A 361,184-nucleotide genomic window follows, 5' to 3' on the forward strand; every position below is an offset into this window, starting at 1 on the left:
GGAACTGGTCAAGTTCAAAGTGCTAAAATGTTAGCTCGCTATCCCGATACAGCTTATTCTGCTCACGGAAATTACGGGATTCAATACAACTTAACTTTTCCGCTTTACAACAAATCTCGTGAGCCCCAATCTGTTAGCATTAAAATGCAAACACCGCTCAAAGCAAATACAGAAGCGGGGGGATTGATGTTTTACGATCCTCCTGAAAATCGGATATTTTTCCGAGGTACGGTGCGAGTGATGTTTAAGGATGATACGGGCAAGACTTTGACGCGCTACATTCACATCGTGCAGCGGCGGGGACAGCAGGGAGAACCTTTGGTGAATGTGAATATGAAGCCGGGGGAACGCCGTTTGGTTCAGGTGGATTTCTTGTATCCGCCGGATGCGACGCCGCCGCAAGTTTTGACTGTGCGATCGAGTAATTAGTTGGTGGTTAATGGTTGACTGTTAACGGTTGACTGTTGACTGTTAACCTTTGGGTTTTTGTTTTAATGAGTTAAGATAGGCATTAAGTTTTGGTGAAAGTTTATTTAATAACGGATGCAGTCGATCGCTCTGTTCTTGAGTCAAAAGATTGCGAGTTCCGTCAAGTCTCAACCAATGTCTTGTTTCGTTTAATGAACCTCGGGCAATTTTCACAAAACGCTGATTATCTTGATAGCTATAGCGTCCATGTCCTTCTGCAAGATTAAAATCAACACTATCAGCCGATCGCACTATTTGTTTGCCCATCGTATCCTTGGCAACGTCGTCCCACTTTTTAACAATAAACCATATTTCGTTTGATATTTTTTCAGCTAAGCGATCAACTCTTAGCTGTTGGAAGCTTTCCCGATGAGATTCTTTGAATAGTTGAGTGCCAAACATTGACCGTCAACTGTCAACAGTCAACTGTCAACAGTCAACTGTCAACAGTTAACTAATTAAAGCGTCAAAGACTGAGGATTTGTCTCAATCAATTTCGCTAAATCTTGCAAGAAAGACGCCGCATCAGCACCGTAAATAATCCGGTGATCGCAAGTAATATTTACCTGCATTTGGCGCTTCACTCCCATCAAACCATCTTCATTAGCCACTACTTGCGGCCGCGAAGAACCGATCGCCAAAATCGAGCCTTGATTCGGCGGCAAAATAGCGTCAAACTTGTCTACTCCAAACATTCCCAAATTGGAAAGAGTAAAAGTTCCCGTGCTGTATTCATCAGGCTTCAACTGCTTGGTGCGGGCGCGATCGACTAAATCCTTCCAGGTGCGCGAGAGCGAATAAATATCGAGGCGATCGGCATTTTGCAGCACCGGCGTAATCAAACCGCCGCCGTCCATCGCCACCGCTACCGCCACATTAATATCAGCGCGGTGTTGAATTCCCGATTCCACATAACAAGCATTCAGCAGAGGATGTTTTTGTAAAGTTACTGCTACAGCCTTCGCCAGCATAGCCGTCATCGTGACGCCCTTGGACTTAATTTGTTTGTAGAGTTTGTCCAGATTATCAGTAGTAATTGTGTAACCGACGCGGAAAGACGGCACGCTCAAACTTGCTTCCATATTCCGCACCACCGCATTTTGCAGCGCATTCATCGGTACTTTTTGGCCCGAAAGTGCGATCGCCGGGACTGCTGCGGGGGCGGGTTTGGCTGCTGCGGGCGCGGGCGCTGCGGGTGCAGGTGCGGGTGCAGCGGGGACTGTTACCGCTTGCTGAACCGGAGCGGGTTGGGCTTTGCCGGCTGCTGCTTCCACATCCTCTGCGACAATGCGACCGTTGGGCCCGCTGCCTTTGATAGAATTCAAATCTACTTTAAACTCTTTGGCTAACTTGCGAGCGCGGGGAGAAACGACGCTGCGGCCGTTTTGGCGGCTGACATTTTGCTGCAAACCTGCTGACGATGTAGCTGCGCTCACAGGAGCGGGGCTGGGAGCAGGGGCGGCGGCTGCCGTTGGAGCGGCGGCTCCTTGCTGCTGAGCGACGGCGATTTCGGCTTCTGTTTCTGCTACTAGGGCGATTGCCGCCCCCACCGGAGCAACTTCGCCCGCAGGTACGATAATTATTGCTAAATAGCCTTCGTAGAAAGACTCCACGTCCATGTCGGCTTTGTCGGATTCAACCACCACCACCGTTTCGCCTTTTTCTACTTTGTCTCCGGCGGATTTGACCCAGGAAACAATTTTGCCCTCTGTCATTGTCGAACTCAGGGCTGGCATGAAAACTTCGCGAATCATCTGTAAAAAGTCCTTTTGTGTTGGTAATAGGTAATCGGTATTTGGCAATTGATCATTGGCGACCGGCCACCGGCAATACTTATTATTATGCCAGTCTCTCGCATTCTTGATGTGTGACTGTTGACTCAAAATCAATTGCCAATTACCGATCGCCAATTACCACTTACCAATTTCTAAATATCACCTCGAATTTCTTCGACTATGCCGTCGCGGAGGAGAATTTCTACTTGCATTTTTTGAATCAAGTTTTCTCCGAGCCCGACAGTGAACGTGCCGTCAATTTGACCTTGACTCACTTCTTGTTCCAGGTCTAGCACCTGCACTTGCTGAAGCTGTTGCAGGTTTTGGTTTTTCTGTTCTAGCAGTTCGCTTTTTCTTTGATTCACCTGCACTTGAATGTTTTCTATTTGCTGCATTACTTGCGGGCCTGGGGGCTGCAGATTTTGCTTTTGGATTTCCGAAATCATCCGCTGCCCTTGCATTTCTAACTGTTGTAGCTGAGAGTCTATTTGGTTGATTTGGGCTTGGAGTTGCTGTTGAGCTTCTTCTTTCCAGCGGGGAGTAACGACGACTTTAACGTTAATCGATCGTTTCAAGAGTAATTGTGGTTCCATAAAGTTGTTGCTTGTCAATTAGGAATTAGGCATTAGTCATTAGTCATTAGTTGGTAAACATGAACTAATGGCCCAGGACTGAGGACTCGGACTCGGACTCGGGTGTTGGGATAATTTTTTCTTTTCCATTCCCCAAGTCCTGCGAATATTTCAAAACATCCCGTCAATCATATCGCGGTAGTGTTGCGTCACAACCGGGCGCTTAATTTTCAGGGTCTGGGTCAACATTCCATTTTCGATCGAAAATGGCTCCTGAATCAACCGGAACGGGCCGATGCGATCGTCCGCGCGGTATCCGGGGCGATTTTGCACCTCTCGGTTCAATTCTTTGCGGAATAAGTCTTGAATTGTCTTGCTATTCCAGTCAATTTCGTGTAAAGGGGGATTCTGAGTTTCTGCCCATTTCTGCACAGCTTCTGCATTGGGGACAATTAAGGCGCCGACGGATCTCTGGTCTTGACCTACTAGCATAATTTGGTCGATGTAGGGGCTGCGGAGGCAGGCGTCTTCTATGGGTTGGGGCTCGATGTTTTCGCCGTTGCTGAGGACGATCGTATCTTTAGCGCGCCCCGTCAAGATTAAGTCGTTTCCCGGTGTCAGCCAGCCCAAATCGCCAGTGTCGAACCAGCCTTCGGGGTCGATCGCCTTGGCAGTCGCTTGAGGATTAAGATAATAGCCCTGCATAATTTGCGGCCCCCGCGCCAATACCAAGCCGCGCTGGCCTGTGGGCAGTTGCTGTCTGGTTTCTGGGTCTACTATTTTAATTTCCGTATGGGCGATCGGCTGTCCTGCGGAACCTTTAAGATTGTGCCAAGGGCGGCGCACAGTTAAAACCGGCGAAGTTTCGGTTAAACCGTATCCCACCAACAAGCCGATATTCGCTATTTCAAAGAAATTGTCTATATGCGCGGCCAAAGAACCGCCACCGCTAATCGCCCATTTTAAGCGTCCCCCTGTAGCTTCCCTGACTTTTTGGTAAACCAGTTTTTCGGCGAGGGCGTGCACGGGCGACAACAGAATGCTTTTGGTGCGGGCGATTAGTTTTTCGGAAGCAGAAGCCGGTTTCAAAATGAGAGTTAATCCTTGGAAAATGCGGCGGTTCTCGATGTATTGCTGGCTGGCAGATAACAGGAAATTCACCAATTTTTGTTTGTTAGGTGGCTGTTCCCGAAATTGCTTTTGTACGGCCTCATAAATCGATTCCCAGATGCGCGGAACGCTGACCATGTACTGGGGTTTGTAAGTTTTAAAGTCTTGTTTGAAATAGCGAATATTGGTGTAAATTTGCGTGCATCCTTGGGACAGCAGGAAGTATTCGACGCTGCGTTCGTAGGCGTGCCAACTGGGCAGAATGCTGAGGACGCCGTCGCCGCCTTCGGGCTGGAGAATTGTGCCCAAGGTGTTGAGTTGGTGCAGCAGGTTGCCGTGAGTCAGCATGACGCCTTTGGGTTTGCCGGTGGTGCCGCTGGTGTAGAGGAGGGTGGCGAGGGTTTGAGGCTTGTGGTTGGTGGGTTTGAGGGGACGGTTGGCCCCTGTGGTCATCACTTGGGAAAATTTGACTGTGCTTAGGGTTTGGCTGGTTTCCGGTTCTTCGTCGGAGAGGAGGACGATGAGTTGAATGGGCAAATCAGGGAGGCGGTGTTGCAGTTTTGTCAGTAATGCCAGGTCTTCGACTACCAAGGCGGTGCTGCCGCTGTCTTGGATGATGTATAGGAGTTCTTGAGGGTCGGCGGTGGCGCCTCGAACAACGTTGGCGGCCCCAGCCATCATGATACCTTGGTCGGCTATCAGCCAGCGGGGGCTGTTATCTGCGAAGAGGGCGACGCGGGGAGGGACTGCTTCTTCGGGATTTGGTTCGATGCCGAGGGCTTGGAGGCCGGCGGCGAATTGCTGGATTTGTTGGTAGAGTTCGGTGTAGGTGAGTTTGATTTCTGGCTGGCTGTGGGGGTCGTGGAGGGCGACGGTTTGACCGAATTTTTGTTTGACGATCGCCCAAATTTCGGGTACTGATTGGATGGAACTGTAATCGATCAGGCGACTGAGGTTAGCGCGATCGCGATCGGTCATTTGAGATGATGTGTAAGATGCTGGGCCGTTCATAGGGTATTTTCCTCAGTTTATGGAGATAAAATTATTGGCTATAAGTTTAAGATCGCAGTTATTTTACAACTTTATGGCAGTATCGTGACAGTTTGCCAACCTGCCATTGTCTATTTAGAAAATTAGGGATACAAAATGATGAAAATTATAGTTGCACAGAAACAGATGAATTTACCAAGGTAGATAGTAGTTGCTTTGAGTGCGATCGTAGCATTATCTGAAAATGCGCTTTACCTCGAAGTTGCGAGGGCGCAACCGGGAAACAATAGGCGAACATTTGCGGATTAGTGCCGCCAAAAAGCTGATTTGAGTCCAGAAACCAAACATACTGTTGACGTGTTGTTGAAGGAAGCAGGGACTAATGATTGCGATGTGGCCGATCGGAAACTTTCTAGTATCACGGAACTCATCATCAACGACAATCAGATCGGGGACATCAAACCGCTAGCATCCTTGACTAACCTGACTCGGCTCGGCCTCAGCGGAAATCCGATCGGGGACATCAAACCGCTAGCATCCTTGACTAACCTGACTCGGCTCGGCCTCAGCGGAAATCCGATCGGGGACATCAAACCGCTAGCATCCTTGACTAACCTGACTCGGCTCGGCCTCAGCGGAAATCCGCTCCCTCCCAAAACTTGCCCTCTTTCGCCAGAGTCTATCTGTAAGTGGGAACCCCCAGCCGAACCATAAAACTTGAAAATGATGCCCGATCGCACTTAAATGTTTCAGTCGCGGAGGGCGTGCTGCTGATAAAGTACGATCGCCAATTCTATCCGCACATCGGCTTCAGTCAGGGGGAGGTTGTCGGGAAGATCGATCGTAATTTGCATGATTTATGGTAGTTTTAGGTTTTTATTGGCTTTTAAGTGCGATCGTTTAATTTTGCAATTCGGGTTTAATTTTGTTAACAGGACTTACCCACAGATAGTATCTTTAGGGCGAAGCACACCGCACCTTATCCCCACAAATAGTGTAAAAATTGCTCCCTTGCATAAGTCCTATTTAAGCGACCTTGCGCGGTGCATCAACCATCGGCGCTGTACCAAACAAATGTCTGAGATAACTGCGACTGAGCTCGCGGTTCCAGCGCCGCAGCCGCACCATCACTCGCGTGAATGTAAAAGTCAATTCCAACACCAAAGAAATCTGTTTGAGACTGAGTGAAGTATTAAACACATCATTGCCGTGCGTGCGTTCAATCTGATGGTGTTTCAGCAAAGCAATCAGGTTTTTGGTAGAGCCTTTCAGTTGATTGAAGTAACTCTGGGAGAATGCCCAGCGGCTGAAACCCCAAAACTTAGCCAAATGATTGATTTCATCCTGTAAAGGCTGCGAAATTGCCTGTTGCAACGCCCCAGTTGAGTGTACCATCAACCATAAATAAACAGAAGTAGCTCCCCACTCGGTACTCAGGCGACTAATCACGTGTTTGTAGGTATCTTGCCAAGCGTCACCTGTGGATTGACAGCCATTCACAGAGTTCGGTTTAACTTGCAGTTTTTCGGCTGTAAGTTGCTGGTAAATTTTCCTAAAGGTCGGGCAATGTTGGCGTTCTTCTTTTTCCCAGACACCTATCTCTATAATGTTGCCGTTGTCATCAAAAATTCCTCCCATAAACCGCGCCATTTGCGGGTAAATATGCTGTAAGTAGCACCAACTTTCTCTACCGTAGCTGCGGATGGGAGCTTCAATTTCTGCCGCACTTGCCAAAATTTGTAAAAATATTTCTGGCTTGACACCAATAATTTGGCCGCGATTGATTCCTTGCCAATCTATGGGCTCCCAAGGGCGGGGATGCGGGTCGGAAAATTGCTGGGGCACATCGGAAAGTCGATCGCTCAAAATTTCCAATGACATATAATGGTCGATGAGGGAGTTAATCCTCGCCCGACTTTGCAAGTAGCGAGGGCTTTGATACTGATTTCCAGCCAAATCAATTGTATACACCTTACCAGTAGCTTTCATTGTTTCTGCCTGTTCGTAACTTTTACAGCTATTGTGCAAAAGGCATTGGGGAAGTCGCAATGAGTAACGTGCAGGCTGCTCAATTACTACGAGTTGGTTGGAGTTAGCCGAACTCAGGTGCAGTGGCATGAAGTAGGGTGAACTAAACAACAGATGATACGGCTAAGATGTGCCGCAGAGTAGCCTTTCTCCCATCAATCGTCTATACTTGAGTCTTGACCAATTCCATAAGTAGAAAGTTGGTGGTGTTGGCATTGCAAAAATTTTTGATTTTTAGAAGCGCGCAGCACCTCTAAGCTGTTGCACATTTAAACTGTGATACAAGGATTACCCTTGTTTTTGATTGGGCCATCCCATTTAATTATTAATTGTCCTTCATTTAAAAGGAGCTGCCATAAATAGTCTAGGTATTCAATTGATATAAAAAATCGAGTGGTCATATATTATTTTGTCTAATGCCTTACTAATTCCATTAAGTTATAGTCGGGCTGTATTCGGGGAAAAATTATCCATGAAAATTAGGCATTTCGGTTTCAATTATTTTTAGGTACTCTTCTTTAGACATCTCCCCAATAGTAACATGAGGTGTAAAAGAACATAAAAAACATTTTTTTACACATAAACCTGAGCGACATCCTGAATCATATTGAAGAAAATCATAAAAAAACACAGCGATTAATTGGTCTGGCGTATGAACAGTTACAAGCATTGCTCCACAATGCCGAACGATTTTAACTGTAGCATACATTGAGGGCCAGTTAGAATGCGTTTACCCTGAATGAAGAACCCCGATTCTATTTCTTAGGATTCAACATCCGACAATTGCCTGTTGAGCAAAACCACTCAAGCAAAGTTAATGGCAATATCCTCTGATTTCCAACTATTATTACCCCAGGAAGGAAGTCACAAAAGACACTGCATAAAAGTTGCACAAGTAATAAATAAGTCGCGTGGGTTGGGAGCATCTCATATTTGTAAAAACACTTTTTCTGGCTCCTGCCTTCTTCCTCTTTCCTCCTGGCTTCTGACTCCCAACTCCAATTTCTAGCTTGGCTGCAAAAGTGAGATGCTCCCAGTTCAAGAATGGGAGTACACCCCGAAATACCCATAAAACTGGCTAAACTACTCAAGCGACAAAAAGGGAAATTTTCTCACTGCGATAACTACTTCAAAGATGGAGATTCGATAGAGGTTGACCAAATCATCCCCAAATCGAAAGGTGGAAGGGAATCGTATGATAATTGACAATTACTCCATCGACATTGCCACAATCCAAAAACTGCCAATGATGGCAGTCTCGCTAACAAATCTAGCGGCAAAAGTGCTAAACCTAAGCCACCAGTGGAACCAAGGCTTTGGGCGTGGGAAAACGATATGTTGGTAACGACGTACTGATGACAACAGCCGTTTTATTGAGGAGCGGAATGATGGGAAACTATCACGTTCCGTTTTGGAGAGCCGTGGAGGAGGCGACTCCTTCACTGACTTTAATTATCCAGAAAAAGGGAATGAATATGCTAGGGATGGAGCGGCAAAACGGTACCTCTGGGCAAGAGGAATCTGCCTCGAAAGAGGGAAAGTGTGGGGAGAAGACCCCCTCTACTATTGACGATGCACCCTGAGATAGCAAGTGGACTTCGATGAACCATAAATTAGAATCTCCGTCCGCGACGGTCGGGGAGTCTATCAAAAATGTCGAAACAGCCTCATCAAACAAACGACAAAAGGTACTTATGGCGATCGCGCCCCAAAAAAATTCTCCCCCCTCCTCCCTTTTCCCCAACTCATTCACTGCCCGCGCCTTGCGACTCACCAAGCTATCTCACGCACTCTTCTCCTTCCCCTATCTCCTTTCGGGTTCATGGAAGTTTCCGTAATTTATCTTAACTATAAAACTCAAAACTATTCACCAGCCCCTATCTCCCTTCAGACAGAGGGAAGTCTTCGTGATTTCCCTTATGATAGATATAAGGTTAACTTCTAAGTACCCTTGTTAAAAATAATTTTTGCAAACAATAGGGGAAAAACTAATGAATACTGAAGAAAACGCGACCCACATTGGTAGCGAAAATCAAGTCACCCTACCAAAATCGCGGGAAATATTGCTCGGTGAGGAAACAGAAAAAGCCCTCGGTCAGCAAAAACAAGAAGATGCTCAAACTAGGCGCGCTGTCGAACAGTTGAAAGAAGAACTTCAGCAAAAAATAGATAAAGAGTGTCCTCACAAGGTAGATTAAAACTAATAGTTTTTTTTCGGGTGGGGGTAAGATCTGGTCTTGCCTACACCCGTCTTTTTAAGGCAAAGTTAAATAAAATTTTAAAATTATAAATTCTTTAGGGTTGAAAAAAATAGTCTTGCACGCACGCGCGACGATTCAACGGTTTTTTACAAAAATACTTGATTGTAGCCAGCAGAAACGGTAAAAAAAAACAATAATTAAGTCTGAAAGTCGCAGTTAGTTCAAGACTGCAAATAACTGTTCCCTATGCCATATTCCCTATTCCATTTGTTATTTATTCTTTATTCCTAGAGGTAGAGTGCAACGCAGCTCCTAGTTACATATGATGAGTTCATTAAGTAAAAAACGTCAAATTAGATACAGATAGGGAGAAACCAATGAGTAATGAAGATAGAGCAAAGGCAACTGGCAACAACATCGCAGGCAAAGCTCAAGAAGCCCTAGGCAATGTTACTGGCGACCCGAAGGATAAAGCAGAAGGCAAAGCCAAGCAGGCAAAAGCTGAAGCTGGTCACGCGATCGAAGATGTAAAAGATGAGCTCAAAAAGAAACTAGACTAAGCCTAATAGTAATTGAGAGGGTCGAGCAACCTGACCCTTTCAAGTATTCAAGTTGTTTTCAGAAGGGAGGAAAAAAGGTGAGTTTATTGCAGCAGAGTCGCAAAACAATTGCGGGCTTACTCTTGGTTTTAATGCTGGCTATTACGACTGCCTGCGCGCCCAGCGTTTCAACCCAAAAACCGACTGATGTACCTGTAGCAATTGGCGGCAGTCAGGGTTATTACGCGCAGCTAGAACGTGGCAATACCGCCGCAGGTCAAGATTTTGGTCAATGGGTAACAAAAACGGCTAAGGGCCTGGTTCAGGATGCTTACGTTCGCGACAATAACAAATTGGGAGTTGTTATTACCCCGCAAGTCCGCCCGACTGAAGTGAAAGATTTGGCCAAATCTTTAGCACAAGGTTTTCACCGCAATTTCCCAAATCAGGATGTAAGTGTTTTGGTTTACGCTCCTGACAAAAAACTGATTTTGACTGCTAAGTACGATCAGCAATCAAATCAGATTGAATACAAGTCTTGACCGGGTTAGCAAGCTTAAATGATAGCCGCGTGGCGGTTTAATATTTTCCGCAGTTTTTTGAAGGCGAAACAATCTCAATTTAAGACTGAAATGTTGTGTAGATTGGAAAAAAGTTACAATGAGTAGCAGCGATAATTACAAGCGTCAAATCATGAACGATTTGGCCCAGGGAAATCGAGAAATGATGCCGGAGACAACCGGTGAAGAGTACGAAAACTTTGACGATTTTGCTCAGAGAACTTCGCCGGATCAGCGCAAACAATTATTCGGGCGTTCTCTGAATCACGACTCCCTCCCGCCGGCTCAGTTGGAACCGGAATTGCAAAAAGCGATCGCCCAAATTAAGCCAAACGAACGCGACGACGTGGCGCGGGAATTCTTCAAGCATTTGGAGAAGAGAGGATTGGACGATCGCAAATTGGAAAAGCAGCTAGGACTTTCTACCCACCACGCCAGCCGCATGAATGCTGACGATGTTACCAAGCTGGCTTCGTTTACCTATCACAATCACCCGGATATTTTCCGAGAAGTGCTGGCAGAACAGCCGAGTTTGATGAAGTTTTTGGGCAATCCAGTTGTTGCTGGTATTTTGGGAATAGTTGCTGCTAAATGGCTCAACAACCGCAAATAGTCTCGGATTCAGACAAGTTTAAAAGCTGATAATACGTGCAGTAGATAAAAGGACGATCACTCTGGCGATCGTCCTTTTATCTTTTATATCTAGTCTTGTAGTAAAATAACTGCGATCGCGTTTTTAGGGAGGATTTTAGTCATCATAAAACTTACTCAAACTTTAGTCCTCACTACCAGCATCTTTGATGGCGGTCGTTCGACGAAACATAATATTATAATACTAAATCTCGATTGTTTCAATCTTAATTATTGGGATCGTAGCTGTTCGGGTAAGTAAAAAACCTTGCCAATTACCGATTACGAATTACTAATTATTGCTCAAAGCTAAAAATAGCTGCACAACAGTAAACTGCGATATACCTGACACTCCGCAAAATAAAATGTAGGATTAAGTGTTGCCGTGAATCAGAAAAAACAGATGAACGTATCCACTATTTGGCGAAAACTCCGCAGCCAGCAAGCTTTCTGCTTGGCTGTACTCCTGGCAGGTTGCCTGGTATTTATCGGTTGTTCCCCCGCGCAGTCAGCGGCTGGCAATTCAGTCGATCCCAAGTTTAAAGAGCAAGTATTGCAGGTTATCCGCGAAAACCCGCAAGCAATTTTAGAGTCGGTACAAGCGTACCAGCAACAGCAGCAGCAGTCTCTAAAAGCAGCGCAGGAATCATTTTTGCAGGAGATGAAAACTAATCCCAAATCTGCGATCGGGGATTCTCCCAGCACGGGTTCAGCTTCGCAGCAGATTGTACTTTTAGAATTCTCTGACTTTCAATGTCCGTTTTGCGCGCGCGCTCACGATACTGTCAAGCAGTTTATGGCAAAACACCAGGACAAAGTTACTTTAGCTTACAAGCATTTTCCCCTGACTTCAATTCACCCTCAAGCGCTGCCAGCAGCTAAAGCAGCTTGGGCTGCCCAACAGCAGGGCAAATTTTGGGAATACTACAGCGCTTTGTTTCAAGGGCAGAAAGAGTTAGGCGAACCACTGTACACCTCGATCGCCCAAAAGCTCAATCTAAAATTAGATAAATTCAACACCGATCGCAACAGCCCTGCTGCCGAAGCCGCCATTGGGAAAGACGTGCAACTTGCTCAACAGCTTGGCATTGAAGGCACTCCATTTTTTATTATGAACGGCAAAACTTTCTCCGGGGCGATTGAGCTTGCTGAAATGGAAAGCATTCTCGCTAGTATCTCCAAATAAGTAAGCCCACCTGAAACAACAGAACGCCCAGAGCCCCGATTTTTTAAAGAAGTCGGGGCTCGAATGCGCGATCGGGTCGAGCGCTATATTTACTGACTAATTTTTACGATTGGGAACAAATTTGCTCTAGGTGTTGTCTTAGTAAGACTCTAAGCTGCTTATCACTTAAGCATTATATCTTGCCTTTTACAAGCTTTCCCAAACCTAGCTAGTTGATTCAAATGATTATTTGTCAATACTAATTTGAATTTTTTTGGCAAGACGATCGCCGCTTTTAAGCTCCATTTCCTTTGCATCTACGAGGAAAATCGATCATGGAAAAAATTACGCAAATAGTTGTCATTGACCCAACAGTTGAAGATTATCAAAGCCTTGCACCAAGCGCCGAACCAAGGAAAGAGATATTTATCCTCGATCGGGCGGGGGATGGAGTCGAGCAAATTACAGAGTTATTAGCTAGCCACACCGATATTTCCGCTGTTCATATTGTTTCTCACGGCGGGCCTGGAAATTTGCAACTGGGGTCAATTCAGCTAAATTCTGACAACCTAGACGAATATGGCGATCGACTTCAGCAGTGGAAAAAAGCCTTAGCCCCTAACGCCGATATCCTCCTGTACGGTTGCAAGGTGGCGGCAGAAATTGCCCCACCGATAGCCGGGCGATCGTTCTTGCAACGCCTCAATCAACTCACAGGTGCAGACATCGCCGCTTCCAAAAACCTGACAGGAAGTGCTGCATTAGGCGGTGACTGGGATTTAGAAGTAACAATTGGTTCGATTGAGACACCTTTAGCATTCACCCAAGAGGCGATCGCAAGTTACGATCGCGTTTTAGCTTCTTTTGGAGTCACCAGCACCAACGACTCCGGCTTAGGATCGCTGCGAGATGCGATTACCCAAGCCAATGCTACTCCAGGCGCAGATATTATTGACCTGACTGGCATTACGGGCACAATTACCCTCGCTACGACACTGCCAACTATTAATGAAAGCGTCAGTCTGAACGGCCCTGTTGCAGCTAACTTGACAGTTAGCGGTAACAGCTTAGTGCAGATACTTAACACTAATACCGGCCCTGTTAGCATTTCTAACCTCACCTTTGCTAACGCGTTGACAGGTGGCGGCGGCGGTGCGATTAATAACGGCTTCGGCGTTACCCTGAACCTCACCAACGTTAACTTTTTGAGCAACACCGCTGGAGGAGGCGCTGCCCTCTTCAACACCAGCGGTCCAGTGACAATAACCGGTTCCAGCTTTACTGCCAATACAGTCAACAATTTCGGTGGTGGCGCGATCAGGCACGGTGGCGGTATTCTCACCATTGTTGACAGCTCTTTCATCGAAAACACAGCGAATGCGAACAGTCAAGGTGGCGGTGCCATCTTGATCGATGGCGGTGGGGTAAACATTACTGGCAGCACCTTTACTGGTAATAGTGCACAAAACACCGCTGACGGTGGCGGCGCTATCTACCACAGAGGCGGGGGCGAACTGTTAAGCATTGCTGACAGCACTTTCACTAACAACATTTCGGCGGCTGATGGCGGTGCGATCAGAAACGATACAACTCAGCCATTAAGTGTCACCAGCAGCACGTTCAATGGCAATCAGGCCGCACAAAACGGCGGCGGCATTGTCAACAGCGGCGTGGCAACCATTACCAACAGCACGTTTTCTGCGAACACGGCAACTAACTTTGGCGCGATCAGAAATGGCGGTACGCTGGATCTCAGAAGTAGCACTCTTACTCTCAATAGTGCCACAAACCAAGGCGGGGGCATCTTCAATACCTTGACGGCAAATGTCCGCAACACCATCATTGCTGGGAATACGGCTCCGTTAAACCCCGATGTAGACGGCACATTTACGAGTCAGGGCAATAACTTAATTGGCAACGGTACTGGTGCTGGCTTTACAAACGGTGTTAATGGCGATCTAGTAGGGACTGCTGGCACTCCCATTAACCCGAATTTGGCAGCGCTGGCAAATAACGGTGGCCCTACGCAAACCCACGCGCTGAATGTAGGTAGTCCCGCGATCGATGCGGGTAACAGCGCGATCGCACCTGCTACGGATCAGCGTGGCTTAACTCGGCCTTCTGGCAGCAGTGTTGACATCGGCGCTTTTGAAGTACAGCAGATTGTTAGCATCACCGCGCCGGATAATTCAGCCGCTGAAACTCCTATCGATCCAGGCACTTTCCGTGTCAGCCGCAGTGATAGCACAGTCGGTAATTTGACGGTGAATCTCGCCATTGATGGCAGTAGCACCGCTGTTGCTGCTGACTACAATCTGGGCAGTACCTTTCCGGTCACTATTCCCAACGGGCAAAGCTTTGTGGATGTGATTCTGACTCCAGTTGATGACGCTATACCGGAGTTGGCAGAAACGCTGCGATTGAATTTGGGAAATGGGAATTATGCGATCGCACCGGCCAGCAGCAATGCTACGGTGACTATTGCAGCCAATGACTCGATTGCTTATGCGATCGCACTCACAAATCCAGCCACAGGTTCCTTAATTGAAGGCAACTCCGGCACTCAACCCGTCACTTTCACCGTCACTCGCAGCGGCGGCACGGGGGTAGCGAGTACAGTAGATTATGCGATCGCTGGTAGCGCGAGCAACGGCGCAGACTACAATAATATCAATGCTGCCGGGGCTACTACCGCCACAGGGACGATCGCCTTTGCCGCCAACGAAACAACTAAAACTATTGCTGTGGATATCTTGGGCGAAACCGCAGTTGAACCTGACGAGACAATTACCGTCACCCTCAGCAACCCAAATTTGACCGCAGCGCCGGAAAGTTCGACTGTCACCACCAGCACCGCCACTGCTACGATCGCCAATGATGACAGCCCTAGTATCTCGATCGATGATGTAGTTGTTACCGAGGGAAATACGGGTACTGCTAGCGCCACCTTTACCGCCACTCTCTCAGCAGCTTATAGCTTGCCCGTCACCGTCAATTACGCCACCTCAGACGGTAATGCTAACACTGCTGATAGCGATTACGCGGCGGCCACAGGCAGCGTCACCTTCAATGCCGGGGAAACGACAAAAACCATTACTGTTGCTGTCAACGGCGATTCTAAGTTTGAAACTGACGAAACATTTAACGTCAACCTCAGCACCGCTGTCAATGCGACTATTACTAAAGCGACGGGCCTAGGTACGATCGCAAATGACGACTTGGAGTCACCAACTCCGACACCGACGCCGACGCCGACGCCAACTCCGACTCCAACGGAAACTCCGACGCCGACACCGACGCCGACGCCGACGCCAACTCCGACTCCAACGGAAACTCCGACACCGACACCGACTCCAACTCCAACGGAAACTCCGACTCCAACTCCGACTCCAACTCCGACTCCAACTCCAACGGAAACTCCAACGGAAACTCCGACTCCGACTCCGACGCCAACTCCGACTCCAACTCCAACGGAAACTCCGACTCCGACTCCGACTCCAACTCCGACTCCGACTCCGACTCCGACGCCAACTCCAACGGAAACTCCAACTCCGACTCCGACTCCGACTCCAACGGAAACTCCGACTCCGACTCCGACTCCAACTCCAACGGAAACTCCGACTCCGACTCCGACTCCGACTCCAACGGAAACTCCGACTCCGACTCCGACTCCAACTCCAACGGAAACTCCAACTCCAACGGAAACTCCGACTCCGACTCCGACTCCGACTCCGACTCCGACTCCGACTCCGACTCCAACGGAAACTCCGACGCCAACGCCAGAAACGCAAGACGAAGATTGCATTTGCAAGCAGATAACCTTTCCCAGCCAGACTGCTATTCGCGGCCTCAATCAAACAAATAGCACCACCAACGGTACAGAAAGCGACGACATTCTGGAGGGTTCGATTACCAATGACAAAATCAACGGCTTAAATGGTAACGACTTGGAGTTTGGCTTCACTGGCAATGACAATATTTATGGCGGATCTTACCTCAGCATAGATCTAGAAAATATAGCCATTCTTCCCTCTGCCAAAGATAGCGACGTGCTGTTTGGCAATGAGGGCGATGATTACCTCAACGGGGGTGCTAAAGATGATTTAATTTTTGGGGGCGAGAACGAAGATGTTGCTTACGGTGGCAAAGAGGACGACATAATTTTTGGAGACAAACAGAGCGATACTTTAATTGGCGATGAGGGTAACGACACCTTATACGGTGGTACTCTTAACCCTTTAGACATCGATTCTACAGGTCGCGATTTGCTATTTGGCCTCAGTGGCGATGATTACCTGAACGGGCAAGCAGCCGAAGATTCCCTTTCTGGCGGTAATGGAAACGATACAGTGCGTGGTGGCAAGGGCGATGATTTGGCCGTAGGAGACTTGGGCAACGACGTGCTGTTTGGGGATGAGGGCAGCGATACTCTCTGTGGTGGCGACGGAGAAGATACTATGTACGGGGATATTGGCAGGCCTTTGGCGATCGGCTCCGCTGGCAATCAAGACCAGATGTGTGGTGGTTTGGGCAACGATTTGTTGTTTGGCAATGAAGGTCAGGGTACCGTCAACGGTGATGCTGGAAACGATACTATTTATGGCGGCAAGGATGAAGACAGTTTACTGGGTAGTGCTGGGGACGATTGGTTATTTGGAGATGAGGGGAATGATACTTTGATTGGAGGTACTGGGGACGATCGCTTTATCTTAGGTATCGACTTCGGCCGCGAGACTATTTTAGACTTTCAAGATGGTCGCGATGCGATCGGCTTGACAGGCGGTTTAAGTTTCTCGCAACTGAGCATTACTTTAGAAAATAATTCTACTTCGATCCGAGTTACCAGTTCCGGTCAACTGTTAGCAACTCTCAGGAATGTGTCAACAGGGCTGATTAATGTTGCAGATTTTGCAATCCTGTAAGTAGTTCAACCAAATGATATCAAGTCCGATTGCATCTTGCATCGGACTTGATATGAGTCAAAATATACGATCGCCTTTTTCAAAATTTAATTTTCTCTGAACTAGATGAGCTTACTTATTAAGTCCGGTGATCTAACCATCATAAGTTTGTAGTGAAGTTCAGTCCTTTCTTAAATCTTTGAGCCAATAAGGACTAAAGTCATCACTACAAACCACTTTGATTATCGGTAATTCGCCGGACACGATCGAATTTTTGATTAAACGGCAGCCAACTCAGGAGTCGGACGCTTGCTGTGGCGGATACCCTCGATCGCCGCTGCGTAATCATTGGCCTTAAACACAGCAGAACCAGCGACGATCGCATTTGCGCCCGCTTCCAGAACCTGCCAAGTATTGTTTCCCTTCAAACCGCCATCTACCTCAATCCAAGGATCGAGGCCCTTGTCGTCGCACATTTTACGCAACTGGCGAATTTTCGGCAAAACAGCCGGGATAAAACTTTGACCACCAAAGCCCGGATTGACGCTCATAATCAGCACCAAATCGCAAAGTTCCAGCACGTACTCGATCAACTCCAGCGGCGTCGAAGGATTAAGAACTACACCAGCTTGCTTGCCCAATTCCCGAATTTGGCCGAGGGTGCGGTGCAAGTGAGGCGAAGCATTATGTTCGGCGTGAACCGAAATAATGTCAGCACCAGCCTTAGCGAAGTCCTCGACGTACTTCTCCGGCTCCACAATCATCAAGTGGACATCGATTACCTTCGTAGTAACAGGGCGAATTGCTTCAACAATCAGCGGCCCGATAGTAATATTAGGAACAAAGCGACCGTCCATCACATCTACGTGAATCCAGTCAGCCCCAGCTCGATCGACAGCCTGAATCTCTTCTCCAAGACGGCTAAAATCGGCTGATAATATGGATGGAGCAATAACGATGGGTTTTTGGGATTTGGTCATGGCTAAGTCTGTTCTCCTGACTGCTGTGCTGTATCCAGTTTATCAAAATACGGGTCTCCGGGTCGAAAAGTTGCCAACTATCGGTCGCGAGATTGGGAGGGCAGAAAAATTTTGCCTCTGACAGACAAGTTTGGCGATCGCACCAGCCCTGCTATCCGAATTTTGGTTTAGGATATAAATTTTCCCTCTAACAAATAACTTGTGTGCCAAATCTGACCTTCTGCAAATTTTGAGTACCGAATTATGAAAAAAACAGATCCCTTAGAAAATCCTGAACTCGATCGTGCCAGTCTGTTTGTATTAATGATCCCAGTCATAGGCTTTTTCCCCGCCCTGTGGACTCTTTACCGCCGTCAGGGTAGTCCCGAACGCAAAGCCATCAGCCGCTTGGCAATTGCCCTTGCTTTTAGTTGGCTCTTAGGACATATTCTTTTAGAAGCTGGAGCGATTTCTGCGGAATCTCCGACACTTCCCATGTTATTAATGAGTAGCCTGCTAACAACCAGCTATTTCATCGTTGCTCTGGGACTCATGGTTCGCCTCTGGAAGCGTCAACCGCTATGGTTGCCCGGAATTAGTCGCGTAGCCGAGCAAGTAGTAGGCAAACATTTATCATAATTTAGGGTTATTTTCAGCCCCTACCCTATTGATTGATTGCGTCTTCAGCTTGATACTACATATTGCCATTATCTTTTTTATTTTTGTTGTGTGTGAGGAAGCCAGTGCCAGCTCAAAAAATTCCTAATCAAGACCCTATCCAACAATCAACAGCTCAACCTGCCACCAAAAAAGCTTCCCAGCCCCATCGAGGCCGCTGGCTGGGTTTTGGTTTTGGTTTAGCTGGAGTAGCCATGCTCTCAGCCACAGCCGGAGCGTTGCTAGCCGTCTCCCTTTCCACAACGCCGCTTCAGCAACAAAAGTTGAGCCCTGAAGAAGCAGCAGTATTTTCTCAAGGCGACATGGCAAAGCTCAACATGAAGATGCCGGAGCTGACTCGGCCAGTTAATATTTTAGTTTTAGGACTTAAAGTTCTGACCTCTGACATCGAAGGAAGTGTCAACAAAAATGTCGGATACGAAGTTTGGGAAAACTCCTTTAAGGGCTTAACCGATACCATGCTGTTGGTTAGGTTTGACCCTCAAAATAAAAAGTTAAGTGTGCTTTCCATTCCGCGAGACACCCGCACCTATGTTGAAGGCAGGGGCGAGGTGAAAATCAACGAAGCTAATTACTACGGGGGCCCAGCTTCGTCAGCGAAGGCAGTCAGCGGACTCTTGGGCGGCGTGGGAATTGACCGCTATGTCACAGTCAATATTCAAGGCATAAAAAGTTTGGTCGATGCACTTGGTGGCATTACTATTAATGTCCCTAAAGACATGAAGTATACCGATGAAAGCCAGCATTTATATATAGATTTAAAGGCGGGCAAGCAGAAACTAAACGGCGAACAAATCGTCCAATATTTGCTTTACCGGCACGACGATTTGGGCGACATCGGGCGGGTACAGCGCCAACAATTGTTGATGCGGGCTTTTGTGGAACAGGAAGTAAATGTAGGTTTGCTGTCTCGACTACCGAAGATTTTATCGGTGATTCAATCTCACCTTGACACGAATTTGAGTATAGAAGAATTGGTAGCTTTAGCTGGTTTTGCTACTCACACCGATCGCGCTGGCGTGCAGATGTTGATGGTTCCCGGTAAATTTAGCGATTCTAAGGACTACAAGTCAAGTTTTTGGTTGCCAGACCAATATGCCATCGAAACTCTGGTGGCAGAACATTTTGACTTCGGCCAAAATACTTGGCAAATTGAGAATGCTGATTCAACTTTTCTGAAGGTGGCGATTCAAGATGCTACCGGAGATCCATCGGCTGTTGAAGCTTTTGTCAATAATTTGACTCAAGCCGGTTATCGGAATGTTCAGGTTTATAAAGCTTGGCCCGAACCGCTGGAGGTAACTACTCTAATAGCTCAACAGGGCGATATTAAAGGTGCTCAAGCGATTCGCCAGTTTTTGGGTTTTGGAGATGTGCTGGTTGAGAGTACCGGTTCTTTGCAGTCCGACGTGACAATTAGATTGGGTAAGGATTGGTTGGAGAAAAAGGCTCAGTCCGGCGGTGCGGCTAAGTCTTTTTAAACTGGATTATAACTGGGCTATTTGTAGGGACACAGCAATGCTGTGTCCTCTTATTTTCTGTTGGTAGAGATGGAGGCGATCGCTTTTTTGTCGATTTACTGATACTATCTTTTTTGGTGATGATGGATCGCAATCGCAATACCGATACTTCCCTCCACAATCTGAACTGAAACAATAATCAACGAGGGAAAGCTTAAGATATTTTATAAAGGTAGGGTTGATGAACAAGGGTGCTAAAATAGACCGACAGCGGGAACATCAGGCTAATGAACGCACGTTTCTTGCCTGGCTACGAACTTCACTCGCTTTAATTGGTTTTGGGTTTGCGATCAGTCGGTTCAGTTTATTTCTCCGCCAATTTCAAGCTACAGTGACTCAGCAAGAAGTTTCCTCCCCTCCCTTCTTCAACTCAGAAACTTTAGGGCTGAGTCTGGTAGTTTTGGGGATTGCGGTGATTGCCTTAGCAGCATGGCGTTATAATCGAGTATTCTGGCAAATTGAGCGAGGTGATTATCGCCCAAATCGTGTGCTAGTTGGGATTCTGACTGTAGTTGTAATGATTTTAGGAACGTTAAGCATTCCGTTGTTGCTATGGCGAGATCGCGGAAATATAGCTCCCACTTCAACTCCTAAAAACTCTCAATTCTAAGTTAACCCGATCGCTTAGAATTGAGTGAAAATAATCGCAACCATATCATTAAGCTTTTGTGCATCTAGATGGTCTATGGTGTTAGACGAGCTGATGGGGAGAGGATTTGACGATTTTGGCTCTGGTCATCGAAATATACAATTTAAATGCAGTACAACTTACAAGCGGAAACAAGTGGAATGAAGCCATCGCACCCACAACCAACCTAAAAAACTCCCCACAAAATAAGAGATAAAATCTGACCAACTAAAGTGATTTCCCAAAATCAGCCTTCCGGGTAAAGTAGCTCGCATTGCTTGTAAAAACGCAGGTGTCCAGAGTTGCAGAAACTCTACTCCGCAGGTAGCTAGACACACAGCTACAGCCGCCCTAATTTGCGAAAATCGCGGCAATATCAGAACAACCACCAAAATCCAAAATACCTCATAAGCTATGCTCCCAAAAGAGTCGTTGAACCATTCCGGTGCAGGGCCGCGAGAAAATCTCACTACGTAACCTAAAGGGATAATCACGATTATACTGATGACCAGGGCAATTCGATATTTTAAAAAACGGCGATCGGGAGAAATTGGGGAAGTCATTGATTCTGGGTACAATCACGCATTTGTTGTCACAGGTTGAAGTGGATAAACCTCAGAATTAAGTGCGATCTTCAATACTGCATTGGCTTGCAACGGCTCATTGAACCAATATTCTCTGTACCACCTATCCTCTTCTATCCATTCTGAAACCATCATCATAGGACAGCCGGAAAATCGACCGCCCGGCTCTAAATTGACGCTCCAGGGCTGGCGCCCCTGTCCTTCCAAAACCAGTATGCAATCTGGGTTGCTGGGTTGATCGTTGAGGAAATCATCACTAAGCTGAACCCAACTTGGGCGATTAACGCTGAGTCTTATAGCCATCTCAAGCCGCTCCAAGTCACGATGCTCTATGGATTTTTCTAGGAAGCTTGTAACTTCAATCTCGATATTTTCCGTGATGTGATCGAGCAGTACCCGGAAATCAGTGACCAAACAAGCCAGTTCATCATTGGCTGTGAACCCCCAATAACTGGCATAGCTACCATCCCCGTATCCACTTCCAAATGCGATCGCATTGCCCCCAGTATCAGGGTCTAGGGTAAGATTGAAAGTGGCCCGATTATCGGGGTCTAGGGTGAGATTGAAGCCACTCCGATCCACAATTTGCTGAGATCGGTAGGTCAATTGAGTTACCAGATCCTGATCTGCTAGCCAGTTATGCAATTGCCAGCTTTGTTCAATGGCACGATCGACTAGATCCTGCAATTCTTCATCAGAACGCCGCTCAACTACCTGAGCATCGACAAAACACCCCATTCCCGCATCAACACCATACCCAAAAAACTGATTCCCTCTTAACTCGGCCAAATCCTCACCTGGACGCAGAGCCATCTCCCAACGGACAGGGGATTCAGAGCAAAACTTAACCATCGCACAGGTAGTGCGCCAACTGTCAACCACACTTAGCAACACAGGATAGCGCCCTGGTGGAACGGTTCTGGTAAACGGGTCAACGTCTTTGCACCACAGCCAACCGGGGTCGCAAGCAATAATACGCCCTGAAGGTAAAACTAAGTCACCCGCCTGAACAACATCACTGGTTATGCGACCCTCTGTGAGCGATTCGTAGACTTGATTGGGCTCGAATGCTGCGAGGAAGTTGGTATGAGCCTTTAGGGACATGAGGCGATCGCAGTTGGATAGAACATTTTTACTACTCTAATATATGATTTTTGGTTCAATATCAAAGATTGCTTGGGTAAGCCATATCTATTTAACCGGACTTGATATGACTGGCATAAAATCTTAACCTGTATCGGATTGAGTGTCTGGTACAACTTGCAAAAGAATTACATTGCTGTGGCGATCGCCACTGAGCAAAAACTTAACTTCCCCAGTCGCACCGTTAACTTTAAAGTTAGAATTAGCCAAAGTTTTAGCAAACAGAACTCGTCCTGCTTCACTGCTATAAGGTTAATCGCGATCGCCCACAGGTAAGCTCAGTATAAACCCTGTTTGACCAAGTATTGCAGCATCTAGTTTGATATCGCCGCCGTGGGCCCGTGCAATTTCCCTTGCTAAACTTAGCCCCAATCCCGAGCCTTCTATTTTTTGGATCTGAGTGGAGTCACCCCGATGGAAGCGCTCGAAAATGCGATCGCGCTCGCTCAAAGAAATATCCTGAGAACTATTGACAATTTTGACAATTACTCTTTTTCCCTGACAGTGAGCCTGTAACCTGAGCCAACCCTTCGGTAAATTATATTTAATCGCATTACCAACCAGATTTTGCAAAACCTGCACCAGCAAATCGCGATCGCCCTTGATATATAAATTGGGAGCAATTGCCATTTGTACATCTAAGTGCGGTGCTAGTAGTTCCATATCTTCGGCAATTTCCGATAGCAAATCCGACATATTCACCTTAACCAAATGTAAACCCATACGTCCGGCATCGGCGTGAGAAAGTAAGAGAAGTTTACGGGTTATTTCACTCAAACGGCGCACTTCATCCAATAAATTACTCAGCGTCTGCTGCACCTCAGAACCAGATTCAACTTGATGCAAAGCCCGTTCTAGTTGACCTTGCAAAATTGCCAGCGGAGTCTTTAATTCGTGGGCAGCATCTCCACTAAAACGAGAAGCTTGTTTAAAACTTCGTTCCAGACGTTCTAACATCTGATTGAACACAAAAATTAATTCTACAAACTCTATATCGGTTGCTCCGTCAGGGACGCGCCGATCTAGCCCCTGCACGGTAACATTGCGAATTGCCATCGTGAGTCGCTCAATAGGATAGAGAATACTCCGCGATATAACCCAGGCTCCACCCGCTACGAGTAAAAGCACTACGGGAATAGAAATTAGAAAGATATTGCGAATCGATGCCATTTCCCGATCGATCGCTTGTAAGTTAACAGCGATGGCTGCTTGATTATAAGGAGAATTAATCGCGCCAACACGCCAAATTGCAGTCCTAGTATGCTGGGTTGCTAGCTTAGCTTTGGGCACTTGAGGAGGATGAAGTGAATCGAATGGCGGCCTATCAAATGGGGGTCTATCCTGTCGAGGTCGATCGTGTGGGGGCCGATCGTGTGGAGGTCGATCGTGTGGAGGTCCATCGTGTGGAGGTCGATTGAATGGGGGTCTGCTTTCGGGCGGTGGAAATAAATTGAGGCGATCCGGAGGTGGTGGATCTAGTGGATTTTGTCGGGGGGGAGGTTCTGATTCAAAATCTATTATGTCAGGATTACCAGGGTGTAGTGGCAACGATTGCCAGATAGAATTCGCATCAAGTCCATCTTGCCACTGGCTCGATTTGTAGATTAAATTACCATCTCTTTGAGCCACTAGCAAAGCCACAGTTGTTTCTCCATTCATGCCCAAAAGTAATGGCAAAGAATCAGTATAAGCATCCCATTCGGGCGATCGCGGGCGGGTAGCGTGGATTAATTGAGTTTCTATTCCAGCATCAAGACGCTTGACTTTAGCATCGTAAATCAACCACCAGGAAACAACTCCAAAGCCAATCAGAGCAATACTTGCAAGAACAGAAGATGATAGAGCAATGCGAAAGCGGAAAGATTGGAGTTTCATGATGGTGAATCTGGTTTGCGAAACCGATAGCCAACGCCGCGCACACTCTCAACCCATCCTGTACCGCCAATCGGTTCAATTTTCTTGCGAATGCGTTGAATACATACATCTACTACATTCGTATTCGGATTAAAATCATAACCCCAGATATGTTCGAGGATTTGTGTGCGGGTGAGTACCCTACCGGGCGATCGCATTAGATATTCCAACAGATTAAACTCGCGGCTTGTAAGTTCTACCGCATGGCGATCGCAAGTAACTTCTCGGAGAATGCGATCGAGCTTAACAGGGCCAACGCTCAGAATATTTTGCCCACCGCCTGAAGCCCGTCGCACTACAGCATAAATCCGAGCCACTAACTCCTCCACAAAAAACGGTTTAGCTAAATAGTCATCAGCACCAAGATGTAACCCTTCAATGCGATCGTCCAGTTCATTGCGAGCAGTTAATAAAATCACGGGTACGTTGCGTCCCGCCTTTCGCAGATGTTTGAGAATAGATAATCCATCTTTTCCCGGCAATACAATATCAAGCACGATCGCATCGTACTCATTATCCATCGCCCGCCCATAGCCATCATTGCCATTATCGCAATAATCCACAACAAAGCCTTGTTCTTTCAAGCCCATACAAACAAAATTGGCGATTTTTTCTTCATCTTCAACGTAGAGAACATTCATAGATTTACCTATCCGGTTGCGATTATACGGCCATCAGGGAATTACTTAAATTACAAAACTGTAATCCATCCGCACTGTTGCAGGTAATGTTTGGGGAATTTGATGTAGTTATCAACATTTTTAGGTCGGCGATCGTAACTATCATGAAAATTACTTCACTACTTGCGTTACCTGCTACAGCCTTGCTGCTGGGATTTAGCAGCTTGACTTTTCCCGATCGAACTACAGCTAATTCTAATACTGTACTAGCCCAGAGCCAACCAGAACCCAGTCAAGAGCGCAGACGCCCGCCCCGTATAGATTTTGCCGCGGCAGCCAAACAATTAGGAGTCACCGAAGCGGAGTTAATCGAAGCTTTGGGCCTACCCGCCAAACCCCCGGAACCACCAAGCGAAAATAATCGCCCGTCCAGCCCACCGCCCCGTCCTCGTTTAGATATTCCCGGTGCAGCGAAAAAGTTGGGAGTCACCGAAGCAGAGTTGATTAAAATTCTGGGCATTCCGCCGCGTCCACCCGGCGATCGTAATGTACCTCAAAATTCGGAACAACGCTAATTTCTTCACATTACAAAACTGTAATCCTAGGACAGGAATAAATGTCATATTCCACCAGCTTAATGATTGTAGAGACTAACTCAAAGGCAGATCGATAATTCATTTCTTTAGCCTGACAACTGCTTCAAACTTAGAAAATTAATCCAGGTAATTACATCATGCCAGCACTATTTCCTAATTCAATTAATGCACCGGGCAATCCTCCCCAAAATCAAGGCGCAGCGGGCAACCAACCTCCTCAAAATCAAGGCGCACCGGGCAACCAACCTCCTCAAAATCAAGGCGCAGCGGGCAACCAACCTCCCCAAAATCAAGGCGCAGCGGGCAATCCTCCCGAAAACCAAGGCGCACCGGGCAATCCTCCAGGGCAAAATCAGGGCGCAGCGGGCAACCAACCTCCCCAAAATCAAGGCGCAGCGGGCAACCAACCTCCCCAAAACCAAGGCGCAGCGGGCAACCAACCTCCCCAAAACCAAGGCGCAGCGGGCAACCAACCTCCCCAAAATGAAGGCGCAGCGGGCAACCAACCTCCCCAAAACCAAGGCGCACTGGGCAATCCACCTCCTCAAAACCAAGGCGCAGCGGGCAATCAACCTCCGCAAAACCAAGGCGCACCTGCCAATCCTCCCGAAAACCAAGGCGCATTGGGCAATCCCCCTCAAAATCAAGGCGCAGCGGGCAACCAACCTCCTCAAAACCAAGGCGCACCTGGCAATATTCCTCCTCAAAACCAGGGCGAAATCGGCAATATTCCTCCTCAAAACCAGGGCGAAATCGGCAATATTCCTCCTCAAAACCAAGGCGCACCTGGCAATCCTCCTCCCCAAAATCAAGGCGCACCGGGTGGCAATCCTCCTTCTCAAAATCAGGAAGCACAACTTACGAATTCTGCTTTACCTCCCCAAAACCAAACTCCACCCCCTCCCCCAGCTAACAGTATTAGCACCACAGGAGGAAACGACAATATTACCGGAGATAGTTTAGATAACTTTATCCTAGGCAGTAGCGGCACAGATACCATAACTGGAGGAGCAGGCACGGATACAATTAGCTATCATTCCCTCGGCAGCGGCATTACCATTGAGGCTAAAGGTATTGTAGATAAAGGCGCAGCCGGTACAGATACCATGCAAAATATAGAACAAATAATTGCTCCTTTAGGGCAGATTAATACCATCGATGCTTCTACAGGTAGCGGCACAGCTTCTATTAATGTGGATTTGTCGCAGAATCGTTTGGCGGTTAACAATTTACCCGGTATCGGCACTCTGAATTTTACTGTAGAGAATTTCGTTAATGTCACAGGAACTCCGAATGTAGATGTCCTTACCGGAAACATCCTAAACAATTCTTTAGTAGGAGGAGATGGTAACGATACACTCTCTGGTTTGCGCGGCAATGATACCCTGATTGGAGTAAATCCATTGAGTGCTACACCGGGAAGCAATGATACGGATGTGCTGATTGGGGGTCGGGGTAGAGATATTTTTGTTCTCGGTGATGCGGCAATTAGCTACTATCAGGGAACAGGAGTTGCACTGATTCAGGATTTCCAACAGGGAATCGATCGCATTCAGTTACGCGGGAGTCTCTCTGACTACAATATTGTTGGTAACTCCATCAATTTGGCTGGTACATCTGACCAAATTGCTGTAATTCAAGGGGGCTTTACTCCTGATAGTTTCCTGTTTGTGTAATATCGATTCCGGCTGCAATCCTTATGATACCGAGGACACGGCACTGCCGTGTCCTAATTTCTTCTTCCTACTTCTTCCTTTGTGATAAGAGCGCTTACGCGCCGCTTCGCTAACGCACGTCGAAGCGTTTCAATCAAACCAATTATTCCTGTCGGAAATAAGTAAAAGCCCTAATTTTCTGCAATTACCGATCGCTCTTTAATCCAATCGAGTAAAATAGGATTGACCAATTCCGGCGCTTCATCTTGCGGGCAGTGCCCCACTCCCTCCAAAGGAATAAACTTTTCAACAGCCGGAAACTTTGCCAATTCTCGGCCCAATGCGATCGGCTCCCAAGGGTCATCTGTCCCCCACAAAATCAAAGCCGGACAGCTCAAACGCGGCAACAAATCCTCCGGTAGCGGACCTTGAGAATAACTGATAAATGCTACAAATACTTCGACTGCGCCGCTGTCTTTGGCAGGTTTCAGCAGCATATTTACCAGTTCGTCGCTGACAGCTTCGGGACGGCGATATGCTTGCAAAAGCACTTTTTTTACTGTTTTTGGCGTTGCTAATTGTTTAAAAAATAGTTGACTTATCCACTTGATATTTAAAACTTTTTGTGCGATTGGCGCTCCAAAACTGCGATACCAAGGCAATTCGGCGCGTTTGCGATCGTGCAGCAACCGCAAGGAACAATTGAGTAAAATTACGCCAGAAGCAATGTTGGGAAAATCAACAGCCGCTTGCATAATTGCCACGCAGCCGATCGAATTTCCCACCAAAAAAGCCGGTCCGCCCGCAACTTCCCGACAAAAATCAGCAATTAGCTGTCCCCAAGTTTCAAAAGTATAGTCAATCTCAAGTTTGGGCGCGGGTTTAGCAGAACCGCCAAAACCGATGAGGTCGATCGCATAACAGCGGCAATCAGCAGCCAGCGCCGGCAAATTCTTGCGCCAGTGGCCCCAAGACGCACCAAAACCGTGGACAAACACCACAGCAGGCCCCTGGGAACCCGCAGCCTGGTAGCAAATCGGAAAGCCTTTCCACAGCCAAGTTTGAGGGACAACAGCAGTTGACGAAGTGGGAGTAGAAGATGTCATGCGATTTTAGATTTTAGATTTTAGATTTTAGATGAATGCAAGGCTGCAAAGAACTCAAGTCAATACTACAAACCGTATCGCAATTCGAGGCAACCGCTAGGACATAAATCCCAAACCCTCTTCCCTCCTCCCTCTGCGCCCTCTGCGCCCTCTGCGGTTAATTCCTCTTCCTTCTTCCTTTGCAGTTAGAGCCGATATTATGTCACGATTAAACCTGCTGACTTCTTTGCTGTATTAAAATTTCCCTTATGCCAACAATCATTTCCACTGCTGTCGTACCGTTTCTGGGGTCGGAAATTGTACCCGACTACGACACCGCCAAAGTAGTTATCTTACCAATTCCCTACGAAGCTACCACCACTTACCGCCGGGGGTGCGAAAACGGGCCGGCGAAACTTCTAGAAGCTTCTCATCAACTCGAGTGCTACGACGAAGAATTGGATTCCGAAGTTTGCTACGATGTCGGAATTTATACACAAGAGCCGATCGCCGATACCCGCAACAGGCAACCGGTTTCATCCTCAGAAATGCTCCAAGTCACCCAAGCCGCAGTCCACCAGCTAGTTACCGAAAATAAATTTGTCATTTCCCTCGGAGGCGAACACAGCATCACTGCCGGCGTTGTCGAAGGTTATCGCCAAGCATACCCAAACGAACCTTTCACAGTCGTGCAAATCGATGCCCACGGCGACTTGCGGCACGAATACGAAGGCTCGATTCACAACCACGCCTGCGTGATGCGACGTATTGTAGATATGGGCTTACCGACACTGCAAATCGGGATTCGCGCTATCTGCAAGGAAGAAGCCGACTTGATTAAAGCAAAACAGCTAAACGTGATTCGAGCTCGCGAAATCGCTACTCAACCGGATTGGGCCGATCGGGCAATTGCCAGCATCACAACTAAGCGAGTCTTTTTGACGATCGACTTAGACGGCATCGATCCGACTTTAATTCCAGGGGTGGGAACACCCGAACCGGGCGGGTTAAATTGGTATTCCCTCACCGCATTTTTGCGCCGCATCTTCGAGTCCTACGAAGTAATCGGGTGTGACATTATGGAATTAGCACCTATTGTAGATTCTGTAGTCTCAGAATTTACCGCCGCCAAATTAGCATACAAACTTATTGGATACCAAGCTCTGGCTCAAGGTTGGCTAAAGCCAGACGAGGAATAAATCGCGAAGTACGAACCACAATAGGCTGTTGGCAAGGCTAGAATTAAGCTAAAGCCAAACAACAGCCAATTTTATTCGTGCTGACAGTTTCATCTTTCATGCTAGCAAATCCTGCTCTTCACCTCCTGAAAACATGAGTTTACTAATGGATACAACGGGTACTCCCATTAACGGCTACGCTCCCGATTTTGAACTGCCGGGAGTGGACGAAGAAGTTCACCATTTAGCTCGATACTTAGAAAAATTTCGGGCGATCGCGGTGATATTTATGTGCAATCACTGCCCTTACGTGCAGTTGTATCTCAATCGCATGAAAGAACTTCAAGCAGATTTTCAAGATCGAGATGTTACTTTAATCGGGATTAATGCTAATGATGCAAACCAGCATCCCGACGACAGTTTTGAAAACATGAAAATTTTTGCTGCCAACAATCAACTCAACTTCCCGTACATCCGAGATGTTGCTCAAGATGTGGCTGAAAGTTTTGGGGCTTCTAAAACGCCGGAAGTTTTTTTGTTAGACCAAGACGGCAGATTGCGCTATAAAGGTTTAATTGACGACAACGCCGACGATCCGGCGGCGGTGCAGGTTTCTTATCTGCGGAGTGCGATCGACCAATTGCTCAACAGTCAACCCGTTGAGCCTTCAACTACAGAGGCGATAGGCTGTTCCGTCAAATGGCGAGCATAGGCAGATTTAAAATTAACGTTCCGGCAGTAATTATTAACTGGTTCCCTGGCTGTGCCTGGGAACCTATTTCCAGAGGCTCTGCCTCGTCAAAGAGTGGACGCAAATTGGAGGTACAGCCTCCGAATCTGCTTTACCAGGCAGAGCCTGGTAAGGAGTAAAAAGATTCAAAACAATTTTCTGTGAACTTAAAAAGTAGACCTATTCCCAACTTAATTCTCGCAGTCGCCTTCATGCTAGCACTGCTGATTAGTTGGAACTTATTTAAGAACTTTTCCTCAGTCGATACGCCGCAGCGCACCTCCTTAAACGTATCCGCTGCTATCAGTCTATCGAAACCTTTAGAGGAAATCAAAGCTGTTTATCAAAGCAGTAATCCGAATTTTACTATTACTTATAATTTTGGTGGTTCCGGTGCTCTAGAACAGCAAATTCAGCAAGGCGCCCCGGTAGATGTATTTTTCAGCGCCGCCACCAACCCAATGGATGCTTTGCAGCAATCCAACCTGCTAATTAACGACACGCGCCGCAATTTGCTGACAAATCGCCTAGTTTTGATTGCTCCCAAAAACGGTGTTGCTTTGAGCGATTTCAAACAGTTGACAGATGCCAGAATCAAGAAAATTGCGATCGGCGAACCGAAAAGCGTACCTGTGGGCCAATACGCTCAGGAAATGTTAACTAAGCTTGGATTGTGGCAGCAAGTCCAGCCAAAATTAGTGCTAGGAAATAACGTCCGCCAAGTGCTGACATTTGTCGAAAGCGGTAACGTTGATGCTGGCATAGTTTATGCGACTGACGCCAAAGCCTCCGACAAAGTAACTGTGCTGCTAAGGGCTGCCGAAAATTTGCACTCGCCCATTGTTTATCCGCTGGCAGTTATTAAAAACAGCCGCAATCCGGCTGGGGCAAAAGCGTTTGTTGACTTTTTGGCGGGCGATCGCGCTAAAATAGTATTTCAGAAATACGGATTTGGCATAGTTCGATAACTAACTAATTATGGATTTTTTACCGCTGATGAAAGCAGATAAGCGCTGATTAACGCGGATGTATTTATAAATGGAATTTGATATTTCTCCGCTCTGGATATCTCTAAAATCCTCCGCTATTGCGACATTTATCACCTTTTTCCTGGGAATAGGTGCCGCCCGGTGGATGCTTTCAAGTCGCATCAGAGGTAAAGCTTTGATTGAAGGCATTTTAATTTCTCCCTTAGTTTTACCGCCCACAGTCGTCGGATTTTTGCTGCTGCTGCTGTTTGGGAGAAATGGGGCGATCGGGCAATTTTTGCTACAATTCGACTTAACTATAATTTTCACTTGGCAAGCCGCCGCCATTACTGCCACAGTTGTATCATTTCCCCTCATGTACAAAACTGCTTTGGGAGCTTTTGAGCAAATTGATGCCAATCTTCTCAATGCAGCCCGCACTTTGGGGGCCTCGGAGTGGCAAGTCTTTTGGCGCATTATGTTGCCGCTAGCATGGCCGGGAATTTTAGCAGGAACTATTCTCGCATTTGCTCGCGCTTTGGGTGAATTCGGGGCGACGCTGATGTTAGCGGGGAACATTCCCGGACAAACTCAAACTATCCCGATGGCAATTTATTTTGCTGTGGAAGCTGGCGATATGAGGCAAGCTGCTATTTGGGTTTTGATTATTCTTAGTCTTTCTTTGAGCGTGCTAACTGCTGTTAATTTTTGGACTGATTTACAAAGGATATCGCGCCAATCAAATTCGAGCCAAAAACTGGAATCTAATTTTTCCAAAACTGCCTATTATTTTACCACAAAGTCCACAACTAAACAACCGGAAAGCGGACTTTGTTTAAAGATTTTTAAACCTCTCTCGGGCTTTGCCTTGGATGTTGGCTTCGATATCAGCCCGGAGGTCCTGGGAATTTTGGGCGCATCGGGTTCCGGCAAAAGCATGACTCTGCGCTGCATCGCTGGTTTGGAAACTCCCAGCAGCGGTAAAATTGCAGTCAACGGCCGGGTTTTATTTGACTCAGCACAGGGCATTAATGTACCTTCTAAAGACCGCCGCATCGGTTTTTTGTTTCAAAATTACGCTTTATTTCCTCACTTGACTGTGGCTGAAAATATTGCGTTTGGCTTGCAGCATTTATCTGAAAGCGAGCAAAAAATTCGGGTAAAAGAACAACTAATTTCGGTGCAAATGTCGGGACTGGAAAACCGTTACCCGCACGAACTTTCGGGGGGCCAACAGCAGCGGGTGGCTTTGGCTAGGGCGATCGCCCCTTCTCCCGATTTGCTGCTGTTAGACGAACCGTTTTCTGCTTTGGATACTCACTTACGCAGTCAACTTGAACGGGAGTTAATGCAGACTCTGGCTAATTATCGGGGAATTACTTTGTTTGTCAGCCACAATTTAGAGGAAGTTTACCGGGTGTGCAAAAATCTGTTGGTATTGGCCGAGGGAAGGCCGATCGCCTTTGATACCAAAGAAAACATTTTTGATCGCCCTGGCAACTTGACTGTCGCCCAGTTGACGGGCTGCAAGAATTTCTCAGCAGCTAAACCGATCGCAGAAACTCTCGTGGAGGCGATCGACTGGGGCTGTACTCTGACTGTAGTCGAACCCATTCCCAAATCTCTAGTTTCTGTGGGAATTCGGGCTCATCAACTGAGTTTTGTTAGCGGGTGCGATCGTGAAAATACTTTTGCTTGTTGGATCGCCTCGACAGTGGAAACTCCCCACCGGGTGACATTATATCTCAAATTGCACTCGCCTCCCAATGATTCCCAAGATTATCACTTACAAGCCGAAGTTTTCAAGGAAAAATGGAGGGCTATTAAGGACAATCCTTTTCCCTGGTATGTTCATTTCGAGCCAATTAGGTTAATATTAATGGAAGCCTGAGTTAACTAGCAATATACCGTTAATCGTCAACACTCAACAGTTAACCGTCAACACTCATCAGCTAAATACATCTTAACCCAACCTCTAATCATGACTGAAAAACTTAAAAAAACCGACGCTGAATGGCAACAACAACTCACGCCAGAACAGTTTAAAGTCACCCGCAAAAAAGGAACCGAAAGAGCTTTTAGCGGCGAATATCACGACAACAAAAAAACCGGAATTTATAAGTGTATTTGTTGCGGCACAGAGCTATTTAAATCAGAAACAAAGTACGATTCCGGTACCGGTTGGCCGAGTTTCTACGCTCCCGTTAGCGAAGAAAATGTCAAGTGCGAGTCGGATAACACCTTGTTCATGCGCCGCACCGAGGTACTGTGCGCTGTTTGCGACGCTCATCTCGGTCACGTATTTAACGACGGGCCAAAACCTACCGGTCAGCGTTACTGCATGAATTCTGCTGCTCTTAATTTCGTCCCCAAGGATTAAATTTAGTCAACCGTTCTCAGTCAACTGTTCTGGAACAGACTTTTGGGTCTGTTCTGGGTAATTGATGTTCAAAATGCACCCGTACTGCTATCTTATGGTGGAGGCAAAAAGAGTAAAAAAATAGTGGCGGCATGGGGATGGTATATCAGCGAGTTTTGCTGAAGCTCAGCGGTGAAGCGCTTATGGGTAGCTTGGGCTACGGCATCGATCCGGTAGTCGTTCAGTCGATCGCCCAGGAAGTTGCCAAAGTCGTGTCGCAAGGCATTCAAATCGCGATTGTTGTCGGTGGCGGCAACATTTTTCGCGGGGTGAAAGCTGCTTCGGCAGGGATGGATCGGGCAACGGCTGATTATGTGGGCATGATTGCGACGGTGATGAATGCTATCACTTTGCAGGATGCCCTGGAACAAGCAGGAGTGCCAACGAGGGTGCAATCGGCGATCGCCATGCAAGAAGTAGCTGAACCCTACATCCGGCGGCGGGCAATTCGCCACCTCGAAAAAAAACGAGTAGTGATTTTTGGTGCCGGTTCTGGCAACCCTTTTTTTACTACTGATACTACAGCCGCTCTGCGGGCGGCTGAAATTGATGCAGAGGTGATTTTTAAAGCTACTAAGGTAGATGGGGTGTACGATTCCGACCCCCACCTCAACCCCAACGCGCGCAGGTATCAAACCCTCACCTATGCCCACGTCTTGAATCAAGATTTGCGGGTGATGGACAGTACGGCGATCGCCCTTTGCAAAGAAAATAATATTCCTATTATGGTATTTGACCTCTCGGTGTCGGGCAACATCTACCGAGCTGTAATGGGAGAATCTATTGGAACTCTTGTCGGAGGTTTTTGTGAAGTTAGCTGACGCAGAAGATCATATGCAAAAGGCAGTTGAGGCTACTCAACGGTCTTTTAATACTATTCGGACGGGACGGGCCAACGCCTCTCTCCTCGATCGAGTCATGGTAGACTACTACGGCTCTCCAACTCCGATCAAATCCCTTGCCAACATCGGCACCCCGGATGCGACTACGATCACCATTCAACCGTTCGATCGCACAGCGCTCAACTCGATCGAAAAAGCAATTTCCCTGTCCGATGTAGGACTCGTTCCCAACAACGACGGTTCAGTTATTCGCTTGAACATTCCGCCGCTGACGAGCGACAGACGCCAAGAATTTGTCAAAATGGCCGGGAAGTTTGCTGAAGAAGGTAAAGTTGCAATTCGCAATATCCGCCGCGATGCCGTTGACTCGATTCGCAAGCAGGAAAAAAGCAGCGATATCTCTAAAGATGAATCCCGCGACTTGCAAGATAAAATTCAAAAGCTGACGGACAAGTACATTGGCAAAATAGAAGAAGTTCTGGCAGCGAAAGAGAAAGATATCACGACTGTTTAGGGAATCGGAAATTTGGCAGGGGGAATAGGAATAGTTTTGAGATTGCCGAGATCCGGCCGCGAACAACGAGCAGACGCTTAATGATTTGTGAGTTGTGAGTTAAAAACTCAAGATTTAACACTCATTAACTTACCAATTCCTCCTGTCCCATTACCAATCACCCATTACCAGTTGTCCGGTGAAGGAATTCGTCCTGCCATTGTTAGCGGATTTAAGGCTGCTGAGGCGATCGATCGAGCTCTTGGAGGTGCCGACGACGCTAAGGAGCCGTACACTCAATCGATCGCCCAAGAATGCAACACTGATATGGTTTGGGCTAGTCGCTTGGCCCGAGCCTTCTATCAGTTTACAGGAGCTGTTTATCAAGCGGGCCTCCAATTTCCGAGGACTACTCAGTTGATCAGCAAAATTTTGTGTAGCAAACTGCGTTATGCCGATATCGCTAACCGCGCTTTTCATTCTTCTGAGGCCGTTTTATAATGAAGGAAGAGGGAATAATAAATACTCTTAAATCCCCATTGCTTATTCTTGATTTCAAATTCTTAATCCTTAATTTAAAAATAGGAATTACGCACTAAGCTAATCCGCCTTTAAATTGCATGGCTCAATAAAATTTCACTTTTGTGGAGTGGGCCGGAAAGCCCGCCCTCAACACAAAACTTAAATGCACAACAGCTTATTCCTCAGAAAGCCTGTGGATTCCTAGATTTTTACTTGCCCAACCCGCTTTTTTCCAATAAACTGGGTTTAAAAGCGTACCTGCTATTTTAAATAAAGTCTAGGCGAGGATTTTTTAATACAAGCCCCGCGCTACTTATACAATCAATCTCAAATACTCCTGGAGGCAACAAGTGGTTTGACACGTTACTAAGAGCGCGGTAAGGCGCTTCAGGGGCAGCTTAAATAATTACATTCTACCTACATCGTGTAAAATATAAAATCTCAAATCTAATGATAATTTACTTTTATAAAGTAGAGGAGCCTTACGGCTGCTTTTCTAATTTTTCACTACACGACATTTCTCTGCACGGTCAATATTGGTTGACTGTGGAACATTACTATCAAGCCCAAAAATTTGTCAGCACGGATAAAAGATTAGTGGCGGCGATTCAAGCCGTAGCAACTCCTCAAGAAGCCGCTAAACTAGGTCGAGATCCCAACCACCGGATTCGCGATGATTGGGAAGCTGTGAAAATTCCTATTATGCGCGAAGCAGTTTTAACTAAGTTTCTGACTCATACAGACATTCAAGCGATTCTCCTCTCCACAGGGGATCGAGTGATTGTCGAGGATTCGCCAACGGATTACTACTGGGGGTGTGGCTGGGACCGAACCGGTGAAAATCATTTGGGTAAAATTCTGATGAGCGTGCGCCAAGAAATTGGTCAACGCTTTGCGCGCTGATAGAAACTCAAATTCTTTCGTTAATTATCATTATATGAAGTTATACAACAAATGTCAAGTTATCCTAACAATGAAGAATTCTCATAGTGAGAGTTGAAGATTGCGAGAAATTTATAAGAGCATTAAAATAATAATTATTATTTGCTTATGTTGCTCTGCCTGTTGAAGGCAAGGATTAAACCGGCGCGATCGCAGATTTTACTTGCCCCAGCCCACCCGAGGCGATACACCGTCGTCTCTCACCAATGCGCCACCGATTAATTGTACAGATCGGTTGAGTCAAAAACTCAGGGTGAGTTATTTGAGTTTGAACGCTCCAACAGCACATCAAAACTTCTTATTATCATTGTATAAGTACAAAAGGAGATTTATGCAACTCACAGAAAATACGGAAGAATTACATTATAAACTAGACAGAGAAGTTTTGATACGGCGGATAACTGAACGCATTCGCCAATCTCTAGAATTAGAAGATATTTTAACCAGTACAGTAGCAGAAGTGCGGGCTTTTTTGAAAACAGATCGCATTATGATTTACAGGTTTAGTGCCGACGGGAGTGGAGAAGTTGTTGCGGAATCAATTAATAACAACCATCTCCCTTCCTTGAAAGGACTGCACTTTCCCGCAGACGACATTCCCGCGAGCGCCAGGGAGATGTATGTCACTATGCGCCAGCGGACAATAATAGATGTTAACTCAGGGACGATCGTCCTGAGCCCCCTCGATGCTGCAGGCACCGGTCAACCTTTAGTAAAGGAAGAGATGCACTACAGATCGCTCGATCCTTGCCACACCGCTTACCTGATAGCAATGGGAGTGCAATCTTCCTTAGTCGTGCCGATTTTGCACCGCAGGATCGCGTCGCCAAACAGCAAAACAGATATCTGTGAGGCGGCCACGTGTCTGACTAGATACGAGCCAGGAAATAATCAAAAAATTCACATCGAACTGTGGGGACTTTTAGTGTCTCACCACTCCGCGCCCCTCAATATTTCACCAGCAGATTTAGAAGTAGTTCAGCTCGTATCAGATCAATTGTCTAGCGCCATCGCCCACGCGCTCCTCCTCCAGCAAACCCGCTCTCAAGCCGCCCGCGAAGCTACCGTGAGCCGCATAGCAGCCCTGTTGTACGGTCACGTCAACATTCAACTGCAACAGGGTTTAGAAGCTACCGTCACCGCTTTGGGTGGCAGCGGTGGCCGACTCTATCTCAACCCGCCGAAAATCAACGGTGAAAAGTTATCTGCTCCCAAGATTGAGGGAGGATTTCCCATTGCCCCAGCCCACAGTGATGCTACCTTTGAAGTGTTCACCACAGGAGAACAACCGACACTTCCCAACTGGGAAAAAGTTAAGGCGCTCGAAGCTCATCCCCTCTGGCAGGAATGGCTAACCAAAGGATTCAAAAATACGGACCAACTTCCCAAAATTGCCAGTTTTACTAATTCTCAATTCCCTGTTTTGATAATTACCGACTTATACAAAGAAGCTCTATTTAGAGTATTAGTTCCCGCTTTCCAATCTACTCAAATTCGGGGTTTGCTGGTAATTCCCCTCCACTACCAACAACAAGTAGTCGGCTGTTTGACCATTTTTCGCAATGCAATTGATACCGAAAAAATGTGGGCGGGGCGCTTTGACACCAGCGCTGAACAAACCCTTCCTAGACAATCCTTTGAACTCTGGCGAGAAATAAAAAAAGGTCAGTCGCCCGAGTGGAATTACGAGGAAATTGAGCAAGCTTTAGCTATAGGCCGCCAATTTTGTTCGGCAATTGGGCAGTACATTCTTTATAAAGAAGTGCAAACCCTGAATGCCAACTTGGAGCGCCAAGTTCAAGAACGCACCGCCCAATTGCAACAATCCTTGGACTTTGCCAAAGTATTGACGCGAGTTAGAGACCAGATTCGCAGCACCTTAGATTTAAAAATCATACTGCAAACTATTGTGCGAGAAGTCAGAGTTTTGTTGGATACCGATCGCACGGTAATCTACCAATTTGCAGCAGACAGACAGGGCGAGGTAGTTGTCGAAGCTGTTTGCGGCGAGTGGCGGTCTATTTTAGGTATCACATCTCCACAACAATGCTTTCCCGAATTCTCAGACTGCTTTTATCGAGCCGGAGGGGTGCGAGCAATTAATGATATTTATACTGAGGATTTAACACCCTGTCACCGCGAATTTTTGGAAGAGTTGCAGGTAAGAGGAAGTTTAATTGTGCCAATGAGAGGCAAAGATTCCCAATTGTGGGGGTTACTGATTGCCCATGAGTGTTCGGGGCCGAGAGTTTGGCAAACAGCAGAACAGGAATTGGTGCAACATTTAGCGGCTCAAGCTGCGATCGCCATTCACCAAGCAGAACTTTATCAAGAAAGTCTCAATGCAGCAACTGCCGATCGATTAAAAGCCGAACAGCTAGCTAAAACCCTCACAGAATTGCACAATACCCAAGCCCAACTGATTCAAACCGAAAAAATGTCCAGTCTCGGACAACTCCTGGCCGGAGTCGCCCACGAAATAAATAACCCCGTTAACTTTATCTACGGCAATCTGTCCCACGCCAGCGAATACACCAAAGATTTACTCTGCTTGGTGGAACTCTACCGCCAGCACTACCCCAATCCCAACCCAGAAATTAGCGAGTGCTCCGAAGCAATCGACATCGAATTTCTTGCCGAAGATTTGCCAAAAATTTTGGGTTCCATGACAGTCGGAGTTGAGCGCATCCGCCAGTTAGTTGTATCTTTGCGTAATTTTTCCCGGACGGATCAAGCCGAGAAAAAAGCCGTTGACATTCACGAGGGCATAGACAGTACCCTGTTGATTTTGCAGCACCGGATCAAAGCAAATTCCGATCACAACACCGTAGAAATTATTAAAGAATACGGCAAGTTGCCCTTAGTAGAATGCTATGCCAGCTCGCTCAATCAGGTATTTATGAATCTGATCGGTAATGCCCTTGACGCCCTAGAAATGGGAAAAAAAGAGCGAGTTATGAATCTTCCCTTTAAAGTGGCAAGTGCAGCGGCGACGCATTTAAGCTCCCAAATACTGCCTATCGAGTCAGGAGATATAAATGCCACCACCGAGTGTTTGATTCCTGATTTCCCATCCCCTTGCATTCGGATTCGCACTGAATTAATCGATGAAAAAACGGTAGGAATTTGTATTGCCGACAATGGTCACGGCATCCCCAAAGAGTTAATCTCTCATATATTTAATCCGTTTTTTACTACTAAACCCGTAGGTCGGGGCACGGGTTTAGGATTGTCTATCAGTTACCAAATTGTAGTTGAGAAACACCAAGGCGTACTTAAGTGTGTTTCTGTACCCGGTCATGGTACAGAATTCTGGATCGAGATTCCCATGAATTAGGCAACCGTCAAGGCAAGATCAACTTCACCAGCACAGAACCGATCGAGCCCAGAAGACTCATAAAGTTGCCACCGCCGCCCGTGCGGGGTTCCGTAGGCTTTTGACGTGCAACAATGGCTTCGCCTAACTGCTTTGACAAATCCTGACCTTGGGGATTTCCTTGAGCTGCAAAGAGTTTGTTTGCTTGCTCGGCGTCTTGAGTCGCGCCGGCGAAGTCTCCCAAGTCAGCGCGAGACATACTGCGCGCAAAATAAACGGCTGCTAAATCCGATTTCAGATTCAGGGCTTGATTGTAATAATCAATCGCGTTTCTGTAGTTTCCTGCTTGAGCTTCCAGCACTCCCAACCGGTAGAAGTCTTCAGCGGTGCCGATATTGGTTGGCATTCCTCTAACTCCGAGCAGTTGCGCGTTATTTAAATTAGCGCCTTGCAAATTGGCGTCGCTGAGATAGGCACTTCTCAAGTCAGCACCGCTGAGGTTAGCTCCGCTGAGGTTTGCCCCTGTCAGGTTGACGCCAAACAGGCTAGTGCCGCTGAGGTTAGCACCGCTGAGGTCAGCCCCCGTGAGGTTGGCTCGACTGAGGTTAGCCAACCTCAAGTCAGCACCTTTGAGATTGGCTCCTGTTAAGTTGGCTAAAACCAAGCCCGCACTGCTGAGGTCGCAGTTGGGGCATTGTCGGGTGGCTAGTAATTGTTGCGTGTGTTGGATGTTCTCGGCGGGTGCAGGAGCGATCGGGGCGATCGCGCTCAGCACAGTTGCCGCAGCGAGGATTCTGAGTTTCATTTTGACCGTCCAAAATCCAAAATATTAAATCTAAAATAGCTTTTATCCAAGCAATTGAAAATCACCATAACACAAGTTCACCCAACAAATCTTTTGACTCGCCGTATGTAGGAGTTCTGGGCGCCATCAGTACCCTACATTGAAATTCTCGGCCTTACCTTAGTGTCAAATAAAGATTTCGCTGCCAATAAATTAGGGTAATGAATTACTCATTACCCTTTAGCCGCTGTTCTCGGCAACCATAAAAATTAACAAATAAATTAGTCGTGAATCGTGCCGTCGGGCATCGTTGTACCCTTAAGATATACTCCGCTCAGGTTAACTTTTGTAAGGTTTGCTCCCAACAGGTTTGCTCCGCTTAAGTCTGACGCACTTAAAATCGCTTCAGTCAAGTCTGCCCTAATTAGACTCGCCCCCATTAAGTCGGCTCCGCTAAGGTCTACTTTGCTCAAGTTTGCGCCAATTAAATCGCATTCTGTGAGTACCGCCCTACGCAAGTTTACTCCGTAAAGATTTACTCCGTGCAAGTCTGCATGGCTGAGTGTTGCCCTAGATATGTTGGCTCCAATTAAAGTTGCTTGGATCAGGGAAGCTCCGCTCAAGTCTGCTTTACTGAGATTCGCTCCCATCAACTCAGCTCGATGCAGGTTAGCTTCAACTAAAAGTGCTTCTGTGAGGTCGGCTCCACCTAAGTCTGCTTTGCTCAAATTAATCTTGCATAAATTGGCTTTGCCAAAGTTGACTCTGTTAAGTTTGGCTTTGCTAAGATTGGCTCCAATCAGGTCGGCTTCATACAGATTGGCTCCAATCAATTCTGCTTCGTAGAGGTAGACCTCGTGCAGGTAGACCCCGCTAAAATTTCTTTCTCCTATTGCATATAGCTTGAGCAGTTCGTCAACGTTCATTGTGGCTTCTCTACACCTTTTAAATGAAGAATACTGTCAGCAAGCTGGTTACACCGGATGTTCTGCAATTTTAGATTCTGAAAGATTCACACCCAGGGTGAGACTTCCCTCAATCTGCAAGATTTGAGGTGGAAAGTGCTCAACTACCCATAACTTTTTGTGGGTAGTTGAGCTTACTGAGGAGGGGTGTGACTAAGATCACAAAAAAATGCTAGTAGGATCACATAGAAACTCGGCTTTCGATCACAGCAGGCAGGCAAAAATAGCCGATACTTATACTGTAATGCTGAGAAATTGACAATGCCACCCTCGTCGTGTTTTACTCAATTGGCGATAAAGCCAGTAGTTTCACGGATACTTGCCCGCTTGCTGTGAAAGTAGGTTGCAATGTCACTCGGCGCTACCCACTCCGGGTGATGAGAGTGTTGATGTATCAAGATTTCTCGCACAGCGAAAGCCAGAAATGCACTTCTGGGAGTAGGGGAATGTCTCTATAAAAATGCGATCGCTGGTGTAGAGACATTCGCCTGTTTGCTAGCACCTAATGACTAAAAATCGCCCATACGTTCGCAAAAATTACCAATAGATACCAGGAAAACCATGATAGATGTTTAACAATAAAAGAATAAATGGTATTCCTTAAGAGTCACCTATTGCCGCTAATCTTAGAGTCGATCGGTTAACGGCTATCAGTATTAGCAATGACGCTTGTCCATCAAATACAAAACTGACCCAGAAACCGGGTTTTTTACCAAAAAAAATCGTTGCCACCTTGCTCCAGGTTAAAATAATGCGGTTTCTGAGCGTCTGAGTGCCTCCCGGAAGGAAAAAGTTTAATGAGAACGATCGCTTTTGTATGGCTTCAGGGCAAACAAAAGGTCAGCATTTAGGATAGGAGCAGCTTTGGCTCCATTGTCCAACAAAGGTATTGTAGAACGCGAATCTTGAGGTAATTGATATGGCTGGAGTATGTAAGCTTAGCATCACAGAGACAATTGAAGAACTAAAAAACCTGTTAAGTGAACAAAAAACGGCAAGCGGCTTTCAAAAAATTCAAGCACTTTACCTGTTCAAAATTTGTCATGTTAAGACAGTTAAAGAATTGGCTATGACGATCGGGGTAAATCGAATTACAGTCCAGCGGTGGCTGAGAAAGTACCGCTCTGACGGACTCGAAGGACTCCTCGAAACAAAGCACAGCGGCGGCCGCAAGCCTGCCATTCCTCCTTTGGCACGCGCTAGTTTGGCAATGCGCCTCAGCGACCCCCAGGAAGGCTTTAAAAGCTATGGAGAGATTCAAGAGTGGTTGCAGCAGGAATACAGCATTGAGGCTTCCTATAAAGCAGTTTATGCAACAGTCAGATACCACCTAAAAGCCAAGCTGACGAAAGTCTAGACAGTTAATAGCACGTCGGATTAAGCACCGATTATCTAATTGTTTGCCCTCAGCTTTTGAAGATTGTGGGGAGTTGCGTCATCACGACAAACTTGACTAATTCTTTTTTAACAAAACTCGCTCTCATAAACTGCGGAGCATATAAATTATGTGTTGTGGCAATGGGGGTGAGGGGGAGAAGATGTGATGCTTTTCCCGCGTTTTAGAAAGATGCTCAAAAAAAGCGCCAGAAATCATAACTTGCAAGTTTTGTTTAATTTGCAGGTTTTGTTATATGGAGGTAAAAATTGGCAACTGCTAAGGCAAAAACCGATCCAAAGCCGCTTTCAACTCTTCGATTTCCGTATCAATATTGCCTTCTTTAGCGGCTCTGGCAATGCACTCTGTTAAATGTTCATCAAGAATGATTCTCGCCACGCGATCGAGCGCTCCTCGAACCGCAGCAACTTGCACGAGAACTTCGGGACAGGGACGGTTTTCTTGCACCATTGTTTTAATGCCTCGGACGTGTCCCTCAATCCGAGACAAGCGATTTACCAGCCGCCGCATCGATTCTTCATCGTGATGGTGAGGGTGGGCTGATTTATCGTCGTGATGGTGGTGGGAATTGGAGGGCAAGGATTTGTCAGTAGAAGTATCAGATAGAATCATTGGGGTTACGAAGGAAATTTAAAAGTTAGAATTCAGAATATGTTGAGTTGGTGCGGGCTGGTGACTCATGTATTGTAACTGTCAAAATATATTTAGGATCTTCATAGTGGCAGATTATTGAGCCCGCACGATCGCACACGTTTACCAGACTAACCCAGACTAACAAAAATTGACGCTATGCGACTATTTAAGTTTTTTCGCCCCGCACATCGAATCGGTGCTCGTTGGTTCGCCCTAATTTTAGGAATGACGATCGCCCTGAGTGCGTTAGCAATCAATGCTGCACCCGCTGTCGCCGCTGATGGCACAAATCCGCCCAACTTACAGTTCCAGAATTCCCCAGCCACTCCCCCGAATCCGCAACTGTTAGCGCTGCGGGGCGGGGAACTCCCGGCGGATACAGCCAGTTTTGTGACGGCGGCTGTCGATCGAGTTGGGCCGGCAGTTGTCCGCATTGATACCGAGCGCACTGTCAGCCGCAACCTTGACCCCTTAATGGAAGACCCCTTCTTCCGCAGATTTTTGGGAGAAGATTTACGCAGCATGACCCCCAGACAAGAACGCTTACGCGGCCAAGGTTCCGGCTTCATTATTGACAAAAGCGGGATTGTTTTAACCAATGCTCACGTAGTTGACAAAGCCGATCGAGTGACTGTCACCTTAAACGACGGCAGGACATTTCCAGGAGAAGTGCAAGGTACTGACGAAGTAACAGATTTGGCTGTTGTCAAAATTAATACCAAGGAAGTTAACTTGCCCGTGGCAACCCTAGGAGATTCCAACGCGGTGAAAGTGGGAGATTGGGCGATCGCCGTGGGCAACCCCCTGGGATTTGACAACACCGTCACCTTGGGCATTATCAGCACCCTCAAACGCTCCAGTGCAGCCGTCGGCATTCCCGACAAGCGGCTCGATTTCATTCAAACCGACGCCGCCATCAATCCCGGCAATTCCGGCGGCCCGCTGTTAAACAGCAGAGGAGAAGTGATTGGTATCAACACGGCGATTCGAGCTGATGCAATGGGTATTGGGTTTGCGATTCCGATCGACAAAGCCAAGGCCATTTACGCGCAGTTAGCCAAGGGAGAACAAGTCAGCCATCCGTTTTTGGGGATTCAGATGATTGCTTTGACTCCTGAAATGGCCAGAGAGAATAATTCTGACCCCAATGCTCCTTTGATTGTCCCCGAAGTTAAGGGAGTGTTAGTGATGAGAGTTGTGCCCAACACCCCTGCTGAGAAAGCAGGCCTTCGCAAAGGGGATGTGATAGTTCAAATTGACGGTGAGGGAGTGACTGAGGCCGAACAGTTGCAAAGTTTGGTGGACAACAGCACAATCGGTCAAATTCTGAAACTGAAAGTGCGCCGCGGTTCCCAGATTAAAGAAGTAGCCGTTCAAACAGCTCAATTGCAAGATTTTTAGAAGTGAAGAGGAAGGGGGGAAACTGTTAAACACCACATAAAGTTTTTAGTGAGGATTTTAGTCAAATCTTAATATTTTTAGGTAAGCTGTTGTGAATTTAAATTGTATGTTGAGGACTGGTTCTCCTGCCCACCTCACCAGAGTGAAAAAATATTTTGCCGTGCAATTTAAATACACAGCTTAATAGCGACTAAAATCCTCACTACAAACGAGTTTTATTATTAGTGATTGATATGACACGAGTTCAACTTGCCTATCCCAAAATTCCCGATAGTAAAAATTGCCCTAATGAACAATGTATAGCTTTTGAGAAGTACGATGGCACTAATTTGCATTGGGTTTGGGAAGTTGAACTTGGTTGGTATGCTTTTGGTACGCGCCGCAGTAGATTTGATTTGGATGAGATGGGAATTGCAGAATTTAATGCTGCACATCCAGGTTTAGAAAGAGCACCTGAAATATTTAAAAGAGACTTTGCTAATCCGTTAGAGTCTATATTTCGAGAGAACGAACAGTATCAATGCGCTGAAATTACTGTGTTTACAGAGTTTTTTGGTGCTAACTCGTTTGCGGGAATGCACCAAAAGGACGATCGCAAACAACTGGTTCTTTTTGATGTGGAAACTGAGGGCGGTATGGTTGTTCCCGATCGGTTTATTCAGGATTTTGGTAAATTAAATATTGCGCGAGTGATTTATCGCGGCCAACTGACGGGCAAGTTTATGGACGATCTTCGCAAGGGGAAATACGGTGTAGATGAAGGTGTTGTGTGCAAGGGAGGCCGCAATGCTAATAATCTGTGGATGGTGAAGATTAAGACTGATGCGTATATGCAGAGATTGCAGGAAGCTTTTCAGGATGATTGGGAAAAATACTGGGAGTAATATCAAATCTGAAGGCTAACTTTTATCGGCTAGTTTTGTAATAGGGTGCGTTGCAGCCAGTTAAGTATAGATTGGATCGGGTGGGGGCCTTTAGGTGAGAAAGTGGGAAGGATGGGATGGGATGAGTCGGTGATCAGGCAGATTGTAGCGTCAAAGCGTGTGAGGGCATCCAGAAAAGTTTGGCTAAAACCTTGGGTAGGGGCGATCGCGTTTTCGTAGAAAATGAGGATGGGGTATTTTTCCCACTCTAGGAGTTGCGAGTAGATTTGGAGTTCCGTGAGGGTGCGGGGCCATGCCTTCTGTGGATTTGGGGCAGTGGTGTTTTTTGACCAGTTGCAGGTAGATATTGACAGTTGGGAAGTCGTTCTGCTAGATTAACTGTAATAATATCTGGGTGTTAGGCTTTCTTTCCTCAACCTAACCTACAAGAGCGGTAATCACACTAAATTTTATTAGTAGAGGTTTCAATGTCAAGCTTTGGACTTCGTTCTATAAAAAATTCTTTAAGTCAAGCATTGGAATACTTGCCGGAGTGGGCAAATTTAAACCCATTTGACAAAGGAAAAGTAATTGATAAATCTTTCAAGGCAATTTTGAAAGATTTGATGAAACAGTTCAACATGCAGCCTGGTGTTGATTATGTAGATAATTTAAACGATAACGAACCGATTACAGATTTTGTTGCGTTATCAAAAAAGGCAGATGATTTAATTCAAGGATTATTAACTGGTAAGATTGTGGCTATTTCAGAACATAGTCGAGTTAGTAAGCTAGGAAAAGATTTCTCTGTAAAAGCTCATTTTCGTAAAAAATCAGCCTGAAATTTTCTGTTTTTCTGAAACTTTTATCATAAACACTTAGGAAGTGTAATAATTTTTTAAAGGAAATTTATGGAATCAAGATATTTTGAAGAGGGGAATTTTATTTACGAGTGTAAATCTTCCCCAGCTCAAGCAGATGGGCCTGTCAATCAAGGAAGTCTTCAAAACTGGATAAGTGATGTAAAAAAGTTATTGAGAAAAAAGCGCCCAACAGGATTTCGTTATATTTTTCCTATTAATCGTCTGGACAGCAATAATAAAAACCTGTTAGAAAAGCTGAAGGAAGACTTGAAAAAAGAACTTCCTCCTATTAATGTAGACATACAATATTATGATTGTGATTCAGTTGATAAACTCACTAGGGCCTTGGAAAAAGTCAAGAGTTTACCGGAGTTAGTGGAATACATTAAACAAGCTAGGAACTAAAAATATGTCTTTATCTATTCATTTTGCCCGACTTAAGTATTTTTCTGAAGAATTCACGAAAGAGCGTCAGTATAAAGAGATTTTGCAAGAATTAAAGAAGATTTTGAAAGAAGAAGAAAAGATTGATGAAACCCTAGAAAAAAAATTTCTTGAAAATATAGAAACTCAATATCTGACATTAAGTGCTGAAACTCCTGAGATAGAAAAATTTTTGAGGACTGGTTCAGAAATTCAATTACATCCACAATCAAGGTATTACTTTGTCACTGAGAAACTGTGGCAGGTTTTGGACGAAAAAATTTATCAACAGTCTCAAGGTATAAAAAAAGAAGAGTTTTTAGCTCTAAAAAAAGATATCGGGGAGATTGATGGCTATTATAGCAAAAAAATGCTAGTGTTTGAAGCTTCTTAACTCTGATTGTACATCTTTGGAGGGTGAAATCGCCTTTGTCAGAATGTACTGAATTTGTAACGCTCTTTTAAAAAATGTATGGAGTACAAGACTGAATTTGGTAGCCGTTTCGATAAGTTACAAGCCTCATCAGAAATGGAAATTTATCGGAACTTGCAAGCTTTAAGTGCAAGCTAGCGGGTCTTCAAGGGAAATTACGATGGATGCAAATAAAGGGCTTGCAATGTTGATCGACCGATCGCCCTTAACCCGATCGCTTCCACAGCATTCCAAACAAAGTGAGTATTCCATCTCTGTTGACGAGGATTAAAAATATAGACAACCTCATCTTCAAGAGCGATCGCCAACTCCACCAGCCCAGTATTCTCCTCTTCAAACAGAACCCGATTAAAAATCACATCAACCTTTAGTTTCATCGATCGAGCAGATAGCAAGCTGATGAAGTAGAGCAGCAGCAGCAGCAGCGCCCATTCCGTCTGATTCCGATCGCCCCAGAATCCTACACAAAATTAGCCGGATCTTGATCTCGCCGATGCTTCAGCAGAATCGGAGTACCTTGGCCATCACCCACCAAAGCCGCCGTTTCCTCCAAAGCTTCCCTCAGCCGCTTGGCCGCGTAGATCGACATATCACGGGGCACATTCACCCGATCGCGCAAATACCGCAAAGCCGCATCAGAACCGGGCGGCGGCGTACAAACTTCGCCAGTCATCATCAAAGTTAAAGCACAACGCAAAGCCTCATCAAACAAGTTGTCATCAGCAGGATTGACTCGAACGATATTGCGGTGGTGCTTGATAACGCGGTGAAGTGCTTCAGCGCGGGAGGTTTCCGGTTCTGGATACATCACATCCGGCAGTCCAGCCCAAGGCCCATTATCCACGCGGGCTTTATTGACAAGCATCTGAGGTTCGCCGTTTTCATAACACTCGCCCATCTGAGGCGGTAAATCGTGGACGTGGGTGTGAAAATCGCTCTGAGTGCCACGATAGGTAGGACGGGTTTCCATCGCCGCAAACCAGTCAGCAAAGCGCGGGTTTTCTTCCCGCATCGAGTAACCTTTGTAGTAGTAAAGACTGGCATTCATGCGTTCGACGTAGGGCGTAAAGATCACATCCGCAGTGCCAAATTCATCGAGGAAATAAGGCCCCGGAGTGCTGGCGAGAGCCTTTTCTACCTGGGCGACGACGCTGATAAATTGGTTGCGGTTGTGCTGTTCTACTTTTGCTGAACTTGCTGGGTAGCACAGCCAAGAGCACCAGGCTCTAAATAGCAGTCGCTCTAGCCGCCGCAGGGGAATCACTGCGGGGTTTTCCATTCCCAAACCCAAGGGGCCATAGACTCGTTCCAGCGCGATTAAGATATCATCGCTTTCGGTGATGATGCGGCCGTCTAGTTCGATCGCCGGTAGCATTCCCGATGGCACTTTGCGCTTGTACCAGCTTTCTTTTTCCCCATAGCAGAACATAGTAACTTTCTCAATGCGGTAGGGGATTTCTTTTTCTTCTAACCACAGCCAGATTTTTTGGCAGTAAGGACACCAAGCATGGTTATCGCGGTACAGGGTGACTCGCACCTCGGATTCGGTTTTACCGAAGAGGCGCAAGCGGGATTGAGCGTTGGTTGGCCCGTTGACGCGATCGACTTCAAAGTCTGTGAAGGCTTCTAATTCTGTCCAGCTTAGGGGGGTCATGCGATTTTAGATATTAGATATTAGATTTTAGATTGGAGAATTGAAGACAGGGACTGCTTCGTGGCAATAATAGAACTTACGCACCAACTCTATCTGTAGGGTGCGCTGTGCGCGCACCTTATCCCTACCCATAGCGTATTCAACTATTTTTTGGTCTTAGTGCTGAATAAGATAGTTGGTTCTCAGTTAAAAAAGGCTTTGAGGACTCAAGTCCTCACTAGAAACTTAACTACAATTAAGGCGACAGTTGGGGAGGGGGTGGGGCGTCTTGAATTTTAGCCAGTGCTGCTTTCATTTCAGGAGTGGCTAGCAACTTTTGGGTATCTGCGATTAAACGATCGCCCCAGAGGTTTTCTTTGAGATATTCTACGGTAGCATAGCGTTTGTCGAGCGTTAGAGCTGCTTCTCCCATCGCTAAGCCTTTTTCTTTGTCACCTTTGCCGTAGAGTGCTACTGCTAGAGCTAGCATTGATTCTGCTGCTTTGTCGTCGATCACGATCGCCTGTTCCCAGCGTTTGATGGCGCTATCCACATCTCCCATTTCGTATTTGACTAATCCGATATTGTTAATAGCTGGCCACAGGTTTTTTTCTAAAGCAAAGGCTTTTTCATATTGGGCGATCGCCTGATCGAACCGCTTCAGCTTATAAAAAGCATTGCCTAAATCAAATAATGCACCTGGAGTGTCTGGTTTTAACTTTAACCCTGCTTGCAAATATTCGACTGCTTTCTCGTAGTTCGCTTTCCGAAAGTGAGCTTCTCCCAAGACAAATTTAATTGATGGATTTTCTGGCGACAGAGATTGAGCTTGCCCCAAAGCTTCAATGCCTTTGTCAAACTGCTCGACTTGAAGGTACAAGCTACCTAACAAAGTCCAAGTTTGAGCATTCTTGGGGGCTAACTGTGTGGCGAGTTCGGCTCTAGGTACGGCAAGTTGGTACTGCTGCAGTCTGGCTAGCTGGACGGCTTCTTCTGCAAGGCTCAAGGCTGTTTGTTCCAGTTGGGCAGAGTCGATTTGCAGGGTGTAAGGCAGGAGTGCCTGTGCGACAGCAGGCTCGGGCATTGTCGACAAACCGAGTGCGAGTAGCAGAGATATTAAAGGAATGCGATTAGGCACTGTACAGCCCCAGAAAAAAATATAAGGGTTTCTCGATCGCCTATAATAACTCATATTTTTGAGTTTTGATATTGCTTCTTGACTCGCAACACCTCGGGGTTTTCATTTAAATACTTCTCAAATTATGTTTACATTCAGGATAGCCGTTTTTCTTCACTGTTTTAGAGACGACTTATCACCTCACTACACATAGGCAAACTTAGGAGTTATTAGAAACTTAAATGAGTTAATAAATAACGCTTCGCGCTTGTCAGTTAAAAAGTTACAATATTTTGTTTTTGCTCATAAATAATAGTTTATTTTTACTGGTTTACAGAGGATTTAATTCCTCACTACAAACCTGGTAAATTTTTTATTTTCAGGAACTAGAGTGAGTCAATAAAGCCTGTTGAATTTTGTCTAACAATTGTGCTGCTGATAAGGAAGAAGGCAAAATTTTAGCAGATACTTCTTGCAGTAGAAAGTCGATCGCATCGGATTCCGAATTTACAGCAGACCGATAATCCCAGACTAAAATTGGCAGTTTTACTGCCATTTGCCGCAAGTTGGACAGGGCCTGCAGCATAGCGGGGGATTCTGAGGGGGCATCTCGCAAACACAGCAAAACTAAGTCAACGCTTTGATATTGCAACTGCTGCAAAACTTCTGTCCAGCTCTGAGCGATCGACCCTCGAAATCCTGCGGTGTGGATGTACTGGATCAAAGCTTGAAAGTTGGGAGTAGAAAACTGGGAATTGGGGAGGGGAATCTCGGCATTTGTCGATCGATCGCCATATTCCAATTCTTCCGTCGGGTTCCCCCCAGAAGAGGAGTGCAAATCGGGTAAAGTCGAAATGTCGGCAAATAAAATGCTGGGCTTCCAACTCATGCCCGCAGCAACTTGAATCACTTGCCACAAAGCACTTGGCATTAACCCGGTAGGTGAAGTTTCACTGTCGTCGGGACTGCTAGTGGCTAAACAGGGAAATACCGACAATCCTTTGACTTGATTTGCCAGTTGCGTAGTTGGGGGGTCTAAAGTCACCAAGGGGAGAGAACCCAAATTTCGAGACCGACTTAACTGTTCGATAAAAGCTAAGGGGTTTTGCAGTTGACTTGTACCGTCCAAGACGATCGCATCGGGCCGCCAAATTCTGGCCACGAGTTCTGCTTGGCCGAGGTCGTCTGCTTCTAAAACCCGGCAGTAGTTGGGGTTGAGCAGTAAAGCGGAACCTTGAGACGAACTGTTTTGCGGGCTGAGCCACAACACGGTTAAAGAACTCCTTACTTTGGCGCTACTAGCATTACTGTGACCGATCAAGTCTGCCAGCAGCCGCCGCAAAGCGGGTTCTTCCACCGGCAAGATCAAAAAACCTTCGGCTCGGTTGACACTGGCCCGTTCTTTTTCGCCTCTGGTGGCCGTGACGATCGCCGGAATCGATCTGGTATCCGGGTCACTCTTGAGCAGCGTCAGCACGTCCCAACCCGAGAGCAGTGGCAGCAGAGGGTTGAGGAAAATCGCTTCGGGACTGAACCTGCGGGCTTTTTCCAGCGCTTCGGTGCCGGAACGGGCGACTATTACTTGGTAGCCCAAACCTGAGATGACGTTGGTTAAATCTTCGATATATTTGGGAACTGCTTCGACTATTAATACTAAACGAGAGCGAGAATTGGCGATCAGAGTCGGATATTGTGGTTTTAATAATTCTTCCTCAGCCGCTCCCGGTGCCGGGACTTCTTCACTGCTGTTTCCCGGAGGAGTTGGTGGCAGCAGCAGCGTAAATTGAGAGCCTTGGTTTTCTGAGGAAATAAACGAAACGTCTCCGCCGTGGAGCCGAGCTAGGCGTTGAGTTAGTACCAGTCCCAGTCCGGTTCCTTGAAAGCGCCTGGTGAGCGGGCTTTCTAGCTGTTGGAATTTCTGAAAGATTAGGTGCTGTTTGTCGGCGGGGATGCCGATGCCAGTGTCCCAAACTGTGAATGCGATCCAGCCTTCCCAAACATTCACTTTCAATCCGATTTTGCCGCCGATCTCGGTGAATTTTAGGGCATTGGAAAGGAGGTTAACTAGCATTTGCCGCAGCCGCAGTTCGTCGGCAACTAAGTGGCTCAGTTCCGGTTCTATTTCGAGTGTAAATTCTATTTGGGCGGAGGGTTCTGCGTTTGCTGTACCGTCCGTTTGGCTGGCGCTGGGAGGGTTTTTTTCTTCTTGCTGTTGCAGTTGTTTTGCTTGTTCAAAGGCTCTTTGGCAGGTTGATGCTATTTCGACTGCTTCGGGAATTAGTTCTAGCTGCCCGGTTTCCATCCGGGTCAAGTCTAATATATCGTTAACTATTGTCATCAAATGCCGCCCGCTTTTATGGATTAATTTGGCGTAGCGTGTTTGGCGGTCGTTGAGTTCTCCGATCAATTTATCTTTGAGGAGGCTGGACAAACCGAGGACGGCCGTGAGCGGGGTTTTTAGTTCGTGGCTGATGCAGGATAAAAATTCGTCTTTTAGTCGGTTGAGGTGGATTAAATCTGCGTTTTTTGCTGCTAATTCTTTGGCGACTAAATGTTCTTCGGTGACATCTTGTCCCATTACTAGAATTAGCTTGTCTGAGAGCGGCTGTTTGACAAATTGCCAGATCCGTTCTTGATCTTTTTGTACGGGGCATTCGCAAATGTAGGTGTCTGGTTTGCCGGCGGTGGGGCACCAAGCTGGAGCGGTTAAGGTTGAGGGGGAGGCGGCTGCGTACAAGGGCAGCGGGCAACTGGTGGCTGCGGTTGAATCACGCGCGGCGAAGCTATCCCGCAGGGAATCGCCCGATCTACTTGCTCCTACTAGGCTCCTGCATTCTTTGGTGATGGCCTCTAACTGCACGCTCTTGTATTCGCTTGTTAAATGGCTTGGTTTGCGGGGCGAGTGTTTACCCAAATTTGCTGCTGGTTCTGGAACTGGTTCTGGGCCTGCTCCCAGCAAAATCCGCCACGCTGCGTTTTGACTGACTATTTGTGCGGTTGGGGTTTGCAATCTCAGGGGCAAGGGCAGTTTTTCCAACAGTTCGACTAGGGAGTTCAGGTTTTCCGAAGGTTTCAATCCTGCTTCTAGAAAGCGCAGTTGAGCGTCTAGGGCGGTGGCGATGGCTTCGGAAACCGGTTTTAATTCGATTTCTTTGACGACTGTTTCCTCTTCTGTGAGGCTGCAGAGCGAGCTGCTGTTGAGTGCGGCGAATTGCAGCAGGCTCAGGCTGTCTAGCATTCCTAAAAATTGACCACTGGCATCTGTGACGGCGATCGGAGTGTTGGAGGGGGTGCCGGCGGTTTGGCGGTTTTGCCGGGCTGGGGTGTTCTGTTCCTCTGTTTGCAGGTACTCCCAGAATTCGCTGACGCTCATAGCGGCGGGTAATGCCCTGACTGGTTCGATCGCGATCGAGCTTTCTGACAAAGGTTGCTGCCCGTCGTTTGTGCGATCGGCCGCGCGGGCCCAAAGGCTGCGGAGGTACACTAATCCAAGCGGCTGTAGCTGTTCGTTGACTACTGCGACTCGATCGCAGTTACAGGATCTGAAAATTGACTGCAGCGATTCTACCGCACCCGTTTGGAGGCACAGCGGCACTGGCTCGATAAAATTTTTGAGACTGGGGGTGGTGAGTGGCATAACAAACCTGAGAGTCTGCTCGCGAGAGCAGTAATATTTTTGATGCTCAATGTAGCTGCGAATTTCTGTATCTTATTTGTTTTATATCAGTTCGCTATCAGGCTCCGTATCTGCACCGACACCGGGGAGTTCGATGCCTACGCCTGATTTGAGGCGACTAGCAATTATTTTAAGGCTTAAGCTTAATTGCAGAAATCACGCTCAGGGTGCTTGACACAAAAACCACGGAGTACACTTTGATTCTTCTTCTGGTAGAAGCGCATCACTTATTTTGCGGTTAAGATTGGTTAAAATAAATATTGAGATGATTGTTAAAATGTTAAGTTTTTTGTAAAGGAGATATCAACTCTGAGCGATCCAGCACTTTCAGGCAACTTAGGTGGTGTACCTACAGCTTTGCTTCCTCAACTTTCTATCGGTATTTTTGTCCGCTCTGAGGAAATTGCAGCCTCTGCGATCGAGCTTTTGAGAGGCGAACGCTATACTTTAACGCACATTAAGTCTGCAGTGGAGCTTTTGGGGTTCCTTAAGCACAATTATCACCTTGATTGTTTGGTTTTGGAGGTGGATGGGGCTCTGCGATCGCTTCTGGGCAAGCTGCAAGAACGATCGCTCTTTTTGCCTGCTGTGATTTTTTCGCCTCACGCACACGTCGATGGCAGGCCCGAAGCACCATATTCAGATGGTTTTGAGGCCGCAGCCAGTACCGCCAACAAGAGTCTAGACGAAAGCTGTGCTTTTTTTTATCACCCTGCTGAGGTGCAACTGGCAATCGCTCGTTCGAGCGAAATAGCTGCGGGTATCGATCAGGCGATCGCACAATTTCTGAAACTTTCAACTCCGGTTCCTGTCAATTACCAATCCGTAACGGTCGATGCGACAGCCCAATTGACTGCTCAAAGTTTGCTCAGCCGACAGCAGCGGCGACTGGCGGAAAAACTACGGGAGCGATTAGGATACTTAGGTGTGTATTATAAAAGAAATTCCCAGATTTTTTTGAGAAATCTGTCGGTACCAGAGAAGCAAAAGTTTTTGGAGCAACTCAAGTCAAGTTATCGCGACATCGTTTTGAATTATTTTTCTCAAGATGTTGCGGTCAACAATCAAATAGATGAATTTGTGAATTTGGCTTTTTTTGCGGACGTTCCCGTGACTCAAATTGTAGAGATTCACATGGAATTAATGGACGAGTTTGCTAAACAGCTAAAAATAGAAGGGCGCAGCGAGGAAATATTGCTGGATTACCGTTTGACCCTGATTGACGCGATCGCTCATATGTGCGAGATGTATCGGCGATCGATTCCGAAAGAGACCTCTCAAGGTAGAATGTAGAAGGGATTAGGCATAATTTTAAAAAAAAAGGTAGAAGGTAGAATCTAACAAAAAAGAAAGGAGCCGACTAACTGCCGCGCGAGCGCGAGGCGGAAATTATTATAAAATAACAAAGAACAGCGGATTTAAGACAAATAACAACTACAACTAACATCTGACAACTAATACTCAACATTTAAAAAAGTTCATGAGTCCTCTGAAGAAAACCTACGTTCTGAAGCTGTACGTTGCGGGGAATACTCCCAACTCAGTGCGAGCTTTGAAAACCCTAAAGGACATCCTAGAACAAGAATTTCAAGGTGTCTACGCGCTGAAAGTCATAGATGTTCTCAAAAACCCTCAGCTAGCAGAAGAGGACAAAATATTGGCAACCCCGACGCTGGCCAAAATCCTGCCGCCGCCGGTGCGAAAAATTATTGGCGATTTGTCCGATCGTGAGAAAGTTCTGATAGGATTAGATTTGCTCTATGAAGAACTTCGCGAAGAAGACCTGAATTCATAAGATAATCAGGTGAGAGTCAGTCGATTTTAGATTTGAGACTTCGGTTTGGCGTGAAACGTTCGGCGAGCGCTCAGTCGAAGCGTCGAGTCGCGCGAGCGTCGAACGATGTTAGATTTTAGATTTACTCCACAGATGAATCTGGGAGGTTGAACAAAAGTCTAAAATTTTTATTTCTCCACGACAGGAGTGCGTGGCACGGTATCGGTTTTTGGGCGGGGTCATTAGTCAGCAGTCAGCAGTCATTAGTTATTGAGCAAGAGCCAAAACTAAAAGCTGGGTACAAAGACTCATGATCGGCGGTTAATGAGTGACAACTAAAGAATACTGAGAGTTGACAAAAATCGACATGAATGAAATTAGTCAAACGGTTCAACGAAAAGGATTGGTAACGCCAGGAGTTGAAAAAATTCGCACGATGATTGAGGGTTTCGATGACATCAGTCACGGCGGAATGCCACTCGGCAGAACCACCCTAGTCAGCGGCACATCAGGAACGGGAAAAACTTTATTTGCTGTACAATTTCTCTATAATGGAATTACCCATTTTGACGAAGCTGGAGTGTTCGTAACTTTTGAAGAATCTCCGACAGATATTATTAAAAATGCTTGCAGTTTCGGTTGGGATTTGGCACAGTTAATCGAGGAAGGCAAGCTATTTATTTTGGACGCTTCCCCCGACCCGGAAGGTCAAGATATCGTAGGAAATTTTGATTTATCAGCCTTAATTGAGCGAATTCAGTACGCCATTCGCAAGTACAAAGCCAAGCGGGTTTCAATAGATTCTGTTACCGCCGTATTTCAGCAGTACGATGCAGCATCGGTGGTGCGCCGAGAAATTTTTCGCTTAGTTGCGCGCCTCAAACAAGTAGGAGCAACTACAGTTATGACGACGGAACGGGTGGAAGAATACGGCCCGGTAGCGCGGTTTGGAGTGGAAGAGTTTGTGTCGGATAATGTAGTGATTGTTCGCAACGTTTTGGAAGGGGAACGCCGCCGCCGCACAATGGAAATTTTGAAGTTGCGCGGTACAACTCACATGAAGGGCGAATATCCTTTCACTATGACTAATGACGGAATTAATATTTTCCCATTGGGGGCGATGCGATTAACTCAAAAATCTTCAAACGTGCGGGTTTCTTCGGGCGATAAAACTCTCGACGAGATGTGCGGTGGCGGTTTTTTCAAAGACTCGATTATTTTGGCTACGGGTGCAACGGGAACAGGCAAAACGCTATTGGTGAGCAAGTTCTTGCAGAATGCTTGTATGAACGGCAATCGGGCGCTGCTGTTTGCCTATGAAGAGTCGCGTGCTCAGTTGTTCCGCAATGCTTATTCTTGGGGCATTGATTTTGAGGAAATGGAAGAGAAAGGACTGCTAAAGCTGCTGTGTACTTACCCGGAATCGGCAGGTTTGGAAGACCACTTGCAGACTATTAAATCAGAAATTGCTGAGTTCAAACCTTCTCGAATTGCTATAGACTCGCTGTCGGCCTTAGCTAGGGGTGTCAGCAATAATGCTTTCAGGCAATTTGTGATTGGAGTGACAGGTTTTGCGAAGCAGGAAGAAATAACCGGCTTTTTCACGAATACAAGCGACCAGTTTATGGGTTCTCATTCGATTACGGACTCTCATATTTCTACGATTACTGACACGATTATCATGTTGCAGTATGTAGAGATTCGAGGAGAAATGTCGCGGGCAATTAATGTGTTTAAGATGCGGGGGTCGTGGCACGACAAAGGAATTAGAGAATACACAATTACTGAAAGAGGGCCACAAATTAAAGATTCGTTCAGTGGTTACGAACGGATTATCAGCGGTTCTCCTAGTCGGATTACAATTAATGAGAAGAGTGAGCTATCGCGGATTCTCCAGGGTGTGCAAGGTCAAGACGATGAGGATATTTGAGAGTTAGCAGTAATTCGTCGTTATTAAAAATAGGTTGGGTTGAGCTAGGAAACCCAACTTTTTTAATTTGAGGAGTTTGTGAACACTATAGAAACCGCGACAATGTTTTGCAAGTTCTTAATTGCTGAAATAGGAGCTTTTATTGCCTATCGAACCCAATACCTATAGTTTTTACACAGCAACAACAATACCTTGGGCAAAATCCAATACCCTGGCGATCGCAAATCTCTTGAATTGCCCTTGGAAGGCGAATGCTGGCTGTATGATCAACCTCAGCTCGATTGGCAAACATGTAGCCTTGCTGGTGTTAAAGTTATAGTAGGAGGGCATTCTCCTGAACGAGCTTGGGTTCATGGCCATCGATATATTCCCATCGCCGAAAAAACTGGATTGATTTTGCCCGAAGAGCAAATTGATTTTAGAGCAAGCTTGCGGGCAATATCAGCAGTGCCTAGCAGCAGGACTAATTCTTCCTAATATCGCGGTGAATTTGTCGGCACGTCAACTCAGCCAACCGACTTTAGTCGCTAAGAGCGATCGCATTGTTGAGCGCACCGATATGAAGCCAAAATATCTATAGCTAGAGATTACGGGAACGGCAATGATGCTTAATGTTGACATTAGCTACAATCTTTTGAGCCAATGATCGGAGCATGGTATTGGGATTTATGTCGATGATTTTGGGACGGGGTATGCTGCTTTTAACAACCTGAAAAATTTTCCGGTGAAGTCGCTTAAAATTGCTCGCTCATTTGTCCGCGATTTAGCCAGCGATCTGAGCGATCGCGGAATTGCCAAAGCCATAGTTGCAATCCCAGATGGCTTAAATCTGAGCATAATTGCCGCAGGAATGGAAACCCCAGCGAAATGGGAATAGTTACAAGCGAGCGCCTAGGAAATCGGGCAGCGTTATATGTTGAGGAAGCCTGCCATTGCTGAGTCTGCTATTCATTTAATCCGACATCCTTAATTGTTGTCTACCACTATGTGGGATCATCAATCCTCCCTCATGAAAGCGCGCAAAAGTCTTATAATTAATTTAATGCTCGTGTAGCTCAAATGACTAAAAATATTTTCTTACGGAATAATATAAAAGTGTTTGGACAAGGCACCCAGACGATGATGTTTGCTCATGGATTTGGGTGCGATCAAAATATGTGGCGTTTCGTAACACGGGCCTTCGAGAAGGATTACAAAATTATCCTATTTGATTATGTAGGTTCGGGACAGTCTGATATTAGTGCCTACAGTTATGAACGGTACAGCGACCTCAATGGCTATGTTCAGGATGTCCTCGATATCTGTGAAGAATTGGCCTTGACTGATGTGATTTTTGTCGGTCATTCTGTCAGCAGTATGATCGGCCTTCTGTCCTCCATTCAAACTCCTAATTACTTTAATCGCCTGATTTTCGTAGGGCCTTCACCTTGCTACATCAATGATTTACCAAATTATTACGGAGGGTTTGAGCGCAAAGATATTGAGGATCTCCTCGATATCATGGAGAAAAATTACATTGGTTGGGCAAGCTTTCTGGCGCCAATGGTGATGCAGAATCAGGAGCGTCCTGAGTTAAGTGAGGAACTTGAGACAAGTTTTTGCTCTACCGATCCGGTGGTTGCAAGTCGCTTTGCCGAGGTAACTTTTTACTCTGACAATCGCAGTGATTTACCCAAGGTATCAGTACCTTCACTGATATTACAATGCGCTGATGACGTGATTGCTCCCACCGAGGTAGGGGATTACCTCCACCGCCACCTACCTAAAAGTACGCTACGGCTGATGAAAGCTACGGGACATTGCCCGCACCTGAGTCATCCACAAGAGACGATCGAGATGATTAAGGAGTATTTGAGTGTACCTCATACTACCTGATTTGTATGGCAAACATGACCTACCAGATAGACGAGCTACTCAACACGTCACCCTGTGGATTCCTCTCGTTTGCTGACGATGGTACGATCGTAATGGTCAACGCCACATTACTGCAATTACTCGGATACGAAACCGATGAACTGCGGCAACGGAAAATGGATTCCATTCTGCCAATGGCCAGCCGGATTTTTTTTCAAACCCATTTTTTTCCGCTGTTGAAGCTCGACGGTAAAGTAGAGGAAATTTACTTCTCATTAAGGTCAAAGCAGGGCAGTGATATACCCATGCTGATCAACGCTGTGCGTCGGAATCAGGGAGGAAACTTTGTCAACGATTGCATCTTGATCTGTATCCGCCAGCGTATCCTATACGAAGGTGAAATTATTAAAGCCAAAAAAGCAGCAGAGGCAGCTATTCTGGCCCAAAAACAAGCAGAAATCGCTCTGCGGAAACAGTACGACAAGGCGATATTACTTCAAGAAATTACTCAACACATCCGTCAATCTCTTGATTTGTCTACAATTTTTGAGATTGCTTCCCAGGACATTCGCCTGTTCCTTGATGCCGAGCGCGTCGGCATATTTAAGTTCGATCCTGACAGTAATTTTGGATATGGTGAGTTTGTCTCAGAATCCGTAGGCGAAGGATGTAAATTGGTAAGCAAAAATCAATTTAACGACCAGTGTGGTGGTGAACAATATCCTGATTCATATCAAGAATGGAGAATGCAGGTAGTTGAAAATATCAATAATATTGACCTTCAACACTGTTACCGCGCTCTTTGGAAACAATTTCCGGTTCGGGCTAATTTAGTTGCGCCGTTGCTCAATGGACAAGATTTGTGGGGGTTGTTATGTATTCATCAATGTTCTGCTCCTCGGCAATGGGAAGAATTTGAAGTTGACCTTGTTAAACAGATTGCTAATCAGTTAGCGATCGCCATTAAACAAGCGGATATTTTTCATAAGTTGCAGAAGGAATTGGCAGAAAGGCAGCAGGCCCAAGCGCGGATGAGAGAAATTAATCAACAACTGGCACTCTCTAACGAAGAACTAGCCCGCGCTACTCACCTCTTAGAACAAGTGGTAAATATTGATGGGTTGACTCAAATTGCTAATCGCCGCTGTTTTAATGACCGCTTAGAGCATGAATGGCAGCGGCTATACCGGGAACAAAAACCTATTTCTCTTTTGTTGTTTGATGTGGATTATTTCAAACGTTATAATGATTGCTACGGTCATCAAATGGGGGATAGTTGTCTGTTCAAACTTGCTCAGACGGTGCAAGAGGTGGTGTACCGTCCGGCGGATTTAGTGGCGCGTTACGGCGGAGAAGAATTTGGCATCATTTTGCCTAATACAGATATTGAAGGAGCGAGTTCGGTGGCCCAACGGATTCACGCTGCTATTCAAGCTTTACATATTCCTCACAAAACCTCTGATGTGAGCGATGTAGTTACTATTAGTATGGGTATCGCCAACTTGATTCCGATTTCGGAACTATCATCGGCTGACTTGATTGCGCTCGCCGATCGTTCACTCTACCGTGCCAAGCAGCAGGGGCGCAATCAGTCCGCGACCTGCGACTACAGTGGAGATTCGATTTTTGACACTGACGCTTAAATCACAATAATTGAGACCGAGGACAAAAATTTGTCCCCCGTCTCTCAAAATCAGTCATTTGATAAATTTAAATGAGCACGGAGGGATTTGAACCCCCGACCCTCAGGACCGGAACCTGATGCTCTATCCACTGAGCTACGTGCCCTCGACTGTTTACAGTATAACACGTCTTGCGGAAAATGGCGAGTGCCGATCGCAAATTTCCTGGCCTGCCTCCAAACCGCTTGACCCATGCGGGTTAAACTCGCCCGCGCGATGATCAAATATCAGGCTGTTCTCAAAGCCAGAGACTGCAACTTTTACCTAAATGGTAACAATAATACGACAAGGGGTAAAATAATAGACTTTAATCGAGCAAACATTAGGTTCACATTCGATCGGGGTCGAGCATATACCACAGCTAAAATAACCCGCATCAATTCCCCCTAGCTAATCGGCAGTAAATGGTGCTGCCGTTAAGACAGGTTGTGCAAATACGGTTCTAGACTAAGTTCACCAAACCTCTCAATCTTATGGTTTCTAAAATTTTAGACAAATTACCGCTGCGAACTGTTCTCATAGTTCCATTTGTACTGCAAATCGTGGGAGCCGTGGGACTCGTAGGATATCTGTCTTTTAGAAACGGACAAAAAGCAGTTAATAACCTTGCCAGTCAGTTAATGAGCGAGGTCACTTTGCGTGTCGAGCAAAACCTGCAAGTTTACCTGACAACTCCCCATCAAATCAATCAAACCAAGCTGGATGCTGTCAAACTCGGGTTGTTAAATATGGAAAACTTATCAGCTTGGGAGAAATATCTTTGGCGGCAAGTACAATTATATCCCTATATCAATTTTACCTCGGTTGGCAACAATAGGGGAGATTATAGATCCGGTGAACAACTGTCTAACGGCTCCCGAACGATGAATGTGATAGAAAAATCTACTGGGTTAAATTTTAATTCTTACAATACGAACGCTCTCGGCGATCGCACTACAGTTACCACCCTTGTCAAAAACTATGATAATCGGCAACATCCTGCGTACCAAAAAGCCGTAAAAGTCCGCAAAGCTACTTGGAGTTCGGTTTTTGTTTCGTTACTAGAACCGACATTACTGATCAGCGCTATCCAACCCGTATACAGCGACAAAAATCAGCTAGAAGGAGTCTTATTTACTGCCTTGCGTCTCGACCATCTTGGGAGATTTCTCAACAATCTCAAAGTTGGCAAATCCGGTCAAACATTTATTATAGATCGCCAAGGTACTTTGTTAGCAACTTCCACAACAGAAAAACCGTTTCGCACTAAAGGTAATGACAGACAATTGTTTAAAGTAGAAGAAAGCAGCAACCCTTTTACTCAAGCGACCGCTAAACATTTGAATGCAAAATTTAAAAAATTAGACCAAATTAAAAAATCCGAGTTATTGAGCTTTGAAATAGATGACAAGCGACAATTTTTAAAAGTCTTGCCATTCCAAGACGGCAAAGGTTTAGACTGGGTAATTGTGGTAGTTGTTCCCGAAGCAGATTTCACCAAAGAAATCGATGCCAATACCCGCACAGCGGTTTTGCTTTGTTTCGCAGCTTTAGGAGTAGCTGTGGTGATTGGCATTCTGACTTCTCAGTGGGTGACAAATCCTATTTTGAGCTTAAATACAGCAGCAAAAAATATTGCTAAAGGTGAATGGGATAAAACAGTAGAAAGCGAACGCTCAGACGAATTGGGGGAATTAGCCAAGTCATTTAATAGCATGGCTCAACAACTGCAACAATCTTTTGAAACTTTAGAACAGCGAGTGCAAGAGCGGACAGCCGAATTGGCTGTAGCTAAAGACAAAGCGGAAGTAGCGAACCAAGCTAAAAGTACCTTTCTTGCTAATATGAGCCACGAATTGCGATCGCCTCTCAATGCAATTCTCGGCTTTTCCCAACTGATGACTCGCAGTCAAACTCTATCCCCAGAACATCAAGAAAACATTAGCATAATTAGCAGCAGCGGAGAACACTTGCTCACCCTGATTAATAACGTGCTGGATTTATCTAAAATTGAATCGGGGCGCACCACCCTCAATCCCCATAAAATAGACCTCTATCGCCTGCTCAATGACTTGGAAGATATGTTTCAACTCAAAGCAGATGACAAGCACTTGCAGTTGGTTTTTGACCGCAGTCCCGACGTGCCACAATACATAGAAGCTGACGAGTTAAAGTTGCGGCAAATCTTAATTAATCTGCTCAATAACTCTCTTAAGTTTACCCATGAGGGCGGTGTAGCGGTCAGAGTTAGCAAGCAGTTATTAGTAGGCATAAATCAGCAGGACACAGGGGGAAAAGTTGATAATTCTGAAACATCAAAAAATACAGAAATTACCCCAAGTAAGGGTCTTAAGATATCTCAAGTTAGTCAGTCGGAAAATCCGATTTTTGTTGCCCAAAATGACGAGGCAGCTTCTACCTCTTCCTTCTTCCTTCATTTTGAAGTCGAGGATACTGGTTCGGGTATTGCTACCAATGAATTAGACGATCTTTTTGAACCTTTCGTGCAAACCAAGACTGGCAAAGATTCGCAAGAAGGTACAGGCTTGGGATTGCCAATCAGTTGCAAATTTGTGGAATTAATGGGCGGCCAAATGAGCGTCTGTTCTGCTGTGGGCAAGGGAACTAATTTTAAGTTTGACATTCAAGTTATGGCGGTCGCTGCGGCTGATATTGAAAGCCCAAAACCGACCCGCAATGTTATTGCCCTGGAACCCAACCAACACACCTATCGAATTTTGATAGTAGACGATAAACCGCTCAACCGCCAACTGTTAATTAAAATCCTCTCTCCTCTGGGTTTTGAACTGAAAGAAGCTACTAACGGTCAAGAAGCTATTGAGATTTGGGACAGTTGGGAACCGGATTTAATTTGGATGGACATGAGAATGCCCGTGATGGACGGCTACGAAGCGACGCAATATATTAAAAGCACTATTAAAGGTCAAGCTACTGCGATTATTGCGCTGACTGCGAGCGTTTTGGAGGAAGAACGGGCAGTTATCTTGTCGGCGGGTTGCGATGCTTTTATGAGGAAGCCTTTCCGGGAAGCAGATATTTTTGATGCTATGCACAAACTTATCGGAGTGCGCTATATTTATGAAGATCCGGGTGAAGCTAATTTATTGGCAATCAAAGAGGGCGATCGCGCTATGAGTGCGGCTGATTTCGTAAAATTGCCTGATTCACTGCTAGCTGATTTAAAGCTAGCGATACTGAATGCAGATATGGATTTAATTGATAGCTCGATCGAGGAAATTCGATTAAAGGATGCAGTAACGGCTGGTGCGATCGCAAATTGTATAGAAAATTTTGAGTACGACAAACTTTTAAATTTAATCTCTGAAGCAATATCACATGAATAATGGCATTCCTAGCACCGCTCGCGGTAATATTTTAGTAGTTGACGACACCCCAGCTAATTTGCGGCTGCTAGCCGGAATTTTGAATGGCAAGGGCTATAAAGTCCGCCCCGTACCTAGCGGCGAGTTAGCGCTTTCGGCGGCAAAAGGTATGCCGCCCGATTTGATTTTGCTGGATATTATGATGCCGGAAATGAATGGGTATGAAGTTTGCGAACAAATCAAAGCTGATGAACGAACGTGCGACATCCCGGTGATTTTTATTAGCGCAATTAATGACGTACTTGATAAGGTCAAAGCCTTTGCTGTGGGCGGGGTAGATTATATTACAAAGCCCTTTCAGGTGGAAGAGGTTCTAGTGAGGGTAGAAACCCATTTAGCAATGTGCCAGTTGCGAAAAAAACTCCAACAGAAAAACAATGAACTTACAGTTACTTTAGACCAACTGCAAGCTACTCAGAATCAATTAGTGCAATCAGAAAAACTGGCGGCATTAGGGCAACTGATTGCGGGCATTGCTCACGAAATTAATACGCCCTTGGGGGCGATTAGATCGTCTATTGGAAATATTACCAGCTTTTTGGATAACAATCTCGAAAGTTTGCCAGCTTTTTTTAAAGAACTATCAACCGAACGCCAGCAGGATTTCGTGAGTTTGATGTACAGTTCCAGCAAACAAACTTACTCTTTATCTACGCGAGAAAAACGGGGATTGAAAAAAGGCGTGAAGCAGCAACTAGAGTCGGAAGGGATTGACAATGCTGACAGCCTTGCTAGCATTTTAGTCAATATCGGATTGCAGGAAAATGTGCAAGAATTTTTGCCGTTGCTCAAAGACCCTGACAGCGAAAATATTATAAAAACGGCCTACGACTTTGCTAGCATTCACAGAAGCGCCCGAACCATCGCTACCGCTACTGAACGGGCCGCAAAAGTCGTGTTTGCCCTGAAAAATTATGCGCGTTATGACGTAAAGGGGGAAAAAATACAGGTTAATATTACCGATGGGATTGAAACTGTATTAACTCTTTATCAGAACCAGGTCAAGCAGGGTGTGGAAGTCGTCAGAAACTATCAAGCTCAATTGCCGGCGGTACTGTGTTATCCCGACGAGCTCAATCAAGTTTGGACAAATTTAATTCACAATGCCTTACAAGCGATGGACAATCAAGGAACTTTAACAATTGACGCGGTACAGCAAGATACCACCGTCCAGGTAAAAATTACTGACAGCGGTAAGGGGATTCAACCGGAGATTATTCCGAAAATTTTTGAGCCGTTTTTTACTACCAAACCTGCGGGAGAAGGCAGCGGGTTGGGATTGGATATTGTCAAAAAAATAATTGAAAAACATCAGGGTAAAATTGATGTGGAGTCGGTGCCCGGTAAAACTGCATTTACAGTGTCTTTGCCGATTAATTTAACAGAGTAGGTAAAGCGCCCCAGAGTGAAGTCGGGGGGTAAAAATTTGCAGTCTACCCGCGCGGAATGTAGAAGTTGGAAAACGGTGTGCTTACCCATCGGGGTTCACCCTCCCAAACTAAAGAAGGAAACTAGCGATGTTTAAACCAGCAATTTTGTGTGTTGACGATGAAGTAGCGGTGTTGGAAAGTCTGGAAATTGAACTGCAACAGGCATTTAACGGTAAATATCTTTGCGAATTTGCTGAAAGTGCTGCAGAAGCCCTGGAGATTATTGAAGAGCTATATGAAGCAGAGGTTAAGATTCTAGTGATTGTCTCTGATTGGTTGATGCCTGGAATAAAAGGAGATGAGTTGCTAATTAAAATCCATCAAAAATATCCGAAAATTGTGAAAGTGATGCTGACGGGACAAGCAGACAAAGAAGCAATCGAACGAGCCAAAAATCAAGCCAATCTTCATGCTTTTATACAAAAACCTTGGCAAAGTCAAGAATTAATTCAAGCGATTAAGTCGGGTCTAGCAAATTTATGAAAAAACCAGTCATTATTTGTGTCGATGATGAGCAGACTATACTCGATAGTCTGGAAATAGACCTGCTAAAAGCCTTTGAAGATAAATATTTAATTGAAACGGCCCAAAGCGGCGAAGAAGCTTTAGAGCTGCTGTCAGAACTTTTAGCAGAACACTATGAAGTTCCTGTGGTTATTTCGGATCATATCATGCCTAATATGAAAGGAGATAAACTCTTAAGAAAAGTTCATGGCCTCTCGCCGAACACTCTCAAGATTATGCTGACGGGGCAGGCTGATTTGGAGGCGGTAGCAAATGCTATTAACTATGCTAAATTGTACCGATACATACCTAAGCCTTGGCAAAGTGATGACTTAAAATTAACTGTGACTGAGGCAATATACAGATATTTTCAAGATAAACAATTAGCTGACAAACAAAGAGAACTTCAGGAGATGAATCAGGAGCTGGCAAAATTAAATCGCCAGCAAGCGATCCTGATTGCCCAACTCCACGAAAACGAAAGTCGGTTGACGCAATACCTGGAAGCTATGCCGTTAGGGGTGTGCGTGCTTGATGCTAACGGTCAATCTTTTTACGCAAATCAGAAGGCACGGGAGGTATTTGGCAAAGGCAGTGTGCCGCCTATTAATTCGGAGCAGAAAGCAGCAATTTATCAATTCTATAAAGCCGGAACTAATCAAAGATGCCCCGTGGAAGAATTGCCAATTATGCGGGCGCTTCGGGGCGAAAATGTGCGGACTGAGGGTGTAGAAATTCGGACTGGCGACACGATTATTCCTGTAGAGAGTTGGGCAACTCCAATTTATGATTCTACAGGCGACATTGCCTCTGCGATTATTGCTTTTAGTGACATAACTGAACGCAAGGAAGCTGAAGCGGCGCTAATTCAAGCTGAAGAGAAGTATCGCGGGATATTTGAAAATGCTCTAGAAGGTATTTTTCAGACGACGCCGGACGGACATTTTATCAGTGCGAATCCTGCTCTGGCGGAAATTTACGGCTACGATTCCGCGTCAGAATTGATAGAAAGTATTAATGATATTCAGCAGCAATTGTACGTGGAACCGAACCGCCGTCAAGAGTTTCTGGCGCTGCTGAAACAGCACGGTACTCTGTGTGACTTTGAGTCTCAGGTTTACTGTCGAGATGGCACGATTATCTGGATTTCTGAGTATGCGCGCACAGTTTATGATGCTAACGGTGAAGTGCTTTACTATCAGGGTTTTGCTAAGGATATTAGTTTGCAAAGACAGGTGGAAGTGGAACGAATCCGGTTTACTAATGATTTAGAAAAAGCTTTGGCAGCCGAAGAAAAGTTAAATGAGGCACTGTCAGAAAACGAAAGCCGATTGACTCAATTCCTGGAAGCGATGCCGGTGGGAATATTTGTTGTGGATGGTAATGGTAAACCTTTTTACATGAATTCTTGGGGCGAAAGGATACTAGCCCAAGGTTTAATTTTTGATGGGGATACTGACCCATTTCCTGAAGCTTATCATTTTTACGACGCTGGAACTAATCAATTGTACCCGAGGGATAGCCAACCGATTGTTCGAGCGTTGCGGGGAGAATTTGTGCGTATGGACGATCTAGAAATTCGTGGGTCGGATCGGATTGTGCCGATCGAGGTTTGGGCGACTCCAATCTACGACGAACGAAAAAACATAGTTTACGCGCTCGCAGCTTTTCAAGACATCACAGAGCGTCAAGAGGTAGAAACCGAGCGCCGCCAATTCACAGACGAGTTGGAAAAAGCTTTAGCAGCGGAAGAAAAATTAACAGATGCTTACGGGCGGTTTGTACCGCACGAATTTCTCCACTTTCTGGGATATGAAAGTATTCTGGAAGTCAAATTAGGCGATCAGATACAGAAAGAAATGTCGGTGCTGTTTTCAGATATCCGCGATTTCACTTCTCTTTCTGAAACAATGAATCCCAAAGAGAATTTTCAATTTATTAATGGTTATTTGTCGCGGATGGAACCGGCAATTACTGGGAATTTTGGTTTTATTGATAAATATATTGGCGATGCGATTATGGCGCTGTTTGATGGCAGTGCGGACGATGCTGTGAAAGCTGGAATTGCCATGCTAGAACAGCTTAACGAGTATAATATTAGTCGTAATCAGGTCGATTGCCCGCCGCTGCAAATTGGCATTGGAATTAATACGGGTTCTTTGATGTTAGGCACGGTGGGTGGCCAAAGCCGGATGGACAGCACGGTGATTAGCGATGCGGTAAACTTAGCCTCCCGCGTGGAAAGTTTGACGAAAGAGTATGGAGTTTCGATGTTAATTACTCACAATACTTTTATACAGTTGAACGATATTTATGATTTGAGGTTTATCGATCGCGTAACAGTTAAAGGCAAATCGCGAATGGTAACACTTTATGAAGTATTTGCGGCCGATCCGCCAGAGTTACGACAGAAAAAGTTAGAGACAAAGACAATCTTTGAGCAAGCTTTGGTACTCTACTATAGTGACAAGTGTGGCGAAGCTAAAAGATTGTTTTCGGCGTGCTTGGAAATCAACCCTAATGATAAGGTAGCTCAAATTTATATGCAGCGGTGTCTGAAAGGGGCGATCGCTCGGGTGCATCTCACTTTGGCAAATCTATAAAAAAATAGCTAAAATGAAGAAGCTAGTAAAACAGTAAAAAAGGATAAGGTAAATAAAATGACACCCGAAGATCGACAGCGCCTAAAAGCACACTTAAAAGAGGTAGCAGAAATTCTTTACAGAAATACAGATCCAACCGAGCTGTCAAATTTTGAAAGTATCGAAAAATCTTTACGTCAAAAAATATTAGCAGAAGTGGGCCCAGAACTAGGTAGCTTTTTTTTTCAACAGTATCAGGAATTAAAACAGGAAGAAGCCGAAAAATAAAATCCGTAGTCGGGTTGCTGAATATTACAGATAATCAGGCAGAATATTTTGGATTAAAATCCTCTACTCAACTCAGCCCCATAATGGAGAAGTGCGCTCTTTTAATGAGTGCCAATGAATCTTATGAAAGAGGAGAAAAAGATTTAGAAATTTTCACAGGAATCCCAGTTTCTCATAGTACATTACACAGATTAGTAAGCCGACAAGAATTTGAATTGCCTACATCTAAACAAGGTGTCCAAGAAATTACATTAGATGGAGGCAAAATCAGGCTACGTAACGAACAAAAAGACGAGCCGTGTTATTAGAAAGATTATAAAGCCCTCTGCTTAGATAATCTTTATTGTGGAGCATTTTTTCAAAACAATCAAGATTTAATTGATTGGAGTAATAGCCAAAAACTTCTGCATCCTATATATTGTATAGGAGATGGTCATCCCGGAATTTGGAACCTCTTTCAAGAAATTGGAGGGACTGAACAAAGACAAGAAATTTTAGATTGTTATCATCTGAAAGAAAATCTCGCTGACGCAGGAGGTTCAATAAAACGCTCAAAGCAAGCAGAAAGTCTGTTATGGTCAGGGAAGGTTAATGAAGTTATCAATTTATTTAAAAATCTGAAAAAAAATTATTTAAAACATTTTGTAATTATTTAGAAACTCATCGCAGCCGAATAGTTAACTATCAATATTATAAAGAAGAATCCCTAAGCTCAATCGGTTCGGGAATCATTGAATCAACGATTAAACGAATTGGACTAAGAGTGAAACTATCGGGGGCACAGTGGAATGTCGAGAATGTTTCCTCTATCCTTTCTCTTCGCTGTGCTTATCTTAATGGTCAACTTTCCACTTGATGTATTTGCAAAAGTGAGATGCACCCGATCGCTCCTCCATAATACAATTTTAAATTTTAGATTTTAGAATTGGGAATGACTTATTCCATAATGGTTGGGATTTTGCCTACAGTTGTATTCTTTTTGGAAACTGGTATAATCATTGTTTAGACAGGCAGAGAAACGCAAACTATTGTTTCTTGCTGCGGTAAACTTTCTATTTTAAATTCTCCTCCGTGCAATTCTACAAGGCGTTGAACAATAGCCAGGCCTAATCCCAAACCTGCTTGTTGGTAAAGTTTGCGATCGAACTGCCTGTAAGCTTCTAGCTGTGCAATCTGATCGGTAGTCATGCCGCGGCCTTTGTCTTTGACACACAGAATAAAAGTCTGATTTTCCACGGAAGTGCTTAATAAAACCGGCGTTCCTTCTAATGAAAATTTGAAGGCATTGTCCAATAATTCTTCAACAATTTTTGCGAGTCTGACAGAATCCATAGCTACCGACGAATCTTGCAAGTTTAATTGTAAATCGTCGGTTCTATTCGCGTGTTTTGCTTGCTGCCGCGCTTTTTGACTCAGCAAAGATTTTACACAGCTAAATTCGCTGTTTCGCATCTCCTTTAGCAGTTCGGGATTTGTGGCTGCTATCTCCAGTTCTGCATACAGCAAAAAGTTCTGAATCAGTCGATACAAGCGATGACCAGAAGTTTGGATTTGACCGATCATCTCTAAGATATCTGATTCCTCTAAGACCTGATATTCTGACAGAATCAGCTCAGAAAAGCCCAAAATTGCATTCAAAGGAGTCCGCAATTCGTGGGGCAGCGACATACTAATATTAGTGCGTAATTCGTCTAGCGTCTTTTGAGATTGTCGGCTAATTGTTTTTTGTTTCTCAAGTCTAATAGCAATGGCATTTAGCAGTTCTTGCGGCGTACACGGCTTAGTAATGTAATCGTCAGCTCCCAGTTCCATGCCCGTGCGAACGTCAACTTTATCGGCTTTGGCTGTGAGGAAAATAAACGGAATTGTGGCAGTCAAGGGTTCGGAGCGCAAAGCTTTGATAACGCCGTGACCGTCCACTTCCGGCATCATCATGTCGCACAAAATTAAATCCGGGATTTGTTCGATCGCCAATTTGATGCCGATTTTGCCGTTAATTGCTCCTATTCCTTCAAAATTCTCGGCTTCTAGCAACTCTAAAATATTCTCTCTAATCGCTTCTTCGTCTTCTATTACCAAAATCTTAGCCACGGTGATAGCTCCTTTTAGTCAGTAGTTTGTTGGAAAATTATGGGTTCCTAAACTTAATAAGTTTGTTTGTTTGGCGCTTAATTAATCGTTAAATAGCGGATATGTATAGGTGATAATTCAGTTGTTATTGACTGGGAGGGCAAATTAGAGGCAAGGTAATAGTGAAAGTTGTGCCTTTTCCTTCTTGACTATCGATCGCAAGTTGGCCGCCGTGAAGTTCCACAGCCCTCTTCACAATTGCTAAACCGAGACCAGTTCCCGAAATAGTGCCGACATTTGGAGCTCGGTAAAAAGTTTCTAATATCCGCTCTCGATCGGCTTGGGGAATGCCGATGCCCTGGTCTTGAACTTGGAAAACAGCTTCTTTGTTTTGACAGTTGAGGTGCAAGGAAACTGTACTGCCGACGGGGGAATATTTGATGGCATTTGAGAGGACATTTCCCAAGATTTGCTGCAGCAGTTTTTCATCCATTTGAGCCTCGCAGTTGTCACCTTCATATTGAAAGGCGATCGGGTGTTGGTTGCTGTCGTTGAGCTGCTGCTCTTCTACCAGTTGACGGCAAAATTTTTCAAGGTTTAAGGAAACCGGTTGAAACTGCAAGGTATTGGCTTCGATTTTGCCAATTACGAGGATATCTTCTAATAACTCTGTCATGCGTTTAATTGCTAATTGAATCCGCACAAAATGAGTAGATTTTTTATCTTGGGGCCACTGAGAACTGTAATCTTGCAGCAATCCAGCGGAAAATTGGATGGTTGTCAAAGGTGTGCGAAACTCGTGGGAAACCATTGTGACAAATTTAGCTCGCAGTTGTGAAAGTTCCTTTTCTCGTGCGAGGGCTTTGAGAATTTCCGCTTCGGCTCGTTTGCGATCGCTAATGTCACGGGCTTCCGCAATCAGCAGCAAAACTTGTCCTGTTTCATTTTTAACAGGTTTCAGTGAGAAATCAACTGTCATAATCTGGCCACTTTTGCCTAACAAGTCGATTTCGCTGCGGAAAAACTCGCCACGACTTGCTTTGCCGATCGCGCATTGCAATTGTTCGGAAACCTGTGGCGACTGAGCCCAAATCGCCATTTCCCAAATCGGGCGGCCCACAATACCCTCCGATCGCAATCCGGCAAAATCGAGGGCTGTCTCGTTCACTTCCAGCACAATTCCTTCGGGAGTCAGCAGCTTGGTTAGCTGAAAAGATGAGTCAAAAATCGCCCGAAAGCGGCGCTCGCTTTCCCGCAGCATTTGAAAGGTTTGAGAGCGTTCGATCGCATAGCGGATCGTCCGCACTAATAATTGAGTAGTAATTTGACCTTTAACAATATAGTCTTGAGCTCCCAAGCGAACTGATTCTAGGGCGATCGCCTCATCATCCAAGCCCGTCATTACCACCATTGGCACATCAGGAGCAACTTCTCGCAGGCGAGTTAGCGTTTCCAAACCGCGGCTGTCGGGCAAAGAAAGGTCGAGCAAAACTACATCAAAGGGTTGTTTGCACAGTTGTGCGATCGCCTCATGGAGGAACTCAACAGACACCAGTTCCCACTCGACGCCCACAGATACTTCTAACAGTTCTGCAAGTAAATCAGCATCAGCAGGATTGTCTTCTACTAACAGAATCTTAATCCACATAGCTTAGACGTTTTTGACTGTAAACTTTTTACTCTACCAATCTTAGGTTAAACTTTTTTGCTTTCCCTTGCCATTTTCAACTTGAAAATTATTATTTGGGAACTGTCACCACCACCAGCCACCAATCCTCAATCCATCTCACCAGCTTAGCGACTTGACTAAAATCAATAGGTTGAGTGATGTAGCACCGGGCTTACAGGTAATAAAACTTGAGCATCTCTTCATCTGCTGCTGAGGTTGTCATAATTACCACCAGAATCATTTTTAACTTGACTGCTGAATTAATTTATATCAATATTTACCAACCATTTTTTTGAGACAAAATCAAGTCACACAGAATTAAATCGGGACAGGCACACGAACTGAAAAGCCTTATTTTTTCACTAAATTTATTGCGGATACCATATTTTCTACTCTTAGGCAAATTGTTAAAAATTTGCGGGTTGCCAGCTTTTCTCAACCCCATTCAGCCTCGCGGAGCAAATCATCCACCAGCCGAATTTCCATAGGTTAAAAAATTTTAGAGGACTCATAAGCAAAGCATCTGTTCGTTTAATTTAGAGGAAGTTTGACGACGGCCAGCCAGAATTCCTCAATTAACCTGACTACTTTCGTAAATTCAACGAAGTCTACCGGTTTTGTTATGTAACAGTTGGCGTGGAGGGAGTATGACTTAAAAATATCTTCGGGCGCTGCTGAAGTGCTGAGAATTACTACAGGAATTAATTTTAACTTTGGATCAGTTTTAATTTCTTCTAGCACTTCAATACCGCTTTTTTTCGGCAGATGCAAATCGAGCAAAATCAAATCGGGACGAGGTACCCTGAGATAGGGTTCTTTTTGGCGCAAAAACTTGATTGCTTCGACTCCATCCTCCACAAAATGCAAGTTATTCAATATTTTACCCTGACTGAGGACTTCTATTGCCAAATCGGCATCGCTGGGAGAATCCTCAATCAGCAGAATCTCTATAGGTCTAACAGTGCTTCGATCGCTCATAACCGGCGTATCCTTTAAAGTATAAAAACAAAATTGAACTTTGAGGCTTCAGGTACTAATTATAGGAATAGTGAAGTAAAAATTCGCTCCTTTTCCCTCCTGAGATTCCACCCATATCCGACCGCCGTGGCGTTCAACAATGCGCTTGCACATCGCCAAACCTATACCAGTACCGGAATATTGGCGGCGGGAGTGCAGGCGCGCAAAAATGATAAAAATGCGATCGGCATACTGCGGATCGATGCCAATTCCGTTATCGCGGACACTGAACACCCATTCACTCTCTTGCCTGCAGGCAGCGATATGAATCAACGGGATATCTTGGCGACAAAATTTGATGCTGTTGGCGAGCAAATTTTGGAATAATTGCACCAGTTGAAATTCATCTGCCATCACGGTTGGCATCGCGTTGCAGGTGATTACAGCTTTTGTTTCGGCGATCGCAATTTGCAAATTGCACATAGTTTGCTTAACCACAGCGTTGCAGTCCGCCTGCTCAAACTCCTGACCCCTCGTTCCCAGGCGCGAATACGCCAACAAATCGTTAATTAACTGCTGCATTCTGGTGGCGCCATCGACAATATAATGAATATACTTATCTGCGCGATCGTCCAAATTTCCTTGATAGCGCTGGGCCAGCAATTGAGTGTAACTGGTAACGGCTCGCAGCGGTTCTTGCAAATCGTGGGAAGCCACATAAGCAAATTGTTCTAATTCCTCGTTGGAACGCTTCAAATCTTCTGTAAGTTGCAGCATTTGCTGCTCTGCTTCTTTGCGGCCTGTAATGTTGTAAACCAAGGCGCAACAAGACAGCAGATTACCCTGAGAGTCCATGACGGGACTGGTAGACATATGAGTCCAAATATCTTTACCGTCCTTACTTTTGAATTTAAATTCGTGTTGTTCAGCAATACCTTGCTTGCGCCGATCGACATTATCAAGAGCTTGTGGTTTTTCCGGTTCGTCCATGAAATCAAAAAGCGACCGCCCGAACATTTCTAATTCACTATAGCCGAGCATCCGCGCCATTGCGTGGTTCACGTAAGTAGTGAGGCCATTTCTATCAATTACCCAAATACCTTCTTCTGCTAATTCAACTATTTGCCTGTACTTGAATTCGCTTTCTTGCAAAGCAGTTTCAGTTAGTTTTCGCTCAGTGATATCTTTCATAAAACAGTGGTGACCGTTAAATATCCCTTGTGCGTCGCAAGCTTTTACCATCGTTAATTGCTTGTAAAAAAACGAGCCATTTTTCCGAACGCCTCTAGCTTCAACTTCTACTTTGCCAGAAATTAGCATTTCCTGATAAGCTGATAGCATCATCTCAACATCGTCCGGATGTACGGTGAGCTGCCATTCCAGGCCAAGCATTTGTTCCGGTTCGTAACCGCATTTATAAGCGTAAGCTCGGTTAACCTTCACGTAGCGCCCCTCAATATCCAGCCGTGAAATGCCTTCCACCGCATTTTGCATGGCACTGGTTAGGTCGCGCAGCTCTTTTTCAGCTTGTTTGCGATCGCTAATATCCTGACCAATACCCAAAAAACCGTTAATATTTCCGTTACTATCAAATAAGGCAGTCACCGAAAGCAGTACCGGAAACCGCGAACCATCTTTGCGAATGTAAGTCCATTCATTTTCGTCAGCGATTTCCCGGCACGGCAAGGCAAATAATACTTGAATTCCCGGCTGTATTTTCACTCCCAATTCTTGAGAAAGAACTTCAGCTCTTTGAGCGAGCTCCAGAGGCTCGTGAATTATTGCTAGCGTGACTTTTCCGACCACTTCTTCTAGCGAATAACCTAAAAGTTGCTCGGCCGCCCGATTAAATGTTTTAATTGTACCGTCGGAATCTGTAGAAATAATTGTGTAGTTAGCGCTATTAAGAATTCCATTTTGCAGTTGCGTCAATTCCAACAAAGTGAGCGCAATTTTTTCGCGGTAGGCTATTTCTTTTTGCAATGTCTGGTTAGAAATTTCAATTTGAGCAGTGCGCTCAGCAACTCGATGCTCCAGAGTTTCATTGAGCCGTCGATTTTCCTCTTCTACCTGCTTGCGTTCTGTAATATCAGTAATAGTACACACATAACTTTTCACCTCCCCATTTTCTCCGATTTGACCGACAGCTTGACCGAATACCCAAATGATTTGAGTGTGATTAATGCCTTGGAAGCGGTACTCAGATTTAAACGGCAATTTCTCCTGCGTGGGGCTATACCATTCAGTAAAAACCCGATCGCGGTCGTCTGGATGAATGCCTTGCAACCACCCTTTGCCCAAAGCTTCATCGCAGGTAATTCCCGAAATTTGACACCAGCGCTCGTTGACATACAAGCAGTCTCCTTCAGCATCTGCATAAAATATTCCCACCGGCGAAGCTTCAGTTAAAGTTTGATAGCGAGCTTCCGTTTCTCGGCGCTCCATGATTTCTTTTTGCAGTATTAAATCGATCATCCCTAATTGAGTTGGACTGAGGAGAGTTAATGCTTGGGGAACTAAAGGAATTAATGCAAAAGCGGTGTAAGCAGAAATCGCGGCGGTAATAATTTTCAGACTGCCAGAAACCCAATAAACAGGATGCCAAAGCGTCCAAACTTCCATTATATGAGTAGTGCCGCAAGAGATAATAAAGGCTGCAAGCAGCCAAAAGATGTTACGGAAGGGCAAGTCTTTTCGCTGACCGATAAAATAAATTAGGGATAGCGGTATTGAATAGTAGGCCAGGGCAATTATAGAGTCTGACACTATGTGGAGCGCGACTAGCTCTCGCTGCCAAAGGTAACAGTAGCCTTGAGGAATGTAATTCCCGGTGAATAATAGGTGATTTAAAAATTTCCAAATCATCATAAATGGAATGGGTAATCGAGAATTGGTAATGGGTAATGGGTAATTGGTAAGCGGGAATTGGTAATTGGTAATTTAACCCAATGACTTATAACCTATCTCAAATTTTTGAAAGATACAGTCTTGAACGCACCGGGGGCTAAAAACCCGGTTTCTGGTTGGATGCCTCGTTGCCAAACCGAATATTGTCGTAGAAACTGGTTTTTCTTCCGTAACTCTTAATATAGCAATTCTCAATGATTCGCGAGCTGTAGCGAGCTCTAGGTTGGGTAGAACGAAGTGAAACCCAATATTCTGATTTTAGATTTTAGATTTTAGCTTTTCCTTCCTTCTTCCTTATCTTCTAGATAACTAAAGCCTTCTCTCCTAGATAACTAAAGCCTTCTTCCATCCATCTGTTACATCCGTTACATCCGTTACAGAATCCGTTGCCGAACTTCTTCCTTCTTCTATAAAAAATGGGGCGAGCTCAAAGCCCGCCCCACCAGAAATTATGCTGCTGCTATTAACCCAACAGCGCCTGAGCCTTAGCTACCACATTATCAACGGTGTAGCCAAACTTTTCTAAAGCAACGGGGCCCGGTGCAGAAGCGCCGAATGTGTCGATGCTGATGCTGTCGCCTTCGGAACCTAAATAACGTCCCCAGCCGAAGCTACAAGCTGCTTCAACTGCCAACCGTTTAGTAACAGCTTTCGGCAGTACAGATTCGCGGTAAGCGGCATCTTGTAAGTCGAACAATTCCCAGCAAGGCATCGAAACTACGCGCACTTTATTGCCTGCGGCGCGCAATTTTTCAGCGGCATCAACGCAGAGGTATGTTTCGCCGCCGGTGCCGATTAAAATGATGTCGGGAGTGCCACCGTCGTCAGACAAAACGTAAGCGCCTTTGGCAGTTCCTTCGATCGAGCTTCCAGCCAAGTTAGGCAAGTTTTGGCGCGACAAAGCCATTAAAGTTGGGCGAGTGCGGCTTTCAACTGCCACTTTGTAAGCGCCGGATGTTTCATTACCATCCGCAGGGCGCATTACCAACAAATCGGGAATTACTCGCAGAGAAGCGATGGTTTCCACGGGTTGGTGAGTGGGGCCGTCTTCGCCCAAGGCTACGGAGTCGTGAGTCATTACATAAATAACTCCAGCTTCCGAGAGTGCAGAGAGGCGAATTGCTCCCCGCATATAGTCAGCAAATACCAAGAAAGTGGCGCAGTAAGGAATTAAACCACCGTGCAAAAGCATACCGTTGGCGATCGCACCCATGCCGTGTTCCCGCACACCAAAGCGCAGGTTACGTCCTTCGTACTGACCTTTTTGGAAGTCTTTTTCACCCTTGAGCAAAGTCATGTTAGAAGATGCCAAGTCAGCGGAACCGCCGATCAATTCAGGTAGCACACCTGCCAAAGCATTCAAACATTTTCCAGAATGATTCCGAGTCGAATCTGCCTTATCTTCCGGCTTGTATGTCGGCAAAACTTTATCCCAACCTTCAGGAAGTTTGCCGGCAACGCTGCGCTCATATTCTGCAGCTTCTGCAGGATATGCTGCTTTATAAGCATCAAAAGCTTTCTGCCATTCTTGCTCAGCTTGAGCACCGCGATCGACTGCTTTGCGGAAGTGTGACAAAGCATCCTCAGGAATCTCAAACGGTGCGTGTTCCCACTTCAAGAAATCGCGAGTTGCTTGCACTTCATCGCTACCCAAAGCAGCACCGTGAGCGCTGTAAGAATTGCGTTTGTTTGGAGAACCGTAACCAATGACGGTACGGACTTTAATCATGGACGGTTTGTCGGTGACTTTTTTGGCTTCTTCAATAGCTTTGTGAACTGCTTCTAGGTTAGTATCTTCGTCTAGAGCGGTATTGTCTACTGTAATAACGTGCCAATTGTAAGCTTCAAAACGCTTGCCCACATCTTCAGTAAAGGCCAAGCTTGTGTCGCCTTCAATAGAAATGTGATTGTCATCGTACAAGGCAATTAATTTGCCGAGTCCGAGGTGTCCGGCCAAAGAACAAGCTTCGCCAGAAACACCTTCCATTTGGCAGCCGTCACCCAAAATTACATAGGTGTAGTGGTCAACAATTGTGTGGTCGGGCTTGTTAAACTTAGCAGCGAGGTGAGCTTCTGCCATTGCCAAACCGACGGCATTAGCAATTCCTTGTCCCAGGGGGCCGGTGGTAACTTCTACGCCTTCGGTCATGAAGTTTTCGGGGTGTCCGGGGGTTCTGGATTCCCACTGGCGAAATTGCTTGATGTCGTCGATGGTGACGCTATCGTAGCCGGTCAAATACAGGAGGGCGTACTGTAGCATACAGCCGTGGCCGGCGGAGAGGACGAAGCGATCGCGATTAAACCACTTGGGGTTTTTGGGGTTGAACCGCATGAACCGATCCCACAGCACGAAGGCCATAGGGGCAGCGCCCATCGGCAGTCCCGGGTGTCCTGATTTTGCTTTTTCTACCGCATCGATGGCCAAAAAGCGGATAGAGTTGATGCAGAGTTCTTCGAGTGATTGGGTTGCAACAGCCATAATTCTGGTTTTTATATGTTAAGAGAGAGTGTGTGTGGTCGATTCTGACAGAGGTGCGATGAGCCGAGTTCGATCGCTCGCGTTTCTGCTGTTCAGTTTCTTTGGAACTGCCGTGAGGCTGCACTACATATCATCTCACCAGTTGCGATCGACAGACAACTTAATTTTTTAATGTTTCGGTCGCTTTGTGCACTCGATCGCAAATTGTTATCGGAGATATTTCTGGGGCGAGTGCGGCTCTGTGCGATCCGGCTACGATAGGGTGTAACTTAATTATTTGGCAAATTGGCTCTCAAAGCTGCCCAGTTATGATAGAGTTTGGTGTTTCTGACATCTTGCAGCTTTGTCACGAACAGGCAAGATGCCTGTTCCACAAAGAGTGAATTTTCTTGTGGGGCGTTGCTTTGAGCAACGCCCGATCGCACGATCGCCAGAATAGTGCAAGATGTCAGATATTTGTAATTTTAATCAGGCAATAACTAATGACTCTCAGTGAAGCCGAAGTCCGCAGTCAAAAAGTAGACGAACTGCGATCGCAAGGCATAGAACCGTATCCCAGTGAATCCTACGCGCGATCGCACACAGCCAAGCAAGTTCGCGAAATATTTAGTCAGCCGGGAAAAGAACTCCAAAACGGAGAAACTGACCCCGAAGAAATTTCCCTGCGATTAGCTGGCCGCATCACTTCCAAGCGAGACAGCGGCAAAATTGGTTTCATCGATTTAAAAGACGCCACAGACAAAATTCAACTCAAAATCGAGAAAGCAATCGTCACCGGCGAAGTCGGTTTGAGCTTTGAACAAATTAAAAAATTGCTCGATGTCGGCGATTTTGTCGGCGTCGAAGGTATCGGCTGCCGCACCCCCAGGGGAGAACTTTCTATTTTAGTGAGGGAATTAAAGCTTTTATCAAAAGCTACCATTCAATTTCCCGATGCTTATTACGGAATTAACGACCCGGAAGTTTGCCGCCGCCACCGCGAAATGGATTTGGCAAGCAACCAAGATGCGCTCAACCGTTTTATGCTTCGCAGCCGCATCGTTCAAAGCATCCGTTCCTATCTCTGGCAAGCCAATTTTTACGAAATAGAAACGCCAACACTGCAAGCTATTTACGGCGGTGCTGCTGCTAAGCCCTTCATCACTCACCACAATGCTTTGGATGTGGATTTGTATTTGCGAGTGGCTCCCGAATTATTCTTAAAAAGAGCAATATGCGGCGGTTTCGAGCGAGTATTTGAACTAGGGAAAGCATTTAGAAATGAGGGCATTGACAGCACCCACAATCCTGAGTTTACCTCTTTAGAAGTTTACCAAGCTTATGCTGATGTTTTCGACATTTTAGGAGTTGTCGAAGACGTGATATGTTTCGCAGCGGCGGCGGTATTTGGGGATGTCAAAGAAATTGAAAATCAGGGGGAAACGATTAGTTTAGAACGCAAGTTCGACTACAGCGAAAAATATCCCGGTTTCAGTGGCCAACACTGGCAAGTGAAAACGATGGTAGAAGCTGTCAGAGACGAGTTTGGGCTGGATTTTGACAGTTTGGATCTAGAAAGTGCGATCGCCTCTGCAACCAAACTAGAATTGCACCTGTCTAAGCTAGAACAACAGAGTTTAGGCTACGTGCTGTATGCGGTTTTTGACAAATTAGTTGTTCCCAAATTAATTCAACCTACATTCATCATCGACTATCCTGTCGAAGTCAGCCCCTTAGCAAAAGGACATCGCAGCAAGCCCGGATTTGTAGAACGTTTCGAGCTATTTATCAACGGTACAGAATACTCGAACGGCTTCTCAGAATTGAACGATCCCAAAGAGCAAAGAAAGCGGTTTGAGGAACAGTTGGCGCAGAAAAATGCCGGCGATGACGAAGCGCATCCAATGGATGAAGACTTTATTCAAGCGCTATCTTTGGGAATGCCTAATTGTGCGGGAATGGGTATCGGCGTAGACAGATTGGTGATGCTTTTAACTAATACTCAAAGCATCCGAGATGCCGTCATGTTCCCGACAATGCGGCCGGTCAAAGATTGATTGGAGTAGCTTTTTTGCAGATGTCTAATAAGTACATGGGCATTTTTTAACCGCAGATATCAGCGGATTAACACAGATAAACGCAGATGGAATTTCATCTGCGTTTATCTGCGTTTATCTGCCTTTATCGGCGGTTAAAAAAACATTTTTAAGATCACCGCATAAACGAACCGACAACACCGTTCATATCCTCAGCCAAAGGATTTCCCAAAGCCTTAAATTTCCACTCGCTGCCTTCTCGATAGACTTCTCCCATCAACATATTTAATTTTCCTTCATAAGATGGGTCATTTGACAAGCGATAGCGAGCTATTTCTTTCCCGGCGGCATCTACAGCTCTCACAAAAGCATTTTCTACCAAGCCAAAATGCTGTTTTCTCTCTTTGCCATCGTAAATATTTACGCCCAAAATAATTTTGTGATATTCTGCAGGCAAAGAACTCAGCTTCACCACTATTTGTTCGTCGTCTCCGTCTCCAGCCCCCGTGAGATTGTCGCCTGAGTGAACAACTGTTTTGTCCTTTGACTCCAAATGAGAGTAATAAATTACATCCTCTTTGTAGTTCTTTATTTTGCCATTTTCTCCCAGCAGCATAGCGTAGGAATCTAAGTCAAAATTTGCACCGCTGCTTCGCCCGAAAAGACCTTTTTTAGCTTGTGCAACATCCCAGCCCAAACCCATTGTCAGTCTGGACAAGTCGTATTCGCTTTTGCTGAGAACTATTGATTGCCCTTTTGTCAAGTTGATAGCCATAGTTTTGTGATTTTGTAAGGTTTATGGTGAAGTTGAATGATTTCCCTAAGCTAGCATTTTGTTTGCCTGCAAAAGCTGTTTCTAGGGTAAGAGATTTTTGATTCGTGCTGATTTTACCCAATGCGGATATTCTGCTGTCAACAAATCGTATAATTCCTCATCCGCAATATGTTCCGGGTCTTCTAAACTGAAGAAATCGGCGTTGTCTAGGTAGCGATCGCCCATTTGGTCAAGCTGCTCTAAAAAGCTAAAATCGCTCGCTACGGCTCTTGCTAACCAGCCTCGAACTCCCTTACTTTTGACATCTTTCTGCGACTTGCCGATTGCCATAAACTGCCAAAATATCGGCTCATAGGACGACCATTGTAGCTGCTGCTTGCTTTCCGATTCGTCCGCTGTTTCTCCATCAGTTACAAACATCACGTAGACAGGTCGATCGGCTTTAATAGCTGCGTAGCGCCTGCTACCGCGACCATCAGGAAAATAGAACTTTCTAATTTCCTTCATCACTTTACCGTAGTAAGTACCTCCTTCTAGAGGATACTGTTGCAGTATATGGTGAATGAAGTTTGAGAAATTGTCGATCGACATTTCACCGGGATTGTGGGGGTTGACTCCAAACAGAAATATGTCGATCGCTGCGTTGTCATCAAACCGACATCCTAAAGCCAAAATCTTCTCTGCCAAACGCTGAATCTTTCCTGAACTGTACAGCGAAGACATGGAAGCAGAAATATCGAGGCAAAGCGCTACTTGAGCATCGTGATTTGTGAGATTTGCTTTTTGGAGCGAGAGATCGGCTTTCTTAGCGAGATTAAAAATGTGCGGCGCTTTCTCCTCAAGCTTTTTGTCTAATGCTATAGCTTTCTGACTTTTGTGGCTATCTTCAATAACTGGTAATTTAGGCAGTTCTACTGTACGTTGGGCTGGCTTTTCTTGCTGTTGAATCTCAGAATGATACTTGTCAACAAAACTCTGTAACCCTGCTTTATATCCTTGTCCTACGGCCTGAAATCTCCAAGCTGCATCCTTTTTATACAACCGTCCAAACTCGACTGCTGTTTCTTCAGAAAAACCTTCTGTTAAATCATACCGGGCTAGTTCGCTGTCGGTTTCGCGATCGTACAATCGGATAAAAGCATTTCTGATTTGGCTGAAATTTTGATGTTTAGCTTGTGCGTCGTGAATCGTGACCACAAAAACCATTTCCTCAACAGGAGCCGTTACTTTTTCTAAGTCTACATAAATTGTCTCGTCATCCCCTTGAGTTTGACCAGTTTGATTATCTCCCGAATGGGCGATCGATCCGTCCGGCGACTGCGAGTTATTGTAAAATACAAAGTATCTTTCATCGGGAATTTTGCCGTCCAAACCTAATGCAAAAACCGAGGCATCGATATCGCAGCTTTGCTGATTTGAGTCCGATAAACTTCGTTCAGTTGCTATTTCCCATCCCAGGGCGATCGCCACTTTTGTTAAACTTGGAGATGTTTTAGAAAGATTAAATCTTTCACCTTTCTTTAATTGAATGCCCATCTGGTTTATCACCTCATGAGTCTGATTGCTTAAAATCGAGGGAAACATTCCTGCTTCCGAATTTCCCCTCGATTTAATTAGCTAGGATCGCCCTCCGATCAGGCATACTGGTCTACAAACTTCTGCAAGCCGGAATTGTAGCCTTGTCCTACAGCTTGGAACCTCCACTCACCGTCTTTCTTGGAAAGTCTGCCAAACTCTACCGCTGTCTCCCTAGAAAAATCCTCGTCCAAATCGTACTTCGTTACCTCTGTATTAGTAGTAGTGTCGTAAATCCTGATAAAAGCATTCCGCACTTGACCGAAGTTTTGCCTTCTCGATTCTGCTTCGTGGATAGTTACCACAAACACAATTTCTTGCACCGCCGGATCGACTTTGGTTAAATCGACTGTAACGGTTTCATCATCGCCAAATCCTTCTCCGGTTCTGCTATCTCCCAGATGTATTACAGAACTGTCCGGCGACTCCTTGTTGTTGTAGAAAACAAAGTATTGTTCGCCGGGAATTTTGCCAGTAGCCCCCAACATAAACACGGAAGCATCTAAGTCAAACGCTGCGCCGGTGTCTGTAGCATTGGTATCCCATCCCAAACCAATCCCGGCATTTTTTAGCCCCGGTGCTTCTTTAGAGAGATTGATTCTCCCGCCTTTTTCCAAATTGATAGACATTCGCCCTCCTATTCACAACATCAATGGCGTTATTGCTCGCAATTATATCAATTATTAGAGGAGCTTGACAAATTGCTGCTGGTACTTATCTTCTGTCAATCGATTTTAGATTTTAGAATTGACCCCACGGATAAATCCGGGCGCTTTGTACCCTGAATGTTTGCGGCTATAGCAGGTTGACAATTTGCTTTTGGTACTCATCTTCTGTCATCAGTTCGTGGGTATTTTCCACTCTGTCTAAAAACACGATTCCATCTAAATGGTCGTGTTCGTGTTGAAAAATTCGGGCCACAAAGTCTGTCAATTCTTGTCGGTGGAGTTTGCCGTCTCTACTGGTGTATTCTATCTCGATCGCCCTACTTCTCGGCACCAATCCCCGAATCCCCGGAATGCTCAAACAGCCTTCCCAGTCTTTGACTGTCTCTGTTGATGCAGCCACAATCCGGGGATTAATCATCGGTGTGGGTTCCATGTGGGGTGCTTGGGGATACCGCAGGTTGGGGCGGGATGCGACGATGAACAGGCGATCGGACTGAGCGGCTTGAGGGGCGGCAATCCCCACTCCGTTCGCGTGTTGTACGGTAGAGATTAAGCTGTCAATCAACTCTTGAATGCGATCGTCCTTAATATTCTCGACAACTTGCGACTGGCGGCGCAGCACAGGATTTCCTAATTGTGAGATTTGTAAGAGTTCTGCCATATTAATTAGTCATTGGTAATTGCTAATTGGTATATGGTAACAACCGTCAACTGTCAACTGTCAACTGTCAACCGTCAACCGTCAACTGTCAACCGTCAACCGTCAACCGTCAACCGTCAACAGATTATCGAACTTTTTGAACCGGCAAACTCCCCGGTTTAACAGTCAAATTAACTATTTGCCCGTTGCGGTTGATTTCCATTTGCAACTGACCGCCAACCTTAGCATTTTGCACGAACTCCTGAACTGCTTCCGACTGAATAATCGGCTGATTATTAATTTTTTGAATCACATCTCCAGCCCGCAAACCTGCCGCTGCTGCGGGAGAATTAGGAACAACGCTAACAATAGCCACACCCCGATCGACTGCAACTCGCAGGCTGCTGTTAGCGTTGCTGTTAATTTGCTCCTTAACATCGGGAGTCAGCGTCGCCATTTCAATACCCAAATAAGCGTGTTCGACTTTCCCCGTCGTAATCAGTTCCTTCGCCACCTGTTGCGCCGCCTGAATGGGAATCGCAAACCCCAATCCTTGAGCACCTTGAATAATCGCCGTATTCATGCCAATAACTTGGCCCGAAGCATTCAGCAGCGGGCCGCCGGAATTCCCCGGATTAATTGCAGCGTCTGTTTGAATAAAACCGATCCGCTTGTCAGGTACGCCGACATCGGTACTCGATCGCCCCGTAGCGCTAATAATTCCCGCAGTTACGGAATTGTCCAAACCCAAAGGATTGCCAATGGCGATCGCCCATTCTCCAGGCAACAGCTTATCCGAATTGCCGATCGCCACTACAGGCACATTATTCGCCTCAATCTTCACCACAGCCACATCCGTCACCTTATCAGCCCCCAACACCTGCCCCTGAAAGCTGCGGCCGTCCTTGAGAGTTACATTTACCGTATCGGCTCCCTCTACAACGTGAGCGTTAGTGAGAATCAGGCCGTCGGCACCGATGACAAAACCCGAACCAGTACCCCGTTCGATCCCGCCCCGGCCCCCCGAATTCGGTTCTCTGCCAAAAAAATCTTCCGGCGACAGCCCTCTATTTCCCGGTTTCACCCGGCGCGAAGCATCGATCCGAACCACTGCCGGGCCAACTTTTGCCACCGCAGCCACAATAAAATTCACATTAGCCGCGTCGCCTGACAAGGAAACCGGCGGCAAGACTTTGCTAACTCGATCCTTTTCCTTTGTATTAGGAGGCAGTTGCAATTTCGGTTCCAGCGCCCTTTGTCCCGAATCGCCAGAATTTCCACGAAGTTGAGAAACCGTCAGACGATCGCCCAACATGGCGGCCCCGGCTCCCGTTATCAGCAGCAATATGTAAATTGCCGGTTGCTTCCAAAATTTGCCAGTAGAACTCTTCATGGCCATGTTTTAAGGCTTTCCTGCCAAATCTAAATATTTGCTGAACAGCTCCCCGATACCTGGTTTGGGCTGCAGAGCCGCCAAATTTTTGGGCGATGGCGTCCCGCCCCGCAAGCTACGGCAGACTCCCTTAAACTTTAACATCTGAGGACTAAACTCTCTAGAGTAGAATTAATATCTTGAATGCCGATCGGCAGAGGTGAGCAGTGGACATTCCCCTCGAAAGTCTGTGGAATCAGATACTTGAACGTCTCCAGGTACAACTGAGCAGACCTAGCTTTGAGACGTGGATCAAAACTGCCCGCGCCGAACAACTCGAAAATAACTGTTTGATCGTCAGCGCCCCCAACCCCTTTGCTCGCAATTGGTTGCAAAAATATTACAGAGAAATCCTTGCCGATGCAGTGTACGAAATTCTCGGCTATCCCGTAGACATTTACTTGACAATTGCTGGGGGCAACGAAACAGGTGGCAGCAGTGACTCAGCCATGATTTGGCCTTCCCCCATCGCCGCCGATGTCCCCGAAAGCCACTCGCTTCACCCCCCCAAACCCGCCAATTTAAACCCGAAATACCTATTTTCCCGCTTTGTCGTCGGTTCCAACAACCGCATGGCTCACGCGGCCTCCCTCGCGGTAGCCGAGTCTCCGGGCCGAGAATTCAATCCCCTATTTTTGTGCGGTGGCGTCGGTTTGGGCAAAACTCATTTGATGCAGGCGATCGGTCATTATCGCTTGGAAATTGACCCCAACGCCAAGATCTTTTACGTTTCTACTGAGAAATTTACTAACGATTTAATCGCGGCAATTAGGAAAGACAGTATGCAAACTTTCCGCGATCATTATCGAGCAGCCGATGTTTTATTAATAGATGATATCCAATTTATTGAAGGCAAAGAATACACTCAAGAAGAATTTTTCCACACTTTTAATACTTTGCACGAAGCCGGAAATCAAGTAGTTTTAGCATCCGATCGCCCGCCGCAGCAAATCCCTCGCCTGCAAGAGCGTTTGTGTTCCAGATTTTCCATGGGATTAATTGCCGACATTCAATTGCCCGACTTGGAAACTAGGATGGCAATTTTGCAGAAAAAAGCCGAGTATGAAAATATGCGTCTGCCGCGAGATGTCATTGAATACATTGCTTCGAGTTACACTTCCAACGTTAGGGAATTGGAAGGTGCTTTGATTCGGGCGGTAGCATATCTTTCAATTACCGGTTTGCCGATGACCGTGGAGAATATCACCCCGGTTTTGAACCAGCAAACTGAAAGCTTAGAGGCGACGCCAGATGCAGTAATTGCAGTTGTGGCTGAAGAGTTTGATGTTTCTGTGGAAGATTTGAAAGGCATTTCTCGCAGGCGAGAAATTAGTCTTGCCCGTCAAGTAGGGATGTATTTAATTAGGCAGCATACTGGTTTGAGTTTGCCAAAGGTGGGCGAAGTGTTCGGCGGCAAAGATCACACGACTGTGCTTTACAGTTGCGACAAAATTGCTCAGTTGCGGAACACTGACCCGAATTTGGCTCAAACTTTGCGTCAGTTGAGCGATCGGATTAATGTTGTCAGCCGTAAAACTTAATTTGAAGTCAGTTGTCTGTTGACAGTTGTCAGTTGTCATCACCCAACACCGTCAACAGTTACCAGTCAACAGTCAACAGTCAACAATTCCCATTCCCAATTCCCAATGCCCCATAATAGACAATCTTGCCTGTGGAAAAACCTGTGGAAAAGTCCCCCTCCGTTTGTGGAAAACTTTACTCGATAGCCCGAAATAGTTTTTGCACAAAAATGGGCGGGCGATCGACCGCACCAGCTTTCCCACCAGTTTTCCACAGGTAATATCAATTCCGGCTGCGCCGGAATGATATCAAATCCTTGCTTCAAAAGTCGGGCGTAAAGTCGAATCCCGAGGCCAACAAATAATTCGCGCAATTTTCATTTTTTTGACCCTCCTTCTACAGTCAACAGTCAAGAGTCAACAATGATAAGGAGTGCAACCGGAATCGATATCATGCTGGTCTGCGAGTCGCAACGGCTAGTTTAACTCCTTTAACTTGTCGCACCCGATCCATAACGGCTACAGCCAAGCCAAAATCAACCTTTTCGTCAGAGTTAATCACGGCAATCAGGCCTTGACGAGTAGCAGCTAAGGCGCTCAGTTGTGCGGGCAAAGCCTCTACCGTTGTGGGCTGACGATCGAGACTGACTTGTCCTTTTGAATCAATCGTGATGGTGACTCGGTTCGTTACCTGTGTCGGCTGGCTCGAAGTCGCTTTGGGCAAATCCACAGGCAGTCCTTCAGGGTTGGTTAAGAACAAGCTAGAGAGAATGAAAAATGTGAGCAGCGAGAACACCACATCAATCAGCGGCACAATATTAATTTGTGGAGGAATTTCAGGGTCTTTGGGTAAGTTCATATTCTTTTTGTGCAATTCGATAATGACGACGATAGAGCAGTTCTAGCTGCCCTGCATATTCTTCAATTCGGCCAACTTCGCGCTGATATAAGCCCCGGTAAATGCTGGAAAATGTCAGAGTGATAATGCCCACGAGTAATCCGGCAGAAGTGGCAATCAAGTCTTCGCTAATGCCTGCGGTCAAACCCGATTTATTTGTCGCTCCAAGGTTGCCAATATTAATCGAGGCAAATGTGGTCATTAGCCCAAATACTGTGCCTTGAAGACCGAGCAATGGTGCTAGCGCAACGATCGTGTCAAAAATATGATTGAACCGCTTCAGTAGCGGAATTTCGATTTTTCCCTCGGTTTCTAGCGCTAGAATAAATTCTTCAGGTGTCGCGTCTTCAAGCTGCAACGTGCTGAGGAAAATGCGGGCGATCGGTAAGTCAACATTCTGCTTGAGCTTATCGATCACACTTACCATGTTATTGAGTTGATAGAACCGCAAAACATCATGAGCAACTTGCTTTTGTCGTCTGTAAATTTTGATCCAGAATATGGCGCGTTCGCTCGCCAGCGTTACCGATAGAATTGAACAAAGCAGCAGCGGCCACATGACAAGACCGCCTGCCAAAAATTGTTCACGTATTGCTGAAAAATTCATCCACTTCTCCTAATTGACCGCTGGTAGTACCAGCAATTTTGCTCGACAGCACTGATGATAATCTATCTCAATAAAAAATCCAATACCAAAGGCAGATGAATTTGAGTCTTCCAAAGCCATACGAGGAAATTGGCATCATCTTGAATCAACGCCAGCCGATCTAGACGGGGTGACAAGCAGGTTGAAAGCAAGGCTGGGTCAAGGTTTTGAGTTGAGTGACCAAGCGAAAGGCTCTTCGCTGGCGTAACTCAAGAAAAGAGAGTGGCGATCGTAGAGAATCAGGTTCAAGCATCTCTCGGACGATCTTATGAGTCAATAAGCCTGTCAATAATCCGCTATCTTTTTTGAGTTTCAGGGGCTTTAATGCTTTTATCATCAAGGTTCCAGAGGCATTGTCACCCTGTCAACAGCCGATCGCCAAACCAAGTGAGACTGGAACCTGCCCGCACATGGGCTGGGCGATCGCTCGTAGGATCTGCACCCTTGCTGTAACGAAGCGGTACGCTCTTAAGCACTGTAGCGTGCAGCGTAAAATCTCGCTGTACAGTCAACAGTCAACACTCAACAATGATTCCGGCGCAACCGGAATCGATATAATTCTTAGCTACAAGTCACGCCCAGCAAACAATTAACTTTTTTTTCCACAGTTTCCACAGGGCGATCGATACAAAAATAATTCAATAAATTAAAAAATACTAGCGATCCCTGCACACCTAACATAGATAATTCGCGACGCGCGCTGACTTCAGAAACCCGGTTTCTACGAAGCCTTCTCGTTTTTACAGACAAAATTTTGCCTAGAAACCCGGTTTCTAGCCCCATGCTTAAGCCCTACACACAGAAAAACTGACCCGCCGGCTTTCTGTGATACGATTTGTTTCTGTTTCAAATCCGGTTAATTAACCTTCCTACCATGAAATTGGTTTGCACCCAAAGTGACCTCAACGCCAACCTCTCGTTGGTAAGTCGGGCCGTTCCCTCCCGCCCGACACATCCGGTACTCGCCAACGTGCTCTTAGTAGCGGATGAGGAAAATCAGCGGGTTAGCTTGACAGCTTTCGATCTCAGTTTGGGCATTCGTACCAGCTTCGCAGCAGAAGTAACAGGCGGCGGCAGTTTTACCATACCCGCTAAATTACTCAACGATATTGTTTCGAGACTCCCAGATGGAGAGATTACTTTAGAAGACGAAGCGGGGGACACCGTAGCATATCTCACTTGCAGTTCTGGCAGCTACCAAGTTAGAGGCATGGGCCCGGAAGAATTCCCAGAATTGCCCGCCATCGAAGGCGGAACAATCCTCAAATTACCACCGGAAGCCTTGATAGAAGGACTCAAAGGAACTTTATTTGCTACTAGCCCCGACGAGGCAAAACAGGTACTTGCAGGCGTGCATTTAAAGGTATTGCAAGATTGCCTGGAATTTGCAGCTACAGACGGCCACAGATTGGCAGTAGTTCAAACTGCAAATGAAAAAGCTGAAGGCGAAGAAACCCAAGAAGAATTTGAGGTGACTGTCCCCGCTAAAGCATTGCGGGAAGTAGAAAGAATGCTGGTGATGCGGCAGTGGACTGAACCTGTCACCCTGCATTTTGAACACGGTCAAGTAGTGTTTGAGTGGGCAGACCAGCGGCTGACAACCCGCACCTTGGAAGGGCAATATCCCGCATATCGGCAGTTGATTCCGCCCTCCTTTGAGCGGCAAATTACCTTAGAAAGGCGATCGTTCTTAGCAGCAGTAGAAAGAATAGCCGTTTTTGCAGACCAAAAAAACAATATTCTCAAATGCAGCATCGACGAGGAGAATCAGGAAATTACTTTGTCTGTAGATGCTAAAGATGTCGGCTGTGGCAAAGAGTCAATGCCCGCACAGATTTCGGGAGATAGCATAGATATTGCTTTCAACGTGAAATATCTGATTGATATTTTAAAAACGGCTCAATCCCCAGAAATTCAACTGCAATTAAACGGTGCTTTAGCCCCCGTAATTTTCCAGCCTTTGGGTGGAGTCAATGCTACATTCTTGGTGATGCCAGTTCAGCTAAGAGCTTAAAAAGAGTCAGTAGTCATTAGTCAACAGTCACCGATGCTGCAACCGGAATTTATCTAATTCATCTGCGTTAATCGGTGTTGATCTGCCCTCATCTGCGGTTAAAAAAATATAATTTCTCAGGCCGCAGATGACAAGGGATTGACCTGATTAACGCAGATAAAGAGAAGAGAGATAGGAATAATTCCGATGCTAATAGCTTTGATATGACTTATTCCTTCAAATCAATGGCAACAAAATTTCAAATTCAGTACCTGTACCGGGCGTAGAATGCAAATTCAACTTGCCTTTATGCTTTTCCGTAACAATTTGATGGGTAATTGCCAAGCCCAAACCGGTACCTTTGCCTGCGGGTTTAGTAGTAAAAAACGTCTCAAAAATCCGCCGCTGAATTTCTGGCGGAATTCCGGGTCCGTTATCGGCAATTCTGATGGCTATCCAAGCGTTATTTTGATTTTTTTCGGCTGCTTCGGGGCTAAAGCCGACGTTTGGGCAGGCGGATGATAGCTGTCTTGAATTTTGTCGATCGCCCCTAACATAATTTTGAATTAATTCCGAATTAACGCAGTCTCCGTCAGAACTATCTATTACCTCAGTTTCAATAGTAATCGCAGGCATAAAATCTTTTTCTGCTTTGTCCTCTTCCAAAGCGTCGATCGCATTGCTGATGATATTCATAAATACCTGGCTCAACTGACCAGAGTAACACTTGACCAAAGGCAAATCTCCATAGTTTTTAACTACTTTAAACCCGTACTTCAGACGATTTTTCATAATTAGCAGCGTACTGTCAATACATTCATGGATGTTAGCTTGTTTCAAGTGGGTTTCGTCCATGTGAGAAAAGGTGTGCAGGCTGGTGACGAGTTCGGTCAGCCTCTGTGATGAAACTTTCATACTTTTGAGAATTTCCACCCAATCTTCTTGCAAAAAATCAAATTCTATGTGTTTTTTGAGTTGGTCAATTTTTTCGTTTTCACCGACAATGTGTCCGTAAGCAGACAGCAAGTCCATGATGTCTGTCAAATAGTTGGACAAAAAGCCTAGATTTCCGCTGATGCAGGTGACGGGATTTCTAATTTCGTGGGCGACTCCAGCTACCATCTGCCCCAAACTGGCTAGTTTTTCGGTTTGAATTAGTTGAGATTGAGTTTGCTGCCTCAGCAATTTTGTTGCTAGTTCATGAATGTTGGATTGGGCTACTAACAGTTCGTGCACGTCTAGCAAACTATAAGTTTGAGGCGAAACTTGAACCACAATCGGTTCGTAAAGCAGTTCTTTCGATCGCAACAGCGACTTCCTGGCTGCATCCACGATTAAAGTATTGCTGGGAAAAATTAAACTCTCAGTTTCGGCAAAGCGGTACAAAGCCCTCACAGGTCGCTTTAAAAATAATTCTCGCCCAAAAGGACGGCTGATAAATTCTAAAAATCTCCGCCGGGAAATCATACCGGCAAATTCACCTTGATGAGTGACAATGACTCCTGGTAACAGTGGATTAGCTTCTAACATCTGAGAAATTCGCATTCCCCAATCCGTAGCTTCTACCTGAAAATCGTAAAGCGACAATTGTTGGAGAGTAGAGTCTAAACAAAGTTCTCCTAGGTCAGCCTCGGAGATGGGTTGGACGGGTCTTTCTACGCAGGAGGTATTCAACATAAATTTATCAGCACGCTTTTTTGGGTTCTATTTGCCAGCAGACATTCAGCTACCAAAGGTCAACAGGTGAGTTGTTGAGTGTTTTGACCGGCATCCCCCTGGCACACTGCATTTTAAATTACACAAAAAACTGACTGTAGCAAGGAAAATTTTACCACTTAAAGTATTAGGCAAGATTGAGTATCACCGAGATAAATGCGCCCTGGTAATTATACCTGACTTTATTTTATACTGACTTGAGCGGTATTAGCGCTGGGTTCAACTATTTAACTATTCATTAACCTTAAGTGATCCTCTTAACCTTTTGTTAATAAATTATTACCCTGAGAAATATAATTAATTGATAATAGAAGAAAATCGGAATTGCCCGATCGCCAACACGATGCACCCGTCAGCAGACAAGTTAAAAGCCCAAATTGGAGCGATCGCGTCCCTGAGTTTTAGCTCGCTAAGGGCGATGGCGAGACGCCTTGCAAGCTACGGCATTTGAGGCGATTTCATCCCATCTCCCCGATCCGGTACTCGCAACCCCCCGTAACGCTCAGCCAGCGACACACCTGCCAGTGCGTCCCCTATAGGTTTGTAGTGAAAACTAAAGTCATCGCTACAAACCAATTTTTTAGCGATCGTTATATAAAACAGTTAGCCTCGCCGGCAATCTGCAAAATCTGCCTTAGCAGTTGTTCTACAATCAACCATTGTTAACCCAAAGATCCATCAAATCGGCGACGGTTTGCCTAGTCAATTATTGATTGGCTGTACGAGGCGGATATCAATAAAACTTAAGTCAAACTCAAACAAGTTTAACCCTTCCAAATCATTCAAAGGATCAGCATTGATTATTAAATTATAAGCTCTACAAATTCTAGCAAAAAAAGGCAAAAAAAAATTAACTGGATCTTAACTTAGTGCTATGCTTTGGTATGATCTACAAGGAGTTCAACCAAAGACGTATAGCTAAATAGCAATCTACCAGTAGGTGATCGATGCAACCCGGTCTAACGAATCAGTTAAACAATGCTTTTACCCTTTTTCTCAGCTTGTTAGTAGAAGCAATACCTTTTCTGCTGCTCGGAGTTTTATTTTCAGGTTTGCTGCTGGGGTTTGTAGACGAACGCAAACTCGTATCGCGCATCCCGCGAAACCCGCTGCTGGCGGCTTTGATGGGCAGTTTGATCGGCTTTTTGTTTCCCGTGTGCGAGTGCGGTAACGTGCCCGTAGCCCGCAGGTTACTGATGCAGGGAGTGCCCGCACCAGCCGCGATCGGCTTTTTGCTTGCGGCCCCCACCATCAACCCCGTAGTAATTTGGGCTACTTGGACGGCATTTCGCGATCAGCCAGAAATTGTAGTTTTGCGGGTGGTATTTTCTCTGTCTATAGCCACAATTATCGGCTGGGTGTTCAGCGCCCAAAAAGACTTGCGGCCTCTGCTGCAAGCCTCTGTAGCCCGCGCGATTCCCCTGCCAAAACCAGAGTTTTCCGAAAAAGAACTCGTCCAAGCTAACACTCCGCTGCTGTTGCAGTCGGGAACATTTATGCTCGGTCAGCCGGGGGGGGTGGTGCCGATCGAATCTTTGCTACAAGACGACTGGAAGCCATTAAAAACAGGCAAAACAGAAAAAATATCGAAACGTTCCTCAATGTTTCACCGCGTTTCTAAAGAGCGTCTGCGCCTGCTTTTAGATACTATGGTACAGGAGTTGCGCGAATTGGGAGGAGTGTTGGTAATCGGAAGTGCGATCGCAGCCATCATTCAAGTTGGCGCCCCCCGCGAACTAATTCTCAACCTCGGCCAAGGCCCCGTTTCCTCGATTATAGCCATGCTGCTATTAGCAGCAGTCGTATCGATTTGTTCTACAGTAGATGCCTTTTTTGCCCTGTCTTTTGCCTCCACATTTACCAGCGGTTCGCTGTTAGCATTTCTCGTTTTCGGCCCGATGATTGACCTCAAAGGTATCGGTTTAATGCTGTCAATTTTTAAAGGTAGAGCCGTAGTTTACTTAATTGTCTTGGCAGCTCAGTTAACCTTTTTAATGACCCTCGCTGTTAACTTGCATTTAGGTTAATAAGTTAGCTAAAACCGACAACTAATACCATTTTTGATTTGCGATTTTCTTCAATTACCTTGCTCCTCGACACGGAAGTCACGAATATACAGATAGGTGTTTTTTCTTTGCCATCTTCCCTATTCCTTCTTCCTTCCCAATCACTCTTAAAAAATGAATTTAAAAAAAATTAGCCCCTTGCTCGACGCCCTAGCTATCTTAGGCTGGGGAATATTGCTCCTCAAATATTGGATCACCGGCCAATTAAGCATTCTCATTCACCCCAATTACTTTGGCTTGACTCTAGCAGGAGGAATCGCCTTATTGGTTATTGGCGGTTTAAAAACTTGGGAACTCTTAAAACTCGATCGCACCACAAAGCAATCGCGGACATCAACAGCAAATAACTCTCTCAGAATCACAGAAGTTGAACACGTTACTTTGTTTCCCCCCAGTATCGGCAGCACCTTAATGTTGGGCGTCGCATTAATAGGTTTACTAACAACGCCACGCACATTTACCAGCCAGACAGCATTAGAACGAGGCCTCACCGAATCCCTGCCCATCACCAGACTGCAACCCCAAGAATTTCGCAATACTACAAAACCCGAACAGCGATCCCTCGTCGAATGGGTGCGGCTGTTAAATTTCAACCCCGAACCGGATACATACAGAGGTCAAAAAGTCAAAGTTCAAGGATTTGTAATTCACCCCCCCAACATAGCAGAACAATATATGTGGATCGGGCGTTTTATCATTACTTGCTGCGCGGCAGACGCCTATCCGATAGGGTTACCAGTAAAATTACCTATCGGTCAAAGTCGCGCCACCTTTGCGCCAGACATTTGGCTAGAAATAGAAGGAGAAACGATCGTAGAAGAACTGCAAGGCAAGCGTAAATTAATCATTCAAGCATCCTCCCTCAAACCAATTCCCCAGCCCAAAAACCCGTATGATTATTGATGTGGAGTAAGTATGAGATTAAATGGTACTTTTATTGCAAGATGGACTCTCCAGGCCCTTCCTCCGTATACAAATTAAGATACTGTACAGTCAGCTATAAAAGTGGCAACACCATCCTCTAGGAGTTGCCAAAAACAAATTCAGCAACTACACTCGTCATTAAGTAAATAAATTCTGAGTATATGTCATCAGGAAAAAAATTAGCTATCAAAGGTGCAGCCTGGACGATCGTCAGCTATGGAAGCAGTCAAATTATCCGATTTGGCAGCAACTTAATTTTGACGCGCCTGCTTTTGCCAGAACTATTTGGTCTGGTAGGTCTAGCCTACGTGTTCATCATAGGGATCAACTTATTTTCAGACATAGGTCTAGGCCCAAGCATCATCCAGAATAAGCGCGGGGAAGATCCTCTATTTCTCAACACCGCGTGGACAATGCAAGTCATTCGCAGCTTTTTCGTTTGGATTTGTTTGATTATAATTACCCAGCCTGTTGCGAGTTTTTATGGAGAGCCCCGTCTCCTGTGGTTGATTCCACTAATAGGTATAAATTCTTTAATAGGAGGCTTTAAATCCACTGCCACAGCCAGCCTAGAACGCCAAATGGCAGTGAAGGAAGTAGTAATTTTTGAGTTGGGTCAACAGATTGTTTCTACAACAGTGATGATTGTCTGGGCCTGGTTCGATCCCAGCATCTGGGCGATCGTTGCAGGCGGCTTTACTGGAGCTTTAATAGAGGTAGTATGGAGCCATTTTTTGATTCCCGGCAAGTCAAACCGCTTTGCTTGGGATAAAGAAGCAGCTAAAGAAATATTTTCTTATGGCAAATGGATATTTTTGTCTACGGCTTTGTTTTTCTTGTGTTCTCAAGCCGATAGACTCATCCTTGGGAAAATCTTTACTTTAACAATGTTGGGTATTTATGGCATAGCTTTTACTCTCGGCGATATGCCGCGCCAAATAATTATCGCCATTAGCAGCAGGGTGATTTTTCCCTCGATTTCTATGCTGGCAGAGTTACCCCGGGAGGAGTTGCGTGCGAAGATACTTAAGAACCGCAAGCTAATTCTAATACCATTAGCCGTAGGTTTAGCAATTTTTGTGAGCTTCGGAGATCAGTTAATTTTAATACTTTATCCGAAAGAGTATGTGGCGGCATCTTGGATGATGCCAATCTTGGCTTTAGGTATCTGGCACACCACCCTGCACAATATGATGGGTTCTTGTCTGCTAGCCGTAGGAAAGTCTCAGTACCAAGCTATGGGCAATCTGCTGACTTTTGTGAATCTATGTATAAGTATACCGTTGGCATACCACTTAAAAGGTAATTTAGGTGCCGTGATTGCTATAGCTCTCGGCGACCTTCCTACCTATGCAGTAATTAGCTACGGTTTGTGGAAAGAAGGACTAACTTGTTTTTTGCAGGATATTCAATTAACAGGGCTGTTTGTAGGGGTGCTGCTCATTATAATTTGGGGTAGAGTGGCTTTTGGTTTGGAGCTGCCGATAGATAAAATATCACCGATGGATTTAATCCCAATTAATCAACTGTTTCAGTAAACAAAAAGGAGTATCCGCTCAATAATCCGGGGTAAATCGCTCAACGATTCACCTCAAATGACGCAAAATCGTTTTTGAGTGGGTAGTCCGCCCCGAATTAGTGAGCGGATACAAAAAGGACATTGTATGTTATGCTATCATAAAATATAATCAGCAAAGTAGGGCTATTTATTTTTTTACAAATAGGGCTATTGCGAGAAATATCTCGCGTTGCCACGAGGCATACTAAAATGATATTTTACCATAAAAGAAGTGGCATCATAAATTTATTCAAAGAAAACGAACAGCCGGAAAAAACGCCACAAAGTTTGCTGGGCTGTAGCAGACATTACATCAGTTAAATAATCTAAAGATACAGAAAAATCCACAGCAGAAATAGAGAGACTCAGGTACACAATCAAGGTAAACGCATCTTAACTGGAACCCAAAATATGCTACAGTTAAATCGGACTAATTTTCTATGTAGTTTGTGGTAGCTTATTGGTGCTATCAATGGCAAGAGGTTTTAGTAAAACTGTAACTTCGCAACAAAAACAAATAGATTCATTGCCTGAGCGTGAATATTGTAACTGCCAGTTTTTTAGAAAATTTTGTCACCTTGAACGACTTAAGAATAGAAAGAAGTAAAGAAGATTTGCTCAAATATATTATCGCGATTACGATTCTAGCTATCATCAGCGGTGCAGACGGATGGGTGACAATAGAAGCCTATGGTAACGCCAAAGATGAATGGTTAAAAAGCTTTCTAGAATTACCGAATGGTATACCATCTCATGACAGGTTTAGTCGAGTATTTTCTCGAATTGAACCGCCAATACTCCGGACAGTTTTTATATGGCCCAAGGGCTTATGCTCGGTTGACTTTGAGCCACTGTGGATAATTAAATCAATGTCAGCTCCACCCCTGACTTACATTTAATTCGACTTTTTTATGCTCCTGGCCCCGCGTAAGCTTGTAGTCTCGTTCCAAAAACTGTCCGGAGTATTGAAAAATCTAAAATCTAAAACAGTCCTGGACGCAACTGGCACAATGGTAGTGCGATCGACGGTCGTCAATACCTCTGTCGATCGAGCAATTTTAAGCCATTACGCACTGTACAAGCTAAAATTTAAAATCTAAAATCAGTATACTTCGTTGCAGCCCTTTCGCCTGGTAAAAAAAAACGGGTTTCTGGGGGCCGGGAGTGCATCTAGGACTGTAAAATTTAAGAGGGAAAATTTGGTAGTTAATTTTCAGCAGAAATAGGAGAGAAAGATTTGTGAGTATTTTTAACAAAAAAATTAATCCTTCACCCTTCGCTATTCTGCCATTCAAACAGCCGATCGACCGCACGGCCATCTTCCTCATGCTAGTGCTGAGCGTCTTAATCGGACTGCTGCTGCTGAGCGGCGATCGCACAGCACCCAGAGTGCGAGAATTTACCTGGGAAAATAAACAAATCGGCGCCGAAGATACCGGCTTTATCCTCACCTTCTTTCGGCCGATGAACCAGTCCACCGTCGAGGAAAACTTAAAGCTAGAACCCCCCCTCCCCGGTAAATTTAGTTGGGCTGGAAGACGCATGGCTTACACCCTCAAAGATCCAGCACCCTACGGCGTTACCTACACAGTCAAACTCGCCGGAGCAACCGACAAGTATTTCGGAGAAAACAACCAAAAAAAAGGAACGCCAATGCAACCGTTTAGCAGTTCCTTTCGCAGCCGCGATCGAGCTTTTGCTTACATCGGTGTCCAAGGCGAAACAGAAAGCAGATTAATGCTAGTCAATCTCACCAGCAGCGACTCGAAACCGATACCGCTGACTCCCAAAGATTTAGTCGTTACCGATTTTAAACCGTATCCTGACAGCGATCGCATTTTATTCTCCGCCACAGATCGATCGATCGCCCGTACTCGCGGCACCCTCAATCAAGAACTATTCACAGTCACCACCGGCCTCAACCCCCAATCGGGATCAGGAACTCAACAAAAATACCCAGCCGGTAGAATCGACAAAATCTTAGACTCCAAAGATTACCAAAACCTCAAATTCGACCTCTCAGCCGACGGAAAAATCATAGTTGTCCAGCGCGTCAACCGCAGCAATCCCGGCGATTTCAGTCCTTGGATTGTGGAAGAAAAAGTGCCGCCCCGACCGTTGGAAAATGAACAAGGCGGAGATTTTATGATTCGCCCCGATAGCAAATCGATGGTAATATCTCAAAAACAAGGATTAGCGATCGTCCCCCTCAAACCGGAAGCAGACCCAGTAGAATTTTTGCCAAAATACGAACAAGTATTGGGTATGGCCCGCGACAACTCTGCCGCCGCCTATGTTAAATACAACAGCGACTTTACTCGATCGCTTTTCATCTTAGATAACCAAGGTGTAGAACAAGAAATATTGCGTATTCCCGGCAGCATTATGGCCGTTTATTTCGACCCCCGCAAAAACCAAGACAACCAAGTTCAGCGTCTTTACTGTTTGTTAGCCCAACGCCTCAAAACAGAAAGCTACAAAGAACAGCCTTTCATCGCCACCATCGACCTCAAAAAAGAGGGTACTCGTTTGGTAGGAACCATCAAACCGCTGCTGATTTTGCCCAACCAATTAGATACCCAAATCAGTTTATCTCCCGACGGGCTGGCATTAATTTTCGACCAATCAGTCACAGCAGCAACTCCCTCAGTAGCAGACAGTCCCCGCAACGATAGTGGACAGTCGATCGCCACCAGCCGCCTCTGGCTGCTACCCTTAGTAGAAATATCGGCAGACGGTTCTCCCGCAAAACTACAGCCAGAAGAACTTCCCTTTGCCGGCTATCACCCCCGGTGGCTCCCCTAAATCGATTTTAGATTTTAGATTTTAGATTGACCGATATTGGTAAATATCAATAGGTTAAGGTGCGCCCATAAACACTAAGCGTTGAAATATGCTCGGTGCACAGCCTACTTTTACTAAATTGATTTGAAATTTGAAATTTGAGATTTTTGATTTGAAATTGAGTTGATACTAAGCCATACTGGTAAATATTACAAACTTTTGAAACGAACTCAGCAGCCGGCAATTTCACATCTCAAACCTCAAACCTAAAATCTAAAATTATCATGACTCCCGAAGAAATTAGCAATACCCTTAAAGACTTATTTGGTGACAGTGTTGAGATGCCTGCTGCCACTTCTTGGCAAGTAGAAACGCCCAATTTTCGCCTGTTAGTCCTCCTTTCTGAAGACGGGAGTTGGCTGCGGATTTTGCTGCCGATCGCCGATGCCCAGGAAGCTCAACCATTTCTTGATAAACTGCTAGAAGCTAACTTTGACACCACCCTCGAAACTCGCTACGCCTTACATCAAAACGTTTTGTGGGGAGTATTTCAGCACAGTTGTGCCACACTCGCGGCCGCAGATTTCTCGGCCGCCGTCGCCCGAGTGCTGGCTTTGCAAGAGCGAGGTTTGTCCGACTTTTTCGGCGGTTTAATAGAAAGCCGCATCCGTCAAATCATCAAAGCTGCCAAGATGCAGGGACAGTCTGTGGAAACTACTCTTCAGACTTTAGACCGTTTCTACGCAGAGGGATTGATGGGTGAAATGGAACTAGGGCGAGAGTCTCGCGAAAACACTCTCGCGGCTTGGCGGTATCAGCTAGAACGCCTTTGGCCGGAGGTGGAACCCTAAGACGATTGGAGATTGCAGATTGCAAAAAACTTATGACTATCTAGGTTCGGAAGTTGCCTAAAGTTGCATTTCTTTTGACTGGTATAGGGACTGCGGCTGACGGTTAGGATGTTCTTAATTCCACAAACCCTTGCGGAACATTGCTTCTTCCTTCTCTCCTAGATAACTAAAGCCTTCCATCCGTTACATTCGGTTACATCCGAAGAAAGCGAATCGGTTGCCGAACTTTCTTTGGCCTGGGCCCTAGTCTTGACAATTGGAGGCTGCAAGCCCCTTGGACGATGGCTAATCCGAACCCTCGAACCCTCGAAGGAGGCCCGTATATTCACTTATAACCTACTCGCGGTTCTCCAATTCCCTTCTATCACTAGAACAATGGTATAATTTATCACAATAATGCGTTATAAATATTAAACATTTTACGAAAACACGCGATCGCAGGTATATCATGGTAAAAAGTTTACAGCAGAGTTCAGTAAGTTCCACAAAAGCTTCGATCGTTTAATATTGACTTAGAAACAAAATCTTTAGCAGACAATGCTACTGCGATCGGGTTTTCCCATGGGGTGCTGTTGTAATTTCACAAATGAGCAACTACCCGCTACAAATTACCCGTTACGAATTAATAGCAACTTAAGTTGTTCATGAATACAATTTTTAACAGGGGTTTCATCTATGTTTGCTGTGCGTGAGATTAGCTCGGAGTTATCAGTGTTGCATATAGCTGAAATTTGTACTTGGAACATCTCCTTAGAATCAACTCTCCTAGACCTGCCACTCTACAACTGCCAAATTGAATTAACTCAACAGGCAAAAGAAGTAGCCCAGGCTTTTGAACAAAATTCCATGCTTCCCGGCGTCATTTTGACAGAGGGGGGTAATTTTGTTGGCATAATATCCAGGCGTCTATTTTTTGAAAAAGTTAACCGCCGCTACGGATTAGAAATGTTTTTCAAGCGACCCATAGAGGTATTGTACAAGTTTTCCAAGCCAGAACCGCTGGTACTTCCCGGCAGTAAATTAATAGTAGAAGCCGCCCAGGAATCGCTTTACAGGTCAGGAGAATTAATTTACGAACCCGTAGTAGTGGAAATAGCCCCTCAGACCTACAAGCTGTTAGACGTACACCAATTAATGGTCGCTCAATCAAGAATCCACCAATTAACAAATAAGTTACTCCACAAACAAACCCAGGCCAAACTCATCCAAACAGAAAAAATGGCGAGTTTGGGGAGGATTGTAGCAGAAGTAGCCCACGAAATCAGAAATCCGCTGAACTGTATTTGGGGAAATTTAACTTTTCTGCTGTCCTATTTTGAACACTTGCTCCAGCTAATGTCGCTTTATGAAGAAGAATATTCGGCACCGTGTGCCCGAATTGATGCCCTTAAAAAAGAAATTGAATTTGATTTTTTACAAGAAGATTTGCCGATCACCTTAGAAGGGATGGAGTTGGGAGCCTCGCAATTGCTAAAAATAGTTAACGGGCTGCACCACTTCTCTCACATGGACGAGACAAAACCAGCCGAGACAGACATTCACGAATGCGTGGAGATGACGCTGTTAATTTTGAAAAACCGCTTTAAAAACAGCATAGAAGTGGTTAAAAATTACGGCGAACTGCCGCTAGTTAGTGGCTACTCCGGTCAGTTGAGTCAGGTATTTTTGAATTTGTTAGTTAATGCTCTAGACGCCCTGACAGACTACGCAGCCGATCGAGAAATACACACCCCGTGCGGGGACAACTGGCAGCCCCAAATCGAAATTACCACTAAAGTTATAGAAACCGAACACGGCAAGAGGGCCGCAATTTGCATTGCCGATAACGGGCCCGGCATTGCCCCAGAAAATCACAAGCAGATATTTGAAACCTTTTTTACCACTAAACCAGCAGGCAAAGGCACCGGTATGGGGCTGGCTATCTGCAATCAAATCGTCACAGAAAAGCACGGCGGCCAACTGAGAATGCGATCGCAACCAGGTAAGAACACTGAATTTGAAATTCTCCTGCCTATAGTTGGCACAACATGATTAACTCAAGAATATTCTCGGTTGTTCGCTCCTGCGGTGAAATGATAGGGTAGCTTAGTAGTAGGTTCTCATTTCACTTTCCCAGCGTTTCGGCAACTAAAAGTTCCAGTGGCAAATAAATTCAGTTCCAAACTCCTTGGCCCTTCACTCTCCGAAGGCAGCCATCAAGACCTTTCCCTAGAGTCTACCCTCTGGGATTTGCCCCTGTATGACTTTCAGGTAAAATCGAGCTGCTTGGCCGTGGCAGTTGCCGAAATGTTTGAACAGCATCCCCTAGTGCCGGGGGTCGTCTTGATGGAAGCAGGAGAGTTTGCTGGCATGATATCCCGCAGGCAACTGCTGGAATATTTGCTTAAACCCCAAGGCCCAGAGCTCTTTTTGCACCTGCCGCTGAAAGTTCTCTACAGTTACGCTCGCGTCGAAATATTATTAGTCGCAGAGAGTACAACGATTTTGGCAGCAGCCCCACAAGCTCTGCGTCGCTCGCCCGAATTGCAGGCAGAACCCATTGTCGTCCAAATAGACTCCCAATCTTACCGACTCTTAGACCCTAACGCACTAAACATCGCGTACTGGCAAATTCGTGGCATCGAAACTCAAGTCCGCTACGAAAGAGCCCAAACTCAAATGATTCAAAGCGAAAAAATGGCTAGTTTAGGGCGTTTAGTCAACGGAGTAGCCCACGAAATTTTAGATCCGGTAGGCTTTATTTGGGGGAATTTAACCTACGTCACCGACTACAGCAAAAACTTGATGGAGTTGCTCTCAGCTTACGACGCATACTGTACTGACCCCCCACCGGAAATAGCACGGCTCAAGGAAGAGATAGACTATGACTTTTTGCAAAACGATTTCCTCCGAACTGTTGCCAGCATTAAAGCCGGAGCCGAACGGTTGAGCAAGTTGGCAAGCAGTTTGCAAAACTTCTGCCACATCGACGATATTTATCCCAAACCCACCGACTTGCACGCCAACATAGACAGCATACTTTTGCTGCTCAAAAGTCGTTTGACTAGGGAAATCCAAGTAGTGAAAAACTACGGCTACCTGCCACCAGTGCCATGCTATGCAGGACAGCTAAACCAAGTATTTATGAATATCTTGACCAATTCTATTCATACGTTAATTAACGAAGCAGTCGGTCAAGAATTGGCGAAAGAGTTCAAAGGTGGAGGACTCAAAGACTTCGATCGCCAGCCTAAAATTGAAATCACAACTCAAGTCTGCTGTCCAGAACCTGCGCCGGATTTAGACAAACTTCATGTTCGCTGGGTGTCGATTTGCATATCAGATAACGGGCCAGGAATGTCACCTAGCAAGTACAAAAAAATCATTGAATCATTCTCTACGGAAAAACGCGCCCTCAAAGAAACGAGTTTAGCAGTTAGCTATCAAATTGTGACGGGCAAACACGGCGGTGCGTTCAGAATGCGATCGGAGTTAGGCAGAGGCACTGAATTTGAAATTTTGTTACCCTTAGCTTAAAGAAGGAAGAGGGAAGTTCGGCAACGGATTCGCTCGACGGATGTAACGGATGTAACGGATGTAACGGATCTCAGGAAGAAGGAAGAGGGAAGAAGTTACAGTGTATTCCTGATTTATGAAGTATAGGACACGGCAATGCCGTCTCCCTACCCATTATCTGTACTGCACTCAACAGTCAACAGTCAACAGTCAACCATTCTCTAATTGACTGCCGCACATTTTACAAAATCTAGCATTAGCATCGTGTACAGACCAACCGCAACCTTTACAAACAGCTTCTCCGTGATTAGCACTTTTAACTAAGTGTTTAATCAAATCCCCCAATTGCCAAGGAATTAGAGCAATTCCCGTCAAAATCATCAAAATAGTCAGAAAACGACCGGATTCCGAAATCGGAGTAACATCGCCAAATCCCACGGTGGTCATGGTGACAACCGAGAAATAAACAGCATCCAAAAAAGTTCCAAAACTTTCGGGATTGGCCGGATGTTCGACTTGATAAATTAAACCAGAATAAACAAAAATTATTGCCAGCAAAGTAAACAAAATCCGAGCAAAAATCACCCCATCTTCGCTGCTGATGCGGAAAATAGAAATTTTTAATTCCAGAAAGCGGATGAGTCGGAGAATTCTAAACCAGCGGAAAATTCGGATAAAACTAACGTTGACAAATCCCAGTAAAAATGGTAATATTGCCAGCAAATCAATAATTGAAAAAAAACTAAAAATAAATTTAACTCGATTTTCGGCACACCATAGTCGCAATAAATACTCAAACACAAAAACAACTAAAAGCGCTGTATCGAGAGTTTGCAAATTAATTCTAACAGTTTCCGAAATCGGGTAAGTTTCGGCGATGAAGCTGGTCGAAGATAAGAGAATTAGTCCGGTAAGAGTTAAATTGACGGTTCTGCCAATTGGGGTTTCGATGTCTTCGAGATAAAATCCAATTTGCGATCGGGTTAACATAGATGAGATAATTAATACCATTTATGAGGTAAGGGAATTATCGCATATGAGTATCGAATTAACTAAGGGTGAAAGGTTCAATCTTTCTAAAGAAACTCCTAATTTCAGTAAAATTGCGATCGCCCTGGGGTGGCAAGTCAGTCAGAAAGCACAAAACTGCGACATTGACGCATCAGTTTTTATGTTAGCGGCGGACGGTCGCATTCCCGAGGAAAAGTATTTTGTATTTTACAACAATCTGACCTCGCCGGACGGTTCGGTGCGACATTCGGGAGACAGCAGGAATGGACAAATTGAGGGAGATGATGAGACGGTTTATCTGGATTTGAGTAAAATCAATTCGGCGATTCAGGAAATTGTGTTTGTGGTGACTATTCACGACGGACAGCAAAAAAATCAAAGTTTTAGTCAAGTTGAAAATGCTTTTATCCGGCTTTACAATTCAGAGAATCTTAGCGAATTGGTTCGGTACAATTTAAATCAGATTTTTTCCCAAGAAACGGCTTTAGAATTTGGACGGTTGTATAAGAAGAATGGCGAATGGAGGTTTCAGGCTGTAGGACAGGGATATAATGCTGGGTTGCAAAGTTTTGTAGACAAGTATTATGTTGAGAATGCGGTTGAGAAAAGCTCGAATGCTGGTGAGAAAGTTGATGATGCTGAGGTTGTCAGGCGGTTTAGCGATCGGGTCGATCGGTTATTGCGCGAAGAGGCGATCGATCAGACAGCGCTTCCAGCATCTAGCGAAGCGGTAGAACAGCCTGCTGCTACTCCTGTAAATGCGGATACTGTGCAATCTCAGGAAGAGGCAAAAATACATGATTCTGCACTAGAAAATTTGGAATCAGCTATCAGTGCTGAGGATTTTTTACAACGGTATAATCAGGGAGAACGAGATTTTGTGGGAGTTAATCTAGCCGGAGTAAATCTGAGCAGACAATCCCTGAGTGAGGTTAACTTGAATAGCGCTAATTTCAGGGGTGCAGAACTCTCTGAAGCAAACTTATCAATCATTAACTTGAGTGAAGCAAATTTATGTCATGCCAACTTTCACAAAGCTCATATTAGCTCAGCAAAATTAGAAAAAGCACAATTACTTAATGCAAATTTAAGTGAAGTAACTCTGCATGCTGTAAACCTAAGTGAAGCTAACTTGAGTGGGGTAAATCTCAGTAATGCTCATTTGTTATTGGATATTAGCTTCAAGAAAGCTAACCTCAGAAACGCAAACTTAACAGGGTTAAATTTGAGAAAATCACACTTAGCAGGTGCTGATTTGAGTAATGCAAACCTCAGTAATACTAATCTATTTGAGGCCAACCTTGAAGGGGCAAACCTTGAAGGAACCAAACTTGAACAAGCGCTGTGCAACGCACAGACTATCTTCCCCAAAGAATTTGACCCTGTTAAAGCAGGTGCTTACTTAATTGTTGCTGATGCTTCACTTTCCAACGTAAACCTAGCTGGTGTTGACCTGAGTGGTTTCAACCTGAGCGAAGCTAATTTGAGTGGTGCAAACTTAACCAAGGCAAAGTTGGAGGGCGCAAAACTCCTTCAGGCGAATTTGAGTGCAGCTAATTTGAGTGAAGCTAATCTGAATAATGCTGACCTAACTACAGCAAACCTAAGTGAAGCTAACTTGAGTAAAGCAAACCTTCGAGGTGCGAAACTAGCTGTGGCAAACTTGAGTGGAGCCAACCTGAAACAGGCAAGTTTAGAGTACGCTAACCTAGTTGCAGCCGATATGAGCAACGCTAATTTAAAAGATACAAGAGTAAGCCGTGCTAACTTCAGCGAAGCTAACCTAACTGGCGTAAATCTGGTGGGAGTAATGCTTGATGGAGTAAGTTTAAGTCGGGCTAACTTGGCTGAGGCTAATCTCTGCGGCTCAAGTTTAATGTCTGCAAATTTGAGTGGGGCAACACTTAGCTCAGCGGATTTGCGCGGGGCAAATTTGAGTTGGACAAACCTAGAAAAAGCCAACCTAAAGGGGGCGAACCTAAGTGGCGTGGCAGGTCTGGAAACGGCAAAACTCGCAGGTGCAATTATGCCCGATGGCACAATTCACGAATGAATTCGATCGCAAATATTAAACAGCAAGGTGGGCAATGTATCTGTGTCACTTTAACCGAAAGTCCGCCAGGGAATGAATTCCCTGGCTAATAGCAAAAGTCCTCTGAAGAGGACTAATGAGTTCTTCAGTCCTCTTCAGAGGACTTAAGCTATGAGGCAGGGGTTTAAACCCCTGCCGGACTGAGGGAAATAGCGTTAAATTGACACCAATGGTGTGCATCGCTCTCCATAAAAATAAAGTATGATGAGTGTGAAATATCAAATACATAGATTGTCGATGAATGAATCTGACACAGAAATTATAGAATCGACCCTCAGATGGATGACGGAGTTTGTCGAGCTACCGCATCCAGTTTTCAGCGATTTACCGATTTGTCCCTTCGCTAAAAAGGCACGCTTGGCTAATCAAATTTTATTCAAAATCGAGCGGTTTTCAGCGCTGACTGAGTTCGATCGCGATTCTGCCATAATGAAATCCATTTATGAATTTTACAATTCGGAATTTGAAATCATGGTAGTAATTAATCCCCAAAAAACAGCAATTAGTGCGCCAGAAACTAAAGAATTGATAGACAAACTCAATAATCAGATTTCAGAATTGGGCTTGCTGGCTTTTCACATCCATCCCGAAGAAGATTTTAATATTGACGGGCTTCATACTAGGAGGATGCCGTATCCGGGCTTCACCGTTCAAGTAAATTCTAAGCTGAAGCCAGCTTCCGATGCTTTAGAGAAAACTGAATATTACAAAAATTGGACTGCCGAACAACTAAAATATTTCGGGATTCCGAGAAATTGACGATCGCCCGCCCTCCCCGCGCATCTCTGTGCCATTACAATAAACTCAGCAAAAAATCTTTACACATAAGAACTCATGCAGCTTAAGTCAACAACCCGCCATATTCGCATATACACCGCCATCCTCGAAGATAACGAACTCGTACCCAGCAACGACCTTTTGACCCTCGACATTGACCCAGATAACGAACTTAACTGGAACGACGAGTCAGTCAAACAGGTATATGCCAAATTCGACCAACTCGTAGACGCATACGAGGGCGAAGACTTGACCGAGTACAACCTCCGTCGTATCGGTTCGGAGTTGGAACACTTGGTACGATCGCTCTTACAAAAAGGCCAAATCAGCTACAATCTCAACAGCCGCGCTGTCAACTACAGCATGGGATTGCCTCAAGTTGATGCCAAAATTCACCTGTAACGGCGATCGGGCGATCGGCATTTATGTCAACTTAAGATTGAAACCCATAATAAATGTCGCTTGTAGCTGAGTTTCGATCCCTCCTACTTCTCTTAATCAGGGGAGTACGGGGGGAAAACAGGGTTCTGTTTTTTCTCTCGCTTTGGGGATTTACACTTGGATACAGAGGAAAGGTGGAGATGGGGAGAATTGGGAAAATCTGCTTTTATTCTTCTTCCTGCTTGTTTCTGACTCCTGACTCCTGACTCCCGGCTTCTTCCTTCTTCCGACTGCGATCGGACTTCTCCCCCGCCTCCCCAGCATCAACCGGAGAATTTGGAACGCGATCGCGTTCCAAAAACTGTTTAACTGCAAGTTGGCGGTTGGTCATAAACTGACCCCAAGCGCCGGGAAACAGCCCATCCAAGGTTTCCACCAGCGCCCAAACCTCAAGATTCATCACTTTGTAATAAAAACTGTGAGAATGTTGAATGCTAGTGAGTATTTCGTCTATTTCAACAGCAGGCGGCAGCTTCGGATCGGGCAAATTCTTGGGAAAGGCGCTGGGCTCATGTGGGGGCATGGTTAAATACTCAACAGCTTGCAGAGGCCGGTCAGTCGATTTTAGATTTTAGATTTTAGATGGACTCCACAGATGAATCTGGGGGCTTGAACTAATATCTAATTTTTTTTGCTCTCCACGACTCCTGTCGGGGGCTTGCGTCCCTCAGTAGATGTGAGATGTGAGATTGTCGATTTTATACTTTAGATGGACTCCACAGATGAATCTGCGGGCTGGAACTAATATCTAATTTTTTTTGCTGTCCACGATTCGTGTCGGGGGCTGGCATCCGTCAGTCGATTTTAGATTTTAGATTTTAGATTGACTCGACAGATGAATCTGCGGGCTTGTATCCGTCTTTGGGTAGGGTTAAATTTAACTTCTGTTGCGAAACTAGGGTGCGAGGCACAGATGACCCTTCGCGAGAAAACCGACAATTGATATTTATTTATACCTGTCGGCTCAGGTGATTTCTACCTAGCAGCATCATACCATTATAGTTAGTCTAAAATTTCAATTCCCTTGAGTGCTGCGATTTCTTCGGAAATGGCCACTATCAGGAATATGCTGAAAACAGCGTGATTTCAAGCCGAGGACTTGGGCCTCGCGCGATCGTCTAACTCTGAAAGCTCCTAGCAAAATTCATCGGCGGGTTAACAAAATGGTAGACTATTTGTGTCAGTACAAGACATTAAAACCTACCCCTGGACTGGGGGAAAGTCACGCCTAAAACATTGTCAGGAGATATCACTACGCACACAACAGTGGAAACGTGGTGAGCCCGGGAACCTGAAAAATCAGGATATTAGGACTGCGAAGTCTTAAGAATCTCCGTCTGTTGAGAAAGCGGGGGTGTCAAATAATCGCCACGTATCAACCCGTCGAGGTTCAATCGCTAAAATAGTTCAGATCAGCACGCTTGCCCAAAGGCGTCAGGAACCCTTATGCAAAACTCTGTGGCAAAACACTACTTATGGGCTTTAGGTGAAGGGATCAAAGGGTGTAAGCCAGGCGATCTGATCGCTGGTCGCTACTTGGTCAAGCGCGATCGACTTCTTGTCGATACTCAACCCGAACACTTGCCAGAACTGCCCGATGAGATTCCGAGTGTTGTCACTCCTTATCTGAGACTGTTTGCCTATCAGTTGCACGTACCTCAAGTATACGGCCTGGTATCGTCCAAGATGAGCAAGCTATCGGGAGATATCTGGCTGCTGGAAAACGGGCCTATTTTGAAGGTGACGGAATCTTTAATGCCGGAATTGGCCGACTCCTGGAAAGGAGCGGCAGCGATGCGCCAGCTCAATTGGCTGTGGCAAATGGCCCAGTTGTGGCAGCCGTGTATCGCTCAGGGCGTGGCTTCCACACTGTTGACTCCCGAACTGCTACGGGTGGAAGGGCAATTGGTGCGGTTTCTGGAATTGCAGCCCGATCGCAAACCGCCTCATTTGTCGCAGTTGGGCAAATTGTGGCAGCAGTGGCTCGAAGATGCTCACCCAACTATTGCCAATTTTTTGAGGCAACTTTGCCAGCAAATGGTTGCCGGCCAAGTGCGCCACGGCGAACAACTGATGGGCCAGTTGGATAAAGCTTTGGCAAAATGTGGCAAATTGTACGATCGTCACGTTGAAATTGCCACGGGCACGGATGTAGGCAGATCCCGGGCTCACAACGAAGATGCTTGCTATCCGCCCAGCGGTACGCTGTTCGCAGGAAAGCCGGGTGCGGAAGCTTGCGCGATCGTCTGCGACGGTATCGGTGGACAAGACGGCGGCGAAGTCGCTTCGGAAGAAGCAATTGGTGTGCTGCGCGACAAGTTGCAGCAAATGCCCCTACATCAAGCTAATTGGGACCCGTTGAGCCTGACTTCCAAGCTGGAACGGGCGGCTTGTGCTGCTAACGACAAGATAGCCAGTCGCAACGACAGCGAACACCGCCAAGGCCGGCAGCGGATGGGAACTACCCTAGTTATGGGTTTAGCCCACATTCACGAACTCTACGTCGCCCACGTCGGAGACAGTCGGGCTTACTGGATTACCCGCACCGGCTGCTATCAAGTTACTCTCGATGATAATGTGGCTTGCCGCGAGGTGCGTTTGGGCTACTCTCTCTACCGGGATGCTTTGGAACAAGTAGCCGCCGGAGCTCTGATTCAAGCTTTGGGCATTACTTCGTCCAACACTTTGCACCCGACTGTGCAGCGTTTTCCGGTGGATGAAGACTGCGTTTTGCTGCTGTGTTCCGACGGTTTGAGTGATAAAGACCGGGTTGAGGAATGTTGGGAAGCGGAGATTTTGCCAATTCTCGACGGTAGCATTAATTTGGGTAAGGCGCGCGATCGACTGATTGATATTGCTAATACTAGAAACGGTCACGATAACGTCACTGTTGCTTTAATTCACTGTCAAGCACATTTGAGGGAAGAAGGCAATACTTTTACAGAACTGTCTGTCGCACCTTTAGATACGCCGATCGAACTAATTTCCGACAGCGAGGATTTGCCAACGGATTTGAATGGGCCGACAAGCCATGGCGATGGGAATTCTGAAGGAAAAACGCAGTTGTTACAGCCGGAAAAAAGCAAAAGTTTATTTTCGCTGCTGCTGAAAATTTTATTTTTATTAGGATTAGGGGGTGTATTTGCTTATTTTTTCATCCCTCCGGTGGGTCGCGCGATCGATACTGCCGGGGAGTCGATTTTCGGGAAACGGGGTTTAATTAATGCTGGAAGGACGCCGGAGAAAACAGTTGAATCTGTAGCTTCTCCTGTCCAATCTTTAGAAACAGGATCGTTTATAGAGATTAAAAGTTCTGCGGCTGGGGAAGTGGGAAAAGAGGGCGATCGCTTGGATTTGCGAGGCGCAATCGGTGAGTTGACTGTCAAAGGAACAGTCCCAGCCGGCAGCGTTTTGCAGGTGACAAACAAACAGCTTACGCCTCAAGGCAATTGGCTAGAATTGAAAGTTTGTTCGCTTCCTGAAATAGTGCGATCGAACTCTCTGAAACCCGAGTCAAATAAAGATTTTTCTACAGTTTCAAAACCGACACTGAATCCATCTCCCGCTGTGGCAACTCCCTCCCCTTCCCCGGCAGTTAAGCCAACAGTTGAAGTAGAAAGCGCCAAGCTGCAACCGGGGGAAATCGGATGGATTCAAGAACAAGCTGCTGTTTCTAAAGTAGTCTCTAACCTAGCTTTTAACCCTACTAAAAAGGGGAAATGCGTTGATGCTGACTCAAATCCCAATGCTAATTAAACTGTTAATGCTAGATTTTGCCGAGGGGATTTGAGTAAGTTTGAGAAAAAGGAAGATACATCTTGCTAAAGATAGAGGAATTTAAGGCAGACAGAGACTTCAATTGAAATCGGAGTCCAGCGAGCCGAAGATTTATCAACTTCTTGATGCGAGATCGAACTATGACGAAAATCACAGACTATTTCCAAGGAGTTTATGCCGTAAATCTGCCTGAGAGGAAAGATCGACGCCAGCTCATAGTCCAGGAATTAGAAGAAGCAGGAATGCCCCTCATGCCTCATAAGGTTGAGATATTTCCCGCAATCCGCCCCGACGAAGCTGGAGGTTTCCCCAGCATTGGGGCGAGGGGATGCTTTTCCAGTCATGTAGCTATCCTCAAGCAGGCAAAACAGCAGGGGTTGAGCAATATCCTGATTGTAGAAGACGACCTAGAAATTTCACCAAAGTTAAGAGCACACCAAGCTGTTATCGTCGAACAACTGTGTCAGCAAGATTGGGATTTCGTCTACTTCGGACACGTCGAAGAGGTTGAAAAAAAGTCTCCTGTCGCCCTCGTGCCCTTTTCTGAGGGCGTAATGACCACTCATTTTTACGCTGTAAATGGCAGGATTTTCGATCGCCTCCTGCGGTTTCTGGAAGAACTGCAACAGCGACCTCCGGGACATCCCGACGGCGGCCCGATGCACCTCGACGGAGCTTATTCTACTTTCCGAGCTCAAAATCCTGATGTTGTCACCTTGATTGCTTCTCCAAACCTGGGGTGGCAAAGGAGTTCTCGTAGCGACATCTCTCCTAATGCCTGGTTTGACCGTGTACCTGGGGTCTGGCAATTGGCAGGCGCAGCAAGAACAACCAAAACATGGCTGAAGCGTAGCCTTTCTACTTAATTGAGTTCGAGTTTAAAATAGTTTACTCAGCTCGAATCTGTGAGCACAATTGTCCGGAAAATAATTAATACCAAATCCGGGTTTATTACTCCTTTGATGAAGGAGGGGGTTGAAACCTTTTAACCTCAAACTATACAAATAAAGTATGCCGCAGTTTACGCGACACGACCTAGGCTCGGACAGAGTAAGAGATCCAGGAAATATTTATGCCGGATTTGGTATCAGCATATTTGATATGATGCTTGATTGCTAACCTAATTTCTTAGATACCTCTGCAAGTTTAGTCACCATTTGTGAGACGGCTTTGTCAACTGCCGCGCTCAAAAGTGACTCTTCATTGCTGCTGCCAGAATTGCCGCTGACACCTCTGACAGAAATATTAGAATCGCTTTGATCGGCTTCTCCTACTGCTTTGGCAGTGGCAAGAATATCTCCCGAAGCTGTACCGATTAACCGCACATCTATTTGAACGGTAGCTTTGGTTTTTTGTGAACCAGCGCCGATTCCCATGAAACTGCCGCCGCCGGATTGTTTGTCGATATTAAACTTGGTAATGGTGCCGATGAGCACGGCGTCAACTCCTAATTGTTTGCCAATTTCGGCTGCTGTGCCGGCATCCATCGCACCGCTGCGGTTTTGCTGTTTGAGCACTTGTTCGAGTTTGCTGCGATCGACTACTGTATAAGTGCCGTTGTTGACGAGTTCGTTGATTAGCAGTTCGCTGATGCCTTTGGCGGCGCCGACTCCCCGGTAGGAAGTGTAATAGCTGTTGGTGGTGCCGTAGTCGAAGTCCATGACGACGAGGCGCTTTTTGGCGGTAGCTTGGGCGAGTTGGGTTGCGGGCTCGGTGGTGGCTGGCGTGGCGATCGCATTGACTGAAACGCCTGCTAGCATTAGGGTAACGAGGGAAATGCTGGTTAAGCGAGATATGGTGGTTGTTTTCATAAAGCTTACCTCACAGTTGTTTTGTGCCGACTCTAGGATACTTTACGGAACAGCCCGATGTCAGGGCTGGGGGTGAGGATGTTGAAATTGGCGGTTTTTAGTGTTTTTTGACTTTGCAACAGGCTTAATTTTTGTTAATTAACTGCAGAGGACGCAGAGAACTCAGAGAAACAGAGGAAGAGTTTAATCAAGCTTTCAATGCTTTATAGGGATTTAAGGGTTTTCCTGCCAAAAAATCTAATATCTCTGTACTCTAACGTGGGCACAAACCGCACAGCCATCCAAAATTCCAGTTACGCCCCAGATTCCATAAAACCCATCAACCAATTAGCCATCGTCGCCCTGCGAGTCTGTCTCGGCCCAAATTCCCCAATTTTATAGCCTTTAAAGCCCAATTTTTCCTTCAGCAACTGCTTGTTTTCTGGAGGGGTCGATCGAGTCAATTTCACTGTCGCGGGCCTAGAATCGATAAAATCGGGCGGTTCCGGGTACTCTTGCCGCCACTCGGCTGCAACACCTGCACTGTTCCACTTGCCAGTCTCGGCATCGCAGCGGTAGCCGAGATAGTGCCAAACTAATCGGTTGACAGCAGCATCGTCTATCTCTTCGTTGAGGATAGCCCAAATAATTTCGTTATTCAGCGGTGGTAATTCAGACATGAGCGCGATCGAATCGGAAATAAAAAAAGTTTAACTCAGATTAAATAATATTATCAGAAACGGGCAAGATGCCCGTTCCACAAAAAATCATAGGAATTTGTTTGTGGGGTGGACACGCCAGCCCGCCCAAAATGCCACACCCCAAAAAATTAATTATTCAAAATTCCGTCTTTCTCGGCCATAGACAGCATTAAGTCAATCACGCGACTAGAATAACCCCACTCGTTGTCGTACCAGGAAACCACTTTGAAAAACTTAGAATTCAGTTCAATTCCCGCACCTGCATCGAAAATGCTCGATCGCGCGTCGCCCTGAAAATCTGTCGAAACCACTGCATCCTCAGTATATCCAAGAATGTTTTTGAGTTCGCCCTCTGAAGCTTTTTTCATTGCCTCGCAAATTTCTTTATAGCTAGTTTCCTTCGCCGTTTTGAAAGTAAGGTCAACTACAGACACGTCGGGAGTTGGCACGCGCAAAGCCATTCCCGTCAATTTTCCTTTCAATTCTGGCAAAACCAAAGTAACAGCTTTTGCTGCACCGGTCGAAGATGGAATAATATTTTGAGCCGCACCGCGTCCTCCCCGCCAATCTTTTTGGCTGGGGCCGTCTACAGTTGGTTGAGTAGCTGTCATTGCATGAACTGTAGTCATTAAACCTTCTTCCAAACCGAAGTTATCGTTGATAACTTTGGCAATTGGTGCTAAACAATTTGTCGTACAGCTAGCATTAGAAACAACCGTATCTTTTGTCGGGTCAAATTTGTGGTGGTTGACGCCGACTAGAAAAGTTGGAACTTTTTCCGGGTCTTTTGTCGGTGCTGAAAGTATTACTCGTTTTGCTCCCGCCGTCAAGTGTTTTGATGCGCCTTCAAAATCTGTAAACAATCCGGTAGATTCTACAACATAATCTGCGCCGGATTTACCCCAGGGCAATTCGGCAGGATTTCTAATCGCTGTACAGGGGATAAAATTTCCGTCAACGACAATCCCGTCTGGTTTGCTTTCAACTTCGCCGTCGTAAATGCCGTGGGTGGAGTCGTATTTGAAAAGATAAGCCAGGTTTTCTGGCGAAACTAAGTCGTTAATGCCGACAAATTGGATGTTGGGGTTTTTGATGCCGGCACGCATGACTAGCCGTCCGATGCGACCAAATCCGTTGATGCCAACTTTTAATGCAGCCATGTTTAAACTCCTCTTGAAAATCTCGCTAGTCGATCGGGCGATCGCCTGTTGTGGCTTAGAATTTACCACGCTAACGGATTTTGGCAACTGATTCTTTTCTATCTCTTAAGAATTCTGAATTCTGCCCCGGCTGGGAAGGGCAATTAATCCTGAAATGACCGCTGACTAATGGCTAATGGCTGCTTTTTGTCAAATTGTAAAAGTGCTATAATAGACAGAAATTATTTTCAAAATTGCCTTTTTAAAATCAGGCTAAAGTAATAATAAAAAACTTATCCACAAGCCGAAACGGATTGGCCTTATCACCAGTGGCGATTGTCGGAACCAAAGCCTAGGATTAAAGTCGCAGATACGCGCAAGGACACGGCATTGCCGTGTCCCTAAACATATGGTGTAGAATCTATGTCTAGCTCAATTTTTCCGCATTGGTATAATCACCAATAACTAATAACTACCCGACGCACCTAGTAATTAGCAATTCCACCGCATCTGAAATAAAACACGACCCACCAAATTTATTGAGCACGGGTCTAATGTTTTCTGCAACTGCTGAAACTTGAGCTGGGGAACAAAAAGCAAGCACATAAATGTTATCCAGCGCCGTCATTGATGAATCACGGGAAACGTGATCCCTAGTGCTTTTTCCAGCGACATCACGAATCACCGAATAACCGGGTACGCCTGCTTTATCTAAACCGTCTAAAATCTTGCCGAGTTCTACTGAGTGGGCTATGATTTCTACTCTTTTGACTGACTCCATCATCTCACCTCCAAAACATATTGATTCCGTATAGATACAGGGGAATGCCTACAATGATATTAAATGGAAATGTCACTGCTAAGGCAGTTGAAATGTAAAGACTTGGATTCGCTTCGGGAACAGTTAGGCGCATGGCTGCTGGTACTGCTATATAAGAAGCACTCGCGCACAATACGGCAAACAGCAAAGTGTCTCCCTGCGGCATTCCGATTAATTTGGCTATTACCAAAGCAATTACTGCATTGACTATCGGAATTAGGATTGCAAAGCCGATCAGAAAAATTCCTGCTTCTTGCAAATCTTTAATTCTGCTAGCGGCAACCAGCCCCATGTCTAGCAAGAAAAAAGTCAGAACTCCGTAAAACAAGTCTTGAGTAAACGGACTCATAACTTCCCAACCATGTTCTCCTGTCAGTACGCCCATAATTAGGCTGCCAATCAGCAGAAAAACTGAACTGTTTAGGAATGCTTCTTGCAACACTTCGGGCCAAACTATTTCGCGTTTTCCTTCTTCCCCGCCAAATATACTGACTAGAATCAGACCAACTATAATTGCTGGGGATTCCATTAATGCTAGCGCGGCTACCATATAACCGTCAAAGTCGATCCCCTGTGCTGTGAGGAAGGAGGTTGCGGTGATAAATGTGACGGCGCTGATGGAACCGTAGGTGGCTGCGATCGCCGCGGCATTGTAAGAGTCGAGTTTGATCCTCAGTATGAAAAAAGTATAAATTGGTACTAGCATTGACATCAGCATCGCTGCCAAAATTGTCAGGGCGATTTGCTGGTCAATTCCGCTTTTGGACAGTTCGACGCCACCTTTAAATCCGATCGCAAACAGCAGGTACAGCGAAAACAGTTTGGGGATGGGCGCTGGAATTTCTAAATCAGATTTGAGAAAAATTGCCAGCATTCCCATGAAAAAAGCTAATATTGGGGGATTTAAGATATTTGACGATACTAAACTCAAATCCACGATCGGTCACTCCCTTTTCTTGCGTTTTTAATATTACTTCCCCAGTAATTGTTGCACGAGAATGGATCAATAGACCGATCGAAGTTTTGACACCGAAGCTTGATTACGCTAAATACCCCCCAATACAGCAAAGGTACACAGTACGCACCGTACAACGAGTAAGGTGTGCACTGTGCACCTGCAGGCTAATTATTGTTGTTTAACTAAGCAACTGCCAAATAAGACTCTAGGGCTTCGGAACCACCGATCAACTTGCCGTCGATAAATACTTGCGGCACAGTTGTAGCCCCAGTCATAGCCCGGAGCGATTTGGTTGTGATCTCCCGGCCCAAGACAATTTCTTCATAATCCAAGCCCTTTTGACTCAGCATTCCCTTAGCCTTAGCGCAGAAGGGACAGCCCATTTTTGTAAACAGTGAAACTAGCTTCGGCTTGGTTGCTGCGGAGTTGATGTAGTTGAGCATCGTCTCGGCATCGGACACTTTGAAAGGGTCGCCCGGTTCCTCTGGCTCAATAAACATTTTTTCAACCACGCCATCTTTTACCAGCATCGAATAACGCCAAGACCGCTTCCCAAAGCCTAAATCTGTTTTGTCTACCAGCATTCCCATGCCTTGGGTAAATTCGCCGTTACCGTCGGGAATTAACGTCAGATTGTCTGATTCTTGGTTTTTTGCCCATTCGTTCATCACAAAGGTGTCGTTGACGGAAATACAAACGATATCATCTACGCCATTTTCTTTGAAAACTTTGGCCAATTCGTTGTAACCCGGGAGGTGCGTTGACGAACAAGTGGGAGTAAAAGCTCCCGGCAGCGAGAAGACTACTACGGTTTTACCTGCAAATATATCATCCGTGGTGACATCCACCCACTCGGTGTCTTTGCGAGTGCGAAAGGTGACTTTGGGTACTCTTTGACCTTCTTGGTTCGTCAGCATGATTTTAAATTTTTGGGTACTTGGGTTCAATTCCTTTGCTTATTATAGCGTACTCATAACGAGTATGAGTTGTCAAGGGGAGGCGAGTTTTTTTCTCGGACTTGGGCGCGCGCGAGCTCAGCTCATTGTCTTTGCGACGATAGTTTGAATCATAGTCCGAATCAATCTCGCGGCGCGCGCGAGCTGAGTTCATTGTCTTTGCGACAGCTAGCAAATTTAAAACTTGCTGTTTAAGTAGGTCGGCAATTCTGTCTCCATTCCTTGGCTGCTGCTAACGGGTGAGGATTTTTTACACATTCTGTCAACATATCGATATTAATTCTCGGTAGCAATTCGCTTTGTGTGATTAATTCATAACCGCAGTTGGACACGAATTCAACCGGAATTTCTTCTCGCAAATGGTAGATAGAAAATCGGTCATTTCGCCAGAACCAAACCTCTTGCACATTCAACCTTCTATACAGTTCTAGTTTATTGATGCTGCCACTGGTAACAATCACTTCAATTACCAAATCGGGAAATTCTTTATCTGTGCCAATACAGTAAGCTTCATCCGGTTCCGTACCGCCACTTTTTTCCTCTTGTCGCAGAGTTGTAGACCCAAAAGGAAAATATTCGATTTCAGCTTCTACAAAGTAAATTTCTAGCAGATTTCCAATGCCAGTTTTGCGACTTTCATGGCGGCGAGAAGGCGACATAATTTCCAAAACTCCATCTAAATAAGTCACTCGATATCCCGCCGCATCTCCTATTCGATTTAGCAGTGTTTCGTATTGTTCCCAGTTGGCGCTATCGGTAATATAGCGATCTTCAGGATCTTGGCGTTGGAGTGCTTGTTCCTTAAGTAGCGTATCTAGCTCGCTCGTCAGCATCGGTATTACCTCCTTACAAGTTGTTCTAATCTTAGCTCAACTTTATTCCCAATCAAACTGCCTTCCCAAATAGTCCTCTAATTCCTGATTGTAAGGTCGGAAATAAGCGCTCAACCTGTCGCGAACCGATTCATTTACCCGCTTATAAGAACCAGGATTAGCATTTTGGTAGTCAGACAATTGATATTCCGGCAAATCTAAAAATTCTAAAACCTGCTGGACTATAGCCGCCGCATCTGCATAAAAATCTTCGCTTTTCAAAATTAACAACTGTTCTTGGGGAAAGAAAGTCCGCCAGTTTTTAATAAATTCTATGTACCTACCGCGAGCTAAATAATTGCCCGGTTCCTCGCCGATGATGTATTCTGGATTTTGATTCAACCGTTCAATTTCATCGCTAATTACTCGATCGAGCGATCGCGCTTCCCAGTTTAAGTCAGTCAAGCGGTAAAATTGAGAAATCGCCCGATCGACCGGATTTCGCAAAAGTACAATCAGTTTCGCCTCGGGAAACAGGCTGTAGAGCCGTTCCGGTGCTTCCCGAGAGTCAAAATAGCTCGGACTTGCTTCGCCCGTCAAAAATTGCTCTCCTGGAGGAATTGGCGGAAAATGAGCCAAATACCAATCAATCCCTCTATCAAAGTGCCACGAGAAAAAATCCATCTCCTTTTTAATCGGAGTCAAAATTTGCGGGTGTTGGGCTAAATAAGTATAAAGAGATGTTGTGCCGCACCGCTGAGAACCAATAATTATAAAGTTAGGAAATTGGACGGGTTTTAAGTTCCAATTTTGTAGAACTGGCATCTTGCCTGTATCTGCTTGTAAAACAGGCATCTTGCCTGTTCTATAACTTATAATAGATGCAAAACTTTGTTTAAAACTGACAGTTCGATAAAAATCAATCGCCTCGGCAATTTTACCTTGCCTCGTCAAAGCTTCTCCCAAATTCAGATAAGACCAAAAAGCCTCCGGTTTAGCTGCAACAACTTCGCGGTACAAGTTCTCAACTTCATCCAGCTTGTTTTGCCTAACAAAAACTTCCCACAAATTGTAATAAAACCACCAAGGAAGATCTGGATTTATTTCTATTGCTTGAAAAAATGCCGCCGCCGCTTCCTCCCAATATTTTTGGTGGCTCAGAACAGCACCTAAATTGTAATAAGACCAGCAATCATCTGGTTTTTGGGCGACAGTTGCGCGAGATGAGGCTAATGCGCGATCCTCTTCGAGGGCTGCGCTAACGCACTTTTCTTGCTGCTGCAACAACTCCTCTAATTTCCCTGAGTTGCCTTCATGACTCGGCATTTTTGTCAATAGCAAGTTGTAAAGAATTATTGCGCTTTTTGGGCGATCGTACTTGGCTAAATTATCTCCTAACTGCAAATAAAACCCCCAATTTTCTGGTGTAATTTGCAATTGATATTGTTCTAACACCAACTTTAAATCAGACTCTGTTTGTCCGAGAGCATATCCCAACTTCTCGTAAATTCCAGGCAAATTTCCGTCAATTTTAATAGCTTTTAAATACGTAGCGATAGCTTCATTCCACTGTTTTAGTTTAGTTAAAGCGTCACCTAAATTGCAAAAAGACCAAGCAAAATCCGAATTGAGTGCAATCTCGCAGCGGTAAGCAAAAGCAGCCTCTTCCCATCGCCGAAGTTTCAGCAAAGCATCGCCCAGATTGTGATAAGACCAAGAAAAATCGGGATTTAACTCAACAGCTTTTTTGTAAGCAGCGACAGCTTCCTCCCATTGTTCAAGTTTCAGCAAAACATCGCCCAAACTGTGATAAGACCACGAAAACATGGGATTTAATTCAATAGCTTGTTTGTAAGCAGCAACAGCCTCATCAAATCGACCGCTTTCTTGCAGAGAGTTCGCCAAATTGTGGTAGTCATGATCCATGCAAAACTCCTGCCATAGCAAGTAATTTTTCCAGCGAGTTCAAATCCAACTGCATATCTTTATGTAAAGGTTTGGTGGGAGTTCCATCATCAACCAAATCACCAATTAAATAGTAATGTTCCAAATCACACAAATTGCTAATCATCCAATAACAATGCGGAACGTAAAGGGGAGAAAAAATCTCAATTACCTTAGTTCCCGGACTGCAAAAAACTAGATTTGTTAACCCCCCTCCGTGGGGTGCGACAACTACTTTAGCAGCAGCCAAACACGATGCTTGTTCCGCTATCGACATCGTTTCCAGCTTGACACTGCGGAACCCAAATTTTTCTAAGTATTTAATTACCTCTTCATCGTTGACGATTCGCCGATAGGAAGCTTGTTGGCGGCTGATATAAATCCGCTCCGAATAGTCGGTGCTTAGTGGCTGTTGTTCCTTTAAAAAGGTCTTTCTGAGATATTCACACTTCCATTTGGAAACCGCGCCCGATCCGTCATAAGATATTGATGGAACTATTAATTTATCAGCGGTAATATGTAAATTGCAGCGACTTTCTAAAAGTTTATCTTGAGGAATTCCTAAAGTATCTAAAGTTTCTGCTTGATAGGAAGAATCCGAGGCATTGACAACAAACTTATCTATAGTTTCTATCAATCCGCTCCGCTGCAAAAGGTCAAATCGCGTAATCACATCAAACATCCAATGAAAATAAGCTGCTCCACCCCAGCGAGCAGATAAAAAAGCCACATTTCCATCGACGTGTTCAGCGGGAGGCAATTTGTCGGAAGTGATTACCAATTCCGCACAACCCATTGAAATATCAGCAACCAGTTTATTGTCTGAAGTAATCACGGCGGTAGTCACAACATCGGCCCAAGCTCGTCCGTTTGGCAATACGGCAACAAAAGCTTTTCTTGAATGAGTTTGATGTTCCCAGAATCTACGGCTGCTATCGATTGTTTTGGAATCAGATAAATTGATTTGACTCGCAGGATGGATGTCAATGCAGGTGAGGTTAGGATTGGATTCTGCTGCAACGGTCAAATCTTCTGTAAATCCACAGTATTTTTTGAGAATACTTAAGGGTAAATTTTGATTACTGCATTTTGCCCGATCGCTCTCATCGCCTTCTCCTTGTTGTTCCAGAGCATAACCTATATTATCGTAAGCTTCAAACAAATCGGGTTGAATTTGCAGGGCTTGAACTAAATTAGTGATTGCAGGTTCCCACTGCTGTTTGGCCATTAAACTCAAACCCAATCCTTCGTAACACCAACAGGATTTTGGATCGAGATTGATGCCTTTTTCATAAATGGCGATCGCCCTTTCCAATTCCCCTTGATTCCGCAGTGCATCACCCAACTTTTTGTACAGCCAACTATGCTCAGGTTCTAGCTCAATAGCACGATCAAAAGCCACTGCTGCTTCGGACCAATTTTCTTGTGATTCCAGAACTTCCCCCAAACTATTGTACAGCCAACAATCATTGGGGTTTAATTCAATAGCTTTGCGGTAAGCCCCCGCCGCTTCTTCCCAATTTTCCAGTGCAACCAAAGCCCTACCTAATCTCTCGTAGGACCAACAGAAATCGGGATTGAGTTCAACTAACTTGTGGTAAACAACAGCAGCTTCCTCACACTCAGAAAGCTCCATCAGCACATCGCCTAAATTGTTGTAAGTCCAACAAAAATCTGGATTTAACTCAATAGCTTTGCGGTAAGCAGAAGCCGCTTCCTCGTGTTGCTCAATCGCCTGCAAAGTTTCCCCCAAAAAGTGGTAAGCCCAACTAAAATGAGGGTTGAGTGCGATCGCCTGTTGGTAAGCTGCCCTAGCTTCGTCAAACAGTTTTTTACCTTGCAGAGTTTTACCCAACTTTTGGTAAGTTAAGTAGTTACCCGACTTAATTTTAATAGCTGTTTGATAGCGGGCCCTCGCCTCATCCAAATAACCGGAACTCGCCGCAATATCCCCCAACTTTTCCCAACCCAGAGACAACAGAGTTTGCTCTTCGCCCAAACTTTGATTGCCGATTTTTTTGACAATCAGTTGATAGCCTTTGTGTACAACTTCTAACTGACTTCCAAACATCTCCAAAAAAACATCTATCCCAATTTTAGTATCTTGCTCCGGGCTGTCGGGAAACGTAAACTCGTAATCATCAAAAACCATCAATCCCCCAACTTTCACCAACCTCCAAGATAAAATCGCATCTTGCAGAGCACTGGTAGGTTTGTGACAGCCGTCAATGTAAGCAACATCGTAATATTCCGAAGCCAAATTAATTAACAAATCTTGAGAGTAACCTTCTAATTCAATTACCCGATCTGCTGCTCCCGTTTTAACAATATTGCCCTTAAAATGTTGTTGAAAATACAAATCAATACAAGTAATCTTTGCCGTCGGATGAGTTAAAATATTATCCAGCAGCCAGCAAGCAGACATTCCCTGAAAACTGCCGATTTCCACAACTTGAAAATCCGCAATTCCGGTAAATTGCTGCAAATGCCGTTGCCAAATAGGAATATTGTGGGTAAACCAATCTTGGGTAAATTGATAATCTTTCGCCGCACACTCAGGCCAACCCCTCAATTCGCTCGCTTTTTGGTGGCAAATAATTGCTTCTTCTAATTCGCCTAATTGCGGTAAAATATTTCCTAAATCGTTGTAAGGCTTAGAATTAGCCGGATCTATTTCTATTTGGTGGCGGTAAGTGGCAATTTGTGCGTATAACTCCTGTTGTTTTGCCCGAACATCATTTAGTTGGGCGACAACTTCCGCAGCATTGGGTTCAATTTGCAGGGCCATGCTATAAAATACGATCGCACCTTCCAACTGCTTCTGTTTTGCTAAACTATTGCCTAAATTTATATAAAATTCCGCTCCATCTAACTCAATTCCCAGCAATTTGTGGTAATTTTTCCCGCTTGCAAGTACCTCAATAGATTGACAATAAGTTGCGATTGTGCTGTCTAAACCCGATTCGCTCCGCTTCCGCAAAACATATCCCAACCGCTGATTAATTCCCGTCAAATTCGGCTCCATCTGAACCGCGTGCAGGAAAGCAGCCACAGCTTCATCCCAGGATTGTTCGCAGGTGAAGGCTATTCCCAAATTGACATAAAACCAAGGAATATTTGGATTTATTTCAATAGCTTTGCGGTAGCAACTAATAGCTTCGGGCCACAGTTGTTTTTGAGCCAAAGCGTCCCCTAAGCAATTGTATGCCCAGTAAGAATTATCATTGATTTCCAGAGTCTGACGGTAACATTTAATGGCTGCATCAAAATCCTGTTTTTGCGCGAAAACATTACCTAAACCCACGTAAGCACGAGCGTATTTGGGATTGAGTTCGAGGCTTTTGTTGTAACAGGCGATCGCCCGACCGAATTCTCCTCGCTCCGCCCAAGTTTTACCCAAACTGTGGTAAGATTCAAACGAATTTGGATTGATGGCAAGGGCTTGTCGGTAATTGGCGATCGCCTCATCCCACCGCTTCTGGCCAACCAGCATTTCTCCTAGATTGTGATAAGCGATTGCCAGCTTCGGGTTTAACTTAATTGCCCGCGAATAACACTCAATAGCACGATCGAACTTTCCCAATTCAACCAAACTATTTCCCAGAGTGACGTTTTCCTCAGCAGTTGCCCAATTCGGCTCGATATTAAAAGCTTGATACCAACAGTCTGCCGCCTCTTCTCGCTTCTCTAACTGCGTCCAAATTCTCGCCAACTGCCGATAAACAGCAGCAAAATTCGGCGCTAGCGAAATTGCTTTTTCACAATTTACGATCGCCTTTTCCCACTGTTTCCCCTGAGAATACAAAATACCGAGATTAGCATAAACTTCCGGCAAATTTGGATTGCGATCGATTGCCGATTCATACCACTGCTTAGCTTGCTCGATTTCCCCTCGCACCTGCATCACCTTTCCCAGCGTCTGGCAAGCTGTCGCCAAATTCGGTTCAATTTTCAACGCTGACTCGCAAGCAGCAACTGCCTCATTCAACTTTCCTTCGGCTAAATAAACTTCTGCTTGCCGACTCAAATCAACCGCTGCCTTTTCCATCTTCTCAATCGAGGGCATAATTAAACTTGCTCCAGACACCAACTAACCCAAACCCACCACTTCAACCATCCTTTTCAGCGAACTCAAGTTCACTAAAATATCCTCAGTCAGCGAATTCTGATACATCAACTGTCTAATAGGATAGCATTCAAAAGCCTCGCCCGTTAAAAAGTAATGTTCCAACTGCAAATATTGACTGATTCCCCAGTAATAATGGCTGATATAGTGAGGCGACACTAACTCAATTACTTTAGTTCCCTGGCGACTAAAAATCGTATTGGTCAAGCCGCTGCCGTGGGCTGCCACTATCACCTGAGCGTGGTAAAAATGAGCAATTTGCTCTGCCAAAGACATCGACTCAGGTAAAATAGAAACAAAGCCAAATTTCTCCAAAACCTCAACCACATCTTCCTCGTTCAAAACTCGTCGATATCTTGCTTTGCTGCGGCTGATATAAATGCGTTTTGGATAGCTCGAACTAGGTATAATTCCCTTGAGAAACTCGCGCCTCAAAAAATCCATCGCCCACCCAGAAGGCCAGCCCAAATATCCCGCAAAAGACGGCACAATTAACTCTGTTGCTTGTATGTGAGGCAAGCGATCGCTCTCCAATACTTTTTCTTCGGGAATGCCCAGAATTCTCAGACTTTCCCGCTGAAATGGGTGCTGACAACTATTCACCAAAAACCAATCAATTTCCGCCAAATCCCTACCGCTGTGCCGCAGCAATTCTATCCTCGGCAAAACGTCAACCATCCAGTGAAAATAGACATTTCCCGACAAACCAGAAAGCACCGCCACTCTGCCGTCAATTTGCTTGAGAGGCGGGAATAATTCTAAATTAAAAACGCTGTGTTTTCTAATATCATGCTTTTCGCATCCAGGTAAAAACCCCGGATAATCTCTCGACACATCAGCCAACAAATAATTGTCAGGAGTAATTACAGCGATCGCCTTGCAAATCAACCAATAATTTTCCTGCGGCACAATCCAAACTCGACCGTTGGGAATTGTCGCCACAAAAGTCTTGGGCGACTGCACAGGTATCGGTTGCGAGTTGGACAAACGGCAAACTCCCCAACCCAAATGCACCGGATCGAACCACTTAGAAAGTCGCTGCAAACACAGCCCGCAAGTTAACCCGGCACACTCGGAATTTGCCAATTTGGAATTGGCGAGCGCAAATTGGGAATTCGGAATATTTTCTGCACTTGCTTCTGGTGCCGATTTCCAAAATATTTCCACATAATTGTCAACATTTAACTTAGCATTAACCAGCCAATCCCAACTCGATAAATAAATACCGTGAGGAGGTTTGATAGAATTGTGAGCAGGCGAAATAAAACTCTCTTTTTTCCACTGTTTCTGCTCCCCATATCCGTGCAATTGCAGCTCTAAAACCTTTTGATAATAATCGATCGCCCGTTCCCAGCGCCCCTGTTTTTCGAGCAGTTTTGCCAACTCAAAATAAACCTGCGGTAAAGTCGGTTGAATCTTCAAAGCCATGTGGTAAACTGCAATTGCTGCACTAAACCGCTGTTGCTGGGCTAAGGAATTTCCCACCCGCCAGTAAAGCTCTGCATTTTTGGGCTGAATTTGCAAAGCTTTTTGATAATAAACGGCTGCCGATTCGTTTCCGCCGTACTCTGTTAAAGCATTTCCCAAATGCAAGTAAATTTCGGCTAAATTATCGCAAATTTCAGCAATTGGTAATTGGGAATTGGGCATTGGTAATTGGGCATTGGGCATTGGGCCTTGGGCCTTGGGAATAGTTTCTTTTTCTTCCTTCTTCCCTCTTCTTTCTTCCTTCTTCCTTCCAGTTAGTGCTGTGAGAAATCGATCGCACGCAGCGATCGCCCTTGACAATTCATCATCTTCTACCGCCGCCACTCGGCGCCTGTCTCCTAAGCTGCAGTAAGCCTCAACAAAATCAGGCTTCAGAGCTATTGCCCTCTCAAAATAAGGCATGGCTTCAGCAATTTTGCCCAAAACCATCAAAGAAAACCCGGCGTCTGTATAGCCCGAAATATAGTCGGAATTTATCTCGATCGCGCGATCGAAACAAGCAAGAGCCGCCGAATGTTCCCCCTGTAATTGCCACGCTTTCCCTAGATTGTAGTGAGCCAAAACCATGTCCGGCTCCAACTCAATAGCTGTGAGGTAAGATGCGATCGCCCTTTCCGGACTTTTGTCCAGCAAGGCTTGACCCAAATTATTGTGCAGCGTCGCCCAATCCGGCTTAATCTCCATCGCCCGCTGGTAAACCTCGATCGCCTCAGCAGCTCGATCGTCCTTAAGCAAAATCACACCCAGATTGCTGTAAGCTTCCACGTAATCCGGCTTCAGAGCGATAGCCTGTCGGTAGGTATCCATTGCCGCTTCGAGCTGACTATTTTCATCTAAAACCACAGCCAGATTGTATAAAGCATCGAGATAATCCGGTTTTTGGGCGATCGCATTTCGGTAACAGTTGATCGCCCCCAACAAATTACCCTGCTTGTGAAAAATATTTCCCAAGTTATAATGAACTTCCGCCCAATCTGGTTTCAAATCCAGAGCTTGTCGGTAGTGAAAAACCGCTTCATCCAGCCACGCATAGTCGCTATAAAGTTGACCCAAATAAGCATGAGCCAGAAAAAACTGCGGCGAAATCTCCAAAGCTTGCACAAAAGCGTCTCTTGCGGCCGTCGGATCGCCTTGAGCTTCGAGAATTTCGCCTAAAGTCGTGTAAGCCGAGGGCGAAAACGGTTGAAGTTCGATCGCCCTTTTGCAAAAATCGATCGCCTCAGTTAACTTACCCCGGTTCAAATAAATTTGGGCTTGCCGGATATATTCTTCAGTGCTCATTGCTAGCCAGCAGTTGCGGTTTCTTTACCGCTTCAGTAAAACCTAGAAATTCTAATTTAAAAACTTTGTATTTATATTTTGCCCGATCGGGCGATCGATTAATTTTATCAATAACTCTCGATCGATTTTTTTTAACTGCCCCTGCTTCAGTTCCTGCATTGAATATTTCAACCTCACCCCGCTTGTGGCAGAGTGAGGTTGAAATCCTTTAAAACTACCGGTTTTGTGAGAACAGCCCCGAATCTTATCCGGTGCTGCCCCACAACAGCCAGTTGTTTTAGAACAACTCGAAGTTGTTCGAGGTAATTGTCAGGCCAGGCTGCAACTGAGCCACAGTTAGCACTCCGCTGGCGCCGTTGAAGAACAACGTACCGCTTGTTGGGTCGTAGACTAACTTGTTCGTGGTTGATCCTGGGCTGGCTGCGTTGAAACCAGAAACGACGACAAACTCGCTTGCCTCGAGGCCGCTACCCAAACCAGCGAACACACCGCCCTGTTTCAAGCGGATCTTATCTTCGCCTGGGGTAAAGTCAGTGATCGTGTCTACGCCATAATCGCCACCGCTGGAGAAGAAGTAGAACGTATCGCTGCCAGCACCGCCGGTCAGGACATCAGCGCCTCTGTCGCCAGAGATAAAGTCATTGCCCGATCCGCCATTGACAGTATCGTTTTCTTTACCGCCGAACAGGCTGTCGTTGCCGTCGTCGCCGCTGACAATATCGTTGCCTCGGCCACCAAAGACTGTATCGTTGCCACCGCCACCGAGTACGGTGTCGTTGCCGTTGTCGCCAGAAACCAAGTCATTGCCATCACCGCCGTCTACGAGGTCATCCCCTTTACCAGCAAAGATCCGGTCGTCGCCGCTGCCACCAGCTACAACATCGGCGCCGCTGCCTGAAAAGATATTATCGTTGCCGCCGCCGCCGCCGATACTGTCATTTCCGCCTCCGGAAATAATCAGGTCGTCGCCACCGCCACCAGCGACGGCATCAGCGCCCGCAAAAGTCAGGATGATATCGCTGCCTTCGCTGCCGTTCAACCTGTTGGCGCCGGCGATGCCGATAACGGTTGAGCCAGTGCCACCACTACCACCTGGTAGTGAACTTGCTGGCTGTGTTGGATTAGTTACCTGTGTCATTTACACTCCTCCTAAAAGATCAATCATTTTTCTACAATACACTTTTCCCTCCAAAGGGATTCAATAAATGAAACCGGACATCGGTTGAGACCCTAATTGACCCGGCTGCTATAAGCTGTCATGTAATTTAATTTGTCAGCAGCGAGCCTCGGAGCGCGAGTTGAATCCTGTATTCGTTGAGCAGCAAATCTCGGTTGTTTCCTGCTTTTGACTCTCGACTCCACCACTGCCTCCTCTAACACGAAAATATTCCACTTAAACGTTTGCGAGTTTACCATAATGACCGTCGATATGGCTAGTCATTATTAAAACAATACCCGGAAGATACACAGAGACCATTTTTAATCGGAGTATGCTCTCAAGATTGAGAAGTTGCACCGGGTCCTTGGCACTGTCGATCGCCGGAGAGTTCGATCGCCCGCAATGGGGCTGGAACTGAGCGGCGATTTCTTTTAAGTACACTGTAGTTGACCAGACTTTTGATTTTCGCCAATAGTTCCCCAGAAATCAAAATTTTTTAACTGGCTTTGAAAGCAAGCCCGCGCACGCTGGAGGCCGTATTTAATCAAAAGTGCGTCCCAACACAGTCCCGGACGGGCTTTTGAGCCTCAGCACCTGGATGTTTCCAGCCAAATCCCTCACGATTAATGCAGGATTAGGGCTAAAAAACCCAGTTTTTCAACCCTAATCCGTCATTTCAACCATGAGCCGCATCCATCCGGACAACAGACAATGCAGCGATCGTCTTTTGGTGAAGTTGGAATCAACGGTGAGCTGGTAGATTTGTGACGGTACTGTCACTAGATTTTAGATTTTAGATTTTAGATTTAGTCCACAGATGAATCGCAGTTATCGGTTGGCGCAATTGTAGTGATGGATACTTTACCTGTTCATAATGCTGAAGCCGTCATTTTTTTGATGGTATCTATCGTCGGCTCCCAAGTAAAGTTATTACCTCCATACTCGCCGGATTTATCTCCCATCGAGTTGTAGTGGGCAAAAATCAAAGCGATTTTCCGTTCTGAAGCATATCCACCTTCAAATCTTCTTGATGAAGCGATTACTAAAGCTATTAATGCTCTTACTGATGAAAATGCTTGACGATCCTTTCATCACTCTGGTCTCTTTTGAGAACCAATTAATATAGTTAATTTTTGTGGTACATTCGATGGCTAATACCTGTGATTGAAAATATTAAGTTTTTAGCAAAGAGTTTTTTACTAATTGTGGTTAAATTCGAGCTGAGCATTAACGAGCAGCAAATTTCCAGAAATTTGGTTCGGCATTCATTCCGAGAAAATCTCTACAATTTATTCCTAGCGGTGTGCTTCTAGTTGCGCTGGTGAGGCGTTGGAATTACTATGGCTGTCGTACTTGTAGATGTGAGCGTCACTCTCGAAAATATAATTGATGGAAGTAGCTGCATAGTAGGTCAGCGCTAGCAGCGACAATAGATTAAGAACTCTATAAATTGGTTTCTCAGATACTTCGTTCATTTTGACTCCTACTTTCTATGCAAATAACGAATTTGGATACCGTGACGGCACTTTTTTTTAGAAGTTCCCAAACATCTCGTACCTCTAAAAACTTAGCTGGCTCCCGTTATACACTCCTGATGCCCGATCGCCAAAAATAAGTCGTACTTGAGATTTGAAAGAGTTTTTGTTGCCTATTTCATATTGCAGTCTCTGCCTTGAATTGTCTATCTAACTGCGGTAAGAGTTAGGCATTTTGGACGCAAACGAACTCTACAATTTCCTGTTTAGAGCTACTAAGATTTGAAGAAAGGGAACTCGAAAAGCTTAAATGGCAAAGAGCCTACCTGTTTTTCCACGCCTGGCCAGGATTTTCCCACCTTCGATGAATGGTACGCAGCGGCCAGAAGTAATGAAAATTCTTAAGTTGGTCAGCGGCAGGCGAAAATATGTCTGAAGTTATATTTTTGCAAACAACAGGCCATGTTACATTTCATATTAATTTTGAGCTTGGTTGAGGTGGCAGATAATTTTTGACTAAAAAAATATTGTGGTCGCTGTCCGACAATTTCGGTCTGACAGTTTTGCCTGAACAATTTTGACTGAGCCGCACCATTAATTCACAAGGTCACCGAAGAAAATTAGGTATCACTCGCTTGGATACTTCTGCGTGAGACGTTCGGCGAGCCCTGAGTAAATCTCGCTCAGTTGAACGATTTGAGATTTGAGATTTATTCAACAGAGGAATCGGAGAGCTTGAAGAAAAGCCGAAAATTAAGGGCTGCTGCCGACTGCTGTAGGAAACTTGTATCCGTTTTTGGGCGGGATCAAAAAGCAGAAGGCAGAATTTGATAGCGGTAAAAAAATACTGTTTTAGGATTCAGAATTTTTATTGGATTCTACCTTCTAGCTGCATTTTTTTTACAATTAAAAAAGATAAATTACTCGCTGCCAGGAGCGATGGACGCAGAATAATTTAGGACGAGATAAGGGACTTTGTTGAAGCTAGTTACTTCCACAATTTATTAGAATTCTTGCTCGCATTGAGCTGTTTTTACCACAGACTTTTTGCTGGTAATTTGCAAAAGGGATAGGGGCAGAACAACAGGCCAAAACAGAGGTCCCATTATTAAGGCTATCCAAGATATCACGTCTTTTTTAGATGTGGCTGTATCATTCCAAAAACTTTTGAACCAAACAAGAAAAACGATTAAGGCAATCGAAAAGTAGCTAATCATTATCATTTTTTTACCTGCCTGTCTGTCTATAGATGGGATAGAAGTATTTATAATTATTATATCTCAGGGTGTGGCTCGCCGATCGCAACTTTATGCCCTGAGCTGCAAGCTGCAAGTGTCTAAAACCCAAAGTTTCACAGCTATCCAAGTCCAGAGCCTGCGATGTAGAGCGGACTTACTCCCGCTGCGCGGCGGTATTGGGTTCTTAAAGCCTTGCTTTCAGAGCTTTTCGAGGTTTTGTCAAACCTTGAGGATACCACCCAAATTATAGCTTATGCGATCGAGATCTGTGGTTTTATGTGATTTAAATCACTTATATTGGCCGACTTTGGTCACAAATCGAGCCGAGAACGATCACACAGCTTAGCCGACTGCAATCACCCTACTCTTTTCTCAAATGCTCGATATTATAATAGTCGAGTTCAACGAGATTTCATGCAAGCTCTGACTTTAAAATCTGATCGGGCGATCGCTGAACTGTTCTATCAAGTCACTCATTCAGGCAATCTGACTCGCACTCAAAGCCACGGATTGCGGGAACTCTGCCAAAGCGCTCTCAGCGAAGACGCCAGAGATGCAGTCAACCGCCTGCTGCACGCCATCCGCCGCGGATGGGTCAGGATTTCCGATTAGTCTCCTCACACAAGAAGTTGAGATTAGTATTTCTCCTTTCTCTCCTGTCAAGCTTTGCCAACAATAAGATTTTCGTGAGTAGGTCGCTCCATTAACCCTCTCCCAAAAAAATTGTACTGCGATCAAAAAGCTCGACCCGGTTTCTTGAAGAAGCCGGGATTTTTGATTTGAAGCAGCCAGTCGATTTGAGATTTGAGATTTGAGATTTGAGATTGACTTCACAGATGAATGTGGGAGCTTGAACTAGAGCTTAAAATTGGGGGCGGATGGCCCCTCCTGTCGGAAACTTGTATCGGTTTTTGGGCGGGTTATTAAGTATATCCACGGAACAAAGACCACACCAAGAAACTAGGTAAATCTAGGTAAAAGCGGGTTTATAAACACCGTCAAAGTTTTACGTTGAATTAAGCCAAGCGATTTAGCTAGCAGTCATTAGTAATCTATTAATAGATAAATATTAACAAATTTGTCACAGTCTCTTGACAAAAAGTAGAGATTTCGGAGTTGCCAAAAGCGAGGAATCGGGACAGAGTTGGTGTTTCAAGTAGCAGGGCTATCGAGGACATATCCAATTCCCTAGTCCGGCTGACACAAATCACTCATCAAGAGCCAATGGATCACATTTACTCCCGTAGTTGAATCACATAAAAATTGGGAAAATCAGTCAATACTGTCAAGAGTCAGTTCAAAAAAAAAACACATGATGACCACCCAAACGCTTTTACCTCAATTTACTATTGCAGAGCTAGTCTTTCAGGTATATCACTCCGGTCTGCTGACTCCCACTCACCGACAACAGCTCAAGACAGCCCTGTTAAATGACTGTCTTACCGAAGAAGATCAAACAGCCATCAACCGCTTGCTCCACGCCGTTCGCCGTGGCTGGCTGAAAGTTGTAGATTAAAGTCGGTTCTAAATTTTTTGCCACTACTCTTTAAATGCACTGTCACTTAAAGGCAGAATTAAATCCCCTTAAAAAAATCAGGCATTAGCCTAAATGTAGGGTGCGCCACAGGCACCCTGCCGTTTTAACTTCTATTTTCTCAGCTTATTTAGTCAGAGATTGTGCCGTCAGGCATCATGGCCTCTCTCAGATTCGCTTCATCCAAATTTGTCCCGCGCAAAGAAGCTTGATGCAAGTTTGCTCCCCGGAGATTTGCTCCCTTAAGGGAAACTCCGCTCAAATCTGCTTTATGGAGATTTGCACAGCTCAAGTTAGCTCCGCTCAAATCGGCTCCCTTCAAATCAGCTTTTTCCAGATTTGCTTCCGTCAAATTAGCCCAACTCAAATTTGCTTGAGTTAGGTTAGCACGGCTGAGGTCAGCTTGTGTTAAGTTCGCATCCGTTAAATTTGCTTTGCTCAGGTTGATTCCGCAAAGCTTTACTTCTGTCAAGTTTGCACCTTGCAAGTTAGCGTTAACTGCATAAACTTGAATCAAAATTGCCCCCTGAAGGTTTGCATCTCTCATGTCTGCACCCCTGAGACTCGCCCCCGTTAAATCGGCCCCGCTGAAGACGACACTCCGCAAGATGGCTCCGCTCAAGTTCGCTCCCACCGCCTCGCATTCGCCAAAATTAGCGGACATGAGGTTGCCTTGGGAGAGGTTGGCTTGGCTGATATCTGCTTGATACAGATTGGCTCTGTAGAGGGTGAGACCGATCGAATTTGCACCTTTTAAATTAGCGTGACTCAGGTCAATATCGCGCAAATTTGTCCTTGACATATGGGTACCGCTCAGGTCTACTTTGTGAAAAACCCGTTCTCCGCCTGCATACCGTCTGAGAAGTTCATCTGCATCCATGTCATTTTCCCCAAAATAATTAATAATACCTTTGATATTTCAATAATATTAGGAATGAGTGACCTTTACGTTTCTTGGCCTGACTACCATCGGAAAATTGAGGATTTGGCTGTAAAAATTGAGGAATCTCACTGGAAATTCGATCGAATTGTCTGTCTGGCGAGGGGAGGGCTGCGGGTTGGAGATACTCTGTCACGGATTTTCGACAAACCTCTGGCGATTTTAGCGGCCTCGTCCTATGCTGGGGCAGAGGGAAATGTCCGGGGTGCGATCGAGTTTGCCCGCGATTTGACAATGGTGGGCGATAATTTGGGCAGCCACATTCTTCTGATTGACGATTTGGTGGATTCGGGAATTAGTTTAGAGCAAGGTATCGCTTGGCTCAAGAGTCGCTACGGCGAGGATATTCAGGAAATTCGGACTGCTGTGCTTTGGTACAAAGCTTGTTCTGTGGCAAAGCCGGATTATTATGTAGATTATTTGGCTGACAATCCTTGGATTCACCAACCGTTTGAAATGTACGAAAAAATGAGTGCGGCTGATTTGGTGGCGAAAGTTGGGAGTTAGTCAATAAAAGACTAAAATCAGGTCAATTTTTTATACGATTTTGCCGATATCTTGGACTTTTTGGCATAGTCCGCCATGGGTTAAAAACCCCTGTCTCATAGCTAAAGTCCTCTGAAAGAGGACTGGATATTTATCAAGGTTGGGCAGTCGGTTTCAACCGACTTTAGCTATGAGACGGGGAATTAATTCCTCGGCGGGCTTGTGGCTAAGTGCAAGTCTGCTGATACAATTAGCGAATCGAAAGAATACGATCGCCCAATTCCATACTATCTGCCAAAACTTCCTGCCGCGCCCACCTATCCGCGGCCAAAATATCGTCTAAACCAGGACTTTCACAGTTATCGGTTTGATGTTTGTCGCACGCCTTCTCAATCAGCTTCGGAATATCTAAAAACTGAATCTTCTCCTGCAAAAATAGCGCTACTGCCTGTTCGTTTGCCGCATTCAGCACCGCCGGCATCGAACCGCCCGCACGTCCAGCCGCATAAGCCAACTGCATACAAGGATACTTTTCGTGGTCTGGTTCTCGGAAAGTCAAATCCCCAGCTTTTACCAAATCCAGCCGTTCCCAATCTGTATGAATTCGCTCCGGCCAAGACAAAGCGTAAAGCAGCGGCAAGCGCATATCCGGCCATCCCAATTGCGCCAAAACTGAGGTATCTTGCAGCTCAATTAACGAGTGAATTATGCTCTGGGGATGAATGACAATATCAATGTCGTCATAATCCATTCCGAATAAGTAATGAGCCTCAATGACTTCTAATCCTTTATTCATCAAAGTAGCAGAATCGATCGTGATTTTCTGCCCCATAGACCAATTCGGATGTTTCAAGGCATCGGCTACTGTTACTGCGGCTAATTTGTCGATCGGCAAATCTCGAAAAGAACCGCCCGAAGCAGTGAGAATAATTCGCCGCAACCCGCCAACCATAACACCTTGGAGGCATTGAAAAATTGCAGAATGTTCCGAGTCAGCAGGCAATATTTTAACACCGTATTTTTCGATTAAGGGGTTGACAACGGGGCCCCCTGCGATTAATGTTTCTTTATTTGCTAAGGCGATATCTTTGCCTGCTTTGATAGCCGCAATTGTTGGCAGCAAACCGGCACAGCCAACTATGCCCGTGACGACGGCTTGAGCGTCACCGTATTGGGCAACTTCGACAACGCCTGACTCGCCAGCAAGTAAAATAGGTTGAGGGTCGAGATCTGCGATCGCCTCCTTTAATTCCAGTAATTTATCTTCGTCGCAAACCGCGACAATTTCCGGTCGAAACTGGCGAATTTGCTGGGCCAGCAACGTTACATTTCGTCCGGCGGTTAACCCGACAATCCGAAATTGATCGGGGTATTGAGCTACAATATCCAGAGTCTGAGTGCCGATGGAGCCTGTGGAGCCGAGAAGAGTTATTGCTTTCACAATTTTTTAATGTTTTGTGGATTATTCTAATATTACGATTGCGGGGATAAAAATTAGTGGTTAACTATTGCGTGGAAAGCACATTCGATGGAATCATATTTTGAGTGACCACCTAGTGCCAGATTTCATGCAGAATAGGGAAAATTTTGCTGATTCCAGTGAGGACATCAGTGTCTCGATCGCCGAAAATAGAGAGGAAGGTCGATCGCAGCTACCGTCGAGTTTGGTTTGGGCGATCGCTACTGCTGCGGCAATTTTCTTTTTGTGTAGCAGTTTACGGCACGCTTTATTCCAATCAACTGCTTTCGATTTGGGAATTTTTGACCAAGCAATTTACTTAATCAGCCAAAACCAAACGCCTTTTTCTTCTTTAATGGGGATTCATATTTTGGGCGATCACGCAGCGGTAATCTATTATCCGCTAGCTTTGCTGTACAAAATTTCCCCGGATGTGCATTGGCTGCTGTTGGTACAAGCAGTTGCTTTATCCCTGGGGGCGTTGCCTACCTGGAGTTTAGCGCGTTTGGCAGGTTTGAATCAAGAACAATCCCGTGCGATCGCATTGATTTATTTGCTCTATCCGGTGGTATTTAACATTAATTTATTTGATTTTCACCCGGAAGTAATCGCTTTACCAGCACTTTTGGCAGCAATTTTGGCAGCGCGTTTAAATAAAATTGTGTGGTTTTGTACCGCTATTCTGTTAGTTCTCAGTTGCAAGGCGGTTTTGTCCCTAACCGTTGTCGCTATGGGTTTCTGGCTGTTTTTTTGCGAAAAAAAGCAACGGTACGGGGCGATCGCACTTGTGCTAGGTGCAGCTTGGTTTTTGATAGCTTCCCAGAAAATCATCCCCTTCTTTAGCGGTAGCGAAGTCGCTGGAGTCGGGCGCTACAGCTATTTAGGCAAATCCGTACTAGAAATTATCATCAATCTCATATTAAAACCACAGTTAGTATTAGGAAAAATCCTTTCCTTCGATACATTCAAATATTTATTTCTCCTCACCTTACCTGTGATTTGGCTGCTATTGCCATTCTCGGGCAAACTACGCCTAAAATATTTAACCGCCCTAATTCCTGCCATCCCTACCCTGCTGATAAATATCCTCTCTGACTTGTCATTTCAACGCAGCTTAGCCTATCAGTATTCAGTGCCTGTAATTCCATTTTTATTTTTAGCAGTTATCGCGAAGGAAGAAACAAGGAACAGGGAAGAAATAAAAGGCAACCAGGAAGAGGAGCAAGCAAATAAGCAACATTTTGTAACATGGGTCAATCTGCCACAATTTAAAAACTTCCGAATTTCTCAACTTTGGCAGGGAATTCAACTGCCGAGAATCATGATAATTTGGTCAATACTAATTTTCCTATGTGTGGGCGAATATAAAGATTTTTATCTGTACATAAATCGACTGGATACCTGGCAAGCTACACGCGAAGCAGTCGCACAAGTTCAACCGCAAAGCAGTATTTTAACAGATAATAGACTTGCCCCTCACTTTACCCACCGCCCCATAGTAAAATTGCTGTCACAAATTTCGCCTCAAACAAATTTAGCTGAATTTCAATACATATTATTAAACCTGCGCCATCCCTGGCCTGATACTGAAAAAATTGGTGCTACGTTAGCAAATAAACTTAAAACTTCTCCCGATTTTAAATTAACTTATCAAAAAAACGAAGTCCTGCTATTTAAACGAAGGGCTGATTAAACCAATAAAATGCTAACTTTCAAATCCCTAAAATCTCATCCAGTATTTTTAATGATTGTCGTGACAACGATAGTCTTATTTGCCGCCAGCAGCGCGCGGCACGCTTTGTTTCAGTCAACTGCATTCGACTTAGCAATTTTTGACCAAGCAATTTATTTAATCTCCCAAAATCAAACGCCATTTTCGTCTTTAATGGCAATTAATATTTGGGGCGATCACGCCGCTTTTATTTTCTATCCACTAGCTTTACTTTACAAAATATATCCAGATGTTCACTGGCTTTTTTTAGTGCAAGCTGTTGCCCTAGCTTTAGGCGCTTGGCCGAGTTGGAGTTTGGCACGTCAAGCCGGATTAAATAATAGCATATCTTGGGCGATCGCCTGTATTTACCTCCTCTATCCATTAGTATTTAATGTCAATCTCTTCGACTTCCACCCAGAAGTCATTGCTTTACCAGCACTGCTAGCAGCAATCCTAGCCGCGAGGCTGAATAAAACCTTGTGGTTTTGTGCTGCTATTGTATTAGTTTTGAGCTGCAAAGCCGTCCTATCTTTAACTGTGGCTGCGATGGGTTTGTGGCTGTTGTGTTTTGACAAAAGACGTGATTGTGGGGTCATAGCTCTCTTTCTAGGCGCGGGTTGGTTCCTGGTAGTTACTCAGGCAGTTATACCGTATTTTAATCAGGGAAGAGAACACGCGGCAATTGGGCGATATCAATATTTGGGCAACTCAGTTTTGGAAATTGCTATTAATTTAATAGTGAAACCCAATCTAGTTTTAGGTCGTTTATTTTCTTTAGAAACTTTGGAATATTTAGCCTTATTGCTATTACCAGTAATTTGGTGGCTGTCCCCGCGTCATCTGTCATCTTTAATTAGTGCTGTGCCGATGTTGGCGATGAATATTCTTTCCGATCGCCCCGCTCAGCGGGATTTAGTTCATCAATATTCTGTGCCGATATTGCCGTTTTTGTTGGTTGCCGTAATTTCCAGTTTAGCAGCTAGCAATCACCAAAAGGGAAAGACAATATTTGATAGATTGCCAATTCCTAATTATCCATTGCCTAGAGTCATTGTAATTTGGTCTTTGATTGCTTTCTTAGCTTTAGCGAAATACGGCTATTTTTGGACTATTTATTTAAATGGAATCGACACTTTGCCAGCTACCAGAGAGGCAATTTCTCTTGTGGAAACCAAAGGCAGTGTTTTAACAAATGTTCAGATTGCTCCGCATTTAGCGCACCGCCCTGTAGTAAGATTAACTCATGCTAACGCGCCGCCTGCAAATCTCGCAGAATTTGATTATGTATTGCTGAACCTCAGATATCCTGGCTGGATGAGCGATCGAGCTTTTGTGGAAAACCTCATAACTAAACTAAAAAACAACCCTCAATTTCAACTAAAATATCAGCGAGACGACATATACCTATTTATTAAGAGTCATTAGTCAGCAGTCATCAGTCAGTTGTCATCAGTCAGTTGTCAGTAGTCAACAGTCAACAGTCAACAGTCAACAGTCAACAAATTCCCGCTAATCCTCCACTTTCAAAGCCCTTCTTGCCAACTTCACGTAAGTTTTCACAGTTTCATAAGGCATTTCCAAATCAGCAGCAATATCAAACAAAGATTCCCCCAATTCCTGGCGCGCCAAAATCGTCGCCCAAGTTTCAGCAATCTCAGCAGCGCGACTTCCACCTTTACGCTTTCTGTGCGCCATAAACTTCTCTGTCAATTCATCTATTCGCGCCGCCAATATGCTTTGTATAGACACTTCAGGTAGCGCTTCCGTCAACCATTGTGCTCGCGTTTGTCCCAATCCAAAAGTTGTTTTGTGGCCCGTGCCGCAGTAAGGCGCTAACCGCCCCAAAGCATAAAATAATTGTACAAAATCAGGGCGATTGTGAGCCGATCACCCTAGCCCAAATTCCACAGCCCCAGTAAATCCGGTTACCATGCCTTTTTTGCCCGCCGCTACCTTTTGCGACTCCAATTTGTGGCGGCTAATAATTGCATTTTTATCAATCCAATTCAAAAATTCTCCTTGGTCAAAATTTACCCCCGAAAACTTATTCCAGCGGCGCAAATAGCTGTGAAAAACATTTTGGGGAACTGGCAAAGGGAAGTGATAGCCTTTGCTACGAAAGCTTGTAGGAGTCAAAAAACTAAGCTTGATGGTTGGCGACAATGCGGGTTCTGCTGTTAATAATTGCTGGTAAGTTGTGAGGGCAAAAGCAATATCCCAAGAGCGAATTAGCAGCGGAGCATTTCGCAAATCAATCTCTTCGGGCAAATTTTGCAGCCACTGACTCAGCCACTGCATTACTCGCTTTGAAAGTCCTGTTACGTACCAGCGATAAATTCGATCGCCCAAAAGCTGAAATTCTTTGCCACCGGGGAGCAAATCACCTTCCAATCCCGAAATAGTAAAGGCTTTTTCTGACTGTTCATCGTGCAAAAGTTTCGATAAATCCGGATCAGTTTGCTGTACTTGACCTAAAAACCAAGCGTGCAAACCTATAGCATACTGCGCGTACAGATAGCTAGCAGCGCCGGGAGTCAATTCAAACACTAATCCGACTAACTCGGTGTCAGCCGACCAAATCAGCCCAGAGGGAGGAGATCTTCGCTCGCGGGTGCGGGTGCGGTTGGGGGAAGTTGCCATCAGAGGCCACTAACAGGGACAGCGCTGTGCTATATTAATTATCCGATTTTTATCCCCTTTGGGGGACGATTTTTGAGGGCGATCGATTGCCCAAATCTTTTGGCAGCTCCAAAAACCAGGTCTGCCGCAAGTTTGCCGCACCCTCCGGGATAGACAAAAACCACTAAAAAACCAACAACCTAAAACTCAATCTTTGTCAAGGTTTTCTTCCTTGTAACTAAACAGAAATATACCAGTGTTTAAAATCACATTCTGCGCTACAATTGTCAAAAGCTCGTAGCATCCTCAACTCCGATCCTAAACTATGAACACAACAGAAAAATCTAAACTCTCCAACGAAAAAACTTTGGAGGCGATGAAGAATTTCTCCGAAACCTACGCCAAGCGCACGGGAACTTACTTTTGTTCTGAACCTTCCGTCACTGCTGTCGTGATAGAAGGACTAGCAAAACACAAGGATGAACTAGGCGCTCCCTTATGCCCTTGTCGCCATTACGAAGATAAAGAAGCCGAAGTAAAAGCCGCATACTGGAACTGTCCATGCATTCCCATGCGCGAGCGCAAAGAGTGTCACTGTATGTTATTTTTGACGCCAGATAACGATTTCGCTGGAACTAATCAGGAAATTGGAATGGATCAAATTCAAGCTGTGAGAGATACTATGTAATCGGTTAAGTAGGCGATCGTGAAATGGCAGTAGTTTTGAAAATAAGTCGGAATTTTTCCTATTTTTAAGACTTAGCTATTAAAAAACAATCGATCGCCGCCTACTCAAACACACATCCGCCATCGAAAATACCCAATCTCCAATCGAATGACAGAGGAAATGCCGAGCGAGTTTTGGCAAGGTATCGAACAGTTTAATAGTCAAGACTTTTATGCTTGTCACGACACACTAGAGGCTTTGTGGATGGAAGCTGGCGACCCAGAAAAAAGATTTTATCAGGGAATATTACAAATTGCCGTCGCGCTTTATCACTTAGGAAATCACAACTGGCGCGGTGCAGTAATCTTGCTGGGAGAAGGAATAAATCGGCTCAGTTATTATCAGCCTAGTTATGCTGGAATTGCTGTTGAAGACTTGCTCGGACAAAGTGCTAAACTTTTGAGCGCTTTGCAACAAGCAGGGCCGGAAAAAGTAGCTAAATTTCAACAGTTATTCGCAGGTACAGAAATTGCTGGCTTGCAATTGCCGCGAATTATCAAAGTACCAAAAAGTTAAATCAATGTTTGTATTAGGGTTCAGTATACTTGGCCTCTACACAGAGGCGGGCTGGCTGCCCAAGCAGATTAATTGACTGTGGAACGAGTATCTTGCCGGTTTCTGGGTAAGACAGTTGCAGCCACTCAGTAAAATAGCCAATTAAATTCGCTGTTGTCTTGCTACGATAATTGGTTGAGACTATCGGCTCAATCGATCGACCTCACGGGAATCTTTCTGGCCGTTAAGATAAAATATCTAACTGGATATAATCCCCTTCAGCAATTTCACAAATATTGAGGCTCCAAGCTTATGATGCCCTCCGCGAAACTACTCAATTCCAGACTATTCAAAGGATTATCGCTGCTTTTGCCCCTGACTCTGGCAGGCGCGATCGCCTCTCCCACCTACCCGCAAGCCGGGCCACCCCGCACTCTCAGTGTGCGATCGGACATTCAAGAAGCCGACTCCAAAACCGGCATCGTGACAGCCCGCGGCAACGTCCAAATCAACTATCCAGCCCGCCAAATACAAGCAACTGCGGCTCAAGCTCAATATTTCAGCCGCGAGCGCCGGATCATTCTGAGCGGAGATGTTTACGTATTGCAGCAGGGCAACAGCCTGCGCGGCGAAACCATAACATACCTGATCGACGAAGGGCGATTTATTGCCCTCCCAGACAACCCAGGACAGGTAGAATCTGTTTATCTGGTTGCCCCCGAACAAGATGCGGCAGCCCAAAATGCAGTGGGCTCCCCACGTCCAACTACAGCCCCCCGGTAACAGTGGCTCGCAGCAGCGAAATTTCGCCTCAGCCAAAACACACTACTTGGGATAGATGCGAAATTTCGTCTTTATAAAACTCACAAACTTGAAAATGTAAAATTTAAATTAGAGACTCGATCGCACAAAGCCGCAGTCTGAAATTTAGCTTGTAGAGGTTGCCGGGAGCGAAAATGAAAATTGTACTCGAAAATATTCACAAATCCTACGGAAAACGCAATGTAGTTAGTCGCGTCAACCTTTCGGTAGCCCAAGGAGAAATCGTAGGATTGCTCGGCCCCAACGGTGCCGGCAAAACCACAACATTTTACATAGCAACCGGATTAGAAAAACCCAATCAAGGCACCGTTTGGCTAAACGATTTAGACATCACTAAATTGGCGATGCACCAGCGAGCACATTTGGGAATTGGCTATCTCGCTCAAGAAGCAAGCATTTTCCGAAACATGAGCGTGCGGGACAACATTTTGTTAGTTTTAGAACAAACTCAAGTGCCGCGCTGGGAATGGCGCGAGCGAGTCGATTTCCTATTGCAAGAATTTCGCTTAGAAAAAATAGCATCTAGTTTGGGAATTCAAATATCCGGGGGAGAAAGACGGCGGACTGAACTAGCCAGAGCATTAGCTGCAGGGCGAGACGGGCCCATGTTCCTATTTTTAGACGAACCGTTTGCAGGCGTCGATCCAATCGCCGTAGACGAAATTCAAACCATTATTGCTAAACTGCGCGATCGTAAAATCGGCATCCTCATCACCGATCACAACGTCAGAGAAACCCTCGAAATTACCGATCGAGCATACATCATGCGAGACGGCCAAATTTTAGCCTCCGGGGCTGAAGAAGAACTCTACAGCAACCCTTTAGTGCGACAGTATTACTTAGGTGACAACTTCGTGCGATAGTCTTTTGAAGGAATTCCGCATCCGCCATAATTTTAGATTTGAGATGTTAGATTGAGGAGCCAACTGCAAAAATCCCCAAGTATGAAAATAGCAATATCCAATTCTTTGAATCCCATCAACTGGCTGCCGAGAATTTCAGTAATGGACTGGTACATTACCAAAGAATTAATCGGCCCCTTTTTATTTGGCGTCGGACTCTTTACATCCGTCGCCGTCACAGTTGGAGCTTTATTTGAATTAGTCCGCAGAGTAGCAGAATCCGGCCTCCCCTACGGCGCAGCCATAGAAATTTTTCTCCTGCAAATTCCCTACTTCGTAGTATTGGCTTTCCCCATGTCAATGCTGCTAGCAACCTTAATGGCCTACAGCCGAATGTCAAGCGACAGCGAACTCATCGCCCTCCGCAGTTGCGGAGTTAGCGTTTACCGATTGATACTGCCTGCAGTGGTTATGAGTTTAATTGTTGCCGGCTTCACCTTTGGTTTGCAAGAGTTAGTTGTACCCGCCGCTAGCTACAGAGCTACTCTGACTTTAGACAGAGCCCTGAAGCGAGAAAAACCCACATTTCAAGATAGAAATATTATCTACACAGAATTTCGCAAACCAGAAAAAGGCGGCGACGAAATCCTCGCCCGCTTTTTTTATGCAGAACAATTTGACGGCCAGCAAATGAAAGGTTTAACAATTATCGATCGCTCCACCCCAGGCCTCAATCAAATCGTTTCTTCAGAATCCGCTACTTGGAATCCCTCAGAAAATACCTGGGATTTTTTCAACGGAACCGCTTATATAGTAGCTCCTGATGGCTCTTACCGCAATATAGTTAGGTTTCAACACCAGCAATTGCAACTCCCCCGCACGCCCTTAGATTTAGCTGCCAGAGCGCGGGATTTTAAGGAAATGAACATTGCCCAAGCTTTAGAGCGTTTGGATATCCTTAAAAACAGTGGCGACGAACCGCAAATTCGCAAATTAAAGGTGCGAATTCAAGAAAAATATGCTTTTCCTTTCGTGTGCATGGTATTTGGTTTAGTGGGAGCAGCTTTGGGAACTCAACCGCGCCGCTCCGGCCGAGGAACGAGTTTTGGTATTAGCGTAGTTGTGATTTTTACTTACTACGTATTTTCTTTCATCACCAGTTCTATGGGCGTGAAAGCTGTTTTGACTCCGATTCTGTCGGCTTGGCTGCCGATCATGTTTGGCTTGGGAATCGGAGGATTGTTGTTGGTGCGGGCCGCCGCTAGGTAAGTTTTACCACTACACTAACATTGGGAATGGCGAATTCGGAACTTGTACTGCAATTCGACTGCCTTCGGCTCCCTTCCCTCCGACTATGCTGAGGAAAACCCAAGTCGAAGCCCAGGAACAGCGTAGCCTAAGTATTGGGAATTGATAATATCGTTTTCATGACCGAACTTCCTTCATTTAAGGATTAGAAAAAGTATTGATTTCGCCACCGCCAATGTAGCGTCCCGGAGCCAGGGAGCGGGGTGTAGCAAAAGTTTGAGGTTGAATGGGCTGCACGCCCTGATTTGTATTTTGGGGAACAACTCCAAAGTTAGGTGGCTCCGGCAAATTAAGCTGACTCGGTGGAGGTGTTTGAAATTGAGAATTAGCTGAATTAGGAGAGAATTGAGGGCTAATTATCTTGCTTCCGCCAATCCCATTCGGAAAGGGAGATGGACCGACATTTGGAAGTAGAGGTGTTGGCGAAGGTATGGTTACTGGAGGTACCACAGGTTGAACTTCAGGTGCGAAGCCTGAGCCAGATAAATTAGTTTGGTAGGGATTTTTCGGCAAACCCACCGTTGCAGTCCCTGCATTAATTTCGGGAAGGCTCGGTACTCGGGAAGTTAACCCAGCCAATGATTCAGGGACTGTAGCTGTCGGTTGTAAGAATTCTTGAGATTCCTTGCTCACAGTATTTGTCGGAGCCACAAGTGGGGGAAGTGCTGCGGGAACATTCACAGGATTTGCTCCACTTTGAGCTGTAGCGGTTGTTGGGAGTAAATTGGTCGCATTTCCTGCGGCCGGATCGGAAGCCGGTCGATCGAGCAATTTAGCCGAGTCTGCTGTTTTCTCAGCCGAAGCCGCCGTTGCCGAAGTGTTAGCAACGACGTATTTTTTCATAGCTGCTTGCAGCGGACTCAAAGGCAGAGAATTTTCGTTTTGTTTACCTGAATTAGCATCACTCGACGCCTGGGATAAAGTGGCTGTCGCTGTACCCCCAGACTCAGGCTTGATCGTTTTTATCCCGGAAGTTAGTCTCCCACTGCCAGATAAACTCAACGCTGATGAGGCGTTTGAACTTGGCAAGCTGGAATTTTGGGGGTTATTGTTTCCGCCCTCGACAGCAGGATCTGCTAAATTTGGCAAGGATAAAAATCCGCTGCTTCCTACCCGCTTGGGGGCTGAAGATGGCTGAGGAGTTTCTAAGTCCCGATCTCGAAGTTCCTCGAATAAACCTTTGCTTTTTACTACTGATGAATTTAACAAGTTTAGTTCAGAAGCAGTAGAGCCATTAAACTGATTGACTAGCACTGGTAAGCTGTCGATTTCAGCCGCAATGGCGGTATCTTCAGCAGATAGCCCCGATACCGAAGCTGGAGTGTTTGAGGCTGGTTCTTCTTCGCCATCTATGCTCAACCTTTCTGGATTTACCGAGACCTCCCAGATAAATAACCCCCCCGCACACAGCACGGCTAAGGGAGCCCAAACTGCGGGTTGCGTCCAGTGGCGCAACCGCGCTATTAGATAGCGGACAGATGTAGGAAATCGCTTAAAAATTGACATAGTTTTGCTTCCATCCGATCGTGCGGATTTAAAACTATTTTTCCTAGTCTACCATATCAATCTTGATTATTTTTGCTATGCCGGGATAAGTGCGATCGGGAGCATCTCGGTTTGGCTTTTACTGTCGGTGTGCGATCGTCCGGCTGGCTATATTTATAGATTTTGCTGTGCGGGACGGAGCAAAGTCCCAAAAAACGCTTTTTACTTTCTGCAGAGATGCTCCGAGTACGATCAAACTTTTGATTGAAAGTTGCGAAAGCTCAATGCAACCGATGAAAATCAATAAAGCACTGGTAGAAATATGTCTTGCTTTCCTTAAATCAAGGGGCATAAGATGATAAAATATTATGGGGTGCTGTGCCCGGTCTGCCGGGTCGGTCAGCAGATCGACCTCAAACCAAAATGTCAAGGTAAAATTGGCAATTGCTGAGAATAACACCCAAGGAAAGTGGAGAGGAAATTAATGAAAAAAGTAGTTGAAGTATTAGCAAATCGGGAACAACTAATAGATCGATCGCTGGAGATTGTGCTGTCGAAAATCTCAGAAGCCATAGCAGAACGCGGACTTTGTACGATCGCCGCAGCGGGCGGAAGCACACCGGAACCGCTCTACAGAGCGATCGCAGCCCAAGACCTGCCTTGGGAGAAAATTCACGTTTTCTGGGGCGACGAACGCTACGTTCCCCCAGAACACCCAGACAGCAATCAAAAAATGGCGCGCCTCGCGTGGCTCGATCGAGTGAATATCCCCGCCAGCAACATCCACCCCATGCCCACAGGCGCCGGCGACCCCGCAGCAGACGCGGCGGCGCACCAAACCGAATTGCAGCAGTTCTTCAAAGTATCCGAGGGCGAGTTTCCTGCCTTCGACATCATTTTATTGGGCATAGGAGACGACGCCCACACAGCCTCTCTATTTCCCGGCACAGAAGCCTTGGAAGTCCGCGATGCCCTAGTAACTGTCGGCAACAAAGACGGTCAACCGCGCATTACCTTTACAGTCCCCTTAATCAACCGGGCCCGGTGCGTCATCTTCATGGTCGCAGGAGCCAGCAAACAACCCGCCCTTGCTCAAATTTTTGCCCCCGCAGCCGACGACATGACTTATCCAGCCAGACTCGTTCAACCAGAAGGCGAGCTTTGGTGGCTGCTCGATGCGGCGGCTGGCGAAGCAGTAAAATAGCCGACAGAGCCGCAAGCGTGCCAACACAGTCAGCATTATCACTAACTCCATCTTGCCCATCACAGCTAACGTCACGGCGTCAGCTCAGTTGCTACTATTAGCGAAGCAATATAAGAATTGTGGCTGTTAAAGTTAAAATTTGACCATATACACGAGTATTTTTATGAGGCTGATTTGAAAATCTGGCCGATAGCAAGGAGAAATCGATGATTGTCTGTCCCAATTGCAATCACCATAACCCCGACGGGGCCAGCCAGTGTGAGGCTTGCTACACGCCTTTACCTGTTACCGCAAGTTGCTCGAACTGCGGTGCAGCAGTTCAGACAGATGCAGCATTTTGCGGCCAGTGTGGCTTTAACTTGCGTCCGGGTTCCATAGTTCCAGAAGTTGAGGTGACAGTACCGTCCCCCTCACCTGTAGGCCCGACAGTGGTATCGTCACCGGCGCCGGATTTAGTCCCACCCGATCCCCTGATGGCGGAACCTCTAGTTACCCTGAATAAGGGCCTTAACTTGGAAAAAACTCCCGCCAGCATTCCGACGATTCCCGATCCCCCGCCATCGCCCTCGGTTCCTGTTACAACTGAATCGGTGGCAACACCAGTAAATATCTCTCCTACGGTTCCGGGCCCACAGCCAGCAGGTGTAGCTAAAACTCAACTGCAACAGCAGTCGGCCCGCCTGCTACACGTTCAGACAAATACGCCGATGGAATTGCCTCACAGTCTGTCTGTGGTTCACATAGGCAAGCCAAATGACTTAGTACCGCCGGATATTGATGTTTCGGGATTTGCTAATTCTGAGATAGTTTCTCGGGTACACGCAAATCTCCGGGTGGAGGGAGATGCTTGCTACCTAGAAGATGTAGGCAGTTCCAACGGCACTTACGTCAACAATACTCCGCTACCCAAGGGAAACCGCCACCGGTTGCGACCGGGAGACCGCATCTCTCTGGGCAAAGGAGACCTGGTTACGTTTTTATTTCAAATCTCTTAGAGCGAGTTTGGATTGGGCGATCGAAAGTCTAAAATCTAAAATCGCATATTAAGGCGCTCTACCAAAACTCAATGCTGCCAATGTGATTAAGCTGACCTTGCTACATCCACTCCAGTCTATACCCGTCCGCAGTTGGATCTTTGAAGACGAGCAGGTCGTCCGGATCGGGCGCTCGACCGAAAACCACGTCGTTCTTTTTAGCGCTGTGGTTTCTCGTCGCCACATCGAATTGCGGCGCAGCGGCATAACTTGGGAACTGATCAATTTAGGTACCAACGGCACTTACCTCGATGGTAAGCCGATCGCTAAGGTTCCCATTGTGGACGGTCTGATCGTTCACTTGGCTCGCTCAGGGCCGAAAATTCAAATCAACGTAGGTCCGAATCAGTCCTCAGTCCAGTTAGGACAAATTAGCGTCAAGCCCAGGGAGGCTAAGGAAATTAACGCTCCCTCGGGCGGCGTGCACATTAGCACGATTCCTGTTCCCGACCAAAAAGAAGTTGGCACTTCCAGGGAAGAGGAGGAGTTAACCGAGGCAGATAATAATCGCCATTATTCGGAAGAAGAATATTAAATCGGCTTCTTTGGACGATCGACATTTTTCAAAGGCGGCACTCAGGAGTTTATTTATGAGTACATCACCACAGATTGTTAGGCGCAGCGAACTGCTCAACCGACGCACGATCGACCGCAGAACGGCGGAAGAGGTCGGCAGGGTAGATCGAGTTTGGCTCGATGCTCACTCCCAGCGCGCGATCGGCTTTACTTGCAAGTCGGGACTTTTGGGCAGCAAAAAAACTTGGTTCGCTTGGGCGCAAGTTGATACGGTGGGGGAAAATGTTTTTGTCACCATTAACCCGGAACTGCCGGAATTGCATCAGCCGGAACAAGCTGTTTGTCCGATCGGCCTTGAGGTGCTCACGGACGCTGGGAATAAGGCAGGTGCAGTGGTTGACTACCTATTTGATGTCCGCACGGGTTCAGTCACCCACTACCTATTTAAATCGAGCGGCTGGCGCGGTGTTTTAGACGACATTTACTTGTTACCTGTGGCAGCTATTTCGACTATCGGCAGCAAGCGGGCGATAGTCTCTGAAGCTGCTGTATCGGAGCCAGTGCAGTACGCGGAGGGACTGCACAAAAAAGTCGGTCTGGTAGCAGAGTTTTTACAGGAAGATTTCGACAGAACTCTCAAAAATGTGGCAGGTGTGAAGCGGGGCGCTCAAAGTCTGGCGGAAAAATTCCAAGATAAAGCTCTCGAAGTCAGGGATGTAGCTCAAGAAAAAGTTGCAGAGTTGAAGCGGCAAAGGCAAGAATCTGTCCGACCAGAGCCGAACCCGGAGCCGCCCGACTTAGATTTGAGCTGAAGTTTGGCCTTCCCGCTCGCCGGGGGACTAATTGCCGATCACATTTGGGGATCGCGCGCGCGAGGAAGGTCGATCGGTATTTTCGCTATGAGAGATTGATGCGTTGTCGCTCAAAATTCCAGTGCTGCTCAAAGCATTGTATTTTAAATGTATCGCATCAATAAGGAAAATGTTAGCAACTCAAAAAGACCTATGCTGTTGGATACAATCAACAAGTATTTTATCTAGAGACCCCAGGATTAATAATGGGTTAACTTCTTGCTTTATAAACAGCGAGTCGTTGAGCAGTGACTGTCGCCCGAGCGAGAACTCGAATCAGCGCTGCAACCAGCGCGGGTCTGAGTTAAATTCTCTGGTTCGTCAGCGGGAAAAGCGTGATTTGGCCGATCAAATCGAGCGGCTCACCCATGCGAACAATCGCTCCCTCCCAGACCACATTAATCAAGCGGTTAATACCGCTATCAATCACTGGGACGTTCACCTGATTAATAACATCGTGTTTGCTTGTTACCGAGGACAGCAAAAATTTGCGCCTGCGCCAAAAGCTAACCATCAAAAGTTTGTTCAAATGCCTCAAGCAGCCAAAAGTTCAACTTTTACGGCAGAGCGAGGGAATCATGGCGCACTGACGACGCCTTTAAAAATCACATTTTTTGCAGTTTTCTCCCAAAAAATCTCTCTGGAAGTATCCCCGTTTCTGTCTGGCGGTGGAGTGTCAAAACATCAGTGATTACCTTAACTCTTTTACATCCTATCCAGTCTGTCGCGGTTCAAAGTTGGTGTTTTGAATCAGAACCGGTGGTTCGGATCGGTCGATCGAACGACAATGATGTAATTATTTACAGCGCTGTAGTTTCCCGCCACCACGTAGAGCTGTGGAATCACGCCCAGGGCTGGGAAATTATTAATTTTGGTGCTAACGGCACTTATGTAGATGATAGACCGATCGCTCAGGTGTCCGTTGTGGACGGGATGACAATTCGCTTGGGCAATTCCGGGCCAAAAATCAGGATTCGGGTGGCCGCCACGAATCAACCGGGCAAAATAATCAAGCCACCACAGCGCGAACTCCGCCAAAACGACGAAGTTTCAAAAGACAGGTCAACAGCTTGGCCTGGGGGCGTGGGAATCATCGAAGACGATGAACATGGGGGGCTGACTCACATCGATCTTGACTGACCAGCAGCTATATCTCCCTGCTGGCTAGTTCCAACAAAGCGACCGATGCCCAATTCGAGCGTCTAACTAATATTGTGGTAAGTGGCCTGATTTGTGCCTAAATATCCCTATACATTAATTAACAGGTTCTGTTGTAGAATGTCAGCCTTCTAAAGATAAGATTGGGGGGAGATCGATCGATATTAGCTCACTTTCCCTGTTTGCCCAGCGGCGGTAATCTAAGAGCAACTGGTACATCAACCGCTGTTTCACGCTCAGCAGTACGCTCTTGAGCAAAGCATTCCCCGTTGCTTCTAAAATGGGTTTGGGCGTCAGCCAAAACGGCGGCGGTAATTCTACTTGCACTTCCAAATCCGCTTTTCCCTTCAAGTATGCTACCCCGCTGCTTTGGTGTACACAAAGCTTTCCTTTGAGATTGAGAGCAAAGCGATCGTTTATATAACCTACGCCACGAATGTCGCAGGCGACGGACTCCAAATTGATTGTGCCATCCGACTCAGCCCACACCCTCATGTCTACTGTGGGTTGAATGCTCAGCATCATAAATTGTAACGGTCGCATTTTTAGGCGGAAACAGTCATCGCTTAGCTGTTCTGTGCGACTTTGATCGACAAGGGCGTTCACCAGTCGCCTTGGCTGGCGCAGATAATGTTGAATGGGAACTCGTTCCTCTGGTACGGCGATCTCAACGGATTGGGAAGAATTAAAGCGGATATACATGAGAAAATATCAAAATAAAGGATTCCTAAGCATATCTTAATAAAGTATCACCTTTTTTAAGGTGACATAAGTCGCGCACTAAGTCGCGAACCCAGCAATGTCATCCGAGAAATCACTGAGAAAACCTTTCGCGACATCGCTAATTTTTCATCATACTTCGTAGCTGATGAGAGTAAAGCAAACATTTGTAACCTAAAATTGCCTCTAAATGAAAATTTCTATCGCACATCTCGGCCCTGTTGGTACAAATGCAGAAACAGCGGCTCTAGCTTATGTCAATTGGTTGAGCTTGGAAACTAACTTGGAATGCACCCTATGTCCTTATTCCACCATTTCCCAAGCGCTAGAGGCATCTGCCGTAGGGCAGGTTGACTATTCAGTTGTACCCGTCGAAAATTCGATCGAAGGCAGCGTGACTGTCACCTTAGATACACTGTGGCGACTCGATCAACTCCGCATTCAACACGCCTTAGTTTTGCCAATTTCCCACGCCCTGGTGTCTAATGCTAAAAATTTTAACGAGATTCACAAAGTTTACTCTCACCCGCAAGCGCTAGCTCAGTGTCAGGTATGGTTGGGGCAGTTTATTCCCTCAGCTCAATTAATTCCGGCCAATTCAACCACAGAAGCATTGCAATATCTGGAAGATAGAAATGTAGCAGCGATTTCTTCGCCAAGAGCGGCTGAACTTTACAATTTGCCAGTGTTAGCTCACCCCATTAATGATTATCCCGATAATTACACTCGCTTTTGGGTACTCAGCAGGAGTGGTGGAGAAATTGGAAACGTAGAATCAGGGGCTCGCTCCTCCATTAAATCCATTACACAATCTGCTCCTGAGTTGATCCTCGATGCTTCACCGTCTAATTGCACCCATACCTCACTAGCTTTTAGCGTACCTGCCAATATGCCGGGAGCACTGGTAAAACCTTTGCAAGTATTTGCCAGTCGGGGTATTAATTTAAGTCGGATTGAATCTAGACCGACTAAAAGATCGCTCGGAGAATATATTTTCTTTATGGACGTTGAGGCTAACGCCTGCCAAGCATTTGTTCGCTCTGCACTCGAAGAATTAAAAAATCACACAGAAACTTTAAAAATCTTTGGTTGCTACAATGTACTGTCAGTAGTATAATTTTCTTTTATGTAGTATACTTTTTAAGTCAAGCTTAGGAGGCTGGTGAGATGAATGCTGATGAACTTCTCAAACGATACGCAGCCGGAGAAAGAAATTTTCATGAAACAAACTTGAAAGAGGCTTCTTTGCGAGAAGCTTTCCTAACTCATATTAATCTAGCCTGCGCGAATCTCAAAGAAATAAATTTTGCTTTGGCAAACTTAAGGGGGGCAAACTTAATAGCTGCCAAGCTCAAGAATGCTTGCCTGGTGATGACAAAACTCAATGGAGCTAACCTGAGCCGAGCCGATCTAAGTTTCGCACGATTAACAGGAGCCGACATGATTGAGGCAAACTTGGACAACGCCAACTTGAGCGACACCAAAATGATTGGTGTTAATTTGAGCGGAGCATCCTTGTACGCCGCAAACCTGATGGAAGCGAATCTCCTAGATGCTTGCTTGGACAATACCAACCTCGAAAAAGCCCATCTAAGCGAGGCTAAACTGCGGGGAGCGAGTCTGATAAAAGCCAACTTGAGAAATGCTTTCTTGTGTGAAAGTAACCTTGAGGGCGCAGATTTGAGAGAAGCTGATTTGAGCGGTGCTAATTTGAGCGGCGCATTTTTATGCGGTGCTAATTTTGAGGGAGCTAAGCTAGATGAGGCAATTTTAAGTGGGGCAATACATTTTTGCGTCAGACAAGTTTGATATCACGCAATATATAACCGGAGAATCCGACAACTAAGGACTAAAAAATATACTATTGACTTGGCTGAAAGTGAAGTCAATTTGCTGCTGTACCTTAGCAAAATGAAGCTGCATCTTGAGGATCTCTTTCTTGGAATTAGCTTGAGCAATCTTACTTTCCAAAGCCAGCAAGTTGCGGTTGAGATTTTCTACTCGCACAGTTTGGTAGTCTAAGTCAATTTTTAGTTCTGCTGCCTGATCGAATTGAACCTGCTTGCGAACCACGGCGAGGCGGACTGAATTTTCATCCTGTGTCTGAAGAGCTAGCAAAGCTCGCTGCTGCCACTGGTTGGCTTGAGATTCAGCTTGATTGTACAGCCACTGAATCCGCAGTTGGGCGGAAATCGCAATGCCAACAGCCTGACGCAGTTCTTTGAGAGGTTCCTGAATTTCTAAGATTAATAGTTCCCAAAGATTCATCAATTCAGTGGTAAATTCTTCGCGTGCTACAGAGGCTACCAGTGCTTCTAATAGCAACAAATTTGGTTGCATCTGCTGCGAAATTGTCTCAAATATTAACTGTGCTTCGGACATTTGCCGATCGTAATTTTTTTCTGAGACTGCACCGGATGAGTGCTTTAATATTTTTTCCGTGCTGTCTAACTCTGCTTCTGAATCTGAACTTGAAGCTACAAAAGCCTGTAATTTTTCGCGGGCGATCGAATTCAGCCTTTGTCGAAGCAAATCGCAGGCCGCCCGCTGCACTGGTCCTGTTTCGCTTTGACAAATCTTGATGACTATTTTTAAGCCGGCATCGCCGTAATTCAAGGTCTCTCTCAGGGCGGCCATTCGATGTTCGTTGACAGAACTAGACAGCCGATGTTTAACTCCTGCTAGTCCGCCGAGCACTACACCGCCCACAGGAGGTGGCAGTTGACCGCCTCTAACTGCATCGTATGGTTTCGGTTGGTCGTGATTGTCTAACACAAGCATTTACTGCTATAAGGAACCTATCCGAACCTGTTTGAAGTTAAGAATTAAACAGATACCAGTTCCAAAAAAGAATGGAACTGTACGCCATCTCCAAACCCTTAGTTCATAACTCATTCCCAATCGAAAATTGAAAATCGAAAATGGTATGATTTGTGTGTAATTCTTTCTTCAATGCAGGTTAAACCGATCGTACTTTTTTCCTGCGCCCATTGGCTACTTGAGCGTATCTTTAAGTACAGTCCTCGCTGCCAAATGATTGCGAGTAGAAGTCAAAATTTCGGTTTCGCGTTCCAATCTCGCAGCAGTATCTTGCAATTCTAAAAGAGTTTGCTGTTCTGTCGCTGCGCCGTAAAGGTAGCTGGCTACCCAGTAGGACAATTCTGTAGGCAAACTGGGAATGTCTTCGGGCAGGTCGATCGGCTGATCCATCAATTTGCTGGAGAGGCGAACTACATCTCTCAGCAGTTGTTCGACATCTTTTCCCAAAGGTCTGAGGTCTTTTTGCGGCGGTTCGTCTTCGATCCATTCTACTAGACCGACTAAATAGGGTTTTTCCCGAACGGCGTCGAGCACTCGGAACCGCTGCTGCCCGAGAGTCATAATTTTCATGCGATCGTCGGGCAGGCGTTGGCAGTGAATCACTTCGGCGCAACAGCCAACGGCAGAGACTTTGTTTTGGTTGGGGTCCCACATGAGTACACCGAAACGCCGATCGCCCTCCAGAATCGTATTCATCATGATTCGATAGCGAAACTCGAAGATTTGCAGTGGGAGTGGCCTACCTGGAAATAGAACCACTTCCGGCAACGGAAATAAGGGGAGTTCGCGAACTGCTACAGAGGAAGAGGATGCCATTGTCGCTCAAAAGTGACGGTACTTGCGCTTATTTTTCTTACTTTAACTGATTAAAGGCAATTCCGGGGCAGGAGCGATCGGGCTTTTTCGCTCGCAACGGAAGCGACGGCGAGCTATCTCCGGTGCTGGCAGCTTGACAAAGGCGTTATTTCGTCAAAATGTTAAATATACCTTTTTGGTAAACTAAGTGAGTCCAAAGGCGATGATAGCGACTGCTAAAGGAGCATTTTTGTAGTGATCGCGCCTTAATTAAGAATAATTATTTAAGTTCGTGTCGGAGCAGAAATTTTTGCTAATTATTAACTAATAACTAATACCTAATAACTAATGACTAGGAAAATTTCAACAAAAAGAAGGAACAATTTATTTAATCTTTGTTCCTTCTTTCCGAGTTTTCGATAACTCAATCTACAGCTTGACTTCGATATCTACGCCGGCTGGCAAATCCAATTTCATCAAAGCGTCAATTGTTTTCGCCGATGGCTGGTGAATGTCGATAATCCGGCGGTGCGTGCGGGTTTCAAAGTGTTCGCGAGAATCTTTGTCTACGTGGGGCGATCGCAGCAAGCAGTAAATCCGGCGTTTGGTGGGCAAAGGAATCGGGCCGATCGCTGTGGCTGCTGTCCGATTTGCTGTATCTACAATCTTTTCACAGGATGCGTCTAGAATCCGGCGATCGAAAGCTTTGAGGCGAATGCGAATTTTTTGCTGTTGAATTGTTGCCATTTTTGTTTCTTGAATTTTCTAGGTTCAGTTTGTTGTTTGTTGTCTGTTGCCTGTTTGCAGTTGTTTTTGGGCTAACTGCTAACTGAGGACTCATGACTAATCCCTAATCACTAAATAGCAGAAAAGCCTAATTTTATTTCGCGGCTTTTCTGCTATTTAAGCTGTTATCGGAGTCCTACTTGAGGATTTTGGAAACAACGCCGGCGCCGACGGTGCGGCCGCCTTCGCGGATAGCGAAGCGCATTCCTTGTTCGATCGCGATCGGGTGAATCAACTCAACAGTCATTTTGATCCGGTCACCGGGCATCACCATTTCTGCTTCACTACCGTCATCAGCGGTGAATTGTGCGATCGTGCCGGTCACGTCAGTGGTACGGACGTAGAATTGAGGGCGATATCCAGAGAAAAAGGGCGTGTGCCGACCGCCTTCTTCCTTCTTCAGGATGTACACTTCAGATTCAAACTGAGTGTGAGGCATGATGCTTTTCGGCTTGGCAATCACCATTCCGCGTTCAATATCCGCCTTTAAAATCCCCCGTAGCAGTAGACCCACGTTGTCGCCGGCCAAACCTTCATCCAACTGCTTGGTGAACATTTCCACACCAGTCACCGTAGTGCTGCGAGTGTCCTTAAGACCCACCAATTCGACTGTTTCGCCGACTTTGATTGTGCCGCGCTCAATCCGACCAGTAGCAACAGTACCGCGACCCGTAATCGAGAATACATCTTCTACAGCCATCAAGAAAGGCTTGTCAATTTCGCGCTCTGGCGTGGGGATGTAAGCATCTACTTCTTCCATCAGCTTGTAGATTTTGTCAACCCACTCATTTTCGCCCTTGACAGTCTTGGGATTAGCAAGCATCGCTTCGAGAGCTTTCAATCCCGAACCTGTGACGATGGGGATGTCATCGCCCGGAAAATCGTAAGAGCTCAAAAGTTCGCGAACTTCCAGTTCTACCAATTCCAAAAGTTCAGCATCATCCACCATGTCTTCTTTGTTCAAGAACACAACCAAGCTGGGAACGCCAACTTGCTTAGCTAGCAGGATGTGTTCGCGAGTTTGAGGCATGGGGCCGTCTGCTGCTGACACTACTAGGATGCCGCCGTCCATTTGAGCAGCACCGGTGATCATGTTTTTCACATAGTCAGCGTGTCCGGGGCAATCTACGTGGGCATAGTGCCGACCTGTGGTTTCGTATTCCACGTGAGCAGTATTAATCGTAATACCCCGTGCTTTTTCTTCTGGCGCAGCGTCGATGTCGGCGTAGTTCTTAGCCTTTGCTTGACCTAGTGCAGAGAGAGTCATCGTAATCGCGGCGGTCAAAGTTGTTTTGCCGTGGTCAACGTGACCGATCGTGCCGATGTTTACGTGGGGTTTATTCCGTTCAAATTTTGCGCGTGCCATTCTTGATCTGTTCCTTGTTTCTTTTAGCGATTTTAGACTTTAGATTTTAGATTCTAGACTTTGGATTTAATCCAAAATCCAAAATCTAAAATCTAAAATCATTAGTTTCCTTTGTTCTTAGCGATAATGGCTTCAGCCACGTTTCGCGGCACTTCTTCGTAATGGCTGAATTCCATTGTGAAGATGCCTCGACCTTGGGTTTTCGAGCGGATGTCGGTGGCGTAACCAAACATTTCTGCTAGTGGAACTTTTACAGAAACTTTGGCTATCCCCTGATCCGTCTCTTGACCTTCGATCTGACCCCGACGCGAGTTGAGGTCTCCGATGACGTTCCCGATGTAATCTTCGGGAACTTCAACCTCTACTTTCATCATAGGCTCTAGCAGCACTGGCGACGCCTTCATCACGGCTTCTTTGATCGCCATTGAACCGGCGATCTTAAATGCCATTTCTGAGGAGTCTACGTCGTGGAAAGACCCGTCTACCATAGTAGCTTTGAGGTCAATCACGGGATACCCTGCTACAATACCTGATTCGCAGGCTTCTTTCATCCCTTGTTCTGCCGGGCCGATGTACTCTTTGGGTACAGTGCCACCAACAATTTTGGAGACAAATTCAAAGCCGCTTCCGACTTCGGTGGGTTCTAGTTCGATCACAACGTGACCGTACTGACCTTTACCGCCACTTTGGCGGATAAATTTACCTTCGGCGCGGACGGATTTGCGAATGGTTTCACGGTAGGCTACTTGTGGCTGACCCACGTTGGCTTCTACTTTGAATTCCCGCAGCATCCTGTCTACCAGGATTTCCAGGTGCAGTTCGCCCATGCCGGCGATGACTGTCTGGTTGGTTTCTGGGTCAACGTTGACTCGGAAGGTGGGGTCTTCTTCCGAGAGCGACTGGAGGGCTTTGGAGAGCTTCTCCATGTCTTGTTTGGTTTTGGGTTCGACAGCCACCGAGATCACTGGCTCTGGAATAAACAGAGATTCCAGAATCACTGGCGCTCCTTCTTCGCAGAGGGTGTCGCCGGTGAAGGTGTCTTTCAAACCCAAGGCTGCTCCCAAGTCTCCTGCCCGCAGTTCCTCAACTTCTATCCGATCGTCCGCTTTGAGTACAATTAGGCGAGAAACCCGCTCTTTTTTGTCTTTGGTGGAGTTCAGGACGTAGGTTCCTTTTTTGAGGATACCGGAGTAGACGCGAACAAAGGTCAGCCGACCGTAGGGGTCAGCCATGATTTTGAATGCCAAGGCTGACAGGGGCGCGCCGTCGTCTGCAAATCGTTCTGCGGTGTCGCCGTTGGGCAGGAGCCCTTGAATTGGGGGAACTTCCAATGGCGACGGCAGGTAGTCGATTACTGCATCCAACAACAACTGAACGCCTTTGTTTTTGAACGCCGAACCACAGAGCATGGGGACGATCGTACCTTCGACAGTGCCGTGACGCAGGGCCAAGCGGATTTCGTCTTCCGTTAACTCTTCGCCTTCGAGGTATTTCTCGGTGAGGGCGTCGTTGGTTTCTGCTACCGACTCGATCAGCTTGGTGCGGTATTCTACGGCTAGATCCTTTACTTCATCGGGGATTTCTACTTCCTCGATGTCGGTTCCCGTGTCGTTGTTGTAGATATAGGCTTTCATGTGCACTAAGTCTACAATTCCCCGGAAGTTTTCTTCACTGCCGATCGGGATTTGGATGGGTACGGCGTTCGCTCTCATTCGATCGCGAATTTGGCCGTAGACTTTGTAGAAGTTTGCCCCCATCCGATCCATTTTGTTGACGAACACGATCCTCGGTACTTTGTACCTATCGGCCTGTCGCCAAACTGTTTCGGATTGCGGCTGCACTCCCCCTACCGAGCAGAACACTGCGATCACTCCGTCGAGCACTCGCATCGAGCGTTCGACTTCGATCGTGAAGTCTACGTGTCCGGGAGTGTCGATGATGTTGATTTTGTAATCTTTCCAACTGGTGGTGATAGCAGCGGCAGTAATCGTAATTCCCCGCTCCCGCTCTTGCTCCATCCAGTCAGTGACTGCTGTTCCCTCGTGCACTTCACCCATTTTGTGAACCATGCCTGAATAGAACAGAATTCTTTCAGTTGTTGTTGTTTTGCCCGCGTCTATGTGGGCTGCGATGCCGATGTTGCGAGTTTTTTCTAGCGGGACGGTACGTGCCACAGCTACCTCCTTAATCTTGTGTTGCTGTTATAATACTATTATACTACACAGTAACCCTATTTTGCACTCCCCAGTGACTTACAAAAGTCTCTGGAGCTTATTGTTACATTTTAATATTTTTTGCAAGATTTGTTTACAAAAATATTAAGGATGCGACATGGAGGATTCAGAGAGTGCATAAATTTTGAGTGCAGGAGTTTTGATTTTGAGAGTTTTGAGTTTGCTTCACGAATCGCAAGTGCGCCAAGAGAAGCAATCTCAACACTCAAAACTTACACTTTCCAATTTCTCACCCGATGCTTTTATACCGCACGATCGCGCTCTTCTCCATGCCCGGTGTTGCAGTTAGTAGCGGTAGTGAGCAAAAGCCTTGTTAGCTTCAGCCATGCGGTGAGTTTCTTCGCGCTTGCGAATAGCACTCCCTGTTTCGTTAGCTGCATCCATCAGTTCGTTGGCTAGCTTGGCTGCCATCGAGCGGCCGGTGCGGGCGCGGGCAAATCTGATCAGCCAGCGGAGGGCGAGGGTGGTACCGCGATCGGAACGCACTTCCATTGGAACTTGGTAGGTGGCGCCACCTACCCGGCGGGCTTTGACTTCTACCAGAGGTGTCGCGTTTTTGACTGCTTTTTCAAACAAGTCTAACGGTTCAGCCCCTGTGCGTTCTTGGATGGTTTTGAGGGCGTCGTAGACGATGCTGGAGGCAACGGATTTTTTGCCGTGCTGCATGATCCGTCTCACCATCATGCTTACCAACCGGCTGTTGTAGGTTGGATCTGGTGGAACTGGACGTTTTTGAATAACTGTGCGGCGAGACATAGTTCTATTTGGGATTTTTGATTTTGAATGATTGAGTTTGGGGTTTTGGGATCACATCTCGATTTTTGACGATCGAGCGTGCAATTGAGCGGCGCGATCGGATTTATTTTTGCTTCCCAACCCCGACGATCGGGCGAGTTCCGTGTTATTTTTTCTCTTTAGGACGCTTGGCCCCGTATTTGGAACGACCCTGCTTGCGGTCTTTCACCCCAGCGGTGTCTAATGTACCCCGAATGATGTGGTATCTAACTCCGGGCAAATCTTTTACCCGACCGCCCCGGATCATTACTACCGAGTGTTCTTGCAAGTTGTGACCGATCCCAGGGATGTAGGCGGTGACTTCAAAACCAGAGGTCAGCCGTACCCGAGCCACCTTCCGCAGCGCCGAGTTGGGTTTTTTCGGGGTGGTCGTGTACACTCTGGTGCAAACTCCGCGGCGCTGGGGGCAACTCTTGAGAGCTGGCGATTTGGTTTTTTTCTGCGTTTGTTCCCGTGCTGAACGGATGAGTTGCTGAATAGTGGGCATGAGTTACGGCATTTCTAGCTTTTTGCTGAATATAGTGATTTGGCTGTATCCGCACTGAAAGTCCCTTCCCCTCTGGGGGGACGGGATGAATGAAAATAATTATGGGTAAGTGAGGATACCAGACTCTATATTGTACACGACGGGTGTTTCTTTGGCAAGAAATTTGCGCGACCCGCGATCAAACTTCCTTCCTTGCTGCAAGTTGTCCAGGGGCGAGCGCAACGGGAGAATGGTATGTGACATCTTATAATTTAGGCGCAACTATGATGATTTTCAGAGCCGTCAGCAAAATTTATGACGATCGCAATATCGCGCTTTTTCGATCAAATTACGATTGTGAGGAGAAGTGCATTAACTCCTGCCTGGGATCGCATCACAGTCTATAGCCGATCTACATCACATAAAATTATCTAAAACTGCCGGACAATAAGAAATATACATTGAGTTGACTGCAGATGACAACCAAAGCTTATATTCCTGAATATAAAATTTCCGAACTTTACTTGAATATTTGGAAATCCGGTAAGATCGATCGGACTGTGTTCCAGCAAATTCAATACGCAATTAATTCTCACAGTTTAAAAAGTTCAGAGGATAGAAAAATTGTCAGCAGGCTGCTGTATGCAGTACGGCGGGGATGGGTGTCAGTGATGGACTGAGTTACTTGGGAATTTTGACTCAGGGCGCGAGATTGCTTGGTAACTCCCCCGACCTAGCTGCGTCAATGAGTTTTGTGATTGCCACCCACCTGCCACCCACAGAGCATAACGCACACGGGGTGCATGAGTTGTGAGCTAAAATCTCCTCCATAAAATTAGAGGACTCCCAAATAGATGCACCGCTCTTAAAAGGAAATATTAAGGTAAAAGGACAGGGTATGTTTAATTCTACAGAACTGCTGATCGAGGCTTTCATCGAACAACTTCAGAACGGGTACAGCCGCACTTACGGAGGCTACAAATCAGACTATGCTGACATTATTGCCTGGGTGGGGGCAATGGCGTTAGAAAACATCGCCAACAGCGACGCTCTTTATCACAATGTAGAACACGCCATTTGCATTAGCTTAGTCGGTCAAGAAATCTTGCGGGGAAAACACATTCGCAAGGGCGGAGTTTCCTGCGAAGATTGGCTGCACTTCATCATTTCTTTGCTGTGCCAAGACATCGGATATGTCAAAGGAGTTTGCCGGCAAGACCAAGAATCAGAAGGATTGTATGCTACTGGAAAAGATGGCATGAGAATTGCACTTGCTCCCGGTGCAACAGCGGCTAGCTTAGCTCCTTACCGAGTTGACAGAGCTAAATTGTTCATTGACGAGCGCTTCGGCAACCACAAGCTAATTAATGCTGAGATAATTAAGCAGAACATAGAACAGACTCGTTTCTCGGTGCTTGACGGCAACACTGACGAGGATGCAGGTAATTATTCTAGTTTAGTGCGCGGTGCTGACTTGATAGGTCAGCTCAGCAACCCGCAATATTTGCAGAAAATTGGCGCGCTGTTTTACGAGTTGGAAGAAAGCGGTGCTACTAAAGTTTTGGGCTATCGACATCCGGGCGACCTGCTGCAAAGCTACTCTAAGTTTTACTGGAGCGGCATTTATCCTCACATCAGTGAATCTCTCGGTTACTTGCAGTTGACGCAGGAAGGCAAACAGATTGTTGCTAGTTTGTACGCTAACATATTTCGGATGGAACACCAACGTTGCGATTCTTCTGAGGTTGCTTGATTGCAAAAGTGAATTCACTCGTCAGCAGTTAGCAGTCTGTTGTCAGTTGTCATTGGGTATTTGTAGGTGCTAATAACTAACAGCTCATAACGAATAACAAAGCACAAATTACCAATGACCACCAATTCCCGATTACCGAAGTGTATTTCATCCCTATCAACTACTTTCTTCCTCCATTTCCGAATGATATCTGGGACACAACCAATTGCTGGGTACCAAAGAAGGCCATCCCTCCCGTAGCGCTTCCAAACAAACAGCTCGCACAGTTAATTGACAGTCAAGCAGTTCTACCCCAGCTTTTTCAACTTGCTTTTTGCCAATTCTTAAAATAGATTCATCGCTAAATTCAAAGGTTTTGTGACACTGAATGCAAACCAGGTGGTGGTGGTGGTGCAATTCGGGAAAATTCAGTTCGTAATGTTTGTGTCCTTCTGCTAATTCTAGTTCACGCAAAATTCCTATCCTTGCTAATAAATGCAGCGTTCTGTAGACAGTAGACAAGCCTATTCGTTCTCCTTGATTCTGCAAAGTCTTGTATAATTCTTCCGCACTTAAATGATTGCCTTGTGGCAGATTTTGAAAAACACTCAAAATAGTTTCTCGCTGGGGAGTCAGGCGGCAGCCTCTTTGGTTGAGTTCGACCTTGAGTGAGTTAGCACTGTATAAATTCATGTCGGAAAAAATAAATAAGTTGAGCGATGATTGTCATGGATTATCTGTTATTTATTCGTGCTATTTTTTAGAGGCTCCTAAAGTATATTTTCCGTGATAATCCATATAAATCTAGACTCCCCCTTTAGTCCAGGGTAAGCTGCTAGCCACCTATCCCCCTTGCTAAAAGTGGAATTAAAAAAGTTGTTTTCGGTATTTCTTCGTAATTTTTGTGAAGTTGAGAGCAATGTTGCGAATAAGCATTGGTAAAACAAGTCTTAGGTTCAAAGTCAGTGCAACCGATCGCATCTTCAGTACAAGCAACGCACGGGCGCACTGTAAATGTGAGGCGCTAGTCCTTAGTAAAAAAATCCCAATAACAAGGAAAAGGAATTGGATACAAGCGCTTGATTTGATGGACTCCTTCTGGCAATGTTACGGACAGACTCCACAAAAATAGTCAAAGTGGCAATACATAACTATTAGAAAAAGACAGTCATAAACCACCCAAATACATAGCTTTGGCCACCAACAAGAAGGTAGCGACACCCAGCAAAACTAGGCGGATGCCCAAGATGGTGGTCATTTTGTCTGCGTCTTCCCATGTGTAGCCAAAAAAATAAGTTCTTGCTTCGAGGGTTGCTGGCCCTTTGAGCGAGTGAAAGATGTCGCCGAAGCAGAGAAAGGCTGAGCTGATTAGGTGAATCGCCCTAACGGCGAAGTACGGATCAGTATCGCCAATTTTGCCTCCCGCACCGCCGCCCCAGCCGAGTCTGGCTAGGTTTGGCAACAGGATTAAGCCTTGTTCGTACATGGGCAATTCTGGGTTAAAGCGGGAAAGCTCTAATAGGGTATAGGCTCCCGCCCAGAAGACGATGAGGCCGGCGTGGGCGACGTGGGTACCTAGCAAACGGCCGGAAGGTTGATTAAGGGGGCGTTGCCAACCCACGAGGGAAATGATTTTCCTTCGGCTGGGAAGGATTTTTTTGCCATGCTGGTCACGGCGATTTACCTCTTGAGAAAGATGCCAGGGGAGTTTTAAGCGATCGCAGGTTATTGATATAGATAATCAACAATTTTAGTAGTTTCGTCAAGGGGTATTTGAGAAAAATTTTCACTGATTTGAGTTCAGGTATGTAAATCAGTAGGAAAAAAGCTCGTTATATGACGGTTATGACTGTTTTTGGCGCTTGAGCGGAGTTTGGCTTCTAGTTAGCAAAAATAGCAGCTAAAGGAATATCTCAAAATTTATTGATAAATAATATTATTAAAGAGTATTATGGCGAGAGTATTGTTTAAGTAGGTATCCCATCCTCTCGGAAAAGACAAGGTGGAAAAAGAAATCCGGTACTTTCCTATGGACAAGCTTCTCTAAAAGTATGGTTAGAGGGGGGCGCGGGATTGTTTTTTTCCGAATCAAGAGAGTTAATGCCTACTTGTTGACATATTCATCTCAAACTCCAAACAACCAAGCCTGAGAGCAAATGCTCTCAGGCTTTTCTAGCGGGATTTTTAACTGCTTGTTGCATTTGGCGCGCTAGCTCACGCAGAGGATTTGGTTTCTTCAGCTACTTGCTCGTTGTTGGGCAACTCCAGGCAATAACCAGCCCCGTATACGGTTTTGATGTACCGAGGATGTCGGGGATCGGGTTCCATCTTGGTTCTCAGGTGTCTGATGTGTACACGAATAGTTTCGATATCGTCGTCGGGGTCGTAACCCCACACTTCTTTGAGAATTTCGCTGGGAGAGACTGTCTGACCGTGGCGCTGAAGCAAGCAGTGCAGCAACTCAAACTCTAGGTGGGTCAGTTTGACGGTCATATCGTACCAAACAGCTTCAAACCTTTCCGGGACAAGGGTCAGGGGGCCGTAATTCAGGATTTCGGAGTGTTTGGCAGCTTGGGGGATGCGGTCTGTGCGCCTTAGTAGAGCTCGCACTCGGGCTAGCATCTCTTCTAGTTCAAAGGGTTTGGTCAGGTAGTCATCGGCGCCGGAGTTGAAGCCTTCTACTTTGTCTTGAGTTTGACTTAAGGCGGTCAACATCAAGACGGGAATGTCTGAGGTGCGCTCGTCACGCCGCAAACGCTGACATACGGTGAATCCGTCTACTCTAGGCAGCATGAGGTCTAGCATGATCAGGTCGGGGAGCAGTTGTATTGCTAGTGCCTGACCTTTGATGCCGTCTTCTGCCTGGGTGACTTCGTAGCCAGCCATTTCTAGGTTGACTGCTACGAGTTCGGCGATCGCCGCGTCATCATCAATAACAAGTATCCGAGGCATCATTATTTATCTCACCGCTAACCGAATGGCAGATCCTACAGCCTTCTGGGGGTTCCAGGTAACTTTAACGAACAATTTTTTAATTTTAAGCTTCATTAAGGATGATAAGGTTGATTAAGAACTCTCGGGGCTCTGTAAATATTCTTGTACTTATTATAAGCCCTAAGAGCGCATATCAGAAAACTGTTTGTCCCAAATCTTGCTGGGGGCAGATTCTTGGTCGGGAAGAACAGCCTTAACTTTTGCAGCGTGCGCCTGGGGCTTCACAGGATCGCCCTAACGGTAGTCCGCGTTTTCCATAACCCTGTTAACCGTTAACTGTAATTTTTTTAAGTTAGTTAATTTTGCTGATAAAATTTTGGTGTTTTTTGAGGGTGTATGGCTTGCTTTTTTGGGGAATTGACGGTATTATTAAATAATATCAATACAAATATTTATAAAAAACTAAACTAGATTAACATCTTTAAATCATATGATATAAAAGTCAAATAATCAATCCCGCAACCTGACAATTTTTGGGCAATTTTTTGCCTGGTTGGCTAATTTTTTTCTCGGCCTGGAATCCGCAAAACAACCGATAACAACTGCTTGCATACCTACTGAGGGCGAGTTTCCGATCGAGCTGGCTGAGTATTTTGCTTGGGAAGAGTGGCCTTAGAGCCTAATTTTTGGAAATAAAGACTGCCGATGGTGGCTAAAAATATTGTGTAAGCGGCTGCTTGGACGAGATAAAGTCGATCTCTGTATCCAAAAAGTGCTTTGAGAAGCACTCCTGGAAATTGTCGATCGGGCAAAATTTCTGCTGCATTCCACACCATAGGCCCTAAAATACAAGAGTGGAGTGGTGCCAGGCGATCGTAATAAACACAAATTGCTGCATATTTGCTATTCATCTGTGACAAAATGCCAGCGGCTTGGTCAAAATGCTTGAGTGCAGATACTGCCAAACCTGCCACGATTAACAGCAACAAAATCCCCATAAACTTGAAAAACAGGCGGATGTCAATTGTTACGCCCCACTTGAACAGTAGCGCGCCAATGATTGCCGCCCCTGTCAAACCGCCCAAAGCTCCCAAAGCGGGAATCAAACCTTGTTGAAACTGAGCGCTGACAAATATAACTGTTTCAAAACCTTCGCGCAGTACCGCAATAAAAATTAAACCAAATACGCCCCAGCCGGCATTGCTATTTTCTGTCAAAGCTGCTGTAACTGCTCCTTCAACTTCTGCTTTGAGAAAGCGAGCTTGCTGAGTCATCCAAATTAGCATCCAGCTTAGCATTGCGATCGCCACAATGCCCAACACGCCCTCTAATAGCTGTTTAATTACTGGTGCGTAAGGCTGCTCGGATGTTGATAGTGCTGCGAGCAATCCATTGAATAAAATACCCACAAAACCGCTAGCACCAATGCCGGCTGCAACACCTGCATAAACCCAAGAATTGAGGTGACTTTGCTCGGCTTTTTTGAGGCAAGCTAGTACAATTCCGATGACTAAGGCGGCCTCTACGCCTTCGCGCAAGGTAATTACAAAAGTTGGTATGGCTTCACTAAAATTCATTTTTTATAATCATGGCGCATGGGTATGGGGGATTGGTCATTGGTGATTGGAAATAACCAATAACCAATAACCCATAACAATTAACTAATGATTAAATCAACTATAATCCCGCAGCATTTTTTTCAGTTCTACTTGGTGCAATTCTTCTTGTCCAATTAGATTGCGGGCATATTCTTCCAAATAAACGCTGGAGTTTGTCACGACTTCAAGTAAAGATTTATACTTTTTGAGGGCTTTTTTCTCGTGATTTAAACTTTCTTCTAACAAGTCTTTCACCGAGTGTTTGTAGGTTTCTTCGATGGGAGCAATTTTCTGACTGGGATGCCCCTCTAAACCGGTGAGAATTTCTCCTGCTTGTTGGGCGTGGAGTAGAGATTCCGTTGCTTGTGCTTTAAAAAACTGCACGATGGGAATCCGGTTTGGCCCTGTCACCATTAGTGAATAGTGGGTATAGCGCACGACACCTGCAAGTTCCCATTCCATGATGGTGCATAGCAGTTCCTGGGTTTTTTTCTCGTCAAGTTCTTTCATTTGTTGTTTTAGAGGTAGAATGCCTTAGAGGGCGCTGTTTATAATATCACATTTAAGTTAAAAATGAAAAGTAAGGTGCGGATGGCGCACCTTGCCGGATATAGATGTTATATGTGAGTTAGGGGTTAACTTCTAAGGTTCCAGTAGGAGCAAACACTACAGTAAACTTAGCGACTGGTGCTGCATTGTTGCTGCTAGTTTCGGGAGATTGGAGGAGATTTGGCAAAGGAGTTTCTTGGGTGTAATCCTTGGCTGGTTGATTGAGTGGCTCGAAATTGCCGATCGCCCCATCTTGACTTGTACTGACTCGATAGACTAAATTTTGATTGAACGTAGGGCTAGTTTGCCAACTTCGATAGATGCGATCGTAGACTTTTAGAGCTAACTCATCTAGTTTTACGGCAGCCGTAATTTCTGCTTTCTGATTTGTTCCATCTACCGCCTAAACTTTCTGCTGGGCTGCTGATACAGGTACAGCTTGGACAGTCTTATCTGTAGGGCTACTCGCAATAGCCGTTTCAGTAGACGTATTAGTGAAACGTACAACGTATGGACACTTGTCAGGCAAATTTTTGGGGTTGTCAACAGCTAAACTGGAATTATTTGCAGCCGGAAGCGGACTGTTAGTCGCAATAGCTGGTTAGGCCACCCCCTTAGCAACAGCATTAGCGGGATTTTGCTCCTCGATTGTCAAAGACTTGACAGGAAAACCACGAAACTTTTCTTTTTGGGTAACGCGCCGCAGCATCTCACTTTTGTTGCAGCCAAGCTAAAAATTGGAGTTTTGATGCAGGAGGCAGGAGGGAGGATGCAGGAGGGAAGAGGAAGAAGAAAGGAGCCAGAAGAAGTGTTTTTACAAATATGATATGCTCCCTAACGCGCCACATTGCGATGGGAAAAGTCAATCGATTTTAGATTTTAGATTTTAGATTTTAGATTAAAGCATTGACCCCACGGATAAATTCTGGGGGCAAGTTTCATCGGATACAGGTTTTTTATTTCTCCACGGATGAATCCGGGGGCTTGTATCGTGGATGCTTTCGGTCACAAATTTAATGTAAGTTATTCTCAAGAGTGGGAATAAAACCAATTAGGGATTTTCAGTGTTTTCTTGATATTTTTTTTAAATTCTTGCTTGAGCTTGGTGGTAAATACATTTGGCAGATGAATCTGTAAACAAACATTGATCGTTCTTATCAAAAAGCTTGAATGTGGGGGTGTTCGGTAAAATATCCGAATAATTCTTCAGGATTATTTAATGTTGCATTTTTCATCCTCAAAACTTTGGCTGTGAAGCCCGAATCTATGTCAAATCAGCGATCGCCCGCCGCAAATCCCCCGATCGCTCGATCGCATTAATGCCCCCAGAGGGGGTTTTAAATTTTTGTAAAAAATAGTTGACTAAAGAGTTGGAAGTTCTCTCGTTTGGGATAGATCGATGCACATACCTGATGGTTTCCTTTCACCGCCAGTAGCCATTGCCACCGGCATAGCAAGCGCAGCAGTAATTGCAGTTGCCCTAAATCGAACCCGCGCCAGTCTTGGACTTCGACAAGCCCCAATCATGGGCTTAACCACAGCTTTCGTGTTTGCAGCTCAGATGATCAACTTTCCCGTAGCCGGCGGCACCAGCGGCCACTTGTTGGGAGGAGCGCTCGCATCCGTCGTTTTGGGGAACCCTTGGGCGGCAACTTTAGCGATGAGCACAGTTTTTATAATTCAGAGCGTCTTGTTTGCCGACGGGGGCATCACCGCCTTGGGAGCCAATATTTTTAACATGGGGCTAGTTGGCATTTGGGTTGGCTGGTGGCTGTTGCAGCCATTGCAGCAACTTTTGGGAGGTTCCAGAAATCGTTTGCCCCTAGCCGCGGGCATCGCCGCTGGCCTCAGCGTCGTGGCTGCTTCGATTAGTGTAGCGATCCAATTGGCAATTTCTGGTACAGTAGGGCTCAATATCGCATTGCCAGCAATGGTAGGCGTACATATTTTAATTGGGATTGGCGAAGGGGTAATTACAGGCGGCGTTTTAACTTATCTCGTCAAAGTGCGGCCGGATTTACTGCCGGGACAACAGCCACAATTGCAGAAATGGGTAGTGCCAGTAATCGGAGTTTTATTAATTTCCGGGGTGCTTTCACTGTTCGCTTCAAGTTGGCCTGACGGGTTAGAAGCGGTAGCCGAAAAATACGGATTTAAAGATAAAGAAGCTGTGGCGATCGAAAATCCAACTCCTTTAGCAGATTACACAGTTAAAGGATTAGAAGAACAGCCTATTGGTACTAGCATTGCTGGACTTTTAGGGTCTGCCTTCAGCTTCGGCGCGGCTTTTGGGATTGCTCAGTTGGTGGTAAAACCTAAAGATGTCTAAACTCTCCATACCTTTTCGATTGCGAGTGTCTCTCACAATTGTGATTGGCATGGGTTTTCTGAAGACAGGCGCTTGGCTTTGGCTGGGAATTTATGGGGCGATCGCACTTTTTTGGTCGTTTTGGCTCCGGGCTCCGGTGCGAACCCTAGCGCAACTGTTGGGAGCAGAATTGCTTTTTCTCTCCTTATTAGTGCTGCCCCAAGGTTGGGAACGCGCCAGTTTTTTGTTGCTGCGTTCCCTAATTTGCCTGCTAATTATGAACAGTTTTCTGCTAACTTTGCCACCCCACAGTTTCGGAATCGCCCTCAAAGGATTACCCCTACCAGCAGGTTTGCAAGAGATTGTACTTTTAACAGGACAATACTTAGAAATCCTGCTGGCCGAAGTCAACCGCATGAAAATATCTGCCCAACTCCGGGGCTTGTCCGGTACGGGAGGATGGCTGCGTTACGCCAGTGCTTCCATGATCGGAGCGCTTTATTTGCGAAGTCTCGATCGGGCCGAAAGAGTACACGCAGCCATGCTAATTCGCGGCTATAAAGGAAGTTTGCCCTCCGACTCAAAATCGACACCAAAAGAGCGACTCTGGCTGACATTAGCAATTTTAATAGCAGCCGGATTAACAATAGCTTCTTACGGTTATTCGTAATTGGGCATTGGGCATTTAACTGGTTCCCGGCTCGGCCTGGGAATCGATATCCAGAGGCTCTGCCTCGCTTCTTGCGGAGGAAAAATGGAGGCAGAGCCGACCGATCTGCGTTACCAGGCTCTGCCTGGTAACGAGTTAAAATTATTCAATCTAAAATCTAACATCTAACATCTAAAATCGGATGACTAATCTCAAATCCGCACCAACAATCGAAGTGCAAGACTTAGTATTTGGCTATCCCGATCAAAAGCCAGTATTGCGGGGAATTTCTTTTAGTTTGCAACCGGGAGAAAGAGTTGCTCTACTCGGTCTGACCGGTGCTGGTAAAAGCACTTTGCTCGAAAACTTGATCGGATTAAAAATGCCTCAATCAGGCGAGATTAGAGTGCAGGGAAAAAAGTTGGAAGAGGCGACTCTATCGCAGGCGCGCAGGCAGATTGGATTTTGCTTTCAAGATGCTAACGACCAGCTATTTATGCCGACTATTTTAGAGGATGTCATGTTCGGGCCGCGCAATTACGGAGTGCCGCCGGGAGTTGCGCGCGATCGAGCTTTAGCCCTATTAGACGAATTTGGTTTAGTAGAATTTGCCAACCGTTCGGCCCACGAACTTTCGGGAGGTCAAAGAAGATTAGCAGCCTTGGCAGCAATTTTAGCATTAGAGCCGACAATTTTAATCTTAGACGAGCCGACGAACGGACTCGATCCCTCGTGGCGGCGTCATTTGGCTAAGGTTTTGTCCCAATTGCCGATCGAGGTAATTTTGATCGCTTCTCACAATTTGAATTGGATCGGGAAAACAACTCAGAGGGCTTTAGTTTTGGCGGATGGTGAGATTAAAATTGACAGAAAAACCAAAGATTTGCTGGCAGATAAATCAACTCTCGAATATTACAATTTGCCACCCGATTGGTAATTAACTATTGACCCTTACTCATTACATAAAGCAATCATTACTAATTACAAGCGATGGTAACGATGCGGTGGCAATCACAGGCAATGTATATCTGTAATTAAAGCTCGAATTTACGGACTGCTTCATTGTACAAATGAATAGCCAAATCGCGCAAAATTTGCTCATCTTGGAACTCACTTCCTAACTTCTGTTTTGCCATTTGAACACACATTTTCATCAATTCTGACGAACTTTCGATGTGAAGTGCGATCGCACTTTGGTTTTGTTGAAACCCGACCTCGATTTCCGCCAGCATTTTGATTGATTGATAATTAGCAGATTGTTGTAAATTTGCCGCCATTTTTTCCTGCTTTTTTCTTTGGACTTCCTCGGAAAAACCCGCAGCAATGAGCCCCGCAGGTAACGCAAAAATTCCGATTCCCAAAAATGCTAATATTGCGCCTAAAAATTTACCTAAAGGAGTGATTGGATAAATATCACCGTAACCGACAGTAGTTAATGTCACCACTCCCCACCACATTGCATCGAGGATGCTCGCAAAAGTTTCTGGATGCGCCTCGTTTTCAACAAAATACATGACGCTAGAGGCAAATATTAACAGAATAAAAACTGCAAATGCAGTGGCAATTAACTCCTCTTTTTTAGCGTACAATACTGCTCCCAGAGTTCTGAGCGATTCTGAATAACGGCTCATTTTTAGCAACCGCAATAAGCGCAGTAGGCGAATCAAATTAACGAAGCTTAAATTAGGAAATAACAGCAATGAGTAAAAGGGTAGGATTGAAATTAAATCGATCAGACTTAGCGGTGTAAGACCGTATCTCAATCTTCCCCAAAGCGCGTGGCTGTATCTGCTATCGACTGTACAAACCCACAGCCTCAAAAGATATTCAAGTGTAAATACTAAGGATGAAACAATTTCGATTTTTTCCAAGATTAACTTTTGTTCTAGCGACAATGTGGGCGAAGTAGAAGCAATAAAAGCTGCGACATTAATCACAATTAAACAAGTTATAAAAATATCGTCTACTAAACTGTATAAATTGCCCACTTCGGATTTTTCTAAAATTTCATAAATTTGAGTTTTAATTTTTTTTTGCATCTGATTTTTTCCTAAAAAGTAGCAAGTAACCCTCGATCGTTACTACAGTATAAGCAATTATATTCAAAACAATAAGCAAGACTTGCCTTACGGCTAAAAATCTGGTTTCTTGAGAGAGGCCTCGTTGCGAAACTCAATATTGCTCGTGGAAACTGGGTTGTTTGGGGCAACGGCGTTCTACTAAAATTTAGAGTTAATCTGAAAATAATTTCCAACTATTACTGGGTTTGCAGGCAAAAATCATGAAGGTAGCCGTATTCAGCACCAAATCCTACGATCGCACATTCCTGGAAGCAGCGAATGTCGGCGGCAAACACGATTTAGTTTTTTTTGAACCGCGTCTGAACCTGGAAACCAGCGTTTTGGCTGCGGGATTTCCGGCAGTCTGCGCGTTCGTGAACGACTCCTTGGACGCGAAAACGCTGCTTAGCATTGCCGAAAAAGGCGTCCGCTTGCTGGCCCTGAGATCCGCCGGATTCAATCACGTCGATTTAGCAGCAGCGAAGGATTTAAATCTAACTCTCCTCCGAGTTCCTGCTTATTCTCCCTACGCCGTCGCCGAACACGCAGTCGCTCTGATTTTGTCCCTCAACCGCAGAATCCATCGGGCCTACAACCGCGTCCGCGAAGGCAATTTCGCCCTAGACGGCCTGTTGGGTTTTGACCTCCACGGCAAAACGGTGGGAATCGTCGGAACAGGCAGAATTGGCGCAATTACTGCCCAAATTCTGCACGGATTCGGGTGTCGCCTGCTGGCATACGATGTTTACCAAAACCCAGATTGCCTCGCCCTAGGCATGGAATACGTCGCACTCCCGGAACTATTCGCCGCCTCTGATATTGTCAGCCTCCACTGTCCGCTGATACCGGAAACTTACCATTTAATCGGTGCAGAGGCGATCGAGCAAATGAAACCGGGAATGATGCTGATCAATACCAGCCGCGGTCAGTTGATTGACACTAAAGCTGTCACCAAAGCACTGAAGTCTGGTATAATTGGCTACCTCGGCTTAGATGTTTACGAACAAGAGACTGATCTGTTTTTTGAGGATTTGTCAAATCACGTTATTCAAGACGACGTTTTTCAGCGTTTGCTGACTTTTCCAAACGTCCTGATTACCGGACACCAAGCTTTTTTCACCGAGGAAGCTTTGAAAAATATCGCCGAAACCACGATCGGCAACATCACCGACTTTGAACAAGGACGCCCTTGCCCGAATCAAATCGACCTCGATCAAGTGAAAAAATGAGTCAAAAGACCGATTTGGCAGCGAAGGCAATTGTTTAAAATCAAGTCATATCGTTATTTTTGCTTGCAATTTGTGAAACTCTGCCTTAGTCTCATCAATTAGTCCCTGCAGCGCGGATGCTGTGCTAATTGCCGGAGAATTATACTGGCAGCAATTCACAGCCTGCAATTTTACCTGACAACGGAGGAAGTATTCAATGACACAAGCTAACTTTTCGGACGAGACACAAACAATCACTGAAGTCGTGACAGTAGATCTGGTTGAGGACAAACCGGGGGTCATGACTACAGTGACAACCACAGAAACAACGGCCAGCCAGTTCCAAGATATTAAAGACCAAGTTATTACAATTTTGTCGGAACTTCCAGCCTATCTCTCTAATTTTTTTGCTGACTACCAAAAGCCCCTCATAACAGTTGGTTTAATCCTGGCAGGCGGTATTAGTATTAAGGTAATGCTGGGAGTTTTAGGTGCTCTTAATGATGTCCCTTTGGTAGCTCCAATTTTTGAGTTGATTGGCATGGGATATACGGGTTGGTTTGTTTACCGCTATCTGCTCAAGGCTTCTAACCGCCAAGAGTTGTTAACGGAAATTGATTCTTTAAAAGAACAAGTTGTAGGTAAAGATTCTTAAAGAGATGTTGAAGGAAGAGGGAAGTTCGGCAACGGATTCGCTCGACGGATGTAACGGATGTCAGGAAAAAGGAAAAAAGAGGGTTTTTCCCACTCTCTCATCTCCTTCCTAATCTCCACTCCTCCCTCTCCCTCTCTCCAACTCTCCCGCTCTCAATTTGGATGGCAAACTTGTTGTAAAGTGGCGGTAAAGTCGGGGTAGGAAATAGCAGCAGCTTCAGCCCGGTGAATGTTAGTAATACCTGTGGCGTTGAGGGCTGCGATCGCCAAACTCATCGCTATTCTGTGGTCGGTGTAGCTGTCAACATCCGCGCCGGTCAAAGGAGTTCCCCCGGTAATTTCTAAACCGTCGGGTAACTCGGAAATTTGGGCTCCCATCCGGTTGAGTTCCGCAGCAGTCACGGCTAGTCGATCGCTCTCTTTGACCCGCAACTCGGCCGCATCTCGAATTATTGTAGTACCCGACGCAAAGATCGCCGCTACTGCCAAAATCGGGATTTCGTCAATCAGTCGGGGAATTAAGTCGCCCGCAATGGTGCATCCCCGCAATTGGCCGGAACTGCGAACCAAAATATCCGCTACCGGTTCCCCGGCCGCCTCTCGCTGATTTTGCAGTTCAATGTCGGCCCCCATCATTTCCAAAGCTTCCAAAATGCCTGTACGAGTTGGGTTGACGCCGACATTTTCGACTACGAGTTCCGAACCCGGGACGATCGCCCCAGCAACTAGCCAAAATGCCGCCGAACTAATATCTCCCGGTACAATCACATTCTGCCCTTGCAGTTGTGTCGGCCCAGTGACTGTCACGCTACAAGTTTCTGGATCGACACTCAATTGGGCTCCAAACGCTCGCAGCATCCGCTCGCTGTGATCCCGCGACAGAGCGGGTTCTGTGACTGTAGTTTCTCCGCTTGCCATCAAACCGGCGAGCAAAATGCAAGATTTAACTTGAGCCGAGGCGATCGGAGAATGGTAGTGAATCGGTTTTAACTGCTGTCCGAGTATCGCTAAGGGAGCTAAAGAATTACTTTTTCGGCCCCAAATTTGCGCTCCCATTTGTTGCAGCGGTTTAATGACGCGCGACATCGGGCGCGATCGCAGAGAACTGTCACCCGTTACCGCATAAAAACGCCCCGGATGAGAGGCTAAAATTCCCAACATCAGCCGCATCGTCGTGCCGGAATTGCCAGCGTCCAAGACTTCTACAGGCTCCTCTAACTCGCCAATTCCGACGCCCCTGACTGTCACCCGTTCCGCGTTGAGTTCAGAAACTTTGGCTCCCAGGAGCGAGAAACATTTAGCCGTGCTGCGGGGGTCTTCCCCTAGGAGTAGTCCCTCAATAGTAGTTTCACCTTGGGCGATCGCACCCAACATCAAAGCTCGGTGAGAAATCGACTTATCGCCGGGAACTCGAATCCTCCCCACCAGTGATAAGCCCGAAGCAGGTTTTTGAATGCTTAAAGTTTGGCTTTTGTCAAGAAGCGTAGTAGTTATAATGTCAGCTTGCATTGAGATAAACTAGGATTGGATGGCGTTAGCTATCCTACCTTTTTCCCAGCCCTAAGTCAGTCGTCTTTTGTACGGCCTGCGGGTTTTTTCCCAATGTGTCCGGTTAACTTAAAAGCTGATAAAACTCGCCCGGAGACTCCGCTGTCAGTTCTCGATGACACGGAAGTACGGACGCAACGGCACGGATTTTACATTAATTTCACCAATATTATCCGTGTATCTGCTTAGATTTCATTTCCCGCTCTGAGTTATCGACCAGATGATTGAATTGTGACTAAACAATTTTAGATTTTCGATTGCGAGTTGTAGATTTTTCATTTTGTTAAGCAAAAGCTCCGGAATTTGGAACCCAGCCAATCTAAAGTCTAAAGTCTAAAATCTCAAATCTCAAACTGCCCGATCCACAACAACTCCTAAACTTTTATTTATGCTGACCCATCACCGCAAGCCTGTAAGTTTATCCCTGGTATCCACAGATTTACCTTTGTGGTCAGTTGTTGAAACCGCTGCTACGCTTTATCAAAAAGACCGGGAGCGTTTTCACTTGTTGTTGCACGAACCAGCAATAATCGATCGCGAATTTTCCGACGGTTCCGACAAATCTGCCGAGCAAGTTACAATCTTACCCCCAACTACAAAACCCCGGTTGCTCTGGCTAGAAGTTTCGCCCTATCGAGTCATTATGACGATGCAAGGAAACGGCAAATACAGTTACCGCCACTGCTGGGAACGAGGAATGTACGGGCTGAGCCGTTATTGGCTTCAGGGCGAATCGCTGGCGACTCCCGAACAGTTGCGACTCCGTAACTTCACTCGCAACTTGACGCTGACAGGAAAGCCGGAACCGGATCACCTGCGGTTAGAATACGAGTTGTGGTCGGAGAAAGTACAACTCGGTCGCTATATTTTGAATCTAGAAATTCATCACTAAATTAGGTAATTGCAAAGGTGTAGATAGTAGGTGAAGGCGACGCATTCCTCCAATTCATTCACCCCCCGTGGGTTGTTGGAGTTCGCGTGGCCATCTCATAACTCAAAATTATTAGCCTTTAGCGATCGCCCTTACAATAATTAATCAGTTTGCTAGTCAAAGCGTCTTGATTTGCGGCTGCTTGATTCGCCTGTTGGCCGGCTCTAATAATATCTGCTTGAGCTGTTTGGATTTGCTCTCGACCTTCTATACTTGTAGAAGCGAGATTGCCAGCCTGAAGACTTTTGCTTATGTCGCCGAGTGCTTGACTAATTTCCTGGAAGGATTTAACCGATGGCTCCTGAATTTCTTTGAGGGTTGGATCTGTTATTCGCAGATCCTCAAGTTCATTCGCTATCAGGTTCAAATTTTTAGCTAAATTGTCGGTCGTTGCAGCATCGTTGCTGTCTTTATCAACATCAATGAGAGCGTTGCCTTTGTTGACAATTTCAGTAAATTTAGTACACTGGACAGCTCGGCTATCGCTGCAACTAATCGTCAGCGTACAGCAAGCAACAACTATCAGCAGGATGGCAATCTGTTTGCGAAAAAAGTACATGAACCCTCGGTTGCAAAAAAAAGTAGATTCTGGGATGGTGTAGTAGAGTGCGTCAGCGATTAGCCTATATATCGACTGTCGAAAAATTTTTCCGGCATTCAGACACGCTCTACTAAGCTAAACTACGTACCTGTTTAGGAACTATGGTCAAAAACAGCAATAACCTAAAGAAGGGAAGCATTTGGGGATATCTTACCCTGCTTTTGCCTATTTCCTTAACGGCGGTTGCCAGTTTCGAGTCGGGAACGATGTTTTGGGCGATTGCCACCACAGCGGGCATTGCTTGGGCTTGGAGGCTCTACCAGCAGCAACAAAAACACAAACTCGCTCATTTAGACTCGGTTTTCTACAAGTTAATCAAGGAAAATCAAGGGCGAGTTACGGCTTTGGATTTGGCGATGAATGCAAAACTCCCCGGAGAAAAGGTTCAAGAGTATCTCGACGAACGAGCCTCTGAGTTTGCAGCAGATTTTGAAGTGACAGAACAAGGCGGAATTTTGTATTATTTTCAAATAGCTCCACCTGTCAATCAAAGCGAAACAGCTAATGCGGGAATAGCTGTTCAAGAGCCTCCCACAAATCGGGAAAAAGCACAAGATAAAAAACCAAATTTATTCCCCATTGCTCAAACCAAGACACCTGAAAAACCCAAAATCTCTTTTACCCAGACGGAACTCTCCCGCAGGTTCAAAGTTCACGCAACTACGATCGGCAAGTGGAAACTTAAGCCGGAGTTTGCTCAGTGGAGTCGCGAAAAAGACCCGGAGGCCATCGCCTGGGAATATTCTACAGAAAACAAGCGATTTTATCCCAAAGATTGAGTTTCTCCGGTATTGACCAAAATATATCAATAAACCGGGTTTATACAACGCTCGGCGGTTAGTACCGAAGAATTTGGGAAGAAAGGGGATTTCTGAGCTATGAGGGCGTCATGGGCTAATTTTAGTGCCGTTGACCGATCGACCTCTTTAGGTTATTTTAAGTGAAATCGTGTTTTGCTGAGTTTGCTAAGTAAAAATCGGTAAATTCGATCGTCCTATCTGTGACTTTTGTGTCCTATGTCCAAAACAACCTTGCGAGTAGTTGCCCGCCTCGCTGCCTTTCCTGAAAAAGTAGCAGAACTTAAATCTCTGCTGCTGAGCATTATGGAACCCACTCGCAAAGAAAAAGGCTGCATCAAATACGAACTCCTGCAAAATCAAGCCGATCCCACAGATTTTACCTTTGTTGAAGAGTGGGAAAGTGCAGATTTGCTGGAACTACATCTCGGTTCAACTCACATTCAAGACGCCGTGCAGAAATTAGACGGTTTAGCCGTTGGCCCTCCAGATATCCGTCGCTATGAATTGCTAGCTTAATCCGGTTTTTATAGCAATTTGATTAAGGGTTTGTGAAATAGCTTCTACCCCCCTAGCGCCCCTTAGTAAGGGGGGATAAGATTGAGATTTAAAAGTGTAGTAACTTCCTAAAATTCATGATATCTGCAACAATAAAACAGTTATTTATTTATCCAATTAAAGGGCTGACGCCGCAAGAAATGTCGGAGTTTGCTTTAACAGCGGGACACGGAATTAAGGGCGATCGAGCTTTTGCCTTAATGTTTGCAGATAATCTTGAAGCTGCAAAAATGCCGGCAGACAATGTGCCTTGGATGAGCAAAAAAAATTTTGCTGTCCAAAACGATTGGCCTCTGTTAGCAGCTTTGGAATGTGATTATCAACCGGAAACGACGGTTTTAACAGTCAAGCGTCAAGGAGTTGAAGTGTTATCCGCAGAAACGAACACAGCAGCGGGGCGCGATCGCATCGGCAGTTTTTTTACAGAATATCTGGCGGCTATTGAACCCACAAAAGAAGCGAGACACCCGCAGTTTGCACCTTTGCAATTAGTGGGCGACACCAGCGGCGAAACTCGCTATCCCGATCGAGAACCCGTACACATCTCTTTACTCAGTCAAGCCACATTAGACCAATTAACAGAAATCGCTCTTCAAAACATTGACGTGGGCCGATTTCGCCCCAACATTGTGCTAGAAGGTATGGCAGCTTGGTCAGAATTTGAGTTGATCGGAAAACAGTTTCAATTAGGCACGGCGCGCATAGAAGTTACAGCACGAATCGGTCGCTGTGTCAATATAGAAGTGAATCCAGAAACAGGCGATCGGGATATTTCCCTACTCAGTTTACTCCAAAAGGAATTCGGTCACGCACAAACTGGAGTTTTAGCCAAAATTATCAACAGCGGCACAGTTAAAATCGGCGATGTTTTGACTTCTTATTAATAAAAACCAACATTAAGATTGTGAATTCTGCCTAACTTCCTCTACTGATAAACCCAGTGCTTCTGCCACTTGCTCTGTATTCAATCCCATTGCCAACAACCGAGGGATGGCATCCCGCCGTGCTTGGGCTTCTGCACTCAAAGCCTGCTCTGCTAAGGAAGCTCGTTGCTGTTCGACAGCAGCTCGTTCTGTACCTGTCAGCAGTAAATTGCCCTCGCTGTCCCACCACCGCAGCCACAGCATTGTCTGGTTTTGATAACTGCCTTCCCACAGTCCTAATTCTACGCCCATTGGCGCGATCGGATAATGACCGCGATCGTTCGGAAGCAACTGCTGGTAAAACCCGTTGTTCAGGTTGTAAACCTCCAGTCTGCCACTATTGATCTCATAGATGCCATAAAACGGAATCCGCATGATCCGCTCATATACCCAAAACTTCCCAGGTCTTTGCGCCGCTCCAACTTCCGAGTACGATAGTGGGGTTGTGTCCCGCTCTTCTGAACCATCTCCTGATGCGAACTCCAAAGCAATCATCGGAGCCATGAATTCCCGCCACAGCACGTAAGAGCGACGAATCTGATTTCCTAATGTTGGTGGCACATTCGGCACGTAGAACCAGTCTGGAGCTTCTGCTCCCTTTTCAAGCGGGTCAGTTTCTCGCCAGTAGATGCCACAGTCTTGCCCTATAGCATATTGCCCATCGGGATGAAGCTCTTGCAACACCGACCCAATCGAATCAGTCAAAATAATACTCTGGGGATGCTCCTGAAAATTCTTCACAAAAGTGCCATCTTCCTCTGGCAGTTGAGTGTGGTCGGGGAAAGGAGAGGGAAGGACAATTTTTTCGGTTGCCGGGGTCATGCGACCTCTCAAGTATTGCAGCTTACCTGAATATCTTAACTCATCCTGCTTCCGGCACCCTCACCTTATTACCAATCAAGTTCAGAAAACTCGTTCCAAAATGTTGAATCTCCAAAAAATTAGCATAGGAAGGAGTTGACTTGTAAACTCTAAAAGTCCGCATAATTCCTAAAGTCGCGGCACTTTCCAGCGGGCCGATAAAGCTAGTATCTCTGTCCAAAAAATGAGACTGCTTAGCCCAGTGTGCCATCTGTTCCGCATTCAAAAAATAGCAGCCGGAATGAGGATTCAACGCCCGCTCAAAAGCGACTGTTTGTTCCATGATTTTTCCCATTAACTGCCGCTGCTCCTCTACATTTTGAAACGGAGAAGTCGCTGAGTCGGCTAAATCACCATCAACATATGCTTTAAAAACCGCGCCTTTAGGCGCTATTTCATAGCGATTAGGTTGCAGCAAATTCCCATTTCCCCCGTGATGCGTAAACCACTTTAATTTACTAAAAAACCACGGGTCGTGCAGAACTAAATCATCTTCCAAATAACAAAAATAATCGTATTTGTTAAGACACGCTCGCAAAACTGCTTGACACTCAAACCCCAAAAGCAGCGGTTCGCATTTGGTAGCGTGGTGCATAAAACATCTGGGCTGCACGGGCAGTTGAGGCAACAGATGATAACCTTGAGTAGTGCAAATAACAATGTCAATTTCGTGCTGTTGAGATTGATTTGCTGGGATAGTTGCACATTCGCTAATGTCAATCATGGACTGAGATTTGCCGTACAAAGCTTGCAGCGCTGTCACGCAAGCGGTTAAAGCATTCAGTCGCGGTTGCGGATCATTTCGCTGGGAAGCGTGTTTCCCCTCGCCACTGGGATTGTAAAAGTGAGCAATAGTGAATAGAATTCGCATTGGTGTGGAGTAACAATTAGAAATTAAACAATAAAACAGTAAGATCGCACAATAACCCTATAAATCTTACCGCACTTAGTCACCAAATAACTCCGGCAGGCGATCGCGCAACTCAGCATTTAAACGTGGCAACTCGTCTCGCATCTGTAAGTACCAATCTCGGCGCTGTCGGTAGTGCCCGCACAGTAAGCGGTTGTCGCGCACCCATTCGTAAGCATTCGCCGCTATTTCCCGGCGCCGAGAAGTGTCAGAAATCAGCGAATTTAGTTTGGTTTCAAACTCTTTTTCATATCTATAAATCAATCCTGTTTCACCTTCGACAATCGAATGTTCGTACACGGTGGGACTTGCCAGCACCGCTACTCCCCGCGCTGCACATTCAATAAATTTTAAGTCGGATTTCGTTTCGTTAACCGGGTTGGGAACAAGCGGGAGCAAAGCTATATCGCAACTGTACATGATTTCTTGATACCGTTCGTAACTGCAAAAGGGTTCAAATTCTTTTTGCTGTATTTTCAAGGATTCAAAAAATTTTCTGTCGTGGATTACTTTAACTCTAATCCGGTGCTTGTGGGCGACTAAAACTCGATTGAGTGCTGCCATAATCGGCTGCCAATCTTTTTCGCGGTTGAGTGCACCAAAAAAAATTGTGACTGTATCTTCTGCCGGATAAATTCGCGGCGGAGGTAGATAAGCTAAGTGATTGGGAAATACAGCCACATTTGGATTGTATTGGCGCAAAATTTTGGCGAGGGGTTCTGTAGAAGTTTGAACGCAGTGACAGCCGCGATAGCTGAGGTAATTATTATCTGCATATTCGCGGCGGCGGATGGGATTGTCATCTATTTCAGCTACTATTAAATAGCCTTGTTGCAGGAGTTCTTTGAGTTGAGGAATGTAGGCAGGATATTGCATGATTGTCCGCTGCCAGATGAAAACTTTTTCTTCTTCCGGCAAAGGGGGAATTAAGCCTGCTGTTTTCACGCCGGATACGGTGCGGACACCGGGAATTGTGGCGCTAAATTTGTCCGGTTCCAAAACTCGCACGCGATCGCACCCTGTAGGAGCCATAATGATAGTCTGAATCAGCAGCCTGCGCGCAGGTACGGTCGATTTGGTCGAGCGCACGATATAATGTTCAGCACCTGTTTCCGTAGCAAAGCTGCTCGATGTGAGCTCTAAAGCCTTGACCATTGGATGCAGTAATTCCTGAAAGTGGACAAAATTTTCGGTTTTGTGTCCCTTCCCTTGAAATTCATAAACGTGCAATCCGGCTTGAGCAAATAGTGATTTAATACTTTCTAGGGTAAACCAGTGCTGCATCTTGCTGTCGGGATTCTCCCACTGTCCCCGCAGCAGATTGACAATTCGCCGCCAGTATTGAACATTGGGGATTCTGGCGAGAATTTGCCCCTCTGGATTCAGCAAAGCACTGTATTGCTTGAGGACTTCCCAGGGATTTTTCAGATAGGGTAGCAAGTCGCCAAAAACCAAACAATCGACGGTTCCTGGAGCGATTTCGAGACTTTCGAGGGCAATTTCTTCAATATCGGCTACCGTCACCCAGTTTAGCCGATCGACGGCAATTTTAGCTTTTTCTCGATCGCATTCAATGCCAATATACTGACAATGGGGATTGATCAGCTTGTACTGTTCGCCCGTCGAACCCGTACCGCAGCCAATTTCGACAATGACTTTAGCATCCGGCGGGAGCAGCTTCAAGAGGTCGTGGTTGACGCGATCGATCACTTTGTCTAAAATTCCTGATTAGTTTATCGTAAAATAAAACAGAGCAACCCATGCCGACAGACAACCAGCCGAAGGTTAGCATTGCGATGCCAGTATACAATGGCGATCGCTATCTTTGTCAAGCACTAGATTCTCAGTTGCGAGCTTTTTTTCTTTTCTATTCTCTTGGTCTGCGTTAAGAGCGTTTCCTGTAAATCTTATTCACCAATCCTCCAGGATTGCTATATGTTAGCAAATATTCGGCAAAATTATAATTTCTTCTCTACCCTACCCTTTTTTAGCGCAATTGAGCCGATTAATTAATTCTGCTTTTCCTCAAAAAATCCACACTACACTGTGCTAAATACATTAGAAACTATGAACCCTAATCTAGGAATGAACATCGCCGGCTACATCAACGGCGAATTTGGCATAGGAGAAGGTGTCAGAGCAAACATCAGGGCTGCAGAAGCCGCCAACATTCCCTTCGTCATCAACAATTTTACCCGCAGTCCCCACCGCAAGAAAGACACCACCTATCAAAATTTTAGCGAAGATAATCCCTATCCCGTAAACTTAATTCAAGTCAACGCAGATGAAGTTGCAACCTTTATCAAACATATAGGTTCCAGTTATTTTGACAAAAAATACAACATCGGCTTTTGGGCCTGGGAACTTCCCGCCTTTCCCCCGGAATGGCAGCCCGCATTTAATCACTTTCACGAAATATGGACTTACAGCAACTATTGCGCCGAAGCAATTGCCGCAGTAGCGCCTATTCCGGTTATCAAAATCATGCCTAGTATTGCTCTCCCCGCACCTTCCCTGAACAGAGAAGCGCTGAATTTACCGAAAAATAAATTTATTTTCTTGTTTGTATTCGACTTTTCTAGCCGCATCGAGCGCAAAAATACTTTGGCGACAATTCAAGCATTTAAACAAGCTTTTGGGGAAGATAACAGCGTATTATTGGTCATCAAATCTTCTAACTCCAACAAATTTTCAGCGGCGCAAGCATCCTTAAACTCAGCCATAGCAAATAATTCAAATATTAAACATCTAGACGGCTATTTGTCAAAACCTAAAATTAACGGGTTGCTCTACAATTGCGACTGTTACGTATCGCTGCACCGCTGCGAAGGATTCGGATTAACCATGGCTGAAGCCATGTTTTACAGCAAACCCGTAATTGCCACCGGCTATTCATCAAATACAGAATTTATGAATGTCGGCAACAGCTATTTAGTCAAGTATAAGTTAATCCCAATTGAGAAAGATTTCGGACCTTACAAAAAAGGCAATGTTTGGGCCCAAGCGGATGTCGAACACGCTGCTTATTTAATGCGTCATGTCTTCAACAATTACCGGGAAGCTCAGCAAGTTGGAAGAATAGCTTCTGATCAAATCAAGACTTTACTGAATCCGCCAACTGTCGGGAGCAAAATTCAAAAACGTCTCGAATATATTGCCGAAATTACAGATAATTTCAAAAGCTTGGAGCGCGGGATACGGAAAAAGTCCTCTCAGGGGGCGACAGTAAAAAATGCACGACCTTTAGTTAGTATTTGTATTCCTACATACAACGGAGCGGCATTTATTGGCGAAGCGATTCAAAGTGCTTTGACCCAAACTTACGCTAACATAGAGCTGATTATATCCGACGACGGTTCCACAGACGAAACAGTTGCGATCGCCCAATCCTTCCAATCCCAAACCTCAGTCGATTTCCGCATCGTACTGCACCGCAACTACGGCTTATCACAAAACTGGAACTTTTGCATATCCCAAGCAAAAGGTCAATACATTAAGTTTTTGTTTCAAGACGACTTGCTCGCACCCGAATGTATTGAAAAAATGGTCGCCGTCGCCCAACAAAACCCAGAAATAGGTATGGTTTTCTCCCCGCGCGGCATCACCATAGCTGAGAATGAATCTAACCCGATTTTGCGCCTAGCTTCCCAATCAATTAAAGATTTGCATAAAAGTTGGTCAAATTTAAAATCTCTTCAGCCCGGAAAAGAATTACTGGCTGATACTAACTGCTTGAACAACCCCATAAACAAAATTGGTGAACCTAGTACCGTCTTAATAGCCGCGCGAGTCTTTGAAGAAATAGGATTATTTGATTCGGGATTATCTCAGTATGTAGACTTAGATATGTGGTGGCGAATCATGGGCAACTATCATATCGGATTTGTAGATGAAAAACTGTCCTCACTTCGGATTCATCCCGAACAACAAACTTGGAAAAACTTCGCGGCTGGGGAAAATCATAAGGATGTAGTCAGATTTTACAAAAAACTACTACATAGTCCTGATTACAGTTTCCTGGATCAACCAATCAAACAGACAATCCGCCAAAAGTTGGCATTGAGAACCCAGCCGAGTTTATCGGAATTGTCAGCAATGCTTGCTCAATACAATAAATTCCCCTCAAAACAACCTCTTCTCGCCCTGCGCCAATACCGCCAACAGCTAGCTGAATATTGGCTGAATTTCCCAGCGAAAAAATTAGAAAGTGCTTACTCGCAAGACATGGGGAAAGCTCATAAATTGCTACTAGATAGCGCCCTCAAAAATGAAACTTTAACTGAGGAAGAACAAAGTTTTGTCCAGCAGTTATCCTCCAAACTTGCTGAAGTAGGGGAAATTGCTGATAAGATTCAATATCTCCTCGCAGCGATGCTGTACCGCGACGCTTATCAGTTGCCACTTGAGTATAAAAATGCAGCAATTCCCCAGTGGTTTTTTGACGACTTTTTGAAATTTATCTTTCAGTCTCCCGGTTATTTTAAACAAAACTGGGAAATAGAAAGGTACTCTGAATATTTCCAGCAGTTAATCAAGTACGTCGCTGGAAATATCGCCCGTTTTTCAGATTCAGAAGTGTGGCGTTATTTGGCGGCATTTATGGCGAAAAATGTTAGCTTCCAAGCTTTGTATTTGAGCGAGGACAATCTGCTCAATATATTGAGTAAACGAACTGAGATTATGGAATTTTATTTGAAAAATATCGGCTGTCAAATAGAATGGAATTTTTCTCAAAGAGAACCAGAAATAACTCAAATTCGAGTTGGCTTTTTGCTTGATAAAATTAGTGATGAATCCGAGACTCGTGCTGCAATTCCGAGTTTTGAATATTTAAACAGAAGCAAATTTGAAATTATCGTGTACCATTTCCAGGTACAAGACGAGCGACTGAGGAAATATTGCGAAAGTTGCGCCGACAAACTGGTGCAACTGTCAGAAGATTTGCCCCAGCAAGTCCGAGAAATGCGATCGCACGATTTAGATATTCTGCTAATCTGCACCAATACTACCAACACTTCTCAACTAAGCGCGCTGCTGTGCCTGCACCGACTAGCGCGAGTGCAAATAGCTACCGGTGCATCAACCCCCGCCACCACGGGCGCCGGAAATATCGATTATTTCATTGCCGGAGATTTGGCATTGCCCGCAGGTGCAGCAGCAGAGTATCGCGAAAAATTAATTAGTTTAGAAGGGTCGGGAGTTTGTTTAAGCTATACTTTAGGATCGGCACCTGCCACAGTTGAACCGACTCGCAGCAGTTGGGGAGCCACCGACGAATCTGTAGTGTTCATGTCCGGCGCTCAAGCTTTTACAATTATCCCAGAATTGAGAGAAACTTGGGCAAAAATTATTGCTGCCGTACCAAATTCTATTTTAGTTTTGTATCCCTTTAGTTCCCGCTCAGAAAACTATCCGACGGTGCCTTTTTACAACCAAATTCGATCGCTCTTTGCCGAATTTGGGGTTGACAAAAAGCGCTTAGTTGTGATTAAAGCGCTGCCATCTCGCGCCGATTACATAAAATGTCTGGAATTGGCTGATATATATTTAGACTCCTATCCATACAGCAGTGCCTGCTATGCTGCAGAAGCGCTGTTGGTGGGGTTGCCTGTAGTTGTAAGAAAAGGGCAAACAACTCGATCGCGACAATCAGCCGCCCTGCTCGAAGAACTGCTAATTCCGGAACTGGTAGCAAACAGCGAGAACTCTTATTTAGAGCTCAGCACAGCACTGGGAACGAACCCTGAACTGCGCCAGCACTACCGCGATCGAATTCAGCAAAAAATGGCGGCAAACCCGAAATATCTCGACAGTCGCGCTTGCTCGACCCAACTGGGATCACTCTTTGAAAGACTATTCCCAGAGTGAAGGAAGAAGGAAGTTCAGCAACTAAGGAGTGTACGGGATTTAACGGATGGATGTTGAGGGAAGAAGGAAGATGGCAGAAGTAAAGATTTTTCCACTCTCCCACTCTCGCATTCCCCTACCATTCTGAGACCCGTGGGGAACCCCTCGCTAGGCAGAGCGTCAAGAAATAGACAGCAATAGCGCTAGCCCACTGACGGTCTGCTATCATCGGGGAATCTAGGGGTTAGTGGTTGTCGCTCTTTTCCTGCCACAGCTAAATTAAAAGGGGAAGCGCAAGTCAGTTGGAGATAAAAAAATGACAGGACTTTTTCAAATAGGCGATAAATTACTGCAAGCTCAGGATATGCCATCGCTCCTGAAGCGGTATCAGTTGATGCCGCAATTCTTGCGGGGTGTAATAGTAGACCAAGCGATCGCATCCTTTAGTTGCAGCGACGAAGAACGCCAATCCGCCGTCGAGAACTTTCTGGCACAACACCAACTGACAGCCCCGGAAGCCAAAGAAGCTTGGCTGCGCGGCCAAAATATGACGGAAGAAGAACTTCAAGAGATGGCCGTTAGGCCCTTGCTGATCGAAAAATTTAAGCAAGCCACTTGGAGACCTAAAGTAGATAATTATTTTTTAACCCGCAAAGCCAGCCTAGACCACGTAGTCTATTCCCTGGTACGCACCAAAAATCCAGCACTGGCAAACGAACTTTACTTTCGCATCCTCGAAGGGGAACAAACCTTTGCTGAAGTGGCCCGCGACTATTCCGAAGGGCCCGAGTCCAAGTCAGGCGGCTTGTTGGGCCCAGTACCCCTCAGCCAGCCCCACCCGGCAATCAGCAAACTTTTGTCGGTCAGCCAGCCAAATCAACTCTGGACGCCGCGTCCTCTGGCAGAATGGATGGTAATTATTCGACTAGAAAAGTTCATGCCGGCCCAGCTCGATGAATCGATGCGGCTGCACTTGATTAACGAACTCTTTGAAAGCTGGCTCGCCGAACAGATATCGCAAATAGGCCCGCTACAGCCCCTCTCCTCCGTGTCTTCAATATCATGACAGTCAAGCATTTTGGTCAGGGGCCCCCGGATTTATCCGTGGAGACTTGAAAAAGCGTAGCATCCTGACAAAAACCCCCTGGATTCATCTGTGGATTCAATCTAAAATCTAAAATCTAAAATCTAAAATTGGATGACTTCTTCCGCTGTTTCCCTCTCCCAAATTCAGGATTTCCTAGCTCAAACACCTCCCTTTGACCGACTGTCAGAGACGGCTCTGACAGCCTTGGTGGCTAAATGCCAACTCCTCGGCTACCGGACGGGGCAACCCCTGTTTGAACGGGAAAAAATGCCGACTCAGGTGGCAATTATCTATCAAGGTCAGGCCCGGCTGCTGGGCTTTGACCAGCGCTCGCAGCGCCACGTAAGTTTACGCTTGGTGCAGTCGAAGGAAATCCTGGGCTGGGCTGGGTTGCTCAGGGGAGTTCCCTGCGAAACGGCAATTGCCTCTACAGATGTGATCGCGATCGTCCTACCTGCTGAAGATTTCCTGAGCGTACTGGAAAAACAGCCGACCTTTGGAGAAGCCTTTCGCGAACACTGTTCCTTGAGCGAAGTATTTGAACTGTTGAGCCTGGAGTTGCAGCGCCAAGCGGACGGCACTTCCAATGTCAAGGAACTCACCCTGCAAGCTTGGCAAGACGCTACAGTTGTCAACGTGCCAAACGGCAACAAAAAAACTCAAGACCTCGCCAAAGAGCTAGATGCCGATCGAGTTTGGCTCGTCAGCAGCGGCGTCTTGGGCGACTTTCCCACCGGCAGCCGCTTCTCTGTGGAAAACGCAGCCAAATCCTTAAAAGTAGAAGGTCGCCTCGGCGCCCGCTTGGTCGGCTTCCGGGAACCCCCAGAACCCCAACCCGAAACAGAGTCATTAAATGGCACGCCAGATACAGTAGGTCCAGGACCCACGCCGAGCGACGGAGAATGGCGCGAGGTTCTACCCGGCCCTCCCCGTCCCCCAGAACCAGTAAGCGGCCAAACAAAGGATGCGGCGAGATACCCAGTTTTCCGCGCCAAAGGGCAGATTGACGCCCCGCTAGCTTGCTTCCAAATGTTGAGCAAGTATTTCGGCCTCAAATTTCGTCGAGATATCATCCGCAAAGTTCTAGAAAATCAGTTAAAAACCGCTGGTTCTATCAGTATGCAAGCCTGCGGGGCGATCGCCCAAAGCATCGGCCTCACGCCCCAATTGGCGCAAGTGCCAGCAGAAGCCATCAACCGCATTAAAGCCCCCGTAATGATTAAATGGCAAGATACCTTTGCCATTATTTACAGCATCACCGAGCAAGAATTGGTGATCGCCACGCCCGAACAGGGGCTGATGCGGAAGCGGATACCTCAGTTTAAAGAAATCTGGGGCGAATCAGGAGAAGTCCTGCTGCTGCAAGCTCCGCAAGTCGAACAAAAAGAGCAGTTCAGCTTCTGGTGGTTTGTGCCGGCCCTCATGGAACACAAGACAGTGTTTTTTGAGGTGTTGCTTGCTTCGTTTTTTGTACAGTTATTTGGTCTTGCCAACCCATTAATCAGCCAAATAATTATTGATAAAGTCTTAGGTCAGCGCAGCATTGACACCTTGGATATTTTGGGAGCATTTCTGTTAGGTGTTGCCCTGTTTGAAGGACTGCTCAACGGTTTGCGTACCTTTTTGTTTATAGACACCTCAAACCGCATCGATGTCAAATTGAGTGCTGAGGTAATCGACCACTTGCTGCGGCTGCCCCAGAATTACTTTGACAATCGGCGCGTGGGAGATCTGGTTTACAAATTCAGCATGATGGGCCAGATTCGGGAATTCATGACGAGTACAGCTCTGACAGTGGTTCTCGATGCGGTATTTTCGGTGGTTTATGTCGCCGTGATGCTCTCTTACAGTGTGCAGCTAACGTTTGTATCTTTGGCAGTGGTACCGATACTGGGGCTGATGATTATTCTAATCAATCCGCTGGTGCTGCGCCTGATAAAACAGAGAAATATGCGTTTTTCTGACTCTCAATCTTATTTAGTGGAAGTAGTCGGCGGGATTCAAACGGTTAAGGCTCAAAATATTGAATTGAAATCCCGGTGGGAGTGGTCGAGCCGCTACGCAAAATACATTACAGCCAGTTTTAAAACAATTATCACGGGGACTGCGGCGGGTACAATTAGCGGCTTTTTAAACCAGGTGGGTAACTTAGCTCAGTTGTGGGTGGGAGCTTATTTGGTACTGGGAAATGAGATTACTTTGGGTCAGTTGATTGCTTTCCGAATTATTTCCGGGAACGTGACTGGTTCGCTGCTGCGTTTTGTGAGCGTCTGGCAGAGTTTCCAAGAAGTCTCGATGTCGATCGATATGCTCAAGGATGTGGTCGATACGCCGACGGAAACCAGCGATGAAGACCGGAACAATATCCCGCTGCCGGCAATTCAAGGGCAGGTTACCTATGAGGAGGTTTCCTTCCGATTTCTGGAGAGCGGCCCACTGCAATTGGCTAATGTGAATTTGGAATTTCCCGCTGGCAGTTTTGTGGGAATTGTGGGGGGAAGCGGTTCCGGTAAAAGTACGGCGATGAAGCTGTTGCAGCGTCTTTATCCGCCGCTGTCGGGCCGGATTTTTATTGACGGGTATGACATTTCTAAGGTGGAACTGTACTCGCTTCGCAGCCAACTTGGGGTGGTATTGCAAGATACTTTGCTGTTTAACTGTACTGTGCAGGAAAATATTGCTCTGAGTAATCCCGATGCGAGTACGGATGAGATTGTGCGAGCTGCAAAATTAGCGGTAGCTCACGATTTTATTATGGGCTTGCCTGCTGGCTACAATACGATAGTCGGAGAGCGGGGTGCGTCGCTTTCTGGGGGTCAAAGGCAGCGTTTGGCGATCGCCCGCACGATTTTGCAAAACCCGAAACTGCTGATTTTGGACGAAGCTACAAGCGCCCTCGACTACCATTCCGAACGCCAAGTTTGCAATAACTTAGCAGAAGCTTTCGCCGGCCGCACGGTGTTTTTCATTACTCACCGCCTGACTACAATCCAAAACGCTGATGTAATTATTATGATGGATCAAGGTTCTGTAGTCGAGCGGGGAACTCATAAAGAATTAATGGCTCTTAAAGGGCGTTACTACTGCCTCTTCCAACAACAAGAGTCATCGAATACCTGATATCTAACAACTCACAACTGATCACTAACGCTTAACAACTGAGAACTAACAAATGGCAATGAAATCGTTAATACTTTCTGAGCAACCAGTCATTCTCGAAAAACCAGCGATTTGGTCGCACTTGTTTTTGTGGATGATCATGCTGATGACCACTTCTGCTGTAGTTTGGGCTTATTTTGCTAGCGTAGAGCAAGCTGTCCCCGCTGTGGGCCAATTAGAGCTCAAAGATGGTGCTAGAGACATCCAAGCACCTGCTACGGGCGCTGTGGTGAGACTTCACGTTGAAAATGGCGATCGTGTGGAAAAGAACCAGCCTCTGCTCACTTTCAACCCCCTTGCACCCAGTGCTGATTTAACATCGATACAGAAAACTAAAGAAGCTCTGGAAAAGGAAAATAAATTTTACGAAGATGTTGTCAACGGCAAAATTCAAGGCGCTGTTCCTTCTAACCTAGAATCAACAATCAAGGACAGACAGAGCCTCACGGCACAAAATCAAGTGCTGCAAGCTTTGATTGACGAACTGTACCTCAATCGGGGAGCTAGCGGAAATTTTGATGCAGCCCAGCAAGGACTTTATGTTAATTATCGATCGGAATTTCTGTCTCGCGTCGCTGCTGCTCAAGGTCAAGTTCAGGAGTTAGAAAAACAACTGAAGCAAGCTCAGGATGCTGAGAAAGCAGCCGGCGATCAAATGACAGTGGCACAGCAACAATTGGGTTTTGCCCAGAACCAATTAAATTATGCTCAGCAGCAGTTAGCTTCTTCGCAAGAGCAAGTAAAATCAGCCCTGGCTCAGAGAGATTTGGCCCAAGAACAGTTAGCGAAATCCCAACAAGTATTGAAGTCGAACCAAAACATTCTAGGCAGACTCGCCCCCCTTGTGGAGGAAGGAGCTATCGCTGAACTGCAAAAAGAACGTCAAGAACAAGATGTTTTCAGGGGTCAAAGCGACGTTCTCAAACAGCAAGATCAAATAAAGCAGCGCGAAGGTGAAATCAACTCTCGCAAAGGCGAAATTAACACACGCCTCGGTGAAATCAATACGCGCCGAGGCGAAATTAACGCGCGTCAAGGTGACATCCAAAAAATTAGTGCTGACATACAGCGCCAGCAAGGAGAGCAAGCACGCATTCAGGAGTCCATCGCCCGCGCCCAAGAACAGTTAAAAAACACCAAGGATTCCTGGGCAAAAGAACTTTACAGCAAAATTGCTGAAAACGAGAAACAAATTGCCAGCAGCGATTCTCAGCTAAGTCGCTTCAAAGTGGAAAACCTGAAAAAGCTGTCTGAGGTGAACGCTCAGCTAGAAAAGGCTCAACAAAACCGCGACACTCAAGTGATGAAAGCTCCCGTATCGGGTGTAATCTTTGATTTGAAGCCTTCTACCAAGGAGAAAGCTAAGTTGGATATGGCGAAAGATCCGATATGCCAATCCATTATTAATACGGTGCTGAAACCGGGCGAACCGCGCCCAGCACGCTGCGAAGAAGCTTATTACGAAGCGCAGCAAACTGAAAAGCTGCTCAAAGTTTTGGATGACGAAAACGGTCTGGAAGCAGTGGTTTACCTCGAAAACAGCAATGTGGCTCTGGTATTGGATGCTTTGAGACAGAAGCGGGCAAAATTGGAGGCGTATCACGGCAAGCAATTAGATGGAGAAAAAATTGACTGTGAAACAGGTAAAAGTTGCGTTTGTCCAGAGAAGGAAGTTAACAGAGAGAAACTGGGTTTGACGAAATACCAATGCGTGCCTGTGGAAGTGAATGTAGAAGCTTTCCCGGCGATGGAGTTTGGTACTGCGGAGGGTGAGGTGATAGAGATTAGCAGCGATGCTGAGCCTCCTACTGAACTGCGGAAATACTACGCTTTCAAAACCAAAATAAAGCTCAAAAATCAGAAGTTTGTTTTGAACAAGGGCAAGGCAAATGAAGTGGAGGTTAACTTGCAGTCTGGAATGTCCGTGAGCTCTAATATCAATATCGGCAAGCGGACTGTTTTGCAGATGTTTATCAACCGATTTACTGGCAAAATGGATACGTTCAAGACTATTAAGTAGCGAACAGTTGACGGTTGACTCTTGACTGTTGACAGCCGGTGACTGTTGAGAGTTGAGAGTTGATTGTCAGTCGAAAAGCTGATGATATCATGTCCGGTCGAGCGACCGGGATTTTTGTAGGGGCGGGTTCACCCACAGTACCTGCGAATAATTCACCCTCTCAAAAACCCGCCCCGACCGGGATATTATGGTTAATCGATCGGGCATGATATGACTAGATTTTACAATTCCGATGCTACCGGATTGGATATTAATGAAAAAAATCATATTATTTACTTTATATCTAATTCCTGTCCTCTTATTAATCGGATTTGTAGCGAATTTTAGCGTTAACGTTCCCGTTGATGACGAGTGGAGGTTAGCTAGCCTTTTTGAAAAATTAGCTGCGGGAAATGTAACTTTTAACGATTTTTGGGGTTTGCACAGCAACCACCGCATACTTTTCCCTAAAATAATTATTGCGGTGCTGGCTTTTGCTTCGCGATGGAATATTAATTATCAGTTGTGCGTCAGCATAGGTTTAGCTGGGATAACTTTTATCGCTATGTACAAGTTATCCTCGATGCAGGTTAAGAATGTCGGGGAGGATTTGTGGCATTTAGCTAATATTTTAACTTGTATTTTGCTTTTCTCTCTAGTTCAGCACGAAAACTGGCTTTGGGGATTTCAATTAGCGTGGTTTTTTGTAAATTTATGTTTTGTAGCTGCGGTTTATGCGCTGGTTTCAAATCACAAATTATTGCCTAATATTAGAATCTCTATTGCTGCTGTATTCTGCTTTATTGCTAGTTTTTCGCTGGCTCAAGGCTTGCTGTCTTGGTTGGCGGCGATTCCGGCTGTGGCGGCTTTGGAGGGAAATGCAGCGCAGAAACGAAAAAGAGCGATCGCATGGATGCTGCTGTTTGCGACAACTTGTGCTGTTTACTCAATTGATTATAATCCTAGCCGCAAAGCAAGTATTATTTCATTGTTGAATAAGCCGTTTGTGGTGATTGATTACTTTTTAAGTTTGCTGGGTTCGCCAATTGTGCGCTCGCCGGGAATTTCGGCCTTTGTAGGATTGGTAATTTTGGGAAATTTTATATTTTTTGTAGTTTATTTTGGAAAAAAGATTGTATCAAGTTCGATAGCTTCATCTGTGAGCGATCACTCTGAAAAGCCACCTCAAGTCCCGGCGATTGCTTCCTCCCTCGCAATGACAGATAGGAATGATATTGCTGAGAATTATGAGGCTTTACCTTGGCTGTCAATAGGTTTATTTTCGGTTTTATCCGCTCTGTTTATTACGGCTGGTAGGGCGGAATTTGGGGCAATTCAGGCGATTGGATCGTCGAGATATACGACTAATTCGATTTTACTATTAATTGCTTGGGTTCAGCTAGGGCAATTGTTTGTCCGAGGTAATTATAAAGAAACAAAAGCAACGTTAAAGCTTAATTATAAATTTATTTATCGGGTAGTGGCAGGGCTGTTAATTGCTACAATAATTGTTAACTCTCAACAGGCGATCGCCCAATCTCGCTCAGCACTTCTTTACAAAGAAGGCGCTCAAGATTGTTTGCAGTTAATTAACTATCTCGACCCCTCTGATTTTTTCAATAATTCGCCGGAAAGCTGTTTGAGGGTGCTGAGCAAAAAAACTGGGCTGGTGAGAGAAGGCGCTGCAATAATCGAGAAAATAGGTTGGAGAAAGTTCGCGAAAAATGTAGAGTTTATTTCTAATACCGAGAAAGTTTACGGCTATTTAGACAAACCTCAAACTAGCGATAAATCCTTGACTGTTAAGCCAAATGATGCTGTCAAGGCTGCTGGTTGGGCGGTTTTGCCAGAAAAATTGCAACAGCCGAATATTGTACTGCTATCTGTCGGTGATAAACAATCTTTTTTTGCTAACGCTTATGTAAATTTGGACAGTCCCGACATTGCTGAGAGTTTAAAATCTGAGTTATACAATAATGCAAGGTGGGCGGTTGATTTGTCTGGTAATAATTTGCCGATCGCCCAAACTGAAATTAAGGCTTGGGTGTATAATCCTGTTGACAACCAGTTTGTCCAGTTGCGCGGAGGATGAGGAGTGAAAATTTCTGTGATAATACCAGCTCACAATGAGGAGGGCTGTTTGTACGGTACTGTGCGGGCGATCGCCCAGACGCTGGATTTAGAAGGCATTCCGCACGAAATTTTGATTGTGAATGACAACAGTGTCGATCGAACGCTTGATATTTGCCAGGAGTTGTCAGAGACTTTTCCCACAGTTAGATACATCAACAATCAACCTCCGAATGGTTTCGGATTTGCCGTGCGCCGGGGTTTGGCGGAATTTGACGGAGATGCTGCAGCAATTGTGATGGCGGATGCTTCCGACGATCCGATAGATTTGGTAGCAGGATACCGCAAGCTGCAAGAAGGATATGATTGCGTTTTTGGTTCCCGCTTTATCAAAGGCGGATTTGTGGTTGATTATCCAATTCACAAGTTAGCAATTAACCGCTTAGCAAACTGGTTTGTCAAAAGTATTTTCGGCTTGCGGTACAGCGATGTCACCAATGCTTTTAAAATTTACCGCAGAGAAGTAATTGAAGGCGTACAACCGATTTTGAGCCATCATTTTAATTTGACAGTCGAACTGCCTTTAAAAGCAATTGTTAGGGGTTTTTCCTATACGGTAATTCCTCTGAGGTGGTACAATCGGACTGCTGGTATTTCTAAGCTGAAAATCAAAGAGATGGGCAGTCGATATTTGTTTATTGTCTTATATGTCTGGCTGGAAAAACATCTGTCTCGCGGCGACTACCACCGGACTAGAAAGATAGCAAAGTTGAAAGTGAATGCCTGAGAGAATTTTAATTGTTGGTGGTGCCGGTTTCATCGGCAGTTGTTTGGCAATTGGCCTGAAGAAACTGCACCCAGAATGGCAAATAATTTGTTTAGATAACCTGCGTCGCCGGGGCTCGGAATTGAATCTGCCTCGGCTTAAAAGTTGCGGGATTCAGTTTGTTTACGGGGACATTCGTACAGCCGCGGATTTAGATCCAGTTGCACTGAATGCTGACTGCATTATAGATTGTGCTGCGGAGCCTTCTGTGCTGGCTGGTTTTAGTTCGCCTCAGTACGTTTTGCAGACGAATTTACTGGGCACTGTGAATGTTTTGGAGTTGGCGAGACAAACGGGTGCGAGTTTGCTGTTTTTGTCTACGAGTCGGGTTTATCCGATCGCCAGTGTCAAGTCTGTTAAACTGTTAGAGTTGCCGAATAGATTTGCGATCGCCCCCGAGCAAACTTTACCCGGTATATCCGAGTTGGGCATATCAGAAGACTTCCCATTAAAAGGACACCGTTCGCTTTATGGAGCAACTAAATTAGCTTCAGAATTGCTGATTGAGGAGTACAGGGAAGCATACAATGTGCCGGCAATTATTAACCGCTGCGGGTTGATTACCGGGGCTTGGCAAATGGGTAAAGTCGATCAGGGAGTTTGCGGTTTGTGGGTGGCGGCTCACTATTTTCAAAAGTCGCTGAGTTATATCGGTTTTGGTGGCAGCGGCAAGCAGGTTAGGGATTTACTGCACGTTGAAGATTTGTTGAGGTTAGTTAATTATCAGTTAGAAAACTTTTCCAAATTAGATGGTGAAGTTTTTAATGTTGGCGGCGGTTTGAGCAACAGTCTTTCTTTGGTTGAGACAACTGATTTGTGCCAAAAGATTACGGGTAAATCGATTCCGATTCCTCCTGTTTTGGAGGAACGCGCGGGGGATATTCCGATTTTTATTACGGATTCTTCTAGGGTGATGGAGAAAACTGGATGGCAGCCTGTGATTGGGTCGGAAGCGGCTTTGCAGGATATTTATGATTGGATTGCTGCTAATGAGGCGGTTTTAAGTTCGATTTTGTAGGGATTTTTTAACCGCAGATGCAGTCGGATAAACGCGGATAAACGCAGATGTATCGCTCTGCGTGGAGCTGACTGCATCTGCGAGTCATGAGTCTCTACCTCTCGGGTTTTGTTTCGATGCTTTAACAAACATTTGACCTCCCAAAAATCGCCACAAAAAAGGCAATTTTAAGTAAACTTTTAAAAGCCAGGGCGAGGCAGGTCTGCCTTTTGTCGAAAATGGTAAAAATCTGGGTATAATTAGGTCTATTTCAAAGCCGACGGTTTGTAAAAGTTCTTGCAGCGATAAGTGGGTAATGGGTAATTGATGATCGATAAAATCGTAGTATTCTTTAAAAGAATATTTAAAATTTGGTTGGACAACCAAGAGAGAACCCCCAGGCTTAAGCCCCTCAAAGCAAAATGAAATAATTTGTATGAGTTCTTCCTTATTGCGGAGATGTTCAAAAAAATTAGAGATAAATATCCGGTCAAATTGTTCGCTAAGAGCTGATTTATCGTCAAAAGTTAAAACATCTATGTTCAGCACTTTAACATCAGGATGAGCCAATAACTTGGAATCGGGATTGAGATCAATTAAATATTTTTTTTTAGCCCGAATTTGATTTATAAACTCGCAGTAACCGCCACCAATATCTAAAACAGTTGATTCGGGAGGAACATACTCTTGTAAAAACTCGTCAATTAAAACTTTCCATAGTGCCACCTTGGCTTGCAGTTGTCGGGAATCAAATCGATTGGCGTACAATTTTTTGAGATATGCGTCGGCTTTCATAGTAAAATAGCAGAGACTGAGTATGAGTTTATCACTTTCACAGCTAACTATGAATGTTATATCTACCGAAATACCGGAAGTTCTGATCATTGAGCCGAAAATTTTCGGAGACGATCGCGGTTTCTTTTTTGAGAGTTTCAATCACAAAGCTTTTATCGATAAAACAGGCGTGACGGTCGAATTTGTTCAAGACAATCATTCCAAATCTTCTAAAAATGTGTTGCGCGGTTTGCACTACCAACTGCAGCAGCCTCAAGGCAAATTGCTGCGGGTAGTTGCTGGCGAAATCTTTGATGTAGCGGTGGATATTAGAAAAAGTTCGCCGACTTTTGGGCAGTGGGTTGGGTGTTTGCTGAGTTCAGAAAATAAACGGCAATTTTGGGTTCCGGCGGGATTTGCTCACGGTTTTTTAGTGGTTTCCCAGACGGCTGAAGTTTTGTACAAAACTACAGATTATTACGCACCGGCACACGAGCGGTGTATCCTGTGGAATGACCCCGATTTGGCGATCGACTGGCCACTAGATGGTGCCCAACCAATCTTATCAGCTAAAGACCAAGCGGGACACACCTTCAAAAAAGCTCAAGTTTTTTAACAATGAAAATTTTACTCGCAGGTGGCAGCGGACAGCTAGCTCAAGAATTGCAGCCAATTTTATTATCTTCGGGAGAGGTAATTGCGGTCGATCGCACTCGCCTCGACTTATCCCAAGCGGAAAGCATCCGTCAGGCAATGGCTGAAATTCAACCGGATTTCGTCGTCAATGCGGGTGCTTATACTGCCGTAGACAAAGCGGAAAGCGAACCGGAATTAGCAAACGCCATCAACGGCATTGCACCCGGAATTCTCGCAGAAGAATGCGAAAAACTGGGAGCAAGTTTGATTCACTTTTCTACTGATTATGTATTTGACGGTAGCCACGGTTCTGCTTATCAGGAAACAGATTCTACAAACCCGCTGGGAACTTACGGCAAGTCGAAATTAGCAGGCGAGGAAGCAATTCGGAAAGCGGGGAACCGACATATTATTATTAGAACCGCGTGGGTTTACGGCAACGGCGGCAAAGGTAATTTTGTCAAAACCATGCTGAGGTTGGGAAAGGAAAGGGAAGAAATTCGAGTAGTAGCAGATCAGATCGGAAGTCCTACTTGGACGGGGGATTTAGCGGAGGCAGTTTCGCAAATTATTCCTCTGCTTGGGTCAGAAAGTTTTGGGACTTACCAGTACACTAACAGCGGAGTTTGTAGTTGGTACGATTTTGCGATCGCCATTTTTGAGGAAGCAGCACAACTCGGCTTTCCCCTAAAAGTTCAGCGCGTAATTCCCATCACCACCGCCGAATATCCAACACCCGCAAAACGTCCTGCTTTTTCTGTCCTCTCTACGGTAAAAATATCAGCACTTCTAGGCACGTATCCCCCCCACTGGCGGCAAGGGCTCAGACAAATGCTGGCCAGAGAAGTGAAATAAAAAATCGAGGAAAACTCAAATCGCGAGGGCGAGTTTTGTTAATGAGTTACCTGTTATATCCAAAGTTTCTCACCTAAACTCGCCCCTACCAATTAATAAAAATATTCCCCTGTCTGAATCCATGAAAGTCAAGCAACAATATACTTTAATTGCCGCATCCGTTATCGGCATTCTAATACCAGCGTCATATATTTTGTACTTGATATCGCAAGCGGGAGAATTGTCTAATTTTGATTATTGGTGGATGACCTGGAATTTTTATTCAGTAGACGGTTTTTCTACAAATCCTTTTAATTGGATATTTCGGGCGAACGAGCATTTTGTCTTGATTCCGGCAATTATTTATGGCTTGAATATAGCTGTCACCCAAGGTTCAAATATTGGTTTATGTTTAGTTGCCTGGTTCTTGGCTTGGATTCAGTGCCACGTATTAATTGCTCTGCTGCCGTTAAAATTGAGGCGTTTTCCGCTGCAATTTATCTCGCTACTCCTTTGTATTTCTATTTTTAATTTTACTCCGGCGGCTGCTCACAATTGGATGCGGGGATTCAGCGGTGTTCACTGGATAATTGCTAATTTATTTGTGATTTGTTCGATATTTTGTTTGCAATCCTATGTGACAGTTTTGTTAAATAAAAGGGAGGCAGAGCCTCCTGATATTCATTCCCAGGCAGAGCCTGGTAACGAGTTTGTAGGGGCTGCGCCCCCCCATTTACAAAATAAGTGGGTAATTGGCAGCATTGTTTTTGGCGTTTTAGGCTGTATTAGTTACAGCACTCCTTTAGCTTTGTGGCCGATATTGTGTGCTGCTGCTGTTGTACTGCGGTTTCCTCGGCGAATAACTTATTTGTATTTCATTGCTTCGGTTGCAGTGAGTGGCATTTATTTTTTAACTTATAAAACTCCCTCTCATCACCCTTCTTTAACTAAAATTAACCCGCTCAAAACTCTTGAATATATTCCTACTTATCTCGGCGGAATTTTTAGCGAAAATATTATTGTTGCTTCAATTATTGGTATAATTGGTTTGAGTGCAGCGACGGGTTTTGTGGGTTATTGGCTATTTGTAAAAAAGGTCGATCGCCTGGATTGGCTGCCTTGGCTATCAATCCAACTTTACACGCTGCAAACGGCGTTAATGGCTGCGGTTAGTCGATCGGGATTTGGCGTCGAACAGGCCACCGCTTCCCGCTACGCCACACTCCCAGCTTTGTTTTGGATGAGCACAATTGTGCTGACAGTATTGTGGGTGCGCGAGTTGCAGCCAACACCAAGAATTCAAGGGCGTTGGCTGACACCGCTGTTTGCAGTCGCCACAGTTGCGATTATTTTAATGTACGGGGTGGGAGGCGAAACTGCAATGGCGATCGCCCGCAGAGCCACCTATCAACCCTTAGTAGCATTATCACTGCAATTAGGCATCACCGACGTAACGTTAATTAAAGACCGCGTAGGCAACAAACCCGCCGCTTTTATCGGGTTAATCGACGCATTAAAAACTAACAACTTAGTGCCATTTAACCGAGACATCAAAAAACACAATTTCTGTGCAGCATTAGACACCAAAATAGACGCAAATTTACTGTCAGCGCCCAAAGACGGAGTACCCGGATATTTTGATACAGCCACCAAACTTGCACCAACAGCCTCCAGAGTAATTGGCTGGGTAGGAGACCCCGAAAACAATGTAAAATGTATTGCCATTCTCAACCAAGAAAATGTCGTTCGAGGTTTCGCCATGTCAGGATTTCCGCGCCCCGATTTAGTTAAATTGTTTGGCTCTTCCTACGAATTCGCAGCTTGGAGAGGATACATTCAAACATCACCAACAGATAAATTATTGACAGCCTATGCCTCCTTTAAAAACCGCAAAGGTTGGGTAGCCTTGCGAAACTCCCAAGTTATCAATAAAAACTTAAAAATCTCTCTTTCTCCTTCTCAGCGCCCTCTGCGGTTAATAAAAAAATCTCATTGACAACACAAATGAAATAGAATATCCCTATGCCAAAACACCTCAGCTTCGTAATCCCAGTTCACAACGAAGAAGCCACCCTAAAATTTTTGTTTGAAAAGATAAAACTTGTCATGTTTCAAACAGAAATTGAGAGTTACGAAGTCATTTTCATAGATGACGGTAGCCGCGATTATTCCTGGCAAGAAATCACAGATTTAGCCAGCAAAAATCCCAAACTAATTAAAGCGATTAAAATGCGCCGCAACTTTGGCAAATCCGCCGCACTTTCAGCAGGATTTCGCAATGCCGCAGGGATAATTATCTTTACTCTTGATGCTGACCTTCAGGATGACCCCGCTGAAATTCCCAAATTTTTACATCATTTAGAATCGGGATTTGATTTAGTTTCCGGTTGGCGAAAACAGCGGAACGACCCCCTTTCTAAAACTTTACCTTCCAAGCTGTTTAATGCCGTTGCTTGTTTGCTAACGGGGGTGCAAATGCACGATATGAATTGCGGTTTTAAAGCTTACCGTAGGGAAGTTTTGCAGTCGATTAAATTGTACGGGGAATTGCACCGCTACATTCCAGCTTTAGCAAACAATTTAGGGTTTAAAATTGGAGAAGTAGTGGTGGAACATCATCCGCGAAAGCACGGAAAATCAAATTACGGCTGGGAACGTTATGCGCGGGGATTTATTGATTTGTTGACGGTGTTAGCCACGACGCAGTATTTGCACAAACCGGGTCATTTGTTTGGAGGTTTGGGATTGTGTTTTGGCTTGGTTGGAACTGTTTCGCTGAGTTATTTGATAGTTATTTGGTTTCTGAATTTGGCGGGGATGAATTTTGGGCCGATCGGGAATCGACCTTTGTTATTTTTTGGGATTTTGTGTACAATTCTGTCGGTGCAGTTAATTTCTTTGGGGATTTTAGCTGAGTTGATGGCGCGGAATGTGGATGCTGATTATGTGGACAAGCAAATTAGCGAAATTATTGATGATTCGGGTTTTGATATTTAACCGCATATCTGATTCGGCGGTTGAAACCGCTTCTATACAAACAAAGTCGGCGCAACGCCAGACTGAATAAATCTCTCATGTTTTCAAAAATAGTATTATCTAATTTTAAACAGTATCCATTTGCCCTCTTGCTCTACTATTTCTCCGTCAATATTTGGATGCCAATCGCTGCGAGTCAGGATATAATCGGCATGATAGTTTCGGGCTACTTTGACTAAATCCGCACTGCTGCGGCGGATAAAAAAGTTATTTCCTCCCCAAATCATTTGCGGGTTTAAGGGAACCCCTAAAACAGCTTCCATGCGGTTTTGCCATTCTTTAATGCCTTTTTCGGTAAAGGGAAAGTTCTTGAAGTTGACGACAATCGCTCTGTCGGAGAAAAACTGGAAGCTGGTAACTGAGGGTGGAACTAATACGAGTACATCGCGGCTGCTAATTTGCGAAAAACGCACAGCTAATCTGCTTAAGTCGTCCCTGGGAACGGCATTGATATTAACTCTTGTTTGAAATACATTTAATATAGGTTTGGGCAGAATTCCTGCTACTCCAAAAACTAAGGTGGCGGTAGTTATTAAGGCTAATGTGTGAGTTATAGCCTGTTTGATAGATGTAGCTAGGGAGGTTTCTTCTAAAATGAATGGGAAGGCGAGGATTGAGAAGAGGACGGGGATACTAATTATTCGATCGCCTATTATTTCCCATGAATCAGCCAGCGGATATATGAAGCTGAAAATTACCGTTCCTGCTGCTAAAATCCACAACAATATATTATATCGTTTGGGAAATACGTAATTTTTTGTTTGCCCAACTGATAATACTAGGAAAATGATACCCCGAAAAGACAAAGTTAGTACAGCTAACAGCAACAAGCTAACAGCTATTTGTTTGTCTCTGTAAAGTCTATCTACCGTCAAAGCCACAGCAATAAATATAATTAATTGAGCAAAAGGGACGGTTCTAGCTAACTGTAGTTTGGCGATAAAAGCCAAAGGGTAAACTTCGACAAATATGTAATTTAGAAACAGCCCAAAAAGGGATGTACCAACAATTATATAAAAATTAACCTTGTCTTCTTTTGGCAATAAATCGGAATTTTTGATGCACAGCAAGCCACCCATTATGAAACATATAAAGTTGAACCAATTCCCGACATCCCAATTTGACGGGAGGATGTGGTGGGGGTTGCGGACTTTCGCATGAATGTAGACAAACTCGGCGTTGTCGATAGTGTGAGTGCTGGTAGTACCTGTTAATAACATCGGTACGTAAACGATACTTGCCATTGCTGCTAAAAGTACGATCGCCAAAATCAGTGTTTTAAACTTTCGCTGTCTTACAGATTCAATAAATAAAACGGGAACCATCATCAATCCGGGCAACAAACCAACTAAAAATTGCAGCAAACAGCCCAGTCCAAAAAATAAATATCCGGTCAGCCATTTCTGGCGCAAACTAAAGTAAATTCCCCAAATTGCGAAACCCATTGCGAAGGTACTGGGTACTGATTTAGTGGAAAATATCAGGGTGTTACCAACATCTGTAAATGAGGCCGCTATACATAAAAAAGCCATCGCTGCGGCAGGCAGTTTGGAATTAGTATAGATATTGAGAATTGCGTAGCAAGCTAGGATAAATGAACCGAAGGCGAGGAATTGATAAATAAAGTGCGCTAGGGGAATGCTTGTTCCTAAGTTGGCGAGCAAATAAATAATATAATAATAGTAATATCTCGGATTAAACTTAACCATTTCCTGAACGTAATAGTCATTTTTGTATAGTTCAGGATTTAACATAAATTGAATTGGCGGCACTTCGGGAAAGTTGCCTCCTATCGGGAAAATATACCCAGTGGCCATCAGGGAGCCGATGATGACAAAAGTATACAGAGATAGATTAAAATACCAGTGGGATTTTTGATGTTTTTGCATTGACGGTTCAACTTACCTACTGACAGCCAAATTGTTAATCTCCAGTCGGCATTGGTTTGTTAAATCCTGTTTGCTGCTACTCAATACCTCAAGCAGCAGATAAATGGGATTTTTGCCCTCAACTAATAGATTTAAGTCGCTCGCACTTTTTTGACTATAAGCCATCTCTGCTGAGTCTATTAATTTACCTTGCTTGTCCCACAAAGTCAAGCGCAGGACAACTCCTGGACATAGTTGGTTAGGTAAATTGAGTTTGCCGGTAACTTTCGCTTTGTCTGAGATGGAACCTAAATACAGGAAAGATGTATCGATTTTCTTGCTGTTTTTAATTGGATGAGTTACAATCTTATATAAGTAATCCGATTTTTGAGTGACTGAATAATTGGCACTTGTGTAGATTGATTGATGCAAACTAATCCAATCTAACTGCGTGCCTGGTCGATCGACTATTTGCCGCTGCATCGCCTCCAGAGTCCTAAATGCCGTTGCTGTATCAGTCGGCCTCACCCTCCGGTAAACGCTGACAGTCACGCCGTTTTCTAGCTTAAACTGTTCGGGTAGCAATTGGAAATCGCGGGCAATTTCCCAGTTTTGAGTAAAGGCATCGTAGACCACTTTAACAACATCTTGTTCGTGCGATTGCAAAACTTGTTCGTCAGTCGGTAACACCTGCTGAAAAGGCACAGCAACCACCGCATATTGTGACTGCAACAACTCCGGTAGCGGGTAAGTATCGCGCGAGTCAATTTGCGGCCTCCCGATGGTATTTAATTTCCACCAACCCTCCGGCGGATTTATTTTTCGGTTAGCTTGTCGCAGGATATTAGCATTAAAACTGTTAGAAGCACCGGCAATATAAATCGGTTCTTCATTCGGTGCTAATTTTCGCAGAAACTCTACTAATTTTACAACTTCCTCGTAGTCCGATCGCACTAACGGCGGAAAATTACCCACAAACAGTCTTGGCAAATTAATTTTGAGAGGAATTAACCCGACTGCGGCATTCAAAACCAGGTACAAGCCCGCCGCGCCCAGCATCAAATACCGGACTTTTCCCTTGAGTGTCAGCCAAGTTGTCCAGAAAAATGTGGATAGTCCTAAAAGTGCGATCGGTGTAATATGAATTGTATAGTGCAAGTAGCCGTAACGCAAAACTAACAGCCATTCAACCAGCGACAAAACCCCAAACAACGAAACAAAAATAGCCGCCGCTGGAACCAGCTTTCGAGTGAGAATTCCCGCCGAAAAACCAATCAGTACCAGCAGCCAAGTTCCCAAACCGTAAAAATCCGCATAACGAGTTAAAATATCACTTACAGGCAAACTCCAAGCGACATACAAATTGCGGTAGTCAACCGTCAGAGCACTGCGAGTAAAATCTCCCGCTACCAACATTAAAATAGTCAAGCTAGTTACAGCTATCAAGCCCAATTTGACACCAGATTCAAACAAGCATCTGTAGGGAAACGGCACTACCCCCTCCTTGTCTTTTGGAGACGAAAACGTCGTTTCCTTAAGGTAGATTAGTACAAGAAACTCGATGAAAGCCTGTAAAGTCGCTGCACCAAAAAATGCGATCGCACTATAAGCAAAATGGCGCCGCAACAGAATCGCCGCCGCCAGCAAAAACCCAATTAACGGGATTTTCCACCAAGATTTCAGCTTAACATCCTGCAAATAAACCAAAATTGCCAAGGCTACAAACACACAGCCGCCAGTATCCAGATATCCCCGCAGAGTCGGTATCCAACTCATCGGAATTAATAAACTCAGCAGCACCATTGACCAAAACACCCGGCGGGGATAAACTGGAATTAGCGTTGCAGAAATTGCCCCCAGCAACAGGCGAAACGGCAGCACATAAATCAGGGATACGCTGAGAATGTAACTCAGCCGAGACTCGCCAAATAACAGAATAAACGGCACTAACGGCAGAGAGATTAATAGATTTTTTTCCTTAGATAGCGATTCTATAACTCCGCGCCATGCTTTATCTGGCGAGTCTCGAAATAAATTTGCCGTGTTGACTGTAGCAGTGTTGTAGCCCGCGTAATCCCACCAATAAAAAGTATGTTCGCTGGATACATAGATTGATGTTACTGCAACTGTTACGAGAACAATTAAAAACAGGATAAACCCATCAATTATAAATTTTCGAGGCAATTTAAAAGAAACAATATCAAATACTCCCATCACTCTAGCAACCCTAAATAACTTCTAAACTTCCTCTTTCTCTATTCCTTCGCGCCCTTTGCGCCTTCGCGGTTCGTTAACTTATCTTAAAACAGTACCTTGCAAAAAACCTTCTAACTTTTCTGCATATTGCCGATTCGCGATCGCACTTGGATGAAGGTCATGAGGTAAATTATTATTGGCAGGTATTTTCAAATCAACCGAAATATCCGCCGTAGCAATTCCCTCCTGACTTAACTCCTGCAGCATTTTAGCAGAACCGACATTAATTCCCGCCACAACTAACTTAACACCATTAGCCTCAGCCACACGGTTAAACTCTTCAATAATTGCCTTAGAAACCTCGTGACTTTTGTACAATCCCTCTTCAAATTGATTGTAATTAACCTCCAAAAAATGGCTTAATGCAGAAACCCGCATCAGCGGGAACTCGTGATATTCAAGTTTTGCCATTTTGTAGGTAAAATCATTTTCTCCGTTCAGCCTAGCATCGGGCTGGAATAAAATACCCAGTTTATTCCAAGCAGCCATTTGCTTTCTTCTCGCCCTTAACAAAGTATTGCGGCGGTCGTGAAATCCCGCATAAGCAATCACCGCAATTTTTGGTTTATTTCCTTGTTTGAGTGCTTCTTTGAATTGAATCAACGAGTGCAGCGTGCCGTAGCCGTTAACGCCAAAATTTACTATTTCATACTTGGGTAATTTCTCTTGCAGCAACCAAGAATAAGTTTCGCTATCATTCAATGACCAACCGTAGGTAAAAGAACAGCCAAATATCCAAACTTCTGGCTTTTTTGACGATAAATTGTAAGTATTGAGGGGATGAGTTATTCTTAAACTATTATTGAGATGAGTGGCATTAAATGAGTAATTGCCGTTAAGTGTTACCTTGAATTTACCCGGCAAATGCTTGTAGCCGAGTTCCGAGTCTTTGGTGAAAAAGTTACCTTTTGGTTCGACCGCAACATCAACATTTTCTATTTGCCAGGGTTTGTATCCCGCAACTCGCAAGACAATTTCAGCCGTGGTTGTGGATAAAAAAATTGGAAAAATTAGATAGGTTATTAATCTGAAAGCAACATTTTTAGCAAAATCTTTTTTGCTCATTAACATAATATGAAACGTCAGGAAAAGTATAGTAAACTGCCATGCCAGTATTATCTACTCCATGGATCTAATTTAATTAGATTGAGTGCCTTCAATGCCTCCCCCAACCTACCACACTGAATTGTTTGCCCGAATTAAATATTATTCGTAAAACCCGTGCCTACAAAATATTGGTTTAAACTGAGATATTGCGCCAATATCAGCAACGGGCTAGAAGCCCGTTCCACAAAAAATAAACTTGATTGTGGAACGGGCATCTTGCCCGTTCTTAAGAAGAGTGCAAAATATTGGTTTGACCTAATTGATTAATTTCTAATAACCAGGCTCCTCCTCATACTCAGGAGTCTTAGTTTTCTCAGGGATATTCACCCGAGGAGCCTGGTAAGGCTTCGGTGCCTCATCGTCAGCCCAAGCATCAGCCTCCACATCATCCTCGTACTCCACCACCGGCTGCTTCGGGCGAGAAATCTCAGCGCGAGTGTACTGCGGCTTCTCCTCGTACTCATCCTCGTAATCGTCCTCCTCACCGCCCCAATTATCCTCTTCGTAATCCTCGTAATCGTCGATTATTGGCTCAGGCTGCTGTGCCTGCACCGCGCGCATGGGCGGCTGGCGAACCGCAGGCCGATTCCACTCTAAATCCTCATCCCAAGGAACTTCCTCCACCGCAGGCGCAGCTACGCGGCTCCGCATTTCCGGTGCAGGTATCCGCACGCCCGGGCCCAATTGATTTCCCGTAGCCACGGGTTTCGGATAATAACCTGCCTCGTCCTCTTCTCGTTCCCAAGGTGCTTGGCCCAAACCAACGCGCTCCAGCAAACCCACACTAAGCTGCCTGAGCCTTTCCTCGGAACCTTCAAACACAATCAAGCGATTCGGGCCACTGCTAACAATTTCCTCAATCCCCAACTCGTAAGTGCTGAGAACTTGGTCGGGGATTTGGGGGATGCCCAGGGAAGCGATAATTATAGAAACTAACTTACCGTCTTCGGGGTCGAACCTAAAGCCTCGCACCCTACCTAAAAGTTCGCCGGTTTCGGTAATAACTTCGCTGTTAATCAAAATGCTGTAGACTTCAACATCAACATCATCTTCGATCGCGCTCTCATCTTCCACCAACAGCACGTCGCCGATTTCGCTGACATTGCTGAGGAACATAAACTTCGGCATTCCAGCGACCGCAAATATATTATCACGCAGACCGATCGCCACAACTTCCCGCCGATCGATGTCCACCCACAATTGACTAACCACCCCCAAGCGTTTACCTCTGTCGCGGGTGATGACCTGAGTGCCTAGAATGTCTGAGCGTTGGCAGATTTGTTCGGATGTCATTCTAACTTTAATCCTGATTTATTAAGTACATATATCACTCAACACGAGCGTTAACATAAACTCCGGGACTACAACTTCAGTCCTATGACTTGAGTATAAGCTCCCCGTGCTTGAGTAACACCAATTGTACGCTCAGCCGATTGAATCATAGGTCGCCGCAAACTCACAACAATAAACTGGGCTTGTTCCGACTGTCGTTTTATCATTCTAGCCAATCGCTCCACATTTGCCCCATCCAGAAACATATCCACTTCATCAAAAGCGTAAAACGTAGACGGGCGGTAGCGTTGCAGCGCAAAAATAAAACTCAGCGCCGTCAATGACTTTTCGCCTCCAGACATGGAAGCCAGCCGCTGTACGGGTTTGCCCTTCGGGTGAGCAACCAAATTCAAGCCGCTGCTGAAGGGGTCTTCCTGGTCATCTAGCTGGAGATAGCCGTCGCCTTCGGAAAGTTCCGCAAAGATAGTCTGGAAGTTCTCGTTAACCGCGTCGAAAGCTTCTTTAAAAGCGCGCCGCCTGAGTGTGGTAAAATTTTCGATTCTCAACAGCAGTTCAGTGCGTTCTCCTTCCAATGTCGTCAATTTTTGACTCAATTCTTGAAGGCGTTCTTGAGTGCGGTTGTACTCTTCCAAGGCTAGCATATTGACCGGTTCTAAAGCTTGAATGCGTTTGGCGATCGCCTTTACTTCCTGCTGCAATTCCGTCAAATTGGCTTTCTCGACATTTTCAGGAATCGACGGCACGGGGTCGGGCATTTCCGCCCGCTGCGCTTCCAATAGAGTGCGGACTGCGCTCAATTGTTCCCGGCGTTCTTGCTGGGTTTCGTGGAGTTTTTGCAACTGCCATTGTAACTGCTGTTTGGCTAAATGCTTCTCTCGCAGTTGAGATTCCGCCCGATCGCGCTCTCCCTTCTGCACGCCCAATTTTTCCTCAATTTCCCCCAAAGCCGCCTTAGCTTCCGCAATTTGCCGATCGAGTTCTAACTGCTGCGAAACAATGCGATCGAGTGCATCCGCCCCCGCGTTTTGCTGCACTTGCCATTCCTGCAATTTCTCGCTGCCTTCCTTAATTTTGTCTTCCAAACGCCCGAATTGATTTTCCAAGTCTACAAGGCGCTGCTGGACGTTTCTCAGAGCCAATTCTCGCTCTTGGAGCTGCGCTTCTAGAGCGCGCAAACTCGATTGCATTTGCTGCCATTCGCTGTGACTGTTGGACTCTTCCAACTGCGCCAAAGTTTGGCGGTACTGCTGCAATTGAGTTTCCTGTGCGGGCAATTCTCGTTCCAGCAACTGCAATCTCGATCGCGAATTAGTTAATTCCTGTGTATTTTTCGCAATTTGCGATCGCACTTGTTCCTGTTGCGCTTGCAAATTCTTAATTTCTGAATCCAACTGTTCCAAGCGCAACTGATGTTCGCGCAAATTTTGTTTTGCTTCCATCAATTCTTGGCTGCGAGTTTTGACTGCAACAGCAGCGCGATCGATCGCAATTTTGCAGCGTTCCAAAATCCGCTCAATTTCCTCCAACCTTTCTTGCAGAGAGGCGATCGTCCGCGCTTCACTAGCAGCCTCACTAGCCTCAACCGTGCCAAAATGCAAAGTAGATCTGTTAGTAGAACTTCCCCCAGTCATCGCCCCGCTAGTTTCCAGAATTTCCCCGTCCAAAGTGACAATCCGGTACTGTCCCAAATAGCGGCGGGCGTCGCTGAGGTTGCTAAACACAACCGTACTGCCAAAAACGTAAGCAAAAATTTCCTGATACCGGGAATCGCAATCAATCAAATTAACAGCCGCATCCACAAATCCAGCCGCGCGCCGCAAATTTTCATTCACCGAATACCTGCCGCCCCTAATCTTATTCAAAGGCAAAAACGTCATCCTTCCCGCGCGTTTTTGTTTCAGCAATTCGATCGCAGCAGCAGCCACGCTGTCATCTTCCACCACCATATTTCCCATGCGCCCGCCCGCCGCTATTTCCAGCGCCAACTGATAGCGCGGTTCCACCCTGCCCAGTTGAGCCACCAAGCCGCAAACTCCGCCAATTCCGCTTTGCGCGACAATTTTTGCAGTAAACGTTCCCGTCGCTTCTTGCAGTGCTTGAAACTGCACTTCTAGTTTGTCTAATTTGCGCTGTCTTTCGCGCTGTTCTTCCAACAAACGAGTTTGAGTTTCCTGTTGCAGTTGCAATTCTTGTTCGGCTTCGACTAAAATCTGAGTCAGCGATTCTACTTGCAAAGATGCAACGCCTTTGGTTTCCACAAGGCGAGATTGCTGCTCTTTTTTCGCTGCAATTTCCTGTTCCAATACTTGCAGCGATTGGTTTTGTTCTTGAATTTGACTGTGCAGGCGATCGGCTCTTTCGCCAATAGTAGCTTGTTCTGTACGCTGCGGTTCCAAAGTTTGTTGAATTGTTTCGATTTGGCGGTGCAATTCTGTTTGCTGCTGTACCCAAACTTCGGCCGTCGAGGCGATCGCGTTTGCAACTTCCCGACTTTCATCTAAACTTTGCTGGGCTGCATCCCGCTGTTCCTGCAAAGTTCCTGTTTGTGACTTAACATAAGATATTTCAATCTCAATTTGCTCCAAACTTTGCCGGAATTGCCGAACTTCTTCCTCGGTTTGTGCTATATTAGCAGCCATTTGCCCAGCAGTTGTTTCCAAATCCTGTTTGCGGTTTTGCAGTTGTCGCCGTTCCGCTTCCTGAGTCGCAATCGTCGCTTGCAAAGCCAACAATTCCGACTCTCCCAAAGCTTTAACGCGGGCATTCAGCGCATCAAGTTCGGCGGTTGCTTCTTGAATTTGGGTGTTAATTGCTTGCAGTTGTTCTGTGAGAGATGCAGAAGTGCGATCGCCCGTTTCGATTTGTTCTCGCAGCTTCCATTCTTGCTGCTGCAATTGGCGGAATTTCAGCACAATTTCCCACTGCGACTTTTCTTGAAATTCCGCCCGCAGCTTTTGATATTTTTCCGCTTTTGTGCGATCGGAAGCCAGTCTATCGCGCTGAGAAATCAGCTCTTTTTCTACAATTCGGCTGCGTTCTTCCACTTCCTTAACTTCATCCAACTTCTGCCTAGCTAAAGAGATTTTGCGATCGAACTGAGCCACGCCAGCTAATTCGTCAATGATTTCTCTGCGTTCCTTAGAATTCATCGAAATAATGCTGGTAACGTCTCCTTGCAGCACGACGTTATAGCCTTCGGGATAAATTCGCAAGCGGTTGAGTTGTTCGTGAAGTTGAGTCAGCGTGCAAGGTTGGCCGTTAATGTAATAAGTTGAAGTGTAAGTACCTTGGCGAGTTACCCGAAGTTTCCGCGTCACACTCCACTCATCCGATTTTGGATTTTCGATTTGGGATTTTCGATTGGTAGCGAGTAGTTGCCCGTTGTTGTCTTGAGTTGCTGCGATTTCAATCTCTTCTACGTCTTCAACAGATAACTCATCCGATTTTGGATTTTCGATTTTCGATTTTCGATTGGCAGGTGATTGGCCGTTGTTGTCTTGAGTTTCGCCAATATCTATCTCTTCGACTTCCTCTGCTTCAACAGATAACTCATCTGCTGCATTTTCCTCCTCATCTTCATCCCGGGCGAACCATTCCTCCCCCACATCTTCCAGCGCAAAAGTCGCAGTCACGCTAGCTTCGATCGTACCGCGTTTGTTTTGGGCGCTGTTCACCAAATCCGGCAAACGTTCAGCCCGCATTCCCTTAGAACTCGAAAGGCCGAGACAAAACAGCAAAGCGTCGAGGATGTTGGACTTCCCAGAACCGTTGGGCCCGGAAACCACAGTAAAACCGGGCAGCACGGGAATGGCCGTCGTGCCGCCAAAAGATTTAAAGTTCGTCAGTTCGATCCGTTTAATGTGAACCATATGCTAGGAGTAGCTTTGGCTCTAGGTTGTTGTCACAGGGTAGCACAGGCAATGGGGCGATCGACAATGTGTTAACTTTCTGGCATTGTCGATCGAACCGATATCTTACACCTTTGTCAACAACCGAGCCTGCTTTTACTTAAAAAGATCGTTGACAAAGGTACAACTTCTGCGATCCGAGCGAGCGCTACAAATTAACGTAAATTTTGATACAGATAACTTCATGAGACTCGATCGGCATTATTTGTGCGATTAAACATGAAAGCCTTGTCCCGAGGGAATTCCAGCAAATATAATTCCCGGAATTCCTCATGTTACCCCTAGACATATAAAAACTTTCCGGTAAAATCGAACCAAAATTAATAATGTATAAAGTAACGAAGCGAATTATGGAGGGCAAACCCATTACACCAGCTCAGAACTCATCTAACCTGCCAGCTTCACCTGAAAGCGACCAACAAGTATTGCAAATTTGGGGTCGCCAGCCCCTTAAAGGACACGTTAAAATCAGCGGCGCCAAAAACTCGGCCTTAGTCGTCATGGCAGGAGCCTTGCTCTGCCCAGAGGATTGCCGTCTCCGCAACGTTCCCGGTCTAGTCGATGTCGCCCGCATGGGACAAATTCTCTCGGCTGTAGGAGTCAAATTACAGCAGAACGGCGACGTTTTAGACATCAACGCCAGCAACCTCATAGACGCTCAAGCCCCCTACGAATTAGTCAGCCAACTGCGGGCGAGCTTCTTCATCATCGGCCCACTGCTAGCGCGTTTGGGATTTGCCAAAGTGCCCTTGCCCGGTGGGTGCGCCATCGGTGCCCGACCCGTTGAACTCCACGTTCGCGGTCTGCAAGCCCTCGGTGCCGAAGTCCACATCGACCACGGCACGGTTCACGCTTACGTCAAAGGGCCGAACCGCCGCCTGAAAGGAGCCAAAATTTATTTGGACTACCCCAGCGTCGGCGCAACTGAAACTTTGATGATGGCGGCGACTCTGGCTGAAGGAGAAACCATAATTGAAAATGCGGCTCAAGAGCCGGAAGTCGCTGATTTGGCGAATTTCTGCCGCGCCATGGGAGCAAAAATTCAAGGCGCCGGCACGAATACGATCGTCATTTCGGGAGTTCCCAAGCTGCACGCGGTAGACTATTCAATTATTCCCGATCGCATTGAAGCCGGAACATTTTTAGTAGCCGGAGCCATCACTCACTCGGAAATCAGTTTGTCGCCGGTAATTCCCGACCACCTGACCGCAGTTATTGCCAAATTGCAGACAATTGGCGCGAAAATTATTGCCGAATCCCCCGACATTTTGCGGATAGTTCCGGGCCAAACTCACTCGGCCACAGACATCGAAACTCTGCCTTATCCCGGTTTCCCCACAGATATGCAAGCTCAGTTTATGGCCTTGCTGACGCTGAGCGAAGGCGACAGCTTGATCAAAGAAACCGTGTTTGAGAATCGCTTGCGCCACGTAGCAGAGCTCAACCGCATGGGCGCAGACATTCGCCTTAAAGGCAATGTAGCGATTGTGCGCGGAGTGTCGCGGCTGTCGGGTGCGCCGGTAGTGGCAACAGATTTGCGCGCTTCGGCGGCGTTAGTGTTAGCGGGACTTGCTGCCGATGGTGTCACCACCATCAGCAGCTTGCAGCACTTAGACCGCGGCTACGAGCAGTTAGAGGTGAAACTGCAAAAATTAGGAGCTAAGTTGCGGCGTGTCAAAGAGGGTACAGACCCGGCGACTGCTGAGGCTCCTGTCAATCCCGTGCGATCGGGTTTAAAGTAGTCAGAAGGAAGAAGGAAGAAGGAAGAAGGAAGAAGGAAGAGGAAAAAAGGAAGAAGCAAAAGAATTCCCCATGCCCAATTCCCTATGCCCCATGCCCAATTCCCAATTCCCAATTCCCCATTCCCAACTGACTAAAATGTCGAAAATACCGCTCATCGGTTTGAAAGCAGACCAGTTTCGCCACCCGCTAGACCTGGAAGCTACCAGCACTCTCAAACAACTGCCCGGCCTGGATTTGATCGTGCGGCAGTTGCTGGGACAACTGGGCGAACAGTTTTTTATGCTGGAAAATCTGGCTTCCAGCGTCCAAGTCGGCGAAAATCAATTGCCCCACCTGCATCAATTGCTTTTGGATGCCTGCAAAACTCTTGATTTGGAACCGCCGCAGCTTTATGTCCGCCAGCATCCGATGCCAAATGCTTACACCTTTGCGATGCGGGGAAAACAGCCTTTTGTGGTGATGCACACTTCTCTGATTGATTTGCTCACAGACGAGGAAGTTAAGGCAGTAATTGCTCACGAGTTGGGGCATTTGAAGTGCGAGCACGGAGTTTACCTGACTCTGGCTAATTTAATTGTGTTGGCCGCGGGCCAAATTTCCCCTGTGGGAACCGTGCTCGCTCAGGGTTTGCAGGCGCAAATGTTGGAATGGTTGCGGTGTGCGGAATTTACGTGCGATCGCGCCGCCTTGCTCGCGACTCAAGACCCAAGAGTGGTAGCATCACTGTTGATGAAACTGGCCGGAGGTTCGCCGACTTTAGCTCCGAAACTGAATGTCGATGCGTTTTTGGCGCAGGCCCGGGCCTACGACGACCTCAGCACCACTCAACTGGGAGAAATGCTCAAACAAGCTCAGACGGCTCAGTTGTCCCATCCTGTACCAGTCTTGCGCGCCAGAGAGATCGATCGCTGGGCAAGTTCAAAAGATTATGAATCTTTGCTTGCAGGAAATCGATCTGTGTGTTATGATGGTGAAACGAAAAAGGGCGGGTGGCGAAATTGGTAGACGCATCAGACTCAAAATCTGACACCGAAAGGTATGAGAGTTCGATTCTCTCCCCGCCCACTGCTAGAAAAGCTTAATAAATCTAGGGTTCCAGATGATTAGTCTGGAACCCTAATTTATATGGCATTGGGAATTGGCCATCGGGCATCGGGCATCGGGAATGGCCAATTGCCAATTGCGAATTAGTAACTAATGACAACAGTCAACAGTCAACAAATTTTATGGGTGAAATCGCCGCTTTAGGCGCTGCATTTGTCTGGGCTCTATCTTCCACCATCTGGCAGCGAGTGGGACAGCAAATCCCCGCAGTGGTGCTCAACTTGCTCAAAGGTGCGATCGCCCTTTTCATGCTCCTTGCCACTGTACTAATTTTAGGAAAATCTTTACCCGCAATCAACCCTAATATTTTAGCAATGCTGCTGATTAGCGGCGGCCTAGGAATTGGCATCGGAGACACCGCTTTCTTTATTGTATTAAAATATTTAGGCGCGAGGCGAACGCTACTTTTAGAAACCCTATCTCCCCCTTTAACAGCTTTATTGGGCTTAATCTTTTTGCAAGAAAACTTATCACCCATTGCTTGTACTGGCATTCTTTTAACAATCTGCGGCGTAGCGTGGGTAATTGCAGAACGAACAGCCGAAACAACCTTATCATCAAAACATATTTGGCAGGGATTAGGTATTAGTTTATTAGGACAAACAAGCCACGCCGCTGGTGCAATTTTATCCCGCGCCGCCTTCACTCAAATAGATATCGATCCTCTGTGGACTGCGGCATTTCGTTTGAGCGGTGGTATGGCAGTCATGCTGTGCTTTTTAAAGCCAACAAACCTTGACAGTTTCAAACAATTAAAATCCTCAAAAACATTAGGTGCCATAATTGTGGCAGCTTTTTTAGGAACCTATCTCGGGATTTTCCTGCAACAGACTGCACTGAAATATGCACCCGCAGCAATTGCTCAAACACTCAGTTCTACCAGTCCCCTATTTATACTGCCTTTAGCAGTGCTGGCGGGCGAAAAAGTGAGCATTCGGGCTGTTTTGGGGGTAGTTGGTGCGATCGGCGGAATTGCCTTGTTATTGGGTTTGAAGTGATTAGATTTGATATCAATTCCGGTGGCACCGAAATGATTGTTGACTGTTGACTGTTGACGGGCGGGTCGAAAAACTGAATGGTTGAGTGTTAACTGTTGACTCGATTAGGCACGGCGCCGTGTCCTGGCAGTGGGTAATATTAATTCCGATGCTACCGGATTTGATATCACAACTCCGACAAGTGGAAACAAAACTCTACGGAGAGATTGAGAAGCAAATTGCAACCGCTCGCCAGAAGGAAGAGGAAGTTATTTATGCTTTTCATACTTGGGTAAAATAATTGGCAGAAGTACATTGCCGAATGTCCAGAAGTCCCCACAGTTGACCAAGGCGAAACCATAGAAGAAGCGATCGCCAATCTTAAACAAGCTACAAAACTCTATCTCGAAGAATGTCCATTGTTAGAACCCCGACTTCTTTAAGAAGTCGGGGCTCTAGCTACTCTTACAAATTGCAACTCATATCCCCAGATAATTGACTGAAACGCGCATTTTCCCGATAGTCTACCGGACAATCAATCACGCAAGGGACATCTTGAGCCAGGGCTTCTTTAAGGATGGGAATAAAATCGGTTGCAGATTCCACACGATAGCCTTTTAAACCCATACTTTCGGCAAATTTCACAAAATCGGGATTGCCAAATTTGACGAAATCGGAATGACCAAAATAATCTTGCTGCTTCCATTCAATTAACCCGTAACCGCCATCATTAAAGATCAGCGTCACAAAATTAGTACCGACTCGCAAAGCAGTTTCTAACTCTTGGCAATTCATCATAAAACCGCCGTCGCCGGTGGCTGCTATTACTTTGCGATCGGGATAAACGAGTTTTGCAGCCACCGCACCCGGAATCGCAATTCCCATCGCCGCAAATCCGTTAGAAATCAAACAGGTATTCGGGCGATCGCAATGATAGTGGCGCGCGATCCACATTTTGTGAGCTCCCACATCAGATATAAGAATATCTTCCGGGCCCAGGACTTGCCGCAAATCGTAAATGAGTTTTTGTGGCTTGATCGGGAAACCGTCGTCGGCTGCATATTGTTCGTACCCAGCGCGAATATCCGCCCGCAATTGCTTAGCAAAAGGGTCTACTTTCTCCATGCGATCGGCACGCTGCAAAATTTCATTGAGGGAATCAGAAATATCTCCCACAACTTCTATAAGAGGAATATAACTGCTGTCAATTTCTGCTGGCAAAGATCCAATGTGAATAATCGGAATTGTTCCTTCTGGATTCCACTTTTTCGGGGAATATTCAATCAAATCGTAGCCAACAGCAATCACTAAATCCGTTTCTTCAAAAGCACAACTAATATAATCCCGTTTCTGCAATCCCGTCGTCCAAAGCGCCAAAGGATGAGTGTAAGGAATTACACCTTTGCCCATGAAAGTATTAGCTACAGGAATATTCAATCGAGTAGCAAATTGTGTCAAAGCATCGCTGGCGTTAGCGCGGATCGCGCCGTTTCCTACTAAAAGCAGAGGACTTTTTGCCTTGGAAATTGCCACAGCGGCTTTATTCAAGCTTTGGTAAGCGCCAAAAGTTTTTTCACGGTTGTCTTTGGTGAGCGGATTTCCTTCAGCAGGCATTGCTGCGATGTTTTCAGGTAAGTCAATGTGAACTGCTCCCGGCTTTTCGCTTTGAGCTACTTTAAAGGCTTTGCGGACAATTTCTGCAGTCGTGCTGGGGCGAACAATTTGAGCATTCCACTTAGTAACTGGCTCAAACATGGCGACCAAATCTAAATATTGGTGCGATTCTATGTGCATCCTGTCTGTGCCAACTTGTCCGGTAATTGCTATTAAAGGAGCGCCGTCTAAGTTGGCGTCAGCAACTCCTGTCATTAAGTTAGTTGCGCCTGGGCCCAAGGTGGACAAGCAAACGCCGGCTTTGCCGGTGAGACGACCGTAAACGTCAGCCATGAAAGCCGCGCCTTGTTCGTGCCGAGTAGTAATAAATTTAATTGAAGAGTTTCTCAGGGCTTCTAGAATTTCTAAATTTTCTTCTCCAGGAAGTCCGAAGACGTATTCGACGCCTTCATTTTCTAAACATTTTACCAATAGTTGAGCTGTGTTCATTTCCGTTTCTCTCCTCGGTTAATGTGGGTTTTTGGTCTTTTTAAACCGATCGCAAAAATACTAAATGGGAATTTTTAACCGCAGGTAAACGCAGATAAACGCAGACTTCTGTAGATTTGTGCGATCGGTTGATAGAGTGGGAGCTTATTTCACCCACACTGTTTTTATGTTAACAAATTCGTGCATTCCTTGGATGCTCAATTCGCGTCCGTAACCGGAGCGTTTGATGCCGCCGAAGGGCAATCTCGGGTCGGATTTTACTAAACCGTTGATGAATACCGCGCCGGCCTCTAGTTCGGAAATAAAGCGATCGCTCTCTGAGTTTACTGTAGTCCAAGCTGACGCACCCAAGCCAAAAGATGTGCTGTTTGCGAGGGCGATCGCCTCATCCATGTCTGCAACTCGGAATACTAAAGCTACGGGCCCGAAAAATTCTTCTTGACGGGCAGAGGCATTCGGGGGAATGTCTGCCAGAATAGTTGGCAAGTAGAAATTGCCGGCCTTCTCTGACAATGGGCCGCCACCTGTCAGAAGTTTTGCTCCCGATTGGATGCAAGTTTGCACTTGATTGTCCAAGTCTTTGAGGATTGCGGGAGTAGCTAAAGGGCCGATATCGGTTTCTGGCAACATCGGATCGCCTACTTTTAATTGCTCGAATTTTTCGACAAATCCTGTGATGAATTCGTCGGCAATCTCTTCTGCTAAAATAAAGCGTTTGGCGGCGATGCAAGATTGACCGTTATTGAGCACCCGCGACGTTACAGCCGTTGATAAAGCTGCTGCTAAATCGGCGCTGGGCATCACAATAAACGGGTCGCTTCCTCCCAATTCCAGCACTACTTTTTTCAAATTTTTGCCCGCATTTGCTGCCAAACTTTCACCCGCTGGTTCGCTACCGGTGAGAGTTGCTGCTTTTATACGATCGTCCGCAACGATATCGGCTACTTTGTCGGCGCCGACTAACAAAGTTTGAAAAACTCCCTCGGGAAAGCCAGCAAGCGTAAAAATTTCTTCGATTTTCAAAGCACACTGCGGCACGTTGGAAGCGTGTTTGAGCAAGCCGACATTGCCCGCCATCAGTGCTGGCGCCGCAAACCGAAAAACTTGCCAAAATGGGAAATTCCACGGCATAACGGCTAAAATAGGACCCAGCGGTTGGTAGCGGACAAAGCTGCTGCTAGCGTCAGTGGTTGCCGGTACGTCTGCCATAAATTGAGCGGCATTTTTCGCGTAATACCGACAAACTAAGGCGCATTTTTCCACTTCGCCGATCGCAGATTTGAGCGTTTTGCCCATTTCCAGGGTCATCATTTCAGCGTAAATTTCGCGATCGCGCTCCAAGATGTCTGCTGCTTTCTGCATCCACAGAGCTCTCTGCTCAAACGGCAGTTGGCGGTATTTTTTAAAAGCTTGCTGTGCTAATTCCAGCTTAGCTTCTATTACCTCATCCGCGATCGGCTCGAAAGTTTTCAGCGTTTCTCCCGTTGCCGGGTTGATAGTAGCAATAGCCATGGTTTTATCTCCTGTGTGAAAAACACAAAACTCCCTGCTAGTTTTCAGCCTAGGCAGGGAGTTGTATTAAGGTATTAGAAAATAGGAATTTACCAGCCACGTTTTCTTTCAGGTCTTGCCAATTTGCAAGTGCCGCGATTTGTTTAAATTTCTCCTACTTTTAATTATAGTTCAGAGTCTCGATCGCAAATCTTAAGAAAATTTGTCTTTCTGAAATCACGCACAAATCTCAAGAACAGGCTAGACGGCCTGTTCCACAAAAGTTAAATGTTCTTGTGGGGCGTCCCGCCCGCCCCTGATATCGTTTCCGGTTGCATCGGAATAATAAAATCGAGTCAACAGTTAACACTCAACCATTCAGTTTTTCGACCCGCCCGTCAACAGTCAACAGTCAACAGTCAACAGTCAACAATCATAAGGAGTGCAACCGGAATTGATATGACAGCTTTATTCACAATTAATGGTGCAAGATGGATGAAATATCTTGTCGGGTGTCACGCCCGCCTTGCATTCTCAAGAACAGACCCGACGGCCTGTTCCATTACACATTTCTCCATTCCTCTCCCTCAAACAGACTGTTCCTGGACGTAATCCTGCACGTAAGACTGATAGTAATACCTGCTGCCTTTATCGTTATTCGCCACCATTCCCAACAGCGGAATTCCCGCCATTTTTAAATCTTCAAAAGCCAACAACAGCGCCTCCCGCTGAGTTTGATGCAGCCCTACTACCAGCATCAATCCGTTAGTGTGAGCCGCCAACAAATTCGCATCCGCCAAACCTAAAAGCGGCGCAGTATCGTAAATAACTAAGTCAAAATGACTTGACAAAGCTGCCATTAAATGCTGCATTTTTCGGGAAGAAAGCACCTTTGTGGGATCGAGAGGAACCGGGCCGGAAGTTAACACAAACAAATTTTCATCACGGGGCGATCGCACAATCACCTGTTGCACATCCACATCCTCAGCAATCACATTGTGCAGGCCTTGCCAATTCGGTAAACCCAGCATTTCGTGTACCTGCGGGCGCCGTAAATCCCCATCCACCAACAGCACTTGCTGACCCATTGCAGCCGCCGCCCGCGCCAGATTTACTGCTACCGTAGACTTGCCGTCACCTACTTGACAAGAAGTAATTACACAAGAATTGATCGGAGTCTCAAGGTTTAATAAGCGAATATTAGCATTGAGCGATCGAAAAGCTTCTTGAAAAGCATCCGTCGGCATCGGCGAAATTGCCACATCCAGCGGGCTTGTCTCAGCAGGAGGAAGTCTCAAAATTTTATCGCTAGCAGGAATTACCCCCAACAAAGGCAGGCGAATGGACTGTTTGACATCCTCTGGAGTTTGGAACACCGTTTTATTTTTAAACCGTTCCGCCAACTGCGCCGCCAGCATACCGAACAGCAAACCAGCCAATCCCCCCAAAGCCAAATTCAAAGGCATAATCGGAGCAACAGCCCTCAACTCGCCATTTTTGTAACGTGGAATTTCCGGCTTAGCAATAACTTCCCAAGCCACCTCTTTTTTGCCCACAGCTTCAAGCTGCAAAGCTTGCTGTTTTGCCAGCAAACTATTCAGCGTATTGTTAGTCAAATCCAACTCGCGCTGCAAATCGGAATAGCGCCGCAAAATCACCGGGAATTTTTGAGAGTATTGATTCAACTGCTTAGCAGCTTGTTCCAAAACTTGATTCCGCACGCCCAGCACCTGAATTAAATTAGCAGTACCGATAAACTGCTCGATTAACTTAATCCGCACCGGATCTTGAAAAGTCAGCACTTGCGAATTTACCTTAGCCAAATCAGTTCCCAGAACCTGTTGGGCTTCTTTCTTCAACAAAGGAATCAGGTTCTTGCGCTGTTCTCGCAACAATTGCATTTGCGGAGTTTGGTCTGTAAACGTAGCCGAGTTAATCGCAATTTGCCCTTCTAATTGCTGCAATTGAGTCAGCATCGCTTGATAGCGGGGAGCTTGACTCAGAGCCGAGGCCATCAGCGCTTGCTGCTGGTTCAGTCCGAGCTGATTTTGTAGATTGGAATAGAGCAATCTCTGCTGATTGAGCTGCGTTTGCGCGTCCAATCTTTGTGCTTGAAGTTGGGTGATTTGCTGCGAAAGCTGTTGGGTTTGAATTTGCGGGTCGATGAAATTGTACTGCTGCCGCAATTTTTGAATTTCTGTTTGCAGAGCTTGTTGGCGCTTTTGCTGGTTGGGAATTTGCGATTTCACAAAATCCAAAGTCTGACTAATTTGAGTTGTGGTATCTTGCACGCTGTAGTTGCGGTAGCCTAGCGCAACTTTTTCCAAAACAAACTGAATTTTTTTCGGATCATAATCCCGATATCTAACTTCGATAATCTTGGTATTTTTGAATCGATTAATCGACAACCTAGTTTCCTGAGAAAAAGGCACATTATCTGCTTTTTGGTTCAAGAGGTAGTTGTAATTTATTTCAGGATACTTAGCCTGCAACTGTTTAATAATCGGCGACATTACTTGCGGGCTTTGCAAAACTTGAATTTGGGATTCGTAGTCAAAACCGGCATTTTCCGTCGTCGCGGGGCCCGCTGGTTGCAGTTTCAGCTCACCGGAGTATATTTTTGCTAAAGTATTTTGCGTAACTGCTGGTTCTACTAATAATTGAAAGCGCCCTTCGTACTCGCTTTTTTGATTCAGTGTCCAGGCGAAAACTCCGGTAGTCACTGCCGCTGCTACGCCGATGACTAAGATGGAGCGACTGCGACAAACTTCCCAAAAACTTAACTCTTCTGCCTCGGTTTTGTTTCTGCCTAAAAACTGATCTTCTTCATAAAGCCCAGAAGACATTTTTTGCACATCAGCGTTTTTTTTATGATTAAACAGTGCTACGTGAGATTGTTTCCCTGGTTTCATTTGAGTTCTACAACTTATTAGTTTAAACGTCTGTATTGGTGGCTGAGTTTCAGGAAATCGGTTGATTCCTAGATATTTCATTACCAAACCGCAATTTTTTTATAAAGCGGGTTTCTGAGGTCTTAATGCCAGTCTATTCAACTCACCGAAAAATATCGAACAACCGGAATATTCCTAACAGCGGGCTGAGAGGAGCGAGAGTCCCGCCTACATTATCCGAGAACGTCGCGCGACCCGATCGCCTTACCATAATTACATCATTATTTTGCAGTTTTGGATTAGTTTCTTCATTGGCAGTTGCGGAAAAATCAACCTTAACAGTTAGCTGCGAAACAGTGCCGTTAGGATTGAGGCGAATTAAATTCACCGAATCCATTTCTGCCCGCGCTTTATTAAAACCTCCGGCTGCTACCAGCGCTTGATTTAAAGTAGTGTTGGGCAGCACCGCCATCGCTCCGGGTTTCACGACTTCTCCTACAATGTTCACCCTAATCGTATCCGGTGAAAAATTAGAATTAGCAACTTGTTCGTCTTGGGTTTCATCGAGGTTTTCGGCTTTGGGAACGATTACCGTATCTCCCTGTTGCAGCGCTAAATCTTGGGATACATCTCCCCCTTCCAAAAGTTGCCACAAATTCACATTAATAATTTGTTCTGTACCCGCGCGTGTCAGGCGGCGAACTTGTATTTGTCTGATATCAGCTACAGGCGTAATACCGCCCGCCATTTTAATTGCCCTCGTTACAGTTTGCTGCAAAACAGTTTCCCCGCCGTTGGTTTCCCTAGCAGCAAACAAACCAGAATTTTCACCCATTTCATTCTCTTGTACCCTACTTTGAGCCTCTTTTGCCAAAGTATAAGTACCGGGGCGAGTTACTTCGCCCACCACAGCAATATTAATTGGTTGAGTGCTTTGTCCGGTAATATTAGCTACTGCTAAAGTCGGTGCTTCTTGGCGGTTGAGGCTAGTTACAGTGGGAATAAATATAGTATCGCCGTCCCGCAAAGTCATATCGGCCCGCAAATCGCCGTTTTGCAATAATTCCCACAAATCCACACTAATAATTTGTTCCGGTGCGTTGCGCTGGGGGCGGCGGATTTTGATTTGCCGCACGTCTGCTGACTGCGTAATTCCGCCGGCCATTCGCAGAGCCCGCGATATCGTTGGCATTTGAGTTCCCATTTGCTCTGCTGTGCCTCCGGGGCCTGCTGCTGAGGATATTGTATAGGCTCCGGGGCGGTTGATTTCGCCCGCGATCGCAATTTGCAAAGGACGCGGCGCCAGCAGTTTCAGGGTAATCCAGGGACGTTTAAGGTATTTGCCATATTTGTCTTTAACAGCATTAGAAGCTTGTTCTAGGGTCATCCCGTACACCGAAACGCTGCCAACTAACGGCAAATTCAGGGAACCGTCTGCCTGTACTTGGTGTTGACCGTTAGGGCCGCTGTATTCCGGGACGTTGAAGATGTCCATTTGAATACGATCGCCCGCTCCCAAAGTGTAAACTTCCGATCGTACACTTGAAGGTGCACTTGCCGGAAACCCCTGAAATCCCGGCGCTAGAGGTACCGGTACAGGAACAGGAGAACCCGCATCAGCAGGAGGAGGAGGAGGAGGCATAAACTGGGCAGCCGCAGGAGATGAACCCACCGCCGCCAGCACTGACACTGTTAAACTTTGAATCATTAAACTTTTGACAGCATTGCTTGCCCAATAACTTAGCTTGCAGCTTTTGCTGGGAACCTCTGCCTCAGCCCCTTTCCTTGCCGGAAAGGAGAGAAATTCTTCCCTTTCCCTCTCCGCGAAGGGGGCACAAGGGTGAGATTTTTTCTCAAGTTGCACCTTGCGCGAATAACTTTTCACCACCATCGCTTTTTGCCCCTATCCTCATCCAACCCCGCCAACATCAAATGTAACCCAACTCTTCTAACTTGCTGAGAACTTTTTTAGCACTCTCTTCCACACTTTCTCGCTCTGTGTAACAAATAATCTCAGGATTGAGCGGTTCTTCATAAGGATCGTCAATTCCCGTAAAACCCTTAATTTCTCCTGCTCTCGCCTTAGCATATAGCCCCTTGACATCGCGACCTTCGCACACTTCTAACGGCGCTGTGATATATACTTCAACAAAATTGGGCTCCATTGCTCTAATTTCGTCGCGAATTGCTCTGTAGGGGCTAATAGCTGCGGTCATTACGGCTACTCCATTGCGGCTCAGCAGGTGAGCTACAAATCCAATCCGCCGAATATTAGTATCTCTGTCTTCTTGGCTAAATCCCAAACCTTTTGACAAGTTGGTGCGAACGACATCTCCATCCAATATTTCAACTTTGCAACCTCTGGCCTTCAATTCGGGTTCGAGAGCTTTGGTGATAGTTGTCTTGCCGGAACCGCTCAGCCCGGTAAACCACAAAATAAAACCTTTTTCCATTTTCAGCCGTTAATTAGTAACTGGGAAATTATTAAGACGTAAAACTTTATAGATGCTGTTCCCTTTTTTCTATTATCGTTATTCGCGGTGTCATCTTGCCAATATTGGCGCGCCAAAAATGAGAAATCAAAAGTTGCGATCGCTTCTGCGGTCATTTAGTAACAAAATTGTGCGAGCGCTGCATAATTCCCGATTTATTATTTGTCAAGTCTTTAGACAGTAAAATTCAATTCGCGATCGCCAACGCCGAATATCTATCCGTAGCGCACTCATCACCTTACTGAGCCTTTCGCCATCTAAAATCTAAAATGGTATTGCCTATGTCTTCGGTCTTAAAAGCAGATGTTTTGGTAGTCGGTGGCGGCACCGGCGGCACTGCAGCAGCCGTGCAAGCAGCCCGCCGAGGTGCCAAAACTATTTTAGTAAGCGAATTCCCCTGGCTGGGAGGAATGCTGACTTCCGCTGGCGTTTCGGCCCCTGATGGCAATGAATTAGCAGCTTTTCAAACCGGTTTGTGGGGCGCGTTTTTGCGGGAACTTCAGCAGCGACAGCCGGGAGGTTTGGATTGGGGCTGGGTAAGTTTTTTTACTTACGATCCCCGCACAGGTGCTGAAATTTTTGCTGATTGGGTTAAATGTTTGCCGAACTTACAGTGGATTTGTGGACAAACAGCTCAAGATGTGCTAAAAGAAGGCTCTCGCATTTCTGGCGTCCGGTTTGCAGATTTTACGGTTTCGGCCAAAATCACTTTGGATGCCACGGAATTGGGAGATGTGCTGGCTTTAGCCGAAGTTGGGCACCGCTGGGGTTGGGAATTCCAAGCCGAGTGGGGCGAACCCAGCGCGCCGATCGCCTCTAATGATCTCACAGAGAGCTATTCGGTGCAAGCTCCGACTTGGGTGGCAATCATGCAGGATTTTGGTAAAGGTGCGGCCGGGCCAGAAATTCCCGCGCCGCCTGTTGAAAATCCCGATCGATTTATCGGTGCTTGGGACGGTTACACTCCCGAACAATTTCTCAATTACGGCAGGCTGCCAGGGGGATTGTTGATGATTAATTGGCCGATTCGAGGTAATGATTATGGTGAAGGAGTCGATCGACTAATTGCATCTGAAGCATCTCGACAAGAATTCCTGCAAGAAAGTCTCTGGCATACTCAAAGTTTCGCCCGCTTCATTCAAACGCAACTCGGCCACCGCTACGGCCTAGCACAGAATATTTTCCCGATTTCAACGATCGACAATCAACAAAATTCTTCCCTTCTTTCTTCGTTTGCCTTACATCCTTACTACCGAGAAAGTCGGCGCTTGCGAGGGATAAGTACAGTCAGAGAACAAGATATTTTGCCTATTGTCGGTGGAAGAGTCGCGAAGTTGCCGATAAATTCTGAGGGCATTTGTGAAACAATTGCGATCGGCAACTATGCCAATGATCACCACTACACCAGTGGCGACATTCCCTTGCAGCCCAAATCGATCCGGTGGGGCGGCCGCTGGACGGGAACTCCGTTTACCATTCCTTACAGCGCGCTAATTCCTGCGAGTACAGACGGTTTGCTAGTGTGCGAAAAAAATATTTCCGTCTCTCACATCGCCAACGGTGCAACTCGCTTGCAACCGACGGTAATGAATATTGGACAGGCGGCGGGGATGGCGGCGGCTTTGTGCGCGCAATCTGGATGTCAGCCGCGGGAGTTGCCGGTGAGAGTTTTGCAGGAAGCTTTGCTGCAAGATTCCGAGGCGAGTGCGGCAGTTATTCCTTTATTTAATTTGACACGGGGGCGATCGGACTGGCTGGATTGGCAACGCTATTATCTCGATCGACCTGAAGCATATCCCGCGAGCGGCGAATGTCAGGAGTCAGGAGAGAAACAAAGCAGTCAAACAGCAAATACCCACAGCCAATTTTCTGGCATTTTCCGTCGCCTCGGCGAACAAGACTGGACACTAACGCTGACAAGCCCCGCATCCTTAACCGGTCAAACTTGGCAACTCGTGACTTTGGACTCGGAAACCGACAGATTTTTACATAATTGCGAAACCGAAAAGCCTCTGACAGTATGGGGTAGGCTGAATTCGGCAGGTGCTTGGCTGCTGGCGGAATCCGTAGAATTGAAGAGGTAAGGTTTTTTGCAGAGATCCGAAAATTTCACAGAAATTTATCCTGATCGATCGGGGAGAGTCCGTATCAGTTAATAGACAATGACACGGATACTAACCCCATGCAAACTTACACACCAATTGCTTTACACAGTCTTTTGGGCGTTACTTTGAGCGCCACTGTCGTTCGAGCCTTTGAATCCCTCGTCGGACTGCTCGAAGTTGCCACCGCTTCATACATTTTATCCGCCCAAACCGAACAAAGGGGCGATCGTTCTCCAGAAAGAGGCAGCGGACGCCGAGAGTTCATTGAGTCTAATCTTTACACTCATCAACTACAAGCATTTTAATGACATTGGACGAAAGCGATTTCCGTTATTGAGTTAGTTTCAGCAGCCCGTGTCGAGCGCTCAATCTGATTTCCGGGGATGCTAGTTTTTCAGGTTTCCAAGGCAACTGCATTTCTTGTTTACAGTCATTAGGCTCTTCTTTTATGTGAGTGATGATAGCATATAAACCTTAAACCGCCATCTATCGAGAGATTGAATCTCGTATTTGGCGGTTTTGTATATTATTGCAACCGTCTGGGTAGTGCAATTAGGAATTTTTTTATTAGTGAAGCTAGAGATTTTATTTATTCCCTTTTACATCGACTTCTGACTGCTCTCATAGATCAGATGCTACGCATCTAAAGTGTTTGTTGCTTCGGGAGGGGGAGAGGGTGAGAAAGGGAGAGGGAAAGATAATTATCCGCTTTTTCTACAAGGATTTTAGGATACAATTTAAATGCGCGATAGCTTAACTAAAGCCTGATTCCTTCTTCCTTTTTCCTTCTGATTCGTGATTCCTGATTGCTGATTCTAGAGTTTGATAATTTCAGGGAAATTCATCCTGATCAGCCTGGGTAATGTCGTATCTCTAAATAGATACTGACACGACGAATACTACCCATGAAAACCTACACTGCAATTGCTTTACTGAGCCTGTTGGGCATTACCTTGAGTGCCAGCGCCGCTCAAGCTTTTGAATCTTCACTCCCAATCGTCGAAACTGGCACCGCCCAATATATGTTGTCAGTGCAAACTCAACAAAAGCCCCCTCGCGCTCCTCAGAGAAACACCAGCCGCAGGAATTTTACCGAGTCTAATGTTTACACTCATCCGCTACAAGATTTCTAATCGCACTGGACGCAAGTGATGACCACAACTGAGTTGCTTCGGGCAGTTCATTCGATCGCTCGATCGGATTTTATGGAATTCTAGTTTTTCAGGTTAAGCGACAACTGCACTTTTTGTGGACAGTTCTGAGGAGATTCTTTTTTGTTTGAAAAATGTTAGCATATAAACGGGAAACCGCCATCTACCTAGAGATAGATTCTAGTCTTTGGCGGTTTTGTATTGAAAACGCTTCAATTAAACAGGAATTACCCACAGCTCCTTTTTTGTAAGGTCTTTTGCAAAGTTCGGAAAATTTTACAGATATCTATCCTGATAGATCAGGGCAAGTCCGTATCAGGTAATAGACACTGACACGGATACTATCCATGCAAACCTACACTGCAATTGCTTTACTGAGCCTGTTGAGTCTTACCTTGAGTGCCAATGCCGCTCAAGCTTTTGAAACTCAACTCCCAAAGAGCGATACTGCCAGCGCCGAAGAGATGTTATCCACCCAAACTCAGCAATCGCACTCGCGCCGTCCCTCGCGCGCTCCTAACAGGGGCGACGGACGCAGGTGATAGTTTACCCAGCCTAATATTTACACTCATCCGCTACACGATCTCTAATGGCACTGGACGCAAGCGATTTCCATAACTGACTTGGTTCAGGCTGTTCATTCGACCGATTCGGATTTTCTCGGATTCTAGTTTTTCAACTTAAGCCACAACTGCACTTTTTGTTGACAGTTGTTAGGAGATTGTTTTTTATCTAATTGAGACTAGCATATAAACCGGGAACCGCCATCTACCTAGAGATACATTCTAGTATGTGGCGGTTTTGTCTTGAAAACGCTTCAATTAAACAGGAATTACCCACAGGCCTCTGAGCATCAGGGTTTTTCAGCCGATATCCCTCGCCCTCCACGCCTTATTGTGGCATCTGCACAATTTGAGGAGGATTCTTGTGGGGTGTCCCGCCTGCTGTGAAAATACAGCGGACGGGCTACGAGATCCCATCCCACAAAACCATCAAAATCTTCCCGCAATTATGCAACAGGCTTATTTTAGTCGATCAAACCGGGTTTCGGCATCCATGACTATTCAAGAATTAGGGGCTCGAAGTCGCCTCAAATTCCTGGCATCGCAACAGTTATTTACCTTCTCCCCCCCACAGGTAGGGTTTAATTTTCAACCGCTGCACTATAATTATCTTGCGATAACTAACTTATATATAGGTAAACTGTCAGCGCAGAGGGTGCAGCAATCTACTTAAATTGGCCACCAATAAGAACCACTTATGCGGTGTGGATAGCCTTTAAGCCCCTGCCCCTGTTACCTCAGGGAAATTAACTAACCTGAATATTAGGGTAGCTGGCAAGCTTTCCGGCGACAGTCGGCTATGCTTGATTCGGCGCTCTCGCAATAATTTAATGGAGGATGACAAAATGCCTCCTAATTTGGCTATTTCGGGGATAGTGATGAAAAATGACTCTTTGGATCTGGTCAAAAGCCTCAGCCCTAGTGCAATGGATCAGATCATGCTATATCTGGCGTTTAGCGCCATGAGAACCAGTGGGCACAGGCACGGGGCGTTTCTAGACGCGGCCGCAACGGCGGCTAAGTGTGCCATTTATATGACTTATATGGAGCAGGATAACAACCTGCGGATGACTGGGCACTTGCATCACATTGAGCCTAAACGGGTGAAGGTGATTGTTGAGGAAGTCCGGGAAGCTCTGACTCAGGGAAAATTGCTGAAAATGTTGGGTTCCCAAGAACCTAGATATTTGATTCAGTTTCCTTATGTCTGGCTGGAACAGTATGGTTGGATGCCGGGACGCCCTCGCATTCCGGGAAACAATTTGACTGTAGATGAAAAAAAATATCTCGAAGGCAAGATTCCTCCGAATCCGCCAGACGCTCAACTGATCAATTCTTTTCAGTTTATGGAGTTGATCGAGTTTCTGCACAGGCGATCGCAAGAAGATATGTCTCCAGAAAGGCGAATGCCTTTGAGCGAAGCTCTAGCAGAACACATTAAGCGGCGCTTGATCTATTCTGGGACAGTAACTCGCATTGATTCTCCTTGGGGAATGCCGTTTTATGCCCTCACTCGCGCTACTTACTCTCCCGCAGAGCAGGAAGAGCGGACATTTACTATGGTTGAGGATACGGCTAGATATTTCCGGCTGATGAAGGATTGGGCGGAAAAACAACCGAAGGTGATGCGAATTATGGAGACTTTGGATATTCCGCCGGAACGCCTCGACCAAGCCCTTGAGGAATTAGATGAAATTATTCGCAATTGGGCCGATCGCTATCACAAGCGGGGCGAACCGACGATGATTTTACAAATGGTTTTTGGGCCGCAAGACGACGCTTAGTTTGATTAACTATTAATCATTAGTCATGAGTTGATTGCTTGAGACTAATGACTAATGATTAATAGCTAATAGCCCTGGACGGCGCCACCGGCTTTTTTCCCAAAAATACTGCGTTAATCGTTTGAATTATCGTAACAAACCAGGTTGATTGGGTCGAGAATGCGTCCAGGATTAACTAAACTAAAAAAGCTCTCCAGGTCGCCGCTAAAATAATCGCTGCGATCGCTCCTATGAATGTATTAAAAAAATTTACCACCTCGTTCGTGAGCCACTCAAACTTTGATTGCACCGTCGCCCCAATGACGCTCTCGATGTTCGTGGCAATAAAAGCTGCAATAATACAAAAAACAATTCCTGTCAAGTCAATTAAACCGACGGCCCAACTCAAAAGCGCAATCAGAATAGAGCCGAAAATACCCGCGATTGTTCCTTCCAAACTTACGGCCCCTTCCGTACCCCTAGGTACAGCCTGCAAGCTGGTAATCAAAAAAGTCCGCTTGCCGTAAGCTTTGCCGATTTCGCTGGCGCAGGTATCGGAAAGTTTGGTGCAAAAACTCGCCGCGTAACCCAGCAATAACAGGGAAATAGCATCTTGTGACACAGCCATCTGGCCTGTATCTCCTAAAATAGATAATGCCAAAACTCCCACAGCACAAAGAGTCGCGGTTAAAGCCGAACCCCAGACATTTTCTGGGCCTCGGGCGCCTGAACGCTTTTCGGCTATGCCTTCTGCTTCTTTTTGGGCTTTGCCTATGCGGGTAACTCCCGATCCGACAAGAAAGTAAAACATCACCACAGCATAGCCTTGCCATCCCAAACAGCCCCAAATAAGCACGCCCAATACCCAGCCGTGAAATTGACCAGCGGGAGTGAGCAATTTTTTAGGAGCAATGGTGGCGATCGCGAGTAAAACTGTATTTAGGGCGATCGCCATCAACCAAGGATTAGACCAAGATAAATAATTAAAGAACAATTCTGAATTCTGCATTTAGTACCTCCATGAGCCAAGTCTTATTTCATCTTGCCTTCCCCGTGACCGATATTGCCCAAACAAAAGCGTTCTATGTAGACGGGCTCGGCTGCGAACTAGGTCGCGAATCGCCTAATTCTGCGATTATGGGTCTGTGTGGTCATCAAATAGTCGCCCACGTCAGCCGCGAACCTTTGACGCCTCAGCGAGGCATTTATCCCCGGCATTTTGGGTTAATTTTTACTTCCGAAGCTGACTGGGAAGCGTTGCTAGAAAAAGCCCAGCAAAACAAGTTAAATTTCTATCAAGAACCGAGACGGCGATTTGTCGGTTTGCCTACAGAACACCGTACTTTTTTCTTAGAAGACCCTTTCCACAATATACTTGAGTTCAAGTATTATTGTGAAGCTGAAGCAATTTTTGGTCGCAGCGAATACGCTGAAGTTGGCGATGCTGTTTGATATTTAGTCCGGTAGCGATTTGCCGCCTGTGGGGGCGGGTTTAGGAAATTGTTGGTTTTAGGCAATTACTGTAGGTGAAACCTGCCCCTACAAAATTTGACATTATACAAGAATGAATCAAACGGTTAATCATGAACTTTCAATGGTTCGGAAAGTGCTTCAGCCACAGCTTTTAAACTGCTGGAATGCCTCGCCATCATGGCATGGGCGAAAACAGACAATTTTACTTCTTTGGCAGCAGATATTTGGGAACTAGAAGCGGGTACGATGATGAAATCCCAATCTGTCCAAATCGAAGTAAAATTGAGCTTTTCCAACAAGGCAGCATCTCGATTTAAATCTTCCAGAAAAGCACTGCCAGGACGCATTTGGATGCAGCCTTTTCCCCAGAGAGTGTAAGCCATCCAAGTACCGCTGTGAGGAGAAGATATGGCAATAAAGCGCTGCACTCGGTTAATGCCGCCTAACCTTTGCAGGTAGTAGCGAGTTACTAAACCGCCCATGCTCAATCCTACTATATCTAGATGCTGCTCTGGCGCAAAGGTTTTGTCTATATAATCTGCTATTTGTTGGGCTAATTCATCTATGCTGGCGTTGCCCCAATGGGGCGAGAGATTGAGGGTGTAGACTGACCATCCCAGTTGGGTCAGGTAGGCAGACATTTTGTGAAAAATTCCCGATTTTCTGAAGATTCCGTGAATCAGCAAGACTGGGTTGCGGCTGAAATTGCTATTCATTTTTAAGTGGGAATTTTATTTTCAATAGGTGCTTTGAGTTCTTCAACTATTGCGTTAATACTTAGGGGTTCGGTCACCATTTGGCGGTGCAGCAAAACGTTCACTTTAACTTCTTTACCTACTGGCATTTGGGAGCTGTTGGCCGGTACAATCATTATGTCAAATGGCGTCCACATTGATGTAAAGTTTATGCGTTTGAGCATTGTCACATCTTGATTTAAATCGCGCAGCAAGCCACTATCGGGGCGCATATCCAGGTATCCTGGTAGGCGTAGGGAATAGGCGGTGAGGGTGCCGTGGTGAGGGGAAGATAGGGTGATGAAACGCTGTACTCGGTTGATTCCTCCGAGTCGCTGGACGTAGTAGCGACTGACGATGCCGCCCATGCTGTAGCCTACTATGTCTAAAGGCTGTTCTGGGTCGAAGGTTTCAGAGATGTAGTCTGCGAGTTGCTTGGCCAGTAAGTCGAGGCTGAGGCTGCCGTCGTTGGGGGTGAGGTTGAGGCTGTGGACTGACCATCCAAGTTGGGTGAGGCGGGCGGACATTTTGCTGAAAATAATCTTTGTGTCCCAGATGCCGTGTATGAGGATGACGGGATTGCGATCGAGCGAACTGTTCATTTGAAAAGAAAATTGCTTGGTGATTACAGCATAAATCACTCCCCTAGGGAGTTTTACCCGTACTAGGACAGCTATGGAATCGGATCGAGGTACGATCGGCAATTAGTGGGAATCGGTAAAAAATTCTGAGATACTTGTAAATAAGTGCAAAGCAGCCTGGTATTTATACCTAAAAGTTGCTTTGATGAGCTAGCTTAGATACAGCAAAATGTAAATTTTGATTAAGAAATGTAGACTAAAGTTGCCTTACCTCGTAATCTAACTTTGTTGACAAGCTTGTACAAATTTCTCTAAAAGAACAAAAGGAGTAAGTCTAATGTTTGGTTTTATCAAAAATTTCTTCGGCGGTATTTTCGGCTTTTTCGGCAGACTGTTGGGCTTGAAAAAGTCTGAATATTTCCTAGATTTGGGCGAATCGGGAGCAAAGGAACCAGCAAAAGTTGCCCCTGCGAAGGCTGAGCCTGTTGCGATAGCACCGGCAAAAGTTGAGTCTGAAAAGTCTGTTAAGTCTGAGAAGTCTGAACCAGCTAAAAAGGCTAAGGTAGAGAAAAAGTCTCAGAAAGAAAAGGAACCAGTTGCTAGCGTTCCTGCTAATACTGCGGAACCCGCAAAAGTACCTGCAGTTGCAGCAACTAACGGCAAAGTGCCGAGTCAAGCTGAACCGAATCGGACTTTTGCTCCTAATAATTTAATGCCGACATCAAATGCAACTCGTCGTGGCCCTGGCCCCAGCATGAACAATTTCCGGGAAATGGCTCGTCAGGTGAAAACGAAGTAGGAAATTGGGAATTGATAATAGGGAATTGGGCATTGGATAATTCCCAATGCTGACGTTAACAAATTAAAAATGGGATTCCTCATTTTTAATTTTAACTATTTGTTCTATTCCCTATTTTCTTGGTTTCTGAGGAAAGCTAATCCGCTGTATAGCTGAAAAGCTGAGTCCCAAGGAGTTTCGGATTTGCGCTCGACTTCTATATGAGATTCGATCTTGCTCAACATATTAGTGTAATCGAGCACTGTCTCGGCAAAGGGCGTAAATTCTGACCAAACTGTAACGTCAATCTGGCGATCGAATATTTCCAATAAGTGATTCCAGTTAATTCTGGTGGTACTTTGAGGAATTTGTTGAGAGTTTTTGACTCTCGATGTTTTGTTTTTATGATTCGGTGAAGTGGGGATTTCGGCTGAAGCTTTGGTGAAGTCAACTCCTTGTTGAAATTCGTAACTTTGGTCGCAAATTCGCAGAATGCAGTTTCTGCTGGGAATGTGCAAGTCACAGATTTGAGCGTAATCTTGCCTGATTTCTCTGTGGCGAAATTGCTCCTTTCTTCGGTTGGGGGAGTAGTCCATGACTTCGATGAACATCGGCAACAGGCCTTCTACTCTTTGGGTAACTTCTGACCAGCTAAATTCGATCGCACCGAGTCGATCGAGTTTATCTTTGCAAACAACGGCTGGGGAAGAAAGAGACTGGAAGTGTTGCACTCGGAAGAGTTGGATTTTTTGAATATCGCTTAGGCTTGCCCAAAATACGGGAATGCCGGCGTTGAGGAGTTCTTGACCGTAAATTCGGAGTTCGGCGATGGGGCCAGTTTTGTAGAGTCTCCAGCCGCGGCTTTGGATTTGCATCCGGGTTGTGTAGGCGTCGATTTTAAAGATTCTGCTGATATTTTGTACGGCTGCGGCTTTGTTTTCGGGACTCACGGGTTCGAGGATGAGGAGTCCGGGTTCGAGGTTACTGGGGTCGTTTTTGGCGGTTTCTATGGCCTGTTGGCGGAGGTTTTGTTGGGCGGTTTCAATCCGTTGAATAGCTTGGCGGGTCTGGGAGAGGATTTTGGGGTTGGTGATGTCGCGGAGTATTTGTTTGTAGCTTGTTTGGGCTTTTTCGAGATTGTTGGTGAGTTCGTAGTAGCGGGCAATATAGTATTGTACCCACGGATTTTCGGGAGATTCTTTTTGTAGTTGTTTGATGAGTTGGGCAGCTTGTTTGTAGTCTTTACCCTCTAGGGCGGCGGCTATTTGGTTGATGTCTGTCATGGCGGTTGCGGAAATGGCGTTGTTTCTATATTGGCTGATGTGTGGTTGGTTCCGCCACTGGTTAACAATTTTTGCTTTTGTGTTAACTTATAGATACGATATGAAACTATGACAATCATTAAAAAAATACGTGTCAAAATTGTCAAAAATGATTTTGAGCTTTCACAACACGCCGTAAACCAAAGCATACTTCGCCGTATCAGGGTGCAATAACTCCGGGAAGCAATAATGGCTGGTGAAGTTATCGAAGAGTATCCCGATGACAAATATAGCCCAAGCTGTTTGATTTTCGGTTTGACCATTGCCAATAGACCTTTGCACGTTCAGTGCAGTTATTGATCTCCTCCTTTGGTAAAAAGCATTACTTTATACGAACCAAATACGAAAATTTTGATTTATTTTAAGTTAAAGAACAATCAAAATGAACAATGATTTTTGGCAAGAAACAATGGTGGAAGAAAAAGTAAGTTATACCCTGGAAATCAATGGTAAGTTTATTATCATTGAAAATCTTCCTGCTAGAGCGTGTGTGGAAACGGGAGAGCGTTTTTTTTCACCTGAAACGGTGGAACGTTTGCCGAAGATGATTTGGGAAGATAGAAAACCTATTAGGGTGATGGAAACACCTGTTTTTGAGTTTGCTTAGCGCTTGGTTTAAATTGAGTTAAAGCTGATTGGAATTTATGCTTAATGTGTAAGTACCTTTGCTTGTGCGATCGCCTCCTTTAACAACTATTTTATAAGTGCCGTTACTAGGTAATTTTACGATGATTTGAGACTCTCGGAGATTCTGGGAGTTGCCTGGTGTTTGGGCAATATTTTTGCCGCTGGTGTCCAACAGTGCTATGTTGTGGTCGAATGCTCTGCTTTTGAGGTCGATCGTAATAGATTGACCGGCCCGTCCTTGAAATGTGTGTTCACTGGGTTCGCCGTCTTGGAGGGTTCCCCGCTGCTGTAGGATGGAAAGGGAGGTGAGTTTTGGTCGATCGACATTGCTCAATTCTAAGCCGTAATTTGTCACGGGTGTCTCGGGTCCATTTCCTTCTCTGACTGCGATAACAAAGGCTGTTTTGTTGTTGGGATCTCGGAGTATTTTGTCAATAAATTGGGATTGTATTTGTTTTGCAGTTAGAGGTTTAGGTTGGTTGAAGTTGGGTTTTGAGGTACAGAAAAGCACGGCTCCGTCTAGATAGCGGGCGGCGTAGAACCAGTAGTTTTGACCGTTAGTTGTAAATTCGTTTCTGCTAAAAATAGTGAATCTTTCAAGTTGCGGTAGTTGCTGATTGCGCTGGCAATTTTTATCGATGTATATTTCGTTGGCTGATGGCTGTCGCTGGGCGAAAACTGCTGGGACGATGGTGGTTACAATTGCTGAGATGATGGTGAGGGTGAGGGTGAAGGGCGATCGGCTTTTCATAAATACTTGTTTATCTTTATTATTGTCAGGTGTTGTACGGTGTACTTACTATTTTATCTTTGTTTTAAATAGTTTTCTAATTCCGCAGTGCGCTGTTTAGTCATGCGATCCAAACATTCACTGAGGAAACCTCCATAACCCGTACCGCCCCGATTTTTATAAACTTCAAATTCACAGGTTTTATCTCTTAACTTAATCCACCCTAATTGTGCTTCGGAAAGTAGCGATCGCTCTTCGCCACTCAATTGGGAAATTAGTTGTTTGTAAACCTCGTTTAGTCGTTTATCCGAGGCTTCGTAATTCAACCGAATACAAGTTCTGACTTGTGCATCTCCTTGCGGGCGATCGCAATTAATCGGTTGAGCAATGGGAAAAATCGGAGATTGTGCAGAAACTGATGTTGTACCGAAAATTGCCAAAAGCGCGTGAAGCGAAGCTATCCCGTAGGGAATCGACCAAAAGAGCGATCGACCTTTCCTCAACTCTATTTTCATTGCCCGTCAACCCACCTATCTGATGAATTCTTTGTTATTTGTTGATATTAGCACTTCTCAAATGCCGCACCCACTAAAGATAAAGCCACAATCGGAGCTGTCACCGCTCTTAAAATTCTACTCCCCAAAGAAACAGCTTCAAAACCAAATTCGATCGCCCTTTCCACCTCACCCTCAGTCCATCCACCCTCCGGGCCAATAGCTATGACAATCGATAATTCTCCCCCATCTTGCTCCCCCCTTATTAAGGGGGACTGGGGGGGAGCCAAAGCGGCTAAACAATCCCACAAATGGCGATTGTCCCCGCGAGCCACACAAATAAATCGATATTTTTGACCGCAATCTTTGACAGCAACATCAAACGAAACAGGCTCTAAAATCGTCGGCACAATTTGACGTTCCGACTGTTCCGCCGCCTCCGCAGCAATTCTTCTCCACCGCTCAACTTTTTGATCGCTTGGTTTGAGCAAAGTTCGATCGCTCGTTACCGGCACAATACTTGCCACACCCAACTCCGTCGCTTGTCTCACAACCTCGTCAAAGCCGTTTCCTTTGGGCAATGCCGCCATCAAAGTAACTTCCACGGGTAGCTCCCTGTTCACAGCAATCTCCTCTGTTATGGAGGCAAATAACCCGGTTTCCCGTACTTCTAGGACTGCTAACCACCAATGTCCCCGTCCGTCCATCGCAATAAATCGATCGCCCGCTTGCAAACGTAGCACTCGATTTAAATAATGTTGCTGTTCTCTAGTTAAGTCGATTTGGCTCTCGCAAATTTGAGCGGCAGTAATTGCTAATCTTTGTAATTGAGGCATTGAATTTGGGATTCTTCGTTTTCTATTAGAGATTTTTTTATTTAACCGCAGAGAACGCAGAGAACGCAGAGGAAGAGAGAATGAGAGGAGATAGGCAGGCGGGGTTTCAACTGTTCAAAAAACAATAAAGGCAAAGCATCTACAACCGGAATTATTTTACAAATTCAAGTTTTTTTCTGCAAATGCTCTGCCTTTATATTACTTTTGCCAGAAGTCTATTGAATACAATCGAAAATCACAAAGCGAAAATCGAAAATCGGCTTATCCTTCCTCCTTAATCTTCTTTAAATAAGTGGAAATCGCTTCTGTAGCTAGCTGCGTGATTGGCTTGCCCTGACGGGCTGCTTCTTCCTTGAGCTCGTTGTAAATTTCATCGCGGACGCTAATTCGACGGCGGACTTTACCACCGCCAGCAGTGGCAGTCTCATTTGCATCGTCGTTACTAGACGTAACTTCTAATTCATTAATCTCAGTTGTCATCGAGTCAGCAGATTGGTAGTTGGTTACAAATTGACGGATAGATTCTAACCCGACGCGATCGCAAAAATTGCCAAAACTCTCGTTCAGTTGCCGTTTTTGCTTGAAATAAACAAAAATCGGCTCCAGAAAAGCTTCAAAATCCTTGACGTGCAGCTTTTCCTCAATGGGTTTTGCCAGCCGCGTTTGGTCGGGAGAACCGCCCAGCCAAATCTGGTAGGATTCCGGGGAACTCCCGACAAACCCCAATTCTGCCATATAAGGACGGGCGCATCCATTTGGGCAACCAGTCATCCGCACCACCAAATGCTCGTCTGCCAAGCCAACTTTGGTCAAAAGTGCGCGAATCCGCTCTAAAATGCTCGGCATCACGCGCTCAGATTCGGTAATCGCTAACCCGCAAGTCGGCATTGCTGGACACGCCATCCCATAGCGCACCAAGGGGTCGATCGCAGTTTCCCGCTGAATGCCGCATCGATCGAGTATTCCCTGAATTTCCTGTTTGATATCCGGCGAAACATCGTAAATCAGCACGTTTTGGTGCGGCGTCGCCAGTATCGGCAAGTTGTACTTCTGCACAATTTCCCGCAAAGCCGTTTTTAGCTGAAACGACCCTTCATCCTTGATCCGGCCATTATCCACAGAAATGCCGACAAACAGCTTGCCGTCTCCTTGTTCGTGCCAGCCCAAGAAATCAAAATACTTCCATTCAGGCAGCGGTTTAAAGGCTTCTAGCGGCTTGCCAAAATATTCGGCTACTTTTTCGCGGAACCACTGTACACCTTTGTCGTTAATCAGGTACTTCAGCCGCGCGTGCCGTCTGTCTGTGCGATCGCCGTAATCTCTTTGGGTTGCTACAATTGCCTTGACCAAATCGTAAACATCATCCTTGGCAACATAGCAAATCTCGTCAGCAACCCGCGCAAAAGTTTCTTCTTTATTGTGAGTACGGCCCAAACCGCCGCCAGCAAACACGTCAAAACCTTGCAACTCGCCAGCTTCATTGGTAATTACCACCAAGCTCAAATCCTGAGAGTACAAGTCAATTGAATTGTCTCCCGGCACGGTGACGGAACACTTGAACTTGCGCGGCATATAATGGCTGCCGTAAATCGGTTCTTCTTTGTCGTCGCTAAAGATTGTGCCGTTGCCGTTTTTCTGTCTCGCGGCCTTGACTGCGGGGTCTTCCTCAGCCGAAACAGCTTTTTCGCCATCCAACCAAATTTCGTAATAAGCACCGGTTTGCGGCGTTAGCAAATCGGCGACATTGTTGGCGTATTCCAGTGCATACTTGTATTCTGGGCGATTTTTGTATGGTGCAGGCGGTGCCATGACGTTGCGGTTCAAGTCGCCGCAAGCTCCCAAGGTTGACCCCATATTTTTAATAATTGAGGAAAACACTGCTTTAAGATTTTTTTTCAACACCCCGTGCAGTTGGAAACCTTGGCGCGTTGTAACGCGGATCGTGTGGTTGCCGTATTCTTCAGATAGCTTGTCTAAGGCTAAGTATAATTGCGGCGGAGTGAACCCGCCGGGATTGCGGGTGCGGAGCATGAACTGATAGTCTTTTTCTTGTCCTTTAACTCGATTGTCGCGGTTGTCTTGCTGGTACGAGCCGTGAAATTTGAGAATCTGAATCCCGTCTTCGGTGAAGTGGGTAGTTTCTTGTAACAGTTCAGTCGCAACGGGTTCTCGTAAATAGTTGCTGCGTTCTTTAAGACCTTCTGATTTAGATGGTTTGCGCGCAACAGGGGTTGAAGTGGAAGATGTGATCATGGGAATGTATAGTGCCAGTTATAATTAGATACAGCCGATCGAATATTTCTTGACAATTTGACACTTGACAAATTTGCACTTGACAAATCTCCTCAGAAATGCTGTGTCGGATCTGTTGACAACTCGGTTAACAACTAAGTTAATAACGGTAATCCGCTAGGAATTCTGATGGTGCTTAATTGTAACACGATCGACCCGGGGCTGAAAAATTGTAATTAAGAGTTTATACTTTCGATCGCTTAAGTGTACGAAACTTTAGAAATAATTAACCTCAACCATTGAAACTATGTCACTGTATGACGAAGACACCTTTGTGGTGTTAGAAACAAACCAGTCAGAGCAGTTTTTGACTGCGGCGGAACTGTTAGAAAAGCTGAAAGCCTTGTTAATAGAGGAACATGAAGATTTGCCGCAGGACGTTGATAAAATATCGGGCGTGGAAGCTCAAGCCAAGTATTTGATTGATACTTATTGTGAATTAGATGTCGGGGCTGGAAAATTTTTACAGTGGTATGCTGTGCGGTTGGAAAAGTAATTTGGGAAATAGGGCATCGCGCATTGGTTATTAGAACCAACAAGTAACAAGTAACAAATAAAAAATAACAGGTAACAAGTAACAAATAACCAATAACAACCAACTAATGCCCAATGCCCAACGCCCAATGCCCAATGCCCTATTCTTTCTAATTAATCTTCTAACTGTTGAACCGATGATACTTCTACTGCGGTAACATCGATCGTACCGGGCGGTGTCAAGCGACTAAAATGACCTTCCTCTATTTTCAGAGGTTCGCCACAGTTGGCACACTGAAACTGAGTTTGATTTAAAGCTGTAAATTCGTATTGACAAACGGGACAATTGTCCTCAATTAAATTGCGTTTCAGCCACCACTGAAGCACGAAAAATGCGACCACAGGCGTCAACAACAAAAAAGCTACTAAAATCAACACTGATTTAACTATCCACCCCAAACCAATAGACACCAACAAATACGCGATGCCCAGCAGTATCAACCAATTGCTAATACGGGGTAGCTTGAAAGATATTTTGGGGGTGCCTTGGTTCACTGTGGTCTCCTTTGGTGTCTTTGCAGGTAGGCATAACTCTATCCTACTCAGAAATTCAGGCGGTCGATCGAGTTAATTTTCCCATTGTACACCCATAAACCGCTCTCTACGGCATAAGTTTATCTGAGCCAGAGGGTTGCAAAATTCCTTGTAAGGATTGACAAAGGGATTCAAAACTAAATATCGCCAGGGTTTGTTCTCTCAACCAGTGGCGATCGCACCTTTTATCCTCTCCTCGCAGCATTTCCACACAAGCAAGCGCTACTGCTGCTGAATCTCGGTGAGGAACTCGCCACCCCAGTTTACCATCTTGCAGTGGATCGGCAGACCCGTCCGCGTCCCCCGCCAGTACGGGTACTCCGCAAGCCAGCGCTTCCAAATAAACTATACCGAAGCCTTCCTGGGAGGGCATTACATAAGCATCGGCCAACTGGTAATGTTCTGCTAAATTTTCTGTCGGTACAAAACCCGCAAATATTACTCTTTCGGCAATTCCCAAATCTTCAGCGAGTTTGGCTAATCTAGGTCGATCGTCTCCTCTGCCAATAACTAAGTATTTCACATTCGGAAAAGTTTTGGCTATTTGTGGCAAAGCTTGAATTGTGACATCGACGCCTTTGTAAATATCCGTCGATCGCAATCTGGCTACAGTCATCAATATTTTAGCACCAACCAAATTGTACTGCTCTAATAAATCCTGTGGCTTCTGCCCAGTGGTAAATATATTTTCATCTACAGTACAAGGCACTATTTGGAAATTTTCGGGATTTAATTGGTTAATTTCGCAAGTGCGATCGCGCGTGTACCTGCTAATAGTCCAAATACTGTCAGCTTGTCTCATTGCTGTTTGATATTTGGGCGGAAGCGGTTCCCACACTTCCTTGCCATAAGTTAAAATTGTGTAGGGAATTCCCAGTGGCAGGCATAAAGTTTGAATCAGCGGTGCGAGTTTGATATGACCGCAAAAAACCCGTTTCGGTCGTTTTTGCAGCAATCGAGTTAGTAATATTGTAGCAAATTTAAGACGACCAAACCAGGGATTCTCGGTTTGTATGTAATAAAATTTCAGATTTTTTGACTCGTAAGGATTGTTCCAGTCTGGGGAATCTCGCAACAGCAAAACTTCAGCTTGTGGCGGTGAGTTTGTCCCTGCGGTTATTGACTGGTAAGCTTTGAGAAGGTCTTGAACGTAGGATTGAATGCCGCCTTCGCTGGCAAATATTTCTAGGAAACAGAACACGTAATTTGTCGATCGCATTTCTGATTTACCCATTAACAGCGCAGACAATTATTCCTGTATAGTAATGACTTTGCAAAAAAGGGCGATCGTCATTATCCAGAGCTTTTCCACCATGTCAAGATGACTGTACTTGCAGGTTTTACAGGCAAATATTTGACTCGCCTACTTTCACCGTTGGTTTTGAGCGACTATCTGCTTTTTTACTAGGGCTTTTTAACAGGCTGCATCGGTGAGTGCGAGGCTTTGCTTTCAGTTTACTATAGTCTACCGTAATTGACGGTAAACTTAATGATTTTTTACAATATCCTACCCCAACCAAAATTTAAGATTTATTGAGTTGACGCAGCGCGTCTGAGCAGACTGAAGATTAGCAAAGGGGTACTTATCGAGGGTCTCGCCTCTTTAGTCTTTGGTAAAAGTATTGTCTATCCAAAGATAGATATAGAGGCAGTTTTTAATTGTTATCATCAGGAACATAGAGAGTTAAATTTAATATGACTCGGCCAGGTTTTAAAAGCCCTTTCTGAAAGATTTTGTCGAAAATATTCTCCTAAAATTTTGTCACGACTTGCAAAAAATTTAATGCTCATAAAGCATTAAAAAAAACAATATCGTTGATTATTTTGGCATCGAGGAGATAGTTTGACTATTCATATCTTTTCGGTTTACAAAAGTAGTCGAGCGAGCCGAGTGAGAAAGTTTTACGAGCAGAAAATAAACACGATCTCGTACAATTATGTACAAAGAAAAGCCGCTCACCTAAAACATTAGGTATTCGAGCTTAAACCTAACAAAGCTAATGTTAGGTTGGCAACGTCATATTGACGAGCGACTCTCTCCAAATGAGCCTTCATTGGAGTTTGAGGTGAAACGAGTAACGATCGCACTCAGTCTTTTTAGTCTACTCAGCAGCACTCTGGCAAGTTGCACCGCCGCTTCCCAGAACGCTCAAAACAGCACGCAAAAAAGCAACTCCGAACTTTCATCAGTTGCTGTAGCAGTCCGTGACCTCGGCAATCCATTCTTCGTACAAGTTGGCAAGGGCGCTGAGGCCGCAGCCAAGAAAATCGGCGGTGCAAACGTGAGGACAACTCTCGTTTCCAGCGGCGACGATTTAAATCAGCAATTTAATCAAATCGAAAACTTTATTGCCTCTAATGTCAGCATGATTGTACTCAATGCTGCTGACACCAAAGGCATTGCCCCGGCTGTCGAAAAAGCCAAGCAAGCCGGAATTCCGATAATTGCAGTTGATACCGCCGCCGAGGGAGGCGTTGATGCCACAGTTACTTCAAATAACGTGCAAGCTGGCGAAGTAAGTTGTCAATATATAGCCGATCGCTTGAAAGGAAAAGGCAGCGTTGTGATTATCAACGGGCCTCCCGTCGCTTCAGTGGTCGAGCGAGTTCAGGGTTGCCAGAGTGTGTTCTCCAAATATCCCGATCTCAAAGTTCTTTCCAAAGATCAGAACGCAGAAGGTAGTCGCGATGGCGGGTTAAGAGTGATGAGCGATTTGCTTACTTCCTTCCCAAAAATTGATGCTGTTTTTGCAATTAATGACCCCTGTGCCATTGGTGCAGAATTAGCAGCCAAGCAAGCACAAAGGAGCGAGTTCTTTATTGTGGGAGTCGATGGTGCACCTGAAGCTTTAGATGCGCTCAAGCAGAACAACAGTTTATTTGTGGCTACAGCAGCTCAAGATCCATTTCGCATGGCAGCCAAAGCCGTTGAAGTCGGGAACGACATTCTGAAAGGAAAAAAGCCAGCCAATCCAAACATTCTGATTCCAGTCGCGCTGATTACTCGCGAAAACGTCAATCAACATAAAGGCTGGACAAGTGAATAAACCAGGACTTACTGGCAACCGACTGGTTTGTGAAATAACTTCTTTTTGGTAGTCATTTTGCTATTGACAGGAGTAAAGTGGGCAATGCGTACCCTACCGATATACCTGCAATTAATTCCCCAAATTGATTTAGCAAACCTCGAATTGTAATTCGCCTAAAATTACGGTAGTTGCGATGGTAAATAGCACTCAAGATTCAATTAAAACTCAGCCCGTGATCGAAATGCAAGGTATTACAAAAACATTTCATGGTTTTACAGCCTTGCACGATGTAAATATCACCGTTTACCCAGGCGAAGTCCACGCCCTCATGGGGGAAAACGGTGCGGGCAAAAGTACCCTGATGAAAATTCTGGCGGGAGCCTACATAGCTGATGCAGGCGAAATCAAAATTGACGGTCAAGCTGTTAAGATGACAGACCCCGGTCAAGCCAGAAATTTAGGGATAGCGATTATTTATCAAGAACTCAATCTCGCCCCCAATCTGACAGTTGCTGAAAACATTTTTATGGGCAGCGAGCTGAAGAAAGGAGGTACATTTCTAGACCAAGATGAAATGCGACGTAGGGCCGCTGAGGTATTAACAAACCTCGACGCAAGTTTTGATGCTGGAGACCTGGTTTCCACACTTTCAATTGCCGAACAGCAGCAAGTGGAAATAGCTAGGGCACTCAAAGATAAAAGCCGAATTTTAGTGATGGACGAGCCGACAGCGGCACTTTCAGATCGCGAAACAGATAAGCTTTTTGAAGTGGTTCGCCGTTTGCGGAATGAGGGCATTGCTATTATTTATATCAGCCACCGGATGGAAGAGATTTATGCTCTTGCCGATCGCGTGAGCGTGATCCGTGATGGCGGATATATTGGCTCTCTTGAAAAGCACGAAATTTCTGCCAATCGCCTGGTGGAAATGATGGTGGGTCGTTCTTTACAGGATTTGTACGAAAACAAGCATCAAATAACACCAGGTGCTGTTGTTCTTGAGGTAACAAATTTAAGCGACGGCCGCAAAGTAAAGCCTGCCACTTTTCAACTTCATGCGGGCGAAATTCTGGGTTTAGCTGGTTTAGTTGGCGCCGGCAGAACAGAACTTGCCCGCCTAATTTTTGGGGCAGATCGAAAGACAAGCGGTGAAATAAAACTCGAAAATCATCCTCTCAATGTCTCAACACCCAATGAAGCAATGGCCGCCGGAATTGCTTACGTGCCCGAAGATCGCAAGGCTCTCGGACTATTTTTGGAGGCAACTTCGGGTGAAAATATCACCATGAATGTCCTCGATCGAGAAGCAAAATCTGGCATTATTAACTCAAATTTTCTGTTAAAAATTGTCAATGATGCTATTAATAATTTGCAGATTCGCCTTGCAAGTCCGAGCATCAGGGCAATGGATCTTTCTGGGGGGAACCAGCAGAAGTTGCTGCTAGCGCGTTGGTTGGCTATCAACCCAAAGGTGCTTTTGCTAGATGAACCGACGCGGGGTGTGGACATTGGCGCCAAAAGCGAAATTTATCGAATTATTAGCGATTTGGCAGCCAAGGGTGTAGGTATTTTAATGATTTCCAGCGAGTTGCCGGAAATTGTGGGAATGAGCGATCGCGTCTTAGTGATGCGAGCAGGAAGCCTCGTCGGTGAAGTAGGCGGATCGACTGGGGAAAAAATTACGCAAGAGAACATTATGGCTTATGCCACTGGTGCAAAAGAGGTAGTAAAATCATGAGTCAAACGCAAACAAAAACGAACAGAAATTCTGGGGGCGATCGCCAAAAAGCCAGTAAAGCTCAAGCTTGGAAAAATTTCATCCAAGTTGCCGGTATCCTGCCGATTTTGGTTGGCATCTGTATAATTTTTTCCCTGGTAACGCCCAACTTTCTTTCAGTAGGAAATTTGATCAATGTCATCCGGCAAGCCTCGATCAATATTGTCCTAGCTACCGGCATGACTTTTGTGATTTTGACTGGCGGAATTGATCTTTCTGTCGGCTCAATTTTGGGCGTGACTGCCGTAGTCGGGGTACTGGTATCCTTAGTTCCAGGTCTGGGTTGGTTTGCCGTACCGGCTGCGTTAATAGCCGGAGTATTTTTAGGATTACTTAACGGCTCCCTAATTGCCTATTTAGGTTTGCCTCCGTTCATCGTAACCCTGGGTTCTTACACTGCTTTACGGGGAGTTGCTTATTTAGTAGCTAACGGCACTACAGTTATCAATAGAAATTTGAATTTTGCGTGGGTAGGTAACAGCTATGTTGGCCCTATTCCCTGGTTAGTTATTATCGCTTTTCTCGCAGTTTTAGCGAGTTGGTTTGTCTTGCGGCGGACTGTTCTGGGGAGGCATATTTATGCTGTGGGAGGTAACATTCGGGCAGCACGATTGACAGGTATTAAGGTGAGTCGCGTGCTGTTATTTGTCTATGGCGTGAGTGGGTTGCTTTCTGGTTTAGGTGGAATTATGAGCGCGTCGCGCCTCTACAGTGCTACGGGAATGTTGGGGCAAGGCTACGAATTAGACGCGATCGCTGCTGTAATTTTGGGCGGAACGAGTTTCACAGGTGGAATTGGTACTATTTGGGGTACTTTGCTCGGGGCTTTAATTATTGCCCTGCTCAACAATGGACTAACTCTCATGAACGTGTCTTTCTTCTGGCAGTTAGTTGTTAAAGGTTTGGTGATAATTATCGCAGTGACGATTGACAAAGTTCGCACCGGTTCAAGCGCAGCGTAATAATATTGCTAATTCGGTCGATCGGTTCCTTATGCGGAGCTTTGTCCTATGCACATCCAGCATTTTCCTCACCTGATTACTGCTTTTATACTGGGAACGCCTGGTGTATTTCTACTAACATCATCCCCAAGTTTTGCTGCACCAATTGATAGATTAGTTGCTCCTGAACCGTTAAAGACCTTGGCAGAAGATCCCTTCGCGCAGGTGAATTCTGTTTCTCAACTCTCGGATGTAAAACCGACTGACTGGGCGTTTCAGGCGCTGCAATCTCTAGTAGAGCGCTACGGCTGCATTGTCGGCTATCCGGACGGCACCTACAGAGGAAACCGCGCGCTGACGCGGTACGAATTTGCAGCAGGATTGAATAGCTGTCTCGATCGAGTCAGCGAACTAATTGCCGCAGGAACAACCAACCTGATTACTCGGGAAGATTTAGCGATCGTCCAAAAGCTGCAAGCAGAATTTGCAACAGAATTATCGGTGTTGCGGAGTCGAGTCGATGCTCTAGATGCACGCACAGCAGAACTAGAAGCGAATCAGTTCTCGACTACTACGAAGCTGAATGCGGAAATTATCGTGGTGGTAACAGATACCTCGGGTAACAGTGTTGGGGATTCGCGCGATCGCACCAACACTATTGTTGCCAACCGGGGGCGATTAAATTTTGAAACCAGCTTCACCGGTCGCGATATGCTGAGAACCCGTTTGGAATTCGGCAACTTGGGCAGGAGCATTGCCGATGAGACGGGTACAAATATGACGGCCTTGAACTTTGATGGCAATGTCGATAACACAATCACCGTCCCTCACGTATTGTATGTAACGCCGCTGACCTCTAATCTGGCGCTGACCGTCGGCCCGACAGGTGTTGGGTATCCCGATATTACGGATTTGCTGACTCCTCCCACGATCGCCAGCGACAGTGAGGGAATTCCCTCGAAGTTCGGACAATACAATCCCCTCTACCGCCGGGGAGGTGGCGGTGCTGCTGTCAACTGGACGATCGTCAAAAACCTCACCCTGACTGTGGGCTATGTAGGCGGAAATCCCAATCTCTCGCAGCAAAGTAACGGTTTATTCAACGGTTCGTACAACGCTCTGGTTCAGCTTGCCTACCGAGGCGATCGCGGAGCAATTGGCGTAGCCTATTCTCGTACCTTTGCGCCAAGCGGTAAAGCCGACCTTACAGGCGGTACGGGCAGTTTTCTGGCTGCGCGACCGTTTGGGGACAATATTGCTACATCTAGTGATTCTGTAGGCGTACAGGGATTCTACCGCCTTGCTCCCCGGTTGCAAGTTCACGGTTGGGGCGTTTATACTCGCGCCAATGCAGAAAATTCCGGTGTTAGCAGCGTTTCTGATGGTAGAGGTGGCGTGGTTTTGCTAAATGTTGACGGCGGCGATCGCGCCGATATTGTGTATGCAGCGATCGGGATCAGTTTCCCAGATGTGGGAGGTGAAGGCAACCTACCCGGGATTTTGGTGGGTTTACCAGGTCGCGTGACGAGCAGTAATGTCCGCCGCGAGCGAGATACTTCCTATCACATTGAAGCCTTCTATCGCTTTCAGGTCAACGACAACATTTCCATTACCCCTGGTGTTTGGGCCGTTGTTAATCCTGAGAATGAGAGCCGCAACGACACTCAATGGGTTTGGTTGCTCCGCACTGGCTTTAACTTTTAACACGAAATATATTTTAGTAACCTAGTCCGGGACACAAAAACCCAGTTTCTTGACGTAATTGCCTCATTTGAGACGATAATCGCGAGAAACCGGGTTTTTTAGACTGATAGTGCGTCCAGGACTTCAATTTCATCCCACAAAACAAAAAACCCCTGCCATCGCTGACTGGGGTAGAAAATTATCAGGGTGCATCTACTAATATTTGCAAGTATAGCAGACATTTGTGGGGTGTCACCCTTCATGGGTGACACCCGACTTATTTATCAATCAAAATAACTTATAATTTACGGCGCAAATGATTGACAAAGCTTCTATATCAGGTAGTTTTGTCCCAGCCGATCTAAAATTTAAGATTTAGAATAAATCTGTGCTAGACCTCAAATTAATCCGAGAAAACCCGCAAGCCGTGCAAGAAAGCCTCAACCTGCGCGGAGGTAACTATGAAATCGAGCCGATTTTGCAATTAGACAAACAGCAGCGGGAGTTGGAAGGCAAGCGATCGCAACTGCAAGCCCGCAGCAACGAAATTGCCAAACTCATCGGTCAAAAAAGAAAATCGGGTTTAACCCTCGAATCTCCCGAAGTTCAGGAACTGCAAGCAGAAGGCAACGCAGTCGGCACCGAGTCGAACCAACTGCAAGCACAGGAAAAAGACCTAAAAGCTCAAATAGAAGCTTTATTGCTACCGCTGCCAAACTTACCGAGTCCGTCAACGCCGATCGGCAAAAATGAAGAGGAAAACGTCGAAATCCGGCGCTGGGGAGACGAATACATACCCCAAAATTCCGGTATTTTACCGCACTGGGAAATCGGAGAAAAATTAGGAATTATCAACTTTGAACGGGCAGTAAAAATCGCTCAGCCCCGCTTTGTCAGCTTAATGGGAGCCGGGGCAGCCCTGGAAAGAGCGATAATTCAATTTATGCTCGATCGCCACACAAAAGCTGGTTATGTAGAAGTAATTCCCCCCTTTTTAGTTAACACTGAATCCCTCACGGCTACGGGTCAATTACCTAAATTTGCTGAAGAAAGTTTCAAGTGCGACCAAGATGATTTGTGGTTAATTCCTACTTCCGAAGTTCCGGTTGTCAATTTGTACAGAGGTGAAATTTTGACAGCAGAACAGTTGCCAATTTATCACTGTTCTTATACTCCTTGTTTTCGGCGCGAAGCTGGCAGTTACGGCAAAGATACGAGGGGATTAATTCGATTGCACCAATTTAATAAAGTTGAATTGGTAAAACTCGTGCATCCAAGTACCTCCGAGGCAGAGCACGAAAAGTTAGTGCAGGATGCTGAGGGAGTTTTGCAGGCGCTGAAATTGCCTTATCGGGCGATCGCACTGTGTACCGGCGACTTAGGTTTCGCGGCGGCAAAAACCTACGATTTAGAGGTGTGGCTACCATCTGCGGGCAAATACCGCGAGATTTCCAGTTGTTCCAACGTCGCAGATTTTCAGGCGCGGCGGGCAAATATTCGCTTTAAAGAAGCGGGTAAAAAAGGCACTCAATTCGTTCACGCCCTCAACGGTTCCGGTTTAGCTGTGGGCCGCACAATGGCGGCAATTTTGGAGAATTACCAGCAGCCAGACGGAACTGTAAAAGTGCCGGAAGCCTTACAACCCTATTTGGGACGGGAAGTTTTATAAACAAGATGATTCGGCGATTAACTGGTTGCCCAGGCTCTGCCTGGGAACCGATGTACAGAGGCTCTGCCTCGCTTGCTTGCGAAAATTCGAGGCAGAGCCTGTGGATCTCCGTTACCAGGCTCTGCCTGGTAACGAGTAACGAGTAAAACTCTTGTGGTGTAGGCATCCTGCCTGCCCTTGGCTGGCTATTTACCAGATATCTATTACAGTTTGAGCAATGCTTCCTTAATTTCCAGGGCTAAAAATCTATCCAATGCTAGATACATCCAATAAACAGATAACTGACTATCACTGCTAGTCTTCTGAAATCCCAAGGCCAGGCACAGTTTTTCGTACATGGGGTGAATCATCAGGGTGTACAAGTCGCAAAGATTGGGAAAATCTGTTTGCATTTCGCCTAAAACTTTTTGTGCGTCTTCGAGAAAAGCAATGCGGTATTCTGACAAATACTGCGGATCGATCATCCAACTGCGGACAAATACTGACTGGCAATTTAGATCTCCTGGTAGCGCCATCTTGAAAGGATCGATATCGGAAATAGAACTTAAATGAAGCCCTTTACTAGCAGCATTAAAAAAATTTACTTCAGATTCGCTAGCTGTGGGATAAAGTAAGTAAAATCCGACGGGATTGAGATTATCTGAGCGGCGCAAAACTCGCATTCCCTTTGAGTATTGACTGGCAAAAAGCCGGAGGATTTTAGCAATTTTGTGGGGGACGGCGTTAGTGTTTCGGTTCATCCAGTTGTAATTGGTGGCTAATAAATTGGCAACCGGAATCGCGTCGCACCGGGGGTCAAAATTATCTAATTGGAGTTGTACAGGCTTTTGAGGTTCGGCGGCCTCTAAAATTTCTGAAACAGGTTGAATTTGAATTGCCGTAGCGTTACCATCAAAGTGTTTTGCGATTAATCCGAGTGCTGCTAATTTATCTAACATCATTCCGGCGGCGCGATCGCTCCCGCGATCGGAATCGCAGTAAAATAGTTCGGCGGCTTCCCGGTGAGTGCACTGCACTTCTGTTGCTGGCACTTCCAGTTTCGCCAGCGGTGGTTTGAGACGGGGCTGGCTTTCCTGAAGCTGTTTCACCGATAAGTACACCCAAAGCCTGATAAAGCATTCAGCCCTAGTGCGAGTTACGCCTACTCGTTTCATCAACAGCGAAACAGCCGTGCGGCGTTGAGAAGGAGAATACCAAGTATCTAGTTTTGCAATATCCATTTCAGTCGGGAAGCTGCGAAGGAACTCTAGTTACATATTGGCTCAATTACAATAAACTTCACCCCGCTTCAGATTACTTGTTGCCGCTGTTGCTCAACTTGCCTGATTTCCGGCGACTCTACAAGATAGCTGGTTTCTCCTTGCAAGTTCACTGCTTCACAAAGCATTATCAATTTTAGATATTTTCTGGCTTGATTTAACAAACGAACGAACCCGAGTAAATTAGCAACTTTAGAGGTGTACGCCATGTACAGTGCTTATATCAATCGGATGGGAAAGTTTTTGCCGGGAGAACCGATTAATAACGATGAGATGGAAGAGTATCTCGGCAAAATTGCCTCGCGCCCTTCGAGAGTCAGGCAGCGAATTCTCAACAGCAACGGCATTCAACAGCGCTACTACGCGATCGACAAACAGCAGCAAACACTATATTCTAACAGCCAAATGGCAGCGTTTGCCGTCCGTGACGCGATTTCTCAGTCAAATCTGGAACCGGGGGCGATCGACTTATTGGCCTGCGCTACCACTTTACCAGACTTATTAGTACCGGGATTTGCCAGCACAGTACACGGGGAACTTTCCGAATTATCTCCCCTAGAAATAGTGTCAACTCAAGGAGTTTGCTGTGCCGGAGTTAGTGCTTTAAATTACGCCGCCTCTCAAATCGAACTCGGCAAAAAACAAACCGCCATTGCCGTCGCTTCCGAATTTCCCTCGCGCCTGTTTAAAAACACCAAATTTGAAGCAAAGACTTCAGTGCAAGCCGGAAAACCCCTGCCTTTCGATACAGAATTTCTGCGCTGGATGCTCTCCGACGGTGCGGGAGCATTGTTGCTCCAAAACCATCCTAACGCGACAGGAATTAGTTTAAAAATAGAATGGATTGAGCTAATTTCCCACGCCAACGCCTATCCTGTTTGTATGTATTCAGGATTAGCCAACGAAACCTCCACTAAAAGCTGGTTGGATTATTCCTCCTACCTCGATGCCGCCACAGCGGGAGCTTTTGACTTGCGGCAAAATATTCGCTTGCTGGAAAATGTAATGAAATTAGGCGTTGAAGGTTGGCTGCGGCTGATTAAAGCCGGGAGAGTTTGTCCGCAGGAAATCGACTGGCTGCTGTGCCACTATTCGTCTCACTTTTTCCGGGGGCAAATTGTAGAACTTCTGGAACAAGCAGGCTGCATGATTCCTGAAGAAAAATGGTTTACTAACTTATACAGTCGGGGAAATACAGGCTGCGCCTCGATTTATTTAATGTTAGAGGAATTGTTCAATTCGGGCAAGTTGCAGCCTGGACAGAAAATCTTTTGTTTTGTCCCGGAAAGCGGTCGCTTTACAACGGCATATATGATGTTAACTGCTGTGGAAAATACCCATAAGCCTATGAGTTCTCAAATTTCTAACTTTCATGAGGTTCCCGAAGCTTCGCCTCTCGAAAGCGTTAAACCCGAACACCCCAACTCTCCGCAAGCTTATTTGTTGCGGGAGTTAGCATGGATTTGGCTGAAGTTCGATCGCGAAATTCGTTCTGTTCCTATTGTCCGCAAATTGTACCGAGGAGAGTTTACAATAGAAGATTATCAAGCTTTGCTGTGCAATCTCCGGCCGCAAGTTGTAGAGGGAGCTCGCTGGATTGCTCGCGCTGCTTCTAACATGAGTGACTTTCGCCTGCGATCGACTTTTATCGGCCATGCCCAAGACGAACACCGCGACTATCAAATGCTAGAACAAAATTATGTTTCTGTGGGCGGTGAATTGGCAAAAATTGTGGAATATGATAAGAATATTGGCAGCGAAGCACTATCAGCTTTTATCTTTCACCAAGCATCGCGGGAAAATCCGGTCGATTTAATTGGCAGTATGTTTATTATCGAAGGATTGGGCAATCGGTTGGCGGGAAAGTGGGCAAAACAAATTAAAGAAAGTCTCGGTTTGCAAGACGAACAAGTATCGTTTTTAGCGTATCACGGATCTAATGACGAGTCGCATTTAGCTAAACTGGAAACTTTGATTAATGCCGAATGGATGACAGATGATATTGCCCGCCGCATTGTCAAAACCGCTCGCGTCACTGCTCGTTTATATTTGCTGCAATTGGAGGAAATTCGTTAATGCAAAAGCTGCAAAAACAAGATACCGAAAATCTCCCAGATGAGCGAAAAATTCCTTACGCTACCAAACCCTACAACCGCCGAGATCCGAATGTTTGGGATGTGCTGTTTTGCGATCGATCTATTCCCGTCGATTTAGTGGCAAAAGCCTACATGATCCGGGATTTGCAAAACTGGACTCGCAGTTATTTGCTGATTCCGATCAAAGTAATTGCTAACTTGTTGCTGGCGGTAATTATGACAACAAAGCGCCTGTTGCCATTTCAATTCCGCGCTTACACTTTAATGCACAAATCGGCTGCATTTTTCCTAAATAACTTTGTCTCGCCAGAAGCTTGTTATTTAATTGTCCGACACATCTGCATCGGCTCCAACATTATTAACTTCTTGATTGACAACGGCCCCGACACCCACATAGAAAAGTCAAAGCTTTATCCGCGCACTGTGAACGATTTAGCGGACAATGCGTTTCTCGAACACGACTTAATTCTCTATAACTTTGTCTGGGACTACAACCAGGCCATGCTGACAAATCCTAACTGGTTGCAAGTGGTCAAAAAACGGGGAATAAATTATGATAGTATTCAACCAGTAGAAGTTGCCATAGATTTTGAAAAACGCAGATGGCTAAAAATTCTGGATTTAGAATCGGCGATCGAATTGTTTAAAGTTTTTTATTCTTTGTGTTTGACTAGCGACGAATTTGCGCGAGCAGTGATGTCGCTTCAGTTAGATGAAAACTTCGGAGTGTACGTCAGCGAGATTAGGGGAAATTGCGACTGGAATCATGTAATAGTCAACCGCCATCCGCTAGCGCCCAACAGTCCGTTTAATGCGGCACGCGACTTGTTTTTGCACGGGATAGTTTCGGAATATCTCTATCGGTATTTGGAACTGCAAAAAGAGATGAGAAATGTTTCAAAGTAAGGTGCTTAGGTATGTGTAACGTAAGCACCTTACGAATATAAGTAGCGCGTCCAATAACTTTTTGCGTAAGTCCTAAAGTTTGAAAGAATGGTTAATTTTTAGGTCAAAAATCAATAGGAAAACTCAAGCTGCTGCTAGCTGTGCTTGTTCTGCTGCTTTGGGCAAAGTCTGATTTACCACAATCCACTTGCCTGTAATTGGGTCGCGGTAAGTAATAAACGGATTAGATTTTAAAGGTTGACTGCAAGGTTTAGCGCCCATTTCTACACACTCCCAATAAATGGTATTGAATAACTACTACAACACCATACCTTTAATAATCGGCTATTTTGCCTAAAATCCGCGTGATTTACAACTCAACAATAGGTGATATTTTAGGTGTGTTTTGGTGACATAAAACACTACCTAATGTGATTTAAAACCGCGTGGGCAGTGAGCAGTATCACCAAAAACCTTCCGTAAAAAAAATCGGCCTTCGGGTTTTTACCTTCTACCTTTAAGAGGGCCACTACTTTCAGTATACATCTGATATTATTAAGTAAGGTAAAGACGTTTATCAGAGATCCCCTCACAAACTTATGGTGCTATTTGGATTTGGCAAAAAGTCGAGCCTGCCCTCTCCCCAAGAGGCCTTGCCGGGGCGGGCAGAGTCGATGTCGGTACCGGCAACTCACTTTGTTAACGGCAATCCGCTCAAACCTCCCTTTCCAAACGGCATGGAGACTGCCTTGTTTGGCCTGGGCTGTTTTTGGGGAGCAGAACGCAAATTTTGGCAACAAAATGGAGTTTTTTCGACGGCTGTTGGCTACGCGGCCGGGATTACTCCGAATCCTACTTACAATGAAGTTTGCAGCGGGATGACGGGACATAATGAAGTAGTTCTGGTTGTGTTCGATCCCAAAGTAATTAGTTACGAAACGCTGCTCAAAGTTTTTTGGGAAAGTCACAATCCTACTCAAGGAATGCGTCAGGGCAATGATTCTGGTACTCAGTATCGATCGGGAATTTACACGTATTCAGCCAGCCAAAAGCAGCTAGCTGAAGCTTCGCGCGATGCTTACCAGCAGGCTTTGACTGCTGCCGGTTACGGCAAGATTACCACTGAAATTATTGATGCTCCTGAGTTTTATTACGCAGAAAGCTATCATCAGCAGTATCTTGCTAAAGAGCCGAACGGTTATTGCGGTTTGGGCGGTACTAAGGTTTGTTTGCCTGCTATGTCTCAGGCTTAAAAATTGACCCCGCTTAGGGAGAGGGACACATAGTTCAGGACAAAACATTGTTGTGTCCTTAAAACAGAGCTCAGGACACAACAATGTTGTCTCCCTACAATATATCTGGTAGGCCGTTGCTCATAGCCCGCCACAAAAAGCGGAATATCTTAGTAGTAGTTGAAAATAAGTAATAAATGCTGAATGCTGTTGTAATTATCAATATACTAATATCTGTAGTCTGTTTTTATATCGCTGCGAGAGTGTGGAAAATCAGGCGGACGATCGCACGTTTGGAACTTCGGATCGCAGCAATCGAACGCTGTAGCAGCAATGTCCTCAGTACGACGCCGGATTTCCTTGGTAAAAGGCAGCAAGGTACCCGGCAACTGCGACTACGTTATCAACAACTGGAATTGCAACTGCAACAAGTTCAGCAACTTTTGGGATTGCTGGGTTTGGGACGGATGCTTTGGTCCAGGCGCGATCGACGTTTGAGGTAAGCTATTCTAAAATTGCCGCCTGTGCTGACTCCCTAGGGTTTTCAACAATATTTCTACCTTTGTAAAGGGCTGCGATCGGGCAAACGCCCCTAAAATTGGTGTATGGAGAGAAGTTATAAAAATGTCAACTAAACGTTCAGGATTATTTATTGGCGGTTTGCTTGTGGGTTCTGCGATCGGGGCGGTGACTGGCTTGCTGATGGCACCGCGACCGGGCAAGGAGACGCGCCAGATATTGAAAAAATCGGCCGATGCTTTGCCGGAGTTGGCGGAAGATTTATCGACTAGCGTGCAATTGCAGGCCGATCGACTTTCTGAAACTGCAATCCGGAATTGGGACGAAACTTTGATTAGACTCAAAGAGGCGATCGCGGCAGGTTTGGAAGCGACTCAGCGGGAACGCCAAACCCTGTCGGAAGCTGAATCTGAAGTGAGTCCCCCGTCGCGCCCTCCCATCCGCTAAATGCCATGAAATTCTCAACCCCCAATCCCAGATTCAAGTGAGTGATCCCATATTTTGGCTAGGACTTTCAATTTTGCTAGTGGCAGTTAGCCTGACTGCTGTTTTAGTGACTTTAATACCTGCGGTGCAAGCGCTGGCACGGGCGGCCCGCAGCGTGGAAAAGCTCGCTGACACACTTTCTCGCGAATTTCCGCCCACTTTGGAGGCAATTCGGTTGACGGGGCTGGAAATTAGCGAGTTGACGGATGATGTCAGCGAGGGAGTACAAAGTGCGGGCGAGGTTGTCAAACAGGTCGATCGAAGTATTGGTAGCGCCAAAAAGCAGGCGCAAAACGTGCAGGTAACTACTCGCAGCGTGGTGACTGGGATTAAGGCTGCTTGGAAAACTTTAACTCGGAAGCCGCCGATTTCTGGGACAAATCGCCGTTCAACAGAGAGATTGTCGCCGAGTCAAAGAAGTGCGATTTCGCTAAGGGATTCGGGTTTGGAGGATAGGTATTCTGGGGTTTACGGTGCGGGTGCGAGTAATGGGGAATCGCCCCGGTTGAGGAGTAGCGAGGGTTCGGGTTTGCCGGGGGATGCTGAAGAGTTTGAGGAAGTGTCGAAGGATTCTTGATTGCCCCCAATTTCTGATCATCCCTCAACAGCACACCCATCCCACCAGCAAGGATTCTTATCAATAAAATCCATCAAAGCATCATACTTAGGCGAACCCTTTTGTTCCACATACTCCAAAGCCCCCCAACTTCCCCACTTACTAAATGAACTCACATCAACAAAGTGCATGAAAAGACTGCCTCCAGCCTGTTTCCAACTATTTAGTAATTGGGTGTAGATATCATACATTTCTGGGCGCCTATTTAATTCCATAAAAAACTTGGTCAGTTTTTCGTTATTCTCAACTCCTTGAATACCTACAATATGTTGACCCCCCTCGTAAACAAATAACTTGAGTCCTTTTTTTTGAGCCACACCTAAGTAATATTTAAAGTCATTATCAACATCGGGCAAACTATCTTTGAAGCCCGGAAGTAACCCACCCTCTCTTAATTGCTTAAAAGCTTTGCCAAACCCGCCATCTGCGTCATTCAACCAAGACTCTACTGTGCTGACACTTTCTTTCCCGCCCAAGTTTCCGCTAAAATATCCACCTATGGCTAAGGCATCAATACCGTGTTGATAACAAGGTTTATTACCCTCAGCTACCCAATAGGGACAATCTAAAGCATAATTGCCTAACTCTCTCCAAGCTCTTTGAGTTCCTAACACGCAGACAACTCGATTCTTTTGATCCCCAAAGACGCCTTTCCAGATATCGCACATTTGAGCACTACGCATTCCGTGCCATTGCATAAAAGCATCGCCTTTATCTCCCCACCTCGCTTTACCTTGTTCCAAGGCATAATTCGATTGTCGAAATGACCAATTCCAAACCTCATTAGAATACTCTACATTAACTTTCAGCTTTGGATCTAAACTATCTTTGACCATTTTAGCAAAGTTAGTCATATAGTCATCCGTAGCCTGATGCGGCATATTAAACCAGGGTTCTGCTTGGACTTTGTTAGCTAAATTCACCATAACTTCTATGGGAACATTTCCTCTGTAAGCATAGGATACACTCTCTGGTTTGGGTCGGTTTGACCATTCTTTTTGTTCAGAACCATTTGTATCCATCCAGTCCATAAAACGCAAGGTCCTAAATTTTTTAATCTTTTCTATAAACAGCGGATTAAATATTTCACCACTTTGAAAAAGCTCTTCATCTTGGGATCGAACCACTTTAATATTGCGGATATAGTTCCCTGTTTTATTGGGATCGGTAGCAGTAATTGTAATCATTATGCCTCCCCCTTGTGTGGCATCTACATTAATGATATCCCTGCCGGGTTTCGACGCAGCCTCATCTTTTTTTCCATCAAATTGATATTCGATCGCACCTTCACCCTCATAAGTAACAATATATTGCCCTGAAGGATAGCGATTGGGGATTTCCCTAAGTAATAGCGTACTTACCCTAGTATATTTAGGAGCTTCTTCGGGCGATGGCAGAGACTTCACCCATCCATTTTTATCAAGATTTAAAAGATTATACTCCTCTGTATCCCATTCACCTTTACAGTTTGGTTGTCCGCTAACGCATTGAGTTATCCATTGCCTAGAAGATTTGAAAGCATCTAAAAAGGGTAATTGTGTGGAGTAGTCAGCAATACCATTAAGCCCAACTCCTAAAGAAGAGCGAGAATTTGACGTATTTTGTACATTGGCACGCACCGCTACTGTGTTATCTACTTGCGGTACTGGTGTGGGAGCGATATTAGTTGTTAAAGCCCAACATCCGGGAATGAAAATGACAAAAATTAATAAACCCAGCACAAAGCCCAGAGCTTTTTTGTTCGATCTGATACTTAATCGAGACATAAATTTGATTAATTTGATTGTTTTAGGTAAAATCGAAGCGGGCGAGACAGTTTTAATTTTGATATTTTATCAAAAAGTTCCTTCTAAAACTATCAGCTATAAGATTATTAACATTTTTGCCTCTCAGTGGAGGGGCGAGAGCCCTTTCTGTCCCCAAGTGCGATCGTCCTTATCTAACTTCTATTCTCCTCACATTACTAAGCAACTGCAAGTTCATATTGCAGAACTAAAATTTCATCAGCTTTCAACATAGCCATAGCATATTCACTCCCTTGACTATCAGCAAACTCCACTAAATACTGACATTCTTTTCCCGTCTCATACAGTTCAACAATAGTTCCCACAAGTCCAACTGGCAAACTAGAAATAGATGCGTATTCTGGTTCCACTAGCGCTAATCGCGTATTTGAAATCGGCTTGAGAATCGCAACAGAATCCAAAACTCTAAAGTGTTTAATCATAGTTTAAGAAAAGCTGAAATTCAACAACGGTTAGAAATAGTTGAAGTAATTTACCAGAAGTACCTTTTCAAGGTTTTTAGGGGCAGGTTTAGTTAGGATATACGCGATCGCAGCGAGTTTACCCCTTTCACGCGCCCGCCCTCCCCACGCTAGGATTTACACCTTACTTAGGCCTTAAGTTCGCGCTGCTAAACTCAGAAGCCACAATCATCGACCCAATCCCCGCATCCGTAAATATTTCTTGCAGCAAAGCATGAGGAATTCGACCGTCAATAATGTGAGCACCCTTCACACCCTGAGCCAAACTCCGCACACAACAATTAACTTTCGGAATCATCCCCCCAGACACAACTCCAGACTCAACCAACTCTCTTGCTTCTTGAATATCTAACTTAGCAATCAAACTATCCGGCTTGTGATAATCCTCTAAAATTCCCGCAGTATCGGTCATCAAAATCAACTTTTCCGCTCCCAAACCAGCCGCAATTTCCCCAGCCACCGTGTCAGCATTAATGTTGTAAGATTGACCGTTTTCATCGGCTGCCACACTCGACACCACCGGAATATAACCGCTGTTCACCAAAGACTCCAAAATCTGGATTTTCACGCCGCTGACTTCACCCACAAACCCAATTCCTTCCCGGCCATCTGGACGAGCTTGAATCAGATTGGCATCCTTGCCGCACAATCCCACTGCTTTGCCGCCAGCTTGGTTAATTAACGAAACAATTTCTTTATTTACTTTACCTACCAAAACCATTTCTACAACTTCCATTGTCGCCGCATCAGTCACCCGCAAACCATCCTTGAATTGCGGCTCAATTCCCAATTTTTCCAGCCAAATATTAATTTCCGGGCCACCGCCGTGAACCACAACCGGACGCATCCCCACGCAAGCTAGCAGCACAATATCCCGAACCACCTTGTCTTTGAGATTGCTATCTTTCATCGCCGCACCGCCATATTTGACCACAATGGTGCGACCGGCAAAGTGTTGAATGTAAGGCAGTGCTTCGGACAGCACCTCTACTCGATTAGTGTCCGAATTCCTAACAAAATCGCTTTGTTTGAGCATGGGTAAATTACAGAAGACTAAAAACTTAATTCTAAACTTTAATGGCTAAAGCACATATTAACAGCCACAAAAATCACTTTTTCCCTTAAAGTTATGGACGCACAGGCTCGATCGCCTTTATTGAACCCCATCCTCAACAAATTCATAGGTTTTTTTAATAATAGCATTAAAATTTATGTATTATAACTTATACATTTTTTGCTACAGTCAAGAAATGTATAACTCCCTAGATTTACTTAACGTTTTATGTTAACTGCTGTCGCCCAAGACTCCGAAAACCTTCAGTACAAGCTACCATCAGAGGCTGAGTCGTCCCCCCGGATGACGGTATTTTGCGATTTAGACGGGCCCATAGTCGATGTGTCCGATCGCTACTACGCCACCTATCAACAGGGATTAGCCGATACTCAAGCAGTATATCTTGCTCGGGGAATCAACCTCAACCTTCAAATACTCAGCAAACAGCAGTTTTGGCAAATGAAACAAAACCGAGTGCCCGATTCTGAAATAGCCAAAAGTTCCGGCTTGTCGGGAGAAGAAATTCACGTTTTTCTCGGATGCGTCAGTCAGATTGTCAATCAGCCAGACTTGTTGCACTTAGATCGCATCCAGCCGGGAGTACAATGGGCGATCGGACTTCTGCACTCCCGCGGCGTGCGGCTGATTTTAGTCACCCTGCGGCCGAGAAATCAAGCCGTTCAACTGTTACAAAATTACGGTTTAGCCAGACTGTTTACCAGCATTCGCGGAACTCAGATGGCTGATGCCGCCTATCACAACTATACAGCCTTAAAAACTGAATTGTTGGCTGAAGTTGCAGAAGAATTTGAGTCATCGCTGGGTTCGGCTTGGATGATCGGAGATACAGAAGCAGACATCCTCGCAGGAAAAGCATTGGGAATACCTACAATTGCCGTTACCTGCGGAATTCGCAGTCGCTATCAACTCCAAAAGCACCAGCCTAATTTCATTCTCAGCAACTTGATTATTGCCGTTCATCACTTATTAGGTTCCGGTCAACAACTAATAGTAGAATGACTACAGTTAACAATAATTAGTGAAAACTTAACTGTTGACTAAGGACTCATGAATGCTGACTAATGGCTGACTAAGGTTTTTCTACATTCCTGGTCATTTCCCACAAGCGATTGAGCGGAAAATAAATCACCGGAGCCCAAAGACTGCTAAGAATAGCAGAACACAAAGCCACTCGCTGGTGATAGCTCCAAATTTCCAGTAAAGCCCGATCGCCCATAGAAAAAAATTGTAGCCCCATCACCGTTTCCGCTACCACCGCCATCCCAAACACAATTAACGCGATCGGGATCGGATCTCTCTCAACAATATCTACCGGAATCGACCAGGTTTTCTGCAAAACAACTGTTAAGACTCCTACAACAACTAGACTGACAGCATGGGTGGGATGAGGAGCCGTCATCGCATCTTGAAGAAACCCCAAAACCAAGCCCATGCTAGCAGCTCCCCAAACTGTACGTTTCCGCTTAATACTCCAAGCTACCAACCAAATTAACAGCCAGTTCGGTCCAATTCCCAGCAATTCCATTCCCGGCATCCGAGTGGGCAATATCAGTATGCACAGCATCACAGATAGAAATGTAACTGCGAAGTTGAGAAATTGGCGCGATCGCGGCGAAGACATCCGAGATAAAGCTTTCATTGTTGCTGTGCTCCCTCAGATGGTGCAGAAGATTGACTCTGCGAATCTTTTGGTTCGACTTGCTTAGAGTGGGGGTAAACCACCGCCCACTCCAGAGCATTCATCGGTGCAGAGAACTCAACCACAGCTTCTGGAGCCGGAGTTTTATTCATATCCACCGAAACCACTTTTCCCACAGGCAAACCAGCAGGGAACAACTGACTGTAAGAAGAAGTTGAAACCACATCCCCAGGTTTGACATTGGGAACATTCTCAAAAAACTCCATCACCGCCTGATTTCCGCCTTTCCCGCGCATAAAACCCATGTGGCGACTGCGGGTAATTCCCACACCCAATTGACTCGTAGCGTCGCTGACTAACAGCACCAAGCTAGTATTAGGAGTAACGCTGACAACCCTGCCTACTAAACCGCCGGGGCCCATCACAGTAAAATCTGTTTTGATGCCATCGTTACTGCCGCGCCCCAAGGTTACTTGCTGCCACCAGTGGTCGGCGCTGCGACCGACAATAGGAGCTACAATCCCTGCTGGTTTCTTAGCCGAAACGTACCCTAAAAGCTCTTTTAGCTTCTGATTTTGATTTTCTAATTCTAATAGCTGCGCTTGCAATTCTTGAGTGCGCGCCGAGATAAGTTCCTCTTGCCCAGAGCCGTTGGCGTGAAACGGACGAGTAACCCAATTGTAAACTTCAAATACTGCCGCACCTTGTGTTTGCCGAACTCCCCAAGCGGCAGTTACAGCTAAACCTAGAAGAGCAATTTGCAGCCGCAGATCCCACCACTTTCGGAATGTATTTTTTAGCATAATTTCACTAATCTAAAATTGTTAAGTCAGGATTTTAGATTTGAGATTGCAGCCGTATTTCTAAATCCACAATCCCAAATTTTTTAACTACATATTACGCGACGACTGCCCGCTGAAAACCCGTTCCAACTGTTTGTTTTCCAATACCCTACCAGTTCCCAAAACCACGCAGCACAGCGGATCTGCTGCCACGTGAGTGACAATTCCTGTTTCGTGACTGATCAGAGTATCTAAACCTTTCATTAGCGCGCCACCACCAGCCAGCATAATTCCCCTGTCAATAATATCTGCTGCTAATTCCGGGGGGGTGCGTTCCAAAGTACGCTTGACAGCTTCCACAATTACTGAAAGCGGTTCCGACATACTTTCGCGAATTTCTGGGCCTTTGATAGTAACAGTTCGTGGCAGACCCGACAGTAAGTGCAAGCCCCGCACTTCCATCATTACATCGTCATCCTCTGGAGTTGGATATGCAGAACCAACCTGAATCTTAATTTCTTCAGCAGTGCGTTCGCCGATGACCAAATTGTGAACTTTTTTCATGTATTGGACGATCGCCTCATTGAGTTCGTCGCCGGCTACCCGCACAGACTCACTGATCACCGTACCTTGCAAACTCAAAACCGCAACTTCCGTCGTACCTCCGCCTATATCTATAATCATATTGCCAGTCGCCTCAGCAACAGGCAGTCCAGCCCCGATCGCCGCAGCGATGGGTTCATCAATTAACCGTACTTCTCTAGCACCGGCCTGAGTCGCCGCCTCAATGACAGCACGCCTCTCGACTCCGGTGACACCGCTGGGGATGCCAATAATTATCCGCGGCGAAACTAAGCTTCGGCCTTCGTGAACTCTGCGGATAAAAGTCTTGAGCATCAGTTCTGCCGTATCGAAGTCTGCAATTACCCCGTCGCGAAGCGGGCGCAGTGCTATGACATTCCCTGGCGTGCGGCCGAGCATTTTTTTTGCTTCTTCTCCAACAGCCAGCGGTATTTTTAAATCTTGGTCGATCGCCACTACAGAAGGTTCCTGCAGAACAATACCTTTGCCCGATACATAAACGAGCGTGTTAGCAGTACCGAGGTCGATACCCATATCTCTAGATAACGAAAATCGATTGAGAAGACCCACTGATTCGTACCCCCCCCAAAAACTAAAATACTATTGTGTGCAATAATGTTGTTACAAAAGTGTAACCGAGGTGGATTCTATTACGTTTTTCATCCTGAGTCTAGTCAGAAATGTACATTGTCGAGCTCAGGTTGAGCGCAGACTTGCCAATCATCCACTATCAATATGTTCTGCTAACTGGGTGTACAATCAGGATGAAGCCTCACAAGCGTTGTTCCAAGTTCAGTTTGGAGGCTAATGCGCGTGTGGACTGTTTAACTACATCACCGATCGACCACATTCCCAAAAAAGTTTATGAGTCTTAATGTTGTGACTTTAGTAGGCCGCGTCGGCGGCGACCCGGACGTTAAGTATTTTGAGTCGGGTACAGTTAAGTGTAGTTTGACGCTGGCAGTGAATCGCAGAACCAAGAACAGCGATCAACCAGACTGGTTCAATCTGGAAATCTGGGGCAAAACAGCGCAGATTGCTGCTGACTACGTTCGCAAAGGCTCTCTAATTGGCGTAACAGGCTCTTTGAAGTTCGATCGCTGGCAAGACCGCAATACGGGTTCAAATCGCTCGAAGCCGGTAATTAAGGTAGACCATTTAGACTTGCTGGGTTCCAAACGCGACAACGAGTCGGGTATGTCGCAACACAACAGCGAATTCTAGCGTTTGGGGAATTGGGGAAGTAATATTTGTGAATTGGGTGGGTGCTTGTGACTTCAGAAAAGTTAGAAATTGTTCAAACTGAGTACCAAGCTGGGCAAGTAGCTTTTGAGAGTGGCCGGTATGCTCAAGCTGTGCAGAGTTTAGAAACAGCTACCGGTTTAGTCGATCGAAATTCCCGGTTGGGCGGTGAGGTACAAATGTGGTTAGTGACAGCCTACGAAGCCTCTGGCAATACAGAAAGGGCGATCGAGCTTTGCCGCAAGCTCACCCGCCATCCCCGCCAAGAAACCCGCCAACAAGCAAAGCGCTTGCTGTTCATTCTCGAAGCTCCCAAACTTACTATCCCTCCTGAATGGATGGTGAAAATCCCTGATTTGGCAGCTTTAGATGAAAATCAATCAATCAGTTTTCAAGCTAATCCAAACGCTGATATCAAGTACGCTAAACGCAAGCCAGTCGTACCAGAGCCTGTAGATTTGAGTCAGGTTAATACGAAAGATAATAGGTTTATTTGGGTGGCGTTAATTGCGATTGGGCTAATTTTAGGCGGATTATTTCTTAGTTATTAAGCAGATGACCAATACACATTTCCAATAATTATTGTGGAACAGGCATCTTGCCTGTTCAATACAGGCTTTTCTGGATAGAAACAATGCCTTTTAGCAATTATAAAAGTATCAGCGCGGTCGCCAAAGAATTCCAAATTAATTACCTACGGGATAATTTCATTGTCGAAACAGAATTTGCAGTCAGCGAAGTTTTTCGGAATGAATTAGAATTGATTTTCAATGACGGAGTATTTGACAACTCGGAAATCGCCATTTGTGAAAATATCATTTATCCTGTATTAAAAGAAGTTTGGAAAAATTATCGAAGTAATTTTCTCCTCTGGAGTCACCAAACCTTAGTCTATAATGAGAATCTGTCAGGAATTCCCGATTATATATTGGCGAAGCGCTCCCCCCTCGGCACAGTAGTTTTTGACAAGCCCTATTTCATATTAGTTGAAGCCAAGAAAGAGAGCGCATTTGATGAAGGATGGGGGCAGTGTTTGGCAGAAATGATCGCCGTGCAGCGGCTTAACAATGAACCCGAACAAACTATCTTTGGGATTGTTTCTAATGGGGCAATGTGGCAGTTTGGCAAGCTGAAATTAGAAATGTTTACTCAAAATAAATTTTTCTATACAATTCAGGACTTAGAGCGACTGTTTGCAGCCGTTAACTATGTTTTTAAACAGTGTGAATTACAATTAGAGGAGAAGGAACAAGTAGAAAACGACACTGATTTTGACACGGATACACGGATTAATTATCGAGCATGAGGCAGGAATCAGAAGTTGAATAGCGATAATTGCTAAAATAAAAAAAAGACCCAACCAGAAAGGCTATTATTGTGAGCGATTCAACCGTAGACCAGATTTTGAAATTGGCCTCTCAGCGCGCCGATGCGGCTGAAGTCTACTACCTGTCGAGTCAAGACACGCCCATCGAATTTGAAAACAATCGCCTCAAATCCCTGCAAACCAAAGCACTGCAAGGCGTAGCACTCCGGCTGATATACCAAGGCAAAATCGGTTTTGCCAGTTCCACAGATTTAACGCGGATAGACGATTTAGTAGATGCAGCGATTCAAACAGCCGAAATCGGCGACCCCGCAGAATTTGAACTCGCCTCCAACTTTCACCTAAAAGGCCCGGAAACCACCTACACTCCGCCCACAACTCAAGAATTAGTAGAAAACGGCAAAAACCTGATCGAGCAAGTTCACGCCTACAATCCCGATATTATGGTAGATGTCGGCTTCCACGTCCGCAGCGGCCGCGTGAAAATTGCTACGACGCAAGACCTCTATGCCGAAAGAAGCAGCCAAATAATCAGCGGGACGATCGCGGGAAATTTGGTAAAGGGAGAAGACTTTATGCAAGCATACAGTTACGACGTAGCGTGCGATCGTCCCCTGGACACCGACAGCATCCTCCAATCACTCCTCGAAAAATACCGCCTCGCCGAACATTCAGCCACCATCACCAGCGGTTCCTACCCAGTATTATTTACCCCCAGAGGCGCTGCTAGCACCCTGGGGGGCCTGTTTGATACCATCCTTTCAGGTCAAGCAGTAGTTCAAAAAGCCTCTCCCCTAGCCGACAAAATCGGCGAAACCTTATTTGACGAACGCTTTACCTTTTTTGAAGACCCCACCTTAGGCCCTTCTGCTTGTCCCTTTGACGACGAAGGTACACCCACCACCCGTAAAGTCTTGATAGACAAAGGTACTGTCACGGGATTTTATTGGGATCGCAGGTGGGCGGCTCGCGCCGGTGTAGAATCAACCGGCAACGGTTTTCGTGGCGGATTGTCTCGCCCAGGCCCTGATTTGACTAACTTTTGCATTTCTCCAGGAAATACCGCCACTCAAGACTTGATTGCTAGCATGGACGAAGGTCTAATAGTAGAGCAGGTTTTAGGAGCCGGTCAGTCCAATCAGTTAGCTGGCGAATTTTCTGTCAATTTGGACTTAGGCTATAAAGTAGAAAAAGGCAAAATTGTGGGTCGCGTCAAGAATACAATGGTGGCAGGCAGCATTTTTGAAGCATTTAAAAATTTGGCAGATTTGAGTAGCGAAGCCGAATGGGTAGGCGGTGCAGCCTATTTGCCGAGTATGCTGTTTCAACAGTTGGGTGTAGCTTCTAGGCAATAAGTTCAGTGCGGTTAATTCCAGGTGACGCTGATACTGTTGCTAGAAAAATCTTAGCACTCACCTCAAAAAGACCCGGTTTCGGCCACGCAGCATCTGTGAAATTGCCCTTCGGTAGCCCATAAACCGCGTTTATGGTATGCGGTTCGCAAGTCCAGACGTGGAAATAGAAACACAGAAACAGTGCCGCGAATTCAACGCTTTGCTAATTCATGCAAATAGGGAAAAACAGGGAAAAAGGTACAATGAAAGAGCAAAATGTCAAGGATGGAACTCGGAAGAAGAAAAAGCACTTTTTCTTTTTTTTACCTTTGGTTTTTTGCCTTTTAACTCTAGTGACTGGATGCGTTCAGTACGATGTCGGGGTTAACTTTGAGAGTCAAACTCGTGGCGAAATCGTGCAGCACATTAAACTGGGGGAAAGGTTGACGAGCTTCAGCAGCGAAACTGTTGCAGAATGGTTGAAAAGCGTAGAACGCCGGGTGAGGTTGCTGGACGGAAAAACTAAACGGGTTTCCCCCACAGAAGTTCTAGTGAGGATTCCTTTCAATAATGGAGCCGAGTTGCAAGACAAGTTCAACCAATTTTACAATCCGATCGCACCAACCACAAAATATCGGGCCGCAAGTCCGCTAGAAACAGATTTGCCGAAGTTTGAATCTCACCTGAATATCAAGCAGAATAATTTGTTATTGGTGCTGCGAAATCGGTTGAGTTTGGAATTGGATTTGCGCTCTCTTTCACTGCTTTCTTCTAACGGCAGTCTGCTGCTGAGTCCGGGGGGACTTTTGGAGCTAGACTTTAGCTTGAACACGCCTTGGGGCGCCGAAAGTATTGAAACTGTCGCCGGTGCGCTGGTTCCCGAAAGCTATCAGCAAGGAAAACAGTTAGTTTGGAAGCTCAAACCCGGAGAAGTTAACTATTTGGAGGCGATATTCTGGATTCCCAGCCCGGTAGGAATTGGGGCGCTGATTATTGCCTTATTTGTAGCCGCGGGCATTGCTTTGAAATATCAAATATTGCCAGCACTCGGAATCGGCAAGAAACCACAAAACATCGGTCATACCTAAAGAGGATATGTCCTGGAGGGGCGGGTTAACCAATATCTTCACTCAGCTCTCAGAACTCCAATAAACCCGCCCCTCCCCGGATATTATGGTTAATTGACCAGATTTGATCTTATCAAAAAAGACTGAGAACATCTGTCAAAAAACAGTTGACAAATAGTAAATAATTTGCTTGACCTGAATTAAGAATTAGGAACAGAGAAAATGCGATCGCTAAATTTCTTCTTCATCTTTCTGATCTGCTTGGCTCTAGTATTATTCAGCATCGAAAATACACAGCCAGTCGCGATTCAAGTTATCCAAGGCGTCCAAGTTAAAGCTCCGCTGTGCGTAGAACTAATTGTAGCGACCGGATTAGGGGCCACACTAGCGTGGCTGTTCAGTCTGTGGTCGAGAATGCAGCGAACCCTCGCGTTGCGCCAAGAGATTCGCCAAGTTCGCGAAAAAGAGCAGCGGATTCAGGAATTAGAACAAAATCTTGAACGCTATAAAGCCGAAGTAGAAGGTCAACAACCTTTGTTAGAAAGTGGAGAACCGATAAGTTTAGAAATAGCAGCCATTGAGGGCAAAGCTGCTGAAATAACCGCCAATTAACTTGATATGCTCTCTCGTTTTCCCAGAGGCAAAATCTAAAATCTAAAATCTAAAATCTAAAATCTAAAATCTAAAATCGAATGGCCGTTTCCCGAGACCAAGATGGCTTAGAAACGATTTCCGAGGGGATCGCAATTTTAATTGACCTAGCGGAACGGGGAGAAATTGATCCTTGGGACGTTAAGGTAATTGAAGTGTTCGATCGATGTCTGAGCAAGCTTACGAACGCCTCCGATGCAGATCAGAGTAAGGATTTCTCCGATTTGTCCCACTCCGGCCAAGCGTTTTTGTACGCTTCAATGCTGGTGTTGCTCAAAGCAGAAAGTATCGTCCTCTCAGAACCCCCCGCGAATCCCGACTCGGCCGACGAGCCGGCAGTAGAAGACGCAGAGCACTCAGGCGGGCGACACTTGCCGCAGCATTTAGAGCGGCAATTGCGCCGTCGCGGTGTAGCTCAACTACCGCAAAAACGCCCGGTGACTCTCCCAGAACTGATTGAGCAGTTGCAGCTAATGAAAGCAGCAATGGAGCAGACAGTTACCCCCCGCCGTCGCCCTACCTCAAAAATGCGATCGCAAGCGGCCCAAGCTATCTTTGAGCTAGCTCACCAAGAAAATCTCGTAGAAACTGCTAGTGAACTCGAACGGTTTCTGGCTCAGCGGGGCGCGGAAATTGACGAGGGTTGGCTGGACTTGGACACATTGCTAGAGCTCTGGCACCATAACGATTTGCACTCTCCTGTCAACCCAGAACTCCCGGTATCGACTGCGGAAGTTCACTTGCCAAATCATGACCGCGTGGGTATTTTTTGGGCGTTGTTGCTCCTATCGGCTCAGTCTAAAGTAGAGTTGCTTCAAGAGGAGTTTTACCAAGACCTGAAAATCCGCGCGCTTTGAGCTTGCACGGTATTAGGTTCTCGGGGGAAACTAATAACTATGCCACTGCGTCGGTTAAGATTCTAGGCAGAATCTCGCTCTATGGCATTCTGTTGCTGAGTCTGGGATGCGGAGAGCGGGAGCGTGAAGTTATTGCTGGTTCCCGATACCTGGTTTCTTAGAATCCAGGTAAATTCGGAATAAATGATTGATAGCCTGGTACGATGTCGCCTATAAAGAGGTCAGGATTTTGCTGTGCTCGATCGATTCGACGATCGCAACCGCTAGCATCTAATTGTTCAGTTGATATCAGTTAACAGAGGGTTGAGGAAGTTAAGAATGAAAGCGATGATTCTGGCGGCCGGTAAAGGCACTCGCGTCCGTCCTATTACTCAGACAATACCCAAACCGATGATTCCCATCCTGCAAAAGCCAGTGATGGAGTTTTTGGTTGAATTGCTCCGCCAGCATGGATTTGACCAGATTATGGTCAATGTTTCCCACCTGGCAGACGTGATTGAAAACTACTTCCGTGACGGTCAAAAGTTTGGGGTACAAATTGCCTATTCTTTTGAAGGGCGAATTGAGGACGGAGAAATGATTGGAGAGGCTGTCGGTTCGGCTGGTGGCATGAAACGAATTCAGGACTTCTCGCCGTTTTTTGACGATACTTTTGTGGTGCTGTGCGGCGACGCTTTGATTGACTTGGACTTGACTGCTGCTGTGAAGTGGCACCGGGAAAAAGGGGCGATCGCTACTATTGTTATGAAATCGGTTCCCCGCGAGGAAGTTCCTAGTTATGGAGTGGTGGTAACAGACGAGTCTGGCAAAATTAAAGATTTCCAAGAAAAACCTTCTGTAGAGGAAGCTCTGAGTACCGATATCAACACTGGCATTTACATTTTTGAACCAGAAATATTCAATTATATTCCCTCTGATACAGAGTACGATATCGGTTCGCAATTATTTCCCCACCTTGTAAAAATAGGCGCGCCTTTTTACGGGATTAGCATGGACTTTGAGTGGGTGGATATCGGCAAAGTTCCTGACTATTGGCGGGCAATTCAGAGCGTACTCCTGGGACAAGTTAAAAATGTTTCGATTCCGGGAATTGAAGTGCGCCCCGGCATTTACGCTGGTTTGAATGTAGCTGTCAACTGGGATAAGGTTGATATTACAGGGCCTGTTTACATTGGGGGGATGACGATCATTGAGGATGGAGCAAAAATTGTCGGCCCGACAATGATCGGCCCAAATTGTTGGCTTTGCAGTGGCGCTACTGTGGAAAACAGCGTGATTTTTGAGTATTCTCGTTTGGGCCCGGAGGTGCGGTTGGTTGACAAACTGGTGTTTGGGCGCTACTGCGTTGATAAAACCGGGGCTGCGATCGATTTGCAAGCGGCTGCTCTCGATTGGCTGATTACTGACGCTCGCCAAGTTTTACCGACTCAACATGGAGAAGAGCGGCGGGCGATATCTGAAATTCTCGGTCATGGTGCATAATTGCTAATTGCTAATTGGCAATTGCTAATTACTCAAGGTAAGGTGCGCTAGGCGCACCCTACTTTTATATTTATGATCTCAGCTTTTAATTCTGGTAATGTGCTTAGGTTGCACCCTACATTTTAAGACTGAAGATAAGTATATTGGCTGAGACTCCGCTCGTAATTTTGCAGCAAAAGTTGGGCTTCGGAAAGAGTAATTTTATTTTGCTGCAAAGCTTCTTCTGTCTGACGGCGGATGCTTTCAACCAAACTTTCTGAATCGTACTGTACGTAGCTGAGGACTTCTTTCATAGTGTCTCCTTTCACAACGTGTTCGATATGATAGCCAGAAGGTGTTAGCTGAATGTGAACTGCATTAGCATCGCCGAATAAGTTATGAAGGTTGCCCATAATTTCTTGATAAGCACCTCCCAAAAATAGCGCCAAATAGTAAGGTTCTCCAGGTTTGAGTGTATGCAGTTCCAAAACCGACTTCACATCTCGCAAATCGATGAATTGGTCGATTTTGCCGTCGCTGTCGCAGGTAATATCCGCTAAAATACCGCGTTGAGTTGGTTCTTCGTCGAGTCGGTTAATTGGCATAATTGGGAACAATTGGTTAATTGCCCAACTATCCGGTACAGACTGGAAAACAGATAAGTTGATGTAATAAATAGACGCCATCACCTTTTCTAAGTCTTCCAAATCCTCCGATACATATTTTTTTTGCCGCGCGATCGTCTGTATTTTATCGCAGCAAGCCCAGTACAACTGTTCGGTTTTCGCCCGTTCCGCAATTCCCAAATAGCCTAAGTTAAATAAACTGACTGCTTCTTCCTTGAACTGGATAGCATCGTGATAAACTTCTTGGTAATTTTCGGGACTGATAGATTGGTAAATTTCGTAGAGATTGCGCGGAATTTGGTGCGCGTTTTCGTCTACTGGTTCTGCTACTTCTCTGGGGACATCGCTAGTACCGAGTACGTCAAAAACTAACACTGATTGGTGAGAAGCGATCGCCCGCCCGCTTTCGCTAATGATAATTGGAACGGGGATTTTGCGCTCGTCGCAGGCATCTTTCACTCCCGCTACTACGTCGTTAGCGTAGTTTTGCATATTGTAGTTTTTGGAAGCGTGGAAGTTTGTTTTAGACCCGTCGTAGTCAACGCCGAGTCCGCCGCCTACGTCCAAGTAGTTCATATTAGCTCCCAATTTAGCTAATTCTACATAAATGTGGCTGGCTTCTCGAATGGCGTCTTTGATGACACTAATTGAGGAAATTTGAGAGCCGATGTGGAAGTGCAGTAACTGCAAACAATCGAGCATTCCAGCTTTTTCTAGTTCGCCGACTGCACGCATAATTTCTGGAATTGTTAAGCCAAATTTTGCCCGATCGCCCGTGGAACCTCCCCAGCGGCCAACCCCTTTGGTAGTGAGTTTTGCTCGCACTCCCAAAATCGGTTTAATTCCTAATGCTTTGCTCGCGGCGATTGCGAGTTCTACTTCCTCTATTTGCTCTAGCACAATTACGGAAGTTTGCCCTAGCCGCTGCGCCAAAATAGCAGTTTCGATGTATTCGCGGTCTTTGTAACCGTTACAAATTAATAAAGCGCCTGGGTTTTTTAAGGTCGCCAAAGCTATCATTAATTCCGGTTTCGAGCCGGCTTCGAGCCCGAAGTGATGGGGTTGACCGAAACGCACCAAATCTTCAATTAATTGTCGGTGCTGGTTGCATTTTACTGGAAAGACACCGCGATAAACATTTTTGTAATTGTACCGAGCTATCGCTCGGGCAAAACACGAATTTAAGCGCTCGATCCGGTCTTCCAAAATATCAGAAAATCGAATCAGCAGGGGCAAAGCCAAATTTCGCTGTTTCAGGGATTCTACCAGTTCGCATAAGTCCAGGGAACCGCCGCGATCGCCCTTGGGAGAGACTGTAACGTGACCGGCTGCATTGATCGAAAAATACGGTTCACCCCAACCTTGAATTCGGTAGAGTTTCTCACTATCTTCTATTGTCCAAGATGCTTGTGGCAGTTGAGCTGCCGTTACCAAGGCACTGTCTGGTGTCGCCAAACTCGTGGCTGTTGGCGAGTGAGTCGATAGCGGATCGAGATCGGAGAAAGCAGCGGTGGCTGGGGAACTCATCTTATCGGAAACCTCTTTGAGGAGTGGTCAAATAGATAGTTTATCGCACATATCGGGTTTCCTGATGCAGTTGAAAAATCACTTTGGGTACACGGGCTGGCGATTTTAGATTTTAGATTTTAGATTTTAGATGTTAGATTTTAGAATTGACTCTACAGATGGATGAATGTGGGGGATTTAACTAAAATCTCAACCCTAATTGCTCTCCAGGACTCCTTTCTTCAAACAAATATCCGTATGGAGGTGAATTCGGAAACCCGGTTTCCGAGTTCACCTGCGCCAAGAGAGTGGTCGGACGATCGATCGCCCGACACACACTAACCAAAAATCACCTCCGGCGGCGCCATGTCAGCCCCCACATTCATTCCCCCGTTGCTAGACTTCTTCAAGCCTGGTTGAGGTGCTTTTTCTGGGGTCTTCTGAGCCGGTGCAACTGAGGCTGGCGGTGTCACCTGCGTTGGAGGTACTGCCTGTGCTCCTGGCACCACGGGTTGCTGCGACAGCCAACCCAAACCCCCTACAGCCCCAGCCATCAAAGCGGTGTAGCCGATGTACAAATGCACCGGACGCATTTGAAAGCCTTCGCTTGAGTCGGAATCGGAAACAGACACATACATACTGGGAATTGGAGTCGGAGCGGGTTTGGGCAAAGCATTCGCCATAGCGCTGCCGTCTAATCCCAAGGCGTCGCCGAGTCTGCGGATAAAACCTCTAACGTAAATATCTTGGGGCAGTTTGTCGATTTCCCCATTTTCGATCGATTCGATGTGGTGCAACGGCACGAGAGTTTGACTGTGGAGTTGCTGCAGGGATAAGGAGCGAACTTGCCGTCCCTTACGCAATTCTCTACCCAACTCCTGCAAGCACTCTTCTCGCTGTTGAACGGCTAAAGCTGCTTCTTCTTCCTTGGTGAGTTTTTTTGGCTTCTTGGGAAAACCGAACCCTGGGAAGGATTTTCCGGGGACTGTGACAGGTGCAGGTGCAGCCGACTCGACTTTAATTTCGTCTTGGGGCGCTTGTTTGCTGTCTTCAGAAGTGTTAGTGTCTCGATCGGAATTTTCAGTTTCGGACTCGGTTTGGGGGGGCGCTTCCACACTAGCGCTGCGCCAATAGAAGACCGGAGCAGTGACTGGTGGCTCCAATTCTTGAATTTCTGTCGCCGTCTCAATGACGGGACTTACAGTAGTAAAACTCTCTTGGGTTACTTGCGGTTCAATTTTGTTTTGTTTGGGAAATCGATCGAATGCGAGCTTGACGGCTTCTCTGCTAACTGCTCTAATTAAAATTTCGGCAGCGGAGGCTGCTTCGCCCAACATTGTTTGCAAGCTAGCTAGAGCGTGGCTATAGGTGTCGCTACAGAGGAGTTCAGTTTCTATTTGACCTAGGACAGAACGAAAACTTTCTTGAGAAATTTCAATAGTTGGGTGATCTGTCACCCCAAAATAAGCCTCGGGTTTCAGTGCCATGATATTCATGTTGTCTTAGTAGAAGGTATCTGAGTACGTTCTTCGACAGGTTGGCAGTGATTCCGGATGTCGGTTGGGGGAGAGTGGGAGAGTGAGGGAGAGTGAGAGAAAGAGAGAGTGGGAGAGTGGGAGAGGCGCAATTCCCACTTACCAATTTTCTATTGCTTGTGGATGCGATCGAGCAAAAAAAGAGCCCCGAAAATCCCGACAAAATGGGCAACAGTGGCGTGAGTATTGGCGAGTACCACAAATATATCTAGCGGCTGAATAAATCTGCCCAAATCAACTGCGGCACCGAACAAGGCTTGCGGCTGAGCTAGAGATTTGGCTAAAAGCGTGCCGCTGATGGCTTCTGCGCCGATCAGCGTCAGCACCATACCCGATAAGTTGCTCCAAAGTGCCAGCCGCACTTCTTTGATGGTGTCTGCTTTTTTGGGGCGGACAGCGTTAGCGGGCGATCGCAGTTGTCTCGACAAGCGGGTGAAGCGGAAAGAGCGATATACGCTGTAAGCGAGTACGGCCAGCCCGCAAATGGCAAAAAATACGCCGCCGCCGGTGCCGGCACTGGTTGAACCAGCAGCGGCGCTAGCCCTGGGGATGGCGAAGGGGATGGCAAAGAGCAAAATGATCGCCGCTACCACCCCCAGCACTACCTGTACCCAGAAGCAAACCCAGCCTGTTGTACGAAGCGCAAAGGCAACTCGCTGTACGGCGACAGGAAGCTTATCGTTATCTAACTGATTAGTCATATTTTGAGCGGGTATAATTAATTGGCATTAGTTGGCAGCAGTTTTTTCTCTTCGGGGACGGTTGACGGCGGTTAACCCTCTTTATAATAGAAGTAGCAATGTTTAAGATTTGTAACTAACATTGGATTTCACATTTGAATAGCGTCGATCGCCAGGTACCCACAGCAATGACACAACTACAACCCACCGTCACTCCCAAACTGGAACAGCCAAAGTTTGGCTTCAACAGCTACGCGGAACGCCTTAACGGTCGAGCCGCGATGATCGGTTTTTCTCTAACTTTAATTATCGAGTATGTCACAGGCCAGGGCTTGCTGTCCTGGTTAGGTCTCAACTAATTTTAGCAATGGCGCGGTCAGCCTTACACTTTGTCTTGACTCGAACGGCAGCGGGTGTGACTTCTGCTGACCGCGACAAATTCGGGAATTGATTAAAATATTAATTACAAACAAGCCGAGCGACTTCTCTGTCGAGAGAGATCTGTTCCCGAATGCAATAGCTGGCTTTTGGAGGTGTCTATGGGGTGGAATTTTGATTTGACTAGCTTGGCAATTTTGCCTCGCTCCCGTACAATTCCCCACAGGCGAGAAGATTAATTTAGGTGAAGCTAGTCTTTGAGCTAGAAATCCCGATCGTTCCGTCAACTCTAAGTTTTAGAGCTTGTAAATAAATATAGAACAGAGTAAAACCAAATGAATGCTTCGTGGACGCGACTTTTGAGGTCAGCTTACCGTAGAGAACCAATTACCAGCTTTGTTGTGACAGTGGGCGTTGTCGATGCAGCCATCGGCAGCATGGGTGCGAGTGGCTCTTTATTGGCTTTTGGGCTTGGCACCGCTGGGGTAGCGATGGCTCTCCGCTGGTGGCAATTTTACCGCTCTGCAGCCGAACAACCCGCACCTGCTCCTGAATACTATCTTCCTCCTCAGTCTTCTAGACCTCAGTTGCCCGTGCTTAACGTGTCTAAAAAAAATCCTCCTTATTAAGATTACCGGGCAATGGTGACTGGGCGAGGTGCCGATCGACTCCCTGGATCTGAGGCACTAAAAGATAGGGCAAGAAAGTCTTTCGATCTTGGATGCTTGGTTTATGAATATTTCTGTTGCCGAGAAACTGTACAAAATTGGCTCTGTAGCTGCCTGTAGTGGTTTGTCGGTGAAAACTGTTCGTTACTATGAGGAGATGGGCTTGCTGTCTCCTGCGGTAAAGCGATCGCCCGCTGGTTATCGCTTGTTTGGCGAAACGGTATTTAACAGGTTGGCGTTTATTAAACGATCTCAGACTCTGGGTTTGAGCCTTCAGGAGATTAAGGATATTTTACAAGTTCGCGATCGGGGAGAGTTGCCTTGCTCTGAAGCGAAGCAGCATCTCACGGCTAAGGTAGAGGAAATTTCCGTGCAAATTGCAGCCTTAGAAACTTTGAAGAGGGAGTTGCAAGGCATTCTCAACTGCTGGCAAGAGCAACCATCGCAGGCGAGCATTACTCGCACGATTTGTCCGAACATTCAGCGGGATTGAGCGGCGGAAAGATACAAAAAAAGGGAAGGAATTATCGGTTTCCTTCCCTTGATGGTTTTGTTGGTGGTTTTGTTCGTGGTTTTGTCGATCGTGTTGAGCTTTTAACTGTTTTCGCAGAGTTTGCTGTTGCTTTTTGAGTTGCCGAGCCCTGGCTGAGCCGCCTTTACCTTTGGAGTTTCTACCCTCGCTGCGGGGAGACTCCCAACTTTTTAGTCTCATGTTTTTCATTCTATGCACTACTTCTATACTACACCGCTAGATTTTCACTGTCAAGTATTTTTTAGAGCGATATTTCCTAGTGTCAACTTTTGACTGATGGGGATTTGCTACAGACATAGCGATGCTGCGCCCATTGCCTGCGGCTGGTTACACCTACGCGCTTTTTGACAATTTGGGATGTAAGGGCGATCGCCTTTACGTCATTATTCCGCACTGTTTGCTACAATTATTTAAGTCAGCTTTAAGGACTGCCATGACTCAAGCTAACTCAATAACAAATGAATATCAAATAACTGTAAGTTCTCCGGTATGGCAAAGAGTTGAGCAAATTGCCGGAGAATTTAACTTGTCCGTTTATGAACTATTGGAACAGATAGGCGAAGGCAAACTGAAAGTTGTTGCGGTTCCAACTAATGCAGAGAAACTGAGCTATCGAGATATTGCAAATGCTTTCCTTTGGTTAGCCGGGCAAACTAATGTAGCAATCAACGTCTACAAGCTACAAAAACTCATGTATTACGCTCAAGCTTGGTATTTAGGAGTTTACGGCAAGCCACTATTTGATGCAGATTTTCAAGCAGGGATTCACGGGCCGGTTATTCCTGATTTATTAGAGAAGTATCAATTCCAATTTAGTTGGGAACCAATTACAGAGAACATCGAACCACCAAAACTTCCCCAAAAAGTTGGGCAATTTCTCGAAGAAGTTGCGGAGGCATATTTTGAGTATGATGATGAAACTTTGGAACGAATGATTTGCAGTGAAAGGCCTTGGTTAGAAGCTAGAGGGGATATACCCAGAGACGCATCTTGTCATGGGATTATTTCTCACGAATCGATGAAAAAATATCATTCGGGTCGTATCTTCTCTAAATAAGGCAAATGAGGCGCGATCGCGCTTTTTGACAAGTTGGGACGTAAGGGCGATCGCACTTTTTCAGATTCAAGTATTCGGATTAACTGTTGCATTGGTGATGTACTGGATAATCCCGTCAAAATCCTTACGGATTTCTGCCAGTTGTTTTACCCAAGTATTAGAAGCAGAAATCGCTTCCTCTCCCTCCTGACGAGCGGCTACAATTTTCTTCTCAATCTCTCCGTAAACCTGTTGCTCAAATTCAAATAGCTGTATTTCAATTTGATTTTCCAAGTCTTTTGCTATTGATTGAAACTGACTGGTAATATCACGACGGACATCAGACATTTGCCTTTCTCGCTCATGTTCCTGTTGCATTTGTAAAATATCTACTCCTACCGAAACAATTGCTAGAGCAGGCCCAAGGAATTTAGCAGCATTGCCGATGTTTTTTGCAATACCAACTGCTTGCCACGGTTTAAATTTAAAGCCGACAAATTTTCCCACAGCCACAACACCTTGATGTAGACCGCTTCCTGCTACATCTATAGAACGTAGAAATCCTTGTTCAGCAGCGGTTTTTGCAAAACTCCTCGATGCCAAAGTGGTCAGCTTCACCCCGGCCGTCTCACCGATGCTTTTAAACCAGTTAACTTGGCTTTTTAGTCGCTCCACATCCATACCAGCCCCTAGATTTTGGGCTGATATATTTTGATTTTTATCTAGGCAAGCAACAAAACTCTTGACTAGATTACCTTCTAGCACTTCTTCAACCTCCTGCCGGATATCCTCAACTGCTACATTCACAGCTTCTTGCAGTTTTCTTTCTGCTTTTTCATAGTGTTTCTGCACATTCTCTTCAGCTTGTTTATTAAGGCTTTCAAAATTCCCATCGCTACCTACTGCTGCGGCAAGAGTGTTGCCTTCGCTAGCAACTCCTGAAGCCATCTCTAGGGCTATATTTTTAACCTTGGTTCGCAGGCGATCTCGCTCCTTCCGCACTGTACGAGATAACCGTGTTAGCACTTCAAAAAAAGTAGAATCTTCGCTAGAGTTGCGAGTAAAGCTCAACTGAGCATCATCAACACAGCTAAGGGCAATTCGGACTGGTGTATCAAAACTAGCAAGGGAGCCACGACGCTCTATAAACTGATTGAGCGCATCAATAAAAGTTGGAAATCGGCTGATTTCCGTCAGAAAATCATCGTTAGCATCAATGCCTTCACAATAATCTTTGGCATCGATAAAGCAAATCGGAAATTCATCGAGACTGTAAGGCTTCAGTGCATCGGCAAGACTTTGGCGGTAGTTAGCAATCTTTTGCTCTTCTTCTCCTGCTTCATCAGACATTTTATTGAGAACCAGCATCATTTTCCAGCGATAGCCTTTTTCATAGGCTAACTTCTTGAAATTCTCTGCTGTCAGTGAGTCAAAGAGCATATAGGTGAGGCAGAAAACCAGCAAGTCTGATTTGTTGATCGCTTCATAAGTAGTTTCATCGTGATCTTGGCGGTCTGTAAAAAGTCCAGGCGTATCAATTAGCTTGATGCCGTTCCAATCATAATTGGTAGTTTTATCAGTAGCAATATCAGCATCAATGCGGATATCGCGCCGTCCTGTCAGGCCCGAAATGATGGTTGATTTACCTGCACTGTACTGCCCCACAAAAGCTACTCCGAGAATCCCCTGATCTCGATACTCTTTTAATTCATCGCGCACTTTTTTTCGGATAGCTGTTAGTTCGGGTGTGTTTCCCTGAGCCAGTAACTTGTCAAAATTTACTAGCGTTTTCGTGAAATATCCAGCAACATCAGCAGCTTTAAATTTGGGGTGGTTCTGAGTCATGGTAGTTGAGTTTTTTTTGGGAAGATTCGAGATTGCTAAATGAAATATCCTCTTGAAGGATGTGTTTAATATCCTCTAGGGATTTTTTTAGTCGTTGAACTTTAGATTTTGTGACAATCTTCATGCTACGTCCGAAATCTCTTTCGACTCTAGCAATGGTGTGGTTGATGCACTTATCTGTTAGAGTTTCCTGTTGTTCAGTAGACCAGTCAATGATTCGCTTTGCATAAGCACGATTTAGATAATTTGCTGTCCCTGATAACTTCTTTTTTGCTTCTTCGAGCTGAGTCGCGATCGCTTCTAGCCCTGTAATCAATTCTTCAAAATAGATGTTGATGTTCGTGGTTACGGAATCAGAATACTTACCAAATTCCCTGTGAGCCTGCTGTAGAGTCTTTTGCCTCTGAGTGTTGAGCTGACTTTTTAATGAAGTTGAGATATTTATAACAGCCTCGCGTCGCTTTTCATCTTTGGATTTAAAAAGTCCTGTCATCATGCTAACAACAGTAGTTCCTATCCCTATAAAAATCCCAACAGGAGCGGCTACGAATAACGCTATAATAGTTCCTGCTATCCCTAGAATGCCTCCACCAATTCGCACAAAATCTCGAAAATTGTTTGAATCCTGCTCAGGAAAGTTGAAATCGCTACTACCAAGCTCAGATATTAGCTGTAATTCATTTCCTATTTCCTCCAGAACTTCCTGAACTTCCTTGTTGAATTTTTTGCTAGTCTCTTCATAAGCTATCTTTAAGCGTTTCTCAAATCGAAGTGCTTTTAACTTTGTTTCCCATCCCAGCTTCATGGCAACTTCGTTACAGTTCCAATGATCTTCTGCAAAAGATGGAACAGCTTCTATAGCCTCTTGAAAAATCATCTCGATTTTTTTCAGTAAAGAGTCTTTAGCATCCTTAGCTGTTTTTCGGATGTCCTTTTGGATTCCCTCGCGCTCATTTTTCAGAGTTTCTGTCAATTTTTCATAGACTAAAGCTTGTTTATTTACCCACTTATAAGGCTTATCGATTTCGCCTACGGTAGAACCGAGCAAAGTTTGAGAGCGACGAATTACCCCATGATCAACGAGAGATAGACGGATTGAACCTAGAAACTTCTGCATCCGACTTGCCTGAAAAAGCTCCTGTTTCTTCTTTGCGTGTTCTGGTTCGCGGGAAAGCTGCGCCGCCAACAGCATCACAGGAACAATATCGAAATAGTCATTAGCATAATGCTCACGAGCGTAGCGACGGATACGTTCAATGTGCCCGCCTAGACCACTTTGACCATCCATTTCAAAGAGTTTATCGGGGTTTTTTAAGAAATCCTCCAACCGATGAGAGTGCCGTAGGTTCTTCTTGACATTCAGTAGAATAATTAATGGCTTGGCTTTTTCCTTTAATAGCCGCAAGAAAGCAAACTCACTCTCTTGGATACTCTCATTTGTCACCACATAACAAATCACATCTGACTCGTCGATAATACTTTTAGCAATTTGTTCATCACTTTGGCCACCCGGAGCACCAATCCCAGGAGTATCAATGATGCGAATATTCTTCCACTCGTACACCCGATTAAACCTAGTTGTGCGCTGCTTACCTACACCTATCGCATCCCATCCATCATCTGTAACTATGGCGTGAAGAGTGCTTTTGCCAGCCTTAGTCTTGCCCATAAATGTGATGCTGAAATGATTGAGAGCGCGTTCCTTGGCCCGAAGCGACTCGCGCACAATTTCCATTTCTTTGATAATTTCGGCACTTAGAGCATTTCTAGTATCCTCAAGTTGCTTGGCGACTTCTTTAGCAGTGGTAGCTTGACCTTTACCGCTTGTTTTATGTTTGATGTCTTCGATAGCCACTTGAATATTTGTTTCCAAGTTGGAAAGGGCTGATAGAGCTGTTAGAAGTGCCGATTTTGCAAATTTATAATCCTCATCAGCGATGACTGAACACTGACGAATCGCCTCATCATATTCTGGTCCAGTTAACAGGATTTCCCGTCGTATTTGCTCAACTTTTTGCTCACTCCCAGTGAGCTTTGCTACATTATCCACCAATGCGCGTGAAAGGAGAGAATCAGCCCCTGCAAGGAAACGCGCACCGATAGAGGGTTTCTGTTGTTGGTTGTGTTCGCCTATGAATCGGGTATCAGCGAAGGCTCCTGCTTCTACAAGCTGCCGCTGTACTTCTCCCGTTGGCCAGTTCCAAATCAGTGCTACTTGTTCCGCCATCTGGCGTTCTAATGCTGAACAGAAACCGTCAACATAGGCGATCGCCAACATTTGCGACATGGCCTCACTTTGCTGACCGGGCGACACTTTCGCAGCTAAATCATCTAGAGAAAGCTGGTTTTCCTCTTGAGCCAGAATTTTTTCCATCTCAGCGAGAGTCCGTTGAGAAGCGCTGATCTGCGTTGCTAGTTCGCGTAGTGCTTTCGACTCTTCACTGTGAATCTGCTGATCCGCACAGACCATGTGTGTGACTAATAGGAATGGGTAGTCTAAGTGTTCGGTGGTTCTTGAAGTTATGTCAGCCATCTTAACTTATTCAATATAAGGTCATATTTAGTAGGTTTTTACATCCCAGCTCGACCATAAAAAGTCACATTTAGCTGGTTGCTACCGAAAAAGTCATAGATTCAATACTTATTCGGCGGTAGCGTTTCCGAATTCCTCTCCTATGATACCCTGTTCTTAGGTGACTGAGAATCTCTGCTGCACCAGCAGTGCGATCGCCTAACCGCATCCGAACAACAAGTTATCTCTTGGCAAGCACGATCGAACCAGCAGACATCTCAAAAATACCAGAAAACCTGCAAATATCACGAGCAGAACTATTAAATGTCATGCAATCTTTAGGACGACCGTCATTAGTTGAAACTGTACAACAAAATGGGCGATCGCACTTTACCATCGCGCCAGTAATCAGAGAGTATATAACAAACAAAAAATGAAAATCGCCACCTGGAACGTCAACTCAATCCGCACCCGCATAGAACACGTTACTAGCTGGTTGCAAACAAACTCCCCAGACGTTCTCTGCCTCCAAGAAACCAAAGTTACAGACAAAGACTTCCCCCTAGAACCCTTCACCAACCTCGGCTACAACTGCTACATTTCCGGTCAAAAATCCTACAACGGCGTCGCCATTTTTAGCCGATCGCCCATGTCGGAAATCAGCAGCGGATTTGCCCCCCTTCTCGGCGACGAAACCGCAGGTATTTTTGACGAACAAAAACGCCTAATAGCCGGGGTTATAGACGATATTTGCATTATTTGCGTATACGTTCCCAACGGTTCCGAAGTTGGCAGCGAGAAATATGAGTACAAACTAAAGTGGCTCAAACTCCTCCAAGAATACCTCAAAATAGCACTAGATAAATCCCCTAACTTGTGCATTTGCGGCGACTTCAACATCGTCCCGGACGATCGAGATATCCACAATCCCAAAGCCAATGCAAACTCCGTCGGCCTATCAGTAGCCGAACGCCTCGCACTCACAGAAATCATAGAATTAGGATTAAATGACCCCTTTCGCAAATTCACATCAGAAGGAGGTCATTATAGCTGGTGGGACTACCGCGCCGCCGCATTTCCCCGCAACAACGGCTGGAGAATCGACCACCATTATCTCAGCTCTCCCCTGTACGAACAAGCAAAAAACTGTACAATAGATGTTGCTCCCAGAAAATTAATCAAACCCAGCGACCACGCCCCCGTAATTGTCGAAATTTGATTTATAAGTTATAAGGTTAATAGAAACTGAAATATTGCACCATTCTCAATAAGCCTTTTATGGGCGGGCAGGATGCCCACCCCACAAGAAAATTCACTCTTTGTGGAACAGGCATCTTGCCTGTTCTTGAGAAATGTGCAAGATGTAAGTAACAACCAACAACTAAAAATCATGTTCTTAGTAACCGGAGCAACAGGCGCACTAGGCCGCCGAATTGTACGAGAAATCAGACAGCAAGAGAAGCCTGTCCGCGCATTCGTTCGCCTCGCATCTCGCTACTCAGAACTAGAAAACCGAGGTGCCGAGATTTTTATTGGCGACTTAAAACAAGACAAAGATATTAAAAAAGCCTGCCAAGGAGTGCAGTACATCATCAGCAGCCACGGCACCGGCGGCGACGTTCAAGCAGTACACTACCGCGCTAACATAGAATTGATCGACTGTGCCAAAGAAGCCGGAGTGCTGCACTTTGTCTTTGTTTCGGTACTGGGAGTTGATCGGGGATACGAAGATTCCGCAGTATTCAAAGCCAAGCGAGAAGTTGAAAAATACCTGCAAAACAGCGGATTGAATTATACAATCTTGCGGCCTGCAGGTTTTGCTTCCAGCTTGTTACCCCTAGCAGAAAGATTTCGAGAAACCGGACTTTACCTGCTGATTGGAGACGGCAAAAACCGCACATCTATTGTCAGTACCGACGACTTAGCAAAGATTGCCGCAGACTCGTCAACAGTCGAAGGCGCCCGAAACCAAATTCTGCGAGTCGGTGGCCCGGATGTGCTGACAAGAGACGACATTCCCCGCATTTTTGCACGCTTATTCAATCGCGAACCGATGGTAATAAACCCGCCACTGGTTGTGTTTGACGGTTTGAGAAATGCCTTGGGTTTATTGAATCCTCAAGCTCAAAAAGACTTAGGAACTTTGCGCGTATTGCTGGGTAACGAGTATTTCTGCACTCCCGAAGAAGTGCAAAACTTGGAATCTATTTACGGCATGAGAATGGAATCCTTAGAAAGCTTTCTGCGGCGCAATTTGAGCGTTTAAAATGCTAGTTATTTTCGTTACCAGGCATAGCCTGGTAATGAAGATCCGGAGGCTCTGCCTCCAAACTCTTGTCTCATTTTAATCGAGGCAGAGCCTTCCTATATGCGTCCCCAAGCTCGGGCTGCGAACGAGCAAACGTAGCGCCCAATCGCAACTGAAAACCATTTAAGCAGTAATAGGTAGTGGTTCAGCACCAATATAGCTCGTAACTGCGATCGGCGGAGAAGTCGGCTTAGCAATCAAATAACCTTGAACCAAAGTTGCTCCCCGTTCTCGTACCCACTCAAACTCCTCCAAAGTTTCCACACCTTCAGCAACAGTTTTAATTTCTAATTGAGCGGCAATTTCTAACATCTTTTCCGTAATGAGTGCCTTATAATAATCTTGATGGACGTTGCGAATCAATTGCATATCCAACTTAATAAAATCTGGACGCAGTTGGTGCATTAAATTTAAATTAGAAGAACCGCTGCCAAAATCGTCCAGGGCAATTAAAAATCCAGCCTCTCGGTAAAACCTCAGAATATTAATCAAGTGATCGATATCAGGAGGGTGCTGAGATTCCGCTACTTCAAAAACAATATTGCTGTGAGGAATTCCCGCTTCATCAATAGCCTGTACTGTTCTTCGCAGGCACGTAGCGGGATCGTAAACTGAAGTCGGAGAAAAATTAATAAAAAGTAGTTCTTTGATATTGTAAACATGGGCTTCGCGGATAGCGCGAGTCCGGGCTAAAACATCTAGTTGAAAAATTAGGCCTGCTGATTCTGCTTGGGAAAAAATCCGACCAGGATAAATTAAGTTTCCTTGCTCGTCAATTCCTCGGAGCAGCGCTTCGTGGGCAAAAATTTTAGAAGTATCTGAGGTATAAACAATGGGCTGAAAATGTGTAGTAATGCGTTCTTCGGACAATAAATCTAACAGCCAATCAGAGTTACTCAAATTAATAAAAGAGTCTAAAGAAGTGCTGCGATAAAAATCGCTAAGTTTCGGCTGTTCAACTTCGCGCATCCACAAAACTTTTGTCTCTTTCAACTCTTGATTTGTCAGCGCCGATGATGCTAGGGCGTTAAACTTTTCTGTGGCTATTCCCTCAAGCATAATGTACAAACACTTGCTCTCTTCTAACAGCCGGAATTCAATTTCTGCCTTGGTTAGTGCAGAAATAACCTTGGTCAGCGTGTGCGATACTGGAAACCACAGGTATAGACCTCCCTTGCCCTCTATTTTTTCGGGTACTGTTTCGCAGCGAGAGCATGAGCCGAAGGCTTTGCCACTTATTTGCATTGGAATATCCTCCGGTTTTTGGGTTAATTTTAGACATGCTAACAATTAGGTTTTATTATAAGCTCATTCACCTATTAATACATCTATCTGAAGATGTAAATTTTAATAAAATTGTATGTAAGAATTATTGCAGTATTTATACTTGCCTCCGGTTTTAAACTTTGGTCAAAGTTCTCAGTTTTGAGCAAGTACGTGTGATTAAACACCGTCCCAAATCATCACAGAGGGAGAAGGCAAAGACTTGTTGGCTACTCTTTACTGCTGTTGTGATTCTTTACGCCTTATTCTCTCATTCCCTTTGCCAAAACAGTCGCTAAAGTTAATTTTTTAGCAAAGGCAAATTAACACGCCCGTGAAGCGCAGCTATCCCGTAGGGAATCGCCCCCTCGACTAATTTATGCGTACCACAAATATACACACCCGGACGATCGCCCAAAACAAACTCACTTCCTGGGGAATATCCAATTTAATTTTATAATCGGGATGACAGGATTTGAACCTGCGACCCCCTCGTCCCGAACGAGGTGCGCTACCAAGCTGCGCTACATCCCGAATTTAGTCACTATATTTTTAGCCTATCACACTCAAGTCAAAATTGAGCAAGCTCGTATATAATTATTTGTAAAATACTACTCAGGCGGAGACAGACGTGACAGTTAAGCCCCAGTGGTTGCGAGTTAAAGCCCCCCAGTGGGAGCGCGTCGGCAACGTCAAAGAAATTTTGCGGGATTTATCCCTGAATACGGTTTGCGAGGAGGCTTCGTGTCCGAACATCGGCGAATGCTTCAACGCAGGTACTGCGACATTTTTAATTATGGGTCCGGCTTGTACCCGCGCCTGTCCTTACTGCGACATCGATTTTGAGAAAAAGCCCCAACCTTTAGATCCCACGGAACCCCAAAGATTGGCGCAAGCTGTGCAGCGGCTCAAACTCAATCACGTCGTCATTACCTCTGTCAACCGGGACGATTTGCCGGATGGAGGCGCGTCTCAGTTTGTCGAGTGCATTCAAGCAGTGCGATCGGCGATGCCCGATACAACTATAGAAGTTTTGATTCCCGACTTGTGCGGGAACTGGCAAGCTTTAGAAATCATTCTCGCAGCCCGCCCAGAGGTACTCAACCACAATACTGAAACCGTAAAGCGACTTTACCGCAAGGTTCGGCCGCAAGGAAAGTACGATCGCACCTTGGAACTATTGCAGCGAAGCCGCGAACTCGCACCTGGGGTTTACACCAAATCCGGCATCATGGTGGGACTGGGAGAAACAGACACCGAAATTCGGGAGGCGATGCAGGACTTACGGGCTGTCGGCTGCGATATTTTAACAGTTGGACAGTACCTGCAACCGACTCAAAAGCACTTGAACGTAGAAAACTTTGTGCCTCCGGAACAGTTTGATGCTTGGAGAAAGTTTGGCGAATCTTTGGGATTCTTGCAAGTTGTCGCTTCTCCCTTAACTCGCAGTTCCTATCACGCCGAACAGGTAAGGGAACTGATGAAACTTTACCCACGCTAGCAATTTTAATTTGAGTTGACTCGCGCCCGATCGCAACATTCTCACTAAAACCAGATCCACCGGGTAACAGCGAGGAAAAACTTGCGCTTGATATGCAAGCCCTGGGCAAAAAACCCGGTTTCAGATGCTGGTGTTCGGGCGTGATGTTAAGCGGGAAGCAGCAGCCAACAGCAAAACAATTATCGGTCGATCGTCGCCTCAAAGTCGCGACTTACCCAAAAGAGATGCAGAAACCGGGTTTCTTCCTCAAACTTCTAGGTTTTAATCCAGAAATTTGAGGAATAAACCCGGTTTTGCGTCAGCCAATAACTCGGTACTGCGGACTATAGCAACTCTCAAGCCCATATGCTGTAATGGATTAAACGTCTGCGTTCACTAAGGTATTTTTAATCTAGAGCGCCGAGTTATATAAAGTTTTATTAAAAAAATGGCTAATTTTCCGAAGTGATCGGGAACCAGGTTATCGGTGATGAAGATTAACTTAACTTCTGACTAACGTCACTTGTTTCTAGCCAGTCACTATCTATACTAGCTACATAAACAAAGAAGTACAACACACTTTTCGGGCCTTCAACCTGTTACATCAGAAAGTTCTTAGCGTTTTCCAGAATCTTGGTAAAACAAGTGGGGCAGCAAAAGTTCGATCGAACAACAGCAGAAAAGTCAGGAAAGTTAGTAAAGAAACACAAAGCGGTGATGCTTCGTCTTAACCAAGCGGGCATCATAATTATAAATAACCGCTAAGCGTAGCATCTTTTCACCGGAGCCACTGAGAAAATCACTATGCCAGCCACCTCTTTTTACGCTGAAGCTGAATTCGACGAACAACTGCGAGTCAATCCCTTGCAAGGTGATGTGTTGGATGAAGATGCTGAAGAAGCTGGAGACGAACTGCTTGACCAAGACCCAGCAGAGACAGAAGATGCAGACCCAGCAGCCAAATTGCAAAAAAATGCCAACCGTCGCACTACAGATTTAGTCCGTCTGTACCTCCAAGAAATAGGTCGGGTTCGTCTCTTGGGTAGAGACGAAGAAGTCTCGGAAGCTCAAAAAGTTCAGCGCTATATCAAATTGCTGGAATTACGCAACACCGTCGCCTCCCAAGAAGAAGGGCTAATTGGGCGCTTCGTGCATTTAATTGAAGTGCGCGATCGGTTAGCCGCACAGTTGGGACATAAACCTTCCCTGGAACGCTGGGCATTAACCGCCGGTGTCAGTGACGTGCCAGAACTCAAGCGAATTATGTCCGAAGGCAAGCGCCAGTGGGCCGAGTTAGCCGAGATGACGGTCGAGACGATCGAAAGAATTCAAGCTGAAGGCGTCGAAGCTAAAGACCACATGATTAAGGCGAACCTGCGCCTGGTGGTTTCGGTGGCGAAAAAATATCAAAATCGCGGTTTAGAATTGCTCGACTTAATACAAGAAGGTACTCTGGGACTGGAGCGAGCTGTAGAAAAGTTTGACCCGACGCGGGGCTATCGGTTTAGCACCTATGCCTACTGGTGGATTCGGCAGGGAATTACGCGGGCTATCGCCACTCAAAGCCGCACAATTCGCCTCCCCGTCCACATCACCGAAAAACTTAACAAAATCAAGAAAGCCCAGCGCAAAATTTCTCAAGAAAAAGGTCGGACAGCTACGATCGAAGACATCGCTGTCGAGTTGGAAATGACGGCGCCCCAAGTCCGAGAAGTTTTACTGCGAGTCCCCCGTTCTGTTTCTTTGGAAACTAAAGTGGGCAACGAAAAAGATACAGAGTTGGGCGACTTGCTTGAAACCGACAGCATCTCCCCAGAAGAAATGCTGATGCGAGAAGCTCTGCACCGCGACTTGCAGCAACTGCTGGCAGATTTGACCAGCCGCGAGCGAGATGTAATTCTGATGCGCTTTGGTTTGGGTGACGGACACCCCTATTCGCTGGCAGAAATCGGTCGCGCCCTCGACTTGTCCCGCGAGCGGGTTCGCCAAATTGAAGCCAAAGCTTTGCAAAAACTCCGCCAACCTAAGCGTCGCAACCGCGTCCGCGACTATCTGGAGTCTCTGACTTAAATTTGGCCGGTCAGTCAGCGCGATTATTAATCAGGGAGCAAGGCATTTGGCACTTGTGCAGAAGGCATGAGGCATTCGGCAGAAGTAACAATATTTACTTCTAACCAACTTCTCTGTCCTCTGCAGCAAGTCATCAAGCTTGTTAAAAGTCAAAAAATATCAAAAACCAAATTTTTTCCTCAATCTTTTTTCAATAAGCTGCGATATTTGCAAAATATCTCGATCGTTGTGTATTATTGTCAATAGGCAGACTTTCTTGAGAGGGTCACTATGGCACTTTACACCGCGTCCTCATTCAAATCCGAACTCAATGACAAAGGCTGGCGGATGACTCCCCAACGGGAAACCATCTTGCACGTGTTTCAGAACCTCCCCAAAGGCAATCACCTGAGTGCGGAGGATTTGTACACTTTGTTAAAAAATCGCGGAGAAAACATTAGCTTGTCCACCATTTACCGAACTTTAAAGTTAATGGCAAGGATGAGCCTCCTCCGCGAACTCGAACTAGCAGAAGGTCACAAACACTATGAAATAAACCAGCCTTACCCGCATCACCACCACCACCTAGTCTGCGTTCAGTGCAACAGAACGATCGAATTTAACAACGATTCGATTTTGAAAATTGGCCTGAAGCAAGCTGAAAAGTCTGGGTTGCACCTGCTAGACTGCCAGCTAACGATTCATACGGTGTGCCACGAAGCTTTGCGGATGGGATGGCCGTCTTTGGTTTCCAGCAATTGGTCTTGTCCGAGGTCGATCGCCCACAACGGCAGCAGCGTCCCGGATTCAATCGAGTGACAGTACACTATTTTCGCATTCCAAGTACCGCTTGTTACAAGTTTTAACAAAAATTGGTAGCCCAAGTGCGATCGCAGTTACGCGGAAACCGGGTTTCTTCAGAAAAATACATCATTTCAGGAATGAGTCGGAAACCAGAAACCCGATTTCTTGGATGTAGCGTCCGCAAGCCTGGGGCTAAAAAGTTTGGCTCAACAAATCGTCGCTGCTGACCCCGTAACTGCGCTGAGCTCGATCGAGGGCGTCTCTCGTCGAAGCATCGAAAACTCCGCCGATGGGGCCTGTGTAAAAACCGAGGTCTTGCAGCCGCCTTTGTAATTGCTGAATGCTCGATCGAGAGTTGAAACTGCTGCTAATTGGAACAGCAGGAACAGCTATCCGGCCAGCTAATCCGTTTTGGAGCGCAGCCAAAGTCGCCGGAGTGGCAATACCCGTCGCCGGTGACAAATTGCGTTCTTGCTGAAACGACAGCACCGCAAACTCGGTCTCGGCTCCAAATACTCCGTTCACCGGGCCGGGGTTTTTGCCCAGACTTCTGAGCGAAGACTGAAGTTGTCGGACAGCAGGCCCAGTATCGCCCCGTCGCAGACCAGTGGCGATTTGCGGCACAGGCGCTGCTGCCTGCCTGTTGCCTTGCCGCAAAGCCGATCGAGTGCTGCGATCGACCCTTCCAGTCCCGAACATCCCCCTATCCCTCTGAAAGCGGATCAAAGCTGCCTGAGTTGGTCGATCGAACCAACCGTGAATCTGGCTCCTGTAATAACCCAATTCTTGCAGCCGCCGCTGCACAAATTCTACTTGTCGGCCTCTGTCGCCCAACTCCAGAAAATCTCCGCCATTACTCTGTTGGTCATCTTCCTCAGTCCATGAGCTAATTTCAGCTTGCCTCATCTGGGCATCGATAGCAGTCAAAGTAGCAGTGTCAGCGCAGCCGTCAGAAACCAGATTGTAATCTTGCTGAAAACGAGTCACAGCGTAGAGAGTGCGTTCCCGAAACTTACCGTCAACGCCACCTTCAAAATAGCCCAAAGCTTTTAATTGCCGCTGGATCAAGTCTACCGTCGCCCCTCTGTCCCCGAACCGCAGCCCCTTGCAACCGCCATTTCCCGAAATATTCCCTGGAAGCGTAACGGGGGGAACTGGCCGGGTGGAACCAAACAGCAAAGCTAAAGTTTGCCTATCGGCAACTCCCGTCACCCGCAGGCGATTAATTCGCTGGAAATATCTAACGGCATTTTGAGTAACTTCGCGAAAACTCCCTGTGGGATGCGCGCTGAAGTAGCCTAGCTGCTTCAACCTGCGCTGGAGAGCCGAAACATCTGCACCTGCGTCTCCAAAACCCAGTTCCCGATAATTGGTATTAATAGTTCTAAAAGGTTGATCGTCATCCCCGGCAAAACTGTTGAGTGCTATCACAGTAGCTCGATCGGGCCTACCAGTCAGCGACAGTTGATAGTCTCGCTGAAAGTTAGTCAGAGCTTGTTGAGTAACCGGGCCGAGTTGACCTGTCGAAGATCTGGGAAAATAGCCGAGTTCCCGCAACCTGTCTTGAACAGAGCGCAAATTTGGATATCCCGGATCTATTTGAGCAAAAGCCGAACCGGCTGCACTCAAAACCGACACCATCAAAGCCAGAGACAGCAAACGGACGTAAGTCTGACTCGATAGGCTTTGCCACTTGGGCTGATCAAAAATTTTCGACTCTGCGGGTGCTTCGCAAACAAGAGCAAGTTCGAGGTAAGCAAGAGATTCCATAATTTTTTAGTGTGAAATTGTGGGTGGGTTGTGTGAGCAAACTTCCAAAAATGATTTTTGGCACGCTTGGCTTGGATTCTATCAACGCTAAGTTCTACTTGGAAAGCGCGAAGCACCCGTGTTTCTAAAAAATTTACCGTCAATAATAATTACAGGTAATAACCAAGATAGCATCGCTGCTTCTAGAGGCGCGAGACTCAGCAAAAAAGTTTGCAGGCACGTCTTAGCCTTTAAGGCCGAAAGAGAATAAGTTCTGGGGTAGTGCTGGCTAATATTTTATCTGGCTGCCGCAGAAATTACCACAAGACTTGCGAGCAGGTTCTCTTCACCTTAATTGGTTGTCGGGTAAAGAGCCTGAAATCGCAGATTTTTTGTTAAGAAACGCGGCTTCTTCATGTGGCGAGTGCGTCTGGGAAAGTACCGCTGATTAACCAAAAAACTAGCCACTAAAAATCCCCACTTTTGCAAGTTGCAAATAGGGCGGGGATTTTTTGATAAGTTGACTTTGTATTAAAAAATCGACGATCGTTTAAATTAAGCCGAACCGATCGCAAATTACAGCTACTCCCGCTGCAAAAATAGTAATTGCGATGGCTACCAGCGGGTTTTGGCCTCTACTAACCGCAAAAGAGGTAACGACCCCAGCTCCCAAAGCCGCAGTAACAGCAGCAGTCGCCAAATCTCGATCGGGACGTTTGTCGTACATATTTTTTATTGTTGGTAGCTGTTAAGCTGAAAACTTACATCTTGTAATCCAAGCTACCACTCTTGCCTCTGCGGCGGTGACAACCGCCTGGGTTTTGCAACTAACCTTAAAATTTTGCTAATTTTCTTAACATACTCTCCTGAATAACATAAGTTGGGATTATGTATTTTCGAGTTTTTCTGTTGAGTTTTAGCTTTTGAAACCTTTTGTCTGCTGGGCTTTTATGTCAAATTCAGGATTTTGCAGGGGCGATCGCACCCGCACTCTCAGCACATCAAACTGCCATCGCAAATATCGTAAATAAATTTAACTTGACTTTTATTTATAAATATGTACCTCGATATTTGGAGCCAGAGACAGGAAAAAACCCAGGGTTGGTAAACAACCTGCACACTACAATTGCTTCGCTGCCCTCACAATCAGAGGAGTATATTTTTTGTCTATTTTGTCTAATTCCTATTCGCCCTCAACTCTTTCAGTATTGCCACCTTTGACCCAACCTTCGCGATTGTCATCCTCAATCCGAATTCGCTGCCACTCTTTGTCGGGCGACTCTTCCAAAACTACGACTTTTTCCCTGTAACCAACACCGCCAATGCGGTTCGAGTCTCGACTACCTGTATCCCGGAGAATTAAGCCGATCGGCTGAGTCACCATCGCGCGGTAAGCTCCCGGTTCCAGCGGTTTGGGAGACGGGGCATCGCTAGATGTAGAAACAGGGCTAGCCTGGGCTGTTGACTTCGACGCAGCGCCTGCAACCTGAACTGCTGTTTTGTCGTTGGGAAAAACAGGTTTTTCGGGCACAGTAGTTAGCTTAGCGGCAAAGTAAAGTGCAGCCGCCACGCTAGCACCTGCCATCAGGACGATCGCGAGCAGAAAACCTACTAAAAATTTGAAAACGCTATATACAGTGTTCATAAAACCGCAAATGAAGGAAGAAGGAAGTTCGGCAACTGATTCTGTAACGGATGTAACGGATAGAAGGCAGAAGGCAGAAGGCAGAAGGCAGAAGGCAGAAGGTTGACTGTTGAGTGTTGACTGCTGAATGTTGAGTAAAATCTGGTAACTGCCAACTGACAACTGGCTACTAACTACTGACTACTGACTTCAAAAGCTTACCCCTGAATCCGGCGGCTCAAACTGCCGTACCTAGAAGCAAGGCGAGCTTTCCCCGCAGCGGCCCAATCTTGGAGAAACTGGATTTGTTCTTGAGCCGTTCTGGCTAAAGGCACCATCTGACTAGCTGATTCTAAAATATCATCTGTGGTAAAGTCTCGATTTTGGCTAAACCCAATGTGCATTGCTTCAATCAAAGTTTGCTCGATTTCGGCCCCTGAAAAATCGGGAGTTTCGTAAGCCAAGCGCTCTAAATCGTAATTTTTGATGCTGTGCGATCGCAACCGCAACAAATGTACCTCAAAAATCGCCCGCCGTTCCTCCTGGCTGGGCAAACCGACAAAAAATATTTCGTCAAACCTGCCTTTTCTCAGCATTTCTGGCGGCAAAGACTGGATGTTGTTGGCTGTTGCTACCACAAACACCGGCGAAGTTTTTTCTGCCAACCAAGTAATAAAAGTCCCGAACACGCGGCTGGTTGTCCCGGAATCCCCTTTACCGTCTAATCCCGCAAAAGCTTTGTCAATCTCGTCAATCCACAGCACGCAGGGGGCCAAAGCTTCGGCTAGCTGAATCATTTGCCTGGTGCGGGATTCCGATTCCCCGACTAATCCGGCAAACAAGCGCCCGACATCCAAGCGCAGCAAAGGCAAATGCCAGTGGTGAGCGATCGCCTTTGCTGTTAAAGATTTTCCGGTTCCTTGAATTCCGACTAACAACAAACCTCTGGGATGCGGCAAACCGTATTGGCGGGCTCGTTCGGTAAAAGCACCGCCGCGCCGCAGCAGCCATTCTTTGAGATTGTCCAAACCACCGATATCGGATATATTTTCGCGGGCTGGGTAAAAATCCAGAATTTGAGTTTGGCGAATTGTTTGGCGCTTTTCTTCTAAAATCAGTTCCGCGTCGTCGGGATGGAGTTCGCCTCTGGTGGCAATCGCCTTTGCCAAAACTCGGCGGATTCGTTCGAGCGACAGCCCTTGACAGGAGCGCACTGTTTCGTCCAGCAAACGCCCTTCAATGGCTTGTCCGGTAGCCCCTAACAGCCTTTCTACCTCAATTTTGATTTCCGCCGCCGCAGGCAGGGGAAACTCCAAAACAGTCATCACTTCGCTGAGGTCTTCCGGGATCGAAATTAGAGGAGATACGATGACAATATTTTTGGGTACTGATTTGAGGAGTCTCGCCAAATTCCGCAGCTTGCGGGAAATCGAGACATCTTCCAAAAACCGCTGAAAGTCGCGCAGAATAAAAATTGCCGGCGCGGAGGCGGGCAATTTTTCGAGAAATTCCAAAGCTTGCAGCGGGTTGCGCTTGCCAAAACCGACATCGTTGGGATTGCCTTGGTAGCCATCAACAAAATCCCAGATGTAGACGGCGCGAGAACCTTGTTTTTTGGCACTTTGGGCGATCGCCGCTTCTACGCGCTCTTCCTCCCGTGTGGGAATGTAAATTAGGGGGTAGCGCGATCGCAGCAGTAGTTCAAACTCGTCGCTAAAAATAGTCATTAGTTATTAGTCAACTGACTAAGGCAATTGCCGTTTAAGTGCTTCCAGAGACGCCCAGCGACTGTCTGAGATTGTTTCTGAGCTTTCTGTATTTGCATCATCAGTTAAAGAAATTCCCGGACATTCTGTATCGCATATCTGTTTGTGCGGCAGTTCCAAGCACATTTGCTCGTATACCCAATCGCCCGGAGAGAAATAGCCACCGGGGGACAAATTTTCCACCAAATCTTCTAAAGCCACTTCTATTTCTGCTGAACTTGAATCAGTTTGATTTGCTGTTTCTTCGAGCCAGATTAGTTCCGATGAGTTGAGTGCCAAACGATGATTGTATTGTTTCAAGCATCTGTGGCAGGTGAGAGTAACAATTGTTTCTGCTTTTGCCTTCACCTCAAGATAATTTCCTTGGTGAGTTACTTGCAGTCGTCCTCGCACCGGAGTAAGAGTTTCTAAATCGGGGATAAATTCTTCAAAATCAATTACCTCTTTTCGCTCACTTTTTGTGAGTAGATGAGGGATATAAATTGTCTCCATAATCTTTTGCCTTCCTACTTCTTGAATTCAAAGGTCAAAAGGAATAGTTAATTTTTAACTTCTTCCTTCTTCCTTCTTCCTTCTTCCTTCTTTAGCGTCAGCGCAGCCGCACTACCAAACGGCGATCGGGTTCTTGCCCTTGACTGTAAGTTTCTATGTCCTCACATTCGCTCAAAAAGCTGTGGACTTGACGGCGTTCTGCCGAAGACAGCGATTTTATTTCAACTTCAACTCCCGTTGAGCGGGCTTGATCTGCTGCGTACTCTGCCATCGATCGCAATTCCTCTTGGCGGCGGATGCGATAGCCATTTAGTTCAACTGTATAAGGAATTGACTCCTCTACTTCCTGACCTATATTCTGAACCGTGTTACAGAGATACTGAATGGCATCTATTACATTACCGTTTGGCCCGACTAAGATTGCAACTTGTTCTGGAGTCAGATTGCTTTCATCTATTGTCATCCAATAGCAATCTTTTTGTTGTTCGCATACCACTTTTGAAGGAATTGCGGACAGTTGTAGCAATTCTTCTAACCATGCCTGTCCGCGCTGCATTTGAGAGTCTTTCATTGTTGTTAAAATCAAGCCTTTTTCTTAGAACGCTTGGGCTCAAAGGGAAGTGCATCTAATCCTTGTTCTTTTTGGGTTTTCGCCTCTGCTTCGTCCACTATTTTTTGCAGGTTTTCCGGCAGCGGTTCTCGCGACAAAATAAACGATTGAACTGTTTGGAAGATGTTAGCAATCAGCATATACATCAACACGCCGGCGGGCAGCGGGAAGAACAAAAACATCCCTGAAAATATGACTGGCGTCAGTTTGTTGACTGTAGCCTGTTGGGGGTTGTCGTTTGGCCCTTGTGCTTGTCCTGAAAGGGTTTGGTTGATGTACAAACTGATGCCGAAGCCCAGGATCATTACCAAAATATCCCAGTGGATTGTACCGTCTGAGTCGATCGCGCCAACGCGGCCTAGAGCCTCAATAAACAGGAATCCTTTGTTACTAGCCAATCCGGGGATTGTGCCTTGAACTGTGGCTTCACCGGGCGCTAAGGCCGTGATGTTTCCCTGTTCATCTACCTTGATCAGATCTTCGCCTTTGATGACTTTCCAGCCTGGTTCAAAGTCGATTTCGCTCTTATTTTCTGCAGCTAAAACTTTGAGAGGTTTGCCCTCTGGGGTTTGAAAATTAATCTTGGTTGTGTCGCCGACTGCGAGTTTGTCGCCGCCTGGAATTACCCCCACAACAGGAGCATGAAAAGTACCTGTGACGTAAATATTTTGTGGCGGTGTAGCAAAAGCTTGCGGTTGAACAGTTTCGATTTGTTCTTTGGGCAAAACTTGAACGTTAACGCTGTAATTTATGTCAGAAAACGGCGAACCCCGGAGCGTTGCAAACAGTGCAAACAGCACTGGCATTTGCAGCACCAAGGGGAAGCATCCTGCTAGAGGATTACCAAATTCTTTGTATACTTTGCTCATTTCCTCCTGCTGTTTGGCAGGATTGTCTTTATAGAGTTTTTGAATTTGATCTACTCGCTCTTTCATCAACGGCTGCGCTACTTTCATGCGCCGCATATTGCGAAGAGAGCCTGCGTTGAGAGGATAAAGAGCAAAGCGAATCACGAGCGTCAGTGCTACGATCGCTAAACCGTAGCTTGGCACGATCCCGTAGAAAAAATCTAGGATCGGGAGCATGAGGTTGTTGGAGAGAAACGAGATACCGAAATCCATTCGCTTTGAGTTAATTTAGGTGCTCTATGTTTGCTGTTGAGAACTATTTTTACCCGCTGAAGGCGAGCCGCCTCAATTTTTAGGGTTTTGTCTCTATCTTAGGACATTGCCCGTCGATCGACCGCCCGGTCTGCGGGTTTGTTTTAATGAGTTTGCCAATAATCGCACTCACTTTACCCTGATTTTAGGGCGAAGCTGTTCGGTTATTTAGCTTGGGCCGCGTTTGCTTTTTGAGCGGCTATGGGCAGTTTTTCGTTAATGTAGTCATACATTGCTCGAAATTTCGGCATAGCTCTGAGTTCCAAGCGGCTGCCATTTTTCATGGTGAGCACCATGTCTCCGTAAGTCCCAAAACCGCGTGGTACTGTGACGATTTTGACTATATCTGAATAGATAACGTCTGTCTGATCGCCCCCCATCCAACCGCTAGTTACCGAGACTCGGCGACTCGTGATCCGGTAGCGCAGCCACAGAGCCCGGACAATTGCTCCTACTGCTAGGGGGATTCCCACCACAGTCAGCCCCAGGAGTAAATTGAGGATCAAGTCTCCCGGCGCGGGGCCGCCTTCATAATATACTTCCTCTCGAATTCCCATCTAGTACCTCGGCTTCTACCAACAACTGCTCTAATTCTTGCAGAATTTCTGCATAATTGCACTCTTGTGCGATCGGACGCACGACAATTACTAAATCCCACCCGAATTTTAATCGGGGCAATAGCTGTCGCAAAGCTGCCCGAATCTGACGCTTAATCCGGTTGCGGACTACAGCGCGTTTGCTGACTTTCAGGCTGATAGAAATGCCTGTGCGAGTCGGCTGCAAGGATTTCTCGGCTGTCGGTTTGCTTAATTCGACGCTTTTGGGTTTACGCAGAGCTCTTAAGCTGAAATGGGCCGAGTTACGGCGCATTCCCTTGCGGTATACGGCGCTGAAGTCTTTTCGGTGCTTAAGTCGGTTTGTATCGGGCAACATGGCGTAGGGCGATCGTGGAGGCCTCTCAACCTTGATGCAGTGCTAGACTGCGAGGCGGTGGCGACCTTTGCTGCGGCGAGCTTTGATTACCAATCGACCGGTTGCGGTACGCATTCTGGCGCGAAAACCGGATGTTCTTTTTCTTTTGCGGCTGGTTCCGTGCAGGGTTTGCTGTGTCATTTTGATTTCTCCCGGCTTGTTACTTTACTTTTGATTAATATTCACAATCTTCTAGTATACCATGGAGCGGTTTAGTTGGCAATAATGTTTTTCTGAGTTGATATGTATTGAGAGTAAGAGGGAAGTTGCGGTATTTTTGTATTATATTAAGTATTATACCGAAACGGCGATACAATTATAAGTTAGACAGACAAAACCATCTTCTACTTAAAGTATTTGTATTCCTATTTGCTTTCGCCTTAGATAGCGTTTTAGTTAAGATTGTGAAAAAAGCTCCATTACCGTAATGACAAAGTTACCTAGACGTACAAACTCTCAGAAAATTGGTGTAAGTGCTGCTGACTTTCTTAATTCAGTTTTAACTAATTTTTGTAATGTTATTCCTGTTCAACAAGAGCGGGATATGGGGATTGATTTCATTTGTGAGCTTATGCAAGGAGAGTACCCAACTGGAAAGTTATTTAACGTTCAATGCAAAGGTACAGAAGAGTCTGAACTCAAAGGCGATTCAATTGGATTTGATATTAAGGTAACGACTCTTAATTATTGGTTAATCCTGCCAAATCCAACATTTTTAGTTGTAGTCGATCTTCAAACTAGCAGTTTCTATTGGTCTTTTCCAAAGGATTTTCTTAGCTCGCTTAATAAAAACTGGCAAGAACAACAAACCGTTTCGATTCCAGTTCCTCTTCAAAATCGTTTTGAGCAAGATGTAGATGCACTGCCCGATCAATTGGTATCAATAGTTAATATGCACGCTTCAGCTACTCCTCGGCAGGGCGATTATCTTGGAACATTGACGCTGGAATTTGACAGGTCATCCTCGCCAGAGAGAATGACTATCAAAGGATTAATGCATTACTACTTAGAAGGTAGTCGAATCGCTAATGCCAAGTGTGCATATGGAAGCCCTGGTTCTACAGTTACAGTTTATGCACAAACATTCGGTGGTGAAGGATATAGTAAGGAAGTTAAAGCTAGAGCTTGGGGTGAGTTAAAAGGAGGAGAAGCTATCCTACTGCAAATGCCATTTGAAAGAAATTATATTCTTAGTCATGAAACCTTTGAAAAAATATGTTATTTACTAAGCCTTGACTTTACTAATTGCGAGCTACACAAAAATCTCATGTCACCACGCGGAGGTTATCCTGGGGGAAGCATTTCAGTAATAGTAGACGGAAGGCCTATCTCAGCAATAGCTTGGTATGAAATACCACCAGGTAAATTAAATCTTTTCAAGGTGGATGGGCAGTGGTATGCCATTAGCCTTATGGCTAGTAAAACAGTTTCTACGGAAACAACAGAAAGGAGGACGGGTAGTTATCTGCATCCAGATCCGAGAAGGGAAATACTTTGGCACTATTTTGATTTGTCGGGGGGTAAATGCTCTTTACCCTTGAAGTCTCAAAACACGCTTTAAGTTTGACTAGCTGGTGAACGAGATTTCGGTTTCGTTTTCACTACCATATCCCTAACTTTCCAAGATGATATTGCAAGGGCGATCGCCCTTAACCCCAAAAAATCCAATCCCCGACTTCTAAATTCATCCGTGTATCCGTGTCAACATCCGTGTCGTGCCTTCCCTTATTTCAGTTCAACATTTACCGTCGAGCATGATGTAGTTGCTCAAAAAAGTTCGATCGAGTTCACCATGATTCGACCAACCACACCCAATGACACGGCCGCGCCGATCGCCCTGGCCGACGCCACCGGCCTGTTCGAGCCGAACCAACTCGAAGAAGTTGACGAAATGCTGGCCGACTACTTCGGCGGCAACAGCGGCAGCGATCACTTCTGGATCACCGACGACGCCAGAGTGTCTCAGCCAAATGCGCCCAATGCGAGTGTCTCTCTCTCGGCGGACTAGGCCTGTTTCTTCCATGCGATCGATCGCGCCTGTCAGCGTCCCGCCTACCTCTTGCAGTTTGTCGCCAATGCTGGAAAGTCGGCAAACCGTCTTCTTGCCACAAGCCCAAAGGGTGCCAGCAGGTTTTTTAGCGATCGACTGCTACGCTAAAAGCGGGAATCCGCCCTCTGCAGGATATGTTAACAATTCTTATTGTTCTTAAACTAGAAAGAGTAAATCTAGTTTGCGATCCGAATTTATGTTGCTTCCAGCCGACCAACGCACCAAGTTAGACGACACCGACGACAATTTGTTCTATTCCGCTCCCCGGTTTGTGACTCACGTAGACGATGGATTCATTCAGCAACTCACCGATTTATATCGGGAACGGCTGAAACCGAATACTCGGATATTTGATATGATGAGCAGTTGGGTTTCTCACTTGCCCGACGAGATGCAATTTGCCCATGTTGAAGGGCACGGCATGAATGAAGACGAGTTGGCAAAGAATCGCAGACTGAATCATTATTTTGTGCAGAATTTGAACGCAAATCCCAAATTGCCGCTGCCGGATGCAGAGTTTGACGCCGTTGTCAACTGCGTTTCGGTACAGTATTTGCAGCACCCAGATGCAATTTTTGCCGAGATTCACCGGATATTGAAGCCGGGTGGCGTAGCAATTATGAGCTTTTCCAACCGGATGTTTTATCAAAAGGCGATCGCGGCTTGGCGGGAAGGTTCCGAGGGCGATCGGGTAGAATTAGTCAAGGGTTACTTTGATTCTGTCAAAGGAGCGAACATACCCGGGTTTAGCAAGCCGGAAGTAATTGTTCGCAAGCCTAACTTGCCGAGTTTTATGCAAATGCTGCGAATACCAAGCGGCGATCCGTTTTATGCGGTAGTTGCTTACCGCCAAAGTTAGGATTTTTTGGCAGTAAGGACTTTAGGACTTTAGGTGGAGATTGAAAGCACTAAAGTCCTTACTACAAACCAATCGAAAGCTACGCTTTTTAGGTTAGGATATATTTAATATTTGTTCCTAAAATAGGGAAAAAAAACTTGGGCAGCGCATCACACTCGATCCAAATATCTGTCAGGGAAAACCCTGTATTTGCCGTCTGTGATATGCAGTAAAACTGATTTTTGACTTCTCAGTTCTGGTATGAATGCTAAAGAAATTATAGATGACTATGACGATTTAGAACATGAGGATATTCTAGCTGCTTGGCTATTTGCCGCGCGGCTGACTCCAGTGAAAAGCATATACCGAGTATTGTATTTCATCAGTAATAATAAAGTAGGGTAACACCTTGATATGAAACCATATCAGCAAATAGCTATCGACGAATGCGGCGAACCTTTAGTCCCTATTCCAGCACAACATTTTGTCTTTGAAACGCCGCACCCTTATCAAAAGTTGGGTGCTCCCTATCACAATAGCAAAGCAGATTCGCCTTACTATTTGCGACAAGGAGTTGTAGATAGTTTAATCGCCGCTCAAACGGAGCTACAGCACAATTGTCAAAATTGGAAAATTCTGATATTTGACGCTTATCGGCCAGTGGAAGTGCAGCAATTTATGGTAAATTATACTTTTAATCAAATTGCCCTAGCTCAAGGCTGCGAATTTCCTGTTCCCGAAGACAAACGCCAAGTGATTATAGAACACGTATATCAATTTTGGGCAGTGCCGAGCCTCGATCGCGCAACGCCTCCCCCTCACAGTACAGGTGCCGCTTTAGATATAACTTTAGTGGATGAAAACAATCTGCAAATTGATATGGGTTCTCCGATTGATGAAATATCAGAACGTTCTTATCCCGATTATTTTTGTAATAGCAAGGAGCCGCAAAAACAGGAATATCACCGTCGCAGGCAAATATTAAAAAATGTGATGATAGCTGCGGGTTTTCAGCAACATCCTAACGAATGGTGGCATTTTTGTCTGGGCGATCAGATGTGGGCTTGGTTGACAAATCAAAACAATAGTGGTAGTCGATTGATTGCCCGATACGGTCGCTATTAAAACGGTACGGAATTAAATCGGAACTGGCGCACTTGCAACATTAAGAAAGGGGTTTTTTGACAAAAAACTCAGCTTTTAACTGCTTCCTGTGCCAATAAACCTGGTTTCTGACACTCTCTGCCTCCCGCACTATAAAAGTATGAGCAAAATAAATCATTTGTGTCAGGATACACTGCAACTATTGCCAGCGGGGTAGCGGTGGTTTAAAATCAACGAGAGCGAACAAGTGCAGGCAATATTTGCCTGCACCGCAAACCCTAAAGCATAACTCAGAGTTCACCCAATGAAAGCACTCATCCTCTCTGGCGGTAAAGGAACACGCTTGCGTCCCCTCACCTATACGGGTGCTAAGCAGTTGGTTCCTGTAGCAAATAAGCCGATACTGTGGTACGGAATTGAAGGAATTGTGGCGGCCGGGATTACGGATATTGGGATTATTATTAGTCCCGAAACCGGGGAAGAGGTGAAGACGAAAACAGGAGATGGATCTCGCTTCGGTGCGAAAATTACTTATATCTTGCAAGCAGAGCCGGCAGGGCTCGCTCACGCGGTAAAAGTTGCCAGACCGTTTTTGGGCGATTCTCCGTTTATTATGTATTTGGGAGATAACTTAATTGAAAATCAGTTAGATCCGTTTTTAGAGATTTTTAACACGCAGAAACTAGACGCTCTGATTATGCTGCGTCCCGTTTCCAATCCCTCGGCTTTCGGTGTGGCAAAAGTTGATGAGAAAGGACGAGTTTTGCAGTTAGTAGAAAAACCCAAAGTTCCGCCGTCAAATTTAGCACTGGTGGGGATTTACTTTTTTGCTCCTACTATCCACGAGGCGATCGATCAAATTCAACCTTCGCCCCGGGGCGAACTCGAAATTACAGACGCTATTCAACAGCTCATCAATCAGGAAAAACACGTAGAAGCCTGCAATTTAGAGGGCTGGTGGCTGGATACGGGGAAAAAAGACGATTTGCTCAGTGCAAACCAAATCATTTTAGATAGCCGTATCGTAGCTTCAACTGAATTAACAGTAGATGCAAAAAGTCAAATTATCGGGCGAGTGCAAATAGGAGAAGGAACGGAAATCATTAATTCTACAGTTCGCGGGCCAGTGGTAATTGGGGAAAATTGCCACATTGAAAATTGCTTTATTGGGCCTTACAGCAGTATTGCCGATCGCGTGACGATGATTGATGCTGATATCGAACACAGTGTAATATTGCAAGGGGCGAAAATAGTTGGCATTCACCAGCGAATTGTTGACAGCGTGATCGGGCAGCGAGCTCAACTCACCAATGCGCCGGCTCGTCCAAAAGCTCTGCGGTTTATGATTGGTGATGACAGTCAAATTGAGTTATAGCAATCCTTGCAGGAGTCGTAAACTTTTTACCCCACTCCAACCCTCCCCGCAGGTTCGGGGAGGGAGTAAGAAATTCACAAATGATTGAGGATTGCTATAGCTTAAATTGAGATATTGCCAATATCGGAAGCAATAATCCTGATTTAGCAAGAAATAAATTGTTTTGTGGGGAATAGGGGTTGGGCATCCTGCCTGCCCTTGAACAGGCTTTCCGGCCTGTTCCACAATTAATTACAATTAATCACACAGCAAAGCTGCCTGTTCACAATTAGTTACAATGATTGCAACAGCAAAGATGCCTGTTCCATAATTAAGTCATAGTAAGTTATCTCAAGGAGAGGAAAGTTTGGAGTACGAAGAAATACCAACTCAACAGATAATACATAAGTTACGGCAAACTTTGGAGCCGCGAATTGGTATAGCTGAGCTGTCGCTGTTGGGAACAGAAAATAGTACGATCGCCCAAAATGAAGATGATGAAGATATCGCCCTTTTAAAGGCAGGTTTCGACATTTATAACATCCCCATTACCTCTTACCAAAGGCGACTCGGTTCCGCAGTCATCGTCGTTAGGAAAATAGTCCGAAAATTGCTCAGACCCGTACTCGAACGACAAGTAATTTACAATTTTGCTAATACGCGGGTCGTGCATACATTAAGCACACAATTGCAAAAATTGCAAGAAAATCAACAAACTCTCTTTGAAAAAATTGAATCGGAATTCAGCAGCGAATATCCCGAAGTTACAGCACAGCTTGAGACTCAACAAAGAGCGATCGCAAATTTTCAGTCTGAAATAGAGCAAATTAAAGCAGTGCAGCAGCAACATACTGCTATTTTAGAGAAGATTACCGCTCAATTGCTCGATCGACAAAAATAAAGCATCAAAGATGACTACACTGCCCATATGTTCGTTAATTATAGTCAACTATAACGGTCTGCGCCACACGAAAGATTGCTTAAAATCTCTACAAAAACTTGCGTATCCCGAATCGCAACTCGATTTAATTGTAATTGATAATTGTTCTCAAGACGATTCCGTTAATTCCCTGTGCGAACTATTTCCCAAAGTTCGGATTTTTGTCAACTCCGCCAACAACTTTGCTAAAGCCCTCAACCTCGGCATCAGCGAAGCAAAAGGCGAATATATCGGGTTTCTAAATAACGATGCTACCCTTGACAGTCGCTGGTTAGAGATTCTTGTAAAACGGCTAGAAACTAATAAAGAAGTAGGTGCGACTAGCGGCAAATTGCTGTTTAAAGACGGGCGAATTAACAGCGCTGGTATTCAGCAATTACCTAACTTTTATTGGCAAGATGTCGGCTTTGCCGAAAAAGATTCGGGACAGTACGATACAGAACGGGAAGTCGAAGGGCTTTGTTGGGCAGCGGTGCTTTTCTGCAGGAAATGTCTCGAAGATGTCGGGCCAATAGATGAAGATTTTGTGATGTATTTTGAGGATGTAGAGTTTGCTAAACGCTGCCACAAACGCGGTTGGAAAATGCTTTATACTCCCGCAGCTATCGCCCATCACGAGTATAGGGGTTCGAGTAAAGGCAGCAAACTTACCGAGTATTTCTGCAACCGCAATCGGTTTTTGTATTTAGCCAAACATGAACCGTTGCAATTAGTCAAAGGAATTCATACTTCTGATTTTTTTACTAACAAGCAGTACGATTTGCTGTTCGAGAGTTTATTTGTAGCGATTAAAAAACTGCTAGATTATCAGAAACCAGAAATCATCGAAACAGTATTGCCACAGTTGTCGGAAAAGTTGGCGGTGATTTACAGTCGGATGAAGATCGATCGCATTTTGTCTCGCTTACAGGTGGTTCGGGGCGATCGCAAAATGTCGATCGCCATTTACGATCACGGACTGCATTTTATTGGTGGCGGTCAAAAATACGTCGCTACCCTCGCCTCGCTGCTACAAAATGAATTTGACATTACTTTTATCGCCAACAAACCAGTAGCTGTTTCCGACTTAGAATCGTGGTACGGACTCAACCTTTCAGGATGCAAAATTAAAATTATGCCCTTGGCGTTTTACGAGAAACGCGGAATGCAGTGCATCGATTCCAGCATCATCGTAGAAGATATGGAAAATCCCTTTGATGAAATTGCCAGAGAAAGCAAAAACTACGATATTTTTATCAATGCGAACCAACTGGAAAAAGTAAAACCACTGTCGCCGATCTCAGTATTTTTCTGCCACTTTCCCAATACCTTCCGCAACCGTCACTTTGCTGTCGATGATTACACTTTCATTATTGTCAACAGTCAATTTACCGTCAAGTGGTTGGAGAAACGCTGGAACCTACAGCCAACTTTTCTGCTTTATCCGCCCGTGGAAATGGCAACAGTTAAAGTGCCGAAAGAAAACATCATTTTAGCTGTGGGACAGTTTGAAGCTGGGGGAACAAAAAAGCAAATTGAACTAATTAAAGCTTTCCGCAGTTTGCTAGCAGATTATCCCGAAGATTTTCAAGGATGGCGACTAATTTTGGTTGGCAGCAGCATTCCGAAAAATCCTTATTTAAAGACTGTTCAGAATTTATTGAAGCAAGATTCAAGGGCGATCGAGCTCAAAGTCAATGTTGACTTTGATGAGGTAAAATCACTTTATGCTAGAGCAAGTATATTTTGGCATGGCTGCGGTTTGGGTGAAGTCAATCCTCAAAGATTTGAGCATTTCGGGATGGCGACTGTAGAAGCAATGCAAAATAGTTGTGCTCCGATTGTTTTCAACGGTGGCGGCCAACCGGAAATTGTCGAACATGGGCGATCGGGCTTTGTGTTCAATACCGTTGAGGAACTGTGCCAGCATTCACATCAACTAATTGTTAATCCTGATTTGCTAGCAGAACTTCAAGCTGGTGCACAGCAACGCAGTCAGAACTTTAGAATTGCACATTTTGAGAAAAAAGTCAATATTTTTTTTGATATTCTTCACCAAGAGTATGCTACAATTCGGCTGCCAAATCCTGCCGATATAGCTCAAATGCTCGATCGAACTTAAAGGCTAATTAAATAGTCCACCAGGGCTGAAAACCCCTAACCAAAAGCTAAAGTCCTCTTGCATAAGACTAATATCAAAGTCGATTTTATTACCGTTTTTTTCAGTCCGCGCAGGCGGACTTTGTATGTGTAGTCTCGACTTCCAGTCGCCGGAACTCTAAAATCATGTCTAATTCACTGTTAATCAATTTGTCCTTTTTAACACCCGAACCAACGGGAATCGGGACTTACGCCGCTAATCTTTTCCCGCAACTGCAACAGCTAAAACCAACATTACTCGCTTCCCAGCAAATTGACAATTATACTTGCTATCAAATCCCCGACACTCTGACACCGAATCGCGGCCCGAAAGGACAAATTAACAGGCTGCTGTGGACTCAGTTTGAATTACCTAAACTTTACCAAAAATTACAGTCTACCCTGATATTTTCCCCAATTCCAGAAGCACCTTTGTATTCCGGCTGCCGCTACATCGTCACAGTTCACGATTTAATTCCTTTGCGATTTCCCCGACGGTTTTCTAGATTAACAGCTTATTTTCGCTACTACATACCGCAGGTTTTGCGACAAGCAGAACACATTATTTGCGATTCTCAAGCAACGGCGGCAGATGTTGCTAACTTTTACCAAATTTCGCCTAAAAAGATGACCGCAATTCCCCTAGCTTGCGATAATATTAATTTTAGATATCTAGACTTGCCCGCCAAAAATTATTTTCTTTATACAGGTAGACACGATCCTTACAAAAACTTAGAAAGATTAATTGCTGCATTTGCTAGTTTGCCCGATCGCGCAAATTACGAATTGTGGCTAGCAGGGCCTCCCAATGCCTACACACCGCAGTTGACAGCACAAGTTGAAGAATTAGGTTTACAATCTTTGGTAAAGTTTCTCGGTTACGTTCCCTATTCTAAATTGCCCGTACTAATGAATCAGGCGATCGCCCTAGTTTTCCCTACACTTTGGGAAGGATTCGGCTTACCAATTTTAGAAGCAATGGCTTGCGGCACACCCGTCATCACATCCAACCTGTCATCGATGCCAGAAGTAGCCGGAGATGCCGCATTATTAGTCAATCCTTACAGCGTCGGAGAAATAGCCGAAGCCATGCAAACACTCGCCACAGATTCAAAAGTGCGATCGAACTTAAAAACTGCTAGTTTAGCCAGATCATCTCAATTTAGTTGGAACAAAACCGGAAAAGCAACCGCCAACATATTACAACAATATCTTTAAATCTCCCCTCTCTTCCTTTCTCCTCTCTGCGTCCTCTGCGCCCTCTGCGGTTAAAAAAACTCCCACCAAAAAACCGCAATCTACATCTTATCCCATGCCCAATTCCCAATCTAACTTACTAATCAACCTCTCTTTCCTAATTTCAAAACCAACTGGCTTAGCCATCTACGCCAAAAACCTATTTCCTCACCTAAAATCCCTCAATCCCACATTACTAACAGCCAAAATTTTTCCCAATAACAACTGCTACCAAATCCCCGAAAACCTAACACCAGAACAAGGAACCAAAGGACACATCAACCGATTGCTGTGGACACAAACCCAACTCCCAAAAATTTACAAACAGCTAAAATCTAACCTGTTATTTTCCCCAATTCCCGAAGCTCCTTTATTTGCAGGTTGCCGCTATATAATTACAGTACATGACTTAATAGCGCTGCGATTTCCCCGTCGCTTCGATCCTCTGACACCTTACCACCGCTACTACATTCCCCAAGTGCTGCGGCAGGCTCAACACGTCATCTGCGACTCTGAATCAACTGCCAAAGATATCGCTAATTTTTGCAAGATTCCTACTAATTTAATTACGCCAATTTTCCCGGGATATGATACCAGTTTTTTCCGTTTTCTAGACTTACCAACAAGCAATTATTTTCTTTATATCGGCCGCCACAATCCTTATAAAAACGTGCAGCGAGTGGTAGCAGCGTTTGCTGCTTTGCATCATAATTCCGAATACGAATTGTGGATAGCCGGTTCGGAAGACAAACGCTATACGCCGCTGCTGAAGGCGCAGGTTCAAGAATTGGGATTGGTCGATCGAGTAAAATTCCTAGATTACCTCCCCGCAGCCGACTTGCCCAAAGTCATCAACCAAGCGATCGCGCTGGTTTTTCCCAGTCTTTGGGAAGGGTTCGGCCTCCCCGTGCTCGAAGCAATGGCCTGCGGCACTCCTGTCATCACCTCTAACCTGTCTTCAATGCCCGAAGTTGCGGGGAGTGCAGCCTTATTAGTCAACCCCTACAGCGTCGAGGAAATTGCCTCTGCTATGCAAGAGCTTGCAGTTGATGCCAAAGTTCGATCGCACTTGCGGGAGCTCGGTTTAGCCAGAGCAAAACAATTTAGCTGGGAAAAAACAGGCTTGGAAACTGCTGCTATTCTCGATCGATATCTTTAACGAAGGAAGTTCGGCAACGGATGTAACGGATGTAACGGATGTAACGGATGTCGAGAAGAAGGAAGAGGGAAGTTCGGCAACGGATTCGGTAACGGATGTAACGGATGGAAGAAGGAAGAGGGAAGAAGGAAGATGGAAGAAGTCAGTAGGTAGATTAATGCCCCATGCCCCATGCCCAATTCCCAATTCCCCCTCCCCCTGACAGCCTGAGTTAGGGACTGTAGACCCCTTTTACTTATTGATACCCAACTGATCGCCGCGCTTGTACTGCTGATAAGCAGCAAAAAACAGCCCCGCCAGAGTAACAAAGATTAGACCCAGAACAATACCTGAAAGTAGCGGTTCTACCATGAGAGCTCCTTAACGTTAAGATTTAACAACCTATTTTTAATATTACCAGCACTTATACAGATGAATTTTCCCAAAAGCAGCCTTCCGTGGGTCTCAGAGCTTGCTCTCCCCGCTGCGAACGATTAAGCTATGTTATGAGAAATAAATTTTCTTGTAGATACTATTTTTAATTGAACTCCTTTGAATAACCAACTTGCCAGGAATGAAATTAAAAACCCGATCGAGCGACTTGCCATATTTGCGCTAGCGGTGTTGCTTGCCATCATGTTGACGATTCTCACAATACGTCAATTTCAAGTCGCCGATCCTTACGTCAAAAGCGTACTATCCCTAACGGGCAACCCGTTTCAGGGTTCCGCCATCTTTCAAATGAACTGTGCGGGGTGTCACATCTCCGTTTCAGACAGTCAAGTCGGGCCCAACTTGCACGGAGTGTCCGAGCGCAAATCCGAATTCGATCTGATCCGGCAAGTCACCAGCGGGCAAACCCCACCAATGCCGCAGTTTCAACCGAGTCCGCAAGAAATGGCCGACTTGCTGAAGTATCTCGAACAAATTTGACCAAAGAAGGGGAACGGAATTGGTTCCCCTTCTTTAGCAGAGCCTCTAAACATGGGTTTAGAGGCTCTGCTTTCGGGTAGTCCCTCTCTGCTGGGACGGCAGGCAAGTGTATGCTCGGTTTTAACTGCCGAGTTTGATCTGCCGACTAAACCAGCAAGCTAAAACTCTGAGCCGATAACTGGCTCGGCTGTACGCCCGTTAGTATAGCCAAAATCTGGTCGCTGTTGGCAAGCCCGATCGCCGTCGAGCCATTAGTTTCGGTCAATGACAGTTGATTGAAGTCCAAGCCTCCCACCAACTCGATCGAATCCACTCCTTCGGTGAAGTTGATAATGGTGTCAATTCCTCCGCTCGCTGACAAGACAAAGCCATTGCTGCCAATGCCGCCGACGAGGGTATCGCTGCCAATGCCGCCAAAGAGCAAGTTATCGCCGGTGTCACCAAAGAGCAAATCATCGCCACTGCCGCCAATTAAGGTATTGTTACCCTCGCCGCCGCAGAGAGTGTCATTGCCTTGATCGCCAATTAGCACGTCGTCGCCAGCGCCTCCCAAAATTACGTCATCGGCTTTGCCCCCGTACAATAAGTCATTGCCTTCGTCGCCAGAAAGAGAGTCGTTGCCACGATTGCCATAAATCGTATCGTTACCGCGATCACCAAAAATCAGGTCAAACCCTTTGCCACCGAAGAGAGTATCGCTATCGATGCCTCCGTAGACAGTATCGTTGGCAATATTGCCATTGATGTAGTCGCCGCCCCCTCGACCAAAGATCAAATCGTTGCCGCCCAACCCTAAGATAGAGTCATTGCCGACACTACCCACGATCGTATCGTCGCCGTTAGGGCCATTGATCACATTACCCGCTGAAGAAGTGCCGGGCTCATTGGGAGTAGCGATCCTGGGGAAATTCTCAGGGCAAACCAAATCTGTCGGTACAGGTGCAGGCGTCGGCGTCGGTACAGGTGCAGGCGTCGGCGTCGGTACAGGTGCAGGCGTCGGCGTCGGTACAGGTGCAGGTGTCGGCGTCGGTGCAGGTGCAGGGGTCGGTGCAGGTGCAGGCGTCGGCGTCGGTACAGGTGGCGGTGGTGGCGGCGTCGGCGTCGGCGGCGGCGTCGGCGTCGGCGTCGGCGCTGGGAAGTTGCCGAAGTTGATGCCGGTGACAATAGCGCCTGAAGTTAGGGCGATGTCGGCGGGTTCGGGTGTGCTTTGGGTGAACCCAGGTTGGTTGACTTCCCTGATGCGGTAGGTTCCCGGCGTTAGGTTCGCGAACAGGTAGTTGCCACTGTTGTCTGTGGTAGTAGTAACAGGATCAGGAGCAGTTCCAGCTACGACATTGGTTAACTGAATTTGGAAATTGGGTAAACCCGCTTCTCCAGCATCCTGAGTGCCATTGTTGTTGGTGTCTTGGAACTTCAGACCTTGGATCGCCCCGGGTTGCGGCAGGAAGTTGCCGAAGTCAATGCCTGTGATGTTATCAGAGGGATTAACCGTAACGGGGGCGGGGTTGGGGGTCGTCTGCGTCCAGCCATTTTGCTGGACTTCCCTTACCTGGTAAGTACCTGCGGGTATATCTCGGAGAGTGTAGTTGCCCGCTGCATCAGTGATGGTAGTCGGTTCGCCCTGCTGAAACAATCCATCCGGAGTGATACTGTCGAGGAATATTTGCCAGTTACCTAGCCCCAATTCTCCGGCATCCTTAACGCCGTTGTTGTTGAGGTCATTGAATTTTTGACCGCTAATAGTGCTCGACTGGAAGTTGCCGAAGTTGATATTAGCGATGTCTTGACCGCTGGTGACAGTGATGTCATCCGGGTCGGGGGTAGTTTGCGTCCAAGTAGGCTGCAAGACTTCCCGCACCTTGTAGGTTCCTGCTGACAAATCAAGGAATTGGTAGTTACCGGCGGCATCGGTGAGGGTGTTCGGTTCCCCGGTGTCGAGAGTGCCGTTATCGTTGGTATCGAGGAAGAATTGCCAGTTGGCAAGCCCTAGTTCCCCGGTATCTTGTACCCGGTTGTTGTTGAGGTCATTGAACTTCAGACCACTAATCGAGTTGGGCTTGAAGTTGCCGAAATTGTTGTTTTGGGAGTCGGTGCCACTGGTGACGGCGATCGTAAACGCGCCAGAAAGAGTAGGCGTGGCTGCATTGACGGGGGGTACAGTTTGCGTCCACCCTGTTTGTGGCACTTCCCGCACTGTATAAGTGCCGGCTGGCAAGTTGGTGAACTGGTACTTACCGACGACATCGGTGACGGTGGCGTTGGTGCCTGTTTCGGCTGGTACTGCGTCTTGCACGCCGTTGTTGTTGGCATCCAAGTAAATTGTCCAGCCTCCTAGGGGTTGTTCTGCTGGCAAATCTTGAGTGCCATTTTTGTTGAGGTCATTAAATTTGATCCCGCCGATTTTGCCTAGTTGGAGGTTGCCGAAGTCTTGAGCCGTAATGGGGGTGCCGCTGACCGGGTTAATTGTATAAAAAGGCGGGCCGGCGGTTTGTGAGAATCCCGTCGGCACGTCCTCTCTCACAAAGTGCCGCCCCGATCCTACGTTGGCAAAGCTATACGTCCCAGCAGCCGCTGGCGCTGTACCCGTAACTTGAGAGGAGATTTCCGCGTCACCGCTATCTAAAGTGCTGTTATCGTTAGTATCTTTAAACAAGCGAACGATAGTGCCGTTGAGGGGGGTGTCGTCAGCAGAGAAGCCGTTGCCTGTGAGGTCGGTGAATTTGGTGCCACTAACGGTGATGTTTTGGAAAATGCCGAAGTTTTGACCGGTGACGGGAGTACCGCTTTGGGCACTAACTAGAATTGGGGTAGCGGGGAAAGAGATGCTGGAGTTGGCTGGAGCAGTGGCTTGTATCAGGTAATTGCCGGGGCCGATATCCGAGAATGTGTAATCTCCGGCTCCCGCAGTCGTTACCGGCGCGCCCACAACCGTATCTGTGCCGACTTCTAGCGTGTTGTTGTTGTTGGTGTCTTTGTATAAAGTGACCGTGACGCCGTTGAATGTGGTGTCGGTGGCAATGTCTAGGACTTTGTTGCCGGCGACATCGGTGTAGGTTTTGCCCGCGATCGATGTTTTCTGGAAATTACCGAAGTCTCGGCCCGTAGCAGCATCAGCAACACCTGTGCTGTAGGGAGTTGCGCCTGTAGCGGGGAGAGTTTGCTCCCAACCTGTGACTGCCACTTCCTTAATCGGGCTGTTAGTCTTGGTGTCGGCGAGGGTGTAAGTACCGCCTATGGCGACGGTAGTTTGTTTTTCAGTGGTGTCCGGCGCATTGTTGTTGTTGTCATCTACATAGATAACAAAGTTTTGCGCTGGAGTTGTGGCAGTTCCATCAGTGCCGTCTTTAACGCCATTACCGTTGCTGTCGTTAAATTTCTGACCCGTGACAGTGGGGCCGTATTCGTAAGCGCCAATGTCAGCAGTACCGTTGACAGTGCGTGCATAGGGCTGACCGAACTGAGTGCCACGTTGGTCTGTAGTCAGAGCCGCACCAGTTATTGCGTTGAGGGCAGTGGCTGCGTTGCCAGTATTGATCGCGGGGCTGCCAAGAAGTAAGGCGTGGGTTGAAACAACACCGCCATTATTTTGCAGGGGGCCAAGTAAAGCCGCACCGCCAATTAAGTTGTTGGCACCTGTTGATACGACGTTACCTGTGATGTCAGGATTAGCACCGCCAGTATTGCCTGAGATGATTGTGTTATTGGCGTTGAAAGTCCCAGCGTAGGAAACACCGCCGCTATTGGTGCTGGCAGTGTTGAGGGTAATGGTCGTATTCGCTAGGTTAGCTGTAGCACCTGTGTTGACAAAAATCGCGCCACCTAAGCCCTGACCGGCAGTACCGTTGCCTCCAGCGGCACCACCTGTCACTGTATTCGCGCTAAAGGTGCTGTTGCTCACATTTAAGATGCTGCCTGTATTGAGGAAAATAGCACCTCCTAGACCCGATCCACCGCCTCCGCCAGTAGTACCGCCGGCACCAGCACCGCCACCACCACTAGCACCACCAGTGCTTCCAGCACCACCGCCACCACCAAAGCCACCAGCACCGCCGACACCAACAGTACCAGCGGTACCAGGAACAGTACCAGTACCACCAGCACCACCAAGGCCACCGGGGCCGCCACCGCCACCGAAACCACCAGCACCACCAGCACCACCGATAGCGCCATTACCACCGTTACCAGTACCAACTCCAGGGCCGCCAGCACCACCAATACCGCCAGCACCACCGCCACCACCGAAGATTCCAGTACCGCCAGTACCACCAACACTACCATTGCCTCCAGCGCCGTTGGTGGCTCCACCAGTACCACCAATGCCACCAGTGCCACCAGCGCCACCAGGGAAGCCTGAGCTACCATTACCAGCGGTGCCACCATTACCACCAGTACCATCGGGAGTACCACCAAGGCCACCAGCCCCGGCCGCACCAGGGGTACCGCCTACGCTACCAGTGCTTAAGTCGCTGTTGCCACCAGCGCCACCGTTTCCGGCTGCACCTGCACCACCTGTTGCTGTATTGCTAGCAAAGGTAACGCTGTCAATTTTGACAGTACCCTTGTTGATAAAAAGTGCGCCACCTAAGCCAGCGCCACCACCACCACCAAGAGTTCCCGGTTTGCCAATTGCTACTCCATTTTGAAGTGTGAGGTTAGATAAGGTGACTGTGGCAGTGGTGTCAACGAAAAATAGTCGGCTATTACCACCGCCGTCGATCGTAATCCCAGTTGTAGTGCTGCCAACAAAGTTAACAGGGTTACTAATTACAGGCAGAACTTGTCCGGGACTGAAGGTGATAGGACCAGTGATGTTGATATCATCAGCATCCGGCAGGACATTAGCAAAAAGGATGGCGTTGTTGAGACTGGTAAAGTCGGTAGCGGTAAAGGTTGCTAACACGCCACTGTAAGCTTCCTTCGCCTCTGCAGAAAATGCCAAAGGTGTTTCTATTTTGCCCGTAGTCACTTCCAGCACCCAGTCTCCACCCAGTGCCGCACTGCCGGTCAAGTTATCGGAAGCGGCAATATTTGCTCCCGTGAGCTGGCTCAGCCTTTCCACGAAAGCCACACCTGCTTCTGTGGCCGCGACGTTGCAACCGTAAAGCAGAATTTCGGGTTTAGCTGTAATTGGAGAGTTAGAGTTTGCCTCAGTTGTTGGCAAAGCAAACCAGGTTTCTAAATAATTGCGGTAGGTTTCAATGTTGCTGAGATTAAGCTCTGTGGCTCCCAGTTGCAAGCTGGCTGCTGCGCCGTGAGACAAAATGTGGACGGCTGCAATGTTTTTCCGCTGTTTAAGTGTTTCGGCGATTTGCTCGATGCCGTCGCGATCGCCTTTCAGAATAACAATTTCTGTATCGGGAGTGACCGTTTCTGTTAAACTTTCGCAATCTTTAACTTGTGAATCTGCAAAAACTATCTGGTGTTTCGGTTCTTTATAGAGTTCCACGTTTAAATTCTCCTGGTACACGCACACATCAAATTCATAGCACAAAGCAACCGCAGCAGCGATCGATCTTTTTCCAGGGCGGATGAGAGTCGATCGCCCCTAATTTCACCTAACCTAACTTTGACCTAAATTTAATATTGACAAAAACCTTTTTTTATGCTCCCCTGCCCTAACTGAGTTAGTTTGATTGTTTAGAAGTTTTAAAGGGGGATATTGTTCCGGCTGTTACAACAATGTTGGAGAAGGCTTGCACGCTGTTTATTTATATGCCAGAGATTGAGAAAATACCAGATTTTATAAAAATTGTCAATCGAATAATGAACCGATGGTGAGCGATATTTGTTAGTCAAGAGTCATCAGTCACAGTTATTAGCTGTAAGCTGCTGTTATTTGGTAGTTGTTAGCTGCTGAATTATCGGTATGTGCGATCAAACAACCCCAATCAAATTGCTTGGTAGGGAGGAATGCAAGTCCTCTGAGTTTTATGAAGGCTTGCATTCCTCACTAGAAGCTTGATAACGGTTATTTTACCGGAATAGATATGCTGGCTCATGACTAACATTCCTGGAGACTATTAGACTCAATAAACAGGCTCGAAGAAAGAAAATTTGTCGTCGCAGTCCAGAATATTAAGTCCTCTTCCACTAGGGTGCGTGCAAGACTCACTAATTACCAAGTTTCTTCATCGGGATTATTGGAATTGCTCCAGATTTCCACATCTAAATCATTGAGATAAAGCAGAGCACTTTCAATCTGTTTACTTGTACCATTAAGCTCCAAATCAAACCAGCCATCATCTAAAGTTTTGACACCTAACAAAGCTGCATTAAAATTCACCGTCAAACCGTATTCAGAAATCAAGTTAGATATCACAGGTTCCTGATGGTACTCTTTAGGAACACGAATGCGAATGCGGGTTTGAGTTGGTCTGCTGTCACCACTATCAGATTTGGGAATATCTGATTCTTGGGTTCTGTGAAAATTGCCGATCGCCTCAAATTCAGATTCGCTACTGTTGTGAGCTAACATTTGGGCCTCCTAATGTTTGTTTGAGTTTACATTTTGCACCAATATCTTGTAGAGTGCGGATCTGCGAAATTTTCGAGATTCCAAGCAGATTGTCGATAGCCACGCACCCTACTAATGACTAACAACTGCGTCTAGCCTACAGCCTAATGACTGATGATTATTCTTCAACCTCCTTAATGCTAGTTTTTCGTTCCAAAATCTCCTTAAGCACAAGGGTAATAACTCCTAAAAAACCTAGAATTACCGCCGCTGAAAATGCAGCTTGTGTCGCATACTGCTTGTAAGCATCCTCTACAAACAAAGGCAAAGTTTGCGTTTTTTTAGCAATATTTCCCGATACCACAGAGACGGCTCCAAATTCTCCCATTGCTCTAGCATTGGTCAAAATTACTCCGTAAAGCAATCCCCAGCGAATACTGGGAAGGGTGACATTCCAGAAAATTTGCCAGTCATTTGCTCCCAAAGTTTTAGCTGCCTCTTCTTGATCTGTACCGACTTCTTCCAAAACGGGAATTACTTCGCGGGCCACAAAAGGCAAGGTAACAAAAGCAGTAGCCAACACCATTCCAGGGAAGGCAAAAATAACCTTAATATTAGCCCCCTCAAGCCACGGTCCGAACCATCCCACCCGACCGTAAAGCAGTACAATCATTAAACCTGCAACTACCGGTGATATGGCAAACGGCACGTCTAAAATGCTGATTAATAGCGTGCGCCCGGGAAATTTATTGCGGCCAATTACCCAGGCTGCACACAAACCGAAGACTGTATTTACAGGCACAACTATCAGAGAAATTATCAGGGTAAGTTGGGCTGCATGCAGAAAATCGGGCGAGGTTAAGTTAGAAATAAATGGCTCAAATCCTTTTCGGAAAGCTTGGTAAAAAACGTTGAGCATGGGGATGAATAAGACGAGAGCAAGATAGCCGCTCGCAATTCCGATTAAAGTTGGTTTTACCCAGGCTTTCTCCTGACTCCGACTAGAACCTGCAGGCGGAAATTTGTAATCAGCGGGTGAATTGATATTAGCCGTCATAGCGTCTTCTCCATGCTTGTAATAGATTAATTGCGAACAGCATTGCTAGGGAAATACCTAACAGGATAGTGCCGATAACTGTTGCTCCTGCATAGTCGTACTGCTCTAATCTTTGAAAAATTAATACTGGAGCGATTAAATCTTTGAAGGGTATGTTAGAAGCTACAATTACAGTAGAGCCATACTCACCAACCGCTCGCGAAAATCCGAGGGCAACTCCGGTTAAAATAGACGGAAATAACGGGGGTAAAACTACTCGCCAGAAAGTTTGAAATTGAGAAGCACCCAAGCACCAAGCTGCTTCTTCGATGTCTTTTTCCATCTCGTTTAAAACTGGCTGTACAGTCCGCACGATAAAGGGCAAGGAAATAAAGATCATGGCTATTCCTACGCCCAAGCGAGTAAATGATATCTTGATTCCCAAGGGTGCAAACAGCCCGCCGATCCAGCCGTTATCGCTGTAAACTGTGGCGAGAGTTAAACCCGCGACGGAGGTGGGCAGTGCAAAAGGTAAATCGACTGCTGCATCGACAACCCGTTTTAAGGGAAAGTCGTAGCGGACTAATACCCAGGCAATTAATGTGCCGAATACTCCGTTAATTAATGCCGCCATTAAGGCCGTAAAGAAGGTGACATCGTAGGCGGAAAGAGCGATCGGACTGGTGGCAATTGCCCAAAATTCGGCGGGGTTTGCTGTGCTGGCTTTCAGCAGCATTGCTGCAACTGGGAGCAATAGCATTAAGCTGAGGTAGCCTAGGGTGATTCCCCAAGGTAATGTGATTTTGCCGATCGCCCTTTTGATATTTTCGATCGGAGACTCAGGGTTGCTGGTTGGAGATGATACAGCCATAAGTGAATAGTTTTGAGTTGTCAAGAATAGTGAATCTTTTAGAGCCCCGACAACTTCCGGGAAGTCGGGGCTCTGGGCATTCTGTTTTTTTACTGTTTAATTGAACCTTGGATTTTGTCAAAAACAGCTCCGTCATCGAAGAATTTCTGCTGAATATCTCCCCAACCTCCTAAGTCTTGAGCTGTAAATAGGGTTTTGATGGGGGCATATTTTTTGACAAATTCTGGTTCTGCGGCTACTGTCGCATCTACTGGGCGGAAGCCTACTTTGGCAAATTCTCGCTGAGCTTCTGGGGTGTAGAGAAATTTGACAAATGCTTCGGCGACTTCGCGAGTACCGTGTTTATCAACGTTTTTATCGACAATGGCAATCGGATTGTCGATCGAAACATTGACTTCGGGAATACTATAAGTCGGTTTTTCGCCTTTCTCACCTGCCAGAAGAATCTCGTTTTCGTAGTTAATTAAGGCGTCGCCTTGCCCTTGTTTGAAAAATACATCAGTGGCTTCGCGGGCATCTTTAGTCAGAATCGGGACGTTTTTGTAGACTTTAGTAGTCAAGTCTAATGCTTTGGTTTCGTCTCCTCCGGTTTTAACAACCGAGCCCCAAAGTGCGAGGAAATTCCAACGGGCAACGCCTGATGTTTTGGGATCGGCAGTAATCACTTTTACTCCGTCTTTGCTTAAATCTTCCCAGGTTGTGATGCCTTTGGGATTGCCTTCGCGGGTAACTATTGCTCCTACCGATTTGCTGACTATGCCTTCGTTGGGAACTTCTTTTTCCCACCCAGGTTGAATTAGTCCGGCTTTTTCGATTTTTGCGGTGTCGAGGGCGAGGGCTAGGTGTACGATGTCTGCTTCTAAACCATCAATTACGGCCCGAGTTTGCGAACCGGAACCGCCGTAGCTTTGGTTGAAGGTGACGGTTTGACCTTTTTCTTTTTGCCACTGTTCTACAAATTTGGGAATTATCGCTTCGTGGGCGGCTTTGGTGACGGCGAAGGATACTAGGGTTAATTCTACGTTGCCTTTGTTGGCTGCTGGGCTAGCACCGCCTGGAGTAGTACCTCCTGGAGTGGCTGCGGGGTTGTTGGTGGTTCCCTGGCCGCAGGATGCAACGGCCAGACTTAATGTTATTCCGACTAAAAATAGGGACACAAATCTTTTCAGGGCAGTAAATGATTGATTTGTGCTGGCTGATGACTGTTGTCGCCAGCGAAGGTGTTGATTTAGGCGTTGCCACGGACTCATTATATTTGTTCCTCTAGAGAAAGTACGGTTATTGGGTCGGAATACCGTAATTATGGTTGTGAAGTACGATTATAGACAAGAGCGAGTCAAAAGGCAACAAAAAAAAAGAATTGGAGGAACTCAGGGTCGATCGCATATTCTGATGTCTTTTCCCTCGGTGCTTTCGATCCAGATTTGGGGTAAAATGTAAAGCGTATAAATACTATTATTGAGTTAAGGTGCTAAGCTGGCGCGGCTGTACGATACGCCTGCACGATACGCCTTACATATACCATCGGCCGATCGCCCAAATCTAATAGCCCTGCCAAGAGTCCCCGCCCCAGCGAGATATGCCTGACTCGCGCGATCGCCCTTAAGTAAGAAAAAGTTTTAACTGGTATGTCCTTACCCCGCCCAGTCTCAGACACCCTAATTGAACTGTTGAAGCCTGTAGCCTCTGAATTGGGAGAAAGATTGGGAGCAAGCGCTGTCAACGAACGGTATGCAGAAATTGAGCCGTCTGGTTCTTCAGCTTTGAACCAGCAAATCAAAAAAGACCCGCGCTGGATTAAAGCCCAAGTGCGATATTTGCAGCGGCAGCAGGCCAGAGAACAAGAATTAATCGCGATCGCCGGCGCAGAAGAAAGGGTAAAGGAAGAACGGGCTAATCGAATTAAGGCACAAGAAGTAAGAGATAAGCGGGCAATTAGCCGACTTTGCCGCGACTTAATGCGGGAGTTTCAATCAGAAGCAATTCGAGTTAAGCTGAGCGAAATTCAAACTATTTGGGACAGGGACAACTGGTTTTCTAATTTGAGCAGGCAGGAAACTGAACAGATTTTGCAGCAGCAACAGCACCGATTGCTGCTGTTAGTTGCTCCCGCAAAAATTAGCGAAGATTGCCCCGATTCGTTTCGCCACAATCTGAATATCGAGCTGCCGGCTAAGTTAAGAGCTTTTTTGAACCAGCACTACCCCCCCCATGGAGAGTTGTGCCCGGTTCAGTTTTACGGAGACTATTTCAAAAAATCGATTTCTGATATTGATGTGGAGCGGTTGCAGACGGTGTTGTCTCCCGTACCGACAGCTATACTGTACAGCGATATCAGCGATTATGAAGTTAATTTTCATGTTGGTTTTTGGGGAGTAATCAATCAGAGCGTTTCTCTGGTGGCGATGCAGCCTTGGAATTGGGAAGAGGTTTATAACCAGTTGGAGGCGGAGGGGAAAGATAAAAAGCTGAGCCTGCGGATTATTCGGCAAATAATTGTGACTATTCACAAGTTATTGGCAGCTTTTTTAGCGGATTTGTATTATTTAAATATCGATTTTACTCACGAACCTGAGTTATTTAAATTAGAGGCGGAATTTGCTCAGGAATGGTTTTCTAAAGATTGGGCTCAACCGTATATTGAAACTCTTAAAGAAATTCAGGAGCAGCAGCGAATAGTCTATAAGGGAGAGATGCGGCGGCTGGCGCTGCGAGAGGCGAAAGCTAGGGCGGAACGGCAGCGTTTGGAGGAGGCTGAACTCAAACGCAGAGAGGAAGCTGAGGCGGCAGCTAAGCGGGTGAAGGAATTAGCTCACAAATTAAAACATCAGAAATGGCGGTGTGTATATACGCTGCCAGGACATTCATCGTTTGTGAATTCTCTGGCGATTAGCCCTGACGGCAAAATTTTGGCTAGCGGTAGTTGGGATAAAACTATTAAGATTTGGAATTTAGAAACAGCGGAATTAATTGGCACTCTGACGGGACATTCCGATCGCGTAAATTCGGTTGCTATTAGCTATGATGGAAAAATGTTGGTCAGTGGCAGTTCGGACGAAACAATTAAGTTCTGGAATTTACACAGCGGCGATTTGCTGTGTACTTTTCCCGGACATTCTATGGAGGTGAATTCGGTGGCGATTAACCCGAAACGCCTGGTAATTGCTAGCTGCGGCGGGGCTGATAATACGATTAAGCTGTGGAATTTGCGGAGTGGTGAGTTGCTGCGGACTTTGAGGGGCCATTCTGACAATGTGAATGCGGTGGTTTTTAGCCCGGACGGTAAAATATTGGCGAGTGGCAGTTCGGATGCGACGAGCAAGGTTTGGGATGTGGAAACTGGCAAGTTGCTGCGGACTCTTTCGGGGTTGAATGTTGGGGTGAATTCTGTGGCGATCGCCCCAGACGGTCAGATTCTTGCTAGCGTCAGCAATGATTATACGATTAAGCTGCGGAATTTGCACACGGGCAGTTTGTTGCGGATTTTAAATACTAATTCTGGAAGGGGAAAGGGTGAAACGAATTTAGGAACGAATGAGGCGGTGCATATTTTGCAGAATTATGTGAGTCGGGGCGAGTCGGTTGCTATCAGTCGGGACGGTTTGACTTTGGCTAGTGGGTGCGATGATAATACGATTAATATTTGGAATTTGCAGACGGGGGAGTTGTTGACCAGTCTTAAGGGACATTCGGGTACGGTGTACTCGGTGGCGATCGCGCCTTCGGGCAATTTGCTCGCCAGCGGCAGTGCGGATCAGACGATTAAGATTTGGCGCTGCGATTAGTTAATTGGCAGTGGGCAGACAATTTCGGTTTTGCCCTTACGGGGAGGGGTTTTGAGCGAATTTGAAAAAAAAATGGCTGGGGGGGTTGCGCTGATGACTATAAGTTTGCTATATTAAGTTTCACTGCTGGTGTAACTCAGTTGGTAGAGTAGCTGATTTGTAATCAGCCTGTCGCAGGTTCAAATCCTGTCACCAGCTTTATAGCTCAAACCAAGGTTAGATAAAACTTCTAGCCTTCTGCTCATTTCTAGGTATGAAGTGGGTCTAGTACCACAATACCTGTTTCATACCCAACTAAGGTCTTAAAGCTAGGCTTTATAAGTAAATCAAAATTATTTAGATAGAAAGATAATTACTGCCTAATAATTATACTTACCTAGACCCTAAGCTGTCACATCTCACTCTACCCCTCTTAAATCGAGTTTTAAGGCTCCTCTACACAATAAATGTAGATTCATACCCAGAGGTGCTTTATCCCTCCATGTAGCTCAATCTAGAGGCGTATAATATGATTTGCTTTAGTTATAGAACCTTGATTTTGCATTGAAATAAATTATGTAATAGAAGCACATAGCGAAAGCGGGTTACTCTAACCTCAACCATTTAGCTATCGTCTCTACTCTGTTCCTATAGATTCTCATATTTCTTATATACTTTCCTATATCACTTTTTACATATAAAGTCCTATCTTAGTAGTGTATATATACCTGTTTTATTTGTTTACATCTACTAAATTTCATTCTTTTTACTGACTTAAGTCAAAGAAGGTTGAATGCTTTTAGTAGAAAGAGCTAGGGTAGATTACCACATCATACCCTAACTAATTGTTTCTAGCTTGCCTCTATTTGTTCTGATATTGACAGAGCCTCATGTAATGCAGATAGGTGCTTTAATACATCGGCACTCACTTTAGATTCCCATTTACTGTCTACTTTTTCAAGCGCTGCATATAGGGTAGCTATTGACATCTGCAACCAACCTTCAATACTTCCCTGCTTTGTTTTCCGTACTAGATTGATTGCTGACTCGATTGCTAATTTATCCTTTAAATCTTCAGCATCTTTCAAGATTTTATCAGCCTGTAACTGCTTAGCTGATTGATCCTTTAGCAATAAATCAATTAGCTGTACCTTTATTCGATGACTCCATCTTTCCACACCTGACTCATAAAAGTGATGTGGGGTTAGCACTACCCCATTCTCACACCTAAAACCGATCGACAATCTTGACAGTTGGTAGAATACATCAATCAAGTCCCTCCAAACTAAAGTGTCTAAATGTGGTTGTTCATCTAGTAGATTGTGAACTACTAACATTAACTTACCCGGATCGGGCTTATGGAAGAGTTGCCCCCCTAACTTTATTTTTTCATCCTTGCTTTTTTGCCAGTGTTTCCAGTTCTTAGTTATTAACTCAAGTAGCTGAGCAACGTTGTGCTGATCGTAGGTTTGCAGTGTTTGCAAGTTAATCAATTGTCCTTTACCCACCTCTGATTCAGAAGTAAAGGGACGAGAGAACTTTTTAAAGGTTTCAATTACTTGATTGATTGACTTAGCAGTAGAACCAAATCCACAAATATCTGCTACTGAGGTAGGCATTGATACTTTGTTTTTGCCCGTAAATCTTGCCGGATTAGCAGCTAGAAACTTTTGCACTATTTTTTCAAGTTGGCTTTTAGCTTACCGCACTAATTGCCAATCGGCACTCGTACATCTTAATAGACTGTAGAACTCACTATCTCCGACATATTGGATCGATGTAGATACTTTAGTAGAAACCTTGCCCGCTCTTGTGTCCTTTGATATCTGACTTGTAATATCTAAAAGCTGTCTACTTTGTAACATCCCTTCATAGTATATCTCAATGTAAATTTCTCTCTCTTGCTTGATAATTAACTCCACGTTTTCAAATTTAAAGATACTTAGTAGATAATCCCGGACTTCTTCAAAGCTAGGAAAATTAATAGGAAACTGTTTTTCCAAGCGAGCGGGAACCCTCTTAAGCCATTTCATAACCGTAGATACCTCTGATTGCCCTCTAGCTCTTTCACTCCCCCACATACGCATAAAGCTGTATGTTAATTTGTTAGCCTCCAATTCTTGAATAAAGGAAACATCTGCTAACGTGTGACTCCTATAGTAGTTATCCGTATACAAGGAATTATACTTAAACTCTGCTTTGTCTAAATATTTCCTGATTACTACAGTAGATTCTCGCAACCTCTCTGGATTTAACTTTTTCCCTTGTACTACCTGAATTAATAGGTTTTCTAGGCTAGCAATAAGCTTTAGACTATTTACCTTGTTTTGATTTTTGAGTCTGTCAATTTCCCTATGCAGATAAGCAATAGCTTGATTCTGACTGAGATTACCTACTACATACCTCGCAAGGTCATACTCTGGCACTTTAACCGGAAGTCCTATTAACTTCCATTCCTTACCTGATGGTTCTAAGCAAGCTAATAAAGGAGTAGTACCAACTACCGACCTAAATATTACAGTTCCCTGTGCTACTTTTGCACCGTCCAACTTAATAGGCTTAGGTCTTTGCCGCTCTACCAATTCTTTTGGTCGTTTATATTCTTTTTCCCAATCAGCAAAACTTATTATTTCAATGATTTTAGAGCAAACTTCCTCGAAATCCTTATTAAGAGCTATCTCCTTATTCAACAAAACAACTACATAATAAAGGAGATATCTCAAAACCTCTTCACTAGCAGGAACGCACAAGTAATCAAGTAAATTTAAAAGAACTCTACTATTTTCATCAGATAATAACTCATTGTTTTGATACAGAGAGACTGCGAGATTTTTAACATATTTTCTGCTGATTTTTCTCTTAAATCACCTTAGCCACGCCTCGATATTAATGTTATATTCAGCAACTAACCTTTTACCCTCCTCTATTTGTTGACGAAGAAGCTGAGAAGATGAGATTTTTTGATATTGGATTATCGCTCGTTCAATAATCCCTTTAAATTTAATCTGGAACTTTTCTAAGCTTTGTTCTCTACTTTCTGAATCAGTGTCTTGGTTACTGGTATTGGTATTGTTTTTTGTTTTCCACTCACAACCTTTGCCTGTATCCTTGAAATGAGAGAAGTGAGAAACTCTCTCTCCTCTACCTGGCTTAAAAAAGATAAGTTCTCTACATTTACCACAAGTAAGACCTAGCTTTTTATAGGATTCATAGTTTAGCGTATCATCATCAGGTGTAAATTCTTTATCTAAAAACATAGATATGGCAAAAGGAATAGATACTTCTGATTCTGCTTTCATAAAGCTTAATCCCCTTGTTTTTGGTAATTATCATTATGAATTTAACAGTAGTCCTCGGCATATACTGTGACTTAAATCACCTAATTGTCTGAAAGCCTAAAATTCTATAGCAATAGTTTTAGCTATTTATCAGTAGGTAATTTTATCCTGACAAGTGTAACTATGTAACTATGTAACTGTAACTCAACTAACTTTAACACCATTGGATATTTATTTTCTCCGGGTCTATCAATTAACTAGATTGACCGATCGCTCTAAACGATTAGTTAAAATTTTACAGTTACACGGTTACACAGTTACAAAATAGCTGAACCCCTTTATATATCAAGGATTCAGCGTGTAACTCAACCGTAACGGAGCGATTACCTAGTTACAGGCACGGGTACTTGCCAGTATCTACCCGACTTACCGTTGACCCTGCTAGTTTGAGTGGGTTTTTCTAAGCCTAAACCTGTCAGAATATTAGTAATCCTTTCTTCATCTTTTCTAGTCCAAGACTTAGGTTCTTTTCCTATGGCCTGTGTTAAGACATCGCTCAAAACAAAAGGCTTTTCTTGTTTCTCTACCCAATCAGCTACTATATCTTCCCACATATCATTTGCTTCATATTTTTTATTTACGGCATTAAGCATTTCTTGCTCAGTTTCATTTAAGTAGATAAAATAATTATCTTTATAGGCTTTAACAGCACTAGCCCAAATCAAATCTCTATTTTCTTTTACCCAGTCAATATCTATTTTCTCGTTTATATCTAAGCACCAAAATCTTCTATTACCTGTAGGATCAACTAAAAACTTATCTTTATTCGTTGTACCTACCAGAATAAACTGTCGAGGGATTGTAATCGGTTTACTATCATAAGGCTTGCGATAGGTGTCGCTTGTTTTCGTAATAAACCCCTTTAATTTACTTAAGAGATAAGGTGTAAGACTATCTTCACACTCTCCTAGCTCAATAATCCACTTACTATTGCAAACCATCTGTTCATCTTTGCTATAAGCTTGCAAAGTCATAGAAGTAAATAAGTCCTCTCCTGCTAATGCTTTGAAGAAAGAAGTCTTATAAAACCCTTGAGAACCTTTAAGTATAAGTACAGTATCAAATTGACAACCCGGCTGAAATACTCTAGCTACTGCACCTACTAAAGTCTTCGGTAAAAAGACTCCTTCTAAGGCATCAGGGTCAATATGTAGGACTTTCTCATTAAGCTCTCTAAAAACATCTTTGTAGTCTATATCTGGGAACTTAGACTCGCATTCACTTAAGTAATCCTCTAAGGGAGAGAAGAGATTTTTACTAGCGTAGATGTGGGCTAGTTCATAGATATACTTATCATTTTTTAGGACTGTATTATGGTGGAGAGAAACTTGATACCTAAACTTAGGTAAGTCAAATAGTTCTCCATCCAAGTAAATATCCTTGGTGACTTTGTTAAGCTTTAACCGATCAGCAAAGTTATTAGCAATAATTGCTTTGGTTCCTTGGTAGTTCGTCATATTAAAAAATCGTCAAAAATAGAGAGAAAATGATCATATAAACACCCCGAAAATGTTCTAACGGAGATTGCCATAGCAAAATCGCTAGAAACCGAGAATCTCTAAGTTCTTGCTTGTAAGACAAGAAAATAAGAGACTCCTAAATTGTCAAGGTTCAGTGTTTACCTATTACTCATTATATAAAGTCGTTAATTGAATCGACCGAATAATCAAGGTCAAAATAACCGTAATATCATGTTCGGTTTACCGTACCAACGCACATCAATGAAAAGGATAGAAGTTTTTCGCCTCTATCCTCTTGATTTTCTGTTTTATTTACGAGACTTACAACTCAGGTAAGGTTAAATCCTTCTTAGCTGCTAGGTAATGGTCTAGAATAACTTGAGGACTATTGCCTACCAGTGCTGCTACGGTAGATGGATCATAACCATCCCGAATTAAGCGAGTGATGAATGAGTGCCGAAGATTATAACAGGGTAGGTATTGGCTAATTTTTCCAGACTGGTACAGTTTGATTACTACAGGACGCCATTGCCGATTGAGAAAATTATCTTGATTCAGATATCCTCCCTCTACACTAGGAAAGACTAGATTATTTTCATTTTGACGTTTAGGAATGCGTCTTAAGAGGCTAAGAAGTTGGTCATTGCAAGGGAAAATTCGAGTATTGTAGGTTTTAGTATCCTTTAACTCTCCCTTTGAGTAGGCTTTGCTAACCACTATCACAGTCCTCCCATTTCTTTCTTTGATATCATTCCAATTGAGAGCTATTGCTTCCTCTGGTCGGAAACCTGTTAAAGCTAGAAACTCTACATAACCAGAGTAGTAGGAATGAGAGTAAGCACTAGCAGGTGAACAGAATTCATTACTTGAGAATGACTGAATAATGCTTTTAACTTCTTCAGGCTCAAAGCATTCTTTAGAACGTTTGCTTTTTTGTCCTTTAGGCAGTTGCTTTTTGAAATTTTGATAGGGATTATCACTGATTAACTTAGTTTCAACAGACCAGTTGCAGGCAGCATTGATGTTAGCAATTGCTTTTTTTAGGGTACTTGAACTGTAATGCTCCAATAACTCCTGCAATAGTAAGTGAGGATTGTCAAGGTCAAGAGCTTCACTGGAGACTTTAGTTAAGCACCTCTCTACTTCTTTCCAGTCTTTTTTTTGAGTAGTCTTAGCTACTCGCTGTACATTCGCTTCCTTGTAATGTTCCCAAACATCAGCTAGATTAAGCTTAGTTACCCGTTGTACTGGTGCTAGTGCTTGTGCGTGTTTAGGGGAATATTTCGCTAGACTCTCATCGAAGCGTTCCATTAGGATATCGCTATTGATTTCTTGAGCCTTAGCACTGGCTACCTTGAGAGTAGTATCAGTGTCAGCTTTACCCACTGTTATCACGTAACGTTTACCATTAAACCGCCAGCGAATACGATAGCTACCTTGGAATCGCTCTACCGACACCTTACCGTACTTAGCTACTACACCATCTTTAGTGTTATCCTGGTTGATGAACATGATTTTGGGTATGGGTAAATTTCATACCCGCCTCATACCCAGTTTCTTGGACAGAGGGTATCTAGTAAAGCTTCCAGGCGTTGGTTTACCTCAAAAGTAGTTAAAGCTACCTGATTTGTAATCAGCCTGTCGCAGGTTCAAATCCTGTCACCAGCTTTATAGCAGTTTTAAATCGGATTAAATACAGTAGGGACACGGCAGTGCCGTGTCCCTCTCTGATATGTGCTATTTTGTACCTTTGGGGCGGGCTCGCGTGCCCACCCCACAAGAGTTTCCCGAAAAATAGTTGCACCAGTTAAATGTGCGACAAATTACAAGGCTTAACCTAACGCAGCGCAGGCTTTTTTCAACCATTCAATTGCTGCTGCATCAAGTACGGGTTCCAGTTTCTTGACTACCGAAGCGTGATAATTATTCAACCATGCGAGTTGAGTCTTTGACAGCCGATCGACATTTATCAATTTGCGCTCAAACGGAATATACGTCAGCGATTCAAATCCGTACCAAACCGAACCGTTTTTTGAGGGCATTTCCCTGACAACATAGAGATTTTCGATGCGAATTCCGCCCCATCCGGGTTCGTAATATCCAGGTTCGATGCTAGTTACCATTCCGGCTTCTAGGGGATATTGTACCGATTTGCTGATGCCGTTTGGCCCTTCGTGACCGGCTAAAAACGCGCCGACTCCGTGCCCGGTGCCATGTCCGTAGTCTAGCTGTTCTTGCCATAATACCGCACGGGCGATCGCATCTAATTGCGCTCCCGTTGTTCCTTTGGGAAATTGCTGCATTGCACAGTTGATGTGCGCGATTAAAACTGTGGTGTAGTGTTCTATTTGTAGGGCCGTCGGTTCTCCTACACTTATTGTTCTCGTATCGTCGGTTGTACCTGCTAAATATTGCGCGCCTGAGTCAAGCAGCAGCAATTCTCCGGGTTTTAAGGTGACTTCTGGGCTGGGGGTTCCGTAATGTACGATCGAGCTATTGGCTCCCGCACCTGCGATCGTTCTAAAAGTTAAAGTCTGAAAATCTGTTTCTTCCTGGTAAAATCTTTCGATGCTTTCTTTAACATCAAACTCGGTCAAGACATTACCATTTTCTAGTTGTTCAGTCAACCATTTTAAAGTCAAAGTTTTCGCTCGACTTGCTTTGAAATTGGCTGATTTCATCTGCTCGATTTCAACCGGATTTTTGCGAGCTTTCATCCCTTCTACCGGATGCGTCTCAAAAACTATTTCGATGTTGTATAATTGCGCTTCTTGATGGTTTAATATTAACTGGTACGTGCCTGCTGTGCTGTGTTTCGGGTCTAAAAGTACCCGAACTTTATGTGGCAAGTTTACGCAAGTTTCTAATGTATGCGGATAGTCTGCGTAGGGAAGCAAAGTTACATCCGCCCGCAATTGTTGCTTGATTTCTAGTGAAATTCGTTCGGTATTTGTAAACAAAAATGCTGAATCTGTGGTGACAATGGCATAGGATATGAAAATGGGAATGTGGGGAATATCCGAGCCTCGGAGGTTGAACAGCCACGCTATTTGATTGAGGTTGGTAATCGGAAGCACATCGATGTTGGCTTTTTGCATCGCTTCCCTGACTCTGGCTAATTTTTCGGCGGCGGTTTCTCCTGTCAGGGATGCAGGTAAGCTAAATATGGGTTCTGCATCAATCGCGGGTAAAGTCTGTGCTGTTTGCCAAGGAGTTTGCGATCGCACTTTGTCTGTCAAATTCTCCCGGATTGGTATGAGTTCAATCTCTGCATTCGCGAATTTTTTCACCCAATTTTGATATTGCTCTGTCGCTACAGTAAACGGGTCAAAACCCAGGCGAATTTTAGTTGATTTTTCTGCCGATTCTACCGCCAGTTTTTCTAAAGTTTCAATTAAGGTTAAATTTCCTTCTAAGCCGAGTTTCGATATTTGAATAATTCCAGTATCGACTTGCAATTCGGCTTGTTCGTAATAGCGGGAATCCACAAACAACCAAGCGGCATCTTTACCAACCAACAAATCACCAGCGGAACCCGTAAAACCGCACATCCAAGCTCGCCGCTGCTTGGCTGCAGGAACTGATAAATTTAAGTGTTCGTCAACCGCTGGGATGTAATAGCAATCTAATTCATAATCTGCCATCCAATCGCGCAAGTCTGCCAGTCTTGCAGCGGAGGTATCTTGGATATTTGTATTTGCTTTTAAATTAGTGGCAACCATGTTTAATATTCCTATTTTACTTGTTTAAAATTCTCTTCAAACCTTTAACTAATCTCCTAATACCTGCGGTGGCGGTTGCTTTCTCCAAAGCACCGTAAGCAACGCGCAAATAGCAGCCGCTATCCATGCCGAATGTTGTACCGGGAAGCACTGCTACGTGATATTCGCGAATTAATTTTTCTACTAATTCCATTGTATCGATTTCAGTATCAACTTTCAAGAAAAAGTAGAATGCTCCGCAGGCAGGGGAAATTGTACACAAGTTTTGGATGGTATTGAGTTCGTCTAATACGAGTTGTCGCACAGATGCGATCGCCCTTACATAATTATCGCAGTAACCTCTACCAACTTGCAAGGCTCCCAAGGCTGCATACTGAGAAATTACTGGGGGACAAATTAAGATGGTATCTTGAATCTTTCTCACAGAAACGAGCAAGTGTTCTGGGATTACCATATACCCGATCCGCCAACTCGCAAAACCGTAGGCTTTGGAGAGGCTAAATAGAGAAATTGTATGTTCGCTGCTGTGGGGAAAAGCGGCGGGCGAACAGTGTTTGACGCCGTTATAAGTAAAATATTCGTAAGCTTCATCGCTGATGTGATAGATGTTGTGCTGGCGACAAATCTCGTTAACTTCCCGCAGTGCTTCGGAAGGATAAACAACACCAGTTGGATTATTTGGGGAAATGGTAACTATGGCTCGCGTTTTGTCTGTAATTGCTTTTTTAATAGCATCGATATTAAGTTGATATTTGGCGTCAGTTTCTACTATCACAGGTCGGCAACTTGCCATAATTGCCGCCATTTCGTGGTTGAAGTAATAAGGTGATTGGATAATCACTTCGTCTCCCGCCGAAGTGATAGCGAGAATGGCGTTGGTAAATCCCATATTGCTGCCTGCAGTAACGACAATACAGTTTTTGCTGTTAATTTCTATGTCGTTATCTGTTTTAAGTTTGGCTGCGATAGCATCTTGTAATTGTGGAATTCCTTCCACGGCTTTGTATTTGTGATTGTCGGTATTTGCGAAGAATTCGGGAATTCGGTCAAATGATTCTTGTGGCGGATTGTAGTAAACTACGCCTTGTCCTAAGGATATCGTTCCCGGATTTTGGCGGATCAGTTCGCCAACTACTGGAATTATTGGCGACTGTACCGATTGCATTCGAGTCGGGTGATTTTTCATCATATATTATAGGTAATTGTAGGGCAGGTTTAGTGATAATGTACGTCCTTAAGCAAGTTTACTATTTCCCGCACGCGCCTCTCACTTCAGGCTCTATGTACTTCTATTTTAGAACCTTGGGGGGATTTAGAAACTTTAACTTGTGCGGGCAATCTTTCGCCCAATTCTCGAACGTGGGTAATCACTCCAATCAGCCTTTCTCGCTGCCGCAAAGATTCTAAAATCTGAGTAACGCTTTCTAGAGTTTCGGTATCTAAAGTACCAAATCCTTCATCTAGAAATAAGCTGCCCAAGTGAGATCCTTGAGACAGCTTTTCTGACAAAGCTAAAGCCATTGATAAGGAAGTGGCAAAGGTTTCGCCACCGGAAAGAGTACGCACTCGTCTAGCTTCGCCGCCGTTCCAATTATCTGCTACCCAGTATTCGCCGTCTTGGTTTATTAGTTTGTAGCGATTTTCGGTTAATTCTTGCAAAATTAAGGTGGCGCTTCCGACTAATTCTGCTTCTAAATGTTCTAAAATGTATGATTGAAATTCGTTGGATTTGAGGTTCTGCGCTAAGGTGTGATAAGTTTGCTCTTGTTCTGTGAAATTTGTGATTTGCTGTGACAGTCTTTCGGCTTGTTCGAGATTTTGGGCTGCTACTTGAATCCAAGCTAACAGTTCGGCGCGGTTGTTGTTGGCTTGTTTGAGGTTTTCTTGGGCGGTATGTTTTGCCGATCGCACTTGTGCTAAAGTATTCTCATCGGTATTTCTGCCTGCGATCGCCTCGCTCAAATCTTTCGCCCGCGTCTCTAACTGAATTTTTGATTCGCGGTGAGAGCGAATAGCATTTTCCCATTCTGATTGTTCCTTAACTGTCGCAACCGCTGCTAAAAATGTCTCTTCTGTGAAATCAACCGCTGTTAATTTTGCTCCCCAATCCAGGTTTAACTGCTGTTTCTGGGCTTGGGCTTGTCCAAAAGCTTCTCCAGCTTGTTGCTCTCTCTCTGCAGCTTGAATAACCTTATTTTGAGCAGTTTGATATGACTTTTCGGCAACTTTCACCAGATTTGCCAAGTCTTGCTTGTCTTGTTCTAAGACTTTTGCTAAATTAGCATAAGGTTGATATTCGGTAATTTGATAAAGCGCATTTACACAACTTTGCAACTGCTGCTGGCGGCGGTCTGATTCGGCGATCGCATCTTGATATTCCTGCTGTTTAGCTGCTCGATTCGCTACCGCAAGATTAAATCTTTCCTGAAAATTATCATATTCCAATGATGCCAGTTGGAACTGCTGTTCGGTTTCGCGGTATTGGCGATCGCTCTCTTTAAGGATTGCCAACTCCTGTTGCAACCCCAAGCTTTCCCAATCAGGAGTCTCCAGAACTTGAGTGATTTCCTGCTGCAATTCGGCAACTTTATTCGCGGTTAATTGCAACATTTGAGCAATTTCCGACTCTTTTTGCAGGCAGGCTGAAACTGCACTTTTTCCCTCAGCCGCCAACCTTTGAGCATTTTGAAAAACCTGATTTGCTGCCGCCAATTTCTGCCGCAAACCAGCGACATCGACAATATTAGAATTCGGCAAAGGAGGGAGGCTCTCGCTCTCAGGATGCACCCCCCCACACACCGGGCAAGTATCGCCAGAATTCAGCGACATTCTGATAGCAGCAACACTCTCTAAACGTGCCGCTTCCGCATTAGCTGTTTCCGCCGCTTCTAACTCGCGGGCGCACTCTTTTAGCCTGAGTTCAACTGCTTCTAAATTAGCGGTAACCTCCACATAATTTTGTTGAGCGCTTTCCTTCTCTGCCAGAGATTTATCCAACTGTTGTTGCTGAGTCTTTTGCTGCTTGCTAATTAGGTGAATTTCCATCAATAAGGGTGAAATTTGCTGCAATTGCTCTAAACGCTTTCCTCCCTGCGAATACTGTGCGAGCTGTGCCGCTGCTTGAGTAACTCGAAAACCCGCGCCTTGAATTTTAGTGTTAGCAGCTTGCAGGTCTTTATCTGCTGCCATAAAAAAGCGGAGTTTTTCCTGTTGATTTTTTTGGGCAAGCGCAACTTCTTTTTCTAATTGAGCGCGCTGTTCTTCATATACTTTAGCAGCAGCTAGAGCATCTTCGCGAGCCTTAATTTGTGGCGCTAGCACCTCTTCTTTGGCTTTTGCCGCGTCAAGTTGCTGCTGCTCTACTGCCAGCTCAGAGCGAGCTTGAATTAACTGCTTTCGCGCTGCCACCGAGGCACTTTCGGCAGTTTCATACTGACTGCGAGCCGATCGCACTAAAGCCCAATCTCCCTGTAAATGATTGGCAGCTTGCGCTCTTTCTAAACGCTGTGCTAAAATTGCAACCTCAGCAGAATTAGCATTTAATTTAGCAAGTTCTTGTTGCAGCTCTTGCCAGCGAGCGATTTGCGAAAATAGCTGTTCCTCTTCATCTAGAGCCTTCTGAGCTTTCATGACAGCGCGATCGAACTCAGGCAACTGCTGCTCTAAAATCAAAAGTTGCGATCGTCTTTGAGCCACCTCATCAGCCGTCGGCGCACTCAAATCCGCTAGCTGCCTTTCCACCATTTCCCGTTCTTGTTTCAGCAACTTTGCGAGTTCATTTGTTTCCTTCCGCATCTGCTCAAAAATCTCAAATCCCGCTAGCTGACGCAAAATTTCCCGGCGTTTTGATGTATCCCCTTTAATAAACTCATCAAACTTGCCTTGAGGCAGAACAATGGCTCGCGTAAAAGTATCAAAATCCATTCCTAAAATCTGTTCAATGGTATTTTGAACAGCAACGATACTCGTCCCCAAAGTTTCCCATTGACCATTTTGCCAGTTGTCCAAAATCACCTTATTTTCCGGAGATTTGGGACGGAAACGCCACCTTCGCGTCACCCGATACTGTGCCGAACCCACAGCAAAACGCAACTGCACTTTTAAATTTTCGCTGCCTTGACTTGCCAAATCACTTACTTGTTTGCCGCTGCGAGTTGTCGTGCCAAAAAGAGCGTAAGTCATGGCATCTAACAGTGAAGATTTGCCCGCACCTGTAGCACCAGTAATTGCAAACAAATCGAGTTGAGAAAAATCTAAACGCTGTTCGCGGTGGAAGCTGGTAAATCCTTCGAGAATAAGTTCGAGTGGACGCATACTGATTTTAGATTTTAGATGGTGGATTTATATTACTCTTTACCAGGCTCTGCCTGGTAACGAATATCGAGAGGCTCTGGCTCCAATTTTCCTATTTAAGCGCGAGGCAGAGCCTCTGGATATTTCCAGACTGAGCCTGGAAGTTAAAATAAGGGGGAGGGACAAGAGTATTTAATTGTTAACTGTTTCCTTAAACTTCTTGTACAAGTTTTGAAATTCCTCCAATACTGCCGGTTTCGGTGTCGTTCCTAATCGGTTTTGATAATAGTTGCAAAACTCGGCTGCCGGATCGAAATTATTGGGATCGATATTAGTTATTTCTGTTGCTTCTAGCGCTGCATCTGGATAGCGCGGTTCAATTAACAGCGCTTGAGAACAAATTTGGCGCACTCGATCGGCAAGTCCGATTTGCGGACTTTCCAGTTCTACAATTACTTTCAAGAAACCCGGGTGATACTGATGAGCTTCTAAAGTTTCATCGAGATTGTCGTTATGACATTTAAGCACTTTTAACGGCTTGTGGCAAGCCACAGGCTTAAATTCCACCTTTGCCTGACTTCCCGGCTCAACTTCTATCAAGCAAAATCCTTTTTCCTGTTCCGCTTCTCCAAAATCTAACTGAATCAAAGAACCGGAATAATAAGCGGGAGAAGTCTCAGAAATCCGCTGGTGAATGTGGATGTGTCCGAGTGCAACATACTGAGCTTCCGGCGGCAGAGTTTGCGATGAGAGCAGGTATTTTTCTCGCGTGTAATAAGCGACTTCTGATTTGGCCAATCGAGCGCCGTCAATGCTCATGTGTCCCATGAGAATATTGACAGTATTGTCTCTAAAATCCCTGCTTAAATCTTCGAGTAAATATGCTACTATTTCGCGGTAATCTTTTCGGCGATCGGCATCGCCAGACTGCCATAGAGAATTAGCATCTAACAGTCTTTGTTCGGAAGCAAAAGGCATCGCTCCCACGCAAAGTTTACCGCTTTTTGTATTGAGAGTAATTGTGCCGCCGTCTGCGGAACGCCTGGGTTTGCCTAAAGCGCGCACACCGGCGAGGGAAAGCAATTGCGCGATGCTGTCGATGCGGGATGCCGAATCGTGATTACCGGCGATCGCAATTGCGGGAATTCCTGCCGCTTGGAGTTCGCAGAAAAAGTTATAAGCAATGCGTTCGGCATAAGCGGGTGGGTTGGGCACGTCGAAAATGTCGCCGGCGACGAGCACAGCATCGACATCCAAGGCTTTTGCTTGCTTCAAAATCTGTTCGAGGGCGATCGCAATTTCAAAAGTGCGATCGATCCCTCGAAAACGTCGCCCTAAATGCCAGTCAGCAGTATGAATTATTCGCATAGTACGAGGAGTATTTTGTTTATGTTAACTGAGATGTTGTACCATTTTCAAGAACGGGCAAGATGCCCGTTCCACAAAGAATGAATTTCTTGTGGAACGGGCATCTTGCCCGTTCATAAAAGGCTGATTTAAAATGGTAAAATATCTCAGTTTTAATACTTTGTGCGATCGCGGTATAAATATCTGCCACAGTTTATGCCTCTTCCTGTTCTCGAATTGCTCTTTCAATCTCATCAGGATATGCCTCAGCATAACTAAAAGCATTCACCAAATCTGCGGCACTCAGATCGGGATGACCTTCTAAAATATGAGCATCGGTGGCACTTTGACGGCGATAACTTACCAAAAGCCAAACAGGAATCCGAGTTTTTCGGATACAGGCTTCTCCGCCCATGACACCGGGAGTCTTTTGAATTCCCGGCCAAAAGTTGCTTAAACTTTGGGCTAGGAATTGTATAGCTTGAGCCTTTTCTTCGGGAGTTAAAGCCAAGAGTTGCGGTTGCAATTCTTTGAGTGTCATCTTCGTACTAATTGAAGTCATAAATATCAATTTTTGTCGTCCTAGAGGTATTCTAGCACTATTATACTCACAACTTCTCTTCCACAGGCTTCACATCGTGAAACCGAGTATAATCAACCACCCGCCCTCCCGTCGCCGATTTCAAAAGAATATCTACAAATCGCATATTCCACATAATTTCAGATGCTACAAAAGAATGTCGCGCATGAATAGTTTGCGAAACTGTTTCGTCAATTCCTGTTAAAGTAATTACAATTTCCGCTTGCTGTTCCATCAAGTCTTCGGCAGTAAGTTGGTACAAAGGACTGCTCTCCTCAATTGCGTGCATAACCGTCCAAGTTAAGGCAAAAACCGGAGAGTGACTTCGCACTAATTGCAAATCGTAAAAACGCCGCATAAATTCTCCTTCCGCTGTTACCTCGTTGCGGATCAAAGTAGCTCGCTGCTGCGCTTCTAAAATTTGGTTAAAACGCTGATTTGCAGTGCGGTACATCAGAGTCGGAATGCCGTTGAAAGGAGCGATCACAGCTACCCGGCTGAAGATAACTCTAGCTGTTGGTCTGGAAAATCTCGAAAAAGCCAGTCCCGTCACCATCGCCACTCCCCACAAACCAAAAAGCGCTTGGATCGCGACTATAGTATTAGCGTAATCTGTGCGCGGATACATAGAGCCGTAGCCGATCGTCGCCATTGTTTGCACGCTGAAATAAAAGGCATCTGGGAAAGAACCCGGCCGCGCGTTAGCAATGCAATCTCCTCCCGCCAAGTAAGCTAAGGCAAATAAAGAATTTGTGACTATATAGGAGAGACAAATGAGGATGAAAAATCGCGGCCAAGAAAGAGTTAGCAGGCTGTGGTAGAGGTCGGCAAAATGCAGGCGCGGTACTCCCAACTTGACAATATTTAAGGGGAATTGTCCTTGGCGGCTGACTAAACGAGCCTGTGGCTGGTGGTTGCGGTTGATTTTCATTGCGATTTGTAACTGCGGCTGTTTCAATTTGTAACTATTGCTTTGACCTGGAAAACTTATCCTTTAGACTGATGTCTGATTCCAAAAATTCGGATAAAAGCGGAGTTTAGAAATGGTTGAGCTTAACTGGCATGACTATCTCGTTATGGTTTCTTTTGTGGCTTCTATTGCGGGTCTAGTCCTGCTGGGTGATAATCGCAACTCGCAGCCAACGGACGATCGCACTTTGAGCGAAGAAATCCTAATCAAGATGAGCTTTACTTACTGGATAGTGTACTGCATCTCTTTTTTCGGGCTGAAACTTCACCTACCAGAAGATAGCTGGTTATTGCTCAGTTTGAAGCTGACTACGGTTCTTTCTTACTTGTTGACTGCTTCTAGCATACTCAGCCTGCCGCTGCAACGCATGGCTGTCCGACGAGTTGAAGATTAACAAAAGGTGTTTGTAGTGAGGACTTCAGTTGTTTCGATCGCGGTGAAGAAAAACTAAAGTCCTGACTGCAAAGCTATTTGAGTAATATTACCGGGCCATAAGCTCACAGCTAGCTGTGAGCTTGTTTAATGGTTTATTATCTGAGGCATGCAGACTAACGCGCCCAAAATGGCTAGGGTCGATCGCACTGGCACTTGAAATTGCCATTCTCTTCCTGCTTTCCCTTTGCTGTGGCAATCTCATCGAGTATCCCTTGGCAAAGCCGGCGCGTTAGCCCATAGCATGAGGTGGAGTTGGTGAGCAGCCTACACTGTATGCGATACCATAGCGTGTAGGAGTATGCCACGAACTTAGTTGCTTAGGATTTAAAGCCTTTAGAGCTTTTCTTTTTCTCCTGCGGTTTAGACTTTGACTTATTAACTTCGCCTAAAGCTTCCTGAAATAAGTTGTGCAGGTGCACGGGAACGCTGGCAATTTCCGGGAGTTCAGGTTCTAAAGGTTTTTTAAACTCTTGCAGCAAGGCATCTAAATCGCGATCGAGCTGAAAGTCTGTACGTTGCAATACAGTTTGCAAAATTTGTTCTAATTTCGCTGGATTAACTTTAGCTAACCGTTGCCAAATCCAGGCATTAATTGCAGGATCTTCGAGATAGTTACGCACCAGCTTTTCGTAACCGGGAACAGTTGAAAAGTCTTCAGCAGATAGCAGTGCAGTAAATTGAGCGTAAGTAGACAAAAAGGTTTGTCCCCAGCGAGGATGAGAAAGTGCTGTCACCTGTTCGGCTTTCTTGAAGCGATCGGGCAATTCGACTTTCGGCATTACCATTTTTGAACTAGCATTGCTGTCGAGCATTACCTCAACTGCGTTAGCATCGGCACCAGCCGCCGCGATTGCTGCTGCTTTGACTTCTTCTCGATCGACTCCGGCATCCTCAACGATATCCGCCAGAGATTTACTTCCATCAACGCCGATATCCGCTAGGCGTTTTTTAGTGATGAATTCCTGAAATTCAGCCAACTGTTTATTCAGGTGATACCCCGATAGCGTCAATTCATCACTACCAAAAAATTCGGTAAAATCTTCATGGTACTTTTCTACTGACTGCCAAGCTTGCTCTAACAATTCCGGGGCATCGCTGTACAGGTTCTTGTTGTGATTTTGCTTGAAATTGCCGATCGCCACCGCCAACTTCGGCTTACCCAATTTCCCCTTCAAAATGGGAGAGCTCGAAAGTATCCACCAGTCATCGGTAAGGGGAGAAATCCGAGCCAGCAAGATTTCTCCTAACTTAAAGCGAGACATCTCTGCAAGAAAATTAGGACTGTTGGGCTTGACAACGTAGTGCTTAGCCGTCAGCCAGTTCATCAGTTCAAACCTGTCGGGGGAAAGTTGAGTGATTTCAAATAAGCCAGTGAAGCTTCTGTGCTCCCAACTTTCGAGCAAGCTACGATCGCTCTGGGTTAAATCCGGCTGACTTTCGACAAATAGGTCGATCGGCGTTTTCTCTCCGACTTTACCTTCGATGGTAAAACTGTCAATCACTTGATTTTGCTGAGCAATATCGTAGCGCTCGCCGGTCGATCGAGCTGCAGCATAAGCTTCCAAAGCTACCGCCAACTCTCCCTCAGCATCCAGCACAAAGTCAATTAAATTTTGCTTGAGTGTCCAAGCTCTTTCCAACATTTCATCCACAAGTAATACCAATTTTGAATGAGAGGATTTAGATTAACAATTATCGGACTTGAAGCCACCGACACTTTACGAGCCGGCTGCGATTGAAGAAAGCGCATCGCGAAAAATGACAGAAATATGCGATCGATGCCTCAGTCGTGAATAAGTTTAATTTTAAGGCTAATAGTCAAAAAAAAATGTTAATCTCAAACGGAAGCATCCCGATTTTGTAAAAAGCATTTTTTAGGAGTGCGATCGTCCCGCACAACCAAGCCTCTACGTCTCTAGCGAGTTATCACAGCGAACAGTCCTGTGAAATAAAAATCGTGTTGAAAAATGCGATTTCAAGGGATCATAAAAATACCCTCTCCGATGTAGAGAGGGGCTGAAAATCCCCAAAAACTTCGCTAAACTCGCGTTAAAAACTGTGCCATCTATCAACAACAGTCCAGAACGCAGCAGCCGGGTTTTTTTTGATCAAACACTTCTCTCCATTCCGGTACCCGGCTAAAAATAATCGGAACGCTTGAGTTTGTGTGTCTCCAAGACTGAGAAATACTTGGCGTAAGCCCTTAGCGGCCGTCTTTGTCAATGTCACCAGGAACAGCGCGTTCCACCCGATCCCAAGCGTCGCGCGTGGCGTGCTTAGCTTTTTCCCAAGTCACATTAGACTTACCGCGATTTGTTTCGTAGTCGCGCTGCAAATCCGGTTCAATCTCGTGGTATTTCTTACCAGTAGCGCCATAGCGGCTGTATCCCTCATAACCGGTGCGGTATGCAGGCTGATAGTCTTCGTAAGTCGCGCTCGTGTCCACGTAAGGACGCGAACTGTAGTTGCTTTGCCAGTAAGCATCTTCTACCGTGGGGTCGATCGCCTCGGCCACACCTTTGCCCACCAAACCGCCGCTAAACGAACCCACAACAGCGCCGACAACTGCTCCTACAGGCCCGCCGATGGCACCGCCGATCGCAGCACCCGCAGCACCCGCACTCGCCGCACCAATACCGGTTCCTACTGGATGAGCCCCTTTTTCGCCGGAAATCGGGTCTAGGTTAGCATCAGGTTCATGTACCGTTTTTTTGTCATCGCTCATGATATTTTTTTCCTTTTATCTAAATGTAACTATTATTAAATTTACCTTTTAAATTCATATCTATTCATCTGCCTTAAGGCTGAAGCTGCTAGCTTCAAAAGGAGGGAAAGGATAAAATACTTCTCGACTCACAAACGAGTTTTACACGCTACTTTCAAGCGATAAGGTGCGCCGAGGCGCACCCTAGATAATTATCTTCAAGTAAGTTCTGACAGTGGCTTCATTGTCTACTCACTGAAGCTGTCTATTTACCAGCAACTTGAGTTAGATATAAATCTCTTGATTTATTAGTTGCCCGTGACTTTTTCGATCAAATCTTCAGCTTTTTGAACTATTCCTTCTTGCGGGTGTTCTCCCTTGTACTCCTTTAAGCTTTCGTCGTAAGCTTTCTCGACCTTTGCAGGATTTTGAGAGGTTTTGACTATTTCTTCGTAAGCTGCTTGGGGATTGAGATCCTCGAAACTTTCTGCGGGGTCAGTAATTCTAGCTTCTGGCTGCGCCTGACTCCTGTCTTGACCTGCGTAAGCAGCCTGACTGGGTACTATCGCTAGACTTAGCAAACCAATGAACGCCAAGGTACAGACCAGCAAAATGCTTTGGCTCAATGTTTGTCCTAGAGCTTTTAAAACCCGCTTCATATCAACTTCTCCTCGTATTTTTCCGCAAAAATTATGGTGTTTGTCGCCCCTTCACTGCGATCGCACATTGACTACCTTGGTTCAAGCGCAATCTTTGTCGCAGCTACAGCATCTAGAGCGAGCCAAAAGGGATGTTTCCCGTCATGTCCCATATCTTAAGCGCCTGCTTGTTACTATTACTTCTACCAAAAGATAGATTAGTTAGACAAGCGGAACTCATCTCCTATGAGGGGCGATCGCAATTCCTGCGAGGAACCCTATCTAGGGGTTTTCCCATCAATTACGAAGCCCCTGACTCTTCTCTTTCGGCCCGTGTTTCGCGTCTTAGCAGTTCGGGCAAAAATCCCATTTTCCAACATTTTAAAGTCCTATAAATAACCTAAGTAACTACAAAACCACCTGCTCTATGTCTAGTTTTCTGTTCTGCATAGCGCGTTCAAATAGCTCAGTAGAAAGAGCTTGTTCGACAGACCAAATGCCAGGTTTTTCCAGTTTACCTTCTAACATTAATTGAGCGATGCTGCCAGTACCAATGCCAGTAGCGACGGCAGCATTGGGGTGTATCGCTGTCGAGCAAACTTTAGCGGGTTGACCGTTTTTGAGACCAGTCACTTGCGATCGCACTGCCACGCCAACCCCACTAAAACTATTAGTAACACTGGTCATCCCATAACTGACGTAGGAGAGAAATTCAATCACGGAGTTATTTTTGAGCCAGCTAGCAGGCCAATACTTGGCAACAAACCAGGTAAGGTGATTGTAAAGGTCGGGAGACGTACCGAATTTAGTCACAACTGATTTGACGGGGAATGTTTCGGGCAAAGTGATTGCTTCCGGCATATCAAACCAGTAAACCCCTGTTTTGCCGTAGGGCGCGGGAAATTCAATTGTTTCGCGATCGCTGTAGGGTTTTACTTGGTGCCACTTGCGCTCTTCCCAAACCTCAAAAGGAGTTTGCAAGCCTAAAAAAGTAGTTCTCATGACGGTAACGCCAGCGCCGCCAGAACCTCCGACTACATAACTCAAATGGATGTGTTCTGCTTCATCTAATTGTTCCACATCTCGGCGCACCATGCTATTAGACACACCGGGGAAAATCCCCGTATTAATAATAGCCGTAATCCCAGCATTTTTAGCTGTTTCGCGCAATTCTAAAGCTCTGCGAGTAAAACTGCGGCTGTCGCTGACATCAGTATAATTAACACCTGCTTCTATGCAAGTTTTTAATACACTAGCGTCTCGGTAGTGAAAAGGTCCAGCACAGTGAACGACGAGGTTAGAGGATGAAACCGCTTGGTGCAGGGCTGCACTGTCTGCTAAATCTAAAGCTTGATACTGCACCCTATCCGGTGGCAATTCCGGCGTAATAGAGCCTTCAGGGTTGCGTCCGGTAATAGTAATTTCTGCATCGGTATGGGTAACAAGGTCTTGGGCAACGCTGCTGCCAATTCGTCCCCGCCCACCGACAATCAAAACTCGGTTTGCCATCGCTAAAAAAAGGGTAACGCCACTTCTCAGTTTCTCAACTTGGGGCCAGCGTTTTCATCCGCATAAAGTATGAATTAAGGAGAATGCGAGATGCTGGGGGATCGGCGGCGATCGCCCTGATTCGGAGAGGGGGAGCGACTTCTACCAGCGACTTGCCTGTTTTGCTAAATTAGAGGTTTGGCTGCAATACTAAGTTCAAAAATGCTTGCAGTGTTAACTTGTTCTTCTAATATTGAGAATTTTATCGATGGAATATGCTCTATGATAACAAAATATTTTAACAGATTTGATGAAACGCCCACCGTCGCCACCAAGCGCGAAAGATGCACAGGATTTACAAAGGGTATTGAGGGCGATCGCAAATCTTTTTCCCTTCACAGGGCATCAACCAGAAAAAAATATCGCACTCCCCCACTGATAAATCAATACAAACAAACGCAGATGGGAGTCATCTGCGTTAATCTGCGTTAATCTGCCTACAGTTCAAAAAATCTTACTTCTCATTACTCCGAAATACCGACTTACCCTTCGCTTTCAGAGTATTAGCCGCATCTGCGAAAGTCTGGGCGAAAGGCTGCTGCGAGTGCATGAAAACGCGAGCGGTATTGCGTCCCGGCATACCCGAAATCGAGCCGCCCGGATGCGTTCCCGCCCCCGTCAGAAACAAACCATCGATCGGCGTTTTGTAATTAGCCAACTCCGGCAGAGGACGGAAAAAGATCATCTGATCCAGGGTCATATCAACGTGATAATAATTCCCCTTCAAAGCCCCCAAACGTTCTCCCAATTCCGCCGGACTTTCCACGCGGCGGCCGATAATTGACTTCTTGATATTCGGTGCATATTCTGCCAATTTGTCAATACAGCGATCGGCAACTTTGTTTTTCAGCTCATCCGTCCACCCCGTACCGTGCTGGCCGGTTCCTTCAGCATTTTCGATCATGTAAGGAGCAAAAAATTCAATCCAAGCTGTATGATGTCCGGGGGGAGCCATTGACGGGTCTCGTACCGTCGGAAACACTACATACATCGATGGGTCAGAGTCGGGGATTCTGCCGATTGAAGGGTCGCTGTGAGAAATTTCAACGTGTCTCACCGAGTCTGCAATTAAAACCGAACCCATTAAATACTCGTCCCGATGATTCCAGCGATCGAACTTGGGCATTTCATTGAGAGCTAAGTCTATTTTGAGAATAGTCTCGTTGTTGTTAACAATTTTGCGCTCCAATCTTTCCCGCAAATCCGGGTCGGCACTGTCAACATCGCTGGAATCCATTAAGTGCAGAAATAAGCGCTTAGCATCAATATTAGAAATGACACCTTTTGTAGCGCGGTATTCCGTGCCGCCGGCAACTCGAACTCCCACAGCGCGACCGTCATCAACTAATATTTTCTCGACGTGCTGGTCGGTAAGTACCACACCTGAATAACTTTTGACTAAATTGAGCAGCGCTTGCACTAATGCACCCGTCCCTCCGCGCGGTCTTGCCATGCCGGGATTGTGCCTCATTGCTAGCATAATTGCGCCTACAGCCAGGGTTTTTTGCGAAGGAGGCGCGCCGAGTTCTGCGGCTAATCTTGCTAGGGGTGCTTTGATAAATTCCTCGTCAAACCACTCGTTGAGAAGGTCTTCAGCGCTGGTGAGCATCGTGCGAATAAAGTCCAGCGTTTTGTCGGGGGAACCGATGACTGACAATAAATCTTTGATCTTTGCAATATCGTAGTTGCCCAGAATATCTATGATGGATTTTGGTGGCGCATTAAACATCGGAACCATTGCACCTAAAGCCCGCTGCCAAAAGTCTGTATATTCGGCATATTTTTTAGCATCGCGCTCGTTGTAGCGGGCAATTTCTGCACAAGTTTTTTCTACGGATTTGTGCGCTAAGAAATATTTGCCATCGGGATGCGGACAAAAGGCCACTGGATCGCAGAAAAGATATTCTAAACCGTATTTTTCCAGTTCTAATTCTTCTACAACTGGCCCTAAATGGATAAACTCGTGGTCGATCGCGCACAAATTGAATTTAAAATCCGGTAATTCGGGAATCGCAGCTTCGGTAGTGGCCGCACCGCCGGGAACCGAACGTTTTTCTAACAAGAGGACAGTATATCCAGCTTTGAGGAGATAAGAAGCGCAGACCAGTCCGTTGTGACCCGCGCCTATGATAATGACATCATACGTTTGCATAGATGAAGCTCTAGGGATAGGATATTTTGCTTATTTTACAAATGTTAACAAGTTGGTCGTCTCTACCAATGGAAATAGATTAATTGTCAGTAAGCCATTTTAACATCTTACAAAAGATGGAGCTTTGACAAAATGCTGTTGTGCGATCGCCTTTATTTCTTTTTAAACTTACAGAGCGATCGCCTTTCTCAAATCGCGCCCATATTGTACTCTATTTAGCCACATTTATCTGCATACAATAAAAAAATTAAGCAAACAAGTAACAAGGAAGAAGAAAGAGGAAAGGGGGTATAGGGAATAGGTAATAGAAACAGTTTTGAGATGGCTTTTTTCCTGGCAACACTGCGAGTGGAAGGAGTTAAGCCCTAGGAAAATTACTTACTCCACACTCAAAACTGCTACTCAATTACCTATTAGTACATTGAGACATATTACTTTAGTTGCTGGAGCGCCGCCTCAGCTTTTTGTACACCATCATTGTTGCCTTGCTGGCGGTAAGTGTCGAGGGCTTGTTTAAAAGCTTCAATTGCTTCGGATTTGCGATCGCGTGCTTTGAGTGCCGTACCCATATTGTAATAAGCTTCCGCCCGGTTTGGGTCAAGCTTGATCACTCGCCGAAAAGTGGTAATAGCTCCTGAAAAATCTTGTTTTTCCAGTTGAATTTTCCCAATTCCTGCGTGTGCTTCCACTAAATTTGGTCGCACCGCAATAGCCCGCTGATAAGCTATAAGCGCTCCGTCAAAATCGTTTTGTGTCTGGAGAAGTTCGCCAATTTCTAGCTGCACTTCTGGATTCCGGGGCTCCAATTTGGCAGCTTCTTCAAAAGCAGCTAGCCCTTCGGAAGTATAGCCGGCACGCAGCAAAGCAGTTCCTAATTTTAACTGGACACCGGCTTGTTTGGGAGCGAGTTCGGCTGCTTGTTGGAGCACGGTGACAGCACTGGCAAAATTTCCCTGCTGGATCAATACTAAACCCATTGAAGAATAAGCTTGCCAATTTTTTGGATCGAGGGCGATCGCCTCTTGGTATGCTTTAAAAGAACCGCTGTAATCTTTTTGCTGAAAGAGTACCACTCCGAGACCGATCCGGGCATTGACATTTTTGCGATCGAGCTGAGCGGCGCGGCGGTAAGCTGTGGCTGCTGCGGGATAGTTTTGCAAATTCGCCATAGCATATCCTAAGGCGTATTGGAAGTCAGCATTGTTGGGTTCCAGACCGATCGCTTGTTGGTAAAATTCTACTGAGGCTTGATAGTTGCCTTGACGCGCTTCTAAATAGCCAATACCAGAAAAAATGCGGGGGTTTTCCGTATCTAAACGTGCCGCTTCCTGATAAATCGCGATCGCCTTACTGTAGTCTCCTAAATCTACAAACTCGCGCCCTTGTCGCAGCAGAGCATCTAAATTTGAATTATTTTGAGGGTTGACTTCAACTGACGTTTCTGCTGAGAGCGCTATCTGCGGCGCAGCGACAGCGAATCCTGCTACTAACAGCGTACTGAATACCAAGAGACTTTGTTTGTGCACGGCCATTTGTTTCAAAGAGTGTGTGGAATGAAAGGGCGAGTTGCTGTCAGCTTAGCAAGCTGACAACTTATGGTTTACCAGGAATCTTGGAGGGGCGAGATGTAGTAAATCTACAGAACAAGACCCACTCAAAATTTTCGCGACTGAGGCCAACTGATGATTGTAACAACAACTGATATCATCCAAGGAGCAGAAATTCAATCTTACCTGGGAATAGTAACTGCTGAGGTTGTCTACGGCACCAATGCCCTGCGAGATTTCTTCGCGGGCATTCGCGACATCATCGGCGGGCGCACCGGCAGTTACGAGGAAGTGTTTCTCAAAGGACAGCGAGATGCCCTCGCGGAACTGGAAAAACGGGCCCAGCGCCTGGGCGCCAATGCCGTAATCGGGGTGGAAGTAGACACCGGCACGATTAATGTAGACTCGAGCGGGGCTTTGCTGCTGATTACTGCCGTTGGAACGGCTGTAAGATTGCGTTAAGCTGTATTTTCTGTATACGTCCGCATTTCCTGTATACGTCCGGGAAGTTTTCTAACGGGATACAATATTCATCACTCATCAGTCATCAATCATCAGTCATTAGCTAATAGCGGCGGGCTGGTGGCTGATGACTTTTTCGTTTATTTCTTCAGACATAGAGAGTGGTTATTTCCCCAGGCAGATATAGTTTTTATCAATCTCAGCCACAATCAATGCTTAGGTGAAAGATTGTTAAAAATTAAAGCGACTCTCAGAGGAAAGAAAAACCTATGTCATACGTAAATAGACCTGTAGATAACGTTGGTACTGAACCTGTAGTTGTGAATTCAATGATGGAATACCACGATCGAGTACGTTGGGGCCCGATTTTTTCAGGTTTGGTAATTGCGATCGGCACACAACTGGTGTTAAGTGCATTGGGCGCTGCGATCGGGTTGAGCAACATTGCTAATTCAGGAGCTCCGCGCAGTATTTCAGGCGACGTGGGTACCGGCGTCGGAATTTGGTCAATTATTAGTTTATTAATTAGCTTGGCAGTTGGCGGTTGGGTAACTGCTCGCGCTTGCGGCCCGATGAACCGCAACACAGCGCTTTTGAACGGAGCAATTTTGTGGGCAACTACCTTAACAATTGGCTCTTGGCTGTTAGCAAATGGCGTGGCCGGTACTTTTGGTGTCATCGCTGCGAATGCGGGAGAAGCAATTAATCAAGCGCAGCAGGGCGGGGTCGATTTGCCGAACCGAGCACCTAACGTATCTGCTCAGGATGCTCGCAATCTTGCTGGTAATGCTGCAAAAGCTGGTTGGTCGTTCTTGTTCGGCTCACTATTGGGTTTAGTTGCTTCTATGGTAGGAGCATCTGCCGGCGCGCGCACTCCCCGGAATTACTCGTAAAAGTTTCGTCAGACACGGAAAGTTCTATATTCATGAAAGCACTTTTTTTAAGGTGCTTTTTTGTTGGTTTAATTCGTAAACTATCTTTTTTATCGTTCCCAGGTACAAGCTGGAAACCCATTTCTTGAGGCTCTGCCTCCAGGTTTTTAAAGTTAGTCAGTTCTAACTGTTTAGCGAGCACGGCGGGCGGGTGTGAGTTTGGACTCTTGGTCATGGTAGCGGTAGGTTAAGACAATTTATTAAAAAATATTAAAAAAACTGAAGACTCTAATTTGATGACTCTATACTCCTAAGAGTAACTACGCAAACCCGATCAAAATACCGTAGGTAAATAAAAAGTATCGGTGAATCAACAACAAGTTTGGCAAAATTCAGTGACTTCGATCGTTCAGTCTCTAAAATTTGCGATCGCAGCCAGTTCCCAATTGGTGCGATTTTCAGGGCAATTTCTCAAAAAAGCCCAGCATCTAGGACGCTCAGTCCAAGCGTACATAGTCTTGTTTTTACTAGGTGTAATTCTAACTGCGTCAATTGCTGCTTGCTCTGCAGCGAGTGGGGCCAATCAAAGCGAGGTCAAGCTCAACCTAGTTTCCTTCTCAGTAACGAAAGCGGCCCATGACCAAATCGTCCCTAAATTTATTGAAAAGTGGAAGAAAGAGCACAACCAAAACGTCATTTTTGAACGCAGTTATGGCGGGTCTTTAGCGCAAACCGACGATATCATTGCCGGCAAACAAGAAGCCGATGTGGTGCATCTTGCCCTCCCATTGGATGTGGTTCGCATCGAAGAAGCTGGTTTGATTAATTTTGGCTGGGAGGACAGAGTTCCTAGACGGGGAGTAGTGAGTCATTCTGTGGCGGCAATTGTCACCCGAGAAGGCAACCCCAAAGATATTCAAACTTGGGCAGATTTAGCCAAAGAAGATGTAAACGTGATTGCAGCAAATCCTCAAACATCGGGTATTGGCGTTTGGCAATTTTTAGGTCTGTGGGGGTCAGTAACCCAAGAAGGAGGCGAACCTCAACAAGCCCTTGATTTTGTGGGCAAAATCTATAAAAAGATTCCCACCCTAACCAAAGATGCCCGCGAAGCCAGCGACTTATTCTTCCAACAAGGTCAGGGAGATGCCTTAGTCACCTATGAAAATGAAGTGATTTTAGCTGGAACTGGAACGAACCTACCCAAAACCAGTTACTTTGTTCCTCCCCTCAATATCTCTATCGATAATCCCGTGGCAATAGTTGATAAAAACGTTGATAAGCATGGAACGAGAGAAGTGGCAGCAGCCTTTGTCGATTTTCTCTATTCAGACGAAGCTCAGCAAGAATTCGCCAAATTAGGCTACCGTTCGGTCAATCCCTTTATCGCTCAAGGCGGCCAGGTGCAATTTCCCCCAATTAAAACTTTGTTCAATGCTCAAGATTTAGGAGGGTGGTCCTTGATAAAAGAGCAGTTTTTTGCAAACGGTGCCATCTTTGACCAAATTAAGGGAAAGTTCTGAACCTAAACGCCTAATTCACTTTCATTTTTCCAAACTTACACTCAAATGCTATGAAATTTTCTCGTTGGTTTTACCTAATCCCTCTCATCGTCATGGGCAACCTGATGACGAGTTGTGGCAATTCAGGAGATAAGGAACAGCAAATCAGTATTGATGGTGGTGCTGTGGGCTTTAGCGTTTCCCTCGCCGTCGCCGAAGAATACCAAAAACTTTATCCCAATGCCCAAGTCAGCGTCGCTGCCAGCGGCACAGGGGGAGGGTTTAGCAAGTTTTGCGCAGGAAACCTTGATATTGCGGGGGCTTCTCGCACCATCAGAGAGGAAGAAATCAAAAAATGTGCCGACAAAGGAATCGAATTTATTGAACTGCCGATGGCTCTTGATGGTCTTGCGGTAGTGGTTAATAAGGAAAATAACTTTGCCAAATGTCTAACGATTAAAGAATTAGACACAATGTGGAATGCCAAATCCGAAGGCAAGATTACCAGTTGGAAGCAAATCAATCCCGACTTTCCCGACGAAAAACTGTTGCTGTTTGCCCCTCCTTCCGATACGGGAACCTTTGATTATTTCACCCAAGCCGTAACGGGTAAAAGGAAAAATAGCCGTACCGACTTTACCCCCAGTCGCAACCAAAATACCCTCGTTCAAGGGGTGATTGGCAATAAATCGGGAGTGGCCTATCTGGGAATTGCCTTCTTGCTCCAAAACCAAGACAAATTGAAGGGGGTGGCGATTGAAAATGCGGATGGAAAATGTGTTAAACCAGTTCCCCTTGATAACGTTCTGAGAAATATCTATAGCCCCCTCTCTCGCCCCCTCTTTATCTATGTCAATAAAAAAGCCCTTGAAACCAATCCTTCCCTGGAAAGATTCGTGAAATTCTATCTAGAAAATTCGTGGAAATGGGTGGATGGTGTGGGCTATGTGGCGTTACCCGATGAAGCTTATGTGAAAACTAAGCAAAAATTTGAGCGGCGTGAAACCGGAACGAAATTCAAAAAAGCCAAACCCGGTGAACCCATTACTAACTTTATTTAAGGAGGAAATCTCAAGCCCATGACCCTAACTCCTAGTTCCTTTGATGACTCCCTTTTCGCTGCGGATGACTCCTTGCTTAAGAAGGGTTCGGAAGATGTCCCAGAAAAGATTATTGGCGCGGTTTTATTTGCCTGTGCCTTCGTGTCCGTTGCCACAACCTTTGGTATTGTCTGGATCATTTTCCAAGAGACTTTGGGTTTTTTCCAAGAAGTTTCTTTAGCCCAGTTTTTTCTGGATACCCGATGGACTCCCCTGTTTGCCGAACCTCATTTTGGCATCTGGCCGCTGCTGAACGGAACGTTTTTAACCTCTGCGATCGCTATGGCTGTGGCGGTTCCCTTGGGGTTGTCTTCAGCCATTTACCTGAGTGAATATGCCCAACCGAAAGTGGCAGCCGTGTTACGCCCTGCTGTGGAGTTATTGGGGGGAATTCCCACAGTAGTTTATGGTTACTTTGCTTTGCTTTTTGTCACTCCGGTTCTGCGGCATCTTTTCCCCTTAGAGATTTTTAATGCCCTCAGCGCTGGGTTAATGATGGGCATTATGATCACCCCCACCGTCGGTTCCATCAGCTTAGATGCCATTCAATCGGTTCCCCGTTCTCTGCGGGATGGTTCCTATGCCTTGGGCATTACCAAACTAGAAACCATTTTTAAAGTGGTGCTTCCGTCAGCCTTGTCTGGGATTATGGCTTCGATTATTTTAGGCGTTTCCCGCGCAGTGGGAGAAACCATGACCGTTCTGATTGCGGCTGGATCGCAGCCTCGCCTCACTTTCAATTTCATGGAATCCGTCGCCACCCTGACCGCTTTTATGGCGGAGATTTCGGGGGGAGATAGTCCCAGGGGTAGCCTCAGTTTTAAGACTTTGTATGCGGTGGGAGCAGTTCTGTTCGTGATTACATTGGCTCTCAATATGGTCAGCTTCTGGATTTCTAGTCGCTTTAAGGAAAAATACGACTGATTGCTATGGTTAAATCAACTCCAACAAACAATTCCGTCAACACTGCTGAATTTACCGATAACCTAGAACGCCGAGAAGCGATCGGTAAAGTCTTTGAGTATCTATTCTTAATTGGGTTACTCATCGGTTTATTTGTCCTCGCTTTACTGGTTCTTAATATCCTCCATGATGGACTTGGCAGATTGCTAACACCGGGGTTTCTCACGGAAACGCCTTCCCGTTTTGCCGAACGAGGAGGTATCCGTCCAGCCATTATTGGGAGTTTCTTTCTGGGACTGATCGTCCTTGTGGTGGCGGTTCCCATTGGGGTAGGGGCTGCTTTGTACCTAGAGGAATACGCCCCTAAAAAGTGGTGGACTGCCGTGATTGAGATAAATATCGGGAATTTAGCGGGGATTCCTTCTATTGTCTATGGCTTACTGGGTTTAGGGGTCTTTAACTATTTACTAGGGTTTGGGCCTACCTTGATTTCGGGGGCATTAACCCTTGCCCTATTGTCTTTACCTGTGATTATCGTCACGGCGAGGGAGGCCATCCGCGCCGTTCCCGATTCCCTGAGAAATGCTTCCTATGGACTGGGAACTACCAAATGGCAAACCATTCAACACCATGTCTTACCCTATGCCATTCCGGGAATTCTTACGGGGGTGATTATTTCTGTCTCCCGCGCCATGGGGGATGCTGCTTCTTTGGTGGTCGTGGGTGCTGTCAGTTTCCTCACGTTTAATCCGGGTTTGTTCCAACGATTTATGGCGTTACCGATTCAAATTTTCAGCTATATTACTCGTCCTGAACCGGGGTTTGCCAGTGCAGCCGCAGCGACGATTATTGTGCTGATTATCTTGATTTTGGCGCTTAATGGCGTCGCTATCTATCTGCGCCAACGCTATTCCACCCATTAATTAACTTGAGTTGTCAAGATTAAGGAGACCATTTCAGATGACTAACAGTAAAGCCCACCTCAACACGGATGATAGCGTGTTTGATGCAGAAGGCATAAAGGTTTATTACAGTGGCTTTTTAGCCCTGGTCGATGTCTATATCAAAATTCCCCGTCAAAAAATTGTGGCCTTTATCGGCCCTTCAGGCTGTGGCAAAAGTACCTTATTGCGTTGCTTCAATCGCATGAATGATTTAATCCCTGCTGCCAAGGTGGAAGGGAAACTCATTTACCGCAGCCGTAATATTTACGATCCGCAAGTGAATCCCGTCAAATTGCGGCGACAGGTGGGAATGGTGTTTCAAAGACCGAATCCGTTTCCCAAAAGCATTTATGAAAATATTGCTTATGCCCCCAGAACCAACGGATATCAAGGAAATCTGGATGAATTAGTGGAATCTTCCCTCAGACAAGCAGCTATCTGGAATGAGGTTAAGGATAAACTTCAAGAAAAAGGAACGGCGTTATCGGGGGGACAACAACAAAGGCTTTGTATTGCCCGCGCGATCGCTATGAAGCCCGATGTTTTATTGATGGATGAACCTTGCTCTGCTCTCGATCCCATTTCTACGCGACAGGTCGAAGAACTGTGCTTAGAATTTAAGGAACGATACACAATTATTACGGTGACTCACAATATGCAACAAGCGTCAAGAATCGCGGATTGGACGGCATTTTTCAATACAGAAACGGACGATGAAGGCAAACGGCGCGGCAAATTGGTGGAGTTTGGTCCCACTGAACAAATTTTCCGTTCTCCCCAAACCAAAGAAGCGGAAGAGTACATTAGTGGACGCTTTGGTTAAACGCAAGTGTCAGATTTAGGCGTTACGCATTGTCAGCAATGACATTACCTTCTGGGCCAATACTCCGGACAGTTTTGGGAACGATACTACAAGCTTTACTGCTGTAAGTGGAGCCAGAGCCTCCGGAGCTGCGTTACCAGGAAGAGCCTGGTAACGAGTATAATTCACCGAGGAATGTGCGCGGGGCGCACCCGAGAAATTAAGCGGTGAAGTATTTGGCGGCTGGGTGATAGGTGATAATTGCGGTTGTTGATTGTTCGGGATAAAGTTGTTCGCTTTCATCCATGTAGAGGTTGATGCGATCGCACTTTAACAATTCGAGTTGCTTGTACTGATCCGCCATGTTCGGACAAGCCGGATACCCGAAACTGTACCGCGAACCGCGATATCTTTGGGCTAGCATATTGCGAATGTTGTCCGGTTCTTCGCTACCAAAGCCCAATTCGCGCCGAATTCGCGCGTGAGTCCATTCTGCTATTGCTTCCGCTGTCTGAACCGCTAATCCGTGAAAGTAGAGATAGTCGGTATATTGATGGTTAGCAAATAACTTTTGCGCGTACTCTGTAGCAATTTCTCCCACTGTCGCTACTTGCATCGGAAATACATCGATTTTACCCGATTCTTTGGGCGCGAAGAAGTCGGCAATGCACAGCCGGCGCGCCGATTTTTGCCGGGGAAATGTGAATGTTGCAGCAGGTGTCGATACATCTTGCCCGCCATCCATAATTTCGGGCTGATATACATACAAAGAATTGCCTTCAGCTTGACAGGGAAAATACCCGTAAATGGCTTGGGGATGCAACAGCTTCTCAGTGATTATTTTGTGTTTCCATTCCTCCAATTTCGGATAAACTGTCTCAGCTAAGAAAGCGTCGTATTCTTCCCGCGATTGGTCTTTTGGCTTGCGGAACTGCCACTGGCCCGCAACTAAAGCTTGCAAATCTAAGTGCCAGAAAATCTCCTCAAAGGGGATGTCTTCTCCCTGCAACAGTTTCGTTCCCCAGAAAGGAGGAGTCGGGCGATCGATATCTGCTGCCACTGCTTCGGATCGCCTGGTATCTATCACCACAGGAGTGTCTGCTTTCTTCGCATCTTCGACAGAAGTTTCGGGCGAAGTTTTAGCTTCTTTAACCGCCCCATTGTCATCCTCTATTTCGTCTAAAAATCCTTGCAAATCTTCCCATTTTCCAGCAGATTTTGCTGGCATGAGTTTGTCCATAAAGTGCAAGTCGGAAAACGCATCTTTGCCGTAAATAACTTTACCTTTGTAAGTATTTTGGCAGTCTTCATGCACAAACTTGGGAGTCAAAGCTGCGCCGCCCAAAATTACCGGAACGGTAATTCCTTTCTGGTTGAACACTTCCAGATTCTCTTTCATGAACGCGGTGGATTTTACCAGCAAGCCGCTCATCGCTATACAGTCGGCTTTATGCTTCTCGTAAGCTTCGATGATATTGTCAACCGACTGTTTAATTCCCAAATTGATCACTCGGTAGCCGTTGTTTGATAAAATAATATCAACCAAGTTTTTGCCGATGTCGTGAACGTCGCCTTTGACAGTAGCGATGATGAATGTGCCTTTGGCATTGTCCCCGGATTCGGACTTTTCCATGTGCGGTTCTAAATAGGCAACTGCCGCTTTCATGGTTTCTGCTGACTGCAATACAAATGGCAATTGCATTTGTCCCGAACCGAACAATTCTCCGACTACTTTCATGCCGTCTAGCAAGAAGGTATTGATAATGTGGAGGGGCGGATAGGTTTCTAATGCTTTGGCGAGTTGGATGTCGAGGCCAATGCGTTCGCCGTCGATGATGTGCTGCTTGAGGCGTTCTTCGACCGGGAGGTTTGCGTCTTCAGTACGATCGCGCTTGGTAGTTTTGCCCGCAAACACCGTTGTCAGCTCGCCCAAGGGGTCGTAAACGCAAATTTCGCCGTCAAACTCCCGTTCGTCGTAAATGAGTTTACGGCAGATTTCTTGGTGTTTGGGGTCGATTTTGGCGAGGGGCAAAATCTTATTGGCGCTGACAATTGCCGAGTCCATGCCGGCTTGCATTGCTTCGTGCAAAAACATGGAATTCAAAACTTGTCGCGCCGCCGGATTCAAGCCGAAGGAAATGTTAGAAACTCCTAAAATTACGTGACATCCCGGCAATTCTTGGCGGATGCGGCGGATGGATTCGATGGTAGCTTTGCCGTTTTTTCTGTCTTCTTCTATCCCGGTAGAAATTGGCAAAGCTAGGGTGTCAAAAAAGATTTCCTCGGCGGGAATTCCGTAGGCGACGGCGGCGTTATATGCGCGCTGGGCGATCGCAAATTTTTTGTCGGCTGTTCTGGCCATTCCGTCTTCGTCAATTGTACCGATAACTATGCCCGCGCCGTATTTTTTCGCCAACTCTAAAACTTGATAAAAACGCGGTTCTCCGTCTTCGTAGTTAGTGGAATTCAGCAAACATTTGCCGCCCGCAACTTTTAAGCCTGCTTCCATCTTTTCCCATTCTGTGGAATCCAGCATTAAAGGGAGAGTTGCATTAGTCACAACGCGGGAAACTAATTCTTTCATGTCGCGCACTCCGTCGCGACCGACATAATCAACGTTGACATCGAGAACGTGCGCGCCTTCTCGCACTTGTTCCCTGGCCATTGCTACTAAACCGTCCCAGTCTTCCGCGTTTAGCAAATCGCGGCATTTTTTGGAACCGCTGGCGTTGAGTTTTTCGCCGACAATTAAGAAGGAATTCTCTTGTTCGTAGGGTTGGGCGGTGTAAATTGAAGCGGCGGAAGGTTCCCAAGTAATTTCGCGGATTTTGGGTTTAAGAGTTTTGCCAATTTCTGATAGTTCGCGGATGTGATCGTAGCGGGTGCCGCAGCAGCCGCCGATGACTTGCACGCCTAAGTCTTCGACAAAGCGCATCAAGGCCATTTTTAATTCTATTGGCGTGAGTTTGTAGTGCGCGTGGCCGCCGATGTTTTCGGGTAAACCGGCGTTGGGAACGCAGGAAACGACGAAGGGCGAATGTTCGGAAAGGTATTTGACGTGTTCTGCCATGCGATCGGGCCCGGTGGCGCAGTTGAGGCCTAAAATGTCGATCGGGTACGGCTGCAAAATGGCTAGGGCGGCGCTGATGTCGGAACCGACTAACATTGTGCCGGTAGCTTCCATTGTGACTGATACCATTAACGGTATTCGCGCACCTTTTTTCTTAAATACTTCTTCAATGGCATTTAATGCTGATTTAATTTGCAGCACATCTTGACAAGTTTCGACAATAAATAAGTCAACGCCGCCGTCATAAAGTCCTTCTGCTTGTTCGGCAAAAGCGGCGGTGAGAGTGTCAAAATCAATGTGTCCTAATGTTGGCAATTTGGTGCCTGGCCCGATCGATCCTGCGACAAATCGAGGTTTTTCTGGCGTGGAAAATTCGGCGGCGATACCCTTGGCGAGTTCGGCGGCAGTTTTGTTGAGATAATATGCTTTGTCTGCCAAATCGTATTCGGCGAGTACGATGGAAGCAGCGCCGAAGGTGTCTGTTTCGATGACATCGGCCCCGGCTTCGAGGAATCCCCGGTGTACGTTGGCGACGGCTTCGGGTTTGGTGTGGACGAGATATTCGTTGCAGCCTTCGTATTCTTTGCCGCCAAAGTCTTCTGCGGTGAGGTTTTGGACTTGCAAGTTGGTTCCCATCGCGCCGTCGAAGACGATGACGGGGCGTGAGGGGTGGTGGAGGCGATCGAGGAATTTGCTATTCATAAGCGGTAAAAAAAACGCAGGTGCTATATATTTACAATTTTATCTATTGTGCAATATTGTCAACAATTATGTGACTGTTGGCCAATGACTAATTACTGAAGGATTTAATGCTGCTGACAATAGTTCGATCGGGTGCATCTCACTTTTGCAAATACATCAAGCGGAAAGTTGACCATTGAGATAAGCACAGCGCAGAGAAAGGATAGA

The 361,184-nt window shown here is 45.6% G+C and carries 306 protein-coding genes, 4 tRNA genes and 3 pseudogenes; 167 read left to right on the forward strand and 146 right to left on the reverse strand.

Translation table 11 applies throughout. The features are described 5' to 3' along the window. Positions 1-429: DUF3370 family protein (locus tag QUB25_RS01605; RefSeq protein WP_333181808.1), on the forward strand; the 429-nt coding region annotated here is incomplete at its 5' end. Between the two features lie 42 nt (positions 430-471). Here the strand turns inward: QUB25_RS01605 and QUB25_RS01610 are convergent. From QUB25_RS01610 to QUB25_RS01625, 4 genes are all read right to left on the reverse strand, one after another. Next, positions 472-870, reverse strand: coding sequence for a four helix bundle protein (locus tag QUB25_RS01610; RefSeq protein ID WP_333181809.1), 399 nt, complete (start codon positions 868-870; stop codon positions 472-474). Between the two features lie 56 nt (positions 871-926). Beyond that, positions 927-2,222 (reverse strand): dihydrolipoamide acetyltransferase family protein, encoded by a 1,296-nt coding sequence (locus QUB25_RS01615; RefSeq protein ID WP_333181810.1) that lies wholly within the window; start codon positions 2,220-2,222, stop codon positions 927-929. A 173-nt stretch (positions 2,223-2,395) separates the two neighbouring features. Beyond that, complete coding sequence (locus QUB25_RS01620) at positions 2,396-2,836, reverse strand: YlqD family protein (RefSeq protein ID WP_015179467.1); 441 nt, start codon at positions 2,834-2,836, stop codon at positions 2,396-2,398. A 150-nt stretch (positions 2,837-2,986) separates the two neighbouring features. Beyond that, the gene (locus tag QUB25_RS01625) at positions 2,987-4,936 is read right to left on the reverse strand and encodes a long-chain fatty acid--CoA ligase (protein WP_333181811.1); all 1,950 of its coding nucleotides are present in this window, start codon (positions 4,934-4,936) and stop codon (positions 2,987-2,989) included. A 306-nt stretch (positions 4,937-5,242) separates the two neighbouring features. Between QUB25_RS01625 and QUB25_RS01630 the strand changes: the two genes are divergently transcribed. Further along, positions 5,243-5,629, forward strand: a complete 387-nt coding sequence (locus QUB25_RS01630; RefSeq protein WP_333181812.1) for a leucine-rich repeat domain-containing protein — start codon at positions 5,243-5,245, stop codon at positions 5,627-5,629. 312 nt (positions 5,630-5,941) lie between these two features. On the opposite strand, the gene QUB25_RS01635 is transcribed toward QUB25_RS01630, so the two are convergent. Further along, positions 5,942-7,033: a hypothetical protein gene (locus QUB25_RS01635; RefSeq protein ID WP_333181813.1), complete on the reverse strand. Its 1,092-nt coding sequence runs from the start codon at positions 7,031-7,033 to the stop codon at positions 5,942-5,944. A 65-nt stretch (positions 7,034-7,098) separates the two neighbouring features. Further along, positions 7,099-7,212 (reverse strand): RQC domain-containing protein, encoded by a 114-nt coding sequence (locus tag QUB25_RS01640; protein ID WP_333181814.1) that lies wholly within the window; start codon positions 7,210-7,212, stop codon positions 7,099-7,101. Between the two features lie 1,053 nt (positions 7,213-8,265). Here QUB25_RS01640 and QUB25_RS01650 point away from each other — a divergent pair. The 7 genes from QUB25_RS01650 (at position 8,266) to QUB25_RS01680 (ending at position 16,960) form a co-directional block, all read left to right on the forward strand. After that, positions 8,266-8,526, forward strand: a complete 261-nt coding sequence (locus QUB25_RS01650; RefSeq protein ID WP_333063378.1) for a hypothetical protein — start codon at positions 8,266-8,268, stop codon at positions 8,524-8,526. A 408-nt stretch (positions 8,527-8,934) separates the two neighbouring features. Then, a complete protein-coding gene (locus QUB25_RS01655) occupies positions 8,935-9,141 on the forward strand; it encodes a hypothetical protein (protein WP_333181815.1) in 207 nt (68 codons plus the stop codon). 380 nt (positions 9,142-9,521) lie between these two features. Then, complete coding sequence (locus QUB25_RS01660; RefSeq protein ID WP_333063377.1) at positions 9,522-9,704, forward strand: CsbD family protein; 183 nt, start codon at positions 9,522-9,524, stop codon at positions 9,702-9,704. Positions 9,705-9,781: 77 nt separating this feature from the next. Further along, positions 9,782-10,225, forward strand: a complete 444-nt coding sequence (locus QUB25_RS01665; RefSeq protein WP_333063376.1) for a hypothetical protein — start codon at positions 9,782-9,784, stop codon at positions 10,223-10,225. 118 nt (positions 10,226-10,343) lie between these two features. After that, complete coding sequence (locus QUB25_RS01670) at positions 10,344-10,856, forward strand: hypothetical protein (RefSeq protein WP_333181816.1); 513 nt, start codon at positions 10,344-10,346, stop codon at positions 10,854-10,856. 420 nt (positions 10,857-11,276) lie between these two features. Further along, complete coding sequence (locus QUB25_RS01675) at positions 11,277-12,059, forward strand: DsbA family protein (protein ID WP_333181817.1); 783 nt, start codon at positions 11,277-11,279, stop codon at positions 12,057-12,059. A gap of 314 nt (positions 12,060-12,373) precedes the next feature. Next, complete coding sequence (locus tag QUB25_RS01680) at positions 12,374-16,960, forward strand: DUF4347 domain-containing protein (RefSeq protein ID WP_333181818.1); 4,587 nt, start codon at positions 12,374-12,376, stop codon at positions 16,958-16,960. A 257-nt stretch (positions 16,961-17,217) separates the two neighbouring features. On the opposite strand, the gene rpe is transcribed toward QUB25_RS01680, so the two are convergent. After that, positions 17,218-17,919: a ribulose-phosphate 3-epimerase gene (gene rpe / locus QUB25_RS01685; RefSeq protein ID WP_333181819.1), complete on the reverse strand. Its 702-nt coding sequence runs from the start codon at positions 17,917-17,919 to the stop codon at positions 17,218-17,220. A gap of 243 nt (positions 17,920-18,162) precedes the next feature. On the opposite strand from rpe, the gene QUB25_RS01690 reads away from it, so the two are divergent. The 3 genes from QUB25_RS01690 to QUB25_RS01700 all read left to right on the forward strand — a co-directional run bounded on the left by QUB25_RS01690 (position 18,163) and on the right by QUB25_RS01700 (position 20,706). Next, entirely contained in the window at positions 18,163-18,537 is a 375-nt protein-coding gene (locus tag QUB25_RS01690; protein ID WP_333063371.1) for a hypothetical protein, read from the forward strand. Between the two features lie 104 nt (positions 18,538-18,641). Beyond that, positions 18,642-20,057, forward strand: coding sequence for an LCP family protein (locus QUB25_RS01695; RefSeq protein WP_333181820.1), 1,416 nt, complete (start codon positions 18,642-18,644; stop codon positions 20,055-20,057). A 220-nt stretch (positions 20,058-20,277) separates the two neighbouring features. Beyond that, complete coding sequence (locus QUB25_RS01700; protein WP_333034617.1) at positions 20,278-20,706, forward strand: DUF202 domain-containing protein; 429 nt, start codon at positions 20,278-20,280, stop codon at positions 20,704-20,706. Positions 20,707-20,864: 158 nt separating this feature from the next. Here QUB25_RS01700 and QUB25_RS01705 read toward each other — a convergent pair whose 3' ends face one another. The 5 genes from QUB25_RS01705 to QUB25_RS01725 all read right to left on the reverse strand — a co-directional run bounded on the left by QUB25_RS01705 (position 20,865) and on the right by QUB25_RS01725 (position 25,006). Beyond that, positions 20,865-21,287 carry a DUF2809 domain-containing protein gene (locus tag QUB25_RS01705; RefSeq protein WP_333181821.1) on the reverse strand — a complete coding sequence of 141 codons (423 nt, stop codon included), beginning with the start codon at positions 21,285-21,287 and terminating at the stop codon, positions 20,865-20,867. Positions 21,288-21,302: 15 nt separating this feature from the next. Further along, a complete protein-coding gene (locus QUB25_RS01710; RefSeq protein ID WP_333181822.1) occupies positions 21,303-22,412 on the reverse strand; it encodes a DUF4241 domain-containing protein in 1,110 nt (369 codons plus the stop codon). Positions 22,413-22,535: 123 nt separating this feature from the next. Then, positions 22,536-22,661: a hypothetical protein gene (locus QUB25_RS01715; RefSeq protein WP_333034622.1), complete on the reverse strand. Its 126-nt coding sequence runs from the start codon at positions 22,659-22,661 to the stop codon at positions 22,536-22,538. 42 nt (positions 22,662-22,703) lie between these two features. Continuing rightward, positions 22,704-24,326 carry an ATP-binding protein gene (locus tag QUB25_RS01720; RefSeq protein ID WP_333181823.1) on the reverse strand — a complete coding sequence of 541 codons (1,623 nt, stop codon included), beginning with the start codon at positions 24,324-24,326 and terminating at the stop codon, positions 22,704-22,706. Beyond that, a complete protein-coding gene (locus tag QUB25_RS01725; protein WP_333034626.1) occupies positions 24,323-25,006 on the reverse strand; it encodes a response regulator transcription factor in 684 nt (227 codons plus the stop codon). The genes QUB25_RS01720 and QUB25_RS01725 overlap by 4 nt, the downstream gene beginning before the upstream one ends. 143 nt (positions 25,007-25,149) lie before the next feature. On the opposite strand from QUB25_RS01725, the gene QUB25_RS01730 reads away from it, so the two are divergent. Then, a complete protein-coding gene (locus QUB25_RS01730) occupies positions 25,150-25,560 on the forward strand; it encodes a hypothetical protein (protein WP_333181824.1) in 411 nt (136 codons plus the stop codon). A gap of 158 nt (positions 25,561-25,718) precedes the next feature. Next, positions 25,719-27,257, forward strand: coding sequence for a M10 family metallopeptidase C-terminal domain-containing protein (locus tag QUB25_RS01735; protein ID WP_333181825.1), 1,539 nt, complete (start codon positions 25,719-25,721; stop codon positions 27,255-27,257). A 170-nt stretch (positions 27,258-27,427) separates the two neighbouring features. On the opposite strand, the gene QUB25_RS01740 is transcribed toward QUB25_RS01735, so the two are convergent. Further along, complete coding sequence (locus tag QUB25_RS01740) at positions 27,428-28,342, reverse strand: alpha/beta fold hydrolase (RefSeq protein ID WP_333181826.1); 915 nt, start codon at positions 28,340-28,342, stop codon at positions 27,428-27,430. A gap of 248 nt (positions 28,343-28,590) precedes the next feature. Here QUB25_RS01740 and speB point away from each other — a divergent pair, with 248 nt between their 5' ends. The 10 genes from speB to QUB25_RS01790 all read left to right on the forward strand — a co-directional run bounded on the left by speB (position 28,591) and on the right by QUB25_RS01790 (position 39,752). Further along, the gene (gene speB / locus QUB25_RS01745; RefSeq protein ID WP_333063361.1) at positions 28,591-29,520 is read left to right on the forward strand and encodes an agmatinase; all 930 of its coding nucleotides are present in this window, start codon (positions 28,591-28,593) and stop codon (positions 29,518-29,520) included. Positions 29,521-29,653: 133 nt separating this feature from the next. Continuing rightward, entirely contained in the window at positions 29,654-30,211 is a 558-nt protein-coding gene (locus QUB25_RS01750) for a thioredoxin family protein (RefSeq protein ID WP_333063360.1), read from the forward strand. A 179-nt stretch (positions 30,212-30,390) separates the two neighbouring features. Next, complete coding sequence (gene modA, locus QUB25_RS01755) at positions 30,391-31,197, forward strand: molybdate ABC transporter substrate-binding protein (protein WP_333181827.1); 807 nt, start codon at positions 30,391-30,393, stop codon at positions 31,195-31,197. 70 nt (positions 31,198-31,267) lie between these two features. Continuing rightward, positions 31,268-33,088: a molybdate ABC transporter permease subunit gene (gene modB, locus QUB25_RS01760; protein WP_333181828.1), complete on the forward strand. Its 1,821-nt coding sequence runs from the start codon at positions 31,268-31,270 to the stop codon at positions 33,086-33,088. A 90-nt stretch (positions 33,089-33,178) separates the two neighbouring features. Beyond that, positions 33,179-33,577: a peptide-methionine (R)-S-oxide reductase MsrB gene (msrB, locus tag QUB25_RS01765; RefSeq protein ID WP_333181829.1), complete on the forward strand. Its 399-nt coding sequence runs from the start codon at positions 33,179-33,181 to the stop codon at positions 33,575-33,577. Between the two features lie 131 nt (positions 33,578-33,708). Continuing rightward, positions 33,709-34,437: a UMP kinase gene (pyrH, locus tag QUB25_RS01770; protein ID WP_071884014.1), complete on the forward strand. Its 729-nt coding sequence runs from the start codon at positions 33,709-33,711 to the stop codon at positions 34,435-34,437. Then, positions 34,424-34,972, forward strand: a complete 549-nt coding sequence (gene frr / locus QUB25_RS01775; RefSeq protein WP_333034638.1) for a ribosome recycling factor — start codon at positions 34,424-34,426, stop codon at positions 34,970-34,972. Before pyrH ends, frr begins: the two co-directional genes overlap by 14 nt. An 87-nt stretch (positions 34,973-35,059) precedes the next feature. After that, positions 35,060-35,452: a hypothetical protein gene (locus tag QUB25_RS01780; protein WP_333063357.1), complete on the forward strand. Its 393-nt coding sequence runs from the start codon at positions 35,060-35,062 to the stop codon at positions 35,450-35,452. A 471-nt stretch (positions 35,453-35,923) separates the two neighbouring features. Then, the gene (locus QUB25_RS01785; protein WP_333063356.1) at positions 35,924-36,376 is read left to right on the forward strand and encodes an NADAR domain-containing protein; all 453 of its coding nucleotides are present in this window, start codon (positions 35,924-35,926) and stop codon (positions 36,374-36,376) included. Positions 36,377-36,746: 370 nt separating this feature from the next. Beyond that, on the forward strand, positions 36,747-39,752 hold the full coding sequence (locus tag QUB25_RS01790; protein ID WP_333181830.1) for a GAF domain-containing protein: 3,006 nt from the start codon (positions 36,747-36,749) through the stop codon (positions 39,750-39,752). Between the two features lie 7 nt (positions 39,753-39,759). Here QUB25_RS01790 and QUB25_RS01795 read toward each other — a convergent pair whose 3' ends face one another. Both QUB25_RS01795 and QUB25_RS01800 read right to left on the reverse strand, forming a co-directional pair. Further along, on the reverse strand, positions 39,760-40,536 hold the full coding sequence (locus QUB25_RS01795; protein WP_333181831.1) for a pentapeptide repeat-containing protein: 777 nt from the start codon (positions 40,534-40,536) through the stop codon (positions 39,760-39,762). Between the two features lie 260 nt (positions 40,537-40,796). Beyond that, positions 40,797-41,441: a pentapeptide repeat-containing protein gene (locus QUB25_RS01800; RefSeq protein WP_333034648.1), complete on the reverse strand. Its 645-nt coding sequence runs from the start codon at positions 41,439-41,441 to the stop codon at positions 40,797-40,799. Positions 41,442-42,399: 958 nt separating this feature from the next. Here QUB25_RS01800 and QUB25_RS01805 point away from each other — a divergent pair. Beyond that, a complete protein-coding gene (locus QUB25_RS01805; RefSeq protein WP_333181832.1) occupies positions 42,400-42,837 on the forward strand; it encodes a helix-turn-helix domain-containing protein in 438 nt (145 codons plus the stop codon). A gap of 297 nt (positions 42,838-43,134) precedes the next feature. Here QUB25_RS01805 and QUB25_RS01810 read toward each other — a convergent pair whose 3' ends face one another. Next, complete coding sequence (locus tag QUB25_RS01810; RefSeq protein WP_242723064.1) at positions 43,135-43,488, reverse strand: metal-sensing transcriptional repressor; 354 nt, start codon at positions 43,486-43,488, stop codon at positions 43,135-43,137. Between the two features lie 177 nt (positions 43,489-43,665). Between QUB25_RS01810 and QUB25_RS01815 the strand changes: the two genes are divergently transcribed. Next, complete coding sequence (locus tag QUB25_RS01815) at positions 43,666-44,910, forward strand: HhoA/HhoB/HtrA family serine endopeptidase (RefSeq protein ID WP_333181833.1); 1,245 nt, start codon at positions 43,666-43,668, stop codon at positions 44,908-44,910. A 233-nt stretch (positions 44,911-45,143) separates the two neighbouring features. Then, the gene (locus QUB25_RS01820; protein WP_333181834.1) at positions 45,144-45,794 is read left to right on the forward strand and encodes an RNA ligase family protein; all 651 of its coding nucleotides are present in this window, start codon (positions 45,144-45,146) and stop codon (positions 45,792-45,794) included. 29 nt (positions 45,795-45,823) lie between these two features. On the opposite strand, the gene QUB25_RS29715 is transcribed toward QUB25_RS01820, so the two are convergent. Beyond that, positions 45,824-46,147 (reverse strand): NACHT C-terminal alpha/beta 1 domain-containing protein, encoded by a 324-nt coding sequence (locus tag QUB25_RS29715; protein ID WP_445251924.1) that lies wholly within the window; start codon positions 46,145-46,147, stop codon positions 45,824-45,826. A gap of 114 nt (positions 46,148-46,261) precedes the next feature. Between QUB25_RS29715 and QUB25_RS01825 the strand changes: the two genes are divergently transcribed. The 3 genes from QUB25_RS01825 (at position 46,262) to QUB25_RS01835 (ending at position 47,453) form a co-directional block, all read left to right on the forward strand. Continuing rightward, positions 46,262-46,615, forward strand: coding sequence for a hypothetical protein (locus QUB25_RS01825; RefSeq protein WP_333181835.1), 354 nt, complete (start codon positions 46,262-46,264; stop codon positions 46,613-46,615). A 69-nt stretch (positions 46,616-46,684) separates the two neighbouring features. After that, positions 46,685-47,041 (forward strand): hypothetical protein, encoded by a 357-nt coding sequence (locus tag QUB25_RS01830; protein ID WP_333181836.1) that lies wholly within the window; start codon positions 46,685-46,687, stop codon positions 47,039-47,041. Positions 47,042-47,045: 4 nt separating this feature from the next. Continuing rightward, positions 47,046-47,453 (forward strand): hypothetical protein, encoded by a 408-nt coding sequence (locus tag QUB25_RS01835; RefSeq protein ID WP_333181837.1) that lies wholly within the window; start codon positions 47,046-47,048, stop codon positions 47,451-47,453. A gap of 194 nt (positions 47,454-47,647) precedes the next feature. On the opposite strand, the gene QUB25_RS01840 is transcribed toward QUB25_RS01835, so the two are convergent. From QUB25_RS01840 to QUB25_RS01855, 4 genes are all read right to left on the reverse strand, one after another. Continuing rightward, positions 47,648-47,869: a hypothetical protein gene (locus QUB25_RS01840; RefSeq protein WP_333181838.1), complete on the reverse strand. Its 222-nt coding sequence runs from the start codon at positions 47,867-47,869 to the stop codon at positions 47,648-47,650. Between the two features lie 83 nt (positions 47,870-47,952). Further along, entirely contained in the window at positions 47,953-49,146 is a 1,194-nt protein-coding gene (locus QUB25_RS01845; protein WP_333181839.1) for a glutathione S-transferase family protein, read from the reverse strand. 235 nt (positions 49,147-49,381) lie between these two features. Further along, the gene (locus tag QUB25_RS01850; RefSeq protein ID WP_445251925.1) at positions 49,382-50,263 is read right to left on the reverse strand and encodes a tetratricopeptide repeat protein; all 882 of its coding nucleotides are present in this window, start codon (positions 50,261-50,263) and stop codon (positions 49,382-49,384) included. Positions 50,264-50,621: 358 nt separating this feature from the next. After that, on the reverse strand, positions 50,622-53,879 hold the full coding sequence (locus QUB25_RS01855) for an ATP-binding protein (protein ID WP_333181841.1): 3,258 nt from the start codon (positions 53,877-53,879) through the stop codon (positions 50,622-50,624). Between the two features lie 396 nt (positions 53,880-54,275). Here QUB25_RS01855 and QUB25_RS01860 point away from each other — a divergent pair, with 396 nt between their 5' ends. The 7 genes from QUB25_RS01860 (at position 54,276) to QUB25_RS01890 (ending at position 61,119) form a co-directional block, all read left to right on the forward strand. Then, the gene (locus QUB25_RS01860) at positions 54,276-55,211 is read left to right on the forward strand and encodes a circadian clock protein KaiA (protein ID WP_333062825.1); all 936 of its coding nucleotides are present in this window, start codon (positions 54,276-54,278) and stop codon (positions 55,209-55,211) included. Between the two features lie 187 nt (positions 55,212-55,398). Beyond that, positions 55,399-55,713 carry a circadian clock protein KaiB gene (kaiB, locus tag QUB25_RS01865; protein ID WP_006632119.1) on the forward strand — a complete coding sequence of 105 codons (315 nt, stop codon included), beginning with the start codon at positions 55,399-55,401 and terminating at the stop codon, positions 55,711-55,713. Positions 55,714-56,059: 346 nt separating this feature from the next. Continuing rightward, complete coding sequence (gene kaiC, locus QUB25_RS01870; RefSeq protein ID WP_333034672.1) at positions 56,060-57,622, forward strand: circadian clock protein KaiC; 1,563 nt, start codon at positions 56,060-56,062, stop codon at positions 57,620-57,622. 412 nt (positions 57,623-58,034) lie between these two features. Further along, a complete protein-coding gene (locus tag QUB25_RS01875; RefSeq protein WP_333034675.1) occupies positions 58,035-58,202 on the forward strand; it encodes a hypothetical protein in 168 nt (55 codons plus the stop codon). A gap of 78 nt (positions 58,203-58,280) precedes the next feature. Beyond that, on the forward strand, positions 58,281-58,499 hold the full coding sequence (locus tag QUB25_RS01880) for an EAL domain-containing protein (RefSeq protein WP_333062836.1): 219 nt from the start codon (positions 58,281-58,283) through the stop codon (positions 58,497-58,499). Between the two features lie 218 nt (positions 58,500-58,717). Next, positions 58,718-59,497, forward strand: coding sequence for an alpha/beta hydrolase (locus QUB25_RS01885; RefSeq protein ID WP_333181842.1), 780 nt, complete (start codon positions 58,718-58,720; stop codon positions 59,495-59,497). A 5-nt stretch (positions 59,498-59,502) separates the two neighbouring features. Then, positions 59,503-61,119, forward strand: coding sequence for a diguanylate cyclase domain-containing protein (locus QUB25_RS01890; protein WP_333062821.1), 1,617 nt, complete (start codon positions 59,503-59,505; stop codon positions 61,117-61,119). 72 nt (positions 61,120-61,191) lie between these two features. Here QUB25_RS01890 and QUB25_RS01895 read toward each other — a convergent pair. Beyond that, positions 61,192-61,264, reverse strand: a tRNA-Arg gene (locus QUB25_RS01895). 367 nt (positions 61,265-61,631) lie between these two features. Between QUB25_RS01895 and QUB25_RS01900 the strand changes: the two genes are divergently transcribed. The 5 genes and pseudogenes from QUB25_RS01900 (at position 61,632) to QUB25_RS01920 (ending at position 70,201) form a co-directional block, all read left to right on the forward strand. Beyond that, complete coding sequence (locus tag QUB25_RS01900; protein ID WP_333181843.1) at positions 61,632-64,502, forward strand: response regulator; 2,871 nt, start codon at positions 61,632-61,634, stop codon at positions 64,500-64,502. Continuing rightward, positions 64,495-65,931: a response regulator gene (locus tag QUB25_RS01905; protein ID WP_333181844.1), complete on the forward strand. Its 1,437-nt coding sequence runs from the start codon at positions 64,495-64,497 to the stop codon at positions 65,929-65,931. Before QUB25_RS01900 ends, QUB25_RS01905 begins: the two co-directional genes overlap by 8 nt. A gap of 127 nt (positions 65,932-66,058) precedes the next feature. Then, positions 66,059-66,454 carry a response regulator gene (locus tag QUB25_RS01910; RefSeq protein ID WP_333181845.1) on the forward strand — a complete coding sequence of 132 codons (396 nt, stop codon included), beginning with the start codon at positions 66,059-66,061 and terminating at the stop codon, positions 66,452-66,454. Beyond that, positions 66,451-69,078, forward strand: coding sequence for a PAS domain S-box protein (locus QUB25_RS01915; RefSeq protein WP_333181846.1), 2,628 nt, complete (start codon positions 66,451-66,453; stop codon positions 69,076-69,078). Before QUB25_RS01910 ends, QUB25_RS01915 begins: the two co-directional genes overlap by 4 nt. A gap of 57 nt (positions 69,079-69,135) precedes the next feature. Then, positions 69,136-70,201: pseudogene (locus QUB25_RS01920) on the forward strand (ISKra4 family transposase). Positions 70,202-70,347: 146 nt separating this feature from the next. Here the strand turns inward: QUB25_RS01920 and QUB25_RS01925 are convergent. From QUB25_RS01925 to tkt, 5 genes are all read right to left on the reverse strand, one after another. Continuing rightward, the gene (locus QUB25_RS01925; protein WP_333181847.1) at positions 70,348-71,436 is read right to left on the reverse strand and encodes a response regulator; all 1,089 of its coding nucleotides are present in this window, start codon (positions 71,434-71,436) and stop codon (positions 70,348-70,350) included. Between the two features lie 124 nt (positions 71,437-71,560). Further along, entirely contained in the window at positions 71,561-73,063 is a 1,503-nt protein-coding gene (locus tag QUB25_RS01930) for an ATP-binding protein (RefSeq protein ID WP_333181848.1), read from the reverse strand. A 552-nt stretch (positions 73,064-73,615) separates the two neighbouring features. Continuing rightward, positions 73,616-74,062: a response regulator gene (locus QUB25_RS01935; protein ID WP_333034689.1), complete on the reverse strand. Its 447-nt coding sequence runs from the start codon at positions 74,060-74,062 to the stop codon at positions 73,616-73,618. A gap of 48 nt (positions 74,063-74,110) precedes the next feature. Further along, on the reverse strand, positions 74,111-76,909 hold the full coding sequence (locus QUB25_RS01940; RefSeq protein ID WP_445251923.1) for a PAS domain-containing sensor histidine kinase: 2,799 nt from the start codon (positions 76,907-76,909) through the stop codon (positions 74,111-74,113). Between the two features lie 502 nt (positions 76,910-77,411). Continuing rightward, positions 77,412-79,427: a transketolase gene (tkt, locus tag QUB25_RS01945; RefSeq protein WP_333181850.1), complete on the reverse strand. Its 2,016-nt coding sequence runs from the start codon at positions 79,425-79,427 to the stop codon at positions 77,412-77,414. A gap of 34 nt (positions 79,428-79,461) precedes the next feature. Here tkt and QUB25_RS01950 point away from each other — a divergent pair, with 34 nt between their 5' ends. Continuing rightward, on the forward strand, positions 79,462-79,599 hold the full coding sequence (locus tag QUB25_RS01950; protein WP_333181851.1) for a hypothetical protein: 138 nt from the start codon (positions 79,462-79,464) through the stop codon (positions 79,597-79,599). A 310-nt stretch (positions 79,600-79,909) separates the two neighbouring features. Next, positions 79,910-81,463, forward strand: a complete 1,554-nt coding sequence (gene lysS, locus QUB25_RS01955; protein ID WP_333181852.1) for a lysine--tRNA ligase — start codon at positions 79,910-79,912, stop codon at positions 81,461-81,463. A 154-nt stretch (positions 81,464-81,617) separates the two neighbouring features. Here the strand turns inward: lysS and QUB25_RS01960 are convergent, their stop codons facing one another. The 5 genes from QUB25_RS01960 to QUB25_RS01980 form a co-directional block, all read right to left on the reverse strand. Beyond that, a complete protein-coding gene (locus QUB25_RS01960; RefSeq protein WP_333181853.1) occupies positions 81,618-82,217 on the reverse strand; it encodes a TerD family protein in 600 nt (199 codons plus the stop codon). Positions 82,218-82,298: 81 nt separating this feature from the next. Beyond that, positions 82,299-83,801 carry a TerD family protein gene (locus QUB25_RS01965; protein ID WP_333181854.1) on the reverse strand — a complete coding sequence of 501 codons (1,503 nt, stop codon included), beginning with the start codon at positions 83,799-83,801 and terminating at the stop codon, positions 82,299-82,301. A 50-nt stretch (positions 83,802-83,851) separates the two neighbouring features. After that, entirely contained in the window at positions 83,852-84,421 is a 570-nt protein-coding gene (locus QUB25_RS01970) for a TerD family protein (RefSeq protein ID WP_333181855.1), read from the reverse strand. 166 nt (positions 84,422-84,587) lie between these two features. Further along, entirely contained in the window at positions 84,588-85,121 is a 534-nt protein-coding gene (gene def, locus QUB25_RS01975) for a peptide deformylase (protein ID WP_333181856.1), read from the reverse strand. Positions 85,122-85,245: 124 nt separating this feature from the next. Continuing rightward, on the reverse strand, positions 85,246-86,493 hold the full coding sequence (locus QUB25_RS01980; protein ID WP_333181857.1) for an HhoA/HhoB/HtrA family serine endopeptidase: 1,248 nt from the start codon (positions 86,491-86,493) through the stop codon (positions 85,246-85,248). Between the two features lie 206 nt (positions 86,494-86,699). Here QUB25_RS01980 and dnaA point away from each other — a divergent pair, with 206 nt between their 5' ends. Continuing rightward, positions 86,700-88,073 carry a chromosomal replication initiator protein DnaA gene (dnaA, locus tag QUB25_RS01985; protein ID WP_333062794.1) on the forward strand — a complete coding sequence of 458 codons (1,374 nt, stop codon included), beginning with the start codon at positions 86,700-86,702 and terminating at the stop codon, positions 88,071-88,073. A gap of 430 nt (positions 88,074-88,503) precedes the next feature. Here dnaA and QUB25_RS01990 read toward each other — a convergent pair whose 3' ends face one another. The 3 genes from QUB25_RS01990 to QUB25_RS02000 all read right to left on the reverse strand — a co-directional run bounded on the left by QUB25_RS01990 (position 88,504) and on the right by QUB25_RS02000 (position 90,108). Next, positions 88,504-88,911: a biopolymer transporter ExbD gene (locus QUB25_RS01990; RefSeq protein ID WP_333062790.1), complete on the reverse strand. Its 408-nt coding sequence runs from the start codon at positions 88,909-88,911 to the stop codon at positions 88,504-88,506. Next, entirely contained in the window at positions 88,889-89,557 is a 669-nt protein-coding gene (locus QUB25_RS01995; protein ID WP_333062789.1) for a MotA/TolQ/ExbB proton channel family protein, read from the reverse strand. The genes QUB25_RS01990 and QUB25_RS01995 overlap by 23 nt, the downstream gene beginning before the upstream one ends. A 395-nt stretch (positions 89,558-89,952) precedes the next feature. Continuing rightward, positions 89,953-90,108, reverse strand: a complete 156-nt coding sequence (locus QUB25_RS02000; RefSeq protein ID WP_333181858.1) for a hypothetical protein — start codon at positions 90,106-90,108, stop codon at positions 89,953-89,955. Positions 90,109-90,470: 362 nt separating this feature from the next. Between QUB25_RS02000 and dnaN the strand changes: the two genes are divergently transcribed. Then, on the forward strand, positions 90,471-91,610 hold the full coding sequence (dnaN, locus tag QUB25_RS02005) for a DNA polymerase III subunit beta (RefSeq protein ID WP_333034715.1): 1,140 nt from the start codon (positions 90,471-90,473) through the stop codon (positions 91,608-91,610). Positions 91,611-91,826: 216 nt separating this feature from the next. Here the strand turns inward: dnaN and QUB25_RS02010 are convergent, their stop codons facing one another. After that, complete coding sequence (locus QUB25_RS02010; protein WP_333181859.1) at positions 91,827-93,266, reverse strand: ATP-binding protein; 1,440 nt, start codon at positions 93,264-93,266, stop codon at positions 91,827-91,829. Between the two features lie 340 nt (positions 93,267-93,606). Between QUB25_RS02010 and QUB25_RS02015 the strand changes: the two genes are divergently transcribed. The 9 genes from QUB25_RS02015 (at position 93,607) to QUB25_RS02055 (ending at position 105,004) form a co-directional block, all read left to right on the forward strand. After that, entirely contained in the window at positions 93,607-93,756 is a 150-nt protein-coding gene (locus QUB25_RS02015; protein WP_333181860.1) for a hypothetical protein, read from the forward strand. A 496-nt stretch (positions 93,757-94,252) separates the two neighbouring features. Next, the gene (locus tag QUB25_RS02020) at positions 94,253-95,332 is read left to right on the forward strand and encodes a permease (RefSeq protein ID WP_333181861.1); all 1,080 of its coding nucleotides are present in this window, start codon (positions 94,253-94,255) and stop codon (positions 95,330-95,332) included. 153 nt (positions 95,333-95,485) lie between these two features. Further along, positions 95,486-96,274, forward strand: coding sequence for a TIGR03943 family putative permease subunit (locus tag QUB25_RS02025; protein WP_333034719.1), 789 nt, complete (start codon positions 95,486-95,488; stop codon positions 96,272-96,274). A gap of 182 nt (positions 96,275-96,456) precedes the next feature. Beyond that, positions 96,457-97,833 (forward strand): oligosaccharide flippase family protein, encoded by a 1,377-nt coding sequence (locus QUB25_RS02030; protein ID WP_333034722.1) that lies wholly within the window; start codon positions 96,457-96,459, stop codon positions 97,831-97,833. Between the two features lie 556 nt (positions 97,834-98,389). Further along, entirely contained in the window at positions 98,390-98,752 is a 363-nt protein-coding gene (locus QUB25_RS02035; protein WP_333059079.1) for a transposase family protein, read from the forward strand. A gap of 340 nt (positions 98,753-99,092) precedes the next feature. Next, positions 99,093-100,658, forward strand: a complete 1,566-nt coding sequence (locus QUB25_RS02040; protein WP_333059078.1) for a hypothetical protein — start codon at positions 99,093-99,095, stop codon at positions 100,656-100,658. Positions 100,659-100,921: 263 nt separating this feature from the next. Continuing rightward, entirely contained in the window at positions 100,922-101,488 is a 567-nt protein-coding gene (locus QUB25_RS02045) for a hypothetical protein (RefSeq protein WP_333034726.1), read from the forward strand. Positions 101,489-102,163: 675 nt separating this feature from the next. Next, positions 102,164-103,519, forward strand: a complete 1,356-nt coding sequence (locus tag QUB25_RS02050) for an ATP-binding protein (protein ID WP_333034728.1) — start codon at positions 102,164-102,166, stop codon at positions 103,517-103,519. A gap of 108 nt (positions 103,520-103,627) precedes the next feature. Further along, positions 103,628-105,004, forward strand: coding sequence for an ATP-binding protein (locus tag QUB25_RS02055; protein WP_333181862.1), 1,377 nt, complete (start codon positions 103,628-103,630; stop codon positions 105,002-105,004). Between the two features lie 189 nt (positions 105,005-105,193). Here QUB25_RS02055 and QUB25_RS02060 read toward each other — a convergent pair whose 3' ends face one another. Next, a complete protein-coding gene (locus QUB25_RS02060; protein ID WP_333181863.1) occupies positions 105,194-105,973 on the reverse strand; it encodes an ion transporter in 780 nt (259 codons plus the stop codon). A 46-nt stretch (positions 105,974-106,019) separates the two neighbouring features. On the opposite strand from QUB25_RS02060, the gene QUB25_RS02065 reads away from it, so the two are divergent. The 3 genes from QUB25_RS02065 (at position 106,020) to QUB25_RS02075 (ending at position 109,265) form a co-directional block, all read left to right on the forward strand. Next, positions 106,020-108,047: a pentapeptide repeat-containing protein gene (locus tag QUB25_RS02065; RefSeq protein WP_333181864.1), complete on the forward strand. Its 2,028-nt coding sequence runs from the start codon at positions 106,020-106,022 to the stop codon at positions 108,045-108,047. A 276-nt stretch (positions 108,048-108,323) separates the two neighbouring features. Further along, the gene (locus QUB25_RS02070; protein ID WP_333181865.1) at positions 108,324-108,845 is read left to right on the forward strand and encodes a hypothetical protein; all 522 of its coding nucleotides are present in this window, start codon (positions 108,324-108,326) and stop codon (positions 108,843-108,845) included. A 75-nt stretch (positions 108,846-108,920) separates the two neighbouring features. Next, positions 108,921-109,265, forward strand: coding sequence for an NAD(P)H-quinone oxidoreductase subunit M (locus tag QUB25_RS02075; protein WP_333034736.1), 345 nt, complete (start codon positions 108,921-108,923; stop codon positions 109,263-109,265). Positions 109,266-109,470: 205 nt separating this feature from the next. Here the strand turns inward: QUB25_RS02075 and QUB25_RS02080 are convergent, their stop codons facing one another. Beyond that, a complete protein-coding gene (locus tag QUB25_RS02080; RefSeq protein ID WP_333059072.1) occupies positions 109,471-109,827 on the reverse strand; it encodes a hypothetical protein in 357 nt (118 codons plus the stop codon). A 923-nt stretch (positions 109,828-110,750) separates the two neighbouring features. Between QUB25_RS02080 and QUB25_RS02085 the strand changes: the two genes are divergently transcribed. Together QUB25_RS02085 and QUB25_RS02090 are read left to right on the forward strand one after the other, a co-directional pair. Then, positions 110,751-113,060 carry a protein phosphatase 2C domain-containing protein gene (locus tag QUB25_RS02085; RefSeq protein ID WP_333181866.1) on the forward strand — a complete coding sequence of 770 codons (2,310 nt, stop codon included), beginning with the start codon at positions 110,751-110,753 and terminating at the stop codon, positions 113,058-113,060. Between the two features lie 161 nt (positions 113,061-113,221). After that, positions 113,222-113,947, forward strand: coding sequence for a glycosyltransferase family 25 protein (locus QUB25_RS02090; protein WP_333181867.1), 726 nt, complete (start codon positions 113,222-113,224; stop codon positions 113,945-113,947). A gap of 249 nt (positions 113,948-114,196) precedes the next feature. On the opposite strand, the gene QUB25_RS02095 is transcribed toward QUB25_RS02090, so the two are convergent. From QUB25_RS02095 to QUB25_RS02145, 11 genes are all read right to left on the reverse strand, one after another. Continuing rightward, complete coding sequence (locus tag QUB25_RS02095; protein WP_333059066.1) at positions 114,197-114,892, reverse strand: LPS assembly lipoprotein LptE; 696 nt, start codon at positions 114,890-114,892, stop codon at positions 114,197-114,199. 293 nt (positions 114,893-115,185) lie between these two features. Further along, the gene (locus QUB25_RS02100; protein WP_333059065.1) at positions 115,186-115,551 is read right to left on the reverse strand and encodes a DUF1823 family protein; all 366 of its coding nucleotides are present in this window, start codon (positions 115,549-115,551) and stop codon (positions 115,186-115,188) included. Positions 115,552-115,700: 149 nt separating this feature from the next. Continuing rightward, the gene (gap, locus tag QUB25_RS02105; RefSeq protein WP_333059064.1) at positions 115,701-116,732 is read right to left on the reverse strand and encodes a type I glyceraldehyde-3-phosphate dehydrogenase; all 1,032 of its coding nucleotides are present in this window, start codon (positions 116,730-116,732) and stop codon (positions 115,701-115,703) included. A 451-nt stretch (positions 116,733-117,183) separates the two neighbouring features. Beyond that, the gene (locus QUB25_RS02110; protein ID WP_223300725.1) at positions 117,184-117,495 is read right to left on the reverse strand and encodes a P-II family nitrogen regulator; all 312 of its coding nucleotides are present in this window, start codon (positions 117,493-117,495) and stop codon (positions 117,184-117,186) included. A 1-nt stretch (position 117,496) separates the two neighbouring features. Beyond that, positions 117,497-118,468: a sodium-dependent bicarbonate transport family permease gene (locus QUB25_RS02115; RefSeq protein WP_333034751.1), complete on the reverse strand. Its 972-nt coding sequence runs from the start codon at positions 118,466-118,468 to the stop codon at positions 117,497-117,499. A 203-nt stretch (positions 118,469-118,671) separates the two neighbouring features. Beyond that, on the reverse strand, positions 118,672-119,406 hold the full coding sequence (locus QUB25_RS02120; protein WP_333059063.1) for a glutathione peroxidase: 735 nt from the start codon (positions 119,404-119,406) through the stop codon (positions 118,672-118,674). A gap of 230 nt (positions 119,407-119,636) precedes the next feature. After that, entirely contained in the window at positions 119,637-120,278 is a 642-nt protein-coding gene (locus QUB25_RS02125; protein WP_333181868.1) for a Uma2 family endonuclease, read from the reverse strand. 42 nt (positions 120,279-120,320) lie between these two features. Next, positions 120,321-122,183 carry a tetratricopeptide repeat protein gene (locus QUB25_RS02130; protein ID WP_333181869.1) on the reverse strand — a complete coding sequence of 621 codons (1,863 nt, stop codon included), beginning with the start codon at positions 122,181-122,183 and terminating at the stop codon, positions 120,321-120,323. Next, positions 122,173-126,267 carry a tetratricopeptide repeat protein gene (locus QUB25_RS02135; RefSeq protein WP_333181870.1) on the reverse strand — a complete coding sequence of 1,365 codons (4,095 nt, stop codon included), beginning with the start codon at positions 126,265-126,267 and terminating at the stop codon, positions 122,173-122,175. The genes QUB25_RS02130 and QUB25_RS02135 overlap by 11 nt, the downstream gene beginning before the upstream one ends. A 24-nt stretch (positions 126,268-126,291) precedes the next feature. Continuing rightward, complete coding sequence (locus QUB25_RS02140; RefSeq protein WP_333181871.1) at positions 126,292-129,096, reverse strand: tetratricopeptide repeat protein; 2,805 nt, start codon at positions 129,094-129,096, stop codon at positions 126,292-126,294. Between the two features lie 277 nt (positions 129,097-129,373). Further along, positions 129,374-130,234 carry a calcium-binding protein gene (locus tag QUB25_RS02145; protein WP_333181872.1) on the reverse strand — a complete coding sequence of 287 codons (861 nt, stop codon included), beginning with the start codon at positions 130,232-130,234 and terminating at the stop codon, positions 129,374-129,376. Positions 130,235-131,098: 864 nt separating this feature from the next. Between QUB25_RS02145 and QUB25_RS29720 the strand changes: the two genes are divergently transcribed. After that, on the forward strand, positions 131,099-131,227 hold the full coding sequence (locus QUB25_RS29720; RefSeq protein ID WP_445242180.1) for a transposase: 129 nt from the start codon (positions 131,099-131,101) through the stop codon (positions 131,225-131,227). Between the two features lie 323 nt (positions 131,228-131,550). Here the strand turns inward: QUB25_RS29720 and QUB25_RS02150 are convergent, their stop codons facing one another. Further along, a complete protein-coding gene (locus tag QUB25_RS02150) occupies positions 131,551-131,730 on the reverse strand; it encodes a hypothetical protein (protein WP_333034761.1) in 180 nt (59 codons plus the stop codon). Between the two features lie 1,652 nt (positions 131,731-133,382). On the opposite strand from QUB25_RS02150, the gene QUB25_RS02155 reads away from it, so the two are divergent. Together QUB25_RS02155 and QUB25_RS02160 are read left to right on the forward strand one after the other, a co-directional pair. Further along, positions 133,383-133,580 carry a hypothetical protein gene (locus QUB25_RS02155; RefSeq protein ID WP_242724634.1) on the forward strand — a complete coding sequence of 66 codons (198 nt, stop codon included), beginning with the start codon at positions 133,383-133,385 and terminating at the stop codon, positions 133,578-133,580. A 703-nt stretch (positions 133,581-134,283) separates the two neighbouring features. Next, the gene (locus QUB25_RS02160) at positions 134,284-134,484 is read left to right on the forward strand and encodes a hypothetical protein (RefSeq protein ID WP_333056545.1); all 201 of its coding nucleotides are present in this window, start codon (positions 134,284-134,286) and stop codon (positions 134,482-134,484) included. A 148-nt stretch (positions 134,485-134,632) separates the two neighbouring features. On the opposite strand, the gene QUB25_RS02165 is transcribed toward QUB25_RS02160, so the two are convergent. Further along, positions 134,633-135,382: a pentapeptide repeat-containing protein gene (locus QUB25_RS02165; protein WP_333181873.1), complete on the reverse strand. Its 750-nt coding sequence runs from the start codon at positions 135,380-135,382 to the stop codon at positions 134,633-134,635. A 54-nt stretch (positions 135,383-135,436) separates the two neighbouring features. Here QUB25_RS02165 and QUB25_RS02170 point away from each other — a divergent pair, with 54 nt between their 5' ends. Continuing rightward, positions 135,437-135,949, forward strand: coding sequence for a phosphoribosyltransferase family protein (locus QUB25_RS02170; protein ID WP_333181874.1), 513 nt, complete (start codon positions 135,437-135,439; stop codon positions 135,947-135,949). Positions 135,950-136,178: 229 nt separating this feature from the next. Here the strand turns inward: QUB25_RS02170 and dxr are convergent, their stop codons facing one another. Continuing rightward, on the reverse strand, positions 136,179-137,369 hold the full coding sequence (dxr, locus tag QUB25_RS02175) for a 1-deoxy-D-xylulose-5-phosphate reductoisomerase (protein WP_333181875.1): 1,191 nt from the start codon (positions 137,367-137,369) through the stop codon (positions 136,179-136,181). A 127-nt stretch (positions 137,370-137,496) separates the two neighbouring features. On the opposite strand from dxr, the gene QUB25_RS02180 reads away from it, so the two are divergent. Beyond that, positions 137,497-139,080, forward strand: coding sequence for a DUF2079 domain-containing protein (locus tag QUB25_RS02180; RefSeq protein ID WP_333181977.1), 1,584 nt, complete (start codon positions 137,497-137,499; stop codon positions 139,078-139,080). A 9-nt stretch (positions 139,081-139,089) separates the two neighbouring features. Further along, positions 139,090-140,526 (forward strand): DUF2079 domain-containing protein, encoded by a 1,437-nt coding sequence (locus QUB25_RS02185; RefSeq protein WP_333181876.1) that lies wholly within the window; start codon positions 139,090-139,092, stop codon positions 140,524-140,526. 84 nt (positions 140,527-140,610) lie between these two features. Here QUB25_RS02185 and QUB25_RS02190 read toward each other — a convergent pair whose 3' ends face one another. Next, positions 140,611-140,850, reverse strand: a complete 240-nt coding sequence (locus QUB25_RS02190) for a hypothetical protein (RefSeq protein WP_333181877.1) — start codon at positions 140,848-140,850, stop codon at positions 140,611-140,613. A gap of 138 nt (positions 140,851-140,988) precedes the next feature. Continuing rightward, positions 140,989-141,741, reverse strand: coding sequence for a CRISPR-associated endoribonuclease Cas6 (gene cas6 / locus QUB25_RS02195; protein WP_333181878.1), 753 nt, complete (start codon positions 141,739-141,741; stop codon positions 140,989-140,991). A gap of 304 nt (positions 141,742-142,045) precedes the next feature. Here cas6 and QUB25_RS02200 point away from each other — a divergent pair, with 304 nt between their 5' ends. The 5 genes from QUB25_RS02200 (at position 142,046) to QUB25_RS02220 (ending at position 145,875) form a co-directional block, all read left to right on the forward strand. Beyond that, on the forward strand, positions 142,046-142,408 hold the full coding sequence (locus tag QUB25_RS02200; RefSeq protein ID WP_172186333.1) for a ferredoxin-thioredoxin reductase catalytic domain-containing protein: 363 nt from the start codon (positions 142,046-142,048) through the stop codon (positions 142,406-142,408). Positions 142,409-142,555: 147 nt separating this feature from the next. Then, positions 142,556-142,963 carry a DUF309 domain-containing protein gene (locus QUB25_RS02205; protein WP_333181879.1) on the forward strand — a complete coding sequence of 136 codons (408 nt, stop codon included), beginning with the start codon at positions 142,556-142,558 and terminating at the stop codon, positions 142,961-142,963. Positions 142,964-143,254: 291 nt separating this feature from the next. After that, entirely contained in the window at positions 143,255-143,725 is a 471-nt protein-coding gene (locus QUB25_RS02210; protein ID WP_333034780.1) for an LptA/OstA family protein, read from the forward strand. A 173-nt stretch (positions 143,726-143,898) separates the two neighbouring features. Beyond that, the gene (gene lptB / locus QUB25_RS02215) at positions 143,899-144,627 is read left to right on the forward strand and encodes an LPS export ABC transporter ATP-binding protein (RefSeq protein ID WP_333034782.1); all 729 of its coding nucleotides are present in this window, start codon (positions 143,899-143,901) and stop codon (positions 144,625-144,627) included. Positions 144,628-144,708: 81 nt separating this feature from the next. Then, on the forward strand, positions 144,709-145,875 hold the full coding sequence (locus tag QUB25_RS02220) for an LptF/LptG family permease (RefSeq protein ID WP_333059050.1): 1,167 nt from the start codon (positions 144,709-144,711) through the stop codon (positions 145,873-145,875). Between the two features lie 177 nt (positions 145,876-146,052). Here QUB25_RS02220 and QUB25_RS02225 read toward each other — a convergent pair whose 3' ends face one another. Next, on the reverse strand, positions 146,053-147,420 hold the full coding sequence (locus QUB25_RS02225; RefSeq protein ID WP_333181880.1) for a hypothetical protein: 1,368 nt from the start codon (positions 147,418-147,420) through the stop codon (positions 146,053-146,055). A gap of 463 nt (positions 147,421-147,883) precedes the next feature. Here QUB25_RS02225 and pgl point away from each other — a divergent pair, with 463 nt between their 5' ends. From pgl to QUB25_RS02255, 6 genes are all read left to right on the forward strand, one after another. Then, positions 147,884-148,603, forward strand: a complete 720-nt coding sequence (pgl, locus tag QUB25_RS02230; RefSeq protein ID WP_333181881.1) for a 6-phosphogluconolactonase — start codon at positions 147,884-147,886, stop codon at positions 148,601-148,603. Positions 148,604-148,809: 206 nt separating this feature from the next. Continuing rightward, complete coding sequence (locus QUB25_RS02235; protein ID WP_333181882.1) at positions 148,810-149,598, forward strand: FHA domain-containing protein; 789 nt, start codon at positions 148,810-148,812, stop codon at positions 149,596-149,598. Between the two features lie 97 nt (positions 149,599-149,695). After that, complete coding sequence (locus tag QUB25_RS02240; protein ID WP_333093871.1) at positions 149,696-150,172, forward strand: FHA domain-containing protein; 477 nt, start codon at positions 149,696-149,698, stop codon at positions 150,170-150,172. Positions 150,173-150,227: 55 nt separating this feature from the next. Then, a complete protein-coding gene (locus QUB25_RS02245) occupies positions 150,228-150,965 on the forward strand; it encodes a PRC-barrel domain-containing protein (protein WP_333059046.1) in 738 nt (245 codons plus the stop codon). A gap of 379 nt (positions 150,966-151,344) precedes the next feature. Next, a complete protein-coding gene (locus tag QUB25_RS02250; RefSeq protein ID WP_333181883.1) occupies positions 151,345-151,695 on the forward strand; it encodes a hypothetical protein in 351 nt (116 codons plus the stop codon). Next, on the forward strand, positions 151,692-152,144 hold the full coding sequence (locus tag QUB25_RS02255; RefSeq protein ID WP_333181884.1) for an FHA domain-containing protein: 453 nt from the start codon (positions 151,692-151,694) through the stop codon (positions 152,142-152,144). The genes QUB25_RS02250 and QUB25_RS02255 overlap by 4 nt, the downstream gene beginning before the upstream one ends. A 141-nt stretch (positions 152,145-152,285) precedes the next feature. Here the strand turns inward: QUB25_RS02255 and QUB25_RS02260 are convergent, their stop codons facing one another. After that, entirely contained in the window at positions 152,286-152,864 is a 579-nt protein-coding gene (locus tag QUB25_RS02260) for a DUF1997 domain-containing protein (protein WP_333181885.1), read from the reverse strand. Between the two features lie 208 nt (positions 152,865-153,072). Here QUB25_RS02260 and pheA point away from each other — a divergent pair, with 208 nt between their 5' ends. Next, positions 153,073-153,999: a prephenate dehydratase gene (gene pheA, locus QUB25_RS02265; RefSeq protein ID WP_333059042.1), complete on the forward strand. Its 927-nt coding sequence runs from the start codon at positions 153,073-153,075 to the stop codon at positions 153,997-153,999. A 50-nt stretch (positions 154,000-154,049) separates the two neighbouring features. Further along, the gene (locus QUB25_RS02270; protein ID WP_333181886.1) at positions 154,050-154,691 is read left to right on the forward strand and encodes a pentapeptide repeat-containing protein; all 642 of its coding nucleotides are present in this window, start codon (positions 154,050-154,052) and stop codon (positions 154,689-154,691) included. A 33-nt stretch (positions 154,692-154,724) separates the two neighbouring features. Here QUB25_RS02270 and QUB25_RS02275 read toward each other — a convergent pair whose 3' ends face one another. The 7 genes from QUB25_RS02275 to rpsL all read right to left on the reverse strand — a co-directional run bounded on the left by QUB25_RS02275 (position 154,725) and on the right by rpsL (position 162,165). Next, the gene (locus QUB25_RS02275; protein ID WP_333181887.1) at positions 154,725-155,663 is read right to left on the reverse strand and encodes a PspA/IM30 family protein; all 939 of its coding nucleotides are present in this window, start codon (positions 155,661-155,663) and stop codon (positions 154,725-154,727) included. Positions 155,664-155,876: 213 nt separating this feature from the next. After that, entirely contained in the window at positions 155,877-156,518 is a 642-nt protein-coding gene (locus QUB25_RS02280; RefSeq protein WP_006632192.1) for an LON peptidase substrate-binding domain-containing protein, read from the reverse strand. Between the two features lie 408 nt (positions 156,519-156,926). Next, on the reverse strand, positions 156,927-157,244 hold the full coding sequence (rpsJ, locus tag QUB25_RS02285; RefSeq protein WP_006632193.1) for a 30S ribosomal protein S10: 318 nt from the start codon (positions 157,242-157,244) through the stop codon (positions 156,927-156,929). A 175-nt stretch (positions 157,245-157,419) separates the two neighbouring features. Next, positions 157,420-158,649 (reverse strand): elongation factor Tu, encoded by a 1,230-nt coding sequence (gene tuf, locus QUB25_RS02290; RefSeq protein ID WP_333034796.1) that lies wholly within the window; start codon positions 158,647-158,649, stop codon positions 157,420-157,422. Positions 158,650-158,750: 101 nt separating this feature from the next. Further along, positions 158,751-160,823, reverse strand: a complete 2,073-nt coding sequence (gene fusA / locus QUB25_RS02295) for an elongation factor G (RefSeq protein ID WP_333059036.1) — start codon at positions 160,821-160,823, stop codon at positions 158,751-158,753. A 345-nt stretch (positions 160,824-161,168) separates the two neighbouring features. Then, positions 161,169-161,639: a 30S ribosomal protein S7 gene (gene rpsG / locus QUB25_RS02300; RefSeq protein ID WP_006632196.1), complete on the reverse strand. Its 471-nt coding sequence runs from the start codon at positions 161,637-161,639 to the stop codon at positions 161,169-161,171. A gap of 145 nt (positions 161,640-161,784) precedes the next feature. Further along, on the reverse strand, positions 161,785-162,165 hold the full coding sequence (gene rpsL, locus QUB25_RS02305; RefSeq protein WP_006632197.1) for a 30S ribosomal protein S12: 381 nt from the start codon (positions 162,163-162,165) through the stop codon (positions 161,785-161,787). 455 nt (positions 162,166-162,620) lie between these two features. Between rpsL and QUB25_RS02310 the strand changes: the two genes are divergently transcribed. Continuing rightward, on the forward strand, positions 162,621-162,824 hold the full coding sequence (locus QUB25_RS02310) for a hypothetical protein (RefSeq protein ID WP_333034800.1): 204 nt from the start codon (positions 162,621-162,623) through the stop codon (positions 162,822-162,824). 218 nt (positions 162,825-163,042) lie between these two features. After that, the gene (locus QUB25_RS02315; protein ID WP_333059034.1) at positions 163,043-163,897 is read left to right on the forward strand and encodes an Npun_R2479 family HD domain-containing metalloprotein; all 855 of its coding nucleotides are present in this window, start codon (positions 163,043-163,045) and stop codon (positions 163,895-163,897) included. Positions 163,898-164,053: 156 nt separating this feature from the next. Here the strand turns inward: QUB25_RS02315 and QUB25_RS02320 are convergent, their stop codons facing one another. The 5 genes and pseudogenes from QUB25_RS02320 to QUB25_RS02340 all read right to left on the reverse strand — a co-directional run bounded on the left by QUB25_RS02320 (position 164,054) and on the right by QUB25_RS02340 (position 168,918). Beyond that, positions 164,054-164,569, reverse strand: a complete 516-nt coding sequence (locus tag QUB25_RS02320) for a transcriptional repressor (protein WP_333034803.1) — start codon at positions 164,567-164,569, stop codon at positions 164,054-164,056. Between the two features lie 478 nt (positions 164,570-165,047). Further along, a pseudogene (locus QUB25_RS02325) lies at positions 165,048-165,541 on the reverse strand (chlorophyll a/b binding light-harvesting protein); the annotation flags it as partial. Between the two features lie 549 nt (positions 165,542-166,090). Beyond that, the gene (locus tag QUB25_RS02330; protein WP_333034951.1) at positions 166,091-166,828 is read right to left on the reverse strand and encodes a response regulator transcription factor; all 738 of its coding nucleotides are present in this window, start codon (positions 166,826-166,828) and stop codon (positions 166,091-166,093) included. A 596-nt stretch (positions 166,829-167,424) separates the two neighbouring features. Further along, positions 167,425-168,387 (reverse strand): FTR1 family protein, encoded by a 963-nt coding sequence (locus QUB25_RS02335; protein ID WP_333181888.1) that lies wholly within the window; start codon positions 168,385-168,387, stop codon positions 167,425-167,427. A 96-nt stretch (positions 168,388-168,483) separates the two neighbouring features. Beyond that, complete coding sequence (locus tag QUB25_RS02340) at positions 168,484-168,918, reverse strand: ferritin-like domain-containing protein (RefSeq protein ID WP_333034807.1); 435 nt, start codon at positions 168,916-168,918, stop codon at positions 168,484-168,486. A 1,209-nt stretch (positions 168,919-170,127) separates the two neighbouring features. Between QUB25_RS02340 and QUB25_RS02345 the strand changes: the two genes are divergently transcribed. From QUB25_RS02345 to QUB25_RS02360, 4 genes are all read left to right on the forward strand, one after another. Then, positions 170,128-170,277 (forward strand): hypothetical protein, encoded by a 150-nt coding sequence (locus QUB25_RS02345; protein ID WP_333059028.1) that lies wholly within the window; start codon positions 170,128-170,130, stop codon positions 170,275-170,277. Between the two features lie 79 nt (positions 170,278-170,356). Further along, entirely contained in the window at positions 170,357-171,286 is a 930-nt protein-coding gene (locus tag QUB25_RS02350; RefSeq protein WP_333034810.1) for an energy-coupling factor ABC transporter permease, read from the forward strand. Beyond that, on the forward strand, positions 171,279-171,935 hold the full coding sequence (locus QUB25_RS02355; RefSeq protein ID WP_333059027.1) for an energy-coupling factor transporter transmembrane component T: 657 nt from the start codon (positions 171,279-171,281) through the stop codon (positions 171,933-171,935). Before QUB25_RS02350 ends, QUB25_RS02355 begins: the two co-directional genes overlap by 8 nt. A 181-nt stretch (positions 171,936-172,116) precedes the next feature. Next, positions 172,117-172,851, forward strand: a complete 735-nt coding sequence (locus QUB25_RS02360; protein WP_333059026.1) for an ABC transporter ATP-binding protein — start codon at positions 172,117-172,119, stop codon at positions 172,849-172,851. Positions 172,852-172,948: 97 nt separating this feature from the next. On the opposite strand, the gene QUB25_RS02365 is transcribed toward QUB25_RS02360, so the two are convergent. Next, positions 172,949-173,953: an ion transporter gene (locus QUB25_RS02365; RefSeq protein WP_333181889.1), complete on the reverse strand. Its 1,005-nt coding sequence runs from the start codon at positions 173,951-173,953 to the stop codon at positions 172,949-172,951. 242 nt (positions 173,954-174,195) lie between these two features. Here QUB25_RS02365 and QUB25_RS02370 point away from each other — a divergent pair, with 242 nt between their 5' ends. Beyond that, positions 174,196-175,203, forward strand: coding sequence for a 2-hydroxyacid dehydrogenase (locus tag QUB25_RS02370; protein WP_333059024.1), 1,008 nt, complete (start codon positions 174,196-174,198; stop codon positions 175,201-175,203). Between the two features lie 196 nt (positions 175,204-175,399). Next, the gene (locus QUB25_RS02375) at positions 175,400-175,837 is read left to right on the forward strand and encodes a CAAD domain-containing protein (RefSeq protein WP_333034820.1); all 438 of its coding nucleotides are present in this window, start codon (positions 175,400-175,402) and stop codon (positions 175,835-175,837) included. 152 nt (positions 175,838-175,989) lie between these two features. On the opposite strand, the gene aroA is transcribed toward QUB25_RS02375, so the two are convergent. Then, a complete protein-coding gene (aroA, locus tag QUB25_RS02380) occupies positions 175,990-177,345 on the reverse strand; it encodes a 3-phosphoshikimate 1-carboxyvinyltransferase (protein WP_333034821.1) in 1,356 nt (451 codons plus the stop codon). 427 nt (positions 177,346-177,772) lie between these two features. On the opposite strand from aroA, the gene QUB25_RS02385 reads away from it, so the two are divergent. Continuing rightward, positions 177,773-178,276 (forward strand): hypothetical protein, encoded by a 504-nt coding sequence (locus QUB25_RS02385; protein WP_333034823.1) that lies wholly within the window; start codon positions 177,773-177,775, stop codon positions 178,274-178,276. Between the two features lie 118 nt (positions 178,277-178,394). Here the strand turns inward: QUB25_RS02385 and QUB25_RS02390 are convergent, their stop codons facing one another. Next, complete coding sequence (locus QUB25_RS02390) at positions 178,395-178,874, reverse strand: hypothetical protein (RefSeq protein WP_333181890.1); 480 nt, start codon at positions 178,872-178,874, stop codon at positions 178,395-178,397. 143 nt (positions 178,875-179,017) lie between these two features. On the opposite strand from QUB25_RS02390, the gene QUB25_RS02395 reads away from it, so the two are divergent. From QUB25_RS02395 to QUB25_RS02405, 3 genes are all read left to right on the forward strand, one after another. After that, the gene (locus QUB25_RS02395) at positions 179,018-179,695 is read left to right on the forward strand and encodes a hypothetical protein (RefSeq protein WP_333059019.1); all 678 of its coding nucleotides are present in this window, start codon (positions 179,018-179,020) and stop codon (positions 179,693-179,695) included. A gap of 237 nt (positions 179,696-179,932) precedes the next feature. Next, on the forward strand, positions 179,933-180,232 hold the full coding sequence (locus QUB25_RS02400; protein ID WP_333181891.1) for a putative quinol monooxygenase: 300 nt from the start codon (positions 179,933-179,935) through the stop codon (positions 180,230-180,232). Between the two features lie 116 nt (positions 180,233-180,348). Continuing rightward, the gene (locus tag QUB25_RS02405) at positions 180,349-181,155 is read left to right on the forward strand and encodes an MOSC domain-containing protein (protein WP_333181892.1); all 807 of its coding nucleotides are present in this window, start codon (positions 180,349-180,351) and stop codon (positions 181,153-181,155) included. A gap of 12 nt (positions 181,156-181,167) precedes the next feature. Here QUB25_RS02405 and QUB25_RS02410 read toward each other — a convergent pair whose 3' ends face one another. The 3 genes from QUB25_RS02410 to QUB25_RS02420 form a co-directional block, all read right to left on the reverse strand. Continuing rightward, entirely contained in the window at positions 181,168-182,016 is an 849-nt protein-coding gene (locus QUB25_RS02410; protein WP_333181893.1) for a Uma2 family endonuclease, read from the reverse strand. A gap of 40 nt (positions 182,017-182,056) precedes the next feature. Then, on the reverse strand, positions 182,057-182,926 hold the full coding sequence (locus tag QUB25_RS02415; protein ID WP_333181894.1) for a calcium-binding protein: 870 nt from the start codon (positions 182,924-182,926) through the stop codon (positions 182,057-182,059). Between the two features lie 75 nt (positions 182,927-183,001). Beyond that, entirely contained in the window at positions 183,002-184,675 is a 1,674-nt protein-coding gene (locus QUB25_RS02420; RefSeq protein WP_333181895.1) for a methyltransferase domain-containing protein, read from the reverse strand. A 357-nt stretch (positions 184,676-185,032) separates the two neighbouring features. Between QUB25_RS02420 and QUB25_RS02425 the strand changes: the two genes are divergently transcribed. The 7 genes from QUB25_RS02425 (at position 185,033) to QUB25_RS02455 (ending at position 198,971) form a co-directional block, all read left to right on the forward strand. After that, a complete protein-coding gene (locus QUB25_RS02425; RefSeq protein WP_333181896.1) occupies positions 185,033-188,833 on the forward strand; it encodes a glycosyltransferase in 3,801 nt (1,266 codons plus the stop codon). A gap of 295 nt (positions 188,834-189,128) precedes the next feature. Further along, positions 189,129-189,878 carry a peptidylprolyl isomerase gene (locus tag QUB25_RS02430; RefSeq protein ID WP_333034840.1) on the forward strand — a complete coding sequence of 250 codons (750 nt, stop codon included), beginning with the start codon at positions 189,129-189,131 and terminating at the stop codon, positions 189,876-189,878. Positions 189,879-190,010: 132 nt separating this feature from the next. After that, complete coding sequence (locus QUB25_RS02435; RefSeq protein ID WP_333181897.1) at positions 190,011-193,019, forward strand: peptidase domain-containing ABC transporter; 3,009 nt, start codon at positions 190,011-190,013, stop codon at positions 193,017-193,019. Positions 193,020-193,071: 52 nt separating this feature from the next. Further along, positions 193,072-195,078 (forward strand): chromosome partitioning protein ParA, encoded by a 2,007-nt coding sequence (locus QUB25_RS02440; protein WP_333059008.1) that lies wholly within the window; start codon positions 193,072-193,074, stop codon positions 195,076-195,078. Positions 195,079-195,331: 253 nt separating this feature from the next. Further along, positions 195,332-197,149, forward strand: coding sequence for a hypothetical protein (locus QUB25_RS02445; protein ID WP_333181898.1), 1,818 nt, complete (start codon positions 195,332-195,334; stop codon positions 197,147-197,149). A 3-nt stretch (positions 197,150-197,152) separates the two neighbouring features. Beyond that, on the forward strand, positions 197,153-197,914 hold the full coding sequence (locus QUB25_RS02450; protein ID WP_333059006.1) for a glycosyltransferase family 2 protein: 762 nt from the start codon (positions 197,153-197,155) through the stop codon (positions 197,912-197,914). Further along, a complete protein-coding gene (locus QUB25_RS02455) occupies positions 197,907-198,971 on the forward strand; it encodes an NAD-dependent epimerase/dehydratase family protein (protein WP_333034848.1) in 1,065 nt (354 codons plus the stop codon). Before QUB25_RS02450 ends, QUB25_RS02455 begins: the two co-directional genes overlap by 8 nt. Positions 198,972-199,055: 84 nt before the next feature. Here QUB25_RS02455 and QUB25_RS02460 read toward each other — a convergent pair whose 3' ends face one another. Then, positions 199,056-199,745, reverse strand: coding sequence for a methyltransferase domain-containing protein (locus QUB25_RS02460; protein ID WP_333181899.1), 690 nt, complete (start codon positions 199,743-199,745; stop codon positions 199,056-199,058). 49 nt (positions 199,746-199,794) lie between these two features. On the opposite strand from QUB25_RS02460, the gene rfbC reads away from it, so the two are divergent. The 4 genes from rfbC to QUB25_RS02480 all read left to right on the forward strand — a co-directional run bounded on the left by rfbC (position 199,795) and on the right by QUB25_RS02480 (position 204,191). Further along, a complete protein-coding gene (gene rfbC / locus QUB25_RS02465; RefSeq protein WP_333181900.1) occupies positions 199,795-200,340 on the forward strand; it encodes a dTDP-4-dehydrorhamnose 3,5-epimerase in 546 nt (181 codons plus the stop codon). A gap of 2 nt (positions 200,341-200,342) precedes the next feature. Then, on the forward strand, positions 200,343-201,215 hold the full coding sequence (rfbD, locus tag QUB25_RS02470; protein ID WP_333181901.1) for a dTDP-4-dehydrorhamnose reductase: 873 nt from the start codon (positions 200,343-200,345) through the stop codon (positions 201,213-201,215). Between the two features lie 121 nt (positions 201,216-201,336). Next, positions 201,337-203,190 (forward strand): hypothetical protein, encoded by a 1,854-nt coding sequence (locus tag QUB25_RS02475; RefSeq protein WP_333181902.1) that lies wholly within the window; start codon positions 201,337-201,339, stop codon positions 203,188-203,190. 26 nt (positions 203,191-203,216) lie between these two features. Beyond that, the gene (locus QUB25_RS02480) at positions 203,217-204,191 is read left to right on the forward strand and encodes a glycosyltransferase family 2 protein (RefSeq protein ID WP_333181903.1); all 975 of its coding nucleotides are present in this window, start codon (positions 203,217-203,219) and stop codon (positions 204,189-204,191) included. Positions 204,192-204,286: 95 nt separating this feature from the next. On the opposite strand, the gene QUB25_RS02485 is transcribed toward QUB25_RS02480, so the two are convergent. The 5 genes from QUB25_RS02485 to smc all read right to left on the reverse strand — a co-directional run bounded on the left by QUB25_RS02485 (position 204,287) and on the right by smc (position 214,623). Further along, positions 204,287-206,119: a DUF6798 domain-containing protein gene (locus QUB25_RS02485; RefSeq protein ID WP_333181904.1), complete on the reverse strand. Its 1,833-nt coding sequence runs from the start codon at positions 206,117-206,119 to the stop codon at positions 204,287-204,289. A gap of 12 nt (positions 206,120-206,131) precedes the next feature. Next, complete coding sequence (locus QUB25_RS02490) at positions 206,132-208,312, reverse strand: hypothetical protein (protein ID WP_333181905.1); 2,181 nt, start codon at positions 208,310-208,312, stop codon at positions 206,132-206,134. Between the two features lie 81 nt (positions 208,313-208,393). Continuing rightward, the gene (locus tag QUB25_RS02495; RefSeq protein WP_333181906.1) at positions 208,394-209,419 is read right to left on the reverse strand and encodes an SGNH/GDSL hydrolase family protein; all 1,026 of its coding nucleotides are present in this window, start codon (positions 209,417-209,419) and stop codon (positions 208,394-208,396) included. A 312-nt stretch (positions 209,420-209,731) separates the two neighbouring features. Then, a complete protein-coding gene (locus tag QUB25_RS02500) occupies positions 209,732-210,754 on the reverse strand; it encodes a PRC-barrel domain-containing protein (protein WP_333181907.1) in 1,023 nt (340 codons plus the stop codon). A 68-nt stretch (positions 210,755-210,822) separates the two neighbouring features. Next, positions 210,823-214,623: a chromosome segregation protein SMC gene (smc, locus tag QUB25_RS02505; RefSeq protein WP_333181908.1), complete on the reverse strand. Its 3,801-nt coding sequence runs from the start codon at positions 214,621-214,623 to the stop codon at positions 210,823-210,825. 365 nt (positions 214,624-214,988) lie between these two features. On the opposite strand from smc, the gene murA reads away from it, so the two are divergent. The 5 genes from murA (at position 214,989) to QUB25_RS02530 (ending at position 218,787) form a co-directional block, all read left to right on the forward strand. Beyond that, on the forward strand, positions 214,989-216,404 hold the full coding sequence (gene murA / locus QUB25_RS02510) for a UDP-N-acetylglucosamine 1-carboxyvinyltransferase (protein ID WP_333058994.1): 1,416 nt from the start codon (positions 214,989-214,991) through the stop codon (positions 216,402-216,404). Between the two features lie 136 nt (positions 216,405-216,540). Next, positions 216,541-217,410, forward strand: coding sequence for a M48 family metallopeptidase (locus QUB25_RS02515; protein ID WP_333181978.1), 870 nt, complete (start codon positions 216,541-216,543; stop codon positions 217,408-217,410). Then, positions 217,389-217,470 (forward strand) — tRNA-Leu (locus QUB25_RS02520). The genes QUB25_RS02515 and QUB25_RS02520 overlap by 22 nt, the downstream gene beginning before the upstream one ends. Positions 217,471-217,631: 161 nt before the next feature. Further along, on the forward strand, positions 217,632-218,507 hold the full coding sequence (locus tag QUB25_RS02525; protein ID WP_333181909.1) for a DMT family transporter: 876 nt from the start codon (positions 217,632-217,634) through the stop codon (positions 218,505-218,507). Positions 218,508-218,592: 85 nt separating this feature from the next. Continuing rightward, positions 218,593-218,787 (forward strand): hypothetical protein, encoded by a 195-nt coding sequence (locus tag QUB25_RS02530; RefSeq protein ID WP_333181910.1) that lies wholly within the window; start codon positions 218,593-218,595, stop codon positions 218,785-218,787. Positions 218,788-218,951: 164 nt separating this feature from the next. On the opposite strand, the gene QUB25_RS02535 is transcribed toward QUB25_RS02530, so the two are convergent. From QUB25_RS02535 to cysC, 5 genes are all read right to left on the reverse strand, one after another. Next, positions 218,952-220,589: an acetolactate synthase large subunit gene (locus QUB25_RS02535; RefSeq protein ID WP_333034870.1), complete on the reverse strand. Its 1,638-nt coding sequence runs from the start codon at positions 220,587-220,589 to the stop codon at positions 218,952-218,954. A gap of 144 nt (positions 220,590-220,733) precedes the next feature. Then, positions 220,734-222,101 (reverse strand): NAD-dependent succinate-semialdehyde dehydrogenase, encoded by a 1,368-nt coding sequence (locus QUB25_RS02540; RefSeq protein WP_333181911.1) that lies wholly within the window; start codon positions 222,099-222,101, stop codon positions 220,734-220,736. Positions 222,102-222,667: 566 nt separating this feature from the next. Beyond that, a complete protein-coding gene (locus QUB25_RS02545) occupies positions 222,668-224,992 on the reverse strand; it encodes a polysaccharide biosynthesis tyrosine autokinase (RefSeq protein ID WP_333181912.1) in 2,325 nt (774 codons plus the stop codon). Positions 224,993-225,134: 142 nt separating this feature from the next. Continuing rightward, entirely contained in the window at positions 225,135-226,862 is a 1,728-nt protein-coding gene (locus QUB25_RS02550; RefSeq protein WP_333181913.1) for an SLBB domain-containing protein, read from the reverse strand. Between the two features lie 37 nt (positions 226,863-226,899). Further along, on the reverse strand, positions 226,900-227,424 hold the full coding sequence (gene cysC / locus QUB25_RS02555; protein ID WP_333034878.1) for an adenylyl-sulfate kinase: 525 nt from the start codon (positions 227,422-227,424) through the stop codon (positions 226,900-226,902). 320 nt (positions 227,425-227,744) lie between these two features. Here cysC and QUB25_RS02560 point away from each other — a divergent pair, with 320 nt between their 5' ends. The 5 genes from QUB25_RS02560 to hetR all read left to right on the forward strand — a co-directional run bounded on the left by QUB25_RS02560 (position 227,745) and on the right by hetR (position 233,066). Continuing rightward, positions 227,745-229,547: an FAD-dependent oxidoreductase gene (locus tag QUB25_RS02560; RefSeq protein WP_333181914.1), complete on the forward strand. Its 1,803-nt coding sequence runs from the start codon at positions 227,745-227,747 to the stop codon at positions 229,545-229,547. 98 nt (positions 229,548-229,645) lie between these two features. Further along, positions 229,646-229,873 carry a heterocyst-inhibiting protein PatX gene (gene patX, locus QUB25_RS02565; protein ID WP_242724514.1) on the forward strand — a complete coding sequence of 76 codons (228 nt, stop codon included), beginning with the start codon at positions 229,646-229,648 and terminating at the stop codon, positions 229,871-229,873. Between the two features lie 600 nt (positions 229,874-230,473). Further along, complete coding sequence (locus tag QUB25_RS02570; RefSeq protein ID WP_333181915.1) at positions 230,474-230,701, forward strand: hypothetical protein; 228 nt, start codon at positions 230,474-230,476, stop codon at positions 230,699-230,701. A 365-nt stretch (positions 230,702-231,066) separates the two neighbouring features. Beyond that, a complete protein-coding gene (gene patX, locus QUB25_RS02575; RefSeq protein WP_333181916.1) occupies positions 231,067-231,261 on the forward strand; it encodes a heterocyst-inhibiting protein PatX in 195 nt (64 codons plus the stop codon). An 899-nt stretch (positions 231,262-232,160) separates the two neighbouring features. Further along, positions 232,161-233,066 (forward strand): heterocyst differentiation master regulator HetR, encoded by a 906-nt coding sequence (gene hetR / locus QUB25_RS02580; RefSeq protein WP_333034952.1) that lies wholly within the window; start codon positions 232,161-232,163, stop codon positions 233,064-233,066. A 175-nt stretch (positions 233,067-233,241) separates the two neighbouring features. Here the strand turns inward: hetR and QUB25_RS02585 are convergent, their stop codons facing one another. After that, positions 233,242-234,054 (reverse strand): TIGR00297 family protein, encoded by an 813-nt coding sequence (locus QUB25_RS02585; RefSeq protein ID WP_333058982.1) that lies wholly within the window; start codon positions 234,052-234,054, stop codon positions 233,242-233,244. 11 nt (positions 234,055-234,065) lie between these two features. Between QUB25_RS02585 and QUB25_RS02590 the strand changes: the two genes are divergently transcribed. Next, the gene (locus QUB25_RS02590) at positions 234,066-234,497 is read left to right on the forward strand and encodes a VOC family protein (protein ID WP_333058980.1); all 432 of its coding nucleotides are present in this window, start codon (positions 234,066-234,068) and stop codon (positions 234,495-234,497) included. 125 nt (positions 234,498-234,622) lie between these two features. On the opposite strand, the gene QUB25_RS02595 is transcribed toward QUB25_RS02590, so the two are convergent. Beyond that, on the reverse strand, positions 234,623-235,234 hold the full coding sequence (locus QUB25_RS02595) for an alpha/beta fold hydrolase (RefSeq protein WP_333181917.1): 612 nt from the start codon (positions 235,232-235,234) through the stop codon (positions 234,623-234,625). A gap of 2 nt (positions 235,235-235,236) precedes the next feature. Next, positions 235,237-235,854 carry a triacylglycerol lipase gene (locus QUB25_RS02600; protein ID WP_333058978.1) on the reverse strand — a complete coding sequence of 206 codons (618 nt, stop codon included), beginning with the start codon at positions 235,852-235,854 and terminating at the stop codon, positions 235,237-235,239. Between the two features lie 316 nt (positions 235,855-236,170). Here QUB25_RS02600 and QUB25_RS02605 point away from each other — a divergent pair, with 316 nt between their 5' ends. Then, entirely contained in the window at positions 236,171-236,632 is a 462-nt protein-coding gene (locus QUB25_RS02605) for a hypothetical protein (protein WP_333034888.1), read from the forward strand. A 104-nt stretch (positions 236,633-236,736) separates the two neighbouring features. On the opposite strand, the gene QUB25_RS02610 is transcribed toward QUB25_RS02605, so the two are convergent. Continuing rightward, entirely contained in the window at positions 236,737-237,894 is a 1,158-nt protein-coding gene (locus QUB25_RS02610; RefSeq protein ID WP_333181918.1) for a tetratricopeptide repeat protein, read from the reverse strand. Between the two features lie 228 nt (positions 237,895-238,122). Here QUB25_RS02610 and QUB25_RS02615 point away from each other — a divergent pair, with 228 nt between their 5' ends. Beyond that, positions 238,123-238,233 (forward strand): DUF4258 domain-containing protein, encoded by a 111-nt coding sequence (locus tag QUB25_RS02615; protein ID WP_333058975.1) that lies wholly within the window; start codon positions 238,123-238,125, stop codon positions 238,231-238,233. Positions 238,234-238,315: 82 nt separating this feature from the next. Continuing rightward, on the forward strand, positions 238,316-238,540 hold the full coding sequence (locus QUB25_RS02620; protein WP_333181919.1) for a YgiT-type zinc finger protein: 225 nt from the start codon (positions 238,316-238,318) through the stop codon (positions 238,538-238,540). An 18-nt stretch (positions 238,541-238,558) separates the two neighbouring features. Here QUB25_RS02620 and QUB25_RS02625 read toward each other — a convergent pair whose 3' ends face one another. From QUB25_RS02625 to sir, 4 genes are all read right to left on the reverse strand, one after another. Then, positions 238,559-239,311, reverse strand: a complete 753-nt coding sequence (locus tag QUB25_RS02625) for a PPC domain-containing protein (RefSeq protein WP_333181920.1) — start codon at positions 239,309-239,311, stop codon at positions 238,559-238,561. 53 nt (positions 239,312-239,364) lie between these two features. Continuing rightward, on the reverse strand, positions 239,365-239,805 hold the full coding sequence (locus QUB25_RS02630) for a lysozyme inhibitor LprI family protein (protein WP_333058969.1): 441 nt from the start codon (positions 239,803-239,805) through the stop codon (positions 239,365-239,367). A 47-nt stretch (positions 239,806-239,852) separates the two neighbouring features. Beyond that, positions 239,853-240,620 (reverse strand): 16S rRNA (uracil(1498)-N(3))-methyltransferase, encoded by a 768-nt coding sequence (locus QUB25_RS02635; RefSeq protein WP_333181921.1) that lies wholly within the window; start codon positions 240,618-240,620, stop codon positions 239,853-239,855. 261 nt (positions 240,621-240,881) lie between these two features. Beyond that, the gene (gene sir / locus QUB25_RS02640; RefSeq protein ID WP_333181922.1) at positions 240,882-242,873 is read right to left on the reverse strand and encodes a sulfite reductase, ferredoxin dependent; all 1,992 of its coding nucleotides are present in this window, start codon (positions 242,871-242,873) and stop codon (positions 240,882-240,884) included. A gap of 286 nt (positions 242,874-243,159) precedes the next feature. On the opposite strand from sir, the gene QUB25_RS02645 reads away from it, so the two are divergent. Beyond that, positions 243,160-243,408, forward strand: coding sequence for a chlororespiratory reduction protein 7 (locus tag QUB25_RS02645; RefSeq protein WP_333181923.1), 249 nt, complete (start codon positions 243,160-243,162; stop codon positions 243,406-243,408). Between the two features lie 152 nt (positions 243,409-243,560). Here QUB25_RS02645 and QUB25_RS02650 read toward each other — a convergent pair whose 3' ends face one another. Both QUB25_RS02650 and QUB25_RS02655 read right to left on the reverse strand, forming a co-directional pair. Next, positions 243,561-243,941, reverse strand: coding sequence for a hypothetical protein (locus QUB25_RS02650; protein WP_333181924.1), 381 nt, complete (start codon positions 243,939-243,941; stop codon positions 243,561-243,563). A 106-nt stretch (positions 243,942-244,047) separates the two neighbouring features. Then, on the reverse strand, positions 244,048-245,214 hold the full coding sequence (locus QUB25_RS02655; protein ID WP_333181925.1) for a glycosyltransferase family 4 protein: 1,167 nt from the start codon (positions 245,212-245,214) through the stop codon (positions 244,048-244,050). A 766-nt stretch (positions 245,215-245,980) separates the two neighbouring features. Here QUB25_RS02655 and QUB25_RS02660 point away from each other — a divergent pair. The 5 genes from QUB25_RS02660 (at position 245,981) to serS (ending at position 253,079) form a co-directional block, all read left to right on the forward strand. Further along, the gene (locus tag QUB25_RS02660) at positions 245,981-247,027 is read left to right on the forward strand and encodes an ABC transporter substrate-binding protein (RefSeq protein ID WP_333181926.1); all 1,047 of its coding nucleotides are present in this window, start codon (positions 245,981-245,983) and stop codon (positions 247,025-247,027) included. Positions 247,028-247,202: 175 nt separating this feature from the next. Beyond that, positions 247,203-248,747 (forward strand): sugar ABC transporter ATP-binding protein, encoded by a 1,545-nt coding sequence (locus QUB25_RS02665; RefSeq protein WP_333181927.1) that lies wholly within the window; start codon positions 247,203-247,205, stop codon positions 248,745-248,747. Then, complete coding sequence (locus tag QUB25_RS02670) at positions 248,744-249,748, forward strand: ABC transporter permease subunit (RefSeq protein ID WP_333134217.1); 1,005 nt, start codon at positions 248,744-248,746, stop codon at positions 249,746-249,748. Before QUB25_RS02665 ends, QUB25_RS02670 begins: the two co-directional genes overlap by 4 nt. Before the next feature lie 48 nt (positions 249,749-249,796). Beyond that, the gene (locus QUB25_RS02675; RefSeq protein ID WP_333181928.1) at positions 249,797-251,431 is read left to right on the forward strand and encodes an iron uptake porin; all 1,635 of its coding nucleotides are present in this window, start codon (positions 249,797-249,799) and stop codon (positions 251,429-251,431) included. Between the two features lie 367 nt (positions 251,432-251,798). Continuing rightward, the gene (serS, locus tag QUB25_RS02680; protein ID WP_333181929.1) at positions 251,799-253,079 is read left to right on the forward strand and encodes a serine--tRNA ligase; all 1,281 of its coding nucleotides are present in this window, start codon (positions 251,799-251,801) and stop codon (positions 253,077-253,079) included. Between the two features lie 203 nt (positions 253,080-253,282). Here the strand turns inward: serS and QUB25_RS02685 are convergent, their stop codons facing one another. Both QUB25_RS02685 and QUB25_RS02690 read right to left on the reverse strand, forming a co-directional pair. Further along, positions 253,283-254,299, reverse strand: a complete 1,017-nt coding sequence (locus QUB25_RS02685) for a hypothetical protein (RefSeq protein ID WP_333181930.1) — start codon at positions 254,297-254,299, stop codon at positions 253,283-253,285. A gap of 68 nt (positions 254,300-254,367) precedes the next feature. Further along, the gene (locus tag QUB25_RS02690) at positions 254,368-254,547 is read right to left on the reverse strand and encodes a hypothetical protein (RefSeq protein ID WP_333181931.1); all 180 of its coding nucleotides are present in this window, start codon (positions 254,545-254,547) and stop codon (positions 254,368-254,370) included. Here QUB25_RS02690 and QUB25_RS02695 point away from each other — a divergent pair. Then, complete coding sequence (locus QUB25_RS02695; protein WP_333181932.1) at positions 254,546-256,414, forward strand: 3-oxoacyl-[acyl-carrier-protein] synthase III C-terminal domain-containing protein; 1,869 nt, start codon at positions 254,546-254,548, stop codon at positions 256,412-256,414. The genes QUB25_RS02690 and QUB25_RS02695 overlap by 2 nt on opposite strands. Then, positions 256,414-257,340, forward strand: coding sequence for a DUF6999 family protein (locus QUB25_RS02700; RefSeq protein WP_333181933.1), 927 nt, complete (start codon positions 256,414-256,416; stop codon positions 257,338-257,340). Before QUB25_RS02695 ends, QUB25_RS02700 begins: the two co-directional genes overlap by 1 nt. A gap of 123 nt (positions 257,341-257,463) precedes the next feature. Here QUB25_RS02700 and QUB25_RS02705 read toward each other — a convergent pair whose 3' ends face one another. Beyond that, positions 257,464-257,601 carry a hypothetical protein gene (locus QUB25_RS02705; RefSeq protein WP_265236679.1) on the reverse strand — a complete coding sequence of 46 codons (138 nt, stop codon included), beginning with the start codon at positions 257,599-257,601 and terminating at the stop codon, positions 257,464-257,466. 317 nt (positions 257,602-257,918) lie between these two features. Between QUB25_RS02705 and msrA the strand changes: the two genes are divergently transcribed. The 4 genes from msrA to QUB25_RS02725 all read left to right on the forward strand — a co-directional run bounded on the left by msrA (position 257,919) and on the right by QUB25_RS02725 (position 260,133). After that, the gene (gene msrA / locus QUB25_RS02710) at positions 257,919-258,572 is read left to right on the forward strand and encodes a peptide-methionine (S)-S-oxide reductase MsrA (RefSeq protein ID WP_333059920.1); all 654 of its coding nucleotides are present in this window, start codon (positions 257,919-257,921) and stop codon (positions 258,570-258,572) included. A 176-nt stretch (positions 258,573-258,748) separates the two neighbouring features. Continuing rightward, positions 258,749-259,054, forward strand: a complete 306-nt coding sequence (locus tag QUB25_RS02715) for a hypothetical protein (protein ID WP_333181934.1) — start codon at positions 258,749-258,751, stop codon at positions 259,052-259,054. A gap of 121 nt (positions 259,055-259,175) precedes the next feature. Next, positions 259,176-259,517: a YtxH domain-containing protein gene (locus QUB25_RS02720; RefSeq protein ID WP_333059922.1), complete on the forward strand. Its 342-nt coding sequence runs from the start codon at positions 259,176-259,178 to the stop codon at positions 259,515-259,517. Positions 259,518-259,554: 37 nt separating this feature from the next. Further along, positions 259,555-260,133 carry a DUF948 domain-containing protein gene (locus QUB25_RS02725; protein WP_333181935.1) on the forward strand — a complete coding sequence of 193 codons (579 nt, stop codon included), beginning with the start codon at positions 259,555-259,557 and terminating at the stop codon, positions 260,131-260,133. 17 nt (positions 260,134-260,150) lie between these two features. Here the strand turns inward: QUB25_RS02725 and QUB25_RS02730 are convergent, their stop codons facing one another. The 3 genes from QUB25_RS02730 to argB all read right to left on the reverse strand — a co-directional run bounded on the left by QUB25_RS02730 (position 260,151) and on the right by argB (position 263,474). Then, complete coding sequence (locus tag QUB25_RS02730; protein ID WP_333181936.1) at positions 260,151-261,938, reverse strand: cellulose-binding protein; 1,788 nt, start codon at positions 261,936-261,938, stop codon at positions 260,151-260,153. A gap of 197 nt (positions 261,939-262,135) precedes the next feature. Then, positions 262,136-262,399, reverse strand: a complete 264-nt coding sequence (locus tag QUB25_RS02735; RefSeq protein ID WP_333034923.1) for a DUF4926 domain-containing protein — start codon at positions 262,397-262,399, stop codon at positions 262,136-262,138. Between the two features lie 163 nt (positions 262,400-262,562). Then, entirely contained in the window at positions 262,563-263,474 is a 912-nt protein-coding gene (argB, locus tag QUB25_RS02740; RefSeq protein WP_333034924.1) for an acetylglutamate kinase, read from the reverse strand. Between the two features lie 246 nt (positions 263,475-263,720). Here argB and QUB25_RS02745 point away from each other — a divergent pair, with 246 nt between their 5' ends. Then, complete coding sequence (locus QUB25_RS02745) at positions 263,721-264,512, forward strand: HAD family hydrolase (protein WP_333181937.1); 792 nt, start codon at positions 263,721-263,723, stop codon at positions 264,510-264,512. Between the two features lie 70 nt (positions 264,513-264,582). On the opposite strand, the gene mreD is transcribed toward QUB25_RS02745, so the two are convergent. From mreD to QUB25_RS02760, 3 genes are all read right to left on the reverse strand, one after another. Then, complete coding sequence (mreD, locus tag QUB25_RS02750) at positions 264,583-265,152, reverse strand: rod shape-determining protein MreD (RefSeq protein ID WP_333034926.1); 570 nt, start codon at positions 265,150-265,152, stop codon at positions 264,583-264,585. Beyond that, positions 265,149-265,955, reverse strand: coding sequence for a rod shape-determining protein MreC (gene mreC, locus QUB25_RS02755; protein ID WP_333181938.1), 807 nt, complete (start codon positions 265,953-265,955; stop codon positions 265,149-265,151). The genes mreD and mreC overlap by 4 nt, the downstream gene beginning before the upstream one ends. A gap of 87 nt (positions 265,956-266,042) precedes the next feature. Further along, positions 266,043-267,050, reverse strand: a complete 1,008-nt coding sequence (locus QUB25_RS02760) for a rod shape-determining protein (protein WP_006632285.1) — start codon at positions 267,048-267,050, stop codon at positions 266,043-266,045. A 330-nt stretch (positions 267,051-267,380) separates the two neighbouring features. On the opposite strand from QUB25_RS02760, the gene QUB25_RS02765 reads away from it, so the two are divergent. The 8 genes from QUB25_RS02765 to QUB25_RS02800 all read left to right on the forward strand — a co-directional run bounded on the left by QUB25_RS02765 (position 267,381) and on the right by QUB25_RS02800 (position 274,476). Next, positions 267,381-267,740: a single-stranded DNA-binding protein gene (locus QUB25_RS02765; RefSeq protein WP_190663675.1), complete on the forward strand. Its 360-nt coding sequence runs from the start codon at positions 267,381-267,383 to the stop codon at positions 267,738-267,740. 47 nt (positions 267,741-267,787) lie between these two features. Then, positions 267,788-268,309 carry a tetratricopeptide repeat protein gene (locus QUB25_RS02770; RefSeq protein WP_333181939.1) on the forward strand — a complete coding sequence of 174 codons (522 nt, stop codon included), beginning with the start codon at positions 267,788-267,790 and terminating at the stop codon, positions 268,307-268,309. Positions 268,310-268,392: 83 nt separating this feature from the next. After that, positions 268,393-269,064: a hypothetical protein gene (locus QUB25_RS02775; protein ID WP_333034930.1), complete on the forward strand. Its 672-nt coding sequence runs from the start codon at positions 268,393-268,395 to the stop codon at positions 269,062-269,064. 71 nt (positions 269,065-269,135) lie between these two features. Continuing rightward, positions 269,136-270,440 (forward strand): metallopeptidase TldD-related protein, encoded by a 1,305-nt coding sequence (locus QUB25_RS02780; RefSeq protein WP_333181940.1) that lies wholly within the window; start codon positions 269,136-269,138, stop codon positions 270,438-270,440. Between the two features lie 242 nt (positions 270,441-270,682). Further along, entirely contained in the window at positions 270,683-271,507 is an 825-nt protein-coding gene (locus QUB25_RS02785) for a DUF3153 domain-containing protein (protein ID WP_333059940.1), read from the forward strand. Positions 271,508-271,708: 201 nt separating this feature from the next. Beyond that, complete coding sequence (locus tag QUB25_RS02790; protein WP_333034937.1) at positions 271,709-272,098, forward strand: LapA family protein; 390 nt, start codon at positions 271,709-271,711, stop codon at positions 272,096-272,098. 80 nt (positions 272,099-272,178) lie between these two features. Beyond that, positions 272,179-272,994, forward strand: a complete 816-nt coding sequence (locus QUB25_RS02795; RefSeq protein ID WP_333059942.1) for a segregation/condensation protein A — start codon at positions 272,179-272,181, stop codon at positions 272,992-272,994. A gap of 318 nt (positions 272,995-273,312) precedes the next feature. Further along, positions 273,313-274,476 (forward strand): NDP-sugar synthase, encoded by a 1,164-nt coding sequence (locus tag QUB25_RS02800; RefSeq protein ID WP_333034939.1) that lies wholly within the window; start codon positions 273,313-273,315, stop codon positions 274,474-274,476. A 122-nt stretch (positions 274,477-274,598) separates the two neighbouring features. Here QUB25_RS02800 and speA read toward each other — a convergent pair whose 3' ends face one another. The 3 genes from speA to QUB25_RS02815 form a co-directional block, all read right to left on the reverse strand. Then, positions 274,599-276,608 carry a biosynthetic arginine decarboxylase gene (gene speA, locus QUB25_RS02805; RefSeq protein WP_333181941.1) on the reverse strand — a complete coding sequence of 670 codons (2,010 nt, stop codon included), beginning with the start codon at positions 276,606-276,608 and terminating at the stop codon, positions 274,599-274,601. A 317-nt stretch (positions 276,609-276,925) separates the two neighbouring features. Beyond that, positions 276,926-278,074 (reverse strand): helix-turn-helix domain-containing protein, encoded by a 1,149-nt coding sequence (locus tag QUB25_RS02810; protein WP_333181942.1) that lies wholly within the window; start codon positions 278,072-278,074, stop codon positions 276,926-276,928. A 158-nt stretch (positions 278,075-278,232) separates the two neighbouring features. Continuing rightward, on the reverse strand, positions 278,233-278,823 hold the full coding sequence (locus QUB25_RS02815; RefSeq protein WP_333034942.1) for a DUF3611 family protein: 591 nt from the start codon (positions 278,821-278,823) through the stop codon (positions 278,233-278,235). Positions 278,824-278,990: 167 nt separating this feature from the next. Here QUB25_RS02815 and QUB25_RS02820 point away from each other — a divergent pair, with 167 nt between their 5' ends. The 4 genes from QUB25_RS02820 to QUB25_RS02835 all read left to right on the forward strand — a co-directional run bounded on the left by QUB25_RS02820 (position 278,991) and on the right by QUB25_RS02835 (position 281,437). Then, the gene (locus QUB25_RS02820) at positions 278,991-279,161 is read left to right on the forward strand and encodes a hypothetical protein (RefSeq protein WP_172186391.1); all 171 of its coding nucleotides are present in this window, start codon (positions 278,991-278,993) and stop codon (positions 279,159-279,161) included. A 354-nt stretch (positions 279,162-279,515) separates the two neighbouring features. Continuing rightward, positions 279,516-279,809, forward strand: coding sequence for a hypothetical protein (locus QUB25_RS02825; protein WP_333034943.1), 294 nt, complete (start codon positions 279,516-279,518; stop codon positions 279,807-279,809). 103 nt (positions 279,810-279,912) lie between these two features. Beyond that, positions 279,913-280,341 carry a heavy metal-responsive transcriptional regulator gene (locus QUB25_RS02830; protein WP_006632299.1) on the forward strand — a complete coding sequence of 143 codons (429 nt, stop codon included), beginning with the start codon at positions 279,913-279,915 and terminating at the stop codon, positions 280,339-280,341. A 340-nt stretch (positions 280,342-280,681) separates the two neighbouring features. Continuing rightward, on the forward strand, positions 280,682-281,437 hold the full coding sequence (locus QUB25_RS02835; protein ID WP_333181943.1) for a type II toxin-antitoxin system antitoxin SocA domain-containing protein: 756 nt from the start codon (positions 280,682-280,684) through the stop codon (positions 281,435-281,437). Between the two features lie 66 nt (positions 281,438-281,503). Here the strand turns inward: QUB25_RS02835 and QUB25_RS02840 are convergent, their stop codons facing one another. Together QUB25_RS02840 and QUB25_RS02845 are read right to left on the reverse strand one after the other, a co-directional pair. Continuing rightward, the gene (locus tag QUB25_RS02840) at positions 281,504-283,261 is read right to left on the reverse strand and encodes a GTPase (RefSeq protein WP_333181944.1); all 1,758 of its coding nucleotides are present in this window, start codon (positions 283,259-283,261) and stop codon (positions 281,504-281,506) included. Then, positions 283,236-285,794 carry a GTPase gene (locus tag QUB25_RS02845; RefSeq protein WP_333181945.1) on the reverse strand — a complete coding sequence of 853 codons (2,559 nt, stop codon included), beginning with the start codon at positions 285,792-285,794 and terminating at the stop codon, positions 283,236-283,238. The genes QUB25_RS02840 and QUB25_RS02845 overlap by 26 nt, the downstream gene beginning before the upstream one ends. A 412-nt stretch (positions 285,795-286,206) precedes the next feature. Here QUB25_RS02845 and xth point away from each other — a divergent pair, with 412 nt between their 5' ends. Together xth and QUB25_RS02855 are read left to right on the forward strand one after the other, a co-directional pair. Beyond that, positions 286,207-286,992 (forward strand): exodeoxyribonuclease III, encoded by a 786-nt coding sequence (gene xth / locus QUB25_RS02850; RefSeq protein WP_333181946.1) that lies wholly within the window; start codon positions 286,207-286,209, stop codon positions 286,990-286,992. Between the two features lie 171 nt (positions 286,993-287,163). Next, a complete protein-coding gene (locus tag QUB25_RS02855) occupies positions 287,164-288,039 on the forward strand; it encodes an SDR family oxidoreductase (protein ID WP_333181979.1) in 876 nt (291 codons plus the stop codon). A 165-nt stretch (positions 288,040-288,204) separates the two neighbouring features. On the opposite strand, the gene QUB25_RS02860 is transcribed toward QUB25_RS02855, so the two are convergent. Both QUB25_RS02860 and QUB25_RS02865 read right to left on the reverse strand, forming a co-directional pair. Further along, positions 288,205-289,326, reverse strand: a complete 1,122-nt coding sequence (locus QUB25_RS02860; RefSeq protein ID WP_333181947.1) for an EAL domain-containing protein — start codon at positions 289,324-289,326, stop codon at positions 288,205-288,207. A gap of 478 nt (positions 289,327-289,804) precedes the next feature. After that, positions 289,805-289,878 (reverse strand) — tRNA-Pro (locus tag QUB25_RS02865). A 91-nt stretch (positions 289,879-289,969) separates the two neighbouring features. Between QUB25_RS02865 and lipA the strand changes: the two are divergent. From lipA to QUB25_RS02885, 4 genes and pseudogenes are all read left to right on the forward strand, one after another. Then, a pseudogene (gene lipA / locus QUB25_RS02870) lies at positions 289,970-290,845 on the forward strand (lipoyl synthase); the annotation flags it as partial. 92 nt (positions 290,846-290,937) lie between these two features. Further along, positions 290,938-291,123, forward strand: coding sequence for a hypothetical protein (locus QUB25_RS02875; protein ID WP_333181948.1), 186 nt, complete (start codon positions 290,938-290,940; stop codon positions 291,121-291,123). A gap of 505 nt (positions 291,124-291,628) precedes the next feature. Beyond that, on the forward strand, positions 291,629-292,894 hold the full coding sequence (gene sigC / locus QUB25_RS02880) for an RNA polymerase sigma factor SigC (protein ID WP_333039158.1): 1,266 nt from the start codon (positions 291,629-291,631) through the stop codon (positions 292,892-292,894). Between the two features lie 270 nt (positions 292,895-293,164). Then, positions 293,165-293,692, forward strand: coding sequence for a transcriptional repressor (locus QUB25_RS02885; RefSeq protein ID WP_333059964.1), 528 nt, complete (start codon positions 293,165-293,167; stop codon positions 293,690-293,692). A gap of 177 nt (positions 293,693-293,869) precedes the next feature. On the opposite strand, the gene QUB25_RS02890 is transcribed toward QUB25_RS02885, so the two are convergent. The 10 genes from QUB25_RS02890 to rpmH all read right to left on the reverse strand — a co-directional run bounded on the left by QUB25_RS02890 (position 293,870) and on the right by rpmH (position 302,191). After that, positions 293,870-295,447 (reverse strand): peptidoglycan-binding protein, encoded by a 1,578-nt coding sequence (locus QUB25_RS02890; RefSeq protein WP_333181949.1) that lies wholly within the window; start codon positions 295,445-295,447, stop codon positions 293,870-293,872. 529 nt (positions 295,448-295,976) lie between these two features. After that, positions 295,977-296,153: a hypothetical protein gene (locus QUB25_RS02895; RefSeq protein WP_242724391.1), complete on the reverse strand. Its 177-nt coding sequence runs from the start codon at positions 296,151-296,153 to the stop codon at positions 295,977-295,979. 456 nt (positions 296,154-296,609) lie between these two features. Beyond that, the gene (locus tag QUB25_RS02900) at positions 296,610-297,071 is read right to left on the reverse strand and encodes an SH3 domain-containing protein (protein ID WP_333059966.1); all 462 of its coding nucleotides are present in this window, start codon (positions 297,069-297,071) and stop codon (positions 296,610-296,612) included. Between the two features lie 197 nt (positions 297,072-297,268). Next, positions 297,269-298,777, reverse strand: coding sequence for an AAA family ATPase (locus tag QUB25_RS02905; protein ID WP_333181950.1), 1,509 nt, complete (start codon positions 298,775-298,777; stop codon positions 297,269-297,271). 18 nt (positions 298,778-298,795) lie between these two features. Next, positions 298,796-299,308 (reverse strand): YceD family protein, encoded by a 513-nt coding sequence (locus tag QUB25_RS02910; RefSeq protein WP_333059967.1) that lies wholly within the window; start codon positions 299,306-299,308, stop codon positions 298,796-298,798. A 97-nt stretch (positions 299,309-299,405) separates the two neighbouring features. After that, on the reverse strand, positions 299,406-299,879 hold the full coding sequence (locus QUB25_RS02915; RefSeq protein ID WP_333039170.1) for a R3H domain-containing nucleic acid-binding protein: 474 nt from the start codon (positions 299,877-299,879) through the stop codon (positions 299,406-299,408). A gap of 11 nt (positions 299,880-299,890) precedes the next feature. After that, a complete protein-coding gene (yidC, locus tag QUB25_RS02920) occupies positions 299,891-301,039 on the reverse strand; it encodes a membrane protein insertase YidC (protein ID WP_333039172.1) in 1,149 nt (382 codons plus the stop codon). Between the two features lie 203 nt (positions 301,040-301,242). Next, on the reverse strand, positions 301,243-301,635 hold the full coding sequence (locus QUB25_RS02925; RefSeq protein WP_333039175.1) for a PH domain-containing protein: 393 nt from the start codon (positions 301,633-301,635) through the stop codon (positions 301,243-301,245). Next, positions 301,607-302,011: a ribonuclease P protein component gene (rnpA, locus tag QUB25_RS02930; RefSeq protein WP_333039176.1), complete on the reverse strand. Its 405-nt coding sequence runs from the start codon at positions 302,009-302,011 to the stop codon at positions 301,607-301,609. The genes QUB25_RS02925 and rnpA overlap by 29 nt, the downstream gene beginning before the upstream one ends. 42 nt (positions 302,012-302,053) lie before the next feature. Continuing rightward, a complete protein-coding gene (gene rpmH / locus QUB25_RS02935; RefSeq protein WP_006632320.1) occupies positions 302,054-302,191 on the reverse strand; it encodes a 50S ribosomal protein L34 in 138 nt (45 codons plus the stop codon). A gap of 286 nt (positions 302,192-302,477) precedes the next feature. Between rpmH and QUB25_RS02940 the strand changes: the two genes are divergently transcribed. Further along, positions 302,478-303,611: a DUF4365 domain-containing protein gene (locus QUB25_RS02940; protein ID WP_333181951.1), complete on the forward strand. Its 1,134-nt coding sequence runs from the start codon at positions 302,478-302,480 to the stop codon at positions 303,609-303,611. A 174-nt stretch (positions 303,612-303,785) separates the two neighbouring features. Here the strand turns inward: QUB25_RS02940 and QUB25_RS02945 are convergent, their stop codons facing one another. Continuing rightward, on the reverse strand, positions 303,786-304,073 hold the full coding sequence (locus QUB25_RS02945; protein WP_333181952.1) for a hypothetical protein: 288 nt from the start codon (positions 304,071-304,073) through the stop codon (positions 303,786-303,788). Positions 304,074-304,296: 223 nt separating this feature from the next. Here QUB25_RS02945 and QUB25_RS02950 point away from each other — a divergent pair, with 223 nt between their 5' ends. The 8 genes from QUB25_RS02950 (at position 304,297) to QUB25_RS02985 (ending at position 312,849) form a co-directional block, all read left to right on the forward strand. Continuing rightward, positions 304,297-304,959 carry a class I SAM-dependent methyltransferase gene (locus QUB25_RS02950; protein WP_333039185.1) on the forward strand — a complete coding sequence of 221 codons (663 nt, stop codon included), beginning with the start codon at positions 304,297-304,299 and terminating at the stop codon, positions 304,957-304,959. A 240-nt stretch (positions 304,960-305,199) separates the two neighbouring features. After that, a complete protein-coding gene (locus QUB25_RS02955; protein WP_333181953.1) occupies positions 305,200-305,343 on the forward strand; it encodes a DUF433 domain-containing protein in 144 nt (47 codons plus the stop codon). Positions 305,344-305,352: 9 nt separating this feature from the next. Continuing rightward, positions 305,353-306,063 carry a M15 family metallopeptidase gene (locus QUB25_RS02960; protein ID WP_333181954.1) on the forward strand — a complete coding sequence of 237 codons (711 nt, stop codon included), beginning with the start codon at positions 305,353-305,355 and terminating at the stop codon, positions 306,061-306,063. Between the two features lie 283 nt (positions 306,064-306,346). Further along, on the forward strand, positions 306,347-307,417 hold the full coding sequence (locus tag QUB25_RS02965) for a glucose-1-phosphate thymidylyltransferase (RefSeq protein ID WP_333059972.1): 1,071 nt from the start codon (positions 306,347-306,349) through the stop codon (positions 307,415-307,417). A gap of 346 nt (positions 307,418-307,763) precedes the next feature. Then, positions 307,764-308,297, forward strand: coding sequence for a hypothetical protein (locus tag QUB25_RS02970; RefSeq protein WP_333059973.1), 534 nt, complete (start codon positions 307,764-307,766; stop codon positions 308,295-308,297). 10 nt (positions 308,298-308,307) lie between these two features. Further along, positions 308,308-310,437 carry a glycosyltransferase gene (locus tag QUB25_RS02975; RefSeq protein ID WP_333181955.1) on the forward strand — a complete coding sequence of 710 codons (2,130 nt, stop codon included), beginning with the start codon at positions 308,308-308,310 and terminating at the stop codon, positions 310,435-310,437. Between the two features lie 164 nt (positions 310,438-310,601). Further along, on the forward strand, positions 310,602-311,672 hold the full coding sequence (locus QUB25_RS02980; RefSeq protein WP_333181956.1) for a glycosyltransferase family 1 protein: 1,071 nt from the start codon (positions 310,602-310,604) through the stop codon (positions 311,670-311,672). A 94-nt stretch (positions 311,673-311,766) separates the two neighbouring features. Beyond that, entirely contained in the window at positions 311,767-312,849 is a 1,083-nt protein-coding gene (locus tag QUB25_RS02985) for a glycosyltransferase family 1 protein (protein WP_333181957.1), read from the forward strand. Between the two features lie 231 nt (positions 312,850-313,080). Here QUB25_RS02985 and petG read toward each other — a convergent pair whose 3' ends face one another. After that, positions 313,081-313,200 carry a cytochrome b6-f complex subunit V gene (petG, locus tag QUB25_RS02990; protein WP_006632329.1) on the reverse strand — a complete coding sequence of 40 codons (120 nt, stop codon included), beginning with the start codon at positions 313,198-313,200 and terminating at the stop codon, positions 313,081-313,083. 180 nt (positions 313,201-313,380) lie between these two features. Between petG and QUB25_RS02995 the strand changes: the two genes are divergently transcribed. After that, entirely contained in the window at positions 313,381-313,761 is a 381-nt protein-coding gene (locus tag QUB25_RS02995) for a cytochrome c (RefSeq protein ID WP_333039203.1), read from the forward strand. 145 nt (positions 313,762-313,906) lie between these two features. Here the strand turns inward: QUB25_RS02995 and QUB25_RS03000 are convergent, their stop codons facing one another. From QUB25_RS03000 to QUB25_RS03020, 5 genes are all read right to left on the reverse strand, one after another. After that, entirely contained in the window at positions 313,907-319,207 is a 5,301-nt protein-coding gene (locus QUB25_RS03000) for a DUF4347 domain-containing protein (protein WP_333181958.1), read from the reverse strand. Positions 319,208-319,876: 669 nt separating this feature from the next. Next, complete coding sequence (locus tag QUB25_RS03005) at positions 319,877-320,236, reverse strand: NIL domain-containing protein (protein ID WP_333181959.1); 360 nt, start codon at positions 320,234-320,236, stop codon at positions 319,877-319,879. A 157-nt stretch (positions 320,237-320,393) separates the two neighbouring features. Continuing rightward, positions 320,394-321,272 carry a sulfate ABC transporter permease subunit CysW gene (gene cysW, locus QUB25_RS03010; protein WP_333073479.1) on the reverse strand — a complete coding sequence of 293 codons (879 nt, stop codon included), beginning with the start codon at positions 321,270-321,272 and terminating at the stop codon, positions 320,394-320,396. After that, positions 321,262-322,122, reverse strand: a complete 861-nt coding sequence (gene cysT / locus QUB25_RS03015; protein ID WP_333059981.1) for a sulfate ABC transporter permease subunit CysT — start codon at positions 322,120-322,122, stop codon at positions 321,262-321,264. The genes cysW and cysT overlap by 11 nt, the downstream gene beginning before the upstream one ends. Before the next feature lie 89 nt (positions 322,123-322,211). Beyond that, positions 322,212-323,372, reverse strand: coding sequence for a sulfate ABC transporter substrate-binding protein (locus tag QUB25_RS03020; protein WP_333059983.1), 1,161 nt, complete (start codon positions 323,370-323,372; stop codon positions 322,212-322,214). 378 nt (positions 323,373-323,750) lie between these two features. On the opposite strand from QUB25_RS03020, the gene QUB25_RS03025 reads away from it, so the two are divergent. Together QUB25_RS03025 and QUB25_RS03030 are read left to right on the forward strand one after the other, a co-directional pair. Then, on the forward strand, positions 323,751-325,907 hold the full coding sequence (locus tag QUB25_RS03025; RefSeq protein ID WP_333059984.1) for a WD40 domain-containing protein: 2,157 nt from the start codon (positions 323,751-323,753) through the stop codon (positions 325,905-325,907). 125 nt (positions 325,908-326,032) lie between these two features. After that, a tRNA-Thr gene (locus tag QUB25_RS03030) sits at positions 326,033-326,105 on the forward strand. Between the two features lie 632 nt (positions 326,106-326,737). On the opposite strand, the gene QUB25_RS03035 is transcribed toward QUB25_RS03030, so the two are convergent. From QUB25_RS03035 to QUB25_RS03085, 11 genes are all read right to left on the reverse strand, one after another. Continuing rightward, complete coding sequence (locus QUB25_RS03035) at positions 326,738-327,562, reverse strand: hypothetical protein (RefSeq protein ID WP_333181960.1); 825 nt, start codon at positions 327,560-327,562, stop codon at positions 326,738-326,740. A 24-nt stretch (positions 327,563-327,586) separates the two neighbouring features. Next, positions 327,587-328,576 carry a hypothetical protein gene (locus QUB25_RS03040; protein WP_333181961.1) on the reverse strand — a complete coding sequence of 330 codons (990 nt, stop codon included), beginning with the start codon at positions 328,574-328,576 and terminating at the stop codon, positions 327,587-327,589. Between the two features lie 174 nt (positions 328,577-328,750). Next, positions 328,751-329,185, reverse strand: coding sequence for a hypothetical protein (locus QUB25_RS03045; protein WP_333181962.1), 435 nt, complete (start codon positions 329,183-329,185; stop codon positions 328,751-328,753). A gap of 362 nt (positions 329,186-329,547) precedes the next feature. After that, entirely contained in the window at positions 329,548-330,681 is a 1,134-nt protein-coding gene (locus QUB25_RS03050) for a virulence-associated E family protein (protein ID WP_333181963.1), read from the reverse strand. Between the two features lie 324 nt (positions 330,682-331,005). Beyond that, on the reverse strand, positions 331,006-332,196 hold the full coding sequence (locus tag QUB25_RS03055; protein ID WP_333181964.1) for a tyrosine-type recombinase/integrase: 1,191 nt from the start codon (positions 332,194-332,196) through the stop codon (positions 331,006-331,008). A gap of 320 nt (positions 332,197-332,516) precedes the next feature. Next, entirely contained in the window at positions 332,517-334,406 is a 1,890-nt protein-coding gene (locus tag QUB25_RS03060) for an aminopeptidase P family protein (protein WP_333181965.1), read from the reverse strand. Between the two features lie 16 nt (positions 334,407-334,422). Further along, positions 334,423-335,592 (reverse strand): pyridoxal phosphate-dependent aminotransferase, encoded by a 1,170-nt coding sequence (locus QUB25_RS03065; RefSeq protein WP_333181980.1) that lies wholly within the window; start codon positions 335,590-335,592, stop codon positions 334,423-334,425. An 86-nt stretch (positions 335,593-335,678) separates the two neighbouring features. Next, on the reverse strand, positions 335,679-338,720 hold the full coding sequence (locus tag QUB25_RS03070; protein ID WP_333181966.1) for an SMC family ATPase: 3,042 nt from the start codon (positions 338,718-338,720) through the stop codon (positions 335,679-335,681). A 171-nt stretch (positions 338,721-338,891) separates the two neighbouring features. Continuing rightward, entirely contained in the window at positions 338,892-340,067 is a 1,176-nt protein-coding gene (locus QUB25_RS03075) for an exonuclease SbcCD subunit D (RefSeq protein ID WP_333181967.1), read from the reverse strand. Between the two features lie 193 nt (positions 340,068-340,260). Next, on the reverse strand, positions 340,261-340,587 hold the full coding sequence (locus QUB25_RS03080; RefSeq protein ID WP_333073728.1) for a DUF433 domain-containing protein: 327 nt from the start codon (positions 340,585-340,587) through the stop codon (positions 340,261-340,263). A 67-nt stretch (positions 340,588-340,654) separates the two neighbouring features. After that, entirely contained in the window at positions 340,655-341,557 is a 903-nt protein-coding gene (locus QUB25_RS03085) for an ion channel (protein ID WP_333181968.1), read from the reverse strand. Positions 341,558-341,669: 112 nt separating this feature from the next. Between QUB25_RS03085 and QUB25_RS03090 the strand changes: the two genes are divergently transcribed. Then, positions 341,670-341,990, forward strand: a complete 321-nt coding sequence (locus QUB25_RS03090; protein WP_333039230.1) for a hypothetical protein — start codon at positions 341,670-341,672, stop codon at positions 341,988-341,990. A gap of 358 nt (positions 341,991-342,348) precedes the next feature. Here QUB25_RS03090 and QUB25_RS03095 read toward each other — a convergent pair whose 3' ends face one another. The 6 genes from QUB25_RS03095 to QUB25_RS03120 form a co-directional block, all read right to left on the reverse strand. Next, positions 342,349-343,683: a hypothetical protein gene (locus QUB25_RS03095; protein WP_333060000.1), complete on the reverse strand. Its 1,335-nt coding sequence runs from the start codon at positions 343,681-343,683 to the stop codon at positions 342,349-342,351. Between the two features lie 551 nt (positions 343,684-344,234). Next, positions 344,235-344,756 (reverse strand): hypothetical protein, encoded by a 522-nt coding sequence (locus tag QUB25_RS03100; RefSeq protein ID WP_333039233.1) that lies wholly within the window; start codon positions 344,754-344,756, stop codon positions 344,235-344,237. 287 nt (positions 344,757-345,043) lie between these two features. Further along, on the reverse strand, positions 345,044-345,394 hold the full coding sequence (locus tag QUB25_RS03105) for a hypothetical protein (RefSeq protein WP_333039234.1): 351 nt from the start codon (positions 345,392-345,394) through the stop codon (positions 345,044-345,046). Between the two features lie 387 nt (positions 345,395-345,781). Then, the gene (locus QUB25_RS03110; protein ID WP_333039236.1) at positions 345,782-346,882 is read right to left on the reverse strand and encodes a saccharopine dehydrogenase NADP-binding domain-containing protein; all 1,101 of its coding nucleotides are present in this window, start codon (positions 346,880-346,882) and stop codon (positions 345,782-345,784) included. A gap of 493 nt (positions 346,883-347,375) precedes the next feature. Beyond that, positions 347,376-349,073, reverse strand: a complete 1,698-nt coding sequence (gene crtO, locus QUB25_RS03115; protein WP_333039240.1) for a beta-carotene ketolase CrtO — start codon at positions 349,071-349,073, stop codon at positions 347,376-347,378. Between the two features lie 431 nt (positions 349,074-349,504). Continuing rightward, positions 349,505-350,605 (reverse strand): tetratricopeptide repeat protein, encoded by a 1,101-nt coding sequence (locus tag QUB25_RS03120; RefSeq protein ID WP_333181969.1) that lies wholly within the window; start codon positions 350,603-350,605, stop codon positions 349,505-349,507. Between the two features lie 150 nt (positions 350,606-350,755). Here QUB25_RS03120 and QUB25_RS03125 point away from each other — a divergent pair, with 150 nt between their 5' ends. The 7 genes from QUB25_RS03125 (at position 350,756) to pstB (ending at position 357,226) form a co-directional block, all read left to right on the forward strand. Then, positions 350,756-351,082 (forward strand): YbjQ family protein, encoded by a 327-nt coding sequence (locus QUB25_RS03125; RefSeq protein WP_172184303.1) that lies wholly within the window; start codon positions 350,756-350,758, stop codon positions 351,080-351,082. A 269-nt stretch (positions 351,083-351,351) separates the two neighbouring features. Further along, positions 351,352-351,975, forward strand: a complete 624-nt coding sequence (locus QUB25_RS03130) for a hypothetical protein (protein ID WP_333181970.1) — start codon at positions 351,352-351,354, stop codon at positions 351,973-351,975. Positions 351,976-352,319: 344 nt separating this feature from the next. After that, positions 352,320-353,477: a sulfate ABC transporter substrate-binding protein gene (locus tag QUB25_RS03135; protein ID WP_333181971.1), complete on the forward strand. Its 1,158-nt coding sequence runs from the start codon at positions 352,320-352,322 to the stop codon at positions 353,475-353,477. Positions 353,478-353,527: 50 nt separating this feature from the next. Beyond that, complete coding sequence (locus tag QUB25_RS03140; protein WP_333181972.1) at positions 353,528-354,517, forward strand: PstS family phosphate ABC transporter substrate-binding protein; 990 nt, start codon at positions 353,528-353,530, stop codon at positions 354,515-354,517. 18 nt (positions 354,518-354,535) lie between these two features. Continuing rightward, entirely contained in the window at positions 354,536-355,480 is a 945-nt protein-coding gene (gene pstC / locus QUB25_RS03145; protein WP_333181973.1) for a phosphate ABC transporter permease subunit PstC, read from the forward strand. A gap of 5 nt (positions 355,481-355,485) precedes the next feature. Next, positions 355,486-356,382, forward strand: coding sequence for a phosphate ABC transporter permease PstA (pstA, locus tag QUB25_RS03150; protein ID WP_333181974.1), 897 nt, complete (start codon positions 355,486-355,488; stop codon positions 356,380-356,382). 37 nt (positions 356,383-356,419) lie between these two features. Next, a complete protein-coding gene (pstB, locus tag QUB25_RS03155; RefSeq protein ID WP_333181975.1) occupies positions 356,420-357,226 on the forward strand; it encodes a phosphate ABC transporter ATP-binding protein PstB in 807 nt (268 codons plus the stop codon). Positions 357,227-357,425: 199 nt separating this feature from the next. Here pstB and metH read toward each other — a convergent pair whose 3' ends face one another. Then, complete coding sequence (gene metH / locus QUB25_RS03160; RefSeq protein ID WP_333181976.1) at positions 357,426-360,977, reverse strand: methionine synthase; 3,552 nt, start codon at positions 360,975-360,977, stop codon at positions 357,426-357,428. Positions 360,978-361,184: the final 207 nt, after the last annotated feature.

The organism is Microcoleus sp. B3-D7 (assembly GCF_036705305.1).
GTDB lineage: Bacteria > Cyanobacteriota > Cyanobacteriia > Cyanobacteriales > Microcoleaceae > Microcoleus.

Bases quoted from the DNA above. Each gene is read 5' to 3' on its own strand.
- QUB25_RS01610 (WP_333181809.1), bottom strand. From the start codon at position 870: ATGTTTGGCACTCAACTATTCAAAGAATCTCATCGGGAAAGCTTCCAA.
- QUB25_RS01615 (WP_333181810.1), bottom strand. From the start codon at position 2,222: ATGATTCGCGAAGTTTTCATGCCAGCCCTGAGTTCGACAATGACAGAG.
- QUB25_RS01620 (WP_015179467.1), bottom strand. From the start codon at position 2,836: ATGGAACCACAATTACTCTTGAAACGATCGATTAACGTTAAAGTCGTC.
- QUB25_RS01625 (WP_333181811.1), bottom strand. From the start codon at position 4,936: ATGAACGGCCCAGCATCTTACACATCATCTCAAATGACCGATCGCGAT.
- QUB25_RS01635 (WP_333181813.1), bottom strand. From the start codon at position 7,033: ATGCCACTGCACCTGAGTTCGGCTAACTCCAACCAACTCGTAGTAATT.
- QUB25_RS01640 (WP_333181814.1), bottom strand. From the start codon at position 7,212: ATGTGCAACAGCTTAGAGGTGCTGCGCGCTTCTAAAAATCAAAAATTT.
- QUB25_RS01655 (WP_333181815.1), top strand. From the start codon at position 8,935: ATGAATACTGAAGAAAACGCGACCCACATTGGTAGCGAAAATCAAGTC.
- QUB25_RS01660 (WP_333063377.1), top strand. From the start codon at position 9,522: ATGAGTAATGAAGATAGAGCAAAGGCAACTGGCAACAACATCGCAGGC.
- QUB25_RS01670 (WP_333181816.1), top strand. From the start codon at position 10,344: ATGAGTAGCAGCGATAATTACAAGCGTCAAATCATGAACGATTTGGCC.
- QUB25_RS01675 (WP_333181817.1), top strand. From the start codon at position 11,277: ATGAACGTATCCACTATTTGGCGAAAACTCCGCAGCCAGCAAGCTTTC.
- QUB25_RS01680 (WP_333181818.1), top strand. From the start codon at position 12,374: ATGGAAAAAATTACGCAAATAGTTGTCATTGACCCAACAGTTGAAGAT.
- rpe (WP_333181819.1), bottom strand. From the start codon at position 17,919: ATGACCAAATCCCAAAAACCCATCGTTATTGCTCCATCCATATTATCA.
- QUB25_RS01690 (WP_333063371.1), top strand. From the start codon at position 18,163: ATGAAAAAAACAGATCCCTTAGAAAATCCTGAACTCGATCGTGCCAGT.
- QUB25_RS01700 (WP_333034617.1), top strand. From the start codon at position 20,278: ATGAACAAGGGTGCTAAAATAGACCGACAGCGGGAACATCAGGCTAAT.
- QUB25_RS01705 (WP_333181821.1), bottom strand. From the start codon at position 21,287: ATGACTTCCCCAATTTCTCCCGATCGCCGTTTTTTAAAATATCGAATT.
- QUB25_RS01710 (WP_333181822.1), bottom strand. From the start codon at position 22,412: ATGTCCCTAAAGGCTCATACCAACTTCCTCGCAGCATTCGAGCCCAAT.
- QUB25_RS01720 (WP_333181823.1), bottom strand. From the start codon at position 24,326: ATGAAACTCCAATCTTTCCGCTTTCGCATTGCTCTATCATCTTCTGTT.
- QUB25_RS01725 (WP_333034626.1), bottom strand. From the start codon at position 25,006: ATGAATGTTCTCTACGTTGAAGATGAAGAAAAAATCGCCAATTTTGTT.
- QUB25_RS01730 (WP_333181824.1), top strand. From the start codon at position 25,150: ATGAAAATTACTTCACTACTTGCGTTACCTGCTACAGCCTTGCTGCTG.
- QUB25_RS01735 (WP_333181825.1), top strand. From the start codon at position 25,719: ATGCCAGCACTATTTCCTAATTCAATTAATGCACCGGGCAATCCTCCC.
- QUB25_RS01740 (WP_333181826.1), bottom strand. From the start codon at position 28,342: ATGACATCTTCTACTCCCACTTCGTCAACTGCTGTTGTCCCTCAAACT.
- speB (WP_333063361.1), top strand. From the start codon at position 28,591: ATGCCAACAATCATTTCCACTGCTGTCGTACCGTTTCTGGGGTCGGAA.
- QUB25_RS01750 (WP_333063360.1), top strand. From the start codon at position 29,654: ATGAGTTTACTAATGGATACAACGGGTACTCCCATTAACGGCTACGCT.
- modB (WP_333181828.1), top strand. From the start codon at position 31,268: ATGGAATTTGATATTTCTCCGCTCTGGATATCTCTAAAATCCTCCGCT.
- msrB (WP_333181829.1), top strand. From the start codon at position 33,179: ATGACTGAAAAACTTAAAAAAACCGACGCTGAATGGCAACAACAACTC.
- pyrH (WP_071884014.1), top strand. From the start codon at position 33,709: ATGGGGATGGTATATCAGCGAGTTTTGCTGAAGCTCAGCGGTGAAGCG.
- QUB25_RS01785 (WP_333063356.1), top strand. From the start codon at position 35,924: ATGATAATTTACTTTTATAAAGTAGAGGAGCCTTACGGCTGCTTTTCT.
- QUB25_RS01790 (WP_333181830.1), top strand. From the start codon at position 36,747: ATGCAACTCACAGAAAATACGGAAGAATTACATTATAAACTAGACAGA.
- QUB25_RS01795 (WP_333181831.1), bottom strand. From the start codon at position 40,536: ATGAAACTCAGAATCCTCGCTGCGGCAACTGTGCTGAGCGCGATCGCC.
- QUB25_RS01800 (WP_333034648.1), bottom strand. From the start codon at position 41,441: ATGAACGTTGACGAACTGCTCAAGCTATATGCAATAGGAGAAAGAAAT.
- QUB25_RS01805 (WP_333181832.1), top strand. From the start codon at position 42,400: ATGGCTGGAGTATGTAAGCTTAGCATCACAGAGACAATTGAAGAACTA.
- QUB25_RS01810 (WP_242723064.1), bottom strand. From the start codon at position 43,488: ATGATTCTATCTGATACTTCTACTGACAAATCCTTGCCCTCCAATTCC.
- QUB25_RS01815 (WP_333181833.1), top strand. From the start codon at position 43,666: ATGCGACTATTTAAGTTTTTTCGCCCCGCACATCGAATCGGTGCTCGT.
- QUB25_RS01820 (WP_333181834.1), top strand. From the start codon at position 45,144: ATGACACGAGTTCAACTTGCCTATCCCAAAATTCCCGATAGTAAAAAT.
- QUB25_RS01825 (WP_333181835.1), top strand. From the start codon at position 46,262: ATGTCAAGCTTTGGACTTCGTTCTATAAAAAATTCTTTAAGTCAAGCA.
- QUB25_RS01830 (WP_333181836.1), top strand. From the start codon at position 46,685: ATGGAATCAAGATATTTTGAAGAGGGGAATTTTATTTACGAGTGTAAA.
- QUB25_RS01835 (WP_333181837.1), top strand. From the start codon at position 47,046: ATGTCTTTATCTATTCATTTTGCCCGACTTAAGTATTTTTCTGAAGAA.
- QUB25_RS01840 (WP_333181838.1), bottom strand. From the start codon at position 47,869: ATGAAACTAAAGGTTGATGTGATTTTTAATCGGGTTCTGTTTGAAGAG.
- QUB25_RS01845 (WP_333181839.1), bottom strand. From the start codon at position 49,146: ATGACCCCCCTAAGCTGGACAGAATTAGAAGCCTTCACAGACTTTGAA.
- QUB25_RS01855 (WP_333181841.1), bottom strand. From the start codon at position 53,879: ATGCCACTCACCACCCCCAGTCTCAAAAATTTTATCGAGCCAGTGCCG.
- kaiB (WP_006632119.1), top strand. From the start codon at position 55,399: ATGAGTCCTCTGAAGAAAACCTACGTTCTGAAGCTGTACGTTGCGGGG.
- kaiC (WP_333034672.1), top strand. From the start codon at position 56,060: ATGAATGAAATTAGTCAAACGGTTCAACGAAAAGGATTGGTAACGCCA.
- QUB25_RS01890 (WP_333062821.1), top strand. From the start codon at position 59,503: ATGGCAAACATGACCTACCAGATAGACGAGCTACTCAACACGTCACCC.
- QUB25_RS01900 (WP_333181843.1), top strand. From the start codon at position 61,632: ATGGTTTCTAAAATTTTAGACAAATTACCGCTGCGAACTGTTCTCATA.
- QUB25_RS01905 (WP_333181844.1), top strand. From the start codon at position 64,495: ATGAATAATGGCATTCCTAGCACCGCTCGCGGTAATATTTTAGTAGTT.
- QUB25_RS01910 (WP_333181845.1), top strand. From the start codon at position 66,059: ATGTTTAAACCAGCAATTTTGTGTGTTGACGATGAAGTAGCGGTGTTG.
- QUB25_RS01915 (WP_333181846.1), top strand. From the start codon at position 66,451: ATGAAAAAACCAGTCATTATTTGTGTCGATGATGAGCAGACTATACTC.
- QUB25_RS01930 (WP_333181848.1), bottom strand. From the start codon at position 73,063: ATGTGGATTAAGATTCTGTTAGTAGAAGACAATCCTGCTGATGCTGAT.
- QUB25_RS01935 (WP_333034689.1), bottom strand. From the start codon at position 74,062: ATGAGCGATCGAAGCACTGTTAGACCTATAGAGATTCTGCTGATTGAG.
- QUB25_RS01940 (WP_445251923.1), bottom strand. From the start codon at position 76,909: ATGATGATTTGGAAATTTTTAAATCACCTATTATTCACCGGGAATTAC.
- tkt (WP_333181850.1), bottom strand. From the start codon at position 79,427: ATGGCTGTTGCAACCCAATCACTCGAAGAACTCTGCATCAACTCTATC.
- lysS (WP_333181852.1), top strand. From the start codon at position 79,910: ATGACTCTCAGTGAAGCCGAAGTCCGCAGTCAAAAAGTAGACGAACTG.
- QUB25_RS01960 (WP_333181853.1), bottom strand. From the start codon at position 82,217: ATGGCTATCAACTTGACAAAAGGGCAATCAATAGTTCTCAGCAAAAGC.
- QUB25_RS01965 (WP_333181854.1), bottom strand. From the start codon at position 83,801: ATGTTTCCCTCGATTTTAAGCAATCAGACTCATGAGGTGATAAACCAG.
- QUB25_RS01970 (WP_333181855.1), bottom strand. From the start codon at position 84,421: ATGTCTATCAATTTGGAAAAAGGCGGGAGAATCAATCTCTCTAAAGAA.
- def (WP_333181856.1), bottom strand. From the start codon at position 85,121: ATGGCAGAACTCTTACAAATCTCACAATTAGGAAATCCTGTGCTGCGC.
- QUB25_RS01980 (WP_333181857.1), bottom strand. From the start codon at position 86,493: ATGAAGAGTTCTACTGGCAAATTTTGGAAGCAACCGGCAATTTACATA.
- QUB25_RS01990 (WP_333062790.1), bottom strand. From the start codon at position 88,911: ATGAACTTACCCAAAGACCCTGAAATTCCTCCACAAATTAATATTGTG.
- QUB25_RS01995 (WP_333062789.1), bottom strand. From the start codon at position 89,557: ATGAATTTTTCAGCAATACGTGAACAATTTTTGGCAGGCGGTCTTGTC.
- dnaN (WP_333034715.1), top strand. From the start codon at position 90,471: ATGAAATTGGTTTGCACCCAAAGTGACCTCAACGCCAACCTCTCGTTG.
- QUB25_RS02010 (WP_333181859.1), bottom strand. From the start codon at position 93,266: ATGTTGAATACCTCCTGCGTAGAAAGACCCGTCCAACCCATCTCCGAG.
- QUB25_RS02020 (WP_333181861.1), top strand. From the start codon at position 94,253: ATGCAACCCGGTCTAACGAATCAGTTAAACAATGCTTTTACCCTTTTT.
- QUB25_RS02025 (WP_333034719.1), top strand. From the start codon at position 95,486: ATGAATTTAAAAAAAATTAGCCCCTTGCTCGACGCCCTAGCTATCTTA.
- QUB25_RS02030 (WP_333034722.1), top strand. From the start codon at position 96,457: ATGTCATCAGGAAAAAAATTAGCTATCAAAGGTGCAGCCTGGACGATC.
- QUB25_RS02045 (WP_333034726.1), top strand. From the start codon at position 100,922: ATGACTCCCGAAGAAATTAGCAATACCCTTAAAGACTTATTTGGTGAC.
- QUB25_RS02050 (WP_333034728.1), top strand. From the start codon at position 102,164: ATGTTTGCTGTGCGTGAGATTAGCTCGGAGTTATCAGTGTTGCATATA.
- QUB25_RS02060 (WP_333181863.1), bottom strand. From the start codon at position 105,973: ATGTTAACCCGATCGCAAATTGGATTTTATCTCGAAGACATCGAAACC.
- QUB25_RS02065 (WP_333181864.1), top strand. From the start codon at position 106,020: ATGAGTATCGAATTAACTAAGGGTGAAAGGTTCAATCTTTCTAAAGAA.
- QUB25_RS02070 (WP_333181865.1), top strand. From the start codon at position 108,324: ATGAATGAATCTGACACAGAAATTATAGAATCGACCCTCAGATGGATG.
- QUB25_RS02075 (WP_333034736.1), top strand. From the start codon at position 108,921: ATGCAGCTTAAGTCAACAACCCGCCATATTCGCATATACACCGCCATC.
- QUB25_RS02080 (WP_333059072.1), bottom strand. From the start codon at position 109,827: ATGCCCCCACATGAGCCCAGCGCCTTTCCCAAGAATTTGCCCGATCCG.
- QUB25_RS02085 (WP_333181866.1), top strand. From the start codon at position 110,751: ATGCAAAACTCTGTGGCAAAACACTACTTATGGGCTTTAGGTGAAGGG.
- QUB25_RS02090 (WP_333181867.1), top strand. From the start codon at position 113,222: ATGACGAAAATCACAGACTATTTCCAAGGAGTTTATGCCGTAAATCTG.
- QUB25_RS02095 (WP_333059066.1), bottom strand. From the start codon at position 114,892: ATGAAAACAACCACCATATCTCGCTTAACCAGCATTTCCCTCGTTACC.
- QUB25_RS02100 (WP_333059065.1), bottom strand. From the start codon at position 115,551: ATGTCTGAATTACCACCGCTGAATAACGAAATTATTTGGGCTATCCTC.
- gap (WP_333059064.1), bottom strand. From the start codon at position 116,732: ATGGCTGCATTAAAAGTTGGCATCAACGGATTTGGTCGCATCGGACGG.
- QUB25_RS02110 (WP_223300725.1), bottom strand. From the start codon at position 117,495: ATGATGGAGTCAGTCAAAAGAGTAGAAATCATAGCCCACTCAGTAGAA.
- QUB25_RS02120 (WP_333059063.1), bottom strand. From the start codon at position 119,406: ATGCTGACGAACCAAGAAGGTCAAAGAGTACCCAAAGTCACCTTTCGC.
- QUB25_RS02125 (WP_333181868.1), bottom strand. From the start codon at position 120,278: ATGCTGACGAGCGAGCTAGATACGCTACTTAAGGAACAAGCACTCCAA.
- QUB25_RS02130 (WP_333181869.1), bottom strand. From the start codon at position 122,183: ATGGATCATGACTACCACAATTTGGCGAACTCTCTGCAAGAAAGCGGT.
- QUB25_RS02135 (WP_333181870.1), bottom strand. From the start codon at position 126,267: ATGCCCTCGATTGAGAAGATGGAAAAGGCAGCGGTTGATTTGAGTCGG.
- QUB25_RS02140 (WP_333181871.1), bottom strand. From the start codon at position 129,096: ATGAGCACTGAAGAATATATCCGGCAAGCCCAAATTTATTTGAACCGG.
- QUB25_RS02145 (WP_333181872.1), bottom strand. From the start codon at position 130,234: ATGACACAGGTAACTAATCCAACACAGCCAGCAAGTTCACTACCAGGT.
- QUB25_RS02150 (WP_333034761.1), bottom strand. From the start codon at position 131,730: ATGAACGAAGTATCTGAGAAACCAATTTATAGAGTTCTTAATCTATTG.
- QUB25_RS02155 (WP_242724634.1), top strand. From the start codon at position 133,383: ATGCAAGCTCTGACTTTAAAATCTGATCGGGCGATCGCTGAACTGTTC.
- QUB25_RS02160 (WP_333056545.1), top strand. From the start codon at position 134,284: ATGACCACCCAAACGCTTTTACCTCAATTTACTATTGCAGAGCTAGTC.
- QUB25_RS02165 (WP_333181873.1), bottom strand. From the start codon at position 135,382: ATGGATGCAGATGAACTTCTCAGACGGTATGCAGGCGGAGAACGGGTT.
- QUB25_RS02170 (WP_333181874.1), top strand. From the start codon at position 135,437: ATGAGTGACCTTTACGTTTCTTGGCCTGACTACCATCGGAAAATTGAG.
- QUB25_RS02180 (WP_333181977.1), top strand. From the start codon at position 137,497: ATGCAGAATAGGGAAAATTTTGCTGATTCCAGTGAGGACATCAGTGTC.
- QUB25_RS02185 (WP_333181876.1), top strand. From the start codon at position 139,090: ATGCTAACTTTCAAATCCCTAAAATCTCATCCAGTATTTTTAATGATT.
- cas6 (WP_333181878.1), bottom strand. From the start codon at position 141,741: ATGGCAACTTCCCCCAACCGCACCCGCACCCGCGAGCGAAGATCTCCT.
- QUB25_RS02200 (WP_172186333.1), top strand. From the start codon at position 142,046: ATGAACACAACAGAAAAATCTAAACTCTCCAACGAAAAAACTTTGGAG.
- QUB25_RS02205 (WP_333181879.1), top strand. From the start codon at position 142,556: ATGACAGAGGAAATGCCGAGCGAGTTTTGGCAAGGTATCGAACAGTTT.
- QUB25_RS02210 (WP_333034780.1), top strand. From the start codon at position 143,255: ATGATGCCCTCCGCGAAACTACTCAATTCCAGACTATTCAAAGGATTA.
- lptB (WP_333034782.1), top strand. From the start codon at position 143,899: ATGAAAATTGTACTCGAAAATATTCACAAATCCTACGGAAAACGCAAT.
- QUB25_RS02220 (WP_333059050.1), top strand. From the start codon at position 144,709: ATGAAAATAGCAATATCCAATTCTTTGAATCCCATCAACTGGCTGCCG.
- QUB25_RS02225 (WP_333181880.1), bottom strand. From the start codon at position 147,420: ATGTCAATTTTTAAGCGATTTCCTACATCTGTCCGCTATCTAATAGCG.
- pgl (WP_333181881.1), top strand. From the start codon at position 147,884: ATGAAAAAAGTAGTTGAAGTATTAGCAAATCGGGAACAACTAATAGAT.
- QUB25_RS02235 (WP_333181882.1), top strand. From the start codon at position 148,810: ATGATTGTCTGTCCCAATTGCAATCACCATAACCCCGACGGGGCCAGC.
- QUB25_RS02245 (WP_333059046.1), top strand. From the start codon at position 150,228: ATGAGTACATCACCACAGATTGTTAGGCGCAGCGAACTGCTCAACCGA.
- QUB25_RS02260 (WP_333181885.1), bottom strand. From the start codon at position 152,864: ATGTATATCCGCTTTAATTCTTCCCAATCCGTTGAGATCGCCGTACCA.
- pheA (WP_333059042.1), top strand. From the start codon at position 153,073: ATGAAAATTTCTATCGCACATCTCGGCCCTGTTGGTACAAATGCAGAA.
- QUB25_RS02270 (WP_333181886.1), top strand. From the start codon at position 154,050: ATGAATGCTGATGAACTTCTCAAACGATACGCAGCCGGAGAAAGAAAT.
- QUB25_RS02275 (WP_333181887.1), bottom strand. From the start codon at position 155,663: ATGCTTGTGTTAGACAATCACGACCAACCGAAACCATACGATGCAGTT.
- QUB25_RS02280 (WP_006632192.1), bottom strand. From the start codon at position 156,518: ATGGCATCCTCTTCCTCTGTAGCAGTTCGCGAACTCCCCTTATTTCCG.
- rpsJ (WP_006632193.1), bottom strand. From the start codon at position 157,244: ATGGCAACAATTCAACAGCAAAAAATTCGCATTCGCCTCAAAGCTTTC.
- tuf (WP_333034796.1), bottom strand. From the start codon at position 158,649: ATGGCACGCGCAAAATTTGAACGGAATAAACCCCACGTAAACATCGGC.
- rpsG (WP_006632196.1), bottom strand. From the start codon at position 161,639: ATGTCTCGCCGCACAGTTATTCAAAAACGTCCAGTTCCACCAGATCCA.
- rpsL (WP_006632197.1), bottom strand. From the start codon at position 162,165: ATGCCCACTATTCAGCAACTCATCCGTTCAGCACGGGAACAAACGCAG.
- QUB25_RS02310 (WP_333034800.1), top strand. From the start codon at position 162,621: ATGACAACCAAAGCTTATATTCCTGAATATAAAATTTCCGAACTTTAC.
- QUB25_RS02315 (WP_333059034.1), top strand. From the start codon at position 163,043: ATGTTTAATTCTACAGAACTGCTGATCGAGGCTTTCATCGAACAACTT.
- QUB25_RS02320 (WP_333034803.1), bottom strand. From the start codon at position 164,569: ATGAATTTATACAGTGCTAACTCACTCAAGGTCGAACTCAACCAAAGA.
- QUB25_RS02330 (WP_333034951.1), bottom strand. From the start codon at position 166,828: ATGCCTCGGATACTTGTTATTGATGATGACGCGGCGATCGCCGAACTC.
- QUB25_RS02335 (WP_333181888.1), bottom strand. From the start codon at position 168,387: ATGAATTTTAGTGAAGCCATACCAACTTTTGTAATTACCTTGCGCGAA.
- QUB25_RS02340 (WP_333034807.1), bottom strand. From the start codon at position 168,918: ATGAAAGAACTTGACGAGAAAAAAACCCAGGAACTGCTATGCACCATC.
- QUB25_RS02345 (WP_333059028.1), top strand. From the start codon at position 170,128: ATGTGGGGGTGTTCGGTAAAATATCCGAATAATTCTTCAGGATTATTT.
- QUB25_RS02350 (WP_333034810.1), top strand. From the start codon at position 170,357: ATGCACATACCTGATGGTTTCCTTTCACCGCCAGTAGCCATTGCCACC.
- QUB25_RS02355 (WP_333059027.1), top strand. From the start codon at position 171,279: ATGTCTAAACTCTCCATACCTTTTCGATTGCGAGTGTCTCTCACAATT.
- QUB25_RS02360 (WP_333059026.1), top strand. From the start codon at position 172,117: ATGACTAATCTCAAATCCGCACCAACAATCGAAGTGCAAGACTTAGTA.
- QUB25_RS02365 (WP_333181889.1), bottom strand. From the start codon at position 173,953: ATGCAAAAAAAAATTAAAACTCAAATTTATGAAATTTTAGAAAAATCC.
- QUB25_RS02370 (WP_333059024.1), top strand. From the start codon at position 174,196: ATGAAGGTAGCCGTATTCAGCACCAAATCCTACGATCGCACATTCCTG.
- QUB25_RS02375 (WP_333034820.1), top strand. From the start codon at position 175,400: ATGACACAAGCTAACTTTTCGGACGAGACACAAACAATCACTGAAGTC.
- aroA (WP_333034821.1), bottom strand. From the start codon at position 177,345: ATGCAAGCTGACATTATAACTACTACGCTTCTTGACAAAAGCCAAACT.
- QUB25_RS02385 (WP_333034823.1), top strand. From the start codon at position 177,773: ATGCTGACCCATCACCGCAAGCCTGTAAGTTTATCCCTGGTATCCACA.
- QUB25_RS02390 (WP_333181890.1), bottom strand. From the start codon at position 178,874: ATGTACTTTTTTCGCAAACAGATTGCCATCCTGCTGATAGTTGTTGCT.
- QUB25_RS02395 (WP_333059019.1), top strand. From the start codon at position 179,018: ATGGTCAAAAACAGCAATAACCTAAAGAAGGGAAGCATTTGGGGATAT.
- QUB25_RS02400 (WP_333181891.1), top strand. From the start codon at position 179,933: ATGTCCAAAACAACCTTGCGAGTAGTTGCCCGCCTCGCTGCCTTTCCT.
- QUB25_RS02405 (WP_333181892.1), top strand. From the start codon at position 180,349: ATGATATCTGCAACAATAAAACAGTTATTTATTTATCCAATTAAAGGG.
- QUB25_RS02410 (WP_333181893.1), bottom strand. From the start codon at position 182,016: ATGACCCCGGCAACCGAAAAAATTGTCCTTCCCTCTCCTTTCCCCGAC.
- QUB25_RS02415 (WP_333181894.1), bottom strand. From the start codon at position 182,926: ATGCGAATTCTATTCACTATTGCTCACTTTTACAATCCCAGTGGCGAG.
- QUB25_RS02425 (WP_333181896.1), top strand. From the start codon at position 185,033: ATGAACCCTAATCTAGGAATGAACATCGCCGGCTACATCAACGGCGAA.
- QUB25_RS02430 (WP_333034840.1), top strand. From the start codon at position 189,129: ATGACAGGACTTTTTCAAATAGGCGATAAATTACTGCAAGCTCAGGAT.
- QUB25_RS02435 (WP_333181897.1), top strand. From the start codon at position 190,011: ATGACTTCTTCCGCTGTTTCCCTCTCCCAAATTCAGGATTTCCTAGCT.
- QUB25_RS02440 (WP_333059008.1), top strand. From the start codon at position 193,072: ATGGCAATGAAATCGTTAATACTTTCTGAGCAACCAGTCATTCTCGAA.
- QUB25_RS02445 (WP_333181898.1), top strand. From the start codon at position 195,332: ATGAAAAAAATCATATTATTTACTTTATATCTAATTCCTGTCCTCTTA.
- QUB25_RS02455 (WP_333034848.1), top strand. From the start codon at position 197,907: ATGCCTGAGAGAATTTTAATTGTTGGTGGTGCCGGTTTCATCGGCAGT.
- QUB25_RS02460 (WP_333181899.1), bottom strand. From the start codon at position 199,745: ATGAAAGCCGACGCATATCTCAAAAAATTGTACGCCAATCGATTTGAT.
- rfbC (WP_333181900.1), top strand. From the start codon at position 199,795: ATGAATGTTATATCTACCGAAATACCGGAAGTTCTGATCATTGAGCCG.
- rfbD (WP_333181901.1), top strand. From the start codon at position 200,343: ATGAAAATTTTACTCGCAGGTGGCAGCGGACAGCTAGCTCAAGAATTG.
- QUB25_RS02475 (WP_333181902.1), top strand. From the start codon at position 201,337: ATGAAAGTCAAGCAACAATATACTTTAATTGCCGCATCCGTTATCGGC.
- QUB25_RS02480 (WP_333181903.1), top strand. From the start codon at position 203,217: ATGCCAAAACACCTCAGCTTCGTAATCCCAGTTCACAACGAAGAAGCC.
- QUB25_RS02485 (WP_333181904.1), bottom strand. From the start codon at position 206,119: ATGCAAAAACATCAAAAATCCCACTGGTATTTTAATCTATCTCTGTAT.
- QUB25_RS02490 (WP_333181905.1), bottom strand. From the start codon at position 208,312: ATGGGAGTATTTGATATTGTTTCTTTTAAATTGCCTCGAAAATTTATA.
- QUB25_RS02495 (WP_333181906.1), bottom strand. From the start codon at position 209,419: ATGAGCAAAAAAGATTTTGCTAAAAATGTTGCTTTCAGATTAATAACC.
- QUB25_RS02500 (WP_333181907.1), bottom strand. From the start codon at position 210,754: ATGACATCCGAACAAATCTGCCAACGCTCAGACATTCTAGGCACTCAG.
- smc (WP_333181908.1), bottom strand. From the start codon at position 214,623: ATGGTTCACATTAAACGGATCGAACTGACGAACTTTAAATCTTTTGGC.
- murA (WP_333058994.1), top strand. From the start codon at position 214,989: ATGTATAAAGTAACGAAGCGAATTATGGAGGGCAAACCCATTACACCA.
- QUB25_RS02515 (WP_333181978.1), top strand. From the start codon at position 216,541: ATGTCGAAAATACCGCTCATCGGTTTGAAAGCAGACCAGTTTCGCCAC.
- QUB25_RS02525 (WP_333181909.1), top strand. From the start codon at position 217,632: ATGGGTGAAATCGCCGCTTTAGGCGCTGCATTTGTCTGGGCTCTATCT.
- QUB25_RS02535 (WP_333034870.1), bottom strand. From the start codon at position 220,589: ATGAACACAGCTCAACTATTGGTAAAATGTTTAGAAAATGAAGGCGTC.
- QUB25_RS02540 (WP_333181911.1), bottom strand. From the start codon at position 222,101: ATGGCTATTGCTACTATCAACCCGGCAACGGGAGAAACGCTGAAAACT.
- QUB25_RS02545 (WP_333181912.1), bottom strand. From the start codon at position 224,992: ATGAAACCAGGGAAACAATCTCACGTAGCACTGTTTAATCATAAAAAA.
- QUB25_RS02550 (WP_333181913.1), bottom strand. From the start codon at position 226,862: ATGGTGGTGAAAAGTTATTCGCGCAAGGTGCAACTTGAGAAAAAATCT.
- cysC (WP_333034878.1), bottom strand. From the start codon at position 227,424: ATGGAAAAAGGTTTTATTTTGTGGTTTACCGGGCTGAGCGGTTCCGGC.
- QUB25_RS02560 (WP_333181914.1), top strand. From the start codon at position 227,745: ATGTCTTCGGTCTTAAAAGCAGATGTTTTGGTAGTCGGTGGCGGCACC.
- patX (WP_242724514.1), top strand. From the start codon at position 229,646: ATGCAAACTTACACACCAATTGCTTTACACAGTCTTTTGGGCGTTACT.
- QUB25_RS02570 (WP_333181915.1), top strand. From the start codon at position 230,474: ATGAAAACCTACACTGCAATTGCTTTACTGAGCCTGTTGGGCATTACC.
- patX (WP_333181916.1), top strand. From the start codon at position 231,067: ATGCAAACCTACACTGCAATTGCTTTACTGAGCCTGTTGAGTCTTACC.
- hetR (WP_333034952.1), top strand. From the start codon at position 232,161: ATGAAAAATGACTCTTTGGATCTGGTCAAAAGCCTCAGCCCTAGTGCA.
- QUB25_RS02585 (WP_333058982.1), bottom strand. From the start codon at position 234,054: ATGCAGAATTCAGAATTGTTCTTTAATTATTTATCTTGGTCTAATCCT.
- QUB25_RS02590 (WP_333058980.1), top strand. From the start codon at position 234,066: ATGAGCCAAGTCTTATTTCATCTTGCCTTCCCCGTGACCGATATTGCC.
- QUB25_RS02595 (WP_333181917.1), bottom strand. From the start codon at position 235,234: ATGAATAGCAATTTCAGCCGCAACCCAGTCTTGCTGATTCACGGAATC.
- QUB25_RS02600 (WP_333058978.1), bottom strand. From the start codon at position 235,854: ATGAACAGTTCGCTCGATCGCAATCCCGTCATCCTCATACACGGCATC.
- QUB25_RS02605 (WP_333034888.1), top strand. From the start codon at position 236,171: ATGTTTGGTTTTATCAAAAATTTCTTCGGCGGTATTTTCGGCTTTTTC.
- QUB25_RS02610 (WP_333181918.1), bottom strand. From the start codon at position 237,894: ATGACAGACATCAACCAAATAGCCGCCGCCCTAGAGGGTAAAGACTAC.
- QUB25_RS02615 (WP_333058975.1), top strand. From the start codon at position 238,123: ATGGCTGGTGAAGTTATCGAAGAGTATCCCGATGACAAATATAGCCCA.
- QUB25_RS02620 (WP_333181919.1), top strand. From the start codon at position 238,316: ATGAACAATGATTTTTGGCAAGAAACAATGGTGGAAGAAAAAGTAAGT.
- QUB25_RS02625 (WP_333181920.1), bottom strand. From the start codon at position 239,311: ATGAAAAGCCGATCGCCCTTCACCCTCACCCTCACCATCATCTCAGCA.
- QUB25_RS02630 (WP_333058969.1), bottom strand. From the start codon at position 239,805: ATGAAAATAGAGTTGAGGAAAGGTCGATCGCTCTTTTGGTCGATTCCC.
- QUB25_RS02635 (WP_333181921.1), bottom strand. From the start codon at position 240,620: ATGCCTCAATTACAAAGATTAGCAATTACTGCCGCTCAAATTTGCGAG.
- sir (WP_333181922.1), bottom strand. From the start codon at position 242,873: ATGATCACATCTTCCACTTCAACCCCTGTTGCGCGCAAACCATCTAAA.
- QUB25_RS02645 (WP_333181923.1), top strand. From the start codon at position 243,160: ATGTCACTGTATGACGAAGACACCTTTGTGGTGTTAGAAACAAACCAG.
- QUB25_RS02655 (WP_333181925.1), bottom strand. From the start codon at position 245,214: ATGGGTAAATCAGAAATGCGATCGACAAATTACGTGTTCTGTTTCCTA.
- QUB25_RS02660 (WP_333181926.1), top strand. From the start codon at position 245,981: ATGTTAGGTTGGCAACGTCATATTGACGAGCGACTCTCTCCAAATGAG.
- QUB25_RS02665 (WP_333181927.1), top strand. From the start codon at position 247,203: ATGGTAAATAGCACTCAAGATTCAATTAAAACTCAGCCCGTGATCGAA.
- QUB25_RS02670 (WP_333134217.1), top strand. From the start codon at position 248,744: ATGAGTCAAACGCAAACAAAAACGAACAGAAATTCTGGGGGCGATCGC.
- QUB25_RS02675 (WP_333181928.1), top strand. From the start codon at position 249,797: ATGCACATCCAGCATTTTCCTCACCTGATTACTGCTTTTATACTGGGA.
- QUB25_RS02685 (WP_333181930.1), bottom strand. From the start codon at position 254,299: ATGGATATTGCAAAACTAGATACTTGGTATTCTCCTTCTCAACGCCGC.
- QUB25_RS02695 (WP_333181932.1), top strand. From the start codon at position 254,546: ATGTACAGTGCTTATATCAATCGGATGGGAAAGTTTTTGCCGGGAGAA.
- QUB25_RS02690 (WP_333181931.1), bottom strand. From the start codon at position 254,547: ATGGCGTACACCTCTAAAGTTGCTAATTTACTCGGGTTCGTTCGTTTG.
- QUB25_RS02700 (WP_333181933.1), top strand. From the start codon at position 256,414: ATGCAAAAGCTGCAAAAACAAGATACCGAAAATCTCCCAGATGAGCGA.
- QUB25_RS02705 (WP_265236679.1), bottom strand. From the start codon at position 257,601: ATGGGCGCTAAACCTTGCAGTCAACCTTTAAAATCTAATCCGTTTATT.
- msrA (WP_333059920.1), top strand. From the start codon at position 257,919: ATGGTGCTATTTGGATTTGGCAAAAAGTCGAGCCTGCCCTCTCCCCAA.
- QUB25_RS02715 (WP_333181934.1), top strand. From the start codon at position 258,749: ATGCTGAATGCTGTTGTAATTATCAATATACTAATATCTGTAGTCTGT.
- QUB25_RS02720 (WP_333059922.1), top strand. From the start codon at position 259,176: ATGTCAACTAAACGTTCAGGATTATTTATTGGCGGTTTGCTTGTGGGT.
- QUB25_RS02730 (WP_333181936.1), bottom strand. From the start codon at position 261,938: ATGTCTCGATTAAGTATCAGATCGAACAAAAAAGCTCTGGGCTTTGTG.
- QUB25_RS02735 (WP_333034923.1), bottom strand. From the start codon at position 262,399: ATGATTAAACACTTTAGAGTTTTGGATTCTGTTGCGATTCTCAAGCCG.
- argB (WP_333034924.1), bottom strand. From the start codon at position 263,474: ATGCTCAAACAAAGCGATTTTGTTAGGAATTCGGACACTAATCGAGTA.
- QUB25_RS02745 (WP_333181937.1), top strand. From the start codon at position 263,721: ATGTTAACTGCTGTCGCCCAAGACTCCGAAAACCTTCAGTACAAGCTA.
- mreD (WP_333034926.1), bottom strand. From the start codon at position 265,152: ATGAAAGCTTTATCTCGGATGTCTTCGCCGCGATCGCGCCAATTTCTC.
- mreC (WP_333181938.1), bottom strand. From the start codon at position 265,955: ATGCTAAAAAATACATTCCGAAAGTGGTGGGATCTGCGGCTGCAAATT.
- QUB25_RS02760 (WP_006632285.1), bottom strand. From the start codon at position 267,050: ATGGGTATCGACCTCGGTACTGCTAACACGCTCGTTTATGTATCGGGC.
- QUB25_RS02765 (WP_190663675.1), top strand. From the start codon at position 267,381: ATGAGTCTTAATGTTGTGACTTTAGTAGGCCGCGTCGGCGGCGACCCG.
- QUB25_RS02775 (WP_333034930.1), top strand. From the start codon at position 268,393: ATGCCTTTTAGCAATTATAAAAGTATCAGCGCGGTCGCCAAAGAATTC.
- QUB25_RS02785 (WP_333059940.1), top strand. From the start codon at position 270,683: ATGAAAGAGCAAAATGTCAAGGATGGAACTCGGAAGAAGAAAAAGCAC.
- QUB25_RS02790 (WP_333034937.1), top strand. From the start codon at position 271,709: ATGCGATCGCTAAATTTCTTCTTCATCTTTCTGATCTGCTTGGCTCTA.
- QUB25_RS02795 (WP_333059942.1), top strand. From the start codon at position 272,179: ATGGCCGTTTCCCGAGACCAAGATGGCTTAGAAACGATTTCCGAGGGG.
- QUB25_RS02800 (WP_333034939.1), top strand. From the start codon at position 273,313: ATGAAAGCGATGATTCTGGCGGCCGGTAAAGGCACTCGCGTCCGTCCT.
- speA (WP_333181941.1), bottom strand. From the start codon at position 276,608: ATGAGTTCCCCAGCCACCGCTGCTTTCTCCGATCTCGATCCGCTATCG.
- QUB25_RS02810 (WP_333181942.1), bottom strand. From the start codon at position 278,074: ATGGCACTGAAACCCGAGGCTTATTTTGGGGTGACAGATCACCCAACT.
- QUB25_RS02815 (WP_333034942.1), bottom strand. From the start codon at position 278,823: ATGACTAATCAGTTAGATAACGATAAGCTTCCTGTCGCCGTACAGCGA.
- QUB25_RS02820 (WP_172186391.1), top strand. From the start codon at position 278,991: ATGACACAACTACAACCCACCGTCACTCCCAAACTGGAACAGCCAAAG.
- QUB25_RS02825 (WP_333034943.1), top strand. From the start codon at position 279,516: ATGAATGCTTCGTGGACGCGACTTTTGAGGTCAGCTTACCGTAGAGAA.
- QUB25_RS02830 (WP_006632299.1), top strand. From the start codon at position 279,913: ATGAATATTTCTGTTGCCGAGAAACTGTACAAAATTGGCTCTGTAGCT.
- QUB25_RS02835 (WP_333181943.1), top strand. From the start codon at position 280,682: ATGCTGCGCCCATTGCCTGCGGCTGGTTACACCTACGCGCTTTTTGAC.
- QUB25_RS02840 (WP_333181944.1), bottom strand. From the start codon at position 283,261: ATGACTCAGAACCACCCCAAATTTAAAGCTGCTGATGTTGCTGGATAT.
- QUB25_RS02845 (WP_333181945.1), bottom strand. From the start codon at position 285,794: ATGGCTGACATAACTTCAAGAACCACCGAACACTTAGACTACCCATTC.
- xth (WP_333181946.1), top strand. From the start codon at position 286,207: ATGAAAATCGCCACCTGGAACGTCAACTCAATCCGCACCCGCATAGAA.
- QUB25_RS02855 (WP_333181979.1), top strand. From the start codon at position 287,164: ATGTTCTTAGTAACCGGAGCAACAGGCGCACTAGGCCGCCGAATTGTA.
- QUB25_RS02860 (WP_333181947.1), bottom strand. From the start codon at position 289,326: ATGCAAATAAGTGGCAAAGCCTTCGGCTCATGCTCTCGCTGCGAAACA.
- QUB25_RS02875 (WP_333181948.1), top strand. From the start codon at position 290,938: ATGCAAGCCCTGGGCAAAAAACCCGGTTTCAGATGCTGGTGTTCGGGC.
- sigC (WP_333039158.1), top strand. From the start codon at position 291,629: ATGCCAGCCACCTCTTTTTACGCTGAAGCTGAATTCGACGAACAACTG.
- QUB25_RS02885 (WP_333059964.1), top strand. From the start codon at position 293,165: ATGGCACTTTACACCGCGTCCTCATTCAAATCCGAACTCAATGACAAA.
- QUB25_RS02890 (WP_333181949.1), bottom strand. From the start codon at position 295,447: ATGGAATCTCTTGCTTACCTCGAACTTGCTCTTGTTTGCGAAGCACCC.
- QUB25_RS02895 (WP_242724391.1), bottom strand. From the start codon at position 296,153: ATGTACGACAAACGTCCCGATCGAGATTTGGCGACTGCTGCTGTTACT.
- QUB25_RS02900 (WP_333059966.1), bottom strand. From the start codon at position 297,071: ATGAACACTGTATATAGCGTTTTCAAATTTTTAGTAGGTTTTCTGCTC.
- QUB25_RS02905 (WP_333181950.1), bottom strand. From the start codon at position 298,777: ATGACTATTTTTAGCGACGAGTTTGAACTACTGCTGCGATCGCGCTAC.
- QUB25_RS02910 (WP_333059967.1), bottom strand. From the start codon at position 299,308: ATGGAGACAATTTATATCCCTCATCTACTCACAAAAAGTGAGCGAAAA.
- QUB25_RS02915 (WP_333039170.1), bottom strand. From the start codon at position 299,879: ATGAAAGACTCTCAAATGCAGCGCGGACAGGCATGGTTAGAAGAATTG.
- yidC (WP_333039172.1), bottom strand. From the start codon at position 301,039: ATGGATTTCGGTATCTCGTTTCTCTCCAACAACCTCATGCTCCCGATC.
- QUB25_RS02925 (WP_333039175.1), bottom strand. From the start codon at position 301,635: ATGGGAATTCGAGAGGAAGTATATTATGAAGGCGGCCCCGCGCCGGGA.
- rnpA (WP_333039176.1), bottom strand. From the start codon at position 302,011: ATGTTGCCCGATACAAACCGACTTAAGCACCGAAAAGACTTCAGCGCC.
- rpmH (WP_006632320.1), bottom strand. From the start codon at position 302,191: ATGACACAGCAAACCCTGCACGGAACCAGCCGCAAAAGAAAAAGAACA.
- QUB25_RS02940 (WP_333181951.1), top strand. From the start codon at position 302,478: ATGACAAAGTTACCTAGACGTACAAACTCTCAGAAAATTGGTGTAAGT.
- QUB25_RS02945 (WP_333181952.1), bottom strand. From the start codon at position 304,073: ATGGAAGAAACAGGCCTAGTCCGCCGAGAGAGAGACACTCGCATTGGG.
- QUB25_RS02950 (WP_333039185.1), top strand. From the start codon at position 304,297: ATGTTGCTTCCAGCCGACCAACGCACCAAGTTAGACGACACCGACGAC.
- QUB25_RS02955 (WP_333181953.1), top strand. From the start codon at position 305,200: ATGAATGCTAAAGAAATTATAGATGACTATGACGATTTAGAACATGAG.
- QUB25_RS02960 (WP_333181954.1), top strand. From the start codon at position 305,353: ATGAAACCATATCAGCAAATAGCTATCGACGAATGCGGCGAACCTTTA.
- QUB25_RS02965 (WP_333059972.1), top strand. From the start codon at position 306,347: ATGAAAGCACTCATCCTCTCTGGCGGTAAAGGAACACGCTTGCGTCCC.
- QUB25_RS02975 (WP_333181955.1), top strand. From the start codon at position 308,308: ATGACTACACTGCCCATATGTTCGTTAATTATAGTCAACTATAACGGT.
- QUB25_RS02980 (WP_333181956.1), top strand. From the start codon at position 310,602: ATGTCTAATTCACTGTTAATCAATTTGTCCTTTTTAACACCCGAACCA.
- QUB25_RS02985 (WP_333181957.1), top strand. From the start codon at position 311,767: ATGCCCAATTCCCAATCTAACTTACTAATCAACCTCTCTTTCCTAATT.
- petG (WP_006632329.1), bottom strand. From the start codon at position 313,200: ATGGTAGAACCGCTACTTTCAGGTATTGTTCTGGGTCTAATCTTTGTT.
- QUB25_RS03005 (WP_333181959.1), bottom strand. From the start codon at position 320,236: ATGTTAGCTCACAACAGTAGCGAATCTGAATTTGAGGCGATCGGCAAT.
- cysW (WP_333073479.1), bottom strand. From the start codon at position 321,272: ATGACGGCTAATATCAATTCACCCGCTGATTACAAATTTCCGCCTGCA.
- cysT (WP_333059981.1), bottom strand. From the start codon at position 322,122: ATGGCTGTATCATCTCCAACCAGCAACCCTGAGTCTCCGATCGAAAAT.
- QUB25_RS03020 (WP_333059983.1), bottom strand. From the start codon at position 323,372: ATGAGTCCGTGGCAACGCCTAAATCAACACCTTCGCTGGCGACAACAG.
- QUB25_RS03025 (WP_333059984.1), top strand. From the start codon at position 323,751: ATGTCCTTACCCCGCCCAGTCTCAGACACCCTAATTGAACTGTTGAAG.
- QUB25_RS03045 (WP_333181962.1), bottom strand. From the start codon at position 329,185: ATGAAAGCAGAATCAGAAGTATCTATTCCTTTTGCCATATCTATGTTT.
- QUB25_RS03050 (WP_333181963.1), bottom strand. From the start codon at position 330,681: ATGACGAACTACCAAGGAACCAAAGCAATTATTGCTAATAACTTTGCT.
- QUB25_RS03055 (WP_333181964.1), bottom strand. From the start codon at position 332,196: ATGTTCATCAACCAGGATAACACTAAAGATGGTGTAGTAGCTAAGTAC.
- QUB25_RS03060 (WP_333181965.1), bottom strand. From the start codon at position 334,406: ATGGTTGCCACTAATTTAAAAGCAAATACAAATATCCAAGATACCTCC.
- QUB25_RS03065 (WP_333181980.1), bottom strand. From the start codon at position 335,592: ATGAAAAATCACCCGACTCGAATGCAATCGGTACAGTCGCCAATAATT.
- QUB25_RS03070 (WP_333181966.1), bottom strand. From the start codon at position 338,720: ATGCGTCCACTCGAACTTATTCTCGAAGGATTTACCAGCTTCCACCGC.
- QUB25_RS03075 (WP_333181967.1), bottom strand. From the start codon at position 340,067: ATGCGAATAATTCATACTGCTGACTGGCATTTAGGGCGACGTTTTCGA.
- QUB25_RS03080 (WP_333073728.1), bottom strand. From the start codon at position 340,587: ATGACACTCAAAGAATTGCAACCGCAACTCTTGGCTTTAACTCCCGAA.
- QUB25_RS03085 (WP_333181968.1), bottom strand. From the start codon at position 341,557: ATGAAAATCAACCGCAACCACCAGCCACAGGCTCGTTTAGTCAGCCGC.
- QUB25_RS03090 (WP_333039230.1), top strand. From the start codon at position 341,670: ATGGTTGAGCTTAACTGGCATGACTATCTCGTTATGGTTTCTTTTGTG.
- QUB25_RS03100 (WP_333039233.1), bottom strand. From the start codon at position 344,756: ATGAGCGATGACAAAAAAACGGTACATGAACCTGATGCTAACCTAGAC.
- QUB25_RS03105 (WP_333039234.1), bottom strand. From the start codon at position 345,394: ATGAAGCGGGTTTTAAAAGCTCTAGGACAAACATTGAGCCAAAGCATT.
- QUB25_RS03110 (WP_333039236.1), bottom strand. From the start codon at position 346,882: ATGGCAAACCGAGTTTTGATTGTCGGTGGGCGGGGACGAATTGGCAGC.
- crtO (WP_333039240.1), bottom strand. From the start codon at position 349,073: ATGCAAACGTATGATGTCATTATCATAGGCGCGGGTCACAACGGACTG.
- QUB25_RS03120 (WP_333181969.1), bottom strand. From the start codon at position 350,605: ATGGCCGTGCACAAACAAAGTCTCTTGGTATTCAGTACGCTGTTAGTA.
- QUB25_RS03125 (WP_172184303.1), top strand. From the start codon at position 350,756: ATGATTGTAACAACAACTGATATCATCCAAGGAGCAGAAATTCAATCT.
- QUB25_RS03130 (WP_333181970.1), top strand. From the start codon at position 351,352: ATGTCATACGTAAATAGACCTGTAGATAACGTTGGTACTGAACCTGTA.
- QUB25_RS03140 (WP_333181972.1), top strand. From the start codon at position 353,528: ATGAAATTTTCTCGTTGGTTTTACCTAATCCCTCTCATCGTCATGGGC.
- pstC (WP_333181973.1), top strand. From the start codon at position 354,536: ATGACCCTAACTCCTAGTTCCTTTGATGACTCCCTTTTCGCTGCGGAT.
- pstA (WP_333181974.1), top strand. From the start codon at position 355,486: ATGGTTAAATCAACTCCAACAAACAATTCCGTCAACACTGCTGAATTT.
- pstB (WP_333181975.1), top strand. From the start codon at position 356,420: ATGACTAACAGTAAAGCCCACCTCAACACGGATGATAGCGTGTTTGAT.
- metH (WP_333181976.1), bottom strand. From the start codon at position 360,977: ATGAATAGCAAATTCCTCGATCGCCTCCACCACCCCTCACGCCCCGTC.